The organism is Pseudomonas sp. MS646 (assembly GCF_036693845.1).
Classification (GTDB): Bacteria; Pseudomonadota; Gammaproteobacteria; order Pseudomonadales; family Pseudomonadaceae; genus Aquipseudomonas; species Aquipseudomonas chlororaphis_E.
Window position 1 is genome coordinate 2,612,229 of record NZ_CP144763.1, and the last position, 461,373, is coordinate 3,073,601.

Genomic DNA, 461,373 nt, shown 5'->3' on the forward strand with positions numbered 1-461,373 from the left:
AACGGGCAGGTCGCCGAACTGCTTGCGCCCCTTTTCAAGGGAGCGAACCAGCGCTTTCACCTTGATTTTGCGCTGTAGCAGCGCATGGACGACGTTGTTCCCAAGCAGGCCCGTAGCGCCTGTAACGAAGGCATATTCCATTAAAATCCAGCTCCTTTGGGGTGACCCTGGCGATGCATCGGGATCGCTGTCGCTGACGCGATGCGCGAACCAGGCGTTGGGCTTCACCAACGGCGCAAGTAAAAACCATTCGGTATCTGAAAATCAAGCGGTATTTATGTGAAGCTTTTGTGGTCCACCGCAAAAGCGCCCGCGGGCCTGAGAAAAACCGGGCTTTACCCAGGGTTCCATCGGTGGCCGCACGTGATCGCGGGGCATTCTCCAATGGGCGTCGAGGCCAGGCGACGCTGTTCTAATGGCACAGTAAGTCGCTGCCGGCGACTCATCTTGCATTCGTCTTCGGCTGCCCCAATACATGGCGATTACATGGCACCTGCTTAAAAGTTTAGATGCGGGTGATTAATACGAGCGTGTATAAGATATGATGGCCGTCACGGGTTTTTTTGCCGGCAGGAGCCAATGCTTGCATTCAGTTACAAATAGATATTTTCGTTGGCTAAAGGAGCCGAGGGCGTGATTAAAAAGAGACTAGGTCGAGAGGAAAGCCAGCAAGTAACCAGAGACAGATTATTCGATACGGCCATTGATCTGATGATCAAGAAAGGTTTTCACGCGGCCAGCGTGAACACCATTTCCGAGGAGGCTGGTTATTCGAAAGGGGCATTTTTCTCCAACTTTTCAAGTAAGGCCGACCTGTTGTTGCAATTGGCGCAGCGGTTCAAGCGGGTGGAAATCGATCGGTTGGGCTCGACCCTGGCGGCCGGCTATTCGTCCGAGCAGTTGACGCAGGGCCTGAATGCCTACATCGACACCCTGAAAGATAACGCCAATTGCGCGATCCTCGACGTCGAGTTGCAATTGATTGCACTGCGCGATGCCGAGTTTTCACCGCTCTACAATGACCTGCATGAAGAAAACAGCATTGCCTTGGGCAAGCTGATTACCATCATCTTCAATCATGCGGGCAAGAAACCGCCGATGGAAAATGCCACGCTTGCAAAGACCTTCACTGCCTTGTCGGAAGGTTTGATATTGCAAGGGCATAAAGATCCGGCAGCGGAAATCAAGTTGGTGTTGAATTCGCTGATTCAAACAGCCGAACCGCTCTAGGCGCTCATTCGCCGAGTATCTTCCGGATCATCCGGATCAGGTTTTCACCGACCTGCTCGACACTTTTGTTCTGCGAGACAACTTGCGCGCCCTCCATCAGGTAGGTGAGCGCCATGGCCGTTTCATTCGGTTCAGCTAGACCGGCTTCTTCACACAGGGCGACCAGGCGCTGGAACTGGCGCTTCTTGTGCGCCTCGATGAGCTGGCGGGCAGGGTTTTGCGGGTCCGGGAGCTCCGCCAGCGAGTGGGTGAAGGGGCAGCCCCGGTAAGACGCCGTGGACAGATCCTGCGCGATGAATTCGGCGAAACCGAGGATCTGCCCCTTGGGATCGTCGGCGTGCCGCGCCGCCAACCCTTCGAAGACCTCGGCGTACTGGTCGACGAGCAAGCGAATCCACGCCAGCACCAGCGCGTCTTTCGACTCGAAATGCCGGTAGACCGTCATCTTGGTCGATTTGGCCTTGGCCGCGATGGCATCCACCGTTACCCGACTGATCCCTTCGGTGAAGAACAGAGCTTCGGCGGCATCCAGGATCCGTTCCCGGGGCGCTAGTTGTGGAACTCGTTCGGGGCGCATGGCGTTCTCCGCTTGACAGCGATACTGTTTGGTATCTAACTATACCGAACAGTATCGCTCGATACTGGTAAGTACAAATCATAGCGTCTTTACCAGGAAGAATGTGATGAAACCCTCTGAATATGCAGGATATGACGCCCTTGGCCTGGCCGATCTGATTGCCAACGGCCAAGTCACCCAGGCCGAGGTAAGAGAGGCGGCATTGGGCGCCATCGAACAGCTCAACCCCAGGATCAACGCGGTGGTCGAGGTGTGGAAGGATGAACCCCTGGCCACCGTAGGCCCGTTCAAGGGCGTGCCGTTCTTGGTAAAGGACTTGGGCCTGACCGCCCAGGGTCGCCTGAACGAGTTGGGCAGTCGCCTGGCCGCCGGATGCGTCGCCGCTGAAGACTCCAACCTGATGATTCGCCTGCGCCAGGCCGGCCTGGTGACCCTGGGCCGCACCAGCACGCCGGAGTTGGCGGCCAGCACCACCACCGAAGCCGCGTATTCGGGCCCAACCCGCAACCCTTGGGATTTGAGCCGCAGCGCCGGAGGCTCCAGTGGAGGTTCAGCTGCTGCCGTTGCCGCCGGCATGGTGCCCGCTGCCCATGCCACCGATGGCGGTGGCTCGATTCGCGTTCCGGCCGCCGCCACCGGGTTGTTCGGACTCAAGCCCAGCCGAGGCCGAATCTCCATGGGCCCGGCAGTGGACGAGGTATGGGCCGGGCTTGCCGTCCATGGTGTTGTCAGTCGAACCGTGCGCGACAGCGCCGCCTTGCTGGATGCCATGGAAGGGGCGGCCGTGGGGGATCCGTTCGAGATCGCTCGGCCAGCGCATTCCTGGCTTTCACAAACGACGCGCGAACCGGGGGCGCTGCGCATCGGCTTGTTGCTGCACCCACTCAACGGAACCCGTTGCGTCGAGCCGGTCGCCCAGGCCACGCGGGAGGTGGCGGTGCAACTGGAGGGCATGGGGCACCGTGTCGAGGAAGTCGATGTCGACATCGGCCTGGGTTGGGAAGGGTTCGTGGAACTGAACGCGCGCTTCTGGTCCGCCAATACCGCCGCCTGGGTCAACGCCCTCGCGGCGGCCACCGGGCGTCCGGTCGATGCCAGCACACTGGAGCCGGCCACGCTGGCGTTGCACCGGCTGGGCAGCCAACTCACCGCCCTGGATCTGATCGAGGCCATGCACTTGCGCAACCTCGTGACCCGTCGCATGGGGCACTTCTTTAGCCAGTACGACATCCTGCTGAACCCGACCCTACCAGCGCTGCCCCCGTTGATAGGTCGCTACAACGAAGGCCAGGCGCTGCTGGACGGGCGGGGCTGGATGGATCGAGTCTTCAGCCATTCGCCCTTTACCGCCTTGGCGAATGTGACCGGTTCGCCCTCAATGTCCATGCCGCTGGCGGTCGATCGGCACAGCGGCCTGCCGATCGGCTTGCAGTTTAGCGCGGGGTTCGGTCGTGAGGCCCCGTTGCTGCGCCTGGCAGCGCAGTTGGAACGAGCGTTGCCCTGGGCGGGTCGCACACCCGGGGCCTGGGTTGCCTCGTCAACTTCTGGGGTGCCCGCGTAGCTGTGCCGGGCTGACGCCCAGGCGCTGCCTGAAGAGCGTCGTCATGTGCGCCTGGGAATTGAAGCCGCAGGCGAGGGCGATCTCGGTCAGCCTGGCGCTTGTGTCGCTCATCAAGGTCCGGGCCTTGGCCAGGCGTCGGTCGATCAGGTAGCTGTGGGGGCTTTTTCCCGTCGCGAGCTTGAATGCCCGGATGAAATAGCCTTCGGACAACCCCAGCAGCGCTGCCATCGCCGGTACGCCGAGCGGGCCGGCGAGACCTGCGTCAATGAACTCGTCGAGCAGGCGCATGCGTCGGCCGGTGATCGAGCCGGGAGGGGGCGCCGGCAACCGTTCGTGGCCCGTCACCCGTTCAGCCAACCCCAACGCCCAGGATTCCCAGTCATCCTGCGCCGAAGCCTGCAACAGCGCGTTGCGCATGCGGTGGGCGAGGGCAATGGCCGGCGAGTCGATGCGATTGTTGAAGGCCCGCTCACCCTCCAGCGCAACGCCGTCGGTGCGCAGGATCCGCAGGTATTCACCGCCCTGGGGCGATTCGGAGAACACATCACACCCCACTGGGACGAAGGCCAGGCCGTTGGGCATGGCCTCGAACGGATGCACCCGGTCGCTGCCGATGGCGTGCAGGCCGCACTGGCTGTCGAAGGCGAAGCCGATCGAGGCTTGGGTTGCGACATAGCGGGTCGCGTAGGCGCAGCCCGGCAGCAATTCAATCGCCCAGGGGCCTGCCTCGATACGCCTGATCGGTTCGGGTTGGGGCGGCGGCAGGCGATTGCGGCGGTGCATGAGCGACATAGTAGTGAAGAAAAGGGCTGAAAGTCAGGTCAGTTTTCTGGAAGCCCGCCGGTGGCGCCCATGACTAGACTGGGCAAAACCTGGAGGTGACCCTATGCACAAACTGACGCTCGACGATATCGAACAAGCGGCGCGCAACATATACCCAACCATGCCGGCCACGGCCCAGTATGCTTGGCCCTTGCTGGCTGAACGGCTGGGTTGCACGGTGTGGGTCAAGCACGAGAACCACACGCCCACCGGGGCATTCAAGGTTCGCGGTGGTCTGACGTTCATGCACTGGCTCAGGCGCGAGCACCCCGAGGTGAAGGGCGTGGTCACGGCGACCCGTGGCAATCATGGTCAGAGCCTCGCATTGGCGGCAACAGCGTTGGGCTTGCGGGCGTTGATCGTCGTGCCACAGGGCAATTCGCTGGAGAAAAACCAAGCCATGCGCGGCTTTGGTGGCGAGGTGCTGGAGTTCGGTCGCGATTTCGATGAGGCCCGCGAGGAGGCGGCACGCTTGGCGCAGCGGCAGGGCTTGTTTCTGGTGCCACCGTTTCACGCCGAGCTGGTCAAGGGCGTGGCGACCTATGGGTGGGAGTTGTTCAAGGCGGTGCCGGACCTGGACACGGTCTACGTGCCGATCGGCTGCGGGTCGGGGATCTGCGCCGTCATCGCCGCCCGTGATGCCTTGGGCTTGAACACCGAAGTGGTCGGTGTGGTGTCCACTGAGGCTGCGGCGGCGAAGCGGTCGTTCGAGACCGGGACCCTGTGCGAGACCCCTTCGGCGAACACCTTCGCCGACGGCCTCGCCGTGCGCAAGCCCATACCCGAGGCGTTCGCCCTCTATGGGGCCGCGGCGGCACGGATCGTGGCGGTCGACGATCGTGAAATTGCCGAGGCCATGCGGGTCTACTACACCGATACACACAACCTCGCCGAAGGTGCCGGCGCCGCGGCGTTGGCGGCGCTCATGCAGGAGCGTGACGCGATGGTGGGGAAACGTGTGGGGGTGATCCTGTCGGGCGGCAACGTTGACCGGCCAGTGTATGCGAGGGTTCTGGGGGAGCAGGCTCAAAGTTAACGGTGAACATCTTCGCGTATGCGCTCTGTCAGTGCCAATGAAGTCGACTGACCCACCGCCTTCGCGGGCAAGCCCGCTCCCACAGCGTTATTGGGTGGGCACAAGATGTGTGTCGGCCACAGATCCCCTGTGTGGGAGCGGGCTTGCTCGCGAATGCAGTGAATCAGTTGATGAAGAGGTTGGCTGACCCACCGCCTTCGCGGGCAAGCCCGCTCCCACAGCGTTATTGGGTGGGCACAAGATGTGTGTCGACCACGGATTCCCTGTGTGGGAGCGGGCTTGCTCGCGAAAAGGCTTTCAGCCTGGCTTCAAGCGCCATCCCCGGAACATTTCTGAACTTTCCCCTGGCCGATATTTCCATTGCTTAAGCACCACGATGCAGCCGCCTGGCGCATGCCAGCAGGCTTCGAACGATCGCCAGAGCCGAGAGTGAATGTGACCTCCAAACCCTCCAGAACCCCATTGCGGCGAGCCGTGACCGGACCTTTGTTGTTTCTCTTCATCCTTGGCGATGTGCTGGGTGCCGGTGTCTACGCGCTGGCCGGGACCATCGCTGGACAGGTGGGGGGAGCGATCTGGGTGCCTTTATTGGTGGCGCTGTTCTTCGCCATGCTTACTGCCGGCTCGTATGCGGAGCTGGTTACGAAGTACCCGCAGGCCGGCGCGGCGTCGGTGTTCGCCGAAAAGGCGTTCCGCTCGCCGTTTCTTTCCTTTCTGGTCGGCTTTTGCATGCTGGCCGCGGCGGTGACCAGTGCAGCCGGCCTTTCGTTGGCGTTCGCGGGCGATTACCTGGCGACCTTCACTCACGTCCCGCCCCACATCGCTGCCCTGGTGTTCCTGGTGATGATCGCCTTGTTGAATGCCCGGGGAATCAAGGAGTCCCTGGGGGCAAACCTGGTCATGACCCTCATCGAGCTGTCGGGCCTGATACTGGTCATCGTCGCCGCGGCCTGGTTTTTCCGTTCCGGCGATGCCCATCTGCACAGTGCGCTGCAATTCAAACCGGGCGTCAGCCCATGGCTGGCGGTGTTGAGCGCGGCATTACTGGCGTTCTATTCGTTCGTCGGATTCGAAACCTCGGCCAATCTCGCCGAAGAAATACGCGACGTGCGTAAGGTCTATCCGCGCGCTTTGTTTGCCGCGTTGCTCACCGCCGGCGTGGTTTACATGGCCGTGGGCGTCGCGGCTGCCTCGGTGCTGCCCATGGAAGAATTGGTCGCTACTTCGGCGCCTTTGCTGGAAGTCGTCCGCGCCTCGGGGTTGAGCGTTTCGCCGCGGGTCTTTGCCTTCATCGCCCTGGTCGCCGTGGCCAATGGCGCGCTGCTGACCATGATCATGGCCAGCCGACTGGCCTATGGGATGGCCTGCCAGGGCTTACTGCCGGGGGGCTTGGCGCGAGTCCTGCGCAAAAGGCGCACACCGTGGGTCGCGATCATCGCCACCACCCTGGTCTCCATCGCGTTGACGCTGACAGGCTCTCTCGCCACATTGGCCGAGACCGTCGTGCTCTTGCTGCTTTTTGTTTTCCTCAGCACCAACCTGGCGGTGTTGGTGCTGCGCCGCGATCCGGTGGCGCAAGCGCATTTTCGGGTGCCCACTTGGGTGCCCCTCCTTGCGATCGTCTCGTGCCTGGTCTTGCTCAGCCAGCAAAGCCTGGAAACCTGGTTGCGCGGCGGCGCCCTGGTCGGTGTGGGAGGTCTGCTGTATCTGTGCACGCGAATGGCAATGCCTGTGGCCGTAAAACCCGGCTAGGTGTTTGGTTGCAAACCGACGCCGGTGATCGACGGCGCTCCAGAAAGCCAGGCCTTTGCCGATTCAGGGAGGGCTGACTAGAGTCTTTGCACCGGCAGGGACGTACCGTCAACGCAACGGAATATCGATCATGACCGAACACTCCCCCCGTCAAACCTTCAAGTCCCTTGGCTGTGCCGAGTGCCGCGACCATGAGGCGCTCGGGTTCGATTTCACCATGGCGTTCCAGCCGATCTTCAATCTGCGAACCGGCGCTGCGTTTGCCTATGAAGCACTGGTCAGAGGGATCAACGGTGAATCGGCGAGCGACATCCTGGGGCAGGTGAATGACGGCAACCGCTACCGGTTCGACCAGGCATGTCGCGTAAAGGCGATCGAAGAGGCTACCCGGTTGGGCCTTCTGGACCTCCCTCGATGCCTGCTGAGCATCAACTTCCTGCCCAACGCCGTTTACCGGGCCGAGACCTGCATCCGGGCTACGCTGGAGGCGGCGCGCCTGGCCAATTTTCCATTGGATCGGTTGATGTTCGAAGTCACCGAGGGCGAGAAAGTCGACGACCCTGACCACCTCAAGTCGATCTTCACCGAATACGAGCGCCAGGGGTTCACCACCGCGATCGATGATTTCGGCTCCGGCTATTCGGGTCTCAACCTGTTGGCGATGTTCCAGCCGCAGGTGCTGAAGATCGATATGGCGCTGACCCGTGGTATCGACCAGGATTCGGTGAAACAGGCCATTGTCGAAGGGATTCTCCTGGTGGCCAGGCGCCTGGGGATCCTGGTCATTGCCGAAGGGGTCGAGACCCCAGGGGAAAGCGCTGCGCTGGTGGGGCTGGGCATCGAGCTGATGCAAGGCTACCTGTACGCGCGGCCGGAAATAGGGCGCCTGCCCACCTGCCGTTTCGATGTGACGTAGGTCAGGCTGCTTCGGCGGCCATGGCCGCCTGGACGCAGGGGCGTGCTTCGATACGCTCCATGAACGCCATCAGCGCCGGCCAGTTGCTGATCTCGATGCCGAGCCGTGGCAACCATTTGAGTACGCTGAACAGATAGCTGTCGGCCAAGCCGAAGCGGCCCATCAGGTACGCCTGTTGTTCGAGAGCCCGGTTCAGGTAGTCGAAACGCCTGGACAGTTTTTCCCGGAAGATGACCTTGGCCGAGGCGGCCATGCCGGCGTTGAACAGTGGCGCGCAACCGCTGTGGATCTCGGTGGCAATGAAATTCAGCCACTCCTGCAAGCGCACCCGTTCCCAGGTGCCATTGGCCGGCGCAAGGGAGTTGCCCGGGACTTGGTCGGCCAGGTACTGGACGATGGCCGGTCCTTCGGTCAACACGTTGCCGTCATCCAGCGCCAGGGCCGCGACATAGCCCTTGGGATTGATGCTCAGGAAGTCCAGCCCGTCGGCGGTGCGCTTGGTCTGGTTGTCGACCCGGACCAACTCGAATGGCAGGCCCAGTTCCCGCAGGACGATGTGCGGGGACAATGAACAGGTCATGGGGGCAAAGTACAGTTTCATGGTGTTCCTAAGGGACGGTGGAGGTTCGCTGGGGCGATTGCCTTGGCGTGCGTCCCTAGAATCCCTGGCAACGGCAACATGTTCAAAGGACATTTGCGGTGCTAGCGTATGACAAAACCTCATGAGCATCGTGTCGCCCCATGATCAGCAGAATTCCCTCCCTCAATGGCCTGAAGGCGTTCGAATCGGCCGCCAGGCACATGAGCTTTACCAAGGCTGCCGAAGAGCTGAATGTGACACAGACCGCCGTCAGCCATCAGATCCGGCGGCTCGAAGAGGAGTTGGGCGTGCGTTTGTTCCTGCGGCTCAAGGACGGGCTGGCCCTGAGCCGTGAGGGCCAGGCTTACTTTCCCGGCATTCGTTCGGCGTTCCACGAGCTGCGCCATTGCACCGAGGCCCTGCTGGAGACGCGCAATCACAGCGTGCTGACGATCAGCACCCTGGTTTCATTTGCTTCCAAGTGGCTGTTGCCGCGATTGGCGTCGTTCCAGCAGGCGTTTCCCGGCATCGATGTGCGTATCACTGCGTCCACCGAGTTGGTGGACTTTCGCAACACGGGCATTGATGCTGCTATCCGCTACGGGGCCGGTGACTGGCAGGGACTGCGGGCCGACTGGCTGATGTGCGACGAGATCTTCCCGGTGTGCAGCCCGCGGTTGCTGGAGGGCTCCGGCGCCTTGCGCAACCCGGGCGATCTGGCCAGCCATACCTTGTTGCAGGTCAGTGGGCAGACCCAGGGCGACTGGAACGCCTGGCTGGAGGCCGCCGGCCAGCCGGCGTGGCTTGCCGAGGGCTCACGCCTGACATTCGACCTGGCGATGATGGCGGTGCAAGCTGCGGTGGATGGCTTGGGGGTGTGCATCGGGCGCTCGACGTACGTCGAGGACGACCTCAAGGCCGGGCGCTTGGTAGTGCCCTTTGACCTGAAGTTGAAATCCGATTTCGGTTTCTATCTCGTGAGCCCCCATGAAACGGCCGGGACCCAAACGGTGCAGGCGTTCAGGACCTGGCTGCTGGAGCAGGTCAGAGGCCCCGACAGACCTGCATTCAGTGATTTGGGCGGGTGACACGGCCAGTGTTTTTCTGACGTCAAAACATAATTGTGTTGCGGTGTATAAAGCCCCTGATCCGCGAGTCGATAGCCCTTTTGAAGTCCAATAAAATTTTCGGGTTCGCAGAGGGTATGCCATGTTTAACACAGCACTGAAAAGTGAACTGTCGGCCAGGACGGCCGAACTGGCAACATACAAGGGATTAGTCGGCGCGCTTGAACGGTCGATGGCCGTGATCGAGTTCAGTCCCGATGGCAAAGTCCTTCGTGCGAACGAGAATTTCCTGAAGACGATGGGCTACCGTGCCGACCAACTGGCAGGGCTCTCGCACCGCGATTTCTGTACCCCGGCGCTGGCCGGTAGTGCCGAGTACCGCGAATTCTGGAACCAGCTGCGCTCTGGTCAGTTTGTTTCCGGTACGTTCCAACGTCGCGGTGGGCAGGGCCAGAACATCTGGCTGGAAGCCAGCTACAACCCGGTCGTCGACGAACAGGGCCGCGTCGTCAAAGTGGTCAAGTACGCACTCGATGTCACGGCCAAGGTCGCGAGCGAGGCGGAAACCCGTGGCCGGCTGGCCGCGCTCGACCGAGCCATGGCGGTGATCGAGTTCGACCTGGGCGGCAATATCCTGACCGCCAACGACAACTTTTTGCACGTCATGAATTACTCACTGGGCGAGCTGAAAGGTAAGCACCATCGGATGTTCTGCGACTCGGACCTGGTCAACAGCGCCGAATACAGTGATTTCTGGCGACGCCTGAACGCCGGTGAATTCTTCAGCGGCCAGTTCAAACGCCTGGGCAAGCACGGCAAGGTGGTCTGGCTGGAAGCCAGCTACAACCCGGTCTATGACGCCGAAGGCAAGTTGAGCAAGATCGTCAAGTTCGCCAGCAATATCAGCGAGCGGGTGGAGAAGTTCGAAGAGGACTCGCGCGGCGCCTCCCGTGCCTATCACATCTCTGCCGAGACCGAGCGCGTCGCGGAGCAGGGGGCTCAGGTCATCCACCAGACAGCCAAGGAAATGCGCGAGATCGCCGACAACATCGGCGCTTCCGCGCGTCTGGTCGGTCAATTGGGCGCGCGTTCGGAAGAAATCACGGCAATCGTCAACACCATCCGTGGCATTGCCGACCAGACCAACCTGCTGGCCCTCAATGCCGCCATCGAGGCTGCACGGGCCGGTGACCAGGGTCGGGGGTTCGCGGTGGTGGCCGACGAAGTCCGGCAACTGGCCGGGCGTACCAGCCGCTCGACGTCGGAGATCGCCGAGATGATCGGCAAGATACTGTCCGAAACCCGTGACGCGGTGACCAGCATGAACGAGACCCACGAGGGGGCCTTGCGCGGGGTTACGCTGGCGGACCAGGCCGGCTCGGTCATCGTCCAGATCCGGGCCGGCACCACCGATGCGCTTGAGGCGGTGAGCATGTTCGCCTCCAAGCTCGACGAGTCCGAGGTCATTCCCAAGACGGCCATCGGCTGGGTGGGTTGAGCCACACAGGCCACTAGCCCATCTGTGCTATTCAGAATGAACCCCCGAGCCTGGATACTTTGGCGCTTGTGACCATCCAGGATCTCGGGAGAGTACATGAACGGAATCGTTCGTTTTTGCAGTGTGATCAGTGCCACGCTGCTGTGTGTTTCAGTGGCCCATGCCGGTAGCCAGGCCTGCACGATGGAAGGTGAGATGACGGTCATGGGCCAGCATATCGAGGCCAAGGACTGCGTGCAGGCCAGTGATGAGCAGCCGGTGGCCAAGTTCCGTTCAAGCTGTGAAGCCTATGCCAACATGCCGGTCGCCCTGGGTGGAGAGGCGGGCCGGATTACCTATTCGCAAACCTGCCCGCCAAACCCCCAGGCCACCTGCCTGAACGTCAACGGACAGGGGGTGGATTTCTATTACTACAAGCGCACGGCTGACCTGCTGGAGAGCACCCGCAAGGGGTGCACCGTGAGTGGCGGTACCTGGAAGGAGTGAGCGAGGCCGGCTATTGGAGCGCCCTCGGTTGAGGCGATGCCCGGCGTTCGGACAGGCCATTGGATGTCTCTGTTCGATACGATCCATGCACCCTGGTGTTTCGGCGCGCAGTCGGGAGTGTTGGTGGTTGCAGGCTTGGCTGTTCCAGCCACCTTTCAGGGGCGCTCACAGCTTAGGAGGGGAGGGTAGGACGCGGCTATAGTACAAGTGTTCTATGGCATGGCGCGCTGGCAGGGAGGATAAATCCCACCGTCGGTCTACCGGTGTCGGGTTCAACTCTGTGAGTTGACTGGCCATCCGCCGTTGACGGGGAAACTGGAGAATTGTGCCGCTGCCGCCGCACGGGTAGGCACGCCCAGGGATTTGAGCAGGCTGGAGACATGGATGCGTACAGTGAAGGGCGAGATGCCCAGGTCTCGGGCGATTTCCTTGTTGGTCTTGCCGGCCGCGATCAAGCCAAGCACTTCCCGCTGGCGTGCGGTCAGTTGGGCCAGTGCATCGTCCAGCACCGAGTTTTCAGCCTGGTATTTCACCACCACTTCGCCTTCGCGGATGGCCATGATGGCGTCGGCGATGCCGGCGGGGTCGATGTTCTTGCCGATGAAACCGTCAGCCCCCAGCGACATGACCTGGGTAATGACATCCACGTCATCCACCATTGAAACCACAATGATCGAGGTGCGCTTGAATTCACTGCGCAATTGGCCGATGACTTGCAGCGACGTGATACCGGGAAAGCGCAGGTCGAGTATCAGGGTGTCCACTTCCAGCCCGGCGCGCGCCAGGGCCAATACTTCGTCCAGATTGCCGGCCTGTTCGATGGTGGCCGTCGGTATCAATCGTTGGACGGTCCGCAGCATGCCCTCGCGAAACAAAGGATGGTCATCGGCCACAATTACTCTGCACGTCATGCTCCAGATCCTCCTGACCTTCAAGTCAGCGCATCGTAACCTAAACGGCCCCCTTGGGTTTCAAGTTTGAAACAACCTTTCATGTTGGGAAAATCCTGTGACCATGACAGAAAAGAATAGCGAGCTGGACCAGGCCACTTTGAGGTTGACGGTCAGCACCTGCGCTTCGCTCTACATCATCGTGGTGGCGTGCCTGCCTTCCAGTGACTTTGCCACGTATATCCCGATCATGTGGTACATGGCCTTTTTCATCAGCGTCGCAGTCCCGTTGCGCATGGCCATAAAGCGTTGGCCGGGGCATTTTTTCCTGCGTCGGCTCTTTGCCATGGCACACGACTACTCGGGTATCTCGTTTGCCATGATCGTCGGGGGCGAAGGCGCGCTGCCGGTGTATGCGGCATTACTCTGGGTCACCCTGGGCAATGGCATGCGCTTCGGTTCGCGTTATCTGGCGGCCGCCACACTGATTGCCCTCGGGATGCTGGTCATGATCTTCCTGCTCACGCCGTTCTGGCGGGGCCAGCCCTACATGTTCCTGATGCTGATCGTCACCACCGTCGTCGTGCCGGCCTATGCGCACATCCTGTTGACCCGGACCCGCATTGCCTCGGAAGAAGCGATTGCCGCGAACCAGGAAAAGTCGCGCTTCCTGGCCCAGGCCAGCCATGACCTGCGCCAGCCGATCCACTCCATCGGGCTGTTCACCGCATGCCTGCGCGACGCCCGGCTGGGCCAGGAAGAACTGCGGCTGGTCGATAACATCGACCGCTCATTGCACATCGTGTCGCAACTGTTTCGCTCGATCCTGGACATCTACACCCTCGACAACGGGCAACTGGAGCCGCAATCGGAGCCCGTGCATCTGGGCGCGCTGCTGCAGGACGTGGTCAAGCAGAACACCGAGGCGGCGCGCTGGGCCGGTGTCGAGTTGCGCCTGCGGCCCTGCCACCAGTGGGTCAACGTCAATGCCGGCCTGTTGGCGACCATGGTGCAGAACCTGATTTCCAATACGCTGAAGTACGCCCCCGGCAAACCGGTGCTGATTGGCGTGCGGCCCAGGGGCAATGGCCTGGCCATCGTCATCTACGACAAGGGGCGCGGCATTGCCGCCGAACATCTGCCCGAAGTGTTCAAGGAGTTCTACCGGGTGCGTCACGTCCGCGACAAGGACGTCGAGGGGCTGGGTCTGGGGTTGTCGATCGTCAAGCGCATCAGCCATCTGATCAACCTGCAGATCCGGCTCGATTCCAGGGTCGGCAGGGGAACCTGCGCCGCCATCGAAGGCCTGGAAAAGGTCGCGCCCCGGGCGGCGCTGGCGCGTACGCCGCCCACGCAGAGCCGTTTGCAGGGCTTGCGAGTGTGCCTGGTGGAGGATGACGCCAACGTGCTGATGGCGACCTCGGCGCTGCTGGAAAAGTGGGGTTGCGAAGTCGAGACCCACAGCGACGGGGTGGACGTGACCAGCGACTGCGACATCATCATTGCCGACTTCGACCTCGGGACGAAGGTCTCGGGTTCCGAGTGCATCGCGGCGATCCGCGAGCAACGTGGCTGGGAGGTCCCGGCGATGATCATGACCGGCCACGACATCGAACGGATCCGCCATGCGTTGCACCACATGAACATCTCGATCCTGGCCAAGCCCGTGCGCCCCCCGGAGCTGCGGGCGACCTTGATGGAGCTGACCAAGCATTTCGCCAGCCTCAGGGTATGACGCCGTGGACCGGCACGGCCCCATCACCCTTGCACTGTGTGAAAGAGTGGATTGCAGCGTGTGCGTATTCCTGTACCGGCGCTTTGGGCAGAAGATGACGCCACTGACCTGCACGCCTGGCCACAGGTGTGGCGGAGTATCCCTGACCGAGGCGCCATGGCGCGGCTTACGCTGCGGGCGCGAGGAGCTGATGATGGACGAAGCCACGACCGTACAACCCTCGCCCTGGCACGAAGGAGAGCTGACTTTGCAGCGCTCGGTGGGCGCGGTGGACATGATGGCCGGTGTTGGCCAGCGTCAGTTGGCGCGGACCTGGATGCCGGATCAGCATCGTGAGTTCTACGCCCAGTTGCCATTCGTGGTGCTCGGAGCGGTGGATCGCCAGGGCGATGTCTGGGCGACCCTGCGTGCGGGGCGGCCCGGTTTCATGAACTCGCCCGATCCGCAAACCCTGCACATCAATGTCCAACCGCAAGCCGATGACCCGGCCCAGGAAGGCCTGGGCGAAGGGGACGCCATCGGCATGCTGGGCATCGAATTGCACACCCGGCGGCGTAACCGCATGAATGGGGTCGTGCGGCGCCAGCTTGAGCAGGGGCTCGAAATTTCGGTGCGCCAGGCCTATGGCAACTGCCCGCGTTACATCAACCTGCGCGAGTATGCCTTTGTCGAGGAGCAGGCCGGCGCACCCCGCGAGTTGACCGTGGCAGACCCCCTGGTGCGGCGCCTGGTGACGACCGCCGATTCGTTCTACATCGCCTCCTACGTGGTGCGCGATGGCGAGCGGCAGGTCGATGCCTCCCACCGCGGCGGCAAACCGGGGTTCGTGCGCATGGATGAGGACGGGACACTGACGGTGCCTGACTTTTCCGGAAACCTGTTCTTCAATACCTTGGGCAATATCCTGCTCAACCCTCGGGCCGGGCTGGTGTTCGTCGATGTCCAGACCGGCGACCTGCTGCAGATGAGCGGCACGGCGCAGGTGGTGCTGGACGATCCCGAGATCGCCGCGTTCCAGGGAGCCGAGCGCTTGTTGCGCTTCACGCCCCAGCGCATCGTCCACCGGCCGGCCGCACTCCCATTGCGCTGGAAAGACAAGGCCGAAGGGGAATCGCCCAATTCGCGGATGACCGGCAGTTGGGAGCATGCCACCGAGCGTTTGCAGGCCGAGGCCCTGCGGACCCACTGGCGTTCGCTGCAGGTCACGCGGGTGGTGGAGGAGAGCCCCGGCATTCGCTCGTTCTACCTGCAAGCGAGCGACGGGGTCGGTATGCCGCGGTTCGAAGCCGGGCAACATCTGCCGGTGCGGGTCTCGTTGCCTGGGCACAAAGCCCCGTCAATTCGAACCTACAGCGTGTCCAGTGCACCGTCGGATGATTTTCTGCGCATCAGCGTCAAGCGCGATGGCTCGGTGTCGTCCCACCTGCATGATCAGGTCCTGCCACTGCACACGATCGAGGCGCGCGCGCCCCAGGGGCATTTCACTGTGCAACCGACCGAACGGCGCCCCCTGGTGTTGCTGGCGGCCGGCGTTGGCATCACGCCGCTGTTGTCGATGTTGCGCGAAGTGGTTTACCAAGGGCTGCGCATCAACCGCCTGCGCCCGGTCTGGTTGGTGCAAAGCGCGCGGACGGTGGCTGAACTGGCGTTTCGTGATGAGATCGATGCACTGGTGGCGCGTGCCGGCGACAACGTGCAAGTGCTGCGCATGGTCAGCCAGCCGCCTGTGGAGGCGGGCGCGAACGAAGCTTACGACCTGCCGGGCCGGATCGATATCGAGCTGCTCAAGAAGTGGCTGCCCTTGAATGACTACGATTACTACCTGTGCGGGCCAGGCAGCTTTACCCAGGCGCTGTACGATGGCCTGCGCGGCCTGCGCATTCCGGACGATCGCATCCATGCCGAAACCTTCGGCCCGTCCACCCTGGTGCGGGACGTCGAGGTCCTTGTCCCGGCGGCGCAGCAAGTGCCGGCGGCGACCGAGCCGGTGAAGATCCTGTTCGCCGGTTCGGCCAAGGAAGGGCGTTGGGAACCGGGCAGCGGGACCTTGCTCGAACTGGCCGAGGCGCGAGGGCTGGAGCCGGAATTCAGTTGCCGTGGCGGTTCCTGTGGCACCTGCAAGACTCGCCTGAGCCAGGGCCAGGTGCACTACCTGACCCCGCCGGCCGAACCGGTTGGCGAAGGCGAAGTGCTGATCTGTTGCGCGGTGCCGGCCCAAGGGAGTGAACCCCTGGTGCTGGAGATCTGAACCGGCGTCCGCTCAGCTAGAGCCCGCGTCGCACTTTGCCGGGGGCTTGGCCATGGAGCTCCTTGAATTTCTTGCTGAACGCGGCCTGGGATTGGTAGCCGACCTGTAACGCGATGTCACTCAACCCCAGGTTTGACTGGTGCAGGAGATTGAACGCCTGCTCCATGCGCATGTGCGTCAGCAGCACCCAGGGCGAGACGCCGGCGACTCTGACGAACGCGCGCATGAAGTTCGCCCGGGACATGTTAGCGATCTGCGCCAGGCTTTCGATGGTCCACGGGTGCGCGAGATCATCCAGCATCGCCTGCCAGGCCCGGCCCAGGCGCTTGTCGCCCAGCAAGGCCAGCGAGCCGCTGTCCTGCCCCTGGCTGGCCAGGTGCGCCCGCAGGATCAGGGTGAACAGTGCCTGGGACAGGGCATCGAGCAGAAACCCCGCGCCGACCTGGTTGCCGTCCGCTTCCCCTCGCATCACTTCGACCAGCGCCGGCAGCGGTCCGTTGGCGGGCAGTGCGCCACTGGGAATCACCAGGTAGTCGGGCAAGGCGGCGAACAGCAGCGAGGCGCGGTTGAAGGAGAAGCCGCCGCAAAGCATGTCCAGTTCCACGCTGGCACCGCCGATGCGATGAATCGGCAAGGTGCCGCCCATCACTTGAGTGGGCGTGACTGGCGCCACGGTTTTCCCGGGGCTGTGCATGACGTGCCGGGCACCGCGCGGCAGCAGCAGGATATCGCCGGCGCGCATGGGCAAGCGCTGCCCATCCGGAAACTCCACCCGACATTCACCGGCCAGCACGATGTGATAGGGCGCCTTGCCCAACGCTTGCTGCGCGTGATCCAGGGCCCAGTCACCGTCGAACTGGCAGCGCAGGTCCAGGCTGCCGCGCACGTTGGCCAGGCTGATGAGTTTATCGATGGCATGCATTTGAGATTTTCGCGAAAAACGCTGAGAGCATTGGACAAACCCGACCGGCGCAGGGATGGAAAACTGAAGGCGTTGAAACAGTACACCCAACCCACTCAGGAGTTAATGCCATGTTCCATAACTGGTCCGAATTATTGCCCACCCTTCAAAAAGCCTTCGGCGCGCTGGGCCGCAGCAACCCGAAAATGGTCAAGGCCTACATGGCCTTGGGGGAGGCCGCCAGTGAAAACAACGTACTCGATGCCAAGACCCGCGAACTGATCGCCATCGCGGTCGCCGTCACCACCCGTTGCGACGGATGCATCGCCGCCCACACGGACGCCGCAATCAAGGCCGGCGCAAGCCGCGAAGAGGTCAGCGCAGCCCTGGCCACGGCGATCTCGTTGAACGCCGGCGCTGCGTACATCTATTCGCTGCGCACGCTGGAAGCCTACGACACGCTCAAAGCCCCGGCGTGATCACTGGCCCCACCTTCACCGTGGCGAAGGCCACGCAGTCCAGCGAGCGCCGGCGCCCTCGCCACGGTGAAACGATCAAGAAACCTTTGCCGGAACGGCGGACCTAATGCGAATACCAGGATCAGCGTCGGGTTTTCACTGATGGAGCATTCAAGCATCTACACGATCGGTCATTCCACCCGGACCTTCGACCAGTTCGTGGACATCGTCAAAGGGTTTGCAATCGAGACCGTGGTCGACGTCAGGACGGTTCCACGCTCACGCACCAACCCGCAATACAACCTGGATACTTTTCCCCAACGGCTGACCGAAGTGGGTCTGCGTCACGAGCAGATCGAGCAGTTGGGTGGCTTGCGCAAGAAGTCCAGGACCGTTGCCGATGAGGTCAATGGGTTCTGGGACAATCGCAGCTTCCACAACTATGCCGATTACGCGCTCTCGGACGAGTTCGAGCGCGGGCTGGTTCGCCTCCTGGACCTGAGCCAGCACCAACGCTGCGTCATCATGTGCGCGGAGGCTGTCTGGTGGCGCTGCCATCGGCGGATCATCGCGGATTATCTGCTGCTGCGCGGAGTTGAAGTCATCCATATCCTGGACAAGGACAAGGCAAACAAAGCCGTCTTGAACCCAGCCGCGAAGGTCTGCGGCACGACACTGCATTACCCTGCGGTGACAACTTCGGGCGCCTGAGAGCGGTCGCTATCGGCGCCGGGCCTGCCGCGCTTCCGTGCGCACCACCAGCCAGAGGCCCAGGGCGGACACAGCCAGGCCAGACACTATTTGCCAGGAAAGCGGCTCGCCGAACATGGCCCAGGCCCACAGCAGGGTGATGGGTGGGCTGAGGTAAAGCACGCTGGCGACCCGAGTGGCGGTCGCGCGGCGCAGGCACAGCCAATACAACCCATAGCCGCCCAGGGTGGACAACCCGGCGGTCCACAGCACGCTCATGGCAAACCCTGCGCTGGGAATCGGGGCCAGGCTGCCCTGGGCGCCCGCAAGGCCGGCGAAGGCCACGCCTGAGACGCAACATTGCAGCCACAGGTTAGGCAGCAGGCCCAGTGAATCGGACGCGGGAAGGCGCTTCTGCCACAGGGTGGCGACGGCCAGCGACAACATGCCCAGCAGCGGCAGGCTATAGGCCCACCACGGCGCGTTGCCCCACGCCAGCGCGCCGTGGGTGACCACGGACACGCCCAGCAACCCGATGACCAGGCCTGCCCAGACTGGCCAGGCCAGTCGTTGCCCCAACACGCCGGCCGCCAGCAGGGCCATGCCGATGGGCAACAGATCGGCCACCAGGGCGGCCAGGCCTGCGGGTACACCCAGGGCAATGCCTTGGACGATACCGGCCAGGTAGCCGGCCATGGCCAGGAGGCCGATGCCGGCATTTTTCAGAAGCACGCCGGGGGAGGCGCGCCGCAACTGACTGATGACGAACGGAAACAGAATGACAGTGACCACCACGCAGCGCCAGAACACCACCAGCAACGCCGGTGCGTAGTCGAGGGAGAACCGTGCGCCGATGAAGCCGGAACTCCAGGTCAGCAGCAACGCCGCCTCCAGTAGGGGCAACGGAATGACCTGGCACCAGTCGGGCCGTGAGAGAGAAGGGCAGGTCATCGATTTTGGCAAGTTCATGGCCCCAGGCTACGAAACCGGCGTAATCTAATAAATCAAAATATCGTGCATCAGTTGTTCAAAAGGGTTGAACCATGACAGCCACACTCGATATCGACCTGGTCCGCACGTTCCATGCGGTGGCGCGGATAGGCAAGTTCAACGCAGCGGCGCAACTGCTTCACAAGAGCCCGGCAGCGGTGAGCGTGCACATCCAACGGCTGGAGGCGGTTGCCGGTGGCCGTTTATTCAATCGTGACAATCAGGCCGTTTCCCTGACGACGCTGGGCAAGCGGCTGCTGCTGGCGACGACGGAGCTGCTGCGCACCCATGACCGAGTGCTGGCCGACCTGCAGGGGACGCGACTGGCGGGCCGCATTACCCTGGGGGTGCCGGACGAATACGCCGACCATGTGATTCGCGACATCCTCCCGACCTTCGCCTCGGCCTGGCCCAATGTAGTGCTGGAGCTCAAGACCGCGCCCAGCTATGCACTGCGCGACCTGGTGCAGCGCGACAAGCTTCAAGCCGCGGTCGTGACCCAGCCGAAGGGCGAGCCGGATGCCCAGGCGCAGGTGCTGGTGTCCACCACGCCGGTCTGGGTGGGTCCGGCCCAGACGGCGATCGCCTCGATGGAGCCGTTGCCGCTGGCCGTGCATGCGGCGCAATGCCCTTATCGCCAGGCGATGATCGAGTCCCTCAGGCAACGCGGCCGCAAGACGTGCATCGTCCTCGAAAGCCCCTCCAACCAGGCCGTCAAGGCGTGTGTGGAAGCGGGCCTGGCGATCAGCCTGATAGACCGCGCGCGGGTGACGCCGAGCATGCGAATCCTCGACGATCTGCCTGCCATTGCCGACCATGAGGTGGTGTTCGTCAGGTCTCAGGCCTCATACGCCGACGAAGCGGTTGACCTGCTCGGCCGGGCCCTGCAGCAGCATTTCCGGCTGTGAACCCGGCGCGGTGGTTCAAAACGGCCCCAGCTTGAGCGGGTACTGGATGACGACATACAGCCTGTCGATGTCATCCCCAGCCTGGGCGCTGTTGGCGCGGTGGGTGACATGGGACAGTTGCAGTGATAGGTCTTTCGCCGGGCCTGATTGCACGGTGTAGTGCAGGTCTAGGTCGCGCTCCCAGTGGCGTCCGCCATCGCCTTGTTGTGGACGGTAGGTGCCGCTGTCCGCATCGAACGGATTGTAGGCACCGCCTTGCGGCGCGTGGCTGCCGTCTATCCCGCTTCCGGTTACATAACGGGCCATGAAGCTCAGGCCGGGAATGCCTAGGGCGCCGAGATCGAGGTCGTACCGTGCTTGCCAGGAGCGTTCCCCCGGGCCGTTGAAGTCGGCGTACTTGATCGAGTTGGCCAGGTAGATCGAATCGCCGCCGACGAAATCGAAGGGCGTGTCGCCATTGATCTTCTGATAGGCCAGGGTGAAGGCCTGGGCGTTGAGTCGATACCGACCGGACAGGCTATAGGCCGTGGTGTCGATCTCGCCGGCGGCAGCCCGGCCTTCATCGCGGGTGTGGTACAGGTTGCCGTCGACAAACAGCGCGCCGAAGGTGGTGTGCAGGTTGGCGTAGTACTGGCGCCAGGTATCGCTCAGCTCGGACGCATAGAGGGCGCCGCCCAGGGGCTGTCCGGCCAGCAGGTCGGCGCCGATGAAGTCGATGGTGCTGTGACGGGTCGTGGCGCCGTAACCGGAAAAGTCGCCCCTGCCGGTGGAAGCGTCCTGGTTCTTGAATGCGCTGAAATGGCCCGCTTGCAGGTCGATGCCGTCGAGCTCGTGGCTGGTGAGTAGCGTGCCTGTGGCGTATTCCGGTTGCAGGCGTTTGTCTGCGGTGTCGAATACCGGGGTTTCCACGGTCATTTCACCCACTGCCAGGGTGGTGCGTGAGGTTTTGAACTTCAGCGCGCCGCCGGCGCTGGAATACTGGTCCTCGCTACGGCCGTCATCATCCAGCGGCAGCAATCCCGTGCCGGAGTGCCCCTTGCCGCCGTCCAGCTTCAGACCCAGGAAACCGTGGGCATCGAGGCCCACGCCGACCGTGCCGGCGGTGAAACCGGACTCGAAAGACGTGATGAATCCCTGGGCCCATTCCGCCTTGTAGCTTTTGCCTGAGGGGCTGGCGGCGCGATAGTCGTTATTGAGGTAGAAGTTGCGGCTGAGCACGTCCAGCTTGGCGCCGTCGAGAACGCCAGTCGATTCTTGCCCCGACCCCGCCGCCATCACCGGCGCAGCCCCGCCGGCCAACCAGGCCAGGAGCCAGACCGGCTTGAGCCCGGTGATATTTTTTGATGCAAGCAACATGGGTGATGCCCCGCGTGAAAAATGACTTGCCTCGGCTTGGCTGATTCCGGTGGGAAAGCCGGGCCGAACGGCGGGAGTCATTCTTCGTGGCGAGGCGGGGAGGGGCGAGTTAAACGTTGTTAATTAGGAGACGGTTGAGGATTGAGTCGAGGTTGGCCGTGCCGACGCCTTCGCGAGCAAGCTCGCTCCCACAGGATTTGGTGCGTGCGCAAATGCAATGAACAACCGCAGATCCTTGTGGGAGCGAGCTTGCTCGCGAAAGCGGCCCATCAGCTTGCCAAGATGTCGGCTGTGCAGATGCGATCGCGAGCAAGCTCGCTCCCACAGGATTTGGTGCGTGCGCAAATGCAATGAACAACCGCAGATCCTTGTGGGAGCGAGCTTGCTCGCGAAAGCGACCCATCAGCTTGCCGAGATGTTGGCTGTGCAAATGCGATCGCGAGCAAGCTCCCACAGCCTCAGGCGTTTGTCGACAACGGCGGTGTGCGCGGCGGAATCAGGCGTTTGGACTCGATCGATTCAAACGCCGAAGCCAGTTGCAGCAGCTTCGAATCGTCATAGGCTCGACCGGCAAACGTCAGCCCGACCGGCATGCCGATGTCCGCCATGACGCCCATCGGCACGGTGACGGTGGGCACACCCAGGTGGCGGATGGCGAGGTTGCCGTTGGCAACCCAGACGCCGTTGCTCCAGGCGATGTCGGCAGATACCGGATTGATATCCGCATCCGCCGGCCCAACGTCGGCAACGGTGGGGAAGATCACCGCGTCCAGGCCCAGCCGGTCCATCCAGTCTTCGAGGTCGATCCGGCGCGTTTCTTCGAGGCCGCGCAGGCCGTCGGGCAGGGTCGGGATCTGGTCCCAGGGGGTGATGCCGCGCTCGGCCATTTTCACGTACTCGTCCATCCCGGCGGCAAGATCATCCTCGCGGTTGGGCAGGGTGCCCGGGTCGTGAGGGAAGATCTTCGGCCCGTCGACGTCGGCCAGACGGTTGAGTGTCGGATCCCCGTTGGCCCGCAGGAAATCATCGAAGGCCCAGGCCGACAAGTCCCACAGCTCATGGTGCAGGAACGCCTTGGACACCAGGCCCCGGGTGAACACGGTCGGTGCGCCGGGGCGATCGCCCTCGCAGTTGGACACCAATGGGAAATCCACCTCGATCACTTCGCCGCCCTGGGCCTGGATCGCCTTGCGCGCCGCTTCCCAGAGCTCGATCACCGAGGCGCGGGTGTGAATGCGCTGGCCCGTCGGGCCGCCAATACCCGGTGCATCCGCCGTACCCGCTTCGGGATCGGCATTGATGTACATGCGCGGTACGCCGAAACGCTTGCCGGCGAGCGCGCCCGGTTGGCTGGCCAGGCTTGGGTACGAGGCGGGGCGAACCGCCTCGACACTTGGAATCGGCACCCAGGGTTGCAGGCGCCACAGGTCGCCACGGGTATCCGGATCGCTTGCCACCACCACGTCCAGCACTTCCAGCAAGTCGGCCATCGTGCGGGCGAAGGGCACGACCACGTCCATGGTCGGCGTCAGCGGCCAGTTGCCGCGAACCGAGATCACCCCACGCGAGGGCGTGTAGGCACACAGGCCGTTGTTCGACGCCGGGCCGCGGCCGCTGGACCAGGTTTCCTCCGCCAGGCCGAAGGCCGCGAAGCTGGCCGCAGTGGCCGTGCCGGCGCCGTTGGAGGAGCCCGAGGCAAAAGGCGCGGTGAGGTAGTCGCCGTTGTAGGGGCTTTCTGCCCGACCATACACGCCACGCTGCATGCCGCCATTCGCCATGGGGGGCATGTTGGTCTTGCCCAGGCAGATGGCACCGGCGGCGCGCAGCCGTTCGATGGTGAACGCATCGCGATAGGCAACCAGGTCCTTGAAGGCCGGGCTGCCGGAAGCTGCCGTGAGCCCCTTGACCAGGTAACTGTCCTTGGCCGTATAAGGGATGCCATCGAGCGGGCCAAGGGTCTGGCCGCTGGCCCGGCGTGCATCGGACGCCTGCGCTTCCTTGAGGGCCTCGGGGTTGCGCACCACCACGGCGTTGAGGGCCGTGGACGTGTGCGGACCATCATAGGCATCGATCCTGGCCAGGTAGGCCTGCACCAACTCGACCGCCGTCGTCTGGCCGGATTCAAGCGCGGCGCGCAGTTGGGCAATGGAGACTTCGGTGATTTCGATCATGGGGTGCTCACCCCAACTGACCGGGCGAGGCCGGTCGCGTCACGTTGGAATCGGGTCACTTCAGTCTCCTCAAGATGGATATTTATCGGTTTTCACGCACTGTACTACGTGGCGTTCGGCGGGTCTATTGAGCGGGCTTGTCGTTATGCACGGATTGGCTCGCCATTCGTCCGTCTCACTGGCGAGCCTGGCTTGACAGCCGGACGGGCAAGGGAAATACTCGCCGCAATATTCATATATATGACTAGATAACAAGGTGAATAAGGTCAATGAACCCTCTTTCCAGTGATGTGCGCCTGCCGCTCTATCAACGCCTGCGCGACCAGTTGGCCGAGCAGATTGCCAACAACCGCTGGCGCCCGGGGGAGGCGATCCCCACGGAGGCCGCGCTCTCGGCGGAGTATCAACTGTCCACCGGCACCGTGCGCAAAGCCATCGATGCCCTGGTCAGCGAGGGCATCCTGGAGCGCCAGCAAGGACGAGGCACGTTCATTCGCCGGCCACAGTTTCAATCTTCCTTGTTTCGTTTCTTCCGTTTCCAGAGCGCCTCGGGCGAACGTCGGATTCCCGAGAGCCGCATCCTGTCCATCGAGCCGGTGGCCGCGCCGTCGGCGGTGGCCCAGGCGCTGGGGCTGCCCGCCGATGCCCCGGTGATTCGCATCGTCCGCCTGCGTCTGCTCGATATCGAGCCGGTGCTCGCCGAAGAAATCTGGTTGCCGCGCGACCGGTTCCAATCGCTGCTCGAAATCGACCTGAGTCAGAAGGGCCCGTTGCTGTACCCCATCTACGAAGAAACCTGCGGCCAGGTGGTTGCCTACGCCCAGGAAACCCTCACCGCCGAGTCGGTGAACGACGTGCACGCGCGATTGCTGCAAGTGCCGGTCAACAGCCCGGTGGTGGTGATCGAGCGGCTGGCGCGTGACTACGCCGGCACGCCGCTGGAATGGCGGCGCTCGCGCGGGCATGCCGAGCATTTCCGCTACAGCGTGGACATTCGCTGACCCATGACGGGTTGATACAGCCCGGCGGCGAACTCCGCGCCGGTTCCGTTTTTTTGCCATCACTGGCCCTGCAGCGGCGCGGTTCGCTCTCGGCTGCCTTTGATTCGACTATAAGGATAAAAAACATGTTCAGTTGGTATCGCCAAGTCACTGCGCGGGAGCGCAAAACGTTCTGGGCCTGCTTCGGCGGCTGGTCGCTCGACGCGCTGGAAGTGCAAATGTTTGGCCTGGCGATACCGGCGCTGATCGCCGCGTTTGCCTTGTCCAAGGGGGATGCGGGGCTGATCAGCGGCGTGACCCTGGTCACCTCGGCGCTCGGCGGCTGGGTCGGCGGCACGCTGTCGGACCGCTACGGCCGGGTGCGAACGCTGCAATGGATGATCCTGTGGTTTTCTTTCTTCACCTTCCTGTCGGCGTTTGTGACCGGCTTCCATCAACTGCTGGTGGTCAAGGCGCTGCAAGGTTTCGGCATTGGTGGCGAATGGGCCGCCGGTGCGGTGCTGATGGCCGAGACCATCAACCCCAAGTATCGCGGCAAGGTCATGGGCACGGTACAGAGTGCCTGGGCAGTGGGTTGGGGCCTGGCGGTCGGCGTCTTCACGCTGATCTACTCGTTCGTGCCCCAGGACATGGCTTGGCGAGTGATGTTCATCGTTGGCCTGCTGCCGTCGTTCCTGATCATCTGGGTGCGGCGCAACGTCGAGGAACCCGACAGCTTCCAGCGCCTGCAAAAGGAAAAGGCCATTCCGCAGAACTTCTTCAAGTCCCTGGGCGGCATCTTCCGGCCTGAACTGATCCGCGTGACATTGTTTGGCGGCCTGCTGGGCTTGGGTGCCCACGGCGGCTATCACGCGGTGATGACCTGGTTGCCGACCTTCCTCAAGACCGAGCGCAACCTGTCGGTACTCAACTCCGGCGGCTACCTGGCGGTGATCATCTTCGCCTTCTGGTGCGGTTGCGTGGTCAGCGGCCTGTTGATCGATCGCATCGGCCGCCGCAAGAACATCGTGCTGTTCGCGCTGTGTTGCGTGGTCACCGTACAGTGTTACGTATTCTTGCCGCTGACCAACACCCAAATGCTGTTCCTGGGCTTCCCCCTGGGCTTCTTCGCGGCCGGCATCCCGGCGAGCCTCGGGGCGCTGTTCAACGAGCTGTACCCGGCGGATGTGCGGGGCGCCGGCGTCGGCTTCTGCTACAACTTCGGCCGCGTGCTGTCGGCGGTGTTCCCGTTCCTGGTCGGGCACATGAGTGATTCGATGTCGCTGGGATCGGCCATTGGCATCGACGCCGGCATCGCCTATGGCGTAGCGGTGATCGCGGCGCTGTGCCTGCCGGAGACCCGTGGTCGTAGCCTGGAAGCGTCGAAGCAACCGGAACATCCCGTTACCCCCAGCGAGAGCGCCCATGCCTGATACGCGTTCGCCGATCACCGGCATCGACTCCCATGCGCATGTGTTCAGCCGCGAGTTGGCGCTGGTTGCCGCGCGGCGCTACACACCCGACTATGATGCGACGCTGGCGCAGTACCTCGACCACCTGCACGCTCATGGCCTGAGCCATGGCGTCCTGGTGCAGCCGAGCTTTCTCGGCACCGACAACCGCTACCTGCTGGCCGCGTTGCGCCAGGCGCCGGAGCAATTGCGCGGGGTGGTGGTGCTGGAGCGGGGCGTGAGCCGCGCTGAGCTGCAAGACATGGCCCGGGCAGGCGTGGTCGGCGTGCGCCTGAACCTGATGGGCCAGGCCTTGCCGGATTTTCGCGAGGCTGCCTGGAAGGGCTTCTTCGCTCACATCGCCGAGTTGAACTGGCATGTCGAGTTGCACCGCCATGTCGAAGACCTGCCGGAATTGATTCGCCAATTGTTGCCCCTCGGCATCCGGCTGGTGGTCGATCATTTCGGCCGTCCGGATGCGCGCCAGGGCCTTGGTCAACCGGGCTTCGCCGAGCTGATGGCGCTGGGTGCGAGCGGGCAGGTGTGGATGAAGGTGTCCGGCATTTATCGATTGGCTGGAACGGATCGCCAGAACCTTGAGTTCGCCCAGGCGGCATTGGCTGTCCTTGAGCAGCGTTTCGGTCCCCAACGACTGGTGTGGGGCAGTGACTGGCCGCACACGCAGCATGAAGAACACGTCGGCTTCGAGACGGTCATGGCACAGTTGCGAGGGTTGGAGTGTTCGGCGTCGTTGATGCAGGCGTTGATGGTCCAGGCGCCCCAGGCGCTCTTCAAGTTTTGAGGCGGGCCGGCGTGTAGCGGTAGGGGGTGCTCAGATCGAGTGGGCTGCCGATGACCTCTTCGGATCACTGGCGCTGGCGACGCATCAGGAAACGTTGCGTCTCTTACGGCAGCAGCAACGCCTTGAAACGCAGATGACGGCAGCGGTTTCGTGTCGAAATCGATCTGCCTGGCCAGCATGGCGACTAAACATCGTTCCACTCGTCAGCGCTGTCATATCTGACAGTAGAGTGGCTACGGGGCTTGTCATAGGCTGATTACCAAAGTGCAGGGCGTGTCATGACTATTCAAGACTGATCGCGTTATATGGCTTAGATGAAGTTGGTGCCTGATGTCGGGGCTGATAAGCATGGGTTGAGTCATTGAATTTCGTATCGTTTTATGAGGCGCTTGGTTTGCAAGGTGGTGAGCACTTCACCGTTGAGTCATTAACGAGGCCCGCTTATGAAAACGATACTTTGTTTTTCCGGACTTGGCTTGCTCGCTGTTTGTTCTCAGGTGAATGTGCAATGGGTTGCGGGTAATGCGGGCAACTCCTGGGACGAGGGGCAGGCGACATTGGCTGCCATTCGTAATCAATACGCTAATGCGGCTGAGAATTGTGGCACAAATAATCGCCCGGCATTTCTCTGCAGTGGCGTTGTCTTGAGGGTGACCAAAAAATCTAATAACTACAGGGTTTGGGATCCCAGTCCTGCTTCGCAACAAAGGGGAGGGGTGGCGTTTTCCTATTTGCGAGCGGATACCAAGTTTCAGACGTTTGCCTGGGGGTTCAATAATGGCTATGTTCTTTATCCCAAGTTTCTGGCACCGGCCAATAAACTTTCGCTTGGCGTTGTTTGCTCATTCCCGATGGATTCGTGGGATTGGCATCGCGATTCTTTGTGCGGACGAATAACGTTAGAGGGAAACAAATACTACGAAGTCAGTCGACCCTGCCAATCGCAAGGCATCACCAATTCAGATCAGTGGGCCAATCACTGGAACCAATCGGTGAGCGGCAATCCCCACTTGGAACAGTGTGGCTTCGATGTCGCGAGCGGTACGGCTAACGGCGCTGTTTTTTTCTATGAATCAGTCAAAGCCAAGCAGAAAGTCAATGGCTTTTATGAGTGGAACGAATTACAGATCACTACCTGGCCCCAAGGCAGCGCTCGCACGCTACCCATCCAAGCCTTCTTTTATTCGGATCCTGCCGGCCTGGCGGATGCGCGAACCAATCAAAAAGAATTCTATAGCGATAGCGGAGGCATCGTTGTTCCTATCATAAGCGTCCGTTTACCCATGACGGCGGATCAGGACGTGCTTTTCAATTTTGCTCCTAATGATCAGGAAGTGATGGCAGGAGAAGGAACCACACCGTCCTATTCGGAGCCGCCCTGGATAGTGAGCCCGATGGAGGGGGCTACCGTAACGCCACCCTTCAGAATTTCCGGGAAAAGTGCACTTGGCGCAACCGTCGACGTATGTTTGGAGGGCGGTGGGTATTGTTTCGGTGCTCCCGTGGTCGCTGACGCAAATGGTTATTGGTTTATCGACGGTGCGCAATTGAGCCCTGGGAACTACAGGTTTACGGCAAGACAGACAGCGAATGGCCAAGTGTCAGCGTGGGCAAATAACCGAACGATCAAGGTCCCCTGATTAGCTGAAAAAAGTGAAATTTTTTCTGCCGGATCTCGGAAAAAAAGATGAGCACTCAGCGGATAAGCAGAGGCGCGGCGATGAAAGTTAATGTGCTTTTATTATTGTTAGTTGTCCAGGTCGCTTATGGTGCTGATCAAGGAGCGGGCGGCGCGTGTGCACAATACATTGAGTCAGCGGTCTGGTCAGAGCGTTACGATCCCGGAACGCAAAAAAACGAATGGAGTTTGTCTGTGATACCCACTGAGTGTGGCCGGGCGATACAGTCCAACCAGACCAATGCGGAGTACGCCGAGTTGGTTCAAAAATTCGGTAACGATTGGCAGTGGAAATATCACGATGGGGGAGGCATGCGTCGTCAGTTGGTGTGTCACTTGGCGATTGCTCGAAGTAAAACACCGTGGAATCTGGAACCCTATAGGCCCGATGTGTCACATGAGGTTTCAATCCAGAATGGCTGTAATAATGGTGTGGGCACCGGGAGCGGAGCGACACCGGTGTACCCAGCCCCTCCATTGATTTTGAGTCCGACGCAGGCCAGTTATATAATCCCGCCCTTTACCATTTCGGGAAAAAGCGCTGCGGGCGCGATGGTGGATGTGTGCCTTGAGGGGGCGGGCTACTGTTTTGGCAAACCAATCGCCGATGGGCGCGGAGACTGGATCATTGAAGGGGCCGGGTTGGCGCCGGGATCTTACAGGATGACAGCAAGGCAGACATCGGGTGGGCAGGTGTCAGATTGGGCTGAGTACCGAACGTTCACCATCCCCTAGGGCACAAACGCCAACACACTGGCCGGCGAGCCAGATCCTGCCTCCAGGCGCAGCACGCCAATCACCAGCGTGCAGCCGGTGGCCGGTAGCTGGTCGAGCTGGGCCAGGCATTCGAGGATGATGCCACCGCGTTGCAACACCCCTCGATTGCTGGCGAACGTGGTTTCCTGGCCTGGGTCCACCCCATGGGTGTCGATGCCGATGCCGGCGATGGCGCGTTGCTCCAGCAGGAATCGGCTGGTGGCGGCGCCGACGCCCGGGAAGTGCGGGCCGTGCGCATCAACCTGGATGAAGCGTTGCGGATCCGCCCAGCGCGACTGCCAACCGGTGTGGAACAGCACCACGCAACCCTCCGGGATCCGGCCATGTGCCTGCTCCCAGCGCTCGATGTCCTGAATGCCGATGACGTAGTCGGATTCATCCTCCACACGGCTCGCCAGGTCCACCACCACGGCGGGCCGTACCAGGGATTCGGCGGTGTAGCCGTCGATGCCCATGGCGCCGGCGTCGAAACTGTTCGGCGCATTCATGTGGGTGGCGCTGTGCTCGCCCATGCTGAAACTGCGCAGGTGGTAACCGTCCTTTTCCAGCGAAGCCTCGGTCTTGAACACCACCGGTGGGTCATTGGGCCACAGCGCGATGTCGGGATGGATCGGGTGGCTGAGGTTGACGATTCGGTTGAAATGAATGCTGGGCATGGCGGGCGTCCTGTCTGGCGATTGCTGGCGATATTGTTGCAGCCAAACCTGTGTTGTCACCTCGATCCAGACGGGGATGGCATGGTGTTGTGGTGGTTGAATATCGCTACGACGCTTGTCGCTCATTTGTAACCTGATGTTGGGGTGCTGCGGCGCGCCTGTTTTCCCTGCCATCCCGGCGGACGACCGTCAGCCCGTCAGTCCAACCCTTCGCTGGTATTCGCCTACACTGAAAGGGTTATCTGACTTTCCTGTAGGCACAGGACGACCTCCCAGCCCAAGTCGCTTTCAGAACACGTTTAGTCGCCTGTGTGCTACCGCCCAGCGGCGGGAATGGCAAGCTGTGATGATGCCCCGGACCGAGTGCGCCAAAGACACTTGGCCGGTGAGCGAGAATGGCGACCGGATTTGCCACGCTACCGTGACGTGGGCCGGACGCCGCAGCCAAGACTCCGGACAGCTGCCGCCAGGCGGCAGTGTCGTTCGAGATGCCGAGGTACGTTTATGCCTGATGAGACGCTTCACCTGCCTTTGATTCAGAGTGTGTTGGCGCTTGAAAAGGACACCCCCGGTGCCTTGCTGCCCATCCTGCACGCCATCCAGGAAGGCTGCGGGTATGTGCCCGACATCGCCGTCCCTGAAATCGCCCATGCCCTCAACCTCAGCCAGGCTGAAGTGCGTGGGGTGATCAGCTTCTACCACGATTTTCGTACCACGCCACCGGCCCGCCATACCTTGCGCCTGTGCCGCGCGGAGTCCTGCAAGAGCATGGGCGCCGAGGGCCTGGCCGCGCAATTGCGCGAACACCTGTCCCTGGACGACCACGGCACCAGTGCCGATGGCCGCGTCAGCCTGCGGCCGGTCTATTGCCTGGGCGCCTGCGTCTGTTCGCCGGCCCTGGAACTGGACGGTGAGCTGCATGCACGGCTGACCCCGGAACGCCTGCGCCAACTGGTCAATGGTTGCCTGGAGGATGGCGCATGCTGACGCTCTGCATTGCTCGTGACTCGGTAGCCCGTGCCGTGGGCGCGGACAAGGTGGCCACAGCGCTGGCGGCGGAGGCCGAGCGCCGACAACAGCCGCTGGCGTTGCGACGTACCAGTTCCCGTGGCCTCTATTGGCTGGAGCCGCTGGTGGAGCTGGAACGCGATGGCGTCCGGCTGGGCTTCGGCCCGGTCACGCCGCAGGACGTGCCGAGCCTGCTGGATGCGCTGGCCGGCGACCCGAGCAGCCACCCGCTGGCCCTGGGGCCGGTGGAAGACATACCTTATCTCAAGAGCCAGCAGCGCCTGCTGTTCGCCCGTGCCGGCATCACCCAGCCCTTGTCCCTGGACGATTACCGTGCCCAGGGCGGCTTCCTCGGGCTGGCCCGCGCCGTCCAGATGGATGGCGGGGACGTGGTCGCCAGTGTCCTCGATTCCGGCTTGCGTGGTCGGGGCGGGGCGGCGTTCCCGGCGGGCATCAAGTGGCGCACCGTGCGCGAGGCCGTGGGGCCGCAGAAATACGTGGTGTGCAACGCCGACGAAGGCGACTCCGGAACGTTTGCCGACCGCATGTTGATGGAGGGCGATCCGTTCCTGTTGATCGAAGGCATGATCATTGCCGGCATCTCTGTCGGCGCCACCCTGGGCTACATCTATGTGCGTTCGGAATACCCGGACGCGGTCAGTACGCTGAACGACGCCCTGGGCATCGCTCGCGCCGCCGGCTACCTGGGCAAGGACGTGGCCGGCAGCGGTCGCACCTTCGAACTGGAAGTTCGGGTGGGGGCAGGGGCCTACATCTGCGGTGAAGAAACGTCGCTGCTGCAATCGCTCGAAGGCAAGCGCGGCGAAGTGCGAGCGAAACCGCCGTTGCCCGCGCTGCAAGGCCTCTTCGGCCTGCCGACGCTGGTCCACAACGTGGTGACCCTGGCCTCGATACCGGTGATCCTGGAGAAGGGGGCGCAGTTCTATCGCGATTTTGGCATGGGCCGTTCCCTGGGCACGATGCCGTTCCAACTGGCCGGCAACGTCCGCCAGGGTGGTTTGGTCGAGCGCGCGTTCGGCCTGACCCTGCGGGAACTGGTGGAAGGTTACGGTGGCGGGACCGCCAGCGGTCGACCGTTGAAAGCCGCCCAGGTGGGCGGACCACTGGGGGCTTGGGTGCCACCTTCGCAATTCGATACCCCGCTGGATTACGAAGCCTTCGCCGCCATGGGCGCGATGCTTGGCCACGGCGGCGTGGTGGTGGCTGACGACAGCCTCGACATGGCCCAGATGGCCCGGTTCGCCCTGCAATTCTGTGCCGAAGAGTCCTGCGGTAAATGCACGCCTTGCCGGATCGGCTCCACCCGTGGGGTGGAGGTGGTCGATCGCCTGATCGCCAGTACCGATACCGCTGCTCGCCAGGAACAGGTCCTGTTGCTGCAAGACCTCTGCGACACCCTGCAATACGGCTCGCTCTGTGCCCTCGGCGGGATGACGTCCTACCCCGTGGCCAGCGCCCTCAAGTACTTCCCCGCCGACTTCGGTCTGGCGACCACGGAGGCCGACCAATGATCAACATCTTCGATCCCAGCAGCGATATCGACCTGGGTACCCCGGCGCGCGAAAGCGAGGTGCAGGTCAGCCTGACCATCGACGGACGTGAAATCAGCGTACCTTCCGGTACGTCGGTGATGCGCGCGGCGGCCTTGCTCGGCACCACCATTCCCAAACTCTGCGCCACCGACACCCTGGAAGCCTTTGGCTCCTGCCGCATGTGCCTGGTGGAGATCGAGGGCATGCGCGGTTATCCGGCGTCCTGTACCACGCCGGTGACCGAGGGCATGGTGGTCAGCACCCAGACGTCCAAGCTCGCCACGTTGCGCCGCAACGTCATGGAACTGTACATCTCCGACCACCCGCTGGACTGCCTGACATGTCCGGCCAATGGCAATTGCGAGTTGCAGACGGTGGCGGGGCAGGTGGGCCTGCGCGAAGTGCGCTATGGCTACGAGGGCGCCAACCATCTGAGCGATGCCAAGGATGTTTCCAACCCCTATTTCGACTACGACCCGAGCAAATGCATCGTGTGCAGCCGCTGCGTGCGGGCGTGCGAAGAGATCCAGGGCACTTTCGCGCTGACGATCAGCGGGCGTGGTTTCGACTCCCGGGTCGAAGCGGCCGGCGGTGAGAATTTCCTCGATTCCGAATGCGTGTCGTGCGGTGCGTGCGTGCAGGCCTGCCCGACAGCCACCCTGATCGACAAGAGTGTGGTGGAGATCGGCCAGCCGGAGCGCAGCGTCATCACCACCTGCGCCTATTGTGGCGTGGGCTGTTCCTTCCGTGCCGAGATGAAAGGCGAGCAACTGGTGCGCATGGTCCCGGACAAAAATGGCCAGGCCAACCACGGCCACTCCTGCGTCAAGGGCCGTTTCGCCTGGGGCTACGCGACTCACCCGGACCGCATCACCAAGCCGATGATCCGCAAGCACATCAACGACCCGTGGCAGGAAGTCAGCTGGGACGAGGCGGTGACGTATGCCGCCAGCGAATTGCGCCGCATCCAGCTCAAGTACGGACGCGACTCCATCGGTGGCATCACCTCCAGCCGTTGCACCAACGAAGAAACCTACCTGGTGCAAAAGCTGGTGCGTACCGCATTCGGCAACAACAACGTCGACACCTGCGCCCGTGTTTGCCATTCGCCCACCGGTTATGGCCTCAAGCAAACCTTGGGCGAATCGGCCGGCACGCAGAATTTCGACTCGGTGATGAAGGCTGACGTGATCCTGGTGATGGGCGCCAACCCCACCGATGCGCACCCGGTCTTCGGTTCCCAGCTCAAGCGTCGTCTGCGCCAGGGCGCTCGGCTGATCGTCATCGACCCACGTCGCATCGACCTGGTGGATTCGCCCCACGCCCGTGCCGAGCTGCACCTGCAACTGCGTCCAGGGACCAACGTGGCCATGCTCAACGCGCTGGCCCATGTGATCGTCACCGAAGGTCTGGTTGACCAGCCGTTTGTCGCACAGCGCTGCGAGGCGGCCGATTTTGCCCGCTGGAGTGATTTCGTCAGCCTGCCAGAGAACGCGCCCGAGGTCTTGGAAGCGGTCTGCGGCGTCCCGGCCGAACAGATCCGCGCCGCCGCACGGCTCTACGCCACCGGTGGCAACGCTGCCATCTACTATGGCCTCGGCGTGACCGAGCACAGCCAGGGCAGCACCTCGGTGATGGGTATCGCCAACCTGGCCATGGCCACCGGCAACATCGGCCGCGAGGGCGTCGGGGTGAACCCGCTGCGTGGGCAGAACAACGTCCAGGGCTCCTGCGACATGGGCTCGTTCCCTCACGAGTTGCCGGGCTACCGGCACATTTCCAACGAAACAGTCCGCGCCGAGTTCGAGCAGGCCTGGAACGTGACCCTGCAACCCGATCCGGGCCTGCGCATTCCGAACATGTTCGAGGCCGCGTTGGATGGCACCTTCAAGGCGCTTTACTGCCAGGGCGAGGACATCGCCCAGAGCGACCCCAACACCCAGCACGTGACCGCGGCGCTGAGTGCCCTGGAATGCGTGATCGTCCAGGACATCTTCCTCAACGAAACGGCCAAGTTCGCCCACGTGTTCCTGCCGGGCAGTTCGTTCCTCGAGAAGGACGGTACCTTCACCAACGCCGAGCGACGCATCTCCCGGGTGCGCAAGGTCATGGACCCGCTGGCCGGCAAGGCTGACTGGGAGGCCACGATCGCCCTGGCCAATGCCTTGGGCTACAAGATGGACTACAGCCATCCTTCGCAGATCATGGATGAGATCGCCCGCCTGACACCGACCTTCACCCGCGTCAGCTACGCCGAGCTGGATCGTCACGGCAGCCTGCAATGGCCGTGCAACGATGCCGCGCCGGACGGGACGCCGACCATGCACATCGAGCAATTCGTGCGTGGCAAGGGGCGGTTCATGCTCACCGGGTATGTGCCCACCGAGGACAAGGTCAACAATCGCTATCCATTGCTGCTGACCACCGGCCGTATCCTCAGCCAGTACAACGTCGGTGCCCAGACCCGGCGCACCGACAACGTCGCCTGGCACGAGGAGGACCGCCTCGAAATCCACCCGACCGACGCTGAGAACCGTGGCATCGTCGATGGCGATTGGGTCGGCATCGGCAGCCGTGCCGGGCAGACCGTACTGCGGGCGAAGGTGACCGAGCGCGTGGCGCCGGGCGTGGTCTACACCACGTTCCATTTCCCGGAATCGGGCGCTAACGTGATCACCACCGACAACTCCGACTGGGCCACCAACTGCCCGGAATACAAAGTGACGGCGGTGGAGATCGTGCGGGTCAGCCAGCCTTCGGAATGGCAGAAACGCTACCAGGCGTTCAGTGATGAACAAGGCCGCCTGCTGAGGGAACGCCGTCATGCCGAGAAAGCCGAGGTGCGCCGATGAGTTCTGACAGCTTGATCAAGATGGCCAACCAGATTGGTCAGTACTTCGCCAGTGAACCGGACCCTGCGGTGGCGGTGCGTGGCGTGTACCAACACATCAAGAGCTTCTGGACGCCAGCCATGTGTCGCGACTTGACGGCCTGGCAAACGAAACATCCCGAGGCGGTCCTGCACCCGTTGGTATTGGCGGCATTGATGGAGTTTGAAAAAGCGGCCTAGGAAGCCAGCCCCGTCAGTCCGCAAAGCCCCGTGAGAGCACAGCTGACTGTGCTCCCACGGGGCTTTTTGCCTTTCGGTTATTGGTTATTGACGGTGACGTAGGGGTCCCACGTGTTGGTCGGGCCAATCTGGTTCAGGTTGCGGTCCAGCAGCACGAAGTAGATTTGGTACCAGAGCTTTCCCGGGCTCAATGCAGTGGACTGCCAGAAGGTATAGGTCACATCGGTCTTGGAGATTCCACCAGGGGCACCGTTGTCCAGATAAGGCACGGGGATGCCGGGGATATTGAAGGGTGTCGGTTTCGAAATCGTGCCCTTGTAATCACCGCCCTGGTGAGGGTTGCCGATCTCGACGTCCTTGATCAACGCGATGCGGTCGAAATTGCGCGACAGCGTGGTGGCTCGCCAGCGAATGATGTCACCGGGATTTACATCGAACCACAACTCGTTACCGCCTTCGCCTTCGCCGCTGGTGATGTTGGCATGGCTGTCGACGGCACTGCGGGTTACCAGCATGGCAATTGCGCCGCCTACGTCGCCGGGGTGGGCGAGCAGGTAATCGGCATCAACGTTGACGAGCACATCAATGGTTTGGGTTGCTCCAGACATGTTTATCGCTCCTTGATCGAACAGCATTGACGACCTCACCCTCAAAGGGCGTCCGGGCCACCCGGTCCCTGGGTGTGGTCTCGGGGAGGAACGATAGGTGATGGCTTTGTAGTGTCAAATTTCCAATTCTTGACGCCGACCAAGCACAGCGAAACGCAGCGCTGGTAGGGCTTTGATTAGGCAACGGGGTGGGCAATCGCTTAGGTGATCACGAGTATTTTCCCGGCACCATGAGTGGGCGAAAGCGGACAGCCAATGTCATCGATAGCCTGGTTTCCATCGAAAGTCGCTCCGGCCATGGCGCGATTATTGGCGTCAAGTTATCTACGTTGCGCTTATGGAATGGCTGTCCTACTCTCCGTGGCAAGGCAATATGCCAGCAGCGATCAGGAGAAAGGGATGCTCGCCGAAAACGCACCGGTTCACGTTGCAACCGCCTTGTGTTCTGCCTCTCGGGCTCGACTCGCGTTGGCCTGTATATTCTCGTTCTTCATCGCCGGCTGCGCCGTTCCCACAGGGACCGCGCAACTGTTCAAGGTACAACCCGCTCGTCCTGAGGCGGACCTCGAAAAATTCGAGGCGGCTACCGATCTTCGGGCCAAATGGCAACAAGCCGAGCAGGCCCAGGCTGACCTGGTGAGTAAAAAAGCACCACAGGCCGACCTCGACAGAGCCAACGCACAAACGCAGTTGGCGAAAAAGAACTTCGAGGACGCTATTGGCGTATTGAAGACCGAGCGCCTAAGTATTGATGGCGACGTTTTGAGCGGTGATAAAGCAGAGGCCATTCGTAAACCCGACAGCAATGGCAATGGCGGCGATGTCTTCGCGGTCTATTTGACGGATGCCTATTTCAAGTACCTCAAGGATGTAGGTGGGGTGAATGAAGTGGTGATCGTCGTCGAGTTCACCGAAGTCGGCGGCGAAGACAAAAGCGCAACCGTGACCAAGGTTCTCGGCCCTTATCTTGGGGTGGCGGACAACTCCAAGCCACCGCTGTTGAGTAAGTTGCTCTACGGACCTAAAAAGCTTGAGTCCGATCATTTATCGATGAAGTTGACCGTGTTGGAGTATGACCAGGGCGAGAACGAGGACACCGCTGCATTTCTTGATTTCATTGGTTCGGCCAGCAAGACCCTGTCACTGGCGAATCCTATAACGGCTGCCGAACAGGTGTTTGCCAAGGAAGTGGCCAAGAGTCTGCTGGCCCTCAACAAAGACGACGTGGTCATGCAGATCGACATGGACATGTTGGCCGGGCCTGATGATGGAGCAGGCGAGGGTAACGGTTCGGTGTTGACGCTGCAGCCTGGCAACTATGTGCTGATCAACCAGGAGCGTTGCGCCCCCACCAACTGCTACTTCTATTTGACTGGGCGAGGTAACAAGGAAAATCCATTGGCGTGGTTGGGGGACTCGTTGATGCTGGTGCCGACCGCCATGCGCCGTGGCTGGACCGACACACCGGACAGGGCTTCCTTGGACGACATCAAGCCTGACGAGATCGACTACCTTCATCACAGTCTGCGCAACAGCGGCAAAAACGATCCATTTACCGACAAGACCTGGTTATCCCTGGCGATCCGCAAGGGCGGTGATGATGCCCTCTGGGGACGACGGCGTGCATTGATCGAGGCAGAGAAAGCCGTCCAGTACATCAATAAGCAGGAAACCAGTGCAGTGCTGAAGAATGCCGACTATGAGCGTGCCAGGACCGCCCTGGACGCTGCGCAACTCGCTGAGCAGGAAAGACGAAGCGGCATGACCTTCGTCTCGCCTTTGAATGCCAAGGGCGAGTTTGCGCCGACCGCGAAGGGCACTTCGTTTTGTCTGACCCACGCCAAGCCTGTCAGCCAGCCCGTCTATTCGGTGTATCAGCTACAGGACGGTATCAAGCCCAAGCCCATACCAGGCGTTGTCCTCGACAAGAGCTCCACGTCCAGTTTGTCGTGTTTCACCTATGCCGCAGGGGCATTGGTCGCTGGCAACTATCAGTTGGTCATGACGATGCCGGGAGACATGATTCCAGTGACCCAGACTTCGACTTTTGTGGTGCAGCCATAGGGCTGCAGCGGCTTACGGACTTCCATGTGAATCTCTCCATGCCATTGGCTCAGCGGACATTCAGGTCCAGTGTTCCGGCGTGGTGCTACCGCAAATCCCGAAAAAACGCCCTGATGTCCTCGGCCAATAACTGCGGCTGTTCCAACGCCGCAAAATGCCCGCCCTTCGGCATCACGCTCCAGCGTTTCACATCGCAGCAACGTTCCACCCAACTGCGGGGCGGCATGGGCAGTTCCTTGGGAAACATCGCCACGCCGACCGCAGGTTTCACCCGCTCCTCATGGCCGAATGCGAGCGGTCGCTTGCTGCCTTCCACGTACTGCCGGAACGACGAGCCGATGCAGTTCGTCAGCCAGTACAGCGTGACGTTGGTCAGCAGCCAATCGTGATCAATGGCCGGGCGGGTGTCGCACCAGGACAGGATCTTCTCGCCCATCCAGGCCAGCAAACCGGCCGGCGAGTCATTCAGGCCTACCGCAAGGCTTTGGGGTTTGGTGCGTTGGATATGCCCGTAGGCGCCTTCGGCATCGGCAAAAGCAGCGGCGTGTTGCAGGAAGGCGGTTTCGGCTTCGGTCAGCGGTGGCTCGGTTTCGCCAAGGGGTGGGCGGTAGGAAGCCGGGATGTAATTGAGATGGATACCCTTCACCCGCTCGGGAAACCGCACGCCGAGCCAGGTCGAAACCCCCGCGCCGATGTCTCCGCCCTGGGCACCGAAGCGCTCATAACCCAACCCGCTCATCAGCTCGCCCCACAAACGGGCCACTTCGTAAGGGCCGTTGCCGGGCTGCTGGAATGGTGCAGAAAAGGTGTAGCCGGGCAGGGACGGCACGACCACATCGAAGGCGTCCGCCGGGTCACCGCCATGACTGGCCGGGTCGGTCAACAGGGGGATGATGTGCTGCATCTCGGTAAAGGAACCGGGCCAGCCGTGGGTCAGGATCAACGGCATGGGGGCCGGGCCCACACCGCGTTGATGAATGAAGTGAACGCGCTGGCCGTCGACATCGGCGACAAACTGCGGCAGGCGATTGAGCGCCGCTTCCTTGGCGCGCCAGTCGAAGGTTGTCGACCAATAGGCGAGCAGGTCGCGTAGCACGTTGATGTCCATGCCCTCAGTCCAGCCTTGCCCGGCCAGCGGCTCTGGGAGCCGCGCATTCAACAGGCGATGCCGCAGGTCCGCCAGCGCGTCTTCGGGGATGTCGATGGAAAACGGTTTGATGTGCATGGGTCTTTCGTCCTGATCAAGGTGCAGCCAGAAAGAGACGAGCATTTTGTGCGTGCTTGAACATCGCGAGCAAGCTTGCCTGCCGGCTCCCACAGGTCTTGCTGGTGCATGCAAAGGCTGCGTACAGCCCAAATCCTCTGTGGGAGCGGGCTTGCCCGCGAAAGCGGAGTGTCTGTCATGAAGATGCTGAATGTGCCGCCGTCTTCGCGGGCAAGCCCGCTCCCACAGGTCTTGCTGGTGTATGCAAAGGCTGCGTACACCCAAATCCTGTGTGGGAGCGGGCTTGCCCGCGAAAGCGGAGTGTCTGTCATGAAGATGCTGAATGTGCCGCCGTCTTCGCGGGCAAGCCCGCTCCCACAGGTCTTGCTGGTGTATGCAAAGGCGGCGTACACCCCCAATCCTCTGTGGGAGCGGGCTTGCCCGCGAAAGCGGAGTGTCTGTCATGAAGATGTTGAATGTACCGACGTCTTCGCGGGCAAGCCCGCTCCCACAGGTCTTGATGGTGTATGCGAAGGCGGTGTACACACCCAATCCTAGGTGGGAGCGGGCTTGCCCGCGAAAGCGGAGTGTCTGTCATGAAGATGTTGAATGTACCGCCGTCTTCGCGGGCAAGCCCGCTCCCACAGGTCTTGCTGGTGCATGCAAAGGCGGCGTACACCCCCAATCCCCTGTGGGAGCGGGCAAGGTGGGTTTCAGCGAGATTTTCGGGCGCGTTTCGTTCGCTCATTCGCTGTTGAGCACCCGACGCCCGCACCGGTTTTGTGATCTATAGTTTCTCCAGTCAATCGTTTTGCCCGAACGCCGCAAGGAACACGCCGGTTCAACGCAGGGAGCGCATCATGTCGTTTCAACGGCCAGATGGACTGAGGTTGGCCTCCGGTATCGCCAGGTCCGCGGAGACGGTCTCCCAGGCCATGGGCCGCGTTTTGCGGCGTGGGCTCGGTCATGCCAAGGAGGCGTATGTCCTGTTTCCGCTGCTGGCGGTTTTCCTGTTGTTGGCCATCTGGCTGACGACGCTGTACCTCATCACCAGCGAACTGACCCGGGCGCGGCATAACGCGGCGGCAGTCAGCCTGGAAGTCAGCGCGACCTATGAAGCCCAGATGCTGCGGGCGGTCCATGAAATCGACCAGACCCTCAAACTCGTCAAGTACACCTACGAGGCCGAAGGCCAGCGCAACCCGCTGCCCAGGCTGAAGGAGCGGGCATTGTTGCCGCCGTCGCTGTTGTTTGACGTGAGCGTGATCGACGCCGATGCCAGGTTGGTGGCCAGCACCCGGGCCAACGAAACGGAAGTGGTCGACGACGCGGACGACCTGCGCACGTTGCGGCGCGACGACACGCTATTGATCAGCCGCCCCTGGAGAAACCCGCTCAACGGCGAATGGCGGTTGCGCTTCAGCCGGCGCCTCAGTTCGGCCGATGGCGGGTTCGCGGGGGTCGCCAGGGTCGAGGTTGACGCGAACTATTTCGTCAGCAGCTACGATGCCTCGAAGCTCGGCGAGCAGGGCGTCTTCGGGTTGCTGGGCACCGACGGCGTGTTCCGGGTGCGGCGCACCGGGGAGACGGTGCAGGCCGGTGACACGGTGGATTACGCGGCGCTGGTGCCGGACACCGAGGACACCCAGGCGCTGCTGCTGACCAACGATTGGGACGGCGTACGCCGCTACACCAGCGCTCGGCAGCTCTATGACCTGCCGCTGGCGGTGATCGTCGGGTTGTCCGAGCAGGAGCAACTGGCGGCCGTCACCCAGCAAGCCCAAACCTATGTGTGGCGGGCCGCGGCCGGCAGTCTGGTGTTGATGTTCCTGGTGGTGTTGCTGAGCCGCATGAGCTGGCAGCTGGCACAGAGTCGCCTGCGCACCGCTGAAGCCCAGACCCAGTTGGTGGCCGTCGCCCGCCAGGCCGGCATGGCCGAGATCGCCACCAACGTGTTGCACAACGTGGGCAACGTCCTCAACAGCGTCAACGTTTGCGCCGAGGTGCTGACGCAAAAACTGCGTACCAGTAAAGCCTTGGGCCTGGGCAAGGCGATGCAGTTGATGAACCAGCACACCGAGGACCTCGGCCACTTCATCTCGCAGGACGAGAAAGGCAGGTTGCTGCCCGGCTACCTGAACCAGGTGGTGGAGGCCTTGGCGGTCGAGCAGAAGAGCATGGCCGAAGAGCTTGAGCAGTTGACCAAGAGCATCGATCACATCAAGGAAGTCGTGGCGGCCCAACAATCGTATTCAGGCGCTTCCAGCCTGCGCGAGACCGTGCAGGTCCAGCAACTGATCGAGGATGCGTTACGCATGAACGCCGGCGTGCTCACGACCCGCCACGTCACGGTGCAGAAGGCGTTCACAGGCTTGCCGGCGGTTGAGTTGGACAAGCACCGGGTGCTGATGATCCTGGTCAACCTGATCAAGAACGCCGGCAACGCGATGGTCGACATGGCGGATCGGCCCCCGGTGATCACCTTGCAGGGCGAGCTGAACACGGAACAGACCTTGATCATCCGGGTGATCGACAATGGCGAGGGGATCGCCGAGGACAACCTGACGCGCATCTTTGCCCACGGCTTCACCACCCGCAAGGATGGCCACGGTTTCGGCCTGCACAGTTGTGTGCTGGCCGCCATGGAGATGGGCGGGGCATTGAAGGTCCAGAGTGCCGGGCCGGGGCAGGGCGCCACCTTCACCCTGGAACTGCCCACCCGGCCTTCGGGCCCGACCGGCCGGGCATGAGCCGGGCGGGTGGCGGTTTGTCGACTACAATGTCGTTCGTGGCATCACCGAATGCCTACTGAGCCAACGTTACAAGGATTAGAACGCATGGTGGCAGTCTCCCCGGGCAATTGCGCAATCAATGTCGTTACACGTTCCAGGGCGCCAGCGAGCCTGGATGAAATCTCCCTTGCCATAGGGCTGCACTGACCCATGACGCCACGACTCAACCCCCTGGCGTTGGCCGTGATGGCCCTGTACGCCTGCACCGCGCACGCCGCTGACGCCCAGGGCCCGACGTTTTCAGTGAGCAGCTTCGGCACGGTGGGGATGGTTCACTCCAACGAGAAAAACGCCGACTACACCTCCAGCATCTACAAGCCCAATGGTGCCGGGCACACCCGCGACTGGAGCGCCGATGTCGACAGCTTGATCGGGGCCCAACTGACCGCCCGTTTCAACCCGCAGCTTTCTGCGGTGGTGCAGGTCATTTCGGAGCAACGTTACGACAACAGTTACCGGCCCTCCCTGGAGTGGGCGAACTTCAAGTACCAGGTCACGCCGGATTTCAGCCTGCGCATCGGTCGCACGGTGCAGCCGGCCTTCCTGTTTTCCGACACTCGCAAGGTCGGCTACACGCTCCCCTGGGTACGGCCGCCGGGCGAGGTCTACAGCATGATCCCTGTGACCAGCACCGACGGCATGGACCTCAGCTACCGGCTGCACGTGGGCGATGTTGCCAACACGGTGCAGGGCAACGTGGGCCAGAGCACGGTGAAGATGCCCCACGGCACGGGTGAAACCCGCGCCCGGGAATCGTGGGGCGTTTCCAACCTGACCGAATACGGCGCCTTGACCACGCGCATCACCTTCCAGCAGACGCATTTGACCTACGAGCCCTTCAACCCGCTGTTCGATGATTTCCGGCAGTTCGGCGCGCAGGGCAACGACATTGCCGACCGCTATGACACCAAAGGCAAGCATTTCAACTTCGTCGGCGTGGGCGCCATCTACGATCCAGGCGACTGGTTCATCATGGGCGAATGGGGGCATTTCAAAAGCCACGCGGCGTTTGGCGAGATGAGCGCCTGGTACGTCAGCAGCGGCTACAGGATCAATGCGTTCACACCCTATATCACCTATGCACGTTCCAAGACCCTGAGCGAAACGTCCACCGAGGGGCTGGACACCTCGAACCTGCCGCCTGAACTCGTGGGGCCGGCGGGTGAGCTCAACGGCGCGCTCAACGGCATCCTCGGCTCAGGTAGCCGCCAGCAGACCCTGTCCCTGGGCGTGCGCTGGGACTTCACCAAGAACATGGACGCCAAGCTGCAGTACGACCACACACGCCTTGGCAGCACCGCCACTGGACCGTTGACCAATTTCCAGCCGGACTTCGAGCCCGGTGGCTCGTTCAGCCTGCTCAGCGTCGCCGTGGATTTCGTGTTCTGATGGGCCCGATCATGCGCTTTCTCAAGCACACGGGGTGTGCGGTGGCAGGCGTCGTATTGTCCGCTGGCAGCACGCTGGCGATGGCCGAGGTGGTGGTGGTCGTTGCCAGTGCCAGCCCGGTGAAGACGCTGGCGGGCAGCCAGGTGGCGAATATCTTCCTGGGCAAGACCAATCGTTTTCCCGATGGCGGGCAGGCCGTTCCCATTGATTTGCCCGAGGGCTCGGCGATTCGCGACGAGTTTTACACCCGCTTCACCGGCAAGTCCGCCGCCCAGCTCAAGGCGCACTGGTCGAAGATCATTTTTACCGGTCGGGGCCAACCGCCGCAAACCCTTGGCAGCAGCGCGGAGGTGAAGAAGTACCTGGCCAGCCATCCCGACAGTGTCGGCTACATCGATGCGCGAGACGTGGACGACAGCGTCCGGGTGCTGCCGGCGGATCCGCCGTGAGGGCTAGGGGTGAGGCGCTTGCGCTTGCAGCAAGGCCTGGAACTGGTCGGCGGGCATCGGCTTGTTGAAGTAGAACCCCTGGAATTCATCGCAGGCGTTGTCCCGCAGGAAGTCGGCTTGCTCCTTGGTTTCCACGCCCTGGGCCACCACCGTCAGGCTGAGGCTGCGACCCATGGTGATGATGGCCTCGGTCAAGGCCCGGTCCTCCGATACCTGGGCCACGTCCCGGATGAACGAGCGGTCGATCTTGATGGCGTCGAGCGGGAACTGCTGCAGGGCCGAGAGCGATGAGTAGCCGACGCCGAAATCGTCGATGGCGATGCGCACGTTCAGTTGCTTGAGCCCGGTCAGGACCTGGAGGGCAGCCTTGACGTCCTGCATCAGCAGGCTCTCGGCGATCTCCAGTTCCAGCAGGTTGGCGTCCATGCCGGTCTCGGCCAGGACAGTGACAAGGTCGCTCAGCAGCGCGTCGTCGAAGAACTGCCGGGCCGTCAGGTTCACGGCCACGCACAACCGCGCCAGTCCCTGTTGTTGCCAGGCGACATTTTGCAGGCAAGCCGTCCGCAGCACCCATTGACCGATGGACACGATCAGGCCCGTCTCTTCGGCCACCGGAATGAACTGCATGGGCGCCACCAGGCCAAGGTCGGGGTGTTCCCAGCGCAACAGCGCTTCCATGCCGGTGATCTGCCCGCTGCGGATGTCGCGCTTGGCCTGGTAGTGAAGCCTGAACTCATCCCGTTCCAAGGCATGGCGCAAGCCCAGTTCGAGGGTTTGCCGCTCCAGTGATTCGGCGTTCAAGCGCTCGGAGTAGAACTGGAAGGTGTTTTTGCCCTGCTGCTTGGCCTGGTACATGGCGATGTCGGCGTTTTTCTTCAGGGTCTGTTCGTCCTGGCCGTCGCGGTCGTACAGGCTGATGCCAATGCTGGCGGTCACGCGAAACTCTTGCCCTTGCAGGTTGAAGGGCCTGGCAATCGCCCCGAGGATTTTCTGGGCGGTGGCCCCTACGTACTGTTCATCCGACAGCTGCGGCAGCAGGATCACGAATTCGTCGCCGCCCAGGCGGGCGACGATGTCGCTTTCGCGCAGACAGGTCTTGAGACGGTGGGCGACTTCTTGCAGCAACTGGTCGCCGGCATCGTGGCCGAGGGTGTCGTTGATCAGTTTGAAGCGGTCGAGGTCGAGGAACAGTACGGCCATCTGGCGTCGATAACGGCTGGCTTCGCGAATGTTCTGCACCAGCAGTTTGCTGAACAGGCTGCGGTTCGGCAGCGCGGTGAGGCCGTCGTGGTAGGCCAGGTATTCGACGCGTTCGGCGTAGGCGACCTTGGCTTCGGCAGCCTGCAGACGGCTTTGCGCCAATTGCCAGCTCATCCGGCTGAGCAGGCCCGCCAGGCAGATCAGCAGCAGGCTGGCTGCGGTGGCTCGATGCAAATAGACCTGGGCCTGGCGGGTCACGGCAAGCAGTTGTTCCTCTTCGGACAGCCCGACGATCACCGCCAGGGGAACGTCGTAGAGCTGGCGGGCACTGGTGTAGCGGCGCACGCCGTCCCAATGGTTGACCAGCAGCAGCGCCTGGGTGTCCTCGGTGTCTGGCACCAGCGCTGCGTAGTCGACCGTATCGCCCGCCAGCAGGGTATCGCCGGTGCGCCGGACCCGGAACACCCCGTCGGTGCCCAGCAGCCCGAGTACCCCTTGGACGCCAAGTTTCGAGGGGTCATAGCTGCTGACGAAGTAGGCCGCATCCACCTCGACGCGGGCCATCCCCGAGAGCGTGCCCTGCGGCCCATCGAGGCGCCGGCTGAAGCGCAATCGCCATTCTCCGGTGCGCGGGTCTTTCCAGGGACGGCTGACCAGCAGCGTGTCGTTGTGCCGTAGCGTGCGCAGTTCTTGCGGGTCATTGCCATGGCTGGTGTCGTTGGCGCGGGTGCTGGCGACCAGTTGGGCGTCGGCGTCGACCACGCTCACGTCGAACAACAGGGCCGGCGGCAACAGCGCTCGCTCCCTGAGCCCGGTGAGTGGGTTGTGCTCGCCTTGCGCCTCGTAGGCGTACTTGACGAGCTTGAGGGTCTGGTCGATTTCACGCACCGCGCGCAGCATCTGAGCCTCATAGGTAGCGCTGATTTCCAGGCTCAATGTCGCGGCGTTGCGCTGGGCGCGGGTTTGTTCGACCTGGATGAGATAGAGGGTGGCGGACCAGAGGGCGATCAGCAGGAGCAGCGCCAGCAGCGGCAGCAGGACGTAGGCTTCCCTTATGCGGTCGAGGCCATGTCGAAAGAGCCGGGCTGGGGGACGGGGCGATGCATCGGTGGCGACACCGCGAGCCTGCCTCAGTCCACTCGTCCGTTGGATCGACATGATGTGCTCCGTGCGTTGTACCGGCATTCCAGGTTAGCGGACATCCGCCGGGGAAGAGACGGATGGCCGAAGCTCCCGATTGCGTCCATGCGAAAAGGTGTATCAACGGGTTCGCTGGAAACTATAGACCAAAAAATGCCCTTGGCCTGTGCCGTGCCACGTGGTGGCGACGGCGTCGGGGCCATCGCCAGTCCCGGCTCAGCGTCGTCCGGTGCGGGTGCTCACGTCGACCCACACCGCCAGCACCAGGATGCTGCCCTTGACGATCATCTGCCAGTAACTGTCGACGTCGAGCATCGACATGCCGTTGTCCAGGCTGGTGATGACCAGCGCGCCGAGGAGGGCGCCGTAGACCGTGCCGGAGCCGCCGCGCATCGAAGTGCCACCGATGAAGCAGGCGGCGATGGCATCGAGCTCGCCCATGTTGCCGGCCGAGGGCGAACCCGCTGCCAGGCGCGCGGTGTTGACCACGCCGGCCAGGGCGCACATCACCCCCATGATGCCGAAGATCCACAGTTTCACCGCTTGCACGTTGATACCCGACAGGCGCGTGGCTTCCATGTTGCTGCCCACCGAATACACCCGCCGGCCAAACACGGTCTGGCTGGTGACGTAGCTGAACACGCCGAGCAGCACCAGCAAAAGCAGCACCGGCACCGGGATGCCGTCGTAGCTGTTGAGGGTGTAGACGAAGCCGGCCAGCACCGCGCCGATCAGCACCACCCGCAGCACGTCGCGTACCAACGAGTGCGCCGCCAGGCCATGCAAAGCTCGATTGCGCCGCTGTTTCCAGGTCAGGAACAGGGTCAGGGCGAACAGCACCACGCCCAGCCCGGTGCCCACGGCGTGCGGCAGATAGCCCTGGCCGACGTAGACCAGCTCCGGCGACACCGGGGCGATGGTGGTCCCGCCGGTGACCCCCAGCAGGATCCCGCGAAAGGCAAGCATGCCGCCCAGGCCGACGATGAACGAGGGGATGCGCAGGTAGGCGGTCATGTAGCCGTTGCCCAGGCCGATCACCAGGCCACACAGGGCGACCAGGCTCAGGTTCGCCAGCAGCGGGATGTGATAGACCACATCAAGGATCGCCGCGAGCCCACCCAGCAGCCCCAGCAAGGACCCCACCGACAGGTCGATCTCGCCGCTGATGATCACCAGCACCATGCCGCAGGCCAGGATCCCGGTGATGGACATTTGCCGCAGCAGGTTGGAAAGGTTGCGCGGGGTCAGGAAGCCGCCCTCGGTCTGCCAGCTGAAGAACAGCCAGATCATCGCCACGGCGATCACCAGCGCGAGCATTTTGTAGCGGGAGAACAGTTGTTTGACCTGATTCATCTACGCGGACTTCCGATCATTATTGTGATGGCCATCGGGGTGGCTGAGCGCGGCGGCGAGCACCTGTTCCTGGGTCAGTTCGTGGTTGATGAAGTCGCCGCGCAACTGGCCTTCGCCGATCACCAGCACCCGGTCGGACACCCCCAGCACCTCGGCCAGTTCCGAGGAGACCATGATGATCGACACGCCGTCGGCCGCCAGCGCGCCCATCAGCTTGTAGATCTCATACTTGGCGCCGACGTCCACCCCGCGGGTCGGTTCATCGAGGATCAACACCCGGGGCTGGGCCAGGAGCATTTTCGCCAGCACGGCTTTTTGCTGGTTGCCGCCCGACAGGCTGGTGATTGGCAGGAACGGGCTCGCGGTCTTGAGGTGCATGCGCGCGATTTCCTTGTCGATGCTGCCCAGCTCGGCCTCGGCATCGATGCGGGTCAGGCGTGAATAAGTGTCCAGCACGGCCAGGGTGATGTTCTGGCCCACGCCCAGGTCCGGGATGATGCCCTGGCGCTTGCGGTCTTCGGGGACCATGCACAGGCCGGCGCGGATCGCCTTGAGCGGGGTGCGCGTATCGATCGGCTGGCCGTCGAGCCAGACTTCGCCTTCGTGGCGGCCGGGGTAGGCGCCGAACAGCGCCGACACCAGCTCCGTGCGGCCGGCGCCGACCAGCCCGGCGATGCCGAGGATTTCCCCACGCTTGAGCACGAACGAGATGTCGTCGACCCGTTTGCGCCTGGGGTTGTCGATGTCGTAGCAGGTGATGTGGCGCGCCTCGAAGATCACCTCGCCCACCTCATGGGGTTCGGTGGGGTAGAGGTTGCTCATTTCTCGCCCGACCATCTGGGTGATGATCTTCGGGATGTCCATGTCGGCCATGGCGGTCGTGGCGATGTGCTTGCCGTCGCGGATCACCGAAATCGTGTCGCACACGGCGGCCACTTCGTCGAGCTTGTGGGAGATGTACACGCAGGCGACGCCCTTGGCCTTGAGGTCGCGGATGATGTCCAGCAGCACCTCGATTTCCGAGCGGGTCAGGGCCGAGGAGGGCTCGTCGAGGATCAGCAGGCGCGCCTGCTTGTTCAGGGCCTTGGCGATTTCCACCAGTTGCTGGTAGCCGCCGCCGTACTGGGACACCGGCAGCGAGACGTTCATGTCCGGCACCTTGAGCTCCCGCATCAGGGCTTCGGCGCGATGGATCATGGCCGGGTAATTCATGCGCCCGCCGGGCAGGGTCAGCTCGTGGCCCATGAAGATGTTTTCGGCCACCGACAGGTCGGGGACCAGGGTCAGCTCCTGGTGGATGATGACGATCCCGGCGGCTTCGGTGTCGCTGATCGATTGCGCCTTGAGCGGCTGGCCGTCCCAGAGGATTTCGCCCTCCCAGGTGCCATGGGGGTAGACCGCCGACAGGACTTTCATCAGCGTGGATTTGCCCGCGCCGTTCTCGCCGCACAGGCCGACGCACTCACCGGGCCGGACCTTGATATCGATGCCGTTCAGGGCCTTGACACCGTCAAAGGTCTTGACGATGCCGTTCATTTGCAGCAGGTAATCGGACATGGCAAGGACTCGTGGAGAAGGACTTACGCATAAGCGGGCGCCGCCGAGGGCCACACTCACCCTCATGCCAGACCTTGTGGGAGCGGGCTTGCTCGCGAAGGCGGTCGAGCAGTTGATAATGACGGTGCGTCATATATCGCTTTCGCGGGCAAGCCCGCTCCCACAGGTCTCTACAAGGTGGTGCTCAACTCATTGCCCGGCGATCTGCGCCTTGGTGTAGAAGCCGTCCTTTTCCAGCAGGTCGATGTTGTCCTTGGTCAGCGGGGTCGGGGTGAGCAGGATGGTGTCGACCTTCTTGCTGCCGTTGTCGTACTGCGAGCTGTAGGTGGGTTTCTCGTTGCGTGCCAGTTGCACCGAGAGCTTGGCGGCTTCGGTGGCGATCAGCTTCAGGGGCTTGTAGACGGTCATGGTCTGGGTGCCGTCGATCACCCGCTTGACCGCCGCCAGGTCGGCGTCCTGGCCCGAGATCGGCACCTTGCCGGCCATTTTCTGGGCCGCGAGGGCCTGGATCGCACCGCCTGCGGTGGCGTCGTTGGAGGCGACGATGGCGTCGATCTTGTTGCTGTTGCGGGTCAGGGCGTTCTCGACGATGCTCAGGGCTTCGGTGGGGTTCCATTCCTTCACCCATTGCTGGCCGACGATCTTGATGTCGCCCTTGTCGATGGCCGGTTGCAGCACTTTCATCTGGCCTTCACGCAGCACCTTGGCGTTGTTGTCCGTCGGGGCGCCGCCGAGCAGGAAGTAATTACCCTTGGGCGCCGCTTGCAACACGCCGCTGGCCTGCATTTCGCCGACCTTTTCGTTATCGAAGGAAATGTAGGCGTCGATGTCGGCGTTGAGGATCAGCCGGTCGTAGGACACCACCTTGATTCCGGCCTTCTTGGCTTCGGCGACGGCGTTGGTCAGCACGGTGGCGTTAAATGGCACGATGACAATCACGTCGACGCCCCGGGAGATGAGGTTCTCGATCTGCGAGATCTGCTTCTGCTCGTTGGCGTCGGCCGACTGGACGAAGACCTTGGCCTCGAGTTTTTCCGCTGCCGCGACGAAGTAGTCGCGGTCCCGCGACCAGCGTTCCAGGCGCAGGTCATCGATGGAGAAGCCAATTTTCGGGTGCGCGGCGTCGGCCATGACCGGGAGCGAGAGCAGGGCGAGGGCGCCGGCGAGCAACGTGCGTTTGAATGTTTTCATGGTAGTGCGTCCTTTTATTGTTGTTTGAAAGACACGTCCTGACGATGAGCGGGATGCCGGTAAGACTGTAGAGCGTTGCGCGGCGGTGTGGGCACAGATTTGTCGCGCGAATGTCACAGGCTCGCAGGCTCCCGGTGCAGTCCTGGGTCAGGGGTAGATGAACCGGTTGACCACGTTCTCGAGCATCTCCTGTCGGCCACTGACCGCTTGGGGGTTCAACGCGTTGTCGAAGGCATGTTCAGCCAGCGCCGCGAGGCTGTAGTCGCCCGCCAGCACTGCCTGGCCGAACGGCTGCTGCCAGCCGGCGTAGCGTTGGTCCTTGAACCGTTGCAACTGATCGTCCTGGACCATGGCGGCCGCGCGCTCCAGGGCCAGGGCCAGGACATCCATGGCGGCGACATGGCCGTGGAACAGATCGACATCGTCCACGCTCTGGCGACGAACCTTGGAGTCGAAGTTGAATCCACCGTGGGTGAACCCTCCGGCCTTGAGGATTTCATAAGTGGCCAGGGTCATTTCCTCGACGCTGTTGGGGAACTGGTCGGTGTCCCAGCCGTTTTGCGGATCGCCCCGGTTGGCGTCGATGCTGCCGAAGATCCCCAGCGACGTCGCGGTGGCGATCTCGTGGTGGAAGCTGTGCCCGGCCAGGGTCGCGTGGTTGGCCTCGATGTTGACCTTGATCTCGCGCTCCAGGCCGAACTGCTGGAGGAAGCCGAACACTGTGGCGGTGTCGTAATCGTATTGGTGTTTGGTCGGCTCCTGGGGCTTGGGTTCGATGAGCAGGTCGCCCTTGAAGCCGATCTTGTGCTTGTGCTCGACCACCATGCGCATGAACCGACCCAGTTGCTCGCGCTCGCGCTTGAGGTCGGTATTGAGCAGGGTTTCGTAGCCCTCGCGGCCACCCCACAACACGTAGTTGGCGCCTTTGAGCCGCAGGGTCGCGTTCATGGCACTGAACACCTGGGCGGCGGCGCAGGCGAAGACTTCCGGGTCCGGGTTGCTTGCCGCGCCGGCGGCAAAGCGCGAGTTGCTGAAGCAGTTGGCGGTGCCCCACAGCAATCGGATGCCGGTCTGTTCCTGATGGCGTTCCAGGTGATCGACCATCTGCGCGAAATGGTTGCGATACTCGCGCAGCGAGCTGCCCTCGGGGGCGACATCGGTGTCGTGGAAGCAGTAGTAATCGATGCCCAGTTTGCTGAAGAACTCGAAGGCCGCTTCAGCCTTGCCGATGGCCAGTTCCATGGGGTCGCCGGCGTGCTGCCAGGGGCGCTTGAACGTGCCGGCACCGAACACGTCGGACCCCGGCCAGACGAACGAATGCCAGTAGCAGACCGCCATGCGCAGGTGGTCGCGCATGGGCTTGCCGAGGATGAGCTTGTCGGCGTCGTAGTGGCGGAAGGCGAGGGGTGCGCCGCTGGCGGCACCCTCGAAGCGAATCTTGTCGACACCGGGGAAGTACGGCATGGCTGTGTCCTTTTTATTCTTGGCGGTGTCTCGATACTAGCGCCGGACCTGAGGCTGCTGATTATGAAAATCACCAACGGGCAGTTCGATTTTGTATTGAGCTTGGGCGCGAGCAAGCCTAGTCTCTGTTTGAAAAGTCTTGAGACGAAGGTCAGGCAAGGCGAAAACCGGCGAGGAACGGTCGGGGTCGCGCTCGACTTTACTGGAGTAAATGAGCATTCCGAGCCGGTTTTCAACGCAGCATGAACGAGTATCAAGGCTTTTCAGACAGAGACTGGTCTGTGTCCATCGGCCAAGGGTTCAAACAATGAAAACCGTCCCGCCCGTTCACCGCATCGCCCTGTTGTTCAACGGCAGCAAGATCTACGACCGTGGGATCATCAGCGGCATCGGCAATTACCTGAGCAGCACCCGCGCTTCGTGGGACCTGTTCCTCGAAGAGGATTTCCTCTGTCGCCTCAAGGGCATCGAGCGCTGGCAGGGCGACGGCATCATTGCCGATTTCGACGACCCGCTGATCGGCGAGGCGCTGGCGGGGATCAAGCTGCCCGTGGTGGCAGTGGGCGGTTCCTACCAGGATGCGCGGGCCTACCCGAAGGGCATCCCTTACGTCGCCACCGACAACGACGCGTTGATGACGCTGGCCTATGAGCACTTGATCGAGGCCGGCCTGACGCGCTTCGCCTGTTTCAGCCTGCCCGAGGCACAGGCCAATCGTTGGGCCCAGGAGCGGGAAAAAGCCTTTCGCCACCTGGTGCAGCGCGACGGCCTGCCCGCCGAGATCTACCGCGGCATGGGCACCAGCGCGCCGCTCTGGGACAGCGCCGTCGAACAGCAGATCGCCTGGCTGCAAAGCCTGCCCAAACCCATCGGCATCATTGCCGTCAGCGATGCCCGCGCCCGCCAACTGTTGCAAGCCTGCCTGACCGCCGGAATCGCCGTCCCGGAGCAGGTGGCGTTGATCGGCATCGACAACGATCCGCTGACCCGCAGCCTGACGCGGGTGCCACTGAGTTCGGTGATCCAGGGCACCGAAACCATGGGCCGGACCGCGGCGCGCCTGCTGCACCAGATGCTCCACGGCATGCCGTCCACGGGCACGCAGATCCTGGTTCCGCCGGATGCGATCAATGTGCAGGTCTCCAGCCTGCACCAGCCGCTGGGCAATCCCTACGTCATGCAGGCGCTGCTGTTCATCCGCCAATACGCCTGCCAGGGCATCAAGACCGCCCAGGTGGCGGCGTATGTCGGCGTGTCGCGTTCATCCCTGGAATCGCATTTTCGCAAGGTGCGCGGGTGCAGCGTTCACGACGAGATCCTGCGCTTCAAGCTGGCTGCGGCCGCCAATGGACTGGAAAACACCGATGCGCCGATTGCCGACATTGCCCAGCGTTGCGGCTTCAAATCGGCGCAGTACCTGCACACCGTGTTCCGGCGTGAGTTCGGCTGTACGCCTCGGGAGTATCAGCAGGCACAAGCGGTGGAGTGACTGTAGCGCCGCCTTCTCGCCACCTCTGTATCCCTGTGTATCCAGCCCCCACTGCGATACGGACTGTTGCTTTAGCGTCCGTTGGTGACACATCCGCGATACCCATGGGGCCTTAAATGGCCTGCGTCGGGACGGCCGTTGCCGTCCCTCTGGGCATCAAAAGGAGATTCACCATGCTTGCAGCCCCGCTCGTTTTTACCTGGCAGCGTTACCTGGTTTCAGCCGGCGCGGCCAGTGCGCTCGGTCTTGCCGTGCTCGCCGCCAGCGCCGAGGCCTCGGCCGCACAGGACCCCACCGCCAGCGCCGCGCAGGCCGGGTCGCAAGCCATTCGCCCGTACCGCATTCACGTCGATGACGCCAAGTTGACCGAGCTGCGCCAGCGCATCGCCGCCACGCGCTGGCCGGACAAGGAAACCGTCAGCGACACCTCCCAGGGTGTGCAGCTGGCCCAGGTGCAGGCGTTGGTCAAGTATTGGGGCGACGGCTACGACTGGCGCAAGGCAGAGGCCCGACTCAACGCCTTGCCGGAGTTCGTCACCACCATCGATGGTGTCGACATTCAGTTCATCCACGTGCGTTCGCGCCACCCCAACGCGATGCCGCTGATCCTCACCCACGGCTGGCCGGGTTCGCAATTCGAATTCCTCAAGACGATCGGCCCGTTGACCGACCCGACTGCCTACGGTGGTCGCGCCGAGGATGCCTTCGACGTGGTGATCCCTTCGATTCCCGGCCATGGTTTTTCCGGCAAGCCGACCGAACTGGGCTGGGGCCCCGACCGAGTGGCGAAAGCCTGGGACGTGTTGATGAAGCGGTTGGGCTACAGCCATTACGTGTCCCAGGGCGGCGATCACGGTTCTGTGATCTCCGATGCCCTGGGGCGCCTGGCGCCACCCGGACTGCTGGGGATCCACTTGAACATGCCAGCGACCGTGCCGCCGGAGCTGGTGAAACCGATCAACAGCGGCGATCCGGCCCCGGCCGGGCTCACCGAACCGGAACGCACGGCCTACCGCTCGCTGAGCACGTTCTTCGGCCGCAATGCCGCCTACGGCGCAATGATGGTAACCCGGCCGCAGACTATCGGTTACCTGCTGGCCGATTCGCCCACCGGTACGGCGGCCTGGATGTACGAGAAATTCGCGGCCTGGACCGACAGCGACGGCCAGCCTGAGCGCGTACTCAGCCGCGATGAAATGCTCGACGACATCAGCTTGTACTGGCTGACCGACTCCGGTGCCTCGTCCTCCCGTTTCTATTGGGAGAACAACAACAATAACTTCAGCGCCGCCGCGCAGAAAACCACGAACATCAAGGTCCCGGTGGCGATCAGCGTGTTCCCGCAGGAGATCTACCGCGCGCCGAAGACCTGGGCCCAGCGTGCCTATCCATCGCTGTCCTACTTCAGCGAGGTCGGCAAGGGGGGGCACTTCGCTGCCTGGGAGCAGCCGCAATTGTTCAGCGAAGAGTTGCGCGAAGCGTTCCGGCCGTTACGTGCCGCGACGAAGTAACCGTTCGGCACACAGGAGAGCAACGATGAAACTCAAGCATCTGGCGATGTCCGCCGCCGTGGCCGCCGCGACATGGGGCACGGCTGGCCTGGTCCTGGGCGATGACGGGGGCGGCGAGGTTTCGCCGATCTATGGGGTGAAACTTCCCGAGGGCTATCGCCAATGGGCCCTGATCGCCCCGGCCCAGGAAGCCACGCCGCTGAACGAACTTCGAGCCGTGGTGGGCAATGGTCTGGCGATGAAGGCCTATCAGGATTCAACCCTGCCGTTCCCCGACGGCACGGTGCTGGTGAAGCTGGCCTGGAAGCACGTCCAGTCGCCGGAGTTCGAGCCGGCCTCGATCCCCGGTGCGGCCACTACCGTCCAGGTGATGGTCAAGGACTCGCAGAGATACGCGTCGACCGGCGGCTGGGGATTCGGTCGCTTTATCAACGGCAAGCCCGCCGATGAGGCACAGCACCAGACCTGCTTCGCCTGCCATCAGGCCCGGGTCCAGAACCACGATTTGGTCTTCACGCGATTCGCGCCCTAAGTGATAGTGCAATGCCGCCCAACACAACGATGGAGACCGTCAACAAGCGGATCGACATGGGTTCATCCAGCAGCCATACGCCGCCCAGCGAGGCGAGGATGGGCACGCCGAGCTGCAGCGTTGCGGCGTGTTGTGCGCTGATTTTCTTGACCGTGCCATACCAGAGCGCGTAGCCGCAGCCAGAGGCCAGGATGCCGGAAGCCAGCGCATAAAGCACGCCGGGCACGCTCAGGCGCGGGTGGCTGCCAAGGAGCATGATCGGGCCGAGCACACACAGCATTGCCAGGGTTCTGGCAAAGTTGCCGGCGGTGTCTGCGAGTGGGTTGGCGCAGCCTTTGCCGAGCAGTGAGTAGGCTCCCCAGGCCATTCCCGAGACCGCCATGAGCAGGGCGCTGCCCATGGGTGGGGTGTCGGCGCCCGGTAGTAAAAGGACCAGCAGGCCGCAGAAGGCCAAGGACATGCCGATCAGCGCTTTTTTCTGAACCGGCTCGCCCTGTTTCCAGGCGCAGGCGAACATCGTCAGCTGCACGGCTCCGAACAGGATCAAGGCGCCTACGCCCGCACCGAGTCGGACGTAGGCAATGGAGAATAAGTAAGCATAGAGAAACAGCGCCAGACCGGCCCGCCAACTGCCGCCCATGGCAGGCCGAGGCTGGCGCGACCGAATCAGGCACAGCAGGAACACAGCACCGCTGAGCAGGCGGATCGCGGTGAATGACGCAGGGTCGATTTGATCCTGCATCAGCGCTTGCCGGCAAAAAATGGAATTGGCCGCAAAGGCCACCAGGCACACCATCGCTTGGAAGACCCAGCCGGGAAAACGACGTTCGCGTTGGCCGATGGGGGTGATCGTTGTCATCGGCAGAAGGCTCCGTTTGATAGAAAAACTTTCGCATTGCCGCCGAGATGGCTTTGATGGCCGGCTCTTTGGTCGCTGATGGCCACATGTTTTTCCTTGTAGTGGAATGCTCGCAACAAAGATTTTCTACGGCGCATGCATAGATTTAATCAGTCGTCCCATGGCCCGGCTTTGTTCCATCCTGCGAACTTGCGAGCCGATGCACTCCACGTTCCCGACCACCCGGCTCGCTGCAGGAGTGTCCTATGCTCACCGGAAAAACAGCCCTGATCACGGGCGGCAATTCAGGCATCGGCCTGGCAACGGCGCAGAAGTTGCTGGAGCAGGGCGCGCGCGTGGCGATCACCGGCCGCGATGCGGAGAAATTGGAACAGGCGCGCAGAGCGCTGGGCCCCGGCGTCATCACGGTGGTGGCGGATGTGCGATCACGCGAGCAACTGCGGCAGATGGCAGCGACCGTCGAGCAAGCGTTCGGCGGCCTGGACATCTTTTTCGCCAATGCCGGGGTGGCCTTTGGCACACCGTTGTCGAGCACCACCGAGGAGCGCTACGACGAACTCATGGACATCAATGTGAAAGGGGTCTTTTTCTCGGTGCAGGCCGTTGAGCCGATCATGCGTCCGGGGGGGGCGATCATCCTGTCTACGTCCTGGCTGAACCAGGTCGGTGCGCCAGGCCGGGCGTTGTTGTCTGCCTCCAAGGCTGCCGTGCGCAGCTTCGCGCGCACGCTTTCGGCCGAGTTGCTGGAACGACGCATCCGCGTCAACGCCGTCAGCCCTGGCGCCATTGAGACCCCCATTCATCATCAGCCCAATCAAAGCGTCGAAGCGTATCGCGCCTATGCCGAGCGTGTCGGTGCGCAAGCGCCCATCGGTCGCATGGGGCGGGCCGAGGAGATTGCCGCGGCAGTGCTGTTCCTGGCCAGTGATGCGTCCAGCTACATGCTGGGTGCCGAGATGGTCGTCGACGGGGGGCGGGCGCAATTGTGATGAAGCCGTTGATCAACGCAGACCACTCTCTCAGGTCCATCGTGCAGGGTGCCACGCAGCCGTGGGTCCGCAGTCCACTGGCAGGGGTGTACCGGCGGCCGCTGTATCGGGTCGGTGGTGAACAGGCAAGGGCCACCTCCTTGGTGCGGTATGCACCCGGCAGTGCATTCAGTGCGCACACCCATTGCGGCGGGGAAGAGTTCCTGGTGCTGGAGGGCGTCTTCGAGGATGAGCATGGTCGATACCCGGCGGGCACGTACGTGCGCAACCCTCCAGGTAGCCGGCATGCTCCCGGAGCAAGCGCTGGCTGCATGATCTTCGTGCGCTTGCGCCAGTTTCATCGCCAGGACCGGCAGCCACTTGTTGTGCTGCTTGATGCACGCGACGATCAACTGCTGTTCGAGAGCGAGTACGAACGTGTTTGCGCGCAACGCTATCCGGCAGACAGCCTTCATGTGCACGCCAACCCGCGGGGCTTGGAACTCCTGGTGCTGGAAGGCGAACTGCAGGGCGAGGACTTCACTTTGCAGCCCCTGGGCTGGATGCGCTTGCCGCCGGGCGAGCCTCTCGAAGCCAGGGCGGGCGCGCAAGGTGCCCGGGTCTGGCTCAAGGACGCTTCGCCTGATCTAGGCCTCTGAGGCCGCGCGCCCGGCCTCGGCGAGCAGCCAGTCCCTGAAGGCCTGGACCTTGGGCAGTTCACTGCATTCGGGACGGTACACCGCGTAGTAAGCCTGGGTCAGCGGGCAGTCGAGGCCCTTGTCCGCAAACGGCCGGATCAGCCGACCCGCCGCCAGGTCGTCGCGCACCATGACGCTGCGAGCGAGTGCCAGGCCCTGGCCGTCGATGGCCGCTTGCAGTACCGAAGCCGAATTGTTGATCCTCAGGCCGTGGTCGGACTTGATCTGGTTGAAACCGGAAGCGTCCAGCCACATGCGCCAGGTGGGATAGTCACGGTCGTTGGCCATGGACAGGTCGTGGATCAGCGTGCACTGCGCCAAGGCATCGGCTGCAAGACGGCCACCCTCAAGCAACGGGAAATCCGGCGAGCAGACCGGGAAGATCACTTCGTCCATCAAGTGCACGGCGGTGAGCCCCGGCCATTTCCCCGCGCCGTAGCGAACCCCCACGTCAATCTGCTCGACCTGGAAATCCACGGACCGGGCGTTCGTATCCAGCAGCACGTCCAGCGTCGGGTAGGCGTGTTGAAAGCGCTCGATCCGCGGCAGTAGCCATTTCGAGGCGAAGGCCGGGCTTACGGTGACGGTCAGCCCGGCATGCACGCTGGCGTCCTTCAACCGCGCAAGGCCTATGGACAAACGATCGAACCCTTCCCTGATATCCGGCAGGGCCGCGCGAGCGGCGTCAGTGATCATCAGGCGCGCCGAGCCGCTGCTCGAACGCATGAACAGGGCGATGCCCAGCCACGACTCGAGATTACGCACCTGTTGCCCAACGGCTGCGGGAGTGACATTGAGCTCGGCCGCGGCGGCCGAGAAACTCTGGTGTCGCGCTGCGGCCTCGAATGCACGGAGCGCGTTAAGGTAAGCGGGGCTGGTCATTGATAGTTTTTCTATTCCGGAAAACAAAATCTTCTGCGTTGTGACGTTGCGGGCTTCGGCGAAGAATGCACACCAAGGCCTCAGATAGATCCCTGAAAGATAGCAGAAACGGGGATTGATCCAAGGCCTTCGATTTTTATCCCTTGCGTCCAGTCAATGAGGAAATCCAGGCATGAAAAGTTTTTCTAACAAGGTCGCGATTGTGACCGGTGGTGGTTCGGGCATTGGCAAGGAGGTCGCCCAGCGTCTGGTCGAGGCCGGTGCCCGTGTGGTGATCGGTGGTCGTGACGCCGCCAAGCTCGCCCGGGTTGCCCGGGACATCGATGCGACCGGCCAGAATGTGCGCACCCTCGCGGGCGATATCGCCCAGCCGGCCACGGGCCAGGCGCTGGTGGATCTCGCGGTGAATGAGTTCGGCGGGGTGGATATTCTGATCAACAACGCCGGCATCTTCAGCCCCAAGCCCTTCCTTGAAGTGAAACCCCACGAGTACGACGCCTTCCTGGACATCATCCTCAAGGGCAAATTTTTCATGGCCCAGGCGGCCGCCAGGGCCATGCTCAAGCGCGGTGGCGGGGCGATTGTCCAGACCGGCTCGCTGTGGGCCATCCAGGCCATCGGGGCTACCCCGTCGGCGGCCTATTCCGCCGCTAACGCGGGTGTCCACGCGCTGACTCGCAACCTGGCCCTGGAACTGGCGAGCGCCAACATCCGCATCAATACCGTGGCCCCCGCAGTGGTCGAGACGCCGGTCTACGGCACCTTCATGGACGCTGATCAGGTCAAGGCGGTACTGCCGACCTTCAATGCTTTCCACCCGCTGGGCCGTAATGGCCAGCCAGCCGATGTGGCCGAGGCGATCCTGTTCCTCGCCTCGCAGGAAGCTTCGTGGATTACCGGCACCGTGCTGCCGGTCGATGGCGGCGTGACTGCCGGCCGCAACTGAAACAGGAGTCATTAGGAATGATGAACTGGAACGAGTATTTCGCCGGGTTGATGAACAACGTCGGTGAGTTTGCCAGGCTTGCCCCGGAAACCATGCGGGGCATGAGCGCACTGGGCAGTGCACCGGCCCGACACCTGGACCCGAAGATCCATGAGTTAATCGCGCTGTCGGTGGCGATCACTACCCGCTGCGACGGTTGCATCGCCTCTCACGTGCAAGCAGCACTCAAGCATGGGGCAACTCGTGAAGAAATTGCCGAGGCCTTGGGCGTTGCCATCTCGCTCAACGCCGGCGCGGCACTGACCTACACCGCACGGGTGTTCGACGCGGTGTCGGCGTTCGAGAAACACTGAAGCGGCGATGGGCGCCAATGGCGCCCTTCATCGCATTCCGAGGATCACCCATGACGACACAAAAGATTGCCATCGTTGGCGCCGGTCTGGCGGGTGTCTACGCCGCCTACCGCCTGCATGGCCTTGGCCTGGAATTCGAGCTGTTCGAAGCCCGCGATCGGCTGGGCGGAAGAATTCTCTCGACCGCCACTGGCGGCTTCGACCTCGGTCCGACCTGGTTCTGGCCGGACTGCCAGCCGCGCATGCACGCCCTGATGGCCGAGCTGGGATTGCCCGTGTTCCAGCAATACGAGCAAGGCGATGCATTGATAGAGCGCTGGGCCACCGAGCGAGTCCGCCGCGAAGGCTACCGCTCAGGCAACGTGTCCATGCGCATCCAGGGCGGAACGGCTCGCCTGGTGCAGGCGCTTGCCGCTTCATTGCCCAAGACACGCGTCCATCTGGCGGCTGTGGTGACGGGTGTAGCAAGGGTTGATGAACGCGTGCACCTGTCATTCTCCGACAAGCGTATCCATACCGCCGATTACACCCATCTCTGGCTGGCGCTGCCGCCTCGCCTGGGAAAAAACCTGCGCATGGTGCCCGCCCTGTCCGGGCAGGAAATGCAGCAGATGGCCAATGTCCCGACCTGGATGGCTTCCCACGCCAAGTACGTTGCGCGCTACGCCAAACCGTTTTGGCGGGAGCAGGGGCTGTCCGGTGATGCATTCAGCGGGGTGGGGCCGCTGGCTGAAATCCACGATGCCGGCACCGACCAGGGCGCTGCGCTGTTCGGTTTTTTGGGCATGGACGCAGCGCGGCGTAACGGTGTGGGCGCGTCGGCATTGAAAGCGCTATGCCGAGAGCAACTGGTACGCCTGTTTGGCGAAGAGGCGGCCGACCCGCTCGAGGACTTCTTCCATGACTGGGCAGCCGATCCATTCACCGCCACGCCGGACGATCAGGTTTCGCCGGGCTGGCACGGTCGACACGAGCTGCAATGTGCCCCCGACGCACCATGGAGCGAGGCTCTGCGCTGGATCGGCAGCGAGGCCGGTGGCGAGCAGGGCGGCTACATGGAGGGTGCGCTGGCGGCCGTCGACAAGGCATTGGATGAGGTGACGGGAGAGACAGGTGTCCGGCGACTTGGATCGCCTCACTGTTGATCCTGCGTCTCGCCGTGGCGAGGGCGCTTGCTCGCGCCGGGTTGTGAAGCCACCCTGAAAGCCATCCGCCAGATCCCGCGACGTGATAGGGTGCGCGGCTGTACACCCGGCGAGAGCAAGCGCCTTCGCCATGAGGATCGGCCGGTCAGTTGGCTGGCAATGATTTCCCGGAGCGCGAGCTGGTCCATGGCGGATAACCCTTACACCCTGTACAAACGCTTCCAGACCCCCGATCCGGCGCTTGGCCCACGGGAGCAGGCGCCGATGCTTGCCCAGGAGCAGGCGTGGTCGCGTGTGCATGCCTCTGGGCATCGCTTCAGCTGGATCGAGGTGTTGATGGCGCCGCTGTGCCTGGGGCCGTTTGTGGCGGGGTTGGGGGTGTTGCTCGGGCTGTGGCTCTATCAGTCACTGCTGGCGCCTGAACTGGATATCGACCGGGCCATCGGTGACTGGCATGGCTGGCTTGCGCTCGCAGCAGGACTGTTCATGGCTGCCTGGGTATTGCACAACTTTTGGCGCGACAGCCGCGATCCCACGCGGCGCTACTGGCAGACCATGCCGGATCGAGGCGTGGTCGAGCTTGAGCACCACACGCTGGTTTCTGGCATCAGCCTGTGGTCCAACGACTATGATCCCGACTGCAACACGCTGATGCAATGGACCCACGGCAAGCTCGAATGCGTGCACGACAGCGGCGTCGTGCAATGGGTCGTGGCCCGGACCGAGGCCGGTCACTGGCTGGTTCTCAAGGAGCAGTACCCGGGCAACTTCAGCTATGCAAGGGTCGGCACAAAACCGGCGCCTGACCGGCAGATGCACCCTTGCCAGCAAGTAGCGATCGCTTTTGCGCCCGGCACCCAGCTGTGCCTGGGGCGACGATTCAGTGGCGCGCCGCTGCCGTTGCTGGACACGGCGTATTGGCTGTCTGCCGATGAGCTCAAGCGCCTGGCTGACGCCGCCCATCATTGGCTTTTTTTCCCGCCGAACCGCTACGGCGTGGTCGATGCCGAGGAGGCCGGGTGGGTGCAGCGTCTGGTGAAGAAAGCGCAGGACAGTGTTGCCGCGACACCGTCTTCGGTTCCTGGCGAAACCTGAACACCAGCGGCGGGCGCTATAACCACGTGTTCACCACCCGCCGATCCAGCTCCTCCCAATCGGCCATGCCCAATACCCGCGTGGTGTTCAAGCCGCGCAGATAACCGCGCAACTGATGGGCGGTGGCGCGCACCAGCTCCGGGTCGGCCGGCTCTTTGTCCAGCAGGATCGTTTCGTACTGGACCAGGTAGTCGCTCACCCGGTCACGGAAATCCGGCAGTACAGCATCGCGGATCAGGTCAAACGTTCTCATGGACGGCCCTCATCGGTTTTTTTTTTCAGTGTTATTCGGTGCGCAGGGCACAGTGCGTTGCGCAACTATTGTTAGAAGTAATAGTGACCATCATCAAACGCAAGTTCTGCTTTGACGGCAATCATTGGAAAATCAGCGCCATCGAACACGCCGTCCACTTTTATTTTCAGGATTACACCGATGCGCCGTTTATTTTTACTGTCCATGGCGTTCGCCGCGTCGTTGCTCGCCGGGTGCGCCTCCGCCCCGAATGACCCGACCCTGACCCTGCAAACCAGCAAGACGCCAGCCCAATACGCCGAATGCGTCGTGCCCAAATTGCAGGACAGCGCGTTGAATCCACTGGTGTCGCAGACCCAGCGCAGCTACCGGATCGTGGTGCCGAGCAAAGTGTCGGCCGACAACGTGCTGGAAGCCTACAAGGCTGGAAACGGCGGCAAGGTGTTCATCTACGAGCGCCACTTGTTGGCCTCGAACCTGCTGCCGTCGAGTTTTGAACGCGCCGCGCAGGATTGCATCTGAGTCACAGAATCGCTCCACCGTGCTCCTTTGGTTGGCCGCAACCAACCAATTCCCTTGCCCCGCACCCTATTGGGCTGCGGGGCTTTTTTTTGTGCCGACTCCGAGAGGGTTTGACGACTGGCGCTGTAACCGGCATATTTTTGCTCGTTTGTGATTATTGTTGCTCGTTTATGCAGGTTTATTGCCATGACATCCACCCACGAAGCGTTTCCCGGTGAGCGCCAGCAACTGATCAGTGAACGCCTGGCCCGGTATGGCCGGGTGATCGCGGCTGACCTGGCCAGTGAATTCAATGTTTCCGAACACTCCATACGCCGCGACCTTGGCGCATTGGCAGCGGCGGGGGTGTGCAAGCGTGTCTACGGTGGCGCCATATTGTTGCCCGCCGCCGAACGACCGATGGACGTGCGCGTGCGGCAGGACCCGGCGCGCAAGGGCAGTCTCGGCCAGGCCGCGGCGTCGTTACTGCGCGCGGGCCAGCATGTGTTCATCGACGCCGGCTCGACCAACCTGGCCATTGCCTGCGCCATCGACCCTGGGTTGCGGTTGACCGTCGCCACCAATTCGCCGCTGATTGCGGTGCAGTTGATGAAGCTGCCCTGTGCCGAGGTGATTCTGTTGGGCGGACGGGTGAACCCGGTGGCCGGTGGCGTGATCGGGGTGACGGCGGTGCAGCAGTTGCGCCAGTTCAGTTTCGACCTGTGCTTTCTCGGTGCCTGCGCCATTGACCCGGACAACGGGGTCACGGCGTTCGGCCTGGACGACGCTGAGTTCAAGCGCGCGGTGGCGGCGGCCAGCGGCCAGTTGGTGACCGCCGTCACCAATGAAAAACTCTCCAGTGTCGCCCATTACCAGGTGGCTTCGTGCGAAGAGGTGACCGCCCTGGTGGTGGAGCATGATGCTCCGCGCGAGCGACTGGAACCGTTCTTTGGCAGGGTCTCCAATGTGGTGACGGCGATGGGTGCCCAGCGCTGAATGATTTGTCAAAGCGCTGGCGGCCCCATTGTCCAGCGCGGCAATTAGGGCTAGTTTGCTGCCCCTGGCACAAGTACAAAAAAATCAGGAGTCATTGATGCAACCGATTCGTCTCGCTCTGGTGGGCTACGGCAAGATTGCCCAGGATCAACATGTTCCAGCCATCCTCGCCAATCCCGCTTTCCAGCTGGTGTCCGTCGCCACGCAGGGGCAGCCTTGCGCCGGGGTCGAGAATTTCCGCTCCCTGGGTGACTTGCTCGCGAAGGGCCCGCAGGTCGATGCGATTGCCTTCTGCACGCCGCCCCAGGGGCGCTTCGCCCTGGTGCAAGAGGCCCTGGCGGCCGGCAAACATGTCCTGGTGGAAAAGCCACCTTGCGCCACGCTGGGCGAAGCCATGGCGCTGGTGGATCAAGCCCGCGAGCAAGGCGTCAGCGGCCTGTTCGCCTGGCACTCGCGTTACGCCCCCGGTATCGAGGTCGCCCGTGAATGGCTGGCCACCCGCACCCTGCAAAGCGTGCAGATCGACTGGAAGGAAGACGTGCGCAAATGGCACCCCGGCCAGGCCTGGATCTGGCAACCCGGTGGCTTGGGGGTCTTCGATCCGGGTATCAATGCCTTGTCCATTGCGACTCATCTGCTGGCGCTGCCGTTGTTCGTCGAATCTGCCGAGTTGCGCGTCCCGGACAACTGCCAGTCGCCCATCGCCGCCAGCCTCAGGATGTCCGATGCGCGGCGCCTGGATATCCGCGCGGAGTTCGACTTCGACCATGGCCATGATGAACTCTGGAGCATCGAGATTCGCTGCGCCGAAGGCACCTTGCGCCTGGACAACGGTGGGGCCGTGCTGAGTCTCGACGGCGTGCGCCAGGCGGTGGCCGATGAAGGGGAATATGCGGCGGTGTACCGGCATTTCCAGCAACTGATCGCGGACAAGGCCAGCGACATGGACCTGCAACCGCTGCGGTTGGTCGCGGACAGTTTCTTTGTCGGCAGCCGGACGCTGGTAGCGCCGTTCTACGATTGACATTGGCGCGTGGCGAGCGCGCTGCGTGACCGCTCCCTTTTTTGTGAGTGCTGCGCACTCCAACGGGAGCCAGCGCCCTCGCCACAGGTTCAGTGACGTTTCGTCAACGGCCTGCCAGCGGGTAGTGCTTGATACGGCACGGATGCTGGTTGCCATCGCCTTTGCAGACGCCATCGAGGTAGCGGTAGTCAACCCGCATCGACTGGCCCTTGGCAGGCCACTGGCGGCGGGGCAGTGTGCTCTGGTAGTCGGGGGTCTCAGGGATGAACCTGATCGTCGACCCTTGTTGTGGGCACTCCACCGTGGCTGACGCCGGGCTGGCCCGGGCGACCCTTGCTTCCAGCTGCGGATACGGCTTTTTCACCACCTCGACAATGTGCAGCTCCAGGCGGCAGATCTGCCAGGTGCCGGCGTGTGCCGGTGCGCACAGGGTCGAGAGCGCGGTCAGTGCCAGGGCACAGGCGGCTGTTTGTCTGCTCATGCTTGCCTTGCCTTCGATGTGAGGTCCAGGTCGTTCATGATCCTGGAGTGGGCGGCAAGGGTTCGATCAAAATCACCAATACCGGGAAACGCGTGGGATATCATGGCGGCTACCACTGTGGCTGTAGGGAAGGAAAATGACACTCAGGGTGATGGTAATCGGTGGTTATGGAAACTTCGGCAGTATCGTTTGCCGGCATCTGATCGTGACGCCGGGCATCGAGGTGGTGATCTCCGGGCGTGACCCGGACAAGTTACTGCGTAAGGCCGATGAGTTGAAAGCACAATCGGGCAACGTCTGTGAGCGTTGGTGTGGCGACGCCATGGGAGAAGGGTTCAGCACGGTCCTGGGAGAAATGAACATTGACCTGGTCATCCACACCGGCGGCCCCTTCCAGGGCCAATCCTATCGGATTGCCCAGAGTTGTATCGAGGCCGGCGTCCACTACTGCGACCTCTCGGACTGCCGCACCTTCGTCAACGGCATTGGCGTGCTCGACGCACAGGCCCGGCAAGCCGGCGTCGCGATCCTCAGTGGTTGCAGTTCGGTGCCGTCGCTGTCGGCTGCGTTGATCGATGAGCATCGGCATCGTTTCCAACGTATCGACTCGATCGAGCATGGCATTTCCTCGTCGGCCAAGATGCCGGGGCTGTCGACCATCGAGGGCGTCCTGGCCTACGCAGGCAAACCCATCAAGCAACTCAGGGATGGCCAGGTCCATGAGGTGTTGGGCTGGCAAGACCTGACGCTGCGCAGGATGCAGTCACTGGGCACACGGCTGCTGTCGAACGTCGACGTGCCGGACATGGACATTTTCGCCCATCGCTATGGCGCCCGGACCCTGAGTTTCAAGGCCGGTGCCGGGCTGAAGCTGGGCGGTGTCGCCAACGGCCTGCTGGCCCAGGCGATGAAAATGGGCTGGGTACGCGACCATCGCCCCTGGGCCGCCCGGTTGCATCGTTGGGGCACCTGGTTCGAACGCTTCGGCGACGGCAAGAGTGCCATGTACCTGGATGTCCGGGGTGTGGGTGTCGATGGGCGACCGTTGTCCCTGACCGTGCAACTGACGGCCTTGAACGACAAGGGGCCGGAGATCCCGAGTTGTGCCGCCGTGGCCCTGGCGACCAAGATCGCCCAGGGCTACAGGCCCGAACCCGGCGCCCGGGCGTGTGTCGGCGAGATCACGGTGGACGAGTACATGGCCGCCATCAACGACCCGGTCAACTTGTCGATCTCGGTGCACGTCGCCGATGGGCAGCGCTGAGCCATGCTCTATTTGGGCCTGAAGTACCTCCATGTCATCGCTGCCATTTTTCTGTTCGGGTTCGGCATGGGTTCCTACCTGTACCTGATTGCCGCCAGCCGCACGGCCAATCCGCAGGTCATCGCCCACGTGGCCCGGACGGTGGTGCGGTACGACGCCTGGATCACCACGCCGGCCGGCTTCATCCAGATTGCCACGGGGTATTGGCTGGTGAGCCTGGCTGGGCTTTCCCTGACCACGGGCTGGGTGCTCATCTCGCTGATCATCTTCCTTTGCGTGGGGATGCTCTGGCTGCCGGTATTGGTGCTGCAGAAGCGCCTGCAACACATGGCGTCGAGCGCAGCGGAGCGTGGGGAAGGGCTGGCGCAGGCCTACCGCCGGGTGTACCGGCAGTGGTTCTGGATGGGGGTTGCCGGGTTTTCCGGGATGTTCGTGATCGTGTCGATGATGGTGACCAAGATGACGCCGGGCGAGTGGGTCGGATTGTTTCTGCGCTAGCGCAAAAGCCTGAATAGGCCGACGGACTTGTGGCAGGTGTGCTGAAGGGTCACCGCTGAACCTGTGGGAGCGGGCTTGCCCGCGAAGGCGGCGGTCCATTCGACATCTGTGTGGCAGATGCACCGTTTTCGCGAGCAAGCCCGCTCCCACAGAAGGCCTTGTGGTGTGTCCAAAATAGAAAGGGTCACCGCTGAACCTGTGGGAGCGGGCTTGCCCGCGAAGGCGGCGGTCCATTCGACATCTGTGTGGCAGATGCACCGTTTTCGCGAGCAAGCTCGCTCCCACAGAAGGCCTTGTGGTGTGTCCAAAATAGAAAGGGTCACCGCTGAACCTGTGGGAGCGGGCTTGCCCGCGAAGGCGGCGGTCCATTCGATACCTGTGTGGCAGATGCACCGTTTTCGCGAGCAAGCTCGCTCCCACAGAATGTGTTGTGGTGTCTCCACAATAGAAGGGACACCGCTGGACTTGTGGGAGCGGGCTTGCCCGCGAAGGCGGCGGTCCATTCGACATCCCTGTGTCAGATACACCGCTTCGCGAGCAAGCTCCAACAGGGGGATTTCTGGGGCTTCAGCTTTGCTTGGAGCCTGCGCCAATCTGCCAGACATACGGCGGCTCGGTGCCGTTGATTTCCCAGTCGCCGAGGATGCGTTCCTTGTAGATCAGCGGGTTGTGCGAGGCGGCGGTGCGTGCGTTGCGCCAATGGCGGTCGAGGGCCTTGGTGGTGCTGGTGGCGGAGGCGCCAAGGGCGTTGAACAGGTCGCTGGTGGCGCGCAGGATCAGGTCGGCGATGACCACCTGGGCCTGGGCCGATTCCAGTTCGGCGGCGATGTTGGCGGTGTGTTCGGCCTCGGCGTCCTGGCTGAACCGGCTCTCGTAGGCCCGCTGAGCGGCGCTCGCCGCTCGCAGCGCGGTGGCTTCGGCGGCATAGACCTGGGCCGAGGCCTTGCCGATCACTTGTTGCACCTGGACGTCCTGGCTCACTGTGCTGGCGTTGCCGGTACTGAAAATTCGCGTGCGTGCGCGTACGTTTTCGGTGAAGTCATGGACCGCGGCACGGCCGGCACCGGCCTGCACCGCCAGCAGGACCAACTGGTAGAACGCGGTCTGGTACTTGAAGCGGGTGGAGAAGTCGATGATGTGTTCAGCCTCGACACAGGCCTGCTCGAAGACCGTGGTGCCGCTGCCGGTGGTGCGTTGGCCGAAGCCGTCCCAGTCGTCGCTCAGCTTGACGCCCGGTTGGTGCACGTGGACGGCGGCGATCACGTCGGTGCCGTCGTCATCGCGCTGGGCGTACACGTCGATCCAGTCGGCAAAGATGCTGCCGGTGCTGTAGTACTTGGTGCCGTTGACCTGCCATCGATCGCCATGACGGGACACCCGGGTGATGACGTCGCCGATCTTCACCGCGCCGATTTCAGTCCAGGCGTTGCCCACCAGGTCACCCTCGACGAAGCGCTTGAACCAGGTGTCTTGTGGCTCCGCCGCATGGGCATTGAGGCGATCCTCGACAAAGGCGAAATGTCCGCGCAAGGCCTGTGGCAGGTTGGAATCGGCTTCGGCCAGTTCGATCAGCAACTGCAACAGCTGCGGCAACGAGGCCCCGGCACCGCCATATTCGACCGGCACGCGCACGGCGCCAAAACCGGCCTCCTTCAGCCATTGCACCTGCTCAAAGGGCAGGCTGCGGGTTTGCTCACGCGCCAGCGCGCCGGCCTGGATGCGCACGAAGATCGGCCGGAATCGCTCGGCCAGGGCTTCATAGTCGCTACCGCTGGAAAGGGTCGGGGGCAGGTGTTGTTGCTGTGCAGTCATGGTGGTGTTCCTTCGATGGCGAGTAGGCGGGTGCCGGCCAACGGGGTGAGCGAGGAGGTCGTTCACTGACGGGCCGTGCTTGTCAGTGGCCATTGCACAGTCCATGCCCGTCGACCAACCCCCCATAAATGCGGGCCCTATTCGCGGTCGAGGGCAACGCGACTGTCCTCCCGCGAACAATCTGTTGCGCCACTGTGCGCCGGGCAACAGCCATCGCCCAGGCCTGTCGAGCGCCGGGTGTTCGTGGGGCAACAGTGGATCAACAGCTTGTCTGTCGAGCGACAGCGAGGTGATTCGTCAGGATGTGCTAACTGGCTGAATATAAAGAACATATTCAACTGGCACGGTTGCTGCTCTACACCTTGTGCAGACGCTGAAGGGGCGTCTACCGGCAAGGGATAACGGATGAGCAAGCAATTTAACGTGGTGGCGGTGTCCGGCAGTGTGCAGCAACCCTCGCGCACCCTGGCACTGGTCAAGGCACTGGTGGAAAGCCTGGGTCGGCAACGGCCGATCGAGGTACGCCTGATCGAGTTGGCGAAGGTCGGTCCGCAGTTCGCCGGGGTGTTGCGGCGCGAGGCCTTGCCCGCTGCCGTGCAGGCGGACCTGCAAGCCATTGAACGCGCCGATCTGCTGATCGCCGCGAGCCCTGTCTACCGGGCTTCCTACACCGGGCTGTTCAAGCACCTGTTCGACTTCGTGCATCACGAAGCCTTGAAGAACGTGCCGGTGCTGGTGGCCGCCACGGGAGGCTCCGAGCGCCATGCCTTGGTCATCGATCACCAGTTGCGGCCATTGTTTGGGTTCTTCCAGGCCCTGACCTTACCGGTGGGGGTCTATGCCTCTGAAACGGATTTCAGCCATTACCGAATCGCCAGCGCACAACTGCTGGAACGCATCGAGCGCGCGGCCGAGGCCGCGTCCCTCAGCCTTGCCGTGGATGTGCGGCGCAACGCCAGCGCCGCCTGACAACCGCTTTCTTTCTATGAGCCGTGGAGTACATGCAATGAGCCAGGACACAATCAAGTTCGCCTACTGGGTGCCCAACGTCAGCGGTGGGCTGGTGGTCAGCAAGATCGAACAACGCACCGATTGGGGCATCGACTACAACCGCAAGCTGGCGCAGATCGCCGAAGCGGCGGGGTTCGACTACGCGTTGTCCCAGGTCCGTTTCACCGCCGGCTACGGGGCCGAATACCAGCATGAGTCCGTGGCGTTCAGTCACGCCCTGCTGGCCGCCACCACACGCCTGAAAGTCATCGCCGCGGTGCTACCGGGGCCATGGACGCCGTCGGTGCTGGCCAAGCAGATTGCGACCATCGACCACCTGACCGGCGGCCGCGTGGCGATCAACGTGGTGTCCGGCTGGTTCAAGGGGGAGTTCACCGCCATCGGTGAGCCGTGGCTGGAGCATGACGAGCGCTACCGGCGTTCCGAAGAATTCATCACCGCCCTCAAGGGCATCTGGACCACCGACAACTTCACCTTTCGCGGTGACTTCTACCGCTTCCACGACTACACCCTCAAGCCGAAACCGTTGCAACAGCACCCGGAAATCTTCCAGGGCGGCAGCTCTCGCGCCGCGCGGGACATGGCCGCGCGCGTGTCCGACTGGTACTTCACCAATGGCAATACCGTGGAAGGCGTCAAGGCCCAGATCGATGACCTGCGGGCCAAAGCCGCCGCCAACCAGCACACGGTCAAGGTCGGGGTGAACGCATTCGTCATCGCCCGCGACACCGAGGAGGAAGCCCGTGCGGTACTCGCGCAGATCATCGAGCAGGCTGACCCGGAGGCAGTGAACGCCTTTGGCGACGCGGCCAAGCAGGCCGGCAAGTCGAGCCCGGAAGGCGAGGGCAACTGGGCCAAGTCCAGTTTCGAGGACCTGGTGCAGTACAACGATGGCTTCAAGACCAACCTGATCGGCACGCCACAGCAGATCGCCGAACGCATCGTCGCGCTCAAGGCCGTGGGGGTCGACCTGGTGCTCGCCGGCTTCCTGCACTTCCAGGAAGAGGTCGAATATTTCGGGCGCAAGGTCTTGCCGCTGGTGCGTGAACTGGAACAACGCAAGGCCGCCACCCGAACGGCGGCGGTGGCGTAGGCGCGGAGGCGAACATGGGGACGCTCACCGGTACACACGACGACTCGCCGTCCAGTTTGCACCAGTGGTTGCAGCGCCAGGCGCGGCGGCATGGTGCCGACGTCGCCCTGCGCCACAAGCACCTGGGCATCTGGCAGGTGCGGACCTGGGGCCAATTGGCCGACGAGGTGCAGCGCCTGGCCGCGGCCTTGCAGGCTCGGGGGTTCTCGGTGGGCGCGACGCTGACGATCATCAGCCGGCCCCGCCCGCAAGCGCTGCTCGCGGCCTTGGCTGCGCAATGGCTGGGTGGCGTGGCGAGCCTGTTCGATCCACTGGAACCGGCGCCTGAGCAGACGCAGTTGCTCGGCGCCCTGCAACCGGATTTCGTCCTGGTGGAGGGCGCCGAGGAAATCCTGCGCCTGCAAGCGGCATCGGTAACGGCGCAGGTATTGGTGTACCTCGATCCGCGCGGGCTGCCCCAGGCCCTGCCAGCGGTGCAGGCGTTGGATTACGCGACGCTGGTGGCCCACCAGTCGACTGCCAGTCAGGCGCCGCCCACGTACGCTCAGCCAACGGCCTTCGTGTTCTTTCGCCAAGGTGCGCAGGGCCCTGAGCAGCAATGTCTCAGCCACGCCGAACTGTTGCAGGACGGCGAACGCCTGGTGACGCGTGAAGCCCTCGGGCGGCAGGACGAAGCGCTGGCTGCCCGTGCGTTTGCCTCGGGCGGACAAGCCCGCTACTTGTTGGCGCCATGGCTGGTGGCGGGTTTTTGCCTGAATTTTCCTGAGAGCCTGGCCACCCGTGATCGTGACCGGCGCGAGCTGGGCCCGACGCTGGTGGCCGGGACGCGGGACACCTACGAGCGCTTGCACGGGTACGTGCTGGAGCGCTTGCCCAAGCCTGGTGGCTGGGCGCGCAGGCTGGTGGATTGGGCGTTGGCGCCAGCGCCAGGCGTGTTGCAACGGCAGTTGGGAGGCTGGTTGGTCCGCCGGCCATTGCGCGACGTGCTCGGGTTTACCCGTACCCGCATTCCGTTGGTCGTGGGGGAAGCCTTGCGGCCCGAGACCCAGGCGTTTTTCCAGCGCTTGGGGATCCAGGTTCGCCACTGGGGTGATGTCCCTCATTGGCAAGCACCGCCAACCCCTGTGGAACTGACTCCCGATGATTGGCGCGAGCGCCAGTCGCAACTGGCTTGAGGGGCCGCGCCGATGACAAACCCTGTCGCCACGCATGTGCTGGAACTGGAACATATTTCGTTGTCATTCAAGGGCGTCAAAGCCGTCACCGACATCAGTTTCCGAGTAGCCACGGGTGAAATCTGCGCCCTGATCGGGCCCAACGGGGCCGGCAAGAGTTCGTTGTTGAACGTCATCAGTGGCGTCTACCAGGCCCAGGCCGGGTGCATCCGCTTCGACCACCAGGAGCGGCGCAGCATGCGCGCTCGCGACGTGGCGGTACGCGGCATTGCCCGGACGTTCCAGAACATTGCGCTGTTCAAGGGCATGAGCGTGCTCGACAACGTGCTCACCGGGCGTCACCTCAAGCGTCGCAGCAGCTGGATCGAACAAGCCCTGCGCATCGGCCGGGCGCGGGACGAGGACGATCGGCAGCGCGAAGCGGCAGAGCGGGTGATCGAGTTCCTTCACTTGCAGCCGTGGCGCGACGTGCTGGTCGGCACCTTGCCCTACGGCTTGCAGAAGCGGGTGGAACTGGCTCGCGCCCTGGCGGCGGAGCCTCGGCTGTTGCTGCTGGATGAACCCATGGCCGGGATGAATGCCGACGAGAAGCAGCAGATGAGCCGGTTCATCGTCGACATCAACCGTGAGCTGGGCACCACCGTGGTGTTGATCGAGCACGACATCGGCGTCGTCATGGACATCAGCCACCACGTGGTGGTGCTGGACTACGGTCGCAAGGTCGGTGACGGCACGCCCGACGCGGTACGGCAGAACCCCGAGGTCATTTCGGCCTACCTGGGCACTCGCCACTGACATTCACTATTGGAGGCTTTCCCGACCGGGAAGGCAGGCAAGTTGTGCCCGCAGAACAGGAACAGGCATGGAATTTTTCTTTGAAGTATTGATTGGCGGGTTGCTGGCAGGGGTGATGTACGCCCTGGTCGCCATCGGCTTCGTGCTGATCTACAAGGCCTCCGGGGTGTTCAATTTTGCCCAGGGCGCCATGGTGCTGTTTTCCGCGCTGACCTTCGTCAGCCTCCTGGAGCGCGGCGTGCCTTTCTGGCTGGCGTTCCTCATCAGCCTGGCGGCGATGGTGATCATCGCCGTGGCGGTGGAGCGCGTGGTGCTGCGCCCGCTGGTCAACCGTTCGCCCATCACGCTGTTCATGGCCACCCTCGGGCTGTCCTACGTCATCGAAGGCTTCGCCCAGGCGCTGTGGGGCGCGCAGGTGCATGGCCTGGAACTGGGCATCAGCGACGAGCCGCTGGAACTGGGCGGGCTGTTGCTGTCGCAGTTCGACCTGTTCGCCGCACTGACGGCGGCGTCGCTGGTGCTGGTGCTGTCGTGGCTGTTCAACCGCACCCGGCTGGGCCTGGCGCTGCGAGCGGTGGCCGATGATCCGCTGGCGGCCCTGGCCGTGGGGATCCGCTTGCAGCGCGTGTGGGTGGTGGTGTGGTCGGTGGCGGGGTTTGTCGGGCTGGTCGCCGGCCTGCTCTGGGGCGCTCGCCTGGGGGTGCAGTTTTCGCTGTCGCTGGTGGTGCTCAAGGCGTTGCCGGTGCTGATCATCGGCGGCTTCACGTCCATTAGCGGCGCGATTGTCGGCGGGCTGATCATCGGTGCCTCGGAAAAACTGGCGGAGGTGTACCTCGGACCGGTGATCGGCAGCGGTATCGAGAACTGGTTCCCCTACGTGCTGGCGCTGCTGTTTCTGTTGGTGCGTCCGGCGGGGTTGTTTGGCGAACGTGCCATCGAGCGAGTCTAGAAGGGGAAAGCAGCATGTTCTATCGAGAAGCCGGCCAGTTCACAACGCGCTATGCCGAAGGCCGCCGTGTCTTCGCCCTGCGCCAGGATCGCCACGGGCTCGTCGCCTTGCTGCTGGTGGCTTTCATCGGCGTGCCCTGGCTCGGCAACGACTATTGGCTCAGCGCGATCCTGATTCCGTTCCTGGTGCTGTCCCTGGCCGGCCTGGGGCTGAACCTGCTGACCGGTTACGCCGGGCAGCTGTCGCTCGGTTCCGCGGCGTTCATGGCGGTGGGGGCCTTTGCCACCTACAACCTGGAAATACGCGTCAGCGCCTTGCCATTGCTGGTCAGTATCGCCCTGGGTGGCTTGACGGCGGCACTGGTGGCGGTGGTGTTCGGCTTGCCCAGCCTGCGCATCAAGGGCTTCTATCTGCTGGTCTCGACCCTGGCGGCGCAGTTTTTCGTGACCTGGGCGCTGACCCGCTATAGCTGGTTTTCCAACAACAGCGCCTCGGGCGTCATCAGCGCGCCGCCGCTGAGCGTGTTCGGCTGGAACCTGGACGCCCCGGCCGGGCGCTACCTGCTCACCCTGAGTGTGGTGGTGGCGTTGTTCTGGCTGGGCAAGAACCTGGTGCGCAGCGAACTGGGGCGCAGTTGGATGGCGGTGCGCGACATGGACGCCGCTGCTGCGGTCATCGGGATTCCATTGGCGAAGACCAAATTGCTGGCCTTCGCCATCAGCGGATTTTTCCTCGGGGTGGCCGGTGCGCTCTGGGCCTTCGCGTACCTGGGCACGGTGGAGCCCCATGGGTTCGATCTCAATCGTTCGTTCCAGATCCTGTTCATCATCATTATCGGCGGCCTCGGCAGCTTGCTGGGCAACTTCCTCGGCGCCGCGTTCATCGTCCTGTTTCCCATCCTGCTCTCGAACCTGGCGGCGCTGCTGCCCGGCGGGCTGATCGACGCCGGCCAGGTAGAGAACCTGCAGAAGATGATCTTTGGCGCCCTGATCATCCTGTTCCTGATCAAGGAACCAGAAGGCCTGGCGCGCCTCTGGCGGCGCTTGCGCGAACGCGCGCGGCGATGGCCGCTGCGCTACTGAAGGACGTGCACCTACCCATTTTCGCAGTGACTGATACCTACAAGGAAAACCCGATGTTCAAACGATCACTCGCCAGCCAACTGGCATTGGCGCTCAGCCTCACCGTCGCGGCCTTCACTGTCCAGGCGGACAACGAGCAGTACTTCCCGCTGCAAAGCTATCGCGTCGGCCCTTACGCGGCCGGTGGGAGCGGTTTTTTCGGCGGCTTTATCGACTACCTCAAGTACGTCAATGCCAACGGCGGCGTGAACGGCGTCAAGCTGACCTGGAGCGAATGCGAAACCGAGTACGTGGTGGAAAAAGGCGTCGAATGCTACGAGCGCCTGAAGAAAGGCTTGAACGGCGCGCCGGCAGCGGCGACCAACCCGTTATCGGTGGGCATCGCCTACGCCACGCTGGAACGTTCGACAGCCGACAAACTGCCGCTGATCACCATCAACCACGGGCGCACGGATTCCACCGACGGCAGCGTGTTCCCGTACGTTTTCCCGTTGCAGTTGAACCCGTATTCCGAGGTGTCGGCGATCATCAACTACATCGGTCAGCGGGCCGGTGGGCTGGACAAGCTCAAGGGTTTGAAGATCGTCACCCTGTACCACGGCTCGCCTTACGGCAAGGAAACCAACGAGGTCTTGCAGACCCTGGCCGACAAGTACGGCTTTGCGTTGACCCTGCTGGAAGTGCCGCACCCGGGCAACGAACAGCAATCGCAATGGCTGAACATCCGCCGGGAAAAACCCGATTGGGTGATCCTGCGCGGCTGGGGCGTGATGAACCCGGTGGCGTTGAAGACCGCGCAGAAAGTCGGTTTCCCGGCCGATCACATCATCGGCAATATCTGGAGCAACTCCGAGGATGACGCCGCGCCAGCCGGTGCCGCCGCCAAGGGCTTCATCGCCATCACCACGCACCCTTCGGGCACTGACTTCCCGGTCCTGCAGGGCATCAAGCAACAAGTGGTCGACGCAGGTCACGGCGACCTGGCCGACCCCAAGCGGTTCGGCACCGTGTATTACAACCTGGGCGTGGTCAACGGCATCCTCAACGTCGAAGCCGTGCGCATCGCCCAGGAGAAGTTCGGCAAGCAGCCGTTGACCGGTGAGCAAGTGCGCTGGGGCTTCGAGCACCTCAAGCTCGACGACGCCCGGCTCAAGGAATTGGGAGCGCTAGGGCTGGTGCAGCCGTTGCAATTGTCGTGCTCGGACCATGAAGGCGGTGGCGCGGTGCGCTTCCAGCAATGGGACGGCAGCCAATGGAAGCTGATCAGTGACTGGGTGCAGGCCGACCGCGCCTTGCTGCGGCCGATCATCGAAGCATCGTCCCATCAGTACGCCCGGGAAAAGGGCCTGACCCCGCGTGATTGCAGCAAGGAATCCTGAGGCATCAAGGCGATCAGCGCATGTGCGTCCGGTCGCCCCTGGACGAGGTGAAACCCCATGACGATCAACACGCCGATCCTGCAGATCGATGACATTGAAGTGCTCTACGAACAGACCATCCTGGCGGTGCGCAACGTCTCGCTGACGGTGCCGACCGGGCAGGTGGTGGTGCTGTTGGGGGCCAATGGCGCAGGCAAGAGCACCACGTTGAAGGCGGCGTCCAACCTAGTACGCGCCGAAAAGGGCGAAGTGGTGCGCGGACGGATCGTTTATCAGGGCGCGGAGGTGACCCACAGTGCCCCTCACACCCTGGCGGCGAACGGCCTGGTGCAGGTGCTGGAGGGCCGGCATTGCTTTGCCCAACTGACCGTGGAGGAAAACCTTTTGGCCGGTGCCCTGGCGCGCCAGGCTCCGCGGCGCCAGTTGCTGGCCGACCTGGAGTGGGTCTATGGTCATTTCCCGCGTTTGAAGCTGCGGCGCAACAGCCTGGCCGGCTACACCTCCGGCGGCGAGCAACAGATGATCGCCATCGGCCGCGCGTTGATGGCCAAGCCGCGATTGGTCTTGCTGGACGAACCGTCGATGGGGCTGGCCCCGCAGGTCGTCGAGGAGATCTTCGCCATCATTCACCAGCTCAACCGGCATGACGGCGTCAGCTTCCTGGTCGCCGAGCAGAACATCAACGTTGCCCTGCGTCACGCGCACTACGGCTATGTACTGGAAAGCGGTCGCGTGGTGAGCGAAGGCAGCGCCGGGCAACTGGCGGCCCGCAGCGATCTCCAGGATTTCTACCTGGGCGCGCGGACCGGTGGCGCGGGGCGCCAGGCTGTGAGTGCCGGTGCGGTTTCAGGTTGACAGGTTGATCACCTGGCCGTCCCGGGTGTCGAGTGGGGAGCGACGTCGGTTGACCACCAGTTCGCCGATCTTGATCAGCAGGCTGCGGGTGACATTGCGGCTGAGCCCCAACAGTTGCGCGGTATGGACCTGGTTGCAGTTGGCGTAGCGGTAGGTGGCGCGCAACAGCTCGGCTTCGACCTTTTCATGCAAGTCGCCCTGTTCCTGTTCGAGCAGTTTTTCCAGGGCTCTTTGCAACAGCGCCTCGGGGTCTTGCGGCAGGCACGCCTGGGTGGTGTCCTGGCGTTCGATGCGCAGGTTCGACAAATGCAGGTCCTGCACGCCGATCACCCGGTGACGGCAGATCAGCAAGGTGTGATGGATGACATTTTCCAGCTCACGGATGTTGCCTGGCCAGGAATAGTCGAGCAGTTTGCGCTGCGCCTGGGCGTCCAGGGTCACGTCGCCGAGGCCGAGCTTGCGGCTGTACTCGGCGATGAAATGGCGGATCAGCGGCAGGATGTCGCCGGGCCGCTCGCGCAGCGGCTTGAGCACCAGGGTGACCACGTTGAGGCGGTAGTAGAGGTCTTCGCGAAAATGGCCGGCGTTGATGGCTTTTTCCAGCTGCACGTTGGTGGCCGCGAGCACCCGCACGTTGATCCTGATGCTCTTGCGCGAACCCAGGCGTACCACCTCGCGCTCTTGCAGCACACGGAGCAACTTGACTTGGATGGGCAACGGAAGGTCACCGATTTCATCGAGGAACAGCGTGCCGCCATCGGCTTCCTCGAACCAGCCGGCCTTGGCGGTCAGCGCGCCGGTGAAGGCACCTTTCTCGTGCCCGAACAGCTCGGCTTCGACCAGCGTTTCGGAAAAGGCCCCGCAGTTGACCGCAATGAACGGCTTGTCGCGGCGGGCGCTGAGGTTGTGCACGTGGCGGGCCACCAACTCTTTGCCGGTGCCGGTCTGGCCGATGATCAGCACGCTGGCGTCACTGGGGGCGACTTGTTGCAAATGAGCCAGCAAGGCACGAGAGCTGGGGTCCTCGAAGACCTGGGCCGTTGCGCGGATCGACGTGGCCAGGCTGGGGGAGGGGGGGAGCGTGAGGAGTTGCATGACGATGGCACCCGTTGATGAGATTGAGGTCGGGTGAGGACCAACACTCCTTGATGGCAGCACCCCGCGAGCCATTCGGCTTAAGGTTTAATCTAAATGATCTAAGAAATTGTTAACAAATAACTTTTGGTTATTTACTTAAAGCCATCGCCGCGCTGCGACGCGGTGTCGCTCAGGTCGTTGCAAAGAAGATTGTCTGTAAAAACATTTATTGACTAAAAGAAATTATCGGATAATTATTTCCCTGCATCTGCTTTCACGCAGAGTCACTGTTCAGGGGCAACCCCGATGAGTCAGAACACCCTGCCAACCTTGGCAAGCCTTTACGTCGAGGCCAACGAATCTTCCTTGCACGCCGCCCGCCACGGGCCATTGCTCATGCAGGGCTTTCCCGCCGAACCCCACCACCGCGTCACCTGGAACAACTGGATGCAACCCCCGTTCAACCAGTGGGGGTTTCGCAACCTGGCACGCCTGCGTCCCACCATCGACGTGCAGGCGGGCAGCGGGCCGGTCAGTGAGTTCAAGCAGGCGCCACAGCCCCTGGACAAGCTGCACTTCGACAGCGAATGCGGCTTGAGCATCAGCGTGATCGACCACCTGGTCGCCAGCCAGACCGACGCCTTCCTGGTGCTGCAGGGCGACACGGTGCTGTATGAGCGCTACTTCAACGGGCAGCGCCCCGAGGACCGGCACGTCATGTTTTCGGTGACCAAGTCGCTGGTCGGCACCTTGGGCGAGCAACTGGTGTGCGACGGTGTGCTGGACCCGACATTACCCGCTGCCTTCTACGTGCCCGAGCTGGCGGGCAGCGCGTTCGGCGATGCCACCGTGCGACAGTTGTTCGACATGGCGGTGGGTATCGACTACAGCGAAGTCTACGAAGACCCGGATTCCGAGAGCTCCCAGTACGGCTATGCCTGCGGGTTCCAGCCGGCGCCGGCGCAATACGCGCAGTTCGAGTCGCTATATCAGTTCCTGCCGTCCCTGAAAAAGCGCGGCCAGCACGGCGGCTTCTTCAGCTACGTGACGGCGACCACCGAAGCCTTGGCCTGGGTCATGGAGCGGGCCAGTGGCAAGGCCTGTCACCAGTTGCTGCAAACCGTATGGCGCCAGTTGGGCTGCGAGCGCGACGGCTACTTCATGGCCGATCCGTGGGGCCGCAGCGTGGCCGGCGCCGGTTTCAGCGCGACGTTGCGGGACATGGCGCGTTTCGGACGCCTGCTGGCCAACGACGGCCGCCAGGGCGAACGACAACTGCTCTCGGCCGAGACGGTGGCCCGCATCGCCGCCGGTGCCGACCCGGCGGTCTATGCGACGTCAGCCGACTTCCACGCCTGGACCCCCGGCGCGTCCTACCGCAGCCAGTGGTACGTCTTCAACGACCACAGCCAGGCGATCATGGCCGGTGGCATTCATGGCCAATACCTGTTTGTCGACAAACCTTCCGGCGTGGTGATCGTCAAGCAGTCTTCGCTGGATGACGCCATCGGCCCGTTCGACACCGACAGCGTACGCATGCTGCGAGCCATCGCCGCGCAACTGCGCGACTGACCCGCGCCCGACGATAAGAAACCTGCGTTCCATTCACCTGGCCTGGCCAGGTGTTGGGCGACGCTTTGCGCCGCCATTCACTGCCCTGTAACAACAATAATCACACAGGAGCTCCAAATGGTTTCCATGATGCGTTTGTCCCGAACGTTGCTGGCGTTCGGGTTACCCCTGACCACCCAAGCGGTCCTGGCGGGCTACACGTTCGAGGACGGCAACCTCAAGGGCGAGGCCAACCTGACGGCGGGCGGCGCCATCCTCTCGACCCGCCAGGTCAATTTCGGCGCGGGCCGGATCGATCTGCGCAGCCGCCGCAACGACGGCACGAAAATCGATTGGCAAGAGTTCTACCTCAAGCCCGGCGTCAAGCTCGAATATGCCTTGCAGCCCGACTTCAGCCTGTTGGCCGGGGGCTCGCTGGTGGCGGCGACGACCCTGGGCGACGGCGACGCCGGTGGCTTCACACGGCGTTCCGACGGCGAGGTCTCCACTGAAGAGTTCTATGGCGGTTTTCGCGCCGGGGAGTGGACCTTCACGGCCGGGCGCCAAAACTACATGATCGGCACCGGTTTCATTGTCATGGACGGCGACCTCGACCAGTTCAAGGACGGCGCCTATTGGCTCGCGCCAAGAACCGCCTTCAAGGAATCGGCGCTGTTGGCCTGGGACCATGGCGCATTGAAGACCCAAGCTTTCTCCTTGCGCACTGACGGCGACCTGGGCGACTTCCGCATGACCGGCGCCAACCTCGACTACAACCTCGTCGACCAGGTGACGCTCGGGGCCATGGCCATGAAGGTCAATGCCCTGGGCCCCAAGGGCGCGACGCCGCTGCGCCGCGACGGCATGCAGGTGTACAACGTCCGGGCGCTCAACGCCAAGGTGCCGGGCGTGCCGGCGCTGACGCTCAACGCTGAATATGCCGTAGAGCGCGGGCACGGCGAAGGCGTCGACTATGACGCCGAGGCCTGGTACGCCCAGGCCGACTATGCCTTCGAAAACGTGCCGCTGACCCCGATCATCGGCTATCGCTACACCCACTTTTCCGGGGACGACAACCTCGCCGACAACCGTCAGGCGTCCTGGGACCCGCTCAGCAAGGGTTATGTCGACTGGGGCACCTGGCTGGTGGGCGATGTGGTCGGCAACTACCTGCTGTTCAACAGCAATGAAAATGTCCAGCAGTTCTCCCTCAAGACGCACCTCAACGAAACGCTGACCTTGGGAACGATCCACTACCAGTTCTGGCTGGACGAAAAAAACTACATGGGGGCCGCCGTCAATGACCGGCGTTTTGCCGACGAGAGCGTCGTCTTCCTTGATTGGGCGCCGTCCAGGGCGCTGGTGACGTCGCTGTCCTATAACTGGGTCAAGCCCATGGCCGCGGCCAAGCAGGTGTTTGGCGATGACCAGACATTCAGCGCGCTGGAAATGTCCTTTACCTACCGCTATTAAGTGTCGCGAGCCTTCGCGGCCGCGCTGGAGTTTTTCCCATGTACAAGTCGTTGCGTAACACCTTGCTGGGCGGTTTGATTTCATTGTTGGTCAGCGGCGCGGGGATGGCCGACGAACGCACGGTGCGGATCTACAACTGGATCGAGTACCTGCCGCCGGAAATCCTCAAGAGCTTCCAGGAAGAAACCGGTATTCGACCGATCTACGACGTATTCGACAGTGTCGAGACCCTGGAGTCCAAGCTGTTGACCGGCAACTCCGGGTATGACGTGGTCTACCCGAGCAGCTCCAACGTCAGCCACCTGATCGCCGCCGGTGCCGTCCAGCCACTGGACCGCAGCCAATTGCCCAACTGGCAGCACCTGGACCCGGAGTTCATGAAGTCCCTCGAAGCGGTGGGCGACACCGGTAACCGCTACGCCGTGCCGTACCTCTGGGGCACCACGTTGATCGGCTACAACGTCGACAAGGTGCGCAAGGCGCTGGGCGCCGATGTGCAGATGAACAGCTGGGACATCATCTTCAAGGAGCAGAATCTCTCCAGGCTGGCCAGCTGTGGCGTGGGCTTTCTCGATGCCGCCAACGAAATCATCCCGATCGCCTTGCACTACGAAGGCCTCGATCCCAATAGCCTGAAGCGCGAGGACTACCCGAAGGCCCAGGCCGCGATGCTGAAGATTCGCCCCTACATCAACTATTTCAGTTCATCGCGCTACGGCATGGACCTGGCCAACGGTGATGTGTGCGTCGCCGTGGGCTGGTCCGGCGGCGTGGCCCTGGCCAAGCAACTGGCCGATGCCGCGGGCAAGGGCGTCAAGGTCGAGATGGCCTTGCCGAAGGAGGGCGCGCCGGTGTGGTCGGACGTGATGATGGTGCCGACCAATGCCCCTCACACCCAAGAGGCCTACGCCTTCATCAACTACATCCTGCGCCCGGACGTGATTGCCCGGATCAGCAACAAGATCGGCTACCCCAACCCCAACAAGGATGCCACCGCGCTGGTAAATGCCGAGATCCGCAACAACCCCGCCATGTACGTGCCGGACGAAGCCCGCAAGACGCTGTTTGCCCTGGAGCCGGTGCCGGCCGCCGTCGAGCGGATCCGCACGCGCACCTGGACCACCATCAAGAGCAATCGCTGAGCAGGCTGGCCCGGCGTCGTGGCGCCGGGCCTTTTCCATGGCTTAATCAGGCCCGCATGCCTTGGAACAGCAGCTCGGTGATCCGCCGGACCTGGCTGGAGTGAGCCTCGACATCCGGCTGTTGCTGGTTGACCAGCCGATACAGTTGCAGGTGCGAATAGTCATTGAGCAGGAAGGCGGCCAGTTCCACGTCGAGGTCGGCGCGCAGCTTGCCGGCCGCTTGCAACTCCCTGAGCAGGCCGCTGATTTCGGCTCGCAGCGCATCGTTCATGGCGCGATAGCCTTCGGGCAAATCGTTGTCGCCCCCGAACAGGATCAGCGGCAGCAGTTCGCGCCACAGGCTCGGGTGCATGACTTCCAGGGCGTACCCGGTCAGTAATCGCTCCAGGTAACACATCGCCTCGACCGGGTCTTCAATCCCGGGGATCTGGCTGCGGGTGTCCTTGAGCGCGCGCTGGTCGGCCTCGTGGAGGATTTCCAGGATGATTTCCTGCTTGTTGCCGAAGTACTTGAACACGGTGGGCGCCGAGACGCCGGCCTGGCTGGCGATCTGTTCGATGGTGGTGTCCTGGTAGCCCTGGCGCTCGAACAGTTCGATGGCCGCTTTGCTGATGGCTTGCCGTCGTTCGGCTTTCTGGCGTTCACGCAGTCCGCTCACGGGAGGTCCTTGTCTGGGAGAGAAGAGGCGGCCGCCGCACACCACCGTCCCTCTGCCGCAAAGGTGGGGGCGAGCGGGCTTCCGCATACCTGTGCAAAATACTTAACTGGATAAAATATTTGAAGCACTCATTTCAAATACTGGCCTTTTGGTTCGGCTCTGGAAGGGGGGGCCGGCAGTGGCGAGATCAGGCACTGACGCGGCGCGCTCAGGTAATTTTTCCCGTCGGCAAGGCAGGTAACGTGACGCGTCATTCCATCCGGTTACACAGATACGTAAAGGGGGGACCAGGAAAAACCGGAAGTTAGCGCTTCAAGAGGGGCAGTCACCCACTGATCCCTGTCTACGCCTCAATGCCGATCAAAAGAGAATAAGAAAATGACCAGCCCCAGCTTCAAGGATTCGAACGGCCATCTGGCGCAGGGCTTCAAGCCTCGTCACGTCACCATGCTGTCCATCGCCGGGATCATCGGCGCGGGCCTGTTCGTCGGCTCCGGACACGCTATCGCCGCCGCCGGCCCGGCCGTCTTGCTGGCTTACTTGTTTTCCGGGCTGTTGGTGGTCCTTGTCATGCGCATGCTGGGTGAAATGGCGGTGGCCAACCCGGACACCGGATCCTTTTCCACCTACGCCGACCAGGCCATCGGCCGTTGGGCGGGCTTCACCATCGGCTGGCTCTACTGGTGGTTCTGGGTGCTGGTGATACCGATCGAGGCGCTGGCCGCCGGGCATGTCCTGAACCAGTGGTTTCCGGCCGTGGACGCCTGGGTGTTTGCCTCGGCGTCCATTGTCCTGTTGGCCGTGACCAACCTGTTCAGCGTGGCCAAGTACGGGGAGTTCGAGTTCTGGTTCGCGATGGCCAAGGTGGTGGCGATCATCGGTTTCATTTCTCTGGGAGGTGCCGTGTTGATGGGCTGGATCCCCGAGCGGGAAGCCAGCGGCCTGAGCCGCTTGATGGAAGAACACGGCGGGTTCGCGCCCAACGGCCTGTCGGCGGTGGTCGGTGCTTTCATCACCATCATGTTCAGCTTCATCGGCACCGAGGCGGTGACCATCGCGGCGGCCGAGTCCAACGATCCGGCCCAGAACATCGCCAAGGCGACCCGGTCGGTGATCTGGCGAATCGGGGTGTTCTACCTGCTGTCGATCTTCGTGGTCATTTCCGTGGTGCCTTGGAACGATCCGCTGCTGGCGTCCGTGGGCTCCTACCAGCGTGCGCTGGAACTGATGAACATTCCCCACGCCAAGCTCATGGTTGATGCGGTGGTGCTGATTGCCGTGGCCAGTTGCATGAACTCCTCGATCTACATCGCCTCACGCATGCTGTATTCCCTGGGGCGCCGCGGTGATGCGCCGAAGGCGCTGAAAGTGACGTCCGCGGCCGGTGTCCCGCGCTCGGCGGTGATCGCCAGCACTGTGCTGGGGGCAGGGGTCACCTTGTTCAGCTACTTCATGCCGGCGGGGCTGTTCCAGTTCCTGCTCGCCAGCTCCGGCGCCATCGCATTGCTGGTGTACCTGGTAATTGCCATTTCCCAGCTGCGCATGCGCAGGATGCTGCATCGGCAGAACGTCGAGCTGGCTTTTCACATGTGGCTGTTCCCGTGGCTGACCTGGCTGGTGATCGTGTTCATCTCGGCGGCGCTGGCGGTGATGATGGTGACGCCCGAACACCGCAGTGAAGTGAGCACCACCCTGGGGCTGGCGCTGGTGATTTCGTTCATCGGGCTGGTGACTTCCCGGCAGCATGCGCAGCCCGAACGGGCCGCTTCCCTCGGATAGTCCGGCGGCGTTTTTCGCCCGCTTGGCGCCACGTTGCTGGCGCCAAGAAATCCACACCCGGGGCCCGTTCGAGGCCCCGAAAACCCTGGCTTGCAGCACAACCCTCCCGCTGGTCACCCACTGTAAAAACCCAGCCTGTCGAACCGGCACTAACCGGTAGCGGCGTTGTCAGTTATTGGCGCCTGTAGCGACGAGGATCGTCACTGAAAGCGACGTGAGTGTTTTCTCCAATGCCTCCGGGCAGAAAGCGCGCGATGGATTGCGTCTTGGACCGACTCTTTCTTTTGCGGGCGACATTCTATGGGTTTGCTTCTCGATCCGCGTCATGACATTGATGCCGCTTTACTGAGCTATCGCCGGGTGTTCTGGTCGCTTGCGCTGTTCAGTGGGGTGATCAACCTGCTGGTGCTGGTGCCGTCCCTGTACATGATGCAGGTGTACGACCGGGTGCTCACCAGTCGCAACGAAACCACGCTGTTCATGCTCACCTTGATCGCCCTGGGCCTGTTCCTGTTCAGTGCGTTGATCGAGTGGGTGCGCGGGGAGGTGATGATCCGCATGAGCGCCGGGCTCGACGACGCCCTCGGCGAGCGGATCTTCGACGCGGCCTTCGCCCGCAGCCTGCGCGAGCACAACGCCAACCCGGCCCAGGTGCTCACCGACCTGGCCACGCTGCGGCAACTGATCACCGGCCAGGGCCTGATCGCCTTGCTCGATGCGCCGTGGCTGCCGATCTTCCTGTTGGTGGCGTTCATCTTTCATCCCTGGTTCGGCGTGTTGACGTTGATCCTCGCCCTGGTGCTGGTCGGCCTGGCGCTGTGGGGGGAACTGGCGACGCGCACGCGCCTGGGGGAAGCCAATCGGTTGGGCGTGCAATCGGCGGTTTACGTCAACAGCACCTTGCACAACGCCGAAGTGATCCAGGCCCTGGGCATGCTCGGGCCGTTGCGCCAACGCTGGAGCCTGTTGCAGCAGCGCATCATTGCGGCCCAGGCCCACGCCAGCGATCGCGGTGCGCGCATCACCTCGGCGACGCGTTTCGTGCGCATCTCGGGCCAGTCGTTGTCATTGGGGCTGGGCGCGCTGCTGGTGCTGGAAGGGCAGTTGTCGGCAGGCATGATGATCGCGATGTCGCTGTTGCTGGGACGGGCCCTGGCGCCGGTGGAAATCGCCATCGGTTCGTGGAAGCAATTCAACGCCGGGCGCCAGAGCTACCAGCGCTTGAGCCAGTTGTTGGCCCAGCATCCGCGCGAACGCCTGCGCATGCCGTTGCCGCCCCCCAGCGGCGCGGTGCGCCTTGAGCAACTGTACGTCGGTACGCCGGGTGCCACGCAGCCGATTCTGCGGGGCATCCAGTTCAGCCTGGCCAAAGGGGACGTGCTGGCCGTTGTCGGACCCAGCGCCAGCGGTAAATCGACCCTCGCCAGGGCACTGGTTGGGGTCTGGCCGGCCATGGGCGGCTCGGTGCGCCTGGACGACGCCGAGATCAGCCAGTGGACCCACGACGCCCTGGGCCCGCACCTGGGCTACCTGCCCCAGGACATCGAACTGTTCGACGGCAGCGTGGCCGACAACATCGCCCGCTTCGGCGAACAGGACGCGGACAAGATCATCGCCGCCGGACGCCTGGCCGGGATCCACGAGATGATCCTGCGTTTTCCCAAGGGCTACGACACGCCGCTGGGCCCTGGTGGGCTGGGCTTGTCCGGCGGGCAGAAACAGCGCCTCGGGCTGGCCCGCGCGCTCTATGGGCGGCCGTCGCTGATCGTGCTCGATGAACCCAATTCCAACCTCGATGAAGCCGGCGAACTGGCGCTGGTGCAGGCCATCAACGCGCTCAAGGCGGCGGGCAGCACGGTGGTGCTGATCACCCACCGGCCGAACGTGCTGGCGGTGGTCGATCACATCCTGGTGCTCAAGGACGGCACGCAACAGGCGTTCGGCCCTCGGGACCGGGTTCTCAAGGCGTTGATGCCGGGCCCGAGGCCGGCCGCGGTGAGGGAGGCAGGCAAAGATGCGTGATCTGACGCCGGGAGCGCACACCTACAGCGAGCACGGGGTGAGTGTTCGCAGCAGCTCGACGCTGCCCACCGCCAGCACCGATGCCCGTGGCGCGGCGCGCTATGGTGTCGGTTTCCTGGTGCTCGCCCTGGGCGGCTTCCTGCTCTGGGCCTGCCTGGCGCCGCTCGACCAGGGCGTGGTGGGCAGCGGCACCGTGGTGGTGGCGGGCGAGCGCAAGGCGGTGCAGTCGCTGGTCGGCGGGGTGGTGGAGAAACTGCTGGTCAGCGACGGCGACCGCGTCACCCAAGGGCAGTTGCTGGTGCAGCTCAACACCGTGCAGGCACAGTCGCAACTGGACGTAACCCTGGGCAAGTTGCTCAACGATCGCAGCGTCGAGGCACGGCTGATTGCCGAGCGCCTGGGCAATGCCGAGATCCAATGGCCGCCGGAGCTGCTGGCGCGTGCCGACGAGCCACGGGTCAAGGCGTCCATGGCGTTGCAGAGCCAACTGTTCCTGACCCGGCGCGCCGAGCTGGGCAGCCGCTTGCAGATCATCGAGCACGAGGCCGCGGCGTTGCAGCAGCAGTTGCTGGGCTACGAAGGCGTGAAGCGCAACTACGACGCGCAGATGCGTTTCCAGCAGCAGGAGCTCGAAGGGCTGCGTGACCTGGCGCGGGAGGGCTACGTGCCGCGCAACAAACTCTTCGAGGCTGAGCGCAACGCGGCGCAACTGGCCGGGCAGATCGCCTCGGGCGTCGGCGACGTCGGCAGGACGCGCCAGGCCATCAACGAAAGCCGGCTCAAGGCCTTGCAGGCGCAGCAGGAGTTTCGTCGGGACGCCGAAACCCAGCTCAGCGAAGTCTCGGCCGAAGCCGCAGGCTATGCCGATCAGATTCGCGCCTTGCAGTTCGAAGTCGACAACGGGGCGATCCGCGCGCCGGTGTCCGGGCAAGTCATGGACGTGAACATTCATACCGTCGGCGGCGTGGCGCAAGCGGGGCAGACCTTGATGCAGGTGGTTCCACTGGACGCACCCATGGCGATCACTGCGCGTTTCGAACCGTTGATGGCCAACAAGCTGCGGCCCGGGCTGCCGGTGCATGTGCACTTCACCGCGCTGCAACGGGTCGACACGCCGACGGTCACCGGCACGGTGACGACGGTTTCAGCGGATCAGTTGATCAACGAACAGACCCACCAGCCGTATTTTTCCGCCAAGGTCGAGATCCCCGCCGAGACCGTCGCAGCGTTGCAGGGTGCCGGGCTGTTGGTCCGCCCGGGCATGCTCGCCGACGTGACGGTGGTGACGGGGGAGCGCACCTTGATGAACTACCTGATGAAGCCTTTGCGCGAACGCTTGCTGGCGGCCTTCAAGGAGGAATGAGCATGACCGACCGTCACCGTTACCGCGCCCGGATGTTGCTGGGCCTGTGCACCAGTTGGGCGGTGATCGGCCCCGCCTGGGCGGCCGAAGGGGGCTTGAGCCTGACCGCTGCGTACGACGCCTCGCGGCTCAACGACCCGACCGTGCAATCGGCCGCCCATGCTTTCGATGCTTCTCGGAACGAAGAGGCGATCGGCCGGGGCGGGCTCTATCCGCAGGTGTCGTTGAGTTCACGTTATGGCTACGGCGGCCGTACCGATGGCGGCGATGACCGCAGCTATGTCAACAGTAACGACTACCAGGCGAACAGCGTCACCCTGGCGGCGCAGCAGCCGCTCTATGACAAGGGGCGCTGGGCGGCGTACCAGGAGGGCAAGGCGCGGGGGCAATTGGGCGTACAGGTGTTCGACGTTGCCGGCCAGACCTTGTATGACCGTGTCGCCAAGGGCTACTTCGACGTGGCTCGGGCCGAAAACGAAATCAAGTTGATCGCCCAGCAGAAGGCGGCGATCAACGGCCTGGTCATTCAGAGCAAGAAACTCTATCAGGGCGGCCAGGGCGCGATCACCGATATCGATGAGGCCCAGGCGCGGCTCGACCTGGTCGATGCCCAGGAGGCCGAAGCCCAGGCGCGCCGGGTGGCGGCGCTGCGGGCATTGTCCGGGCGCACCAGTGTACCGATCGAGGACATCCAGCCCATGCGCGAGGAACTGGCCACCGCCAACCCGATTCCACCAGAGCAGGACTTGCCCTACTGGACGGCGATCGCCCGCGACGCCAGCCCCGAGTTGGCCGCGCGGCTGGCGGCGGTCAAGGTCGCCGAGGCCCAGGCCGACAGCCAGCGCGCCGGGCACTACCCGACCTTGTCCCTGACCACTCAACTGACCCGCCGGGAAACCCGCCAATACCAGGAACTCGACCCGCGCCAGGACACTTATTACGTCGGCGTGCAACTGGACATCCCGTTGTACCGTGGCGGCGCGGTGCGTGCGTCGGTGGCCAAGGCCGAGGCGCAACTGGCCGGGGCCCAGTCCGACTACGACGTGCAACGCCAGCAACTGGCCGAGGACATCGAGACCGACTACCTGGGCGTCGTGGCGGGGTTTGCCAAGAGCAAGGCGATGCAGCGGGCGGTGGAGTCCAATCAGCGTGCGCTGACCTCGACGGAAAAAGGCTTCCAGGGCGGCGTGCGTTCCACCGTGGACATCCTCGACGCCCAGCAACGGGTGTTCCAGGCCCGTCGAGACCTGCTCAATACCAAGCTCGACATGCTGCAAAGCTACGTCAGCCTGCACACCCACACTGGCCAGATGAACCGCGCCGTGCTGGAACAGGTGCAGAACCTGTTCTAAACATCGCGGGAACCCCAGCTCTGTGTGGGAGCGGGCTTGCTCGCGAAAGCGGTGGGTCTGTGACGGTGAGATTGGATGTGCCGCCGTCTTCGCGAGCAAGCTCGCTCCCACAAAAGCGCCGGGAGGATGCCCGGTATGTGCGTGAAATCCACTATCCCTGTGGGAGCGAGCTTGCTCGCGAAAGCGGTGGGTCAGTGACGGTGAGATTGGATGTGCCGCCGTCTTCGCGAACAAGCCCGCTCCCACAAAAGCGCTGGGGGCTGCCCAGTATTTGTGTGGAATCCACTATCCCTGTGGGAGCGAGCTTGCTCGCGAAAGCGGTGGGTCAATGATGGTGAATTTGGATGTGCCGCCGTCTTCGCGAGCAAGCTCGCTCCCACAAAAGCGCCGGGAGGATGCCCGGTATGTGCGTGAAATCCACTATCCCTGTGGGAGCGAGCTTGCTCGCGAAAGCGGTGGGTCTGTGACGGTGAGATTGGATGTGCCGCCGTCTTCGCGAGCAAGCTCGCTCCCACAAAAGCGCCGGGGGGATACCCGGTATGTGCGTGAAATCCACTATCCCTGTGGGAGCGAGCTTGCTCGCGAAAGCGGTGGGTCAGTGACGATGAGATTGGATGTGCCGCCGTCTTCGCGAGCAAGCTCGCTCCCACAAAAGCGCCGGGGGATGCCCCCGGTCGTCAATGGCTGGAAGGCAGGAACTCGAACAAGGTCTTGCAGACGCCGGCGATGTGTTCGTCCAGGAGTTTCACCGCCCGTTCGACATCGCCGGCGCGGCAGGCGTCGAGGATTTCCCGATGCTCGTGGTCGGCGCGGTCCTTGCCGGCCGACAGGCTCATCTGCATGCGCAGGTAGCGCTCCAGTTTGTCGTGGACCGAACGGATCAGCCCCACCAGGAACGGCCGTTGTGCCGGTTCGTAGAGACAGGCATGCAATTGCCAGTTCAGCTCGGCCCAGCGGCCCACATCGTCCTCGCCGATGAACTCCCGGCAAATACTGTCCGCGCGGGCGAAGGTGTCTTCGGTCATGTTCGGGATCGCCAGGCGCAGCACCTTGTCCTCCAGTAACATGCGTACCTCGAACATCTGCGCCAGTTCCGCCTCGGAGATGCGCGTGACCATCGCCCCGCGATTGCGCTGGAACATCACCAGGCCCTCGGCCTCCAGGCGCTTGAGGGCTTCGCGTACGGGGATCTTGCTGACGTTGAACTGCCGGGCGATGTCGTCCTGGCGAATCGGCTCGTCTTCGGCAAAATGCCCGGCCACGATGGCATCGCGCAGGTGACGGGTGATGATTTCCGAAGTGGTGGGGGTGTTGCCCAGATCAGGCAGGTTGAACTTGGATAAGGTCACGGCGGCAGGTCGGCTGGTGGAGTTGGGGATATGGTATACGACTTTGCCGAAGCCAGTGTCGAGCCTTGCTGCGAGCTTTATCCCGTGGCGAGGGAGCTTGCTCCCGCTGGGCTGCGCAGCAGCCCCATTTCAGTGATTGTCACTCAATTGAGCGGGAGCAAGCGCCCTCGCCACAGGTTCCACCTTGCGAACAACCACCCACCCGGTGACCAACGATCCGACCATCAACGCCACCCCGAACAGGATCAACGCCATATCGGCGCCGAACGCGTCGGCCACCACGCCGGTGACCACCACCGGAAGACTGAAACCGATATACGCGAACAGGAAAAAACCGGCGCTGACCCGGGCCTTTTCCAGGCCGGCCATGGCCGTGATCGCCGATAACCCACCCAGGTACAGAAAACCGTAGCACGCGCTGCTGGCCCCCAGGGCGCCCAACAGCACCGCGAGCAGCGAACCGTTGCTGGCGCCCCACGCCAGTAGCGCATAGCTTACGGGCAGCACCAGCAAGCCGATGCCGGTGGCCCGGGCCGGGGGCAGGCGGCGGGCCCAGGGCTGGAAGAGCAGCCCGCAACTGATCACGGTAAAGGTCGACAGGCCCGACCACTGCTGCAAGGCGTGGGCGGCCAGCACCGATGGCAATATCGCGATGACCAGCCCCGAGGTGGCCCAGGCCAGCAGCATCGAAAAGCTGTAGGGCAGGCTGCCAGCGGGAAACAGCGGCAGGCGCAGCAGCGGTGCATGGCCGTTGCGCGTGGCAGGGTCCGGCAACCGGACGACCACGCCCATCGCCAGGGCCGCCAGGGTCAGTTGCAGCCAAAAACTGCCGGGCACGACGCTGTGCTGGACGATCAGGAACAGGCTGGTCAATGCCGCGCCGAGGCCGAAGCCCAGCGAGGTACTGGCGGTGACCCGGTTGGCAGCCGCGCGGGTGTCGCCGCCGATCATCAGTTCGGTCATGTAGGCCGTCGCGGTCGCCGAAGCGAGCCCCGTGCCGACGCCCATCATCAGCCGCGCCAGGCCCAGCGCGACCAGGTTCGGCCAGATCGAGGTGACCACCGTCGCCAGCATCGACAGGCCCAGCGCCAACAGGATCAAGGGCCGGCGGCCCACTCGGTCGGCGATCCCGCCGAAGGCCAACAACACCGGCAGCACCCCCAGCACATAACAGGAAAAGGCCACCGCCGTGGCGCCGGCCCCATGACCGGAAGCCTGCGCATAGGCGGTGTACAACGGTGCCTGCAGGTTCACGGCCAGGGTGATCAGGCACAAGCCAAAAGCCAGCCCCCATGAGTGTCGATACTGTGCGTTCAAGCGCGTTCCTCAGGAAATCGTAAGTCCCGAGGACTATCACCGCCGACTCCCCCAGGAACAAGAAACAGCCCGGGGCGTTTTGTGTTTAACTGTTCGCCAAAAAACAGCGAACACTTAAAAGGCGTGCCATGGACCTGAACATCGATCGCAATGCCGCCGAGCCGATGGTCCGGCAACTGGTGGCGCAGTTGCTGGGCTGGATAAAGCGCCAGCGCATCCGCCCCGGTGCCCGGATGCCCTCGATCCGGCAACTGGCCCAGGAAAACGGCGTGAGCCTGGCGTGTGTGATCAAGGCCTACGACCAACTGGTTGCCAGTGGGGTGTTGGAGTCCCGGCATGGGTCGGGTTTTTTCGTCGCGCCCCAGGTGTCGCGCCCGAAGGAACCGGCGGTGGGCGAAGAGGAGGGCGCATGGGCCTTGTTCGAGCCGCAGTCTTCGCGGCTCAAGCTCGGCTGCGGCTGGCTGCCCGACGCCTGGCGGGACGACACCGACCTGGGCCAGGCCATCCGCCAGGTGGTGCGCAGCGACAACCACGCCCTGTTCAACTACAGCACGCCGCTGGGGTCGGTCGAGCTGCGCCAGCACATTCAGAAACGCCTGGACCTGATCGACATCCACGTCGACCTGCCGCAGATTCTCACGACCCAGGGGGCCAGCCAGGGCCTTGACCTGCTGGTGCGCACGCTGCTCAAACCCGGTGACCTGGTACTGGTGGAGAGCCCCGGCTACTACAACCTGTTCAACCTGCTGAGGCTGCACGGGGTCAGGACCCTGGCGGTGGCGCGAGGCACCCAGGGCCCGGCTATCGAGGACCTGGAGCGCTTGCTGGAGCAGCACAAACCCGCCTATTTCTTCCTCAACAGCATGTACCAGAACCCCACCGGCACCAGCCTGGCACCGAGCGTGGCGTACCGCTTGCTGCAACTGGCCAACCAGCATGACTTCAAGCTGATCGAGGACGACATCTACGCCGACTTCCAGAACGGCGTGACGTCCCGGCTGGCGACCCTGGACGGGCTGGACCGGGTGATCTACCTCGCGAGTTTTTCCAAGACCTTGTCCAGCTCCTTGCGTGTCGGTTACGTGGTTGCCCAGCCCGACATCATCAACCGGCTGGCCGAGGTCAAGATGGTGACCGGCATCGGCTGCTCGCTGCTGGCGGAGAACGTCGTGGCGGCGTTGCTCGCCAACGGCGCGTATCGCAAGTTGATCCAGCGCCTGCGCCAACGGCTGAACAAGCAGATGGCAAGCACCCTTCGCCAACTCGACCAGGCGCATTGGGAGGTTTTTGCCGAACCCACCGGCGGCCTGTTCGTGTGGGCCCGGCCGCGACACCTGGCTGCCGACCGGGTGCAGCAGATTGCCCAGGAAACGCAGGTGCAACTCTCCCAGGGTTCCAGTTTCATGCCGGCGGGTGAGGCGTGTGACTGGCTGCGGCTGAACGTGGCCTTTGTCCAGGACGTTCGCGCGCAACGGTTTTTCCAGCGAATCGAGCAAGAGTCCCTCAGCCACCGCGATAACTGAATATGCGCAGGGAAATGCAGGGTGTTAATGGGAATACATATCAAACAGGAATGAGTTGCTGTATCTTTCGCGACACATTCTTGCCGGCCCCAGCGGGTTGGCGTTTTTCCCTTAGGATTGTGCATCGATGCGTCGGATTCTCGTTTCACTGTGTGTGCTGCAGGCTTATTCCGTATCCACCTGGGCAGATGAGCCCCTTGTCGCCCCGGCGTCCATGGAGCTGCAAGCCACCGACATCGTCGGCGCTGGCGACTATGAAAATCCCCAGGGACCGGTCAAGGGCTATCACGCCACCCGTTCGGCCAGCGCCACCCGCACCGACACCGCGATCCATGAAACCCCGCAATCGATCTCCGTGGTGTCGCGCGACGCCGTCGAAGACCTCGGCGCCACACGCCTGCAAGATGCCCTCGACTACGCCGGCGGCGTGGGCCGGGCCAACAATTTCGGCGGCCAGGGCCTGACCACCTTCACCGTGCGCGGCTTCACCACGGGGGAGTTCTACCGCAACGGCTTCCCGATCAACCGGGGTTACCCGAACATGCCCGACGCCAACACCATCGAGCGCCTGGAAGTGCTGCGCGGCCCGGCGACCATGCTGTACGGGCGTGGCGACCCCGGCGGCACCTTCAACGTGGTGTCCAAGCAGCCGTTGGCCGAGCGCACGGTGACCCTCGGCAGCCAGCTCAATGACCAAGGCATGCGTCGCGGCACGCTGGACGCGTCCGGCCCGTTGGACGAAGCGGGCACGCTGGCCTATCGCTTGAACGTGATCGGCGAGGGTGGCGATACCTTCCGCGACCACGTCGAGACCGAGCGCTACGGCGTCGCCCCGGTGGTGACCTGGCAACTCAACGACACCACGCGCCTGACGTTCGAAGGCGACTTCATGCGCAACAACCATCCGCTGGACCGGGGTGTGACGCACTATCCTGGCCAGCGTGGCACGGCATCGCGCGAGACCTTCTTCGGCGAAAAGGACGCCGGCAAACTGCACAACGACAACAACATGCTGCAAGTGCGTTTCGAGCACATGCTCAACGACGACTGGACCCTGGCCGGTGGCACCCAATGGCTGGACGGCACGTTGCAGGGCAATGCCATCGAAGGCAACGGCATCGCCGCCGACGGCCGTACCCTGGGGCGCAATTTCAACTACCGCAAGCTGGAATGGACAGACCGCGACACGCAACTGAACCTCACCGGGCATTTCGCCACGGGCGGCTTGGAGCACACGCTGTTGACCGGGATCGAGTACGAAGACTACGACTACCAGTCCATCATTCAGCGCTCCGCGGCCGGGACCGGGGCCTATCCCATTGATATCTTCGATCCGGTGTACGGCCAGCCCCGCCCGGCGCTGACCCGCACCCCCACCGACGACCAGGAAAACCTCAAGACCCTTGGCCTGTTCGTCCAGGACCAGGTGGCGCTGACCGAGCGCTTGAAAGTGCTGGCGGGGGCGCGATTCGAGCGCTTCGAGCATGAGTACGAGACGTTTGTGCCCAATGGCAGGAGCTGGAGCAAAGACGACAGCGCGGTCACCCCGCGGCTGGGCGTGATCTACGACCTGACCGACACCGTGGCGGTCTACGCCAACACGGCCCGCTCGTTCAAGCCCAACACCGGTGCCAGCCGCCAGGGTGGCGGCTTCAAGCCGGAAGAGGGCAAGTCCTACGAGATGGGTGTGAAATGGGAAGCGCTGGATCGCCAGTTGAGCGTCGACGCGGCGGTCTATCAGATCGAGAAGCGTAACGTGCTCACCACTGACCCGCTGGACTCCACCTTCAGCGTGGCCGCCGGCGAAGTGCGCAGCCGTGGCTTCGACCTGAACGTGGCCGGTAACCTGACACCGGCGTGGCGGGTGATCGGTGGCTATGCCTACGTCGATGCCGAGGTGACCAAGGACACCAGCATCCCAAGCGGGACCCGCCTGCTCAACGTGCCCAAGAACACCTTCAGCCTGTTGAACGTCTACGAATTCCAGGACGGCGGCCTCAAGGGCCTGGGGCTGGGCGCCGGTGCCCGGTACGTTGACGAACGCGCCGGCCAGACGGCGGCGAATGCCTTCTCGATGGACAGCTACACGGTGGTGGACCTGCTGGGCTACTACAAAGTCAACGAGCGGATCCGCCTGAACCTGGACGTGAAGAACCTGTTCGACGCCGATTATGAAGAGGGTGCGTTCGGTAACGTCTACGCCTACCCAGGCGCACCGCGCACTGTGCAGGCTGGCATCTCCTACACCCTCTGATCCCTGTGGGAGCGAGCAGGCTCGCTCCCACACAGCGGGGCAGTTGATGCTCACCACTTGCCCGTGCTCATCCCGCCATCCACCGGCAATACCACGCCGGTGGTGAAATCGGCCCCTGCCAGATAAAGCACGGCCTCGGCAATTTCCTCGACCGTCCCCACACGACCCGCCGGCGCCAGGTTATCGAGAAACGCACGGTGCGCCGGGTCATGCATCGGCGTGTCGATGATCCCGGGCGCGACGGCGTTGACCTTGATGTGATGGGGCGACAACTCCAGGGCCAGGGCGCGGGTCATCTGGTTGACCCCGCCCTTGATCAACACCGGCAGCGCGGCCGGCACCTGGATATTGGGTTGCAGCGCCACCGAGGCGGAGATGTTGACGATAAAGCCCTGGCGACGGCCGATCATGTGCGCGGCCGCTGCCTGGCTGGCATACACGAGGCCCTTGAGGTTGGTGTCCAGCAGCGCTTCCAGGTCCTGGGGGCTGTACTCGATGAATGGCTTGGGTAGAAAGAAACCCGCATTGTTCACCAACCCGTCCACACCGCCGAAGGCCTCGACGGCTTTGGCAACGACACGGGTAGAGGTGGCCGGGTCGGCAATATCACCGGCCACGCCAATGAACCGGTCGGCATGGTTGAACTGGGCCGCAGCGGCGTCCAGCCCGGATTGAGAACGGGCATTGCCCACCACGTTATAGCCCCGATCCAGGAATGCCTTGACCAAGCCCAAGCCGATACCGCTGGAAGCGCCGGTGATGATGACGGTTTTGTTGATACTCATGAAATCGACTCCTGATCACATTGATTGAACCGCTGCGCCGGGAGCGGCGCGGGTTGTGCTCAGGGTATTGATGCGCTCAGGTTTGATAAATCAGGGTTCTGGTACTTGAGTTGATACCTCATGTAATCAATCCCAAACATCCACACAACCGAACTGTGGCGAAGGTGGGAGCGGTTGAATCAGTGCTGGGTGTGCCACTGTCTTCGCGAGCGAGCTCGCTCTCGCAATGGGACTTGCGGGGCAGTTGGAAGTATGGGCTGGCTGTCAGGTCGCCTTCGCGGGCAAGCCCGCTCCCACAGGGGCCCCGCGCAGGCACGAACGAGCCAGGTCGGCTTTAAGGCCGCCTCGGGCACGCCGAGTCTGGGCGAGGCACCAGGGGGGTGGGCAAACGCTCTTGGTTTCTTTTGGCTAATCTGGCTCCCGGTGTCTCAAAAAAAGCGACCGTTATCGCAGCAATGGGTAGGTACTCAATTAGACCGCCATCACGAGCAGACTCACTCCTTTGGAAGACTTCGAAACTGCGTCGTCGTCATACCCGCGTATCCCCAGTTATCCGTATCCACCTCCTCGATCACGATATGGGTCAAGTGCGGGTCCTTGCCCAACACACGTTGAAGGGTCTCGGTGATTTCAGCGATCACCTGGGCCTTCTGCTCACGTGTCACGCCATCACGGGTAATTCGTACATTGACAAAGGGCATCTCGCACTCCTGCTGATGAACACGGGCGCAGGACCATTCCCGCGCCACCGGGGCCACTGTATTTATACGCGCCAGCCTGATAAACAGGCCTCTGGAATCTTCAGTTGATACGCGGTGTAACGAATCATGAAGCGGCATTTCGAAGACCTGCAACTGGGCAGCATAGAACTGTTTTGCCTGGCGGCCGAGGCGGGCAGTTTCACGGCGGCGGCGCAGGTGGCGGGTGTCACTCCGGCGGCGGTGAGCCGTTCGATCTTTCGCCTGGAAGAACGCCTGGGCTCGCGCCTTTTCGTGCGTACCACTCGTAGCATCCGCCTGACAGAGGCCGGCAAGACCTATTTCGAACAATGCCGGCAGGCGCTGACGCAACTGATCGAGGCGCAACAGGCAATGATGGGCGCCCAAGCGGTGCCCGCCGGGCCATTGCGCATCAGCCTGCCCACCACCTACGGTCACCACCGGATCCTGCCGTTGCTGCCGGCGTTCCGGGCGCTGTACCCGCAAGTCAGCGTGGACGTGCACCTGAGCAATCGCAACATCGACTTCGTTGCCGAAGGGTATGACCTGGCGATCCGCGTGCGGGCCCAGCCGGACTCCTCGATGATCGCCCGGCAGTTGGAAGACGCGAGGCTGGTGGTGGTCGCGGCGCCGGATTACCTGCGCAGGGCCGGCACCCCACAGACCCTCGAAGACCTGAATGAGCACGAGTGCATCCAGTTCGAATTGCCCAGCAGCGGTCGACGGATTTCCTGGCTGTTCAAGGTCGATGGCAAGGACCGGGAGGTCTTTGCCCAAGGCCACTACGGTTGTTCGGACGATGTACTGGGCGGTGTGACGCTGGCCAAGCACGGTGCGGGCCTGTTCCAGACCTACCGCTTCATCGTCGAACAGGAACTGGCGGACGGGCGCCTGGTGGAAGTGCTGCAGCCATTGGGTGGCCGCTCACGGCCCTTCACATTGCTCTATCCCCACGGCCGACACATGCCACAGCGCGTGCGCGCGTTCATCGACTTCCTGTTGCAGTACCGCGAGCAGTGGGCCAAAACCTGAGGCGCTGTGGGAGCGAGCAGGCTCGCTCCCACTTCATGCATGCACCTGGCCAATCATCAGAACTTGAACGCCTGCCGACCGATCAGCAGCCACTTACCGTCCTTCTGTTTCTGCCAGATCTGGAAGTTCTCGATTTCGGTCGGCACGATGTCGCTGCCCTTGATCGCCTGGGCCGAGAAATGATTACGCACCAGAGCGGTGTCGCCTGAGAGGGTGATCTTCTGGTTTTTCATCTCCAGGGTCTTGAACGCGCTCTTGCCGGTCTCGATGTCGGCGATGAAGGCTTTCTTGTCCTGGATGTTCCCGCTGGAATGCCCGTAGGTGAGGTTTTCGGCGGCCAATGCCTGGAGCTGGGGGATGTCCTTGTGCAGCATGGCCTGGGTCAGGTGGTCGACGGCCTGGGCCACATCCTGCTCGGCCGACGCCGCAGCAGTGGCCGCATAACCGCTGAACAGGCACAGGAAGCTGATGACCAATGTCGCTTTCTTCATGGATGTTTCCTTGTTTTTGTAGGTATGAGGAACGTCACGAGCGTTTTTGACTACGCTCGTCGGTCATCGTACAACTACTTTCGGTGTCAGGATAGCCAAGAGACCGGCAATGGAAAAATGAACGAATGATTCACGACCCCAACGTGGCGAGGGAGCTTGCTCCCGCTGGGCTGCGAAGCAGCCCCAAAAGCGACACCGACGCACGGGTCATTCTGGCGTGCGCTCAGGGGCCGCTACGCGGCCAGCGGGAGCAAGCTCCCTCGCCACGGGCCGCTGCCTGGCAGTGAGCTTACAACCCCTCGCGAACCGCCCCCCGAATCCCTTCCAGCAACATGGCAAACGCCGGGTTGTCGTTGTCTTCCCGCCAAATCAGATGCAGTTCGCTTTGCACCCCTTCGCCCAGGTCGATCTCGCGGAACACCACCTGCTTGAACACCACGCTGGTGGCGCACCGGGGCACCAGGGCCAGGCCCATGCCGGCGTTGACCAGCGCCAGGATGGTCAGCGAGGAGCCGAGCCATTGCACGTATTGCGGCGCCACCCGGGCCGAGCGGAGCGTGCCGGTGAGCAATTCGTTGAACGGCGGGTAGGCGGAATGGGAGTACATCAGGAACGGTTGCGCGTCGAGGTCCTGCACACTCACGGTTTCGGCCTGGGCCAGCGGGTGCCCGGCCGGGACCGCCAGCACGAAGGGTTCGCGCACCAGGCATTCGGTGGCGTAGCCGGTTTCCAGTAGCGGCGAGCGGACGATGCCCAGGTCGATGCGCCGGGCGCGCAGGGCCTCATGCTGCTGGTAGGTATTCATCTCCGACAGGACGATTTTGACCTGGGGCTGTTTCAGCCGCGCTTCGGCGATCACCTTGGGCAAAAATTCATACACCGCGCTGCCGACGAAGCTGATGGTGACCGAGCCGATGTCACCCTGGGCGAAGCGCCGGGCCGCCACGGCCGCTTGTTGGGCTTGTTCCAGCAGGTTCTGGGCTTCGAGGAAAAACGCCCGGCCGGCGGCGGTGAGCGCCACGCTGCGGGTGCTGCGGGTGAACAGTTCGACCCCCAGGTGATGTTCCAGCAACTGGATCTGCCGGCTCAACGGTGGCTGGGTCATGTTCAGGCGTTCGGCGGCTCGACGGAAGTTGAGTTCGGTCGCCACGGTGGTAAAGCAGCGCAGTTGGGCCAGTTCAAACATTGATTCAATCCAGGTATCAATCAAGTGCCAAGTTAGATTAGACGGGAACAATCCCCGGCGTCCATCATCGTCCCGTTCCCCACAAAAACAATGATCGGGAGGCACCCTTGAACAACGTACCGGACTCCACGTCGGCGAGCACCCTGGCGCTCGCGGCGGCCAAGGTCAAACGTCACGTACTGCCGCTGGTGGTGGTGATGTTCATCGTCAACTACATCGACCGGGTCAACATCGGCTTCGTGCGCAGCCACCTGGAAACCGACCTGGGCATCGGCGCAGCGGCCTATGGCCTGGGCGCCGGGCTGTTCTTCGTCGGCTACGCGCTGTTCGAAGTCCCGTCCAACATGCTGCTGCAGCGCTACGGCGCGCGGGCCTGGCTGACCCGCATCATGTTCACCTGGGGCGCGGCGGCGATGGCGATGGCCTTCGTGCGCGGCGAGACCAGCTTTTACGTGTTGCGCTTTATCCTCGGCGCGGCGGAGGCGGGGTTCTTCCCCGGCATCATCTATTACTTCACCCAATGGTTGCCGGCCAACGAGCGCGGCAAAGCGATGGCGATCTTCCTCAGTGGCTCGGCCATCGCCTCGGTGATTTCCGGGCCGGTGTCGGGTGCGCTGCTGCACGTCAGCGGGCTGGGCCTGCACGGCTGGCAGTGGATGTTCCTGATCGAAGGTTTCGCCTCCATTGTGTTGTGCGGGTTCGTCTGGTTCTGGCTGCAATCGCACCCAAGCCAGGCCAAATGGCTGACCGCTGAAGAGAAAGCCGTACTGACCGCCGCCATTGCCGAGGAACAACGGGCCCGGGAAGCGAGCCAGGTGATCAAACCGTCGGTGTTCAAACTGTTGGCCGACCGGCAGATCCTGCTGTTCTGCTTCATCTACTTCTCCATTGCCCTGACCATCTACGGCGCCACGTTCTGGTTGCCGAGCATGATCAAGAAGATGGGCAGCCTGGGGGACTTCCAGGTCGGCTTGCTCAATTCCATCCCGTGGATCATCTCCATCGTCGCGATGTACGGCTTCGCCGCCCTGGCCGGGCGCTGGAAGTTCCAGCAGGCCTGGGTCGCGGTCACGCTGGTGATTGCCGCGTTCGGCATGTTCATGTCCACCACGGGCGGGCCGGTCTTCGCCTTCGTCGCGATCTGTTTTGCCGCGATCGGTTTCAAGGCCGCCTCGGCGCTGTTCTGGCCGATTCCCCAGGGCTATCTGGACGCTCGCATCGCGGCCGCGGTGATCGCGCTGATCAACTCCATCGGCAACCTGGGCGGCTTCGTCGCGCCCACGGCCTTCGGTTTCCTGGAACAGACCACCGGTTCCATCGAAGGCGGCCTGTATGGCCTGGCGATCACTTCGCTGATCGCCGCCGTGGTGATCTTTTTCGCCCGCACTTCACCGGGGCGCGACACACCCAACTCATTGTCCGGTCGGCCCGAACCCATCGCCGACGCCGATCAGCCGGAAAAACGTCAAGCCTTGAACCCAGGCCCATCGGGAGCCGCTGTATGAAGATCAAACGCGTCACGGTCACACCCATTGCTTTTCGCGATCCACCGTTGCTCAACGCCAGCGGCATCCATGAGCCGTTCGCGCTGCGCTCGATCATCGAGATTGAAAGCGACAACGGTTACATCGGCCTGGGCGAGAGCTACGGCGATGCGCCCGCCCTGGCGATCCAGATGCAACTCCAGGACCTGTTGATCGGCCTCGACCCGTTCAACCTCAACCGCTTGCGGGCCATTGTCGAGGCGACCGTCGCCGCGCAACGGCCGGCCAGTGTCGCCGGTGCCGAACTGGCGCCGGGCTCCCATGCGAGCAAAGCGGTCAGCAATGCTTACTCGGCCTTTGAAGTGGCCTGCCTGGACCTCCAGGCCCATTACCTGAACGTGCCGCTGGTGGATCTTCTCGGCGGTGCGATCCGTGATGAAGTCCCGTTCAGCGCGTACCTGTTTTTCAAGTACGCCGAGCACATCGATTCGCCCTACCCGCCAGACAGCTGGGGCGAGGCCTTGAATGAGCAGCAGATCGTCGCCCAGGCCCGGCGCATGATCCAGGCGTATGGTTTCAAGAGCATCAAGCTCAAGGCCGGCGCCCTGGAGCCTGAGCACGAAGTCGCCTGCATCAAGGCGCTGAAGCAGGCGTTTCCCGGCTACCCGCTGCGCATCGACCCGAACGCCAACTGGTCGCTGGAGACCTCCATTCGCATGGCCGAGTTGCTCGGCGATGACCTGCAGTATTACGAAGACCCGACGCCGGGGCTGGAGGGCATGTCCGAACTGCACAAACGCACCGGCCTGCCGTTGGCGACCAACATGGTGGTCACCGATTTCGACGAGTTCCGACGCAGCGTGGCGCTGGACAGCGTGCAGATTGTGCTCGCGGATCACCATTACTGGGGTGGCCTGCGGGATACCCAGGCACTGGCGAAAATGTGCAGCACCTTCGGCCTGGGTGTGTCGATGCATTCCAATTCGCACCTGGGCATCAGCCTCATGGCCATGGCCCACGTCGCGGCAGCGGTGCCGAACCTGGACTACGCCTGCGACACGCATTACCCCTGGCAGGAACCGGATGAAGAAGTGATCAAGGGCGGCAAGCTGCCGATCGTCGACGGTTGCGTGAAGATCACCCGGGCTCCGGGCCTCGGGCTGGAGCTGGACCGCGATCAACTGGGCAAGCTGCATGATCAGTTCCTCAGTTGCGGCATCCGCCAGCGTGATGACGTGCGGCAGATGCAGCGCTACCGGCCGGACTGGAAGACCGTCAAGCCGAGGTTCTGAGTCCAAGAAGGCGGCCTGCTGCGCAGGCCAACGGGAGCAAGCCTGCTCACCACAACAGCCATGTCACACCCACCTGTGGGAGCGGGCTTGCTCGCGAAGGGGCCGTTACATCCAATATCGCTATTGACTGGCACACCGCATTCGCGAGCAAGCCCGCTCCCACAGGTGGTCAGGGTTGGGCCTGAAGTATTGCACCTGCGGGCATCGCAGTCTTACACCCAAACTGCCGCTTCAAACCCGCGCCACCAAAGCACTCGTCAATTGCCTCCAAGGCAGCGTATGGCGCCGCCCACAGCCTTTCGATAATCGCCTCCGACATCCCGTCCCACGTCGCGGAGCGCGCCATGCACAACAATAAAAATACCCGCCACCGTTTTTTGCCTGCGGTCATCGCCAGTCTTTCGACATTCGGCCTGGCGCCCTGGGCCCAAGCCGAAATCATGCTGTACGACAAAGACCAGACCACCTTTTCCACTGACGGCTACATCAACGCCTTCTACGTCAACAGCGACGTGGACCGGGCAGGGGAGCAGTATGATCGGCGCCAGGCGCGGGTGAAGATGGGGTTCTTGCCCAACTACCTGGGCTTCAACATGGGCAAGCAGGTCGATGACCTCAAACTGGGCGCTCGCGCGTCGTTCTGGGTGACCATCAACGACAGCGAGACCAACGGCACCGATACCGCCATCGACGTGCGGCAGTTCTACGGCACCGTCGCCAACCCGGAGTGGGGCGAGGTGCTGATCGGCAAGGACTTCGGCCTGTTTGCCCGCTCCAACATCCTGCTGGACGAACTGCTGGCCGGTTATGGCCAGGTCAGCGATACGCTGGGGCTGGTGGACGGCGGCGGGGTCTCGTTCGGCAATATCGGCAGCGGTTACCCGTATCCGTTCCCGACTTCGCAGATCACCTACCGCACGCCGGTGATGGAGGGGCTGCGGGTGGCGGTGGGGATCATGGACCCGGTAGACACCAACGACAACAGCGCCACCGGCAAGGCCTACCAGGAAAACCCGCGCACCGAGAGCGAGATCACCTACCAGTTCGACCTGGGCGGGGCGAAGATCTACAGCTGGCTCAACGGCAGCTACCAGACGTCGGACAATACCGATTCCAACGTCGAGTCGGTGACCTCCAAGGGCCTGGGCTACGGCGTGCAGGCCAAGATGGGGGGCTTGTCGCTGACTGGCTCGGGGTTCCAGGCCAAGGGCATCAACCCGTTCTTCACCAACAATGCCGGCGAAGCCACGTTGCGCAATGTCGACAGCAAGGGCTACCTGTTGCAGGGCTCGTACAAGCTGGGCAAGAACCGCCTGGCGTTGTCCTACGGCAAGACCGATGACGACGGCAACGGGGTGGTGGGCAGCGGCGCCGATTATGAAACCCGTGGCATTGCGCTGTTCCATGACGTCAACGACAACCTCAAACTCGTGGCCGAGTACAACCAGTTCGAAATCAACGGCCACGACACCAGTGCCCAGAATGAAGACACCGATACGTTTGCGGTGGGGGCGGTGCTCACCTGGTAAGGGTGATCCTCTTCAGCTGAGGTGTGTGAGGTCGGTTTTGGGACTGCTGCGCAGCCCAGCGGGAGCAAGCTCCCTCGCCACAAAAGCAGCGTTCGACTGCATTTTTGAATACGGATGCAATCCTGTGGCGAGGGAGCTTGCTCCCGCCGGGGCGCGAAGCGGCCCTGAGCCTGATTGATATTGGGGGCTGCGCATCAGCCCCCCTTTTTTCAGTGAGACGTCCCCTCGGCAAACTCGATCTTGTTCCCCACGTTGTACTTGCCTGAAGGCTTGTTCATGGGCAGGCGCTTGATCTCCTGGAGGGTGTTGCTGTCGTAGACGATCAGCGCCCCATCGGTGGCCCAGATGCTCAGCAGCAGGTAGCGTCCGTCGCGGGTGAATTCGACGTGGGCGGCGGTCTTGCCGGGCACGGGGCGCAGGGTGTGGGCGATTTCCAGGGTCTGTTTGTCGATCAGGTGGATGGCATCGTTGTCGGGGCCGAAGAACACATCGGTCCAGGCGTAGCGCGAATTGGCGTGGCTGCGCAGGAAGAAGCCCGGCCCCAGGGTCGGGATCTGCTTGATGACTTTCCAGGTGTCGAGGTCGATCACCGAAATCAGCCCTTTGCTGATGTTCGGCGTTGCGAGTACCCAGTGGCCGTCACGCCGCCAATAGGTGCCCGAGCCCAGGTGCGGCATGCCCGGCAGGGCGATGTCGGTGATCACCCGGCCATTGTCGAGGTCAATCACCTGGCCGCCCTGGGCCTTGCGCGAGGTGGCGAGCAACTGCCGGTAATCCGGCGAGAAGGAAAAGTCATCCAGGTAATCCTCGGCGTCGATGCGCCTCGGCACGAAATCCGGGTTCGGACCGGTGGGCAGTTCCCAGACCTCCTTCACATCCTTCAAGGCGACGATGAAGCTGTTGCGGGGCGGGGCGGTGTACACCGCGCTCACCCGTGACGCCTGTCCGTCGCGGCCCACGGTGGCGATGGTCTTGACCAGCGACAGGTCCCGGGCGTCCAGCACCGCCAGGCTGCCGGGCAGGTAGTTGCCCACCAGCACCCAACGCCCGTCCTTGCTCACCGCCAGGTTGCGGGTATTGAGGCCGGCCCGCACTTCGGCGATCAACTTGAGGTTGTGCAGGTCGTACAGGCTGATCCAGCCGTCCCGGGAGGCGAGGTAGACGAAGCGCCCGTCGGGAGAAAATTTCGGCCCACCGTGTACCGCGAAGTGCGAAGCGAAGCGGGCCAGCACCTCGAAACGGTCACCGTCGACGACATCGACGTGATGGTCACCCGCTTCCACCACCACGAACAGGTTCAGCGGGTCGGCCTTGTGCTGGGGGGTGGTCGGCAGGCTGGCGAGGTCTTCGAGCACCCGATGGCTGCGGCGAATGTCATCCTCGTCCCAGCGCGGCTCGACCGCGGGGGGACGCTGGAGGTACTGCACCAGGCCCTCGATCTGCGCGGCGTCGAGCACGCCGCCGAACGCCGCCATCTGGCTGGCCGGACGCCCCTGTGTGATGACCTCGCGGATTTCGTCAGGCTTGATCCGGCTCAGGCTCTGGGGCAACAGCGCCGGTCCGGCGCCACCGATGCGGTTTACACCGTGGCACTGCTGGCAGTGCTGTTGGTAGTTACGTTCGGCCTGGTCCAGGTCGGGTGCCGTGGCGACGGCGCCCTGGGCCGCGCCGATCCACAGCCAGGGCAACCACCACCAGCGCTTCACAGCGCCACCTTCGCGGCAGCGGTCCTGGCCTGTGCCACGGGGTGAAGGTGCGCCGGATGGTGCAGCGGCTGATGGGCGAACAAGTCGACCACCTTGCCGATCACGGTCAGGGTCGGCAGGCCTTCGGCGCAGGCCTGGGCCATGCTCGGCAGTTGCTCGACGGTGCCGCGCAGCACTTGCTGGTCGGGGCGCGTGCCATTGCAGATCAATGCCGCCGGGGTCCGGGCGGCGAGGCCGGCCTCGATCAGCCGCGTGGCGATGGTGCCCAGGTTCGACAGGCCCATGTAGAACACCAGGGTCTGGCTGTCATCCGCCAGGCTTTGCCAGGGCAGGTCCAGGTCGCCTTCGCGTTGCAGGTGGCCGGTGATGAACCGGCAGGAATTGACGAAATCCCGGTGGGTCAGGGGGATGCCGGCGTAGGCCGTGCAACCGGCCGCGGCGGTGATGCCGGGCACCACCTGGCAATCGATGCCCCGGGCCAGCAGGTATTCCAGTTCTTCGGCGCCACGGCCGAAGATGAACGGGTCGCCGCCCTTGAGCCGGACCACGCGTTGGCCCTGATCGGCCAGGTCGGCCAGCAGTTCGTTGATCTGCGCCTGGGGCAGGCTGTGGCAGCCGGCGGCCTTGCCCACGTAGTGCCGGGCGCAGGTCAGGGGAATCAGGCCCAGCAGTTGCGGGCTGATCAGCCGGTCATAGACCACGGCATCGGCCTGCATCAACAGGCTCCAGGCACGCAACGTGAGCAGGCCCGGGTCACCGGGGCCGGCACCGACCAGGGCGACTTCCCCCGGTCTGAATGGCGATTGCAGGACAACGGGTAGAACGATGGGGGCAGGCATGGGACTTCCTTGGTTCGGTAGCATGTTCGCCGTTGGCTCAGCGAGCGACAGGCAGGGCAACGCTGGGAATGGCGTGCAGGCCGATTTCGTCGTCACTGAGGTGGCAACCGGGGTCCTGGCCCCACAGGTCGCCGTCGGCCCAGGCGCGGGTGCGGGTATTGCCGTTGCAGATGGCCAGCCAGCGGCATTGCCCACAGCGGCCGCCTACGGCCCGAGGATGTTCACGCAGCTTGTGCAGCAATGCGTCGGGGCGGTCGAGCCAGAGCGTCTTGAACGGGGTCTGGCGGACATTGCCCACCGAGTGCTGCCACCAGTAGGTGTCGGGGTGGACCTCGCCAGTGTTGTCGATATTGGCAATGCCGCTGCCCGACGCGTTGCCGCCCCAGGCCCGCAGCATCTGCTCCAGCGCGGCGTAGTGCTGGGGCAACCGGCGGCCGACCCATTGCAGCAGCAGGATGGCATCGGCGTCGTTGTTGCCGCTGACGAAGTCGCTGTCGCGCCCCTGCTCGATGTCGCGCCAGGCTCGCTCGAAGATCAGGGTCATGGCCTCGCGGCTCATCTGTTGGTGGGCGTCGAGTTTGCGGCTGCGCTTGCCCCGGCCGCTGTAGTTGAGGTGCGACAGGTAGAATTTCTGCACGTCGTATTCGTTCATCAGGTCCAGCAACCGGGGCAACTGGGCGTGGTTCTGCTGGGTGAGGGTGGTGCGCAGGCCGACCCGGATCCCTTGCTCGCGGCACAGCCGGATGGCCGCCATGGAACGGGCGAAACTGCCCTTGAGCTGGCGGAAGGCATCGTGGGTGGCCTCCAGGCCATCGATGCTGATGCCGACGTAGTCGAACTGCGCCGCGCCGATCTGCTGGATGTTGTCGGCGTCGATCAGCGTGCCGTTGCTGGACAGGGCGAGAAAGAAACCCTTGGCGCTGGCGTAGGCGCAGAGCTGGAACAGATCATCGCGCAGCAACGGTTCGCCGCCCGAAAGGATCAGCACACGCACGCCGGCGTCATGCAGGTCGTCGATGACCTGAAGCGCCGCCGGGGTGTCCAGCTCATCGCGAAACACACTGTCGGCGGACGTGGCGTAGCAGTGCTTGCAGGTCAGGTTGCAGCGCCTGAGCAGGTTCCAGATCACCACGGGCGGCCTCAGGCTGCCCGGTGGCGCGGTGCGCGGGGCCGGGCAATGGCCGGCCAGGGCGCGCAGGTAGTGGCTGATCCTCAACATAAAGCGCTCCTTGAGTCGACGCGGGCTCAGCGTGTGCCGGGCGACAGGCGCAGGCCGGTTTTTTTCAGGATCCGGCTGCTCACCAGCATGTCATCGGCGCGGCAGGCGTCCCCCAGCAGGTAGCGCAGGTGATCGCGGTAGCTGTCGATTTCCTCGCGGCTGCGGCCGTGGACCATGGCGAACAGGTTGTAGCGCCAGCCAGGCCGGCGCGGGCGCCGATAGCAGTGGCTGACGAAGGGCTGGGCGCCCAGCAGCGCACCGAGGCGCGGCATGTCGGCGTCGGCCACGTCCCAGACCGTCATGCCGTTGTGGCGGTAGCCCAGGCGGTAGTGATTGGGCACGGCGGCAATACGCCGGATCGCGCCTTCGGCCTGCAAGCGCTTTAGCAGGTCGAGGGTCGACTCCACGCTCAGGCCCAGCTGCTCGGCCAGCCAGCTCCACGGGTCTTCGAGCAATGGCAGGCCTTCCTGGGTCAGCTCCACCAGGCGCAGCGCCAGGGAGGTTTCAGCCTGGTCAGGTGGTGCGTCCAGGTGCGACTCAGAGGGGGAAATACAGGCCGACATGGTAGGTCTCCTCTTTGGGCAGGTTCAGCGGCACCAGGCCGGTCAGGCGCTCGATCCGCAGCAGGCTGTCGTGGATCGCCTGTTCACTGGGGCAGGCCAGCACGAACCACATGTTCCAGCTGTGTTCGCGCCGGTAGTTGTGGGCCACCTCGGGCATGTCCGCGAGCAGCTCGGCGATGGCGTCGAAGCGGGCTTCGGGCACCGCCAGCGCTGCCAGGGTGAAGGCGCCGCCCAGGCGATCGATGTCGAACATCGGGCCGAAGCGCGTGAGAACGCCGTCGTTGAGCAGTTCGTGCAAGCGGTCGAGCAGTTCGGTTGCGCTGCTGCCCAGTTCGCAGGCCAGTACCTGCCAGGGATGGCGCACCAGCGGCAGGCCCAGTTGCAGGCGGTTGATCAGGCGTCGATCCAGGTCATCCATCGATCCGGGCTCCCACGGGTGGAGCGAAGCGCCCACCGCATTGTTTGAACAGGTGCGTGCTGAACAGCAGTTGATGAGGCAGGTCGTCCAGCAGATGTTCGGCCAGCAGCGCCTGGACCTGGGCCTCGACACGGTCACGCTGGCGCCCGTGGATCATGCAGAACAGGTTGTACTGCCATTGGGGCAGGCGCCGCGGGCGTTGGTAGCACAGGCTGATGCCTGCGGCCTGGCCCAGGCGCCGACCGACCTCGTCGACCAGGGCGTCCGGCACGTCCAGCACCAGCATGGCATTGGCGGTGAACCCCAGGGCGCGGTGATTGACCACCAGCCCGACGCGCCGGAACAGCCCCTGTTCGTGCCAATGCTGCACCTGGTCGAGCACCTGCTGCTCGCTGGCCTCGATCTGTTCGGCCAGGGCCTGGAACGGACGCGGTGTCAGCGGCAGTCCGGTTTCCAGCGCCCGGCGCAGCGCCAGCGACTGTTGCTCACTCAAGGGGTTTTGCATGGGAGGTCTCCAGGGCAAAGCCCAGGTCGATGCGGTAGGCGGTCAGCATGGGCAGGTCCAGGGGCGTCAGGCCGGTGTCGTGCTCCAGCTCCTGGAGAATGGTGTCCAGGTGGGCGCGGTTCGGACCGGTCAGCACGAACCACAGGTTGTAGCGGTGTTCGCGTGCGTAGTTGTGATTGACTTCCGGGTACTGGCTGATACGCGATGCGACCTGGTGCAGGCGGTCTTCGGGCACCGCCAGGGCGGCGAGGGTGCTGGCTCCGGCGCGGGTGTGTTCGAACACCGGGCCGATCCGCGACAACGCGCCGGCCTGGTGCAGTGACTGCAAGCAATCGAGCACTTGGGCCTGGGTGCAGCCCAAGACCTCGGCCATGGCCCGGTAAGGTTCGGCGCACAACGGCAGGCCATGCTGGAAGCGATCGATCAGGCGCCGGGCCAAGGGGTTCGCAGTCATGCTCAATACCCCGGTTTGTGCGCGCGGCTGCTGAAGAAAATGCCGCTGGGGCTCAGGGCGGGCAGGCGGCCCAGGCGTTCAAGCCGATAGGGGTCCCAGACCTGCACGTCGCCACCGTCCCGGGCCGACAGCCACAGTTGGTCACCCCGGGCGGTGAACTCCATGTGCAGCACCGCAGGGCCTGGTCGCAGGTCCGCGACAATGGCGTGGGTCTGGGTGTCGATGACCTGGACGCGGTCGTTGTCCGGGTAGGCGAAGTTGACCCACAGCTGCCGGCCGTCCGGACGCGCAGTGACGAACACCGGTTGTCCGCCCACCGCGATGGCGTCGGTCTGTCGCCAGTCGCGGGCATCCATCACCAGCACCTGGTGATGGCCGACGGCGGGCACGAAGGCTTGCTGGTCGGCGATGGCCCAGCCTTCCAGGTGAGGCATCTTGTACACCGGCAGCCGGGCCTGGCCGCGTCCGTAGTGCCCCAGTACGCGTTTTACGCCGCGCTCCGGATGCCACAGGTCGAGTTGGGCCATGCCGTCTTCGCCGAACAACCCGGCCATGTAGTAGCGCCCGTCCGGGGAGATCAGTGCGTCGTAGGGTTGCTGGCCGATGCCGGTGAAACGCTCGGTGCGCGGGTTGAGGCCCTGGCTGAAGTCGGCCGTCCAGATTTCGCCGGTGTCGAACAGGCTGAACACGAAGCGCTGCCCCGGCGCATCCACCAAGCCGACCACGCGCGAGCGCTTGTCCCCGCCAGGCAATGGTGTGGCAGGAATGTCGGCGACCTGGTCCAGGGTGGCGGCATCGAACACCTTGACACCGCCAGGCTCGTAGTTGGAGACGGCGATCAGCTTGCCGTCCTGGCTGATCGCGCCGCCGATGCTGTTGCCGCCCTGGACGATGCGTCGCTCGATGCGCGCGGTCAGCAGGTCGACCTTGCTCAAGCCGCCGTCCCGCCCGAACACGTAGGCATAGCGTTGGTCGCGGGAGAACACCACCGAGGCGTGGGACAGGTCGCCCAGGCCTTCGACGCGGGCGAGGGCGGTGCGGGTATCGCTTTCGATGATTTGCAGGCTGCCCGTGGCGCGTTCGACCACCACGCCCAGGTCGCCGGTGGCGCGAAGCGGTGCCTGGGTGCAGGCACAGAGCAGCAGGGCGAGGGCCGATGAAGTCAGCAATGAACGGATCATGAGGCAGGTTTTCCTTGAAGAAGCCGGTCCACCAGCCAGCGGATGTCGTCGGGGCCGAGCAGGGGTGCCCAGCCAGGCATGGCGCTGCCGGGGCGACCCAGGGTGACGGTGGCAATGAGGCTGTCGCGGGACTTTCCGGCCAGCGCGGCGTGGGTCAGCGGTGGACCGAGGCCGCCGGTCAGGTACAGGCCGTGGCAGGCGCCACAGTCCTGGTCCAGCAGGTGTTGCAGTTGGGCTTGGCGCTGCGGGTCGGGAGTGGCCAGCGCGCCGGCCGAAAAACTGAGGAACAGGGCGGTCATCAGGGTTGTTGAGCTGTGTCGTTCCATGACGCCTCCTGGTCAAATGCTAAGTGATCCCTGTGGCGAGGGGATTTATCCCCGCTGGGCTGCACAGCAGCCCCAAGACCTGATACCGCGGTGTGTCAGGCTGACGGGGTTGCTTTCTGGGGGGCTGCTTCGCAGCCCAGCGGGGATAAATCCCCTCGCCACAGAGGTTTCTCTCACTGAGGGTTATTTGAGGGTCAAGACCCACGCAGCCAGGGTCTTGGCTTCTTCTTCAGTCACCGGGTTGGCCGGCATCGGCATGGGTCCCCAGTTGCCTTGCGTACCTTCCTTGATGTGCTTGGCAAGCACGTCCTGGGCCCCGGGCACGTTGGCGTTCTTCGCCGCGACGTCCTTGAGGGCCGGGCCCACTACCTTGGTGTCGATGGAGTGACAGGCCGCGCAGGGCTTGCTCTTGAACAGCGTCGGACCGTCTTCGGCCAGGGCCGGTTGCAGGCTGGCGGCCGCTGTCAGGGCCAGTGCGATCAGAATAGGCTTCATGGTTTTTCCTCTTATTGATGGAGCTCAATAGATGTCGTGTTGGGTGTTGTAGACGTTGAATTTGCCGGTGGGCGTGATCAGGCGCTTGTCCTTGATCACGTTCTTGACCTTGAGGGTCTTGTCGTCGATCACCACCAGGGCCGACTCGTCGTCCTGGCCGCTCCAGACCGAGAACCAGACCTCATCGCCGGCCTTGTTGTATTCCGGTTGCACCACGCGCAGGGCGCCTTTCTTGATGCCGGCGTATTCGGCAATCGGCAGCACGGTGTAGCCGGCATCGAGCTTGTCGATGTTGAACACGGCCACCGACTGGCTGAGCTTGGCGTCGGGGCTCAAGGTGGTGTCGACGTACAGGTGCCGGGACTCGGGGTGGGTCTTGATGAACAGCGAACCGCCGCCCTGGCCTTGCAGCGAACCGACCTGTTTCCAGGCGTATTGCGGGTGATTGACCGGGTCGGTGCCGATCAGCGAGACGCCGGCATCGCCCAGGTGACTGGTGGCCCACACCGGCCCATAGAGTGGGTGGTTGAAGTTGGCGCCGCGTCCCGGGTGCGGGGTCTTGCCGACGTCCACCAGGGCGGTGAGCTTGCGCTCCTTGGAGTCGATCACCGCGACCTTGTTGGAGTTGTTGGCGGCCGTCATGAAGTAGCGATGGCTGCTGTCCCAACCGCCGTCATGAAGGAACGGCGCAGCGTCGATGCTGGTGATGGTGAGGTTCTTGATGTCCTGGTAATTGACCAGCATCACCTTGCCGGTTTCCTTGACGTTGACGATGAACTCCGGCCATTCGTGAGAGGCGATGATGGCCGCCACGCGTGGTTCGGGGTGGTACTGCTGGGTGTCGACGGTCATGCCGCGGGTCGAGACGATCTGCTTCGGCTCCAGGGTCTCGCCGTCCATGATGGTGAACTGCGGCGGCCAGTAGGAACCGGCGATGGTGTACTTGTCTTCGTAGCCCTTGAACTTGGAGGTTTCCACCGAACGGGCTTCGATGCCCACTTTGATTTCCGCGACCTTGGTCGGCTCTTTCGGCCACAGGTCGATCATGTCGATCTTGGCGTCCCGGCCGATCACCAGCAGGTAACGCCCGGACGCCGAGATACGCGAGATGTGCACCGCATAACCGGTGTCGATCAGCTTGACGATCTTCTTGCTGTCGCCGTCCACCAGGGCGATCTTGCCATCGTCACGCAGGGTCACCGAGAACAGGTTCTGCAGGTTGAGGGTATTGAGTTGCCGGGTCGGGCGGTCTTCAGGCTTGACCAGCACTTTCCAGGTCTTGAGGGTCTCGGCCATGCCCCATTCCGGTGGTGTCGGCGGGGTGTGCTGGATGAACTTGGCCATCGTCGTGATCTGTTCTTTGGTCAGCGCATTGGAGGTACCCCAGTTCGGCATGCCGGCGGCCGAGCCGTAGGTGATCAGCGCCTCCAGGTAGGCCTGGCCACGGGCCTGGGTGATGTCCGGTGTCAGGGGCTTGCCGGTGGCGCCTTTGCGCAGCACGCCGTGGCAGCCGGCGCAGCGCTGGAAGTAGATTTCCTTGGCCGCGTCGAAGTCGGCCTGGCTCATGTCCGGCGCCCCTTCGGTCTTGACCAGGCGCGGCTGGTCCGGCGCGGGGTCGTTGGCAAAGGCGTGGGCGGCGACCAGGGCCGTACATAACGCCCCGACCCTCAAGACCCACGATTTTTTGTGGCTGATCAGCATTCCATTTCTCCTCAGGCATGACCTGCATGGTGTGCCGTAACAGGCGTTCGGCGCGCAGGTTCTGGGTGCCCTGCAAGGCTATGCCCAGGCCGGTGGTTGATCGCTTGACGGCGATCAAGTTTGCCCGCCGCAGCCCTTGCCAGGTTGTCGCAGGGCCCCGTAGCGTGGGCGGCAATCGAGTTGCCTGATCAGGTCCAGTCATGAACGCCATCCACTCTTTGCAACAGCCGGACGAACCTTTCTACCAACCCCAGGACAACGAGCAGGCGCTGTTCGAGCAGGCCTGGCAGCACCGTATGCCGGTGTTGATCAAAGGGCCTACCGGTTGTGGCAAGACCCGCTTCGTCCAGCACATGGCCCATCGCTTGAAACTGCCGCTGTACACGGTGGCCTGCCACGACGACCTGAGCGCCGCCGACCTGGTGGGCCGTCACCTGATCGGCGCCCAGGGCACGTGGTGGCAGGACGGTCCCCTGACCCGCGCCGTGCGCGAAGGCGGCATCTGCTACCTCGACGAGGTGGTCGAAGCGCGGCAGGACACGGCGGTGGTGCTGCACCCGCTGGCCGATGATCGTCGGCAGTTGTACCTGGAACGCACCGGGGAAGTGCTCCAGGCGCCGCCAGCGTTCATGCTGGTGGTGTCGTACAACCCCGGTTACCAGAACCTGCTCAAAGGCATGAAGCCCAGCACCCGCCAGCGTTTCGTGGCGATGCGCTTTGGTTATCCGGCGGTCGCCGATGAAGAACGCATCGTCGCTCGCGAGGCCGGCGTGCAGTTGCCGCTGGCGGCCCAGGTGGTGCGCTTGGGGCAGGCGCTGCGCCGACTCGACCAGCACGACCTGGAGGAGGTGGCTTCCACGCGCCTGCTGATTTTTGCCGCGCGCATGATCGGTGCCGGGATGGACCCGCGCCAGGCCTGCCTGGCTTGCCTGGCCGAGCCCTTGAGCGACGACCCGCAGACGGTTGCCGCGCTGATGGAAGTGGTCGATGTCCACTTCGGCTGAAACCCCGGCCACGCCCCGGCGTTTGCCGGGGGACCTGGCGATGTGGTTTTTCATCCTTGCCGAACTGTCGGTGTTCGCGCTGCTGATCCTGGCGTTCACCGTCGCCCAGGCGCTGGCCCCACAGACGTTCAGCGAAGGCCGTCATCTGCTGGATCGCTCCACGGGCCTGGCGATGACCCTCAGCCTGCTCACCGCCGGACTGTTCGCCGCGCTGGCCCAGGAGCAGGTCAGGCAAGACCGGCCGCGTCGCGCCGCACGGTTATTGTGTGTGGCGTTGCTGCTCGCCTGCGGCTATGTGGGGATCAAGCTCACGGAGTACGCCCACCTGTTGGCGAACGGCCTGGGGATGGAGCACAACACATTCTTCACGTTGTACTGGATCCTCACCGCGTTTCATTTTCTCCATGTGTTGCTGGGCATGGTGATCCTCGCCTGGCTGGCCGAGGGGTGTCGGCGGCGTCGCTATCGGGCGCCGCGCAACAGTGGGCTGGAATCCGGCGTGCTGTATTGGCACATGGTCGATCTGGTCTGGGTGCTGCTGTTCCCGGTTGTCTACATCCTTGATTGAGCGGAGGTGCGCATGTCGGCTTCCCGTGTCCTGATCGCCTGCTGGCTGACGCTGGCCGTGTTGAGCGCCGGCACCGTTGCCCTGGGCCAGATCGCGGCTACCGGGCTTGTATCCATCGCCATCCTGGTGGTCGCGGTGACCAAGGCCTGGCTGATCGCCGACGGCTTCATGGAGCTGCGCCACGCGCCGCGATTGTGGCGGCGGCTGGTGTTGAGCTGGGCTGCGTTGCTGGCGGTTGTGATCGGGATGGTCATCTCGTTCACGATCTGAACTTGCACAAAATACCCTGTGGCGAGGGGATTTATCCCCGTTGGGTTGCGAAGCAACCCCAAAGCATTCGACTCAAATTTTTCTGATACACCGAGTTGTCTGGTTTTAGGGCTGCTTCACAGCCCAGCGGGGATAAATCCCCTCGCCACAAAAGCTTGCCTGTCTTTCGGACTGTGCCGGAACAACCCACCAAAACCATCGGAGATTCTTGATCGCCATCAAGCGGTTTCGAAGGGCTCGCTTCCTAGAATGAACACGCCAAGCAATGAGGAAGTGACCATGTCAGATACCTTCACCAAAGGCATGGCCAGGAATATTTACTTCGGGGGAAGCGTGTTCTTTTTCCTGATATTCCTGGCCCTGACCTACCACACGGAACAGACCTTTCCAGAACGCAGCAACCAGGCGCAGTTGACCGAATCGGTGATTCGCGGCAAGGGCGTCTGGGAGCGCAACAACTGCATCGGCTGCCATACGCTGCTGGGCGAGGGCGCGTACTTCGCGCCGGAGCTGGGCAATGTGGTCAACCGCCGCGGCGGCGATGAGGCGTTCAAGCCGTTCCTGCACGCGTGGATGAAAATGCAGCCGCTGGGCGTGCCCGGTCGCCGGGCCATGCCGCAATTCAACTTGAGCGAACAGGAGGTCGACGACATCGCCGAGTTCCTCAAGTGGAGTTCGAAAATCAACACCAATGGCTGGCCGCCAAACAAGGAGGGCTGAGAGATGAGCATGGCTAATCCGCATCTGAAATTCGCCTCGCAGGCCGTTGCCAAACCCTATTTCGTGTTTGCCCTGATGCTGTTCCTGGGGCAGGTCCTGTTTGGTTTGATCATGGGCTTGCAATACGTGGTCGGCGACTTCCTGTTCCCGCTGATCCCCTTCAACGTGGCCCGCATGGTCCACACCAACCTGCTGATCGTCTGGCTGCTGTTCGGCTTCATGGGCGCGGCGTACTACCTGATACCGGAGGAGGCCGACCGCGAACTGCACAGCCCGAAACTGGCGCTGGTGCTGTTCTGGGTGTTTGCCGCCGCCGGGGTGATGACGATCCTGGGCTACCTGTCGGTGCCGTATGCGACCCTGGCGAAGATCACTGGCAATGACCTGTTGCCGACCATGGGCCGTGAGTTCCTCGAACAACCCACCATCACCAAGATGGGCATTGTGGTGGTTTGCCTGGGGTTCCTCTACAACATCGGCATGACCTTGCTCAAGGGCCGCAAGACCACCGTCAGCATGGTCATGATGACGGGCTTGATCGGCCTTGCGGTGTTCTTCCTGTTCTCCTTCTACAACCCGGAAAACCTCGCCCGCGACAAATACTATTGGTGGTGGGTGGTGCATCTCTGGGTCGAAGGCGTCTGGGAACTGATCATGGGGTCGATGCTCGCCTTCGTGTTGATCAAGATCACCGGCGTGGACCGCGAAGTGGTGGAGAAATGGCTCTACGTGATCATCGCCATGGCGTTGATCACCGGCATCATCGGCACCGGCCACCATTTCTTCTGGATCGGCGCGCCGCAGGTCTGGTTGTGGGTCGGTTCGATCTTCTCGGCGATGGAACCGCTGCCGTTCCTGGCCATGGTGATCTTCGCCTTCAGCATGGTGCGCAACCGTCGTCGTCATCACCCCAATCGTGCCGCCACGCTGTGGGCCAAGGGCACCACGGTCACCGCGTTCTTCGGTGCCGGCGTCTGGGGCTTCCTGCACACCCTGGCGCCCGTGAACTTCTACACCCACGGTTCGCAACTGACCGCGGCACACGGCCACCTGGCTTTCTACGGGGCCTACGCGATGATCGTGATGACCTTGATCAGCTACGCCATGCCACGCTTGCGCGGGTTGGGGGAAGCGGCCGACGAGCGTTCGCAGAAATTGGAAATCTGGGGCTTCTGGCTGATGACCCTGTCGATGGTGATGATCACCTTGTTCCTCACCGCCGCAGGTGTCGTGCAAGTGTGGTTGCAACGCTGGGCGGTGGACGGCAGTGCCTTGCCCTTCATGGCGACGATGGACCACCTGCGGCCGTTGTTCTGGGCGCGTCTGATCAGTGGCGTCGGTTTCCTGCTGGGGCTGCTGTGCTACCTGCTCAGCTTCCGTCAGCGTGGTCGTGCCGCCCTGCGTGCACCGGCCGCCGTGGTGCCGTCATGAGTCGCCACAACGACTAAGCCGAACGCATGTGTGGTGAGGGAATAACCCCCCCTCGCCACAATGGATTCGGCTTGAAAGGAGGACAATCATGGCCTTTACCCTTGAGCTGGAAGAATGGGTCGGCAGTGTCTGGCACCGGTTCATCACCCGCCGCGCCAGTGTCGATTTTCCCGAGGCACAGGTGGCGTTGATGCCTCGGCAACGCGCGCTACATGTGCTGCTTCGCGCCACGGGCGGGGCTCGTCACCTGGGGGTGCAAGCCGTCAGTGAACGTGACCTGCTGCTGCGACGCAGCCTGCTGCAACAGATTGCCGGTACCTGCAAGCAGGTGCCTTTGGCCTGGTGCGATGGCGACAATCTACGGTTGCCGGCCAGCCTGGCGACCTTTCCCGACGCCGCACTGAATGAAGAGCTGTACCGCTGGCTTGCGCTGCTGGCGGCCCAGGTGGGAGAGATGCGGCATTGGGGGCGAGACAATCAGCGCTGGACCCAGGCCGTGCTGCGGCGCTACCCGGCCATGGCCGTGCGGTACCGGCGGCTGGTGGACGCACACCTGTCCCTGCGGCCTGACCCTGCCACGCTCAACAGTGCCGAGGCCGCCCTGGAGCGCGCGGTCTGCCAGGCGTTGCGCGACCCCGGCAGTGTCGAGCATTTTCCGCGCAGTGAGCGGGCGGTCTGGCCGTTGCCGCTGTGGCTGTACCCACCCCAGTCGCTGGCCGATCCCCAGGCGGCCAATCTCGAAGAGTCCGAACAGTACCTGGCGACCCCACCCGGGGAGCAGCAGGGCGGTCGCAAGCGTGCCGAACGAATCGACGACAGCAGCCGCGACGGCGGGCTGTTGATCGTTCGCCTGGAAAACCTGTTCAGCTGGACCGAACACGTGGACCTGGATCGCTGGGCGGATGTCCGCGAAGACCCGGACGCTGCCCGCGTGGCCGAAGACCTGGACCACCTGACCTTGTCGCGCACCCGGGTGCGCAAGGGCGGTGGCCTGAAACTGCACCTGGACCTGCCGCCCGCCGATGTGGATGACCTTCCCCTCGGTGAAGGCATCCTGTTGCCGGAATGGGATTACCGCAAACAGCACCTGCAAGCCGATTTCGTCAGCGTGCAGACCTTTGTGCCCCGCGACTGCGAGGCTCAGCCGTTACCGGCACGCCTGCGGCCTTCAGCCCAGCGACTGCGGCGCCAGTTCGAACACCTGCGCAACGACCGGCAATGGCTGCGCCAGCAGACCCAGGGTTCGGAGCTGGACCTGCAGGCCTGGCTGGATTTTCATGTCGAGCGCCAGCATGGCCAGTGCAGCGAGCGCGGCCTGTTCCTGGAACAGCGCCAGACCCGCCGCGACCTGGCCTGCCTGCTGCTGGCCGACCTGTCGATGTCCACCGACGCTCACCTCAACGACGAGCACCGGGTGATCGAGGTGATTCGCGACAGCCTGTTGCTGTTCGGTGAAACCCTTGCGGTGCTGGGGGACGACTTTGCCTTGTACGGGTTTTCCTCGCTGCGCCGCCAGCAAGTGCGCCTGCATGAGCTCAAGGCGTTCGGCCAGCGCTACGACGACCAGACCCGTGGCCGGATCCTGGGGCTCAAGCCCGGTTACTACACGCGCATGGGCGCGGCGATCCGCCAGGCCACCCAGCGGCTGGCGGGCTGCAAGCGGCGGCGCAGATTGTTGTTGCTGCTCAGCGATGGCAAGCCTAATGACCTGGACCTCTACGAGGGACGCTACGGCGTGGAAGATACCCGCCAGGCCGTGCTGGAGGCACGGCGCCAGGGGCTGACGCCGTTCTGCATCACCATCGATCGTGAAGCGGGGGATTACCTGCCGTACATGTTCGGCGCCAACGGCTACACCCTGATTCGCCAGCCCGAGCAGTTGCCCCTGCGCCTGCCGCAGTTGTACCGGCAATTGACGCAGGATTGAGGGTCAGACGATGTCGCGGGGCAGCCAGAAAAACATGACGGTGCAAAACACCGTCAAGCCGACGCAAAACCAGGTGAAGCGCCGCAGCCGGCGTTCGTCGGCCAACGCGGCCTCGGCCGGCAGGGGCATGCCGCACTGGCGACATTCGGTTTCTGGCGCGGGGTTGGCCTGCTGGCAATACAGGCAGGTGATGTGCGGGCTCATTCGAACTGCTCCAGGCGCAGGCGATCAAGAATGGCGATCTGGCGACCGTCCTGGGTAATGATCTTTTCATCGATCAGGCGCCGGATGATCCGCGAGAAGGTTTCCGGCTGGATCGACAGGTGCCCGGCAATCAATTGCTTGGCCATCGGCAGTTCGAACTGGCTGTCGACGGTTTGCAGGCGCACCAGTTGCGTCAGCAGGTAGCGCACCACGCGGTGGGTGGCGTTTTTCAGCGACAGCGTTTCAATCTCGTTGACCCGCTGGTGCAGGCGTACGCAGAGCTTGGCCAGCAGGGCGAACGTCAATCGGCCATTGCTCTGCAACAGCCGCATGTAAGTGGCGTTGGACAGGCGATACAGCTGGGTCGGCCCGACAGCCTCGGCCGATGCGACGTAGTTGGGAGTGTCCATCAGCATCATGGCTTCGGCGAAGGTCTGCCGCTCACCGATCACCTCGAAGACCTTTTCCTGGCCGTCCGGGGTCAGCCGATAGATTTTCACCGCCCCGGAAATCACGAAATAGAACGCCTGGGCCGGTTCGCCCTGGCGGAACAGCGGGTCGCCCTTGTCGATGTTCAGCAGTTGGCTGGAGCTCATCAGTTCGTCGAGCTGCTCTTCGTTCAGAGGCTCGAACAGGTGGTGGCTGCGCAGAATCTGGTGATGGACACGGTGGAGCACCATGGCGTGGATCCTTGTAATGAGAAAGAAATGCTTGGGTTTCAGACCAGGCTCAGGCACACGCCACTCGCAAGCGCCAGGACGCAGGAAAGCAGGACGAACCAGGTGAGCGAGAGGGCGACAGGTTTCATGGGCGGTTTCCGGCAAGAGGTCTATGCCGTCCCTGAGCAAGAGCCGGGCCATGCTTGCAGGCCTTGTCCGTGGGCGGTTGACGGCGAGCAGGGTAAAAATGACCCTCTCACAAAAGGGTAAAAATCACCGTCATCAGGTAAAAATCACCCTAATCTCCTATGAGAGCGCGCTTGCTCGCGAAGGCGGTGTGCCAGGTAAGTCGATGCACTCGCAGGACCGCCTTCGCGAGCAGGCTCGCTCCCACAGCGGTGGGCGGGGTTTTCTCAAGGTGAACGGCCGCTTCCGGCAAGGCCCTTGCAAGTGCCGTTGCGAGACCGGCGATCGCCAGTGAGCGGGCTTGATCTGAGACAAGTCCCGTCAGCGGCGATCACCGATCATTCGAACCCTGTTTGTCGACCCTTGCCAGCGGGCAGTCCGTGGGTGAGGTAAGGAGTGAGGTATGCAAGTGCTCGACCGTCGCAAGGCCATGGCCATCCTGCCGGTATGGCGCCTGGCGTTCCGGCCGTTTTTCCTGGCCGGGTGTGTGCTGGCGCTGCTGGCGGTGCCCTTGTGGCTGGCCGCCTTCAGTGGGCGCCTGGCGGGCTGGCAGCCGGCTGGCGGCTGGTTGGCCTGGCACCGTCATGAGCTTCTGTTCGGTTTCGGCCTGGCGATCATTGCCGGCTTCCTGCTGACGGCGGTCCAGACCTGGACGGGCACCCCGGGGCTCAGTGGCAAGCGCTTGGCGGCGCTGGCGCTGGTCTGGCTGGGGGCGCGACTGGCCTGGCTGGCCGATGCCCCCTGGCCGGTGCTGGCGCTGCTGGAACTGGGTTTCGCCCTGGCCGTGGCGGCCTGGATGGGCGTCACCTTGTGGCGCGTGCGGCAAAAGCGTAACTACCCGATCGTGCTGGTGTTGCTGCTGTTGGCCGCTGCCGATGGGCTGTCCGTGTACGGCCTGGTCCGGCACGACGAGGGGTTGCAACGCCAAAGCGTGCTCACCGGCCTGTGGCTGGTGGCGGCCATGATGGGCCTGATCGGCGGGCGGGTGATTCCATTTTTCACCCAACGTGGCCTCGGCCGGGTCGAAGGCGTCGCCCCCTGGCCGTGGCTCGATCGCCTGTTGCTGGGCGGATCGGCCCTGGTGGCGTTGCTGTACGCCTTCGGACCGGCGTTGTCGGCCAACGGCGCGGTCGGCCTGTTATTCGGTGCGTTAGCGCTGGGCCATGGGATCCGGCTGGTGCGCTGGCATGATCGTGATCTGTGGCGTGTGCCGTTGCTGTGGTCGTTACACCTGGCCTACGCCTGGTTGGCGCTGGCCTGCCTGGGCATGGCGCTGTGGCACTTCGGCGCGCCGGTGACGCCGAGCCTGGCCGTGCACAGCCTGACCATCGGTGCCATGGCCGGGTTGATTCTGGCGATGATTGCCCGGGTCAGCCTGGGCCACACCGGGCGTGCCCTTGAACCGCCCAAAGGGATGACGCTGGCGTTCGTGCTGCTGAACCTGGCGTGCCTGAGTCGCGTGTTGCTGGTGCTGGTCTTGCCCTTCGCCGCGCTGTGGGTGGCCGGGTTGTGCTGGGCCCTGGCGTTCGGGCTCTACGCTTGGCGCTACGGTCCGATGTTGTTGCAGGCCCGGGTGGATGGACACCCGGGATGAGTCCCTTGGGCGGAGTGAATCGATGATGTATGGGGTCTTGCTGGTCACGCACCTGTTGGCGGCCATCGCGTTCATAGGCACTGTGTTTTTCGAAGTCTGCATCTGGCACGCCGCGCGCCGGCCGTTGGCCGAGACGGCCAGGGCCGCCGCCGACCAGGCGATCGCCCAGCGTTCACGGCACGTGCTGCACGGTGTGGTGCTGCTGCTCTACGGCGCCGGCATTGGCCTGGCCTGGCAGCATCGCGGGGCGTTGAGTCATCCGCTGGACAGCAGCTTCGGCTTGCTGCTGAGCCTGAAGATCCTGCTGGCAACGAGCATCATCGGGCATTACCTGTTGCTGGCGTTCTGGCTTACGCGGGGCCGATTGAGCCCGGCCCGTGCCTGCTGGCTGCGGCGCAGCATCCTGGGGCACATGCTACTGATCGTGCTGTTGGCCAAGGGGATGTTCTATTGGCAGTTTTGAGCCCCCAGCCTTGGGAGTGATTGCAGGATAGGAGCGCACCAATGGTCTTTGTGGGAGCGAGCTTGCTCGCGATAGCGGTGTGTCAGTCGAGATCAGCATTAACTGACCCAACGCCATCGCGAGCAAGCTCGCTCCCACAAGGGGTATGTGTTGTTTGAGGTTAGTGAGCAGGCTTCATCGCGTTGACGAACAGCACGTTGTTCTCCAGGTGGATGTGTTGCATCAGGTCGTCGCGAAACTCCACCAGCCCGCGGTACAGGGCGCGCCAGGTGTTGCAGGCGTCGGAGGGCGGGGTGATCTGGTCGGTCAGGGTGAGCATGGTTTCCAAAGCTTCACCGTGCTGGTCGTGTTCGTAGCGCAGTACCTGGATCGGCGCCGAGGCGCGTTCGCCCAGGCCGTGTTGCAGCATTGGGAACAGCACCTGTTCTTCCTTGAGCATGTGGCCTTCGAGTTCCTGGTACATGTCCTCCAGGTGGTCGGCCAGGCCATTGGGGCAACTGGCGCGGTTGCCGTGCACCAGTTCCACGCGACGGGCCAGGCGGATCAGTTCCGGCAGTTGTTCGCGATGGCGGGCGTGGTAGCGTTCCAGGATATGGGTGATCAGCAGCGCCTGGGGTTCGTCGCGCCAGTCGTGGCCCAGTTCGCCGGCAGCTTGCAGCGTCTTGAGGGCGTCGGCGATCAGCAGCGGGTTCAGGCCCTTGCCCAGCGCCGCCTCGCGCAAGGATTTTTGCCCGCCGCAACAGAAGTCGAGGTTGTAGTGATGAAAGGTACGCGTGGCACCGGGAATGTCGCAGGCCAGTTGGCCCAGGCTTTGTTCCAGCAGGTCGAGGCTCATCATGTTTCCTTGGGTTGAATCCCGGAGCGGGACAGATGAGCAGACTTAGCAGGCCGCATGCCAACTGTAATGCATTGAAAATCAACCATAATTTTTTGGCCAGGGTCAATCTGACCCTGGCGGTACGGGGTTAATCGGACCCTGGAGGGTAATCACTACCATGCTGCGTGAAAGCCTGGCCGCCGACTTGATCGTCGAGCTGCCCAATGCCGTGCGGTTGCAGCGTCTGGTGCAGACCCTGCGCGAATACTTCAATTGCGGCGCCGTGGGCCTGCTGCGCCTGGACGATGACAGCCTGCGGCCCGTGGCGACCGTGGGCCTGGTCCATGAAGCGCTGGGCCGGCGTTTCGTGATTGCCCAGCACCCACGCCTGGCGGCGATCATGGCCTCGCGCGAACCGACCTGGTTCGAGCCGGACAGCCGCCTGCCGGACCCCTATGACGGCCTGCTCGACCCCCACGTCGGTGAACCGCTGCCGGTGCATGACTGCATGGGCGTGAGCCTGTACGTGGAAGGCCGGCTGTGGGGCGCGATCACCCTCGATGCGCTGCACGCCGGGACCTTCGACAGCCGCGCCCATGAAGAGCTCAAACGCTGCACGTTGCAGATCGAGGCGGCGGTGCGGGTCACCCGCCTGGAGCAGGAGAATCGCAGCCTGCGGGCATCGCGCAGTGACCCGGCGGACCTGCGGCTGCCGGCGGAAGAGGGCGAGATCCTGGGACGCAGCGAAGGCTTGCAGCAATTGCTCAACGAGCTGGATGTCCTGGCCGACTCGGAACTGCCGGTGCTGTTGCTGGGGGAAACCGGCGTGGGCAAGGAGTTGTTCGCCCGGCGCCTGCATCGCCTGTCCCGGCGCGGCCATAAGCCGCTGGTCCAGGTCAACTGCGCGGCGCTGCCGGAGTCCCTGGCCGAAAGCGAGTTGTTCGGGCACGTCAAAGGCGCGTTTTCCGGGGCGACGACCGACCGGGCCGGGCGTTTCGATGCGGCCAATGGCGGCACGCTGTTTCTCGATGAAGTGGGCGAATTGCCGTTGAGCGTGCAGGCCAAGCTGCTGCGCACCTTGCAGAACGGCGAGATCCAGCGACTGGGCGCGGACAAGCCGCTGCACGTCGATGTGCGAATCATCGCCGCCACCAACCGGCACCTGCCCGACAGCATTCGCGACGGGCTGTTTCGTGCCGACCTGTATCACCGGCTCTCGGTCTATCCGGTGCCGATCCCACCCCTGCGCGAGCGTGGGCATGACGTGTTGATGCTGGCCGGGCATTTCCTCGAACTGAACCGCACCCGCCTGGGCTTGCGCGGGTTGCGCTTGTCACCGGCCGCCGAGCAGGCCTTGCTGGCCTACAGCTGGCCGGGCAACGTGCGGGAACTGGAGCACGTGATCAGCCGCGCCGCGTTGAAGCAACTGAGCCATGGCGCCAGTCGAAGCCTGATCATGACCCTGGAACCCCAGGTGCTCGACCTCGACGTCAACGCCAGTGCCGGCGGTGCGCAGGCCTTGCTCGAACAGCCCCATGAATCCGCCGATGCGCCGCTTCCACCGTTGGGCGAGGCCGTCGATGCCTGCCAGCGCCAGGCGATTCTCAAGGCCCTGGACCGTTGCGGCCAGAACTGGGCCGGCGCAGCGCGGCTGCTGGAGGTCGACCCGAGCAACCTGCATAAGCTGGCGCGGCGGCTGGGGCTCAAGTAGGGCTTGGCGAGCAGGGTTTTGTGAGCGCCGGTCCAATGTGGGAGCGAGCTTGCTCGCGAAGTGGCCATCCTGAGCAGCACGAGAACCGGCATTGACAATAATCAAGGCCCGCCCATGCAGGGGACTCCACACTGGCCCAAACCACAGTGGAGATCCCCCCATGCCCCTTTCCCTGGCAAACATGCGCCGCCAGTACACCCGCGATGGCCTCGACGAGGCCCGGGCCCCGGACGATCCGCTGGTGCTGTTCGGCCTGTGGATGCAACAGGCCCGCGACACTGAACGTGCGCCGGTGGAGGCCAACAGCATGGTCCTGGCGACCGTGGACGCACAGGGTCGGCCCCATTGCCGGGTGCTGTTGCTCAAGGGCTTCGACGAAACGGGCTTCACCTTCTTCGGCCACTACGACAGCGCCAAGGGTCGCGACCTGGCGCTCAATCCCTGTGCCGCCATGACGTTCTTCTGGCCGGGCCTGGAGCGCCAGGTGCGTATCGAAGGGCCGGTCCAGCGGCTCGATCCGGCGGTGTCGGATGCCTATTTCCAGTCTCGGCCGTTGGCCAGCCGGCTCGGCGCGTGGGCGTCGCCGCAGAGCCGGGCGCTGGCCAATCGCGCCGACCTCGACGCCCGGCTGGCGGACACCCAACGGCGTTTCGCCGAACAACCGGTGCCGCGTCCCGAACAGTGGGGCGGCTACTGCTTGCGCCCCGAGCGGCTGGAGTTCTGGCAGGGGCGCGCCGATCGCCTGCATGATCGCCTCGACTACCGCTGCCAAGAGGACGGGTGGCAGCGCAGCCGCCTGGCCCCTTGACCGCCGAGGGAGGTACCTCCAAGGAGGAATAGGCCCGGTCACGATTGCGGTTCAGGCTGGGCCATCTTTTTCTGACAGGACGGCTCGCCATGGCCCATCTGACGCAACGCCAATTTCAACCGTTGAACATCGCGGTACTCACCATCAGCGATACCCGCAGTTTCGAGACCGACACCTCTGGCCAGACCCTGGCTGATCTGCTGCAAACCGCCGGGCATGTGCTCATCGACCGCGGGTTGGTGAAGGATGATATCTACCAGATCCGCGCCAAGGTCTCGCAGTGGATCGCCGACCCCAGCGTGCAAGTGGTGCTGATGACCGGCGGCACCGGCTTCACCGCGCGCGACAACACGCCTCAAGCCGTCGCGCCATTGCTGGACAAGCACGTCGACGGCTTCGGTGAGTTGTTCCGCCAGGTCTCGCTGGCGGAGATCGGCATGTCTAGCCTGCAATCGCGCGCGCTGGCGGGCATGAGCAACGGCGTGCTGGTGTGCTGCCTGCCGGGTTCGCCAGGCGCCTGCCGTACCGGTTGGGAGCAGATCCTGGCCGGGCAACTGGACAGCCGCACCGGGCCGTGCAATTTCACTGTGCACCTCAAGCCGCAGGACGGCGTCGCTCCGGTGGCGTGCGAGACGCGCTCGTGAGCGCCCTGATGCACGCGCCCCTCTGCGGCTCGGTGTGTGACAGCGGAGCGCTGGTGCCGGTAGACGAGGCCATTCGGCACCTGCTCGACCAGGCGCCGCCGCCCCCGCCCGTGCAGCGGATCGCCCTGGACCTGGCCCTGGCCCGCGTGCTGGCCAGCGACGTGCTTTGCCCGATGAACCTGCCGGCCTGGGACAACAGCGCCATGGACGGTTATGCCGTGCGCGCCGCCGATGTGCCGGCCGCTGGCGGCGCCCTGGCGTTGAGCGGGCGCATTGCCGCCGGTGATGGGCCGGGCGAGCCGCTGCAAACGGGTCAGGCCGTGCGGATCTTCACCGGGGCGCCGCTGCCACCCGGCGCCGACACGGTGGTGCCGCAGGAAAGCTGTCGGGTCGAAGGCGGGCGGGTCTGGCTGCCGGCGGTCAATCGCGGTGATCACGTACGCAAGGAAGGCGAGGAACGTCGGCAGGGGGACTGCCTGCTCAAGGCCGGTATGCGCCTGCGGGCCCAGGAGTTGGGCCTGCTGGCCGGTGCCGGGGTCGCCAAGGTCGAGGTGTTTCGTCCGCTGCAGGTGGGTTTGCTCAGCAGCGGCGATGAGCTGCGCGAGCCGGGCGAGACGCTGGCGCCGGGGCAGATCTACAACAGCAATAGGCACACGCTGGCCGCGTTGTTGCGCGGCTGGGGGTTCGAGGTGCATGACTTCGGTGTCATGCCCGATCAACTCCAGGCCAGCCGGCAGGCGTTGCGCCTGGCCGCCGCCGAGTGCGACGTGTTGCTGACCTCCGGCGGTGTGTCGGTGGGCGAGGAAGACCACCTCAAACAGGCCATCGCGGCCCTGGGCAATATCGACCTCTGGCGCCTGGCAATCCAGCCGGGCAAGCCGCTGGCCTTCGGCGATGTGGAGGGCAAGCCCTGGATCGGCCTGCCGGGCAATCCGTCGGCGGCGTTGATCACCGCGTTGATTGTCGTGCGCCCGTTCCTGTTCCGCGCTCAGGGCGTCGGCGATGTGCAGCCGGTGCCGTTGCGGGTGCCGGCGGGGTTCGACTGGCTCAAACGCAATCGGCGCCGGCAATACCTGCGTGCCCGCTTGATGACGGATGCCACAGGCCACCTGTGCGTGGAACTGCACCCCCAGCAAAGCTCGGCGATGCTGACGGCCGCCTGCTGGGCCGACGGCCTGGCAGTGGTGGAGTGCGAAGCCCAGGTCCACAAACATGAACCGGTGATGTACCTGCCGTTCGCCGGATTGATGCATTGACGGCAATTGATTGCCGTCAAGGTGGCCGGCCGCGGGCTGGCTAGACTGGCGGCCATCTTGGTTCGCTCACGAGGATGCCCCATGCAACTGGTTTGCCCGGCAGGGAATCTGCCTGCGCTCAAAGCGGCGGTGCGCCAAGGCGCCGATGCCGTCTACGTTGGTTTTCGCGATGACACCAACGCCCGGCATTTCGCCGGGCTGAACATGGACGACAAGCAGTTCGACGCCGCTGTCGCCCACATCCGCCAGCATCAGCGCAAGCTCTATGTGGCGGTCAACACCTACCCGCAACCCAAGGGTTGGGAACGTTGGCAGCGCGCCGTGGATCGCGCCGCCGACTTCGGCGTGGACGCGCTGATCGCCGCCGATCCGGGTGTGCTCGGCTACGCGCGCCAGCGTCATCCACATCTGGCGCTGCACCTGTCCGTGCAGGGTTCGGCCACCCATGCCGCGGCGTTGGCGTTCTACGCCGAGCGCTATGACATCCGCCGCGCCGTGCTGCCTCGGGTGCTCTCCCTGGCCCAGGTGCGCCAGGTGGCGGCCGCCAGCCCGGTGCCGATCGAAGTCTTCGGTTTCGGCAGCTTGTGCATCATGGCCGAAGGTCGCTGCCACCTGTCTTCCTACATCACCGGCGAGTCACCGAACCTGTGTGGCGTCTGCTCGCCCGCCAAGGCGGTGCGTTGGAGCGAAGACGCCCAAGGCCTCAGCGCACGCCTGAGCGAGGTGCTGATCGACCGCTACACCCCCGAGGAGCCGGCCGGCTACCCGACCCTGTGCAAGGGCCGTTTCCTGGTGGGCGGCAAGCGTTTCCATGCGCTGGAGGAACCCACCAGCCTCGACACCCTGGACCTGCTGCCGGAACTCACCGCCATCGGCGTCGAGGCGGTGAAGATCGAAGGGCGCCAGCGCAGCCCGGCCTACGTCGAGCAGGTGACCCGGGTCTGGCGCGCAGCGCTGGATGCCCACCGCGCCGCGCCGCAACGGTTCCGGGTCCAAGAAGAATGGCGCCAGGTCCTGGCCGGGCTGTCCGAAGGCAGCCAGACCACCCTGGGCGCCTACCATCGATCATGGCAATGAGGAAGGAACCCATGAAACTCAGCCTCGGACCGGTCCTGTTTTACTGGGACAAAACCCAACTGGGAAATTTCTATGCCCAAATGTCGGCATTGCCGCTGGACGTGATCTACCTGGGGGAAACCGTGTGCTCGAAGCGCCGGGCATTCTCCCTGGATCAATGGCTCGGCCTGGGCCGCGAGCTGCAAGCGTGCAGCCAGGCGCAGATCGTGTTGTCGAGCCTGACGCTGATCGAGGCCGCCTCGGAACTGTCCTCGTTGCGGCGGCTGTGCGACAACGGCCAATTGCTGGTGGAAGCCAACGACATGGGCGCGGTGCAGTTCCTGGCCGAGCGCAAACTGCCCTTCGTGGGCGGGCCGGCACTGAACCTGTACAACGGCCATTCTCTGGCCCAACTGCTCGACAGCGGTATGGTCCGCTGGGTGCCGCCGGTGGAGTGTTCGGCGGCGCTGATCAGCGACGTGCTGGAGCAAGTGCGGGAAATGGATCGCGCAGTGCCCGAAGTGGAGATCTTCGCCTACGGTCATCTACCGCTGGCGTATTCGGCGCGCTGCTTCACCGCGCGGGCCGAAAACCGGCCCAAGGACGACTGTCAGTTCTGTTGTATCAACTACCCCGACGGCCTGGCGTTGAGCAGCCAGGAGGGCCAGCCGTTGTTCACCCTCAACGGCATCCAGACGATGTCGGGCGAGGTCAGCAATCTGCTGGCCGACTACAACGCCCTGGTGGCCTGCGGGGCCCAGGTACTGCGCTTGAGCCCGCGGGCCCAGGGCATGGACGAGGTGGTCAATGCGTTCGATCGGGTTCGCCGCGGCGAGGCGCCACCGGTGTTCGTGGAAGGCTGCAACGGCTATTGGCACGGCCATGCCGGCATGTTGAAAGTAGAGGAGGCGGGCCTGTGCTGAGTCCAAAGCGATGGTTGCTCAAGGGCGCCGACCGGGTGCTGCCCCTGGTGGGCAAGGTGCCGTTCGTGGTCCAGCGCCTGGCCTTGCAGCAGGCACTGAACCGCTGCCTGGCCGAACCGCTGCGCGATGGCGGCTTCGACCTGTTGCGCGGTCGCTGGTTGTGCCTGCGGGTGCCGGACCTGAAGTTGTGCTGGTACCTGACCCTGGCGCGGGACGGCTTGCGCATTGCCGAGCGGGCTGAAGCCCAGGTCACCATTCGTGGCAACTGGCGCGAGTTCCTGCTGTTGGCCAGCCGCCAGGAAGACCCGGACACCTTGTTCTTCCGGCGGCGACTGGTGATCGAGGGGGACACGGAACTGGGGTTGGCCCTGAAGAACCTGATCGACAGCCTTGACCCCGAGGTCTTGCCGCCGTGGTTGTGGCGCAACCTGGAACGGGCGGGCAAGGGGCTGGCGACCGTGTGATGAAGACGCCGAACGCATTGCCCCTGGTGTATTCCTGCTCCGGTTGCTCCAACGTCGCGCAATTGGCCAACAACGTCGCCTTGCGCCTGGACCGTGCCGGCCTGGCCGAGATGTCCTGCATCGTCGGGGTCGGCGGGCATGTGGCGCCGCTGGTCAACAAGGCCCGCTCGGGGCGGCGGATCATTGCGCTGGATGGGTGTCCTTTGCAATGCGTCCAGGCGTGTTTACAGCAGCATGACCTGCGAGCGGATGTGCATGTGATTTTGAGTCAGTTGGGCTGGCGCAAGCGCTTCGGGGTCGATTGCACGCAAGAGGAGGGGGAGGCGTTGTTCGAGCGGTTGATAGCGTTGATGGGGGTTGATCGAAGTCCCTGAGCTAAACCTCAATCCCGTGGCGAGGGAGCTTGCTCCCGCTGGGGGGGCGAAGCACCCCCCAGGTTTGCCACAGCGGTGCGTCAGATTGATTGCGTCCGGCCTTCTTGGGGCTGCTGCGCAGCCCAGCGGGAGCAAGCTCCCTCGCCACGGTGCACTTGCCTGGGCTATTGCTGGTAAGCCTCCAGCGCTTCCTCAGCCAGGATGCGGATGTTGCGCCGCTCCATGGCGATCAGGCCGCCGTCCACCAATCGATGAAGAATGCGTGAGAACGTTTCCGGCTGGATCCCCAGCTTGGACGCCACCAGGCGCTTGGACACCTGGAGCACCACCTGGCCGTCCCGTGGGTCGCGTTCCTGCAACAGAAAGTTGATGACCCGCCGGCTGGCGCTGGCCAGGGTCAGGTTGTCGATGTCCTTGAGGCGCTGGTGCAGGTGGATGCTCATGCTCGCCAGGATCGCCAGGCAGACCTTGGGCTGGTCTTCCAGGGCCTTGCGGTAATGAGTGCCTTCGATGCTCACCAGCACGCTGTCCTTGATCGCCGACGCGCTCACCGGGTAGCAGCGGGCCTGGCTGAACAACAGGGCTTCGGCGAAGGTCTGCCCTGGCTGGATGATTTCCACCAGGTTTTCCTGGCCTTCACCCGTGACCCGAAACAGCTTGACCTGGCCGCTGACCAACAGGAAAAACCGCTTGGCCGGGTCGCCCTGGTGCATGAGCGTGCCGTTGCATTCCAGGCGCTTGAGGACAGCGAGGTTGCAGACGTCTTCGAAGACCCGCTCCGGCAATTGGCTGAACAGGTGATGACGGCGCAACAGTAGAACGATGGAAGGGTGAGTCAGCATGGCATACCTCCGGGTACGAACATGGTAGGGCGCCAGGCACCGCCGGCCTATGCCTCGGCAGGCCTACCTCGGAAGAGGGATGGAGACCGTCAGGTCAGTTCTGCACAACACCTTGTGGCGAGGGAGCTTGCTCCCGCTGACGGTGGGTCAGCTTGCATCTGTGCTGAATGTGCCGCCGTCTTCGCGGGCAAGCCCGCTCCCACAGGAGGAATGTGTTGGCCATCTAACCGGCCCCGCGCAGATGCTCCATCGCCCACACCGCGGCTTCGACCCGCGAGCGCAGGCCGAGCTTGTGCAGCAGGTTCTTCACGTGGACCTTGACCGTGCCCTCGGTGATGCCCAGCTTGTGGCCGATCACCTTGTTGCTGTAGCCGGCGGCGATGGTCTTGAGGACCTGGCGTTCGCGGTCGGTCAGTTCCACCTCGGCCTGGCGCGGTGGGGAACGCAGGGCCTGGGCCATGACCCGGGTCAGGCCGGGGCTGATGACCAGTGCGCCGGCGAGGGCATCGCGGATGTACTGGATCAGCAGCTCGGGCTCCATGTCCTTGAGCAGGTAGCCGTTAGCGTCCAGGCGCAGGGCGTCGCGGATGTCGTCCTCGGCGTCGGAGACGGTGAACAGCAGCACCTTGCCGCTGTAGTGCATGGCCCGCAGCCGCCGCAGGGTCTCGATGCCGTTCATCTGCGGCATGTTGTTGTCCAGCAACACCAGGTCGGGCTTGAGGGGGTCGATCAGTGTCAGCGCTTCTTCGCCGTGGCTGGCTTCGCCAACGATCTGTAGATCGTCTTCGAGCTCGAGCATCTGGCGGATCCCGCGACGCATCATCGGATGATCGTCGACCAAAAGGAGGGTATGGCGCAGGGGGGCGTTCATGTGGCGATGCCTTCGGTGGGTTGGCCCAGGAATTCCGGTTGGAAATGCACCTGGATGCAGGTGCCCTGGGGTGTACGGGAGAAAATCCGGAGTTGGCCCCGCAGGCTGCGGGCGCGTTCGTTCATGATGTTCAGGCCATGGTGCTCGCGCTGGTCCACCTCGCCACTGAACCCCCGGCCATCGTCTTCGATGGACAACCGGACGGTCTCGCCTTCCTGGCGCAGTTCGAGCCAGGCGTTCTCGGCGTGGGCGTGGCGCAGGCAGTTCGACAAGGCTTCGCGGGTGATCTGCAGGATGTGGATCTGCTCGCTGGCCGACAGCTCGAAGGCCAGGGGGTCGATGCGCAGGTGCACCTGGAAGTCCCCGCGGTGGGAGAACTCCTCGGCGGTGTCCTTGAGCTCTTCCACCAGGCCGTCGTCGTGAATCTGCAGGCGGAAGGTGGTCAGCAACTCGCGCAACTGGCGATAGGCGTTGTTGAGGCCCTCGCGCAGCTCGGCGGTGACGGTTTCGAGGGTCTGCACCGGTTCGCCCCGACGCAACAGGGTCTGCATGCGGCTGACTTGCAGCTTCATGTACGAGAGGGCCTGGGCGAGGGAGTCGTGCAGTTCGCGAGCGATGATGGTGCGCTCGTCCAGCAGCAGCAGGCGATGGTCCTGTTCGCGCTGGCGCTTGAGCGACAGGGTGGTGCCGATCAGGTTCGCCAGGGCCTGGATGAGGGCGCTCTCCCAGGGTTGCGCCGCGTGGCCGTCGACGAAATGGGCCTTGAGTTCGCCCAGGTCGTTGCCCTGGTTGCTGATGCTGAAGGTCAGCGGCCGGCCGCTCTGGTGTTGTTCGCACGTGGCGCAGTCACTGCTGGCACAGACCTGGCGACCGTTGGCGCCGTGCAGGGCCAGCAACTGGCGGGCCGGTGCCTGCAATTGCCCTTGCAGGCACAGCGACAGACGCAGCCCCGGCAGCCGTTGCTGGAAGCGCCGGATCAACTCATCGAGCCCTTCGGCGTTGGCCTGCCGCGTGGCGAGGCTGCGGCTGCTCTGGTACAGCAGCTCCAGGGCGGCGTTGGCCTGTTGCAGGTTGAGGGTCTTCTGTTGGACCTGGTTTTCTAGGGTGCGGTGCGATTGCTCGATGGTCTCGGCCATGGTGTTGAAACTGGTCGCCAACTGGCCCAGCTCATCCTCGGACTGATGGTTGACCCGCACCTGGAACTCGCCCCGGCGAAACCGCTGGGTGGCGTCCACCAGTTCCTGCAACGGTGTGACCACGCCGTACTGCAACTCATACAGGCCGATCAACAGGATGATCATGGTGCTGAACAGCGCCACGCCCTGGATCGTCTGCTGCCAACCCTGCTTGTGTTCGCTCTGGCGTTGCAGCAGCGTGACGAACTGGTCCAGTTGTTCGACGAAGGAGCTGGCGCTGGCCTGGAAGAACGCCGCGTCGCCGCGCTCGATGGCGGGGCGCAGGGTCTGGTTCCAGCGTTGTTGCAGGTCGCGATAACTGCGATGCAGGGACGTGGCCGGCCCGTCCTCCAGCACGGCGCGCAGGGCAGGGCTGTCCAGGCGCTGTTGCAGGCTGTCGACGATGGCCGGAATGTCCTCGCTGGCACCGGCCGCCAGCTTCCAGCTCAGGTGGTAGGTCTCCATGCGCACGGAGCCGGCGGTGTTGATGGCGGCAGCATCGCCCTGGCTGAACCAGGCGATCAACCCGGCGCTCAGGGAACTGGCCAGGGCGAGGACAGCGATCAGGATCACGGCGAGCCCGGCGCGAGCGGGCAGGGAACTGCGCAGCCAGCGCATCATGACCGCTGGCCTTGCAGGAAAAACTGAAACCCGGACATGGGAAGGCGCCTGGACCTTGGGGTATGGCAGCCGATCCTGGGTGCACTACCTCTAAAGAGTTGTCGGCCGCTGCGCTTCCATAAAAATCCCGGCCAATCTGTTCAAGATATTGATAAACAAAGACTTCCAGCAATATCCAGGTCTACCTCCTTGGAGGTAGACCGGCCAAGGATAGGCCAGTACCCCCAGGAAGCTCTTTGATCCACGTCAAGTTTTTACCGGGTTCGCATCACTAGGCTGCGCTCAACGAAATGACGGGAGTGCATCGCGATGCGAGCGCAAGTGCAACAAGGGCTGGTACTAGGGATGAGTACCTTGGCCTTCACCGTGTGCTTCATGGTCTGGATGATGTTTGCCGTGCTGGGCGTTCCGATCAAGGAAATGCTCACCCTCAACGAGACCCAATTCGGCCTGCTGGCCGCCACGCCGGTGCTGACCGGTTCCCTGGTGCGGTTGCCCTTGGGGCTGCTGACCGACCGTTTCGGCGGACGCATCGTGTTCTTCTTGTTGATGCTGTCCTGCGTGCTGCCGCTGTACCTGATCACCCTGGCGACCCAGTTCTGGCAATTCCTGGTACTGGGCCTGTTCGTCGGCCTGGCCGGCGGTTCGTTTTCGGTCGGCATCGCCTACGTCGCCAAATGGTTCGACAAACAGAACCAAGGTTTCGCCATGGGCGTGTTCGGTGCCGGCAACGCCGGGTCCGCGCTCACCAAGTTCCTGGCCCCGGCGCTGATCGCCCTGGGCACCTGGCACCTGGTGCCCAAGGTGTTCAGCGCCATCCTGTTCATCACCGCGCTGCTGTTCTGGTTCCTCACCGCCGAGAAAAAGGAGCACCGCAGCGTCAGTAGCACAAGCCTGCGCGAGCAACTCAAGGCATTGAAAGAGCCCGCCGTGTGGCGCTACTGCCAGTACTACTCGATCGTGTTCGGCGGCTACGTGGCCCTGGCCCTGTGGATGACCAAGTACTACGTGCAGGAGTACGGCTTCAGCCTGCAAAGCGCGGCACTGCTGGCGGCCTGCTTCTCCCTGCCCGGCGGCGTGCTGCGGGCCGTCGGCGGCTGGATGTCGGACCGCTGGGGCGCCCAGAGCGTGACCTGGTGGGTGCTGTGGGTCAGCTGGATCTGCCTGTTCCTGCTGTCGTACCCGCAGACACAACTGCAAGTACAGACCGTCAACGGCATCGTCGATTTCCACATCGGCCTCAACGCCACGCTGTTCACCGTGCTGCTGTTCGTGATGGGCATCGCCTTCGCGTTCGGCAAGGCCTCGGTCTTCAAGTACATCGCCAACGACTACCCGACCAACATGGGCGCGGTGTCCGGCATCGTCGGCCTGGCCGGCGGCCTGGGCGGGTTCGTGCTGCCGATCCTGTTTGGTGCCCTGGTGGACCTCACCGGCGTGCGCTCGTCCTGCTTCATGTTGCTGTACGGCGTGGTCTGGGTCTCGCTGATCTGGATGTACGTCTGCGAAATCCGCAAGCGCCCGCTGCTGGGCAAGTCGCCCGCCGCCAGCCAACCCCCGTTTTCCAGCATTGCCCAAGGAGAAGAACATGTCCGTTCTGCAAACGCCTGACAAAGGCCCGGTCATTCATGACTGGCGCCCGGAAGACCCTGCATTCTGGGGGCGCAGCGGCAAACAGACCGCTCGGCGCAACCTGTGGATCTCGATCCCGGCGCTGTTGCTCGCCTTCGCGGTGTGGATGGTCTGGAGCACGGTGATCGTGCGCCTGAACGCCATCGGCTTCAGCTTCAGCACCGACCAGCTGTTCTGGCTGGCCGCCTTGCCAGGGCTGTCGGGGGCAACCTTGCGGGTGTTCTACTCGTTCATGGTGCCGATCTTCGGCGGTCGCCGCTGGACCGCGCTGAGCACGGCCTCGCTGCTGGTGCCCGCGCTGTGGATGGGCTTCGCCGTGCAGGATCCGAGCACACCCTACAACGTGTTTGTGCTGATCGCCTTGCTCTGCGGTTTCGGCGGCGGCAACTTCGCCTCGAGCATGTCCAATATCAGCTTCTTCTACCCCAAGTCCCAGCAGGGCACTGCCCTGGGCCTGAACGCCGGGCTGGGCAACCTGGGTGTGTCGGTGATGCAGTTCAGCGTGCCGCTGGTGATTTCCTTCGGCGTGTTCGGCTTCCTCGGCGGCCAGCCGCAGGTGCTGGCCGATGGCAGCTCGCTGTGGTTGCAGAACGCCGGTTTCATCTGGGTGCCGTTCATCCTCGCCGTGACCGTGATCGCCTGGTTCGGCATGAACGACCTGTCCAGCGCCCGTGCCTCGTTCAGCGAGCAGGCGGTGATCTTCAAGCGCAAGCACAACTGGCTGATGTGCTGGCTGTACCTGGCCACCTTCGGTTCGTTCATCGGTTTCTCCGCCGCGTTCCCACTGCTGATCAAAACCTCGTTCCCGGACGTCATCGCCCTGAAGTTCGCTTTCCTGGGCCCACTGGTGGGCGCGCTGGTGCGGCCGCTGGGTGGCTGGCTGGCCGACAAACTCGGGGGCGCGAAGGTGACCCTGTGGAACTTCGTGCTGATGATCGTGATGGTGTTCGGCGTCATGCACTTCCTGCCGCAAGGCGGCCAGGGCGGCAGCTTCTACGGCTTCCTGGGGATGTTCATGCTGCTGTTCATCACCACCGGCGTGGGCAACGGCTCCACCTTCCGCATGATCCCGGTGATCTTCCGCACCCTGCACGAAAAGGCCGCCCTGGGCAAAAAGCCCGAGCTGCGTGAGCAGGCGCTCAAGGACGCCGGCAAGGAGTCGGCAGCGGTGCTCGGTTTCAGCTCGGCCATGGGCGCCTTCGGTGCGTTCTTCATTCCCAAGTCCTTCGGCACTTCGATGGCCCTGACCGGCGGCCCGGAGATGGCCTTCTACATGTTCGTCGGCTTCTACCTGAGCTGCATCGTGGTGACCTGGTGGTGGTACGCGCGCAAGGGTGCCGCGACCCCCTGCTAAGACGAATTCAACTGTTGCGTGGGCGGGGCGCAGACCCCGCGGAGCAAGCCTGAGAGGAAAGACACTGTGAGTCATTTACTGGATCAACTGCGGTTCTTCAACCGCAAGCAAGGCGAGTTTTCCGAGGGGCACGGCGAGACCCGCAAGGAGTCTCGGGACTGGGAGAACGTCTACCGTTCCCGCTGGCAGTACGACAAGATCGTGCGTTCTACCCACGGGGTGAACTGCACCGGCTCGTGCTCGTGGAAAATCTACGTCAAGAACGGCCTGATCACCTGGGAAACCCAGCAGACCGACTACCCGCGCACCCGCAACGACCTGCCCAACCATGAGCCACGCGGCTGCCCGCGTGGGGCGAGCTACAGCTGGTACATCTACAGCGCCAACCGCCTCAAGTACCCGAAGATCCGCAAGCCGTTGCTCAAGCTGTGGCGCCAGGCCCGGCAGACCCTGCCGCCGGTGGAAGCCTGGGCCAGCATCGTCGAGAACAAGGCCAAGGCCGACTCCTACAAGAGCAAGCGCGGCATGGGGGGCTTCATCCGTTCCAACTGGGAGGAAGTCAACGAGATCATCGCCGCCGCTAACGTCTACACCATCAAGCAACATGGCCCGGACCGGGTCGTGGGCTTCTCGCCGATCCCGGCGATGTCGATGGTCAGCTACGCCGCCGGCTCGCGCTACCTGTCGCTGATCGGTGGCGTGTGCCTGAGCTTCTATGACTGGTACTGCGACTTGCCGCCTGCCTCGCCGATGGTCTGGGGCGAGCAGACCGACGTGCCGGAATCGGCCGACTGGTACAACTCCAACTACATCATTGCCTGGGGCTCCAACGTCCCGCAGACCCGCACCCCCGACGCACACTTCTTTACCGAGGTGCGCTACAAGGGCACCAAGACCGTGGCGATCACCCCGGACTATTCGGAAGTCGCCAAGCTCACCGACCTGTGGCTCAACCCCAAGCAGGGTACCGACGCCGCGCTGGCCCAAGCCTTCAACCATGTGATCTTCAAAGAGTTTCACCTGGACAAGCCGAGCGCCTATTTCACCGACTACGCCAAGCGCTACACCGACTTGCCGGTGCTGGTGATGCTCAAGCCGATGCTCGGCGCCGCTCCGGGATCGGGTTACCAGCCCGATCGCTTCCTGCGCGCCAGCGACCTGACCGACAACCTCGGCCAGGACAACAACCCCGAGTGGAAAACCATCGCCCTGGATGCGGCCGGCGAGCTGGTGTCGCCCCAAGGCGCCATCGGCTATCGCTGGGGCGAGAAGGGCAAGTGGAACATCCTGCCGCGCGAAGGCGGCCAAGGGCGTGAGATCGACCTCAAGCTGAGCCTGATCGGCGGCGACGTCGCCGAAGTGGCGTTCCCGTACTTTGCCGGTGAAACCCAGGAGCACTTCCAGCACGTGGCCGGTGACGCGGTGCAGTTCCGCCGGGTGCCGGTGCACAGCGTGGTGCTGGCCGACGGCAGCGTGGCGAAAGTGGCCACCGTGTTCGACCTGTCGGCGGCCAACCTGGCCATCGACCGTGGCCTGGGCGGCGCCAACGTTGCCAAGGACTACGACGACGCCTCGGTGCCTGGCACCCCGGCCTGGCAGGAGCAGATCACTGGCGTGAGCCGCGAGAAGGCGATCCAGATCGCCCGCGAGTTCGCCGACAACGCCGACAAGACCCGTGGACGCTCGATGATCATCGTCGGGGCGGCGATGAACCACTGGTACCACATGGACATGAACTACCGCGGGCTGATCAACATGCTCATGCTCTGCGGTTGCATCGGCCAGACCGGCGGTGGCTGGGCCCACTACGTTGGCCAGGAAAAACTCCGTCCGCAGTGCGGCTGGCTGCCCCTGGCCTTCGGCCTGGACTGGAACCGTCCTTCGCGGCAGATGAACGGCACCAGCTTCTTCTACGGCCACAGTTCCCAATGGCGCCACGAGAAAATGAGCATGCACGATGTGCTCTCGCCATTGGCCGACAAGTCGCAGTTCCCCGAACACGCCCTGGACTACAACATCCGCGCCGAACGGGCCGGGTGGCTGCCCAGCGCGCCACAACTCAACACCAACCCGCTGCACATCTGCCGCGATGCCGCGGCCGCGGGCCTGGAACCCAAGGACTACGTGGTCAAGTCCTGGCAGGACGGTTCGCTGCGCTTTGCCTGCGAGCAACCCGACAACCCGGTGAACTTCCCGCGCAACATGTTCATCTGGCGCTCCAACCTGCTGGGCTCCTCGGGCAAGGGCCATGAGTACATGCTCAAGTACCTGCTGGGTACCAAGAACGGCGTGATGAACGAAGACATCGGCCAGGTCGGTGACTGCAAGCCGACCGAGGCCGAATGGGTCGACGAAGGCGCCATCGGCAAGCTCGACCTGGTGACCACCCTGGACTTCCGCATGTCCTCGACCTGCGTGTATTCGGACATCGTCTTGCCGACCGCCACCTGGTACGAAAAAGACGACATGAACACCTCCGACATGCACCCGTTCATCCACCCACTGTCGGCGGCCATCGATCCTGCGTGGGAATCGCGTTCGGACTGGGAAATCTACAAGGGCATCGCCAAGGCGTTCTCGGCCATGGCGGTCGGCCACCTGGGCGTGGAAAAAGACCTGGTCACCGTACCGCTGATGCACGACAGCGTCGGCGAACTGGCCCAGCCGTTTGGCGGCACCGACTGGAAAACCGCCGGCGAGGCGCCACAACCGGGCAAGAACGCACCGAACCTGCAAGTGGTGGAGCGCGACTACCCCAACATCTATAAGCAGTTCACTTCCCTGGGCCCGATGCTCGAGAAGCTCGGCAACGGCGGCAAGGGCATCAACTGGAACACCGAGGCCGAGGTGAAATTCCTTGGCGAACTGAACCACCACGAGGTCGAAGCTGGCATCAGCCAGGGCCGGCCAAAAATCGACAGCGCGATTGACGCCGCCGAAGTGATCCTGTCCCTGGCCCCGGAAACCAACGGCCACGTGGCGGTCAAGGCCTGGGCGGCCTTGTCGGAGTTCACCGGCATCGACCACAGCCACCTGGCCGTGCCCAAGGAACACGAGGCCATTCGCTTCCGTGACATCCAGGCCCAGCCGCGCAAGATCATTTCAAGCCCGACCTGGTCCGGCCTGGAAGACGATCACGTCAGCTACAACGCCGGCTACACCAACGTCCATGAGTCGATCCCATGGCGCACCATCACCGGCCGCCAGCAGTTCTACCAGGATCACCCTTGGATGCAGGCGTTCGGCGAGCAACTGATGAGCTACCGGCCACCGGTCAACACCCGCACCATCGACGTGGTCAAGGGCAAGCGCAGCAACGGCGAGACCGAGATCGTCCTGAACTGGATCACCCCGCACCAGAAATGGGGCATCCACAGCACCTACACCGACAACCTGCTGATGCTCACCTTGAGCCGTGGCGGCCCGATCATCTGGCTCTCCGAGATCGACGCCCGGCGCGCCGGCATCGAGGACAACGACTGGGTCGAGTGCTTCAACGCCAACGGCGCGCTGACCGCCCGCGCGGTGGTCAGCCAGCGGGTCAAGGAGGGCATGGTGATGATGTACCACGCCCAGGAACGGATCGTGAACGTGCCCGGCTCGGAAACCACCAAGACCCGCGGCGGCCACCACAACTCGGTGACCCGCGTGGTGCTCAAGCCCACCCACATGATCGGTGGCTACGCCCAGCAGGCCTACGGCTTCAACTATTACGGCACGGTCGGTTGCAACCGCGATGAATTCGTCGTGGTGCGCAAGATGGCCAAGGTCGACTGGCTCGACGGTTCCAGCGGCGATGACCTGCCGCGTCCCCTGCCGACTGAGCTGGATTGAGGAGATTGAAATGAAAATTCGTTCACAGATCGGCATGGTCCTGAACCTGGACAAGTGCATCGGTTGCCACACCTGTTCGATCACCTGCAAGAACGTCTGGACCAGCCGCGAAGGCATGGAATACGCCTGGTTCAACAACGTCGAGACCAAACCCGGGATCGGCTACCCCAAGGAATGGGAAAACCAGGACAAGTGGAAGGGCGGCTGGATCCGTAACGCCGACGGCTCGATCAACCCACGCATCGGCGGCAAGTTCCGCGTGTTGGCGAACATCTTCGCCAACCCGGACCTGCCGAGCCTGGACGACTACTACGAACCGTTCGACTTCGACTACCAGCACCTGCACACCGCTCCGCTGGGCGAGCACCAGCCTGTTGCGCGGCCGCGTTCGGTGGTGTCCGGCAAACGCATGGAGAAGATCGAGTGGGGCCCGAACTGGGAAGAAATTCTCGGTACCGAATTCGCCAAGCGGCGCAAGGACAAGAACTTCGACAAGATCCAGGCGGACATCTACGGCGAGTACGAAAACACCTTCATGATGTACCTGCCGCGCCTGTGCGAGCACTGCCTGAACCCGGCGTGCGCGGCGTCCTGCCCGAGCGGGGCGATCTACAAGCGCGAAGAGGACGGCATCGTCCTGATCGACCAGGAGAAATGCCGCGGCTGGCGCATGTGCATCAGCGGCTGCCCGTACAAGAAGATTTACTTCAACTGGAAGAGCGGCAAGTCGGAAAAATGCATTTTCTGCTACCCGCGCATCGAAGCCGGCATGCCGACTGTCTGCGCTGAAACCTGCGTGGGACGGATCCGCTACCTGGGCGTGCTGCTGTATGACGCCGACCGCATCAGCGAAGTGGCCAGCACCGCCAACGAGCAGGACCTGTACGAGAAACAGCTGGAAATTTTCCTCGACCCGAACGACCCGGCGGTGATCCGCCAGGCCCTGGCCGATGGCGTGCCACAGTCGGTGATCGACTCGGCGCAACGTTCGCCGGTGTACAAGATGGCCGTGGACTGGAAACTCGCGCTGCCGTTGCACCCTGAATACCGCACCCTGCCAATGGTCTGGTACGTGCCGCCGCTGTCGCCGATCCAGAACGCCGCCGCGGCCGGTACCGTCGGCATGAACGGGGTGATCCCGGACGTCGACAGCCTGCGCATCCCGCTGCGCTATCTGGCCAACCTGCTGACCGCTGGTGACGAGAAGCCGGTGAAGCTGGCCCTCAAGCGTTTGCTGGCGATGCGTGCCTACAAGCGTTCCGAGCAGGTGGACGGCGTGAAAGACCTGAAAGTGCTGGCCGATGTCGATTTGAGCGTGAACCAGGTGGAAGAGATGTATCGCTACCTGGCCATCGCCAACTACGAAGACCGTTTCGTCGTGCCAAGTGCCCACCGTGAAGACGCGATGAGCGACGCGTTCGCCGAACGCTCCGGTTGCGGTTTCAGTTTCGGCAGCGGTTGCAGCGGCAGTTCCGACACCAACATGTTCGGCGGCAAGAAGGCCAACCGTCGCGACGTGATCAAGACCGTGCAGTTGTGGGAGGACTGACCATGCGCATTCTCAAGGTGATTTCGTTGTTGCTCGACTACCCGACCGAGACCCTGGTGGCCGGTCGCGACGAGCTGGAGGAAGCAATTCTCCAGGCGCGGGAAATCAGTCCCAACCAGCGCGCCGGTCTGTTCGAGCTGCTGGAAGTGATCTGCGCCAAGGACCTGATGGACGGCCAGGAGCACTACGGCGCGCTGTTCGGCCGCGGTCGGTCGCTGTCGTTGCTGCTGTTCGAGCATGTCCATGGCGAGTCCCGCGACCGGGGCCAGGCCATGGTGGACATGATGGCCCAGTACGAAGAGGCCGGTTTCGCCATCGGCGTCAAGGAGCTGCCGGATTACATCCCGCTGTACCTGGAATACCTCTCCACCCGCGAGGACCTCGAGGCCCGCGAGGGGCTGGCCGATGTCGCGCACTTGCTGGCCTTGCTCGCGGCGCGCCTGGAGGAGCGTGAAAGCGCCTATGCCAGTTGCTTCCGGGCCTTGTTGCAAATCGCCGGGGCCGAGCCCCAGGGCGCGGTGGCCGAACTGCGCGAGCAGGTCAAGGCCGAGCCGAGGGATGACTCCCTCGAAGCCCTGGACCGGATCTGGGAGGAAGAGGCGGTGGACTTCCTGAAGGCCGAGCAGCAGGACCGTTGCGGTTCGCTGCCCAGCGCGCCGGGCAAGGCCAGGGAAGAAAGTGCGGTGCCGTTGCACTGGGTGGATTTTCAGCATGAAGGGCAGGCCGTTGCGCCGGCCGGGGAGGTGGGCAATGTCTAAATGGGATCTGTTGTTGTTCGGGGTCTATCCGTATGTCGCCTTGGCGATCTGCCTGATCGGTAGCTGGGCACGGTTCGACCTGTCCCAGTACACCTGGAAGGCCGGTTCCAGCCAGATGCTGAACAAGAGCGGCATGCGCGTGGCCAGCAACCTGTTCCACGTCGGCGTGCTGTTCGTGCTGGCCGGGCATTTCGTCGGCCTGCTGACGCCGGCCGCGATCTACCACCATGTGCTGAGCACCGAGCACAAGCAGTTGCTGGCGATGGTTTCCGGTGGCTTCTTCGGCGTGCTGGGCCTGATCGGTTTGCTGATGCTGCTCAACCGCCGCCTGACCGATCCACGGGTGCGTGCCACGTCCAACACCTCGGACATCCTGGTGTTGGTGGTACTGCTGGTGCAACTGGTGCTGGGCTTGCTGACCATCGTCGCTTCCACCGGCCATATGGACGGTTCGGTAATGGTGATGCTGGCGGACTGGGCACAGAACACCGTGCTGTTGCGTCCGGTGGAAGCCGCGACCTCCATCGCGCCGGTGAGCCTGGTCTACAAGCTCCATGTGGTGCTGGGCCTGACCCTGTTCGTGCTGTTCCCGTTCACCCGTCTGGTGCACATCATCAGTGCGCCGGTCTGGTACCTGGGACGTCGTTATCAAATCGTTCGGCAGAAGTTCTGAGGAGGCGATCATGGCCAGTGGATGCGGATGTGGTGGCGGTAACGGCGGCAGCGGCGGCTGCGGTTCTTCGGCAAAGGCCGCGCCGATGACGGCCTCGGTGGCCGAGGTCGAACCGGTGCAGTACGCACCGGCCCAGGCGGCGCCGGTGGCGGTGGACGAGGCCCCGGCCGAGTTGATCGCCAGCAGTGAACAGGAATGGCCGATCATCAGCGTCAACGGGGTGTCGATCACCCCGCAGGCGATGGCCCAGGAGCTGCAGTATCACCCGGCGGACAGCCGCGAAGAGGCGCTCTACCAGGCGGCGCGGGCCTTGGTGATCCGCGAGTTGCTGCAGCAGCGCATCGCCGAGCTGGGCCTGTCCCTGCAGGTTGGTGCCGGTGAAAACGAAGAGGAAGCGGCGACGCGGCTGTTGCTCGAACAGGAGGTGCAGGTGCCGCATTGTGACGAGGCCACCTGCCTGCGCTATTACGACAGCAATCTGGCGCGCTTTCACAGCGCCCCGTTGCTAGCGGTGCGGCACATCCTGCTCGAATGCGCGCCGGACGATGCCGAGGCTCGCAGCCTCGCCCACGTCCAGGCCGAGCTGCTGCTGGAACGCTTGGATCAGTTCCCAGGCAGCTTTGCCGAGCTGGCCCAGAAGTACTCGGCCTGTCCGTCCAAGGAGCAGGGCGGGTCGCTGGGGCAGATCAGCAAGGGCCAGACGGTGCCTGAGCTGGAGCGCCAGCTGTTTGCCTTGCCGGCGGGGCTGTGTAGCAAGCCGCTGGAAAGTCGCTATGGCTGGCACGTGATCAGTGTCGACCAACGCATCGACGGCCAGCCGCTGCCCTACGAGGCGGTGGCGACGGCGATCCGTACCCAGTTGCAGCAAGGCGTCTGGCAAAAAGCGCTGGTGCAATACCTGCAGACCCTGATCGGTGCGGCGGACATCCGCGGCATTCGTCTGCAGGGTGCCGATTCGCCGCTGGTGCAGTAGCACCGGGTCAACCAGGGGATAACCATGAACGCCGTGTTGCAGGACGGGTTTGGACGCCAGATCGATTATCTGCGGATGTCGGTGACCGATCGTTGTGATTTTCGCTGTGTGTATTGCATGGCGAAAAACATGACGTTCCTGCCCCGTCAGCAGGTGTTGACCCTGGAGGAGTTGCAGCGCTTGGCGCGGCTGTTCGTGGGGCTGGGGGTGAAGAAGATTCGCCTGACTGGTGGCGAGCCGCTGATCCGTCCGGGCATCGTCGGGCTGTGCCGCGATATCGCGGCCTTGCCCGGCCTGCGTGAGCTGGTGATGACCAGCAACGGCTCGCAGCTGGGGCGACTGGCCCGGCCGTTGGTCGATGCTGGCGTCAAGCGCATGAATATCAGCCTCGACAGCCTGGACGGGGAGCGGTTTCGGGCGATCACCCGCAACGGCAACCTCGACCAGGTGCTGGCCGGGATTGAAGCGGCGAAATCGGCGGGCTTCGAGCGGGTCAAGCTCAACTGCGTGGTGATGAAGGGGCGCAATTACGACGAGGTGCCTGCGTTGGTGCAGTACGCCATCGACCAACGCATCGACATCAGCTTCATCGAGGAAATGCCGTTGGGGGAGGTGGGGCGTTCCCGGGGCGAGTCGTTCTGTTCCAGCGACGAGGTGCGGGCCGCGATCGCCAGCCGGCATCGCTTGCTCGACAGCGCCGAAAGCAGCGGCGGGCCGGCGCGTTATGTGCGCCTGGAGCGGCATCCGGACACCCGGATCGGCTTCATCTCGCCAAACACCCATAACTTCTGCGCCAGTTGCAACCGCGTGCGCCTGACGGTCGAAGGGCGCTTGCTGCTGTGCCTGGGGCAGGAGGACTCCCTTGACCTGCGCGGCCTGCTACGACGCTATCCGCTGCAAGACCTGCCATTGATCCAGGCGGTGCAACAGGCCTTGCGCGGCAAACCCCAGCGCCACGACTTCAACCCCGGTGGCGAGGTGCAGGTCGTGCGGTTCATGAACATGAGTGGGGGGTGAGGATACTCGTCGCTTATGCCATCGCCTTCGCGGGCGAGCCCGCTCCCACAGGAACTTCACTGAAGATCCCGTGTGGGAGCGGGCTTGCCCGCGAAGGGGCCGGTACATCCACTGCCTCGCACACTGATTCACCCTCATCGCAAGGCCCCGAAAATTGTTCTTCAGGCCTTCTCCCGATTCTTGACATCAATCAATTGCAAACCCACCTTTCACCCGTACCCTTCACTGCATATTGTGTTTTATGAATTAAAAAAGCCTATATGTAGTGTCTGGAGCCCAAATGCAAAGCACATTGATCTCAGTAGGGTGCAACCGCCTGCACAAGCGCGACGGCAGCGTGGTGGCCTTTGACGCGGACAAGATCCGCCAGGCCTTGATCGCCGCCGGCAAGGCCACCGGCGAGTACGCCGAGGCGCAAGCCGAAGGGTTGCTGGAGGCGGTGCTGGCGCGTCTGGAAGGGCAAACGCGACTGAGTGTCGAGCAGATCCAGGACCGGGTCGAGCGGGTGCTCATGGACGCCGGGTTCTTCCTCTCCATGCGCGCCTACATCGTCTATCGCGAGCAGCATGGTCGCCTGCGCCGGGATCGCCGCACGCTGGTGGAAGTCGCCACGTCGATGAACGAATACCTCGACCGCGAAGACTGGCGCGTGCAGGCCAACGCCAACCAGGGCTATTCCCTCGGCGGGCTGATCCTCAACGTGTCGGGCAAGGTCACCGCCAACTACTGGCTCGACGAGGTCTACAGCCAGGCCATCGGCCAGGCGCACCGCGAGGCCGACCTGCACATCCACGACCTGGACATGCTCGCCGGCTACTGTGCCGGCTGGTCCTTGCGCACGCTGCTGCACGATGGCCTCAACGGCGTGCCGGGGCGGGTCGAGGCCGGGCCGCCCAAGCACCTGAGCAGCGCCCTGGGGCAGATGGTGAATTTCCTCGGCACCTTGCAGAACGAATGGGCCGGCGCCCAGGCGTTCAGCTCGTTCGACACCTACCTGGCACCCTACGTGCGCAAGGACAACCTCAGCTACGATGAGGTCCGCCAGTCGTTGCAGGAATTCATCTACAACCTTAACGTGCCGTCGCGCTGGGGCACGCAGACGCCGTTCACCAACCTGACCTTCGACTGGGTCTGCCCACAGGATCTGCGCGAGCAGATCCCGATCATCGGCGGTGAAGAGATGCCGTTCGCCTATGGCGACCTGCAAGCGGAAATGGAGTTGCTCAACCGCGCCTACATCGAAGTGATGCAGGCCGGCGACGCGAAAGGGCGGGTGTTCACGTTCCCGATCCCGACCTACAACATCACCCATGACTTCCCGTGGGACAGCGAAAACGCCGACCGCCTGTTCGAGATGACCGCACGCTACGGTTTGCCGTACTTCCAGAACTTCCTCAACTCGGACATGCAACCCAATCAGGTGCGGTCGATGTGCTGCCGCTTGCAACTGGACGTGCGCGAGCTGCTCAAGCGCGGTGGCGGCTTGTTCGGTTCGGCGGAGCAGACCGGCTCGCTTGGGGTGGTGACGATCAACTGCGCTCGCCTGGGCTACCTGTACAAGGGCGACACCAGTGCCTTGCTGCAACGCCTCGATGCCCTGATGGAGCTGGCGAAGGAAAGCCTGGAGGTCAAGCGCAAGGTCATCCAGCACCACATGGACGCCGGCCTGTACCCCTACACCAAGCGTTACCTGGGCACCTTGCGCAACCACTTCTCCACCATCGGCGTGAACGGCCTGCACGAAATGCTGCGCAACTTCACTGATGACCAGCAGGGCCTGCACACCGAACAGGGCCGGGCCTTCGCCCTGAGGCTGCTGGACCACGTGCGTGCGACGCTGCTGCGCTTCCAGGAGGAAACCGGCCACCTCTACAACCTGGAGGCCACGCCTGCCGAAGGCACCACGTACCGTTTCGCCAAGGAAGACCTCAAGCGCTACCCCGACATCCTGCAGGCCGGCAGCCCGGTGGCGCCGTACTACACCAACTCTTCGCAACTGCCGGTGGGGTTCACCGACGACCCGTTCGAGGCCCTCGAACTGCAAGACGAACTGCAGTGCAAATACACCGGCGGCACCGTGTTGCACCTGTACATGGCCGAGCAGATCTCCTCCACGCAGGCCTGCAAGCAACTGGTGCGCAAGGCGCTCGGGCGCTTCCGCCTGCCGTACCTGACCATCACGCCGACCTTTTCCATCTGCCCGGTCCACGGTTACCTGGCCGGCGAACACGAGTTCTGTCCCAAATGCGACGAGGCCTTGCTGCTGCAACAGCAACAGGCCGGCAGCGTCCACTGATCCGATCCATCGACCGCAAGGAGCTTTACCATGAATGCATCGAGCACGGCCCCACAGACCCCTGTCGCGCAAGCGCAACGTCAACGTTGTGAAGTCTGGACCCGAGTGATGGGCTATCACCGTCCGGTGGCGGCGTTCAACCCCGGCAAGCAGTCCGAGCATCGCGAGCGGGTGCACTTCACCGAACGCGCGGCCGGGCGTCCATGAGTCGAGTGCTGCGGGTCGGGGGCATGGTGCCCCTGACCACCCTCGATTACCCGGGCCAACTGGCGTGCGTGCTGTTCTGCCAGGGCTGCGCCTGGCGTTGTCGTTATTGCCATAACCCGCAACTGATCCCGCCTCGTGGCAGCGAGGAAGTGGATTGGTGCCGCGTGCTGGCGTTCCTGCAACGCCGCCAGGACCTGCTCGACGCCGTGGTGTTCAGCGGCGGCGAACCGACCTTGCAGGACGGCCTCGCCTCGGCCATGGACGAAGTTCGGCAGATGGGGTTTCGCATCGGCTTGCACAGTGCCGGCATCAAGCCGGCGGCCTTTGCCAAGGTGGTCGGGCAAGCCGACTGGGTGGGGTTCGACATCAAGGCCCTGCCCGAGGATGCCCTGGACGTGACCCGGGTCGAAGGCAGCGGCAGCGCCAACTGGCGCAGCCTCGACCACTTGCTCGAAAGCGGCGTGGATTACGAATGTCGCACCACGGTGCATTGGCACCTGTTCGATCCCGAGCGGCTGCTGACCCTGGCCCGGCGCCTGAGCGAACGTGGCGTCAGGCGCTTTGCCGTGCAGCTGGTACGCACTGCGCGGATGCTCGACCCTCATCTTTCCAGCGTCTCGGCACAAGGCTTGCAACCCGAGCTATGGGCCGCCATGCGCGAATTGTTCCCCGCGTTCGTGTTGCGCAGTTGACCGACCGCTGCAGGGCACGATTCACCGCGGCCCGGAACCACCGGGCCATTCCTTTTTTTGGTTTTCAAATGCGCTGCCAGCCGGCAGGTAGTTGAACAGGGAGCATTTGACATGACCAGACTCACCACCGCCCAACGCATCGTGATCGGCTTTGCCATCGCGCCATTGGCCTTGATCGCCCTGGCGCTGTACGCCTTGAACGACCTGGCGATGCTGCGCGACCAGTCCGAGCAGATCGTGCGACAGGATTGGCCGAAGATCGATCCGATCATGGTCATCGCCACCGGTGTGCGCGATAACGCCAGGAACACCCGTGACTTGTTGATCGACAAGGACAATGGGCAAGTCCAGCAGTCCATCGACGCCACCCGGCAACGCATCACCCAGGCCTTTGCCACCCTCGAACCGTTGTTCGACCAGCCCGAAGGCCAGGCGGCATACGCGCAGTTGAAGAAGCGCCGCGAGGCCTACGTCGCCGCGTTCGTCCAGGTGCAGGCGTTGATCCGCCAGGGCGCGACGGATGAGGCGATGAAGCAACTCAAGCAAGGCGTGATCCCGGCGGAGCAGGAGGTGTACAAGAGCCTCGAAGGGATCATGGCGATGCAGGGCAAGGTCTTTGTCGAGCGCGAACGCCAGGCCCAGGCGCGCTACAGCGACGCGCGGCGCAACATGCTGGCGTTGGTTCTGGCCTGTTTGGCGGTGGTCGCCAGTGTCGCGATCCTGGTGACCCGCAGCGTGACGCGGCCCTTGGGCGGGGAGCCCGACGATGCGGCGCGGGTGCTGAGCCACATCGCCCAGGGCGACCTGACGATCCGGGTGCCGGTGGGCGTTGGCGCCAACGACAGCGTGATGAACCACATGCACGACATGCAACAGAGCCTCAACAGCATGGTCCGGCACATCGCGGCGTCGGTGGACCGGGTGGCCAGCTCCTCGGAAGAGTTGAGTGCCGTGAGCAGCCAGACCAACAGCACCTTGCAGTTGCAGGGCCAGGAAATCGAACAGGCCGCGGCGGCGGTGAACCAGATGACCGCTGCCGTGGACGAGGTGGCGCGCAACGCGGTAAGCACCAGCGAAGCTTCGCGGGTGTCGGAGCGCACCGCCCAGCGCGGCCGTGAGCAAGTCCAGGAAACGGTCGCCTCCATCACTGCGCTGGCGGACGGCGTGACGGACACCTCCGGGCGGATCCAGCAACTGGCCGGGCGGGTCCAGGACATCAGTTCGGTGCTGGACGTGATCCGCAACGTGGCCGAGCAGACCAACCTGCTGGCACTGAACGCCGCCATTGAAGCGGCTCGGGCCGGGGATGCCGGCCGCGGCTTTGCCGTGGTGGCCGACGAGGTCCGGGCGCTGGCCCATCGTACCCAGGATTCAACCCGGGAAATCGAGGACATGATCGGCAATATCCGCGAGGACAGCGGGCACGCGGTGACGGCCATGCAACACAACAGCGAGCTGGTGCAGACCACGCTGCAAGTGGCCCAACGTTCCGGCGAGGCCCTGGATGAAATCGCTCGCTCGATCTCGCAGATCAACGAGCGCAACCTGATGATCGCCAGCGCCACGGAACAGCAGGCCCTGGTGGCCCGCGAGGTGGACCGCAACCTGGTGGGCATCCGCAACCTGTCCGAGCAGGTGCTGCTCGGCGCCCGGCACACCGACAGCGCAGGCCAGGACCTGGCCCAGATGGCCGGCTCACTGCATCAGACGGTGGCGCGCTTCAAGGTGTAGCAGGGTGGGGCATTACGGCCCCTCGGTGGGAGCATGCTTTCAGTGACCTATGCATCACCGACACACTGCGGACACCCTGTGGGAGCGGGCTTGCCCGCGAAAGCGGTCTCTCAGTTGCCTATGCACCACTGACACACTGCATTCGCGAGCAAGCCCGCTCTCACAGGGTTTGTATCACCACCCCCAAAACTGCAACCACCAGCCATAGCCCACCCACCCGCTGGCCAATGCCAGGCAGGTCATGGCGGGCCATCGTCGAGGTGAGGGCGTCGATTCCAGGCGTTTGCAACCCAGCCACAGGCTCCAGGCGATCGCCGCCAGTAAAAGCGCGGCGCGCGCCGGCTGCACCCATTCGAGCAACAGCCCTTCATAGCGCAGCAGCTTCACCGTGGTGGCCGACAGACCGAGGAACAGGCCTGCACCACCGAGAGGCGTCAGGGTGATGGCCAGGGGCCAATATTGTGCGGAATCCCCCGAGAACCACGCGGCCAGGCGCATCAGCAGCGTCAGCGAAGTGCCGATCACCAGCGCACTCATGCCCAGGTACGCGACGATGCAGAAGCCGTCGAGCCAACTGAAGCTGTCGTTGAGTTGAGGGTAGTGGGTCAGCAGCCACCAGGGCGCGTTGTCCCGCAGTGGCCAGGTCAGATCATGGCTGACCAGCCATTCGGCCAAGTGTTGCTTGAGGGCTATGAACCAGGGACTGACGGTCCACTGGAAGGCGCCCATCGCCAGGCCGATGACGCCGAACAACAACAGGCGTGGTTCCCATGGCGAGAGCGTGTCGGCCGTTGAGTGGAGGATTTCCTCGTTGCTGGAGCGGGCAATCAGGCGCACCGCGTCGCGTTGGCCGCTGCAACGCCCACAGGCATGGCAATCGGCGGCGCCGCGTAGGCGGCGGATGTCCAGCAGTGGTGCGCAATTGGGCGGCGGACGACGTGGCGCGGGGTTCTCCAGCCAGCGTTGCTCGTTCACCTGGAAATGCAGCGGTGCCAGGCGCGCGAGCAGGGCGAAGACGCCACTGACCGGGCACAGATAGCGGCACCACACGCGCTTGCCTCGGGCAAACAGCAGCCCGACGATCACCGCCGCGACGGTCGAGCCGCCGAGAATCAACAGCGCCGCCTGGGCGTAGTCATAGACGCTGATCAGTTGCCCGTAGACCGTGGTCAGGCAGAACGCCAGGGTCGGCCAGCCGGCCCAGCGCAACGCCCTTGGCGTGCCCAGGCCCTTGCCATACTGACTGGCCCATTCGCTCAAGGCTCCCTCGGGGCACAGCACGCCGCACCAGAGCCGGCCGAACAGCACGATCGACAACAACACAAACGGCCACCACAGCCCCCAGAACAGGAACTGCGCCACCAGCGTGAGGTTATCGAACAGGCGCGCCTGGCTGCCGGGCAAGGGCGAGAAGGCGGGCACCACCAGCAACACCGCGTAGAACAGCACCACTGCCCATTGCACTGCGCGAATCGTTGCCCCATGGCGCCGCATGCCGTCGCCGAGGCGCTGGAGCCAGGGGTTTACGTCGGGCATGGAAGGCCGTCCGCTTTGCGTGGCCGCAGCCAACCGGCGACGAGGCCCCAGTAACCCAGCCACGCCAACAAGGTCAGCGCGCTGGGGCTGGCCCGGTAGCCGGTAAAATCAGCAAGGAAGCCACCCAGGCCGTGCCCGTCGTCCAGCAGCGCACTGCTGTCCCAGAGCGCGTCGCCAATGCCGCGATACACCGCCTCGGGCCAGTCCATTGCGAGCAATTGCCCGCCCACGCGCTCGATGCCGCTGACCAGCAGCGCCGCGCCCAGCAGCAACAGAATCGCTTCGCTGATGGCAAAGAACCTCGGCCATGAAATGAACCGGCGGCTGCCGTGCAACAACGAGACGGTCAGCAGCGCCAGCGCCAGGCCCGCCACTGCGCCAACGGCGAACAGGCCCAGCGACGGCCCTTGCAGGCGGGCGCCGGCGCCATACAGGAACACCACCGTTTCGCTGCCCTCGCGGCTGACCGCCAGCAACGCCAGCATCAGCAACCCCAGCCCACCCTGGCGCCCCAGGCGTTGGTCGGCGTGGCGCGTGAGGTCACGCTTGAGCATCGGCCCATGGCGATGCATCCAACCGACCATCTGCACGATCAGCCCGCTGGCGAGCAACGCCAGGGCCGCCTGGAACCATTCGTTGGCCGCGCCGCTCATGGCTTCGCCCGCCAGCATGATCAGCCCGGCCAGCACACCGGACAGCAGCAGGCCCAGCCCGGCGCCGCCCCACACGTAGCGCAGTAACGACCTGGCCTGGCGTTGCTGGCTGACCCAGGCCTGGAGAATGCCGATCACCAGCAACGCCTCGACGCTTTCGCGCCAGACAATAAACATCGATTGAGTCATGCACGTGTCTCCTGCGGGCGACTACTGGGCGAGAATCCCGCCCTCGGGCAGTTGCGGATTGAACTCGTCGAAAAACGGATAGTGCCCCGGCCGCAGGGGATGGATCACCACGAAGGTAGTGACGCCCGGCGACAGCACTTTTTCCACCCGCAGCGGCGTGCTCTCGAATTCCGCCGGGCCCTGGCCCACGTTCTTCAACACGATCTTGAAGCGCTGTCCGGCCGGCACTTGCAGCACTGGCGGGGTGAAATGGCCGTCACGCATGCTCAGCTCGTAGGTGGGCAACTCGGCATGGGCGATCGACGGCAGCATCAGGCCCGCCAGCAGCCACCCGGCCAAATGTCGACGGCGGGTGAGTAGCCGTCCGCGGCATGGACGATCCATCTTCAGTACCCGCCTTTTTTACCGATCCCGGCGTAGACGAATTCGTAGTGCAATTCACAGCGCTCGAACCACGGGGCGACACCGGTTTCCTTGTCGGTGTGGCGGCCGAGGGACCCATGGCCGCCCGGCGGCAGGACGGTGAAAGTCAGCTGGTACTTGCCGGGGCCGAGCAGCTTGACGTTGTCGCCATAGTGCGGCCCGTCATTGGCGACCATGGCATGGAAATCACCCTTGAGTTCGGTGTCGTTGCCTTGTTTCTTCAACTGGAACGATACGTTGAGGTAGGGCACGAAACTGCCTTCCTGGAAGCCTTGGTGATTGTCCGCCGTGGCGCGGATGTCGGCCTCCAGGTGGACGTCGGAATCGGCGGTCGCGCGCATCATCCCGGCGGGGGCCATTTCAATCGGTTGCAGGTAGACCGCACCGACTTCCAGCCCCGGACACAGTTGCGGTTCGCCGATGGGGTATTCCTTGGCCTGGGCCAACGGTGCGAGAAACAGCAAGGCGAGGGACAGCGGGGCGAGGGTACGCATAGTGACTTCCTGGACGGCGTAAGAGATGAGCGAGTCTAGGAAGCTTTGCTGCGAATAATAATGATTATTGTCAATTTTCAGCGTGATTGTGCGAAGCGGATGCCCGGGCGCTTATTGATCGAAATCAAGGTCGGTCCGGGCCCGAGGCGCTAGGGTGCAGGTACACCCATCTGTCCGCGGGGTCCCCATGGCCAAGCCCTTTCCCCTCAGTCCCAAGCACCCGGAGCGCATCTGCTGGGGCTGCGACCGTTACTGCGCGGCAACGGCCCTGGCCTGTGGCAACGGCGCCGACCGCACCATGCACCCGGCCGAGATGATCGGCGAGGATTGGTACCTGCATGGGGATTGGGGGTTGGAACTGACTGACATCACCGACAAAACCGTGGATGAGTTTGCAAAGCACCCGGAGAAATGAGCTGGCCCCTTGTGGCGAGGGGATAAATCCCCTCGCCACAAGGCCCGCAGGCCTGACTTCCGGTTATAGCTTCGGCAGCTGGCCAACCCGGCCCATCATCTCGGTCACGATCTGCAAATCCAGCAGGAATTGCTCGACCGTCTTGAACTCGTTGTCGTTGTGACCGGTGTACTTGACGTCCGGCATCGCCAGCCCGAATTGCACGCCGTTGGGCAGGTCATGGACCGAGGTGGCGCCGGCGGACGTGCCGTACTTGTGTTCCATGCCAAGGTTTTCACTGGCCACCGCCAGCAACGCCTTGACCCATTCGCCTTCAGGGTTGCGGTACATCGGCTCGTCGATGGAATAGTCGAAGGCCACCGCGACATGGGTCCGCTTGCTCCAGTCGGCCAGCTTGCCGGCGATCTCGCTCTTGAGCGCCTCGGTGGATTTACCCACCGGCACCCGCAGGTTGACCGCCAGCTTGAACGTCTTGTCGTCCATCCCGACATAGGTCAGCGACGCCGTCAGCGGGCCCATGAACGCGTCGGAGAAACCGATGCCCAGTTGCTTGCCCAGGTAGTCCAGACCCCAGTTGTCGGCGGCGTAGCGGGCCGCATCGGTGATGTGGTTGTGCTTGAGCGCGACCTTGCCGTCGAGGCTGTTGATGAAGCCCAGCATCCGCGCGACCGGGTTGACGCCTGATTCGGGCTCGGAGGAATGCGCGGAAACGCCGGTGAAGGTCAACTGGACATCCTTGCCGACGACCTGGCTGGTCACCTCGAAGTTGCCACCATTGCCCTTGGCGTACTCGGTGCCGGCCTTGAGCAGGCTGGCTGCCAATTCGGCGGGTTGGTCGGTGACGAAGGTGGCCACCGACGTCGACGGGATCTGGTTGGTCGCCAGGCCGCCGGTCAATGCGGTGATCTGCGCGCCCTTGCCCTGAGCCTCGCGTCGGGCGAAGTTTGCCATGACGGTGCCGTAGCCTTTCTCGGCAATCACCACGGGGTAGCCGCCATCCAGCGCCAGGTTGTAGTTGGGCGTTGGGTTGTGCTCGAAGTAATAAGGAATTGCGTCGCCGGTGGTTTCCTCGGTGGTGTCCACCAGCAGCTTGAAATGGCGCGCCAGCGGCAGGTTTTCTTCCTTGATGACTTTCATCGCATACAGCGCCACCACGATGCCGTTCTTGTCGTCTTCGGTGCCGCGACCGTACATGCGGTCGCCCACCAGGGTCACCTTGAACGGATCGAGCCGGGTGCCATCTTTCAACACCCAGTTTTCCGGCGTCACCGGCACGACGTCAGCATGGGCGTGGATGCCCACGACCTCGTCGCCGCTGCCTTCGAGGGAAATCTCGTAGACGCGATTGTCGACGTTGCGAAAGTTCAGGTTGAAGGACTGGGCAAGGCTTTTGATCTTCTCGGCGATCTTGAGGAACTCGGGGTTCTCGTGCTGGGCCACGCCTTCCTTGCGGTAGGTCGGGATCGCCACCAGCTCTTTCAGGGTTTCGGTGGCCGCGGCGCCATATTTCACCCGCGCGTAGATACCCAGCAGGCGATGGATTTCGTTCTGTTGTTCGGCTGTCAGGGTTTTGTTGCCGAGGAAGCCGTCGATGGCCGGGGCGAGGCCGGCGGTTTTTGCCGCGTCGCTCTTGCCGACGGTTGCCAGGAATTGACGGAAGTCGGTGACCGAGCTGTCGGAGAAGGTCTTGACGATGGCAGCGCTCTGTTGCGCAGTGATATTGGCGAAGGCAGGGGTGGTGATCGCGGCGAGGCTGGACAGCATCAGGGTGGTCACGGCCAGGTGCTTGAACGAAAAGTCCATTGCTGGGGGCATTCCTTTGCAGGGAGTTGAAGGAAGATGTTTCATTGGCGAAACAACTACGCAACGTAACACTGCAGGTCAGCGGGCGGGGAGTCTATGAGGTGGGATTTGTCGCACACTCAGGCAAAAACGGCGCAGAAATGAAAAACAAGGGTAGGCAGCCCATGTGGGAGCGGGCTTACCCGCGAAGGCGGCGGCACATTCGACATCTGTGTGACAGAGACACCGCTTTCGCGAGCAAGCCCGCTCCCACAGGCCATTGCGGCATTACTTAATGCGGGGCGCGAGGAATGGTCTTGAGCAAATCCTCAGGGCTGATGTAGCCGACCACTGGCTCTGCGGTGCTGCCTGGCAATGGCAGGTCAAGGATGTGGCCCTTGATCTTGCCCACCACGTGCATTTCGCAGGGCTTGCAGTCGAACTTCAAGGTCAGCACTTCATCCCCGTGGATCAGTTGCATCGGAGCCACCTTGGTGCGCACGCCGGTGACGCCCTTGGCTTGCTTGGGGCACAGGTTGAACGAGAAGCGCAGGCAGTGCTTGGTGATCATCACCGGCACTTCACCGGTTTCTTCGTGAGCCTCGAAGGCCGCGTCGATCAGTTTGACGCCGTGGCGGTGATAGAAGTCGCGGGCCTTCTGGTTATAGACGTTGGCCAGGAACGACAGGTGCGATTCCGGGTACACCGGCGGTGGGTTGGTCTCGGCCTTGCGGCCGCCACGGGGGTGAGCCGCGACGCGGGCCGTGGTCAACGCCTCGATGGCTTCACGGCGCAATGCCTTGAGCTGCGAGTTGGGAATGAAGAACGCTTGGGGCGCGTCCAGCTTGATCGACGTGGCGTGGTAGTCGGTGGTTCCCAACTGGCCGAGCAGGTCGTGCAGCTGCTCCAGGGCCTGCTCCGGCTTGTTGGCCACGCCGAACGGTCCGTCCAGGGCCACCTGGGTGCTGATGCCTTCCTCGCTGGTGGCGGTCAGCTCTAGGCCCTCTTCGCGCAGGCGGGCGACCCAGGCCAGGCCGATCCGGCGCTCGGAGGAGGTCTTGAGCAGCGCTTGCTGCCAGTTGTGGTCCAGGTTACGGCTCAACGGATGGTTGGGGCGCAGTTGATACAGGCCCGCTGGCATTTCGTTGGGCTCGACACGGTAGCGGTAGCGCTTCTGGCCGTCCTCTTCGAACTCACCCTTGGGCTCGGCGATGTTGGCCCGAAAGCCCACGACTTCACGCTTGACCAGCACGTTGAGACCATCGCCGTTGGACAGTGGGTCGAAGGTCACGACCTGCATGTCGCGCTTGCCGACTTTTTCCACCACGCCCACCGGCACGCCGGTGAAGGTCGGCGAGTCGAAGGCGCCGATGTCGATCTTGCGCTCGCTGACGAAATAGTCGGTGCTGCCCCGGTGGAAGGTCTTTTCCGGGTCGGGCACGAAGAAGTGCGCGGTGCGGCCGCTGGAGGCGCGGGCCAGGTCGGGGCGGTCTTCGAGGACGTCGTCCAGGCGCTGGCGATAGTAGGCGGTGATGTTTTTCACATAGCCGGCATCCTTGTAGCGCCCTTCGATCTTGAACGAGCGCACGCCGGCTTCCACCAGGGCGCGAATGTTGGCGCTCTGGTTGTTGTCCTTCATCGACAGCAGGTGTTTTTCGTAGGCGACCACCCGGCCCTGGTCATCCTTGAGGGTGTAGGGCAGGCGGCAGGCCTGGGAGCAGTCGCCGCGGTTGGCGCTGCGACCGTTCTGGGCGTGAGAAATGTTGCACTGGCCGGAAAAGGCCACGCACAGGGCGCCGTGGATGAAAAATTCGATGGCCGCGTCGGTCTCGTCGGCGATGGCGCGGATTTCCTGCAGGTTCAGCTCACGGGCCAACACCAGCTGCGAGAAACCGGCCTGGTCGAGGAACTTCGCCCGCGCCAGGGTACGAATGTCGGTCTGGGTGCTGGCGTGCAGCTCGATCGGCGGGATGTCCAGTTCCATCACCCCCAAGTCCTGGACGATCAGCGCATCGACACCGGCGTCGTACAGTTGGTGGATCAACTGGCGGGCCGGCTCCAGTTCGTTGTCGTGCAAGATGGTGTTGATCGTGGTGAACACCCGGGCGTGGTAGCGATGGGCGAACTCCACCAGCCGGGCGATATCGCTCACTTCGTTGCAGGCGTTGTGTCGGGCGCCGAAGCTCGGGCCACCGATGTACACGGCGTCGGCGCCATGCAGGATGGCCTCGCGGGCGATGGTCACGTCGCGGGCGGGGCTGAGCAATTCCAGATGATGTTTGGGCAAGGACATGGGTTTTATAGTCAGGCTGGTCACGGTCGAAGCGAGCATTGTAGCCGCCAGGCGCCTTGCCGGCACCTGCGGACTTCGGATTGCCGCGCGCGGACCGATGCACGGCGCGGCGCGGGCGATCAGGCGGGTACCGTGGCCGCACTGCACCAGCGGTTGCGGCCGGTGTTCTTGGCCAGGTACAGGAAGGCGTCGGCGGCCTTGATCAGCATCGCCGGCGTGACGTCCTCGATGGCTGGCTGGCAGGTGGCCACACCCGCGCTGGCGGTGACCAGCCCCAGTGGATGGTCGCCGTGTTCGATGCCCAGCGCCCGGATGCCCTCCAGGATGGCCTGGGCGACCTGGGCCGCCCCGGCGTTGTCGGTGTTGGGCAACAGGACGGTCAACTCTTCGCCACCGTACCGCACGGCCAGGTCCCCCGGGCGCTTGATGGTTTTCTGGACCGCCACGGCAATCGCACGCAGGCAATCGTCCCCGGCGGCGTGGCCGTACTTGTCGTTGAAACGCTTGAAGTAGTCGACATCGAGCATGATCATCGCCAACGACGAGCCCTGGCGCTTGGCCAGGCGAAGCGCCTCGGCCAGGGCACTGTCCAGGCGCCGGCGGTTGCCCAGGCCGGTCAGGCTGTCGGTCAGCGCCATGTCGCGCATGGTCTGGTGAGCGCTGCGGATCTGCTTCTCCATGCTCATCCGATAGCGCAACTGGCTCAGCACGATGAGCCCGAAGCCGACGAGTATCGCGATCAGGAAAATCAGCACGAGGCCGGTCTTGAACAGGTCGCGACGCCACGGCGCGATGATCGACTCCCGGGACAGGCCTGCCTCCACCACCAGTGGATAGGTGGTCAGGGCGCGGTAGCCGTATAGCCGCTCGGTGTCATCGATCACGGCCCTGGCCTCGGCCACGCCCTGGTTCGAGGTGGGCAGGAAGTTCTTGAAGATCACACTGTTGACCAGGCTCTTGCCGACCACCGAGGCGAAGAAGGGCCGGCGTACCAGGATGGTCCCGCTGCGTGTGGCCAGGACGAGCGCGCCCTTGTCGTCGATCTTGAAATCGCCGTAGTAGTCGACGAAGTAGCTGACCTTGACGGTGCCCAGCAGCACGCCGGCGAAGGAGCCGTCGGGGTTGTTCAGGCGTCGGGAGATGGGGATGATCAGGTCGTTGGTGGAGCGGCTCCTGATCACCTCGCCGATTCTCACGTTGCGGTCTTCGTGGGTGCGGTGGTACTGGAAGTAGTCCCGGTCGGCGTTGTTCGGCATTTCCGGGATCACTTCCTTGTCCGTCACCAGCCATTGGCCATCGGGGCCGTAGATGAACAGCCCGTGCAACTGCGGCATGATGGCGGATTGCTGGACCAGCAGCTTGTGGATGCGCGGGATGTCGATGTTCTGCAGCCCGTCACCTTCGACCCGCTCACTCAACGCGGCGGTCACCACATCCACTTGTCGGATGGTGTCTTCGGCATGCTGCGCCGTCGCCCGTGCCAGGTTCGTCACCGAGTCGTGGGCGGCGGCAAAGGCGGCGCGATAATCACGCCACGTCCGCCAGCCTTCAACGGCCAGGAACGCCACGACCACCACCAGCATGAAACTCACGGTGAGCCGCAGCGCGGCTCCAGCCCGTGCAGCCTGGGGCGAGAAGGCTTCGTCAGAGTTGTCTACCTCTGGCTCTGGCCGTTTGCGTCCGAGCATCAACATTTTCCTTTTTACGACGGGCTGCGCATTTATTATTGGAAGCCTATCTTATTCGAATTCGGAACAATAATCGTTGTAAGGGAGCCAGGATGAAAGTTGGCGTCATCTCCGATACCCATGGGCTGCTCCGCCCCGAGGCGATAGCCGCGTTGCAGGGCTGCGAACGGATCATCCACGCCGGCGACATCGGCAGCCCGCACATTCTGGACCAACTGGCGGCCATTGCGCCGTTGCAGGTGGTGCGGGGGAATAACGACCTTGCGGCCGATTGGGCCGCTCATCTGGCTGATTGCCTGCAATTGGACCTGGAGGGTTGGGCGGGGCTGTTGGTTCACGATATTGCCGATGTGCCGACGCCCCTCGACCCGAGTGTGAAGCTGGTGATCACCGGCCACTCCCACCAGCCGGGCATCGACTGGCGCGGCGAACGGCTGTACCTGAACCCCGGCAGTGCCGGCCGACGGCGTTTCAAGCTGCCGGTGACATTGGCGTTGCTGGAGGTCAGCGCCAGCGGAATCGAGCCGCGGATTGTTCCGCTGCTGGAGTAACGCTGTACCGGCCGAGGATTGATGGCGGCCCATGGATCCGGGTTATGCCGAAGCGCGGGAGCTTGCCCGGCAATGCGCCGTCCACGCCCATTTGCAGCCAAGGATGCCTGGAACCGGTTGCCGCAAGCGACCAAGCTCGCGCAAATCCATGCCCGGTAAGCCGTGGCTGCGCACGCTTTGATTTCAGCAAAAAAACGCCCGCCAAAGCAACGTGGGCGGGCGTCTGGGAAGACCAGCGCACAAAGGAGCGCTGGCCGGTGTTGGCAGGGCGGATTACGCCACTGGAATCGACGGGTCTGCCGCGGCCAGGGCAGCGGCGCGATCAGCGGCCGGCGGGTAGATCCAGACGCTGTTGATCTGGGTCTTGAGGTCCTTGGCTTCCTGACCGACCAACTTGAGCTGGCGATCCCAGCCTTCGGTGTACACCGCGCCCCAGGCGCCGAGGTCCAGGCAGGTCACGTACTTGGGCTGGCTGTAGGGCATCGGCGCGACGCCGAGCAGGTCGGCCGCGACGTTGTGGCCGGCGTAACGGCCCAGGGCGATGGCGTGCTGGCAGGACATCACCGCGTGGTTGCCCAGCGTGTCGGTGGCGGCGTAGGCCACGTCACCGGCGGCGAAAACATGGGCCTGCCCCAGCACTTTCAGCTGGCTGTCGACGTGCAGGCGGCCCTGGGGATCCCGGGTGCCAGCGATATGCTGGGTCAGTGGACTGGCGCGAAAGCCCACGGTCCAGATCACGGTGCGCGATTCGATGCGCTGGCCGTTCGACAGGGTCACGCCGGCGGCGTCCACCGACTCCACCGAAGCGTTGAGGATCCACTCGATGCCCAAGTGCGCCGAGGCTTCGATGATGGATGGACGGATACCGTCGCCCATCGAGGCCGCAATCTGCGGGCCGCGGTCCACCACGATGACCCGGATGGGCGCGTCCTCGCCGAGCACGGCGCGTAGGCGCGCGGGCAGTTCGGTGGCCGTTTCGATCCCGGTGAACCCGCCGCCGGCGACCACGACGGTGTTGCGGGCAGGGCTGTCCGGCAGGTTGGCGAGGGCCTTGATGTGGTCTTCCAGTTGAGTGGCCTGTTCGATCTGGTCGACGTCGAAGGCGTGCTCGACCACCCCGGCCAGGTCAGGGCGAATCAGCTGACTGCCGGCCGCAAGCACCAGGCGATCATAGGCCAGCGTGCCCTGGGCGCCGGACGCATCGTGGTAGCTCACCTGCTTGAGCGTGTCATCGACACTGTCGGCAAACCCTTGTACGAAGTGCACGCCCACCGCGTCGAACAGGCCACCCAGCGGGGCCAGCATGGTGTGCACGTCCGGCTCATAGAACCGCGGGCGGATGCGCAGTTCCGCCTGGGGCGCCAGGACCGTGATCTGCACGTCGTTGCGATCGTGCAGGTCCAGCAGGCGTGCCGCGCTCAAGGCGCTCCAGACCCCGCCGAAGCCTGCGCCGACAATCAGAATATGCTGTTTCATGAGTTGCTCCCGAAGACTGGATCGATACGTCGAGTTATTTAGGTTTTCAGCGTGACAGTGATGACCAGGCGTGATTGAAAACAGCTTGGCTGGCATCAACAGCAAGGTGATGTACAGCAATGCGGGGATCCGGTCGGAATGGGTTTCGGAATCGAGGATGACGATTCTGCACGCCACCACTCGCCCGACCGCTCAGCCCAGGGCATTGCCTGGGTATCTTAGAAGCGCGGCATTTCCATCCGGTAGGACATAAAACCCTGAAATCCGGCCAAGCCTGCCCACCCGGCCTGCTTGAGGCCGTCCCAGCTCTGGCGGATCAGCGGGAAAAGCGGTTGCGATAGTCCCGTGGGGAAATCGCGAGATGGCGCTGGAAAGTGTTGCGCATGCGGTCCTCGTCGCCGAAACCGCATGAGCGGGCGATCTGGTCGATGTTGCGTGGGGAGTCTTCCAGTTGCCGTCGGGCGGCTTCGAGGCGGAACAGTTCGACGGCTTTGGCCGGGGTGCGGCCGGTCTGGCGCTTGTAGACCCGGGCGAAATTGCGTGGGCTCATGCCGGCCTGTTGGGCCAGTCGGTCGATGGTCAGGTGGGTGTCGTCCAGATGTTCGGCGATCCAGACGTGCAGTTCATCGAATCCGGCGCTGTCCTGCATCTGCAATTGCAACATCTGGCTGAACTGTGCCTGGCCGCCGGGGCGCTTGAGAAAGACCACCAGTTCCCGGGCCACCTGAAGGGCCACGTCGCGACCGCAATCGGCCTCGACCAGCGCCAGGGCCATGTCGATCCCGGCACTGACACCCGCCGAGGTCCACACGGCGTCCTGTTGGACGAAGATCGCATCCAGGTCCACCTCGACCAACGGAAATCGGCTCCTGAGCAGGTCGCACATGGCCCAGTGGGTGGCGGCCCGGCGTCCATCCAGCAGACCGGCCTGGGCCATGAGGAACGTCCCGCTGCACACCGAGGCGGTGCGCCGGGCCTTGAGCGAGGCAGCCCGCAGCCACGCCACCAGGTCGACGCAGTCGATCATCGCCTGGCGTATGTCCGGCGCGCCGGGCACGATCAGCGTGTCGATGCCGGCGCCGTCCAGTCGGTCCAGGGCACAGGTGTCCACGACCAGCCCTTCGGCGGTGCGCATCAGCCCGCCCGCCAGGCTTGCGGTGTGCATTGCATAGCCGGGCAATCCGCGCTCGGCCATGGCCTTGGTGGCGGCCCAGAACACGGTCTGGGCGCCGGTCAGGTCCAGCAGGCCCATCTGCGGGTAGGCCAGGAAGACCAGCGTGCGCGGGCGGGACATCGATTCGGTAGCAACGCCTACGTCCTGGATCATTTCGTTCATGGTGGTTTTCGCGGTGGGTGATCGTCGATGGCGGGAGGATCCAAGTGACCGCCCGGCGCCGGGTATGCGGACCTGGTCGATTATCCGTTTTCAGCACAATTGCACAATCGTTTGCCTGGACGGAACAGAATTTGCGTGGCCTTCGGCTGGTAAGTCCTGCAATCACCAAGGGTCAGGTCAATGAGCAATCCCACTATGGCGCACCGACCGCAGCCGGTGCCGTTGCCACCGATCAATCGGTTTCGCACGGCAGACATCGACGAGCATGCCCGCAACATGGGCGGCTGGCAGGTCAGCTACAACCAGTTGACGCCCGGACGCTTCGAAGGCGAGCTGATCGAGTTCCGCTCGGACTGGATGCAATTGGTGCGCGACCGCTCTAATCAGGCCATGACCAAGCACGGGATGGCCTGGGACGGCGCCATTACCTTCAGCGTGCCGTTGAGCGCGGACGGCCCGGTCTTTTGCTCCGGACACCCGATCCTTGAGCCCAGCCTGCTGGTCGCCCGGGGTCACAATCTGCCGGAATTGCGCACGCCTCAGCACCTCGACCTGCTCGGTGTCGCCGTTGACGAGCGGGCGCTCGAACATGTGCTGGAGCGCCAGGGCAGCCGTTTTCGAATTACCGATCTTCCCAAGTGTTACCGCCTCGGTGACTCAACGTTGCCGGCCGAACTCGCCGCGCTGTTCGATGAGCTGGAAGGGGGCGAGCAGGGCCGCGAGTCGCTGCTGGGGTACGAGTCGATTCGCCGGGGCCTGCGCGACACCGTGATGTTGCAGGTGCTGGAGCTGGTGGCGCCGGACCAGGCGGCGCCTCCTCTCAGTCCCACCGCGCGCAAGCGCATGGTCGACCGTGCCCGGGAGTACGCCATGACCCATGTCGACGAGCCGTTGTCGATCCTGGACCTGTGCAACCACATCGGCGCCAGCCGGCGCAAGTTGCAGTACTGCTTCCAGGAAACCCTGGGCATCAACCCGGTGGCCTATTTGCGGGCATTGCGCCTCAATGCCGTGCGTCGCGAGTTGCGCAATGGCGAGCAGGCCCATGGTGTCCAGGAAGTGGCTGCGCGCTGGGGATTCTGGCATTTGAGCCGGTTTTCCAGCGACTACCGGGTCCTTTTCGGCGAAACGCCCTCGCAAACCCTGCGTCGCACGCATCTGTGCTGAAAACGGATAACCGCCCGCGCGCCGGCTGCCTAGGATGACCCCACCACCACTTGGTCGGAAGGGGCATTCAATGAGTCAGAATAAGAAAACCAACCGCTTGCGTTGCATGTGCTTCACCTTGGGAATGTTGGGTCTGTGTGCCGCTGTCCAGGCGACGGAAAACGGTGCACCGACCACGGCAGTCGGGGTCTACGATTTTGGCGCGGGCATGATGCCCCCGGCCACGCCCTACGGGACGGTCGGCCTGCGTACGGCGTTCTATTCGGCCAACGTGCAGAAGGACCGCCACGGCAAGGCACTGGACAACAATTTCTCCCTGGACGTGCTCTCCATCGGCCTGGCCTACATGCGCATGACCGATTACACCGTGCTGGGGGCCAAGTACGGCTTCGGCACCGTGGTGCCGTTCTTCAAGATGGACGCCTCGGTGCGGGTGCAGACACCGGTCGGTCCGCTGGACCTGGAAGCCGATCCGTTTCGTCTCGCCGACATCCAGGTGTTGCCGGTGATCCTGCAATGGACGCTGTCGCCGAACCTGTTCGTCAATGCCCAGTTCCAGGTCCAGGCACCCACGGGCGACTACGACAAGGATCGCCTGATTTCCCCTGGGCTCAATCACTGGACATTCTCCCCGATCCTCAACGCCACTTACATTTCCGACAGCGGCTTCGAGGTGTCCTCCAGTTTTGAAGCCGACATCAACACCCGCAACGAAGACACCGACTACAAGAACGGCGTCGAGTACCGGCATGAGTTCGCCGTGGGCCAGCACGTCGGGCCCTGGACCGTGGGCGTGGGCGGGTATTACTACCGCCAGTTCACCGACGACGATGCGCCAGGGCTGGAGTCTGGCAACCGTGCCCGGGTCATGGCCGTCGGGCCGGCGGTCAGCTACTTCAAGCCCGGCATGCCGCCGGTGTGGCTGCACGTCTACAAGGAGCTTGACGCGCGCAACCGCGCCGAGGGCTACACCGCTGCGTTGCGTATTTCCCAGAGTTTCTGAAGGGGCTCGTCATGAACCAATCAAATTCCGTATCAACGGCCCCGGTGCGTCAGGCCGGTGGGCGTGAAGGGCTGGTGCTGATGCTCGGCAGCAGCCTGACCATCATGGGCTCGGTGATGGTCGCGCCGATCCTGCCCCGGCTGGGCGCCGAGTTCGGCCCCGTGGAGCCCCGTGCCGATCTGCTGGTGCCGTTGGCGGTCACCGGTCCGGCCCTGGCGATTGCCTTGTTCGCGCCTCTGGCCGGATGGCTGGCCGACCGGGTCGGGCGCAAGGCCTTGCTGGTGATTGCCACCTTGCTCTACGCCGTGCTTGGCGCACTGCCGGCGCTGCTCGACAGCCTGCCGTCGATCGTCGGCGCGAGGCTGTTGTTTGGCTGCACCGAAGCGGCGGTGATGACGTGCTGCGCCACACTGATCGCCGACTACTGGCAGGGCGAAGAGCGGCTGCGCTACGTCAATCGCCAGGTGGTGACCATCGGCTTGGTGGGGGCGCTGTTTTTCGTGGTGGGGGGCGCGCTCGGCGAGCACTCGTGGCGTTCGCCGTTCCTGTTGTACCTGCTGCCGCTGCTGCTGGTGCCGGCGATGATGAAGGTGTTGTGGGAGCCGCCGGTGACCCGGCGCCACAGCGTCGAGCAACCGCTCGCCGATTCGGGCCCGAGCAAGGTGGCGGTGCTGCAACTGGTGGTCGGCTACCTGATGGTCATGGGCGGCATGGTCCTGACCTTCGTCGTACCGATCCAGGCACCGATGCTGCTGGTCAGCCTCGGCATCACCTCTAGCACGATGATCGGGATGGCCGCCGGGCTGAGCCTGTTGGCGACCCTGGGCGGCTCGTTGATGTGGCCGCTGTTGCGCCGGCGCTTCGGGGTTGCCGGTTGCAACGCGCTGTTGCTGGGCCTGATCGGACTGGGGCTGTGGCTGCTGATGCGTGCCCAGAGCTACAACGCCGTGCTGGTGGCGGTGGTCATCCAGGGCCTGGGTTCGGGGCTGTTGGTGCCTAACGTGATGGCGCCGGTGATGAACGCATTGACCGCCACCACCCGCGGTCGAGGCTTGGGCGGTTTCACGTCCTGCCTGTACATCGGCCAGTTCGTCAGCCCGCTGGTGGTGGCCTTCGTGGGCAGCTTCGCCGGGGACCTGCGCCAGTCCATCCAATGGCTGGCCTTCGCCGGATGCATCGCCGCACTGCTCTGGGTGGTCGTGGGCCTGCGCACACGCGGCCAGGGCCAGTCGACTTCCATCGGTACACGTCAATCGTCATGAAACAAGGAATCTGAACATGGGTATGCAAGACATTCACCATTTGATGGACCGCGAAGACGGCACGGCGCTGGCCGAGTGGGTCAGGCGCGGTGAGGTTGGCCCTGGCGAGTTGCTGGAAACCGCCATCGAGCGCCTGGAGCAAGTCGAGCCGCACATCAACGCCGTGGCCGAGCGGTTGTACGAGTCGGCGCGGGAGGTCGCCCGCACGGCCGCGGTTGGCCAGGGCCTGCTTGCCGGCGTGCCGACCTTGATCAAGGACTTGTTTTCCCCGGTCGCCGGTGCGGCGATGACCAACGGTTCTCGCTCCCTGGGGGATTTTCGGGCGGACTTCGAATCGGAAGTGGTGACGCGTCTACGGCGCGCGGGTTGCCAGGTGATGGGCACCAGCACGTCGCCGGAGTTCGGCACGTCCTACTCCACTGAATCCACGCGCTTCGGCGCTACGCGCAACCCGTGGAGCACCGGGCACAGCGCGGGCGGTTCCAGCGGCGGCGCGGCGGCACTGGTGGCGGCCCGCGTGGTGCCCTTCGCCCATGGCAACGACGGCGGTGGCTCATTGCGCGTGCCGGCGTCCTGCTGTGGCGTGTTCGGTTTCAAACCCAGTCGTGGCTTGTTGCCGTCGGGGCCGATGGTCGGCGAGGGCTGGGCCGGGATGGGCACCGCCCATGCGATCACTTTGTCGGTACGTGACAGTGCCGCGCTGTTGGACGCCACTGCCGGCATCGACCTGGGCGCGCCCTATGCCGCGCCGGTCCAGGCGCTGCCGTATGTGACGGCGGTGCAATGTGACCCAAGACCGTTGCGCATTGCCCTGGTCGAACAACTCGCGCCCTGGCCGACATCGTCCCAGAGCCTCCAGGCCTTGAACGAGGCCGCGCGGTTGTGCGAATCCCTGGGGCACCGTGTCGAGCCGGTCAGCCTGCCGGTGGTGTTGCCGGAGTTTCTCAACCAGGTGTTCACCATCATTGGCGCCAGTACCCGGCACTATGTCGACTTGCTGGGCGAGATGCGGGGCGCGCAGGTGCAGGCGGAGGAGTTGGAGGTGCGCACCCGGATCATCCTGCGGGACAAGGGGCATGTCACCGGTGCCCAGTACGCCGGGGCGGTGGAATGGATTCATGCGTTGGGGCGGCAGTTGGCGACGTTCATGCAGGATTACGATGTGATCCTGACCCCGGTGCTGACCCGTGAGCCGGCGCCCATTGGTGAGCTTGACCTCCAGGACGTGTGCATGAGCCTTGAGCAACTGATCGAGCGCTATCACAGTTACTCGCCGTTTACCGCGCTGTTCAATGCCAGCGGCCAGCCGGCCATGTCGGTGCCGTTGTCCTGGAGTGCCAACGGCTTGCCGATAGGCGCGCACTTTGCCGGTCGCTTTGGCGAGGAAAGCACCTTGCTGGCCCTGGCCGCGCAACTGGAACGCGCCCAACCCTGGCGCGGTCGCGTGCCGCCGGTCAATGCCTGCCAGCGTTGAGCATGGGCGGTGGAGACACCGCCTATCCAGGTTGTTGCAAGAGGGCCGCTTTCGCGAGCCGCTCGCTCCCACGGAAGGTGGGAGTGAGCCTGCTCGCGAAGGCGATTTCTGCTTTGGATTATTTCCAGCTGATTCACCGCTTTCGCGAGCAAGCTCGCTCCCACAGGCGGTGGGGGGCTGTGTTCTCTAGAGCCGGTGGGCGTTGAGTCCGCCCACCGGAGCAAGGGTCAGTAGCGGATCATTACCGATTTCAACTCGGTGTAGTCATCGATGAATGCGCTGCCGAATTCCCGGCCGATCCCTGAAGACTTGCTGCCGCCAAAAGGTACGGCCGGGTCGAGCAGGGTGTGCATGTTGACCCACACGGTGCCGGCTTCGATGGCCGGGACCATGCGCAGGGCTTTGCTCAGGTCTTGGGTCCAGAGGCTGGCGCTGAGGCCGTAGGGCGTGTCGTTCATCAGTTCCAGCAGTTCTTCTTCCGTGTCGTAGGGGAAGAACGTCGCGATCGGGCCGAAGGTTTCTTCGTTGAGCAGGGCGTCGTCGCGGCGGTTGGCGAGGATGATCGTTGGCTCGACGTAGCAGCCCGGTCCTTCGATCAGCTTGCCGCCATGGACGATGGTGTTGTTCTGCGCCCGGGCCTTGGCGAAGAACTCGCCGAGCTTGCGCTGATGCGAGTGGTTGGTGACCGGGCCGAACTCGGTGCGTTCGTCCAGGGGCGAACCGATGGTGAGTCGGGCCAGGCGCTGGGCGAGTTTTTCCATGATCGGCTCGATCTGTGAACGATGGACAAAGAACCGTTCCGCCGCCGCGCAGATTTGCCCCGAATGCAGGAAGCCGGCTTCGATGATGCCGTTGACCGCCACCTCTTGGTCGACATCGCGCAGGAAGCCCGCGGCATTTTTCCCACCCAGTTCCAGGGTCGACCGGGTCAGTCCGGCGCCCATGGCTGCCTGGCCCACGGCGAGGCCGGTGGGTACCGAACCGGTGAACGAAACCTTGTTGGTGCCTGGGTGCTCGATCAACCCTTTGCCCACCTGGCCGCCACCGGTGACCACGTTCAGGGCGCCCGCCGGCAGGCCGGCCTCGATCGCCAGTTCGGCAATGCGCAGGATGGTCAGCGGCGTGAACTCGCTGGGCTTGATGATGATGCTGCAGCCGGTCACCAAGGCTGACGCCAGTTTCCAGATGGCGATCATGGTGGAGAAGTTCCACGGCACGATGCCCACCACCACCCCGACCGGTTCGCGCAGGGTGAACGCGGTGTAGCGTTCTCCGGCGAAGGAGGGCAGTGACGGGGTGATCGTCTCGCCGCCGATCTTGGTGGCCCAGCCGGCGTAGTAACGCAGGAAGTGCGCCGCCTGGTCGACCTCGAAAGCGCGGGAAATGTGGATGATTTTTCCCGACTGGCAGGTTTCGATCTGGGCCAACTCTTCGCGGTGCTGCTCCAGCAGGTCCGCGAGCTTGAGCAGCACCTGGCCACGAACCGCCGGTGCGGCCTGGGACCACTGCCTGAAGCCGCGTCGAGACGATTCCACCGCGTGATCGATATCGGCCGTACTGGCGTCGCTGACCTGGGCGATGACGTGGCCGGTGGCCGGGTTGATGACGTCCAGCGTCTGGCTGCCTTGGCTTTCGACGTAGCGACCATCGATGAACAGTGCGTGACGCCGGCCGAGAAAGGCTTCGACCTGAGGCAGTAGGGCAATATCGCTCATGGGTGTTTCCTATCGCGAAGGGAAAGCCCCGAGGTTAATCGCTGCGCGGCGGCCCGGCTTGACTGTGCCTGCCGCGCGGCATGTGCGTGCCTGCCAGGACGTGGCCCTGGCAGCCAGGAGCAAGGCCTTCAGCAGCCAGGTACAAGCCAGCGGCGCGTGTTTGCGGTCAGATCAGTGTTTCGACTCGATGGCAAAGGAGCGGGCGATGTTTCTCCAGACCAACCGACACAAACTGGCGTTGAGCGCCCAGGTGCAGCGAGCGCTGGCCGGCGACACCGAGGACACGCCGATGCTCGACGCGTACCCGCCGTTGCGGGCATGCCTGGCCCAACACGCCCGGCAAATGGCGAGCAGCGCCGAGCGTTGCCTTCAGGTCGAGGCCCAACTGGCCGAGCAGGCCGCGCGGTGGCAGCAGGGCGAGCGCGAACGGGAGATGTTGCGCCAACAACTGGAACAGACTCAAGGCCGCGAACAGTTGTTGGAACGCCAACGGGACGAATACCGTCAGCAAGTGCAGCAACACCACCAGGAAGCGCAGATCTGGGCGTTGTTGCAATCGACGCTGACCGAGGGCTGCTGGGACATCACGGTGGTCAACGGCGACCTGCAGCACCCGGCCAGCAGCATGCGTTTTTCCAGCCAGTTTCGCGCGTTGCTGGGCTATGGGACGGACGAACTGCCCGATGGCTGGGATGCCCAGGTCGGCATCACGCATCCGGATGACCTGCCGAAGATCATGGCGATTTTCGACCGCGAGATCCTCGGCACCCAAGGCAGTGGCGAATACGTCTTCGAGTACCGCATGCGCCACAAGAGCCGCGACTACATTTGGTGCCGCGAACGCGGACGGGCGGTGCGCGATGCCCAGGGACGGCTGGTCCGGGTGATTGGTGCGGTGCGCGACATCAGCGACGAGCGCTCGGCCCAATCCACCCACCACCGCATGCTGGAGCAGAACCAGGTGACCTACGCCCAGATCGCCACGGTGGTCGGGGTGATCAAGGGCATTGCCGACCAGACCAACCTGCTGGCCTTGAATGCCGCGATCGAAGCCGCCAGGGCCGGTGAGGTCGGGCGGGGGTTCTCGGTGGTCGCCGACGAGGTGCGCAAACTGGCCGAAAGCACGCGCCAGGCCACGCATCAGATCCAGACGATGTTGCACCAGCACAAGCAATAGACGCACGGGGAGCTGCCGCCGCCGGCAGCCCCCACGCCTTCAGAACGGCACCGCCACCACCAACTGGCTGTAGACGTTGGTGCCGTTGCCGCCGACCTGGTTGCCGCCGCTGTTGTCATCCTTCTCCGGCTTGTACAGCCCCAGCAGCGGCGTGACGATCAGGTGTTCGCTCACGGCCCATTCGACATACAGGTCCAGCTCGCGCCCATCGAGGTTCAACGCCTGGCGGTCGTGCAGGGTCTGGTAGTCGAAGAACAGCGCGCCGACGGTCACGGTGTCCGTCGGCTTGAGCTTGAGGCCGACGTGCTGGATGGCCGTGTTGCTGTTGAACGGCCCGGAATAGTTGCCGGCCACCTCGCCCTGGAACCAGGTGCCGTAGCCTCGGCTCAGGCCGTTGAACATCGAGTCCCAGTTCTGTGAGTAGCGGCTGTAGCGATAGGTCAGGTCCGGTGTCCAGGGCAGGTCGGCGAAGGTGTAGCCGGCCTCGGTGTACCAGGCTTTTTCCGGGCCGGCGTCCTTGTCCTGCCAGGCGTATTCGAAAGCGAAGTGGGCGTTTTCGATGCCGGCGTTGCCGCTGCCCCGCAGGCTGTAGATGTTCATGCCTTCGCGCTGTTTCTGGAAGTCGCTGGCGTAGTGGTCATCGACGTCGATGCCGTGGATGTAGGTCAGGCCCAGGGTGCCGGGCGCGGTGGTGTATTCCAGGGTGCCGGCGGCCATTTCGGTGTTGGCCTGGGCGCGGTTGTCGGACTTGATCCACATCAGGCTGCCATGCACGCCGTCCTTCGCTCCCAGGCGCAGCACGGCGGTCTTGTCGAAGGCGTGGCGGGCGGCCAGGTAATAGGCGCCACCGCGATTGAGGTCGCCGTCCGCCGGGCCCTTGCCCAGGTTCAAGCCGTCGTCGTTGATGATGAAGCCGTCACCGAGGGTGATCACCTGGCGACCGTAGGAGAGGTCGACGCCGTCCTTGCCCAATACCGGGAACAGGTCCCCCGAGCGCCAGCCGGCGAAGGCCTCATCGAATTTCGTGGTGCGCTCCGAGCCATCGCTCAGGCCGGCCGGGTCACCGTCGCCCCAGGTGCCGGAGCTGACCAGGTTAGCGGTGCCGTAGACACTGCCCATGCCGGCCAATGCCTGGTCGATACTCAGGCCATACTTGATGAAGCCTTCGCGCCAGCTGGAGCCGCCACCGGTGCCATCGTAGTTCTTGCGGCTGTTGAACATTCCGTAGACCGCGAGGAAGTTCCCGGTGACGGTGGTGTCCTGGTCGGCGTAGAGCTCAAGGGCCTGGGCCGATGAGTCGGCAACCAGCAGGGCGATGCCCAGGCCGATGGCGTTGCGCAGTAGCGGTGTGTGGCGTGTGTGCTCCATGGTGTTTTTCCCCAGTGTAATAGGACGGCAGAGTGCTCATTAAGGGGAGCTGCGCGGGGGGAAGTCTTTCACCTGGCTGCCAGGGAATTGATCCAGCCCGCCAGGCCGCGGGCGCTGGCAGGCAGCAACAAGAGTGGCGGCAGACATGGGCAAGACGCCTGTGGCGCGGCGGCGCAAAGTGAAGCTGCACGCAACGCCGTTTCGATCAGGGACTGGCTGGGGGGCTTGAATGCCGGCTCCTGGACGGCTGTGGCACCTCTACTAAAAAATCCGCTTCTCGAGGATCTGCACCATGTCGATCAATGACCGACTCACCGCGCACTTGAACCGGGGCACGGTGGGATTTCCCACCGCCCTGGCCAGCACCATCGGCCTGATCATGGCCAGCCCGGTGATTCTCACCGCAACCATGGGCTTCGGTATCGGTGGCAGCGCCTTCGCCGTGGCGATGCTGATTGCCGTGGTGATGATGCTGGCCCAGGCGACCACATTCGCCGAGGCCGCGTCGATCCTGCCCACCACCGGCTCGGTCTATGACTACATCAACTGTGGCATGGGGCGTTTCTTCGCGATCACCGGCACGCTGTCGGCCTACCTGATCGTGCACGTGTTCGCCGGCACCGCCGAGACCATCCTGTCCGGGGTCATGGCGCTGGTGAACTTCGAGCACCTGAACACCCTGGCCGAGTCTGCCGGCGGTTCCTGGTTGCTCGGGGTCGGGTTCGTCATTGTGTTCGGGGTGCTCAACGCGTTCGGCGTCAGTGCGTTCGGCCGAGCCGAGATCATCCTGACCTTCGGCATGTGGACCACGTTGATGGTATTTGGCGTGCTCGGCTTGATCGCGGCGCCAGCGGTGCAACTGGAAGGCTGGTTCGGGGTTTCGCTGGTGGGCACCGACCTGATCACCATCCTCTCGCTGGTGGGCATGGCCATGTTCATGTTCGTGGGCTGCGAGTTCGTCACGCCTCTGGCGCCGGACCTGCGCCACTCGGCCAAGGTCATGCCCAGGGCGATGATCCTCGGCTTGCTGAGCGTCGCCTCGTGCATGTTCATCTACGGCGCGGCGATGAAACGCCAGGTGGAGAACGTGCTGCTCGATGCCGCCAGCGGCGTGCACCTGCTGGACACGCCCATGGCGATTCCGCGCTTCGCCGAGCAGGTCATGGGGGATATCGGCCCGCTGTGGCTGGGGATCGGCTTCCTGTTTGCCGGCGCGGCGACCATCAACACCCTGATGGCCGGCGTGCCGCGGATTCTCTACGGGATGGCGGTGGACGGCGCATTGCCCAAGGTCTTCACTTACCTGCACCCGCGTTTCAAGACACCCTTGCTGTGCATCCTGGTGGCGGCGTTGATTCCTTGCCTGCATGCGCTGTGGCTCGGTGGCAACACCGACAACATCATGCACCTGGTACTAGCGGCGGTGTGTGCCTGGAGCTTTGCCTACCTGCTGGTGACGGTGTCGGTGGTGAGCCTGCGCATTCGTCGGCCAGACCTGCCGCGGGCCTATCGCTCGCCGTTCTTTCCGCTGCCACAGATCCTGTCCAGTGTCGGCATCCTCCTGGGCATGTGGTTCATCACGCCGCCCGGCATGAACCCAGCCGACATCTACATCCCGTTCGCGGTGATGCTCGGTGGCACCGCGGCCTACGCCTTGTTCTGGACCCTGGTGGTGCAGAAGGTCAATCCATTCATGCCAGCGTCGGTGGAAGACGTGCTGGCCAAGGAGTTTTCCCATGAGCCAGGGCAACCTGCCGGCGAGTTTATCGACCGTGCTGCAAAGACTGTCTGAGCGCTTGCGCGCCCATCGCCACCCGGCCGGCTATCGGCCTGGGGTGACCCTGGAACACGTGCGGCGCAACCTCGGGCTGGCGCACTTCGTGTGGTCAGGGCCGACGACGGCTACTGTGGCCAGCGACGACGGCCGGCTGCAACTGGAGATTGTCGAGCGCACCGAATCACAGTGGCTGATGCACCTGGTGATGACCGAATTCGTGTTGCGCGTGCCTGCGTCGATGGAGGGCACGGCGCGCCTGGAGCTGCACCACGGCGGGGCTATTCGCCGCAAGGGTCTGCGCTGTCGCCAGCGGGGTGCCGACCAGGCGCTGGCGGCCCGGTTGCAGGCGGCGGTAACGCACGATCAGGGGTTGTACCAGGCGCTCATGCCGCTGGATTTCAAGCGCCTGCGCATCGACCTGCACGAGCGCCAGTGGTGCGTGCGCCTGGAACACATGGGCGGCAGCGAGGTGGTCAACCGCATGCCGGCCTTTCGGCGCTACATCGCGCTCGGAGGCGAACAACGCGCAGCCTTGCTGGCATCCCTGAGCGGCCTGCAACGGGTATTGGCAAGCCTCTGACCCTGTAGTGCCGCCCTGGCATCAATCCTGCTTCTGCTCTGGCGATCAGGTATTTGTTGCGTGCATATAGATAACATGTTAACTATTGCCGCACAAAAACAATAAGCCACTGCGGAGAACGCCATGAGCATGCAACAGGTTGGGCAAGACGGGCTGGAGACCTGGAACCGGGACCTGCGCGCCACGTGTGGGTATTTCGAGACGGAGCTGGCTTTCAATCGTGCCTTGTTTATCGGCCAGGTCTCGAACTTCTGCCGCGGCGGTCTTTCCCTGTCGAACCTGCGCACCAACGCCGGTTCCATCAAGCGCCACTCGCCCAATCCCGACCACGACGACGATCAGGATTGCCTGCTGGTCAGCCAGCGCAGTGGCTATTGCCGCATCACCCAGAACGGCCTGAGCATCCAACTGGCCCCCGGCGAGTTGTTACTGATGGATTCGGCGGGCGCACTGGAGATCAGCCCGTTCGGCCTGATCGAGCATGCCGTGCTGTCCTTGTCTCGGCAGCAGGTGTCGAGGCAGTTGGGCGGGGACACCAGGACCTTCGGCAAGATCTCGTCGAGCAAGGCCTGCGGGCGGATGTTGCACGTGCTGATGGACCAGTTGTGCAAGGACACGCCGGACGGCGAAGGCGCGGCGGGCGAGGGCGAGGCCCTGCAGAGTGCGTTCGTGTCCTTGCTGGGCTCGGCGCTGGAGCACACGAGCGATGCCCGTGACGATGGCGCCGCGCTGCAGGGCAGCCATCTGCGCAGCTACGTGCAGAAGGTCATCGACGAATCCCTCAACCAGCCCGGCCTCAGCCCGGTGGGCCTGGCCAACCGCCTGAACATCTCGGTGCGCCATCTGTACCGGTTGTTCGAAGAACAGGACGACAGCGTCTGCCGTTACATCCAGCGAGCCCGGCTCAAGCGCAGCGCCGATGACCTGACCAACCCGTTCCTGCGGGACGAGTCCATTACCTCGATTGCCTACAAATGGGGCTTCACCGACTCGGCCCACTTCAGCCGCTCGTTCAAGAAGCAGTTCGAACTCTCGCCCAAGGACTTTCGCGCAAGCCATCTGCAACAGGCGCAGGGAGTGGCCTGAGACGCAGGAACGGTGCCCGCCGAACCGCCGCCATCGCGAGCAAGCCCGCTCCCACAGGCGGCGTTGTGGTGGATCCGAAATAGAAGGGAACACTGCTGAACCTGTGGGAGCGGGCTTGCCCGCGAAGGCGGTGGTGCTGTCCTCACCACCGCCCGCTGGATCGCCTCAGACTTCCGGCAATGTCGAACCGCCGTCGACCACCAGGGTCTGGCCCGTCACATAGGCGGCCAGGTCAGAGGCCAGGTATAGCATGGCGCCGGCAATGTCCCCGGGACGACCCAATCGCCCCAGTGGCACGCGCCGAGCGATGTCCTGGTTGAGGTCATCGTCACCGAGGTTGGCCATGGCCGGGGTCGCGATCATGCCCGGTTCGACACCGTTGACCCGCACCTGCTCGGGCGCCAGCTCCAGTGCCGCGTTGCGTATGAAACCATTGACCCCGGCCTTGGACGCGGCGTAATGGCTAAGCCCCGGGTACGCCACGCGCGGGCCGGTGACCGAGGACGTCACCAGCACACAGCCCTGGCCCTGGCGGCGGAACATCGGCAGCGCCGCCTGGGTCAGCCAGAACAGCGCCGACAGGTTCACCGCCAGGGTGCGTTCCAGCACCGCCGGGGTGATCTGCGCAAAAGGCGTCAACGGGAAGTAGCCGGCGTTGTGCACCAGCACGTCCAGGCGCCCCAGGCGCTCTTGCAGCCCGCCCATCATGGCCGATATCGCCGTGGCGTCCGCGAGGTCCACGCCCACCGCTTGCGCCTGGTAGCCGCCGGCCGTCAGCTCGCTGGCGAGGGCCTCGGCCCGCGCCAGGCCGAGGTCGGCGATCACCACCTGAGCCCCACGCCAGGCGAAGGCTTCGACAATGGCCCGACCAATGCCTTGGGCACCGCCAGTCACCAACACCGTCTTGCCGCTGAAATCCAGGTCATTGGCCATGGGTCACCTCCATGTGGCTGAACGCCAGGGTCGGTACGTCGACGATGCTCGAACCACCGTCGGCCACCAGCGCCACGCCGGTGATGATCGAGGCGTCCCGGGACGCCAGGAAACGACAGGCGAGGGCGATCTCCTCGGCGCTGGCGGGGCGGCGCAACGGCACGTCGGCGCAGACTCGGTCGTAGGCCTGTTGCAGCGTTTCACCGTGGAACTGCATCAGCACCTGCATTTCCTCATCGGCCATCGGCGTGCGGACCCAGCCCGGACAGACCGCGTTGACCCGCACGCCTTGGGGGCCGTAGTCCCGCGCCAGGGAGCGGTTCAGGCCCAGCAGTGCGTGTTTGGCGGTGGTGTAGCCGCACACTTGCGGCCCGGCCGCCAACGACGCGATGGACCCGATCAATACCACGTTGCCGGCGCTTTCCTGCAGCAAGGGCAGGCAGGCCCGCGCGCTGTAGAACGCGCTGTCGAGGTTGCTGCGCATGGCCGCGTCCCAGGCTTGCGGGCTGGTTTGGGTGGCGCTGCCCTGGCCCATGCCGCCGGCACAGGCCAACAGCACATCGAGTCGAGCGAAACGCTGGCGGATCTGCGCGATGAAACCGTCCCAGGTCGTCGGGCACGCGGCGTCGCCCACCAACACCAGGCCGCCGACTTCCCTGGCAAGGTCTTCCAGGGGCTCGCGGCGTCGGCCGATCAAGACCAGGTTGGCGCCTTCGGCGGCATACAACCGGGCGCAGGCGGCACCGATGCCGGTGCCCGCGCCGGTAATCACCACGGTGCGTGATTCAGGCATCGGGATACTCCGTCTGGTTGAGGACCTGGCAGTAGGAACTGACCGGGAAATTGGAGTATTCATCGAAGGACGCACCGGCGTAGCCGAAAATCTTGCCGTCGCTGCGGTGTTGTTGCAGGTCGATCAGCACCAGGCCGAGGGTCGGGATGATTTTTTCCCGCCAGACGAACAGATACAGCTGGTCGGCGACCTTGTAGGTGTCGCACCGGTCGGTGTCGCACAGGCCTTGTTCCACGCCCTTGAGGCACTGCCAGGCGTAGAACCGGTCATTGAGGTAGATGTGTTCGTAGACTTCGCTTGGGCTGTAGCGATACAGGTTGCGCAGCCCCACCAGCTCGTTGCTCGGTGCGTGCGGGCAGAGGCCGTCTTGCCAGGGCCGGTCGAGGCTGCCGTGGAGGAAGTCGACGCCGACGCTCGTCAGGGGCTTGCCCGCCAGGGCGCGGCCGTAGAGCCCTTCACGGGTTTGCTCTGGCTCGGGCATGCGCCCGATCACGGCGGTGAACGCAGCGTTGGCGGTGTCGAGCACCAGGCTGACCGACAGGGTCTGGCGGCCTTCGCCCTTGAGAAAGTCCACCAGGTACAGGCCCGGGCGAACCGATGTGGCGCGGTAGGGCGCGGTGCCGCTGGAGTGCCCGTCGGCGGCGTGCCAGGACAACGTGTCCTGCTCGAACCGATGCTCGATCTGCCAGCCATTGGCGAAGTTCAGGGTAAAGGTCTTGCCGCTCAGGTCTGCCAGGTTCGGCAGGATGAAGGCGTCGGGGGCAAAGCCATCGGCCAGGGCGCCGACGGTGATCCAGTCTGTAGATGTACTCATTGCAAGGCTCCGGTTGGGTGTAGTCACCCGCCGGATCATGGGCTCTGGGGCATCTGTGCACTATCAACCGGATGGTTGAACCGTTCAGAGAAACAGCGCGCTGACCAACTCGGTGCGACTGCTGACGCCGACCTTGCGGAACAGGTTGATCAGGTGAGTCTTGATGGTCGGCAAGCCGACGTTCAACTCCCGGGCCAGGTGCTTGTTGCTGACGCCCTCGCGCAGCAGCAGGGCGATCTGGCGCTCCTTGGGCGTCAAGCCGTCCAGGGCATCCGCCTGGGCAGGCAGGTGCGCCACCGCCAGTTGCAACAGGGTTTGCAACGCGCCGAGCTGGGACAACTGCTGAGGCGTGAAGGCGCCTTGTTCGGCGGTGCGCAATAACGAAATGGCGGCTTGCGGCTGGCCGTCCCGACGGGCGAAGACTTCCACCACATCCACTACGCCGTAGCGTTGCAGGAAGCTGCGGTAGCGCTGGCTGTCGCGCACCGGCTGGCGGGTCATCGCCAGGCCCAGCGGCACCACGGCCTGTTCATCGCAGACACAGTTGCGCGGTTGCAGCGGATCGAACTGGCGGTAGTTGTCCAGGTAGTCGCGGTGCATCTCGCCACTCATGCCGTGCAGGCTGAAGTCATGGGCTTGCAAGTGGCGGTCGACACAGTAGAAGGCCGCCCGGCTGGCGGGAATCAACTGGGTGAACGCGTGCAGGCAGTGGCCGGCGATGTCCTGGGTGGGAATGAGGTTCATGGGCGCAACCTTCGCAAGCACATTGCGGTTGAGGGAAGAACGTGAACCCCTACGGCCAGGGCGTTTTTGTGGCGAGGGAGTTTGCTCCCGAATCGCATAAAAGCGGGGCTGCTTCGCAGCCCAGCGGGAGCAAGCTCCCTCGCCACGGTCACGGTGCTCAGACTACCGCGAAGTAGTGCTTGACGAAACTCTCGCTGACCACTTCCCACAGTACCGGCGTGCCCTTGGTCACGAACCAGCTGTCGCCAGCCTTGTAGCGGGTGCTCTGGCCGGTGGCTTCGTCGGTGAGCACCACTTCGCCGGTGACCACGGTGGCTTGCTCGGCAAACGGATACACCATCCGGAACTTGCCCTGTGTGGTGCCGAAGTAGGCGCTGCTGACGGGATCGGTCGGGGCGCCGAAGGTCATCTTGCCGAAGGCCTTGACTTCGCCTTCGAGGATTTGCGAACCCAGGTCGGCGACGGTACCCCAGGCGTCCAGTTCGGACAGCTGGATGTCTTTCTTGAGGGTGATAAGGGGCATGGCGGTGACTCCTGATGATTGAAATAGAAAGCGGTGTGGTTGTCAGCGACGGCCGTTCCAGTAGCCCGACAGCTGGTGCCAGGACTTGCCGGCAGTCAGCAACAGCGGACGGATGGCGTCCTTGCCGATGATGGTCGGGCGCCTGACGGAACTGACCAGGTCATAACGCGCCGAACCTTCGCTCATGCCTTCGGCCAGGACCTTGCAGATGATGTGGCTCGGCGTGACGCCAAACCCGGAGTAGCCCTGGACGAAGAACGCATTGCGGCGGCCGGGCAGGGTACCGATCTGGGGGAACAGATTCGGGCTGCACGCCATCGGACCGCCCCAGGCGAGGTCGATCTTCACGTCCTTGAGGTACGGGAAAATCTTCAGCATCAGATTCCGGTTCCAGGCCTTGAGGTCCTGGGGAATGTGCTCCACCAGCGGCGTCGCGGCACCGAACAGCAGGCGGTTTTCGTTGGTAACGCGGTAATAGTCGATGACCGGGCGGATATCGCTGTAGGCACCGCGAATCGGGCTGATGCGTTGGATCAGCTCGTCCGACAGTGGCTCGGTCATCATCTGGAAGGCGTAGGTGTTGATCGTCGAGCGATGCAGTTCCGGCTCCAGTTTGTTGAGGAAACTGTCGCAGGCCCACAACAGCTTGCTGGCCTTGACCGAGCCGCGCCCGGTGCGCACGGTGATGCGCTCGCCATAACGGACTTCCAGGGCGGGGCTGTTCTCGTAGATCTGCACGCCGTGGCCGGCCAGTGCCTTGGCTTCGCCCAGCAGCAGGTTCAACGAATGCACATGCCCACCGCCCATGTGCAGCAATGCGCTGCCGTAGGCTTTGGAGCCGATGATCTGCTGGACGTCGGAGCCGCCGAGAAAGCGGATCTCGTGCTTGCTGTTGATCGACTTGAAGTCTTTTTCCCAGGCCCGCAGGGTTTTTTCCTGGCGGGCGTTGAAACCCATGTAGCCGTAGCCATGGCAGAAGTCGGCATCGATGGCGTACTTGGCGATGCGGTCCTTGATGATGTCCGCCCCCAGGTCGCTGATCTCGAAGACCTGGCGCAGACCGTCTTCGCCGACGTCCTTCTTGATCTTTTCCAGGTCATGACCGATGCCGGCCATGATCTGCCCGCCGTTGCGCCCGGTGCCGCCGAAACCCAGGTAGCGCGCCTCGAGCACCACGATGTTGGTGATGCCTTTTTCAGCAAGCTCCAGCGCGGTATTGATGCCGGAGAAGCCGCCGCCAATCACCACGACATCGGCTTCCACGTCCTGTTCCAGGGTCGGGAAACTGAGGTTGTACTTCTTGGTGGCTGTGTAATAGGTGGGCGTTTCGATATTGATCATGACGCAACCTGACAAAGTGAAAGGAGACTCCGTGCAAAGCGCTGCACGCGATGCCCCTATTAAGGGCCCAGGCGAGGGTGTTTGTCTTGATCATCCGTGCCGGGGCACTTGACCGAGCGCGCCATCGGCTTGGATCGGCACCATGAAAAGTACAATCTTGGATCTGGAAGGTGCATTTTTCGACGTCTTGCCAATGCCCATACTGGACCGGCCTCAATCATTTGATCCCGCTGTTTTCTGCACCACGAGCCTGCCGTGAGGTGCAAGGCCAGGCGGGATCGGCAGACGCCAATAATAAAAGAGTCCGTCCATGAAAAAGCCAAACCCGTTGCTCGAAGACCTCAAGCCCCTCCTGCCGATCATTGCCGCCAATGCCTTCCAGGCGGAGCAGGACCGTAGCGTTCCTGCCGAGAACATCGCCTTGCTCAAGGGCATCGGCCTGCATCGGGCTTTCCAGCCTAGGGCGTATGGCGGCCTGGAGATTTCCCTGCCGCAGTTTGCCGATTGCATCGCGCTGCTGGCCGGCGCCTGTGCCAGCACGGCCTGGGCCATGAGCCTGTTGTGCACCCACAGCCATCAGTTGGCGATGTTCCCGGCCAAGACCCAGGAAGAAATCTGGGGTGCCGATCCCGATGCCACCGCCAGCAGCAGCATCGCGCCGTTTGGCCGCACCGAGGAAGTCGAGGGCGGCGTGATGTTCAGCGGCGAAATGGGCTGGAGCAGCGGCTGTGACCATGCCGAGTGGGCCATTGTCGGATTTCGCCGCAAGAACGCCGAAGGCACCCAGGACTATTGCTTCGCCGTGTTGCCTCGCCGCGACTATGAGATTCGTGACGACTGGTTCGCCGTGGGCATGCGCGGCAGTGGCAGCAAGACCCTGATCATCACCAACGTGTTCGTGCCGGAGCATCGGATCCAGAAGGCCAAGGACATGATGGAAGGCAAGTCCGGCGGCTTCGGCCTGTACCCCGACAGCAAGATTTTCTACTCGCCGTACCGGCCCTATTTTGCCAGCGGTTTCTCCACGGTCAGCCTGGGCGTGGCCGAGCGCATGCTCGAAGTGTTTCGCGAGAAAACCCGCAACCGTGTGCGGGCCTACACCGGTGCGGCCGTGGGCGCTGCCACCCCGGCGCTGATGCGCCTGGCCGAGTCCACACACCAGGTGGCGGCGGCGCGGGCTTTTCTCGAAAAAACCTGGCAGGACCACGCCGAGCACGGAGAACGCCACGAGTACCCGAGCCGGGAAACCCTGGCGTTCTGGCGGACCAACCAGGGCTATGCCACCAAGATGTGCATCCAGGCAGTGGACCGGCTGATGGAAGCGGCCGGCGGCGGCGCCTGGTTCGAGTCCAACGAGCTGCAACGGCTGTTTCGCGATGCGCACCTCACCGGTGCGCATGCCTACACCGACTACGACGTCTGCGCGCAGATCCTCGGGCGTGAGCTGATGGGCCTGGAACCCGATCCCAGCATGGTCTGAGTACCTGCCCCAGCACCGCCCCATAACAACAAATCGAGGCCGTCGCATGAGGCGGCCGGGAGTCTTGCATGTCCAATGATTGCGATACCGCGTTCGATACCCGCGCATTCCGCCGCGCCCTGGGCAATTTTGCCACCGGTGTGACCGTGGTCACCGCCGCGACGGAAGATGGCCGCAAGGTCGGCGTGACGGCCAACAGCTTCAATTCGGTGTCCCTGGATCCGCCGTTGATTCTCTGGAGTATCGACAAGCGCTCCAGCAGCCACGGCGTGTTCGAAGCCGCCAGCCACTTTGCGGTAAACGTATTGGCCGCCGACCAGATCGACCTGTCGAACAACTTCGCCCGGCCCAGGGAGGATCGCTTCGCCGAGATCGAATTCGACAACGGCGAGGGCGGGGCGCCGGTGTTTGCCGATTGCGCCGCGCGGTTTCACTGTGAAAAATTCCAGCAGGTGGACGGTGGCGATCACTGGATCATGCTGGGCAAGGTCGTGGCCTTCGACGATTTCGGCCGTTCGCCGTTGCTTTATCACCAGGGCGCCTACTCGATGGTCCTGCCCCACACGCGCATGACGCGGCGCGAAGAGGGGCAGGCGCCCAGCAGCCACTTCCAGGGCCGTTTGAGTCACAACCTCTACTACCTGATGACCCAGGCACTGCGGGCCTACCAGGCCAGTTACCAGCCCCGCCAATTGTCCACGGGGCTGCGCACCAGCGAAGCGCGAATGCTGATGGTGCTGGAAAATGACGCCGGGCTGAACCTGGTCGACCTGCAGCGAGAAGTGGCGATGCCGGTGCGCGAGATCGAAGAAGCCGTGGCCAACCTCAAGCGCAAGGGCCTGGTGAGCGATGATGGCGACCGGGTCCGCCTGACCGTCAAGGGCATCGATGAGACCGAAGGGCTCTGGGCCATTGCCAGGGAACAGCAGGACAAGGTGTTCGGCCAGTTCGGCGAGGCCCAGGTGGAGCATTTCAAGGCGGTGCTCAAAGGGGTGATCAAGGGCGCTTGATGCCAGAGCACAGAAAATAGCTACGCCCCTGTGGGAGCGGGCTTGCCTGCGATGGTGGTCATTCAGCTTGCGATGATGCTGGCTGTGCCGTCGCCTTCGCGGGCAAGCCCGCTCCCACAAGGTACTTGGGTGTTCAATTGCCCTTGGCACGGACAGCGGGACAGTGGTGATGCTAAGATTTAGTTAACTCATTAACTAATACCCTGGCGAACACTCTCCATGCCCAAGCTGCGCCAATCCTTGACCCTGACCCTGCTACAGGCCCGTGAAGCGGCCATGGGGTTTTTCCGTCCTTCCCTCAATCAACACGGCCTGACCGAACAGCAATGGCGGGTCATCCGCATCCTCAGCCAGCACGCGGAGCTGGAGATCAATCGCCTGGCCGAACTGGCCTGCATCCTCAAGCCCAGCATGACCGGCGTGCTGGTGCGCATGGAGGCTGCGGGCATGGTTGTTCGGCGCAAGGCCGAGCAGGATCAGCGGCGCGTACTGGTGCGCCTGGCACCACAAGGGCAGGCGTGCTTCGACTCGATGAGCCACAGCATGGAGGCCAACTACCAGCGCTTGCAGGAGAAACTGGGGGAGGAGAAGTTGCAGACGTTATTGGTGTTGCTGAATGAGTTGAAGGCGGTCAGGCGCTGATAGCTGATAGCTGAGCGAAGTGCTGAAGCCTTTGTGGCGAGGGGATAAATCCCCTCGCCACAGGCAGGCTCGACTTAGGTCAGTACACCCCACCCGCCGCAGGCTTTGGCACACCCTTGAACGCCGACGCCAGGCTTTGAAGGCCGCGCATCAGCACGGTCGTGTCCACTCCGACGGCTACGAACGCTGCCCCCAGCTCGATGTAGCGCCGGGCCAGTTTTTCGTCGGCACTGAGGATTCCGGCGGCCTTGCCGGCCTTGCGAATGCGGGCGATGGCGTCTTCGATGGCTGCTTGCACGTCCGGATGCCCCGGATTGCCGCGAAAACCCATGGACGCACTCAGGTCCGCCGGGCCGATGAACACCCCGTCCACGCCGTCCACCGAGGCAATCGCGTCGAGGTTGGCCAGGCCCTCGCGGCTTTCGATCTGCACCAGCAGGCACATCTGCTCATCGGCCTTGTCCAGGTAACCGGGGATGCTGTTCCAGCGCGACGCGCGAGCCAGCGCGCTGCCGACACCACGCACCCCACTGGGCGGGTAATGGATGGCGCGCACCAGCTCGCGGGCCTGCGCGGCGCTTTCCACCATCGGCACCAGCAGGGTCTGTACGCCGAGGTCGAGCACTTGTTTGATCAGCGCCGTGTCACCCACCACCGGGCGAATCACCGGTTGGCTGGCGTAGGGCGCCACGGCCTGGAGCTGGCCGAGCAGGGTGCGCACGTCGTTGGGCGCGTGTTCACCGTCGATCAGCAGCCAGTCGAAACCGGCATTGGCGGCCAGCTCGGCGCAGTAGGCGTCGGCCAGTCCGAGCCAGAGGCCAATCTGCGCCTCGCCGCTTTTCAGCCGTTGTTTGAACGTGTTGATCGGCATGTCCATGAAGCAGTCCTCGAGCAGTCAGACGAAACGGCAAGCGATGGAGCCAAGCATGTCGTAGTCGACATGGAAGGTATCGCCCGGGTTGGCCGCCACCGGGCGGGTGAAGGAGCCACCGAGGATGATCTGCCCCGGTTGCAGGGTGACGTCATAGGCCGCCAGCTTGTTCGCCAGCCAGGCCACGCCCTTGGCCGGGTGATTGAGCACCGCCGCCGAGACGCCGGACTCTTCGATCACGCCGTTGCGGTAGAGCACCGCCGGCACCTTGCGCAGGTCGATCTCGGTGGGGCGCACCGCACGTCCGCCTATGACCACGCCGGCGTTGGCCGCGTTGTCGGAAATGGTGTCGAAGACTTTGCGGGTGGCCTGGGTCTGCGGGTCGATCTGCTGGATGCGTGCGTCGATGATTTCCAGTGCCGGGATCACCCATTCAGTGGCATCCAGTACGTCGAACACCGTGACGTTCGGGCCTTTCAACGGTTTGCCAAGGATGAACGCCAGTTCGACTTCCACTCGCGGCACGATGAAGCGCGCGAAGGGAATGTCGGTGCCTTCGTCGAAGAACATGTCATCCAGCAGTGCGCCGTAGTCCGGCTCGGTGATGTTCGAGGACACTTGCATGGCCCGGGAGGTCAGGCCGATCTTGTGGCCGACCAGCTTGCGCCCGTCGTTGATTTTCTGCGCCACCCAGGCGCGCTGGATGGCGTAGGCGTCATCGAGGGTGATGGCCGGGTGATCGAGGGAAAACTGGCGCACCTGCTCCCGGGAACGCTCGGCGTGGTCGAGGCGGGCAGCGGCTTGCTGGATGAGGCTTTGATCGAGCATGACAAGGTCTCTATTGAGGATTGACGACGGCGGCCCGGGTGCGCAGCACCAGCAGGCCACCCAGGGTGATGAACAGCGCCAGGACATACAGGGCCAGGCTGGCGCTCTGCGTGGTGTCCCGCATCCAGCCGATGAGGTACGGCGCGAAGAATGAGGCGATGCTGCCAAAGGAACTGATCAGGGCGATTCCGGCGGCCTGGGTGTTGTTGGAGAGAAACGCCGGCGGCAGTTGCCAGAACATCGGCAACGCCGCGCTGGCGCCCATGCCGGCGACAATCAGGCCGCCGAGCACCAGGGTCGGATTGCCGGGAGAGAGCCCGGCGATAGCGATACCGGCTGCCGCCATCAACAACGGTACGCAGAGGTGCCAGCGACGTTCGCGGTGGCGGTCGGAGGAGCGGCCACAACCGATCATGAAGAAGCAACCGGCCAGGTAAGGCACCGCGCTGAGCAGGCCGACCTGGCCTTCGCTGCCGATGCCGGCGCCGTGGATCAGAGTGGGCATCCAGAAAGCCAGGGTGTTCACCGCCAGCATCACGGCGAAGTACACCGCCACCAGCAACCAGACCTGGGGGTTAGCGAGGATCGCCGAAAACGAGGTGATGGATTTTCGCTGTTCCTCCACGCTCAGTTGTTCGCGCAGGTGCTGCTTGGCGTGGGGTGAGAGCCAGCTGACGCTTTGGTAACTGTCGGGCAGGCACTTGAGTACGACCAGGCCCAGGAGGATCACCGGCAGCCCCTCGATGACGAACATCCATTGCCAGCCACGCAGGCCGCCGACATCGTGGAAATGTTCGAGGATCGCCCCCGACAGCGGCCCGCCGATCACGCCCGCCATCGGCACGGCGATGGCGAACAGCGCGGTCACCTGGGCGCGCCGGCGTGCCGGGTACCAGCGGTTGAGGAACACCAGGATCCCCGGGAAGAACCCGGCTTCGGCCACCCCCAGCAGAAAACGCAGCAGGTAGAAACCGGCGGCGCTTTCAATCAGGAACATGCCGGTGGACAAGGCTCCCCAGACCACCATCAGCGTGGCGATCCAGCGGCGCGGGCCGACCCGGTCCAGGGCCATGTTGCTCGGCACGCCGAACAGCGCATAGGCGATGAAGAACAGGCCGGCGCCGAAGCCGTAGACCGTGTCGCTGAACTGCAGGTCGGCGCTCATCTGCATCTTGGCAAAGCCGATGTTGATCCGGTCCAGATGTGCGAACAGGTAGCAGACCAGCAACAACGGCATCAGCCGCCAGGTGATCGTGGCATGGGTGCGGTCGTGCACGACGGAGCCGGCAGTGCCAGCGGGATTGGCTGTGCTCATGATCTTGTACTTTTTGTCCGAGAGGCCGATGGGGGCAAGCGATCGGGCGTGGCTATCCCGCCTGGGCCTTGAGGAAGGCATGGACGTTGTTGGCCTTGAAGTTGAGGTGCTCGTGCAACTCGATCATCTCGAACGACAGGGCCAGCAGACGCTGGGCCTGCAAGTCGGCGAAGTGCGCAGTGATCACTTCGAAGAGTTTCTGCGCGACCTTCTCGCGGGTGGCGAGGTCGCGGCCATGGCCGACTTTCAACGTCATGTGCACGAAGGCGTAGTCGTGCTTGGCGTCGGCCATGCGCCAGGTGTCCAGGCGCAGACCCCGGCTGCGGATGCCGCCGAGGGGGAACACGCCGCTGTCGCCGAGCAGGGCGTGGACCTTTTCAAACAGGCCGGGCAAATCGGCCTGGTGTTCGATGTTGTCGGTGTATTCAGCGATGAAGTGCGGCATGGTCGGTGCTCCTGCGCAGGCGTTTCAAACCGGGAAAATGGCGTTGATCTGGCCGGTGCCCGAGCTGCCGAACGGTTCGGTGATGATTTCGGCCGGCTTGTCGTAGTCCGCTCCGCCGAGCAACCCCAGGAGCATGGCGGTGTCATGCATCTTGCCTTCGCCGAAGCAGTGTTCGGCGTAGTCCGGGAGCATGGCGCAGAACTCCTTCCAGCGGCCTTCGCGCCACATCTGCACCACGTGCAGGTCCACCTGCTTGTCGAACTCACGGGTCCAGTTGTGGATGTTGGCTTCGGCGTTGCGATCATCGGAAAACCGGTGGGACAGCGAACCGGAGGCGAGCACCAGGACCTTGCGGTCGCTCTTCTCGATGGCCCGGCGCACGGCGGCGCCAAAGGTGAAGCTGTCTTGCAGGCGATGCCAGGCGCACCAGGCGGCAATCGACACCACATTGAGTTTCTGCGCCGGCGGGACGTCCATGTGCATGTAGCGCATGGGCACCAGCGTGCCGTACTCCAGCTCCAGGCTGGGGATGTTGTGGGCCAGGGTGCGAACGTCGGCGGCGTTGGCTTCGGCGGCGATCAACTCGCCCAGTTCCGGGGCGCCCGCGTATTCGTACTCCATGTTCTTGATGAAATGCGGCAGCTCGTTACTGGTGTAGATGCCCTTGAAATGCTCGCCGCTGTTGACGTGGTAGGCGCTGTTGACCAGCCAGTGCACGTCGAACACCACGGCCGTGTCGGCGCCCAGCTCGCGGGCGCGACGGCCGATTTCCTTGTGGCCGGCGATCGCGGCCTCGCGGCAACCGTGGTGTTTACCGGGCAGCTCCGACAGGTACATCGAGGGAACGTGGCAGATCTTCGCAGCCAGGACGACTTCGCCCATGATGATTCTCCTGAAAAAGTTGTTCTTGTTGAGTCTTGGGTAATCGGTGAATCACAGCTTGTTCAACTGGACCGCAGCTCTTGTGGCGAGGGGATTTATCCCCGCTGGGCTGCACAGCAGACCTCAAATCAAACACCTCGGTGTGTCAGGTTGATCGAGGTTGACTGATTCAGGGCCGCTTCGCGCCCCAGCGGGGATAAATCCCCTCGCCACAGAGTTAGCCCCCAGCCATGGATTACACGCCCCACCGTGGAATGTGATGACCGCCCATGGAAATGCAAACGTTCTTGATCTCGGCAAACACTTCAAAGCTGTACTGTCCACCTTCGCGCCCGGTTCCGGAACCCTTCACGCCGCCGAAAGGCTGGCGCAGGTCGCGCACGTTCTGGCTGTTGATGAACACCATGCCGGCCTCGATGCCATGGGCCAGGCGATGGGCCTTGCCGATGTCCTGGGTCCAGATGTACGACGCCAGGCCGTACTCGGTGTCGTTGGCCAGTTGCAACGCCTGGGCTTCGTCCTTGAACGGGATCAGGCAGACCACCGGGCCGAAGATCTCTTCCTGGGCGATACGCATTTTGTTGTTCACGTCGGCGAACACCGTCGGCTGGATGAACTGGCCGCGACTCAAGTGTGCAGGCAGGTTGGCCGGGCGTTCCAGGCCACCGGCCAGCAGGGTGGCGCCTTCTTCGAGGCCGATCCTGATGTAACCGGTGACCTTGTCGTAGTGGGCCTGGGTGATCATCGAGCCGACCTGGGTCTTGGGGTCTTGGGGGTCGCCCACGATCAAGCGTTTGGCACGGGCGGCGAATTCGGCGACGAACTGCGGGTAGACGCTTTCCTGGATGAAGATTCGACTGCCAGCGGTGCAACGTTCGCCGTTGAGCGAGAAAATCGTGAACAGCGCCGCATCAAGGGCCCGCTCCAGGTCCGCGTCTTCGAAAATCAGCACCGGCGACTTGCCGCCCAGCTCCATGGAGTACTTCTTCAGCCCGGCGGTCTGCATGATTTTCTTGCCGGTGGCGGTGCCGCCGGTAAAGGAGATTGCCCGCACATCCGGGTGACGCACCAATGCATCGCCCGCCGTGACGCCGTAGCCCTGGATCACGTTGAGCACACCGTTGGGGATCCCGGCCTCGACGGCCAGTCGCCCCAGTTCATTGGCGGTCAACGGCGACAGCTCGGACATCTTCAGCACAGCGGTGTTGCCCAAGGCCAGGCACGGCGCGGTCTTCCAGGTCGCGGTCATGAACGGCACGTTCCACGGCGACACCAGGCCGCAGACCCCCACCGGCTGGTACAGGGTGTAGTTGAGCATCTGGTCGTCGACCGGGTAGGTGTGGCCGTCCATCCGGGTGCACACTTCGGCGAAGAAATCGAAGTTGTGGGACGCCCGCGGGATCAGCACGTTGCGGGTCTGGTGGATCGGCAAGCCGGTGTCGAGGGTTTCCAGTTCGGCCAGTTTCGGCACGTTCTGCTCGATCAGCTCTCCGAGCTTGCGCATCAACCGGGCGCGTTCCTTGGCGGGCGTGTTGGCCCACTTCGGGAAGGCATCCTTGGCGGCGGCTACGGCCTGGGCGACTTCCTCGGCGCCGCCGCTGGCGACTTCGCCAATGGCTTCGCCGGTGGCCGGGTTGTAGTTGACGAAGACGTCTTTGCTTTCGACCTCACGGCCGTTGATCCAGTGTTTGATCATCGTGCTCAAGCCTCTTTACGGGATGCGAAGAACGCGGCTTCGCTGACAATTCGGTTGACCAGGCGGCCGACGCCTTCCACTTCCACCACCACTTCATCACCGGGCACCACGTCGGCCAGGCCTTCGGGCGTGCCGGTGGCGATCATGTCGCCGGGTTGCAGGGTCATGAAGCTGGACAGGTATTCGATCAGGTACGGGATGTCGAAGATCATGTCCTTGGTGCTGCCTTCCTGGCGCAGCTCACCGTTGATCCAGGTGCGCAGTTTCAGGTCGCTCGGGTCCGGCACGTCGGCGACGTCGACGATCCATGGCCCGACAGGGGTGGTGGCGTCGCGGTTCTTCACCCGCAGGTTGGGGCGGTAGTAGTTTTCCAGATAGTCGCGGATCGCGTAGTCGTTGCACACGGTGTAGCCGACCAGGTAGTCCAGCGCATTTTCGCGCGTGACGTTACGGGCGGTTTTGCCGATGACCGCCACGAGTTCGCACTCGTAATGCATGTAGGCGACGTTGTCCGGGCGCCAGGTCTTTTGGTTGTGGCCGGTGTAGGTGCCCGGCGACTTGATGAACGCCAGGGGCTCGGTCGGCGGCTTGAAGGCCAGTTCGGCGGCGTGGTCGGCGTAGTTCAGGCCCAGGGCGAACATGTTGCCGGTGGCCGGCGGCAGCCACTCGACCTGGTCTTCGCCCAGCAGGCGACCGTCGAGCAAGCGCACGGCATTGCCGGCTTCAACGGTGACGGCGTGGACCTGGCCTTCAAAACGAATGCGCGCGTGTTTCATGAAACGGCTCCTGGCTGCTCGGCCACGACGGTATTGACGAGACGGCCCACGCCGTTGATATGCACTTCGACGCGGTCGCCAGGCACCACGTCGACCCGGCCCTCGGGCGTGCCGGTGATCAACACGTCGCCGGCGTGCAGGGTCATGAACTCGCTGATCTCGGCAATCAGTTGGGGGATGTTGCGAACGAAGTTGGCCGTGCTGTTTTGCTGGCGTGCCTCGCCGTTGACGTACAGCGTGATCGCCAGGCTGTGGGGATCGGCGAGGTTGGCGGTCGGCACCAGTTCCGGCCCGATGGCACACGAGCCATCCCGGCACTTGGCCTTGACGGCGGGGCGGTAGTAGCTGTCTTCCGGCAGGCTGAATTCGTTGACGACGGTGTAGCCGGCCACGTAGCCCAGCGCCTCGGCGGCGCTGACGCGGCTGGCCGACTTGCCCATCACCACGCCCAGGGCCGGCCCTGGTTGCAGCCGCTCGCCGTGGCCGGGATGGACCACATCGGCGTCGTGCCGATTACGGGTGTTGGGCGTCTTGATGAACAGCACCGGCTTGACCGGCGGTTTCTGGTAGGGCGGCTGCTCGAACTCGGCGAGGTGCTGTTTCAGCAGCCCCTGGTAGTTCAGCGCGACCCCGAACAGGGTGCCGTTAGCGACGTCATGCAGGGCACGGCTCATGCTTGTCTCCTGGCGGTGCAGAGGGATGAGGGCTCTGCGTTATTGTTAATGTGTTAACAGTTATAATTAAGATGTTAACTATCGTCAAGCGTGGCAGAATGACCGGGCGCTGGATGACCTTCCGGATTCGTTGCAGGATGGGGCTCGGCGACGCTTGAATCAGAATAAAAACGAGTACTGCGTGATGACCGATCGTCAACCGATCCCCAACATCAACATCGGCCAGGTGTACGACCAGCGCTACAGCGATGCCGAGGTGCATTACGACCGGCTCGCCAACCTCGCGGATTTTTTCGGTCGCAACATGCCGGTGCATCGCCACGACCGCTTCTTCCAGGTGCACTACGTCAAGAGCGGCACCGTGCGGGTGTATCTCGACGACCAGCAATACGTCGAATCGGGCCCGATGTTCTTTCTCACGCCGCCCACCATCGCGCATGCCTTCGTGACCGAGGCCGACAGTGACGGGCATGTGTTGACGGTGCGCCAGCAGTTGGTGTGGCAGTTGATCGACGCCGATCCGAGCCTGGCGCCGGCCGGTGTGCAACTGCCGGCGGCCTGCGTGGCGCTGGCGCAACTGGGGCCGGAGTTGGCGGGGGAGGTGGGACGGCTGGAGTACCTGTTCGAGCAACTGAGCGAGGAGGTGGCGGCCGCGCGACCAGGGCGCAACGTGGCCCTGGACGGATTGACACGGCTGATCATGATCAGCCTGCTGCGCTTGTGTACCAACTCCCTGGAAGCCCGGCCGGCGCGGCATGAAGACCTGAAGATCTTCCACCGCTTCAACGAGCTGATCGAAGCCCACTACCTGCAGCATTGGCCGCTGTCGCGCTATGCCGAGGGCATCGGGGTGACCGAGGCGCGCCTCAACGACGTGTGCCGGCGCATCGCCGACCTGCCTTCCAAGCGGTTGATCATGGAGCGCTTGATGCAGGAGGCCAAGCGTCTGCTGTTGTTTACCGGCAGTTCGGCCAATGAAATCTGCTACCAGCTTGGCTTCAAGGATCCGGCCTATTTCAGCCGGTTTTTCCAGCGTTATGCCCAGCTCACGCCGGGCGAGTATCGCCAACGACAGTCGGGGTTGCGCTGAACTTCCCTGCGATTGAACACGTGCTTATGTGGCGAGGGAGCTTGCTTGCGCTGGGGCGAGCAGCAGCCCGAGGCTTTTGACGATTGCTGCGCAATCGAGCGGGAGCAAGCTCCCTCGCCACAGGTGTCTTGCAGCGCCTTGCCTGCGCCACTAAGCTGCCCGTTCGCCCACCCAAGCAGTTCGAACATGGCCAACCCCAGACCCTCCCTGACGCTGACCCTGTTGCAAGCTCGTGAAGCCGCCATGGCTTTTTTCCGTCCCGCGTTGAACCAGCATGACCTCACCGAGCAGCAATGGCGGGTGATCCGCATCCTGCACCAGCAAGGCGAACTGGAAAGCCACCAGCTTGCCCAGCAGGCCTGCATCCTCAAGCCGAGCATGACCGGTGTGCTCAGCCGCCTGGAGCGCGATGGTCTGGTGCGCCGGCAGAAATCCAGCCAGGATCAGCGTCGGGTGTTCGTGGCTCTCACCGAACGCGGCGAGCAGTGCTTCGAGTCGATGAGCGAAGGCATGGAGGGCAACTACCGCCGGATCGAAGCGCAGTTCGGCGAGCAAAAGATGCAGCAACTGCTGGGGCTGCTCAATGAATTGAAGAACATCAAGCCGTAGGCCGCCCCACAACCCTCCATGGCAAAGGGGGCCAGACCCCGTGGGAGCGGGCTTGCTCGCGAAGGCGGTGGACCCGTCTGCAACTTTGCCGGGCAGGCTGGCGTCTTCGCGAGCTAGGTCCACAGGTTTTCAATGCGGCGTCGCCGTCACTGAGCGGCGGGAACCGCCAGCCACTGGCCAATCACTTTCTGATAGCTGCCGTTCGCCTTGCTCAGGTGCAGCCACTGGTCGACGTACATCTTCCAGGTGCTGTCATCGCGCGGCAGCAGGTAGGCCTTCTCGCCATATTGCAGGTAGTGGGTCGGGTTGACGGCACACAGGCCAGGCTTGAGTTTCTGCTGGTAGAGCGCTTCCGAGGCATCGGTGATCATCACGTCGGCGCGCTTGTCCAGCAGTTCCTGGAAGATGGTCACGTTGTCGTGGAAGGCGAGCTGGCCCTTGGGTACGAAGGCGCGGACGAAGGCTTCGTTGGTGCCACCGGCCGGCTCCACCAGGCGTACCGAAGGTTGGTTGATCTGTTCGAGAGTCTGGTAGCGCGACTGGTCTTCGCAGCGCACCAGCGGGATCTTGCCATCCACGTCCAGGGTGTTACTGAAGTAGGCTTTCTTCTGGCGTTCCAGGGTCACCGAGATCCCGCCCATGCCGATGTCGCACTTGCCCGCCAGCATGTCCGGCATCAGGGTTTTCCAGGTGGTCTGGACCCATTGCACCTTGACGCCCAGGCTCGCGGCCAGCGAACGCGCCATGTCGATGTCGATCCCTTCGTAGTCGCCGCTTTCAGCCTTGTAGGTGTAGGGCTTGTAGTCGCCAGTGGTGCACACCTTGAGCTCGCCGCGTTGCAGGACCTCGTCCAGGTGAGAGGCGCCAGGCTCGGCCAGGGCATTGCCACACAAGGCCAGCAGGCCGCAGAACGTCATCGTGCTTGTTATGGTTTTCATGGGGATGGGACGTCTCGCAAGGGAAGGGGACAAGACGGGCCAGTGTAGTAAAAGTGTCTGTGGGTTGTCTCTGTGTGGCGGCCTTTTGTCAGCGTGAAACGATCCCGTGGTCGATCGCGTATTTCACCAATGCCGCGGGTTTATCGATGTTGAGCTTGCGGCGGATGCTCAGGCGATGGGTCTCGACGGTACGCACGCTGATGTCCAGCTCGCGGGCCATTTCCTTGTTGTTCAAGCCCTCGACCATCTTGCGCAGCACCTGGCTTTCCCGTGGGGTCAGTTCGTTATCGGTGTTCGGGTCGGTGGCCAGGCGTTGGGCGATTTCGGCGCTGTAGAAGGTGCCGCCGCCGATGATCGCCTCGATCGCCGCGACGATCTCCCGCGAGGGCGCGTTCTTGAGCACGTAGCCGCTGGCACCGCAGCGCACTGACTCGCTCACGTATTCATGGTTGTCGTACATGCTGAGGATGAGGATCTTCAGGCTCGGGTATTGCTTGCCCAGCAGCCGGGTCAGCTCAAGGCCGTTCATGTCCTTGAGGCTGATGTCCATCAGCAGCAGGTCCGGTGTGCAGCGGCCCACCATTTCGATCGCCTGTGCGCCGTTCTCGGCTTCGCCGACCACGTTCAGTCGTGGCATGACGGACAGCAGCGCCCGGATGCCATCGCGCACCAGTGAGTGATCATCGACCAGCGCGACGCGGATCGCAGGCGGCAGGTTCATCGACAAGGGGGGCTTGGGATCAGGGGTCATCAGCTTTACGTGGCCGCCATGTTCATGGGCAAAAGGATGTCCAGCTCGCTGCGCCCCGGTTCGGAGGTGACTTCCAGGCGTCCACCGAAGTGTTCGACCCGTTCGCGGATATTGCGCAGGCCGATGCCGGCGTGCCCCCGCTCGACCTGTGGCACGTTGAAGCCCATGCCATCATCCACCACCGTCAGGCGCAAGGACTCGGCGGAGCCGAACAGGCTGATGCCGACGCTTTTCGCCCCGGCGTGACGCTCGATGTTGGTGAGCGCTTCCTGGGCAATGCGGAACAGCGAGACCGGTGCGCCGTTTTCCAGCCGGCAATCGAACTCATTGGTGCGGTAGGACACCTCCAGCCCGCTGCGCTGCTGGAACTCGGAGGCGAGTTGGCCGATGGCGGCGGGCAGGCCCAGGGTATCGAGCAGGGAAGAGCGTAGGTCATGGGAGATGCTGCGGATCTCGCCGATGGCTTCGCCCAAGCGGTCTGTCGCATTCTTGAGAATGCCCAGGCCGTTTTCCTGGCCGTTTTCCAGCACATGGCTGGCCAGTTCGAACTGGAACTTGATCGACACCAGCAGTTGGCTGATGCCGTCGTGCAACTCACGGGACACTCGCGAGCGTTCCTCTTCCTGCAGGCTGACGATGCGCTGGTTCAGGCGCTGCAGTTTCTTGTCGGCCAGGCGGTGCTCGCTGACGTTGAGGGTCATGCCACCGGCGAACACCAGCAACACGGCCACCAGGGCGATGGCGGCGATGGCCTGCATGGTGGTGTGGATGCCTTGGGCGACTTCGGCGCGAGCCTGCTGGGTGGCGCGCTCGACGTCTTCGAGGTAGATCCCGGTGCCGAGCATCCATCCCCAGCGGTCCAGCATCACCACGTAGGCCAGTTTTTCAGTGACCTGGCCGGAGGAGGGCTTGTTCCAGGCATAACGCTGGAAGCCCTCGCCGGACTGGGCGCTCTTGAGCAGCGCCTGGATCACCGGCAGGCCATGAGGGTCCTTCATGTCCCACAGGTCTCGCCCCACCAACTCCGACTGGCGCGCGTGCATGAGGCTGCGGCCCTGGCGGTCGTACACGAAGAAATAACCGTTGATGCCGAAGCTCAGCTTGCGCAGTTCTTCCAGCACTTGCTGCTGTGCACGTTCGTCGCCCTGGCCGTCGTTGTACAACGGGGCGATCAGGCTTTGTGCCATTTCCACGTAGTTTTTCAGCTCGGCGCGCTTGCTGGCCAGGATGCTGTCTTCGATGAGCTGTGCCTGTTGGTCGCCCAACTGGCGGTTGAGCGAGATCACCAGGGCGCAGATAACAGCGATCGCCAGGACCAGCGGCAGGATTCCGAGGGCGACGATTTTGTGTTTGAGCAGCATCTGGACTCCTGTCAGGGCCTGACGAGGGGAGGTGGATGCTCGGCATCATATGCCAAACCTTCCCCCGAATAGGAGAGGTAACCTGCGCTGGACATCGAATCCGTAGGCACTCAGCGACATTGTGGGAGCGGGCTTGCTCGCGAATGCGGTGGATCAGTGACATCTGCTTTAACTGACACACCGCCTTCGCGAGCAAGCTCGCTCCCACAGGGGCGGTCTACGTAGTACTACGGATTTATTTATTGACGGCCTACGGGGATATTGGGCCGGCTCCGAATAGCGGGGCACATTATAAAAACAATCGCCGCAGTCCACTGGACCTCGGCAGGAGACACGCAATGACAACCCGTCTGGTTAAACACCTCGCCTGGTTTGCCGTGGCTGTTCTGGGAGCCTGTGCGTTGAGTGTCGTGGCCTTGCGCCGCGGCGAAGCCATCAACGCCCTCTGGATCGTCGTCGCAGCCGTGGCCATCTACCTGGTCGCCTACCGCTACTACAGTCTCTTCATCGCCAACAACGTGATGCAACTCGATGCGCGCCGGGCCACGCCTGCCGTGCTCAACAACGATGGCCTGGACTTCGTCCCGACCAACAAGCACATCCTCTTCGGTCACCACTTCGCCGCCATTGCCGGCGCGGGGCCGCTGGTCGGGCCGGTGCTGGCCGCGCAGATGGGCTACCTGCCCGGCACGCTCTGGCTGATCGCCGGCGTGGTGCTGGCCGGGGCCGTGCAGGACTTCATGGTCCTGTTCCTGTCCACCCGCCGCAACGGGCGCTCCCTGGGGGACATGGTCCGCGAGGAAATGGGCCGCATTCCCGGCACCATCGCGCTGTTCGGCTGCTTCCTGATCATGATCATCATCCTCGCGGTGCTGGCGCTGATCGTGGTCAAGGCCCTGGCCGAGAGCCCGTGGGGGATCTTCACGGTGATGGCGACCATCCCGATCGCGATGTTCATGGGCCTTTACATGCGCTACATCCGCCCGGGCCGCATCGGCGAAATCTCGCTGATCGGCGTGCTGTTGCTGCTGGGGTCGATCTGGCTGGGTGGGCAGATCGCCGCCGACCCGGTCTGGGCCAAGGCCTTCACCTTCACCGGGATCCAGATCACCTGGATGCTGATCGGCTACGGCTTTGTCGCCGCCGTGCTGCCGGTGTGGCTGATCCTGGCACCGCGGGACTACCTGTCGACCTTCCTCAAGATCGGCACCATCGTCGCCCTGGCGATCGGCATCCTGGTCACCATGCCCGAGCTGAAAATGCCGGCGCTGACCCAGTTCACCAATGGCCTGGGCCCGGTGTGGAAGGGCGGTCTGTTCCCGTTCCTGTTCATCACCATCGCCTGTGGCGCGGTTTCGGGTTTCCACGCGCTGATTTCCTCGGGCACCACGCCCAAGCTGCTGGATAACGAAACCAACGCCCGCTACATCGGCTACGGCGGCATGCTCATGGAGTCCTTCGTGGCGATCATGGCGATGGTCGCCGCGTCGGTGATCGAGCCGGGCGTGTACTTCGCCATGAACAGCCCGGCGGCCATCGTCGGCGGCGACGTGGTGGCCGTGGCGCAGACCGTCAGCAGCTGGGGCTTTGCCATCACGCCGGACGCCCTGCAGGCCGTGGCCAAGGACATCGGCGAGACCACCATCCTGGCCCGTGCCGGCGGCGCGCCGACCCTGGCGGTGGGCATCGCGCAGATCCTGCACTCGGTGCTGCCGGGTGAGAACACCATGGCGTTCTGGTACCACTTCGCGATTCTGTTCGAAGCGCTGTTCATCCTCACCGCGGTGGACGCCGGCACCCGTGCCGGGCGCTTCATGCTGCAGGACCTGCTGGGCTCGTTCGTGCCGGCCCTCAAGCGCACCGAATCCTGGACCGCCAACCTGATCGCCACCGCCGGTTGCGTGGCGCTGTGGGGTTACCTGCTGTACCAGGGCGTGATCGATCCGCTGGGCGGCATCAACACCTTGTGGCCGCTGTTCGGCATCTCCAACCAGATGCTGGCCGGTATCGCGCTGATGCTCGCCACCGTGGTGCTGATCAAGATGAAGCGCCAGCGCTACGTCTGGGTCACGCTGCTGCCGGCGACCTGGCTGCTGATCTGCACCACCACCGCGGGCCTGATCAAGCTGTTCGACGCCAACCCGGCGATCGGCTTCCTGGCCCTGGCGCGCAAATACAACGAGGCGCTGGCCGCCGGGCAAGTCCTGGCCCCGGCCAAGAGCATCGAGCAGATGCAGCACGTGGTGTTCAATGCCTACACCAACGCGACGTTGACGGCACTGTTCCTGTTCGTGGTCTTCAGTATCCTGTTCTACGCGCTCAAGGTCGGCATCGCCGCCTGGGGCACGAAGGAGCGCACGGACAAGGAAGCGCCTTTCCAAGCGCTGCCGGACGCCTGAAGCGAGGATTGCAACGATGTTCAATGACTTGAGTCGCCTGGGTAAATACCTCGGTCAGGCCGCCCGCCTGATGGTCGGCATGCCCGACTACGACAACTACGTCGAGCACATGCAGACCCAGCATCCGGACAAGCCGCTGATGGACTACGAGACGTTCTTCCGCGAACGCCAGGAAGCCCGTTACGGCGGCAAGGCCGGGCCCAAGTGCTGCTGACCCGGCAGCCCTGAGGTACCCCCTGTGGGAGCGGGCTTGCTCGCGAATGCAGTGGGTCAGTCGATGAAGAGGTTGGCTGACCCACCGCTTTCGCGGGCAAGCCCGTTCCCACAGAGTTATTTGGTGGGGCACAAGATGTGTGTCCGTCACAGATTCCCTGTGTGGGAGCGGGCTTGCTCGCGAATGCAGTGGGTCAGTCGATGAGAGGTTGACTGAGCCACCGCCTTCGCGGGCAAGCCCGCTCCCACAGTGTTTTTTGGTGGACTCAAGAGGTGGGTGCGCCACAGATCTCTTGTGTGGGAGCGGGCTTGCCCGCGAAGACGGCCGCTCAGCGATGAAGTGGCTGCGGCCTTACTCCTGTCGCAGGGCGATCACTCTCACTCCGCCAACAACACCGCTGCATCGAACCCTACCCGCAGGTTGCCCCAATGGCGGCCGCCGAAGAAGAAGGGGACGTCGATCTCGGTCATGATTTCACCGGTATCGCGCAGGTAGGTCTGGAGCAGGAAGCGCTGGACGTTACCGGCCGCGCGCAGGCCGATCGGGTCGTTGAAGATGCGCTTGTTGCGGCACACCGGCAGGTCCACGGCGCGGTCACCGGTGGGGGGCTTGGAGACCCAGCTGTTGTTCACGGGGCAATACCCCTTGGTGTCGACGATGAAGGACACCTTGCCCCCCGGCGTGCTACGGGTGAGCTTGTCGCATTCCTCCTGGCAGACCTGGGCGAAGCGCTCGGTGTAGCAGGTCATGTATTGCTTGGGATCGGTGCCGGGGACCAATTGGTAACTCTGGTCGAACAGGTTCAGGCCCTCGCGATGCAGCGCCTCCAGGCGTACCTGGAGCGTATCGCGGCATTCGCTGGCGCGGGTGATGGCGGCGTCCAGCTTGCCGTGGCCCAGCACGAACCGGCCCAGCAGCGCCTGGACCTTTTCGGCAACGCCGGACAGGTCGCGGGTGGCCGTCGCCGACTGCTGCATGCGCTGGTCGATCGACTGGCTGTCGGCATGGATCTGGGTCACCCGGTCGTTGATGCCGGTGTTGCTGTCGGCGAACTGCTGGATATGCTCGGCAATGTCAGCCAGCTTGCCATTGGTGGATTCGAAGTCGCCGATCATGCTTTCGAAGTGGCCGGAGGCCCGTTCCACCACCTTCTGGGTTTCCCGGGCGCTGTGGCTGATCTGGGTGGTCTGCTCGTGGGTGGAGCTGACTTCCTCCAGCATCGCGTCGATGTTGCGCGAGATGTCGTCGGTGGCCCGGCTGACATTCTGTGCCAAGGTGCGCACTTCATCGGCCACCACCGCAAAGCCCCGACCACTTTCGCCGGCCCGGGCGGCTTCGATGGCGGCGTTGAGGGCCAGCAGGTTGGTCTGGGCCGAGATCTGCTGGATCAACCCGACGATGGACTTGATGCTCGAAGAGCGTTGGTTCAACGCGCTCACCAACGTGGCGAACTCGCCGAGGCTGGCCGAGATCTCACTGATGTTGCCGGTCACTTCCAGCAGCTCGGCGTAGGAGTCACGGGCCATGCTCAGGTTCTGCGCGGTGGTGCTGGAAATGCCCTGGGTCTGGCGCGACACCTCTTCGATGCGGCCCACGGCGGTGTTGCTCTGGTCCATCACTTCCTTGGCGAACCGGGCCTGGTGAGTGGCGCTGTCGCTGGAGTCGCTGATGTTCTTCAACGAGCGCGCCGATTCCACGGCAATGTGCACGGTCAGCGCCTGGACGTTGCTGATGATCTCCCGCTGCTTGGCCAGGAAACGGTTGCAGGTGCCGGCCAGCACGCGGATCTCGTCGTGGGTCACCAGGGGCAGGTCCTTGGAGAGGTCGCCTTCACCGTTGGCGATTTCCTCCAGGGCCTTGGTCATGGCGGTGACGGGGCGCACGATCAGGTGACGAAAGTACCAGACCATGAAACTGATCATGCCCAGGGTCAGGACGGCGCCGAAGAGCAGGGCATGGCTGAGGCTGTCGAGCCGGCCTTCAATCTGCCCCAGCAACGCCGGGTCCAGTTGAGCATTGCGCAATTGCAGCAGGATGTCGGCACGGGCGCTCAAGGCCACCCAGTACAGCAGCGCACTGACCATCACCAGCAGGAAAAGGCTCGACAATTTTTTCGTGAGCGTATCGAAAAACTGCATCTCGATAGACTCGTACAAGGCCTTTAACGTCTGCATGCCGCTGCTCCTGGGCAAAAAAATCTCTCAATGGAATACATTCGACCGCAAGGGCCAAAGCTTTAGCGGATTAAGGCGTTTTGATATCACGGCAAGCCCGTCCGTCAAACCACTGTGGGAGCGAGCCTGCTCGCGAAGACGTTCACTCACCCGTGTTCCAGGGTTTCAAGCCCGGGCTTTCCCACGCAAACTGACTCCTATTTGTATTTACTGGGAATGATTCTCAAAGTATAGTCGCTCTCATTAACATTCCTCCCGTGAGTGCAGCGCTTTGAATCGTTCCACCCCTTCCGCGAAACGCAACGTCTTCATCCATTGTGTACTACCCGCCGTATCCTGCTGCTTCATCGCCACCCCACTGTGGGCGCAGGACGCGCTCGAACTGCCGGCCACGGCCATCCAGGGCAGTCGTATCCTCCAGGACGAAGGCTACACGGCGTCGCAAGCCAGCACGGCCAGCAAGAGCGACGTACCGATCAAGGAAGAAGCGCAGTCGATCAACGTGGTGACTCAGCAGACGCTGGACGATTACCAGGTGCGTTCGCTGGGCGATGCGATGAAGTTTGTCAGCGGCGTCAGCCAGGGCAATACCCTGGGCGGCTCGCGGGACTCGCTGGTCAAGCGCGGTTTCGGCACCAACGACGACGGCTCGATCCTGCGCGACGGCGTGCGTTCGAACCTGGGGCACAACTTCAGCGCCACCACCGAACGGGTCGAAGTGCTCAAGGGCCCGGCCTCGATGCTGTACGGTGCGTTGGAGCCTGGTGGGCTGATCAATGTCATCAGCAAGCAACCCGAGTACACCCAGAGCACCACCCTGAGCGGCTCTGCCTACAGCGAAGGCGGCGGCACCATGGGCCTGGACACCACCGGGCCCGTGGGCGATACCGGGTTGGCGTATCGGCTGATTGCCGAGCGTGGTCATGAAGATTACTGGCGCAACTACGGTGTGAATGAAAGCACGCTGGTCGCGCCGTCCCTGGCCTGGACCGGTGAACGGGCTTCGTTGAACCTGAGCTATGAGTACAACGAATATTCCAACCCGTTTGACCGTGGGACGATGTTCACCAACGGGCATCCGGCCGATATCGATTATGACAAGCGTCTTGACGAGCGCTGGGCCAAGAGCGTGGGGATTCGCGAGACGGCGACGGCCCGTTTCGAGTATGAGCTGAGCGAGGCGTGGAAGACGCGCGTGACCTACGGTTGGAACAATGATCGATACAGTCTTTCGATTGCGCAGCCCAACTCACTGACGGGCAATACGTTGCGCCGGGCAGCAAACGGTGCCCACTACGACGATGAAACCCGTTACGCGAGCTGGGATTTCATCGGCAATCAGGAACTGTTCGGTCAGGCGCATGACTTGCTGGTCGGTGTCGATAACCAGGTCTCCAACCAGTTTCGCGGCAAGACCTATCGCAATGCGGTCCGCGCCGGTTTTGACATCACCGCTCCGGTCTATGGCAACTTGCCGGAGCCTAGCCTGGTCAGCGCCGCCCAGAGCGATCTGAGCAACGAGCTGACCTCCAGTTCCGTGTACTTGAAGGACAACTGGCACCTCGATGACCGCTGGATTCTGGTCCTGGGGGGACGCTACCAGCACTACGACCAGTACGGTGACCAAGGGCGCGGCAGTACCTACAAAGTGAACCGCGACGACAACGGCGATGCCTTCGTACCGTTCCTGGGCCTGGTCTACAAAGCCACCGACGCGTTGTCGCTGTACGGTAACTACAGCCGCTCGTTCAAGCCGAATGACACCGTGGACGACGCCGGCAACACCTTCGATCCGGAGGAGGGCCGCAGCTACGAAGTGGGGGCCAAGTACGATCCGTTGCCCGGCTTGAACATCAACCTGGCGCTGTTCGACATCGTCAAGAAGAACGTCGTGACGTCTTCCACGGTCAATGGGGTGACCCTGGCGGAAGCCGCCGGTAAAGTCGGTTCCCAAGGCCTGGAGCTGGACATCACCGGACGCCTGTCCGAGCGCTGGGACCTGATCGGCACCTACGCCTATACCCACACGGAAATCCTCGACGACCCGGACGACGAAGGCCATCGCCTGGCCGACGCACCGAAACACACCGCCAGCCTCTACCTGACCCATCACCTGAACGTTCCCGCCGAGTTCGGTGCCTGGCACGCCGGTGGCGGTGCTCGCTACGTGGGTGAGCGTGCGGCCAACAATGCCAACGACTTCTGGCTGAGCAGCTACACCGTGGCCGATGCCTTCGTGCGTTGGGAGGCGCCGGTGCTGGGTTACAAAACCTCGCTGCAACTGAACGTCGACAACCTGTTCGACAAGCAGTACTACCCGTCTTCCACGGGCAACCAGTTGCAAGTGAATGTCGGTGAGCCGCGCACCGCACGCTTGAGCGCCAGCGTGACGTTCTGATCTTCGGTTAAAGCCCCCTCCGTGGCCAGGGCGCCGGCTCCCTCGCCGCGGTGATAACCGTTGTAGTGGCTACGTCACCGAGCTGCCAGTCGGCGCTGGCACGGTTTCACGCCGCACGCCGGTCCGCAAGGCATGGCGCAGCCTCAGTGCCGGCCGCTCGACCCAGTAATACGACACGCCGCTCAAGGCGAACGACAGCACCAGCACCGCCGTGACAATCAGCTCGCTGTATGCCACCGGCCAGAACGCGCGCAGTACATACATCACCACAAAGTGATTGAGAAACACCCCATAGCTGATGTTTCCCAACAGTTCATCCAACCGGTGGTACCTCAAGCGGCTCAGCAGGAACACGGCGGGCAGGCCCACGGCAATGCCGAGGGTGACTTCGGCGTTGAACGGGCGCCGGGCAATGACGCCCAGGACAATGGCCGCGAACAGCAAGGTGGCGATGATCGTGGTGATGGCCGCGATCCACAGCCCCTTTGCCCGAGCGCGGTACAAATAGCAGCCGCACAGGAAAATGAACAGCACCCCAGGCAGCAGGCGATAGCCATAGAGGTCGGTGTTGATGTAGCCCAGCGCCGCTACCAGGAAGACCGTGACCGATACCGCGAAGGCAATCCCCCGGCTCTTGTAGAGGATCAGGAAGGGGATCAGCAGGTAGAAGCACATTTCCAGCCCGAGGGACCAGGCTGGCGGCAGGATCTCGGGCACGGTGATGCCGAACATGTAGAAACCCAGCGGCAGGATCGGCAGGCTGGTGGCGATGTTTTCCAGGGTCAGGGCCTCTGCCTGGGGCGTTCCGGGCAAAAGGAAGTGGATCACCAGGCAGGACAGGACGAAGTACAGCAGGAACTGCGGGTACAACCTCAGCAGTCGATCCAGGTAGAACAGGCCGACGTGCCTGGCTGTGCCGTAATTGCGCTCGATCAGCGAAGTCATCACGAAGCCGCTGATGATCAGGAAAGACACGACGGCAACGACGCCAGGGTTGAACCCCATGAACGTCACGCCCATGTGCGAAATGGCCACGAGCAAGGCCAGCAGCAGACGATAAACCCCCACGCGCATCATCCTTAATCAGAGTTGATCCGTTGTGGCAGACGTTATTGGGGTTTTCCGGCGCTGAACAGCGGCGCGACCGGCGACGGCAGTGGAGTGGGGAAGATTGTCACATTTGACATCATCTGTTCGCCGCGGCGTGTGCTTCGCCAGCGGGCTTGCTCCCACGTGCCCAACGGGGACACGTGTGGGAGTGGGTTTGCCCGCGAAAGCGGAGTGTCTGTCATGCAGATGTTGGATGTGCCGCCGTCTTCGCGGGCAAGCCCGCTCCCACAGGTCTTGCTGGTTTTATGCAATGGCTGCGTATACCCCAAATCCCGTGTGGGAGCGGGCTTGCTCGCGAAAGCGGTATGTCTGCTATGAAGATATTGAATGTGCCGCCGTCTTCGCGGGCAAGCCCGCTCCCACAGGGTCAGGTGGTGCATGCAAAGGCTGCGTATACCCCAAATCCCGTGTGGGAGCTTGCTCGCCAACGCTGGCGACTCACCGCGACTCAGCGAAACGCTGGCACTACGTGCTTGATGAACAGCTCCAAAGATTTTTTCTTCTCAGCGTGAGGCAAGCTGTTGTCGCACCAGAAGCTGAACTCATCGACCCCCAGTTCCTGGTAGTACTTGATGCGCGGAATGATTTCTTCCGGTGTGCCGATCATGGCGGTCTTGTGCAGGCTCTCCAGTTCGAACTCCGGGCGACCGGCGAACTTTTCCTCGGGGCTGGGCGCCAGGAAGCCATTGACCGGGGTTTGCTTGTTGCCGAACCAGGCGTCGAAGGTGCGGTAGAACTTGGCGATCGCCTGGGCGCCGACTTTCCAGCCCTCGGGGTTGTCCGCCGCGTGAACGTGGGTGTGACGCAGCACCATCAGTTGCGGGCGCGGAACGTCGGGGTTGTTGTCCAGGGCCGCCTGGAACTTGTTCTTCAGGTCCAGGACTTCTTCGTCGCCCTTCATCAGCGGCGTGACCATGACGTTGCAGCCATTGGCGACCGCGAAGTTGTGAGAGTCCGGGTCGCGGGCGGCGATCCACATCGGTGGGTGCGGCTTGCGGATCGGCTTGGGCACGCTGGTGGAGGTCGGGAATTTCCAGATCTCGCCGTCATGGGCATAGTCGCCTTGCCACAGGGCGCGGACCACCGGAACCATTTCCCGCAGGGCCTGGCCACCGGACGAAGCCGGCATGCCGCCGGCCATGCGGTCGAACTCGACCTGGTAGGCGCCCCGCGCCAGGCCGACTTCCATCCGGCCATTGCTGATCACGTCCAGCAATGCGCATTCACCGGCTACCCGCAATGGGTGCCAGAACGGTGCGATGATGGTGCCGGCGCCCAGGTGAATGGTGGTGGTCTTGCCGGCGAGGTAAGCCAGCAGCGGCATCGGGCTGGGCGAGATGGTGTATTCCATGGCGTGGTGTTCGCCGATCCACACGGTACTGAAGCCGCCGGCTTCGGCCAGCAGGGTCAGTTCGGTCAGGTCTTCGAACAACTGGCGGTGGCTGACGCTTTCGTCCCAACGTTCCATGTGTATGAACAGCGAGAATTTCATGACGCTTACCTCGGATCTTTTTGTTGGCGGCCTGTCGTTTGCGGGCCTGTTGCCTGGGACGAGCGCGGGGCTCCCGGGTGTTCTCGCAAGGCCGCGCGGGGTAGGGGTCGACGGCGGCCTGGCTGATTGATTATTGGTATACCATAATACGGAATATCTACAAAATATTTCTACCAGCCCGTCAAGCCGGAACGGGCAGGGCACCCATCTTGCCGTTGCAGTAAACCAGGGGGCTGGTGCGCTGCTCAGGCACGATCAGGTTTTTCACGGCACCCACCATGATCGCGTGGTCACCCCCTTCGTATTCGCGCCACAGTTCGCACTCGATCACCGCCGTGGCGTTCGCCAGGATTGGGTTGCCCAGGGCGCTCAATGTCCACTCGATACCTTGGGCCTTGTCCTTGCCCTTGCGGGCAAAAGCATAGGCCTCGCTTTGTTGACCGCCCGACAATACATGGATGGCGAAGCGTTTGTTCTTGATCAGGACCGGGTAGGAGTCGGAGCTGTAGTTCGGGCAGAACAGCACCAGGGCCGGGTCCATGGACAGTGAGCTGAAGGCACTGGCGGTCAGGCCGACGACCTGGCCATCCTCGTCCAGCGTGGTGATCACCGTCACACCGGAGGGAAACGAACCCAGGACTTGTTTATAGATGGCGGCGTCGATCATTGCGCGGTCCTCGTGTGAAGCGGTTTTTATAGGTTTGTAGGTCTGATGGTATACCGTAATACATTCATTGCAAGGTCTTTTTCGGTGAATCGATGAACGTTATTCGTAGCGTTTTGAGTCAATGATTACGGGGGTTTCACTTAGGGCGGCCAGGCGGGATAGCGGATCAGTTGGGCGCCGAAAGAGCGGATCAGTCTTGTGAAAGTGTTGGAATACCATAATATGGTGTTCATCTGAGAGGCGCCCAGAGTGCCTCCGGTTTGGCTTCATACAACGATAAGAACAGACAAACTCGAGTTCATGCCTATGTCCCAGATGTCCCGGCAAGACCCGTTGATCGAGAACCATACGGTCGACTACGTTCCTCTCGCAGAGCGCCACGGAAAGGCCCGCGACTTGTTCACCCTGTGGTTCAGCACCAACATTGCGCCGCTGCCCATCGTCACCGGCGCCATGGTGGTCCAGGTGTTCCATCTCGATCTGTTCTGGGGGTTGCTGGCGATTGCGCTGGGACACCTGCTCGGCGGCTCGGTGATTGCCCTCGCGTCAGCCCAGGGACCGCGCATGGGGATCCCACAGATGGTCCAGAGTCGCGGCCAGTTCGGTCGCTATGGCGCGCTGTTGATTGTGTTCTTCGCGGCGCTGATCTACGTCGGGTTCTTCATTTCCAACATCGTCCTGGCGGGCAAATCCATCGTTGGCATCGTGCCGTCGGTGCCGGTCCCGGCCAGCATCCTGATGGGTGCCCTCGGTGCCACGGCCATCGGTGTGATCGGCTATCGCTTCATCCATACCCTGAACCGCATCGGTACCTGGGTGATGGGCGGTGCGTTGTTCGCCGGTTTCTTCTACATCTTCGTCCACGACCTGCCAGCGGACTTTTTCAGCCGCGGCGGCTTCAACCTGTCCGGCTGGCTGGCCACGGTGTCGCTGGGGATCATCTGGCAGATCAGCTTCTCGCCCTATGTCTCGGACTACTCACGCTACCTGCCGGCGGATATCGGCATCGCCCGGCCGTTCCTGGCCACCTACCTGGGGGCGACGCTGGGCACCATCCTGTCGTTTGCCTTCGGCGCGGTGGCCGTACTGGCAACCCCCGAGGGCACTGAAGCGATGGCGGCGGTCAAACAGTCCACCGGTTGGCTGGGGCCGATTCTGATGGTGCTGTTTCTGCTCAACATCATCAGTCACAACGCCTTGAATCTGTATGGCGCGGTATTGTCGATCATCACCTCGATCCAGACCTTCGCCAGCCAGTGGACGCCGAGCGTCAAAGTGCGAGTGGTGTTGTCCGGCGTCGTGCTGGCAGGCTGCTGCGTGGTGGCGCTGGGGGCTTCGGCGGACTTCATTTCGCAGTTCATCGGCTTGATCCTGGCCTTGCTGCTGGTGCTGGTGCCATGGGCGTCGATCAACCTGATCGACTTCTATGTGATCAAGCGCGGCCACTACGACATCGCCTCGATCTTCCGGGCCGACGGCGGGATTTACGGGCGCTTCAACCTGCATGCGATCGTGGCTTACTTCATCGGGATCATCGTGCAGTTGCCGTTTGCCAACACGTCGCTGTATGTCGGGCCCTACGCCAACCTGGTGGACGGTGCCGACCTGTCGTGGCTGGTGGGCCTGCTGGTGACCTGCCCGCTGTATTACTGCCTGGCGACCCGCGGCCAGGCCCAGCGGCGTGCGGCGGCGCGACTGGGTTACACCGACTGATTCAAGCACTGTTTGATCGAATGCCCGGCTTTTTGCCGGGCATTCTTGTTTGGGTGGCTGCAAAACGGTAGGAGCGGGTGGGTGTCCACAAGTCTCAGATACACCCTAGAACCTGTGGGAGCGGGCTTGCCCGCGAAGGCGTCGGCACATTCAGTATCAATGCAAATGGGCCCACCGCTTTCGCGAGCAACCTCAGCTCTTGCCCCCTCACCAAACAAAAAAGGCCGCCGCAACCCGACGTTGCGGCGACCTTGAGGGTGACATCTTTGAGACGGCCCACCGAAGTGGGCCAGTAGGGGATCAGTGCGCCCCGGCGGCCTTGTTCAGGTCACTTTCGGCCCATTGGGTGTAGACGCAGGCGTCGGCGGTGGCCCAGCGCACGCGCACCGGGTCGCCGGCCTTGAGCGGCATGCCCGCGGCGGACAGCGCCTTGACGGTCATGGCGGTGCCGCCGGACGTCACCACGCTGCAGGTCTGGCTTTCGCCGAGAAACAGCACTTCCACGACCTTGGCCGACACCTCATTCCAGCCTGCCGCAAGCGGTTGTTGCGCGGCCTGCTCGGTGCTCAGCGCCAGGGCTTTTTCCGGGCGGACCATCAGCAGCACATCCTGCTCGGTTTGCAGGCCGGCAGTCAGGCGAATCGACAGCGACTGGCCTTCGAAGCTCGCCACGGCGTTGCCCTGGGCCTTGAGCTTGAGGAAGTTCGAGTTGCCGAGGAACGACGCGACGAAAGCATTCGGCGGATTCTGGTAGAGGTCGTAGCCGCTGCCCAGGCCGACGATCTTGCCGTGGCTGAAAATGGCGATGCGTTGGGACAGGCGCATGGCTTCTTCCTGGTCGTGCGTCACGTAGACGATGGTGATGCCCAGGCGGCGGTGCAACTGACGCAGTTCATCCTGCAGGTCTTCGCGCAGTTTTTTGTCCAGGGCGCCGAGGGGTTCGTCCATCAACAGGATGCGAGGCTCGTAGACCAGCGCCCGGGCAATCGCCACGCGCTGTTGCTGGCCGCCGGAGAGTTGCGAAGGGCGGCGATGAGCAAATTGTTCCAATTGCACCAGCTTGAGCATCGCGTCGACCCGGCGGTCGCGTTCGGCCGGGGCGAGTTTGCGGATCGCCAGCGGGAACGCGATGTTGTCCCGTACCGACAGGTGCGGGAACAGCGAGTAACGTTGGAACACCATGCCGATGTCGCGCTTGTGCGGCGGCACGTTGACCAGGGATTTGCCGTCCACCAGGATCTCGCCGCTGCTGGGGGTTTCAAACCCGGCCAGCATCGACAGCGTGGTGCTCTTGCCCGAGCCGCTGGAGCCGAGGAAGGTCAGGAACTCACCGTCCTGGATCTCCAGTGAGATATCGTCCACGGCGGCGAAGTCGCCGTAGTGTTTGTTCAGGTTGCGCAGACTGACCAGGGTCTTGTTGTTCTGTTGTGCAGGGTCTTTGACAGCACTCATCGTGTTCTCCTAGGCGCTCAGGCGCTGATTTCATTGCGCCGGCGCAGGGCGGCGGCGATCACCATCACCAATACCGAGAGGCCGATCAGCAGCGTCGAAGCGACGGCGATCACAGGCGTCAGGTCCTGGCGCAGGGTGGTCCACATCTTGACGGGCAAGGTTTGCAGGGTGGGGCTGGCCATCATCACGCTCAGCACCACTTCGTCCCACGACACCAGGAACGCGAACAGCGCACCGGCGACCATGCCCGGGCGAATCGCCGGAAATGTCACCTTGAACACCGCTTGCAGGCGCGAGGCACCGCAGATCACCGCCGCGTCCTCGATGGACTGGTCGAACAGCTTGAGCGAGTTGATGATCGAAATGATGGTGAACGGCAGCGCGACGATGACGTGGCTGACCACGAACGCGAACATCGTCCCGGTGTAGCCGAGCTTGAGAAACAGCGCATACACCGCCACGGCGATGATCACCAGCGGCACGATCATCGGCAGGGTGAACAGGCCATAGAGCATTTCCCGTCCGGGGAATCGTCCGCGCACCAGGGCAAAAGCCGTCGGCAAGCCCAGCGCCACCGCGCAGACCGTGGTCAGCAGGGCGACCTTGAGGCTGGTCAGCGCGGCGTTCATCCAGTCCGGGTTGGAGAAGAACTGGCCGTACCATTTGAATGTCCAGCCCGGTGGCGGGAACACCAGCCACTGGGAGGAGCCGAACGACAGCAACACGATGAACACGATCGGCAACAGCAGGAACAGTCCGATCAGGCCGGTGGTGGCGTACAGACCGAAGCGCATGCGCCGGCTCATGGCATTGGGAGTCAGGAGCATGACGGTTTACCTCGCGTGACTGGCGCCGACCGGGGATTCCGGCTGGAGCTTCAGGTAGAAGTAGAACAGCACCAGGGTGATGACGATCAGCAACGCGGCACCGGCGCTCGCCAGGCCCCAGTTGAGGAACGATTGCACCTGCTGAATGATGAACTCGGGCAGCATCATGTTCTGCGCGCCGCCCAGCAGGGCCGGCGTCACGTAGTACCCCAGGGACATCACGAACACCATCAACCCACCGGAGAACAGCCCCGGCCGGCACAGCGGCAGGAACACCCGGAAGAAGTTGGTCCACGGGCTGGCGCCGCAGATGGAGCCCGCCTGCAGGATCATCGGGTCGATGGCCTGCATGGTCGCTTGCAAGGGCAGGACGATGAACGGAATCATGATGTAGCTCATGCCGATCACCACGCCGGTGAGGTTATGCACCATCTCCAGCGGCTGATCGATGATGCCCAGCGCCATCAACGCCTTGTTGATCACCCCGGAGGCCTGCAACAGCACCAGCCAGGAGTAGGTGCGGGCCAGCAGGCTGGTCCACATCGACAACAGCACGATGTTGAGCATCCAGCGGCCCCAGCCACGGGGCACCAGGGTGATGGCCCAGGCCAGGGGGAACCCCAGCAGCAGGCTGAACAGCGTCACCAGCCCGGCCACCGAAAAGGTGTTGAACAACACCCGGGCATAGGCCGAGTTGGCGAACAGTTGTTCATAGTTGCCGAGCCCGGGCACCGGCTCCAGCACGCCGCGCAGCAGCAGGCCGATCAGCGGCGCCAGGAAGAACAGACCAAGAAACAGCAGGGCCGGGGCGAGGTTGCCGACCCCGCGCCAGCGCTGGGCCAGCGACGGGGCCTGTGCAGCGGCGGCCCGGGTGATTGGCACGCCGGCGGCGCCCGCAGCGCCCCCGGAGTGTTGGGTTGCCGTTGCCGACATTTTTATTTGACCAGCCATTCGTTCCACCGTGTCGCGATGTCCTGACCGTTCTTGGCCCAGTACGCGAAATCAAGCGTGATCTGATCCTTGGCGTAGGCGGTCGGCAGGTTGGGAGCGAGCACCGAGTCCAGGCGTGCGACGCTGTCGACGTTGACCGGCGCGTAGGCGGTCAGGTTGGAGAAATCGGCCTGACCTTTGGCGCTGCTGGCGTTGGCCAAAAACTTCATGGCGGCGGCCTTGTTTTTCGACCCCTTCGGAATCACCAGGATGTCGGCCATGACCAGGTTCTGCTTCCAGCTCACGCCAACGGGAGCGCCGTCCTGCTGCAGGGCATAGACGCGGCCATTCCAGAACTGGCCCAGGCTGGCTTCGCCGGACGCGAGCAGTTGCTGGGACTGCGCGCCGCCGCCCCACCAGACGATGTCTTTCTTGATGGTGTCGAGTTTCTTGAAGGCGCGATCCAGGTCCAGAGGGTAGAGCTTGTCTTGCGGTACGCCGTCGGCCAGCAGGGCCAGCTCCAGCACGCCAGGGCTCGGCCATTTGTACAGGGCGCGCTTGCCGGGGTAGGTCTTGGTGTCGAACAGTGCGGACCAGTCCTGCGGCTTGCCGGAACCGAGCTTGCCTTCGTTGTAGCCGAGGACGAAAGAGAAGTAGAACGAACCGACACCGTGATCGGAAACGAAGCGCGGGTCGATCTTGTCCCGTTGGATGACCGAGAAGTCCAGGGGTTCGAGCAAGCCTTCAGACGCTGCACGCAAGGCGAAGTCCGCTTCCACATCGACCACGTCCCATTGCACGTTGCCGCTTTCGACCATGGCTTTGAGCTTGCCGTAGTCGGTGGGGCCGTCCTGGACCACGGTGATGCCGCTGGCCTTGCTGAACGGGTCGGCCCAGGCCTGCTTCTGCGCGTCCTGGGTACTGCCGCCCCAACTGACGAAGTTGACGCTTTCAGCGGCCATCGACGCCTGGCTGGCGACGCTCAGCAGGCTCGCAAAAAGAACGGCGACTGCACTTTTCTTCAACACCATTTTCACGCCCTCATTGTTGTGTTTATTGAGCGGGCTTGTGTGTGCCCGCTTATCGGGAGCTTAGGTCCATCGGGTTTTGCGGCTGACCGTGCCAAGGGCGGGTTGAATGCGCGTTCCCTGCCGGGTGCGCTTGGCTGGAGCGTTCGGTCTATGGAATATCATATTATGGTATTCCAAACTTTCTGCAAGCACTTTGCCTTACCGGTTATCTGCCTGAGGACAGATTTTTTCTATCTTCCTGTGAATGAATACTCAGCCCCGGCGGTGATCCCCGTGTGGGAGCGGGCTTGCTCGCGAAGGCGGTAGACCTGCAAATGGCTGTCCCTCGAAGGCCGCCTTCGCGAGCAAGCCCGCTCCCACAGTGATCCGCGTTAGCTTCGGCTCATCCGGTAAACGGAATGCTCTCCACCACCTCCAGGTCATACCCCGTCAACCCCGCATACTTGAGCGGTGGTCCCAGGTGTCGCAACTTGCCGACGCCCAGGTCCTGGAGAATCTGCGCGCCGGTGCCTACTTCAGAATAGATGCGCGATTGGGATCGGCTGAACTGCCTGGGAGGCTGGGTGAGCTGTGGAACGCGTTCGAGCAGCGCCTGGGACGATTCGTGGTTGGCCAGCACGACCACCACGCCACTACCTTCCTCGGCGACCCGTTGCAGGGCGGCCCACAGCGTCCAGTTGGACGGGCCGTTGTATTCGGCGCCCACCAGGTCCCGCAGCGGGTCGATCACGTGCACCCGCACCAGGGTCGGTTCGTCTCGACGAATGTCGCCCATGACCATCGCCATGTGCACGCCACCCTCGATGCGATCCTCAAAGGTGAACAGGCGGAAGGTGCCATGCACTGTCGGCAACTCACGCTCACCGATGCGCACCACGGTGTGCTCGGTGCTCAGGCGGTAGTGGATCAGGTCGGCGATGGTGCCGATCTTGATGCCGTGTTTGCGGGCGAAGATTTCCAGGTCCGGACGGCGGGCCATGGTGCCGTCATCGTTCATCACTTCGACGATCACCGAAGCGGGCGTGAAACCCGCCAGGCGCGCCAGGTCGCAACCGGCTTCGGTGTGCCCGGCGCGGGTCAGCACGCCACCTTCCTTGGCGCGCAGCGGAAAGATATGCCCCGGTTGCACGATATCGGCAGGGCCGGCATCAGCCGCCACGGCGGCCGCGACGGTGCGAGCCCGGTCAGCGGCGGAAATACCGGTGGTCACGCCCGTGGCGGCTTCGATGGACACCGTGAACGCGGTGCTGAACACACTGCCGTTGCTCGGCACCATCTGTTCGAGGCCCAGGCGCTGGCAATGCTCGTCGGTCAGGGTCAGGCAGATCAGCCCACGGGCTTCCCGGGCCATGAAGCTGATGGCCTGGGCGTTGCAGCAGTCGGCGGCGAGCAGCAGGTCGCCTTCGTTTTCGCGGTCTTCGTCATCCACCAGCAACACCATCTTGCCCAGGCGGTAGTCTTCGATGATTTCCTGAATGCTGTTAAAGGCCATGTCGGGCTCTCTTGTGCTTTATGGAGTGCTTGATGAAAACAACTTGTGGTATACCATAATACAAAATAAACCGAGAGGTCACTATGAAGGCGTACTGGATTGCTCATGTGGATGTCACCGACCCCGATCAATACAGCCAATACACCCAGCGGGCGCCCGCGGCGTTCGCGCTGTACGGCGCGCGCATGCTGGCCCGGGGCGGGCGCAGCGAGGCAATGGAAGGCAGGGCGACGCCGCAGCGCAGCGTGGTGATCGAGTTCGACTCGTACGAACAGGCGGTGGCGTGCTATCACTCGCCGCAGTATCAGGAGGCCAAGCGCCACCGCAAGGACGTGGCGCAGGCCGAAGTGATCATTGTCGAGGGCGTGGCGCCTGTGTAGACGTGGATGCCAGATCATTCACTGTGGGAGCGAGCTTGCTCGCGATGGCGGTGGGTCAGAAAAAAATCATCTACTGACTCACCGCCATCGCGAGCAAGCTCGCTCCCACAGAGGATTTCACAGGCTGGGCTCCACAAGGGTGATCAACGAATGAAGTGGATCTTGCCGCTGTCGTCGTTGCCGATGTAGATGCCATAGACGCCGGCCTGGCGTTCCTCGATGTAGCGTTCGAGGATCTGCCGGATGGCCGGGTAATAGATGCTGTCCCAAGGGATGTCCTGCGGGGCGAAGAATTGGCAGGCGAGGGTTTCGGGGCCGAACTGGCCGGTGATCTCCAACGCGACGGCGCGGAAGATGATGTAGACCTCACTGATCTTCGGCACGCTGAAGATCGAGTAGGGCGAGACGATGTCGGCGCGCACGCCGGTTTCTTCCCAGACTTCGCGCAGCGCCGCCTGTTCGGTGGTCTCGTTGCCTTCCATGAACCCGGCCGGCAGGGTCCAGGTGCCGGGACGTGGTGGAATGGCGCGCTGGCACAACAGGTACTTGCCGTCCTGCTCGATGATGCAGCCGGCGATGATCTTCGGATTGACGTAGTGGATGTAGCCACAGCCGTCGCACATCAGCCGTTCATGGGTATCGCCCGCTGGCAGGCGGTGATTCAGGTCACTGCCGCCACACTTTGGACAAAAGCTCGGGCTGAACATGTCAGTGGCCTATGCGAGGTTCTTTCAGGGCGATGGGCGCGGTGATCTCGGGGATGTCGCCGGTTTCTTCCTGCTTGCGCTTGAGGTACTCCAGCGCCACCTTGGCCGCCGCACGCACGTGGTCCACCGAGGCCTGGTGGGCGGCCAGCGGATCGCCGCTCTTGATCGCCTCGACCATGCGTTCCATTTCCTGGTTGCTCGCGCCGCGGCGGTTTTGCTGGGACACGGACGTCGCCCGCAGGTAGCTGATGCGTGCCTGCAACTGCCGTAGCTGGGTGGCCGCCACATGGTTGCCGGAGCCTTCGAGCAGCACGTCGTAGAAGCCCTGCACCGAATCGATCACCTGTTGCAGCTCGCCCTCCTTGAGGGCCTGGCGGTTTTCCTCGAGGGCGCGCTCAAGGGCCTTGATGTCCTTGGCCTTGGCCCGCAGGGTGAACAACTGGACGATCAGGCCTTCCAGCACGCAGCGCAGCTCATAGATGTCGACGGCGTCGGCCAGGGTGATGATCGCGACCCGCGGGCCCTTGGCGTCGGCGAATTCCACCAGGCCTTCGGATTCGAGGTGGCGCAGGGCTTCGCGCACCGACGTGCGGCTCACGCCCAGGCGATCGCACAGGTCACGCTCGACCAGGCGATCTCCCGGCAAAAGCTGGAAGTTCATGATGGCGCTTCGCAATTTATCCAGCACGATTTCGCGCAGGGTAACGGGGTTGCGATTGACCTTGAAGCTGTCGTCGAGTGGCAGGCGTTTCATGGGGTCCGCTCTGTAGTAAGGCTGTCCATGCCCAACGGGCAACATCTGCACGGTCAGGTCAAACAGCCGAAGGTTGACTGGAGGCCTCGGCGTCGGCTTCGGCAAAGGCTTCACGGGCAAGTCGGAAACTGTCTACCGCCGCGGGAACGCCGCAATAGATACCGACCTGAAGCAAAATTTCGCGTATTTGCTCACGACTCAGGCCGTTACGCAAGGCGCCACGCACATGCAGCTTGAGTTCGTGCGGGCGATTGAGCGCCGAGATCATCGCCAGGTTGATCATGCTGCGCTCCTTGAGGGACAAGCCCTCGCGCCCCCATACATGGCCCCAGCAGTATTCGGTGACCATTTCCTGCAACGGTCGGGTGAAGTCGTCGGCGTTCTCGATGGAGCGCTTGACGTAGGCCTCGCCGAGCACCTGGGTGCGGATCCTGAGGCCCTGTTCGTACTTGTCGTTGCTCATCGCGCCATGCTCCCACTGTCTTGGAGTCCACCCATGAGGGTGTATTTGAGTTCCAGGTAATCGTCGATGCCATATCGGGAGCCTTCGCGGCCCAGGCCCGAGGTCTTGATCCCGCCGAACGGGGCGACCTCGGTGGAGATCAGGCCCTCATTGATGCCCACCATGCCGTACTCCAGCGCCTCGCTCATGCGCCAGGCGCGGCCCAGGTCGCGGGTGTAGCAATAGGCGGCGAGGCCGGAGTCGGTGTCGTTGGCCATCTGCACGGCTTGCGCTTCGGTGGCGAAGCGAAAAACCGCCGCCAGGGGCCCGAAGGTTTCGTCCCGGGCGACTTTCATTTGCGGGGTCACGCCGGCCAGAACCGTCGGCTGGAAGAACCCATGGCCCAGGGCATGCCGTTCGCCACCGCAAAGCAACCGGGCGCCGTGGGCGAGGGCGTCCTGCACGTGCTCCTCGACCTTGGCGACGGCCCGTTCGTTGATCAACGGGCCCTGGGTCACGCCTGCCTCGAAGCCGTTGCCGACGGTCAGTTGGGCCACCCGCTCGGACAAGCGTGCGACGAAGGCATCGTGGATGCCGTCCTGGACCAGGAAGCGATTGACACAAACGCAGGTCTGCCCGGCATTGCGGAACTTGGCGACCAGCGCACCGTCCACGGCCCGTTCCAGGTCGGCGTCGTCAAACACGATGAAGGGGGCGTTACCGCCCAGCTCCAGCGAGACCTTTTTCAGGGTCGGTGCGCACTGGGCCATGAGCAACTTGCCGATGGCCGTGGAGCCGGTGAACGAGAGCTTGCGCACCTGCGGGCTGCTGGTCAGCTCGCCGCCGATGGCCACGGCGTCGCCGGTGATCACGTTGAAAATACCGGCCGGGATCCCGGCCTGTTCCGCCAGGACCGCCATCGCCAGGGCCGAGAACGGCGTCTCCGGCGCGGGCTTGACGATGCACGGGCAGCCCGCGGCGAGGGCCGGGCCGGCCTTGCGGGTGATCATCGCAGCAGGGAAGTTCCAGGGCGTGATGGCGGCCACCACACCGATGGGCTCCTTGCTCACCACAATGCGCGCATCGTCCTTGTGGCTGGGGATGGTGTCGCCGTAGATGCGCTTGGCTTCTTCGGCAAACCATTCGATGAAGCTGGCGGCGTAGAGAATCTCGCCCTTGGCTTCGGCCAACGGCTTGCCTTGTTCGAGGGTGAGGATTTCTGCCAGCGCGTCGGCGTGTTCAAGCATCAGCCCGTGCCAGCGCTTGAGGGCCTGGCTGCGGGCCTTGGCGGTCAGCCCGCGCCAGGCTGGCCAAGCCTTGTTGGCCGCGGCGATGGCCTGGCGAGCGTGGGCGGCGCCCAGGTTTGGCACCCGGCCGATCAACTCGCCATTGGCCGGGTTGAAAATGTCCTGGCAAGCGCCATCGGGCGCCTCGAGCCATTGGCCGTCGATATAGGCCTGCTGGCGGAACAGTTGCAAGGCTGCTGGGCTCATGCCGGCTCCTGAAATAAAGATAGAAAAGTCACTTCTGGCTCCCTGTGGCGAGGGGATTTATCCCCGTTGGGCTGCGCAGCAGCCCCAAAACCTGCCTGCTCAGTTGACCTGACGCACCGGGGCAACAGCTTCAGGGCCGCTTCGCGCCCCAGCGGGGATAAATCCCCTCGCCACAACAAGGTTCGGCTCAGGACCCTCTTGGCCTGTTCAACCCAGCGCGGGCAGAGCGCCGAGCTTGCCCTTGTGGTAGATCATCGGCGTGACCGCCTGCTCGGGCAGGATCAGGTGCTTCACGGCGCCAACGATGATGGCGTGGTCGCCGCCGTCGTATTCGCGCCACAGCTCGCATTCGATGATCGCCGTGGCCTTGGCCAGGATCGGGTTCCCGAGGTCGCTCAGGTGCCAATCGATGCCGTTGGCCTTGTCCTTGCCCTTGCCGGCGAACGCGTACGCTTCGGCGGTCTGGTCGGCGGACAGCAGGTGGATGGCGAACTGCTTGCTGTCGCGCAGGATCGGGTAGGTGTCGGAGGCATAGTTGGGGCAGAACAGCACCAGCGCCGGATCGATCGACAGGGCGCTGAACGCACTGGCGGTGATGCCGACGATGTTCCCGTCCGGGTCCAGGGTCGTGACCACGGTGACGCCGGATGGGAAGGAGCCCATGACTTCTTTGTAAATGCCGGGTTCGATCATTTCTCAGGACTCCTAGCGCATCACGAACGGGTCAGGCATGGGAGCCTGGGAAAGGTTGATCCACACCGTTTTCAGCTCGGTGTAGGCCAGCACCGAATCGATGCCGCTTTCGCGTCCATAGCCGCTGTTCTTGAAGCCGCCGATCGGCGCCATGGCCGAGACCGCGCGGTAGGTGTTGACCCAGATGATCCCGGAGCGCACGTCACGGGCCAGGCGATGGGCACGGCCCAGGTCGCGGGTCCAGATGCCGGCAGCGAGGCCGAACTGCGAGTCGTTGGCAATCGCCAGGGCCTCGGCTTCGTCCTTGAACCGGATGACCGAGGCCACCGGGCCGAAGACTTCTTCCTGCATGATCTTCATGGAATTGCGGTCGCATTCGAACAGGGTTGGCTCATAGAACCAGCCGTCACCCAGCTGCTGCGCACGCTTGCCACCGAAGCGCAGGCGCGCGCCTTCGGCGATGGCATCGGCCACCAGGCCTTCGACCACGGCCAGTTGCTGCGCGGTGGCCATCGGGCCCATTTCACTGTCGTCGTCCTGCGGATTGCCGAGGCGGATGCGCTTGGCGCGTTCCTCCAGCCGCGAGACGAACTCGTCGTAGATCTCGTCCTGCACCAGCAGCCGCGAGCCGGACACGCAGCTTTGCCCCGAGGCCGCGTAGATACCCGCGATTGCCCCGTTGATAGCGCTGTCGAGGTCGGCGTCGGCGAAGATGATATTCGGCGACTTGCCCCCCAGTTCCAGGGACAGCTTGGCGAAGTTCTCGGCGCTGCTGCGCACCACGTGACGGGCCGTGGCCGCGCCACCGGTGAAGGCAATCTTGCGCACCAGCGGGTGGCGGGTCAGGGCCGCGCCGGTGCTCGGGCCGTAGCCGGTCACGACGTTGACCACGCCAGGCGGGATCCCGGCTTCCAGCGCCAGGCGGGCCAGTTCCAGGATCGTCGCCGAGGCGTGTTCGGAAGGCTTGATCACGATGGTGTTGCCGGCGGCCAGCGCCGGGGCCAGCTTGATCGCGGTCAGGTACAGCGGGCTGTTCCAGGGGATGATCGCTGCGACCACGCCCATGGCTTCGTGCACGGTGTAGGCAAACAGGTCCGGTTTGTCGAGGGGCAGGGTGCCGCCTTCGAGCTTGTCGGCCAGGCCCGCGGTGTAGTGGAAGAACTCCGGCAGGTAACCGACCTGGCCACGGGTTTCGCGGATCAACTTACCGTTGTCGCGGCTTTCCAGCTGGGCCAGTTGTTCTTTGTTCTCGGCGATCAGGTCGCCCAGGCGCCGCAGCAACTTGCCGCGAGCGGTGGCGGTCAGGCCGCGCCATGCCGGGCTGTCGAAGGCGGTCTGCGCCGCCTGCACGGCACGCTCGACATCGGCTTCGCCAGCGTCGGGCAGTTCGGCCCAGGCTTGCGCGAGCGCCGGGTTCAGGCTTTCGAAGGTCTTGCCGGACAAGGCATCGACCCATTCACCGCCGATGCACATCGAAAAGCGTGCGAGAGTCATGCAACGATCCCCTTGATTGGATTGGGTCGGGCGTACGCCTTGTCGAGAAATTGCAGCAGCAACTGATTGACCAGGCGCGGCGATTCTACCGGCATCATATGCCGTTGCTCGGGGAGCACGGCAACGTCGGCACCGGGAATGCGCGCGGCCAGTTGCTCGGCCATTTCCGGGGTCGAGCCCGGGTCCAGTTCGCCAGTGGCAATCAACGTCGGCACCTGGATGCTGCCCAGGTCGTCGGCGCGGTACATGTCCTGGGTGGCGAACAATTCGTAGGTGGTCAGGTAGCCTTGCGGGTCGTTCTGCGCCAGGGTCTGGCGCAGCGCGGCGATCTGCGCCGGGTTGGCTGCCTGGTATTCGCGACTGAACCAGCGCGACAAGGCGGCCTCGGCGTTGGCGTCCGGGCCGTGCTCCGCGGCCTGGGCGGTGCGGGCGATGACCCCGGCGCGCTGCTCGGCACTGCGGTTGAACACGCTGTTGAGCACCACCAGGCCTTGCAGGCGTTGCGTGTAATGCAAGGCAAACGCACGGGCCACCAGGCCACCCATGGAAAAGCCGATGACCGTGGCCTGGGGCAGTTGCAGGTGATCGAGTAGCTCCAGCAACTGATCGGCGTAGCCCAGCAACGACGTGCCGTTCTGCGGACGCGGGCTGGCGCCATGGCCGAGCATGTCGTAGGCGATGACACGGTACTTCGTGGCCAGGCCGACGACTTGGCCGCCCCACATTTCTTTGTTCAGGCCCACGCCGTGGATCAGTACCACGGGCTGGCCTTGGCCGGTCGCCAGGTAACTGGTGCCGGCCGGGGTGAGTTCAGCGGTGAGCCGAATCATGGAGCGCTCCTGCATGCCTTTTTTATTGTGGTTGCCCAGGCTGGATTACTGCGCATTCTCGGCGGCCAGTTCTTCCAGGTCGATGTAGCGGTTACCGATACGCGGATGCAGGCGACCGCCATCGGCGCAGCCCAGGACCACGACGATTTCGTCGGCGCGCGGGGCGTCTTCGATCTGCATTTCCAGGGTGATGTAGTGCGAGCGCAGGCCTTCGTCGTCCTTGTGCATCATCGGAATCTGGATCGAAGTGCCCGGGCCGCCGCGCTTGTTGGTGAAGCTCAGGTAGCTCTTGGCCTTGACCGCTTCACGGTAGTGATTGCCGAAGCGCAGGGTGTGGATGACGGCGGACGCGTGTTCGATTTCACCGTCGGCACCGACCACGGCGGCCTTGCCGTAGGCTTCGATCTTTTGCGCACCACCGATGATGCCCACCAGACGCTCGACCATCAGCGCGCCGAGGTCGGAGCAGTTGGCACGGATCTCCGGCTTCAGGTCTTCGACAAAACCACGGCCCAGCCACGGGTTCTTCATGACCACCGCCAACCCGACCATGGTCACCGGCTTATCCGTGGCTTTGCCGCCTTCGATGAAGGTTTCTTCGACATAGCTGACGATCTTGCGAATTTCGAAACTCATGAGCTGCTCCATAGGAGGGTGAAGGAAGTCTGTGCGTATGATGGTATACCATAATACTGTAAGCGCAAGAGGTGGCTTTCAGAATGTTTCCAAGGGGCGACAAAAGGAGGGATCGGGGGAGGGTGCACGGTGAGGGGCAATCTGTAACAACAGGCTTCGCGGCCACAAAAAGGCCAAAGGCCGACTATCCTCTGGAAATAATGTCCCTCTTTCGGTGCAACGAGCGCTGGTTACCCGTCGTATTGCACCTATTCGACCCGTTCCAGGCGACACACCGACGGCAGGAGCTGAACGTTTCATCCCCGCAGGCCGGATTTCGACCCGCACCACGCAAATCACCTTCGCATTAGCGGACATTCGCCCAGGTTTTCCCCGCCAAAACCGGTTAGGCACAGCGATTGCTAAGGTTCATCCAGCAACCACCGCAAGAGGACTAAACCCCAAGGAGCCCATTACCGCGCAGATTCAACCAGGGGGCGCTCGTCATCCAGACGCAAAGGCCAGTTCAGAGACCGCTGCAATTAGAGGGGCTCGCAGAAACAGGGGCTGATTAAAACCAGGCAAGGCCGAACCATTGGAATGACGCAGTGATAAGAAATGCCGTGTAGAACGCGGCTGGGAGTTGGCTATGCCCCACGCTTTTTTTGATGAAATGTATGACGCCAAGGGTGACTGCCGCCCGCATTACCAGGCCTTCTCACGCTGGCTGGCGGACACGCCCCACGAATTGCTCGAACAACGCCGGCGCGAAGCCGACCTGTTGTTTCACCGCGCCGGTATCACCTTCACCCTCTACGGCGATGAGCAGGGCACCGAACGGCTGATCCCCTTCGACATCATCCCCCGCAGCATCAAGGCCAGCGAATGGCGGACCGTCGAACGCGGCTGCATTCAGCGGGTCCAGGCCCTGAACATGTTCCTGGCCGACATCTATCACGGCCAACGCATCCTCAAGGAAGGCATCATCCCGCCCGAGCAGGTGCTCGCCAACGAGGGTTACCAGATCGCGATGCAGGGCCTGAACCTGCACCGGGGCATCTACGCCCACATCGCCGGGGTCGACCTGGTGCGCGACGGTGACGGCAGTTACTACGTGCTGGAAGACAACCTGCGCACGCCCAGCGGCGTGAGCTACATGCTCGAAGACCGCAAAATGATGATGCGCCTGTTCCCCGAGCTGTTCGCCGCCCAGCGCGTGGCCCCCATCGATCATTACCCGAACCTGTTGCTCGATACCCTCAAGCGCTCCAGCCCCCTGGACAACCCCACTGCCGTGGTGCTAACCCCGGGCCGCTTCAACAGCGCCTATTTCGAACACGCGTTCCTGGCCCGGGAAATGGGCGTGGAACTGGTGGAGGGCGCCGACCTGTTCGTGCGCGACGACCACGTGTACATGCGCACCACGGCAGGCCCGCAGCAGGTGGATGTGATCTATCGCCGTCTCGACGATGCCTTCCTCGACCCGCTGTCGTTCAACCCCGACTCGATGCTGGGGGTGCCAGGGCTGATCGCCGTCTACCGTGCCGGCAATGTGGTGTTGGCGAATGCGGTCGGCACCGGCGTCGCCGACGACAAGTCGATCTACCCCTATGTCGACGAGATGATCCGCTTCTACCTCACCGAAGAACCGATCCTGAAGAACGTGCCGACCTGGCAATGCCGCAAGCCCCAGGACCTGTCCCATGTACTGGCCAACCTGCCGGACCTGGTGGTCAAGGAAACCCAGGGTTCCGGCGGCTACGGCATGTTGGTGGGGCCGGCCGCCACGGCAGCGGAGATCGAGGACTTCCGCGCTCGCCTCAAGGCTCGACCCGAAGCCTACATCGCCCAACCGACCCTGAGCCTGTCCACCTGCCCGACCTTTGTCGAGAGCGGGATCGCGCCCCGGCACATCGACTTGCGTCCGTTCGTGCTGTCGGGCAAGGAAACCCGCCTGGTGCCCGGCGGCCTGACCCGCGTGGCACTGCGCGAAGGTTCGCTGGTGGTGAATTCGTCCCAGGGCGGCGGTACCAAAGACACCTGGGTCGTGGAGGACTAAGACATGCTTTCAAGAACCGCTTCGGACCTCTACTGGATGTCCCGTTACCTGGAGCGCGCCGAGAACCTGGCGCGCATGCTCGAAGTCAGTTATTCGCTGTCGCTGATGCCTCAGGCCGGGCGCGGCGACGGGCACGCCGAACTGGCCATGTCATTGTTGGCCGCCGGCACCCTGGACGATTACAACGCGCGCTATGACGCCCTCAACAGCGAGCACATGCTGCATTTCTTCGCCTTGGACGAAACCAATCCCGGCAGCATCTACAGTTGCCTGCGGGCCGCACGGACCAATGCCCACGCGGTGCGCGGACGAATCACCGCCGACATGTGGGAGAACATCAACGCCACCTGGCTGGAAATGCGCAACATCGCCAGCAACGGCCTGGGCCGCTACGGCATCAGCCATTTCTGCGAGTGGGTCAAGGAGCGCTCGCACCTGTTCCGCGGCGCGACGTCGGGCACCATCATGCGCAACGACGCCTACAGCTTCATTCGTCTCGGCACCTTTATCGAGCGGGCGGACAACACCTTGCGCCTGCTGGATGCACGCTACGAAATGTTCGGCGAGGAGTCGGAGGAGGTCAGCGACAATTCGGCCCGTGGTTACTACCAGTGGAGCGCCTTGCTGCGGGCGTTGTCGTCGTTCGAGGCGTTCAACGAGATCTACCGTAATGCGCCCAATGCCGAGCAGGTATCGGAGATGTTGCTGCTGCGTGCCGATGTCCCGCGTTCGTTGCTGGCCTGCATCGAGGAACTGGACCAGATCCTCGCCAGCCTGCCGGGCCACAACGGCCGGCCAGCCCAGCGTCTGGCGGCGGAGTTGCATGCGCGCCTGCGCTATTCGGGAATCGACGAGATCCTCGCATCGGGCCTGCATCAATGGCTGACCGACCTTATTGGCCAGGTGCGCCACCTGGGCCAGACCGTTCATGAGTCTTACCTGGAGGTCGTATGAAACTGTCCATACGCCACGACACCACTTACCGTTATGCCGATGAAGTCTGCACCAGCATCCAGTTCCTGCGCCTGACGCCCCGGGACACCCCGCGCCAGCGCATCCTGGAGTGGCACCTGGAACTGCCGCGCCTGGTGCGCAGCCAGCTCGACCCGTACGGCAACATCCTGCACGTGATGACCATGGACGAACCCCACGGCGCGCTGGTGCTGAGCGCTTATGGCGAGGTGGAAATCGATCAGTCGGTGGAAAAGGAACCCGATGACCAGTCACCGCTGCCGTACCTGCGTACCAGCCGGCTGACGCTCGCCGACGAGGCCCTCAGTGCGTTCGCCCTTGAGCAATGTGCCGGGCGCCGCGACCGTGCGGCGCTGGCCGACTTGATGGACGGGCTGGTCACGCGAATGCCCTACAGCCTCGGCACCACGGCGGTGAACAGTACGGCGGCGGAAGCCTTCGCCGGTGGCGCGGGGGTGTGCCAGGACCATACCCATGCATTCCTGGCCTGCGCCCGCAGCCTGGGAATTCCGGCGCGCTATGTCTCGGGCTACCTGTGCACCGACGATGAACATCACCTGGCCAGCCATGCCTGGGCCGAGGCCTGGCTGGACGATGGCTGGTACAGCTTCGACATCACCAACCGCCTGACCCGCCCCGACCGTCACCTGAAACTGGCCGTCGGCCTGGACTACCTCGACGCCTGCCCTGTACGCGGCATGCGTCGCGGTGGCGGGGCGGAACACATGCAGGCCCGAGTGCAGGTGAACTCGATGGTGCAAGTCCAACATCAATAGACGAGGGATCCACTGAATCGCGAGCAGGATCTCCACAAAACCTGCGCCAGCCAAAGCCCCCTGTGGGAGCGGGCTTGCCCGCGAAGGGGCCAGCCCAGCCAGCATCACCGGCCCAGACAGACCGCTTTCGCGGGCAAGCCCGCTCCCACAAATAAGTAGGGGATGCTCACAAAACCTGGGCCTGGCGTTGCTTAGGTGTGAGCACCCGAGAACCGCTTTCAAGCACCTGCTCAGCCATCCACCACACCCCCTCCATTTGCCAAAGAATGAAGCTTTCATGACAAAAGTTCGGTAGCACATCGCCATTCCCGTCATGCCTGTGTGACGTGTTCGAGGGGCCCCTCTGGGGTCGTTTGGAGCCGGGGCGCGAAGCCGGGAGTGAGGGCGATGGGGACTATGGAACGTTATTCGAAAGTGGGCATGCAGGAGCTTGACCAGCGGCTGTCGAAAATCGTCGAGGCGGCGCGCAAGCAGCCGGTTTCGGTGTACCGCTACGGCGCGCCGTGGGTCTGGATCGTTTCCCAGGATGATTGGCAGGGCGCGCTCAAGGAAGTGTCCAGCTACATTCCGCAGGGTCATTCGCTGGTCCTGCTGCGTCCGCAGATCGACGACCTGCTCGACGACCATCGCGACGTGTTGCAGGGCCTCAACGCCGATGCCGAGATGCTCATCGCGCCGCAGACCGCCATGCACATCCTCTTGCTGCAACTGCTTTATTCGGTGCCCAGCGAGCAGCAACTCTACGAACAACTCAATTACAACCTGCTGTTCCGCTGGTTCGTCGGCCTCGACCTGAACCAGAAGGTCTGGAGTTTCAACGTCTTGAGCAAAGACCTCGCCACGCTGCTGGGCGATGCGCGGGCGGTGAGGCTCATCGAGAAAATCATCGGTGAAGTGTTCTGTGGCGCCTTGCTGCAAATGCCGGAGTTCTCCTTGAACTTTGCGCTGCTGCACACCTGGCTGGCCCGGCACGCCACGACATCGACTGCCAGCAATTGAGCCGTATCTTGAATTCAGGGGGTGGTGTGGAGCATTTCTTCAAAGCGCGGCCGGCGGTGTGGGGCTGGTTGCTACTGGCGGTCGGCGGGCCGTCGGCATTCGCGGCCGAAGGCGGGCAGGAGGCCGAGGCGGCTGCGGCGCGGCGGGTGGACGTGAACGAATACTTCGTGCGCGGCAACACCGTGCTCGATGCCCGGGCTATCGAGGAAGCGGTGTACCCTTTCCTCGGCCCGCAAAAGGCCTTGAGCGACATCGAAGGGGCTCGCGACGCCTTGCAAAAGGTCTATCAGGCGCGCGGCTATCAATCGGTGTTCGTCGAACTGCCCGAGCAGAAGGTCGAAGACGGCATCGTCTATCTGCAAGTCAGCGAAACCAAGGTCGGTCGCGTGCGAGTGGTGGGGGCCAAGCATTATTCGCCGGTGGAAATCCGTGACGACGTGCCGGCCCTGAAGGAGGGCGAGGTGCCCGATTTCGCCCAGGTCCAGGCAGAACTGGCGCGCTTGAACAAGACCCCGGGGCGTCAGGTGATGCCGCTGGTGCGCGAAGGCCAGCGGCCCGGCACCATGGACGTGGACTTGCAGGTCGAAGACCAGAACCCTTGGCAAGCCAGCCTCGGGCTGAACAACGACTACAGCGCCGACACAGAAAAACTGCGCACCGTCGCCAGCCTCGGCTACAACAACCTCTGGCAACTGGGCCACAGCGTTTCGCTGACCTTCTTCACCGCCCCCCAGGACACCGCAAACGCCAAGGTCTGGTCGGGCTCCTACACGGCGCCGTTGGACGATCGCTGGAGCGTGCAGTTCTCTGGCTACCAGTCCGACAGCAACGTGGCGACCGTCGGCGGCAGCAACGTGCTGGGTAAGGGTCACTCCTATGGCGTTTCGGCGATCTACAGCCTCCCGTCGAGTCCAACCTGGGCCAACACGTTCTCCGTTGGCGTGGATTTCAAGGACTTCGATGAAGAGCTGAGCCTGGGTGGCTCCAGCGACAAGGCACCGCTCAAGTACGCGCCTTTTACCTTCGCCTATAACGGCCTGCGCTACACCGAAAGCAGCCAGTTGGGCCTGGGCCTGAGCCTGGTGGCGGGTACGCGCAGCTTGCTGGGCTACGGCAGTTCCGACGAAGACTTCGACTACAAGCGTTACCGCGCCAGCCCCAGCTTTGCCGTGCTCAAGGGCGACGGCAACTACACCTTCACCTTCGGCAACGATTGGCAGAGCGCATCGAAAGCGGCATTCCAATTGGCTTCCGGGCCACTGGTCTCGAACGAGCAATTCTCTGCCGGCGGCGCCACATCCATACGCGGTTACCTGGCGGCCGAACGCACCGGCGACGACGGCTACCTATTGTCTCAAGAGCTGCGCACACCGTCCCTGGCCAAGTTCCTCGGCAGCTATGTCCAGGAGTGGCGCTTCTACGCCTTCGCCGAGGGGGCGCAGTTGTACCTGCGTGACGAGTTGCCCGACCAGGACGCCGACTACGCCCTTGCCAGCGTTGGCCTCGGCACTCGGGCGAGCCTGAGCAAATGGCTGTCCGGCAGCCTCGATTGGGGCTTTCCGCTGCTCGACGGGCCGAACACCTCGAAACAGGAATCGCGCCTGCATTTCAACCTGCAAGCGACGTTTTGAACCCAGGAGTCATGTCCATGCAACGCTTATTGTTATCCGTGTTTATCTGCCTGGGGCTGGTGCTTCCGGCGACCGCCAATGCCTGGTGGCAGGACGATTGGCACTACCGCAAACAGATCACCGTGGACACCACGCCCCAGGGCGCCGCCATCGCCCAGGCCCTGGGCCGCACGGCGCTGCTGGTGCGCCTGCACACCGGCAACTTCACTTTCGACGGCGTCAAGGACGATGGCTCGGACCTGCGTTTCGTCAGTGCCGACGACAAGACCGTGCTCAACCACCAGATCGAAAGCTTCGACCCGTTGATGGGCATGGCGCTGATCTGGGTCGATGTGCCGAGCGTGGAGGGCGGTCAACGCCAGGACCTGTGGATGTACTACGGCAACCAGAAAGCGCCGGCCACCGGCAGCGGCCAGTTGACGTTCGACCCGGACTACACCGCGCTGTACCACTTCGACGGCGCCACCGGCGTGCCGCCCCGTGACACCACCGCCTACGGCAACAATGCCCAGGGCGCAACGGGTACCAGCATCGATGGCGTGATCGGTCGTGCCTTGCAGTTCGGCGGCCAGCCGCTGCTGCTGCCCGCCAGCCCCTCGCTGCAACACAATGCCGGCGCGGCATTCACGTTCAGCACCTGGCTGCGCCAGGACCAGGCCGGCGGCGAGCAGATCGTCCTGGCCCGCCATGAAGGCGCCGCCAGCCTGCTGGTGGGGGTGAACCAGGGCGTGCCGTTCGTGGCGATCGATGGCCAGCGGGCGGTCTCGACCCAGCCGCTGAACCCCGGCCAATGGCAACACCTGGCCTTGACTGCCTCGGGTGACCGGGTGGTGCTGTACGTCAACGGCCGCGAGAGCGCGAGCCTCGCCGTGGCGATGCCGGCATTCAATTCGCCGATTGCGCTGGGCGCCGACGTCACGGCCGGTGCGTTCGCACCGTTCAGCGGCGCCATGGACGAAGCACGCCTTTCCAAGGTCGCTCGTCCGGCACCGCTGTTGCTGGCCGATGCGAACGCCCAGGGCGCCGAATCGAAACTGGTGGCCTACGGCGTCGATGAAGAGCAGTCCGGTTTCGGTTTCGGCAGCCTGGGGTTCCTGTTGAACGCCGTGCCGCTGGACGCCTGGGTGATCATCGCGGTGCTGGTGCTGATGATGTTCCAGTCGTGGATCATCATGATCCGCAAGAATCGCATGGTCAGCCGTCTCAGCGCGGCCAACCAGGCCTTTCGCGAGCAGTTCGCCAGGATCGGCACGCGCCTGGAAATGTTCGCCGACGATCAGGACCTCGCCCAGCGCCTGCAGCATTCCTCGCTGTGGCGCCTGTACCTGGTGGCCGTCAAGGAGATCCGCACCCGGCGCGAGCAGGGCGCCGATACCTCGTCGGTGTCGGCCGCCACCATCGAGGCGATCCGTTGCTCCATGGACGGCGTGCGGACCCGGGAAAACCAACTGCTGAGTTCGAAGCTCTCGACCCTGTCCAACGCCATCGCCGGCGGGCCCTACATCGGCCTGCTCGGCACTGTGCTGGGGATCATGGTGGTGTTCCTCGGCACGGCGATGGCCGGTGACGTGAACATCAACGCCATCGCCCCCGGCATGGCCGCCGCGTTGCTCGCCACCGCCATGGGCCTGTTCGTCGCGATCCCCGCGCTGTTTGGCTACAACCGCCTGATCACCCGCAACAAGGAAGTCAGCGCCGACATGCGGGTGTTCGTCGACGAGTTCATCACTCGCCTGGCGGAAATGCATGGTGAAGGCCAGGCCGGTGAGTCGGCCCATCGCCGCGACCATCACGCCCAATCGTTCGTACCGGCCTGAGGGGATCGAGATGGCTAGCGTAAATGCTTCACACGATGACGACGATGACACGGCAGTGGACAGCATCAACATCACGCCGCTGGTGGACGTGCTCATGGTGGTGCTGGTGATGTTCATCCTGACCGCCACGGCGCAGGTGTCGGGCATCCAGATCAACCTGCCGAAGGCCAGCGCTTCGGTGTCGTTGTCCGAGGCCAAGACCAAGGCGATTTCGGTGAATGACGGCGGCCAGGTGTTCCTCGACGCCTACCCGGTGACGCTGGCCGAGCTGGAAGAGCGCTTGCGCATCGAGAAGGCCCAGAACCCGGACTTTCCGATCATCGTGCGCGGTGACGCCACGGTGCAGTACCAGAAAGTCATCGAAGTGCTCGACCTGTTGCGGCGGCTGGAACTGTCCCAGGTCGGCCTCGTGACCGGCAAACCGAACCAGGGCTGACCATGACCGCGAAACTTCCCATCAACCCGCCCCCGGTGAAGCGCTCGCCGCTGCGTCTGCTCAAGTGGGCCGCGGGCCTGCTGCTGGCTGGCGTGGCCGCCTGGCTGCTGTGGCAGTGGGCCAACGACATGAGCGGTGTGCGCCGTGAAGCACCGAAGGTGCCGACCATCATCCCGCTGCCGCCACCGCCGCCGCCCCCTCCGGAAAAACCCAAGGAACCGGAGCCCAAGGTCGAGGAAAAGGTGGTCGAGCCCGAACCGACCCCGGAACCCGAAGAGGTCAAGCCCGAGGAAGAAGCGCCGCCCTCGCCAGTGGATGACCTGGCGAACCCGATGCAGATGGATGGCGACGCCCAGTCCGGCAACGACGCCTTCAACATCGGCGCGGGCAAGGGGGGCGGCATGGCAGGCGCGGGCGGTGGCCGGCTGGGCAATGGCACCTACAGCCAGTTCCTGGCCTTCACCTTCCAGCGCTTGCTGCGGGAGAACCCCGAGTTGCGCAGCCTGGCGTTCTCGCTGCAGGCCGACGTCTGGCTCAGCGCCGTGGGCGAGATCACCCGGGTCGAGCTGGTCAAGTCCAGCGGCAATGCGCAAGTGGACAACCAGGTGATCTCCGCGCTGCGGGCCGCCCCGCATTTGAGTGAGCGGCCACCGGCTTCCCTGACGTTGCCGGTACGCCTGTCCCTGCAGGGACGGCGTCCGGGTTAATCGACTATTTCAAAGTTCGCCAACAGGAGTTGTGTGCAGATGATTTCCAATGTGAATCGATTGTCGTGGGCGGTTGGGCTGGTGGTCTTGAGCCTGGCCGGGCACGGGGTCTGCGCCCCGGCGCCCTCGGAGAATGCCACGATCAATCTGATCCGCCTGCTGGTGCAGCAGGGCGTGTTGAAGCAGGACCAGGCCGACGGCCTGATCGCCCAGGCCGAGCGCGAAGCGGTGCAGGCGCGCCAGGCTGCCACGGCGGTGGCTGCGGCGCCGGCCGGTGCGCCGGGGGACGTACGGGTGCAGTACGTGCCGAACATCGTGCGCGATCAGATCCGCGACCAGGTCAAGGCTGAAGTCATGGCCACCGCCAAACAGGAAAACTGGGCCCAGCCCAACACCTTTCCGGACTGGGTTTCGCGGATCAGTTTCGATGGCGACATTCGCCTGCGGGATGAGTCGCGCTACTACTCAGGCACCAACAGCAACCAGATCGTCGACTTCGCCCGGCTCAACGACAAGGGGCCGTACGACGTCAACCCCAACAGCAGCACGGGTCTGCCGCCGTTGCTCAACACCCGCGAAGACCGGGAAAACCTGTTCCGCCTGCGGGCGCGCCTGGGCATGAAGGCGGTGATCGCCCCGGAGTGGACCGCTGGCATCCGCATCGGCACCGGTTCGGACAACAACCCGGTGTCCACCACCCAGACCCTGGGCGGTGGTTTCGGCAAGAAAGACATCTGGCTCGACCAGGGCTACCTGACCTGGAAGCCCTCGGATGAGCTGACCGTGACCGGCGGGCGTTTCGCCAACCCGTTTTTCTCCACCGACCTGCTGTACTCCGGCGACCTGAACTTCGATGGCGTGGCGGCGATTTTCAATCGCAAGCTCAACCAGGATTGGGGGCTGTTCGGCACCGTCGGCGCGTTCCCGGTGGAGTACACCAACGACACCAGTACCAGCAACGGTTCGGACAAGGAGGAGAGCGACAACAAGTGGCTGTACGGTGCGCAACTGGGGGCCAACTGGGCCATCAACGACAGCAACCGGATCAAGGCCGCCATGGCCTACTACCGCTTCGACGACATCGAAGGCCAGCGCTCCTCGCCTTGCCAGCCGTGGGCCGGCGACCCTGGCTGCGACAGCGACGGCTCGCGCGTGGCGTTCATGCAGAAGGGCAACACCGTGTTCCTGCTGCGAGACATCACGCCCAACCCCCTCAACCCGGCCACCACGCCACAACCGCAGTTCGTCGGCCTGGCCTCGGAATTCAACCTGCTGGACCTGAATTTCGCCTGGGACGCCGACCTGCCCGCCGACCTGAAGCTGCGCAGCCAGGCCCACTACGTCCACAACCTGGGCTACGACGAAGGCGAGATGCGCAAACGCTCGGCAGGGCAGTTCGCCAACAACCTGGACAGCGACGGCGAAGTGCAGAGCGGCGCCAACGCCTGGATGCTGCAGTTCACCCTGGGCAATTCGCTGGAGCTCAAGCGCCAGGGCGATTGGAACCTGTTCGCCGGCTACAAGTACATCCAGCCGGATGCCTTGCCGGACGGCTTCAACGATTCGTCGTTCCACTTGGGCGGCACCAACGCCAAGGGTTATTTCCTGGGCGGCAACTACGGCCTGGCGAGCAACGTCTTCGCCACGGGCCGCTGGTTGAGTTCCGAAGCGGTGTACGGCGCGCCGTACGACATCGATGTCTTGCAGCTTGAAATCAACACGCGCTTCTAAGCGCAGGGAGGCCTCATGAAAAGGCGAGCCATGAACCATGTGCCCGTGACGTTGCTGCTGGCGGGCCTGCTGCTCAACGGCAGTGCCCACGGCGAAGGCCTGGAGGAACGCTTGCGCGCGCAACTGCGCAGCACCACGGCGCAATTGCAGGCCCTGCAAAGCGAACAGGCCCAGGCCAGCGCCGCGCGCCAGGCCGCCGAGACCCAAGCCCGGGACGCGCAGGCGCAAATCAAGCAACTGACCGCGCAACTGAGCAAGGCCCAGGCCCTGAACGAGCAACTGGCCGGGCACCAGCAGAGCCTGCAAAGCCAGGCGCAGGCCCAGGTCGCGGCCAGCAACGAGCAGATCGGCAAGTTCAAGAAAGCCTACGACGAGCTGTTGACCCTGGCCCGTGGCAAGGAAGCCGAGCGCGCGCGCCTGGAGGCGCAATTGACCGAACGTGACACACAAGTGCAGCAATGTTCGGTCAAGAATCAACAGATGTACGACGTGGCCAAGACGCTGCTCCACGCCTACGAAACCATCGACGTGGCCGACGTGATGAAGATCCGCCAGCCATTCGCCGCCAAGACCCGGGTGCGTTTCGAGGAACTGGCCCAGGGTTTTGGCGATGACCTCTATAAGAACCGTTTCGATGCGCCTCAGGCCTCGATCACCCACTGACACAGAACAAGGAAGAACCGACCATGAGCGCAATGATTGAACAGGTTTCTGTCAAATCCCTGACCGAGCTGTTGCAAGCGGCAGGTTACCGGGTCAACGAAACCGAGCAGAACGGCATCGTGCAACTGCTCAGCGCCAGCCAAGGCATCGGTTACGCCGTGCGTTTTGGTAACCCTACACCGAGCGCTGGCGAGTACCTGGATTTCACCTTCAGTTGTGCCTTGCGTGTGCAGGGTGAGTTGCCGGCCGGGCTGGCGGAGTTGTGGAACGCCTCGCGTCGCTTTGCCCGGTTGTCGGTGCAGGGCGAGTTCCTGGTGATGGAAATGGACGTGGTGGTGGCGGCCGGCGTGAGCGCCGATCACCTGCGCAGCCAGCTTGAACTGTGGGACCGCCTGCTACAGGAATTCATTGTCTACCTGCGCGAATACAGCCAGAACGCCGCGCGGCTGCAAGACCCGGCGTCGCCGGCCGAGGCTGCACTGCAAGAGGCTGTCGCATCGTGAACAAGCCGACCTTTGTCGTCAGCGCCGCAACCCTGGGACTGGTCGCCGTGGCGGTAGTCCTGGGCATGCGGCCGGGCAGCGATCCGGTGGCCGCGGTGCAGGCCGTCAGCGTGGTTTCGTCCGAATCGCCGAGCCTGGCCCGGCTGGGCAACCAGCAGGTCAGCCCGGACGAACTCAAGTCGCTGCTGGCAGCGCTGACCCCCGAGGTGCGTCAGCAGATGCGCGGCAATCGCACCGCGCTCGAAGGCTGGATCCGCGCGCGCCTGGCAGAAAAAGCCGTGCTGGAGCAGGCCGACGCGCAAGGCTGGCGACAGCGTCCGGACGTGGAGCGCCAGACCCGGGCGGCGACCGAGCAGATCGTGTTTCGCGACTACTTGCAATCGGTCAGCCAGGTGCCCGCCGGGTACCCCAGCGAAGACGAGCTGAAGCAGGCCTACGATGCCGGCAAAGCCAACTGGACCGCGCCGGCGCTGTACCGCGTCAGTCAGATATTCCTCGCCGCCACCGAGCCGCAAACGGTGGAGGCGGTGCGCCGACAAGCGCTGGAGTTGAGCAAGAAGGCCCAGGCGTCGCCGGCCGAGTTTGCCGCCCTGGCCAGCCGCTATTCCCAGGAGCGCGGCAGTGCCGAGCGCGGTGGCGACAGTGGCTACCAGCCGTTGCAGCAATTCGTGCCACCGGTTCGCGAGACGGTGGCGCGGATGAAGGTCGGCGCCGTTTCCGACCCGGTGCAGAGTGCGGCGGGGTTCCATGTGATCAAGCTCACCGAGCAGCAGCCGGCCCGGGACGCGACCCTGGAGGAAGTCCGCGAACGGTTGACCCAGGCCCTGCGCGCCCAGCGCCAGGAACAGATCGCCAAGGCCTACCTGGAGGGCATGCTCGACACCGCGACCTTGAGCATTGACGGGGCGCAGTTGAGCAAGGTCCTGGAGGAGGTCCGCTAGCCTTGGACTCGAAGGGTGTTACCTCTTGCCAGAGGCGCGTTCAACCAGAAATGAATGATTGTGTAGCACCTGCTTATCCGTACAACCGACAGGGAGTCACCCATGACCTTCACCGAGCCAGCAGGACGCCAGGCTGTCATCCACCCTTATCGCACCCCGTTGCGTGCCCCTGACCCCTGGCTTGCCTTGGCCGGGAACATCGAGCCCCAGGTGGTGCAATGTTTTTTGGTCAGTGCGCGATGTGGCTGCTTCATGCAAGCGGCGCGCAGCCTCAACGTCAAGGCCACTTGGTTGCGCAAGCAACTGGCGCACCTGGAAGGGCGCCTGCAACGCTCGCTGTTCAGTTACCAGGGCAGCACCCTGACCCTCAGCCGCGAAGGCCGGCAATTGCAGGCACGCTTGATTGCCCTGGCTCAGGAAGGGACGCCGCCGCTGAACGACCAGCCGCTGATTCGCCTGGCGGTGGCCGAACCGATCCTGCACGACATCCTCGGGCGCGACCTGATCTCGCTGTTGCGACGCAATGCCAGCGTCCGCTTGCAGATCATCACCCTGGACAGCGACCTGGCGCTGCAAGCCGTCAGTGCCGACCTGGTGCTGTGGCTCAGTGATACCCAGGCGACGATGCCGGGGCCCAGCTTCGCTACGTTGCCGGCGCAGCGCCTGGCGCGGCTGGACTATGTGCCACACATGGCCAAGCGCTATTCGCGGCCGGCGACGCGTCCGCAGCGCCTGGAGGATCTGAACGACTACATGCTGGTGCAATGGCTGGCGGACCGGCAGGTGGACAGCTTCACGCCCTGGAACAGCCTGATGGAGCAGCGCCGGGCCGGCGTGGTGCAGGTGCAATCCTATGAATTGATGCTGGAGATGATCCGATGCAGCGCCTGCATTGGCCTGGTGCCGCAGTACATGAGCCGCTTCGACCGCGGCCTGGTGGCCTTGCCGGGCATCTTCGGCTCGCCGATGCAGCGCGAAGTATGGATGGCCATCAACGCCGACGCCCAAGCCTCGGCAGAGATACAAATGCTCGTCGAGCTGATCCGCCATACCCTGGATGAGCGTCGGGACTGGTTTCAGACATAAGCCCTGGCCCCATCGGCATCTACCTCAAATGCCTGTAGGAGTGAGCTTGCCCGCGAAGGCGTCGGCACGGTCCACGGGTATGCCGGCTGACCGAGCGCGTCGCGGGCAGGTTTGCTCCCATCGTCGGGCGCCTTCGATAAAACAGGCAAAACCCCAGGCATTGTCTATACCTTTAACTCAAACCCGGTCCCGGGTGGATGACAGGAGTGGCCGCATGAAACTCGCGTCAATGATTGGCAGCGTCTGCATCGCCTCGCTCGCCTTGTTGGGTTGCTCCACTCAAGTCACCCAGCCGGACGAGTACTCCGGTTTCCTGGGCGATTACAGCCGGCTCAAGCAGGACAAGTCGCCGTCGGGCGCCGAGGTGATGCGCTGGATTGATCCCACGATCGACCCGAGCAAATACACCAGCATCTATATCGAGCCGACGCAGCTTTATCCCAAGCCCCAGCCGACCGTCAGGATTCCTCAGGCCACCTTGTCCGGCATCACGGCTTACTACGACCAGGCGCTCATGCGTGAAGCGGGAAGATCCCTGCCGTTGGCCAAGAGCCCGGGCCCTGGGGTGTTGGTGATGCGCGCGGCCATTACTGCCGTGGGCAGCAAGACCCAAGGCCTGAAGCCTTATGAAGTGGTGCCGATTGCCCTGGTGGCGGCGGCGGTCAGCACGGCCAGTGGTATTCGTGACCAGGAAACCACTCTGGGCACCGAAGCGGTGTTTCTCGACGGCGGCAGCAATGCCGTGATCGCCCAGGTGGTGCGCAAAGGCACGGGCAAGCCGTTGGCCAACGACGCCCAGGTGATGAAAGTCGATGATGTCAAACCGGTCATCGATGGCTGGGCGAATGACATGCACCAGTCATTCCTGAAACTCAAGGCCAAGTAGCGGCGCCCGAAGCATGACTTTTTCTGTCCGGGCATAGGTCATGGCGGCATTTCATGGTTAACTCCGGCCTCGACCTTTCAAACCTGTCAGAAGGAATCCGTTCATGGCTCAAGTCACGCTCAAAGGCAACCCGGTTCAAGTCAACGGCCAATTGCCCCAAGCCGGCTCCAAGGCGCCAGCCTTTTCCCTGGTGGCCGGCAATCTGTCCGACGTTACCCTGGCGAGCTTCGCCGGCAAGCGCAAGGTGCTGAATATTTTCCCAAGCGTCGACACGCCGACCTGCGCCACCTCTGTGCGCAAGTTCAATGCCCAGGCCAACGAGCTGGATAACACCGTGGTGCTGTGCATCTCCGCCGACCTGCCGTTCGCCCAGGCACGTTTCTGCGGCGCCGAAGGCCTGGACAACGTCCAGAGCCTGTCGACCCTGCGCGGTGCCGAGTTCATCCAGAACTATGGCGTGGCCATTGCCGATGGTCCGCTCAAGGGCCTGACCGCCCGTGCCGTCGTCGTGCTGGACGAGAACGACACCGTGCTGCACAGCGAGCTGGTCAAGGAAATCGCCGAAGAGCCTAACTACGACGCGGCGCTCAGCGCGCTGAAGTGATGCCGTGAAACCAGGCATCCTGAAATAAGTGTTCTGAAACAGATCATTTATTACAATTTCGACGGCCAGGGTCCAACCCAGGCCGTTTTTATTTGTACTTCAAGGCTTTAGCCGATTTGACGAAAGGTAAGCCCAAGGTAAATTGCCGGTAAAGCCGCTTTGCTAAATACCGCCCAGTGCTTATCGTTCAGCCTCCCGTAGAAGAAGCCCACGCGCCCAATGGTTGATCACTCCATGCAATCCTCTGTTTCCCGTCATCCCCGCCGCTGGCTATTCGGCTTGCTTATCCTCCTGGTCGTCGCGCTGCTGGCCTGGAAGTTCTGGCCCTCCAGCACGACCCAGAAGCCTGGGGCAGGGCAGAAGGCCGCAGCCGGGCACATGGGACGCTCGGGCGGCATGCGGCCTGGATTCGGCGGCGCCTCGGGGCCGATCCCGGTCCGCGTGGCGCCGGCGGTCACCGGTGATTTCCCGCTGTACTACAAGGCGCTGGGCACGGTCACGGCGCTCAACACCATCAATGTGCGCAGCCGGGTGGGCGGGGAACTGGTCAAGATTGCCTTTGAAGAAGGGCAGATGGTCAAGGCCGGCGACCTGCTGGCCGAGATCGACCCGCGTCCATACCAGAACGCGTTGCTCCAGGCCGAAGGCACGCTGTTGCAGAACCAGGCGCAATTAAAGAATGCCCAAGTGGATCTGGAGCGTTATCGCGGGCTGTATGCCGAAGACAGCATCGCCAAGCAGACTCTCGATACGGCCGCCGCGCTGGTAGGCCAGTACCAGGGCACGGTGAAGACCAACCAGGCGGCGGTCAACGACGCCAGGCTCAACCTTGAATTCACCAAGATCCGTGCGCCGATCTCCGGGCGCGTCGGCTTGCGCCAATTGGATGTCGGCAACCTGGTGGCGGCGAACGACACCACGGCCCTGGCGGTCATCACCCAGACCCAACCAATCAGCGTCGTGTTCACCCTTCCGGAAAACAGCCTCGAAACCGTGCTGGCCCGTTACCACAGTGGCGCGAAGCTGCCGGTCGAAGCCTGGGACCGGGGTGACGAAAAACTCCAGGCCAAGGGTGTCCTGCAGAGCCTGGACAACCAGATCGACGTGACCACCGGCACCCTGAAGTTCAAGGCTCGCTACGATAACCGCGACCAGTCGCTGTTTCCTAACCAGTTCGTCAACGTGCGCCTGCTGGCCGACACCCTCAAGGGCGTGATCCTGGCACCGACGGCCGCCATCCAGTTCGGCACCAATGGCACCTTTGTCTATGCCCTGGAGGGCGACAAGAAAGTCACCCTCAAGAAACTCAAGATCGGCGCCAGCGACGGCGAGAACACCGTGGTCACCGAAGGCCTGGCCGCCGGCGATCGGGTGGTGCTGGAAGGCACCGACCGCCTGAAGGAAGGCAGCGAAGTGGAAGTGGTCAACGACAGCCAGGACGTGCCCACTTCACCCACCGAACACTTGCAGGGCAAGACCGCGGCGGCGCCGGCTGAATCGGCAGCGGCCGACAAGGCGAAAAAGGGCGGCGCATGAATCTCTCGCGGCTGTTCATCCTGCGTCCGGTCGCCACGACCCTGAGCATGCTGGCCATCGTCCTGGCCGGCCTGATCGCCTATCGGCTGTTGCCGGTGTCGGCGTTGCCCCAGGTCGATTACCCGACCATCCGCGTGATGACCCTGTACCCCGGCGCCAGCCCCGATGTGATGACCAGTGCGGTGACCGCGCCCCTGGAGCGCCAGTTCGGGCAGATGCCGGGCCTGACGCAGATGGCCTCCACCAGTTCCGGTGGCGCGTCGGTGATCACCCTGCGCTTCAATCTCGAAATCAACATGGACGTCGCCGAGCAACAGGTGCAGGCGGCGATCAACGCCGCCACCAACCTGCTGCCCAACGACCTGCCGGCGCCGCCGGTGTACAACAAGGTCAACCCGGCGGACACCCCGGTGCTGACCCTGGCGATTACTTCCAAGACCATGCTGCTGCCCAAGCTCAATGACCTGGTGGACACCCGCATGGCGCAGAAGATCGCGCAGATCAGCGGGGTCGGCATGGTGACCATTGCCGGTGGCCAGCGCCAGGCGGTGCGGATCAAGGTCAACCCCGAGGCGCTGGCGGCCAACGGCCTGAACCTGGCGGATGTACGCACGCTGATCGGTGCGTCCAACGTCAACCAGCCCAAGGGCAACTTCGACGGCCCGACCCGGGTCTCGATGCTCGACGCCAACGACCAGTTGACCTCGCCCAAGGATTACGCCGAGCTGATCCTGGCCTATGCCAACGGCGCGCCGTTGCGGCTCAAGGATGTGGCGCAGATCGTCGATGGTGCCGAGAATGAGCGCCTTGCCGCCTGGGCCAACGAAAACCAGGCCGTGCTGCTGAACATCCAGCGCCAGCCGGGGGCCAACGTCATCGAGGTGGTGGATCGGATCAAGGCCCTGCTGCCCAGCATCACTGACAACCTGCCAGCCGGCCTCGACGTCACCGTGCTCACCGACCGTACCCAGACCATCCGCGCCTCGGTCACCGATGTGCAACACGAACTGCTGATCGCCATTGCCCTGGTGGTCATGGTGACGTTCCTGTTCCTGCGCCGTGTCAGCGCCACCATCATCCCGTCCGTGGCGGTGCCGCTGTCGTTGATCGGGACATTCGGCGTGATGTACCTGGCGGGCTTCTCCATCAACAACCTGACGCTGATGGCCCTGACCATCGCCACCGGGTTCGTGGTGGACGACGCCATCGTCATGCTGGAAAACATCGCCCGCTATATCGAAGAAGGCGACAGTCCGTTGCAGGCCGCGCTCAAGGGGGCCAAGCAGATCGGCTTCACCCTGGTATCCCTGACGCTGTCGCTGATCGCCGTGCTGATCCCGCTGCTGTTCATGGCGGACGTGGTAGGGCGGCTGTTCCGTGAGTTCGCCATCACCCTGGCGGTGGCGATCCTGATTTCCCTGGTGGTGTCCCTGACGCTGACGCCGATGATGTGCGCGCGCCTGCTCAAGCGTGAACCCAAGGCACACGAACAAGGCCGTTTCTACCGCGCCAGCGGGGCCTGGATCGATTGGTTGATCGCCGGCTACGGACGCCGGTTGCAGTGGGTACTCAAGCACCAGCCGCTGACCCTGCTGGTGGCGGTGGGTAGCCTGGTGCTGACGGTGGTGCTGTACCTGGCCGTGCCCAAGGGATTTTTTCCGGTGCAGGACACCGGCGTGATCCAAGGCATTTCCGAAGCGCCGCAATCGATTTCGTTTGCCGCCATGAGTGAACGCCAGCAGCAACTGGCCAAGGTGATCCTCGCCGATCCAGCGGTGGACAGCCTGTCGTCCTACATCGGCGTGGACGGCGACAACGCCACGCTCAACAGCGGCCGCCTGTTGATCAACCTCAAGCCCCACGGCGAACGGGATGACAGCGCCACCGAGATCATTGCCCGGTTGCAGCCGCAATTGGATCGACTGGTGGGCATCCGCCTGTTCATGCAGCCGGTGCAGGACCTGACCATCGAGGACCGGGTCAGCCGCACCCAGTACCAGTTCAGCCTGTCGTCGCCGGACGCCGAGTTGCTCAGCCTCTGGAGCGGTCGGCTGGTCGAAGCCCTGGCCAGCCAGCCGGAACTGACCGACGTCGCCAGCGACTTGCAGGACAAGGGCCTCCAGGTCTATCTGGTGATCGACCGCGATGCCGCGTCACGCCTGGGCGTGTCGGTGTCGAACATCACCGATGCCTTGTATGACGCCTTCGGCCAGCGGCAGATTTCCACCATCTACACCCAGGCCAGCCAGTACCGCGTGGTGCTGCAGGCCCAGGCCGGGGAGCGCATCGGGCCCCAGGCGCTGGACCAGATTCACGTCAAGACCACCGACGGCGGGCAAGTGCGGCTGTCGAGCCTGGCCCGGGTCGAGGAACGCCAGGCGCAATTGGCGATTGCCCACATCGGCCAGTTCCCGGCGGTGATGATGTCGTTCAACCTCGCCCCCGGCGTGGCCCTCGGGCACGCGGTGGAGGTGATCGAAAAGGTCCAGCACGACATCGGCATGCCGCTGGGGGTACAGACCGAGTTCCAGGGTGCGGCCCAGGCGTTCCAGGCCTCGCTGTCGAGTACCTTGCTACTGATCCTGGCGGCCGTGGTGACCATGTACATCGTCCTCGGTGTGCTGTACGAAAGCTACATCCACCCGATCACGATCCTGTCCACGCTGCCATCGGCGGCCATCGGCGCCTTGCTGGCCCTGATCCTCACCGGCAACGACCTGGGGATGATCGCGATCATCGGCATCATCCTGCTGATCGGCATCGTCAAGAAGAACGCGATCATGATGATCGACTTCGCCCTCGACGCCGAACGTAACCAGGGCGTGGACCCGCAGACGGCGATCTACCAGGCCGCGCTGCTGCGCTTTCGGCCGATCCTGATGACCACCCTGGCCGCCTTGTTCGGGGCGGTGCCGCTGATGCTGGCCACCGGCTCCGGCGCCGAACTGCGCCAACCCCTGGGGTTGGTGATGGTGGGTGGGCTGCTGGTGAGCCAGGTGCTGACGCTGTTCACCACGCCGGTGATCTACCTGTATTTCGACCGCCTGGGCCGCCGCTTCGCCAAGCCGGATGGGAAAGAGGTGCAGGCATGACGGCGACGCCCGAAAACCTGGGGCGGGCGAACGCTCCGTGGCGAGGGAGCTTGCTCCCGCTGGGCTGCGCAGCGGCCCCTCGTGTGAGCGCTGCGCACTCAAGCGGGAGCAAGCTCCCTCGCCACGACAACTTGCGCATTGAAGCCCGGAGCGGTTGCTGATGAACCTCTCCGGCCCCTTCATCCGCCGTCCCGTGGCAACCATGCTCCTGAGTTTCGCCATCACGCTGCTCGGCGGGGTGTGCTTCGGCCTGTTGCCGGTGTCGCCGCTGCCGCAGATGGATTTCCCGGTGATTGTCGTCCAGGCCAGCCTGCCGGGCGCCAGCCCGGAAGTGATGGCGTCGACGGTGGCAACGCCCCTGGAACGCTCCTTCGGCGCCATCGCCGGGGTCAACACCATGAGCAGCCGCTCCAGCCAGGGCTCCACCCGCGTCATTTTGCAATTCGACCTGGACCGCGACATCAACGGCGCGGCGCGGGAGGTGCAGGCGGCGATCAATGCTTCGCGCAACCTGTTGCCCAGTGGCATGCGCAGCATGCCCACCTACAAGAAGGTCAACCCGTCCCAGGCACCGATCATGGTGCTGTCGCTGACCTCGGACGTGCTGGAGAAAGGCCAGCTCTACGACCTGGCCTCGACCATCCTGTCCCAGAGCCTGTCCCAGGTCTCGGGCGTCGGTGAAGTGCAGATCGGCGGCAGCTCTCTGCCGGCGGTGCGCATCGAACTGGAGCCCAAGTCGCTGGACCAGTACGGCGTGGCCCTGGATGACGTGCGCACCGCGATTGCCAACAGCAACGTGCGCCGGCCCAAAGGGTCGGTGGAGGACGAGCGGCGCATGTGGCAGGTCCAGGCCAACGACCAGTTGGAAAAGGCCAAGGACTACGAAACGCTGATCATCCGTTACCAGGATGGCTCGGTGTTGCGGCTCAAGGACGTGGCGAAAGTCACCGACAGCGTCGAGGACCGCTACAACAGCGGTTTCTTCAATGACGATGCCGCGGTGCTGCTGGTGATCAACCGGCAGGCCGGGGCCAACATCATCGAGACGGTCAACGAGATCAAGGCCCAGTTGCCGGCGTTGCAGGCGGTGCTGCCGGCCAGCGTCAAGCTGAACCTGGCGATGGACCGCTCGCCGGTGATCAAGGCGACCTTGCATGAAGCGGAAATGACCCTGCTGATCGCCGTGGCCCTGGTGGTGCTGGTGGTGTTCCTGTTCCTCGGCAACTTCCGTGCTTCGCTGATCCCGACCCTGGCGGTACCGGTGTCGCTGGTGGGCACGTTCGCGGTGATGTACCTGTACGGCTTTTCGTTGAACAACTTGTCGCTGATGGCGCTGATCCTTGCCACCGGGCTGGTGGTGGACGATGCCATCGTGGTGCTGGAGAACATTTCCCGGCACATCGACGAGGGCGTGGCGCCGATGAAGGCGGCCTACCTGGGGGCGAGTGAAGTCGGGTTTACCCTGCTGTCGATGAACGTCTCCCTGGTGGCGGTGTTCCTGTCGATCCTATTCATGGGCGGGATCATCGAGAGCTTGTTCCGCGAGTTCTCCATCACCCTGGCCGCGTCCATCGTGGTCTCGCTGGTGGTTTCGCTGACGCTCACGCCAATGCTCTGCGCCCGCTGGCTCAAGCCGCACGTGCCGGGGCAGGAAAACCGCTTGCAACGCTGGAGTCAGCGGCTCAACGAGCGCATGGTGCGTGGCTACGCCACCAGCCTGGACTGGGTCCTGCGCCATCGCCGCCTGACCTTGCTCAGCCTGTTGGTGACCATCGGGGTGAACGTGGCGTTGTACGTGGTGGTGCCGAAGACCTTCATGCCGCAGCAGGACACCGGCCAGTTGATCGGTTTCGTGCGCGGCGATGACGGGCTGTCGTTCAACGTGATGCAACCGAAGATGGAAATCTTCCGGCGTGCTGTGCTCAAGGATGATGCGGTGCAGAGCGTCGCTGGCTTCATTGGCGGCAACAACGGCACCAACAATGCCTTCATGCTGGTGCGCCTCAAGCCGATCAAGGACCGGGAGATTTCCGCGCAGAAAGTCATCGAGCGCTTGCGCAAGGAGATGCCCAAGGTTCCTGGTGCCCAGCTCATGTTGATGGCCGACCAGGACCTGCAGTTCGGTGGCGGGCGCGAGCAGACCACCTCGCAGTATTCCTACATCCTGCAAAGTGCCGACCTGGCGTCCCTGCGCGAGTGGTACCCCAAGGTCACGGCGGCGTTCCGTGCCCTGCCGGAGCTGACCGCCATCGACGCGCGCGACGGTGGCGGGGCGCAGCAAGTGACACTGGTGGTGGACCGCGACCAGGCCAAGCGCCTGGGCATCGACATGAACATGGTCACGGCGGTGCTCAACAACGCCTACAGCCAACGGCAGATCTCCACCATCTACGACAGCCTCAACCAGTACCAGGTGGTGATGGAGGTCAATCCCAAGTACGCCCAGGACCCGAGCACCCTGGAGCAAGTCCAGGTGATCACGGCCGACGGCGCGCGAGTGCCACTGTCGACCATTGCCCATTACGAGAACAGCCTGGAAGACGACCGGGTCAGCCATGAAGGCCAGTTCGCCTCCGAGAGCATTTCGTTCGACATGGCCGAGGGCGTGACGGTGGAGCAGGGCAGCGCTGCCATCGAGCGCGCCATTGCCAGGCTCGGCATGCCCGAAGACGTCATCGTGAAGATGGCCGGCACCGCCGACGCATTCGCGGCGACCCAGAAGAGCCAGCCGTTCATGATTCTCGGGGCATTGTTGGCGGTCTACCTGGTGTTGGGCGTGCTGTACGAGAGCTACATCCACCCGCTGACCATCCTCTCGACGCTGCCATCGGCCGGGGTCGGCGCGTTGCTGTCGATCTATGCGCTGGGCAGCGAGTTCAGCCTGATTTCACTGCTGGGGCTGTTCCTGCTGATCGGTGTGGTGAAGAAAAACGCGATCCTGATGATCGACCTGGCGCTGCAACTGGAGCGAGGCGGCCAATCGCCGCTCGAATCGATCCGCAGTGCCTGCCTGCTGCGCTTGCGGCCGATCCTGATGACCACCCTGGCGGCGATCCTGGGGGCCTTGCCGCTGCTGCTCGGCAATGCCGAAGGCGCGGAAATGCGCCAGCCGCTGGGCCTGACCATCATTGGCGGGCTGGTGTTCAGCCAGGTCCTGACCCTCTACACCACGCCGGTGGTGTACCTCTATCTTGATAAGTTGCGCCATCGCTTCAACCGCTGGCGCGGCGTGCGCACTGATGCTGCCCTGGAAACTCCGCTATGACCGATCGTTCGCCTTTCCATCTTGCCACCGTGTTGGCGACCGCCCGTGGGTCACGGGGACTGAGCCTGGCGCTGTGCGTGGCGATGCTCAGTGCCTGCGCCATCGGCCCGGATTACCAGCGCCCGTCGGCCGCCGCGCCAGCGCAGTACAAACAGGCCCAGGGCTGGCGCCAGGCCAATCCCAGCGACGCCTTGGCCCGAGGCGCCTGGTGGGAGTTGTACGGCGATACGCAGCTCAACGGCCTGGTGGAAACGCTCAATACCTCCAACCAGACCGTGGCCCAGGCCGAGGCGCAATACCGCCAGGCCCGGGCGCTGGTGCGCAGTGCCCGGGGCGCGTTTTTTCCGAGCGTGGACCTGACCGTGGGCAAGACCCGCTCCAGCCAGGGCACCGGCAGCAGCAGTTCGAGCCTGAGCAGTTCATCCAGCGGTATCCGCGACACCTACAACGCCCAGGCGGGCGTCAGTTGGGAGGCCGACATCTGGGGCAAGCTGCGGCGTACCCTCGAAGCCGACGAGGCGAGCGCCCAGGCCAGCTTTGCCGACCTCGCCGCCATGCGCCTGAGCCAGCAGTCGGAGCTGGTGCAGAACTACCTGCAACTGCGGGTTCTCGATCAACAGAAGCGTTTGCTGCAAAGCACCGTCGACAACTATCAGCGCTCGCTGAAAATGACCGAGAACCAATACCGCGCCGGCGTTTCCGGCAGGGACGCGGTAGCCCAGGCCCAGAACCAGCTCAAGACCACCCAGGGCGACCTGATCGACCTGATCTGGCAGCGGGCCCAGTTCGAAAACGCCATCGCCGTGCTGATGGGCCTGCCGCCGGCCGAGTTCAACCTGGCCGAGACCCAGGAGGTCCCGGCGCTGCCGCAAATCCCGGTGGCGCTGCCCTCGCAACTGCTCGAGCGCCGGCCGGACATCGCCTCGGCCGAGCGCTCGGTGATGGCCGCCAACGCTAACATCGGCGTGGCCAAGGCGGCTTATTACCCGGACCTGACCTTGAGCCTCAGCGGTGGCTACAGCAGCAGTACCTATGACAACTGGGTGAGCGTGCCGAACCGTTTCTGGTCGGTTGGGCCGCAGCTGGCCATGACCCTGTTCGACGGCGGCCAGCGCTCGGCGGAAGTCGACCGCAGCGTCGCCGCCTACGACCAGACCGTCGCCACTTATCGCCAGACCGTGCTCGACGGCTTTCGTGAGGTGGAGAACTACATGATCCAGCTCAAGGTGCTGGAAGATGAGGCGCGTGTGCGCCAGGAGGCCCTCGATGCCGCTCGCGAGTCCTTGCGCCTGACCCAGAACCAGTATAAGGCCGGGTTGATCGCGTACCTGGATGTGGTGACTGTCCAGGCCACCGCCTTGAGCAATGAGCGTAGCGTGCTGAGCCTGCAGCAGAGCCGCCTGATCGCCAGCGTGCAGTTGATTGCCGCGCTGGGGGGAGGGTGGGACGGGCGGCTGGAGGCGACTGACAAGGTTGATTAATTAGCCTGTGGCGAGGGAGCTTGCTCATGCCTGAGTGCGAAGCACTCAAAAAATGGGGCCGCTGCGCAGCCCAGCGGGAGCAAGCTCCCTCGCCACGGATCATCTTTATCGCTGCCATCGAGTCCCGCTTTTGGCCGATGCACTGCCTACGTCCCGTCGCGTTGGCTTGTTATAGTTCAGGCCTCTTTTCAGCCGGTAAAGGATCACTGCCATGTCGCAATACCAAGCGTTCAGCGTCGAACTTGCAGACAACATCGCCCACGTGCAGATCAACCGGCCGGAAAAGATCAATTCGATGAACGCCGCGTTCTGGAGCGAGATCATCGAGATCTTCCAATGGATCGATGACACCGACGAGGCACGGGTGGTGGTGCTGAGCGGGGCCGGCAAACATTTTTCATCGGGGATAGACCTGATGATGCTGGCCGGCGTGGCCAACGAAATGGGCAAGGACGTGGGCCGCAATGCGCGCCTGTTGCGACGCAAGATCCTGCAACTGCAAGCCTCGTTCAACGCCGTCGACAACTGCCGCAAACCCGTGCTGGCGGCGATCCAGGGCTATTGCCTGGGCGGTGCCATCGACCTGATCGCGGCCTGCGACATGCGCTACGCAGCCGAGGACGCCCAGTTCTCGATCAAGGAAATCGATATCGGCATGGCCGCCGATGTTGGCACGTTGCAACGCTTGCCCCGGATCATCGGGGACGGCATGCTGCGTGAACTCGCTTATACGGGGCGTACCTTCGGGGCCGACGAAGCGCGCAGCATTGGCCTGGTCAACCGTGTCTACAGCGACGCGGCCGGCTTGCTCGACGGCGTGATGGGCATTGCCCGGGAGATCGCCGCCAAGTCGCCGATCGCCGTGACCGGCACCAAGGAAATGATCAGCTACATGCGCGACCACCGCATCGACGACGGGCTGGAGTATGTCGCCACGTGGAACGCCGCCATGTTGCAATCGACCGACCTGCGCGTGGCCATGGCCGCCCATATGAGCAAACAGAAACCCGAATTTCTGGATTGACTGACCATGATTTCACGCTGGACCACCGCAGTAATCGACACCGAACTTCCTGGCGGCTGGGCTGTGGCCCGAAGCCCGGAAGGCTTTCTGTTCGATGACAACGGCGCACTGTTTCCCCGCGAATGGCTCAAGCGCCAGGACCTGTCGATCCTTGCCGAACACGGTATCGGTCACCTGGATGGCGAGCCGGTGTACCTGCTGGAGTTGCAGGGCACGCAGGAGATAGCAGGGTGCAACTGGAAGGGCCTGCGGGCGTTCATGCTCGAGGATGACCACACGCTCTACAAGGTGTTGGGCTATGCGGCGCAGATCGGCACCTGGGCCCGCGAGCATCGATTCTGTGGCAGTTGCGGCAAGCGCATGAGCCAGGTCCCACGGGAACGCGCCATGTACTGTGATGCCTGCGACTTGCGCCACTACCCGCGGATTTCGCCGAGCATGATCGTGTTGATCACTCGCGGCGATGAGGTCCTGCTCGCGCGTTCTCCGCGTTTCGTCAGCGGTGTCTACAGCACCCTGGCAGGGTTCGCCGAGCCTGGTGAGTCCGCCGAGGACTGCCTGGTGCGCGAAGTGCGCGAAGAAGTCAGCGTCGAGGTGAAGAACATCCAGTACGTGGGCAGCCAGTGCTGGCCGTTCCCCCATTCGATGATGCTGGGTTTCCACGCCGAGTACGCCAGTGGCGACATCGTGCCCCAGGAGGACGAAATCGAGGACGCCCAGTGGTTCAACGTGCACAACCTGCCACCGCTGCCGGCCTCGCGCTCCATCGCGCGCTACCTGATCGACCTCTACGTGGCTCGTCGTCTAGGCCATGCTGAACCAGTGCTGCCAGGCTAGACGCACCGTCAGGCCCAACACCACGGTGATGAACACCGGCCGGATGAACTTCGCGCCGCCGCTGATGGCGGTGCGAGCCCCGAAGAACGCCCCGGTCATCACCGACAGACCCATGCTCAGGCCAATGACCCAGTCCACTTGCCCGGAAAAGATGAACACCGACAGCGCAGCGATGTTGCTGACGAAGTTCATGCTACGCGCCACGCCGCTGGCCTTGACCAGGTCGATGGGGTAGAGCAGCAGGCTGCTGACCGTCCAGAACGCGCCCGTACCGGGACCGGCGACACCGTCGTAGAAACCCAGGCTGAAGCCTTGGGGTGCTTGCCAGGTCTTCTTGATCGGGGCGTCGCTGTCCAGGGGGGCCTTGGGCGTGCCGCCAAACAACAGGTACAGGCCACAGGCGAAGACGATCACCGGCAGCATCTTGTTCAGCCATTCGGCGGGCAGGTAATGGGCGACGACCGCCCCAACCAAGGCCCCGATCAGCGTGCCGACCAGGGCGTGGGTCCATTGCCGGGGATGAAACAGCTTGCGCCGGTAGAAGGTGAAACTGGCCGTAGCCGAGCCAAAGGTCGAGCTCAGTTTGTTGGTGCCCAGGACCAGGTGCGGTGGTAGGCCCGCCGTCAACAGCGCCGGGGTGGTCAACAGGCCGCCACCGCCGGCAATGGCATCGATGAAACCGGCAAGGAACGCGACAAGAATCAGGATAGCGAGGGTAGTGAGGTCAACGCTGAGTTCAAAAGGCATGGAATCGGCTTATTCGGCGAGTGGCCGAAGGGTTGCGGGGGAGGCCGGTATGTTACCGGCAATGACCCTGGGCCGCGACTGTCAGTGAGGGATCGGTGGCGTGGGAGCTTGCTCCCGCTTGAGTGCGCAACGCTCATAAACAGGTCTGCTGCGCAGCCCAGCGGGAGCAAGCTCCCTCGCCACGGACATCAACCGCCGAGTGAATCATCAGGCACGGAAATCAGCTCGACGCCAATTTTTTTTTGAAATCAAGGGGTTGTCAGCTTTGGGAAATGAGTACATAATTGCGCCCATCGAACGCACTGGGACGTAAAAAATCTCAATGTTTTCAAGGAGATAGCGCTTTTAAAAAGCCTGTTTTCCTGATCAGGTTTGTACGCGGTTGATGTGGCTGTATTGCATCGAACGTTTTGAGGCCGAATAGCAAAATGGTTATGCAGTGGATTGCAAATCCACCTACGCCGGTTCGATTCCGACTTCGGCCTCCACTTTTAAAAAGCTCTGTAGATCCATGATCTACAGAGCTTTTTTGTTTACGGAGCAGGGAAAGGTTTTGTCTTGAAAAGGACATGAGCAACCTTGCTTCGCCGGGGAGGGATGTATATATTCCCCTTCTTGTTGCACCCGCCTCGATCCTGGCAGATCCCCATCTTGCCAGCCTTTCAAGGCTACACCGCGCTACCGCCCGAATGGCGAAACTGGTAGACGCATGGGACTTAAAATCCCCCGCTCGTAAGGGCGTGCCGGTTCGATTCCGGCTTCGGGCACCATATAAAACAAGGGCTTGCACGGTTTTTTCTGCCGGGTAGGCCCTTTGTGTTTTCCGCAATCTGAAAATCTTTTCCGCAATTCGCTTATTTCGTCGGCGTAACTTTGGCACCGCGGCGCCGGCGAATGTACTGCTCCGTCATACTTACGGTTGTGTGTCCAAGCTGGTCCCTGGTCTCTCGTATGCTGCCTGTCGACTCTTCTTTGTCGGTGGCGGCCTTTGCGCGCAGATCCCGCATCTGAAACGCAGCTTTTGGTATGCCGGCAGCTTCCCGCGCGTCGTCGAAGCGCTTGCGCAGCATGCTCACGGTCATCGAATGTGCCGGTTCTCACCCTCGCTGCCGTGCCAGGGCTCATAGTCCAGAGGCTTGGCGCAGTAGTCGCAGAGTGGATAAGCCTCTTCATCAGCCTCCGCCGCCAAGGTGGCCAATTTCCCTCCAGCTCGTCGATGCGCTTGTCTGCCGTGGTCAGGCGCTGTTGTAGGGCCTGGTTCTCGGCGGTGACCCCGTCGCATAATGTGCTTCTCACATAAGTGTCCGGAGATTTTCCGCCCTCTGACATGCCTTCTGAACCCAGAAATAGTGCTTAACTTCGCTCATCCTGCAATCTCCATCGATACCAGATCATGGGCATTCACAACCGGCTTTGGCATGAATGTCAGCGTGCCGTCGAGGATCGCTTCCTTGATGGCTTCGAATTCCCAGGCGTAGTACTGCGATTCGACATAAACGCGCATTTCGCCATAGTCGCGCTGCTTGGGCGGCCTCCCGGGTGAAGTGGCTGTTTACGATCTCCCAGCGCTTGTTCCAGCCAGTGACAGTGTGGTCATCGAGCTCCGTGAGATAGTTCCGCTGGTCGTCCTCGTCCATCGAGGTCGTCCCAGTACTCTTTCGGGCTGAACCACAACCGATCCTCCAGGCACACAACGCGGCCTTCGGCGTAATCGATCTCGTAGCCGTAATCGATTCGCTTGGTCTGCACCGTGAAAATGGTGGCTGCTGTGTGGTGCCATTTAACGCCGGCGCCGCTGCAGTGATAACGGAGGCGTTCGACGGAGTCGGTCCACGTCGATGCATCAAGCGCGGCGCCGGTCGCCAATGTCGGCAGCGGCTCGGCCGTTTTGTTTTCTGTGGGCATGGGCATACCTCGTCGGTATATTGGACGAATGGATTCTGGGGAAGGGACATTATGATTTGCGGACTTTGCAAGAAGGAAAAAGGCAAACTTATCGACAGCCATTTTATGCCTGCGGCTGCCTACCCCCATGTTCGAGGAACGGGAGAGACAGGTAACGGTCCACCTGTTTTGATCAATCTTCGTAGAAAAAGCGCGATCCAAACGGATAGACAAGTTAAGCGCCCATTACTTTGCACGTCGTGTGAAGACCTTTTCTCCAAAAGTGGCGAGAGGATAATGGGGCGGCTTTGGGCCACTGCATCCGGGTTCCCGCTGCTCGACCTGTTGAATTCTGAGGCATCTATCTCTAAAGGTGAGAGATTCGATATGTACGACGGGCGCTTGCTTGATGCGGCCGTTGTAAGTTCGATCTTCTACTTTGCGGTTAGCATTTTTTGGAGGGCGCAGGTTTGGGATTGGGGGTATGAGTGTGATGCTTACAAGCGCGCACTCGGCCCCCACTACGAATTGGAATTTAGAAGGTTTTTGTTAGGCGAAGGAACACTGGATAACGTGTTATTGCTCGTCGATGTCAATTCGGATGCAGATACTTCGGCGGTCATGACGTTTCCTACTTCTGGAAGGATTGGTGCAGATCGACTCCACACATTCAGCCTACTTGGTTTGAAATTCTCCATGTATGTCGGTCGGTCAATAAGCGCTGTCACTCGAAAACCCTTTGAGTTTCATAGCGCGCAAATTATGTTTGTTGCTTCAGATCATAGAAAATCGGCCGCATTTCAGAAGCTGGCAGGTAGAGTTCAATCAGAAATTGAGGCGAAGGGGAAACTGAAAACCAGTCCTGCGAATAAATTTAATCATTCACAAAGACCATAGGCTGAAGAGCAACTGTTTTGGCTATCAGAGCGGGCGATGAGGTCGACCATATCGGACTGACGCCCGCGCCGCGCCGTGTTGCTCCAGTTGACTATCCGGTCAATGCCGTGCGTGACAGCGCTGACCTTGTCATCTGACTTTGACAGTAGGATCGGTCACGGTAGCGAAGAACGTAGCCGCGCCGCGCTTGCTGGCGATGCTCACCAGTCGCTCCCACTCGCGCAACCGGTCAACTTCCCCTAGCCACCGGGCGGCGATCTGTCGGAGCTCGTCTTTCACGCACATTATGCAGAGCATACAGCCAACGCGATTGCAGCCTTGCAAGTACAGCGGGTTCGGCTTGATTCCAGCTGCCCGGTGGGCCTCGAATACCGAATCAATCGTCCACTTCAAAATGGGCCGGTAATTGAATAGTCCGCCCCCGACCTCGTCGCACTCTGGTAGGTACTTGCGGGCCGGCGACTCATCAGCCCGAACACCTTGCCAGGACAGCAGCATGTTTTCGCTGTCCATGAGCGGCAAATATGCATGCTCGATGATCGGATTGCGCTTGAGTTCGTCGGTGCAGAAGCGCGCCTTGGTACTGGGGAATCGGCCTTTCCACGGGCACAGGTCCAGGAACGGGTTGCCGGTGGGGTGCAGAATCTCCAGAGCTCCCAACACCACAGATTCCGCCACGCCTTTCTCGCGCCACTTGGTCTCGATGAATTTCCGCTTCCCAGCGATCTGCCTGGAGAAGTCCGCCTTCACCCAGCGGATGGGAACGCCTGTGGCTTCGGCCAGGTAGTGGATGTAGTCATAAGTCTCTGGATGCTCATGCCCGATATCGGCCACTACTGCGCTGCCACTACTGCGCTGAGGTTCGGCACCTCCAGCTCGCGGGCAACCAGCAACGTAGCTGTGCTGTCCTTACCGCCGCTCATGCTGACGATGTTGTGAATAGGCATAGGGGATCCTCGCCAGGGTGGCGTGATTGGTTGAAGTTTGGTTTGGTCTACGCTCATGGAATCCCTAGAGGAGGCATCACATGGCTACTTGCAAGTGCGGTGAGGAGATCGTGGTGGATCCAATGACACGAAGGACGTGACGGAAGTATCATGCCCAAAATGCGGCGCTCGATAGGAACTTAGGTGGGGCGTATCATCGCGCGCGCTACCAGGTGCACAGTTCAAACTTGTGCCGTTGAATGAGTAAGCGTTCAGCGCAATAGGTAAGGGCGAGTTAGACTCGCCCTTGAATCAGTTACATCAACGCTCGATGTTGGCTACATAGTTTTTGAGTGTATCGTTCTTCGCTTCGCCGTTAAGACCGTGATGAATTTCACGGTGACAGTCAGGACAGATAGCGCCAATAAATCGGGGATGATCAAGACCACCATCAGATACTCGATTAACGTGATGTGGCTCCAGATAGGGCGATCCATTTTTCTTCATGAACGGCGCTGGTTTTCCGCAGCTCTCACAGATCCCTCCAGCCCTTTTCAATACATAGTTAGCGATCCGCTTGCTCCGGTAATATACCGTCCTTAACGCGAATCCTTTCTCCCCAACTGAACCTGCCTCGGCCGCTAGAAGTGCTAGCTCTCTTGCTTCTTCGAGCGAGCTGACGTCGCTAACAACTTCGTCCTCCTCGTAATCGAAGTCTTCCAGAGAGAGCTCAAGCCCTACAGGTACGAGATTAAACACGACGAGTTGCCGCTCGTTTCCGTGCTTATCCTTCCCGGTGCACCACTCATGATTTGCGTAAGAAAACTCGCCAATGTAACGCTGGCCCAGGCTCTTTCCGAGCGCTTCAAACAGATGAAGTGCTTTTCCTTTATTAGCATGCTGAATAATGGCCAGATTTCCCTTGGTAAGCGTCATGTCGCTGGACTGGCCTTCGCCGGTGTAGGCAAATACACCATTGTCATCGTATTCGTCGGCATATCCGTATTGCGCGCCTGAATCACCCGTGAAGATGAATACCGCAGGCGATTGAGCAGATGGTGAGATTCCACTCTGTCTACTTCCACCGAAGAGGTCATGAATCTCCGTCTGCCGATCATAGACCTGGCCCTTCACAAAGCGCAGCTCTGGATCGGTAGACCGCGGCAAGTTAACAATTGTGAAGCCGTGGCGCTTCAGATATCCGTTTGTGGGCTGTCCACCCGAAAAAAGCCCCACTGGCGTTCCGGTAGCCAGGGACACAATCTTTTTTGCTGGGTAGAGTCGATCGTTTGCACTAACCGCGTAGCGATGCGCCTGATTGTTTGTCCAGTCTTTCCACTCAGGTTTGTTTCGGAATTTCTCGTCGAAACGCTTTAGCGCTTGTTGGAGCTTTTCTTTCTTGACTATCGGCAGTTTCAAAGGGACATCCTTGCGGGCTCAGGCGTTTATCAGACGATGATGCTCACCTGCCTGGCGAGTTAGTGCAATAGCAAAATAGTGGCTAGTTCGCCTCGCCAGGGTGGCGTGAAGTGGGTTTGTGGGCTATTGGTTGATGGCCCGGCATGGGGCCGGGCACGGGAGAGCAAAATGGTTGATCGAGTGATTACCGAGGCAGAGATCGATCAGGTCGATCTGAAAAGCTACAGCGCGGTGATGTTAGTGGGCAGTCCGCAAGATCAGTCCGGCGTTGAAGTGTTCACTTGGCCGAGGCTGGCGCAACTGGTGCATCCCTCGACCACAGCCCAGCTCACTGATACAAGCCATTTGTTGATTGTCGTTGACGAGCCGGACGATCCTGAAACTATTGCCCGTATCAAAAAACTAATCATTCCGTCCCGGGAGTGATCACGCGGAAGCGCGCTTGAGCTGCTCGGTGAGCTGAGTAAGAGGTCCGCGCAGCGTCAGCGTGCCGCCGGCCTCGCTAGCTGACGTAATTCGTTGGTCATAGGGGTTGCCCCAGAACCAAAATCAGAAAATGAAGTCTTCATATCGATTTGCAGCCATCAATGAAAACGGACAAAAAATAATGAGCCTAATTGACTGCCCTGAATGCAATGCAAAGATCTCCGATAAAGCCTACTCCTGCCCCCATTGCGGCAATCCTTTTCGCGAGCCGCCTTCTGGCCGCTATTTCAGCGAGAAAAACATTGGACAGATTGCTGGGGCCACCGGCCTCTGGTTGACAGCTCCTTGGGTCGCAAGGATGGTGTTTGGAGTTGTCTGTGTGATTGCGATCGCAGCGGTTTTCATATTCCGCTCCAGCTGACAGTAAAAATGCGGCGGCCTGAGTTGATATGGAGTATTACGGGTGATCGGCACGGCGCCGGGAAGGGAGTGTAGGATGGTTAAGGTGGTTGAGGTTGTGCTTGAACTTGAGGGGGCTGGCTTCAACAACATCGGGCGAGCTACCCGTGCCAGAGTCGTTCGTTCATATCCTGGAGGAATTTTGAGTTGTCAGGTAGATGACGGAATCAACGGGATCCCCGAGCCTACCGGGACGTTCGAAACTGTCAAGGGCGCCCGAGATGCAATTATCGCGTACTGGGACAATTGCAACACGGCGTTGCAAACCAAGTTTTGGAAACCTAAGTTTCCTAACTTGTGAACATTTAGGCCGCAGGTACAGAGTCGTGAAACACATCCATCTGCGCCGCGCCGTCGAGCCACGCCGCAGCAATACGGCGCTCAGCCATCGCGGCGTATTCCGGATTCAGCTCGCATAGGATGGACCTCCGTCCTTCGTGCATCGCAACCACTGCCGTGGTGCCCGCGCCTCCGAAAGGGTTCAGCACAACCCCACCTCGTGGCGCACCGGCCAGGATGCAGGGCCGGATCAGTTCGGGGGGAAAGGTGGCCAAGTGTGCGCCCTAATAACCAGCGGTGGCCACCGTCCACACGCTCCGCTTGTTCCTGGTGTCGGCGACTGGCGTTGGCGCGGATCGCCCTGGCCGTGCTGGGCGAACCGTTGCCCTGGAATGACGTGCTCGGCGCTCGGCCCGTTTCTCCCAAACTGCATCGCTGTTTCGGTTTGGCCCCCCGAAGGCGGGCTCCTGGATCGCGGACTGGTCGTAGTAGTAACGAGGCGACTTGCTCAGCAGAAACAAATATTCGTGAGCCTTGGTGCAGCGGTCTCTGGTTGATTCGGGCATCGGGTTCGGCTTGTGCCAGATAATGTCCTGGCGTAGATACCAGCCGTCGTCCTGAAGAGCGAAGGCGAGCCGCCAAGGGATACCCATCAAATCTTTCTGCTTGAGAGCGTTGGGCGGGGACCGTCGCTTGCCGCGCAACACCGCGCCGCGGGTGGCGAGCGAGACAATATCGTGCTTTCCCGTCGATCCACCTGGTACGTAACCGCCGGCGATTGAAGCGTATGTGTCGCCCATGTTTACCCAGATCGTTCCATCATCGCGCAGCACCCGGCGAACCTCCCGGAACACCAGCACCAGGCGTGCAATGAATTCAGCGGGTGTCTGTTCCAGGCCGATCTGGTCAGCCATGCCGTAATCCCGCAACCCGAAGTAGGGCGGCGACGTCACGCAGGTGTTTACCGACTGGTCCGGCAGCGTTCGCATCATGTCGATGCAGTCGCCGACCAGTATCTGGTGCAGCAGGGACATGGTTTTCTCCAGTGCAGGCGTCGCTCTCCGTGAGCCAGGATGGCAATTTGATAGTTGATGGGATTGAATAGAGCAATTTTGCGAATCGACGAGGCAGGTTATGCAGTTTGCTCGAGGACTACGGATTCTCGGTGTCGCGACGTTGTTGGTGGCAGCTGGGTGCAAGTCGTACACAGAAAAGGCGGCAGAAGGGCTGCCAAACTCTCAAACCGCTGGCATTCGGGCGATTGAAAAAACGCTCACGATCGCCAGCGTGGATGGGGCAGATACTCTCTATGCGCTGTATACGCAGCGGACGGAATATCGATTGACAGCGGGGCGCCACCGCTTAGAAATAAAAAAGTGGACAGGGACCCGGGCGACACGACCGATTTTTCGAGACGTTAACCTGATCGCTGGTCGGGAGTACGGCCTCAAGTCTGTGCCAAGTGAAGACTGGTGGGACTTTAAGCTTGAGGATTTGGAAACAGGTCAACGTGTAGACAGGCCAGCCAACCCTTAAAGCAACGATGCGCCTTTCCCCTCCGTGACCGGTGGTGGCAATTTGGTTTGGGTTGGGGTATTACGGGTGACCGGCATGGAGCCGGATCAAGGAGCGACATGAAACTCACAGTGAACCAGATTGAAAACGCTAACCTGGCTTGGATTTTTGATGTGTTCGTCCAAAAGGGCGAGATTAATGATCCAGGCCGTACCGAGTTTTACAAGTTGATTGTGGCCGAACGTCCTTCGTCGGTTAAGCCTTCCCGTCTTGATGAAACGACCGTTCACATCGTTCTAGACGAGGTAGATGATGCGATTCTGAGCGATATCAAAGAAAGACTTCTCAATAACGTTTCGCTTGCAGAGGCGCACGATACTATTCGTCAAGGGAAGTGGTATCTAGCGACTATGGATATCTCTCCTGCTTAGCAGTCATAGCGTCCTGTTCCAATGAGCGGGCCGCGGCTATTAATTGCTTAATCAGACCCCACTTTCGTACCTGTCTGGTTGAGGGTGGGGTATTACGGTTGACCGGCAAGGAGCCGGCTCAAGGAGAGAAGATGAGTAACTTCCCGTTCACTGTTGGAGATCTTAAACGTCAGCTCGAAGGGCTCGATCCCGAAGAGCTCCTCGAGTTTCAAGGAGGCCTGACTTTCAACAGAATCAAAAGGCGCGGCGATGATCTGCAGGTGCTTGAGTTTTGTGAGGCGCAGGCTTTCCTCGACGAAAAATTTAAGAAGAAGAACTCACACGTCCAGGCTGTTTTTATCAAAGCCGAGCCTTTAGAAGACGGACAACTGATGCAGGAAATCGACATCAGCATTCGATAATCAAGGAGTTGCGTTCTGGCCAAGGCGCAAAACTTCTCGGTCGTAGGCCAGCTTCAATTTCCGCGACACGTTTTCGGGTATCGCGTATTCGTGTCGCGGCGGGGTGAGCAAAGGCAGGGCGCCATCTGGGCCGAGGCCATGTAGGTGGTGAATCATCAACGTGATGGCCTCGCCCTGTTCTTCAATGCCGGACCAGGCCGTCAACTCAGCTAAGGCCTGGCGCGTAGCGGGCAGGCTGTGAAACCGTACCTCTACTTCGCCGCGGCTCTTCCTCTTCGCCGCGGCTTGGCGACTAGTCATCGCAGCACCTGGGAGAGCTGAGGCACATGGCAGACAGTGGAGCGCTCCTTACCACAGTGTAGGCCAGCATGGTCATGAGGAGGCCGGCGGTGAGGATCCAAGTGAGGGCTTTCATGTCCATGGCCTCAGTTGTTGAAGTACCAATTTATGCAAGGCTTTTCCGTTTCGGCTGATTGGCTGGCCACGGAGCTGCCACTTTTTCGTGCTGGGCCAGCAATCGATCATCCGTCCATCAGGGAGCGTTAACACGACGTGGAAGCCGTTTTTGTGCTTCTTGTAGGCAAGTCCTGTGCGCATCAGCCAGCCATCGAAGCGCTGCATGGCTTCGGCTTTTGCCCGTTTTTTGTGGCCTGGCGGATTCTGTTCACTACTTTCGCCGCCGCAGTTCCAGCAGCAGCGCGGATATCCGATGTCCTCGCCGATGGGGTGGCAGCAGCTCATGCAGTGGCTACCCTCGACCACGCTGTCTTCGAAGCTCACGCCTTCACCCCATAAGCGACAGTCCACTCACCGCAAAGGCATGCCCGGCCACTCCAGGCATGGACGTTGGGAATGCCGGCGTCATGTGCTAGCGACAGGGCACCCAACCACTTTTCATGGGTGAAGGCCAGGATCATTCGGTCAGCGGGCAGCTCTTCGATCTGCTCGTCGATCAGCGATTTATGGATTGGCGTGGTCATGACAACTCCTTGCGCTGCCGACTGATCTTCAGCAGGCGGGCGCTGTAGTGTTTGAACTCTTCAGGGGTGATGCTGCCGGCGGTGAAGTGGCGGATGATCTGCCCTTCAGCCAGCGAGTCGTCCAAGTCCTTGGCACTTGTGTGGTCAAGGGTTTCCAGGGCATGGTCGATGTCGATGTGAGCGCTCACAGCTCATTTTCCTCTGCCTGGGCGACCAGGGCGTCATCGGCCAAGGGCTCAATAAGGGCCTGGGCGATTTCTCCGAGCGTGCCGAGTGGGTGGTCGCTAGGCCCTAGCAGGTCGGCCACCGCGTTCTGATCGGGCCGACTGCCTAAGGACAAAGCAGATTACCCAGAGCAGGGGAATGGACCTCGCAGCCCGCCAGACGGCCGTTAACGTGCTCATCCACGGCCAGGGCCAACTGAGCCACGGTCACGCCCTGCGGCTTGCGCATCCGGCGCTGGAACGAAACGTCGCTGCCGAACCGGACCAACTGCTCGACTGCGCTGAAGATCCATTCCGCCCGGGCTTCTTCCCGAGGGCTCTCGCTCACCGGCGGAGGCAACTGAGCGTCGAAACGCTCCTGGCTGAGTTTCAAAGCTGCGTTCATGGTCTCCTCCAGACGGGCGGAGTGTTGATCCAACAAAATTCGGCTGCACTCATCCGCTCCGCGGATTGCCGTTGGGCGCGGAGGTAAATGAATGTGAGTGGTGTCGGTAGGTAGGAGTGGTTGACCTTCGTGCTTCTGCTGCTATAACGCGGTCATCTTTCTAGGATGTTTCGGATATGCGTTTGATTTCAAAAAGCGGTTTTCTGCTGATGTTCACTGCGCTCACTAGCGTCGGACAAACTTCTTTTCCTACCAATGACGATCGTCTTATGGCTATCACTGCCGTTGCGATCGGTCGGATGTGTGCGGAGCAGAAGCCCGAGATGAACTATTCGCTTCAGAACTTGCTTAACGTGCCAGATCGAGGGGTTACTCCAGAGCTAAAGAGCGAAATCGCCCAAGTCGATGCCGACCCGTCCCTTCAGGGTGAAATAATGGCGATGCAAATACACGCAGCAGGAGACCCGTTAGCAATGAAGCACCTCTGTCCAAGCTACGCGCCAAAGGGCGCTGAATAACGGCGCGTAATCCCACGGATCGCGGGTCTGATCTGAGGCATGCGTGCAACCGCTCGCTACAACCGCCGCCGAAACGCCTCGAGGATCTCCCGGGTGCCCTTTTTCATCTGCAAGTGAGCCACCGCGTCCAAAGGCTGCCAGAGGCAGTCGCTGATTTCATTCTGTGGCCGGGCGGCGCGCAGGTCGGCCACCGAGGCTTCAAACACGTGGTGTACGGTGTCGCCATCGCTGAGGCGCATCAGGTAGAGCAGGTTCTCGGCGTCCAGCCCGGTTTCTTCGGCAAGCTCCCGGATGGCGGCGCTGGCGTGGGTTTCACCGCGCTCGACCGTGCCGCCCGGCAGGGCCCATCGACTGTTGGGTTTACGCACCAACAAAACGTGGCGGTCTTCCTCACAGATGACGGTCGCTCGTATCTTCATGGCCTGCTCAATCAGTGACTGTCATTAAAATGAAATATAACTGAAATATTTGAATCTGGCATCGCGTAGTGGCCTTTTGGGGTCTGTTCAGTTGACCGCGGCCAGGCGGGAAACGTTTAACTTCAATTTCTCCGCCGAGGCCCTTATCTGCCTATCGACCGGTCATCGCCTAAAATGAATCAGATTGAAAAAAAGGCATCCATGTTGTGGATACCGACCCCACGCACAGGGGAGAGAGAAGAGATGACCACTGTCGAAGACTTTAAAGTCAGGTCCCAAGAACTGCTGGTAGAACTCGACACGGCCACATCTGAAATGATGTCGCTCATTGGTGCCCATCAGATGGCTGGATCGGCCTGGGACGCAGCGGTCCAGCGCCAGCATGAAGCCTATGAGCGCTGGGTGGCCTATCTGAACGAGCGTCTGTAGGAATGGCCCGGCAGATTGTTTGAACGGACCCTGTGCCGTTGTGCCTAATCCCTTACACGGACATCACGAGGATTGGGCCATGTCTGAATTAGCCAGTTATTTCTGGATTGCCGTCGCGGTGCTGTTGCTGCTCGTGGACCTGTGGGCCATCGTCAGCGTGTTTCGCAGCGACAAGTCGGCGGGCACCAAGGCCGGCTGGGCGCTGCTGCTGATCATCCTGCCGGTGCTGGGCCTGGTTATTTGGGGTGTGGCCGGGCCACGGGGGATCAAGGAAGGCCCGTCGTCGCCGGAGCACAGCAAAGGGTAGCGTACGGCACGCCCAGTCACGGCAATGTCGGCGGCCTCGGGTGGGTCACCGTCCCATGGCGCGTTGCAAGAAAAGCCTCTCAGCGAAATTTCGGCAATGGCCGTTCGACGGGCTTGAGGGACGTCAGCGCGCTCTGGATCGACGGGGCGTCCTTGTCGATCTCGTTGAGCCGGTCGCGGATCCGCACGGCGGCGGGATGCCCGCCCTGGTGGTCGACCCAGTCGGCGATTTCCTTGCAGGCCGCCGTCAGGCGTGCCTGGCGAGATTCGAGCAGGGTGAGCAGGGTGGTGATGGACTCTTTTTCCGACATGTCACACCTCCATACAAAGTGGATGGGCAGCAGCAAACCCGCCAGGGAGGCGGGTCGTACCGTTCATTGAGCGTAGTCGAGTTATTGCGGATCTGTCGAAATCCGGCGCCCGGCTGGACAGTCGGTGCGCCGGTCTACAGGTTCAGTGAATCAGCCGGACTCCTTGACCCAAGTGGGCGCGACGCTTGCGCGCCAGTGTACGTCAGTGATGCCGTACTTTTCCGCCATGGGTTTTGACACCCGCTTGACCTTTTCCCGTCCAAACTTGGGTATACGCCCGACACCCGCATCGCAACTGGCCCAATGCCAAGCTTCGGAGTTATTCATCACCTCGGCGCGGATGATGAATGACTTAGGCTCGCCATGGAGCATGTAGTCGATGATGTAAAGCGATGGCCCGCCCATAAATCCTCCCTAATTAGTCCTATACGGATGGATACGGCGTCGCGCGGAAAATTCCATCGGATTTCCAGACGGTCAAATTGGGACCGGCCAGCCGCGCATGCCACCCAAGCAACCAGGGACAAGCGCACAGTACTCGCGGCCTGGAACCAAACCCGGTTAACCTTCTCCAAGGTGAGCTTCGTCACCGTGGGCCAGGGATTCAAGGCAGGGCAGTGCGGTATTACTCTTTAAGGCAAAACATGAACATCATCGCCAGGGCGCTGGTCATTGCAGGCCTCGCCGTCGGTGTGTCGGGATGCATCGGTCCGCCCATCGAACTGACCCCGCAAACCGAGCAACGCTTGCGTGAACAGCCACCGATCCGCTTCCTCCTGACCTTTGATGATGGCCCCAGTGCTTCGTCGTTCTGGAACCCCAGCCAGGAGGTGCTCGACGCCCTGGCCCAGAACCCCGTGCAACCCGGGATCAAGGCGGTGTTTTTCCTGCAGACCCGGGCGGCACGGGCGGGCAACAGTCATATCGGGCGCTCGGTGATGCACCGTGAACAGCGCGAAGGCCACGTGTTGGCCTTCCACACGGCGACGCACTGGCACACCAATCACCGCTTCCTGAGCCCTGATGAGTTGGAGCAGTCGCTCGTCGACGGCGGCAACGATATTGCCGGCATCAGCGGTGCGACACCGCGCCTGGTGAGGCCACCGTTCTGGAGCTACGACCGGCGAACCTTTGCCGCCTACCAGCGCCATGGCATGCACGTGCTGTTGACCGACCTGAGCGCCAACGATGGCAAGGTCTGGGGCATCACGGCCAGCCCGCGACGGCGTATAAACCTGGTCCGCCAGCTCTCCGAAGTGCGCGAGCGCATCGCCGCCGGGCAGTTGCCGGCGGTGGATGGGGTGATTCCGGTGGTGGTGACGTTTCACGACATCAACCGCTATACCGCCCGCCATGCCCGCGAGTACCTGCAAATCCTGCTCGACAGTGCCAGGGAAACCGGTGTGAGGACCGACGCCAAGCCTTTCTATGATGACCACCAGGCGCTGGAGCGAGCAGCGTTGGCGCGTACGGTGCGAAACAGCGGCCAGCCGGTGCACCTGCCCGGTTTGTGGGACTGGCTGTGGGATTCGGATGCCCATTGATGGGGCATAGGGCTGCTGCGCAGCCCGGCGGGAGCAAGCTTGCTCGATACAGATCAGTGCGGCGGCAGTTCCAGGGGAATCTCCAGGGTGAACAGGGCGCCCTGGCCTGGCCCGTCACTGTGGACATGCAGGCGCCCATTCATTTCCACCGCCGCCAGTGCGCAACTGTGCAAGCCGAACCCGTGGCCATCCTTGCGGGTAGTGAACCCGTGGTTGAAGATGCGCGACAGGTTCTCGGGGGCAATGCCCTCGCCGCAATCCTTGACACTGAAGCTCAGGGTGCCGGGGGCCAGGATGCGGATGCCCAGGGTCATTTCTCGTGGCTCGGAAATGTGCGACATGGCGAACTTGGCGTTGCTGATGAGGTTGATCAGGATCAGCAACAGCCGGTGCTTGTCCCCCAGGATCGTGGGCGTGTCCTGGTAGTCCTTGATCACCGTGACGTGGTGCCGGCTCAGGGCGCCCGAGTTCATGCGCAAGGCGTCCTCGAACAAGTCGGTGACGTGGAGGGGTTCGACCAGCCTGGCTGCTCCGGCGTAGGTTTGTTGAGTGGTGACGATTTCCTTGATGTGATCGATGCTCTTGGTCAACTGCGCCAGCTCGTCGACCAGCAACGCCTGCTCGTTCCCGATGGACTCGACCAGCTCATTGAAGTAACGCGGCAGCAATTTGCCCTTTTCATCTTCGGTGATGAAGCGGCCAAGGTCGTCGGCGTGATCATTCATCATCTTGACCGCCTTGCCCAACCCCAATGTCTTGCTGTTCTTCAACTTGCGGGTCACCAGTTCCGCCGAAATATTCACGCTATTGAGCACGTTCCCGACATTGTGCAAGACGTTCGTCGCGATCTCGGCCATACCCGCCATCCGCGCGGCGTCCATCAATTCGCGCTCGGCTTCTTTCAGCTCGCGAGTGCGTTCCTGCACCCGTTCTTCCAGGCGTTCGTTGGACGTTTGCAGGGCCTGGTTTATCTGGTTGATCACGGCGGCGCTGCGTACCAGGCGCACGGCCAGGTAGATCATCAGGATCGCCATCAGGCTGGCGCACATGGCGAGGTAGATATGGTATTGGCGGTCCGTCGCGGCTGTCCGGCGTTGTGTCTCGTTGAGCAGCTCATTGATGTTGTCCAGCTCCTGCGCTACCGGGATGACACTGATGCGGTCGAGCAGGTCATTGACGATCGGTTGTTCCTGGACGATGGCATTGGCGTGCCCTGTCAACGTGATGAAGGCCGATCGATGTTGCAAAGGCAGTCGGTCGATGTAGGTGTCCAGTGCTGTGAGTTGGCTCTGCAGCTCGTTGGCTTTGTCCGCGGTGACGTAAAGCGCGTACTCCAAGGTCGTCAGGGTCAGCTCCAGGATGTTGGACGCGGCGGTCAGGCGTTCCGTCGGGCTCTCGATGTCCATATCCTTGAGCAGGGCCTGGATATCGTCCTCGGCTGTCGGCAATGCATCGAGGGCGCTGCGCAGTTGGGCGTTGTGTTGCTGGAATTGATCCACCAGCAGGGTCTTGTTCCTGACGGCATCCACGTAGCCCTGGCGTCTGGATGCCCAGAGATTCGCCAGCGGGCCGGTGCTGTTGAGGCGCTCCAACTGCTCCCAGCGGCTGTTCGCTTCAGGCGGTGGAGTCAGCGACAGGTTGTTGTTGACGCCGATTTTCTTTCTCAGGATTTTGCTGTTCCAGTTGGCATCGGCCTGTTTGAGCTGGCGAATGAAGTCACGGGACTCGAAGTAGGTCGATGAGTCGTAGGTGTAGGACTTGATCAGAAAGAATATCAGGGCAGAAAAAACAAACAGCGCCAGGGCCAGCAACGCCGGCCATTTATATTTCGCGATAAAGGTGGTCACGCTGCTCTCCTGTTCAGGGCGCTTGTCGAAGGCGTCGGGGAGTGGCCGAGGCGTGAAGAGGGTTCGCGAGGCCAGTCGGCGCGGTGGGCAGTGGGGCGGGAGGACGGCTGGAGGGATAAGCTGTGTTTGCCTGGATACACGTTGAGCTCCCTGCTAACGGTGAACAGTGTGGGTGAGTGTAGCGTTAATCAGGGGGGGGTTGTGGGCGACGGGTACGCAGCGGGAGGGAGCAGGCGCGGCCAGGACAGACCGCGCCGCAGGCGTTACTTGATGTCGATGAAGGGCAGGGCGCCGTTGGGCACCACGGTGGTTGGCAGGACGCCATTCCAGCGTTCGGCCTTGGTCAGCTCCACCAGGTTCTGGTTGCTGGCAAGCGCTTGCGCCCGAGCCTTGATGGCCTCGGCTTCGGCCTTACCGCGCAGTTCGGTGGCAAGTGCATCCGCCTTGGCCTGGGCGACTTGCGAATCGGCTTCTGCCTGGGCCTGGGTCACGCGAATCTGCGCCTGGACCTGTTCGGTGGCGAGTTGCTGTTCGCGGGTCTTGACCTGGACTTCCGCCGCCATGCGCGCTTCGATGGCCTTTTCGTAGGCATCGCTGAAGTCGATGTTCTCGACCTGGACGCTGTCGATGATCACCGGTCCGGTGATGGTCGACTTGATCGCCGTGGAAATGTCGTTGACCAACTGGACACGGTTCTGCACGGCGGCCACGGCGTTGAACTTGCCGAACACGTTTTCTACCTGGGTCGGCACCTGGCGACTGATCATGCGGTCGCGGATGCCTTCGAGGTCCTTGAACTGGGTGTAGACCTTGGCCACATCGGAGGGCGCGATGTGCCAGGAGACCGATACCTTCAATTGCGCGGACTGCTGGTCCTTGCTGTAGGCCTGGAGGTCTTCATAAGCGGTGACCTGGCTCTGTACGCTGATCAGGCGCACCGATTCGATGAAGGGGGTCTTGAACGACAGCCCCGGTTCCACCACGCCGACCAGCGCACCGTTGCGCAGCAGCACGCCGCGTTCGGTTTCGTCGACCGTGTACCAACTGCCAAAGAAGACGCATAACAGGACGACGCCGATGAGGGCGGCAACAAGAGAACCGATGGTTTTGCTGGTCACTTTTCTTTCCTTGATCACGTGGGTGGGCGATAGCGCATAAGTGGGGGCCGGCGTCCTGTTTGTCGGCGGTTTACCCAGAACGCCAGGCACAAAAAAGCCCTGAATGATCAGGGCTCTTTCGTACATGAAATGGCGGAGGCGATGGGATTCGAACTCATGGACCTGTTACAGTCGACGGTTTTCAAGACCGTTGCCTTAAACCACTCGGCCACACCTCCGTACTGCGTTGCGGGCGCCATAATACCCGAATGAAACACACTGTCAAACTCTCTACGTAGCTTGTTACAGAGCGTCTGTTATTATCCTTGCCACTGAATGTTTCAGAACCGGAGGAGTGTCGCCATGCGCGAACAGGATTACGCAGTGAACAACAGCGTGCAGGCTGAGCAGCTAGAAGTTAGCCGCGTCCTGCGCAACACATATGGCCTGCTGGCACTCACACTCGCCTTCAGCGGTGTGATGGCCTACGTCGCCCAGCAGATGCGGGTGGGTTACCCGAACATCTTCGTGGTGCTGATCGGTTTCTACGGCCTTTTCTTCCTCACCAACAAGCTCCGTGATTCGGCCTGGGGCCTGGTGTCGGCGTTTGCCCTGACCGGCTTCATGGGCTTCCTGCTCGGCCCGATCCTCAACCGCTACCTGCAGATGCAGGGCGGCGCCGAGGTGGTCAGCTCGGCCTTCGCAATGACCGCGCTGGTGTTCGGCGGCCTGTCGGCCTACGTGCTGATCTCCCGCAAGGACATGAGCTTCCTGAGCGGCTTCATCACCGCCGGTTTCTTCGTCTTGCTGGGTGCGGTCGTGGCCAGCTTCTTCTTCCAGATCAGCGGCCTGCAACTGGCGATCAGCGCCGGCTTCGTACTGTTCTCGTCGGTCTGCATCCTGTATCAGACCAGCGCGATCATCCACGGCGGCGAGCGTAACTACATCATGGCGACCATCAGCCTGTATGTATCGATCTACAACCTGTTCGTCAGCCTGCTCCAGCTGTTCGGCCTGATGGGCCGCGACGACTGATCCAATGCCGCTCGATGAGTGAGAAAAAGCCCGCTTCGGCGGGCTTTTTCTTGCCCGCAGATTGACATGCCTGTCCTGGCTCCAGCCCCGGCTTCTTGTGGAGGTAACTCGTGAGAGCGGTGCATCGCTTCCAGTAGTCCCTATATTTGGGCCATGTCTGTAGGTGTTTTACCTTCTACCGGTAGGCCTATTCCTTTTGCGCTGAAAGACACGTTTCCATGCCTACCCAGCCCACCCCCAATACCTGATTCTGCCGCGCTCATCGAATGGCAAGGAGGCGAGCCTGACAAATGACCAGCGCTCGGCGTGCGAAGTCGTGCAGACAATCACCCTCAACCCGGCGTGCGGGCGGACAACGCTTGAGAGCTACGCTCGAAGACTACGCCATCTCCAGCGCGGGTTTCGCCGAGGTGCTTGAGGTCAGCCCCCAATGCCTGGCGAACTGGTGCGCCCGGGGTGTACCTCAGGCGAGGCTCCCCCAATTGGCGCGCTTGTTGAGTGTCAGTGAGCGATGGCTGGCGACGGGTGAGGGCGCGCGAGCGATGGTGTATCCCTGCGGCAGCTGTGCCGTTGACGAGGCCGCACCAGGCACGTGAATACCCGTCCAAAAAACGCCTCGGTGGTTTTCTCGCCTACGATGCGTCCCATCATGGCCAATTGCCGTAAAAAAGCGCCACCATGATGGCGACTTTGGATAAATGATCTACACCTATGGACATGGAAGCGTAGTGCCATGGGAGGCAAGAAGTGGATCGCCGAGTGACCTGCCTGACATCTTCCCCATCACGTATCTGGCCATCGAGCGCGGTTTGCTCGTGGCTGTCTGTTGGGGCAGGGAGGCTTATCACGTCGACTCCGTAGGACCGTGAACAGGTTTTCGGCATCGTGCTGCAGCCTGATAACAGAAGGAAGCCCTGCACATCGGCCAGGAATCCGATGCGGCAGCAGGCGTTTCCCTATAAGGAGATATTGATGAACCAGCCTCAAGGAAAGATCGTTGCGTTGCTGGCCCTGACGGGTGCACTGTTCACCGCCAGCGTCCACGCCGGAGTCTTCCCCGATTTCGGCTACGCCCCGCCCAAGAGCGAGTATTCCGGACCGCCGTTCCAGCTCAGTCAGGATTACCCGAAGGCGCCGCCGGGTGCTTCCTCGATGCCGGCATTCTTCCAGCATTTGCCCAAGACATTCTCCAATGACTTCGAAACCTGGCGTCCCTACATGGAGGAGGTGAAAAAGTACTGCCTGGAAGGCAATACCGAAATCGGCTGGAAGGTGCAAAAAAACAAGATTCGCCGCTGGTATCACATGCCTTGGCAGCATTACGGCCCCAATGGTCGTGAAGGCATCAGCGGGCTGACCAAGGAGGCACCGATCCAGCCCGGGCAGTTGGCAAGTACCCAGACCGACAGCGGGCAAACCTACGCGGTGGGGATCTATAACGACATAGGCGCCTACACCATCGGCCAGGTCTGGAAGGACCCCGACAACCCCGACCCGAGCTACACCTCCAAACCCAAGAGCTTCCCCAACGGCACGGTGGTGTGCAAGGCGCTGTTCGCTGACATAGACGTCAAGACGGTGCCGTTCCTGGCGAACCCACTGCTGTGGAAAGCCTACACCACTGAAACCTTCACCTCGACCGACCGGTCCGTCACCCAGGTCGCGCTGATCCAGATGGACATCGCCGTGCGCGATACCCGCGTCAGCGACACCGGCTGGCTGTTCGGCACCTTCCAATACAACGGCGCCGTGACCGGCAAGGCGAACTGGAACAACCTGGTGCCGGTGGGGATCATGTGGGGCAATGATCCCAAGGAGACCGGCAACGACTTTACCAATCCCAAACCGGTGGAGACCAAGATCAACCCGGCCTTGAAGCAGACTGCGATCAATGCCAACACCCAGGAACTGCCACCGACCCACCTGGGTTGGAACGGACGGCTCAACGGGCCGGTGGACAATCCGCAGGCGTCTTGCCTGAGTTGCCACATGACGGCCGAGTACCAACAACTGGCGCTCATGAACCCTACGTTCCAGGCCAACTCGCCCCCGGTGGGCGGTGACGAGTGGATGAAGTGGTTCCAGAACATCCCGGCCGGCCAGCCGTTCAGTCCAGGCACGCAAAGCACCGACTACAGCCTGCAACTGTCCGGGGCCCTGGCCAACTTCTATGACTGGAAGTGCAACCACAGCGGCGTCTATGCCGATGGCGTCAATGCCTGCACCAAGCTCCAGACGCTCAAGCTGATCAAGGCGAGCAATGCGCCTGAGGACGAAGTGCACAAAGTGCAACGCAGTCCCGAACTGGAAGAGCTCGAGTAACGCCCCTTACCGGCCTCGGACCACCCGAGGCCGGCTTTTTTCGTTCACGCCATCGGCGGCAACCGCCGCTTGACCGGCGTCTTCTTGACGATGGCCGTATTGGTCTCGGCGTGAACATTGAGCTTGTCCAGCAAGGTGTCGAGCTGTTCCATCGAGCGCACATGGAGGCGGGCGATGAAGCAGTCGTCGCCGGTCACCTTGTCGCATTCGGTGAACTCGGCGATGGCCTGGATCTGACGCTCCACCTCCTGCAACTGCCCCGGCAGCGGGCGAATACGCACGATGGCCTGTAGCTGATAGCCAAAGCTCTTCGGGTCCACCTCGACGGTGTAGCCCCTGAGCACGCCGCGTTCCTCCAGGCGCCGAAGCCGCTCGGCGACGCTGGGGGAGGACAGCCCGCTCAGGTTCGCCAGGGCCTTGAGGGAGCGCCGTGAGTCTTCCATCAGGGCGCCGATGAGGATCTGGTCGATGTCGTCAGTCATTTCAGCTCCGTTAGGCAAATCCGCCAGGTTGCCTTGATAAAAAAGGTCGAAAGGCAGTTTAGCCTTTTTCATGCCATGGAGAAGCGGTCAGTGGCCTCGGCATACTGTGCTCACTTGCTGAAGGAGCCTGAAGATGGACAAGACCTTACGTCGCGGTTCGCTGGAAATGACCGCCGCCATGCTGATTTCCGGGACCATCGGATGGTTCGTGCTGGTTTCCGGCTTGCCGGTGCTGGATGTGGTGTTCTGGCGCTGCGTGTTTGGCGCCGTCACCTTGCTGCTGATCTGCGCCGGCTTCGGCTTCCTGCGTCGCGGCATCCTCAGCCGCGCCACTTTTGGGCTGGCGGTGATCAGTGGGGTGGCGATCGTCGGCAACTGGGTGCTGTTGTTCGCTTCTTACTCTCGGGCGTCGATTGCTATCGGCACGGCGGTGTACAACATTCAGCCGTTCATGCTGGTGGGGTTGGCGGCGCTGTTTCTCGGGGAGAAGATCACCGTGCAGAAACTGGCCTGGCTGGCCTTGTCGTTCCTCGGCATGCTGGCGATCGTCAGTGCCCACGGCACTCAGGATCAAGGGGGCGATGAATACTTGCTGGGCATTGCGCTGGCGTTGGGGGCGGCACTGCTGTACGCCATCGCGGCGTTGATCATCAAGCGCCTGACCGGCACCCCACCGCACCTGATCGCGCTGATCCAGGTCAGCACCGGCGTGTTGCTGCTGGCGCCCTGGGCCAACTTCGCGGCCTTGCCCCAACAGGGCGAAGCCTGGGCCAGCCTGGTGACCCTGGGCATGGTGCACACCGGCGTGATGTACGTGTTGCTGTACAGCGCCATCCAGCGCCTGCCCACCGCGGTGACCGGGGCGCTGTCGTTCATTTACCCGATCGCGGCGATCTTCGTCGACTGGTTCGCCTTCGGTCACCGTCTGGAGCCTTTGCAATGGCTGGGTGTGGCGGCGATCCTGCTGGCGGCGGCCGGCATGCAACAGGGCTGGGGCAGCAGGCTGCGCCGTCCGGCCCTGTCGTGATGCGCCGCTGTCGGGCTAGAAGATGTAGTCGGTGGTCAGGAAGTTCGAATCGCGCGCTCGGATGATGTCACTGATCAGTGCCTTGTTGCTCTCCTGGAACTTGGTCGCCACCAGGGTCCGTATGGAAAAGGTTCGCAGCGCATCGTGCACCGACAGCGTGCCTTCGGCGGAGTTTTTCCGGCCGTTGAACGGAAAGGTGTCCGGCCCGCGTTGGCACTGGGCATTGATGTTGATGCGCCCGACCTGGTTGGCGAAGGTGTCCACCAGCTTGCCGACTTCCGCCGGGTTGGTGCCGAAAATGCTCAGTTGCTGGCCGAAGTCGGATTCCAGGACGTAGTCGATGACGGTATTGAGATCGCGGTACGGCACGATGGGCACGACCGGGCCGAACTGTTCTTCGTGGTAGACCCGCATCGCTGTGTTCACCGGGTAGAGCACCGCCGGGTAGAAGAATGAGCTGCGGGCCTCGCCGCCGTGGGCATTGGTCACCTGCGCGCCCTTGGCGAGCGCATCGGCGACCAACGAGTGCAAGTAGTCGACCTTGCCCGATTCGGGCAGCGGCGTCAGCGCTACGCCGTCCTCCCACGGCATGCCGGGTTTCAGGGCCGCCAGGCGGGCGTTGAATTTTTCGATGAACGCCGGCGCCACATCCTCATGGACGAAGAGGATCTTCAACGCCGTGCAGCGCTGGCCGTTGAACGACAGCGAACCGGTCAGGGCCTCGCTGACGGCGTTGTCCAGGTCGACCTCGGGCAGCACCAGTCCGGGGTTTTTCGCATCCAGGCCCAGGGCCGCGCGCAGACGATGGGGGCGCGGGTGAAGTTTCTTCAGGTCGCTGGCGGCCTTGTTGGTGCCGATGAAGGCGAAGATGTCGACCTTGCCGCTGGCCATCAGTGCGCTGACGGTTTCGCGCCCACTGCCGTAGATCACGTTGATCACGCCTGCCGGGAAGCTGTCGCGGAACGCTTCGAGCAGCGGTCGTATCAGCAGCACGCCGAGCTTGGCCGGCTTGAACACGACGGTGTTGCCCATGATCAGCGCCGGAATCAGCGTGGTGAAGGTCTCATTCAGCGGATAGTTGTAGGGGCCCATGCACAAGGCGACGCCCAGGGGCACGCGGCGGATCTGCCCGAGGGTGTCCTGTTCCAGTTCGAAGCGGCTGGAGCGGCGGTCCAGTTCCTTGAGGGCATTGATGGTGTCGACGATGTAATCGCAGGTGCGGTCGAATTCTTTCTGGGAGTCCTTCAGGTTCTTGCCGATTTCCCACATCAGCAGCTTGACCACCGCTTCGCGCTGCTCGCGCATGCGCGCCAGAAAGGTTTCCACATGGCGGATGCGCTCGGCCACGCGCATCGTCGGCCATTGGCCCTGGCCGCGGTCATAAGCGCGGACGGCGGCGTCCAGGGCGGTGAGGGCGGTCTCGGCATCCAGCAGCGGCGTGCTGCCCAGGATCACTTGCTCATCGCCTTGGGCTCCGGCCAGGTAAACCGGGCTACGAACGACGGCGAGGGGGCCTTGCCAGGTCTTCAAGACCCCCTCGACCAGGTATTCGCGTTGTTCGATCTGGCCTTCGAGGCGGTAGGCCTCCGGAATCCGGTCGGCGCTGGGGAACAGGTTGGCGAGCAGGGGGGCGGTGGTCATGTCGTTACTCCATCAATGAAATGAGCCGGGGGCTTGCAGGCGTCAATCGCTTTTAGGGTTATACCCTTTAATGGAGGTGTTTTTTAAGTGAAGGATGAAACGGTGGCGGGGGAATGATCCCCTCGCCACCCAGGGGCGGGCTATGGCGGCAGGCTTTCGGGAGAGAGGTGGCGGGTCTACCAACTGATCCTCACGCCAAGATTACCTGCCACGCTGCGTTGCGGGTTGCTGTCGAGGTTGTTGCTGTAGTCGGCAGCGGCGTACACGCTGACCGCAGGCGCCAAGGTGACGATGACGCCCACGCCCAGGTCGCCGGTGGAGGCCCGCTGCTGGGTCTCGACCCGGTCGCTGTCATCGAAGGTCACGGCGTCGGTGCCGGAAAACGTGTGCCAGACGTTGGCGCGCAGGTAGGGTTCCACGGGCATGCCACTGACCTGGTAGCGGCCCTTGAGCCGGGCCCCGACCCGGCCGGTCCAGGCCCCGTCGGAATCGAATTCGACCTTGGAGATCCCATCGTTCTGGTTGTCCAGGGAGACCTTCTGATGGATGACCTGGACCTGGGGTTCGAGGACCCAGTCGGCGCTCACCGCGAACGGGTAGCCGGCCTCGGCCGAGAGCGTCAGCGCATGGCCGCGGTTATCGATCTTCACGCCGCGTTCGGAGCGGTTGTCGCCGTCCAGGCGCGTGCCCATCACGACGGCGTCGACGTAGCCGCCGGAGGAATCGGTCAGCGTCCAGTACAACCCGTAACTGTCGCCGTCGAGCTCGATCTTGCCAGCGCGACGACCCTGGAAGCCCAGGTTGAAGCCATCGACGTGGCCGTTCAATTCGGTATGGCCGACGAAGAAGCCGATTCGCTGGGTCTGGCCGCCGGACATTGGCGCGCTGTACAGGTCATTTCCGACCTGGAACCCCTTGATGGACCCGTCGAGGCGTGGTGTCACGGTGCCGGCCCACGTCTGGTCCAGGTCCTTGCCATAGACCCGGCCCCAACCCGCACCGAAGGCCCCGTTCTCCGTCAGCAGGCGCTGGTCGCCCTGGCGGTCGTGGAAGGTGCCCAGGGCCATCAGCGTCAGTTGCGCCGCGGCGGGCGGCAACACCGACCAGGTGGGCACTTCCGGACGATACAACGGGATCGGCGCGGCGCCCGGCACGGCCACCGGCAACGGCGGCAAGGGTGGCGGGGTAGGTGCGTTTGGCTGTGGCGGCGGGGGAGGCGCGGCCACCGGTCCAGCGACCACGGTCGAGCGCAGGTACCAGTTGTTTGCGTTGCCCGTTACGCCTCCCTTGAACAGGCGATAGTCGAACGCACCGGCCGAGACCGATTGCGCCAGGGAAAAGGCGCCGCTGTCGCTGACCGCGCCACCCTGGGCCTGGACCAGTTCGATCCCGTCCTGGGTCGTCAAGCCGCCCGCACCCCCGACATTCGTGACGGCAATGGCGGTGTTGCCGGTGAGCGTGCCGCCGTTGACCACCAGCTTGTCGCTGGAGGAACCGTCGGCGCCGAGCACCGTTTGCAGGCGCAGTTGGCCGTTGTTGCCGACATAGTTGCCCTGCACGGTGAGGCTGTCGTTGGTGCGCGTGTTGTTTCGCGTAAGGTCAATCGTCCCGCTGTTGTTGAGGGTGACCGATTGGCCAGCGGTAAACGGATTCACGCTGCCTTGGGTTGACGTCAATACGCTGCTGCTGTCGATGTTCAGCACTCCGGTGGCCGTGGCGGAGTCGCCCAGCACCAGCGTGTCGTTGAGGTCCAGGCGTGAGCCCTGGGCCAGATTGACGGTCTCCCAATTGACATAGCGGGCACCGGTGCTGGAGGTCGTGGCCTCGAACGTCAGGCTGTCCTGGCCCAACCCGCCGTCCAGGCTGGGGGTGCTGGCGAGCTGGGTTTCATCCAGGTTTTGCAGCAGCGCCGTGTCGGTGCCGTCGCCCATCAGGATGGCTGAACGAATGACGCCGCCGCTCCACTGGAACCGGTCGTTACCGAAGCTGGTGCGCACCTCGCCATCGATTTCCCCGCCGCTGACGGTGACGCTGTCGTCACCGCCGCTGACACTCACGTTGCCACCGATGCGTCCTGCGGAGAGGATGATGGTGTCCTGGCCAAAGCCGGTCACCAGGTTGCCGAGGATCTGCCCACCCGACATGTCGAACAGGTTGTCATCGAGCTTCATGTCGACTCGGCCGATGGTGCCGCCGGTCATGCGGGCGATGTCGCCATCCTCGAAGGCCTCGACGATGGTGCCACCGGTCATCAGGAAGGCGTCGAGGCCATCGCCCTGGGCCAGGGACTGGATACTGCCACCGTGCATGACGAAGTCATCGATGCCCGAGCCCTGCTGAACATCGCCGCCGATGGTGCCGTTGGCATTGATCTCGATGTAGTCGGTGCCGGCGCCGAAAGTGACGTCGCCGGTGATGGCGCCGCTGCCATTGGCCGGCATCGTCAGGCGGTTGTTGCCGGCCAGGTCAGTCAACCCCGGGGTGCTGCCACTGTCGCAGACGTAGGCATCGTCGCCTGCGGTCGGCGTGAAGGTGCAAGCCGCCAGGGCCGGCGGGGTGTTGAGCAGGAACAGGCTTGAAACCGATAAGGCGTTGAACAGCCGATTGAATCCACGATCGCGCGAGCACATGTGCTTTCCCTCTGCAGCAGCATCCTGGAATGCCGGTTTCAGCATCGGTTGCACGACTACTGGCACACAGGACCTGGCAACGCTCGCTGTATGGGATGGGACCCTAACAACGAATAGCGAGCGTCGCTACTGTCAGAACTTACAGGTGCTTGCGCTGCGCGCGGCGCAAAATCGGGGCTACAAATGCACTTCCACCGATAACGGCAGGTGGTCGCTCAGATGGGTCCACGGCTTGGTGCCGAGTATCTGTGGCGCGTGGCTGCTGGCATTGCGCAGGTAGACGCGGTCCAGGCGCAGCAGCGGGAAACGCGCCGGATACGTCCGGGCGGGGCGGCCGTGATGGTGCTCGAAGGCCTCGTGCAGGTAGCCACGGCGGGCGAGGGTGGTGTTGCCGTGCAACTGCCAGTCGTTGAAGTCGCCGGCAATGATCACCGGGGCGTCTTCGGGCAACGAATCGAGCAGTTGGCAGAGCAGCTTGAGTTGCAGTTGGCGATGGCTTTCCAACAGGCTCAGGTGTACGCAAATCCCGTGGACTTCGGCGTGGCCCGGGACCTCCAGCACGCAGTGCAGCAAGCCGCGGCGTTCCGGGCCGGTGATGGACACGTCGAGGTTGCGGAACTGGCGGATAGGGTATTTGGACAGCAGGGCGTTGCCGTGATGACCATCGGGGTACACGGCGTTGCGGCCGTAGGCGAAGTCATTCCACATGCTGTCGGCGAGAAATTCGTATTGGGAGGTTTGCGGCCAGTTGTCGTAGCGCGACGCATGGCGGTCATGTTCGCCCAGCACTTCCTGTAGGAACACCAGGTCGGCGCCCGTGCTGCGCACCGCTTCGCGCAACTCGGGCAGGATGAAACGGCGGTTGAGGGCGGTGAAACCCTTGTGCGTATTGACCGTCAGGACTCGTAGCCGATGAACCTCCGCAGGCGTGTCCAATGGCATGGTTTCGACGGCTCGCCAATCGGGATCTCGAGTCACGTTCACTCCTGAATCAGACGTACCTGTTCATGCGACTGATGGGAGGCTTTGGCAGTTCCGGATTTTTCCTGGGGCATTGTTGTTGCCAGGGCCGCCGCCTTCGCGAGCAAGCCCGCTCCCACACCTGATTTGCGTTGTATCCGCGTCTCAGGCCATGCGAAGCCCGATGTGGGAGCGGGCTTGCCCGCGAAGGCGGCCTCGCATCCAACAGAGAAGCCGGCGGACCCACCGCTTTCGCGAGCAAGCCCGCTCCCACACCTGATTTGCTTTGTACCCGAGCCTCAGGCCATGCAAAGCCCTATGTGGGAGCGGGCTTGCCCGCGAAGGCGGCCTTGCATCCAACAGAGAAGCCGACGGGCCCACCGCTTTCGCGAGCAAGCCTGCCCACAGGGACTGAGATTTCAGATGAAGACAATCTCGTACGGCATGCCCATGCGATCGAGGATCACCCGTGGTACCAAGGGTGCGATGCCGCTGGCCGGTTCGCCGTTGAGTTGGCTGGTGTAGGCGTACATGGCGTGACGCTTGCGGGCGGTGGTCCAGACGTCCAGGCGCAGTTTACGGGCCCGATGCCAGGGGATTTTCTTTTGCTCGCGCACCGGCCAGTGCCAGGCCCACACGGGCAGTTCGTTGAACAGCGCGCCGACGGCCTCGGCGGCCTGTGCACCGGCTCGGCCCACCGTGTCATGGTCGCTGTCACCGTCCAGGCGCCAGGTGCTGAAGACCACGTCGCCGGGTCGCAGATGTTGGCTTATGAACGCCGTCAGCTCGGCTTCGTGTTCGGCGAGGGCCTTTTCCGGAAAACCGCCGCGCACCCATTGCAGGCCATGGGCGGGAATGCCCAGGCGGTGCAGGGCGTCGACGCTTTCCTGGGGATGGGGGCGGTGCATGCGCAAGCGTTCATCGTTCCACAACGGTGAGCCCGGATGGCCGATGTCGCCATCGGAAACCGAGATCAACAACATGGGATGGGCCAGGTTGCTCAGCAACTGGAGCAAGCCGCCACAGGCCCCGACCTCATCGCCCGGATGCGGGGCGAGGATCACGGCGCGGGCGCCGGCAGGCACCAGGGTCTGGGTACTGATAATGGGAATGTCGGCCAGTTGCGGCGCACTGTTCCATATTTGCGGGTGCTGCCGACTGTTAAGGCGAGAGGCGGGTTTCATGGGGAAGACGTCCTTGTGGTATTCAATCCTGCGGCCTTGCACCGAGCATACCGCCCGATGTGGCGCATCAAGTCACGATTGCCATTGGCGGCGCTCCTGATCCTGGAGTCTACCGCAAGCGAAGTATTGACCATGCCGGTCGATTCGTCGCGTGGCATCGGTGTCTGAACCGTACTTTTTTCTTTCAACTGGGCCTATAAAAAAGAAGGCCACATCTGTGTGGCCCTCGTTTTTCAATGGCTTAACTCCAATAGTTAATCTTCTTCCTCACGTTGCAGCTCGAACAACAGCAGCGAGCGCCCAGTCACCGAGTATTCGGACTCGAACTCGAACCGTTCCTGGCCACGCACGGTGGGCTGGTTGGTGTCGACCAGGCACGTCCAGAAACTGCCTTCAGGCACTTCAGGCAGGCGGAAGTTGACGATGTCGTGGTGCGCATTGACCACCAACAGCAACGTCGCATCGCCGCCTTTGCGCCGGATCCCGGTTTCCTGGGCGCGACCGTCCATCAACATGCCCAGGCACCGACCGTGGCTGTCCTGCCATTGCTCGACGGTCATTTCGTTGCCATCGGGTGCCAGCCAGGTCACGTCCTTGACGCCGATGTCCTCGTTGTAATTGCCCACCAGGAACCGTCCGCGCCGCAGGATCGGGTAGGCCAGACGCAACTTGATCAAGCGCTTGACGAACTTGAGCAGCGCCGCGCCGTCCTCGCTCAGATCCCAGTTGACCCAACCGATCTCGCTGTCCTGGCAGTAAGCATTGTTATTGCCGTGCTGGGTGCGGGCGAACTCGTCCCCGGCGACGATCATCGGCGTGCCCTGGGCAAACAGCAGCGTGGCGAAGAAGTTGCGCATCTGCCGATGGCGCAGCGCGTTGATCTGCGGATCGTCCGTCGGCCCTTCGACGCCATGGTTCCAGGACAGGTTGTTGTTGCTGCCGTCCTGGTTATTCTCGTCGTTGGCCTCGTTGTGCTTGTCGTTGTACGACACCAGGTCATTGAGGGTAAAACCGTCGTGGGCAGTGACGAAGTTCACCGAGGCGTAAGGGCGTCGGCCCCGCTGGTTGAACATCTCGCCGGACGCGGTCATGCGGCTGGCAAAGTCGGCCAGTTGGCCGTCGTCGCCTTTCCAGAAGGCGCGCACGGTGTCGCGGAACTTGTCGTTCCATTCCATCCAACCGGGCGGGAACCCCCCGACCTGATAGCCACCGGGGCCGCAGTCCCAGGGCTCGGCGATCATCTTCACCTGGCGCAGCACCGGGTCCTGTCGGCAGGCGACGAGGAAGCTGTGGCGCTCATCGAAGCCATCGTGGTAGCGGCCGAGAATGGTGGCCAGGTCGAAGCGGAAGCCGTCGACGTGCATTTCCGTGGCCCAGTAGCGCAGGGAGTCGGTGACCATCTGCAAGACGCACGGATGGCTCAGGTCCAGGGTGTTGCCGGTGCCGGAGTCGTTGATGTAGTAGCGCTTGTCGTCAGGCATCAGCCGGTAGTACGAAGCGTTGTCGATGCCGCGCATGGACAGGGTCGGGCCTTGTTCGTTGCCTTCGGCAGTGTGGTTGTAGACCACGTCGAGGATGACTTCGAGGTTGGCTTCATGCAGGTGCGCGACCATCTCCTTGAACTCGGCGATCTTGCCGCTGGCCAGGTAGCGCGGGTCCGGGGCGAAGAAGGCGATGCTGTTATAGCCCCAGTAGTTGGTCATGCCCTTGTGCAGCAGGTGCTGGTCGTTGACGAAACCGTGGATCGGCAACAGTTCGACCGACGACACGCCGAGCTTGCGGATGTGTTCGAGCACGTCGTCGACCATCAACCCGGCGAAGGTGCCGCGCAGGTTCTCCGGCACCGAGGGATGGCGCATGCTGATGCCGCGCACGTGGGTCTCGTACAGGATGGTCTTGTCCCATGGCACGCTGACGCGGTGGTCGTGGCCCCAGGTGTGCGCCGGGTCGATGACCTTGCACTTGGGCACGAAGGGCGCGCTGTCGCGCTCATCGAAGCTGAGGTCGCCGTCAGGGTGGCCGATGGTGTAGCCGAACAGTGCCTCGGACCACTTCAGCTCACCCACCAATTGCTTGGCGTACGGGTCGATCAGCAGCTTGTTGGGGTTGAAACGATGGCCGTTCTCCGGGTCGTACGGGCCATAGACCCGATAGCCGTAGATCAGGCCGGGGTGGGCGTCGGGCAGATAGCCGTGGTAAATCTCGTCGGTGTACTCCGGCAGCTCGATGCGTTCGAGTTCGACTTCTCCGGCATCGTCGAAAATGCACAGCTCGACTTTGGTGGCGTTGGCCGAAAACAGCGCGAAATTGACCCCGAGGCCATCCCAGGTCGCACCAAGCGGAAAAGGCAGCCCTTCACGAATCCGCGAAGCCTCGATAACAGGCGGCGGCGTGGTTTTTTTTGGACGGGTCATAGTTGCTCCTGCAAAAGACAGACAGTTACGGCAAAGCGATCGGTTCAAGGTCCGTTGATTCAAGGGTCGTCCCGGGCGCACGACCCCTGGGGCGAGGAAGATTCATCCCCACCGAGGCGCAACGCGGCCCGGGCCTGGGCTGCTGAGCAGCCCAGCGAGAGCAGGCTCCCTCGCCACAGTGGTACATCAACAGGCGCACTGCGTGAGCGTTGTGATTACACCGCCGGAGGCTTGCGGGCCGCCCGTGGTTTTTTCTCGGCCGGTTTTTCAATCGCCGAGTTGGCTGCCGCAGGTTTGGCGGCGGGCTTGGCCTTGGGGGCAGCGGCCTTCGGTGCCGGCTTGGCCGCGGGTTTGGCGGCAAGCTTGGCGCCGTCGGCCTTGGCAGCAGGAGCCTTGCCTGCGGCCTTGGGCGGTTTGCTCGGGGCCAGGGCTTCGGCTTCCGCCAGTTTGCGCGCCATCTCCCAGTGGCGTTTTTCGTGCCCGGTAGGCTTACCTTCGGACTCCCAGATCTGGTAGGCGAATTCGCGAATACGTTTATCGTCGGTACTCATCGCAGTGCTCCTGACAACTCAAGATTGGATAAAGACATTGACCGGGAAATCCCCCAGCGCGGCGCTGACCATCAGCTCCCCTTGGGGTGTGACTGCTGTGCTTGAAAAAAGTCCCTTCAGTTTTCCCTCCTGGGTGGCGAACGGTAATGACACGCGGGTATCGCCCCAGTCCGAGGCGGCCACCTGCGGCTGCGCACTGTTTTCCAGCAAGCGGGCAGCATGGATCGGCACCACGACGACCGCCCGTTGCTGCCCGTGCTCGCGCATGAACGCCAGCACCCGGCGGGCTTGCTCGCCAACCACTTCCAGCGGTTGGTAGCGGCCTTGCTGGAACAACTGCGGGCATTGGGCGCGCAGGGCCAGCGTCCTGGCGATGAGCGCCTGTTTGACCCGGCCATTGCGCCAGTCGCGCAGCAACCTCGCCGGCGTGCTGTCGGCCTGTAGTCCTTCGCGACGCGCCTGGAAATCCACCGGGCGCCGGTTGTCCGGGTCCACCAGGCTGAAATCCCAGAACTCGTTGCCTTGGTACAAGTCCGGCACGCCGGGCACGGTCATGCGCAGCAAGGTTTGCGCCAGGCTGTTGAGCGCCCCCGCTGGCGCGATGGCCTGGACTGCCTCGGCGATGGCACTGCGCAGCGGCAGCCCTTCATCGCCCAGCAACAGGCGTTCGAGAAACAACTGGGTCGCTTGCTCATAGGCGTCGTTGACCGCCGCCCAACTGCTTTGCAGCTTGGCTTCGCGCAGGGCCTTGCGCTGCCACTGCCAGAGGCGTTCGTTGTACTCGGCCAAGGCCTTGTGGTCCTGGATGTCCAGGTCCAGCGGCCAGCTCCCCAACAGCGCCTGGTACAGGATCAGTTCATCGCCAGCCGAAGGCGACGCCGGATCGCTGTGCAGCGAGGGCGCGAGGATGCGCCATTGCTCCACGCTGGCGGTGTACCAGTCGGCGCGTTCACTGAGCACGGCCAGCCTGGCGCGGGTGTCTTCGCCACGCTTGTGGTCGTGGGTCGCGGTGGTCATCAGGTTGTCGGGGAAATGCTCGAGCCGCTCAAGGCAAGCGTTGTGGAATGCCTGGGGCGGGGCGCTGAACAGTTCGGTGTTGTAGCCCACATCGTTACGCGACAACAGCACGGCCGAGCGGTACAGCGCGGTGTCTTCCACGGCTTTGGCGGCGGCCGGCGAGGTCAGTTGCTGGAAGCGCACACAGGCATGGCGCAGGCGCTTGCGCTGGGGGCCGCGGGGGCGTTGGCGCCAGGGCATGCCACCGAGCCAGCCGGCCAGGCAATCGAGCACTGGCCAATCGGCTTCGCTGAGGGTTTGCCGGGCGCCTTCCAGGGCCTGGTTGAAAAACGCCTCGTCTTCGGTCGAGCGTCCCAAAGGGCTGATGTAGGTGCGGTACACCGGGAAATGCACGATCAGTTCCTGCAACGCCCGGCGAATCGCGCCCAGGGTCAGGTCGCGGGTCATCACGTCGTCCCGCGCCACTTGCAGCAGGGCCTGGGCGACGCTTTCGAAGTCCCCGGCGAGGGAGCCGTTGAGGATCTGCTGGCGGGCCAGCCGGGCTTCCTCGATGAAGTGCGCCGGTCGCTCGCTCTGGCGGCTCCAGAACTCGGCAAGCGGTTCAGCACCGGCCGGGTCGTGTTGCAGCAGCGAGATCTGGTTCATGAACTCGTAGCCGGTGCTGCCGTCGACGTTCCAGTCCCGACGCAAGGTCTCGCCGTCGCCAAGGATCTTCTCGATGAAGATCGGCAGGTGCCGCGACGGGGACAGGGCATCGAGTCGCCGGCGCAGCTTGCGGCTGTAGCCTCGTGGATCGGCCAGCCCATCGATGTGATCGATGCGCAGGCCATCCACCAGGCCTTCGCCAATCAGCTGGAAGATCTTCGCATGGGTCGCTTCGAACACGGCCGGGCGCTCGACCCGCAACCCACCCAGTTCGTTGACATCGAAAAACCGTCGCCAGTTGATGTCATCCGCGGCCGTGCGCCAGCTGGCGAGCCGGTAGCTCTGGCGTTCCAGCAGTTGGTGCAGGCGCTCGAAGCCTTCCGGTTGGGTGCAATCGTAGTTGCGCAGGTTGTCCTCGATGGCGGCGAGGATATCCGGAGCTGTCGCCAGTTCGCGCAATTGCACCTGTAGCGGGCGGGCGAGGGTGTGGGCGTCGGTCTGGTAGTTCAGCGTGGTGAAGCGTTCGGCCAGCGCCTTGAGGGCTTCGGCCCGTTCGCCAGGCAGGTCGTCGGTGGGCTTGAGCAACTCGCCATAGTGCATCGGGCAGATGGGGAAATGGTGCTCGTAGTGTTCGACATAGAAGCTGCCTTGCGCGGCATTGAAGCGCAGTTGCAGGGTGCCTTCCTGCAAGGCAACGCCATAGTCGCTGCCCAGGAATGGCAGCAGCAACTGGCCTTCCAGCAATGGGTCGGGAGAGTGCCACTGGATGTCGAAGAATTCGCCATACGGGCTCAGGCGCCCCCATTCCAGCAGGTCCAGCCACCAGGGGTTGTCGTTGCCACCGACCGCCATGTGATTGGAGACGATGTCGAGGATCAGCCCCATCCGGTGCTCGCGAAGGGTCGCCACCAGGCGTCGCAAGGCGTCCTCGCCGCCCAGTTCCGGGTTGACCAGGGTCGGGTCGACCACGTCGTAGCCGTGCATGGAGCCGGCACGGGCCTTGAGTAGCGGGGAGGCATAGATATGGCTGATGCCCAGCGCGGCGAAGTACGGTACCTGTGCGACGGCATCGTCCAGGGTGAAGCCTTTATGAAATTGCAGGCGAATGGTCGCCCGCAGTGGTTGGATCGTAGGCAGATTCATCGGTCACGCTCGTTCGCCTGGAGTCGCGCACAGGCAAGTATTTCCAGGCGCCGGGCGGCGTCCGGGTGATCCAGCAACGCCTGGCTGTCGTGGGCCAGGCGGCGGCGCCAATTGGGGTGGGTGTCGATGGTGCCGGGCAGGTTGGCCTGCTCTTCGATACCCAGGGCATCTTCGAGTGGCAACAGCACCAGCGGCGCACGGGTGTGGCCGAGAAAGCGCACGCTGGCGTCCAGCACCTGGTCGGTCTCGCGGTGTTCTTCGCGAAAGTTCTGTGGGTCCTGGTTCAGCACGCTGCGCAGGCCTTCGCGTTCACGCTCGCGGTGCTTGCGCCAGTCTATTTCCGTATGGGAGTCGATCAGGTCCAGCCGCGCATTCCAATCGATGTCGTGCCCGTGCCACCAGCCATTGAGGGTCGGCAGGTCATGGGTGCTGGTGGTCGCCAGCGCGTTGTCCGGCCAGTCGAGGATCGGCTTGAAGTGGGTGTTGTCCTGTTCGAACAACAGCACGCGCATGCCCAGGATCGACCGGGCGCTGAGTTTTTCCCGCAGGCCGTCCGGCACGGTGCCGAGGTCTTCGCCGAGCACGATGGCCTGGTGACGGTGGGATTCGAGTGCCAGCAGGCGCAGCAGGTCGTCCACCGGGTAATACAGATAGGCGCCGTCCGAAGGCGGGGCGTCATTGGGGATCACCCACAGGCGTTGCAGGCCCATGACGTGGTCGATGCGCAAGCCACCGGCGTGGGCGAAGTTGGCCCGCAGCATCTCGATGAATGCGCGAAAACCGTTGCGCACCAGCCCTTCGGGGGAGAACGCCGAGATTCCCCAGCCCTGGCCGGAGCGGTTGAGAATGTCGGGCGGTGCGCCCACGGTCAGCGAGGCGAGCAATTCATCCTGACGGCTCCAGGCCTGGCTGCCGGCTCCGTCGGCCCCCACCGCGAGGTCGGCGATCAGGCCAATGCCCATGCCACTGGATTTGGCGGCGCTCTGGGCGCGCTCCAGGCAGCGGGCGATCAGCCATTGGCAAAAGGCATAGAAACCGATTTCATCGGCGTTTTCTTCGGCGAAATGCGCCAGCACGGCGCTGCGCGGGTTGCGCCATTCCTCCGGCCACTGCCGCCAGTCGAGGCTTTCGCCGCGGGCGGCGCGTTCGGCCTGCAAGGCTTCGAAGCGACAGTGGTTTTCCAGGGCCTCGCCGCTGGCGTGGCGGAAACTGCTGAAGTCTTCGTGCAAGGGGTGTTCGCCCTGGCTGAAACCGTCGTACAGCGCCCGCAGGACCTTCTGCTTGGCCTCGGCCGCCACCGGCCAGTCGACCAGGGGTTGGTCTTCCAGCTTTTGCAGTTGGTTGGCAAGGCCCGTGGCATCGATGGCGGTGCGCAGGGCGCGCTCGCCCAGGATGGTGCCTGGCGCCGCGTACAGACTGTTGAGAAACAACCGGCTGGACGGCGAGTAAGGGCTGTAGCGACCCGTGTCGCTGCTGAACATTGCGTGCATCGGACTGATGGCGATGGCCTCGGCACCGCGCTCACCGGCCACCCGTGCCAGGTCTTCCAGGGCCTGGGTGTCACCGAAACCGCCGTCACCGGGGCGCCGTAGCGCATACAGTTGGGCACTCAGGCCCCAGGTCCGTGGCGTTGGATCGTTTACCGCATCGGCGACGCTGTAGCAGCGCGCCGGCGCGACCGCCAGGGTGAAGTGCTGCCCGTCGATGCTGACGTGCTGGTAACCCACCGGCAGCATGCCCGGCAGCCTGGCGTCGGCGTCGAGCTTGAGGTTCAGCGTGGCGCCATCCTCCTGGCGGACCTCGCAGGGGGTGCCGGCCTCGAAATAACGACTCAAGTCGACACTGACCCCGACATCGGCCGTGAGCAGCGGTGGCAATTGATGGTTCTGTTGCTCCTGCTGCAATTGCAGCAGGCTGGCGTCGATTTCCTGGGCACTGCCGGCGGGATGGCCGAGGCCCGTCAGGACCGAGCGCAAGACGGCGGGCGAGACTTTCTGGGCCCGGCCGTTGGCATCGATCCAATCCACCGCGAGGCCCGCCCGGCCGGCGAGGATTTCCAGTTGCGCATCGCTCATGGGCGCTCTCCAGTGATGGTGGGCAACGGGGCCGCCTGTGTCAGGCTGACCAGCGCGCTGCAGGGCGCAAGGTGGCCCTGTTGCAACAGACCCATGGCGTGGGGCGGATGTTCGAAAAGAATGCGTGGGTCCTCGGCGGCGGTATGCGCCACCGGCTCGGCGCTGAGGTTGAGGTCGATGCGCAGCACACTGCCGTCGCCCAACTGCCAGCGGGCACTGACGGCGCCCGGGCCGAGCACGTCCGTTTCCAGCGCGTGGGCGCCGGGCAGGCGTGGGACGATTTCTTCGCGCCGGATCTTCAGCAGGCTGCGATACAGCGTCTCGCGGGCCAGTTGTTCCGGTTCATGGGCCTCCAGGTTCGGGCGCGAGGCTTCGAAGGTGGTGGCCGCGTTGGGATCGGGAATCCGCTCGCGCTGTTGCGGGTCGGCGAAGGCGCTGAAGGCCTTGAACTCATTGCGTCGGCCTTCACGCACCAATTGCGCCAGTTCGCCGTGATGACTGGTGAAGAACAGGAAAGGCTGTGGCGCAATCACCTCATCGCCCATGAACAGCAGCGGAATCATCGGCGAGAGCAGCAACAGGACCGTCGCAGCCTGCAAGGCCTGGGGCGGGGCCAGTTGATGTAGGCGCTCACCGAGGGCGCGGTTGCCGATCTGGTCGTGGTTCTGCAGGAACAGCACGAACGCGCTGGGCGGCAGGTGCCCGCTGGGTTCGCCTCGTGGCTCACCGTGGCGGTTGATGTGGCCCTGGAAGACGAAACCCTGGCTCAGGCAGCGTGCCAATTGTTCGGTGGGCTGCTCGGCGTAGTCGGCGTAATAGGCGTCGGTCTCGCCGGTCAGTAACACGTGCAAGGCATTGTGGCCGTCGTCGTTCCACTGGGCATCGTAGCCTTGCTCCAGCAGGCTGGCCTGGTTGTGCTCGTTTTCCACGGTCAGCCAGACGTGCCGGGTCGGGTCCACTTGTTCGCGCACCCGCGCCGCGAGCTCCTGGAGAAAATCCGGGTCTTCGATGGCGTGCACGGCGTCGAGGCGCAGGCCGTCAAAACGGTATTCCAGCAACCACATGAGCGCGTTGTCGATGAAGAAGTCCCGGACTTCGCGGCGGCGAAAATCGATCGCCGCGCCCCAAGGCGTGTGTTTGTCTTCGCGAAAGAACCCCTTGGCATAGCGGTGCAGGTAATTGCCGTCGGGACCGAAGTGGTTGTAGACCACGTCGAGAATCACCGCCAGACCGTGGCCATGGGCGCTGTCGATCAGGTGCTTGAGCTGCTCCGGCGTGCCGTAGGAGGCTTGTGGCGCGTAGGGCAGGACGCCGTCGTAGCCCCAGTTGCGGTCGCCGGGAAACTGCGCCAGCGGCATCAGTTCGATGGCGGTGACCCCGAGCCCGGCCAGGCGCGCCAGGTGCTGCTCGACCCCCTCGAAACCACCGAGGGCGCCAACGTGCAGTTCGTAGATGACGGCGTCGTACCAGGGCCGGCCGGACCAGTGGGTGTGGCGCCATTGGTAGGCATGGGGGTCGACCACCACGCTGTGGCGGTCGATATCGCCGGCCTGGGCGCGGGAGGCCGGGTCCGGCACCTCCAGCTCGCCGTCGATGTTGAAGCGGTAGCGGGTGCCGGCGGGGCAACGGGTCTGGATCATGAACCAGCCGTCGGCCTGGGGCAGCAGGGGGATTGAATCTCCAGAGTCGAATTCGACACTGACAAAAAAAGCATCCGGTGCCCAGAGGGCGAAGCGGGTGTGCTCGTTATCGAGCATCACCGCGCCGTGGGTCCATGTATCAGGCGTCCTTGACGACATCGTTACCTCATTGTCTGGCCGATTTACCCAGTGATTTAGCCACCAGCTGTTCGTAGAGTTCGGCGTAGGGCTCCACCGCCTTGCTCCAGTTGAAAGGTGCCGACATGGCCCGGCAACGCATGGCATTGAGCAGATCAGGGAATTCGAAGACCTTGAAGGCCCGGCTCAGGGCCTCCTTGTAGCTGTCGACGGTGGACTCGTCGAACAGGAAACCGGTGACGCCGTCCTCGATGGTGTCCGCCAGCCCGCCGGTGTTGCGTGCCACCGGCAGCGAGCCGAAGCGCTGCGCGTACATCTGGCTCAGGCCGCAAGGCTCGTAGCGCGACGGCATCAGCAAAAAGTCGCTGCCGGCGAACATCCGCCGCGCATCGGTTTCGTTGAAGCCGATGCGCACGCCGATCCGGCCGGGGAAACGCAGCGCCAGTTCGCGCATGGCTTGTTCTTCCTCCGGCTCGCCACGGCCGATGATCGCGATCTGGCCGCCCGACTCGACGATAAACTCGGCGACCGCCTCGGTCAGGTCCAGGCCTTTCTGGTACACCAGGCGCGAGACCACGGCGAACAGCGGCCCGGTGCAATCGTCCAGGCCGAACAGCTCGCGTACATGGGCGGCGTTGACGGCCTTGCCTTCCCAGTCGCCGATGGCGAACTGGCGGAACAGGTGCGAGTCGGTCGCCGCGTCCCAGCTTTCGTCAATGCCGTTGGGGATGCCGCTGAGCAGGCCCTGCTGGGTCTTGGCCGCCAGGAAGCCATCGAGCCCGCAACCGAAGGTGGGGGTGGTGATTTCCTGGGCATAGGTGGCGCTGACGGTGGTGATGTGGCTGGAGTAGGCCATGCCCGCCTTGAGGAACGACAGCTTGCCGTAGAACTCCATGCCTTCCTGTTGCAAGGCGTGTTCGGGAATGCCCAGCTCCGGGCAGCACGCCAGGCTCACCACGCCCTGGTAGGCCAGGTTGTGAATGGTGAACAGGGTGGGGGTCCGTTGGCCGCGCCAGTGCATGTAGGCCGGCGCCAGTCCAGCCGGCCAATCGTGGGCATGGACCAGGTCGGGGCACCAGTGGATCTGGGCGAGGTTGGCGGCGATGTCGGCGGCCGCCAGGCCCAGGCGGGCGAAGCGAATGTGGTTGTCCGGCCAGTCGCGACCGTTGTTGGCGCCATAGGGCGAGCCTTCGCGGGCATACAGCTCGGGGCAAATCAGGACGTAGATCACCAAGCCGTCGGCCATGTCCATGCGGCCGATCTTGCACGGCGGCAGCGCGGCGTGGCCGCCCAGTTCGCCGATGATGTGGATCGGATTGCCGCTGTTCATCACCTGCGGATAGCCGGGAATCAGTACCCGCACATCATGCAGGCCAGCCATGGCCCGGGGCAGCGCCGAAGACACGTCGCCCAACCCGCCGGTTTTCACCAGGTCGGCGATTTCCGACGTGACGAACAAGACCTTCTTGCGATTGGGGTTGTGGCGAACGACGGGGAGCAGTGCCTTGCCGCCGGTGGCGAGCACCGGAGCCGTCGGCGAATCGGCCGCCGGCGGTAATTGAGAACGGACCTGTTGTGGTTCCAAGGCAGCACTGATCATAAATCTCTCCTGTTTTCTCGATCTGTTTCCGGCATGCGCCAGAGCTGTTGTTACATTGGCCGAATCCTGCGGCCAGGCGCACAAGCGCTACGCAAGGTAAGCAAAGCGCTGCCCAATGCGGCGAAGCGAATCAGGTGGGAGGGCCGTTGCAAGGACTGCACCAGCCGCTGTTACCCTTCCATTACCCTGACCTGTCGCCGTTGCGAAAAGTTTCGACTTTTTTTCGTCTGGATGATCGGTCGGTATTACCCCCGGTTCGCGAGTCTAGGTCAGAAGCTAGAGCGCTGCGGTGCGCTTCGTCGAATTGTCCGACAATCACGTTTTTTGTCGGCAATGTCTTACACGACAGCGCGAAAGACGCGCCGACGAAGTGCATGTTTCTGAAATCAAAACCGTGTAGAGGGCATGCCGTGTTTTATAGCGGCGCGCGATGGGATGGCGTCGCGCACCATTAAGGGGCGTGAGCGATAGAGGCTTTTTGATGGCCTGTGTGCTATTGAAAAACTACAGGTGAATGACAGGCTGGGATGGAATGTGGGAACAGGATTGGCCGTGCCCGACCCGGGCCACTTGTGGGAGCGGGCTTGCCCGCGAAAGCGGTCTGTCTGGGGCGGTGATGTTGGCTGGGATGGCGTCTTCGCGGGCAAGCCCGCTCCCACAAGGATCGTTGCCAGGTGGGGGGGTTGTGGACATGCCCCATTCAATTGTGGGAGCGGGCTTGCCCGCGAAAGCGGTCTGTCTGGGGCGGTGATGTTGACTGGGATGGCGTCTTCGCGGGCAAGCCCGCTCCCACAGGGGTCCTTGGCCAGGCGCCGGTTTTGTGGACATGCGCCATTGAATTGTGGGAGCGGGTGTGGTCAGGGGGTGGCGGTCAGTAGGCGGATGGGTTGGCCGGCGGCCCAGGCCAGGAGGTCTTCGATCATCAGGGAATAGAAGAGCTGGTAGTTCTGTTGCGTGACGTAGCCCACATGCGGGGTGGCCAGTACGTTGTCCAGGGTTCGGAACGGGTGGTCGGCGGGCAGGGGTTCCTGGGCGAAGACGTCGAGGGCGGCGCCGGCCAGGCGTTTGTGCCGGAGGGCATCGATCAACGCGGCTTCATCGACGATCGGCCCGCGGGCGGTGTTGACCAGCAAGGCAGAGGGTTTCATCCAGCCCAAGGCCTGGGCATCCACCAGGCCGCGACTGCGTTCGCCGAGCACCAGGTGGACCGACAGGATATCGGCCTGCTCGAACAGCGCCTGCTTACTCACATAGGTCACGCCTGCTTCGGCGGCGCGTTCGGCCGTGAGATTCTGGCTCCAGGCGATCACCCGCATGCCGAACACCTGGCCGAACTGCGCCACCCGCGTGCCGATGCTGCCCAGGCCGAGGATCCCCAGGGTCTTGCCGTGCAGGTCGCCACCCAGGCCTTGCTGCCACAAACCGGCGCGCAGGGCATTGGCTTCCCGCACCAGGTTCCGGGTCAGGGCCATGATCAACGTCCAGGTCAGTTCGGGCGCGGCGTGCTTGTAGCTTTGCGTGCCACACACCTGGATGCCCAGCCTGGCAGCGGCTTCAAGGTCGAGGGCGGCGTTGCGCATGCCGCCGGTGAGCAACAGCTTGAGACGGGGCAGGCGCTGCAACAGGTCTTCATCGAAGGTGGTGCGCTCGCGCATCACGCAGATCACTTCGAAGCGCTGCAAACGCTCGACAAGGGTGTCGCGGTCAGCGGGGTAGTCGTGGACAAAGGTCACGTGGCCCACGGCGTCCAGCGGCGACCAGTCGACCACGTCCCGCGCCACGTCTTGCCAATCATCGATGACTGCTATTTGCACCGCCATGGAACACCTCGTCAGGGAATGGGTTTGTTCAGCCAGCCGAGCAAGGCCTTGTGGAAGCGCTCCGGCTCTTCCATTTGCGGCGCGTGCCCCAGGTTGGGAAACTCCACCAGGGTCGACTGGGGGATCAACTGTGCAACCTGTTTGCCCAGTACCTCATAGCGTCCCAACCTGGCCTTCACGGCGGGTGGCGCAATGTCGCTGCCGATGGCCGTGGTGTCGGCGGTGCCGATCAGCAGCAGGGTGGGGACGCGCAGGTCCTTGAACTCGTAGTAGACCGGCTGGGTGAAGATCATGTCGTAGATCAGCGCCGAGTTCCACGCCACTTGCGTATGCCCCGGCCCTTTGTTCAAGCCGGCGAGCATGTCCACCCAGCGATCGAACTCAGGCTTCCAGCGCCCTGCGTAATAGGTCTTGCGTTCGTAATCGCGGATGCCGTCGGCACTGAGCTTGAGCTCGCGCTGGTACCACTGGTCGACGCTACGGTAGGGCACGCCGAGGGCTTTCCAGTCCTCCAGGCCAATGGGGTTGACCAGCGCCAGGCGCTCGACCTGATCGGGAAACTGCAAGGCATAGCGGGTGGCGAGCATGCCACCGGTGGAGTGGCCCAGCACCGTGGCTTTCTGCACGCCGAGGGTCTTGAGCAGGGCCTGGGTATTGCTCGCCAACTGTTGGAAACTGTACTGGTAATGGTCGGGTTTGCTCGAGGTGCAGAAACCGATCTGGTCCGGCGCGATCACCCGGTAGCCTTGCTCGCTGAGGGTCTTGATCGAGTCGCCCCACGTGGCGGCGCAGAAGTTCTTGCCATGCATCAGCACCACCGTGTGGCCATTGACCTTGCCCTGGGCCGGTACGTCCATGTAGCCCATCTGCAAGGCCTTGCCCTGGGACTGGAAGGCGAAGTGCTTGAGCGTGTAGGGGTAGTCGAAGCCTTCCAGTTGCGCGCCGTAGGCCGGGCCTTGCGACAGGTTGGCGGCCTGGGCGAACCAGGGCAGCGAGGCAGTCAGGAACAGGCTCGGCAGCCAGCGAGCGGTAGAACGCGACATGGTCAATCTCCTTGGGGACCGCCGCCGATCCTGGGGCGGTCCGATTATGGCGACATTAACCACAGGCAACCAAACCGCTCGAACGTTCCACCGCGCGCCGTCAATGGGCCGGGTAATCCGCCACCACGGTTTGCGTGCCGTCCTTCTTCAGGCCGATCACTTGGTAGGCATCGCTCATGCCGTCCATTTCCATGCCGGGCGAACCCATGGGCATGCCGGGCGCGGCGACACCGAGCAAGTCATCGCGCTTGCTCAACGCCAGTACCTGCTCGGCCGGGACATGACCCTCGACGAATTTGCCGTTGATCTCGGCGGTGTGGCACGAGCGCAGGTTGGGCGCCACGCCCAGGCGTTGCTTGACCGAAGCCATGTCGGCTTCGACATGGTCATTGACCTTGAAACCGTTGTCTTGCAGGTGCGAAATCCACTTTTTGCAGCAGCCGCAGTTGGCATCGCGGTGCACGTCGATGGTGACCGGTTCGGCGGCCTGGGCCAGGGTGGTCAGGAACAAGGCGCTCAGGGCGAGCAGGTGCAGGGGCTTGGCCATGGAGGGGCTCTCATGTCGAACGATTGGGCGGCAGGATAGCAGAGTAGCGAGGCAGAGCTGACAGGGGGCTGAAGCGCAGATGACAGAATTGTCAGGCGGGACTGAGGATGGGGGCGTCAGCCATACCCTGTGGGAGCCGAGCTTGCTCGCGATAACGGCAGGCCAGCCAACATGATTGTCGACTGACATACCGCTATCGCGAAAGCTCGGCTTCCACGGAGGTTATGGCCGTAGCCGTTAGCGCACCTTGAATCGACCCATGATCGCATTCACCCGGCTGTTGGCGTCCAGCAGTTGTCGGGTGTTGTTTTCACTGGCCAGGCCGCTTTCCACCAGTTCCTCCACCATGTGGCGGATCTGCACCATGCTGCGGTTGATCTCCTCGGTCACCGCGCTTTGCTGTTCGGCGGCGGTGGCGATCTGGGTGCTCAGGCTGTTGATCTGGCTGACGGAACCGGCCATTTCGTCCAGGCCCGAGTTGACTCGGGAAGTCGCATCGGCGGCCGACTGACAACTGGCCTGGGTGTTTTCCATCGCCTGCACCGAAGAGCTTACGCCCTGGGTCAGCCGGGTCAGCATTTCGTTGATCTCCGAGGTGCTGGCCTGGGTACGGGCGGCGAGGGCGCGGACCTCGTCGGCCACCACGGCAAAGCCGCGACCCTGCTCGCCGGCCCGTGCGGCCTCGATGGCGGCGTTGAGGGCCAGCAGGTTGGTCTGCCCGGCAATGGCGCCGATCACGCCGAGGATCTCGGTGATGCGCTGGGCATCCTGCTGCATGCTTTCGACCTTGCGGGTCGCGCTGGACACTTCGTCGATCAGCGCCACGACGCTGTTGGACGCCTCGCCGACGACCACGCGAGAGCGATCGGCGTGCTCGTTGGCGCGCTGGGTGAACGCGGCGGTCTCGGCGGCGTTCTGCGCCACGCTTTCGGCCGTGGAGCTCATCTCGGTAATGGCGGTCACGGTCTGGTCGGTTTCCGAGGCGTGGCGCATCAGGATCTCGCTGGTGTGGGCCGAGGTCCGTTGCAGGTTCTCAAGGCTGGAGGCCATGGCGCCGGTGGCCTGGGTGACTTCGCCAATCATGTTCTGCAGGTAGGCGATGAAGCCGTTGACCGAATGCCCGATAGCGCCCAGTTCATCTTCGGCGCGAATGGTGATGCGTCGGGTCAGGTCGGCATCGCCCGTGGACAAGGCGTCGATGTTGCCCTTGAGGATCTTCATGCGGTTGGTCAGTTGACGGATCGCGTACAACTGCATCAGCACCAGCAGGATCACCATCGGGATTTGCAGCAGGCTCAGCGTGTTCAACACATCGTCGCGCTGGGCGGTGATCAGGCGGGTCGGCAATGCGGTCGCCAGGAACCACGGCGAGCCTTCGATGGGGCGCATGAAAAAGGTGCTGGCCACGCCGTTGTTGTCGAACTCGATCCGTTGCAGCGGCTGGTCACGGTGGGCCAGGCCGGCCTGGACCTGGGCGGCGAAGGGCGAGCTGGCGGCCAGTTCGCTGATGTTCTTCAGGACGATCGGCCCGTTGATGCGCGAACTGTTGCTGATGATTTTGCCGTCGCCTTCGACGATCAGCATCTCGGCGCTCAGGTCGGCTTCCTTGCGCGCCACCAGCTCGTTGAAGAAGCCCAGGGTCACGTCGATGGTCGACACGCCATAGGGCACGCCGTTTTTCTGGATGGCCATGGCGCAGTTGGTGCGTGGCTCGGCGCTGGCGTCGTCCTTGTAGGCCGCGGCCCAGGCGCACTTGCCCGCCGGGGTGGCCATACCGCCCTTGTGCCAGGGTTGCTCGTAGTAGTTCGGCGCGGCGTCACTGTTCCAGAAGGTATTGACCACTAGCTTGCCGGAGGCATCGCGGTGCCAGAACGTACTGAACTTGCTGCGCCCCTCGGCGCGCTGGTTCGGCAGCGGCCAGATCCCGCCGCCAAACACTTTCAGCTCGCCGTACTGGTCCACCAGCCCTGGCAGCACTTTGTCGATGGCGTCGCTGTCGAGCAGTGGAATGGTCTGGGTGATGCTGCGCTGCTGGGCCTGCACCTTGTTCAATTCGCCCTGGATCTGCTGGGCGACTTCGCCAATGCGGTTGAGGACCACCTGTTCTTCGGTATGGCGCAGCTTGGGCGCGACCAGGTAACTGATGCCCACGACCGTCAGGATCGACAGCACCAGGATGAATAGAACCAGGAACAGCGTGTAGCGAGCCTGAATCGTTCGGAATGCGGGCATGGGGGTGGTTCCTTGCACGGAGGCGTCTTTCAAGAACAGTTGGGATGAACGTACCAACTTGTATCGGCGCGCCTCGCCCAAGCTTGAATGCCGTGCATCGGCGGTGTCGTGGGCCCTGGCAGCAAGTGATCGCCCGTAGGCGAACAGGCAGGTTGGCCTGTACCATGGGCCGCCCGTGCGCTGCCCGTCATCGCTCGATCCGGTGTCACCCCGGCAGGCCCCGGGCTACAGAACGGCAACATTCAGGAAATTGGCAATGACTCATTCACAACGCTTGAAGTACTCGATTCTGATCGTCCTCGTGGTCCTGGCGATCATGCTGGGCCTGTCCTGGATGCAGGGCAAAGGCATGATCAGCGAGCAGCTGTTTCAATACATCGCCATTGCCGTGGCGGTCATCGTGGTGGTGATCAACGGTGTGATGCGGCGCAAGGTCAAGCCCTGACCCCAGGCGTCACTCACCGGCCTCGATCACGGCCATGGCCTTGGGGTGCAGGCAGTAGCTCTTGTCGGGGTTGAGGACGATGACCCCCTCGCTGCACAGGCGCTTCAACACCTCGCGAACACTGAGAAAGGACAACGGAATGTCCAGCCCCAGCAACTGGCTGTGTACACCCCGCACGCCCAGGCCGTGATTGTCCTCGGCCGCCTTGAGCAGCGCGTCGATGACCTTGAGGCGAATCAGGCTGGTCCTCAGCCCGAAGCTCTTGAGCAGGCGCCGGATGTGTTCATTGCCGCCGCGCTCGGCGGGCCTGGCGAAGACGGTGTGGGGGACGGCCAGCGAAACGCCGGTCGGTCGTGGCTTGCCCTCCATGGGCAGTTGCGCGTTACGCATGCAGAAACTCCTTACCAGCCTGTTCAGAAAAGGTCACGGATACTCTCCTGTAATAGGACGAACGAGGGCGGGCAATCATGAAGGGCGGGATGTGAAAAATTTGCCCTTGCTTCGTCAAACCCCGTGATAGAACGCCCTTCAGGCGATTAATTTTTTTTCATCCGGTTCGTTTCCAGGGGAGGCACATTCCGTTCGAACGGGCGGCGTGTGGATGTTCCAGGGCGAACCGCAGCCGGTTGTCACGAGCGTCGGTGGCCGTCCTGGTTTTCTGAAGTCTTCATCTGGAGTGAACGTGAGAATGTCCGGGCAGTTATCGAGGATGGCCCTCGCGGGCGCTTTTATGGGCGTAGCCCTGGGGCTCAGCCCCGTGGTCGTGGCGCATGACGACCTGGCGCAGGCCAGCGCCGAGATCCGCCGCACCCGTTTTGGCGTGCCGCATATTCGTGCCCAGGATGAGCGCGGCCTGGGTTACGGCATCGGCTATGCGTACGCCCAGGACAATCTCTGCCTGTTGGCGAACGAGATCGTCACGGTCAATGGCCAGCGCTCGCGCTACTTCGGGCCCGAGCAACTGACGGTGGAGCAGCGGGAAAACCGTGTCAGCGATGTGTTTTTCAACTGGCTCAACACGCCGCAGGCGGTGTCCGGCTTCTGGCAGGCCCAGACGCCACCGGTCCAGCAACGGATCGAAGGCTACGTGGCGGGTTACAACCGGGCGCTGGCCGAGCGCAAGGCCAAAGGCCTGCCCGTGGAGTGCGCCAGCGAATGGGTTCGGCCGATCACGGCGCTGGACCTGGTCAAGCTGACCCGGCGCCTGTTGGTGGAAGGCGGCGTTGGCCAGTTCGCCGAAGCCCTGGCCGGAGCGCAGCCACCCCAGGCGAGCGCACTCAATGGCGCTGTCGCCAACGATTTTGCAGACGCCGCGACCCGGCAGCAACGGTTCGCCCTGGAGCGCGGCAGCAATGCGCTGGCCATCGGCAGCGAGCGTTCGTTCAACGGTCGCGGGATGTTGCTGGCCAACCCGCACTTTCCCTGGGTGGGCGGCATGCGCTTCTACCAGATGCACCTGACCATTCCCGGCAAGCTGGATGTCATGGGCGCGGCCCTGCCGGGTCTGCCAGTGATCAACATCGGGTTCAGCCAGCACCTGGCCTGGACCCACACTGTCGACACCTCCAAGCATTTCACTCTGTACCGCCTGCAACTCGACCCGAAGGACCCGACCCGCTACCTGATCGACGGCCAGTCGGTGCCAATGAGCCAACAAGCGGTCACGGTGGACGTCAAGCAACCTGACGGGCAGGTCAAAGCGGTGTCCCGCGTAGTCTACGGCTCGCAGTTCGGGCCAATCGTCCAGTGGCCAGGCAAGCTCGACTGGGATAACCGCTTCGCTTTCAGCCTGCGGGACGCGAACCTGGACAACGACCGAGTGCTGGAGCAGTGGCACGCCATGAACCAGGCGGTCTCGCTCAAGGACTTGCAGGGCTCCGTGCATCGCATCCAGGGTATCCCTTGGGTCAACACCCTGGCGGTGGACGACCAGGGGCAGAGCCTCTACATGAACCTGTCGGTGGTGCCGAACGTCAACGCTGCCAAGCTGGCACGCTGCAGCGACCCCCGGGCCGGGCTGCAACTGATCGTGCTGGACGGTTCGCGCAGTGAATGTGCCTGGGATGTGGATCCCAACGCCGCGCAACAGGGCATATATGCCGCCGACCAGTTGCCGCAGTTGCTGCGACGCGACTACGTGCAGAACTCCAACGATTCGGCCTGGATGGTCAATCCGGCGCAGCCACTGACCGGCTATTCGCCGCTGATCAGCCAGCACGGCCAGCCGCTGGGCTTGCGTTCACGGTTTGCCCTGGATCGGCTGGGCTCGCTCGCCAAGGACGGAGCGGTGAAGGTGGAAGATCTGCAACGCATGGTCATGGACGATCGGGTCTACCTGGCTGACCAGGTCGTGCCGGACTTGCTTGGCGCATGCGCCGCCGAGGCCGGCAAAGACGCCGCGGCAATCGCCGAGGCCTGTGTCAGCCTCAAGACCTGGGATCGCACTGCGGGCTTGCACAGTGGGCTGGGTTTCGTGCACTTCCAGCACATCATGGAACGCGTGCAGGCGCTGCCTGAATCGTGGCGGGTCGCGTTCGATCCAAAAGACCCGCAACACACCCCGCGCGGCCTGGCGATCGAGCGACCGGCGGTGCTCAAGGCCGTGCGCGAGGCCATGCTGGCCTCGGTGGCGGCAGTGGAGGCTGCGCAATGGTCTAAGGACCGTCAATGGCAAGACATTCAAGTCGCCAGCAGCGGTGACCGGCAGACACCGATCCACGGCGGGCCAGGGGAACTGGGGATCTACAACGCCATCCAGAGCGTACCGGCGGCGAACGGCAAGCGCGAAGTGGTCGGCGGCACCAGCTACCTGCAAGTGGTGACCTTCGACGACAAGGGGCCACAGGCCCAGGGGTTGTTGGCGTTCTCGTTGTCCAGCGACCCGGCGTCGCCTTACTCAACCGACCAGACCCGGGCGTTTTCGCAGAAGCAATGGAGTGTGCTGCCGTTCACCGAAGAGCAAATCAAGGCCGACCCGGATTACCAGGCCGTGATCATTCGTGAGCGCGATGAAAGAGGCCGGGTGGCAACGCACTAGACCTCATTCCCACAGGAGAGATGGGGCCGGCCGGAAACCCCCTGTGGGAGCGAGCTTGCTCGCGAAAGCGGCAGTCCAGGCGACATTGATGTTGGCTGGGCTCAAGTCTTCGCGAGCAAGCTCACTCCCGCCGGGGAATCATTCAGTGTGGAGCTGGCCGTTGCCCTATGGCGTTGAGGACCGGGTTGCCATCCTTGTTCTGGGTCAGGTAGACCGGCAGGACCTTGGGCAGGGAAGGCACCAGGTTCTGCACTTCATTGAGGCTGTAGATCCCGCCGATACGCAGGGAGCCGGTGCTGTTGTCGGCCAGCATGACCGGGCGGGCGAGATAGCGATTGATCAGCGGCAGTGCCTCGCTGAGGGCGAGGTTGTCCAGCACCAGCTTGCCGTTGCGCCACGCCAGTGAGCTGTCATCGGCGCCAATGTCACGCACCTGCGGCTGGTAGTCGCCGGCCTTGTAGCTGGCCTGCATGCCTGGGGTCAGCTGCGAACCGGTGCTGGCGAGCGCCTGGTTGCTGGTCACCCACACGGAACCTTCCACCAGCGTGACCCGCACCTGATCCTGGTACATCCAGACATTGAAGCGAGTGCCTGTCACGCGCACCTGGCCCTGGCCTGCGCGGACGACAAAGGGGTGCTGCTTGTCATGGCTGACATCGAAAAATGCCTCGCCCTTTTCCAGCGTCACCCGACGCTCATGCTTGTAATTGGCAAATACCAGCTCGCTGTCCAGGTTGAGCTCCACCTGGCTGCCGTCGCTCAAGGTGATATGGCGCACGCTTGCGCCGGCCTCGAAGTGTTCATAGGAATTGGCGACCCAGCCGAGGTGCCAACCCGTGAACGCCGCCAGGGGCAAGCCGACGGCCAGCACTGCCGCCGCAACGGCCAGCCGGCTCCAGCGGGACCGAGGCCGGGGCGCCGGGGATGCGAGGGTGGCGGGCGGCTCGACGCGAGGCAGGTGATCGGCCGTCGCCCAGATCTCCAGCATGGCCTCATATTCGAACGCATGCAGGGGATCGGCATCGTGCCATTGCTTGAAGGCCCGTCGCTCGGCATCGGTGCAGTCGCTGGCATGCAAGCGCATGCACCAATGGGCGGCTGCATCGGTAATGGCGTCGTATTCGGCTTCCGAGAGTGTAGGTTCGGTCATTGACTCTTCCTGGTTTGCCGCATTCTAACCTTCGGCAGGCGCTGCCGAGAACTGCCGTCATGGCGTTTGAACATCAAATGAGCCGGTTTTTACCCAAAGACGCGAACAAAGGCCTACCTTCGCACACGCGTCGTGAAAAAAAGATCAACGCCGCTCGCCAACGCCTTTGTCAATCATGCCGCATCCAGCTGCCTGCCCAGCTCGCAGACCAGCAACGTCATGGAGTCGGCGTTGCGCAGGATGACGTCGATGCGTTTTTTCGGCAGATGCGGGTCCAGGAAGGCATCACGGGCTTGATCCAGGCTCGCTGCCCCGGTCATTTCCAGGATGGCCTTGACCGTATCCTGGTGGCGAGGAAAGAACTCCAGGCTCCTGAGTTCCTTGGCGGCGCTGTCCCATTCCCGGAACAGCTTGCTGCGTGGCGTGCTCAGCGAAAATCCGTGGTGCTGCAGTTCTTCCTGCTGGTTATAGGCCACCCGCCCCAGGTGCGTGCTCCTGGATATCAGGTCGAGGAAGGGCAGTGGCGCGTCCAGGTAGATGATGTCGAGCGTGTCGTACAGTTGGTGGGAAATTTCGTGGATGAGTGTGGCCGCCTGGGCATGGGCGTCGACATTGAACGTCTGCGGGACGAGTGCTTTGTAGCCATCGAGCCCCGGGTCGAAGAACAACTGGGTGAGGTAGATCCGACCTTTCTCCTCAGGTTCGAGCACGAACGCCGTGGCGCCGTCGGCAGGGTCCTTGAGGCTGCCGATGACGATGCGCTGGCCGTTCTGCCATTCCCAGGCCGGGTTCGCCAGCGCCTGGCACAGCGGAGAGATCGCGGCGTGGACCTTCTTGATCAGCGCGACATCGACGGTGTAGACGCCAAAGAAGGCCTTGAAGAACGTGTCCAGCCGAGAGCCCGCAGACACCCCGTGCTTGATGCGATCAAGATTGTCGAGGGCGTTGGCGCAGTAGTACCGCGCCGTTTCCAGGGCCTGCACGATGACAGTGGCCTGGCGCGGATACTTGCGGCGGATCTTGTCCATGCCCCGGGCTTCGATGTTCAGGGTTTCGCCTGCCTTATGGTCGCTGTAGGCGTTGGCCAGGGTGGACATCACCTTGCCGTAGCGGATGGTTTGCCGTTGTGGGTCGATCAGCCACTTTCTGCGGTCGTGGGAAAGCGTGAGCAACGGGCCTTCGCCATTTTCATGGACCACCCGCCAGGTGCGGTTGGCCTTGGCCACTTCGAACACCTGGCCGGCCACGCTGGTGTAGAACCGGCCGGACGCCTGGGCCCGGTAAATGCCATCGGTGGCGCTTTGCTGGAGATCGGCGAGGCTCACACCCAAGGCCTGGAAGACCCGCAGGTTAGTGCGGGTTGGAGCCGTGGAGGCGATGTCCTGCCAGCGCGGCGGTGTCAGCGCACGGATATCCTGCGCCACGGGTTCTACGGGAGCGAGCAGGCCGAAGGTGTCGTCGCGGTTCATCCATCCCAATGACACCATCTCGGCGGCGCCGGCGATAAAATTGTGCAGCCCGGCTTTCCAATCGTGTTGCTGTAACGCTTCGGCCGAGGCCTTGAAGTCCTGGTAGCTTTCCCAGAGCGTCTCGATGAAGGCCAGTTTGCCCTGCAATTGCCGACCGATGAACTTGACCCCGGCGCTGAACAGATGCAGGACCGTCTCCCAATCGAACTGACGGTGCCGGTCGGTTTGCGTGTCGAGCATCTGAGACAACAGTTGCCGGTTGTCATTGAATAGGGTGTCGAGCAGGTTGGTCTGGATCGGGTTGGCGGCCAGGGTGATTTCCGACAGGTGCCCGACCGTGCTGGCGAACAGGTTTTTGAACGTGGCTTGCTGGTGATCTGGCAGGCGACGGATCAGCAGGTCCTGAAGTGCCCCCGGGGTGTTGAAAGCGCTGACGACGCTGGCCTCGTCCTTGAATTCGAGAAAACTGTGGCCCGTGTGATAGGGGGCATACAGAATCTGCGGTCCGGTGCCGTTGGCGCCTCGGCCGATCAGGTACAGGCCCAACGCCTTGACCGCCGTGGCGCCCGCGGTCTTGATCAGCTCCAACGGCCGAATCACGGCATCGGCGCCTTCCACGGCCTGGCGCGCCAGGCCGTCGGGGATGTCCAGCACCTGGCGGATCAGGTCGAAGGCGGTGGGCGAGAGGTGCTGTTGCAGGTGGCGCGCATGTGCGTGCTGCAGAAGCTGCCAAGGGACCTGCCGACGGAACCTGCGCTTGCGGTCTTCGACACCCGCGCCGGTGTCCGACAAGTGTTCCAGCACCTGGTTTTTGTAAGTGCCAGAGATGTCCAGCGACAACAGGATTTGCCGGATCGCGGTTTCGTTCAAGTTGTCCGGCAGCTTTTGTCCGGTGCTGGACGACACCTTGAATCCGGGCAGGGCAGTGATGTTGAGGTGGCTCAGGGCAAACTCTGTCAGCGACCTGGCAGGCCCAGCCAGTGCCAGCTTTGGTGTGACCAGCAACGTGGCGGGGTCCAGTTTGTTATTGGCGAAGCGTGCGGTCAGCAGGGTCTTGAGCCGCGCGTTCACATAGACGGCCAGTGGCTCGACGCCGTCGAGGTAATCCTTGCCGTCGCTGACGCTGCCCTTGTATTGCTCCAGCAGATCGATGTGCAGGCGTTGGTCTTCGAGGGCGGCGGTGCCGAGCCAGGCGGGTAGCTTCTGTTGCCAGCGGTCGGCCTCGGCGATTTGCGCTGCGCGCATCAGGTTGGTGGGTGCGCCTTTCCTGACCAGGGCGCGCAGACTGTCTACCAGCGCGGGGCCGGCCAGGCGCCAGTCACCGGCCTTCAATTGCCTCAGGTAACCATGCTCGGCCTCGAAATAACCGATGAACGAATTCATCCGGTTCACCAGCACGTTGTCCTCGATCAGCTCGAACGACGCCAGGCGATAGAGACCGTGAGGCTTGCGTTGCGCCGGCGGCAGGTTGGCGAGCAGGCCGAAGCGCCTTTGCGAGTCCAGCAGGTATCGGTTCAGTTGTTGCGTGGCCAATTCAACGGAGGAAAAGGCCCGCAAGCCATCGGCGGGTGACCAGAAAATCCCCAGGCCGGAGTAGGGCGTGTCCAGCCCGCCACGTTCGGTCAACAGAAAACAGTTGGGCAGGGGCAGGTAGACAGTCGAGCCGTCGAGGGTGCAGGTCAGTCGCAACGAATAGACGTCAGGCCGGAAGCCCTTGACCCCCAGGCGCTGGGAGCGGTCCGGGTTTTCGGCGTCGAAGGCGAAGACATTGCGGATCAGGTCGTGAGCGGCGGGCGGCAACGTGCCATTGAGCTCCCTGAGTTCGGCTTCCGCGCGCAAGCCCTGGGAGAACACGTGGGTCAGTTCCGGCAGCAGCGCCCGAAGTTCGTCGTCCAGTGCCACATCGGTGGATTGCGGCAACTGGCTGAACAGGCCGTTGAAGGCCTGCTCGACCGATTGATAGCTGTTGCCCTGGCGTTCCAGTCGGTCGGCCATGAAGTTGGACAGGCGCAGTTCGCCATAGAACGACGGCTGGGTGTTCCAGTGCCCGTGTGCCTGGTGTTCCAGCAACTTGCCATTGATCAGGCTGCGGATGTCCAGCGCCTTGTCGACCAGTGCGTGGACGTCCATGTCGCCCTGGCGCGACATTTCCAGCGCGTAGTGCAGGTTGTTCATCTGCTTGTCGATGATGGCCTCGGCCAGGGACTCGAACACCGGATATGAGAGGGTCTTGCCTGACACGTGCGGCTCGTCGAGACGCAGGAAACGGTTGCGCTCTTGCAGGCTCAGCAGGCTGTAGAGCGCGTCCTTGCGGGCAACCGAGGTGGGCGCACCGAGCAGCGCGGCCTTGAACCCCAGGTGGCCGTCGACGCTCGACAGGCCGTGGTGAGGGGTATACAGGTAATGCTCTTTGCCGCTGATCATCAATGAGCCCGCCAATTCCACGTAAAGCGGCGCGTACTCCCAGAGGCGAACCGACTCCACGAACAACAGCGGTTCCTGCGGGCCGGAGGAGCGGTACAGGCGCAGCAGTTCCTGGCTCTGCGCTTCGGTCAGTTGCCGCTTCTCTCGTTGGATGAACACGGCGGCGCGAAAGCCGTCGCTGATGACCTGCGCGAGAAAGTCCCGGCGCGGGGCATGGAACGGCGCGATGGCGTCCCAATAGGTGTCGAGGCGCGCGGCCAGCTTGGGGAGCAGGTTCCGGGCCGTATCCCGCAGGATGGCTTGCCACTGCTGGCGGTTGGACGACGTCGTGGTGATGCCTGGATGGATAAAGTCGACGTCATGCCCGGCGGGCCGACCCTGATGGTGAAAGTACACCAGGACGGCCTCGGCCAGTGACAGGTTGCGGGCGACCCGGCCCGCGCCCATCGTGCCCGGACCGGCGTCTGCGCTGAGCGCGACGCGGGCCTGTTTGTGATCGAAATTCGACAGCACCTCGTTCAAGACCTGGTCGAGCATGACGGCCAGCGACGGCAGCTTGACCAACTCGCTCACCATCGCCTGGGCGTTGAGGCCCTGGGCCTGTTCGACGGACTCGATCAAGGTGGCGAAAACGTCACCGCGGATGGTTTGCCTGGACGAGGTGATGACGGATGCACCGTTGAGTTCGCTGCGCTGGGGAATCGAGAGCAACCTAAATAGTTCGTCACGTTGGGCCTTGTCCTTGAGCAGGTTTTCGAGGTGGCTATCCAACGCTTCGGGGCTGTCGAATTTCTGGATCCCGCCGTAGGGCGTGTAAAGAAAGGCCGGTTTGACGGCCGCTGGGCTTTTATCGGTCAAGGCCTTGAGGGTGAGGCAGCCGGCCAGGGGCACCGAGGGCTTGTCCTCGGCCTGCAGGTGGATGGTCTGCGCCTCCATCGGTGGAGTCTGCGCGTGGCGCAGGGTGTGGCTGGGGAGCGCGGCGTGGTGCAGCCATTCCAGATCGGCCTGAGTCAAGCCGTGGCTGTCGTCCAGTTGGTCCAGGCGATTGGCGTCCAACACGTGGGGAAACAGCAGGGGCGTGGGGGCAGTCGTCATCGTTGCTTCTCGATCTTGGCGCCGTGGGGCGGCGCGTCCATGGGAAGCGGCCAGCGTGGGCAAGAACGACGACCGTGAGGCGGTACATAGTTATCGCGTGAACAGTTGACAGTGCGCGCGCGAAGCGGTGTTTAATCATGGGCTGGTCCGACTTACGCTGTTGCTACCTCCAACAATCACTCTGGAGCTTCAGATGTCTGCGCAATCCGAACACGCTGGTTCTCGCCCCCTGTCCCTCGATGCCCTGGTGAGTTTGCTGGAGAAAATCTTCCTGCGGCACGGCACTTCTGCCGAGGTCGCCCGGGTCCTGGCCGAAAACTGCGCTGGCGCCGAGCGCGACGGCGCCCATAGCCATGGGGTGTTTCGCATCCCCGGTTATGTCTCGACACTCAAGAGCGGCTGGGTGAACGGGCGGGCAGTGCCGGTGGTCGAGGACGTGGCGTCAGGCTTCGTGCGGGTCGACGCCGCCAACGGTTTTGCCCAGCCAGCCCTGGCCGCCGCGCGCCCGTTGCTGGTGGAAAAGGCCCGCAGCGCCGGCATTGCGGTGCTGGCGATCCGTAACTCCCATCACTTCGCCGCGCTGTGGCCGGATGTCGAGCCGTTTGCCTACGAAGGACTGGTGGCGCTGAGCGTGGTCAACAGCATGACCTGCGTCGTGCCCCATGGCGCGGATCGCCCGCTGTTCGGCACCAACCCGATCGCCTTCGCCGCGCCACGGGCCGATGGCGAGCCGATCGTCTTCGACCTGGCCACCAGCGCAATCGCCCACGGTGATGTGCAGATCGCCGCGCGCAAGGGCGAGTTGCTGCCGCCCGGCATGGGCGTGGACAGCCTCGGCCAGCCGACGCGTGACCCCAAGGCCATCCTGGAAGGCGGCGCACTGTTGCCGTTTGGCGGGCACAAGGGCTCGGCGTTGTCGATGATGGTCGAGCTGCTGGCCGCGGCGCTGACTGGCGGGCACTTTTCGTTTGAGTTCGACTGGAGCAACCACCCGGGTGCCAAGACGCCGTGGACCGGCCAGTTGCTGATCGTCATCGACCCGAGCAAGGCCGCCGGCCAGGACTTTGCCGAGCGCAGCCAGGAACTGGTCAGGCAGATGCACGGTGTCGGCCTGCGACGGCTTCCGGGGGATCGCCGGCATCGCGAACGGGCCAAATCCGCCGAGCAGGGCATCACGCTGGATGAGCAGACGTTGGCGCAATTGCAGGCGCTGGCCTAGGTCGGCTCGCGGTGGCCACCGTGACACGTCACCGCCAGCCTTCTACTATGGCGGCTGTTTCTTGGGGAAATCGCCTGGATGAGTAAGCCCGGTCAAACGGTGCTGGTTGCGCTGCGTAAAATGATCGCCTCGGGGGAGTTGGCCGCCGGTGAGCGCCTGATGGAAATTCCCACGGCCGAATTGTTCGGCGTGTCACGCATGCCGGTGCGCATGGCTTTTCGCACGCTGGAGCAGGAAGGCCTGCTGGTGCGCTTTGGCGGGCGAGGCTTCCAGGTGCGTTCGGTCAGCCCCGAGGAGATCGCCGGGGCCGTGGAGGTGCGAGGTGTGCTGGAGGGCCTGGCCGCCCGGCAGGCGGCCGAGCGCGGCTTGTCCGACGAGGCCCGGGCGACCCTCGAACGGTGCCTGGTGCAGGGCGATGCGCTGTTCGCCAAAGGCTTCGTGACCGAGGATGACCTGGAGGTCTACCACGACCTCAACATGCGTTTTCACCAGGTAATCGTCGAAGGCAGCCACAACCCGGCGATTGCCGTGGCCCTGGCCCGCAACGACCACCTGCCCTTCGCCTCCGTCACGGCCCTGGCGGTGGATCGCCAGAACATGGCCGGCGAGTTTCGCCGCTTCAACTACGCCCACATGCAGCACCACTCGGTGTTCGACGCCCTGATCAACCGCCAGGGCAGCCGCGCCGAGGCAATCATGCGCGAGCACGCCAATGCCACCTTGCGCTACGCCGAAGTGTTCGGCTCGACCCTGGCGGATGAGCGGATGACGGTGATTCTTCGTTCCGAGTGATGATTTCGGGGAGCGGCCTGGCCTGTTGCTCAATGCGGTGGGGCGGTTGTTTGTTACCGGGCTGGAAGACCGCCTTCGCCAGCGGGCTGGCGAAGGCGATCTTTGCTCAGAGGTCCAGCACCAGCAACGGTGTCCTGGACCTGGAGCAGCAGGGGGTGAACTGGTCGTTGCCGGCTTGTTCGGCCTCGGTCAGGAACAGGTCCCGATGCTCCGGCACCCCTTCCAGGACACGGGTCAGGCAGGTGCCACAGACGCCTTGCTCGCAAGAGATCGGGATCTCGATGCCATGGCTCTCCAGCACTTGCACCACGCTGCGGTCCGCTGGGATCTCGAACACCTGGCCGCTGCTGGCGAGCTTCACCGAGAAAGCGCCATCGGCGCCGGTGTCGACGGGCGCGGCGGCGAAGTATTCGCGGTGCAGTTGGGTGTCCTGCCAGCCCTGGGCCTTGGCGGTGTCGAGCACGTGCTGCATGAACCCGCCAGGGCCGCACACATACAGGTGCACGTCGTCAGCGGGCGCGGCCAGCAGTCGGGCGGTGTCCAGCCGCGTCTCGGGTTCTTCGTCGAAATGCAGGAACACCCGGTCGGCGTAGGGCGCCAGGCGCAGGCGCTCGATAAAGGCGGCACGTTCCCGTGAGCGGGCACAGTAATGCAGTTCGAACGTCGCACCGGCCTGGGCCAGGTGCTCGGCCATGCACAGGATCGGAGTGATGCCGATGCCACCGGCAAACAACAGGCTGCGCCGGGCCTGCGTGGCGAGGGGAAACAGATTGCGCGGCTCACTGATGAGCAACCGCGCGCCGGTCTGGATCTGTTCATGCAGGCTGCGCGAGCCGCCGCGCGACGCCGGGTCATGAAGCACGCCGATCACGTAGCGATGGCGCTCCTCGGGGTGATTGCACAAGGAGTATTGGCGGATCAAGCCGCCGGGCAGGTGCACATCGATGTGGGCGCCGGCGGTGAAGGCGGGCAACGGCTGTCCATCGACCCGGGTCAGCTCATAGCTGCAGATGTCCAGCGCTTCGCTGTGCCGCGCCGTGACCTGGACTTCGATCATGGCCGCTGCTCCGCGTGGTGGGGCGGCTGGGTACTGGCGATCAGCGCCGCCTGCGCCGCTTGTTCCCGGGCAATCCAGCGTTCCAGCACGCGGCGCGACTGTACGCCACCGGCATCGATGTTGAGCTTGAGCAGGTTGCGTTGCGGATGGTCCAGCAGGTTGCGCTGCTGGCGTTCGAGCATTTCCAGGTCTTCACTGAAGATCTTGCCCTGGCCTTCGCGGATGCTTGCGGTCAGGGCCTCGTCCTGCGGCTGGAAGTGCCGGGCCATGCCCCAGAAATACCAGATGGAGGTTTCGGTTTCCGGGGTGATGAAATCCACCACGATGCTCGACGCCTTGAACTGCGGCGCGGCGTGATAGCCGCCCTTGCCGGCATGGGCTACGCCGACCTCGATCATGACGTGGCTGGGCGGGGTGAAGCGGCAAATCTGCCAGCGGTCCACCGGCACGTCGTCGGCCAGGTTGTTGCCGCGCAGGGCCATGCGCCAGAAAGGCGGGGCCATGATGTTCTCCATGTGCCGCGCGGTGATCACTTCGTCGCCTTCGACGGTGGTCTGCGGCGGAGCCTCGTCGATTTCCTTCTGGCCGATGCTGGAGGCGTGCACATAGGTTTCGTGGGTCAGGTCCATCAGGTTGTCGATCATCAGGCGGTAGTCGCAATGGATATGGAACAGCCCGCCGCCGTAGGCCCATTCATCGCTTTGCGCCCATTCCAGGTGATGGATCAACGCCGGATCGGCCTGCGCCTGGTCACCCGGCCAGACCCAGATGAACCCATGGCGCTCCTGCACCGCGAACGTCTTGTTGCAAGGAAAGCCGCGGACCCGTTGCCCCGGCATCTCGACGGTTTTGCCATCGCAGCCCATGACCAGGCCGTGGTAGCCGCACACCAGGTTGCCGTTCTCGACGTAGCCCAGGGAGAGCGGGGCGCCGCGATGGGGGCAGAAATCTTCCACGGCGGCAACCTTGCCCTCGTGGCCGCGGTAGAAAACGATCTTCTCGCCGCAGATCTGGCGCCCCAGGGGCTTGTCGGCGATTTCATCGGGGGTGCAGGCAACGTACCAGGCATTCTTGGGGTACATGACGGATCTCCAGGCGGATGTTGTTCTTGTCTGTGGATCCATTAACACTCTTAACTAATTTTCTTGTCAACGATTTTCAGGGTTTTATCGACGATATGCAGCTTTCAATGGATCCATTGATGGTTGAGTACCTTAACCTGTTTGAATTTTGCCGGCTCACCGCGGATCGAAGCACAATACTCGGCACGCCTTTCCTGCATGGCATGGAGTGATTGATGAAAACCAAAGCCGTACTCACCGAACAAGACGTTGCACAATTGCTGGTCGCGGCCAAGGAACTGGCTCATCAACGGCAATGGGCCGTGTCGGTCTGCGTGGTGGACGACGGCGGCCATCCCCTGGGCCTGTTGCGCCTGGACGATGCCTCGCCGCTGTCGGCCTACATCGCCACTGAAAAAGCCCGTACCGCCGCCATGGGCCGACGGGACAGCAAATTTTTCGAGGACATGATCAACGGCGGCCGCTACGCCTTTCTCAGCGCACCGCAGCTGCAAGGCATGCTCGAAGGGGGCGTGCCCATCCGCCACGACGGCCTGTGCATCGGTGCCATCGGCGTGTCCGGGGTCAAGTCCGAGCAGGACGCCGAACTGGCCCGGCTGGCGCTGGAGACGGTGCTGCCGGTGATCACGCCGGATGCCTGAACCCTTTGGAATCATCCTGGTGGGAGCGTTCGATTGCACAAATCTTCCAGACAGCCATCGGCCTGAGCGGTTAATCTGCCAGGGCACCTACAACGAGCAGGACGAGGCATGACGGCGCACAATTGGATCGATCTCAAGCAGGACGCCACGTCCGGTATCGAGACCGTGCGCGCGCATTTTGAAGGGCACGCCTACGACCCCCATTGGCACGACGCTTATCTGGTGGGCGTGACCGAGCAGGGCCTGCAGCAGTTTCATTGCCGCCGCCAGCAACACAACAGCACGCCCGGCAAGGTCTTTCTGCTGGAGCCCGGCGAGCTCCACGACGGCAATGCACCCCAGGCCGGAGGCTTTACCTACCGCACCTTGTACCTCGATCCTCACTGGCTGGAGCGCGAATTGCGCTCGTTGTTCGACGTCGCACCGGACCATGGGCAACTGGGATTCGCCGCCACCCTGGCCGACGATGCGCGCTTGGCCAGCGCAACGGCGATGGCGTTCCAGAGCCTGCACGACCAGGAAATCCGCATCGTCCGGCAAACGGCGCTCGACACCTTGCTGGCCAACCTGACCCAGCATTTGCACTGGCGGGCGCGGATCAATCCCGATCCCCGCTTGCCGCTGGTGGCGCAGCAGGCCCGCGACTACCTGCACAGTCACCTGCACGAAGACATCGGCCTGGACGACCTGGCACAGGTCACCGGCGTCGATCGTTTTCGCCTGACCCGTGCGTTCAAGGCCGCGTTCGGCCTGGCGCCCCACGCTTACCTGATCCAGCTGCGCCTGGCTCGCGCCCGGCGCTTGCTGGCCCGTGGCGAAAGCGCCGTCGCGGTGGCGGCATTGCTCGGGTTCGCCGACCAGAGTCACCTGGGGCGCTGGTTCCAGCGTGCCTATCGGCTGAGCCCGGCGGACTACCGCAAACGCTGCTCAATTGTTCCAGACTGAGCACTTGCGGATCGGGATGATCGACACACGATCACCCACCGAGAGGTTGCTCCATGGACCAGTTACTGCCGTTTGCCTTGTTCGCCTTTGTCGCCTCCATCACCCCCGGCCCCACCAACATCCTGGTACTGAGCCACAGTACCCGCTTCGGCCTGGCGACCACCTTGCCAATCATTCTGGGAGCCTGCGCCGCGGCGGCGTTGCTGGTGCTGTTGGTGGGGACCGGGTTGGGGGATGTGCTGGCGCGCCATGCGACCCTGCAAACGCTGCTGTCCTGGGCCGGCATCGCCTGGTTGAGCTGGATGGCCTGGCAGATTTTCCGTACCCCGGCCGAGGCCATCGACCCGGCCAAGCCAGTGGAAGGCCCGCGCCTGGGCCTGGCGGGCGCGGCCGCGTTGCAACTGGTGAACCCCAAGACCTGGATGATGGCGCTGGCGGTGGTCAGCGTGTTTGCCGGCACCGACGCCGACCGCACGGTACGGGTGCTCTGGCTGTCCCTGGCATTTTTCGCGATTTCCATTCCGTGTTTGACCGTCTGGGCCTGCCTGGGCCTTGGCGCCGCGAAGTTCTGCCGGTCCGCCGTGGCGATGGGGCGATTCAATCGGGCCATGGCGGTGCTGCTGTTGCTGTCGGCGTGGCTGACGCTGTTGGTTTAGACGCTCGGCGCCGGCAACCCCTTGCAACGGTTGGAGAGTTTTAAACAGCGGCCTTTTCTTGGAGCATCGCGTTCGCGCCGGCTTGGCCGGCGCTACCCGTCGAACGACGCATTGCCCCCAAGGATGGAGGTCCACCATGTCTACCCTCGATACCCATGTCGAGTTCATCGAAGCCAGGCTGCCCGTTTGGCTGAAGCAGGCCACACGGCCCCGGCAGGAACGTTTCAAGGCGCTTACCCGGCAGTTGCAGCGCGACAGCGACGCCTTGAACGCGTTGCTGGGCGACCTGCCTTCGCCTTACGTCTTCACCCTCGACCGGCTCAAGGTGCAGCCGCAGGTGCAAGGCTGGCACCTGGTCAATGGCGGCGGCAGCGTCACCGACGCGTTGCGCCGGGCACGGGTGCGACGGGGGCCATCCGTGACCGATCCGTCGATGTCGGTAATCGAGGCGGCCATGGCCAACTATTCGCCCGACGACGCGATTGTCGGCGGGGATTTCGACCAGAAAGGCGAGCTGTTCATCCAGGGCCGGCGAGGGGAGTTCGGCCACGGCGATGCCCCATCGGACAGCGCGCCCCTGGGCATGAGCCCAGCCAGCTTCGCCAACCTTTGCCGGCAGATGGACGTCGGCGGGGCCTACCGGCACAAGCTCGAACAGCGCCTGCCTCGTATCGTCGACGAGGTTCCCTTGGTGGCGGCCACCTACATCGCCTACGCCCACAGCCTGTTGGTGCATGACGCCTACGAGGCGAAGCTGGCGGGGCGCCTGGACGACATCGGCGAGCGGTTGCTGGCCCACGCTGGCGTCCAGTTGGAGGCTCAACCGGTGGCGCCCTTGGCCTGCGAGGTCAAAGCACTGGCATTGCTGTCTGCGCCGCTGTTCGGTGCCCGAGTGTATTGGGGGCTGGCGGGCGATGCGAACGGGGTTCGGCCGATCGTCCTGCATATCCCCCACGATGCCGTGGCACCGCTCAAGCAGTTCGCCAGTTTGCAGGCGCTGTCGGCAGAACTGACCGAACGGGTGCGCAAGCGCCGTTATCGCGAGGGTCTGGTGAAGTATTTCCCTCAGCGCCTGCAAGCCAGCCTGGGCCCGGCCCTGCATGACCAAGTGGAATGGACGATCACGGACAACCCCAATCTCTTCCAGGAAATCCACGCGCGCATCACCGGTTGGCGCGAGGGGGAACGGGGCGAGGACAACAACCCCCGACGCATCCGCATTCCCGTGCCCAAGGTGGCCTGGAGCCTGAATGAGATGCGCGAGGATCATTGGCACGCCGCCTACCATGAATGGCGTGGCCATGCGCTGGGTAACGCCGCGGCGCTGATGGTGCCGACCCGAGATCAGGATTGGAGGGCGTGGCTGGCGAAGTTCGCGTATTGGGAAAGCCTGGTGGAGCGCTCATTGATGCTCGCCGCGACCTTTTTCCCGTTTTGCGCGCCCATTGGCATGGCGGCGGCGGTGGTCGGCGGGGTGCGCCTGGTGTACGAAATCTTTGAAGGTATCCAGGCGTTCAACGAAGGCCACGCGCAAGAAGGGATCGATCATCTCTTCAACGTTCTGTTCGGGGTTGCCCAAGGTGCCTATCTGGGTTTTGTGGGCGCAGCCATCGAGCCGATGCCCGTGGCCGATGGCAGTGTCCGGCTGTGGAACGGTGACGTCCGAGCGTTCGAGGCGCGCCGCCTGCCGCCGCTGGAGGCCGAGCAGGACGCCTGGGGTGTCTGGCGCACGCCCGACGATGCCTGGGTACAGATCGAGGGCCGTTACTTTGAAGTGCAGGGCATGCAGGGCGAATTGAGCCTGCGTCTGCCCTCCGGGCACCGGGGCGTCAATCCGCCGTTGGAATGGAGCCGCGCCCGCGGCTGGCAATGGGCGCATCGCAACCCGTTGCAGCGCAGCAATCCGCACCTGTTGCGCATGTTTGCCCAGACGCCGGCTGAACTCGACACCCCCACGATCCTCGCGGTGCAGCGCCAGGTTGGGGTCAGCGAAGCGCATTTGCGCTACCTGCAAGTCGAGGCGCAGCCGATGCCGGCCATCCTGGCCGATGCCCTGGATGAAGCGCGCAACTGGCAATGGGTAAGACACACAGTCGAGCGCCTGCGCCGTGGCGAAGCGCCCCAGGGCATGCATTTTCGTATCGTCCAGACCCTGGCGGAGTTGCCGGGTTGGCCCGAGGGCATGACGTTGCGCTATTACGATGGCGTAAGGTTGTACCCCGTGGGCGACCTGGCCGATACGCGGTTTACCTTGTTGACTCGGGCCGACCTTGCCGACGACGCCTGGGCGGCGCGGGTTCTGGACGGACTGCGGGTAGACGAACAGAGCGCGCTGCTGGGGCAGAACAGCCTCGGTTTGCGCCCGCTGGAGCGCAGTCGCCTGTTGGCCGGGCGTTGGGCCGAGCGGTTGGAGCGCGACGCCCTGCGGCTGACCCGGGCCATGGCCCGCGCCACCGGGCTCGACCCACTGGCCGTGCCCTTGAGCCGGGCCTTCCCGGGCCTGCCTGACACCCTCGCCAACGAGCTGGTTCGCGGTGTATCAGGTCACGATCGACAGCGCCTGCTTGAAGGTCGGGTGAGCGCAGACCTTGGCAGACAAGGTGCCGAGGCCCTGCGTGAACTGCGCCTGAGCCGGGCCGTGCGTGCCTTGGCGCGGGGCGAGAGTACGGTCGATCGAGATCGCATCGTCATCCATCTGCTGGCCGATACCCCGTCACTGCGCGGCCGCCTGCACCTGCGCCTGTGGTTGCGCGAGCTGCCGGACCCGATCGAAGTGGGGCAGGGTGACGCGTTCAAAGTCATCCGTCAGGAAGGCGACCGGTATCGGCCCTTCGACGAAACCGGCGAGGAGCTGGCGAGCGCCATGGGACTCGAAGATGCGCTGCTCAGGGCCATGCCGGACGATGCCCGTCAGGCGCTGGGGGTGAACATCTGGGAGGCGGACAAGCTTCGCAGCCAGCTATTGGCCCAAGCCCTGGACGACCGCCCAGCCTTGCGTCCCTACCTGGCGATGCGCAGCCTGGACAGCCTCGGCTCGACGCCGCCGTGGTTGAATGGACACCTGGCCTATCCACTCAGCGGCCGTGGCCGGCTGCCGCTGTCGGAGTGGAACGCCAGCTTGAACCGGCGGCTTGAACAGCTGTTTCCCGCCCACGCGGGGGACGCCCTTGCACGCCTGCGATCGGGCCTGACAGGTGAGGCACAACGCGATGGCATTCGTTTCAACGATCTGGTCAGCCGCCTGGAAAACGAATGGACGGCCTTGGACCAAGGGTTGCGCCAGTGGGAGGAGCACGAGGGCTTTCATCATCCCGTCGAGCAGGCGCTGGACCGTGAAGCGCTGCTGGCGCAACGCCGCGGCGTCGCCCGGGTCATTCGTCGTGCCTGGCAGCGAGCCCCCGATCCGGGCAGCGAGGGCAGTGAGTTGGTCGTGCGGATCGAAAACATTCCTATTGGCCGGCTGCCTCCGGTCGCCGTTCGTTTGGAGCACATCGAAACGATGATCCTGGCCAACCTGGGGCTGGTAGAAGACCCTTCGGATTTCCTGCGGATGTTCCCTGGCCTCGACTCACTGGACCTGCGGGACAATCATCTCACCCGCGTCCCCGCCGCCGTGGCGCAGTTGCCGGCATTGGTGGAACTGTCGATGAGCCGCAACCCGCTGCACCTGGACGCGAATGTGTTCACGCCGTTGCTGGGCAGCGACCCCTATATCCCTCTCTGGAGCCTGGACCTTTCCGGCATCGGCAGCGCCCAGGCCGGGACCGATGCCGAGGTGATCGCCGCCATCAGTAGCTTGGCCGCACAGCGGTCCCTGCGCGAGATCATCTGGACCGACAACCTGGGGTTCACGCCTGAACAGTTGCAGACCTTGACCACTTCGTTGCCGGACCTGCTCTCGCTGAACCTGGGGCGCTGTGGCCTGCGCCTGGATGAGGAGGGCAGCGCCTTCCTGCGCGCCGCCACAGCACTGCGGGAACTGCGCCTGAACGAAAACAACTGTCGCGACCTGCCCGAGCTGCCGGAACTGGTCAACCTGATGACGCTGGAGCTGGGCCGCAGTGGGCTCGAACGAGTGCCCCAACTGGCCTTGACCGTGCTGTCCAGGCACACCGAGGTGTCCATCTTCGACACGTTCGTCGTCGACCTGAGTGGCAATCGCATCACCCGCATCGACGCTGACCTGCTGCCGTCGCTTGCGCCCTTGGCCGATAATGATTCGCTAGGGGTGTGGCTCGATGACAACCCGCTGCCCAGCGCCCAGGTCAATGCCCTGCGAAGGATTTTCCCTGAGTCTTTCCGCTATACCGTCGATGATTGGCTGTACATTTCGCCCTCGCTCCAGAGGGCGCTGGAGGTCGCCCGTGACGATCCGGGAATGCGCAGCTTCATCGACTGGTTCTCGACGCTCGTGCGCGACGCCGATAACGGCACGATGGCCGGACTGGCCTTCAGCGTCCGCCAGCGGGCTGCCGCGGTCTTGCAGCATTTCATGGGCTATCCAGGCGCCTACGACCGCCTCCCGACGTTGATCGGCGACTTCGACCAGCAATTGCGGCAACTGCGTTCGCGCTTGCAGGCCCGTACCCTGGACCGGGAGCAACCGGACCTTCCCGAGCTGGAGCTGCACTTTCGGATGTTCCAGTCGGTCATGCGTGCGCGCCTGTCCCGCCACGGCGCGCCGTTCGCCAGCTTCCTGGCCGAGCACCACGCCAATTGGGAATACGCGCTGATGTCGCGCTTCCCCGATGCCGCGCAACTGGAGGCGCAGATGACCCGGGACGCGTTCATCGACTGGCTCAGCGGCGCGCAGGACACCTTCAATAGCAACGATCAAGCCCCGAGCGTGGGCGAGATGCTGTGGCGGCCCTACCTGGGCTTGATGTCGCCCCAATGGGCGGAAGGGCTGGCGATCTGGGAAACCCTCGATGACGACCTGGTAAATGCCTTCAGCGGGCCGGTGAACCCAGCGCGATGGCCCCAGGCGATGCTGGACAACCTGGTGCACCCGGACCCGGAGCTGCCCAGCCCCCTGGAACCGGTCACGGAGGGCGAGCGAACCGTCTGGCGCCGCACGGGGCTGGAAGCGGTCGCAGATGTGGACTGGGCCGCCGGCCGACCAGTGACCCTCACCGAGGACCAGCTGCGTCGCACCATGGCCATCTACCGTTCGGTCAAGAGCCGCGAGGTCGAGGCGTTGGTACGCCGGGTCACCATGGGCCTGGTCAATGCCTGGTGGCCGGTGCTGCCGCTTTGAAGACCAGCGCCTTCAGGCCGCACTGAGGGTCGATGTCGGGAAACTCCGGCGGGTTGGCCAGGCGTTCGCTGAAGGCCAGCCCGGGGGCTTCGCGGGTGACGCCGTCGATCAGAAACTCTGTGCCGGTGGCCGGGTCATTGCTGCACGCCAGGACGGTGCCGTCGGCAGTCAACAGTTCCGGCAGCCGGCGCAGCACCCGTTGGTAATCCTTGGTCAGCAGAAAACTGCCTTTCTGGAAGGTCGGCGGGTCGATGATCACCAGGTCGTAGGGGCCGCTGTTGATCACCTTGCCCCAGGACTTGAACAGGTCGTGGCCGAGGAAACTCACCTGGCCCAGGTCATGACCGTTCAGGCAATGATTGTCGCGGCCCCGGCTCAAGGCCGCGCGGGACATGTCCAGGTTGACCACGTGCTGTGCGCCGCCGGCGATGGCCGCCACCGAAAAACCACAGGTGTAGGCGAACAGGTTCAGCACGCGTTTGCCCGCGGCGTGGGCCCGCACCCAGTCGCGGCCGTAGCGCATGTCGAGGAACAGGCCGTTGTTCTGCTTCTTGCCCAGGTCGATCCGGTAACGCAGGCCACCTTCGGTCAGGGTCCACTCGTCGATGGGCTCGCCCACCAGCCATTGGGTGAGGCTCTGCGGCAGGTAACGGTGTTGCACCGCCAGGGTATGGGCCTGGCTCTGTTGCCAGGCCGGCGTAGTCGTGAGGGCGAGCAGGGTCGACAACAGGTCCTGCAACTGCGCCGGTTCCGGCTCCTTGAACACCGAGACCAACACCACGCCCTGGAGCCAATCGACGGTGAGCTGTTCCAGCCCTGGCCAGCAACGTCCGCGGCCATGGAACAGGCGGCGGGTTTCTTCCGGCACGCAGGCCAGGGCGGTTAGCAAATGGGTCTGCAGGGTGTGAAGGGCTTCAGGGTTCATCAGGTAACGCCGGCGAGTCGAAAGGCCGGCATTTTAGCGATAGCCCGGTCAGGTGCAATCCTTGTGGCGAGGGGATTTACCCGCGGGGTTCAACCGCCACGGGTCGCCAGGATGCTCGCCACCTGTTGTGGTCGGCAGTTCAGGTAGGCGGAACGCTTGAGCCAGCTTGGGTCCGGGTACCAGGAAAACATGAACTGCCCGTCCTTGAGCTTGTCGATGACCTGGCGTGCCACTTTGGGACGCACGGCGGGGCATCCCTGGCTTCGGCCGATACGGCCCTGGCGCACGCTCCACAGCGGGTTCACGTAGTCGGCGGCGTGGATCACGATCGCCCGGTCGCGGGCCTGGTCGTTGAAGCCCGGTTCCAGGCCGTCCATGCGCAGCGAGTAGCCGTGGGTGCCCTGGTAGCTTTCCTGGGTACGAAACAGGCCCAGGCTGGACTGGTAGCTGCCCAGTTGATTGGAGAATTGCGTGGCGAAATTTTCCCCGGATTTCTGTCCGTGGGCCACAAGGTCGCGCAGCACCAGTTTTTTCTGGCGCAGGTCGAAGATCCACAGGCGGCGCGCCGTGGACGGTTGCGAATAGTCGATCACCGCCAGGTGGCGGGCCTGGGTGGCACCGTTGGCGACGGCGCATTGCATGGCACTCAAGGCACTTTTCAACGCCTGGGGATTGAGTTCCGGCGCCGCGTGGGCGAGGCTGTTGTAAAGGAGTTGGGAATTCGGCTGGCCAGCCAGCGCCGGGCTGCACGTGATGCCAAATGCGGTCATGACCAGGCCGAGTCGGCGCACCAGGCCCGACACGATTGAAAAATTCCCACGGCGGTGTGTGTGTGCGGCATCCCGTCCGGTCTTGTTCGTTTGCATAATGGCGGGTCGTACCTGTCGCAATGTTTGACCGTCAACGAGACGGCCATGGAGTGGAGTAAAGCAGTTGTTCAAAAAATCCGCATGTTACCTGAGCCTTTTGTTGCTCACCGCGCCATTGGTCGCAACAGCCGAGGACGGCGACCCGGCGCTGGTGCAGACCACACTGGCGCAACTGTCGGTCACATGCCCGGAAGTCGCGGCCAGCGTCGACTTTTCGACGATGATCAACTTGCAGGCGTTCTATCAGCAAAACGCAGGCCAGGAGGTCTGGTCGACCGACGAGCGACTGGAGGCGTTGCACCAGCAGTTGCAGCAACTGGCCGATGACGGGCTGGATCCGGCGCGCTACGGCTTGCCCGCCGCCGGCTCGCTGCAGGGCGCCCATTGCGTCGACATCGCCATCACTCAGCGCTACCTGCAAGCCTTGTACGAGCTGCGCTTCGGCTATTTGCCCCAGGACCGGCTGGAGCCGGTGTGGAAAGCCGACCCGCAGGCCGTCGACCGTCCGGCCCTGGTGCTGGCCATTGCCGTGTCCGGTGTGCAGGACCTGCCCAAGGCGTTCGAGCAGGCGCGGCCGAACCTGGAGCTGTATCGCAACCTGCGCAGCCTCTATGCACGATTGCGCCAACAGCCGTTGTCCGACTGGCAACCGGTGCCCGGGGGGCCGTTGCTGCAACCGGACAAGCAGGATGCCCGCATCCCGGCCCTGGCCCAACGGTTGTACAACGAAGGCTACCTGAGCGCGCCGCCGACCGTGGATGACGAGCACTACAGCCCCACGTTGGTGGACGCGATGAAGCGCTTCCAGCTCCAGCATTCGCTGCAAGCCGATGGGGTGGTAGGGCCGTGGACGGTCACCGAGTTGAACATCAGCCCGGCGATGCGCCGCGAGCAGCTGCGCATCAACCTCGAACGCATGCGCTGGCTGGCCCAGGACCTTGAACCCGACAGCGTCCTGGTCAACGTCGCGGCCGCCCAGTTGACGGTCTACCAGGGCGGCGCGCCGGTCTGGCAGACGCGTACCCAGGTGGGGCGCGCCCAACGGCAGACCCCGCTGCTCAAGTCCCGGGTCACCCGCCTGACGCTCAACCCGACCTGGACCATCCCGCCGACCATCATGCGCGAGGACAAGCTGCCCGAGATTCGTCGCGACCCGGAGTTCCTCAACCGGCACAACCTGAAGATCCTCGACCGTGATGGCCTGCCGTTGACCGCCGAGCAGATCGACTGGGAGCATCCGGGCAACCTCATGCTGCGTCAGGATCCTGGCCCGAAGAACCCACTGGGAAAAATGGCGGTTCGCTTTCCCAATCCGTTCTCGGTGTACTTGCATGACACCCCCAGCCAGGCCTTGTTCAGCAAAGGGCCACGGGCGTTCAGTTCGGGCTGTGTGCGCATCGAGCAAGTGCTGCACTTGCGGGATCTGCTGGTGACCCCGGCCGAGCGCGCCCGCACCGACACCCTGCTGGCCACCGAACTGACCCACGAGTTCAGGTTGGCCAAGCCGATGCCGATCCTGCTGGGTTACTGGACGGTGCAGGCAGACAACCAAGGCCAGGCGGTGTACATCCCCGATGTCTATGGGCGCGATGCTCCGCTGTCGGCGGCCCGGGGGCGGGCACTCTGAGGTCGTCTCGGGCTGGATAGCCGCTATTCACGAAAGAACCCAAACAGCGCCAGCCCCTGTGGGAGCGGGCTTGCCCGCGAATGCGGTGTGTCTGTCATGAAGAGGCTGAATGTGCCGCCGTCTTCGCGGGCAAGCCCGCTCCCACAGGATTGGGCGGTATGCAAAGGCTGCGTATATCCCAAATCCCTTGTGGGAGCGGGCTTGCCCGCGAATAGCGGCTGCCTCTTCAAAGGATGAGGTCTGCCGTGCACCGGCAGGCTGCACTTTTATGAAGCCAACTGCACCGGCTCGCACCATGGGAATGCAATCGTTGGCCTGAGGCCTGAATGCTTGCAGCCCCGGCGCCGGTGCCCGTAAACCCATGCCCGCAAGGGCTGCAACGGCGTGCAGCGTTGCGATGCGTGGGTTGGCACGCTCGCTGCAAGAGCCTGTCCAGGCCCACCGCGAACACACTCGAGTGGGCAGCCCCGTCGGTCAACGAAGATCGAGCGCCAGCAGGCCGGGGGATATCGGTAGATCGGGGCGCAGTCGCCGGGTCGATACCGCACAGAACAGGCAAAGACGCCTGGAACCGCAAGGTTTCAGGCGTCTTTTTTTTGCTTTCAAAATCGTGATGGGCTTTTGTCGGGTGCTTTTATGAATTCCAACGTTGCGTCTCTGAACAAGCTGCAAACGCTGATCGTGATCGGCAATGGCATGGTCGGCCATCATTGCGTCGAGCAACTGGTGGAACGCGGTGCCCTCAATCATTACCGCCTGCATGTGTTCAGCGAAGAGCCGATGCGCGCCTATGACCGCGTGCACCTGTCCGAGTATTTCGCCGGTCGCGACGCCGAATCCCTGGCCCTGGGGGAAGCCGCGCTGTACAAGACGCCTGGCGTCACGCTGCACTTGGGCGTGCCGGTGTTGGAGATCGACCGCCAGGCCCGTCAGGTCGTCATCGCCGGCGAGCGCATCAGCTACGACAAACTGGTGCTTGCCACCGGTTCCTACCCGTTCGTGCCGCCGATCGACGGCGCCGAAGGGGATGCCTGTCTGGTCTACCGCACCCTGGAAGACCTGGATGCCATCCGGGCCGCCGCCAACAATGCCCGGCGTGGCGTGGTGGTCGGTGGCGGGCTGTTGGGGCTGGAAGCGGCCAATGCCCTCAAGAGTCTCGGCCTCGAAGCCCATGTGGTGGAATTCGCCCCGCGCCTGATGCCGGTGCAGTTGGACCCCCAAGGTGGCCTAGCCCTCAAGGCCCGCATCGAGTCCCTGGGCGTCGGCGTGCACCTGTCCAAGGGCACCCAGTCCATCAGCGCCGGCGAACAGTACCGCTATCGGATGAATTTCGGCAGCGACGACTTCCTGGAAACCGACCTCATCGTGTTTTCCGCCGGGATTCGCGCCCAGGACGCCCTGGCGCGCCAAAGCGACCTGCACATCGGTCCGCGCGGCGGCGTGGTGATCGACGATCAATGCCTGAGCAGCGACCCGGACATCTACGCCATCGGCGAATGCGCGGCCTGGAACGGCAGCATTTTCGGCCTGGTCGCTCCGGGTTACCAGATGGCCCGCAGCGTCGCCGCGCAACTGTGCGGTGAGCACGGCGAAGCCTTCACCGGCGCCGATATGTCCACCAAGCTCAAGTTGCTTGGGGTCGACGTTGGCTCCATTGGCGACGCCCAAGGCAATACGCCGGGTTCGCGCAGCTACCAGTTCATCGACGAAACCAGCGCCAGCTACCGGCGCCTGGTGGTGGACGCCGACCGCAAGCGCGTGATCGGCGCGGTGCTGGTGGGTGACAACAGTTACTACGACACCTTGCTGCAATACATGCAGAACGGCATCGCGTTGCCCAAGGACGCGGCCAGCCTGATCCTGCCGTCCTCCGAAGGCGCGCCGACCCTGGGCCCAGCCGCATTGCCCGCCGCGGCAACCATTTGTTCGTGCCACAACGTCACTAAGGGTTCGATCTGCTCGGCCATTGACAGTGGCTGTACAGACCTTGGCCAACTCAAGTGCGACACCAAGGCCGGCACCGGTTGCGGGGGCTGCGCTGCGCTGGTCAAGCAGGTGTTCGAGCACGAGCTGGTCGCCCGTGGCGTCAGCGTCGACAAGAGCCTGTGCGAACACTTCGCCTACACCCGCCAGGAGCTGTACGCCCTGGTGCGGGTGGAAGGCATCATCAGTTTCGATGAACTGTTGGCCAAGCACGGTCGCGGCCACACTGGTTGCGACCTGTGCAAACCGGCGGTGGGTTCGATCCTGGCGTCGTGCTGGAACCAGCCGATCATGGACCCGTCCCTGGTGCCATTGCAGGACACCAATGACACGTTCATGGCGAACATGCAGAAGAACGGCACCTATTCGGTGGTACCGCGCATTGCCGGCGGCGAGATCACGGCCGACAAACTGATCGCCATCGGCGTGGTGGCGAAGAAATACGACCTCTACACCAAGATCACCGGCGGCCAACGCATCGACCTGTTCGGCGCCCAGTTGCACCAGTTGCCGGACATCTGGGCCGAGTTGATCGAAGCCGGCTTCGAGACCGGTCATGCCTACGGCAAATCCACTCGTACGGTGAAGTCCTGCGTGGGCAGCACCTGGTGCCGCTACGGCGTGCAGGACAGCGTGCAGATGGCCCTGACCCTGGAGGACCGCTACAAAGGCCTGCGTTCGCCGCACAAGCTCAAGTTCGCCGTTTCCGGGTGCACCCGCGAATGCGCCGAAGCACAGAGCAAGGACGTTGGCGTGATCGCCACGGAGAAGGGCTGGAACCTCTACGTGGCGGGCAATGGCGGCATGCGTCCGCGCCACGCCGAACTGTTCGCCACGGACCTGGATGACGCCACGCTGATCCGCTACATCGACCGCTTCCTGATGTTCTACATCCGCACCGCCGACAAGCTGCAACGGACCTCGGTCTGGCGCGAAAGCCTGGAAGGCGGCCTGGACTACCTCAAGGACGTGATCATCGACGACAGCCTGGGCCTGGGCGCCGAGCTCGAAGCCCAGATGCAGTTGGTGGTCGACCGCTACGAATGCGAATGGGCCAACGCCCTCAAGGATCCGGACAAACTCAAGCGTTTCCGGACCTTCGTCAACGATGGTCGCGGCGATCCGGACGTTCATTTCGTCAGGGAACGCGGCCAGCGCCGGCCGGTTCACGCCGGCGAACTTCACCTGATTCCCGTCACCGAGGAGGTGCTCTGATGAGCCAGTCAAACGTCGTTCGTCTTTCCACTCGCGAAGTCGCCCAAGCCCCTGTGCAATGGCGTGCCCTGTGCAGCCGCGAGGATCTGGTGGCCAACTCCGGCGTGGTCGCCTGGCACGAGGGCAGCCAGGTGGCGTTGCTGTACCTGCCCGAGCAGCAGGACAAGCCGCTGTACGCCCTCGACAATCGCGACCCCAAGTCCGGGGCGAACGTCATCGGCCGTGGCTTGTTGGGCAGCATCAAGGGCGAGTTGGTGATTGCCTCGCCGATGTACAAGCAACATTTTCGCCTGGAAGACGGCCATTGCCTGGAATACCCGGAGCAGCGCCTGCGGGTATGGCCGGTGCGCTTGAACGGTGACGTGGTGGAGATTGGTGAAAGCTGACCTGCGAGCACGGAGTGGCGAGGGCGCAAGTGCCTTTGCCACTCAAGGGTTTACAAGCACGCCATTATTTCAAACCGGGGATTTGCCATGAAAACCGCCGCTCAACTGGTGAAACTCAAAAGTGTGTTGCACCAGCAGGTCCACAGCATCGCGCCGGAACAAACCGTACTCGAAGCGTTGCAGATCATGGCCGAGAAGAATGTCGGGGCCTTGCCGGTGATCGAAGACGGGCAGGTGGTGGGGGTGTTCAGCGAGCGTGACTACGCACGCAAAATGGTCCTGCACGGGCGTTCGTCCGTGGGCACCCCGGTGCGCACCATCATGAGCACGCCGGTGATCACCGCCGACAGCCAGCAGAGCATCGAGCGCTGCATGGAAGTCATGACCGACAGCCACCTGCGGCACCTGCCGGTGCTGGATAACGGCCAGTTGATCGGCTTGTTGTCGATTGGTGACCTGGTCAAGCAAGCCATTGTTGAACAGGCAGACCTGATTCGGCAGTTGGAGCATTACATTCGCGGGCATTGAGCGCGCGGTCTTTTCCCAGGTTCCTGACTCTTGTGGCGAGGGCGTTTGCTAGCGCCAGGCGGTGCAGTGGTTGCATCGCCTGACGGTCGCTGCGCAACCGAGCGGGAGCAAGCTCCCTCGCCACAGGACCGGACTCTTCATGAACGGCCATCGCGCTAGCGAGACTCGGCAGTGGGCCGGTGCTGGCGCAGCAGCTCGATCTGCTGGGACGGTATCAATTCGCGCAAGGCCTTGTAGAGCGCCCGGGTTTCCAGCAGGTTCCAGATGCGCAGCATGGTTTCCAGTGCGTCCAGGGGCTTGCTGATGAAGTCTCGGGCGCCGAGGGCGAGGGCGCGCAGGCGGGTGTCGCGGGTGGCGTCGGCGGTCAGTACCAGGATCGGCAGGTAGTCGTTGGCCGGAATGCGCCGGTTGAGCTGTTCCAGCACGGCAAAGCCATCGAACGCCGGCATGTGCAGATCAAGGATGACCAGGTCCGGCTCAAAGCTGTTGAACAGGTCGAGGGTGCGCAACGGCTCGGTGCTGCTGAGCACGTTGTGCAAGCCTTCGCGGGCCAGCAGTTGTTCCATCAAGTCCAGGTTGGGGCGTTGATCGTCGACGATCAGGATGCGCAAGTCGCGATTCATGCGGGCTCCGGTAAATACTGTGCGAGGTGGCCCAGAAAGGCCTGGATATGAATAGGTTTGGTCAGGATCGCCGTGGCGCCGGCCTCGTGCAGGGCGCGCCGGGTCAGGTCGCTGGCGTCGGCGGTGATCATCAGCACCGGCGTGGACGCGGTGGCCGCTGACTGGCGCAGCCGACGCAAGACTTCCAGGCCTTCCAGGTCCGGCAGGGTGACGTCCAGCAGGATCAACTGCGGGGCGTGCTGGCGAGCCAGGTCCAGACCCAGTTGGCCCTGCATGCTCGACAACAGCTGGATGCCGGGGCGACGCTGCATCAGGGTCTCGATCAGTGCCAGGCTCGACAGGTTGTCCTCGATACACAGCACCTTGCCCTGGTATTCGACCGGCGCGTGGGGCACTGCCAGGGTGGCGATGGGCGGCAGGCGGGCGCCGGCCACCTGGGTGGCGGGCAATTGCAGGGTGAAGCAGCAACCGTGGCCCGGCTCGCTGTGGACCTGGAGCTGGCCCTGCATCATTTCCAGCAGGCTTTTGCTCAAGGACAATCCCAGGCCGGTGCCTTCGACCTTGGGATCGGCCCCCAGGCGCTCGAAAGGCTTGAACAACTGGTCCATCAGGGCCGGGTCGATGCCCTGGCCGGTGTCGATGACGGCGATGCTCACCTGTCGCTGCCGCACGCTCACTTCAATGCGCACCTCACCGCCGGGGCGGTTGTACTTGATGGCGTTGGACAGCAGGTTGAGCAGCACCTGCACCAGGCGCTGGCGGTCGGCGAGCACGCCGCTGTCGTCAGCCAGGGGCGGCAACTCGACCAGGCGAATGCCGGCATCGGCCGCCATGGGAGAGACCAGCGTCAGGGCTTCGTGCAACACCGTCGCCAGGGCGATCGGCTCGATGTTCAACGGCAGGCGTCCGGCTTCGATCCGAGCGATGTCCAGCACTTCATTGATCAACGCCAACAGATGCTGGCCGGCACGCAGGATGTGGCTGACCTGGGGGCGCTGGCCGGCGCTGGAGTCCATGTCCAGCAACTGGGCGAAACCGAGGATCGCGTTCAGCGGCGTGCGCAGTTCGTGGCTCATGCGAGAAAGAAACTCGCTCTTGGCCCGGCTGGCGCTTTCCGCTTCTTCGCGCGCCGTGCGCAGCGCGATCTCGGCGGCGCGGCGGTCGGTGATGTCGCGGGTGATCTTGGAAAAACCGCGCAGCGCGCCGGTGCTGTCGTATTGTGCGGTGATGACCACGCTGGCCCAGAAACGGCTGCCGTCCTTGCGACAGCGCCAGCCTTCCTCCATGTAGTGCCCGTCCCGCGTGGCCTCGCGCAAGGCCATGTCCGGGTGCTCCGGGCACTCCTCGGCCAGGTAGAACAGGGAAAAGTGCCGGCCGAGGATCTCCTGTTCGGTGTAGCCCTTGATCCGCTCGGCCCCGACGTTCCAGGTGGTGACGTGGCCTTGGGCATCGAGGGCGAAGATCCCGTAGTCCTTCACGCCATCGATGATCAGGCGTAGGCGTTCCTCGTTGTCGCGCAGCGCCCGTTCGCGTTCGGCCAGCAACTGCCCGGCCTCGATCAGGCGCGTGCCGAGCTGGCCGATCTCATCCTGCTCCGGCGGCTGTGGCAACAAGGGTTGGCCCAGCGCCAGGCGTTGGGCGTTGCCTTGCACTTGCTGCACCCGGGCGACAATGCCCTTGGACAGGAACAGCACCGCGACAATCGCCCCCAGCAGGCCGCACACAGCGGCCAGCAAGGTGGCGAACAACAGGCGCATGCGCGTGGCCGAGGCGGCGGCGCTGCGGTCGGCGAGCAGGGCGTCTTCGCGTATGCGCATGGCGCTGATCTGCTCGCGCAAGACGTCCAGCACCTGCTTGTTCTCGATCAGGATGGCGGTGATGGCTTCGGGGTCGTCGCCGTGGTTGGCGCGCAACGCAACCAGTCCGGCGAGTTTGTCGGCGATCAGCGGGGTGATGGTCTGCAGGTGCTCGCGCATCCGGGCATCGCGGATGTTGTGGTCCAGGCGCTGCAACGCCGCCTGGATCAGCGGCGTGGCCTGCTCGTAGCTGGGCAGGAAGTCCTCGCGGCGGGTCAGCAGGTAGCCGCGCACGCTGGCCGCCGCTTCGGCCAGCAGGGTGTGCACGGTCTGGATATCGCCCTGCACGAGCAACACCCGGCGCACGTCCTCCTCGGCGCGCGCGGTTTGGCGTTCGGTGATGTAGATCAGCACCAGCGACAGCAACAGGACCACCAGCGGCAGCGAGATCACCACCAGGGCCTTGCCGCGCAATGGCAGGTCGGCCCAACGGCGGGCGGCGAGGAACCTCATGGCCACTGCCCCGAAGGCTGCGCCACCAGCCCCAGCGCCACGCCGCGCACGGCGGCCTGGGTCCGGTCGGCGGCGCCGAGCTTGCCGATGACACGCTCCACGTGGGCCTTGGCGGTGCCGGAGGCGATGCCGAGTTTTTCGCCGATCTCCCGATTGCTGAAACCGGCTGCCACCAGGCCCAGCACCTGGCGTTCCCGGGCGGTCAGAGCCTGGACAGGCGCCGCGCCCGTGGCACCGCGCTCGGCCATGCGTCGCAGCAGGCGGGCACTGACTGAGCTGTTCAGGGCCTCTTCGCCCGCGGCGACCCGCGTGAGGGCGTGGAGGACTTCATCGCGGCTGGCGTCCTTGAGCAGGTAACCGACCGCGCCAGCGCCGATTGCAGCTTCCAGGTGATCGGGGCTGTCGTCCATGGTGAAGATCACCACCTTGATGCCCGGCTGGCGCTGCTGCAGGATGCGCGCCGCCCCCAGGCCGTTGAGGACCGGCATGCGGATGTCGAGGATCGCGATGTCCGGTTGCAGCCGTTCGCACAGGTCGAGGGCTTCCTGGCCATCGCGGGCCTGGCCGACGACCTCGAACCCCGGGCTGCCGGCCAACATGCTGATAAACCCGGTGCGAGTGACTTCGTGATCGTCGGCCAGCAACAGGCGCAGGGGGCGGTTCATGGCTGTACTCCCTGGGCCGGCAGTGGCACGCGGGCCAACAGCCGGGTGCCTGCGTCGGGCTGGCTGATGCACGACAGCTGGCCACCCAGCAGGCTTGCCCGTTCCTGCATGGCCGCCAGCCCCAGGTGACAGGCCTCGATGGGTTGTTCCAGGGCAAAGCCGCGACCGTCATCTTCCACCCGCAGCGCCGCGTAATCATCGTCCACTGCCAGCGCCAGGCTCACGTGTCGGGCCTGGGCGTGCTTGAGGATGTTATTGATGCCTTCCTGGGCGATGCGGAACAGGGCGATCTCGGCGTGGCCGGGCAGGCGAGCGGTGCTGTGTTCGGCCCAGGTCACCGCCAGGCCGGCTTCTCGCAGGCGATCGGCTTCCTTGTCGACGGCCTTGTACAGGCCGAAGTCATCGAGCACGTGGGGACGCAGGCCGCCGATCAGTTGCCGACCTTCGCCGACGCAGCCCTGGGCCAGGTCGAGAATCGTGCGCAGCTCGCTGGCCAGCGCCGGTGGCAGGGTCGGGCAGCGACCGGCGAACCCTTGCAGGCGCTGATGCAACCCGGCCAGGTTCTGCGCCAGGCCGTCATGCAGGTCGTAGGCGACGCGCTTGCGCTCGGCCTCCTGGGCGCTGAACAGGCGATGGACCAGCTCCGACATGGTGCGCTCGCGGGCCTGGAGCGCTTCGAGCAGCCGGCTGTTTTCCAGGTGCGCCGCCAGCAGGGTCGCCAGCAGTTGCAGCGACTCGATGTCCTCGTTGTCCGGCGCCCCGAGGGCCACGCTGTTGCCCAGCATCAACGCGCCGAACACCGCGCCGTCGGAGGCGCGCAACGGCACCCGCAAGACCTGGGGCAGGGCGCTGCCAGGGTGCTCCTGCCATTGCGGGCCGGGCGACGGCGGCTGGGCGAAGCTGGCCAGCAGTTCCAGGCGCTCGCCGCTGCCGTGGCTGGCAATGGCGCGCACCGGCGCCTCCGGTGTCCATTCCAGCAGCAGGCCGTGGTCCATGGCCATGAACGCGCAGGCCCGCTGCACCGCCCGCTGGCGCATCTGTGCCAGGGGCAACTGGGTCAGTTCATGCCCGGTGCCCAGCAACAGGCCCAGGCGCGCCGCGCGGCTCTGGGATTGCCGGTACTGGCTACGGATGGCCAGGGCGCTGCCGGGGTCATGGGGCGGGCTTTGCATGGGGGGCTCCAGCGTGAAAAGGGACTGCAAGGGTTCGCGGTGACGTCATTAAAACGTGTCGACGGCACCGGGCCTATCTGCCGAATGGCATAGGCGAGCGGCACCGGTTGGCCGATGGCGGCGCCAGCGCGGGCCGGCAAAGTGGGGCCATTGAAACCCAAAGGAACCCTGCGATGAAAATGAAAACCTTCACCCTGGCCGCTTTTTTCCTGCTGACCACGCCGTTTGTCCACGCCGTGGATGCCACGCCCTACGTGTACCGCACCGTGGCCGAACAGCCCAAGAACGTGAATGACCAGGAAATTGCCGCGCTGTTCGACCGCTGGAACACCACGCTGAAGTCTGGCAGCGCCAGCGCGATGACCGGCCTCTACGCGCCGGATGCGGTCCTGCAACCGACCCTGTCCAACAAGGTGCGCACCACGCCGGCGCAGATCCAGGATTACTTCGACCATTTCCTGGTCGGCAAGCCGGTGGGGCAGATCAACTACCGGGAAATTCGCCACATGGGCCCCGACGCGGCCATGGACAGTGGGGTCTACACCTTCACCCTGACCAATGCCGACGGCTCCAAGCGTGACGTCCAGGCTCGCTACACCTTCCTTTACGAGCGCCTCGACGGGCAGTGGAAGATCATCAACCATCACTCTTCGGCCATGCCGGAAGTGCCCAAGGCGCTGCACGCCAGTCACTGATCCCTGGGGCAGCCCATCTTCAAGCACTGCGCAACGGCGGGGCCTCGGCTCCCGCCGTTTTTTTGCTGGCGTGCAGGGCATCAGTCAAAGAGCCTGGATTCGTTCATGAACATTAATTAGAATCAGTCTCATTTAAGACCTTGCACAGGCTTCTTTACATGGGTGATGCAGCTTCGCCGACGGAACACTCCCTCCACGCGTTGTACCGTGACCACGGCAGCTGGCTGGAAAACTGGTTGCGACGGCGCCTGGGCAATGCCTGGGATGCGGCGGACCTGCGCCAGGATACCTTCCTGCGCGTGCTCGTCAGCTCCCAGGCTTTGGCCGAGCTGCAGGAGCCTCGGGCCTACCTGCTGACGGTCGGCAAGCGACTGTTGAGCAACTTCTACACCCGGCGCAACCTGGAGCAGGCGTATCTCGACGCGTTGGCGAGCCTGCCCGAAGCCTGCGTACCGTCCCCCGAACAGCGTTGGTTGCTGTTGGAGACCCTTCACGCCCTGGACGAACTGCTCGACGGCCTGCCGCCCCTGGTGCGGCGGGCCTTTCTCTGGAGCCAGCTCGAAGGCCTGGGCTACCGGGAGATTGCCGAGCGTTTGCAGGTGTCCGAGCGGACGGTCAAGCGCTACATGGCCCAGGCCTACGAACACTGCCTGCTGGTGGACTTTTGAACCGCCCAGGCCCAACACCTGAAGCCCGCGATGCCGCCCGGGCGGCGGCCCATTGGCTGACACTGCTGGAGTCGGCCGACGCGGCATTCGACACCGCCGCGTTGCAACGCTGGCGCGACAGCAGTCTTCATCACGAGGCGGCCTGGCAAAAGGCCCTGCGCTTGCGCCGGCGCTTCGCCGCGGTCCCGGCTTCCGTGGGCATGGCCACCCTCGATCGCCCGGCCATGGCCCGCCGTGCGGTGCTCAAGCGGGCGTTGGGTGTCGCGGCGCTGGTGCCCACTGCCTGGTTGCTGGGGCGAGAGCTGCCACTGGATGTCTGGCGTGCCGACCTGCACACCGCCACCGGTGAGCAGCGACGTTGGTCGCTGGCCGATGGCAGCGCCTTGCAACTGAACACCGACAGCGCCGTGAACCTGGACCTCGCCACGCGGCGTCTGGTGCTGCTGCGCGGCGAAATGGCCCTCAAGGTGGTGGGGGACGCGCCGCTGTCGATCCAGTCGCCCTATGGGTTGATCAGCGTCAGTCGGGGGGAAGCGTGCCTGCGCTTGAGCGAGCACGAATGCCGGGTGTCGGTGCTCAGCGGTGCGGCGCAGGTGCAACCGCTGCGCGGGCCGCTGTTGGGGCTGGAGCCGGGCCAGCAGGTCGACTTCCAGGCCACGGGCGCAGGTTCGGTGCGCCGCTTTGATATGTTGCAGTTGGGTTGGCGCGACGGCGTGCTGACGGCGCAGGACCAGCCACTGGGCGATTTCCTGCGGGACCTGGCCCGCTATCGCCCGGGTGTATTGCGCTGGGACGAAGCCTTGGAGTCGCTTCGCGTCACCGGCAGTTTCCGCCTGGAGAACACCGATCGGATCCTGGCGCTGCTCTCGGCCAGCCTGCCGATGGACGTGCACCTGCGCACCCGTTACTGGGTGACCCTGACGCTTCGAAAAAATAGTGCCTGAAGCCTGTCCCGTTTTTTTGTCTCGCTTGTCATTCAAGGCAATCGAACAAAATGAGAGCGCCTCCCCATGTCCGCAGTTGTACCGTTGCGTTTGCGCCCGGCCTTCGCCGGCTGGCGCCCGCTGTTGAACCTCAGCCTCCTGCTGAGCCTGAGCGCCAGCCCTTTCTTCATCGCTTCAAGCCAGGCCGAGGAGGCCGCTCGGCGCAGCTACCAGGTGCCTGCCGGCAGCCTGGGCACGGCGCTGACCCGGTTTGCCGGGCTGGCGGGCGTCAACCTGTCGGTGGACCCGGCGTTGGTGAGCGGGCGCAACAGCGCCGGGCTCTCGGGCGAGTACGGGGTCGAAGAAGGCTTCGCCCGGTTGCTGCAAGGGTCCGGCCTGCAATTGCAACCGGTGGGTGAGCAGGCCTACATCCTGATGCCCGCGCCGCAAGGCGGCAGCCTGCAACTGGCGCCGACCTCGATCCTTGGGGCCAACGGTGCGACGGACGCCCCCGTGTACGCCGGCGGCCAGGTCGCACGGCGCGGTTCCCAAGGCCTGCTGGGGTCGCGGGACTTCATGGAAACGCCGTTCAGCATGACCACCTACACCAGCGAAGCGGTCAAGAACCAGCAGGCCCGTACCCTCGGTGACTTGATCGCCAGCGACCCATCGGTGCGCGCCACCAACCCGGCGGGCGGACGCTACGAACAGTTCACCATTCGCGGGCTCAGCCTGTTCAACAGCGATGTCGCCTACAACGGCCTTTACGGAGTCCTGCCGACCTACACCATCGACATGGAGATGGCCGATCGCGTCGATATCCTCAAGGGGCCGACCCAGCTCATCAACGGTATCTCGCCGAGGGGAAGCGTCGGTGGCGGGATCAACGTGGTGCCCAAGCGGGCCACCGACACCCCCATCAACTCGTTCACCGGCAGCTATGCCTCCAACAATCAACTGGGCGGCGCGGTGGATGTTGGCCGGCGTTTCGGTGAGGAGAACCAGTTCGGCCTGCGTTTCAATGGCGTGAAGCAGTCCGGCGACACCGAATGGGACCACCAGAGCGTCGACCGTGAGATGGCGGTGCTGGGCCTGGATTTTCGCGGTGAACGCCTGCGGCTCTCGACGGACATCGGCCACACCGAGCGCGACACCGACGCCCCCCAGGAGCGTGTGCAGGTCGGCGCCAACGCCCAGGTGCCACACGCCAGCGATGTGCGCAGCAACTATGCCCAGGCCTGGAGCAAGGCGCGCACCACCGACACGTTCGGCGCGGTGAACGCCGAATTCGACGTCAACGATGCCGTCATGCTGTATGGCGGCGTGGGCGCACGCAAAAGCAACCACGACTTTCTCCGCCACGCCGTTTCAGTCACCAACGACGCCGGTGACTTCACCGTTTCGCCCCGGGACTTTACCCGCGACGAAAACGTCCGGACGGCCACCGCCGGCGTGCGCAACTGGTTCCACACCGGCCCTGTGAGCCATGAGGTCAACCTCGCGGCCAGCTACTTCTACATGGACTTCACCAACGGCGGCGCCCGCTATGCCAACGGTCGCAGCAACCTGTACGACCCGGTGGACACGCCAACGCCAGGCACGCCGACGCGCCAGGACGACAAGGTCTACACCGAGAACCGCTTCAGCGGTGTGGCGTTGTCCGACACCCTGGGCTTCTTCGATGACCGGCTGCTGTTGACCCTCGGTGCGCGCTGGCAGCGGGTCAAGGTCGATGACTGGTCGAACGACGTCAAGGGCGTGACCGCCTACGATGAAGAGAAGGTCTCGCCGTCCGGCGGTATTCTGTTCAAGGCGACCGACAAGCTGTCGCTGTATGCCAACTACATGGAGGGCCTCAGCCAGGGCAAGATCGCGCCCTCGACCTCGGTGAACGAGGATGAGATTTTCCCGCCGTTCATCAGCCGTCAGGTGGAAGTCGGCGCCAAGTACGATACCGGCCCGTTCGCCATGACCGCCGCCGTGTTCCGCATCAAGCAGCCGGCTTATGCCACCGACGCGACGACACGGGTCTTCGGCCCGAACGGCAAGCGCGAGAACACCGGAGTGGAACTGAGCGTGTTCGGCGAGCCGCTCAAGGGCACCCGCTTGCTCGGCGGGGTGATGTTCATCGACAGCGAGTTGACCAATACCACGGGCGGGACCTTCGACGGCAACCGGGCGCCGGCGACGCCCAAGTACAACGTCAACCTGGGCGCCGAATGGGATGTGCCGACGGTGCAGGGCCTGACATTGACCAGCCGCGGCATCTACTCCAGCTCGCAGTACCTGGACCCGTCCAACGACAAGGAAATAGATTCCTGGGTTCGCTTCGATGTCGGTGCACGCTATGGCTTCAAGGTCGACGACAAGCGCGTGACCCTGCGGGCCAACGTCGAGAACGTGGCCGACAAGCGCTACTGGAGTTCGGCCGGGGCCTCGGATGACAGCGAACCGGGCTTGACGCTGTCGACGCCGCGCACCTACCTGCTGTCGGCGACGGTCGACTTCTAGGCTCTGTTTGAAAAGTCTTGAGACGAAGGTCAGGCAAGGCGAAAACCGGCGAGGAACGGCCGGGGTCGCGCTCGACTTTACTGGAGTAAATGAGCATTCCGATCGGACTCGCGCACGAGCCGGTTTTCAACGCAGCAGGAACGAGTATCAAGGCTTTTCAGACGGAGCCTAGGCGTCGCGAAACAGGTCGTGGGCATCGAGCAGGCGCCAGGCGATTTCCGGGCGCTTTTCCAGCCCGCGGCGGATGGCGCTGGGGATCGACTGGCGAATTTTGCGGCACAGGCCAGCTTGCGCCTGGAACTCGATGGCGATACCGCGCATGGTGCGCACTTCGTTGTAGCCGGGCTCGATGCTCAGGCGGATGCCGAGGTTCTCGTACAAGCGCTGTTGCAAGTGCTGGAGTTCGTCAAGGCTCTGGATGTTCTCCAGGCGTTCGAGCAAGCGCTTTTCTTCCTGGCGGTTGAGGCAAAGGATGCGCAAGTCACTGCCGGGCGTTTGCAGCAGCTCATCGCGTTGGCAATCACAGACGCCAGGCGGGCAGGGGGGACGGATCGGGATCGACGCGGTCATGGGCTCCACACAGTCGGCAACACAGCGAAACGCTCTCCGAGGGGCAATGTGATGGCTGGCGCCACGGTGGTCAACCCCGGCGAGCGTCCGGCTGTCTGCCTGGCGGGGAGTGGGGCGTGTGGGGGATGGCCCCTTCGCGGGCAAGCCCGCTCCCACACGGATGCTTGATGTTCAACCATCCCCTGTGGGAGCGGGCTTGCCCGCGAAAACGGCCTGGCAGCCAACCTGTTCGTGGCGGCTGCCGTCGATCCAGCCCTTACAACCCCAAGTCGGACAACCCCGGGTGATCGTCCGGGCGGCGGCCCAGGGGCCAGTGGAATTTGCGCTCGCTTTCCTTGATCGGCATGTCGTTGATGCAGGCAAAGCGGTTGGCCATCAACCCGTGCTCGTCGAATTCCCAGTTCTCATTGCCGTAGGAGCGGAACCAGTTGCCCGAGTCGTCGTGCCATTCGTAGGCGTAGCGCACGGCGATGCGGTTGTCGGTGAACGCCCAGAGTTCCTTGATCAGTCGGTAGTCCAGTTCCTTGGCCCACTTGCGGGTCAGGAAGGCCTTGGCTTCCTCGCGGTTATGGGCGAACTCGGCGCGGTTGCGCCATTGGGTGTCCAGCGTATAGGCCAGGGACACCCGCTGCGGATCGCGGGAATTCCAGCCGTCTTCGGCCAGGCGGACTTTCTCGATGGCCGATTCACGGGTGAAGGGCGGCAAAGGCGGGCGAACGTCGGAAGAGGCAGACATGGTAGATCTCCAATGGATAAATGAAGGGCACAGCGGTTTAACGGGTCATGCGTTTGATTCGTCCAGATTCAGCAAGCTGCCCAGCATGTCCCGGGCCTGGTCGGCCGCGCCGTGATCGCCCATCACCAGCGCCACGGTGATGGCGCCGTCGATCAGGATCAGCAGTTGGCGAGCCAGCGCATCGGGGCTTTCGACACCCTGGTCGACACACAGGCGGGTGACGTAGTCGAGCAACTTCTGTTTGTGCAACTTCGCCAACTGGCGGACCGGATCCTCGGGATCGCCGGTCTCACCGCTGGTGTTGATGAACGCACAACCGCGAAAGCCCTCGCTGTCGAACCAGCCCTTGAGAACGGTGAACAGGTTGAGCAGGCGCGCGGCGGGGGTCGGTGCCTTGTCGACCTCGCTGCTGAACCAGTGCATCCAGCGTTCATCGCGGCGCTTGAGGGCGGCCACGATCAGGTCGTCCTTATTGGCGAAGTAACGGTAGATACTTTTTCTCGAGACGCCGGCGGTTTTCACCAGAAGGTCCATGCCGGTGGCCGCGATGCCACTTTTATAGATCAACTTTTCGGCGACATCGAGAATGATGTCTCGTGTTTCACTGCTAGTAATTTCATTCATGTAATAGACAGTAGAACGATCGTTCTCCTTGGTCAAATGTTTTTTTCATGACGACGGGAAGACCCGAGCCGATCCATGGTGTAAGCTCATCCGTTCTTCGGAATCGACCTTTTGCGAGCCCTATGCCGTCGCTTTTCAAACGCTCCCTGCTGCCCAAGCTGCGCAGCTTTGCACTGACCGCCGAGGCGGTGACCATCCTCGATGGCGCTGCCCAGTTCCGCCGTTGCCTGCTGGAGAAAATCGCCCAGGCTACCCAGCGCATTTATATCGTCGCCCTGTACCTGCAACAGGACGAAGCCGGCCAGGAAATCCTCGATGCCCTGCATGCCGCCAAGGCGGCCCGTCCGGAACTGGACGTGGTCGTGGTGGTGGACTGGCTGCGGGCCCAGCGGGGCCTGATCGGCGCCAAGAAGCAGCCGGGCAACTCGGCGTGGTACCAGGAACAAACCCGCCTGCACGACAGCGAAGTGCCGATCTACGGCGTACCGGTGCAGACCCGCGAGCTGTTCGGCGTGCTGCACTTGAAGGGCTTCGTGATCGACGACTGCGTGCTCTACAGCGGGGCCAGCCTGAACAACGTCTACTTGCACAAGTTCGACAAGTACCGTTACGACCGCTACCACCTGCTGCATAACACCGCGCTGGCCGATTCCATGCATCACCTGGTGCAACATGGCCTGGTCACGTCCAGGGCGGTGCATCGCCTGGACTTGCCGAACCTGCCCAGCACCCGCAGCCTGCGCAAGGACATCGGCGACTTGCGCAGCCGGTTGAAATACGCGGCCTATGACACCACGGCCGGCAGCCTCGACAAGAGTGGCCTGTCGGTCAGCCCGTTGCTGGGCGTGGGCAAGAACAACCCGCTGAGCCGGGTCATCGGCGAGTTGATCGCCAGCAGCCGCCAGCAACTGACCATCTGCACGCCATACTTCAACCTGCCGCTGGCCGTGACCCGCGAGCTCAATCGCGCCCTGGCCCGCGGGGTCAAGATCGATATCATCGTCGGCGACAAGACCGCCAACGATTTCTATATCCCGCCCAGCGAACCGTTCAAGATCATCGCGGCGTTGCCCTACCTGTATGAAATCAGCTTCCGGCGCTTCGCCAAGCGCCATCAGCGCTACATCGACAGCGGCCAGTTGAACCTGCACCTGTGGCGCGATGGCGACAACACCTATCACCTCAAGGGCATGTGGGTCGACGAGCGCTACACCTTGTTGACCGGCAACAACCTCAACCCGCGCGCCTTTCGCCTGGACCTGGAAAACGCCCTGTTGTTGGACGATCCCAAGGGTGAGCTGCTGGAACCTCGTCGGGCCGAGCTTGAGCAGATCTACCGCCACACGCGTCGGATCGAGCGCTTCCTGGACCTTGAAAGCCTGCCGGATTACCCGGCCGCCGTTGCCAAGTTCCTGAAACGGGTCAGCCGGGTGCGGATAGAACGGCTGCTTTACCGGATCCTGTGAACAGCCGCGCCGTGTCTGAAAAAGACACCATCTCCATTCAACTGGTCCGCGAGGCGCTGCTGCAAAGCTGCGCCCCCGGTGCGGCCAGCGCCGAGGTGCTGAGCAAAGTCGGCATCGACCCGGCGCTGCTGGACGATCCTCAGGCGCGAGTGCCGGCCCATGCTTATGCGCGGCTCTGGCGCTTGCTGGCGCGGCGCCTGGATGACGAATTTTTCGGCATGGACCCGCGCAAGCTCAGGTCCGGCAGCCTGGCGTTTCTCTGCCAGTGCGCCATGGCGCAGCCGACGCTGGCGGCGGGGTTGACGGCCGGGCTGGGCTTTCTTTCGCTGATGCTCGAACACCTGCCGGCGCAGTGGGTGCGCCAGCAAAGCCTGGCGGAAATCGTCCTTTGCGAAGACGATCAGGCACCGCAGCGGGCCTTTACCTATTTCACCTATTGGATGATCGTCCATGGCGTGGCCTGCTGGTTGGCGGGGCGACGCATTCCGATTCTTTCCGTCGAACTGCGCTGCCCGGCGCCGGACTTCTGCGACGACTACCGGGTGATGTTTTCCCAGAACCTGCGCTTCGACCGGCCGCGCACGCGAATGATCTTCGCCGCCGAGTGCCTGGACTTGCCCATCCGACGCAGCCCCGAGGAACTCAAGCGGTTCCTGGCCCACGCCCCGGCCAATATCCTGGTCAAGTACCGCGACCCGCAGAGCCTGGCCAGCCGCATCCGCCACGACCTGCGGCAACTGCCCGCCGAACAGTGGCCGGAAACCGAAACCCTGGCCCAGCAGTTGTGCGTCTCGGCGTCCACCCTGCGTCGCCGCCTGGCAGAGGAGGGCCAGACGTATCAAGGCCTCAAGGACAGCGTGCGTCGAGAGTTGGCAATCGCCTGGCTGGCCGAGCCCGCCATCAGCTTCGTCGAGATCGCCACGCGCCTGGGCTTTGCCGACGCCAGTTCCTTCTACAAGGCGTTTCGCAAGTGGTCCGGGTCCAACCCTGGGCATTACCGGAGCCTGATCCTCAACGACGCCCACTGACCCGACCGGGTCGGCGCTCATAAATCTGTCACGTCTGCTTGCTATAAGCCTCGGTATAGAAAAAACAGGCCATCGAGCAGAGTAGTGAATGGAAATGACCGTTGTGGGTAACGATTGTGTCGGTTTGCGGGAACATGCATTGGCCGGGATCGCGTTAAGGCGCGCCCGATGAAAATCCTGGTCACCGGTGTCGCCGGTTTCATCGGGTTCCATACCGCCAGGCGGCTATGCCGCGATGGCCATCAAGTCATTGGCATCGACAACCTCAACAGCTACTACAGCGTCGAGCTGAAACACGCCCGGCTCGCGCAGTTGGCCACGTGCAGTCAATTCCAGTTCCAGCGGATGGACGTGGCGGACAAGCCGGCGTTGCTGGATCTGTTCGCCCGGCATGCATTCGACCATGTCGTCCACCTGGCCGCCCAGGCGGGGGTGCGCTATTCCATCGACCATCCCGACGTCTACGCGCAAAGCAACCTGGTGGGTTTCCTCAATGTGTTGGAAGCCTGTCGGGCCCATAGGCCGGCGCACCTGGTGTTCGCTTCGAGCAGCTCGGTCTATGGCTTGAATGATCGCCTGCCTTACAGCACGGATGACCCCGTCGACCAGCCGGTGTCCTTTTACGCGGCCACCAAGCGCGCCAACGAACTGATGGCCCACGCGTACTCGCACCTGTACGGCATTCCCACCACCGGCCTGCGCTTCTTTACCGTGTACGGGCCATGGGGACGCCCCGACATGGCGCCGTTCAAATTCACCGAGGCGATCCTGGGTGGCCGGCCTCTGGAGGTCTACAACGACGGCGCCATGTCGCGGGATTTCACCTACATCGACGACATCGTGGAGGCCCTTGTGCGGCTGTTGCCGTTGCCACCGGCCGAGGCGGGCACGGTGCGCAACAAGGTCTACAACATCGGGTTTGGCGCGCCGGTCCAGTTGCTGCAGTTCATCGAATGCCTGGAAGAGTCCCTGGGCATTCGTGCGATCAAGCATGGCATGCCGTTGCAGGCAGGCGACGTGGTCAACACCTGGGCGGACACCCGCGAGCTGGAAGCGCGCGTGGGCTTCCGGCCGCAGGTTGCGGTGCCTGTGGGCGTGCAGGCGTTCGTTGACTGGTACCGCGGCTATTACGGCGTCTAACCCCTTCCTTTTCCATCCTCTAGCGGGAGCGTCATGCAGCAAGATCCCTATGTGTCGGTCCTGATTCCGGCGAAGAACGAAGCAGGCAACCTCATTCCGTTGCTCGAAGAGGTGCGTGCCGCATTAGCCGATGAAGCCTTCGAGGTCATCGTGGTGGACGACGGCAGCACCGACGCCACCGCCGCGCAATTGCGCACGCTGCACAACAGCGGCGACTACCCGCAATTGCGCGTGCTCACCCATGCCCGTTCCCTGGGGCAAAGCACGTCGATCCATCACGCTGCCGAGGTGGCGCGTGGGCATTGGTTGGCCACCCTCGACGGTGATGGCCAGAACGATCCGGCCGACCTGCCCGGGATGATTGAGCTGGTGCGCGGCTCCGAAGGCCAGCCAGGCGGCGTCAAGCTGGTGGCCGGGCACCGGGTCAACCGCCGGGACACGGCGAGCAAGCGCTGGGCGTCGCGATTTGCCAACAAGTTGCGCGCCGGCCTGCTGAAGGACCAGACGCCCGACACCGGTTGCGGCATCAAGTTGATCGAGCGCCAGGCGTTTCTGCGCCTGCCGTACTTCGACCACATGCACCGTTTCATTCCTGCGCTGATCCGCCGCCACAACGGCCGAATGCTGGTGCAGCCGGTCAACCACCGTGAGCGCGGGGCCGGGGTTTCCAACTACGGCAACCTCGACCGCGCCCTGGTGGGCATCCTCGATCTGTTTGGGGTGTGGTGGCTGATAAAGCGCACGCGGCTGGACGTCAACGCACACGAAACCGAGGTCTGAAATGGGCAGAGAATCGATATGGCTGGCGGTTGGCTTCGGCGGCCAGTTGGCCTTCACCGGGCGTTTCGTCCTGCAGTGGCTTTACAGCGAGTACAAGAAGCGCAGCTTGATCCCCGTAGGGTTCTGGTACCTGAGCATCGTCGGCAGCGCGTTGTTGTTGGCCTATGCCATCTACCGCCAGGATCCGGTCTTCATCGTCGGCCAGTCGTTCGGCTTCGTGGTGTACCTGCGCAATTTGCAGTTGATCGCCAAGCAGGCCGAGCAGGCCAGCCATGAACTGGATCAAAAGGGCTGACCGGTGCGGATACGCTTGGCTTCTTCGCGGTGGGAGCTGCTGGCCCTGGTGTTGCTGGCACTGGTGATGGTGGGCGCCGGTCTCGGTTGGCGCCAACCGATGAACGTCGACGAGGAGCGTTTCCTCGGCGTGGCCCTGGAAATGCTGCAGAACGGATCGTGGTTCATTCCCCACCGCGCCGGTGAGATCTACGCAGACAAACCGCCGCTGTTCATGTGGACGGTGGCGCTCTTCGTGCAGCTCACCCATCTGCCGAAAGTCGCGCTGTACCTGCCGGCGCTGATGGCGAGCGCCGTGACCACGGCGTGCCTGTATGACCTGGGGCGCCGGCTGTGGGGGCGGCGTATCGGGGTGATCGCCGCACTGTTGTTCCTGGCGACCTACCAGACCTACAGCATTTTGCGCACCGGGCAAATCGACGGCTTCCTCGCGCTCTGGACCATCCTCGGGATCTATGGCCTGTGCCGGCACCTATTGCTGGGGCCCGCCTGGCGCTGGTATTACGTGGCCTGCGCGGCGATGGGGCTGGGCATCATCAGCAAGGGTGTGGGCTTTCTGCCGGCGTTGATGCTGCTTCCCTATGCTTATGCGGTGCGTAAAGGTTGGAAAGGCGTGGTGCCGATGCCCGGCAAGGCCGGGGCATGGTGGTTGGGCTTGCTGGTGGCGCTGGCCGCCATTGCGCTGTGGCTGGGGCCGTTGCTGCTGATCGTGGGGCAGGGCGGCGCCGACAGCCTGGCGTACATTCAGGAAATCCTGTTCAAGCAGACGGCCGGCCGTTACGCCAACGCCTGGGAGCATCGCGAACCCTTCTGGTATTTCTTCGTCCACGTGATTCCGAAGTACTGGCTGCCGCTGGTCTTCATGCTGCCCTGGCTGGTGCCGGCCTGGCGCAAACAGTTGCGCAAGCACGATGGGCGGGTGTTGGTGCTGCTGGGCTGGGTGCTGCTGGTGTTGCTGTTTTTCAGCCTGAGCAGCGGCAAGCGCAAGCTGTACATCTTCCCGGCGTTGCCGGCCCTGGTGTTGATCGCCGCGCCGTTGGTCCCGTGGATGCTGCGCCGTTGGTTCCGCCAGCGCCCCAAGGGCCGGTGGGTCTTCACGGCATTGACGGTGTTCTGGCTGTGCGCCTGGTTTGCCCGTGGTTTCATCGAGCCCCACAAAGAAGGCCTCAACCCTCACGAAACCCTCATGCGCGATGTGGCGCAACTGACCGGCGGCGCCGAGCTGGCCCTGGTCGGTTGGCGCGAGGGGCATTGGTTGTTCGCCCGGCAGCCGGTGGTGCATTTCGGTTTCTACAACCGTCATTCGCTGGAACATTCCGCCCAGTGGCTGCGCAGCCACCCGCAGGCTTTCGTCCTGGTGCCTGGCAAGGAAATGGCCCGCTGCTACGACCCGCAGAAAGCCCGTCGCGTGGGCGGTACCTCCAGGGCCGAATGGTTCCTGGTGGGGGCCGAGGCCGACAACCACCACTGCCAGGTGGCCGAATTGGACAAGGTGTATGCCTTTGCGTGGGAGCGGCCTCTGTCCCCACCCTGAACCATGGCCAAAGCAGTCAAGCAACTTGATGGCTTTGACCATTGCCGCCTCCGCCCATCGGCGCGAGTATTTCCCTGCTGTCTACGGCTCCCCAACCAATAAAAAGTACAGAGGGATTCTGCTCATGCGCGATTACTCGTCGGCCATTTCCCAATTCGACTACCCAGGCACCGTCAACGCCGCCCTGCATGGCTCGCTCGAGGCACTCAACGCCTGTGTCGAATGTTGCGACCGGCATGCGTTGCCGGGGCACATCGCATTGTTCTGGGAGGGGCGTGATGGCCGCGAGGCGACCTGGACGTTCCGCGACTTGCAGGACCAGGCCGCACGCTTCGCCAATTTCCTGCTGGCCCAAGGGGTAGGCAAGGGCGACAAAGTGGCCGGCCTGTTGCCGCGCACCGCCGAGTTGCTGATCGTGGTGCTCGCCACCTGGCGCATCGGGGCGGTGTACCAGCCGCTGTTCACCGCGTTCGGGCCCAAGGCCATCGAGCATCGCCTCGGCAGTTCCGGTGCGCGCCTGGTGGTCACCGACGCGGTCAACCGACCGAAACTCGCCGAAGTCGCCGGTTGCCCCACCGTGGTCACGGTCGGCGGTGAACAGGGCCGAGGCATCGTGCGCGGCGACTACAGTTTCTGGGCCGAAGTGACGAACCATTCCAACCAGTGCGAACCGGTGATGCTCACCGGCGAAGATCCGTTCCTGCTGATGTTCACCTCCGGCACCACCGGGCCTGCGAAGGCGCTGTCGGTGCCGCTCAAGGCCATCGTGGCGTTCCAGAGCTACACCCGTGACGCGGTGGACCTGCGCCCCGAAGACGCCTTCTGGAACCTAGCCGACCCGGGCTGGGCCTACGGCATCTACTTTGGCGTGACCGGTCCCCTGGCGATGGGGCACCCGATCACCTTCTACGATGGCCCGTTCACCCTGGAAAGCACCTGCCGGGTGATCAACAAGTACGGCATCACCAACCTCACGGGGTCACCCACGGCCTATCGCATGCTGATCGCCGGGGGTGAGCAGTTCGCCCGGTCGATCAAGGGCAAGCTGCGCATTGTCAGTAGCGCCGGCGAGCCGTTGAACCCGGAAGTGATCCGCTGGTTCGCCGATCACCTGGGCGTGGTCATCCACGACCATTACGGCCAGACCGAACTGGGCATGGTGCTGTGCAACCACCACGGGCTCGAACATCCGGTGCACCTGGGGGCCGCGGGCTTCGCCTCGCCGGGCCACCGGATCGTGGTGCTGGATGACCAGCATCAGGAGCTGGGCGTCGGCCAGCCGGGGATCCTCGCCGTGGATCGCAGCCAGTCGCCCATGTGCTGGTTCGCCGGTTACCAGGGCGGGCCGACCAAGGCGTTCGTGGGTGATTATTACCTGAGCGGCGATACCGTCGAGCTGAACCCGGACGGCAGCATCAGTTTCGTCGGGCGCAGCGATGACGTGATCACCACCTCTGGCTACCGCGTCGGCCCGTTCGATGTGGAAAGCGCCCTGATCGAACACCCGGCGGTGGTCGAGGCCGCAGTGGTCGGCAAGCCTGACCTGGAGCGTACCGAGTTGGTGAAGGCGTTCGTCGTGCTCAATGCCCAATACCGCGCCGACCCGGCGTTGGCCGAGGAACTGCGCCAACACGTGCGCAAGCGCCTGGCTGCCCATGCGTATCCCCGTGAAATCGAATTTGTCAGTGACTTGCCGAAAACCCCAAGCGGCAAGTTGCAGCGCTTTATCTTGCGCAACCAGGAAATCGCCAAGGCCCAAGAAGCCGCGGCGCAGAACGTTTCAGCTTGAACCCAAGGAAACCATGATGCAGATCGACAGCAAGATTTTCCTCGTCAGCGGCGGTGCGTCCGGCCTCGGTGCGGCCACTGGCGAGATGCTGGTCAAGGCCGGCGCCCAGGTGATGCTGGTGGACCTCAACGCCGACGCCGTGGCGGCGCAGGCGCAGAAACTGGGTTGCCACAGCGTGGTGGCGGACATCAGCGACGAAGCGGCGGTGCAAGCCGCGGTCAAGGCCACGGTCGATGCCTTTGGTGGCCTCAATGGCCTGGTGAATTGCGCGGGCATCGTGCGCGGCGAGAAGATCCTGGGCAAGCACGGCCCCCACGGGTTGGCCAGCTTCAGCCAGGTGATCAACGTCAACCTGATCGGCAGCTTCAACCTGTTGCGACTGGCGGCCGCGGCCATCGCCGAAACCGAGGCAAACGCCGACGGTGAACGCGGGGTGATCATCAACACGGCGTCGGTGGCGGCGTTCGACGGCCAGATCGGCCAGGCGGCCTATGCGGCGTCCAAGGGCGCCATCGCCAGCCTGACCCTGCCGGCCGCCCGGGAGCTGGCGCGCTTCGGCATCCGGGTGATGACCATCGCCCCGGGCATTTTCGAAACCCCGATGATGGCCGGCATGACCCCTGAGGTGCGCGACTCGCTGGCCGCCGGCGTGCCGTTCCCGCCACGCCTGGGCAAACCGGACGAGTACGCGGCGCTGGTGCGGCATATCATTGAAAACAGCATGCTCAACGGCGAGGTGATCCGTCTCGACGGTGCCTTGCGCATGGCCGCCAAATAAGGAGCACTTGTCATGTCCAACGATCCGATTGTCATCGTCAGCGCCGTCCGTACCCCCATGGGCGGTTTCCAGGGCGAACTCAAGAGCCTCAGCGCCCCGCAATTGGGCGCGGCGGCCATCAAGGCCGCGGTGGAGCGCGCCGGTATTGCGGCCGACAGCGTGGAAGAAGTGCTGTTCGGCTGCGTGCTGGCGGCCGGCCTCGGCCAGGCCCCGGCACGCCAGGCCGCGCTGGGTGCCGGGCTCGACAAGTCGACCCGTTGCACCACCCTGAACAAGATGTGCGGCTCGGGCATGGAAGCGACGATCCTGGCCCACGACATGCTCGTTGCCGGCAGCGCCGACGTGGTCGTGGCCGGCGGCATGGAAAGCATGTCCAACGCGCCTTACCTGCTCGACCGTGCCCGCAGCGGGTATCGGATGGGCCACGGCAAGGTGCTCGACCACATGTTCCTCGACGGCCTGGAAGACGCCTACGACAAGGGCCGCCTGATGGGCACCTTCGCCGAGGATTGCGCCGAAGCCAACGGTTTCAGCCGCGAAGCCCAGGACGCCTTCGCCATTGCCTCCACTACCCGGGCCCAGCAGGCGATCAAGGACGGCCGCTTCGATGCCGAGATCGTGCCGCTGCAGGTCATGGTCGGCAAGGAGCAGGTGACGGTGCGCCACGACGAGCAACCACCCAAGGCGCGAATCGACAAGATCGCCTCGCTCAAGCCGGCGTTCCGTGACGGCGGTACGGTGACGGCGGCCAATGCCAGTTCGATTTCCGACGGGGCCGCCGCCCTGGTGCTGATGCGCCAGAGCCAGGCGGCCCAGCGTGGCTTGAAGCCTCTGGCGGTGATTCACGGCCATGCGGCGTTCGCCGACACCCCGAGTCTGTTCCCGACCGCTCCCGTTGGCGCGGTGAAGAAACTGCTGAAGAAGACCGGCTGGTCCGTGGCTGACATCGACCTGTTCGAGGTCAACGAAGCCTTCGCCGTGGTGGGCCTGGTGACCATGGGCAAGCTGGAAATCCCCCATGACAAGGTCAACGTCCATGGCGGTGCCTGCGCGTTGGGTCACCCCATTGGTGCGTCCGGGGCGCGAATCCTGGTTACCCTGCTGTCGGCCTTGCGCCAGAAGGGCCTCAAGCGCGGCGTCGCGGCAATTTGCATCGGCGGCGGCGAAGCCACGGCCATGGCTGTCGAATGCCTGTATTGAGGAACCACCATGCTCCCGACTGAAGAACAGACACACATCAGCAACGCCGCCCGGCAATTTGCCCAGGAGCGTTTGAAACCGTTCGCGGCCGAGTGGGACCGCGAGCACCGCTTTCCCAAGGAAGCCATCGGTGAAATGGCCGAGCTGGGCTTCTTCGGCATGCTCGTGCCGGAGCAGTGGGGCGGTTGCGACACCGGCTACCTGGCCTACGCCATGGCCTTGGAAGAAATCGCTGCCGGTGACGGGGCGTGCTCGACGATCATGAGCGTGCACAACTCGGTGGGCTGCGTGCCGATCCTGACCTTCGGCAACGACGAGCAGAAGGCCCGGTTCCTCACGCCGCTGGCCAGCGGGGCGATGCTGGGCGCGTTCGCCCTGACCGAACCCCAGGCCGGTTCGGACGCCAGCAGCCTGAAGACCCGAGCGCGACTGGACGGGGATCATTACGTACTCAATGGCTGCAAGCAGTTCATCACTTCCGGGCAGAACGCCGGGGTGGTGATCGTGTTTGCGGTGACGGATCCGGCGGCTGGCAAAGGCGGCATAAGTGCGTTCATCGTGCCCACCGATTCGCCGGGCTACACCGTGGCGCGGGTCGAGGACAAGCTCGGCCAGCACGCCTCGGACACCTGCCAGATCCTCTTCGAGGACGTGAAGGTGCCGGTGGCCAATCGGCTGGGTGAGGAGGGCGAAGGCTACAGGATCGCCTTGGCGAACCTGGAAGGTGGCCGGGTCGGCATTGCCGCGCAGTCGGTGGGCATGGCCCGCGCCGCGTTCGAGGCGGCCCGGGACTATGCCCGGGAGCGGGAAAGCTTCGGCAAGGCCCTCATCGAGCATCAGGCCGTGGCGTTCCGCCTGGCCGACATGGCGACCCAGATCGCCGTGGCCCGGCAGATGGTGCACTACGCCGCCGCGCTGCGGGACAACGGCCAGCCGGCGCTGGTGGAGGCCTCCATGGCGAAGCTGTTCGCCTCGGAAATGGCCGAAAAAGTCTGCTCGATGGCATTGCAAACCCTGGGCGGTTACGGTTACCTCAACGACTTCCCGCTGGAACGCATCTACCGCGACGTGCGCGTCTGCCAGATCTACGAAGGCACCAGCGACATCCAGCGCATGGTCATTTCGCGCAATCTTTGAACAGGAGTGCTGCATGAGCTACGAAACGATTCTATTGGAGATCAAGGACCGCGTCGGCCTGATCACCCTCAACCGTCCCCAGGCATTGAACGCCCTGAACGCCCAGATCGTCAGTGAATTGAACCAGGCACTGGACAGCCTGGAGGCCGATCCGAAGATTGGCTGCATCGTGCTGACCGGCTCGAAGAAAGCCTTTGCCGCTGGCGCCGATATCAAGGAAATGGCTGAGCTGACCTATCCGCAGATCTACCTGGATGATTTGTTCAGCGACAGCGATCGGGTGGCCAACCGGCGCAAGCCGATCATTGCGGCGGTGAACGGCTTTGCCTTGGGCGGTGGCTGCGAACTGGCGTTGATGTGCGACTTCATTCTGGCCGGCGACAATGCCAAGTTCGGCCAGCCGGAAATCAACCTCGGCGTGCTCCCGGGCATGGGCGGCACCCAGCGCCTGACCCGTGCGGTGGGCAAGGCCAAGGCCATGGAAATGTGCTTGACCGGGCGCTTTATCGACGCGGTGGAAGCCGAGCGTTGCGGCATCGTGGCGCGGATCGTACCGGCCGATGAGCTGCTGGATGATGCGCTGAAGACGGCGGCGTTGATTGCGTCCAAGTCGGTGCCGATCAGCATGATGGTCAAGGAAAGCGTCAACCGCGCCTTTGAAGTCAGTCTGTCCGAGGGTGTGCGCTTCGAGCGCCGGGTGTTCCACGCCGCATTCGCGACGCAGGATCAGAAGGAAGGCATGGCGGCATTCGTGGCGAAACGGGCGGCGGAGTTCCAGAACAAGTAACCTGACGCCGTCACTGGCGCCATCGCGAGCAAGCTCGCTCCCACAGGGGATTTGGGGTGTGTAGGCCACCGCACCCTGTGGGAGCGGGCTTGCCCGCGAAGACGCCGGCACACCCAGCATAGAAGTGACTGACCTAACGCTTTCGCGAGCAAGCCCGCTCCCACACTGGATCTCAGGTGTACGCAGCTTTTGTGTACGCCACTGGACCCTGTGGGAGAGGGCTTGCCCGCGAAGACGCCGGCACACCCAGCATAGAAGTGACTGACCTAGCGCTTTCGCGAGCAAGCCCGCTCCCACACTGGATCTAAGGTGTACGCAGCCTTTGTGTACGCCCTCGGACTCTGTGGGAGCGAGCTTGCTCGCGATGCTTTTTAAGCGATCACACCAGGTAGTGTTTCAATTCCCGGGCAATCACCATCCGCTGTATCTCGCTCGACCCTTCATAGATCTGGGTGATTCGCGCATCGCGGTAGTAGCGTTCCACCGGGTAGTCCTCCAGATAACCGTACCCGCCATGGATCTGGATGGCCGAGGAGCAGACTTTCTCGGCGATTTCGGAAGCGAACAGCTTGGCCTGGGAGGCTTCCGACAGGCAGGGTTTGCCAGCGCTGCGCAGGCGGGCGGCATGGAGGATGAGCAGGCGGGCGGCGTTCAGGCGGGTGTGCATGTCGGCCAGCAGGTTGGCGACGCTTTGGTGTTCACCGATCGGCTTGTCGAATTGCACCCGGTCACGCGAGTAGGCCAGCGCCGCTTCGAATGCGGCGCGGGCGATGCCCAGGGCCTGCGCGGCAATGCCGATGCGGCCGCCTTCGAGGTTGGAGAGGGCGATGGCCAGGCCTTTGCCACGTGCGCCCAACAGGTTCGCCTCAGGGATCGCGCAGTTGCTCAAGGTCACCGCGCAGGTGTCCGAGGCACGGATGCCCATCTTGTGCTCGGTGCGGTCGACGATGAACCCCGGGGTATCGGTGGGCACCAGGAACGCCGAGATGCCTTTCTTGCCCAGGTCCGGGTCGGTCACGGCGAAGACGATCGCCAGTTTTGCCCGCTTGCCATTGCTGACGAATTGCTTGGCGCCGTTGATGATCCACTGGCCGTCGCGCAGTTCGGCGCGGGTGCGCAGGTTGTGGGCTTCGGAGCCGGCCTGGGGTTCGGTCAGGCAGAAGCAGCCAATGGCCTGGCCGCTGGCAAGGTCGGCCAGCCACGTCTGTTTCTGGGCCTCGGTGCCGAAGTTCAGGACCGGGCCGCAGCCCACCGAGTTATGGATGCTCATCAGTGCGCCGGTGGCGCCATCGCCGGCGGAGATCTCTTCCACCGCCAGGGCATAGGCCACGTAGTCGACATAAGTGCCGCCCCATTCTTCCGGCACCACCATGCCAAGCAGGCCCAGTTCGCCCATCTTCGCCACCAGGGCGTCGTCGATCCATCCGGCCTTTTCCCAGGCCTGGGCATGGGGGGCGATTTCGCCACGGGCGAAGTCCCGGGCCATGTCGCGGATCATTACTTGTTCTTCGGTCAGTTCGAGGTCGTGCATGTTCAGTTCCCGTGGTCGTCGAAGCCGTCGAAGAAACTGGCCACGTGCCCGGCGTCCAGCGCTTGCAACGTGGGTGGGTTCCAGCGCGGGTTCTTGTCTTTGTCGATCAGCAAGGCGCGCACGCCTTCAATCAGGTCGCCGCGTTCGAACCATTGACGGTCCAGGTGCAGCTCCAGGGCAAAACAGTTTTCCAGGCTCAGGTGCCGCCCGCGCCGGAGCATTTCCAGGGTCACGGCCATGGCCAGGGGGGAACGGGTTTCCAGCAGTTCGGCGGTCTTGAGCGCCCATTCGTGGCTGTTGGCGACCGTGACCTGACGCAATTGCTCGACCATGCTCGGCACATCGGGCAGGCCGAAGAAATGATCGATGACCGCACGCAAGTCAGCCAAGGGGGGCGCCGGGAGCTGCTGCACACCCAGCTTGGCCAGCAGGCTTTGCAGGTCTTTGAGCGGCGTGTCATGCCACTCCAGTCGATCGAGGCGCTCGTCGAGCTGGGCGAGTTTCCGGCTGTCCAGGTACCAGTCGGCCAACCCGCAATACAAGGCGTCGGCGGCGCGGATCTGGGTGCCACTGACCCCCAGGTAGATGCCCAGCTCACCCGGAATGCGCGGCAGGAAATAACTGCCGCCTACGTCTGGGAAGTAACCGATGCCGACCTCTGGCATGCCCAGGCGGCTGCGCTCGGTCACTACCCGCAGGTCAGCGCCTTGCACCAGGCCCATGCCGCCGCCCAGGACGAAACCGTCCATGAGGGCGAGGACCGGCTTGCGGTAATGGTGGATCGTCAGGTCGAGGGCGTATTCCTCGACGAAGAAGTCTTCATGCAGGGTGTCGCCCTGCTTGTGGCTGTCGTACAGCGAACGGATATCGCCGCCGGCACAAAACGCCTTGTCGCCGGCACCGCGCAGGACCACCGCGTGAATCTGCGGGTCGAGGGCCCAGCGATCGAGCTGTTGCTGCAAGCTGCGCACCATGCCCAGGGTGAGCGCATTGAGGCCGGCAGGGCGGTTCAGGGTCAAGTGGCCAATGTGGTTACGGACCTCCACCAGCACGTCGTAAACCTGGGCGGCGACCGTTCCGCTGGCCTGTGATGAAACCTGAGCTGTCATCGCTAACTCCCTGCTTTTATTGTCTTTTACAATTTTTTAGGCGCGTATGCGAACGGGATCGTAACAGTGCAAATTTGCACAGCACAACCGGCATACGTGCAGGTCCTGTCTGCATATTTATAGCAGCCACAGGATCATCCGCGACCCGACAGCACCTCCGTGATGCTGCGACGCTTGGCATGACGCTCGCTGGCATGGACCAATTGCTCAAGATCTTCGGGGGTGACGTCGAAGAAGGCTTCCATTTCCGCCAGCGCCAATTTCAGGTCCTGGGCGGTGATGGCCTGCCGGTCGACGGGCGGGTGGTCGGCCGGAATGACCGCCACCGGCTCGCTGGCGCGCTTGGGGTAGCGCACGCGGGTCAGGTTGTTGTAGGCCAGCGCAAACGCCAGCAGGCCACTGCCGGCCAGCATCGTCACACCGACGGCCTGCCAGCCCAGGGCCGCGATGGACGGGTCCGCCAACACCAGCGTCGCCGCCACGGCGCCCGCCGGTGGGTGCAGGCAGCGCAACCAGCACATCAGCACCAGCGCCATGCCGGCCGCCAGGCAGGCGCTGCCCAGGGTGCGGCCCAGCACGTGGGCCACCAGCACCGCCACCACCGAGGCGCACAGGTAGCCGCCCACGATCGACCACGGCTGGGCCAGGGCACCGGACGACACGGCAAACAGCAGCACCGCCGAAGCCCCCAGCGGGCCGATGATGTGCTGTGCCACCTCCAGGCCGTACACCTGGCCACAGAGCCAGATACTGAACATCGTTCCCAAGGCCATGCCCAAGGCGGCGCGGCTCCATTCGGTGGGACGGGTATTGATAGCAGCGGGGAACCAGCGAGAGAGCATTAAGCACCGATCCAAAAAACGAGCAAAAAAAGGGGCTTACGGGGGAATCCCTGAAAGCCCTTTAAGTGTTCCAACAGTTGGGGGAGGAACGGCGTTCAGTGTGCCGTTCGTCACTCGCGCTTACAAATTCATATTAATGCTGGTTGAGTTCATTAATTTTGAGGTTAAGGGCTTCAAGCACGCTTGGACGCTTGAAACCAGGACTGCTCGGCGATGGGCAGGTCGCGCGATTGCCCGCGGCCCATGGGGAAGTAGGTGAAGCCTTTGTCTTGCATGCGCTCCGGGTCGTAGAGGTTGCGCCCGTCGAAAATCACCGGGGCCTTGAGCCGCTGCTGGATCAGGTTGAAGTCCGGCGCCTTGAAGGCCTGCCACTCGGTGCAAATGACCAGTGCATCGGCCCCCGGCAGCACCGACTCCGGCGTGCCCATCAACATGAGCTTCGTTTCGTTGGGGTAGAGCAGTTGGGTTTGCTGCATGGCCTCGGGGTCGAACGCACGGACACTGGCACCCGCCGCCCAGAGGGATTCGAGCAAGGTACGGCTCGGCGCGTCGCGCATGTCGTCGGTGTTGGGCTTGAAGGCCAGGCCCCACAGCGCAAAGGTCTTGCCGCGCAGGTCGCCCTTGTAGAAAGCATGGATGCGTTCGAACAGTTTGTGTTTCTGCCGGCGGTTGATCGATTCCACCGCTTGCAGCAGGTCGCTGGAACAATGGGCCTGCTCAGCGCTGTGGATCAGCGCGCGCATGTCCTTGGGGAAGCACGAGCCGCCATAGCCGCAGCCTGGGTAGATGAAGTGATAGCCGATGCGCGAGTCGGCCCCGATGCCCAGGCGCACCGATTCGATGTCGGCCCCCAGGTGCTCGGCCAGTTCCGCGATCTGGTTGATGAAGCTGATCTTGGTCGCCAGCATGCCGTTGGCGGCGTATTTGGTCAGCTCGGCGCTGCGCACGTCCATGAACAGTACCCGGTCGTGGTTGCGATTGAACGGAGCGTACAGGTCGCGCATGGTTGCGCGCACTTCATCGCGTTCGCAGCCGATCACGATGCGATCCGGGCGTCGGCAATCGGCGACTGCCGAGCCTTCCTTGAGGAATTCCGGGTTGGACACGATATCGAACTGCAACAAGCGTCCGGTCTTGAGCAGGCATTTGTCGATGTGAGCCCGCAGGAGATCACCGGTGCCCACTGGCACGGTGGACTTTTCCACCACGATGAGCGGCAACTCCCGGTAGCGGGCGACCGCCTCACCGACGGCCATGACTTGGCTCAGGTCGGCCGAGCCATCGTCTCGCGAAGGCGTGCCCACGGCGATGAACAGCACCTGGCCGTGCTGCACGGCCAGTGACTCATCACTGGTGAAATGCAAGCGCCCGGCCTCCAGCCCCTCCCGCACCAGCGCCGCCAACCCTGGCTCGAAGATGCTCACCTGGCCCTGGCGCAGTTGCTCGACCTTCTGCTCGTCAACGTCCATGCACACCACGTCATGGCCGACCTCGGCCAACACGGCGGCTTGCACCAAGCCTACGTAACCACTTCCCAATACACTGATTTTCATGGCGGACTCCCTGGACCATTGCGAGCGGGCAGACAGGCACATCCAGCGGGTCGCCGCCGTGCGCTCGATCCAGATTAAGTCGGGGATGTTGCAATTCACTGACAGGCCGCTTGATGAGGCCCAGAGGCTTCGCGGGCAAGCCCACAAGAGGATCTGTGGCGGACACACATCTAGAATCCACCCAATAACACTGTGGGAGCGGGCTTGCCCGCGAAAGCGGTGTGTCAGTCAACGGAGGTGTCGGATGTGCAGCCGCCTTCGCGGGCAAGCCCGCTCCCACAATGAATGTGCGTCGGACACGCCATCCGGACCCGCCGAAGAACCTGTGGGAGCGGGCTTGCCCGCGAAAGCGGTGTGTCAGTCAACGAAGGTGTCGGATGTACAGCCGTCTTCGCGGGCAAGCCCGCTCCCACAATGAATGGGCGTCGGACACGCCATCCGGACCCGCCGAAGAACCTGTGGGAGCGGGCTTGCCCGCGAAAGCGGTGTGTCAGTCAACGGAAGTGTCGAATGTACAGCCGTCTTCGCGGGCGAGCCCGCTCCCACAATGATTGTGCGTCGGACTGAGGTGGTCAATTTTTTCCGGACACCTCAATCGGTGTTTTTCAGGCTGCTTGCCGCTCATACTGATTGGGCGGCAAATAGCCCAAGGATGAATGGATTCGCCTTCCGTTATAGAACCGCACGATGTAGTCCGTGATGTCTGAGGTGGTCAATTTTTTCCGGACACCTCAATCGGTGTTTTTCAGGCTGCTTGCCGCTCATACTGATTGGGCGGCAAATAGCCCAAGGATGAATGGATTCGCCTTCCGTTATAGAACCGCACGATGTAGTCCGTGATGTCTTTGATCGCTTCGCCATGGTTGGCGTAATCCTTGCGCCAAACACGCTCCATCTTCAGATTCAAGAAGAAGCGCTCCATGACCGCATTGTCCCAGCAGTTGCCCTTGCGACTCATGCTGCAACGCATTCCATGTCGCGTCAGCAAGTTCTGGTAATCCGTACCGGCATACTGGCTGCCTCGATCCGAATGAGCGATCAAGCCCGGTTCAGGTTGTCTCTGCGCGATGGCCAGTTGCATCGCACTGCATACCAACTCTGCTCGCATGTGGGGTGCCATGGCCCAGCCCACGATTTTGCGTGAGTACAGGTCCATGACGGCCGCCAGGTACAGCCAGCCGCTGCGGGTACGGATGTAGGTGATGTCAGCGACCCACGACTGGTTGATGCGCTCGGGATTGAACTGGCGATTGAGCAGGTTCTCAGCCACCGGAAAATTGTGATTGCTGTCAGTGGTATGAACGAACTTGCGCTTCCAAATCGGACGCAAATCCTGTTGTTTCATCAGGCGGCGGACCTTGTTCCGTCCAACGGAGACGCCAGTGTCACGCAGCGCTTTCACCAAACGACGGCTGCCATAACAGTGTTCATTGGACACGAAGGCAGCCTTGAGCTGAGCGGAAACCGAGCACACAGGTTTTGGCTTCAAACGCCGCTGACGAGCTTCGTAAAACCCCGAACGACTGATCCGCAACACCCGGCAGATACGCGCCACCGGGTAGGCCTTGCATTGGACTTGGTGAACCAACTGGTGGATCACTTCAACTCGCGGGCAAAGAAGGCCGTAGCTTTTTTTAATATGTCATTATCCGTCTTCAGTTCGCGGACTTGCTGTTCAAGCTGGCGAATACGCTGCTGGTCGCTGGTCAATGGTTTGCCAATCCCCGTACCGCCCGACTGCTCGGTTTGATACTGCTGAACCCAGCGGCGCACGGCGGTATCGCTCAGGCCTAAATCGGTACAAACCGAGTTCACGCTCAGACCTTGATCAACAACCATCTTGCAGACCTTCAGCTTGAACTCGGCGTCGAATTTTCTGTACTTCTTAGTCATGGAATATTCCTCAATGAGTGTAGTTTCACCCATTGAGGTGTCCGGGGCTATTAGACCAGCTCAGACATGCCATCCGGACCCGCCGAAGAACCTGTGGGAGCGGGCTTGCCCGCGAAAGCGGTGTGTCAGTCAACGAAGGTGTCGAATGTGCAGCCGCCTTCGCGGGCAAGCCCGCTCCCACAATGAATGGGCGTCGGACACGCCATCCGGACCCGCCGAAGAACCTGTGGGAGCGGGCTTGCCCGCGAAAGCGGTGTGTCAGTCAACGGAAGTGTCGGACGTGCAGCCGCCTTCGCGGGCAAGCCCGCTCCCACAATGAATGGGTTAGTCGGCGGCCAGTTGGTATTCCGCGGGCAGTTCGGCGACGAATTCCGCCACCACGTCCCGGGTCAGGCTGATGACTTCTTCCACCCGCTCCATGCCCGCGCCGGTTCGCCAACTGGCGACGATGTCCATCACCGAAGGCAACGGCACGCCATCGACCCGTTTCAGCGTACCCTGGGCCAGCTCACCCAGGACCAGCGCCGCCGGCATGGCGCCGATGCCGAAGCCGTCGCGAACCAGGCGGGTGATGGCCGACACCGAGTTCACGCAGTTGATGCGCGGCGAGACGATATTGGCCGAGTGCAGCAGGTTGAGGATGTCTTGGTGAGGCCGGGAATTGCGCGAAAAGGTCACGATGCGTTCCTGGGACAGGTCTTCCAGAGACGCGTAGTGACGGTCATAGGCCGAGCCGCTGCGCACCAGCCAATGCATCGGATAACGGGCCAGCCGTGCATTGCGTACGCTGTCCAGGCGCAGGATGTCGGTCTGGAAAATGATGTCCTGGTAACCCTTTTCCAGTTGCGAGCACAGGTTGCTCGCGGTGTCGGCCGACAGCTCGATCTCCAGCGCCGGGTAGTAGTCCATCAGGCGTGTCACCAGGGGGCTGAGCCAGGTGTGGATGACCGTGTCCATGGCACCAATGCGAATCCGCCCGCGCACCTGGCGCGGGTCCTTGATCACGGCCTTCATGCTTTGCAGGGTGTCCATGATGCGTTCGGCATATTCCAACACCCGCTGGCCTTCGGAGGTCAGCGACACACCCTTGGCGTCACGCACGAACAGGCGCACACCCATCTCGTCCTCCAGGGCCGCGATGCGACTGGAGACGGAAGCCTGGGTGGTGAACAGTTTCTCCGCCGTCAGGCGAAAACTCTTCAGGCGTGCGACCCAGACGAAGGTTTCAAGAAACTTGATGTTCACGCGAGGCGGCTCCTTGGGTGGGTCACGGCCGTTGCGCCGCGCGTAGGTGTTCCCGGTTGGCCAGGTACTCGATCACGTCCCCAAGCTCGCCCAGGTTGGGGACGTCGCCCAGGGCGGCTTCGACGCTGCACCATGGGTAGTCCAGTCGCGAAACCCAGGCCATGATCGCCGGCAGGTTGTCCGGCGGCAGGGTTTTCATGTGTTCGAGGGTAATGGTCAATCGCTCGACCCGCTTGGACACCGGATCGAATTGCCAGTCATACGTGCCACAGCCGACGCGCGCCTCGCCGCCGTCCTTGCCAGACATCGCCACCAGCCACGGGCATTGGAACCGGTCGAGGTTCGCTGCCGGTGGCGCCCCCAGGCAAAAGGTGTAGACGTTTTCGAAGGTCTGGCCGAAACGACTGACCAGCACCTCGCCGATGGCCGCGCGGCCTTCGACGTGATCAGGAAACGAGATGGCGCCGGTGCGCACGATCATGTCGAGGATCGCCTGCGCCTCGAACGCTTGCTCCAGCAGGTGAGGGCGGTTGCCATCCTTGGCCTTGATGTACGCTTGAATCGATTGCTGGAAGGTGTTCATCGTCTGTTCCTGTCAGGTGAGTGCGGCCTTTTAGACGCTTACAAATCGCGGTTCCACAAATCGGTCACCAGCATGCAGCCAGGCGCATGGGTGATGCACAACGGTGGGCGCGACGCCTGGACCACCGACTGGGGTGTCACGCCACAGGCCCAGAACACCGGGATCTCGTCCGCTTCGACCGGCACGGCATCGCCATAGTCCGGTGCGTCGAGGGCGTGGATGCCGATCAGCGACGGGTCGCCGATGTGCACCGGGGCACCGTGGACATTGGGCATGCGTCCAGTGATCTGGATCGCCTGGATCGCCGCGGCAGCTTTCATCGGGCGCATGGTCACGACCATTTTGCCAGAGAGGCGGGCGGTGGGACGGGTGTCGATGTTGGTGCGGAACATCGCGATGTTGCGCCCCAGGTCAATGTGCCTGAGGTAGATGCCGGCTTCGAGCAACGGTTGTTCGAACGAGAATGAGCAGCCCAGGGCGAAGGCGACAAGGTCATCCTGCCAAACGTGTTCGATGTCCAGCGGCTCTTCGCTCAGTTCGCCGTGGCGATAGACCCGGTAGCGGGGCACCTCATGGCGGATATCGATGGCGGCGCCGAGGTTGCGAAAGAACGGATCACCCGGCTCTGTCACGTCGAGCACCGGGCAGGCCTGTCGATTGAGGGTGCAGTAGCGCAGGAACTCGGTGGCCCAATCACCGGGCAGTATCACGATGTTGGCTTGTACCCGACCCTGGCCCAGGCCACTGGTATGGCCTTGGTATCGGCCGGCGGCAATGCTCTGGCGCAGGGCGAGCGGGTCGTACTGGCGCAGTTGTTCGAAGGACGGGGCGGGTTGACTCATCGCGGTATCTCCAAGGGATGGGTGGCCCATTTTTTAGAGGGGCCGGGCGATGACGTCCAACAAGGAATAGTGGTACCCACAGACAACTAAACGTTATGACCGGCCAGGCCCGGTGCCGCGACCATGCGTTGCGGGCCGACATCGATAGCGTACTGACTGACAACCTGGCGACTCATCTGGACGATATTCTCGATCAGTTCCAACCCCACCCCGGCGCGCCAGGACGCCACCACGTCAAGCTGGGGCAGAGCCGTGCCGGGTTCCAGGGTGATCAATTCACCGCTGGCCAGCGGTTTGGCCACCAGGGCCGCGGGCAAGGCACCGATGCCGAAGCCGTCGCGAATCAGCCGGGTCATGGCCGACACCGAGTTGACGCAACTGACCCGCGGCGCGCCAACGCCATGGGCATACAACAGGTTGAGCACATCCTGGTGCGGCCGCGACTGCTTGACGAACGTGATGATGCGCTCGCTGGCCATCTCCAATAGCGAGGCATAGGGCCGAGCGTAGATCGAGTGGCTGGCGGCCACCCAGTGCATGGGGTAGTGCGCGAGTTCGAGGTTGCGCACGCTTTCGTGGCGGACCAGGTCGGTCTGGAACACGATGTCCAGGTAACCCTTTTGCAGTTGCTCGCAGAGGTTGCGCGCGGCATCGGCGGTTATTTCGATTTCGACGGCGGGAAAGGCCTGCATCAGCATCGACATCAACGGACTGAGCCAGGTATGGATCACTGTGTCCATCACGCCGATGCGCACCAGGCCTTGCTGAGGGCTGCGGGTGTCCAGCGATTGCTTCAAGGCGCGCTGGACCTCCAGCATCTGCTCGGCGTAGTCGAGTACCTTCAAGCCTTCGGGCGTCAGCGACACCCCTCGCGAGTCACGCACGAACAGGCGCAGCCCCAGCTCTTCTTCCAATGAGGCGATCCGGCTGGAGATCGCCGCCTGGGTGCTGAACATTTTCTCGGCGGTGAGGCTGAAGCTTTGCAGCCGGGCGACCCAGACGAAGGTTTCGAGGAATTTGAGGTTCATGAAGGCTCTCTTGGTACTTGTCGTTCTTATGGTTGCAATTGTTACTCCAGAACCGCTTGATCAGGGCATCAAATTTTCTTATGTCCGATGCGGCTTTTTTCCCGTTTGACGCTCCCAGAGCGCGGCGCAAAGAATCCGCTCCACGACGCAGGCTACTGCGTCCGTTTCCCAGCACAGCGCCTTCACAATAAAAACATCGGACGCAAACGACGCCCCGAGCGGGTTCGTTCGTGCCCGCAAAAGGAGCACCCATGCGACAGTTCACCTCCCTCACGTGGATCTATAAGCCCGTCGGTACACTGCTGGGCTTGAGCCTGGCCGGAGCGCCAAGCGCCCACGCGGATTTCATCGCCGACAGCAAAGGCAGCCTGGAAGCGCGCAACTATTACTTCAACCGCGACTTCCGCCAGACAGGGGCGCGGGACAAGGCCGAAGAATGGGCGCAGGGCTTCTTGCTGCGCCTGGAGTCGGGCTACACCGCAGGTACCGTGGGGTTTGGCCTGGACGCCCTGGGCATGGCGGGTTTCAAACTGGACTCCGGCGGCGGCACGGCGGGCACCAATCTGTTGCCTGCGGATTTGTCCGGCGGTTCTCAAGACCGTTATGGCGAACTGGGCCTGACTGCCAAGGTGCGCGTGTCCAACAGCACCCTGAAGGTGGGGACCTTGCAGATCAAGGACCCGGTGGTGAGCTCCAACGACACGCGCCTGCTGCCAGCAACCTTCAAGGGGGGACTGGCCAGCGTGCAGGAAATCGACCGGTTGAAGCTGACGGGCGGGCAGTTTACGCAGATCAATGTCGTCGACTCCACCGATTACCAGGACATGAGTGCCAACCGCATCGGCGGCAACAGCGACAAATTCCAGTTTGCCGGGGCGGATTATCAATTCTTGCCGAACCTGACGGCGCAGTACCGCTATGGCAAGTTGCAGGACATCTACCAGCAAAACTACCTGGGGTTCGTGCATACCCTGGACCTGGGGGCGGGCCAGTCCCTCAAGAGTGATGTGCGTTATTCGCGCAGTACCGAAGATGGCAACTTCCGCAACCTCGACAACCAGGCCTTTGGCGCGCTGTTCACCTATGGCTTCGCCGGGCATGCACTGGGCCTGGGCTACCAGCGCATGAGCGGCGACGACCCGTTCCCCTACATCAGTCGCAGTGACCCGTACCTAGTCAACTTCGTGCAGATCGGCGACTTCGCCAACATCGACGAGCGTTCGTGGCAGGCCCGCTATGACTACAACTTTGCATCGCTGGGCGTACCGGGCCTGACCTTCATGACCCGCTACATTTCCGGCGACAACGTACAGCGCGCCGCACCCGGCGAAGGCAAGGAGTGGGAGCGCAACACCGACATTGCTTATGTCGTGCAAGACGGGACATTGAAGGGGCTGGGGTTCAAATGGCGCAACGCATCGGTGCGCTCGAACTTCGGCAACGACCTGGATGAAAACCGCCTGATCGTCAGCTACACGATGACGCTCTGGTAAGTCGGGTCGCTCGTTGCGTGGTGAGGACGCCGGTGCCTCGCCACGTTGGCTGTCGCCCCAGGCAATCCACGCCATTAAGCGTTCGCTTTTTTCGGGAGGTGCTACTTTTAACTCGATGCCAGCATTTGCTGGCACATCAGGATGATCCCATCCATTGCCAGGAGGCCTGCCAACATGTCGGTACAACCCCTCACACACGTGCTCGTCGATACTGATGTCGACTTCGACGACTACCTGGCCATCGGCTATTTGCTCAAGCACCACGCGGTCAAGGTCGAAGGCATCACCGTCACCGGTGTGGGTGCCGTGCACCTGAGCCATGGCGTGGCGAACATCAGCCACTTCCTCACGCTGTTCGAAGACCCTGAAGTCGAGCGGATCCCCGTGGTCGCCGGCTTCCAGCGGCCCATGGTCTACAGCAACACCTTTCCATTCGAAACCCGCCAGGCGGCGGACCAGCATTACGACGCTCGGTTTCCCCGGGCGAACCCCAACCCCACGAGAACGGATGCGGTGGCCTTTCTCAGGGAAACCCTGGAGAACGCCAAGCAACCCTTTACCGTGCTGATGATCGGCGGCGGCACGACCTGGGGGCATTTGTTTTTGCAGGCCAGGACAGACAGGACGCTGCGAGACCTGCTGGCCAGCAAGGTCGAGCGCATCGTCATGATGGGTGGCAACCTGCTGCCGGAGTACGTCCAGCCCGGTGCCGGAGGGAACATCATCGATACCCTGGGCGACACGCCGTACTACACCAACAAAGTCGCCGAGTGGAACATTTTCGTTGACCCACTCGGCGCGCAATACGTCTTTGGCGGCGGGAACCGGGTGCAATTGGTTGCGCTGAACGCCTGCAACCAGATCCCCATCAGCCAGGATTTCGTCGCCCAGCTTTCGCGCATCCAAAACCCGGTCGCGCAGTTCCTCACCCAGGTCCTGCAAAGCTCGACCATCGCCCCCGGCATCGGCAAGTACCTGTACTTCTGGGATCCGCTGGCGGCCGTCGCGGTCACCGATCCGCGGTTCGTGCAGTTCAAGCGGTATGGGCTGAAGGTGGAGCAGGAACTGAACGAGGAGCAGGACACGAGCGGCAAGTTGATCCCCGACAGCGTCAGCCCGCCCGTCGACGTCGCCTTGGCGACAGCGCCCGGGTTCGTGCTTGCGTTGTACCTGCAGACGCTTGCGGGGCGGTCGTTGGAAGCCACGGCTGAGCAGCAGGACCAGGCGCCGGTGTTTCCCTCGCAGCATTAGTGGGCTGCCATCCCGGCGAGGCCTCGTTGGCTTCGCTGGGTCATCATCTATGATTAATGTAATTAATCATTTATCAAGAGCTTGCGTATTGCGCCGCTGTCCACAACCCATCCGGATGGCTTCTTGCTTGCTGCGGCCACTGAACCGCGCGGCTATCCCTTCCAGCCATTAGCCTTCGTTTTATGGGGTTAAAGGCCTCATGTCGCTTTTTTAAAGTTAGGAAACTTAATGGTTTCCTTTGTCTGGTTTTTTGTCATACTCGCCCGGCGAGGCAGCAGAGGTGGCTGTCTTGCCGGGCATTTAGTACTGACTCATAACAATTAACCAGCAGGAAGATACGCCATGAGCATCCTCGGTCACCACGATACGGCCGTCAGCGCCGAACAACTCGCTGCGGCGCTCGCCCGAATGAAACGTGCCCATCTGGATGAGGGGCCGCCCAGCCTGGCGCTGCGCCGTGATCGACTTGACCGGGCGATCGCCTTGTTGCTGGACCACCGCGAAGCCATCGTCGCGGCGGTGTCGGCGGACTTTGGCCACCGCAGTCGCGAACAGACGCTGCTGACCGATATCGCAGGCTCCGTGGCAAGCCTCAAGCATTGCCGGGAGCACCTGGCCGAGTGGGCGCAATCCGAACCCCATCCGGCGCCGTTCCCGGGTTGCGAGGCACGGGTCGAGTATCAGCCGCTGGGCGTGGTGGGGGTGATCAGCCCGTGGAATTTCCCTGTCGTGTTGGCGTTCGGCCCGCTGGCCAGCATCTTCGCCGCCGGTAACCGGGCCATGCTCAAGCCGTCCGAGCTGACGCCGCGCACCTCGGCGCTGTTGGCCGAGTTGATCGCCCGTTACTTCGATGAACACGAGCTGACCACGGTGCTGGGTGGGGCCGAGGTCGGCGCATTGTTCAGTGCGCAGCCGTTCGATCACCTGATTTTTACCGGCGGCACGTCGGTGGCGCGGCACATCATGCGCGCCGCCTCGGACAATCTCGTGCCGGTGACCCTGGAGTTGGGCGGCAAGTCGCCGGTGCTGGTCTCGCGCAGTGCCGACCTGGCGACCGTGGTCCAGCGGGTGATGACGGTGAAAACCCTGAACGCCGGCCAGATCTGCCTGGCGCCAGACTACGTGCTGCTGCCGCAAGAGTGGCTGGAAGACTTCGCCGTCGAGGCCATCCGCTTCGTCGCCCAGATGTACCCGACGCTGCGCGACAACCCGGACTACACCTCCATCATCAACCCGCGCAATTTCGGCCGCCTGCAAGGCTACCTGGTCGATGCCCATGCCAAGGGCGCGCGGCTGATCGAGATCAACCCGGAGCAGGAAGACCTGAACGATCGCGAGATCCGCAAGATCGCCCCGACCCTGGTGCTCAACCCCAACGAGCACATGCAGGTGATGCGCGAGGAGATTTTCGGCCCGCTGTTGCCGATCAAGACCTACCAGGATTTCGCCACGGCGATCGACTACGTCAACGGGCAACCCCGGCCCCTGGCGGCCTATTACTTTGGCGAGGACGCCAGCGAGCGCCAGCAGGTGCTGCAACGCACGACCTCCGGTGGCGTGGTGATCAACGACGTCATGAGCCATGTGCTGTTCGAGGCGTTGCCGTTCGGCGGCGTGGGGCACGCCGGCATGGGGGCTTATCACGGTGCCCATGGTTTCCGCACGTTCAGCCATGCCAAGGCAGTGGTGGTGCAAAGCCCGGTGGGTGAATCCAACCTGGCGATGCGCGCGCCGTATGGGCCGATGGTCCACGGCCTGCTGGATCAATTGTTGACGGCCCACTGAGCCGCCGGGAGCCTGATCATGACGTTGCCTCAAACCCTCAAGGCCAAGCTGTTGCGCGCCTTTGCCAAGCGCATGAAAGGCAAGTTCGTCTACGACTCGGCGCAGTACCCGCTGCGTGCGGTCGAGGCGCGGTTCATCCCGACGTCCTGGGGACCGGCGCGGGCGTTGTTCTACTGGCCGGCGACTTCGGACGGGGCGCGCTTGCCGGTGTACCTGAACCTGCACGGCGGCGGTTTCGTCGCTGGCGTGCCGGAGCATGACGACAGCTATTGTCGGCGTCTGGCGCACAATCTGGGTTGCCTGGTGGTCAACCTGGACTACGTCCTGGCGCCCGAGCATCCATTTCCCGCGGGCTTGCGACAGAGCTTCGCGGTGCTTGAATGGTTGGCCGGGCAATCGGCAAGCCTGGGCATCGACCCCCAACGCATGGCCGTCGGTGGGCACAGCGCCGGCGGCAACCTGGCCACCGGGGTGGCCAACCTGGCACGGGGGCATCAGCGGCTGCGGGTGGTGCACCAGGTGATTGACTATGCGGTCCTGGACCTGCTCCAGGACCCCGGCCTGAAGCGTTCGAGCCTCGACAAACCCTTGCTCGGTGCCGGGCTGGTGCGCTTTTTCAATGGCTGTTACCTGAGCGATCCCGATCAGGCGCGCGACCCGTTGGTGTCGCCGTTGCTGGCGAGCGTCGAGGCATTGCGGGGCATGCCCGCGACCACGCTGATCACGGCCGAACATGACATCCTGCGCGCCGAAGGCGAGGCCTATGCCGAGAAATTGCGCCAGGCCGGTGTGGCAGTCAACGCGCGGATGTTCGCAGGCTGCGATCACATGTTCACCCACCTCGGCCCGGAGGCTTCAGCGCAGGAGGCCTGGGGGGTTATCGAAACTGCGCTGGGCGAGGCGTTTCGCGCAGCGGCGATGGCGCGGGAGGGTAGCGCTGGCGAGGGGGCCGTTGTTTGAGGGAGGGGCGCGAGCACGCGCCCTCGCCACAGGTTAGGTGCCCGATTTAACCTGTGGCAGACTCACCCGCTGCCACTCACCAGGACCCACCATGCCCGCAACCCCCTCGCAACCCGTCAAGCCCGTTCGCGGTCGTCCGCCGGTCCGCAGCCGTGAAGAGCAGATGAGCTTGTTGCTGGACGCCGCGGCGCAGATACTCGGCAGCGGTCATTTTGCCAACGTCACCATGGACGCCATTGCCCGTGCTGCCGGCATTTCGAAGAAAACCCTGTACCAACTGGTGGCGAGCAAGGAGCAACTGCTCTCGAAGTTGGTTGCGCGGGACCTGTCGACCCTTGAGCTGCTGCTGGAAAGTGGCATCGACAGCGCCGAGGATCTGCTCAGCGAGCTGCGCATGTACCTGACGTTATGGGCACGGTTGACGCTGTCGCCGCTGGCGCTGGGGCTTTACCTGATGGCCGCCCAGGGGCGCGAGCATGCGCCGGGGATTGCGCAAATCTGGTACCAGGAAGGGGCCGAGCGTTGCCTGGGCCTGTTGCGGGGTTGGCTGGGCAAGGCTGCGGGCAAGGGCTTGCTGGCGCAGCAGGATGTCGAGCCGGCCATCGAGTTGATCGACGCACTGCTGATTTCGCAGCCGCTCAAGCTGTTCACCCTGGGCGTGCAACAAAGCTGGTCCGACGAGCAGATCGACCAACGGGTCGACGTGGCGCTTGGCATGTTCGGGCGTTGCTTCATCCCGCAATAAAGGGCCCTCGCCACGTTTAGTCACTGGCTGGGCGCCGCGACAATCGATAGGACAACTGTGCCCGAGTCAGGCCCAGGCGGCGGGCCGCTTCGGAGACGTTGCCTTTCACTTCGCTCAGGCAACGGTCGATCATCGCGTCCTCGACTTCCTGCAGCGACAGCCGGCTCAAATCCTTGCCGCCGAACAGTTGCTGGAGGGCTTCATCGTCGCTCCGGATCGGTGCGGCGGGAGCCTGAGGCGGCGCCGCTTGAGCGTTCGGTGCAGCCGCGAGTTGGCCGCGGGTGCCGATGGAGAACATCGGCAGAGCCAGGCGTTCGCCGCTGGTGAACAGGTGCGACAGGTCGATGGCGCCGCCGTCCGGGGCGCTGATCACGCCGCGCTCCACCAGGTTCTGCAATTCGCGGATGTTGCCCGGAAAATCGTAGGCCAGCAGGGTGTCTGCGGTGCGCGGGGTGAAGCCGCTGATCTGACGGCCATGGCGCTGGGTGAAGCGATGCAGGAAATGGGTCATCAGCAGCGGGATGTCCTCCTTGCGTTCGCGCAGCGGCGGCAAGTGGATGGGGAACACGTTCAGTCGAAAGAACAAGTCCTCGCGGAACTCGCCACGCTGTGCCGCGGCGCGCAGGTCGACATTGGTCGCGGCAACCACCCGCACATCGACCTTGAGGGTGCGACTGCCGCCCACCCGTTCGACTTCACCTTCCTGCAAGGCGCGCAGCAGTTTGCCCTGGGCCACCAAACTGAGGGTGGCGATCTCGTCCAGGAACAGCGTGCCGCCATTGGCGCGCTCGAAGCGGCCGGCGCGCGATTGGGTGGCGCCGGTGTAGGCGCCGCGCTCGACGCCGAACAGCTCCGACTCCATCAGGTTTTCTGGGATGGCCGCACAGTTGATGGCCACGAAGGGCTCGTCGTGGCGCGGGCTGATGCGGTGCAGCATCCGCGCGAACATTTCCTTGCCAACACCGGACTCACCGGTGAACAGCACCGTCGCCTGGGTCGGCGCCACCCGACGCAGCATGTGGCAGGCCGCGTTGAAGGCTGAGGAAATACCGACCATGTCGCTGTCCTGGGCCGGTGTCGGGTCCGCCAGCAGGCGAGCGGGCAGGGCACCTTTATCGCCCCGGCCCTGGGGCGCCGCGCTGCGTCCGCCGGTGCTGACGAAGGGTTCGGCGTTCAGGTCGGCCAGGTCCTCTTCGGCGTCGTCCCATTCTTCGGCGGGCTTGCCCACCAGCCGGCAGATGCTCGATCCGGTGGAACGGCATTCGACCTCCCGATAGAGAATCAGCCGTCCAACCATCGCCGATGTATAGCCGATGGCGTAGCCGGTCTGCATCCAACAGGCCGGTTCGGTGCCGATGCCGTATTGGGCGATGTGTTCGTCGTCTTCGCTGGAGTGATGCCAGAGGAACTCGCCGTAGTAGGTGCCCAGGTTCATGTCGAATTCGAAATGCACCGGCTCGACCTTCACCGCGCCCTCGATGGCATGGATGATCGGGCCAGCGGCGAACAGCGCCAGGATGTCTGCTTCGGGGAAGCGCTCCTTGATCAGCGCCGCGTCCCGGGCACCGCAATGGTAGCCGGTACGCAGCATGATGCCCCGGGCGCGGGCCAGGCCCATGCTTTCGATCAGTTCGCGGCGCAAGGCACCCACGCCACTGTTGTGCATCAGCAGCATCCGCGCGCCGTTCAGCCAGATGCGTCCGTCGCCGGGGCTGAACATCAGGCATTCGGTCAGATCCTGCAGCGTCGGCGCGGCGCCGGGCGGCAACTGTTCACTGGCGCCGCGCGCTGGTTGCTTTTGCGTGCCCCGGGACAGTTCGGCCAGGGAGATCAGCTTATCTGCCATCGCAATTCCCTAATTCGATTAATCATATTGCGCATAGTGCAGCACGAAATTGCTGAAATCATCACTTTTCTAACGTCCTCATCCCTGCCCACCTGAGCCTTGATCCTTCTGAATTGCCTGGATGCCGCGTGCTTGAGCGGTCGGCGGTCGTTTGTCAGGAGATGGCATATCGCTTGCTACAACTAGTTACCGAGATTAACTAATTCGGCACAATAACAACATGGCTTGGCTGCCTCCGCCCGTACGGGCAGCACAAGCACGAATCGGGAACCTGCTATGAAGTTGACCAACAAGACGATCGTGGTGACCGGCGTTTCCTCGGGCATCGGCGCTGAAACGGCCCGAACCCTGCGTGCTCACGGAGCGAGCGTCATCGGCATGGATCGCAATGCGCCCAACCTGAGCCTGGACCAGTTCATCCAGGCCGACCTCAGCCATCCGGATGCGATCGACGCTGCCGTGCAGTCACTGCCGGCGTCCCTCGATGGGCTCTGCAACATCGCCGGGGTTCCGGGCACCGCCGACCCGCAGTTGGTCGCCCAGGTCAATTACCTCGGGGTGCGGCACCTGTGCGCCGCGCTGCTGCCGCGCATCCGGGCCGGCGGCAGCATCGTCAACGTCGCATCGATCCTGGGGGCGCAATGGCCGCAGCGGCTGGCGCTGCACAAGACCCTGGCCGCCATCGATGGCTTTGCCCAGGCCCAGGCCTGGCTGGACCAGCATCCGGTGCCGCAAGACAGTTGCTACCAGTATTTCAAAGAGGCGCTGATCGTCTGGAGCTATCAGCAGGCCCAGCCGTGGTTCTTGCAAACCTCGGTGCGCATGAACTGCGTGGCGCCGGGCCCGGTGTTCACGCCCATCCTCGGCGACTTCGTCAGCATGCTCGGCCAAGCGCGCGTCGAGGCGGATGCCCATCGCATGAAGCGGCCGGCCTACGCCGATGAGGTGGCGGCTGCCATCGCGTTTCTGTGTGCCGATGAGTCTCGCTGGATCAACGGCATCAACCTGCCGGTCGATGGCGGCCTGGCGTCCACTTACATCTGAGGGAGAACGCTACCCCGCGCATTTTCGTGTAACCCGCTGCCGCTCGTGTCCCGGGCGACCCGCGTACAGAACAGGCTTCCCACAACAAGAACAATGAGGAACACCATGCACAATTCTCGATGCTATCCGGGCTTTACACGCAACGCTCTGGCCCTGTCGGTGTGTCTGGCCGGTTGGGCCACTCAGTCCCAGGCTGCGCAAATCGACCTCGGTGACAGTGACTGGCGCCTGCGCTGGGACAACACCATCAAGTACAGCCAGGCCTGGCGCTTGCAAGGTGCCGACGACCACCTGACCAATGCGTCGACGGCAGGCGGCCTGTACCCCTCGATCCAGGGCCAGGGCGACAGGAATTTCAGCCGGGGCCTGGTTTCCAACCGCCTGGACCTGTTCAGTGAAATGGACCTGAGCCGGCAGAACTACGGCCTGCGCATCAGCGGCGCGGCCTGGTACGACGATGTCTACAACAAGGACACCGACGACAGCGCCAATCCGCATTTCCTCGACGACACCCGTGAGCTGCACGGGCGTGACGCCGAACTGCTGGACGCCTTCGTGTTTCTGCGCGGCGACGTGGGAGACACCAGCCAGGGCACGGTGCGCCTGGGCCGGCACAGCCTGATCTACGGCGAGAGCCTGTTCTACGGCAGCAACGGCATCGCCGCGGCCCAAGGGCCCACCGACGTGGTCAAGTTGCTCAGCGTGCCGGGGACGCAGTTCAAGGAAATCCTGCGCCCGGTCAATCAAGTGTCCGGGCAATTGCAGATCAACCCACAATTGTCCGTCGGCGCCTACTACCAGTTCGAGTGGGAACGCTCCAACGTCCCGGGTGCGGGCAGTTACCTGAGCGACAACGATGGCATCGGCAAGGGCGCGGGTGACTGGACCGAGGTGTTCGGCAACACCACCGTGCACGCTTCGGACATCGAGGCCAGGAACTCGGGGCAGGGCGGCATGCAGTTGCGCTTCAAGCCTGAAGGCACCGAGCTGGAGCTGGGCTTCTACGCCGCCAAGTACCACGACAAGACGCCGAGTGCGCTGTACGCCTACCTCGACGGCGCCGCGGCGGCGGCCACCGGATTGCCGATCCTCAATGCCTATCGCCAGGTCTACGCCGAAGACATCAAGACCGTCGGCGCCAGTTTCTCCACGGCCTACGGCCCGTTCAACTTCGCCGGTGAAACGTCGGTGCGCTGGGACGCGCCGCTGGTCAGCAATCTGCAGGTGGTGACCCCGGGCACCGCGGCGGACAACAGCGGTGACGCGCTCTACGCCAAGGGCAAGACCGCCCACGTCAACCTGTCGACGATCTACTTGCTGTCGCCCGGCACGTTCTGGGACGGCGGCTCGGTGCTCGCCGAACTGGCCTGGAACCGCACCCTCAGCGTGACGGACAACCGCGCTGCCCTGGACCCCAACACCACCCGCGACGCCACCGCGCTGCGGGTGCTGGCCGAGCCGGCGTACTTCCAGGTGGCCGACGGCCTCGATTTGAGCGTGCCGGTGGGGTTTGGCGTCGGGCTGGACGGGCGTTCGTCGGCCGTCAGCAAAGGCGGTTTCGGCAACTCCCATGCCGGTGACTGGAGTGTCGGCGTCAAGGCCACGTACCTGCAGCGCTGGGACTTTGGCATCAACTACGTGAACTTCTTCGGCAAGGCCGCGGCGGGTCTGCGCGAAGACGGCAACTTCAGCTATGCGCAATCGCTGGCGGACCGCGACTTCGTTTCCATGTACGTGAAAACCACATTCTAATAAGAGGTTTCATCCGCTATGCAAAGCAAAATTTCCTTGCGTATTTCGGCCCTGGCCATTGCCTTGCTCAGTGCCGGCCTGGTGCAGGCGGCGGTGTCCCCCGAGCAGGCCGCGCGGCTCAACAGTGACCTCACGCCCATGGGCGCCGAGCGTGCAGGCAACAAGGACGGCAGCATTCCGGCGTGGACCGGGGGCTACACCACCGTGCCGGCAGGCTACAAGAACGGCGACAAGCGTGCCGACCCCTTCGCCGCCGACAAGCCACTGTTCTCGGTCACCGCCGCCAACATGGCGCAGTACGCCGACCAGTTGGCCGATGGCACGAAAGCCTTGCTGCAGAAGTATCCGGGCTACCGGCTCGATGTCTATCCGACCCACCGCAGTGCCGCCGCGCCGCAGTGGGTGTACGACAACACGCTGAAGAACGCGACCCGTGCCAGCCTTGAAGTGGAGACCGAAAAAGTCAGCGGCGCCTATGGCGGGATTCCTTTCCCATTGCCGCAGAACGGCGCCGAGGTGCTGTGGAACTACCGCCTGTCCTGGCAGGGCGCCGACACGTTCTACTCGCCGTTCGACACCTGGCTGATGACCGCGGGCGGCAAGAAGATCCAGGCCACCCGGGCGCGGTTCTGGTACCAGAATCCCTACTATTTCAAGGAAGGCAGCCTGGAGACCTTCGGGAGCAAGTTCCTGATCGGCAAACTGGCGACGGAACTGCCGTCCTCCAAGGCCGGCGAAGGCCTGATGACCCATTGGGACATGGACCCGGGCAAGCGTGCCGCCTGGCAGTACCTGGTTGGCCAGCGTCGGGTACGGCGGGCGCCGAACATCGCCTACGACACCCCGGACTTCGTCACCTCGGGCGTCGGTTTCTTCGATGAGGCGTTCATGGTCTTCGGCCCTACCGACCGACACGACCTGAAGCTGGTGGGCAAGAAAGAGCTGCTGGTGCCCTACAACAACAACCGTGCGGCGGCGGCGAAAAGCGACGACCTGGTCAAGCCGAACTTCCTCAACCCGGACCTGGTGCGCTGGGAGAAACACCGGGTCTGGGTGGTGAGTGCCACGCTCAAGGACGGCAAGCGCCACGTGGTGCCCAAGCGCACCTACTACGTGGATGAGGATTCCTGGCAGGTGCTGCTGGTCGACGGTTACGACGCCCAGGGCAAATTGGGCCGCCACAACTACTCGCTGACCTTGCTGGCACCGGAAATGCCGGCGCTGACGGCCCAGATGTCGTGGGGCAGCTACAACCTGGAAACCGGGGCCTACTTCCTCAACTCGTCGGCCAACGACCTGAACGTGCAGTACCAGAGCTATCCGCGTCCACCAGCGGCGTTCTTCACCCCGGACGCCATGGCCAACGACAGCAGCCGCTGAGCCTTGGGGCAGGGCGCCGAGGCTGCGGCTTCGGCGCTCGCGGGCGGGCAGTTGGATCACTCTTCTTGGGCGGTTGGAGCGGACAATGATCGGTAAATTTTCACTCACGCGCACGCTGCCGGCGGCCCTGCTGCTGGCGGTCATGCTGATGCCGGGCTGGGCGATGGCGACTCCACGGGTTGCGTTGCTCGACCAGGCGGCGCTGCAAAGTGCCAAGGCAGCCCATTCGGTGTTGCTGGCGGTGACCCGGGCCGGTGAACGGTTGGTGGCGGTCGGCGAGCGCGGCATCGTGTTGCTGTCGGATGACTCCGGCGTGAGCTGGCGCCAGGCAAAGGTGCCGGTCAGCGTCAGTCTTACGGCGGTGCAGTTTGTGGATGCGCAGGAAGGTTGGGCCGTGGGCCACATGGGTGTGATCCTGCACAGCACCGACGGCGGCGAATCGTGGACCAAGCAACTGGACGGCGTCGCCGCCGCGCAGTTGGCCCTGGCCCAGGCTCGCGAAGGGGATGATCCCAAGGCGTTGAAAGATGCCGAGCGGCTGGTGGCCGACGGGCCGGACAAGCCTTTTCTCGACCTGTACTTCAGTGACCGGCGCACCGGCTACGCGGTCGGCGCCTATGGCCTGATCCTGCACACCCGTGACGGCGGCAGTCACTGGCAGCCGTGGATGCGGCAGGTGGAAAACCCCGAGGACCTCAACCTGTACGGCATTGGTGCGGCGGGGAGTGCGCTGTTCATCGTCGGCGAGCGCGGGTTGCTGCTGCGTTCACAGGACAACGGGCACAGCTTTCAGGCACTGGAATCGCCCTATGAGGGCAGCTTCTTCGGCCTGCAAGGCAGTTCGACGGGAGAGGTGGTGGCCTTCGGTTTGCGTGGCAACGCCTATTGGTCGGGGGACCAAGGCGGCCGCTGGCAACCGATCGACACCGACCTGGAAGTGGCCCTGTCCGCCGCCACCCGATTGGCGGATGGCACTTGGGTCCTGGCCAGCCAGGCCGGCGACGTGCTGCTCAGTCTTGACCCGGGACGTCACTTTCGACGTTCACCGGCCCCGGCCGCGACCTCCATCGCTGGCGTGGTGGCGGCACCGGACGGCAGCCTGGTGTGCGTCGGCCTGAACGGTCCGACCCGCCTCGACCATGTCCTTTTTTCTTCGGCGCAACGTTGAGCAACTCGCCAGCGCGCACTGTACCCGCGCCCCCTGTGGCCGTATTCGGAGTCCGATGTGAACGAGCATAATCCTGCCCTCGAACAGCAAGTGGTGATCGCCCGCCTGGAGGATTTCGATCCGCGTTCCGGCAACCTGGGCGAGCGGGCGATCTTCAATCACCGTCCCTGGGTGATCCTGCTCTGCCTGCTGGCGACCCTGGTGCTGGGCTACCAGGCCAGCAAGATCGGCCTCAATGCCAGTTTTGAAAAGACCATCCCGACCTCCCATCCCTACGTCGCCAACTTCCTGGAACAGCGCAGCGAACTGAGTGGCCTCGGCAACTCGGTCCGCATCGCCGTGGCGGTCACCGAGGGCAGCATCTTCGACAAGGACTACCTGGACACCCTGGCCAGGCTCAACGACGAAATCTACCTGCTGCCCGGCGTCGACAAGCCCTACATGAAGTCGCTGTGGACGCCGACCACGCGCTGGACCTCAGTGACCGAAGAAGGGCTGGATGGCGGCACGGTCATCCCCGACACCTACGACGGTTCGCCGGCCAGCCTGGAACAGGTGCGCACTAACGTGGCCCGCTCCGGCGAGATCGGCCAACTGGTGGCCGGCAACTTCCAGTCCAGCGTGATCTTCGTGCCGTTGCTGGAAATCAACCCGGAGACTGGCAAGGCCCTGGACGCAGGCGCGTTCTCGCGGCAACTGGAGGCCTTGCGCGACAAGTACCAGAACGAGCGCATCCAGATCCACATCACTGGCTTCACCAAGATCATCGGTGACCTGGTCGCCGGGTTGCTGCAGGTCATGCTGTTCTTCGTGGTCGCGGTGCTGGTGACCGTGGCCGTGCTCTACTGGTACACCCGTTGCGCCCGCAGCACCGCGCTGGTGGTGCTGTGCTCGCTGGTGGCGGTGCTCTGGCAGATGGGTTTGCTGGCCACGCTCGGTTATGACCTGGACCCTTATTCGGCGCTGGTGCCGTTCCTGGTGTTCGCCATCGGCATGAGCCACGGTGCGCAGAAGATGAACGGCATCATGCAGGACATTGGTCGCGGCACGCACCGGGTGGTCGCTGCGCGCTATACCTTCCGCCGCCTGTTCGCCGCCGGCATGACCGCGCTGCTGTGTGACGCGGTCGGGTTCGCCGTGCTGATGGTGATCAAGATCCGGGTCATCCAGGACCTGGCGATCACCGCCAGCATCGGTGTGGCGGTGCTGATCTTCACCAACCTGATCCTGCTGCCCATCCTGCTCAGCTACATCGGCGTTGGCAGCCAGGCGGCGGCGCGCAGCCTGCGGGCGGAAACCGCCGAGGTGCAGGCGAACGTCAAGCACCCGTTGTGGCGCTTCCTCGACCTGTTCACCCAACGGCCCTGGGCTTATGTAGCCTGCCTGGTAGGCCTGCTGCTGGCGGTCGGCGGGTTCGCGATCAGCCTGCACTTGAAGATCGGCGACCTCGACCCGGGTGCCCCGGAGTTACGTCCCGACTCACGCTACAACCGCGACGCGGCCTTCATGACGCAAAACTACGCGGCCAGTTCGGACATCTTCGTGGTCATGGTCAAAACCCCAGAAGACCAGTGCACCCGCTATTCGACCCTGGCCGCCGTGGACGCCCTGGCCTGGCAACTGGAGCAACTGCCGGGCGTCGAGTCGACCAACTCCATGGCCGCCCTGAGCAAGATCGCCGCCGCCGGCTACAACGAAGGCAACTTCAAGTGGTACGAATTGATTCCCAACGACGGTGCCCTGGGCGCGGTGCAGACGCGGGCGCCACGGGAGCTGTTCAACCAGGGCTGTTCGCTGCTTTCGCTGTACGTCTACCTCGCCGACCACAAGGCCGATACCCTGGAGCGGGTGGTGCAGACCAGCGAAGCCTTCATTGCACAACAGCAACTGCCGCAGGTGAAGTTCATGCTCGCCGCGGGCAGCGCCGGGATCGAGGCCGCGACCAATATCGTGGTCAAGAAAGCCATGCGCGAAATGCTGTTCTGGGTCTATGGCGCGGTCATCCTGCTCTGCTGGGTGACGTTCCGCTCCTGGCGCGCGGTGCTCGCCGCCGTGCTGCCGCTGATGCTCACCTCGATCCTCTGCGAGGCCTTGATGGTGGGCCTGGGCATGGGCGTCAAGGTGGCCACGCTGCCGGTGATCGCCCTGGGGGTGGGCATCGGCGTCGACTACGCCCTCTACGTGCTGAGCGTGATCCTCACGCACATGCGTGCCGGCGCCTCGCTGTCCGAGGCGTATTACCGGGCGCTGCTGTTCACCGGCAAGGTGGTCCTGCTGACGGGCATTACCCTGGCGATCGCCGTGGCGACCTGGGCGTTCTCGCCGATCAAGTTCCAGGCCGACATGGGTATCCTGCTGGCGTTCATGTTCCTGGTGAACATGCTCGGCGCGCTGATCCTGCTGCCGGCGTTGGCGTACTTCCTGTTGCCACAGAGGTTGTTCGCAAAAAAGCCTGAAGCCAGTGGCGCGTTGCAAACGGTGGTGCAGCGGTGAGCCTACGCCTGCATGCCTAGGCTTTAGAAAAACGCCTTGGCCATCGCGATGAATTGCTCGGCGGCCGGCGACAGCGCCTGGCCGGTGCGGGTGATCAGGCCAAGCTGGCGGGTGACGTCCGGGTGATCCACGGGGATCTTGACCAGTCCCGCCCGGTCATCGTCCGCCGATTCCGGCAGCAGGCTCACCCCCAGGCCCTGGCGCACCAACGCCAGGACCGTCGACATGTAGTTGGCCTCCAGTCCCGGCATGAGTGTCAGGTTGGCGTCGGCGAACAGTTGTTCCACCAACTCGCGCACGCTGCTGTCGCGTCCGGTGAGGATGATCGGTTGGGTCGTCAATTCGCTTGGCTTGATCGTGCGTCGCCGGGCCAACCGATGACCGATCGGAAGAAACAGGCAAAGGCGATCTTCCAACACCGTTTCAAACGCCAACCCATGGTTCGTCCGCGCACGCACGCCGAGGCCGAAGTCCACTTCGCCGTCGCGCACCAGGGTGTCGATCCGGCGTGCCACGACATCCCGCAAGCGCACCTCGATTCCCGGAAACTGCTCACGAAACTGTTTCAACAACGGCGGCAGCGCACCGGCACACAGCGAGGGCAGGGCGGCGAGGGTGACGACGCCTCGGCGCAGCGCCGCCAGGTCCCGGGAGGCGTTGACGATGTTGTCCAGGTCCAGCAGCAGTTTCTCCATCGGCAGCAGGTTGTTCTGCCCGGCACTGGTCAGGGCCAGGTGACGCGGGCTGCGTTCGAGCAAGGCGACGCCGAGCCAGTCTTCCAATTGTTGGATCTGCACGGTCAGCGCTGAAGGCGAGAGGTTCAGGGCCGCCGCGGCCTTGGCGAAACTGCCGGTTTGCGCCACGGCAAGGAAGGCGCGGATGTGCTGGATCGAGTTCTTCATTTTGTTTTTCCGAATGCAGGTCACCGAACATTTCAATTTACAAAGAATATCGGCAATTCCAATACTCGGGGAAAACAACAACAGCGCATCTCATCGCCACCGCGAACAGAGATGCCGAACAGGACCTCCCCATGCTCGCCATACTCGGTGTCGTCACCATCCTCTGTCTGCTCGCCTGTGTGATGAGCAAACGCCTGTCCCCCCTGGTCGCCCTGATCGCACTGCCGATCATCGCCGCGCTGATCGGCGGTTTCGGCCTGCAAACCAGCGCATTCATCATCACCGGCATCAAGAACGTCGCCCCGGTGGTCGGGATGTTCGTGTTCGCGATTCTGTTCTTCGGCGTCATGACCGACGCCGGCATGCTCGACCCGATCATCGACCGTATCCTCAAGCGTGTCGGCACCCGGCCGACGCGTATCGTCATGGGCACCGCGTTGTTGGCGCTGCTGGTGCACCTGGACGGTTCCGGCGCGGTGACCTTCCTGGTGACCATTCCGGCCATGCTGCCGCTGTATACCCGCCTGGGCATGGACAAGCGCATCCTGGCCTGCGTCACCGCCATGGCCGCCGGGGTCAACTTCCTGCCCTGGACCGGCCCGGTCTTGCGCTCCTCGGCGGCCTTGCATGTGCCGGTGGCCGATCTGTTCCAGCCGCTGATTCCCGTGCAACTCGTCGGTCTGGTCTTCGTCTTTGCCTGCGCCTGGTACCTGGGGCGTCGCGAAGAAAAGCGCCTGGGGCTGGGCGCCGGGGCAACCGTCGAGGTGGTCGCGCAGCGGGTGCTCAGCGAGGCGGAAGTCGCCTTGCGCAAGCCACGCCTGTTCTGGCTCAACCTGGTCCTGACCGTGGTGGTGATGGGCGTGATGATTGCCGGCGTGGTGGATCCGGTGGTGATGTTCATGCTCGGCACGGTCCTGGCGTTGTGCATCAACTACCCGAACGTCGATGCCCAACGCGCCCGCATCGACGCCCATGCGAAAACCGCCCTGACGATGGCGAGCATTCTGCTGGCTGCCGGGGTCTTCACCGGCATCATGCAGGGCAGCGGTATGCTCAAGGCCATGGCTGAGGTGGCGGTGGCGCAGATTCCCGCCGGGCACGGCAAATTGATCCCGATGGTCGTGGGGTTCATCTCCATGCCCCTGAGCCTGCTGTTCGACCCCGATTCCTTCTATTTCGGCGTGATGCCGGTGGTGGCCGAAGTCGGGCGCGCCCTGGGCGTCGATCCATTGCAAGTGGCCCAGGCGTCACTGCTGGGCGTGCACACCACCGGTTTCCCGGTCAGTCCGCTGACCCCGGCGACGTTCCTGCTGGTGGGGCTGTGCAAGATCGAATTGGCCGATCACCAACGCTTCACCATTCCCTTCCTGTTCGCCGCCTCGGTGCTGATGACCGTGACGGCGCTGCTCATTGGAGTCTTTTGAATGAAAACCTTACGCATCGGCTCCGGTGCCGGTTATTCGGGCGATCGTATCGAGCCGGCGATCGAATTGGCCGAGCACGGCGAGCTGGATTACCTGGTGTTCGAATGCCTGGCCGAGCGCACAATTGCCCTGGCCCAACAAGCGCGGCTTGCTGATCCGCAGGCCGGCTACGATCCGTTGCTCAGTGAGCGGATGCTCCGGGTGCTGCCCTTTGTCGGCCGTGGCACCGAGGGGCGTCGCCGATTGCGGGTGATCACCAACATGGGCGCGGCCAATCCCTTGGACGCGGCCCGGGAAGTACGGCGCATCGCCCGGCAGTTGGGCTTGTCGGGGCTGAAGGTGGTCGCGGTGACCGGCGACGATGTGCTGGCCACCGTGCTGGAAGATTCGAGGCAGACCCTGGATAACGGCCAGACCTTGGCGTCATTGGGCAAGCGCCTGATATCGGCCAACGCGTACCTGGGGGTGGACGGCATCATCGAGGCATTGCAGGCCGACGCCGACGTGGTGATTACCGGTCGGGTGGCCGATCCGTCGTTGTTTCTCGCGCCGCAGGTGTTCGAGTTCGGCTGGGCGGCGGACGATTGGACCCGGTTGGGTCGCGGCACCCTGGTGGGGCATCTGCTCGAATGCGCGGGGCAGCTCAGCGGAGGCTACTTTGCCGATCCGGGGTTCAAGGACGTGCCTAACCTGGCGCGCCTGGGCTTTCCCTTGGCTGAAGTGGACGCGACGGGCCATGCAGTGATCAGCAAGGTCGCAGGTTCAGGTGGGCGCATCGACCCGGCGACCTGCACCGAACAGATGATTTATGAAGTGCACGACCCCGCCGCGTACCTCACCCCCGATGTCAGTGCCGATTTTTCCGGTGTCTCGTTCACGGCGCCCGGGCCGGACCAGGTCGCCGTCCAGGGGGCTGATGGCCAGGCGCGACCCGCCGATCTCAAAGTATCGGTGGGTTACCTCGATGGCTGGATCGGCGAGGGCCAGATCTCCTATGGCGGGCCGGGGGCCCTGGCGCGCGGCCGTTTGGCCCGGGAGGTGGTGCTGGAGCGCTTGAAACTGACCGGCGTGGTCTATGAAGAGATCCGCGCCGAGCTGATCGGGGTCGACGCGCTGCACGGCACCGAGCTGGGCGCACGCTCGGACAGCGAGCCTTGGGAAGTGCGTTTGCGGGTCGCGGCCCGTTGCGCTGACCGCGCCGCGGCCGTGCGCATCGGCAACGAAGTGGAAACCCTCTACACCAATGGGCCTTACGGCGGTGGCGGGGCGAACAAATCGGTGCGTCAGGTGGTGGCGGTGGCTTCGTTGTTACTGCCGCGCGACGCGGTCAGCGTGAAGATTCATTCGGAGGACCTGCAATGAGTCGCCTCAAACTGCGAGACCTGGCCCATTCCCGCACAGGGGACAAGGGCGATACCTCCAATATCTCCGTGATTGCGTTCAACGCCGAAGATTATCCGCGCCTCTGTGAGTGGCTCACGGTGGAGCGCGTTGCCGAGCATTTTGCCGGGCTGCTGGACCCGCAAGGGCCGATGATCCGTCGCTATGAACTGCCCAATGTGCGGGCGCTCAACTTTGTCCTGCCTGGCATCTTGCGGGGTGGGGTTACCCGTTCGCTGGCGCTCGATGCGCATGGGAAGGCACTGGGGGCGGCGTTGCTGGACCTGGAGATGCCGGGCTCCTGAGGAACGATCACGGGTGCGCCTTGACGTCGGTCGAGACGACACGCTCCTGGCCGCTCGCGCCCGACGCAGTGCTCGGCACCCACGACCGCTCGCTGCGGCATTTGAACTTCACGCCTTTGCGCGCCGCCATGTGCCTGGCCGATTCCACGCACATCGCTTTAGTGGCGTAGGTGGGCTCGTGCTTGCGTTCTTCCACGCAGCCTTCGCCGCCGGTGCAGATGGTCATAACCATAACGTAGACGGTCATCATCCTGATATTGCTCCCATCGAAACGATGCGATTGATGCACCTTGCATTGGCCCCGAAAGGCCCAGGCGAGAAGCAATGACAAGCGGATGATGAGCCTTCCCTCAAACCTCCAGCAATGGCACGGCGATGCCTTCCGTCGGAAAAATGTCACTTATTGTCTGCGTTGATGATTTGGTCAAAATCGACGCCATTATGTTGGCGTTTCTGCAAGGCGGAGCGATTAAATGCTATTGAGAAAATCGGGCACGGCTGGTGCTACGCCTATTCGTGACAGTTGAGGTGAAATGGGCGAGCTCCTATCGCATAATTGGCCGCCATACGCAGCATTGAATGCCTTTTGCGCGGAGGGAAACGTATCGTCCAATCAAAAGGGAATTTCACTCGTGTCAGAACCACGCATTCGCCCCCTCGCTCTGTGTATCTTCCATCACCAGGGAAAGATACTGGTCAACCAGTTCTACGACGCCGTTGCACAGCAGACGCTCTTTCGCCCTGTTGGCGGCGGCATTGAGTTCGGTGAAAGAGGGATCGAAGCCATTGCCCGAGAAGTGCAGGAAGAACTGGCGCTTTCGATCAGTGATGTTCGATTGATCGGCACGTTGGAAAGTATCTTCACCTACGCAGGCAAACCAGGGCATGAGATCGTCCAGGTCTTCGATGCAAGGTTCGATGATAAAAGCGTCTATGAACGTCCTTGGCTGGATGGCCATGAAAGCAATGGTGCTCCGTTCAGAGCCAAATGGTGCCTGGGCTCCAGTTTTACCGCGACATCCCCACTGGTACCTGAGGGGCTTTTCGAGCTGCTCAAACAGGCTTCGCTGTTGGATTGAATGACTGATGTGAGGGGGTAAACGTCCTCACAACGTTGCCCTGGCGACTCGAAACTCTGAGTGATCACGCTTTCTACCTGTCACGCTGGAGGCGGAGCGGCTCAGCTACAATGCTGTAGACCGCGCCCAGCCCCCACATACAGCGGTTTGAATATGCAAGCGGACAAGCTGGTGAACGGTTTCGATTCGATATGAGGCGCGGTGCTACGCGTCTACAAAATCGAACGGGAACCGACTCCGGATGTCATGGCTTACATTGCCTCAATGAATCACATTTATTTCAGCCAGTCCGGGAAGAGAACACTTGGCCGGCATTTGGAGACTCAGTTTGTCTACTGTACCGGTTGATTTGGAAGGCGAGGACCGCCTGTTTCATGTGCTCGATGCCAGTGAGCGATTGGCTGCCGCTGGATCGGTAGAGGACGTGGTTGCAGTGCTCCGCGACACCGCACGTGCCGCCGTCGGGGCTGAGGGCATCGCGGTCGTCATTGAGCATGACGGGCGTTGTCATTACGTCGCGGAGGATGCGGTCTCTGCGCTTTGGCAGGGCCAGAGCTTTGCCGCCGACCAGTGTGTTTCAGGGTGGGCGATGCACCATCGCGAGACGGTCGTCATCCGTGACGTGCTACTGGATCCGCGCGTTCCCAAGGACGCTTACGCCGCGACGTTCGTCCGTAGCCTCATCATGGTGCCCATTGGCCGGCCCGTTGCGGTTGCAGCGCTGGGCGCGTACTGGTCGCAGGTTCACACCCCCGATCGCGATACGATCAAGCGGCTGGAAAGCCTGGCGAGCCTGGCGACGATTGCGCTCGAGAACGCGCGCCTCACCCAGGCACGCAATCGTGCGGCGGCGCTTGGGGAGGCACAGAACCGCATTTTGAAACTGTCTGTTGAAGATACCCCCCTCGACGTCGCGCTGGATGCGATCGTTCGCGAGGTCGAGGCGTTGTCCATGTCCCGATTTCTGGGAAGCATCGTGGTTCTCAACGACGATGACCCGAATCTGCGGTATTGCGCAGGTCCCAGTCTTCCCCGCGCCTACAATGACGAGGTAAAAAAACTGATCGCGGGCTTGAGCGGTGGCGCCACCCGTATCTCGCCGTTGCCGAGCGATATCGGCCTTTTACCTGGGGCACTCAACGATCTGCTTTCGGCCAAGTTACAGGCGCTGGCTACCGCTTATGGCCTGCACACGTGCTCCTCATTCCCGATTCTTTCAGCCCAAGGCGCTGTGCTGGGTGTTTTCATGTTGTATCACCCTGAACCACATGAGCCTTTATCGACGGATGTCGAGATCCTCGGCTTCATTGTCCAGACAGTCGGGCTGGTCCTGGACCGTGAGCAAACAAAAGCCAAGATGCGCATTAGCGAGGCGCGCTATCGCCAGATCGTCGAGGGCGCGGAAGACTTCGCAATTATCACGTTCGATGCGCAAGGCACGGTCACGAGCTGGAGCACCGGTGCACAGCGCATCGTCGGCTACGTCGCCGAGGAGGTAGTGGGGCGTAAGGGTGACCTCTTCTATACCGCCCTGGACCAGGCCGAGCGGGTGTTTTACGGCGAACTCCACATCGCCCAGGATCACGGCCGGGCTGTCAACGAGCGCTGGCACGTGCGCAAGGACGGTACGCGTTTCTGGGGTTCGGGGCTGATGATGCCATTGGCCCTGGATCACGGCGGTTTTGTAAAGATCTTCCGCGACCGTACGGTCGAGCATCAAGCGGAAGCGGCGCTGGAGAAGAGCGCGTCGCGACTGCGCTTTTTCGATGAACTCGATGGCCGTCTCTTTCACGTCCACCAGGCCGAAGACGCGATGATCGCCGCGACCGGCTTGCTGGGCGAGAAGCTCAACGTATCGCGCTGCGCTTATGCAGATGTCGATGGCGATCATGACCGTTTCTGGATTCGCAGTGACTACAGCGCGCCCGGCATCGAGAGCTCGGTCGGGACGTACAGCCTCGATGTTTTCGGACCACGGGCTGCTGCCGACATGCGCGCCGGGCGGACCTTGATCATACGTGACGTCGCCGCGGAGCTGACTCACGGCGAAGGGCTGGAGACCTTTCTGTCCATTGGCATTCACGCGATTATTTGCTGCCCGTTGGTCAAGGACGGTCGTCTGACCGCGATGATGGCCGTTCATCAAAATTCGCCCAGGGATTGGTCACAGTCCGAAATATCGTGGGTGAGGGAGGTGGCCGAACGTTGCTGGGCGCACGTGGAGCGGGTAGGCGCCGAAATGCGCTTGCGTGAGAGCGAGGAGCGACTGCGACTGGCCGTCGAGAACGCCGATATCGGCTTCTGGGACGTGGATATCGTTCACAACACGCTGATCTGGCCCGCTCAAACCAAGGCGATGTTCGGCATCTCTGCTGATGTGCCAGTCACGTTGCAGGATTTCTATGACGGCTTGCACCCGGCGGACCGAGAGGCAACGATCGAAGCATTCGCGGCGGCCATCGATCCGCAACGGCGTGCACTCTATGAAGTCGACTACCGCACGATTGGTCGCGAGGATGGCATCGTTCGCTGGGTGGCGGCCAAGGGCCGAGCCGTATTCGATGCGTCCGGCCGCTGCTTGCGCTTCACCGGTACGGCGGTAGATGTCACCCCTCGCAAGGTGGCCGAAGAAGAACTGCGCGAGCTCAACGCCACGCTTGAATTGAGGGTGGCCCATGCCATCGCCGAGCGGGAAGAGGTCCAACAGGCATTGCGTCAAAGTCAGAAAATGGAAGCGATGGGACAGCTCACCGGCGGTGTGGCCCATGACTTTAACAATCTGCTGACCCCGATCGTCGGCACGCTCGACATGCTCCAGCGCAGAGGTGTGGGCGGGGATCGGGAACAGAGGCTGATTGGCGGCGCGCTGCAATCGGCTGATCGCGCAAAAACCCTGGTGCAGAGATTGCTCGCCTTTGCCCGCCGCCAACCACTCCAAGCCGTTCCCGTGGACGTGGCAAAGCTGGTTGGCGAAATGGGTGATCTGGTGGCCAGCACGACCGGGCCACAGATCAAGGTGGTCGTCGAAGCGCCAATGGAACTGCCGGCGGCGATGGCGGACCCGAACCAGCTCGAAATGGCGATTCTCAATCTCTCCGTGAATGCGCGCGATGCGATGCCGGAAGGTGGAACGATGAGGATATCGGCGAGCACCGAGGTGGTGGGTAATGGCCACCGTTCGCATCTTCCTGCAGGTCACTACGTCTGCCTTTCGGTGGCGGACACGGGCATTGGCATGGACGCGACCACACTGGCCCGGGCGGTGGAGCCGTTCTTTTCGACCAAGGGGATCGGAAAGGGCACGGGGCTCGGCCTCTCGATGGTCCATGGCCTGGCATCCCAGCTGAACGGCGCGCTCACGATTCAGAGTTCACCCGGCTTAGGGACAAACGTCGAGCTTTGGCTCCAGCGCAGCATGACCCTGCCGACAGCGGCCTTGCCTTATACCGAGGCCCTGGATCGACAATCGGTGCGAGGCACTGCGCTGCTAGTCGACGATGAGGAACTGGTACGCGCAACGACCTCGTACATGCTGGCAGACCTTGGTTACCACGTCATCGAGGCCGCATCAGGCGAAGAGGCTCTGCAATTGCTGGAGGCGGGGCAACAATTCGACCTCATTGTCACCGACCACCTGATGCCTGGTATCAGCGGCACTGAACTGGCCCGGGCGGTCCGCGTTTCGCGGCCCGGTACTCCGATCCTGCTCGTTTCTGGTTACGCCGAACGCAGAGGACTTGACCCGGATATCCCGCGCCTTAACAAGCCGTTTCGCAAGGATGAGCTGGCGGCAAGCCTGTCCAGGTTGGGTGGCTTGTTCTAGAAGGGCCGTCATATTCGGTACGCCTCGCCAGGATGGAGCAGGGAGGGGCGTTTTTTGCGACGGGATCAATGATGTCGTTGTGCCTGCTTTCCATTCATCAAACGTGCTAGATTTCACTCGGCGGTGCGAGCCAGAGCTCGCGGTCCAGAGCGATTTTCAGCGTTGGCTGGATGGCTGATGGATCTTTATGCCTTCTAGAGTTAAAAGGAACTGACTTTGAGATTTGTATGGCGGGATCCCAGCAGTACACCTGTTTCGCTCACGGCCGAGGCGTTGGTCGATGAAATGGCGCTCCTGCGGGAGCACTTTGATATGGCAACTGCCTCCCGGTTGACCCGACGCCCAAAGTTGAACCGACGAAAATGGAGTTCCCGGGAAGTAAAGTCAGCGCTGGTCGCGGCCTTCCAGGAGAAGTGCGGTTACTGCGAGAAAGATACCGGCCCCTTCGATTTCGAAGTCCATCACCACCGTCCAATGCTCAACGCCAAGAATCGGTTGGGTTATTCGGCCACTCCGAGCCCTGACCATTACGCCTGGTATGCCTATGAATGGGCCAACCTGGTATTGGCCTGTTCCGTGTGTGCGCGCTACAAGAGTTCACAGTTCCCCACGCAACACGAGCGTGTCGCGCCCTTTACCCCGCTGGCGCTGGCCGATCAAGAACGCCCCGTCCTGATTGACCCCTCGAACGACCAGCCTTTTGAGCACCTGGCATTCACCGTCGAAGGGATCTGCCTGGGCAAAAACGACCGCGGCAAGGAAACGATCGACGTCTTGAAGCTCAATCGAAGCGAACTGGTCGGTCGACGTGCCGCCATTTTTTCTGAATGGGTGGTCTTCTTCGAAAAGCTGCGCGGCAAGGACTATGCACTAATCCTCAGCGAGATCGAGAACCGGCTGGATGATCGCCGTGCTCATGTCGGGGCGGTCAGGATTTGGATCAGTGACTCGTTGCTGGCGACCTCAGAGAGGAGCACACCGCCACGCGAGGCTGAGTTTTTCAGTGAGCTGGCAGGTTTCATCAGCCTCTGCAATCCGCCGATGTGGCGCCGGTTCATCGATCACCTCAAGGGTGAACACGTGCCCCGGCGCATGCTGCGGTCGGATCTCGTCGACGCGGTGGGCGAGGTGCAGACGACCAAGTTCGCCCGTATCCGCTCGATCGATGTCAAACACTTCAAAGGGTTCAAACGCTTTACCCTGGATTTTTCCAGTCGGTCCGTGGCCGAGCAGGGCATCGCGCCGGCGGTGGTGCTGCTAGGGGAGAATTCGGTGGGCAAAAGCTCTCTGCTCCAGGCCATTGCCTTGGGCACAATGGGTCGGCATTTGCGCAGCCAGGTCAAGACAGACTTCGATGCCTTTCTTCGAAAGCCGCAAGGCCGCGCAGACCAGGTTTGGCAACAGCTCTCCGGCAACAAAGGCGCGACTCAGGCCAGTATTCGGATCGAATTTGACGACGGCAGCTTCAATGAAGTGCACATCCTGCGGGGTGGCGAGATCCATGACGTGTCTTTCGAGAGTGCGCTGGTGCTTGGTTATGGGGCCCATCGACAGTTCAGCGAACAACCGACGAACTACAAGAACATCAAGCCAGTCTCGAGCATCGTTTCGTTATTCAACAAACAACGCGTGCTACCACATTCGGCCGATTGGCTCGAATCACTTGACGAGAAAATCTTTCCAACGGTGGCCCGAGCACTTCGGGAAATCCTCAACTTGACGGACGAGGACGAGATCATCCGCACGGAGCGCTCCGGGCTGATGATCAGCAAGCACGGCGAAGACATACCACTGTCGAGGTTGAGCGATGGCTACCGATCGTTATTCGCCATGGCGCTGGACATCATCCGCAACATGGTGAAGCGATGGGGTGACCTGGAGAACTCACGGGGCATCGTGTTGATCGACGAAATCGAAATCCATCTGCACCCACGCTGGAAAATGCAGGTAGTCGGCGCCTTGCGTCGTGCGTTGCCGCAGGTCCAGTTCATCTTCACCACCCACGATCCGCTTTGTTTGAGGGGGATGCTCGATGGTGAAGTGCATGTACTGGTCCGCGATGAGGACCGGGCCGTCGTTGAAATGACCGGGTTGCCCGATGTCAGTGCCATGCGGGCCGAGCAACTGTTGACGTCCGAATACTTCGGCCTCGCCAGTACCGCCGAGCCCGAGACTCTTCGGCGTATCGATCGGTTGCTGCTTTCCGAATCCCGTAGCCTTGAGCCACAAGAGCAGTTTTCCGAGCGGCTGGACGCGTTCTCGATGATTGGCGACACCCCGGAACGCCAGGTCGTGAATGAAGCGTTGCGCCGGCACATCGTCGAACAGTTTCACTCCAATCGGCTTGACCGGGCAGAAGTGCGTGAGGAATCGGTCCGCCTGATCCTGGAGACGCTTCGCGAAGCTGGCGAGGCCGGACAATGATTTATGTTAAGCGCGAGGATGTCGACGAGCCCTTATCGCTTGCCGAATTGAACAGCCCGGCGGCCAAGGAGCGTACCCGAGCGGCCGCTTTTTATGCGGCCCGAGCCACTCAGCCGGCGCCTCCGAAAACGAATGCCAAAGCCAAGGGGAAGACGGCCAAACCAGCTAAAAAAACCAAGAAATTCAACTTCAAGGCCTATGGGGCAAAAGACGTAAGGCAGGCGTTGAATACGCTGTTCCATAAAAAATGTGCCTATTGCGAATCCAGTTACAAAGCGGTGGGCCCCGTCCAGGTCGAACACTTTCGGCCCAAGAACCGGGTGATCGACCATCCTGGCCATACGGGCTACTGGTGGCTGGCGTCCGATTGGACCAATCTGCTGCCCAGCTGTATCCACTGCAATAGTTCCGAGTACCATGAAGTTCAAACCTTCACGGCTGAACAGCCCTACACGCAAAAAATGCAGGGGAGCGCCTATAAGCTCGGCAAATATGATGCCTTCCCGATTCGTGGGCAGCGTGCCATGGCTAAAGGCGATGATCTGAAGGCCGAGGATGCCTGCCTCATCGACCCCACTCAACGCAACCCGGATATGCACCTGCAATGGATCGTCGAACGGGGCCTGAGTCTGATTGCTCCGCTGAAAGTGGGGAATGACTGGGACCCTTACGGACTTGCCACCTATCAAATATTTGGCTTGAACCGAGTGTACCTGGTGGAGGCGCGCACCGAGCTGATGCTGGAGGTTCAGAACCAGTTGATGAAGGCGGAAAACGCGCTCAGGAAAGCAGCCCCAATGGATCACAGGGAACCATTCTTCCAACACCTGCGCAATGAAGCCAAGACCATTTTCGCTGAACTGCAAGCCCGGGCTGCACCCTCGAAACCCTACTCGGCCATGGTCAAGAAGCTGGTCACTGATAATCGCGACCGGATGATCGCCGAGTTCGAAGCCGCGGTGCTTGGGGCATCTCGCAGCTCCCATCCCCCAGGGAAATCGACTCACTTTTGGGATAGCTGAGGGCCGTAAGGGCTTCACCAATAAAGGTCGGGGTGCGCCGCCTGCCGCTTGATGTCGTTTTCTTCAGCGGTGGATTCGCTTCGAGGTTGGGCAATCTTCAGGCCATGATCGGCAATTCAATGAGGTTCGGGACGCCTGAACGAATGCCTTCTTCCACCGCGCCGGCAATATCGCTGGCGCGCTCGATCCTGCGCGAAGCGATCCCCAGGGAGGAGGCGAGGGCCAGGAAATCGATCGCCGGATCGCGCAGGTCCATGCCGATGAACTGGTCAGTGCTCGCATTCAGGTAGTGCGCCTGGCCACGAGCGTAGTTCTTCAAAATGTTGTATTCGCCGTTGTTCATCACAACGAACGTGACCGGCAGCCGTTCATGCGCCGCCGTCCAGAGTGCCTGCGGTGAGTACATGGCAGAGCCATCACCGACCAGACAAACGACCGGGGTTCGGTCCAGGCCAAGCGATGTTCCGACAGCCGCCGGCATGCCCCAGCCGAGGATGGCGCTGCGGGTAAAAAGATATTGGCGGGCCGAATGGGAATCCAGGCAGGCGCGGACATGGGGAATCGTGGCGGGGGCTTCGTCGACAATCCAGACGTCTGGCCCGATGGCCCGGACGGCCTCGTGGGCAGCCACGAAAGGTGTTGTCACCGGCGCGCTGAATTCGCGACTGAAGCGAGCGGCGACGTCGGCGCGACGTGCATCGCGTGCTTGGCTCGCGACGTGTCGCAGCGTCGCGATGGTCTCCCGGTGTGGGGCCAATCGCTTGTCCAGTATCGGCAACAGCGTTTGCAAGGAAAGTCTTACATCGCCGATCAGCCCTAGCGCGGTCTCGTGGACTCTGCCCAGTTGGTGTCCATCGCTGGTCAATTGGATAAGGCGACAGTGAGAAGGGATAGCGGGGCCCTGGGAGTATTGATAGCTGATCAGCGAATGGCCGCCGAGCAGGAAGACCGCGTCGAAGTCGGAGAACGTCTCCCTGATGTCGGAAGCTTTTGCAGGCAGCGTTCCCCGCCACTGCGGATGGGCCGTCGGGAACGGAATATGCCCGGGCCAGGAAGGCCCGTAGACCGGTGCGCCGAGTGCCTCGGCAAGCCTCACGGCTTCAACTTCCGCGCGCGACTGGATCACTTCTTCTCCAACGAGAATCGCCAGGCGACCGGGGGTGATGTTCGCCAGGGCAGCGGCCAATTCCTCAATCGCCCCGGTCACGGCACCGCGCTCGATTCGCGATGGCGGGCCGACCGTGACATCCGTGTGTTGCTCCATCACGTCAATCGGCAGGGAAAGGAAAACCGGGCCGGCCGGCCCCGTGCGACAGTCCTGAAACGCACGGCGCAGCAGCATCGGAATATGTTCGGGATGATGAATTTCCTCCGCCCATTTGACGCTCGGTCGGGCGAGAGCGACGAGGTCTCCGTGGAGCAGCGGGTCGGTCACGCCATGTCGCGTGTCTTGTTGACCGGCGGTGATGACAAGCGGGGTGTTCGCCATCCTGGCGTTGAGCATGGCGCCCATGGCATTGCCCAGTCCACCGGCCGTATGGAGGTTGACGAAGGCGGGGCGACCGGATGCCTGCGCATAACCGTCGGCCATCGCGACGACTGAGGCCTCCTGCAGGCCGAGGATGTATTGGAGGTCCGGGGCGCCTGAGAGGGCGTCGAGCAAAGCCAGCTCGGTTGTTCCCGGATTGCCGAAGACGTAGCGCACACCTTCGCTGCGAAGCACTTCTACGAACAGGTCTGCGCCGCGTTGCCCGCGGCGGTTGAGAAAGACATCGGACTCTAAAGGCATGACGCAGAACCTCATCAGGTCTGGAGGCGCTAATTTAGCGGGTTCCTGTGGCGACTGTCGTGGGGCGATCGGATTTTAACCACATTCCTATTAATAAAACCCAAGTGTGCCAAGGGTGGGACAGATGCCCCATGGGTGCGACACCTGTCGCAGGTTGACGCAGTCAGCGATCCGGCTTGCAAGCCTTGTAGGGCGTGGCTTGCAGGTCTTTGGCGAAGGCTGGCACAGGGGTTGCTCTTGTCCCCCTGCGCAGCGCAATGGCTTCGCTACTAATAAGAATCAGGAGTTCCCCATGACACAGTTTGGTCTCGCCGTGCCTCCCGCCCCCCGAACCGCGCCCATCGGCGCTCCGCTCAAGAGCCTGTTCGTCGCGTTAGCTCTGAACCTGAGCGTCATGCCGGCCTGGGCGCAGGACATGCCGGCCAATGTCGATGGCAAGCGGATCATTGCCGCCAACCAGGAACCCGGTAACTGGATGAGCACCGGTCGTACCTACGATGAGCAACGCTACAGCCCGCTCAACAAGATCAGCGACCAGAACGTCAGCCAGCTCGGCCTGGCGTGGAGCTACAAGTTGGATCTTGACCGTGGTGTCGAAGCCACGCCCATCGTGGTCGACGGCGTGATGTACACCACCGGGCCGTTTTCGGTGGTGTACGCCCTGGATGCACGCAATGGCAAGCTGATCTGGAAGTATGACCCACAGTCCGACCGCAACCGCGCCGGTGAGGCTTGCTGTGATGCGGTCAACCGCGGTGTTGCGGTGTGGAAGGGCAAGGTCTACGTGGGCGTGCTCGACGGGCGCCTGGAAGCCATTGATGCGAGGACCGGCCAGCGCGCCTGGTCGGTGGACACCCGGGCCGATCACTCGCGCAGCTACACCATCACGGGTGCCCCTCGGGTGGTCAACGGCAAGGTGGTGATTGGCAACGGCGGCGCTGAATTCGGCGTGCGTGGCTACGTCACCGCCTACGATGCAGAAACCGGCAAGCAGGCCTGGCGCTTCTATACCGTACCGGGCGACCCCAAGCTGCCGCCGGAAGACAAGGCCATGGCCATCGCCGCCAAGACCTGGCACGGCGACGCGTTCGTCGAGCAGGGTGGCGGCGGCACCGCCTGGGACTCTTTTGCCTTCGATCCTGAGCTGAACCTGTTGTACATCGGCGTGGGCAATGGTTCGTTGTGGGACCCGAAATGGCGCAGCCAGGCCAAGGGTGACAACCTGTTCCTGTCCTCGATCGTCGCGGTCAATGCCGACACGGGAGAATACGTCTGGCACTACCAGACCACGCCGGGAGATGCCTGGGACTACACCGCCACCCAGCACATGATCCTGGCGGAACTGCCGATCAATGGAAAACCGCGCAAGGTGTTGATGCAAGCGCCCAAGAACGGTTTCTTCTATGTGATCGACCGCGCCACGGGGGAGCTGTTGTCGGCCAAGGGCATCGTGCCGCAGAGCTGGACCAAGGGCATGGACATGAAGACGGGCCGGCCCATCGTCGATGACGAGAACGCCGCCTACTGGAAGGACGGCAAGCGCAAACTGGTGACGCCTGCGTTCTGGGGCGCCCATGACTGGCAGCCGATGTCGTTCAACCCGAACACGGGGCTGGTGTACATCCCGGCGCACATCATGTCCGCCTATTACGAGCACATCCCCGAGGCGCCGAAGCGCAATCCATTCAAGAGCATGTACCAGTTGGGCCTGCGCACCGGGATGATGCCGGAGAACGCTGACGGGCTGCTGGAAATGGCCAAGGGCTGGTCTGGCAAGCTGATCGCCTGGGACCCGGTCAAGCAGCAGCCGGCCTGGGAAGTGCCCTATGTGACGATCTTCAACGGCGGCACCTTGAGCACTGCCGGCAACCTGGTGTTCGAGGGCAGCGCCGATGGCCGGGTAATAGCCTATGCCGCCGATACCGGCAAGAAGCTGTGGGAACAACCGGCGGCCAGCGGCGTCATGGCCGCGCCGATTACCTACAGTGTCGACGGTGAGCAATACGTCACCTTCATGGCCGGCTGGGGCGGAGCCTTCTCGACCTTTGCCGGTGCCTTGTCCCTGCGCGCCGGGGTCCGTCCGTTTTCCCAGGTATTGACCTACAAACTGGGTGGCACCGCGAAACTCAACGAACCGGCACCGCTTGCCGAGACCCCTAAGCCGCCGCCGTTGACCGGTGACACCGTCGCGGTGGACGCGGGTGGCAAGCTCTATGACGGCTACTGCTCGCAGTGCCATGGCATTCATGCGGTCAGCGGTGGCGTGCTGCCGGACCTGCGCAAGCTGACGCCGGAAAAACACCAGATGTTCCTCGGCATTCTCTACGGCGGCCGGGTGCCTGACGGCATGCCGTCCTTTGCCGACGCCTTCACGCCGGAGCAGGTGGAGCAGATCCACCAATACCTGATCAAGCGCGCCCACGACCTGCAGCAGGAAGGCGGCGTCTGGAAGACCTTCAGCGCCCAATGAATACCCGTGATGCAGGGGCGGGGCGCCGCTGCATCGTTTTCGACACTGTCCGCGAGAGCAAGCACATGACCGAAATCATCCATTACCAGAACTTCATCGCCAATGCCTTCGTTCCCAGCGACCCCAGCATCGAAGTGCGCAACCCGGCCAACAATCAACTACTGGCACGCGTGCCCGAAGCCAGCGGCGAGCAGGTTGAAGCGGCCATTGCCGCGGCGCGCCACGCGCAGAAAAATTGGGCGGCCCGTCCGGCCATCGAGCGCGCAGGTTACCTGCGCAAGATCGCCAGCAAAGTGCGCGACAACGCCGAACGACTTGCCCACCTCATCACTGCCGAACAAGGCAAAGTGCTGGGACTGGCGCGGGTGGAGGTGAACTTCACCGCCGATTACCTGGATTACATGGCCGAATGGGCACGGCGTCTTGAAGGGGAGGTGCTGACCAGCGACCGTGTCGGCGAAAACATCTTCCTGCTGCGCAAGCCCTTGGGCGTAGTGGCCGGCATTCTGCCGTGGAATTTCCCGTTCTTCCTGATCGCTCGCAAGATGGCGCCCGCGCTGGTGACCGGCAACACCATCGTGATCAAACCCAGCGAAGAAACCCCCATCAACTGCTTCGAGTTTGCCCGCCTGGTGGCCGAAACCGACCTGCCGCCCGGGGTATTCAATGTGGTCAGCGGTACGGGAGCGACGGTCGGGCAACGCCTGACCCGTCACGCCGGCGTCGACCTGATCAGCTTCACCGGCAGCGTCGATACGGGCTCGCGGATCATGGCCGCGGCGGCGCCGAACATCACCAAGCTCAACCTGGAGCTGGGTGGCAAGGCGCCGGCCATTGTGCTCGCGGACGCCGACCTGGAACTGGCGGTCAAGGCCGTCACTGCGTCGCGGGTGATCAACACCGGACAAGTGTGCAATTGCGCCGAGCGGGTGTACGTCGAACGCAAGGTCGCCGATCAGTTCATCGAGCAGATGGCCGCGTCGATGGCCGCGACCCGGTACGGCGACCCGCTGGCTGAAGACGACCTGGACATGGGGCCGCTGATCAACCAGGCCGCGCTGGACAAAGTCGCGCAGATGGTCAGGACCGCCACAGGGCAGGGCGCTGAAGTGGTCACGGGCGGGGCGGTGGCGGACAAGGGCGCGGGCTTTCATTATCAGCCAACGGTGTTGGCTGGCTGTGGCAGCGACATGGCGATCATGCGCCAGGAAATCTTCGGCCCGGTGTTGCCGATCCAGATCGTGGAGGACCTGGACGAAGCCATCGCCCTGGCCAATGACAGCGAGTACGGCCTGACATCCTCGGTCTACACCCGTAGCCTGAGCGCGGCCATGCGCGCCAGCAATGAGTTGGATTTCGGCGAGACCTACATCAATCGCGAGAACTTTGAAGCGATGCAGGGCTTCCATGCGGGGGCGCGCAAATCCGGCATTGGCGGCGCGGACGGCAAACACGGCTTGTATGAGTACACCCACACCCACGTGGTCTACATTCAGATCTGATCCATAGTCTGCCCCTGGAAAATGCCGACGCCTGCAACGGGCGCCGGCATTTTCATTGGCCGCGGGACCCGCTGTCAGGGCAGGTCGTTGGGCGCGACAAGACCGTGCTTTTTCATCTTGCGATACAGCGTCGAGCGCGAGATGCCCAGGTCCGTCGCGGCGGCGCTGATGTTCCAGCGATGCCGGCGCAGAGTACCGAGCAAGTGGCGGGACTCCTCACCGTCCAGTTGCGCCTCCAGGTGGTTGGCCTGCGCGACGGCGCTGATTGACGGCGACGGCTTTTGCGGCGCCAGCAATTCACAGGGCAAGCACTCCCGATCAATCACGCCGCCTTCGGCCAGGGCGACTGCGTAGCGCAGGCTATTGAGCAACTGACGAATGTTGCCGGGCCAGGCGTAATCAAGCAGGCATTGGCGGGCATCGGCGTCAAGCTGTAACCCTTGGGCGCCGGGCTGGGCCGCGAGCAGCGTATCGATCAGTTCGGCTCGGTCACTGCGCTCGCGCAGGGCCGGCAGCGCCAGGTTCATGCCGGCCAGGCGGTAGAACAGGTCTTCGCGAAAGTGTTTGTCGCGGATCATGGCATGCAGATCCTGGTGAGTGGCCGAGATCACCTGAACATCCAGCGTCACCGGCGCCTCGGCCCCCAGCGGCGAAATCTCTCGCTCCGCCAGCACCCGCAGCAAACGGGTTTGCAAATGGGCAGGCATGTCGCCGATCTCATCGAGAAACAACGTCCCGCCGTTGGCTTGTTCCAGCTTGCCTTTCATGCCTTTTCGGTTAGCGCCCGTGAAGCTGCCGGCGCGATAGCCGAACAGCTCGCTCTCGATCAGCGTCTCGGGGATCGCCGCGCAGTTCAACGCCACGAAAGGCCCGGCGCGGCGATGGCTTGCATGGTGGATCGCACGGGCAAACGCCTCCTTGCCGGTGCCGGTTTCACCGGTGATCAGGATCGGTATGCCCTTGTCGATCACCTTGCGCACGCGCTGGGTGTTTTGCTGCAGCCGGGCATCCAGGCCGGCGAGTTGCTGAAGATCCGGGTGAGCCCGAAGAGCAGGGCGGGCGACGGGGAGCGGGCGGTGCCGTTCAGAGGGGATACGCAGGCCGACGTCCAGCAGGGATTCGTGCCGAGGGCCCCGCAGACGCACGCCACGGGCGCCGCCGTTGGTGAGCTGGAGCAGCTCATCCACGGTGATCGAGAGCAGGCGCTCGATGGAGGCACCGATCAATGTTGGTGTGTCGGTCGCGTCCAGGGCGATAAACGCGGCCCGGTTGGCCCCAATGACGCGCCCGCTTTCATCCAGGGCGAGCAATTGTTCATTGCCCAGGTCGGCGATCTCATCGATGGGTACGAGAGACAGGGTCAAACGGTCGCGGTAGCTCTGGCGAAAGTGTGCATTCTCGATCATGCGCGCGTACATGATCACCAGTTGCAAGGTGAGGTATTGGCTTTCCCGAGGACCGTCGCTGTTCATGCAGGTCGCATTCAGGCAACCGCGCAACAGGCCCTGGGCATCAAAGATGGGCGCTACCGAGCAACTCAGGCGGGAATTGGCCGCCAGGAAATGCTCGTCACGGTGGATGATCAATGGCTGCGTCGCTGCCAGCGTGGTACCGATGCCGTTGGTGCCCACCACTGATTCGTCCCATCTCGCCCCCACCACCAAGCCTGATTGGGTGTAGGCATCGTGCTGGCTAGGCAATCGAGAATCTAGGGTAATGCCGTATTCGTCGCTCAACAGCACCGCAAAGCCGGCCGGCACCACGCGCCGCGCCAGTCCGCTGACGCCCTGGCTGGCGATGGCCAGGTATTGCTGATGGTGTTGCTGATGGCGACGGATGTCCTCGGCGCTGAGGATGTTCTTGCGGCTTGCCGCGCCAGGGTCGAGGCGGTGCTCAACGACGCTGCGGTACCAGGACTGGGCGATGACGCCGTCCGGCCGGATCCCGCGCCCCGAAAAGTGGTCGTTGACGAACGCTGCAAGTTCGCTGGGAGTTGCCTGCGTGCTATGCGGGGTCATGAAATGCTCCAGTCAGGCGTGAAGTCCGCAAAGTGCCACCACTGCGACGCGCCATTCAGACGCTGAACGCAGCTGCAACTGTCTACCATAGACGTTGGCACGAGAATTTTCAGCCTAAGTGCAATAAGCTTCGCCCATCGCGGCAGGTAAAGGGCGAGGCGCGAACATCGCAGCAATTGCAAATCATTATCATTTTATATAACCTCGCGGCTCTTTCCAGTTCGAGTCGCTTGCGTGTCCCGGCCCTCCGATCCTCATTCTGCCGACGGCCAGTTCGAAAACCATTCGAGCGAACTGCTGCGCTTCCTTACGCGACAGGTGAAGTGCGAAGAGCTGGCGGCCGACCTGCGCCAGGAGACCTGGTTGCGCTTCCGCCGGCGAGCGTCCGGCGAGGAGATCGGCAATCTTCGCGCCTTCCTCTATCGCATCGCACGCAACCTGATCATTGACTACCGCCGTCAGCAGAAAGCGCGCCCCATCGAGGAGGAGATATCCATCGAATTGGTCAGTGCCCAGCCAGGGCCGGAGCGAGCGGTAAGCGACGCCCAACGCCTGGAGCGACTGCAGCGCGTCGTTCAGGATTTGCCGCCGCACCTGCGCCAGGCGTTGTTGTGGAATCGCCTGGATGGGCTGACCCAGCGTGAGATCGGTGAACGCCTGGGGGTCTCGGAAAGCATGGCCGGACGCTATATCTTGAAGGCCCTTGAACACTGCCAGCAGCAAATGGACCCGCAGCCGTGACTCATCCTTCACTACTCGATCAGGCCCGGCAATGGCAGGTGCTGCTGCATTCCGGCCGTGCCACCGCTGCCGATCGCAATGCCGCGCAAGCCTGGCGCGAGGCGGCGCCCGAGCACGAGCAGGCGGCGCGTGAGGTGGAAGAGCTGTGGTCGTTGCTCGGCCAGATAGAACGTCCGGCGGAGCAACCTCAGGCACGCGTGGTACGTCGCCATCGACGCTGGGCGGCGCCGCTGGCCTGCGCCGCGATGCTGTTGCTCGCGTTGTGGTTACCGCGCGGTACCTGGATCGGGCTGTATGCCGATATCAGCACCCGACCGGGCGAGGTGCGCGAGTTACGCCTGGCCGATGGTTCGCTGTTGACCCTCAACGGCGATTCGGCACTGGACTGGCAGTTTGTCGACGGTCGCCGCGAGGTCAGGCTGTACCGCGGCGAGGCGGACTTCCAGGTCGCCCATGACCCGGCCCGGCCGTTCATTGTCAGGGCCGGCGAGGCGCGTATACGCGTCACCGGCACGCGCTTTGATGTGCGGCTGGAGGAGGGCGGTGTCGACCTCGCGGTCAGCGAGGGCCGAGTGCTGGCCTCCAGCGACGGGCGCGAGCCGCTGGCGGTGGTCGGCGGGCAGCAGGTGCAGTGGCGCGGCGCGGAGTTGCAGGCGCCGCAGGCACTGGACGCGCGCCAGCGCTTGGGCTGGCAGCGCGGCAAGCTGGTATTGCGCGACCGCCCCCTGGAGCAAGTGTTCGCTGAGCTTGAGCGCAGCCAATCTGCACGGGTGCTGTTTGTCGACGAAGCCGCTCGCACACTCCAGGTGACCGGTGTATTCGTCCTGGACGATCCACAGGCCGTATTGAGTGCCGTGGAGAGCACCTTGCCTGTGCGCCTGGTGCGCTTGCCGGGGTTGATTCTGGTCGCCTCACGCCACTGAGACCCGCGTCGCACCTGGCCCCTCAAGAAAAAAAGCAAATATTTAGGCGGCGATGGTTCAGAAATCATCGCCGCCTACGTCTTCCGTTCCTGCAAATGCGACTTCTTCGTATTGATAGCCAAGGACATCAGCATGCGGTCGACTTCCTTCCTCGCGGCGCTAGCCGTTCTACCCCTGGCCATGGCAGCTGCAAAGGCGCACGCCGTCGCGCTCGACGTGCCTGCCCAGCGGCTCGACGCGGCGCTCACCGATTTTGCCGAGCAGGCCGACGTGCGTCTGCTCTATGACGCCGGCCTGACCCGTGGCAGCGGTGTGGTGCCGGCGCTCAAGGGCGATTATTCGGTGATCGACGGCCTGCAGCGGTTGTTGGCGGGCAGCGGCCTGACCTTCCAGACCGGCGATGACGGCACCTTCACGCTGGTGCCGCTGCCGGAGCAGGGCGCGTTGGAGCTGGGATCGATCACTATCAGTGGGACCACCGAAGGCCGTGTCGACCTGCCGGCCGAGTACGCCGGCGGGGAAGCGGCGCGGGGCGCGCGCATCGGCGTGCTGGGCAACCAGGACATGCAGGATGTGCCTTTCGCTTTCTCCAGCTACACCTCCGAGCTGATCGAGAAACGCCAGGCGCAGACCCTGGCCGATGTGCTGGCCAGCGATCCGGGCGTACGACAGTCGTTCGGCTTCGGCAACTTCTCCCAGGTGTTCGTCGTGCGCGGGTTTCAACTGTTCAGCGACGATATTGCCGTCAATGGGCTGTACGGCATTTTGCCGCGCCAGATCATTTCCACCGAGTCGGTTGAGCGGGTCGAAGTGTTCAAGGGCGCCAACGCCTTCGTCAATGGTGTATCGCCGTCGGGCAGCGGTGTCGGCGGGGCGATCAACGTGGTGTCCAAGCGTGCCGAGGACACTCCTACCCGCAGCGCCACCCTGGACTATGCCAGCGACAGCCGAGTGGGCGGGCACCTCGACCTGGGCCAGCGCTTCGGCGAGGACAACCGCTTTGGCGTAAGGGTGAACCTGGCCCAGCGTGAGGGCGAGACGGCGGTGGACGATGAGCACTCACGCTTCAGCCTGGCCACCCTCGGCCTGGACTACCGCGGTGACGATCTACGTTTGTCTGCGGATGTCGGGTACCAGAAGCAACGGGTCAATGAGGGGCGCTCGGTGGTCTATCTGACTACGACGGGGCCTACCAGCACACTCAACGGCAAGACGCCGTCGGCACCGGACTCAGACCACAACTACGCGCAGCCCTGGAGCTGGTCGCAGTTGGAAGACACCTATGGCATGTTCAGCGCCGAATACGACCTGTCGCCCAGTTGGACCGCCTACTTGAGCGCAGGCGGCAAATACACGCGGGAGAACGGGGTCTACGCCTCCAACTACGTCTACGGTAAAAATGGCGACGCACGTATCGGCCGCCTCTATTCGCCGCTGGACCAAGAGACCCTGAGCGCCGTCACGGGGCTGCGCGGCGAACTCATGAGCGGGCCGGTCAGCCATCGCATCAACCTGGCCGCCAACGGCATCTGGCAGGAGAAGCGTAACGCGTTCGAGTCCACCGCGGCGGGCAGTCGTGGCTTCGGCAATCTGTATGCGGGCCAGCCCGTCGCCGAGCCGCCGGCCACCAGCATTTCCGGCGACATCCACGACCCGGACACCGTCGCCAAAGTACAGAACCGCAGCCTGGCGGTGTCCGACACCCTGGGCTTTCTCGACGACCGCGTACTGCTGACCCTGGGCCTGCGCCGCCAATCCATCGGCGCTGATGCGTGGAGCGCGGCCAGCGGTGCCCGCACCGCCAGCTACCAGGAAAGCATCACCACGCCGGCCTATGGCCTGGTGATCAAGCCCACCGAGTACCTGTCGCTCTATGCCAACCGCGTCGAGTCTCTGCAACAGGGGCCGACCGCGCCGGTCGCCGCGCTCAATAACGGCGAGATGTTCGCGCCCTATCGCTCCAAGCAGACGGAGGTGGGCGCCAAGCTGGATTGGGGCACCTTCGGCGGGAGTCTTAGCCTGTTCCGCATCGAGCAGCCCCAGGGCGTGCTCGGCGGCGACGGCTACTACCGGGTGGATGCCGAGCAGCGCAATCGCGGCGTGGAACTGAGCGTGTTCGGCGAGCCGCTGGACGGCCTGCGCCTGCTGAGCGGCGCCACCTGGACCAAAGCCGAGCTGCGCGGCACCGCTGGCGGTCGCGACGATGGCAACCAGGCGGTGGGTGTGCCGCTGTTCCAGTTCAATCTGGGCGCCGACTGGGATGTGCCCGGTTTGCCCGGGGTGAGCCTGAACGGCCTGCTACTGCGCACGGGCGGCCAATTCGTGGACAGCGCCAACGAATACAGCATCCCCGCCTGGACCCGCGTCGACCTGGGCGCGCGCTACCGGACCCACCTGGATGGCCGCGCCCTGACCTTGAACGCAATGCTGGAGAACGTCGCCGACGAGAATTACTGGGCCTCGGCCAACGGTGGTTATCTGACCCAAGGGGCGCCGCGCACGCTGAAGGTATCGGCCACTGTTGATTTCTGATGTGGCTGCATGGAAGGCAGGAGAGGGGGCCCACTTAAATCAGGCGGGCTTCACCGCTCTTTCGCGTAGAGGCCAGGCATCTGCAATCCAGCCGTTGGATATGCTCCAATGACGCCCCTCATTTGCTTATCGGAGCCTTATCATGGCCGACGCCACCGACCACGCCTTCTACGACCGCGCAGACGCCCATATTGAGCTGTCCAACGAACAGCTGAAAACCTATGGAAACCTCGGCGAGATCAGCGCGTCAATGCTGTTTGGCACATCGCGTTTCAACGCCTGGGCCAGCGCGCAGAACTTCAAATCTGCTGCGGAAATGGCCGATGCGAGGGAGGCATTGCTGAAGTATTTCTGTGATCAGTACCGGATGATGCTTGAGGATAACCTGGATGATCACATCAATAATTTCGGTCAGTACGTACTGGGCAAGTAGGGCGCCGAGATGGAAAGGGATAAGCGCTGGCATCTTTCGGCTACGCTGGTCCGGTCACTCATTCGCGTAGTATCAGCTTAGGCGATGGTCTCTGGGCCGTGTGGGCGGTGACGCTGATCCTGACTCACTCGCGAGGAGTACAAGCTCGGGTTCCAGGACTGACGGCTGCAGGTAGCGATGATGTTCATGACAAGTCCTCCACGTGTGGAAAGAAAAGGATGGCTAATCAGAGCGACGGTCGCTAACCGGCCAAAAGCGGACGTATGGATGCGCAGGGCGACAGAGCAAGTGTCGCCGACCTCAGACTTCAGCCCCTGGCGGATGGCCGAAATACGCCTTGTAGGCATGGTTGAAATTGGCAGGATTGGAGTAGCCCAGGCGGTGGGAAATCTGCGCCACGTGCCATTTGCGCTGGCGCAACAGAGTGCGCGCCAGTTCCAGGCGCTGTTGGCGCACGTAATCGAGCATCGACTGGCCGTACACCCGGCTAAAGGCACGTCTCAGAGTGGTTTCACCCACGCCCAGTTCCCGTGCCAGCGCCGGAGTGCCAGGTGGGTTCATCAGGTTGGCGTCGAGCTTGAAGCGTGCTTCGTGTGCCAGGTCCGAATGGCTGCGCGACGTGGCCACCCGCTCAGCTGGCTGTGGCGCCAGGTGCATCGCCAGCTCGACCAGCACGGCCAGGCTCAGGCTCTCCTGATTCAGCCGTTCCAAGGCGCCCTGGTAGGGTGAGTGATAAAGGCGCTCGAACAAACTCCCGATGGCGCGACAGCCGCGCAGTTCGGAAAAGTGCATGCCATCGTCGAGCAGCCTGGCCAGCGATTGCAGTGACGGGTCTTCTTCAGCCAATTCGCGTAGATAGTCGCCGCCGATGCGCAGCCCGGCCATGCGGGCACGGCTGCCGGCAGGCATCTGGTCCATGGCTTCCATGCTTTCACTCAATCCCAGCACATGCGGCGCGCCGGGCGTGTATTCATTTAGCCGACCGTCAACCCGATGCTGCCATTGCCCACCCAGTACCTGCACGATGCACACGCTGTCGGGCAGCACCTTGTGGATGCGCAACGGTTCGGGGAATTGCAGATCGCAGTCGAAATACTGCAGCTGCGACCGCAGCGTCTGCGCGCGGTAATGGCCGATCGCGCTGCCCATGACCTGCCGCGCGCTGTCATCGAATACACCGGCCTGGTTCAGGGCCTCTGGGTGATCGAAGCAGAAGTGCGTGTCCAGATAGGGGTTGCGGCGGTCCATTGGCAAAGTGTCCGTCAGGGCTGGTGGGCAGCGTTGCATGATATCGACATTGGGCAGCCCGATCATTTGTTGTGCGTCACGGCCTTATTGTTGTGCGCCACGGCCACGCCGCTTGGCAGGCGCCTGAGCGTTGATTTCAATGGTGGCCTTTGAACTGCCGAGGAAACCCTAAATGTTGATGTATCGCAAGTGGGCAGCGCTGCTGTGCCTGGCTCTGGCCGTGATCGCGGGTGGCGCCCAGGCTGAAAACCGCCCGGAAGTCGCAGAAAAAGTGCTGGCCTATGCCGGCGAAGGCGGCGTGAAAGTCTGGACTCTGCGCATCGGTGCGCGCAATGACAATCAGGCGCTGGTGCAGCTGGAGGGTGTCGACCACGACTGGAACATGAAGATCCAGAAGATGACCGTAGAAAAGACCAGTAAGGACACCCGCTATTCCACCACCGTGGACGGCCAGAAATTCGTGGTACTGGTGCTGCAACAAGGCTGGGGCGAGCTGTACCTGCCTGGCGAATCGCAGGCGCTGAATGTCGGCTATGACGAGTTCCTGTCCAGCCAAGGCAATGCACAGGCGTTTTTGACCGATTATTTGCAGGCCAATTGAGCCATGAGCCGGTTCGCGCGGTGGTCGTGGCCGCTGACGATATTGCTGCTGCCGGTGGTGCTCATGACCTGGGCCAGTGTGCAAAGCGGACGCGTCGATGACGTGCTGCGCGAAGCACAGAATATCGGCGGCTACTACGCCTGGCTCCGCGTGCGTCAGGTGTTGGCAGGGTTGGCCTACTGGCTGGCCCTCGCCGCGTTGGTGGCCGGGCCTGCGACGTGGCTCAAGCTGAGGCTGGATGCCTGGCGTGCGCTGAAGTCCAGGGATTTTCTCTACGACCGCCTGTTCCTCTGCTGGCGTGCCTTGGGGCATTGGCTGGCGGCTTACGCCGGGCTGTTGATGGGCGCGTTGGCCCTGAGTCTGTTGTATGAGCTGAGCTGGGGCTGGAGCCATTTGAAAGCCGGTGGCTGGCCCATACTGCTGGTGGCGGTGCCGCTGATTGCCGTGCTATGGGCGGGCTGCCTGTTGATCGGGCGTCTGCGCCAGCAATGGCACGCGCTGGATAGCCCGTCCTCGGCGTTCCTGGGGCACCGGATGGGGCGTGACAAAGCCCCGGCCTTGTGGGCATGGATTGAGCAACTGGCCACAGCCACCGGTGCGCCGGTGCCCGACCATATAGTGGTGGGCATCGACCAATCGTTTTTCGTCACCAGCGTTGATGTGGCCCTGCAACCGGCCGGCGACTTGCTCCGCGGGCGCACCCTTTTACCTGCCGCTGACCTACCTCTCGACCCTGAGCCAGGCCGAGGCCGCGTCGATCATCGGTCATGAGCTGGGCCATTTCTGTAGCCGTGACACCGAGCGGGGCAGCGAGATCGGTGCGCATTTCAGCCTGATGTGCCTGCACTTTGCGTTTATCCGTGCCGAGGATGCCGACCCGGCCTGGATCGAGCGCCCGGCGATCTGGATGACGCAACGTTTCCTGCATTACTTTCAACTGGCGGTGCATCACTGGGGCCGCGCTCAGGAATTGGCGGCGGATCGGGTGGGCGGCAACATCGGCGGTGAGCGCCTGTTCTGCCAGGCGCTGTTGCGGGTGATCGCGCTGGACGCTGAAATCAACACGCTGCTCGCCGAGCGCCACTCCAACCTGATCCAGGCCCTGGCCGACCACCTGCGACACACGCCACTGCGCCTGAACGACGCGGCGCTGAACCACACCATCGCGCACCCGTTCGATACACACCCGCCGACGGCACTCCGCCTCCAGCAACTGGGCGTAACCCTGGATGACGCGCTGCTGGCCGAGGCCACCCGCGTACCCACCGAACACGACCGACACTGGTTCAGCCAACTCATCCATACGGCGTCGTCGGCTGCCACGCAGCCCGTATCACCGCCGATACCCACTGTCCAAGGAGAATGATCCATGACCCAACCTTCGGATCCGCTGTCGGATCTCGCCAGCGCACTCAGCCAGGAATACGCCGACTCCCGCGACGCCCAGCGCGAGCGTGCGATCGCCGAACTCGAGCAGGTTATCCAGCGCGTACCCGAGCAGACCGAATTCACTAACTCGCGCCGCTACAAGGTGCGCAGCCCGCTGTTTTTGCTGGTTGCCCTGGGCTTGCTGGGGTACGCCCTGAATAGCGGGGCCACTAGCCTGGCCGTGTGTGCTGCGGTGATGGCGGTGGTGTTTGCATTGATCACCTGGCAGCACCGCAACGCCGGGCAACACGTGTTTATGCGCTTGACCCGCCGCCAGCTGTTTGCGGACACGCTGAGCGCACCGGTGGATCTGCTGGACATTGTCGACGTCTCCATCAATGACGAAGGCTGGCTGACGGAGCAGAAACTGATGTTGCGTGCCGATGCGCCCCTGCCTGTTCATCGCTCCGCGCGACAGATATTCGGCAACCAGGCCATGGCCCTCAAAAAGCCCCAGCCGCAGATTCGCATCCTGTCTGCCGGCCTGGTGCATGAAGGCATCACCCTGGATTGCGACCAGATTGCAGATATCCTCAACGCCTACTGCCAGGCTGCCCATGCACAGCAACAGCTTGATGCGTTGCGCCAAGAGCCTCAGCGCGATTCCTGAGTGGTTTTAGGGTAGAGCCGGTTTGTGGTGTTGAAATACGTCACTGAAGAGTGGGGGGGCGCTCGAGATTTTGCCTGGGTGCTATTCGTGACCGATATGAGTTGGTCGTTTGGGGCGGATAAATATTGGCAGAAATCGGCCAGAAGCGGTCTCTTTGGCGCGGCCGTCAATAGGTCAGTTCAATTAAGAATGGGACGAAGGAAACTGCGCTCATAGCTCAGGATGATTTTTTGCTCGGTAGCCTGCGCCACCAATTGGATGCACTCAGGATCTACTCCAGCCTCCCTACGATACTGCTCATAATCTGCCAGGCTGGAAAAGCTGAATAGACAGTAAGCGATGTTGTTGGCCCCTTCGGCTGGTAGAAAGTAGCCGTGGTGGTTTCCTCCCATACGGGTCACCACACGAATCCAATGGCGAGAATAGCTTTCGAAAGCCGGGATCTGATAGGGATCGATTACATACCTGACGTGGCAAGTGATCACTGGTTCATTCCTTTGAAAATAGGGAAATCACTATTCTACACATGCCATGAAGCTGAGTCGTCGATGGCGGTTATGGGTCGATTGCAGCCTGATGCACAGGCCCTTTAGGCCAGAAGCTGCCTGTCATGCTGACCGCTTGTTGTTGACCGAGATAGGCATTGACGTAAAATTGCCACCCCCAAAAAATCAGCTTGCATAGCGAAAAGGAGCTTCGATGCAACGGGTGATGATTGTTGGTCAACCTGGGTCAGGCAAGAGCACTTTGGCGCGTGAGCTTGGTCAGCGCACGGGTTTGCCGGTCGTTCATATTGACACTATTCACTGGCAGCCAGGGTGGAGCGAACGAAGTCGGGACGAGAAGACAAAACTTTGTCTCGATGTAGAGGCCCGAGATTGTTGGATATTCGAAGGTGGCCATTCAGCCACTTGGGACAACCGGCGGGCCCGTGCAGATCTTTTAATATGTATTGATCGTTCGGCGACGCTTCGATTCTTGCGCGTACTGCGCAGAACCCTACTTCAACGCGGTCAGTCTCGGCCTGACTTGCCGGAAAACTGCCCCGAACTGCTGATGAACCTGCCGGAGTTTTTTAGATTCATGTGGCGGACGAGAAAATCAGCGCGAGAAAAGATGCAGCAACTTGTTGCAACAGCGCCATCAGCTTGCCGCGTGGTTTGTCTGCGCTCTAATCGGGATACCGGCATTTTTCTCGCGAGCATTGGAAGTTCGACTGTCCAGACTCCGCGAAATTGATCGACGGTTGCCTGATCAATGCGGAACTGCCGTTTACGAGTGGCTGCTCCTGGCCAAAAAACGGACGATTTCAGACGCCTGCTTTCGACTCGTAGCTGCGGTCAGCACCCCACACCGTAGCCGTTGCATAAGCTAAAGATGGGGGCTGATGGCCGGCTGTGAGGGAAGTGCTAGCTCAAGTAGTCAACAGTGGCGTGCCCAATGAGCCCGATCTCTGTCGTATCGGCAACCACCAGGTCGGCATTGGTGATCAAGTGCGTGTAATCGAATCCGGCTAGCGTGACCTGAAAGGCGTGCCCATCGGCACCTGGCTCGCTACTACGCAGGTAAGTGCGTTCGTTGATTTCATCGTAGGTCATGCGCAAGGTACCGTCATGGCCATCGCCCAAACCGGTTACGCCGAGCGCGGAGACGTCGAGCTTGTCTTCGCCCCAAATGAAGTCAGTGATCAGGTCGCTGCTGCCTGCATAGCTGTCGCCGCTGCTGGTGAACACGAAACGGTCGTTGCCTGTGCCGCCGGTGAGCTTGTCCGCGCCCAACCCACCGGTCAGCACGTCGTTGCCAGCATTACCCTCAAGGGTGTCGTTTCCGGCACCGCCGGCCAGAGTATCGTCGCCCCAGTAGCCATACAGGGTATTGGCCTTATCGTCGCCGGCCAGATTCACCGGTGTGATCGGCTGCGGGGTGGTCACAGTTGTCGCATTACTGGGCGGGGCGAACAGCACGCCGCTGGCATTAAGTTCACTGACGTGGTTCCCACTGAGCAGGATTTCGAAGCGGTTACCGTTGGCATCGGCCTCCAGTGATTTAAGCGCGGTGGTGTCGCCCGCCAGGTTGAGGACCACCTTCAACGTACCGTTGTAGCCGTTACCCAACCCGGTGAAGGCCAGCGCGGACACGTCGATCATGTCATGGTCGTTGCCATTAAAATCGGTGATCAGGTCGCGGCGGCTGTAGCTGCCACTGGCATCGTTGCGGTAGCTGTCGCTGAGCTGGTTATACACAAAGGTGTCGGCACCCGCGCCGCCGCTCAGTGTGTCGCCGCCGGCGCCTCCAAATAGCCGGTCATTGCCCGCACTCGCTTCGATAGTGTCGCGGCCAGCGCCGGCCTTGATGGTTTCGCCAGCGTCGGTTCCCACCAGCAGGTCGTCGTGCGAGGTACCGTTGATCAGCGGTTGCAAGTTGGCATCGGTAATCAGGCCGCTGTTGGACAGGAACTGCACGGCAAAATGCCGGCCATTATGGTCTTGCTCGTAGTTTTCCAAAATGTAGATGCCGCGCAGGGGCTCGCTACGTATGTGCAGGGTATCGCCGTAGCCATTGCCCAGATGGCTAAAGCCCAGAGCTGACAGGTCGAGGACATCGTGGGCGGGATCAAAATAGCTGATGGCATCGGTGAACTCGCTTCCGGCCTTGATATAGCTGTCGCCGAGGCGGTCGAAGCGAAATACATCGCTGCCGGCGCCACCGTACAAGGTGTCGAATCCGGCACCGGGGACCATCACGTCATTGCCACCCCCGCTGACTATCTGGTCGTTGCCGGCTCCGCCCATCAACAGCTCGTTGGCCAGCCCACCGCGCAGGTAATCACTGCCAGGGGTACCCTGCACGATGAGTTCGATCGGGTTCTTGCTGACCCGGCTACTGGCGCTCGTGACCTGCAAATCGTCAGGCACGGAGTGCTTGGTGAGATCGCTGATGTTGAAAGCTTGGGTCATGCGTGCTCCTTACCTGCGGTTGGTCCACTGCTAGTGTGGTTCAACGCCAATAACGCTGTTTCGTTGATAGCAGTGGGCCGCGTTTGATGAACGGTTATAAGCGCCGTCCCAGGGGAGTCGCTCGCTGAGTGGTCAGATTTGCGCCTGGCCGCCGTCGACAAACAGTTCGATACCGTTGACGAAGCTGGCGTCATCCGAGGCCAGGAACAACGCTGCGCTGGCGATTTCTTCGGCTTCACCGACACGTCCCATTGGGATCAGCGATGCCAAGTAGTCGAGTAAGCCTTGTTGCTGAGCGGCATCGGGGCCGGCCAATTCAACCAGGCCAGGCGTGCGGGTGGCGCCGGGGCTGATCGTGTTGATGCGTACCTGGCGGTCTTTCAAATCCAGAATCCAGTTGCGTGCAAATGCGCGCACGGCGGCCTTGGACGCGGCGTAGACACTAAAGGCGGCGGTGCCCGAGCTGCCTGCCGTGGAGCCGGTGAGAATCACCGAGGCTTTTGGAGCCAGCAGCGGCAGCGCCTTTTGCACCGTGAACAGCACGCCTTTTACGTTGCGATTGAAGGTGTCGTCGTACTGCTGTTCCGTGATCTCGCCCAGTGGCAGCATGGAGCCGCCGCCGGCATTGACGAACAGCACATCAATGCGGCCGTGGGCCGCGCCAATCTGGCGGTACAACGCGTCCAACTGATCGAGCTTGGAGGAATCCACCTGCACGCCGGTGGCGTTGCCGACAGCGGCGACCGCGGCGTCCAGCTCGGCTCGGCGACGGCCCGTGATGTAGACATGAGCGCCTTCTTGAGCGAAGCGTTTTGCAGTGGCCAAGCCGATGCCGGTAGTGCCGCCGGTCACCAATGCAATTTTGCCTTCGAGTTTGTTCGTCATGGTGTTTCTCCCGTATTTCGATTGAGTGATTTGCGGTGTGAGAGAAGCTTATCGACGGGGCGGGACTTTCAAAATAGAATTGTCTGAAACCTATCGTTGCAGAAATGAAATGAGCAAGCTTCCTGATTTCGAAGGGTTGGCGATGTTTGCCAAGGTGGCCGAGGAGGGCTCGTTCGCCGGCGCGGCGCGTGTCATGAGCGTGTCGGTGCCTACGGTATCGCGTGCGGTCGCGCGGCTGGAGGAGCGCCTGGGTGGACGCTTGTTCAACCGCACCTCGCGGCAACTGGCCCTCACAGAATTCGGCGCGAGCATGGCGGCCAGGGCAGGGGAGATCTACCGGCAGGCTGAAGCGGTGGAAAGCGAGGCTCAGGCGTTATCGATCCAGCCCCGCGGCCAGGTGCGCCTGGCGATCCCCATGTCGTTTGGACTGCGTTGGGTGGCACCGCTGATGCCGCAGTTGATCCGGCTGTATCCCGAGCTTTCGATTGACCTGCACCTTTCAGACGCCTCGGTAGACCTGATCGCCGAGGGCTTCGATGCGGCACTGCGCATTGCCGTATTGCCGGATTCGTCGCTGGTTGCGCGGCATCTGTGCGCGGTCACCCAATACCTGGTTGCCTCACCGGCGTATCTAGCTGCCCACGGCCACCCCAGCCATCCCCGCGAACTGGCGACCCGTACATGCCTGAGCTATGCCTATCGAGCCCGCAGCCAAGTGTGGCGGTTTACCCACAAAGACGGCACCGAAGAAGACGTGGTGCCCAGCGGCCCGTTAAGAGTGACCAACTCGGATGCGTTATTGCCAGTGTTGCTTGAAGGACTGGCCATTGCCGAACTGCCGGAATTCATAGCCAGCGAATACCTTGCCGATGGACGCTTGGTCGTGGTGCTGCCGGAATGGAGCATGACGCGTGGCGGCTTGTATTTCGTCACCCCCTCGGCCCGCACCCGGCCGGTGAAAATCAAGGCACTGTCGGACTTTTTTGCCGAGCGTTTGAGTGAGCCTGTGTGGCGGTGGGGGTTATGAGGCAGTGGGTTTCCAGTATTGCTGGATCTCTAGGGAACATCTAAAAAGGGTTTTTGGACGATTAGATGCTTACACAGTCATTCCTTTACAACATCGTGCCATGATCTATTGAACCCGGTATTTGCGCCGCCACGTCGGTAGGAAGCTATATGCACCTCCTCTATCCCAGTGACCCATTTGATAAAAAACGTCCTGATGAACAGTACGCTGAAGAGTACGAGGCGGTAGTGGCTGCCGGATTGGAGGCTGCGCTGTTCTCTTTTGAAGATTTTGAGATGGGTTTTTTTAAGACGTCTATACCTATCCCGCCGGGCGACTCCGTTTTGTACCGCGGGTGGATGCTGACGCCCGACGCTTATGCCGCTTTGGTTACCCACTTGCGCGACAAAGGTGTCATTGAATTTACCAACGCCACGCAATACCGACACTGTCATCACTTGCCAGAGTGGTACCCGTTGTTGGTTGCCTACACGAGCGAAACCGTGGTGCTGGCCTGCGACGCAAACTTCAATCAGGCACTCGACGGTTTGCACTGGCCGGGTTACTTCATCAAGGACTACGTAAAGTCGCTTAATACGGGAAGTGGCAGCCTGGTAGACACTCCCGAACGCATAGCGCCGCTGGTTGAGGCTATGCGCCAGTATCGTGGCCAGATTGAAGGCGGTATATGCGTCAGACGACGAGAGGAATACCTCCAAGATACCGAGCGTCGCTACTTTGTGCTTCTCGGGCAGACCTACGGGGCCACTGGTGAAGTGCCCAGTTTGGTGACCGAATGTGCACGACTGATCGACAGTCCCTTTTTTTCGATCGACGTAGCGCTGAGGTCTGATGGTGTATTACGGGTGGTCGAGCTGGGTGATGGTCAAGTGTCAGACCGCAAGGAATGGTCTGCCGAGCACTTTGCCCGGATGTTAAGCCACGGGATGAGCACGCGACGACCTAACCTACTAACTGAACCACCTTTGGCCATTGACGACTGAGAGACGGAACGGCGCTTATGTTCAACATGCCCCGGCCTGGCCTAGAGGTAGGGGCGTTCTGTTGAGTCGTGGCAGCCATATGACGTCTTAGGGGGAAGGGTTATACGTTACGTGTTCTATAGAACTCTTCCTTTTGAGCGTAAACGACTTGGCTAGAAACTCCGTGATCGAGCCGATGACCTGCTGCTGAATCACCCCTCGTGGCCGAGCCCCGTCGCCATCCCGGCAAATCATGCCATCACCCGGCGAACCGCTTGCCCCGAAACCGTTGATACACCGTTGACCATGGGCCGAAGCGCTCAGGCATATCTCGCCATGCAGCACCCGAACAGAGCACCCATAGCACGCCGTCAAGCATCAGTCGGTCGCTCAGTCGAGGCCGCCCCGGCCATGAGTTTCGATGAAGAGATCGGAGACCACATCCCAGGCCTCATCTGAGAGTTCATAACGCCTTGCCATCACAGAATTCCTTTCTGGTGATGGCGGGTGACTCTACAAAATCTCAGCGTGCAAGGAGCGCCAATTGGGTTTCTCGGGATTTCGTACAGAGCCTAGCTTGGCGCTTGAAACTGGGCGCAGGTATCGATCGGAGTGTAAAAGAGTGGCGGGGTGATATAGGACTGTACGCTCAAGCACGGCCCGACCATGCGACATAAACTTCCCGTCAGATGCAGATCAATCAATCTTGCCGACCAACCTCGACCAGCAGTTCCAACGCCCTCATGCGCAAACGAATCGCTGTTTTCGAAACGTTAAAATATTCGCTCAGGGAATTGCACACAGCATGAAACTGGATGACGTTATCCCTCTGACTGTCCAGGTACAGATGTCCGTGACCACGGTTTCGGATGCCTAGATGCTGTAGTAACACCCCAAACGCAGCCTGAAAGTCTTCTTTAGGCATCAAGAGACATGAAGCGAACGTATTTGCTTGCCACTCCAACCGCTCGACTTCCCCTTTGGGGATGGTGATGAGCTGGCTCTGGTCAATGTCCTGTGCTCGGATGGCTTCTCGTGTCATGTAGCGCTTATGGCCTAGAAAGTGATGCCCTAACTCATGAGCGAGTGTGAATCGGGCCATATGTGATTGGCTATCTGCAGAGAAGATTTTGATCTCAAGCGGGCTGAACGTGATACTGCCGAGGGCCGACCCCGAGCCCTCAATGAAGCTCACGGACAGCCCACTGACACCAGCTTCCCTGGACACTAGCTTGGTAAGATCGACCGTTCCCCGAATGTATGAAATGGATTTCAACGCCTGCTGCGCCAAGCGATCTATTCTGTCCCGCGAAATGAATGCGACCCTGGGTGTTGCGATAAGCGTGGGCTGACGAATCAGACTTAAGTCGTTCTCTTCAAAAGCACTCTCAAGGTCGAGGCCTTTCCAGATGCCTTCCCAACCATCCGTAAAGCCGGCGGGAGTTACGGCATAGGCGCTATAAACGGTAGGCCGAAAATCCACCTGGGTTAGGGCGTACTCGATCTCTGCGCGCTTACGGGCTCTAGCGCTACGCGCCCCGGTTAGCAGGGCGCGAGGAAGTTCCCATCGAAACTCAGATTGATCAAAGTAACGCAAGACACCGAAGCCTCGGTTCCGAGCAATGTTGAACGTGCCGGACTGAAACGCACTGGAGGATGCAAAAACACCCTTGGCATTGAAGCCGGCCACTTGACGTATCTTTGAACCAAACTCTTCGATGTCTCCCACAGGCACTTTGCCGCTGTAGTTCTTGCATTCGATGAGTACAAGCAACGATGGAGTTTCGAAACCAGGTAGGAACACTTCGATAGAAATGTCAAAAATGATGAAGTCTTCTCGGTCACGCGAGTAGTAGCCCTTCTTCCTAAAAATTTTGCAGCACTCAGATCGGAACGCATAGAAGCGACCCTCATTGATCTCACGAGACAAGAACTCAAAGACTTGCTCCTCGAATTGGTCGCCCTTGGCATAGGTGCTGAGCGCTTCAATTTCCATATGTGTGGCGGGCTCCTAGTAACAGGTCAGAACGTCAGTCGCAGGCGAATGGACGGTGCTTTAAAACGGACGGGAAGATTGTTACCTCTCGGAGGGGAACAGTGGCTGAGTTGCTCGCGCAGTGCATTTCGGGCGTTCTTGACTGCCCGGTAGTCAAGTAGAAGCAGGAGAACGCACCAAAAATATGGCTGAGTCGACAACGAACCAGTTCGCTTATAACATCAAGCAAAGCGGCCATCAAAGCGCCATCTAGCGGAACCTCTGCCAAGGAACGTCGAACGTGATTACCAAAATCCGCATCCGTGGGTACCGCATCTACAAAGATTTCCTCCTGAAGCCCAACCCGGGCGTGAACATCCTGGTCGGTGACAATGACGCCGGCAAGTCCACGCTGATGGAGGCGATCTCGCTGGCGCTTAACGGACGGATCGGTGGGCGGGGGATCCTGGAGGAGCTGAACCCTCACTGGTTCAACACCGAGATGGTGGCTGAATTTCTTGCTCTCAGGAATGCGGGAAAGAAGCCTAAACTCCCGGAAATCCTGATTGAGCTTTACCTGCAAGACACACTGGAACTTCAGGTGTTGCTCGGCGCCGTTAACGCGGACGTCCCAACGAACGCCTGCCCTGGAATCGTTCTTTCTATTGCCCCCAATGAGGAGTATCAGGATGAGTTGGATGAGTGGCTGAAAGCCCCATCCGTGCTGCTCCCCGTCGAATATTACACCTACGAATGGCGCTCCTTCGCTGATAGAGAACTCACACGACGGCCACGGGCGCTCTCGGTGGCCACCATCGATTCTCGCACGGTCAAATCCGCCGCCGGCGTTGATTACCATCTCCGCCAGATCCTTAGCGACCACTTGGAAACATCCGAGAAAGCACAGATCTCGCTGGACTACCGCGGCATCAAAGCATCCATGACTGATGGTGCGCTGGCGCCGGTGAACAAGCGACTTTCCGGTCTGGGCGCCGCGCTACAGTCAGAGCCTATGGCGCTGGCAATGGATCAGACATCTCGTACGTCTTGGGAAAGCGTGGTTACTCCACATGTCGACGGGCTCCCGTTCGCGATGGCAGGCCAGGGGCAACAGGCTGCTATCAAGATCTCTCTTGCGATGAAGCGTCATTCCTCGAAGGCGAACATCGTGATGATCGAGGAGCCTGAAAACCATTTATCTCACACCAGTCTGACAACCCTACTCAATCGCATTGAAGATCTGGCGACGGAAGAGCAGCAGCTTTTCATTTCGACTCACAGCACCTACGTGTTGAACCGGCTTGGCCTCGATGCATTGCTGCTTCTTCACCGCAACAGTGCGTCCAAAATCACAGAACTTGATCCGGACACAGTGAGCTACTTTCAGAAGCTGCCTGGCTACGACACCCTCCGCTTAGTGCTAGCGAAAAAAGTTGTCTTGGTCGAGGGGCCATCCGACGAAATCATATTCGAACGTGTCTACAACGATTGCTTCGGCGCACGCCCGATGGCCCACGGGATAGATGTCATCAGCATGCGTGGACTGGCACTGGCGCGATGCCTTGAGCTTTGCGCAGCGATCAACAAGCCAGTAGCCGTGATGCGCGACAACGACGGCGTTGACCCAATCGACCTACGTGCTCCGGTTCTAAAGTGGCTGGACGTGAAGCGCAGAGAGCTGTTCATCGGCACCGTTGCTGACGGCACCACGCTGGAACCCCAGCTTATTACGGCGAACGGCGGGCCTCAGTTGCGCAAAATGCTCGGCATCACCGCTGGAGCAACTCTATTGACCTGGATGACGCGCGAGAAGACAGAAGGGGCAATTCGACTGGCTGAGTCGGATCAGGTGCTCACCCCGCCGGGATACATGAAGGATGCGGCGGAGTTCATCCACAATGCCTAACCTTCTGACCTTGGCTGTCGCTGGTGGTAGAAAAACTCAAGGCTTGGTCGATCACTGCAAAGAGTTGCCTACCGATCGGCGTGTGCTCATTGTCACGTTCACCCAGACGAATCAGCAGGAACTGATCCATCGCCTAGGCTCCCAAGCCGGCGATCGCCACAACATCGAAGTTCTAGGCTGGTACACTTTCTTGCTTCGCCACTTTGCAAAACCGTTCCTGCCATTCAAATTCCCAAGGGAGCGGGTAGGGGGCTTCAACTTCGAAGGTCGCCCAAGCATGTACGCGAACGGCAAACAGAGATTTATGGATGGTAGCAACCAGATCTACGCATGCGAGCTCGGCCGTCTCGCACGCGAGTTGATGGTAGCCACACCCATGTTGTTACGACGACTGGAGTCTATCTACGACGAGATTCTGATCGACGAGGTACAAGATCTCAGTGGCTACGATTGGGAAATCGTCCATGAATTACTTGAGTCGAGGATCGACGTCCGCATGGTTGGTGACGTGCGCCAGGCGGTGCTCTCGACAAACCCGAGGGGACAGAAAAACAAACAGTATGGGTACGCAGGTGCGCTTGAATGGTTTCTTGTGCGCGAAAAAGTAGGGCTGCTTAGCATTGACTATGCGACCACGACTTACCGCTGCCGAACTGAAATCGCGACGTTCTCTGACACAATTTTTGATGCGTCTTGGGGCTTCCCAGGAACCACGTCAGAGAACCACGCGGTGTCTGAACATGATGGCGTGTACTTAGTGCATTCCAAGCACGTTCATCAATACGTTGAGCAATACCGACCTCAGTGCTTGCGCAGCACCATAGCTTCTGGCAAGGAGTTTGCGTTGGATTTCATGAATTTCAAATTGTCGAAAGGTGCCACATTCGAGCGCGTGCTGATCATGCCTACCGCGCCAATCAAGGCCTTTATTCAGAAACAGACCTATCTGGAGTCAACGTCAGCGGCTGCCTTTTATGTTGCTGCTACACGGGCCAAGCAAAGCTTAGCGATCATCATCGACAAACCTGGTAACTCGAAACTGCCGGTTTGGGTGCCGTAGCTGAGGAGCAGAGCGCTCAAGTGTGGTCAAGATGGCTCAGGGCTGTTGGGATGCTGGAGGCCCATTTGGATGGGGCGGGCTGGGGGCCGGTGTAGAATGTGGTTCTATTGGTGATCTGTTGTTCTATAAACCTATTGTTTAACATAATATACATTATGCGTAACAAGATATTACACCTACCACGCCACACCCCCACAGAAATTCAACCAGCTGCGACCATAAAACCCTCCACCTCCAGACCACCTCTATACAAAACAACCCCTGTCAAAGCAGATTCTGCTCAATCCACCGCACCACATTGGTCGTCTCGATTTGCCGCTCGCCGTTGTACGTCCGCGCTTTATCCCACGCAACGCCTCTGCCTTGAGCGAACACCGCACGGTACTTGCTTGCGACAACTGCAGCGTGACGGTCTGATTGCTCGCTTCGACCACGGCGAAACGCCGCCCCGGGTCGATTACGAGCTGACCCCGCTGGGGCGCAGTTTTCTGGTCCGAATGGTGCCGTTGTGGACTTGGCTGTTGGAAAACGCGGAGTGTTTTCGCCGTGCGAGGATGATCTTTGATGCCGCGGACCGGCCGGGTGTGCCGCAGGCCCGGCCTGAAACAGGTGCTATCACAGCCTTCGACAGGCCTGACTGATGTGCCTGCAATACGCGTATTGACATATCGAAAAATCTCGATATCCTGGGCGCATGGAACTACTCGACATATTCAAAGCCCTCTCGAACCCTACTCGCCTGCAAATCCTGAAAGGCTTGAAGGACCCCGTAAAGAACTTCCCTCCACAGGATGAAGGTGACGTTCACACGGTGGGTGTCTGTGTCAGCAGTATCCAGGAAGGCATCGGCCTGTCTCAGTCCACGGTGTCTGGTTATCTTGCAACGCTGCAACGGGTGGGTCTGGTCGAGGTCAGGCGCATCGGTCAGTGGACCTATTACAAGCGCAACGAAGCCACTATCAGCGCCCTCTCCGAGCTGATTGGGAAAGAGTTGTAGGTTTTTTTTATCACAGGATATCGAAATATCTCGATATCTAATTTTATCGATTAGAGGATTTTGCAATGAAAGCGATGATGCTCACCTCATTTGGCGGCCCGGAATCGTTCGAACTTCGCGAGTTGCCCAAGCCAGTGCCGGGGCCCGGACACGTCCTGGTCCGGGTGCATGCGACCTCCATCAATCCGTTGGATTACCAGGTCCGGCGCGGCGACTACCCCGACCTGGTGGCGCTGCCGACCATCACCGGCCACGACATCTCTGGCGTCGTTGAAAGCGTCGGGCCTGGCGTCACGTCTTTCGTGCCGGGGGATGAAGTCTGGTACACCCCGCAGATATTCGACGGTTCCGGCAGCTATGCCGAGTACCACGTCGCCGCCGAAAGCATCATCGGCAAGAAGCCCGCTGCGTTGAACCACCTTGAGGCGGCGAGCCTGAGCCTGGTTGGCGGGACGGCGTGGGAGGCCCTGGTCGTCCGCGCAGGCCTGAGAGTGGGTGAAAGCATCCTCATCCATGGCGGTGCGGGAGGCGTTGGCCATGTAGCGATCCAGTTGGCAAAGGCCATCGGCGCGAGGGTGTTCACCACCGTGCGCGAAGCTAACGCCGAGTTCGCCCGTGCCATGGGAGCCGATGTGGTCATCGACTACGAAAAAGAGGATTACGTCGAGGTCATCAACCGCGAAACGACCGGCCAAGGCGTCGATGTGGTGTTTGACACCATCGGCGGCAACACGCTGTCGCGCAGCCCCGACGTGTTGGCTCAACTGGGCCGCGTGGTCTCGATCGTAGACATTGCCCAGCCACAGAACCTCATCCAGGCCTGGGGCAAGAACGCCAGCTACCACTTCGTTTTCACCCGACAAAACCGTGGCAAGCTCGATGAGTTGAGTGCCTTGATCAACCGCGGTCAGCTACGGCCACACGTGGGAGCGGTTTATTCACTTGAAGACATCCCCCTTGCTCATGCCCGGCTGGAAAGCCCGAACAACGGCCTCCAAGGGAAAATTGCGATTGCCGTCGAGCCATCGCTGATCGCCTGAATGGCTGTCACTAACCGTTCAAATCACAATGGATGAACATCATGATCTATGAGATCGCCCTGCTCCCCGTACACCAGGACCGCATCGAAACCTTCAGGCGCGCCTTTGCCGATGTCACGCCTTTACTGTCTCGTGCAAAAGGCTACGGCGGCCACCTGCTCGCGCAAGGTATCGAGAACCCCGGCCAATTCAACCTCATCGTGCGTTGGGCTTCACTTGAGGATCACACGCCGGGGTTCGAAGCGAGTGAAGACCATCGGCTATTCATGAGGGGGCTGGAGCCGTATTTTTCTGAAGAGCCCACCGTCTACCACATCGAGGGCGCCGCGTTTACGGCCGTCGAACAGGAGGAATTTTTCTTCAACGCTGGTGCGCACTGATCGATGATGGCTTTGGAAACAGGCGATTGCGCGACGGTTCAAGCCTTGGATCTCGCGCAAAAGCCCTTACAATCACCCTCCCCCTCATTCGGACCCTCTTCATGCAGCGTCTTTTGCCCCTGGTTCTACTGCTCCTGACCGGCCAGGCCCTGGCGTACCCAGCCCTCCCGGACACCGAGCTCTACACCCAGAAGACCCACGATTGCCAGGATGTCGACCTCGCCACCTGGCAACACCCTGCCCGCGCCGTTTTGGAGAAAAGCGGCATCAAGCTGGAGCGGGTACAGCTGTGCAACGGCGGGCGTTATCCGATCTTTATCGGTGAGGTCCCCTACGACCCACAGGGTCAGACCAAAGACTTCTTCCTGCCTTTGTATGAGGACCTGCGAAAGGCCAACGGCAAATGGCCCTACGTGCTGGTCGCCAGCAACTATGGCGAGATGGTGTATGTCAGCTATCCCAGAAGCGATTCGATTTCCCTGGGCTATGAGAATTTCGAGGTGCCGTAAATATGGCCGCCTCAATAGAAACGGCAACGAGCGCCCCCCGTTGGATCAGTTGGAAGCGCCCCCGGCAAAATGGGGAGATGTGCCGAAATGCTCGATTAGAAGCTCGGTGAGGACGCGGATTTTTCGCGCCGGATGCGCACCTGGTGGACGCACCAGATACGCTCCGGCTGGAGGCGGAGGATAAGCTGTCATGATTGGCACCAACGCCTCGGACATGATGTTTTCATGGGTGAGACAATCCGGCAGGTAAGCTACACCGAGCCCTGCTACTGCGGCGGCGACGAGCGCAACGCCGTTGTCGGCTTTGAATTGCCCTTGGGGGCGAACCGAAACGACCCTGTCGCCATCCACAAATTGCCAGGCCTCCGTGCTCTGCATCAATGCTTGATGCGAGGCCAGGTCCTCCGGCCGTTGTGGCGACCCATGTTCCTTGATGTAGGACGGGCTTGCGACCAGTTTCACGCCGATCGGGCCGATACGCCTGCCAATGAGGTTGGAGTCAGGCAGGTAGCCAACCCGGATGCCACAGTCGTACCCCTCGGCAATGAGATCGACAAAGCGATCGCTGTAGCAGGTTTGAATCTGCAACTGTGGATGGCGGCGGGCCATTTGCGAAATGACAGGGGCGAAATGTGTCGGGCCGAAAGACAGTGGTGCGGCCACTCGCAGGCGACCACGCAAGGGGCCAGCAGGCAGAATGGCCTCTCTGGCCATTTCCATTTCGGCACATACCTTGGCCGCGTGGTCGCGGAACGTAGCTCCGGCCTCTGTCAATGCTGCGCCGCGGGTGGTGCGTGTAAGCAACTGCACCCCAAGCTCCGTTTCCAGGCGTATCAACCTGCGACTAATGATTGATTTTGATACCCCCAGCCTCAGTGCAGCAGGCGAAACGCCTCCGGCATCAGCAACCTGGACAAACGTCTCGAGCGCTTCGATATCCAACTTGGCGTTCCCCTTTGTGCGACACAGTTAACCGAACGATGCCACTACCTAAGGGGGTTAGGGAACAACAGAATGCTGATCACAGGCAGCGACGCCACGGATGTATTGCCGGTTGACGGCTCATGCTCCATTCGCCACAGCCAGTTCGCGATCGTTGCCTGATGCGTGTGATATCCAGCCGAAGCGAGCGCTTGGACCACCGTCATAATGAGGACCTGCCATGACGAGCGAAACGATCCGTAACCCCCACACCGACGCACTCCTGACGCCTGAGAACTCGGCGTTTATCCTTATCGACTACCAGCCGATTCAAGTGTCTTCGATCCGTTCCATGCCTCGCGACGAACTGGTGTTCAACATAACCAGCGTGGCCAAGGCGGCCGTTAACTTCAACCTCCCTATCATCCACTCCACCGTCAATGTCGGCACCGGTCGCAACCAGCCGCCTATTGAGCAGTTGCAAGACGTGCTCGGTCACTTGCCGACCTACGACCGCACCTCGATCAACAGCTGGGAAGACACCGAATTCAAGCAAGCGGTGAAAGCCTGTGGGCGTCGCAAATTGATCATGACTGCACTGTGGACTGAAGCCTGCCTGACCTTTCCGGTTCTCGACGCGATCCAGGAAGGTTTTGAGGTTTATGTCCCGATTGATGCGGTTGGGGGAACTTCCACGGCCGCGCATGAAGCCGCATTGCGTCGAATGGAACAGGCGGGCGCAAAAATGATCAGCCGCGTGCAGATGTACTGCGAACTGCAGCGCGACTGGGCGCGAGAGACGACCGTTGCGGGCTTCATGGGCGTCTTCGATAACTTCGACGGCTTCAACGCAGAAAAAGGAACCGTCTAGGCCCCGGCCTGCTGATGAATGAAGGTGGCACTCGGTGAGCGCGTCACCTTCATTCCCTGGCGTTGCCTCGTCGTGCGGTAAATATCAGCCAGGCAGCTTGTCTTGCGCAAACCATTCCCCTCTCAATTGCCCAGCACCTCCTCGTAAGAAGCGCGTAAAAATGTCGTCTTAGCCCATGCGCCTCATCGCGTTCGCAACAACACCGCGGCACGTACACGTTGGCGGCCAAAGGCGCTCATGCGCTGGAACTCGGTGTGGCTCACCGGCATGTGCTGGCAGTCCAGGCTGCCGCGTTGGCGGCTGTGGTCGACATCAGGGTCGTGCAGATAGACGAAGTCATCGTCGCAGCCGGTGATCACGATCCAGTGAGGAGCCTTCAGGCGGGTGAATCGATAGCTACTGATGAGCACCAACGGCTTGTAGCCCGCCAGCAAGGCTGCACGCACGTCCAGGCTGGCCGCGGTGATTTGCTCCACGCCCGTGTCGGCCAATGCTTCGGCGAAGCCCTCTTCTACCAACTGCATCACAGCTTTCTTTTCTGCACTGCGCACGCCGTCCAGAAACAGCGAGCCTGACTGGCTCAGGACCAAGCGAACGGCAAAGCCACGTCGCCAAGCCGCGAGCGCCAAGCCTTGAGGGCTGCAGCCACCGTGGCCGGCGGTCATGAAGATGGTGGTTGCTTCGCGCCAGAGTTGAATCTCTTCTTTGCGCTCAAGTGCACGTTGGTTGTCCAATGCCGCCATGGCCATCAACAGGCAGGCGGCGCCGCAGGTGAACTCTGTGGTTTGCGGGTAATACGGGACCCGTCGTGCGGGCGGTGGCGCGTCGCGCAGGATGCGCTTTTCATAGCGCAGTGCCTGGGCGTGATCCTCGTAGTAGTCCTCGACCAGCGCGAAGCGCCGGTAACCGTTGGCCTCATACAAGCGGATGGCGGCCGGATTATCAGGGCGTACTTCCAGGCGCAGCCAGGCGCAATTGCGCGCCAGTGCGCCGGCCTGGGCCTGCTCCAGCAATTGTTGCCCCAGCCCATGGCCCCGCCATGCAGGGCTGACCGCGATGGAGTAAAGACGCCCGAGCGATGTGCCGCGATGAAATAACAGCAGCGCATAACCGGCCAACTGCCCTCCCTGCTCGGCCAGGATCAGGCTGGCGTTGGCCCGATTGATCATCCAATGAAAATTGCGCGGGCTCAGGCGATCGAGCGCGAAGCACTGCTGCTCCAGAGCGGCCAGCGCATCGATATCGGGCATCGATGCAAAGCGAAAATCAAAAGGCATGGCAACACCGTAATGTTTGAGTAACGAACCGGGACAGGGCGAAAAACCCGTGATTTATTGAAGCGGCGTATTCTTCAACAGGGATCAATTACTCATGTCAGCGGTGCAAGCCAACAGGGCCGAAGTATTGGCCAAATCCGAACGTTGCACAATCACCCTCGACGATCAACCTCCCGGCAAGCAGCGTGGCGGCAGCCGACTGCTGATCGTGGTCGAGCGCAAGGAAGACTGGGCCAGCTACCTGCCCAGCGAGAGCCTGATGCTGGCCCAGGACTACCTGGAGCGCACCGATGAGGTCGCTGGCCGCACCCAGGTGATCAATCTGTGTCGCAGCTATAAATACCTGGGCCAAGGTTATTACTGCTCGCTGCTGGCCGAGGCCCGCGGGCACAAGGTCATACCGTCGGTACGCACGATCAGCGAGCTGTCGCGCAAGGCACTTTACGGCGTTGGGCTGGACGACCTGGAGCGCCCCCTTGAACGGGCCTTGGCTAACCATCCGTATGGCAGCACCGAAGCCTTCACGCTGAATCTTTACTTCGGCAAAACGCCCATCGAGCCCTTGCAAACCCTGGGACGGCAGCTTTTCGAGGCCTTCCCCTGCCCTGTTCTGCTGGTCGAGTTTCGCCGGGCCGAGACTTGGCAGATCGCCGGGATAAGGGCTGGCGCGCTGCATAAACTGCGTGACGAGCAGCAACATGTGTTCGCCGACGCCCTGGATGCATTCAATCGCCGCACCTGGCGTCAGCCAGATTCCAAGCGCGTGGCACGCTTTGACCTGGCGATCCTCCACGATCCCGCTGAAACGCTGCCGCCCTCCAATGCCGAAGCATTGAGTCGTTTCGTCGAAAACGGTAAAGCGCTGGGGATCGATGTGGAACTCATCGAAAAGAAGGACTATGCCCGCCTTGCCGAATTCGACGCGTTGTTCATCCGAGAGACTACTCGCGTGGATGACCATACGTACCGTTTCGCCAAAAAAGCAGAAGGCGAAGGCCTCGTGGTCATTGATGATCCTTCGTCCATCTTGCGCTGCACCAACAAGGTCTACCTGGCCGACCTGCTCAAGCGCCGCAAGCTGGGCATGCCGGCCACGGAAATCCTCTACAAGGATCGCCCTCAAGAGCTCGATCAGGTTGGGCTGCGGCTGGGTTTTCCGCTGGTTCTGAAAATTCCTGACGGCTGCTTTTCACGGGGCGTGATCAAGGTGGCCGATGCCAAGGCCCTAACCGCTGCGGCCCAGGAGCTGTTCGAGCATTCCGTCCTGCTGCTCGCTCAGGAGTACTGCTACACCGAATACGACTGGCGTATCGGCGTACTCAACGGTGAGGCGTTGTACGCCTGCCAATACTTCATGTCCAAAGGGCACTGGCAAATCTACAACCACAAGGCCGACGCCGGCGAAATCAACGGCAAGTGCCGCGCGGTGCCTGTACAGCAAGTGCCCGAAGCCGTGGTGAAGCTTGCGGTGGACACCGCCCGACTGATCGGCAACGGGCTCTACGGTGTCGACCTCAAGCAGGTCGGCGAGCGGGTGATGGTCATTGAAGTCAATGATAACCCCAACCTGGATGCCGGCACCGAGGACGCGGTGCTGGGCGATGAGTTGTACCGGCGGGTGCTGCTGGCTTTCGTCCAGCGCCTTGAGCTCAAGTATCGCGGCCAGGCGAACTGAACGATGATCGAAGGCTACCGCATCGAACAAGGCACCTTGTGCCAGGCCTCTGTCGATCGTGGGACGGTGTGGCTCAGCATCGCCCCGGACGACGGTGAACGCGCGTTCCTCCAGCAACGCCTGGGCATCAGTGCCCAGACGCTGGAATCGTCGCTCGACCCCGACGAAGTGGCGCGTATCGAAATCAAGCCCGACCACCTGTTTCTCATCTGGAAGCGCCCTGAAAGCTTCGATGGTCGGGTGTTCAACGTGTCGTCGTTCGGCGTGGTGCTCAGCGAGCAGCGGCTGGCGGTGATCTGCGCCAGCAACTCGCTGCTCAGTGGCCTCGACCAGGTCACTGAAATGAGCAGCCCGCTGGACGTACTCATGGCCTTGCTGGCCGAAAGCGTGCACCACTACCTCGGCCATTTGCGTGTGGTCAAGCAGGTCGCCCGGGAGCTGCAGCAACGGTTCACACGGCCCCTGGACAACGAGCATCTGATGCAGATGTACAGCCTGAGCGAGAGTCTGGTCTATTACGTCAACGCCATCCACAGCAACGGCGCCGTGCTCGGCCTGCTACGCAGCCATGGCCAGAAGCATGGCTTTGGCCCCGACCAGTTGGGGTCGCTGAATGACCTGATCATCGAGAACGAGCAAAGTTACCAGCAGGCCAGAATCCACGCCCAGGTGTTCGCCAACCTGATTGAAGCGCGCGGTAACCTGGCCAACAACGGCATGAACCTCGCCTTGCGCAACCTGACCTTGATCAATGTGGTGTTTCTGCCGCTGAATCTGATCGCCAGCATTGGAGGCATGTCCGAGTTCAGCATGATGACCGCCGGTACGCCCTGGTGGCTGTCCTTCCCCGCGTTGCTGGTGGGAATGGCCGTGCTCGGTATCGGCATGGCGATAGCGCTGCGGCGCATGGCCTGAATCTGGCGAGCACAGTGGGGTAGGACGGATGCACTGCGATAGCAGAGATGATACGCAAAGCCTCATTTACCCTATGATTGGCTCAGTCCAACCTCTACTAAGGTGCGTCTCGTTTGGCAACCCAACCTCTAACCGCCCGTGAGGCGTACCAAGTGCTGCGCGACATCGCTTTGGGCGTTCGCACCCTGCGCCGCTTGGATGAACAATCCTGGATGGACATTCACAGCGGTCCAATGACCGTTGAAGCAGATGGATGGGTCATCAGGTTCTACAACGATTGCGGGGCGCTTGACTATTGCGACAGCTGTTACAGCCCGGACGGTCGGGCGTACGTCTTCGACGCTCACCAGCAATTCGGCACCGACCCCGTAGAACTCTTGAGCACCTGGGAGTACGCCCAACTACAGAAACTTTTGACTGCCGCCTGAACAATAATCGTGGGTTCCCCCTCCTCCCCTGCCCCTCCCCTTTGAACAGCTATCCAGCACACGTTCTCCCCAGCAAAAACCGACTCAGCACGTTCCGGGTGATCATGACGGTATAGACATCACCCAGCACTAGCCCCTGCACCCATTCGCACGTCGCGGCGGTGAAAACTTCACCTTTGCCTTTTTGAAAATACACCACCATGCCAGTCCCGCGGCTATGCTCGCCGACGCTAGCATCGCTGAGGTCGGGCGCCAGCAACGCAGCACGAAACCGAGCGTCGCCATCCCCCAGCATGAACGAATACGCATCCTGGGGGCGGCCCTGCTCGGCGACGCTGGCCCAGCCCATGGCGAGGATCTGCAACCCTGGCGGAGCACCGTCGGTGCCAAGGGGTTCCGGCAGGCCTTTGACGAAGGTGTACTCAAGCCCGTCCACTTCGTAGCCAAAGAGGTTGGCCTCATCACCGAACATGTCCGCGTAACCCAGCCCCGTGCCGGCGAACGCCCAGTGCTGCGGCCTGAACACTGTGAAACCGCGCGGGCTGCGCCGGGCCATGCCGCCAAATGCGCCGTATATCCCTCGCAACGCGTTCACGCCGAACGTCTTGGCACCGGGACGACCCACCCGCGGATCTTCCCAGGCACCGGTTAGCCTGCCGGGATCGATGGCCGCCAAAGGGTCGAGTTCGGCGGCGTCATACTTGTAGGCCACTTGACGCAGCCCTCCGTTCTCCAGGCGAATCTGCCACATGAAATTGCCTGCAAAGCGGGCCACGTTGCCGCCACCCTCGACAAAGGCGTCGACGTGGTCGCGCATCTCTTGCGTCCAATATTCATCGTGCCCCACGAAGACAGCGCAGCCGTAGCCTTCCAGCGCGTGCGGGTCGTGATGCAAGTCATCCTGGGTCAGGATGTCCACCGTATAGCCCTGTTGCTCGGCCCACACCATGAAAAGCCGCTCGTAAGAGGCCCAGCCCGCCAACGCGTAATACTTGCTGAAGCCATTCAAGGCGGCCCACTCGATGAACTCATAACGCGCAGGGCCTGGCTTGCGAGGGCGAGAGGCATTGATCGAACGCGGCGCGTCCTCTGGCAGCCAGACCTGCCCACGCGCCCAGGGTCGTTGTGCCGACAACAGCGGTGAGCGCCCGCGCGGTGTGTCGGGGTGGATACCGAAGTAATGGTTGGCGCCTCCCCAGTCGTTGTAGGCGGCCCAAGTAGAGGTCGCCGCCACCAGCACCAGCGCGTCAGCGCGTTTGTGCGCCGCCTTGACGATGAACAAGTGATGCCCAAGCACGTGACCGGCGCCATCGTGCACCTCCACCACGTAGCCACCGGGCTCGGCGTCCGCTGGGATTGCCCAGTGCGCAAACACCGGCCATTGACACCCCTGCTCGTAGACACGTTCGGGCAGCGGATGGAAACCGGCAGCGAGAGCGCTGGTGTTGTGCACGGTGTGGGCAAGCGGCCCGTCCCGATAGATCCTCAGCGCTACTTGAGGGCTGTTTGAAGACAAGTGCAGATGCACCGTTTCACCCGGGCTGTAGGAGCGTCGGTCGGAGTAGCACCAGGCAGCCAGCGGTCCCGCCTCGGCAGGGACTTCGACCCAGATCTCCCTGGCGCCCTGGCGTGGGCCGGAAGTCTGGAGGGGGGTTACGCCGGCGCCGGGCCGTTCGCCGCGGGCGGCCGTGTGCTTCGATTCGGGTGGATTCATGGGGTTATCGCCTGTATTCAATGGTCTTTGCGGATCGACACGCGTGGCATTCATGGCTGGGACGCGACCGACCTTCCCGTGCTCGTGGTCATCCGGGCACCCGGCGCCTGGATATCGGCGAGATCGATACCCACCGTTTCCTCGATGAAGTAACCGGCCACCACCGTGAGCAGGCCCAGCCCCATCACGTAACCGATGTACAGGTAGCCAAGGTCGGCGCCGTTGAGATAGCTGTGCAGATAAGGGGCAGTGCCGCCAAAAACGGCCACCGAGACGGACGAGACGAAGCCGACACCCTGGGCACGCGCCTGGGTCGGCACCTGCTCCGACAAAACCGCCGGAAAGATCGCCGCAATCAGGGCCCAGGCGCTCAGCCCCAGCAGTTGGGCCAGGAACAGCGTATAGGGCTCGGTGGTGACCATGATCGACAGTGGGTAGGTCAGCAGCATCACGCAAATGCCCCAGGCAATGACCATGGGTTTGCGCCCTACCCGGTCAGACAATCTTCCGCATACCGGCAACCAGCACACGCAAATGATCTGCGCGAGCAGGCTCGCTACGTATGCGCCCGTCGCATCCATGCCTCGGGCAATGGCCGACGCGGCACCGAAGGTGACCCAGGCGTAATAGGTGACATTCGCGGCCGCCGCGAGCATCACGATGTTACGAGCAATGCGTAGCACCTCGCCCCTGGACAGCGTTCGCGACGCATGAGTCTGCCCTTGCTGTTGCTCGAACACATGGGATTCCTGCGCACTGCGGCGCAGGAACAATGCGTAGATGCCGAGCACCCCACCGATGGCGAATCCGATGCGCCAGCCATAGTCATTCATGGCTTCGGGCCCCAGCAGCCAGGTCAGTGCCGCCGCCACTGCGGTTGCTGCCATGACCCCCAACGTCACCCCGACATACACCGAACTGGACCATAATCCGCGGTGCTGGCTGGGCGCGATCTCGGCGACGTACGTATACGACACACCCGTTTCGCCGCCATGGGCGAGGCCTTGCATCAACCGAAAAAACAGCAAGCCTGCGGAGGCGTACAAGCCGACGTTTGAGTAAGCCGGGATGATCGCGATACCCAGGCTGCTGACCGCCAGGAGCAACATCGTGATCACCATGATGGTCCGGCGTCCGAGGCGGTCGCTCAGACGACCGAACAGCAGTCCGCCGATAGGCCGGGCGACGAAGCCGACCGCAAACACGGCAAGGGTCGCGAGCATCGCCGAGCGCGGATCCGTCTGGTCGAACAGATTGCGCGACAGGTAGACCGAGAACGTCGCGTACAACGTCCAGTCGAACCACTCGAGTGCATTGCCTATACCGGCCGCGCGCAACGAAGCGAGGCGTCCTTGATGGGACGTCGAATTATTCATGTCACTTCTCCAGATCATGGGTTCAGCAAGGGAGACGGGGGGATGCCCCGAAGGGGCTGGCTCAGAGGTGTAAAGCAGCCCCAGCCGCGGCACCTGGCGCGGGTGCCTCCACGCGCACACGCAGGGCGATCAGCAGCGCCGCCAGAAACATCAGCACCGCGGCCGCGATGAACACACCGTCGATGCCGCTGAAACTGAACATCACACCACCTCCGGCAGCGCCAGCGGCGATGGCGGACTGCACCGAAGCGACGACCATCCCGCCGGCACTTTCCGCCTGGTCCGGCACCGCGCGGGCAACCCAGTTCGACCACGCGACCGGCACACCGCCGAAGGCCATGCCCCAGACAGCCAACAACACCGCCTGCCCTGGCACAGACGCTGGCAAGATGACCAGGGCCAGGGCCGCGAGCCCTACCAGCATCGGCATCAGGACCAAAACGCCACGTGGATTGCGCTCAAGCAGCCAACCGGCCAGCAAGGTGCCGATGAAGTTCGCCACACCGAAACCGAGCAGCATCAGGGACAAGCCCAGCGGCCCTACTCCCGTGGTGCTTTCCAGGAACGGCCGGATATAGGTGAACAGGGCAAAGTGGCCGCTGTGCACCAATATGCAACCCAGCATGCCCAAGGCAATGCCCGGGCGCAGCAAGACCTCGAGTACGGTGCGCAGACGTGCGGGCCGTCGCGGTGCCAGAGGCGGCAAGGTGAGTGATTGGAAGACCAGCGTCACCGTGCCCACCGCCGCTGCCGCGATGAATGCGCTGCGCCAGCCGTATAGCTCGCCCAGGTAGCTACCCAGGGGAACCGCGACCACTGTTCCTACCGCGATGCCACTGAAGATGATGGACAGTGCACGAGGCAACAGCGCCGCCGGCACCAAGCGCATCGCCACGGCCGCCGCCATGCTCCAGAAACCACCCAAGGCGATACCCAGCAAGACCCGCATCACCAGCAGGACGGCCAGGCTCGAGGAAAAAGCGACCAACAGGTTGGACGCGATCATCAACATGGAAAACCCCAGCAAAACCCAGCGCCGGTCGATGGCGCGGGTCAGGCCCGGCACCAGCAAGCCGGCGAACAACGCCACCACCGCCGTCACGGTCACCGCCTGCCCGGCGAGGGCTTCTGAAACCCCCAACTGAGTCGCCATCGGCGTCAGCAGGCTGGCCGGTAGGTATTCGGCGGTCAGCAATCCGAATACCCCCATGGCCAGCGAAAACACGGCCATCCACGCCGGTGACGTCGGCGCCTCGTCTACCACCGCGTGACGGCTGTCGAACACGGCGTCACATACACATTTAGTCATTGCAGATCTCCACATTTCATCGCGACCCGCAGTCTAGGCGCGTGAAAATGGATGATCTATGATGCAGCGTCTCTATCTTTTGACCGAAACTCCGGAATGCCCATGTCCGATCCCGTTCCCCTTTCTTCCGATCTCATTGACGAGTTGCTGCGTGGCATGCGTCTGCGCGGCGTCCAGTACCGCCGCATCCAGACCGGACCTGATTTCGGCCTGGGTTTCGCGGCCCAACCTGGCCATGCCTGGTTCCATTTCGTTGCAGTCGGCAACGCCGTGCTTCGGATGGAGGATGGAACCTGCTTCGCGTTGTCTGCAGGGAACGCCGTGTTCATCTCCCATGGCGCCGCCCATCAGTTGCTCTCCGACGTTGACGTGCCCGTCCAGGACATCGACAGCCTGGACGCCGCGTCGCTTGGGGACACCGTCTGCGCGGTGGATGTCGGCGGCGAGTCCGACACCGCCTCTCCCACGATCATTTTCAACAGCTGCATGGCGTTCGAGCTGGGCAGCATTCACGGTCTTGGCAAACTGATGCCGGGCTTGATGGTGATCGACGCCGGGGGCCAGCGTTATCCGGGGCTGATGCCGATCCTGGCAACCATGGAGCGCGAGGTCAGCGCCGCCCGCATCGGTTTTGCCGGCATCCTCGCGCGGCTGGCCGATGTGGTGACCGCCATGATCGTTCGCGGATGGGTGGAGTGCGCCTGTGGCAACGCCTCGGGATTGGTCGCGGCCCTGCGCGATCCGCGCCTGGCCCGGGCACTGCTGGCCTTGCACCAGGACCCGGGGCGCGATTGGACCGTCGCGCAACTGGCGCAGCAATGCAACACCTCGCGCTCGGCATTCGCCGAGCGCTTCCACGCCACGCTTGGCATTGCGCCCTTGCGATATGCCACAGAATTGCGGATGAGGCTGGCAAGCCAGTGGCTGACGCTTGAGCGGCTCCCGATAGAAGAAGTAGCCCAGCGGCTGGGGTACACGTCGCAGGCGGCGTTCAGTCGCGCGTTCAAGCGCATCACCGGGCAGCCGCCGGGGATGAGTCGTCAAGGGCGGCGACTTGTGGGGGCTTGAAATGTTGGGTGATCGATATAGCCCATTGACTGTTTGCCTAAGCGCTCAGCTTGAGTCAGTGGGTGTTGTTCAGTTAATGCCCAAGTAATGAAGGGCCCCAGTGTTTCCTAATCCTGACCCCCACAGCCCGCAATTGCCTTTTACTTCGTAGTAATCAATTGCTGTGAGTAATTGTTTTTTTGTAAAGACATTCAATAGCTCCCTGGAAAAATCAGATCAGTCCAAATGTTACAAGAACGACAATTTGCTGCTCTCGAATACAGGTGTGGTCAGTATTTGCAGGTAATGAACGCTATATTCCTGGCAGCGAGTTCGCGACGTTCGCCGTTCTCGAAGTCTAGAATGCCTATCTGGAACGAGGCTATAGCACAAACGTGCTAAGGGGCGTTTGAAAGGATGCAGCGATCACCAGACTTATCCAGCAGATCGACTATTTGAAGAAACAGGCGAATCACCCGACAAAACAAAACCTTTTGTAACCATACAAACAAGGAAGGCCCACAGTTATGCCGGCCCGGCTTGCCGTTGCGGCAAGCCGATCACTTCTATGCGCCGGCCAGGTCCAGACGGCCCCCCTCTGGCTCAACCTCTCCTGCGGCCCTGAGGATTTCATCGCGACAAGCCGCGAGGATTTCATCGGCCAGCGGCGAATCGTCGGGACAGGCACGCGACAGGATAATTGCGCCCAACGAGTGAGCCATGATGGCAAGGTACTTTGCACGGGCATCGGCTAAGCCGGGCTCGTCCAGTTCCCCTGCTCCGTTGAGCAACACCGCCAACTGGGTCTCGATGCCTGCGGCAAAGGCGGCCTTGACTTCATCCTCTTTTCGAGCGGCATCAGCGCACAGGGCAGCCAAGGTGCATCCGGTCGCCCGGTCATCACGGTGCTCGCGAGACAAGTACGCGTTCACAAATTCGGGTACCGACGCCCCGGCCGTCAGCGCCGCGGATTGCGCTATACCGGAAGACGACGACTCCGCCATCAAATCGGCCTTGGATTTGAAGTGTTTGTAGAACCCGCCTTGGGTAAACCCGGCGGCAGCCATCAGTTCGGCAATACCGATGCCGTCGTAGCCGCGTTCTCGAAAAAGCGCGGAGGCGGTCTCGACGATGTGCGCCCGATTCGCCTGCGCCTGCTGCTTAGTGACTTTCATCGTTCATCCAACATGGCTTACACATGGCTGCAATATACATTGATGTCGACCGACATCAAAGTGTTGACATTTTAGAGTTCGACCATAATCATTGGAAGCACCTCCCCACCAGAAGCAGAAAGAAATGACCTCAAAAACGCTTTTCGAGCCCTATGCCCTGGGCGATCTGACGCTGGCTAACCGCATAGTGATGGCGCCGCTGACTCGCAACCGTGCCGGTGCCGGTCTGGTTCCCAACGAGCTGACAGCGACCTATTACGCGCAACGCGCCGCCGCAGGCCTGATCATTACCGAGGCCACGCAGATTTCCGCGCAGGCCCAGGGCTACCAGGACACCCCTGGGCTCTACACGGCTGAACAAATCGAGGGATGGCGCAAGGTCACGGAGGCCGTGCATGCACAAGGTGGTCGCATCTTCGTTCAACTTTGGCATGTGGGGCGTGTCTCCCACGTTGACCTGCAACCGGGCGGCGCAGCACCCGTCGCCCCTTCTGCGGTGCGCGCTCAGACCAAAACCTTTGTCAACAATGGCTTCGTCGACGTTTCAGAGCCTCGCGCTCTTGATTTGAGTGAGCTACCCGGCATCGTGAATGACTTCCGTCAGGCCGCGGCGAATGCGGTGCTCGCAGGTTTCGATGGTGTAGAGATTCACGGAGCCAACGGCTACCTGCTTGATCAGTTCATCAAAGACAGCGCCAACCAACGCACCGATGCGTACGGTGGAACAGTCGAAAACCGTGCGCGCCTTTTAATCGAAGTCGTTACCGCGGTAGCCGATGAGATCGGTGCAGGTCGCACTGGGGTGAGAGTTTCACCGGTATCGCCAGCCAACGACGTCGCCAGCAGCGATCCCCAAGCGCAATACGATTACATCGCTGACCAGCTCAGTGCCCTGGGTATTGCCTATCTGCACGTGGTCGAAGGTGCGACGGGTGGGCCGCGTGATATTGCCCCCTTCGACTACGCCTCATTGCGCCGCAGGTTCAAGCAAACCTACCTGGCCAATAACGGTTACGACCTGGAGTTCGCCAGCGCCACCCTCAACGAGGCCAAAGCGGACCTCTTTGCCTTCGGCCGGCCCTTTATCAGTAACCCGGATCTGGTTGAGCGGTTGAAAACCGGCGCGCCTCTGGCACCGTTAAACCCGGCAACACTCTACGGCGGCGGTGCACAAGGCTACACCGACTACCCGACATTCGCCGGTTGAAGCTTCGTCCTTTCTCTCTCTTGCCAGAATCTTTTAATCAGGAAATGCAAATGAACACACTTGCGACTGTCCTTATTACCGGCGCTTCAACAGGCATCGGCGCCACTTATGCCAAACGTTTTGCTCGTCGCGGGCATGACCTCGTACTGGTGGCCCGCGACAAAGTCCGCCTCGATGCCTTGGCCGCTCAGTTGCGTGGAGAGTACGGCGTTGCTGTCGAGGTGCATCAAGCCGACCTGACCGACACGGCAGACCTGGCGGCGATTGAAGCTCGTCTGCGCGAGGACGAACGTATTGGCGTGTTGATCAACAATGCGGGCGTGGCCCAATCCGGTGGGTTCGTTCAGCAGAGCGCCGAAAGTATCGAAAAGCTTATCTCACTCAATATTGTCGCCCTTACCCGCCTGGCCGCGGCGGCGGCCCCCCGTTTCGCGCAGTCAGGTGAAGGGGCGATCGTCAACCTCGGCTCGGTGGTAGGTTTGGCGCCCGAGTTCGGCATGACGGTATACGGGGCGACTAAAGCGTTTGTGCTGTTTCTCTCCCAGGGCCTGAATCTGGAGTTGTCGCCTAAGGGCGTATACGTCCAGGCCGTATTACCGGCTGCCACTCGTACAGAAATCTGGGAGCGTGCCGGGATCGATCTCAATGCAATCCCGGAAATGATGGATGTCGAGGAGTTGGTCGATGCTGCCTTGTTGGGCTTTGATCGTCGGGAACTGGTCACTATCCCGCCGCTGCATGCAGAAGCCCGATGGGAGATTCTGGACCAGGCCCGGCTAGGGTTGATATCCGATATTCGTCAAGCTAACGCCGCCGAGCGCTATCAAACCAAGGCCTGACCGGTGTCTTAGTGGCGTTCTCTTTGAGCAAATGCTCCCAACGGCTGTTGCCGTAGGGAGCATTGAGCAAACACGTACCAACCCCTGACATTCCTCAAATATCTCGGAACCAGATCAATATGAAAGCGCTGACCTTCAAACGTTATGGCAAGTCGCCTGATGTCGGGTTCACGCAGGTCACTCGCCCCACAATCAAACCCGATGAATTATTGGTTGAAGTTCACGCGGCAGGTTTGAACCCGATTGACAACATGATCCCCACAGGAACATTCAAGCCCGTCCTGAAATTCGACTTGCCCGCCACTTTGGGCAGTGACCTTGCCGGCATCGTGATAGAGGTCGGCAGCGCGGTGACTCGCTTCAAGGTGGGTGATGCCATCTTTGCCAGCCTATTTGACCTCGGAAGAGGTTCGATTGCCGAGTTTGCAGCCGTGCCGGAAAGTGCTGCAGCGGCAAAACCCGACAATTTGGATTTTGTCCAGGCAGCCGCCCTCCCCATGGTCGGCCTGACCGCCTGGCAGGCCCTGAAAGAGCGCGCCAACCTTAAAACCGGGCAGAAAGTGTTCATACCCGCCGGCTCAGGAGGAATCGGTACCTTCGCGATTCAGCTGGCCAAACATTTCGGGGCCGAGGTAGGTACGTCTACCAGCACTGGAAATGTCCAGATGGTTCGCCGTTTGGGTGCAGATGAAGTGATCGATTATAAAAAACAGGCATTTGAACAGGTGTTGAGTTCATATGACCTGGTCCTAGGCACCATCAGAGGCGATGCCGTTGAAAAGTCGGTGGGTATACTCAAGCCAGGCGGCCAGATCATTTCCCTCATCGGTCCACTGGACAAAGCCTTCGCAAAAGCGCGTTGCATGAATGTCTTCTTCACCATTGTGTTCAGCTTGATGAGTCGCAAGATCATGCAGTTGGCGAGAAAACACAATGTGAACTATTCGTTCCTGTTCGTCCGACCGGATGGGGCTCAACTCGATGAGATTGGCAACCTGATCAAAAATCGGCGCGTCCAGCCCGTCATTGACAAGGTCTTCCCTTTCGAACAAGCCCAGCAGGGCCTTGAGTACCTGGCTCAAGGGCACGCGAGGGGCAAGGTCGTCGTAAAGGTCAAATGATGGTGCGAGTGAGAGAGTCGAGGCTCATCTGAATGCCCCCCTCTCTCCAGTTGTCCCATCGTTCTCAAAAAAACCACATACAGCTCACAGAATTTTCATCCGCTTTGGCCAACTCTGTAATGGCTGGCAAAGGGCCAGCTCCGCAAGGCGTTACGTAACGCGCCACTGGAGCCAAACATGAATCTGAGATCCCTCAATATCGCGCGCAGAGCTGCATTCTGCTTCGGTGCAATCACGTTGCTGCTGATCGGGCTGGGAGGATTCTCCTACGTTCAAATCGACCACTTGCGTGCTGCGGAACAAAACATAGAAGAGAATTCGCTGCCCAGCGTTCAAGTGGTCGATGACATCCAAATAGCGCTTCTACACGCACGCCTCGAAAGCATCCGGATGCTCGCCAGCACAGATCCCTCAGTCAAAAGCGCGTCGCAAGCCAAAGTGCGACAAGCCATGGATACGTTGCAGTCGCGCAGTGAGTTCTATCGGCAGAACCTGATCTCCGACGAAAAGGACCGCGCCAAGTTCGATGACGCTCACAGCGCGATGAACACCTACATCGAGGGGTTGAAGCAAGTCATTGAAATGGACACCGCTGACCATGACAAAGCGGTTGCTTTCGCCAACTCGGAGCAGGCCAATCGCGCCAGCGCTTATCAGGAAAAGCTGACGCTGATGCGTGAGCTCAATACCAAAGCGGCGGAGCAATCGGGCGCCGTGGCAACGGCCGTGTACAACCATAGCGTCAACGTCCTGCTGATCGTCGTGGTCGTAGCGCTGGTACTGACGGTAATCCTCGCTATCGCCTTGACCCGCAGCATTGTCGAGCCGATCAACACATCGCTGAAACTGGCTGAAGACATTGCCGAAGGCGACCTGACCCGGCAGCTTGAAGTCACCGGGAAGGATGAAGCGTCCCGCTTGATGCAGGCGCTGAACGTCATGTCGCAGAGGCTGCGGCGAACGGTACTGGAAATCGCCGGTGCGTCTACGCAACTGAGCACCGCTGCCGTCGAAATGACGTCCATCACTGAAGACGCTGACCGAACCTTGCAACAACAGAACAGCGAAATCGAACAAGCCGCCACGGCCGTCAACGAGATGAGCGCGGCGGTTGAAGAAGTGGCCCGCAACGCGACGTCCACCTCCCAGGCCGCGCAACAATCGAGTCTGTCGGCAGACCTGGGCAACGAACGTGTCACTGAAACCCTGGCGGCCATGCGCAGCCTGACGAGCCTGGTGGAAGGTTCATCCGCGCAGGTGCTGGCCCTGGCCGGCCAGGCCCAGGACATCAGCAAAGTGCTGAGCGTGATCAGGGGCATCGCCGAGCAGACCAATCTTCTGGCCCTCAACGCCGCCATCGAAGCGGCGCGAGCCGGCGAACAAGGTCGAGGCTTCGCAGTGGTGGCCGACGAAGTGCGGGCCTTGGCACACCGTACGCAAACCTCCACCCAGGAAATCGAACAGATGATCTCGGCGATACAGGCCGGCTCTTCTGCCACCGTGGAGTCGATGCAAAAGAGCACGCAGGAGGTGCACAGCACCCGGAAAACGGCGGAAGACGCCGGGCAATCCTTGCAACAGATCACCCATGCGGTACTGGAAATCAATGAACGCAACCTGCAAATCGCCACGGCGTCCGAGCAACAGGCGCATGTGGCACGGGATGTGGATCGAAGCCTGGTGAGCATTCGCGATCTGGCAGCGCAAAGCAGCGAGGGCACCCGTCAAACGCTCATCGCCAGCAACGAGCTGTCGCACCTCGCTGTGAACCTGAACAATCTGGTGCTGCGTTTCAAGACCTGACTGTCCTAGCGTGGTGACGTTCAGCGTCCGAACACTTAAGCTGTCTGGCAGACAACGTTCAAGGAATGCACATGTCAGTTGATTTCCACCACCTGCTGCTCGTCTTCACTGCCTACATTGTCGGTGCGGCCAGCCCCGGTCCGAGCAATATGCGGATCATGGGGGTGGCCATGCATCAGGGCCGGCAGCCGGCGCTGATGCTCGCCGCCGGGGTCATCAGTGGTTCTTTTTTCTGGGGATCGATGGCCGCTACCGGCGTGTCGGCCATCCTGACCCAGTTCGCGCAGGCACTCTTCGCGCTCAAGCTGATCGGTGGGCTTTACCTGCTGTTTCTTGCCGTCAAGGCTGGGCGCTCTGCCCTGACGCCCGATGAGCGGCTGGAAAAGGAATTGGCGGCCGCACCAGCGGTGTCGGGTTTCGATCTCTATCGGCGCGGCTTGCTGATGCACCTGACCAACCCGAAGGCCTTGCTGGGTTGGATGGCGACAATGACGCTGGGACTGGGGCCGCAGTCCACGCCTGAAACGGTGGTGATCATCCTGGCGGGCTGTGCCGTGCTGAGCATCACCATTTTCTGTGGCTATGCGGTCGTTTTCTCCACGGCACCGATGATTCGGGGCTATCGCCGGGCACGTCGCTGGATCGAAGGCACGCTTGGACTGGTGTTTGGCGCGGCAGGCCTGAAATTGTTGTTTTCTCGCCCGTGATTCAAGGCCAGCCCTCGCGGCTGGCCATGGTTTTTGACCTACGTTCGAAAGCCGTCCACCCACTGCTTGAGCCGCGTGGCTTGTCGCTCAAGGTCGTCACACGCCTGCAGCGTGGCCTGGAGGTTTTGCACGCCTTCCTCGTTGAGGGTCTTGATCTGGGTGATGTCCACGTTCAACGAATCAATGACCGACGTCTGTTCCTCCGTTGCAGCCGCCACCGACTGATTGATCCCGTCGATTTGGCCAATGCCATCCGTCACGCTGCTCAACCGCTCGCCAGCCTGGTAGGCGATCATCACGCCATCCTTACTGTAGCGCTCGCTTTCGCTCATGGTCTGAACCGCTGCACGTGCGCCTACCTGAAGCTCTTCGATCATCGTATGGATTTCCTGGGCTGACGTCTGGGTGCGATAGGCCAGGCTGCGCACTTCGTCCGCTACCACGGCAAAACCACGCCCCGCCTCGCCCGCCCGCGCCGCCTCAATCGCGGCATTGAGCGCCAGCAGGTTGGTCTGTTCGGAAATGCCTTTGATGACTTCAAGGATCCGTCCGATGTTCTCCGTCTTGCCATTCAGCGCTTCTATATTGCTGCACGACAGGCGGATCTTTCCGGACAACTCGTCCATGGCATGGATCGTCCGGGTCACGATCTGTCGCCCGCCTTCAGCCTGAACACGGGCATCCGACGCCTGGTGAGACGCAATCCCCGCATTGCGTGCAATTTCCTGGGCGGCCGCCCCCAGCTCGTTTATCGCCGCCGCGATGCTGTGGGTGCGATTGGCCTGTTCGTCCGAGTTCGCCATGGAAGCGCTGGAGGTCTGCATCACGCGCCTGGCCACCTCATTGACATGTGTGGTGGCAGAAGAGACTTCTCGTATCGAGTGCTGGATACGCTCCACGAATAGATTGAAGTCGCCGGCCAGGGTTCCGAACTCATCCTTGGAGTGCACATCCAGTCGACGGGTAAGGTCGCCCTCCCCCTGGGCGATATCCCGCATGGCTTTGCCCATCAGCCTCAAGGGCTGCATCAGCACGCGAATCAGGATGCCCAGCAGGAGCAGCGTGAGTGCCACGGCGATGACCATGGCCAGAATCGCCGAGGCGCGAAAATCGCCCAGCGCCTCATAGGCTTTGTCCTTGTCGATGGACAAGCCGACGTACCAGTTCACCGAAGGCAACCCCTTGATCGCCGAAAACATCAGGATCCGAGGTTTTCCTTCCTGTTCTGTCTCACTGATGTGCGTACTGAGTGTCGGCGTCTTCTGGGGATAGATATCGCTCAGCTGTTTCATCACCTGACCCTTGTCCGGGTGAACCAATACCTTGCCATCAGCGTTGACCAGGAAGGCATAGCCGATGCCGCCTAGATCGAGTGAGCTGACGATGTTGGCCATGGTTTCGAGCGTCAGGTCGCCGCCTACCACCCCAAGCGCCTGACCGCCATGGCTGACCGGCGTGGCGATGGTCATCATCAGTTGCCCCGTCGTTACATCCAGGTAGGGCTCGGTCAAGGTGGTTCCCCCGGCAGCCATCGCGTCGATGTACCAGGGGCGCGTGCGCGGGTCGTAGTCAGCGGGCAAATCGTCCTTGGGGCGAATGGCGAAACCGCCGTCGCGACGGCCCAGATAAGTGAAGGTGAATGTCGACAGCAATGATTTCTGCTCCAGCAGCCGTGTGACGCTCTCCGGTGCGGGATCGTTGGCTAGCGTCTGGGCAACATGATCAACCAGCAGTAGGCGCCCCGAAAGCCAGGCCTGCACGCTAGCGGCGGTGATCTGGCTCATTTCTTCCAAGTGGTTTTCCAGGTTCGTGCGGATGGTTCTGCGCTGGATCGAGTCGTTGTACAGCGTAAAGAGGGAAAATGCCGCGACCACCACGAGCGATGCCGCAAGCAAGACCTTATGACTGAACTTCAGGTTGGCAATCATCATGTTGTATCCGAAGGCCGAGAGTGTTGTCGTTGTTATTCGGTGCCCAAGATGCGTCGATGAGTGCTTGATGACGGCCACACCGTGGTAGGCCGTCAGCCTCTCGAATGCCCGCAGACTCGTATGCCTAAGGTTTTTAGCGTTTCACTTCAACCCATTGGACAAGAATTGCTGCAGGCGCTCGCTTCGAGGGTTATCCAGGATTTCAGGCCCGCCCTGCTCTTCCACGAGCCCCTGGTGGAGAAACAGCAACTGGTTGGAGACCTTTCGCGCAAAGCCCATTTCATGGGTCACCATGATCATCGTCCGGCCCTCTTCAGCCAGCCCCTGGATGACTTTCAACACCTCGCCCACGACCTCGGGGTCGAGTGCCGATGTGGGCTCGTCGAACAACATGACCTCAGGTTCCATGGCGAGGGCCCGGGCGATCGCCACCCGTTGTTGCTGCCCTCCGGAAAGAAATGCCGGGAACTGATCGGCGACCCGGGCCGGCAGTCCGACTTTCTCCAGGTACCGGCGGGCCCGCTCTTGCGCGTCTTTCTTGCTGACCCCCAGCACCCGCCGCGGGGCAATGGTGATGTTGTCCAGCACGGTCATGTGCCCCCACAGGTTGAAATGCTGGAACACCATGGCCAGGCGCGTGCGCAGTTGTTGCAGTTCGCGATCGTCCTGCACCTGCAAGCCCGCCGGGCCCTTGATCATGCGGATCGGCTTGCCGTCCAGGCTCATGGTTCCGTCATTGGGGGTTTCGAGAAAGTTGATACAGCGCAGGAACGTGCTCTTTCCCGAACCACTGGCGCCGATCAAGCTGATGACATCACCCGTCTTGGCTTGCAGGGAAACGCCCTTGAGCACTTCATGGTTACCGTAGTGTTTGTACAGACCTTCAACCGTCAATTTGTACATGTTCGCAATCATCCTCTAACGCGGATTGGGATTGGCCCTATCGGGCTCAGTGAGTCGGCCCTAAAAAAGCCAGCCAATGACGTTCGGCCATTCTGAACACGCCAACCAATGCAAAAGTCACCGCCAGGTAAATCGCTGCAGCCATCCCAAACGATTGAAAGGTCAGGAAAGTCGCCGAGTTTGCATCACGGGCGACTTTGAGAATGTCTGGCACCGTTGCGGTGAAGGCCACGGTTGTCGAATGAAGCATCAGGATCACTTCGTTGCTGTAGTACGGCAGTGAACGACGCAAGGCGCACGGCATGATCACGAATGCATAGAGTTTCCAACCTGAGAGGCCATACGCTTTTGCCGCTTCAATTTCTCCATGGGGGATGTTGCGAATGGCGCCGGCGAATATCTCCGTGGTGTAGGCGCAGGTGTTAAGGGCGAAGGCCAGAATGGTGCAGTTCATCGCGTCACGGAAAAACGCGTCCAGCAGTGGCTGGGACCGTATGGCCGCCAGGCTATAGACCCCGGTGTAGCAGATCAGCAGTTGGATATAGAGCGGCGTCCCCCTGAACAGGTAGGTGTAGAACTGCACCGGCCAACGTACGTAGAACCTGGGCGATACACGAGCGATGGACAGAGGGATCGAGGCGATAAAGCCAATGAGCAATGAAGCGCTGAGCAGCCACAATGTCATGGCCAGGCCGGTCACCTGCTGGCCATCGCTGTAGACGAAAGGCTTCCAGTACTCTTGCAGTAACTCGATCATCGTACCGCCTCCCGTGAACCCGCCGCGTAGTGCCTTTCGAGAATGCGCAGGATGACATTGGAAACGCTGGTGATGACCAGGTACGTGAGGGCGGCCAGCACCAGGAAAAAGAACAGCTGATAAGTACTCTTTCCCGCATCCTGGGCCGCTTTCACCAAGTCAGCCAGGCCGATGATCGAGACCAGTGCTGTGGCTTTAAGGATCACCATCCAGTTATTGCCAAGTCCCGGTAGGGCGAACCGCATCATTTGCGGGAACACTACGAAGCGAAAGCGCTGCGCACGACTCAAGCCATAGGCTGTCGCCGCTTCGACCTGCCCACGGGGTACCGCCAGCATGGCACCGCGAAAAGTTTCGGTGAAATAAGCGCCGTAGATAAACCCGAGGGTGATGATCCCGGCGACAAAGGGATTGATTTCGATGTACTCCCAATCCAGCGCCCCTGTGATGACGGTCAGCCAGGTTTGCAGGCTGTAGAAAATCAGCAGCATCAGGACCAGGTCCGGGACCCCACGGATCAGTGTGGTGTAGAGCTGCGCCGGCAAACGCAGCAGCTTGAGGCCGGAAAGCTTGGCGCCGGCCCCCATCAGCCCGAGCAATACGCTGAGCGCCAAGGAAGACAGGGACAACTTGACGGTCATCCAGGCGCCGTCCAGCAGCAAGGGGCCGAACCCCTGCAAACTGAATGCGGAGAGCCCGAGTGCGCCTAACAGTGTTTCGAACATGATCAACAACCTATCGCGAGGAACGCCCATCCGGCGGACGGGCGCCGGGTGGTTATTTGCCGCTGTAAAGATTCAGGTCGCCAAAATGCTGCTTTTGGATCGAATCGTAGGTGCCGTCTTCATGCAGGGCCTGGATCGCCTTGTCCAGCATGGCCTTGAGTGCTGAGTTGCCTTTGACGATGCCGATAGCCGTCTTGGATGGCAGGTAAGGGCTCTCCACGGGCGGGCTCATTTCGTAATCGGCGCCCTGGGGCGAGTTGATAAAGCCCAACTGTGCTTGCAGCGTATCCTGCAGGGAGGCGTCCAGCCGTCCTGCTACCAGGTCGTAATACACCTGGTCCTGATTTTGATAGGACTGGATTTTTACGCCTGCCTTGTCCAGCACAGCCTTGGCGTAGGCTTCCTGGATGCTGCCTTGAAAGTAGCCCACCCGCTTGCCTTTGAGTGACGCGACGTCCGCGCTCAGCCCTGAACCTTTCTTGAACACATAGGACGTGAACCCGGAGAACAGTTCGCTGGAAAAATCGATGGCTTTTTCCCGGGTGGGTGTCACGGTCATGGAAGACAGGATGCCGTCGAACTTGCCGGCCCTGAGACCTGGAATCAAACCATCAAAATCGCTTTCCACCCAGATGCACTTGACTGAGAGCTTTGCGCAGATCGCGTTACCCAAGTCAATATCGAAGCCTTTAAGGCTGCCATCAGCAGCCTTGGACTCAAACGGCGCGTAGTTGGCATCCACGCCGAAACGCAGGGTGGAGTATTCTTTGGCCGAAGCGCTGCCTGCACACACAGCCAGGCATATCAACAAAGAAAGTTTCTTTAGCGAGATCATACGTAATTCCCTAGATATTGTAGTTGGATTAAGGGCAGTGAACAGCGGACAACCTGACAGCGAGCAGCACATTGTTAGTAGGGCACTTCAGTGCTTCAATTCAAACGTTACCTGACTGCGACGACTTTACGAATATGGCAAAGTGAACGTAATTACGAGCAAAATGCTCGCGTTTCAGGCAGACACCAGTTTCATCAACAACAGCCCGCCGACGATCAGGACTGCCGCCAGGATCCGTAGCAGCGTGACGGGCTCCCCCATGAAAAAGATGCCCGCAGCGAAGGCGCCGACCGCACCGATACCGGTCCAGATCATGTAAGCGGTGCCCAGCGGCAAGCTCTTCATCGAAAACGACAGCAGCGCGAAACTGGTGATGACCGTGATGAATGTGATGACCGAGGGAACTAACCGCGTAAACCCCTCGGATTGTTTCATCGAAAAAGCCCAGACCACTTCCAATAAACCGGCAATGAACAAACTGACCCAAGCCATGAATAATTCCCAAGCCAATGGCAAACCCCGTCGTTCGCTTGAGCGACAACTACTAGGCTGACCTTGTTAAAAAGACCCCCGCGAGCACGGGGGTAAAAGACGGGTTGACCAAACCCTGTTACATGCCAACAGTCGTTACATCACTTGAACGTTGCGTCCAACGCGAATGTGATGTCCTTGATCAAGTCTTCTGGATCTTCCAGGCCCACCGAAAAACGCAAGTGACCATACTTGCGAAACTCCTCGGGATACTTGTCAAAGCCGCCCCGCCCTTCTGCCCCCACATGCACGATCAGCGATTCGTCATGTCCCAGTGAAACGGCCGAGGTGATAATGCGCAGGTTCGAAACAAAGCGGTTCTGGGTGTCAGGGTCGCCCTCTACCGCAAAAGCCATTACCGCCCCATAGCCCTTGCCCTCGAATTGCCGGCGTGCCAACTCGTGTTGCGGGTGGGACGGCAAGCCTGGGTAGTAGACGTAGGCAATCCGATCATCGTTGTCCAGGAATTGAGCCAGCTTTTCGGCGGTGCTCAACAGTTGCTTGAGGCGCAATGGCAACGTGACGGAGCCGCGCATGATCATCCAGGCATTGAACGGCGAAATAGTCGCGCCCAGGTCAACCAACGCATCATTCTTAATCTTGTTGATCAACTGATGGGAGCCGATCACTACCCCACCCATGGCATCGCCATGGCCGTTGATGTACTTGGTCAATGAATGAACGACGAAGTCGACACCGTGCTCGCTCGCCCGAAAAAATGGCGGAGGCGTGAACGTGGCGTCCACCGAGATGAGTGCGCCGTGCGCATGGGCAATGTCGGCCAATGCCGCAATGTCCGCCACCTTGGTGGTGGGATTGGCGATGGTTTCAGTATGGATCAACCGGGTGTTGGGCCGAATGGCCCCACGAACCGATTCCAGGTCACCGACATCCACGAACGTTGCTTCAATGCCGTAGCGCTCAGGCAGAAGCTCGGCGAAAAGCTTCCAGACCGCCTGGTAGGTAATGTCACTGACAATCACATGATCGCCACTTTTCAAGAACGAGAAAAACACCGAGTGCAACGCCGCGACACCGGTGGCGAACACCACGGCGTTTTCACAGCCCTCAAGGGCGGCCAGTTTTTTCTCCAGGCAGACCTGGTTGTGGCCTTGGTTGCGGGTGTACACGAGACCATCGGGGCTCGACCAGTCCATGGTCGCCGGGTCCTCCGGCAACAGGTAGGAGTTGGCCATGACCAATGGCGTGCGGACCGCGCCGCTGGTGGCATCGGCGACATTCCCGCCGTGAACGGCCAATGTCGCTGCAGACAGGGTCGAGAGATTGTGCTTGTCGGGGCGCATGTCGATTCCTCTTTATTGTTGTGTGTCGTGCTCAAGCCGAAGAGCGGCCTAGCGGCCACCGGCATCGTTGATGCAAACCACCTTGGGCTGCGTCATGTCTTCATAGGCGAAACGTACGCCCTCACGGCCCATGCTGCCGTACTTGAACCCTCCAAACGGCATTGCATCGAAGCGATAGTCGGAAGAGTCATTAATCATCACGCCACCGGCTTCAAGTCGCTTGGCAGCGGTCATCGCCACATTCAGATTGCTGGTGAAAATCCCGGCATGCAGGCTGTACTCGGGTTCGTTGGCCAGCGCCAACGCCTCATCCAAAGACGCGACGCGCTGCAGGATGACCACCGGGCTGAATACCTCTTCGCACCACAACCGGCATTGGCGGTCGACGCCCTCCAGCACCGTGGGCGAGTAAAGTGAGGCCCTGCGCGTGTTGCCGAACAACAGGGTGGCACCTTGGGCAATGGCGTCATTGACCACCTCTTCGGTGCGCTTGGCAGATGCCTCGGTGATCATCGGCCCGACATCGGTTTGCTCATCGGCCGGGTTGCCCACGATCAGCTCTCGGGTCTTTTCGACGAAGCGTGTTTTGAAAGCTTCATAGAGTGGGGCCTCGATGAGGATTCGCTGGGTCCCTATGCAGTTTTGACCGGCGGCCCAGAAAGCCCCCGATACGCAAGCATCGACCGTCTCAGTCAGTGCACAATCGGCCATTACGATGACCGGTGCGTTGCCCCCGAGGTCCATGGCCAGTTTCTTCAGGCCGGCGGTACGCGAGATCTGCTCACCGGTGACAAAGCCCCCCGTGAACGACACCATGCGCACGGCGCGATGGGCGACCAAGGCCTTGGCCAGCGCGGCGCCACCGGTAGCGACCGTCACCACGACCCGCGGCAGGCCCGCGTCGACAAGGCATTCCACCAGCTTGATCGCCGATAACGGCGTGAGCTCCGACGGCTTGAGAACAACTGCATTGCCACCGGCAATGGCGGGCCCCAGTTTATGTGCGACCAGGTTCAGCGGGTCGTTGTAGGGCGTGATTGCAAGAATTACCCCCAGTGGTTCGCGAGTGAACCAGCCCTGGCGCGATTCGGAGCCGACATAAGCGTCGAAAGGTACGACTTCACCGGCATTGCGCTTGGCTTCTTCGGCTGACAGCTTCAACGTGTTGACGCAGCGCAGCACTTCTTTTCGTGCCTGTTTCAGGGTCTTGCCTGACTCCGCGACGATGAGTTGGGCAAAAGCGTCCTTGTCACGCTCGACCGCATGCGCGGCCTTTTCCAGGATGCTCGCGCGTTCATGGCGGGCAAGGTTTTTGGCCACTGAAGCACCCAGGAGAGCCGTGTCGACAATCGTAGTGGCCGAGGAGGCAGGCATGTCCGTCACTTCTCCCACGGTGCTGCCGTCGAACGGGTTGAACACCGTTATGGCCTTGTAATCAGCAGCGAGCGAAAGACTCAAGCTATTCATGATGACTTACCTGACGCTGTCTTGTGGTTGTGGATGCTCACGATATCGGCGAGCAAGGCGAAGGCGGTTTCAACACGACCGGCCCCCGCCCCCACCACCGTGACGGGACCCAGAAGGGTCGTGGCGAAGGTGATTGCGTTGGTGGCGCCACTGACTGCACTGAGCGCATCATCGGCGGGCAGTAACTGGGGGCTCACGGAAGCTGAAATCGAGCCGTCGGCCTGTTTTTCCGCGCTGCCGATCAATTTCCAACGGGCATTCACCTTGGCCGCCTCAGCGATGTTCCCGGCGGTGATCTGCGAGATGCCTTTGCACACAACATCGTTAGGCTTGAGCTGGGCGCCCAACAGTTCGTTGGCCAGGATGGCAACCTTCAGGCGCACATCGTGCCCTTCCACATCGGCTGTTGGGTCGGCTTCGGCATAACCCAGCGCCTGGGCCTGAGCGACCGCACCGCAAAAGTCCAACCCGTTTTCCATGCTGGAGAGCACGAAGTTGGACGTACCGTTGAGGATCCCCTTGAACCCAGTGATTTGCGAGCCGGCGAGTAACTCCTTGGCCAATCGGATGACCGGGGTTCCGCTCATGACAGCCCCTTCGAACTCGAACCGGGCACCGGTACTTTGAGCCAATGCTTTCAAGCTTTGCGCATGAAGCGCCACGGGGCCTTTATTCGTGGTCACGACGCTGACGCCTTTTTCCAGGGACCAGCGGCAGAACGTGGTGGCAGGCTCCCCGTCCACAGGATTGGTGAAGGTTGCCTCAGCGACAATGTCCGCACCCGAAAAGCGGATCACGGTTTCGTTTGCCGGTTCGGCGTTACCACCTGGCAACGTGGCGAAACTGCCTTTGACAGCCGGCACGGCAGCCAACGCCTGTGCATCCAGGCCGTCTTTGTCGATGATCGAACCCAGGTAAAGGTCGCTGACACCGACAACCTTCAACGTGAAGCCCAGTTCATCTGCCCAACGTGAGTTCCTATCGGCAATAAGTTGAGTCAAGGCGCGATTAACGCCACCAAAGCCAAGCAAGGCTACTTTATATTCAGTCACGACAGGGTTCTCATTGTTATGATGTGGTGCTGAAATGGTAATCCAGTGATTTAACTTTACGAATATGGCAAATAGAACGTTGTCGCGAGCAAATTGCTCGCATCACCGTGCAACTTGCTATTTGGCGCTGGACAAGACGAAAGAGGTGACGGTGTTCAAGACGCCAGGAAGTGCCGATATCTCTGCCCATACTTTGTGAATGCGATCGGCGTTGATTGCTTCGACGGTTAATACCAAGTCCCAATCACCACTCATGACATTGCAGGAAATAACTTCCGGCATGGACACTACACAGCGAACCACTTCAGCATCACGCATGCGTTCTTTACGGTAGACGAAGATGAGTGCCTTGATAGGCCCGGTATCGTTAGAAGGCATGCCTTTGACGATGGTGTACCCTCTGACATAACCATCGCGCTCCAGGCGTTCTATTCGCAACCTGACGGCGTTTCTGGATAAGTTGACCTTCATGGCAATGTCGTTATGAGACAGTCGTGCATTACGGGTCAATGCTTCCAGGATTTTTTCATCCACCTTATCTAAAACACGTTTCATCTCTGGCTCCGACGTTATAACAAGTGAGACTCCGTGTCTTTGGATAAGACCCCGACCCACTCAGCCAGCGCCCTACTGTCATTAGCGATGCAAAGGCAGTCTGGTTCAGGTGCCGACGAGCCTGCTGCATCCTCCTGGCGGCCGTGGTCCGAGGGATGGGTCGTTGCCAGGCAGATCATGGGGATGAGCAGGCTGCGCCTGCTCACCCGGGCGGCGTGCAAGCCGACAGCGGTATTGGCGCTGATCCGATACCCGTTCTGCGCAAACAACTCATGAATGCAAGTCAATGCATCGGCGTCGTCCACGGCCAGCGAATCGAACAACTTTCGTGCGCCCAACCATTCATCCTGTTCCAACTGGACCGCGCCGCTGCCCTCCAACAATTCCATGTTCCGAACGACTTTTTCTGTGCATCGATTGAGCATGCTCCATTGCAAGCGCTCAAAGTTCGAAGCCAGTGAAACATTCATGCTGGGTGTGTTGGTGGTGCGGATTTCACTGCGGCTGTAGAGGTTTGACTGCAGGAAGTGGTGCAGGCCGGCGTTGGCGTTAGTGGCAACAACCAACTGCCGTATGGGCAGCCCCATTTCCTTGGCCATATAACCGGCGTATAGCGCGCCAGAATTTGCCGTGGGTACACTGAATGCGACTTCTCGCTTAGGCGCACCGAGTTGTAGCGCGGAATAAAAATAGAACGACAGATGCGCCAGTACGCGAACCCAGTTCACAGAGTTGAACGAAATGATCGGCCGCTTTGAATCGTGACGTTGGCGGAAGAATTGTTCGCACAAGCGATGACAATCGGAGTAGTCCCCGTCAACCGCTATATTGACCACATTTTCCGCACTCGCACTCAGTAACCGACGACGATGGGCTGGGGTTATTCCTTTCAAGGGGTGCAGCACCAAGAGAGTGACACCCTTGATGCCCGAAAAAGCTTTTATAGCCGAAGCGCCCGTGTCCCCGCCTGTACAACCTAGAACCAACGCCTCCCTTGAACTCTTCAGTAACTCGTGCTGAACAAAACGCGACATTAACTGGAGCCCAAGGTCTTGATAGACACCGGCAGGGCCATGGAACAATTCCAGTACCCACTCGTTGCTTGCTGTCTGGTGCAGCGGTGCAACGGCGTTGCTTTTAAAGCCGCCAAACGTCTCTTCAAGCAGATGAGACAGTTGTCCTTGCTCAATCCAGTCCCCGACAAAGGGCGCAATCACGTGTCGAGCCAACTCATGAAAGGGCAACCATTCTAGCCGGGTGAGCGCTTCCTTTTTGAAGCGGGGTACCTTGCGCGGCACGTACAAGCCACCGTCCGGTGCGTACGAGCCCATCAGCACTTCGCTGAATTCGAATGTTCTTCCAGGCGTCCGCGTGCTGACGTATTTCATGATCCAAGACACCCTCAAGCCATCTGTGAGCTACCAGCCCGCAAGGGGGCGGCGCTCGGCTGGAATTCATTGCGGCGGTTTCTACGCCTCCTGTCCAGCTTCAGTCTACCGACTATAAAAGTCAATATACTGACCTGACAATATTCCAAGTGGTTGGGACTGCTGGCATAAGCGCTGCTGCCTCCCACCGCGAGAAGGAGGCAGGAGAACAGTGCGATGTTCAGCTCAATTCAAGCGCGTCGATCACGGCGGCAATTTGATCGCGCCCTTCCCCGGTAACAGTCCGTAGTGGCAGCGGGACACTCGGAAAGCAGGTAAGGCCGCGAAGCTCCGCCGCTGTCGCAATCACGCGAAAGCTGCCGCCAAATTGGCGGAACAACGCCCAAAGCGGCTTCAAGGCGTCAGAAAGGCGTGTAGCTTCATCGGCGTCACCTGACAACGCCGCTCGCGTGATTGCCAACGCCGTATGGGGAAACAGACCTCCCATAACGGAGTACCAGGCATCGCAGCCAGCATTCATGCCCACGGCGGCGAACACATCACCGCTGACTCCGATCGTCACATGACTTGGAATCAGCTCACGCAGGCGCTCAACGCGCGCGCAGGCCAGGTCGGGCGACTCGGGAACGCCCGGGATTTTGATCGACCCGACATTTGGCAGCGCTGCGATGCGTCCATGCAGCTCGTCGGTAAATTCGAAATGGGTGGTCCCCGGATTATCATAGACACACAGCGGGACCGAGATATTGGCCGTGACCGTTTCGTATAGCGAGAACACGTCGTCCTGAGACAGTTTCTGGTAAGAAACAGGGGGCAGCAGCAAGGCTTTGACGCCCACCTTCTGTGCCTCTTCTGCCAGCGCCAGAACCTCGCGTGTGCGCAGCGCCCCGATGCTCACCATGACCGGCACATCCTCGGCCGCCTCCACTGCCAGATGCGCAATGCGAGTGCGTTCGGCTCGAGAAAGATACGCGTAGCCTCCCGTGGATCCGAGGGCTGCGATGGTGTCGACTTTCGCCCGCGCCAGTTGTTGCACGAGCCCCATGAACGCTTTTTCGTCCACGCCCTGCTCATTCATGGGGGTCAAGGGAAACGCACCAAGGCCAGTAAACATCTTCGTCATCCTCGATTATCTGGCCCCAGGACCAATCAATGAGCTTTCGATCAGGACGCCTGGCATCATTTGCTCCAGGCCTTCGATCAACTTGTCGCCCGCTTGCGTCAAGGCTTCGAGCGGCATCGCCGGCAAACTCTCCAGAATGAACCACATGGACGTGGCGTCCGCGCCCAGACGCGTCCTGACACCTTGCCGCCAGTTCCAGCGACGGCAGGTGACGCCTTTGTCATCGCACCAGACAACCTCGCCTGCGTCTGGATACTCGAAGGCCGGTGCGCCCTCTTTCATCGTGTCGAAGGGCTCGCTGCCATCGGCGATCACCAGCCGTGGAGCGCCAACATAGGCCTCTATGTTTTCCCCGCCCACAGGGATGGCGTACTCAATACTGATGGCGTTGTAGAGATCGACGATAGGGTCCAGGCTCGGCAAGCTACCGTCGCGTAGAACCCGCTTGCGCAATGCTTCGGCGGAACACGGCGTGCGCTGCGGCTTGGCACCGAACTTTCGGAATGTGTCGGCCCAAGCATTCAGGTGGGCTTCTCCCCAGCTGGGTCCACCTGCCAGCACTGCCTTGCAGGCACGTTCCAGGGCTGCCCGGGCAACCTCGGGATGAGTCAGAGGCGCAGCTTGCACGACGATGCTCAGCGCCCTGAATTGCGGAGCCAGTTCTGCAACGGCTTGATCGATTAACGGCAGTACAGACAGCATCAAAACCTCCAGCACCTTAAATGTCAGTTCATGCTAGTCAGCGACGACCGTCGAAGTCAATATAATGACCAATATGATCCACTATAAAGGGCGGACTGATTGACGGCACCGTTGGTAAGGGCTGAGAATTCCAGCTCATTTTTCTCATGACGCTCATCAATGACCACCAATACCAGCCTGTCGACTACCCCGGGTGCTGATGCTCAAGCCGTCAGCCTGGCCGTCGCCCGCACACTCAAGCAAGCACGCAAGGCGCAAAGGATCACGCTGGATGAGCTTTCACGGCGCTCAGGCGTGAGCAAAGGCATGGTCGTCGAAATAGAGAAATGCACGGCGAACCCCAGTATCGGGATCCTCTGCAAAATCGCAGCCGCGCTGGGGCTGTCCGTAGCCGATATCGTCAATGTGACCGAAGCCCCCTCTGCCCATGTCATCGACAGCCAGGACATCCCCACCCTCTGGACCGGCGAGTTGGGTGGCACGGCGCGGCTGCTGGCGGGCACTTCCGGCCCCAACATGATCGAGCTGTGGCGCTGGGAAATGCACCCAGGCGAATCCTTCACCTCACCTGGGCACCCCCAGGGCACACTTGAACTGTTTCATGTGGAGAAGGGAACGCTGAAATGCGTGATCGGAGAAACAGAACTCATCATCCCGGCGGGGAGCTCGGCGGTGGCTAAAACCGACGTCCCTCATGCCTACTCCAACGCAGGCAAATCCAGGCTGGTGTTCACCATGTCCGTGGCGGAGATACACCAGTAGCTTGAAGAGCGCTGCACCGAGCAGGCTGGACGTCGTCCCCTTTCCCCGGCTAGGGTCCGCTGGCGATGTACACTCCCGCCCCCCCTGTCTCCACGCTGGCGACTGGGCCTCGGGTTCCTTTTGACCGACGAATTTTTACCGATCAAAGCCACCTGACCCGGCAATTCAAGCAGGCGTTCGGGATCGGCCCTGGTGCCTATCGGTCCGCCCTGTTGCGCTGATACCCCGGCCCGCTCTCCGTTAAAAAAGACTAGTTCTGACAGTTCCTGTCCTGTCCTTCGCAATCGCGTAATCGCCGCCGCCCCCATGCGGCAGCGTTGCCTGGGGATTCTTGTACAAGAAGCTCATTTTTGTAAAACCGACCAGCGGTCTTGTCAAAAAGACCCTATCTAGAGCGCCCAGTAAAAACAACGGCGCCGATGGCAGCACCAGCGATATGGTTTTCCAGGGCGAGGCCAGCACCCTGTGGCAAGCCCGATACAGCGCCGAGCCGTTCAACGGTTTTACCTTCGAAGAAGTCTCCTCGCTGGACGAGTTGATTGCCGGTGCCGGCGTCGTCGAAGGTGCGACGCCGGTCTGGGCTTTTGCTGGTCTCGGCTTGCTCGGGGTGGGCGGTACCGCGGCCGCGGCCGGCGCGGTCGCCAGTGGCGGTGGTGGCGGCAACGGCGCGACGGTCGATACGACGGCGCCTGACGCACCCACAGGGCTGGCACTGAGCAGTGACGGGTTGACGCTGAGCGGCCTGGGGGAAGCCGGGAGCCTGCTCACCATACGTGATGCACTGGGCAACCTACTGGGCACCGGGACGGTTGGCACTGATGGCCGGTTCGAGGTGGTACTGAGCAGCCCGCAGACCAATGGCCAGACCCTTGAGGTCGTCTTGACCGATGCGGCCGGCAACGTTTCGGCTCCCGGCACAGTGACCGCCAGCGACAACGCTCATCCAAAATTAATTTGCAAAAACTATGATTGGATCCAAAGTGAACAGACAGATGGCGAGCGGCAATGCCAAGGCAACGCCGCTCAAGACCTGACGGGGCTAGTTCTCCACCGCCCGGTACTCCACCGTAAGATGAGTCACTTCATGTACCGCGCTCAACGCCGCCCGTACATCCTCCGCGGAAAACGCTCGCGGGCCCTGCACGCTGACGATGGCTGCACGCGCTTGCGGCCCTACCCGCCACACGTGCAGGTCGGTGATCTGGAGCCGGCCGGCTTGATCAAGCAGCGCGCGGATTTCTTCGGCGACGTGCTCATCCGTCTTGTCCAGCAACACCGCCGCGGTGTCTTTGATCAGCGACCACGCCCAGCGGGCAATGACCAGCGCCCCGACAATGCCCATGAGCGGGTCGAGCCATACCCAGCCCAGAAACCGGCCGGCCAGCAGCGCCACGATGGCCATGACTGACGTGACCGCGTCGGCGAGCACGTGGACATAGGCGGAGCGCAAGTTGTTGTCCTGGCCATGGGCGTGACCGTGAGCGTGATGGTCATGGGAATGTCCGTGGTCATGGCCGCCTCCACTCAGCAGCAAGGCACTGACGATGTTCACGATCAGCCCGATGACCGCGATCAGGATCGCCATCGTGAACTGCACCTGGGACGGCTCGAAAAGCCGAATCACCGATTCGACCCCGATGCCCAACGAGATCAAGCCGAGGATCAACGCCGAGGCGAACCCTCCCAGGTCACCCACCTTGCCGGTGCCGAAACTGTAGGCAGGGCTCTGCGAATGCTTGCGGGCGAATGCATAGGCGGCCGCCGCGATGCCCAGCGCGCCGGCATGGGTTGCCATGTGGAAACCATCAGCCAGGAGCGCCATCGAGCCGGTGATGTAGCCGGCGGCAATCTCCCCTACCATCATCACCACCGTGAGTGTCACCACCCACAAGGTGCGCTTGGCATTGGCATCGTGGGCGGCCCCCAGGAAATTGTGGCTATGAACGGAATGAGTGCTCAATGCAGTGCTCACTTTGAATACCGGTGGATGGCTTCGAGCAGTTCTTCTACGCCTTGTGCCCGCTCCTGATCGGTCAGGCCTGGCTTGGCGACATGCTCCCGGGCATGGTCCTCGATGATTTCGTCGAGCAAACCGTTCATTGCACCCCGCGTCGCCGCGACCAGATGCAATGTCTTGGCGCAGTCGGCGTCACCCTCCAGTGCACGCTCGATCGCCTGCACCTGCCCGGCGATACGCTTCACACGCTTGAGTAGCTGTTCTTTGCCTGCTTTTGTATGCGCCATAGCATCCCCCCCTACCCTATATTGGCAGTGAGCATAGCACGGCAGGACTTCCCAACGACAAGGGCTCCTCAGGGGCCCTGTCTGCTTGAACCAGGATCGCTCGGGCCTGTTGCCGTGAGCGCGGGTCTACAACCCCGCCGCCTGGGCAATCTGCAACCGCCAGTTTTCCGCTTCCTGCCAGTCGTTGCCGAATGACCAGGTGGTCCAGCACGGCGTGCCGGCACCGATCTGGAACTGAATCTGCAAAGTAAAGGTGTGGTGGGTCGTGCTGGACGTGTAGGTGGTGGAGTTCGACGTGCCCTTGCCGATCTCGCCGCCAAAGTGCGTGCTGCTGACCCGACGCTCGCTGTGGGTGGTATGGGTGTTGGAGGTGTGGACGGTCTGGACTTTCTCATCGACCCGCACTTGGCGAACCACTTGCGGCGCATCGATCAGCGCATGTTGGTAGCCGGACGCCTCTGCATAGAGATAGAGCACGCCGGTTTCCGGAAACAACCCGAGCATGTTTTCCCCGCGGGAGATCCAGCGATACGGCCCCAGTGCCTGTTCGGCGAGGAAGTCCGTGCAGGTCTTGTGCAGGACGACGCCGACATTGTCTTGAACGCGTTTGAGTTCGCGGCTTTCCTGGCGCCAGAACAGCGCCAGCGGCAGGCTGAAGACCCAGGTCACGCACCAGAGCAGCCCCGCGAGAATCGGACCGCCGATGTAGTGCCCCTGCCCCACCCATTTGATCAGGAAGTACCCGCAGACCAGCCCCTGAACGATCATGAACGGCTTGAGCACCACGCGCTTGCGCTGCGCCAGGCGTGCTTCGGCGGGTGGTATCAGTTGGCGGGCCTGTTCAACGCTTGCCGAAAGTGGGACGTGGGTGATTTCAGGGCGGGTAGCGATTTCGCCATGGGACATGTGGAAGGTTCCTGTGACTGCCGTGTCAGCGCCGGAGTGGCGTAAAACGCGCACTATAGCGGCTACCGGGCAGGCTGCCCATGCAGACGGCAATCAAAATATCGAACAGGCCCTTGCCTGCTGATGTCATGGCGCCGGTCCATCACTTTTCGATGACCTCGCCGCGCATCGGTGCCAGGCGCTTGATCAGGCGATTCTGCACAGGCACCGGTATGCGTTGCTCATCCATCGCAGCGATCAGGTCCTCGACCAGGGCATTGAAGTCACTGCGACTGACCTTTTGTCCTTTATGACTTTCGGCCATGGTGTCGCCGGTATAGGTGCAGGGGCCGCCCGCCTCCACGCAAAACTGTTCGATCAGTTTGTCGCGCAACCGCTGGATATCGATTCTGCGAAAGCGCTCCACGATACGGTCATCACGGGCGATGTTCAGCAACATGCCCTCGACGATCGCGGTAATTCCCGGCTGGCCGCCGAGGTCTTGATAGAGGCTGTCGTCCTTGGGCAAGGGTTGTGTGCACGCGCCCAGCAGCACGATGAGCATCAGCAGGACCCCACGCATCAGAAGCCCCCCTGAATGGACAAGTACAAGCCGTTCTGGCGATCGAGCGTCGCGATTTCACCCAGTCGCGCGTAGGCCAGTACCATTGATACGTGTTTGTTGGGGAAGTAACCCACAAACAGATCAGACCAGTCACTCTCCCCGCTGAAGGACAGGTTGTCCGGTTTCTGGCGATACTCGATACCCAAGGCCCAGCGCGGATTGAGCAACACGGCCAGCGAGCCTTCCTTCAGCACGCTGCGGGTATCGCGACGATCGCCGCCGAACCCCAATAGCCCCAGTTCGTTGGCGCGGCTGTAGCGCAGGCTGCCGTTGACCAGCAGGTTGTAGCCAAACGCCGCGCCCATGAATAGCCGACTCGCAGCCAGGTAGCCCTCGGTGTCGCTGTCGCGCCGGGCGCCCACCAGGCTGGGGATGAGAAAATCGTTCTGGTGCTTGTATTGCAGGCCGACGGAGACCTGCGGCAAGGTGTCATAGATCACGTCACCGAACAGGCGCACCTTGATGGCGTAGATGTCCTGGTCGAGATGGTCGTCCGGTAGGTTCAGCTTGTTCACCAGCGACCCCAGGTCGAAACGTTGCCGGGCAAAGGACAGCTCCACCCGGTTGTCATAGGCCACGGCCAACCCCGCCACATCCAGCCGATAATCCGGCAGGTTGACAGAGGTCGCGAACGCGGTCGCGCCCCACTCGTTCTGTTCACCGTACCCGGCCAGCATCGCCCAGGGCGTGATCCCGCCGCCCGCGGCACCTTCCAGGCTGCTGGCGCCGCCTGTCGCGATCAAGCGCCCGCCATCGGCGCAAACGTGTTGGAAGGCCAAGGCCATGCAGCAGCCGATCGACAGGAAAAAACGTGAAGCCATCATGTTCAATGAACCAGCGCTGTACGGATATTCAAAGGCAACGCCACCCAGGCCGCGAAGGCTGCGGCGCTGAGCGGCGGGCTGATCAGGTAACCCTGCGCTGTATCGCAATGCCAGCGCTCGAGTAACCGAAGGCTGTGGGCATATTCGACGCCCTCAGCCACCACCTTGAGCCCCAGGTTGTGGCTCATCTCGATCGTCGAGCGCACGATCACCGCATCTTCACTGGCCTCGTCCAGGTCGCGGACAAAAGACTGGTCGATCTTGAGCTCTTGCACCGGCAATCGCTTGAGGTGCGCCAAGGACGAATAGCCAGTGCCGAAATCATCCACCGACAGGCTGATGCCGCAATCGCGCAGCAGATGAAGGTTCTTCAAGGCCCGCTCGGGTTCGCGCATGACCGCGCTTTCCGTGACTTCGAACACCAGCTGTTCGGCTGGCAACCGGTGAGTGCGTAACAACACCGCGACCCGGTTGGGCAACTCATCGCTGATCAGGTCCTCGGCGCAGATGTTCAACGACAGTTCCAGGCACAGGCCCCGTTCATTCCACTCGGCCAGTTGACGCATGCCCTCGTTGATCACCCAATAGGTCAGGGCCTGGATACTGCCGGTGCGCTCTGCCAACGGGATGAACTCGCCAGGCGAGATCGAGCCCAGTTGGGGATGGTGCCAGCGCAGCAAGGCTTCGGCCTGGCGCACGTGATGTTTGAGGATGTCCAGCTTGGGCTGGTAATGCAGGACCAGCTCACCGTTGTTCGCCGCATGGCGCAGGTCACGAATCAACGTGATTTGACGACGGTGCGCCAGGTCGCGCCCGTGCTGGTAAACCTGCAGATGCCCTGGCATCTGAGCCGCATCCTTCATCGCGATCGATGCGCGCTCCAGCAGGCTTTGGGCGTTTTCGCCATCCACCGGGTACGCCGCGATCCCGAGGCGGCAATCCAAGGCCAAATGATGGCCGTTGATTTGCTGGGGCTTGAGCAGCAACTGCTGCAGTTGGTCGGCGATAGCCACCGCCGCGTCGCTGTCCATCCCGTCGAGCAGGATCAGAAATTCCTCGGCGATCAGGTGCGCCACGGTGTCGCCAGGTTGCAACAGGGCCTGGATGCGCTGGCCGGTTTGACGAAGCAACCGGTCAACCGTCTCGGGGTCCACTGTTTCGTTGATGCCGCGCAGGTTCTCGATGCCCAGGAAGATCAATGCCATCGGCCGTTTTGCGCTGATCGCACTGCCCAGGCGCTCCATGGCCAGTGCCCGGTTGGGCAAGTCGGTGACCGGGTCATGCAACGCATTGTGGGCCAGTTGTTGCTCACGCTCGGCAATGCCTCTTTGCATGGCGTTGACGGCGCTGGCCAACAAGCCGAGTTCATCGGCGCGCGGCAATACCACGGGGGTCTGGTAATCGCCCTGCCCGATGCGCTCCGCCGCCAAGGCCAGCGACTTGACCGGCCGCGACACCCCCCGGGCCAACAGCAAGGCACCGACCAGCGAGGCGATCAGCGCCATCAGGCTAATCACCAGGATTTTTTCATCCAGCGGCGCGAAGGCCTGCATGGCTGCGTCAAGCGGGCTTTGCAGCAAGGCGATCACTTGCCCATCGTACTCACCCGAACCGTCGGCCAGCGTCAGTAACTGGCTGAGGTAGTTGTGATTCAGGTGTTCCGTCGGCATGGCCCCGCTGCGGATGGACGAGCCGAGCATCAAGCGGGATATTGGCCCGTGCAATACCTCTGGCTGAGTGCTGACCAGCCCCCCTGGTTGTTGCCGATCGACGGCAAGAAACGACACTTGCAGGTTGGTGAGTGAGCGCAGTTCACGGGCAAAGGCCTCGTCCATGCTGAACCCCATCACCACCCTGGCCACCGGCAGAGGCGCGAGCACGGGCGTTTCCACCAACAAATGCGGCTTGCCCTGCAACGGCACGATCACCATGGCCTGGCGCGTACGTTGTGCCAGGCGCAGCGCGCCGTCGTACTGGAACAGCGATCCATCGGGCGTATGGTCAAGGGTACTGGCGAGTATCGTGCCATCCATGCTCAGCAGGATCATGTCGCTGGCATTGATCCGCTTGCCATGGTTGATCAGCACTGAACGGATGGTTGCCGCGTCCCGGCTGGCCACCGCTTCGCGAAAGCCGAAGTCGGCCGCTAACAGCTGCACGCCATCGGCCAGGCGCCGCCCCTGGACTTCCATCAGCCGTTCGAAGATGCGCGTGCCGACGTCCAGTTGTGCGTCGGCCTGCCCTCGCACGGCCGTGCGGGTCGCCGCATTGACGCTGAAATACAACAAGCCGATCACCAGCAGCGACAGCAAGATCATCACTGCCGCGACTTGCGCCTGAAAACTATTGCGCAGTTTCACGAGTGGCTCGCTTGAAGGCATCACCGAAGGCACTGGTCGCGGGCGCCATCTGTTCAGGTAACGGTTCGAGTGTCAGCGTGTAGTGCTGCTGGAGTCCGCTGGCAGGAAGTTTCAGCGTGCCGGCATCGATCGGCTGCATCCCTTTGAGCTGCGGGTGCCAAAGGGTCACGTGGTATTCACCGACCGCGAGCTTGTCCAGCGCCACGTTGCCTTGAGCATCGCTGACGGCAAAGAACGGATCGTCGGTGACAAAGACGTAGCCCAGCATGCGGTCGTGGATGTTGCAGCCCAGGACCACCACGCCAGGCTTGTCGAACAGGACCGGCTCGGAGGGCATGCCCTCGTACAGACGCAGCTCGAAGCGCTTGGCGGGTGAAAACGAGTAGACCTGGTGGCGGATGTTGTCGCTGTTGGGAAACTTGATCAGGGAGCCGGTGTGCACTGCCAGTACGTGAGGCGCAAACTGCTGGTTGCGCTGGTCCATGCTGGCGGCCAAGTCAGTTGAGGGCCCATCGATAGGGCCTTTGAGGGTAATGACCGCATCGGGTAACCGCTTGCCCGTGCCCTCGAGAATCTCGACATCAAGCTTCGCCACACCCGCCCACCCGACCGGGGCAGCAAGCAGCAATAGCAAGGCGAAAAGGGAGATTTTTTTGGCCATGCCAATTCCACTGAAAACGATGGGTGAAGGATCTGGGTGACACACCCCTCACGGCGGCACCGGCAATCACGCACTGGGCGTCTATCAGGGTATCGACCGTCTGGCGCAAACCTGAACAGGCTGGCCTGAAATTCCTTGGCGCCATGGCATGCCCAGGCCACGCCACACCTGGAGGCTCGCTCCTGTAGGCACAATTGAATGCCTGGTCTACCGGGACCCCGCCGATGTCGGGGGGTTACTGAGCATCCAGCGTGAGGCGAACTTTTTCCAGCAACTCGCTGATCTGGAAGGGCTTGACCAGCATTTCCATGCCGCTGCCCAGGAACACCTGGCGGTTGAGCGCGGTTTCGGCGTAGCCCGTCATGAACAGGATGGGCAAACCTTCACGCCAGCCTCGCGCCACATCGGCCAGTTCCCGGCCGCTCATGCGTGGCAGGCCGACGTCGGTCAGCAGCAGGTTAATGGTCGGATCATTCTGCAAGCGCTCCAACGCGGTTTCGATATCCGGTGCCTGGGTGCAGCGATAGCCCGCATCCTCCAGCACTTCGGTCACGAACAGGCGCACCGAAGGCATGTCCTCGACAATCAGCACATGCTCGCCAGAAGCCTGCGGGTCGACAATGAGCGGGGCGACGTAAGCCTGTGTCGAGTCGCCGGTGGCCGGCAGCATGATCGTCACTTCAGTGCCGCACCGCGCCACGCTGCGGATGTGCGCATCGCCGCCAGACTGACGGGCGAAGCCGTAGATCATCGACAGCCCCAAACCGGTGCCCTGCCCCAGCGGCTTGGTGGTGAAGAACGGCTCGAACACTTTGTCGATCACACTGTGATCGATGCCGGTGCCGTCGTCGCGCACCGACAACGCGACATACGCGCCATCGGCCAGGTTGGGGGCGCCATGGGAATGCGCCGCATAGGTGTTGAGCCAAATGTTACCGCCCTTGGGCAGCGCATCCCGAGCGTTGATCACCAGGTTCAGTACCGCGCTTTCCAGTTGCACCGGGTCGACCAGCGCAATCGCCGGTTTGGTGGTCAATTCGAGCTTGAGGTTGATGCGTTCGCCAATGGTGCGCATCAGCAGCTCTTCCAGCGAGCGCACTTGCTCGTTGATGTCCACCGGACGGGTGTCGAGGGGCTGCTGGCGAGCGAAGGCCAGCAGTCGATGCGTGAGGGAGGCCGCGCTCATTGCCGAATTCAGTGCCGCCTCGGCGTAAAACTGAACCTTGTCCGGACGTGCATCGGCCATGCGTTTCTGGATCAGTTCCAGGCTGGTGATGATGCCGGTCAACAGGTTGTTGAAGTCATGGGCGATGCCGCCGGTGAGCTTGCCCAGTGCGTCCATTTTCTGCACTTGCAGCAATTGTGATTCGGCGCGCGCCCGCTCGGCGACTTCCTTGGCCAGTTGCGTGGTGGTGTCGTCCAGCCGTGCCAGGTGAGAACGCTCACGGTGGCGGTGTTCGGTGACGTCCTCGATGAACACCAGGCTCAGTTGCGGCGTGCGGTACGGTGATATCTGCCACTCGGTTTCACGAATCTCACCCTGCACGCGCATGTTCAACGTGCCCTTCCAGCGTTCGCCATCGGCCAGGCGTTGGCGCAACTCGTCGAGAACCGCACCCTGGTCCTCGTCGAAGCATTCGCTGAGGGTTTCCGGGGCATGGTTGTCCTGGATCATCTGCGCGAAAGCATGGTTGCACTCGTGCACTTTCAGATGAGCATCAAGCACCGCAATTGGCGCCGAGACGTTGACGAAAATCTCGCGAAAGCGCGCCTCGCTCTCGCGCAGCGCGTTTTCGGTGTCGCGCACCCGCAGCAAGGTGCGCAGGGTCGCCAGCAGCACGTCCGGGTCCACGGGGTGAATCAGGTAGGCGTCGGCACCGGCGTTGAGGCCGGTGATGATGTCGCCGGTCTGGATCGACGCGGCCGATACATGGATCACCGGCAGCAACGCGGTGCGCGCATCGGCGCGCAAGGTACGTACGATGTCGAAGCCGCTCATGTCCGGCAGGTTGACGTCCAGGATCAGTGCGTCGATGGGCTCGCCGGCGATCCGCGCCAGGCCCTCGCTGCCGGTACCGGCCTCCAGCACCACGTAGCCGTGGCTCTCCAGGCGCCGGCGCAAGGCATAGCGGGTGGCGATGTTGTCGTCGACGATCAACAGACGAATGTCACGATTCATCGGCATTCTCCAAGGCGAGCGCCAATGGAATGGTCACGAAGAAGTTCGAGCCGACCCCCGGTGTACTGTCCATCCCGACCTCGCCCCCCAGCAACGCCGCGAAGCGTTTGCACAACGACAGGCCCAGGCCGGTTCCGCGCAGGCGTTTCTGCAAGGGCGAGTCGACCTGGATGAAGTCCTCGAACAATGCACCGTGCAGTTCCGGCGCGATGCCTATTCCGGTGTCGCTGACAGCGAAGCGCACCCGGTCCGGTCCTTCCAGGCGGGCCGAGATCCGCACTTCGCCGCGGGTGGTGAACTTCAATGAGTTGGAAATGAAGTTGCGCAGGATCTGCGCGAGTTTCTTGTCATCGGTGTACAGGCGCGGAAGGCCGACGGGCTCTTCGAAGATCAGGTCCACCGCTGATGCGTCGACGATCGGCCGGAACATCCCGCGCAGGGCCGAGAACAGGTCGAACATGTCGAACCACGCCGGGGAAATGGAGATCCGTCCGGCTTCGATTTTCGCCAGGTCGAGCAAGTCATCGACCATGTCGCTGAGTTCGCGGGCGGCGCTGCTGACGAACGCCACCTGCTTGTGCTGCTCGGGGCTGAGCGGACCGTCGAGTTCATCGGCGAGCAGGCTGTTGATGCTCAGGATCGAACCCAGCGGCGTGCGGAACTCGTGGCTCATGTACGACAGGAAGCGGCTCTTGAGGTCCGAGGCCTGGCGCAGTTGCTCAGCCTGGGTGTCGAGTTCGGCATAGAGCGCCAGCACACCCTGGTTGGTTTCATCGAGTTCGTCGCGCAGGGCGGCGTTCTCGCCCTGCAACTGGGCGATCAACGCGGCTTGCTCGGCAGGGTTCAGGGTAGACGGCTCAGCCATGGGCGGCCTCCAAGGCAACGACCAGCACGGTCACATCATCGCGTCCACGGCAGAAGTCGCGATGCAGGACAGTGGCGATCACAGCGGGATGACGGTGCACCAGGCCGGGGTAGTCTTGAAGATTCCAACGGGACTGCAAGCCATCGCTGTACATGATCAATAAATGTCCGTTCACGTGAGCATAGTCAAAGGGCTGGGCTCTGCGGTATTGGCTGCCGACGATGCCCGGGCTCGACACCAGGCCCCGCGACTTGTCCGCGCTGATAAGGGTGGCGCCGATGTTGCCAACGCCGGTAAACGTCAGGCCATCGCGCGCGGCATTGAACTGGGCGAAAGCGGCTGCGCCGCCACGCGTGCCAATCATGTCGCGGTGCATGTCCTCCATCAACAGCACCGCACTGGCGAACGGGGTCTGGGCGAACGCCCGCTCCCCCGCCTTGGCCGCGCGCTCGGCATCCTCACCGTGGCCGAGGCCGTCGATCACCAGAGCACTGATGTTGGCGCCGTTGTACGCCAGGTGCCAGGTGTCGCCACACGCCGGATCGTCGTTCAGCGAATGCTGGCTGACGCCGTAACGCACGTCCGGCTGGCGATTGCCGCGCGGATACAGCCGCGCCAGCAACACCGCTCCACGGGCATCGGCGTACACATCGAACACTTCGGTCTGGCGCGCCACGGCCCCAAGGCCGATGCCCTGGGTGCCCCCGGTGGAATACCCATCCGTCAGGCAGGCGTCCAGATCGAAGCCCTGGGCGCGATCGACCGCGAGCATCTCGATGCCAAACCCGTCGGGACAAGGTAACAGGCGCAGGTGGAGCTCGCCGCGGCTGGCGTGCTTGAGCACATTGCTGGCCAGTTCGGTGGCGACCAGGGCCACGCGTCCGGCATCGGTGGCATCAAAGCCGTTTTGCTCGGCGAGCCTTTGCGCGGTACGCCGGGCATGGCCGACCTGGCTGCTGTCTTCGATCAGCAGCACCTGGGTCAGTGACCCAGCGATCGTCATGTCCATCGGGTAATCGTGATTCGTGTGCCCTTGCCGGGCTCGGTGTCGAGCTCAAATTCATCGACCAGTCGCTTGGCACCGGTCAGCCCAAGCCCCAGGCCACCGCCGGAGGTCCAACCGTCGGTCATCGCCAGCTTGATGTCGGCGATGCCCGGCCCTTCGTCGCGAAAGACCAGGCGCAGGCCGACCCTGTCGCCCTCGTCGAGGATCTGCCAATCCATGTCGCCACCACCGCCATAGACCATGGTGTTACGCGCCAGCTCGCTGACGGCGGTTACCAGTTT

The 461,373-nt window shown here is 62.7% G+C and carries 401 protein-coding genes, 3 tRNA genes and 6 pseudogenes (2 of these 410 running past the window's edge); 221 read left to right on the forward strand and 189 right to left on the reverse strand.

Features of this window, described 5'->3' with window-relative positions; translation table 11 throughout:
* On the reverse strand, positions 1-141 hold the 5' portion of the coding sequence (locus tag V3H56_RS11530) for an SDR family oxidoreductase (RefSeq protein ID WP_338474645.1). It extends 873 nt beyond the left edge of the window; the window shows 141 of its 1,014 coding nt (coding positions 1-141); its start codon is at positions 139-141; the stop codon falls past the left edge of the window.
* Positions 142-633: 492 nt separating this feature from the next.
* On the opposite strand from V3H56_RS11530, the gene V3H56_RS11535 reads away from it, so the two are divergent.
* Positions 634-1,230, forward strand: coding sequence for a TetR/AcrR family transcriptional regulator (locus V3H56_RS11535; protein WP_047735477.1), 597 nt, complete (start codon positions 634-636; stop codon positions 1,228-1,230).
* Positions 1,231-1,234: 4 nt separating this feature from the next.
* Here the strand turns inward: V3H56_RS11535 and V3H56_RS11540 are convergent, their stop codons facing one another.
* Positions 1,235-1,807 (reverse strand): TetR/AcrR family transcriptional regulator, encoded by a 573-nt coding sequence (locus V3H56_RS11540; protein WP_123578057.1) that lies wholly within the window; start codon positions 1,805-1,807, stop codon positions 1,235-1,237.
* A 106-nt stretch (positions 1,808-1,913) separates the two neighbouring features.
* On the opposite strand from V3H56_RS11540, the gene V3H56_RS11545 reads away from it, so the two are divergent.
* Positions 1,914-3,368: an amidase gene (locus V3H56_RS11545; RefSeq protein ID WP_338474646.1), complete on the forward strand. Its 1,455-nt coding sequence runs from the start codon at positions 1,914-1,916 to the stop codon at positions 3,366-3,368.
* Here V3H56_RS11545 and V3H56_RS11550 read toward each other — a convergent pair.
* Positions 3,345-4,160: an AraC family transcriptional regulator gene (locus V3H56_RS11550; protein ID WP_338474647.1), complete on the reverse strand. Its 816-nt coding sequence runs from the start codon at positions 4,158-4,160 to the stop codon at positions 3,345-3,347. The genes V3H56_RS11545 and V3H56_RS11550 overlap by 24 nt on opposite strands.
* Before the next feature lie 94 nt (positions 4,161-4,254).
* Between V3H56_RS11550 and V3H56_RS11555 the strand changes: the two genes are divergently transcribed.
* The 3 genes from V3H56_RS11555 (at position 4,255) to V3H56_RS11565 (ending at position 7,894) form a co-directional block, all read left to right on the forward strand.
* Positions 4,255-5,226 (forward strand): threonine dehydratase, encoded by a 972-nt coding sequence (locus V3H56_RS11555; RefSeq protein WP_338474648.1) that lies wholly within the window; start codon positions 4,255-4,257, stop codon positions 5,224-5,226.
* A gap of 435 nt (positions 5,227-5,661) precedes the next feature.
* Positions 5,662-6,978, forward strand: coding sequence for an APC family permease (locus V3H56_RS11560; protein WP_042730699.1), 1,317 nt, complete (start codon positions 5,662-5,664; stop codon positions 6,976-6,978).
* A 130-nt stretch (positions 6,979-7,108) separates the two neighbouring features.
* Positions 7,109-7,894, forward strand: coding sequence for an EAL domain-containing protein (locus tag V3H56_RS11565; protein WP_042730688.1), 786 nt, complete (start codon positions 7,109-7,111; stop codon positions 7,892-7,894).
* A gap of 1 nt (position 7,895) precedes the next feature.
* On the opposite strand, the gene gstA is transcribed toward V3H56_RS11565, so the two are convergent.
* A complete protein-coding gene (gene gstA, locus V3H56_RS11570) occupies positions 7,896-8,495 on the reverse strand; it encodes a glutathione transferase GstA (protein WP_042730689.1) in 600 nt (199 codons plus the stop codon).
* A 140-nt stretch (positions 8,496-8,635) separates the two neighbouring features.
* Between gstA and V3H56_RS11575 the strand changes: the two genes are divergently transcribed.
* The 3 genes from V3H56_RS11575 (at position 8,636) to V3H56_RS11585 (ending at position 11,525) form a co-directional block, all read left to right on the forward strand.
* The gene (locus V3H56_RS11575) at positions 8,636-9,562 is read left to right on the forward strand and encodes a transcriptional regulator GcvA (protein ID WP_338474649.1); all 927 of its coding nucleotides are present in this window, start codon (positions 8,636-8,638) and stop codon (positions 9,560-9,562) included.
* Between the two features lie 121 nt (positions 9,563-9,683).
* On the forward strand, positions 9,684-11,039 hold the full coding sequence (locus V3H56_RS11580) for a PAS domain-containing methyl-accepting chemotaxis protein (protein ID WP_053144990.1): 1,356 nt from the start codon (positions 9,684-9,686) through the stop codon (positions 11,037-11,039).
* A gap of 96 nt (positions 11,040-11,135) precedes the next feature.
* Positions 11,136-11,525: a hypothetical protein gene (locus V3H56_RS11585; protein ID WP_338474650.1), complete on the forward strand. Its 390-nt coding sequence runs from the start codon at positions 11,136-11,138 to the stop codon at positions 11,523-11,525.
* 272 nt (positions 11,526-11,797) lie between these two features.
* On the opposite strand, the gene V3H56_RS11590 is transcribed toward V3H56_RS11585, so the two are convergent.
* Positions 11,798-12,436 (reverse strand): response regulator transcription factor, encoded by a 639-nt coding sequence (locus V3H56_RS11590; protein WP_338474651.1) that lies wholly within the window; start codon positions 12,434-12,436, stop codon positions 11,798-11,800.
* A gap of 103 nt (positions 12,437-12,539) precedes the next feature.
* Between V3H56_RS11590 and V3H56_RS11595 the strand changes: the two genes are divergently transcribed.
* Together V3H56_RS11595 and V3H56_RS11600 are read left to right on the forward strand one after the other, a co-directional pair.
* A complete protein-coding gene (locus V3H56_RS11595; protein WP_338474652.1) occupies positions 12,540-14,150 on the forward strand; it encodes a hybrid sensor histidine kinase/response regulator in 1,611 nt (536 codons plus the stop codon).
* A gap of 193 nt (positions 14,151-14,343) precedes the next feature.
* Positions 14,344-16,398, forward strand: a complete 2,055-nt coding sequence (locus V3H56_RS11600; RefSeq protein WP_338474653.1) for a pyridoxamine 5'-phosphate oxidase family protein — start codon at positions 14,344-14,346, stop codon at positions 16,396-16,398.
* 16 nt (positions 16,399-16,414) lie between these two features.
* On the opposite strand, the gene V3H56_RS11605 is transcribed toward V3H56_RS11600, so the two are convergent.
* Positions 16,415-17,320 (reverse strand): AraC family transcriptional regulator, encoded by a 906-nt coding sequence (locus tag V3H56_RS11605; RefSeq protein ID WP_338474654.1) that lies wholly within the window; start codon positions 17,318-17,320, stop codon positions 16,415-16,417.
* Between the two features lie 110 nt (positions 17,321-17,430).
* Between V3H56_RS11605 and V3H56_RS11610 the strand changes: the two genes are divergently transcribed.
* Both V3H56_RS11610 and V3H56_RS11615 read left to right on the forward strand, forming a co-directional pair.
* A complete protein-coding gene (locus tag V3H56_RS11610) occupies positions 17,431-17,778 on the forward strand; it encodes a carboxymuconolactone decarboxylase family protein (RefSeq protein WP_053144978.1) in 348 nt (115 codons plus the stop codon).
* A gap of 141 nt (positions 17,779-17,919) precedes the next feature.
* Complete coding sequence (locus V3H56_RS11615) at positions 17,920-18,468, forward strand: DUF488 domain-containing protein (RefSeq protein WP_123578067.1); 549 nt, start codon at positions 17,920-17,922, stop codon at positions 18,466-18,468.
* Positions 18,469-18,477: 9 nt separating this feature from the next.
* Here V3H56_RS11615 and V3H56_RS11620 read toward each other — a convergent pair whose 3' ends face one another.
* Positions 18,478-19,416 carry a DMT family transporter gene (locus tag V3H56_RS11620; protein WP_338474655.1) on the reverse strand — a complete coding sequence of 313 codons (939 nt, stop codon included), beginning with the start codon at positions 19,414-19,416 and terminating at the stop codon, positions 18,478-18,480.
* 74 nt (positions 19,417-19,490) lie between these two features.
* Between V3H56_RS11620 and V3H56_RS11625 the strand changes: the two genes are divergently transcribed.
* On the forward strand, positions 19,491-20,345 hold the full coding sequence (locus V3H56_RS11625; protein WP_338474656.1) for a LysR family transcriptional regulator: 855 nt from the start codon (positions 19,491-19,493) through the stop codon (positions 20,343-20,345).
* Positions 20,346-20,360: 15 nt separating this feature from the next.
* Here the strand turns inward: V3H56_RS11625 and V3H56_RS11630 are convergent, their stop codons facing one another.
* Together V3H56_RS11630 and V3H56_RS11635 are read right to left on the reverse strand one after the other, a co-directional pair.
* Positions 20,361-21,701, reverse strand: a complete 1,341-nt coding sequence (locus tag V3H56_RS11630) for an OprD family porin (RefSeq protein WP_338474657.1) — start codon at positions 21,699-21,701, stop codon at positions 20,361-20,363.
* Between the two features lie 458 nt (positions 21,702-22,159).
* The gene (locus V3H56_RS11635) at positions 22,160-23,872 is read right to left on the reverse strand and encodes an amidase (protein WP_338474658.1); all 1,713 of its coding nucleotides are present in this window, start codon (positions 23,870-23,872) and stop codon (positions 22,160-22,162) included.
* Between the two features lie 269 nt (positions 23,873-24,141).
* On the opposite strand from V3H56_RS11635, the gene V3H56_RS11640 reads away from it, so the two are divergent.
* From V3H56_RS11640 to V3H56_RS11660, 5 genes are all read left to right on the forward strand, one after another.
* Entirely contained in the window at positions 24,142-24,873 is a 732-nt protein-coding gene (locus tag V3H56_RS11640) for a GntR family transcriptional regulator (RefSeq protein ID WP_042730907.1), read from the forward strand.
* Between the two features lie 125 nt (positions 24,874-24,998).
* A complete protein-coding gene (locus tag V3H56_RS11645) occupies positions 24,999-26,285 on the forward strand; it encodes an MFS transporter (protein ID WP_047735462.1) in 1,287 nt (428 codons plus the stop codon).
* Entirely contained in the window at positions 26,278-27,105 is an 828-nt protein-coding gene (locus tag V3H56_RS11650) for an amidohydrolase family protein (protein ID WP_338474659.1), read from the forward strand. Before V3H56_RS11645 ends, V3H56_RS11650 begins: the two co-directional genes overlap by 8 nt.
* A gap of 443 nt (positions 27,106-27,548) precedes the next feature.
* Positions 27,549-28,745, forward strand: a complete 1,197-nt coding sequence (locus V3H56_RS11655) for a halovibrin HvnC (RefSeq protein WP_338474660.1) — start codon at positions 27,549-27,551, stop codon at positions 28,743-28,745.
* 80 nt (positions 28,746-28,825) lie between these two features.
* Positions 28,826-29,518: a DUF2599 domain-containing protein gene (locus V3H56_RS11660; RefSeq protein WP_338474661.1), complete on the forward strand. Its 693-nt coding sequence runs from the start codon at positions 28,826-28,828 to the stop codon at positions 29,516-29,518.
* On the opposite strand, the gene V3H56_RS11665 is transcribed toward V3H56_RS11660, so the two are convergent.
* Entirely contained in the window at positions 29,515-30,216 is a 702-nt protein-coding gene (locus V3H56_RS11665; protein WP_338474662.1) for a cyclase family protein, read from the reverse strand. The genes V3H56_RS11660 and V3H56_RS11665 overlap by 4 nt on opposite strands.
* 504 nt (positions 30,217-30,720) lie before the next feature.
* Here V3H56_RS11665 and V3H56_RS11670 point away from each other — a divergent pair.
* From V3H56_RS11670 to V3H56_RS11685, 4 genes are read left to right on the forward strand one after another with little or no spacing between them, the layout of a single operon-like run.
* Positions 30,721-31,203: a formate dehydrogenase subunit gamma gene (locus V3H56_RS11670; RefSeq protein WP_338474663.1), complete on the forward strand. Its 483-nt coding sequence runs from the start codon at positions 30,721-30,723 to the stop codon at positions 31,201-31,203.
* Positions 31,197-32,756 (forward strand): NADH-ubiquinone oxidoreductase-F iron-sulfur binding region domain-containing protein, encoded by a 1,560-nt coding sequence (locus V3H56_RS11675; protein ID WP_338474664.1) that lies wholly within the window; start codon positions 31,197-31,199, stop codon positions 32,754-32,756. The genes V3H56_RS11670 and V3H56_RS11675 overlap by 7 nt, the downstream gene beginning before the upstream one ends.
* Positions 32,753-35,629 (forward strand): formate dehydrogenase subunit alpha, encoded by a 2,877-nt coding sequence (fdhF, locus tag V3H56_RS11680; RefSeq protein ID WP_338474665.1) that lies wholly within the window; start codon positions 32,753-32,755, stop codon positions 35,627-35,629. The genes V3H56_RS11675 and fdhF overlap by 4 nt, the downstream gene beginning before the upstream one ends.
* Positions 35,626-35,847, forward strand: a complete 222-nt coding sequence (locus V3H56_RS11685; protein ID WP_338474666.1) for a formate dehydrogenase subunit delta — start codon at positions 35,626-35,628, stop codon at positions 35,845-35,847. The genes fdhF and V3H56_RS11685 overlap by 4 nt, the downstream gene beginning before the upstream one ends.
* Positions 35,848-35,924: 77 nt before the next feature.
* Here V3H56_RS11685 and V3H56_RS11690 read toward each other — a convergent pair whose 3' ends face one another.
* Positions 35,925-36,455: an AidA/PixA family protein gene (locus V3H56_RS11690; protein WP_042731835.1), complete on the reverse strand. Its 531-nt coding sequence runs from the start codon at positions 36,453-36,455 to the stop codon at positions 35,925-35,927.
* 399 nt (positions 36,456-36,854) lie between these two features.
* On the opposite strand from V3H56_RS11690, the gene V3H56_RS11695 reads away from it, so the two are divergent.
* On the forward strand, positions 36,855-38,519 hold the full coding sequence (locus V3H56_RS11695; RefSeq protein WP_338474667.1) for a hypothetical protein: 1,665 nt from the start codon (positions 36,855-36,857) through the stop codon (positions 38,517-38,519).
* 85 nt (positions 38,520-38,604) lie between these two features.
* On the opposite strand, the gene V3H56_RS11700 is transcribed toward V3H56_RS11695, so the two are convergent.
* Positions 38,605-39,744 (reverse strand): epoxide hydrolase family protein, encoded by a 1,140-nt coding sequence (locus V3H56_RS11700; protein ID WP_338474668.1) that lies wholly within the window; start codon positions 39,742-39,744, stop codon positions 38,605-38,607.
* An 839-nt stretch (positions 39,745-40,583) separates the two neighbouring features.
* On the opposite strand from V3H56_RS11700, the gene V3H56_RS11705 reads away from it, so the two are divergent.
* From V3H56_RS11705 to V3H56_RS11715, 3 genes are all read left to right on the forward strand, one after another.
* A complete protein-coding gene (locus tag V3H56_RS11705) occupies positions 40,584-42,473 on the forward strand; it encodes an ATP-binding protein (RefSeq protein WP_042732799.1) in 1,890 nt (629 codons plus the stop codon).
* A gap of 192 nt (positions 42,474-42,665) precedes the next feature.
* The gene (locus V3H56_RS11710; RefSeq protein ID WP_338474669.1) at positions 42,666-43,904 is read left to right on the forward strand and encodes a porin; all 1,239 of its coding nucleotides are present in this window, start codon (positions 42,666-42,668) and stop codon (positions 43,902-43,904) included.
* On the forward strand, positions 43,904-44,353 hold the full coding sequence (locus V3H56_RS11715) for a phosphate ABC transporter substrate-binding protein (RefSeq protein WP_259697609.1): 450 nt from the start codon (positions 43,904-43,906) through the stop codon (positions 44,351-44,353). The genes V3H56_RS11710 and V3H56_RS11715 overlap by 1 nt, the downstream gene beginning before the upstream one ends.
* A gap of 3 nt (positions 44,354-44,356) precedes the next feature.
* On the opposite strand, the gene V3H56_RS11720 is transcribed toward V3H56_RS11715, so the two are convergent.
* The 5 genes from V3H56_RS11720 to xylA all read right to left on the reverse strand — a co-directional run bounded on the left by V3H56_RS11720 (position 44,357) and on the right by xylA (position 52,258).
* Entirely contained in the window at positions 44,357-46,711 is a 2,355-nt protein-coding gene (locus V3H56_RS11720; RefSeq protein WP_338474670.1) for an EAL domain-containing protein, read from the reverse strand.
* A 198-nt stretch (positions 46,712-46,909) separates the two neighbouring features.
* Complete coding sequence (locus V3H56_RS11725) at positions 46,910-48,046, reverse strand: sugar ABC transporter permease (protein ID WP_042730150.1); 1,137 nt, start codon at positions 48,044-48,046, stop codon at positions 46,910-46,912.
* Positions 48,047-49,603, reverse strand: coding sequence for a D-xylose ABC transporter ATP-binding protein (xylG, locus tag V3H56_RS11730; protein ID WP_042730151.1), 1,557 nt, complete (start codon positions 49,601-49,603; stop codon positions 48,047-48,049).
* 189 nt (positions 49,604-49,792) lie between these two features.
* Positions 49,793-50,794, reverse strand: a complete 1,002-nt coding sequence (gene xylF / locus V3H56_RS11735; protein ID WP_042730152.1) for a D-xylose ABC transporter substrate-binding protein — start codon at positions 50,792-50,794, stop codon at positions 49,793-49,795.
* Between the two features lie 147 nt (positions 50,795-50,941).
* Positions 50,942-52,258: a xylose isomerase gene (xylA, locus tag V3H56_RS11740; RefSeq protein ID WP_338474671.1), complete on the reverse strand. Its 1,317-nt coding sequence runs from the start codon at positions 52,256-52,258 to the stop codon at positions 50,942-50,944.
* A 63-nt stretch (positions 52,259-52,321) separates the two neighbouring features.
* Between xylA and V3H56_RS11745 the strand changes: the two genes are divergently transcribed.
* The 4 genes from V3H56_RS11745 to V3H56_RS11760 all read left to right on the forward strand — a co-directional run bounded on the left by V3H56_RS11745 (position 52,322) and on the right by V3H56_RS11760 (position 55,790).
* Positions 52,322-52,504 carry a hypothetical protein gene (locus V3H56_RS11745; RefSeq protein WP_338474672.1) on the forward strand — a complete coding sequence of 61 codons (183 nt, stop codon included), beginning with the start codon at positions 52,322-52,324 and terminating at the stop codon, positions 52,502-52,504.
* A 61-nt stretch (positions 52,505-52,565) separates the two neighbouring features.
* A complete protein-coding gene (locus tag V3H56_RS11750; protein WP_338474673.1) occupies positions 52,566-53,747 on the forward strand; it encodes a XylR family transcriptional regulator in 1,182 nt (393 codons plus the stop codon).
* A 173-nt stretch (positions 53,748-53,920) separates the two neighbouring features.
* Positions 53,921-55,258 (forward strand): epoxide hydrolase family protein, encoded by a 1,338-nt coding sequence (locus V3H56_RS11755; protein ID WP_338474674.1) that lies wholly within the window; start codon positions 53,921-53,923, stop codon positions 55,256-55,258.
* Positions 55,259-55,283: 25 nt separating this feature from the next.
* Positions 55,284-55,790, forward strand: a complete 507-nt coding sequence (locus V3H56_RS11760) for a cytochrome P460 family protein (protein WP_338474675.1) — start codon at positions 55,284-55,286, stop codon at positions 55,788-55,790.
* Here the strand turns inward: V3H56_RS11760 and V3H56_RS11765 are convergent.
* Positions 55,771-56,649 carry a DMT family transporter gene (locus V3H56_RS11765; RefSeq protein WP_338474676.1) on the reverse strand — a complete coding sequence of 293 codons (879 nt, stop codon included), beginning with the start codon at positions 56,647-56,649 and terminating at the stop codon, positions 55,771-55,773. The genes V3H56_RS11760 and V3H56_RS11765 overlap by 20 nt on opposite strands.
* 245 nt (positions 56,650-56,894) lie before the next feature.
* On the opposite strand from V3H56_RS11765, the gene V3H56_RS11770 reads away from it, so the two are divergent.
* Together V3H56_RS11770 and V3H56_RS11775 are read left to right on the forward strand one after the other, a co-directional pair.
* Entirely contained in the window at positions 56,895-57,638 is a 744-nt protein-coding gene (locus tag V3H56_RS11770; protein ID WP_047735425.1) for an SDR family oxidoreductase, read from the forward strand.
* Positions 57,638-58,276 (forward strand): cupin domain-containing protein, encoded by a 639-nt coding sequence (locus tag V3H56_RS11775; protein ID WP_052497376.1) that lies wholly within the window; start codon positions 57,638-57,640, stop codon positions 58,274-58,276. Before V3H56_RS11770 ends, V3H56_RS11775 begins: the two co-directional genes overlap by 1 nt.
* Here V3H56_RS11775 and gcvA read toward each other — a convergent pair.
* Positions 58,265-59,197 (reverse strand): transcriptional regulator GcvA, encoded by a 933-nt coding sequence (gene gcvA, locus V3H56_RS11780; RefSeq protein ID WP_338474677.1) that lies wholly within the window; start codon positions 59,195-59,197, stop codon positions 58,265-58,267. The two genes, V3H56_RS11775 and gcvA, sit on opposite strands and share 12 nt — an antisense overlap.
* Before the next feature lie 172 nt (positions 59,198-59,369).
* Between gcvA and V3H56_RS11785 the strand changes: the two genes are divergently transcribed.
* The 4 genes from V3H56_RS11785 (at position 59,370) to V3H56_RS11800 (ending at position 62,736) form a co-directional block, all read left to right on the forward strand.
* Positions 59,370-60,143, forward strand: coding sequence for an SDR family NAD(P)-dependent oxidoreductase (locus V3H56_RS11785; protein ID WP_338474678.1), 774 nt, complete (start codon positions 59,370-59,372; stop codon positions 60,141-60,143).
* A gap of 17 nt (positions 60,144-60,160) precedes the next feature.
* Entirely contained in the window at positions 60,161-60,496 is a 336-nt protein-coding gene (locus V3H56_RS11790) for a carboxymuconolactone decarboxylase family protein (RefSeq protein ID WP_042730161.1), read from the forward strand.
* Between the two features lie 50 nt (positions 60,497-60,546).
* A complete protein-coding gene (locus V3H56_RS11795) occupies positions 60,547-61,641 on the forward strand; it encodes an FAD-dependent oxidoreductase (RefSeq protein ID WP_053144919.1) in 1,095 nt (364 codons plus the stop codon).
* A gap of 186 nt (positions 61,642-61,827) precedes the next feature.
* The gene (locus V3H56_RS11800; protein WP_047735419.1) at positions 61,828-62,736 is read left to right on the forward strand and encodes a hypothetical protein; all 909 of its coding nucleotides are present in this window, start codon (positions 61,828-61,830) and stop codon (positions 62,734-62,736) included.
* Positions 62,737-62,752: 16 nt separating this feature from the next.
* Here the strand turns inward: V3H56_RS11800 and V3H56_RS11805 are convergent, their stop codons facing one another.
* The gene (locus V3H56_RS11805) at positions 62,753-62,989 is read right to left on the reverse strand and encodes a hypothetical protein (RefSeq protein ID WP_042732773.1); all 237 of its coding nucleotides are present in this window, start codon (positions 62,987-62,989) and stop codon (positions 62,753-62,755) included.
* Positions 62,990-63,169: 180 nt separating this feature from the next.
* On the opposite strand from V3H56_RS11805, the gene V3H56_RS11810 reads away from it, so the two are divergent.
* The 3 genes from V3H56_RS11810 (at position 63,170) to V3H56_RS11820 (ending at position 65,510) form a co-directional block, all read left to right on the forward strand.
* Entirely contained in the window at positions 63,170-63,511 is a 342-nt protein-coding gene (locus tag V3H56_RS11810) for a lipoprotein (protein WP_042732772.1), read from the forward strand.
* A gap of 186 nt (positions 63,512-63,697) precedes the next feature.
* The gene (locus V3H56_RS11815) at positions 63,698-64,486 is read left to right on the forward strand and encodes a DeoR/GlpR family DNA-binding transcription regulator (protein ID WP_123578083.1); all 789 of its coding nucleotides are present in this window, start codon (positions 63,698-63,700) and stop codon (positions 64,484-64,486) included.
* 97 nt (positions 64,487-64,583) lie between these two features.
* Positions 64,584-65,510: a Gfo/Idh/MocA family oxidoreductase gene (locus V3H56_RS11820; protein ID WP_053144917.1), complete on the forward strand. Its 927-nt coding sequence runs from the start codon at positions 64,584-64,586 to the stop codon at positions 65,508-65,510.
* A 103-nt stretch (positions 65,511-65,613) separates the two neighbouring features.
* On the opposite strand, the gene V3H56_RS11825 is transcribed toward V3H56_RS11820, so the two are convergent.
* Complete coding sequence (locus V3H56_RS11825; RefSeq protein ID WP_123578084.1) at positions 65,614-65,991, reverse strand: hypothetical protein; 378 nt, start codon at positions 65,989-65,991, stop codon at positions 65,614-65,616.
* A gap of 136 nt (positions 65,992-66,127) precedes the next feature.
* Here V3H56_RS11825 and V3H56_RS11830 point away from each other — a divergent pair, with 136 nt between their 5' ends.
* Together V3H56_RS11830 and V3H56_RS11835 are read left to right on the forward strand one after the other, a co-directional pair.
* Positions 66,128-67,255, forward strand: coding sequence for a saccharopine dehydrogenase NADP-binding domain-containing protein (locus V3H56_RS11830; RefSeq protein WP_123578085.1), 1,128 nt, complete (start codon positions 66,128-66,130; stop codon positions 67,253-67,255).
* 3 nt (positions 67,256-67,258) lie between these two features.
* Positions 67,259-67,753: a DUF2269 domain-containing protein gene (locus tag V3H56_RS11835; protein ID WP_123578086.1), complete on the forward strand. Its 495-nt coding sequence runs from the start codon at positions 67,259-67,261 to the stop codon at positions 67,751-67,753.
* Between the two features lie 567 nt (positions 67,754-68,320).
* On the opposite strand, the gene V3H56_RS11840 is transcribed toward V3H56_RS11835, so the two are convergent.
* Positions 68,321-69,565 carry an acyl-CoA dehydrogenase family protein gene (locus V3H56_RS11840; protein WP_123578087.1) on the reverse strand — a complete coding sequence of 415 codons (1,245 nt, stop codon included), beginning with the start codon at positions 69,563-69,565 and terminating at the stop codon, positions 68,321-68,323.
* Between the two features lie 405 nt (positions 69,566-69,970).
* Between V3H56_RS11840 and msuE the strand changes: the two genes are divergently transcribed.
* The 8 genes from msuE to V3H56_RS11880 all read left to right on the forward strand — a co-directional run bounded on the left by msuE (position 69,971) and on the right by V3H56_RS11880 (position 77,904).
* Positions 69,971-70,534: an FMN reductase gene (gene msuE, locus V3H56_RS11845; RefSeq protein ID WP_123578088.1), complete on the forward strand. Its 564-nt coding sequence runs from the start codon at positions 69,971-69,973 to the stop codon at positions 70,532-70,534.
* A 37-nt stretch (positions 70,535-70,571) separates the two neighbouring features.
* On the forward strand, positions 70,572-71,669 hold the full coding sequence (sfnG, locus tag V3H56_RS11850; RefSeq protein ID WP_042732304.1) for a dimethylsulfone monooxygenase SfnG: 1,098 nt from the start codon (positions 70,572-70,574) through the stop codon (positions 71,667-71,669).
* A gap of 14 nt (positions 71,670-71,683) precedes the next feature.
* Entirely contained in the window at positions 71,684-72,844 is a 1,161-nt protein-coding gene (locus tag V3H56_RS11855; protein ID WP_123578089.1) for an AMP-binding protein, read from the forward strand.
* Between the two features lie 12 nt (positions 72,845-72,856).
* A complete protein-coding gene (locus tag V3H56_RS11860; protein ID WP_042730248.1) occupies positions 72,857-73,639 on the forward strand; it encodes an ABC transporter ATP-binding protein in 783 nt (260 codons plus the stop codon).
* Between the two features lie 67 nt (positions 73,640-73,706).
* Complete coding sequence (locus tag V3H56_RS11865; RefSeq protein ID WP_042730249.1) at positions 73,707-74,588, forward strand: branched-chain amino acid ABC transporter permease; 882 nt, start codon at positions 73,707-73,709, stop codon at positions 74,586-74,588.
* A 14-nt stretch (positions 74,589-74,602) separates the two neighbouring features.
* Positions 74,603-75,670: a branched-chain amino acid ABC transporter permease gene (locus V3H56_RS11870; RefSeq protein ID WP_123578090.1), complete on the forward strand. Its 1,068-nt coding sequence runs from the start codon at positions 74,603-74,605 to the stop codon at positions 75,668-75,670.
* Between the two features lie 53 nt (positions 75,671-75,723).
* Complete coding sequence (locus tag V3H56_RS11875) at positions 75,724-77,049, forward strand: ABC transporter substrate-binding protein (protein WP_047737951.1); 1,326 nt, start codon at positions 75,724-75,726, stop codon at positions 77,047-77,049.
* Between the two features lie 57 nt (positions 77,050-77,106).
* Complete coding sequence (locus V3H56_RS11880) at positions 77,107-77,904, forward strand: ABC transporter ATP-binding protein (protein WP_123578091.1); 798 nt, start codon at positions 77,107-77,109, stop codon at positions 77,902-77,904.
* Here the strand turns inward: V3H56_RS11880 and V3H56_RS11885 are convergent.
* On the reverse strand, positions 77,896-78,999 hold the full coding sequence (locus V3H56_RS11885) for a sigma-54 dependent transcriptional regulator (protein WP_123578092.1): 1,104 nt from the start codon (positions 78,997-78,999) through the stop codon (positions 77,896-77,898). The two genes, V3H56_RS11880 and V3H56_RS11885, sit on opposite strands and share 9 nt — an antisense overlap.
* A gap of 288 nt (positions 79,000-79,287) precedes the next feature.
* Between V3H56_RS11885 and V3H56_RS11890 the strand changes: the two genes are divergently transcribed.
* From V3H56_RS11890 to V3H56_RS11900, 3 genes are all read left to right on the forward strand, one after another.
* Positions 79,288-80,553 (forward strand): serine hydrolase domain-containing protein, encoded by a 1,266-nt coding sequence (locus V3H56_RS11890; RefSeq protein ID WP_123578093.1) that lies wholly within the window; start codon positions 79,288-79,290, stop codon positions 80,551-80,553.
* A 117-nt stretch (positions 80,554-80,670) separates the two neighbouring features.
* A complete protein-coding gene (locus V3H56_RS11895; RefSeq protein ID WP_123578094.1) occupies positions 80,671-82,005 on the forward strand; it encodes an alginate export family protein in 1,335 nt (444 codons plus the stop codon).
* A 38-nt stretch (positions 82,006-82,043) separates the two neighbouring features.
* Positions 82,044-83,147, forward strand: coding sequence for a polyamine ABC transporter substrate-binding protein (locus V3H56_RS11900; RefSeq protein WP_042730256.1), 1,104 nt, complete (start codon positions 82,044-82,046; stop codon positions 83,145-83,147).
* Between the two features lie 46 nt (positions 83,148-83,193).
* Here the strand turns inward: V3H56_RS11900 and V3H56_RS11905 are convergent, their stop codons facing one another.
* Positions 83,194-83,805, reverse strand: a complete 612-nt coding sequence (locus V3H56_RS11905; RefSeq protein WP_123578095.1) for a TetR/AcrR family transcriptional regulator — start codon at positions 83,803-83,805, stop codon at positions 83,194-83,196.
* A gap of 378 nt (positions 83,806-84,183) precedes the next feature.
* On the opposite strand from V3H56_RS11905, the gene V3H56_RS11910 reads away from it, so the two are divergent.
* The 4 genes from V3H56_RS11910 (at position 84,184) to V3H56_RS11925 (ending at position 90,321) form a co-directional block, all read left to right on the forward strand.
* A complete protein-coding gene (locus tag V3H56_RS11910; RefSeq protein ID WP_042730258.1) occupies positions 84,184-85,584 on the forward strand; it encodes an amino acid permease in 1,401 nt (466 codons plus the stop codon).
* A gap of 300 nt (positions 85,585-85,884) precedes the next feature.
* Positions 85,885-87,606: a type I secretion system permease/ATPase gene (locus tag V3H56_RS11915; RefSeq protein WP_123578096.1), complete on the forward strand. Its 1,722-nt coding sequence runs from the start codon at positions 85,885-85,887 to the stop codon at positions 87,604-87,606.
* Positions 87,599-88,969 carry an HlyD family type I secretion periplasmic adaptor subunit gene (locus V3H56_RS11920; protein ID WP_123578097.1) on the forward strand — a complete coding sequence of 457 codons (1,371 nt, stop codon included), beginning with the start codon at positions 87,599-87,601 and terminating at the stop codon, positions 88,967-88,969. The genes V3H56_RS11915 and V3H56_RS11920 overlap by 8 nt, the downstream gene beginning before the upstream one ends.
* A 2-nt stretch (positions 88,970-88,971) precedes the next feature.
* Entirely contained in the window at positions 88,972-90,321 is a 1,350-nt protein-coding gene (locus tag V3H56_RS11925; protein ID WP_338474679.1) for a TolC family outer membrane protein, read from the forward strand.
* A gap of 677 nt (positions 90,322-90,998) precedes the next feature.
* Here V3H56_RS11925 and V3H56_RS11930 read toward each other — a convergent pair.
* Positions 90,999-91,670: a GntR family transcriptional regulator gene (locus tag V3H56_RS11930; RefSeq protein ID WP_042732403.1), complete on the reverse strand. Its 672-nt coding sequence runs from the start codon at positions 91,668-91,670 to the stop codon at positions 90,999-91,001.
* Positions 91,671-91,799: 129 nt separating this feature from the next.
* The gene (locus tag V3H56_RS11935) at positions 91,800-92,987 is read right to left on the reverse strand and encodes an MFS transporter (RefSeq protein WP_338474680.1); all 1,188 of its coding nucleotides are present in this window, start codon (positions 92,985-92,987) and stop codon (positions 91,800-91,802) included.
* Positions 92,988-93,115: 128 nt separating this feature from the next.
* On the opposite strand from V3H56_RS11935, the gene V3H56_RS11940 reads away from it, so the two are divergent.
* Together V3H56_RS11940 and V3H56_RS11945 are read left to right on the forward strand one after the other, a co-directional pair.
* A complete protein-coding gene (locus V3H56_RS11940; RefSeq protein WP_338474681.1) occupies positions 93,116-94,510 on the forward strand; it encodes a PLP-dependent aminotransferase family protein in 1,395 nt (464 codons plus the stop codon).
* 127 nt (positions 94,511-94,637) lie between these two features.
* Positions 94,638-96,764: a TonB-dependent siderophore receptor gene (locus tag V3H56_RS11945; protein WP_338474682.1), complete on the forward strand. Its 2,127-nt coding sequence runs from the start codon at positions 94,638-94,640 to the stop codon at positions 96,762-96,764.
* A 50-nt stretch (positions 96,765-96,814) separates the two neighbouring features.
* Here the strand turns inward: V3H56_RS11945 and V3H56_RS11950 are convergent, their stop codons facing one another.
* Complete coding sequence (locus tag V3H56_RS11950) at positions 96,815-97,549, reverse strand: SDR family NAD(P)-dependent oxidoreductase (protein ID WP_042732735.1); 735 nt, start codon at positions 97,547-97,549, stop codon at positions 96,815-96,817.
* Positions 97,550-98,043: 494 nt separating this feature from the next.
* A complete protein-coding gene (locus V3H56_RS11955; RefSeq protein ID WP_047737977.1) occupies positions 98,044-98,250 on the reverse strand; it encodes a 4-oxalocrotonate tautomerase family protein in 207 nt (68 codons plus the stop codon).
* Positions 98,251-98,376: 126 nt separating this feature from the next.
* Here V3H56_RS11955 and V3H56_RS11960 point away from each other — a divergent pair, with 126 nt between their 5' ends.
* Complete coding sequence (locus tag V3H56_RS11960) at positions 98,377-99,300, forward strand: LysR family transcriptional regulator (RefSeq protein WP_123578102.1); 924 nt, start codon at positions 98,377-98,379, stop codon at positions 99,298-99,300.
* 56 nt (positions 99,301-99,356) lie between these two features.
* On the opposite strand, the gene V3H56_RS11965 is transcribed toward V3H56_RS11960, so the two are convergent.
* Positions 99,357-99,791 (reverse strand): nuclear transport factor 2 family protein, encoded by a 435-nt coding sequence (locus V3H56_RS11965; RefSeq protein WP_047737980.1) that lies wholly within the window; start codon positions 99,789-99,791, stop codon positions 99,357-99,359.
* 289 nt (positions 99,792-100,080) lie between these two features.
* Entirely contained in the window at positions 100,081-100,977 is an 897-nt protein-coding gene (locus V3H56_RS11970; protein WP_042731728.1) for a LysR substrate-binding domain-containing protein, read from the reverse strand.
* A gap of 107 nt (positions 100,978-101,084) precedes the next feature.
* On the opposite strand from V3H56_RS11970, the gene V3H56_RS11975 reads away from it, so the two are divergent.
* The 3 genes from V3H56_RS11975 (at position 101,085) to V3H56_RS11985 (ending at position 105,282) form a co-directional block, all read left to right on the forward strand.
* Positions 101,085-102,482 (forward strand): MFS transporter, encoded by a 1,398-nt coding sequence (locus V3H56_RS11975; protein ID WP_047737983.1) that lies wholly within the window; start codon positions 101,085-101,087, stop codon positions 102,480-102,482.
* Positions 102,479-103,753 carry a glucarate dehydratase family protein gene (locus V3H56_RS11980; protein ID WP_047737985.1) on the forward strand — a complete coding sequence of 425 codons (1,275 nt, stop codon included), beginning with the start codon at positions 102,479-102,481 and terminating at the stop codon, positions 103,751-103,753. Before V3H56_RS11975 ends, V3H56_RS11980 begins: the two co-directional genes overlap by 4 nt.
* A gap of 344 nt (positions 103,754-104,097) precedes the next feature.
* Positions 104,098-105,282 carry a porin gene (locus tag V3H56_RS11985; RefSeq protein WP_047737987.1) on the forward strand — a complete coding sequence of 395 codons (1,185 nt, stop codon included), beginning with the start codon at positions 104,098-104,100 and terminating at the stop codon, positions 105,280-105,282.
* A 209-nt stretch (positions 105,283-105,491) separates the two neighbouring features.
* Here V3H56_RS11985 and V3H56_RS11990 read toward each other — a convergent pair whose 3' ends face one another.
* The 11 genes from V3H56_RS11990 to nirS form a co-directional block, all read right to left on the reverse strand.
* On the reverse strand, positions 105,492-106,988 hold the full coding sequence (locus V3H56_RS11990) for a cytochrome D1 domain-containing protein (RefSeq protein ID WP_338474683.1): 1,497 nt from the start codon (positions 106,986-106,988) through the stop codon (positions 105,492-105,494).
* Positions 106,985-107,827 carry a uroporphyrinogen-III C-methyltransferase gene (gene cobA / locus V3H56_RS11995; protein ID WP_042731723.1) on the reverse strand — a complete coding sequence of 281 codons (843 nt, stop codon included), beginning with the start codon at positions 107,825-107,827 and terminating at the stop codon, positions 106,985-106,987. The genes V3H56_RS11990 and cobA overlap by 4 nt, the downstream gene beginning before the upstream one ends.
* Positions 107,828-107,864: 37 nt before the next feature.
* Positions 107,865-109,046: a heme d1 biosynthesis radical SAM protein NirJ gene (gene nirJ / locus V3H56_RS12000; RefSeq protein WP_042731722.1), complete on the reverse strand. Its 1,182-nt coding sequence runs from the start codon at positions 109,044-109,046 to the stop codon at positions 107,865-107,867.
* A gap of 26 nt (positions 109,047-109,072) precedes the next feature.
* Positions 109,073-109,609: an Lrp/AsnC family transcriptional regulator gene (locus V3H56_RS12005; RefSeq protein ID WP_047737996.1), complete on the reverse strand. Its 537-nt coding sequence runs from the start codon at positions 109,607-109,609 to the stop codon at positions 109,073-109,075.
* On the reverse strand, positions 109,584-110,027 hold the full coding sequence (locus tag V3H56_RS12010) for an AsnC family transcriptional regulator (RefSeq protein ID WP_042732837.1): 444 nt from the start codon (positions 110,025-110,027) through the stop codon (positions 109,584-109,586). The genes V3H56_RS12005 and V3H56_RS12010 overlap by 26 nt, the downstream gene beginning before the upstream one ends.
* Entirely contained in the window at positions 110,020-110,532 is a 513-nt protein-coding gene (locus tag V3H56_RS12015; RefSeq protein WP_042732838.1) for an Lrp/AsnC family transcriptional regulator, read from the reverse strand. The genes V3H56_RS12010 and V3H56_RS12015 overlap by 8 nt, the downstream gene beginning before the upstream one ends.
* The gene (locus V3H56_RS12020) at positions 110,513-110,986 is read right to left on the reverse strand and encodes an Lrp/AsnC family transcriptional regulator (RefSeq protein ID WP_042732839.1); all 474 of its coding nucleotides are present in this window, start codon (positions 110,984-110,986) and stop codon (positions 110,513-110,515) included. Before V3H56_RS12020 ends, V3H56_RS12015 begins: the two co-directional genes overlap by 20 nt.
* Before the next feature lie 2 nt (positions 110,987-110,988).
* The gene (locus tag V3H56_RS12025) at positions 110,989-112,167 is read right to left on the reverse strand and encodes a cytochrome D1 domain-containing protein (RefSeq protein WP_047737998.1); all 1,179 of its coding nucleotides are present in this window, start codon (positions 112,165-112,167) and stop codon (positions 110,989-110,991) included.
* Positions 112,164-112,493 (reverse strand): cytochrome c, encoded by a 330-nt coding sequence (locus V3H56_RS12030; RefSeq protein WP_042732841.1) that lies wholly within the window; start codon positions 112,491-112,493, stop codon positions 112,164-112,166. Before V3H56_RS12030 ends, V3H56_RS12025 begins: the two co-directional genes overlap by 4 nt.
* A 183-nt stretch (positions 112,494-112,676) precedes the next feature.
* Complete coding sequence (locus tag V3H56_RS12035) at positions 112,677-112,988, reverse strand: c-type cytochrome (RefSeq protein ID WP_042732948.1); 312 nt, start codon at positions 112,986-112,988, stop codon at positions 112,677-112,679.
* A 24-nt stretch (positions 112,989-113,012) separates the two neighbouring features.
* Complete coding sequence (nirS, locus tag V3H56_RS12040) at positions 113,013-114,554, reverse strand: nitrite reductase (protein ID WP_338474782.1); 1,542 nt, start codon at positions 114,552-114,554, stop codon at positions 113,013-113,015.
* 335 nt (positions 114,555-114,889) lie between these two features.
* Between nirS and V3H56_RS12045 the strand changes: the two genes are divergently transcribed.
* The 6 genes from V3H56_RS12045 (at position 114,890) to V3H56_RS12070 (ending at position 120,609) form a co-directional block, all read left to right on the forward strand.
* The gene (locus V3H56_RS12045; protein ID WP_212803729.1) at positions 114,890-115,693 is read left to right on the forward strand and encodes an AAA family ATPase; all 804 of its coding nucleotides are present in this window, start codon (positions 114,890-114,892) and stop codon (positions 115,691-115,693) included.
* Positions 115,677-116,261: a cytochrome c oxidase subunit 3 gene (locus V3H56_RS12050; RefSeq protein ID WP_338474684.1), complete on the forward strand. Its 585-nt coding sequence runs from the start codon at positions 115,677-115,679 to the stop codon at positions 116,259-116,261. Before V3H56_RS12045 ends, V3H56_RS12050 begins: the two co-directional genes overlap by 17 nt.
* A 12-nt stretch (positions 116,262-116,273) precedes the next feature.
* Positions 116,274-116,531: a cytochrome C oxidase subunit IV family protein gene (locus V3H56_RS12055; RefSeq protein ID WP_047738003.1), complete on the forward strand. Its 258-nt coding sequence runs from the start codon at positions 116,274-116,276 to the stop codon at positions 116,529-116,531.
* A 279-nt stretch (positions 116,532-116,810) separates the two neighbouring features.
* Positions 116,811-117,251 (forward strand): cytochrome c, encoded by a 441-nt coding sequence (locus V3H56_RS12060; protein ID WP_042732967.1) that lies wholly within the window; start codon positions 116,811-116,813, stop codon positions 117,249-117,251.
* Between the two features lie 3 nt (positions 117,252-117,254).
* A complete protein-coding gene (locus V3H56_RS12065; protein WP_047738005.1) occupies positions 117,255-118,682 on the forward strand; it encodes a cbb3-type cytochrome c oxidase subunit I in 1,428 nt (475 codons plus the stop codon).
* A gap of 88 nt (positions 118,683-118,770) precedes the next feature.
* The gene (locus V3H56_RS12070) at positions 118,771-120,609 is read left to right on the forward strand and encodes a nitric oxide reductase activation protein NorD (RefSeq protein WP_338474685.1); all 1,839 of its coding nucleotides are present in this window, start codon (positions 118,771-118,773) and stop codon (positions 120,607-120,609) included.
* Between the two features lie 3 nt (positions 120,610-120,612).
* Here V3H56_RS12070 and V3H56_RS12075 read toward each other — a convergent pair whose 3' ends face one another.
* Both V3H56_RS12075 and V3H56_RS12080 read right to left on the reverse strand, forming a co-directional pair.
* Positions 120,613-120,813 carry a protein DnrP gene (locus V3H56_RS12075; protein ID WP_338474686.1) on the reverse strand — a complete coding sequence of 67 codons (201 nt, stop codon included), beginning with the start codon at positions 120,811-120,813 and terminating at the stop codon, positions 120,613-120,615.
* Positions 120,810-121,493, reverse strand: coding sequence for a Crp/Fnr family transcriptional regulator (locus V3H56_RS12080; RefSeq protein ID WP_042729963.1), 684 nt, complete (start codon positions 121,491-121,493; stop codon positions 120,810-120,812). Before V3H56_RS12080 ends, V3H56_RS12075 begins: the two co-directional genes overlap by 4 nt.
* Positions 121,494-122,061: 568 nt before the next feature.
* Here V3H56_RS12080 and V3H56_RS12085 point away from each other — a divergent pair.
* A complete protein-coding gene (locus V3H56_RS12085) occupies positions 122,062-123,252 on the forward strand; it encodes an NnrS family protein (RefSeq protein WP_053144841.1) in 1,191 nt (396 codons plus the stop codon).
* Between the two features lie 22 nt (positions 123,253-123,274).
* Positions 123,275-123,715 (forward strand): membrane protein, encoded by a 441-nt coding sequence (locus tag V3H56_RS12090; protein WP_047738012.1) that lies wholly within the window; start codon positions 123,275-123,277, stop codon positions 123,713-123,715.
* A gap of 160 nt (positions 123,716-123,875) precedes the next feature.
* Here the strand turns inward: V3H56_RS12090 and ytfE are convergent, their stop codons facing one another.
* Entirely contained in the window at positions 123,876-124,550 is a 675-nt protein-coding gene (ytfE, locus tag V3H56_RS12095) for an iron-sulfur cluster repair protein YtfE (protein WP_042729959.1), read from the reverse strand.
* 160 nt (positions 124,551-124,710) lie between these two features.
* On the opposite strand from ytfE, the gene norR reads away from it, so the two are divergent.
* From norR to V3H56_RS12135, 8 genes are all read left to right on the forward strand, one after another.
* Positions 124,711-126,243: a nitric oxide reductase transcriptional regulator NorR gene (norR, locus tag V3H56_RS12100; RefSeq protein ID WP_053144837.1), complete on the forward strand. Its 1,533-nt coding sequence runs from the start codon at positions 124,711-124,713 to the stop codon at positions 126,241-126,243.
* A gap of 160 nt (positions 126,244-126,403) precedes the next feature.
* Positions 126,404-127,051, forward strand: a complete 648-nt coding sequence (pdxH, locus tag V3H56_RS12105) for a pyridoxamine 5'-phosphate oxidase (protein WP_338474687.1) — start codon at positions 126,404-126,406, stop codon at positions 127,049-127,051.
* An 89-nt stretch (positions 127,052-127,140) separates the two neighbouring features.
* The gene (gene moaB, locus V3H56_RS12110) at positions 127,141-127,695 is read left to right on the forward strand and encodes a molybdenum cofactor biosynthesis protein B (RefSeq protein ID WP_042729956.1); all 555 of its coding nucleotides are present in this window, start codon (positions 127,141-127,143) and stop codon (positions 127,693-127,695) included.
* Positions 127,696-127,703: 8 nt separating this feature from the next.
* Complete coding sequence (glp, locus tag V3H56_RS12115; RefSeq protein ID WP_338474688.1) at positions 127,704-128,951, forward strand: gephyrin-like molybdotransferase Glp; 1,248 nt, start codon at positions 127,704-127,706, stop codon at positions 128,949-128,951.
* 81 nt (positions 128,952-129,032) lie between these two features.
* A complete protein-coding gene (locus V3H56_RS12120) occupies positions 129,033-130,028 on the forward strand; it encodes a peptidase U32 family protein (protein WP_042729955.1) in 996 nt (331 codons plus the stop codon).
* Positions 130,029-130,039: 11 nt separating this feature from the next.
* Positions 130,040-130,930 (forward strand): U32 family peptidase, encoded by an 891-nt coding sequence (locus tag V3H56_RS12125; protein WP_042729954.1) that lies wholly within the window; start codon positions 130,040-130,042, stop codon positions 130,928-130,930.
* Positions 130,924-131,394 (forward strand): SCP2 sterol-binding domain-containing protein, encoded by a 471-nt coding sequence (locus V3H56_RS12130; protein ID WP_042729953.1) that lies wholly within the window; start codon positions 130,924-130,926, stop codon positions 131,392-131,394. The genes V3H56_RS12125 and V3H56_RS12130 overlap by 7 nt, the downstream gene beginning before the upstream one ends.
* Positions 131,394-131,768, forward strand: a complete 375-nt coding sequence (locus V3H56_RS12135) for a putative zinc-binding protein (RefSeq protein WP_047738020.1) — start codon at positions 131,394-131,396, stop codon at positions 131,766-131,768. Before V3H56_RS12130 ends, V3H56_RS12135 begins: the two co-directional genes overlap by 1 nt.
* Positions 131,769-131,932: 164 nt before the next feature.
* Here V3H56_RS12135 and V3H56_RS12140 read toward each other — a convergent pair whose 3' ends face one another.
* The 3 genes from V3H56_RS12140 to V3H56_RS12150 form a co-directional block, all read right to left on the reverse strand.
* The gene (locus V3H56_RS12140) at positions 131,933-132,610 is read right to left on the reverse strand and encodes a Crp/Fnr family transcriptional regulator (RefSeq protein ID WP_042729951.1); all 678 of its coding nucleotides are present in this window, start codon (positions 132,608-132,610) and stop codon (positions 131,933-131,935) included.
* Positions 132,611-132,833: 223 nt separating this feature from the next.
* Entirely contained in the window at positions 132,834-133,481 is a 648-nt protein-coding gene (narL, locus tag V3H56_RS12145) for a two-component system response regulator NarL (RefSeq protein ID WP_047738021.1), read from the reverse strand.
* Positions 133,478-135,277: a HAMP domain-containing protein gene (locus tag V3H56_RS12150; RefSeq protein ID WP_123578117.1), complete on the reverse strand. Its 1,800-nt coding sequence runs from the start codon at positions 135,275-135,277 to the stop codon at positions 133,478-133,480. The genes narL and V3H56_RS12150 overlap by 4 nt, the downstream gene beginning before the upstream one ends.
* 309 nt (positions 135,278-135,586) lie before the next feature.
* On the opposite strand from V3H56_RS12150, the gene V3H56_RS12155 reads away from it, so the two are divergent.
* From V3H56_RS12155 to V3H56_RS12205, 11 genes and pseudogenes are all read left to right on the forward strand, one after another.
* Positions 135,587-136,888 carry a nitrate/nitrite transporter gene (locus V3H56_RS12155; RefSeq protein ID WP_047738023.1) on the forward strand — a complete coding sequence of 434 codons (1,302 nt, stop codon included), beginning with the start codon at positions 135,587-135,589 and terminating at the stop codon, positions 136,886-136,888.
* A complete protein-coding gene (locus V3H56_RS12160) occupies positions 136,866-138,263 on the forward strand; it encodes a NarK family nitrate/nitrite MFS transporter (protein ID WP_042729947.1) in 1,398 nt (465 codons plus the stop codon). The genes V3H56_RS12155 and V3H56_RS12160 overlap by 23 nt, the downstream gene beginning before the upstream one ends.
* A gap of 66 nt (positions 138,264-138,329) precedes the next feature.
* Complete coding sequence (locus V3H56_RS12165) at positions 138,330-142,097, forward strand: nitrate reductase subunit alpha (RefSeq protein WP_047738026.1); 3,768 nt, start codon at positions 138,330-138,332, stop codon at positions 142,095-142,097.
* 10 nt (positions 142,098-142,107) lie between these two features.
* Complete coding sequence (narH, locus tag V3H56_RS12170) at positions 142,108-143,646, forward strand: nitrate reductase subunit beta (protein ID WP_042732204.1); 1,539 nt, start codon at positions 142,108-142,110, stop codon at positions 143,644-143,646.
* Between the two features lie 2 nt (positions 143,647-143,648).
* Positions 143,649-144,404, forward strand: coding sequence for a nitrate reductase molybdenum cofactor assembly chaperone (gene narJ, locus V3H56_RS12175; protein ID WP_047738027.1), 756 nt, complete (start codon positions 143,649-143,651; stop codon positions 144,402-144,404).
* Positions 144,397-145,077, forward strand: a complete 681-nt coding sequence (narI, locus tag V3H56_RS12180) for a respiratory nitrate reductase subunit gamma (protein WP_042732202.1) — start codon at positions 144,397-144,399, stop codon at positions 145,075-145,077. Before narJ ends, narI begins: the two co-directional genes overlap by 8 nt.
* A gap of 10 nt (positions 145,078-145,087) precedes the next feature.
* Positions 145,088-146,050, forward strand: coding sequence for a peptidylprolyl isomerase (locus V3H56_RS12185; RefSeq protein WP_338474689.1), 963 nt, complete (start codon positions 145,088-145,090; stop codon positions 146,048-146,050).
* Between the two features lie 24 nt (positions 146,051-146,074).
* Entirely contained in the window at positions 146,075-147,067 is a 993-nt protein-coding gene (moaA, locus tag V3H56_RS12190) for a GTP 3',8-cyclase MoaA (RefSeq protein WP_338474690.1), read from the forward strand.
* 280 nt (positions 147,068-147,347) lie between these two features.
* Positions 147,348-149,570 (forward strand): annotated as a pseudogene (locus tag V3H56_RS12195) (ribonucleoside triphosphate reductase).
* Positions 149,567-150,262 (forward strand): anaerobic ribonucleoside-triphosphate reductase activating protein, encoded by a 696-nt coding sequence (locus V3H56_RS12200; RefSeq protein WP_047738033.1) that lies wholly within the window; start codon positions 149,567-149,569, stop codon positions 150,260-150,262. Before V3H56_RS12195 ends, V3H56_RS12200 begins: the two are co-directional and overlap by 4 nt.
* 111 nt (positions 150,263-150,373) lie before the next feature.
* The gene (locus tag V3H56_RS12205) at positions 150,374-151,993 is read left to right on the forward strand and encodes a methyl-accepting chemotaxis protein (protein WP_042728373.1); all 1,620 of its coding nucleotides are present in this window, start codon (positions 150,374-150,376) and stop codon (positions 151,991-151,993) included.
* Positions 151,994-152,167: 174 nt separating this feature from the next.
* Here V3H56_RS12205 and V3H56_RS12210 read toward each other — a convergent pair whose 3' ends face one another.
* Genes V3H56_RS12210 through V3H56_RS12225 form a run of 4 tightly spaced genes read right to left on the reverse strand, consistent with a single transcriptional unit; the run spans position 152,168 to position 155,288 of the window.
* A complete protein-coding gene (locus tag V3H56_RS12210; protein ID WP_047738035.1) occupies positions 152,168-153,529 on the reverse strand; it encodes a 4Fe-4S binding protein in 1,362 nt (453 codons plus the stop codon).
* Complete coding sequence (locus tag V3H56_RS12215) at positions 153,517-154,371, reverse strand: FTR1 family protein (protein ID WP_042728375.1); 855 nt, start codon at positions 154,369-154,371, stop codon at positions 153,517-153,519. The genes V3H56_RS12210 and V3H56_RS12215 overlap by 13 nt, the downstream gene beginning before the upstream one ends.
* 21 nt (positions 154,372-154,392) lie before the next feature.
* Positions 154,393-154,755, reverse strand: a complete 363-nt coding sequence (locus tag V3H56_RS12220) for a cupredoxin domain-containing protein (protein ID WP_042728376.1) — start codon at positions 154,753-154,755, stop codon at positions 154,393-154,395.
* A gap of 2 nt (positions 154,756-154,757) precedes the next feature.
* A complete protein-coding gene (locus V3H56_RS12225; protein WP_042728377.1) occupies positions 154,758-155,288 on the reverse strand; it encodes an iron transporter in 531 nt (176 codons plus the stop codon).
* Between the two features lie 187 nt (positions 155,289-155,475).
* On the opposite strand from V3H56_RS12225, the gene V3H56_RS12230 reads away from it, so the two are divergent.
* Entirely contained in the window at positions 155,476-155,703 is a 228-nt protein-coding gene (locus tag V3H56_RS12230; protein ID WP_047738039.1) for a DUF3079 domain-containing protein, read from the forward strand.
* Positions 155,704-155,766: 63 nt separating this feature from the next.
* Here V3H56_RS12230 and V3H56_RS12235 read toward each other — a convergent pair whose 3' ends face one another.
* From V3H56_RS12235 to V3H56_RS12245, 3 genes are all read right to left on the reverse strand, one after another.
* Positions 155,767-157,506 carry a dipeptidase gene (locus V3H56_RS12235; RefSeq protein ID WP_047738042.1) on the reverse strand — a complete coding sequence of 580 codons (1,740 nt, stop codon included), beginning with the start codon at positions 157,504-157,506 and terminating at the stop codon, positions 155,767-155,769.
* Positions 157,507-157,777: 271 nt separating this feature from the next.
* Positions 157,778-159,778, reverse strand: a complete 2,001-nt coding sequence (locus V3H56_RS12240) for a U32 family peptidase (RefSeq protein ID WP_338474691.1) — start codon at positions 159,776-159,778, stop codon at positions 157,778-157,780.
* 119 nt (positions 159,779-159,897) lie between these two features.
* Positions 159,898-161,466, reverse strand: a complete 1,569-nt coding sequence (locus V3H56_RS12245; protein ID WP_047738044.1) for a sensor domain-containing diguanylate cyclase — start codon at positions 161,464-161,466, stop codon at positions 159,898-159,900.
* A gap of 92 nt (positions 161,467-161,558) precedes the next feature.
* On the opposite strand from V3H56_RS12245, the gene V3H56_RS12250 reads away from it, so the two are divergent.
* Positions 161,559-162,017, forward strand: a complete 459-nt coding sequence (locus tag V3H56_RS12250) for a metallophosphoesterase family protein (protein ID WP_053144799.1) — start codon at positions 161,559-161,561, stop codon at positions 162,015-162,017.
* A gap of 273 nt (positions 162,018-162,290) precedes the next feature.
* Here V3H56_RS12250 and V3H56_RS12255 read toward each other — a convergent pair whose 3' ends face one another.
* Both V3H56_RS12255 and V3H56_RS12260 read right to left on the reverse strand, forming a co-directional pair.
* A complete protein-coding gene (locus V3H56_RS12255; protein ID WP_047738076.1) occupies positions 162,291-163,493 on the reverse strand; it encodes an NAD(P)/FAD-dependent oxidoreductase in 1,203 nt (400 codons plus the stop codon).
* A gap of 316 nt (positions 163,494-163,809) precedes the next feature.
* Complete coding sequence (locus V3H56_RS12260) at positions 163,810-164,829, reverse strand: helix-turn-helix domain-containing protein (RefSeq protein ID WP_047738078.1); 1,020 nt, start codon at positions 164,827-164,829, stop codon at positions 163,810-163,812.
* A 180-nt stretch (positions 164,830-165,009) separates the two neighbouring features.
* Here V3H56_RS12260 and V3H56_RS12265 point away from each other — a divergent pair, with 180 nt between their 5' ends.
* The 4 genes from V3H56_RS12265 to V3H56_RS12280 all read left to right on the forward strand — a co-directional run bounded on the left by V3H56_RS12265 (position 165,010) and on the right by V3H56_RS12280 (position 169,735).
* Complete coding sequence (locus tag V3H56_RS12265) at positions 165,010-165,996, forward strand: helix-turn-helix domain-containing protein (protein ID WP_047738080.1); 987 nt, start codon at positions 165,010-165,012, stop codon at positions 165,994-165,996.
* Between the two features lie 70 nt (positions 165,997-166,066).
* Positions 166,067-166,999: a transporter gene (locus V3H56_RS12270; protein WP_047738082.1), complete on the forward strand. Its 933-nt coding sequence runs from the start codon at positions 166,067-166,069 to the stop codon at positions 166,997-166,999.
* Between the two features lie 11 nt (positions 167,000-167,010).
* Positions 167,011-168,261, forward strand: coding sequence for an MFS transporter (locus V3H56_RS12275; protein ID WP_338474692.1), 1,251 nt, complete (start codon positions 167,011-167,013; stop codon positions 168,259-168,261).
* A gap of 16 nt (positions 168,262-168,277) precedes the next feature.
* On the forward strand, positions 168,278-169,735 hold the full coding sequence (locus V3H56_RS12280; RefSeq protein ID WP_080964327.1) for an amidase: 1,458 nt from the start codon (positions 168,278-168,280) through the stop codon (positions 169,733-169,735).
* Between the two features lie 227 nt (positions 169,736-169,962).
* On the opposite strand, the gene V3H56_RS12285 is transcribed toward V3H56_RS12280, so the two are convergent.
* Positions 169,963-171,450 carry an aldehyde dehydrogenase family protein gene (locus V3H56_RS12285; RefSeq protein WP_042728387.1) on the reverse strand — a complete coding sequence of 496 codons (1,488 nt, stop codon included), beginning with the start codon at positions 171,448-171,450 and terminating at the stop codon, positions 169,963-169,965.
* A gap of 205 nt (positions 171,451-171,655) precedes the next feature.
* Here V3H56_RS12285 and V3H56_RS12290 point away from each other — a divergent pair, with 205 nt between their 5' ends.
* Positions 171,656-172,627 (forward strand): methyl-accepting chemotaxis protein, encoded by a 972-nt coding sequence (locus V3H56_RS12290; protein WP_338474693.1) that lies wholly within the window; start codon positions 171,656-171,658, stop codon positions 172,625-172,627.
* A gap of 39 nt (positions 172,628-172,666) precedes the next feature.
* Here V3H56_RS12290 and V3H56_RS12295 read toward each other — a convergent pair whose 3' ends face one another.
* Entirely contained in the window at positions 172,667-173,995 is a 1,329-nt protein-coding gene (locus V3H56_RS12295; protein WP_338474694.1) for a hypothetical protein, read from the reverse strand.
* A gap of 292 nt (positions 173,996-174,287) precedes the next feature.
* Here V3H56_RS12295 and V3H56_RS12300 point away from each other — a divergent pair, with 292 nt between their 5' ends.
* The 3 genes from V3H56_RS12300 to feaR all read left to right on the forward strand — a co-directional run bounded on the left by V3H56_RS12300 (position 174,288) and on the right by feaR (position 177,438).
* Positions 174,288-175,787 carry an APC family permease gene (locus V3H56_RS12300; protein ID WP_042728390.1) on the forward strand — a complete coding sequence of 500 codons (1,500 nt, stop codon included), beginning with the start codon at positions 174,288-174,290 and terminating at the stop codon, positions 175,785-175,787.
* Entirely contained in the window at positions 175,732-176,352 is a 621-nt protein-coding gene (locus tag V3H56_RS12305) for a DUF3156 family protein (RefSeq protein ID WP_080922012.1), read from the forward strand. Before V3H56_RS12300 ends, V3H56_RS12305 begins: the two co-directional genes overlap by 56 nt.
* A gap of 123 nt (positions 176,353-176,475) precedes the next feature.
* Positions 176,476-177,438: a transcriptional regulator FeaR gene (feaR, locus tag V3H56_RS12310; RefSeq protein ID WP_042728391.1), complete on the forward strand. Its 963-nt coding sequence runs from the start codon at positions 176,476-176,478 to the stop codon at positions 177,436-177,438.
* 165 nt (positions 177,439-177,603) lie between these two features.
* Here the strand turns inward: feaR and V3H56_RS12315 are convergent, their stop codons facing one another.
* The 6 genes from V3H56_RS12315 to V3H56_RS12340 form a co-directional block, all read right to left on the reverse strand.
* The gene (locus V3H56_RS12315; RefSeq protein WP_047738090.1) at positions 177,604-178,371 is read right to left on the reverse strand and encodes an SDR family oxidoreductase; all 768 of its coding nucleotides are present in this window, start codon (positions 178,369-178,371) and stop codon (positions 177,604-177,606) included.
* A complete protein-coding gene (locus V3H56_RS12320) occupies positions 178,361-179,164 on the reverse strand; it encodes an SDR family oxidoreductase (protein WP_042728393.1) in 804 nt (267 codons plus the stop codon). The genes V3H56_RS12315 and V3H56_RS12320 overlap by 11 nt, the downstream gene beginning before the upstream one ends.
* Complete coding sequence (locus V3H56_RS12325) at positions 179,157-179,978, reverse strand: molybdenum cofactor biosynthesis F family protein (RefSeq protein WP_042728394.1); 822 nt, start codon at positions 179,976-179,978, stop codon at positions 179,157-179,159. Before V3H56_RS12325 ends, V3H56_RS12320 begins: the two co-directional genes overlap by 8 nt.
* Positions 179,979-180,062: 84 nt before the next feature.
* Positions 180,063-180,722, reverse strand: a complete 660-nt coding sequence (locus tag V3H56_RS12330) for a LuxR C-terminal-related transcriptional regulator (RefSeq protein ID WP_047738092.1) — start codon at positions 180,720-180,722, stop codon at positions 180,063-180,065.
* Between the two features lie 157 nt (positions 180,723-180,879).
* Positions 180,880-181,245: a cupin domain-containing protein gene (locus V3H56_RS12335; RefSeq protein WP_047738093.1), complete on the reverse strand. Its 366-nt coding sequence runs from the start codon at positions 181,243-181,245 to the stop codon at positions 180,880-180,882.
* 42 nt (positions 181,246-181,287) lie between these two features.
* Positions 181,288-182,586, reverse strand: coding sequence for an FAD-binding oxidoreductase (locus tag V3H56_RS12340; RefSeq protein WP_042732511.1), 1,299 nt, complete (start codon positions 182,584-182,586; stop codon positions 181,288-181,290).
* A 310-nt stretch (positions 182,587-182,896) separates the two neighbouring features.
* On the opposite strand from V3H56_RS12340, the gene V3H56_RS12345 reads away from it, so the two are divergent.
* The 3 genes from V3H56_RS12345 to hpaR (V3H56_RS12355) all read left to right on the forward strand — a co-directional run bounded on the left by V3H56_RS12345 (position 182,897) and on the right by hpaR (V3H56_RS12355) (position 185,718).
* On the forward strand, positions 182,897-184,066 hold the full coding sequence (locus V3H56_RS12345) for a flavin-dependent monooxygenase (protein ID WP_047738095.1): 1,170 nt from the start codon (positions 182,897-182,899) through the stop codon (positions 184,064-184,066).
* A gap of 68 nt (positions 184,067-184,134) precedes the next feature.
* On the forward strand, positions 184,135-185,076 hold the full coding sequence (locus tag V3H56_RS12350; RefSeq protein ID WP_047738097.1) for a flavin reductase: 942 nt from the start codon (positions 184,135-184,137) through the stop codon (positions 185,074-185,076).
* A 219-nt stretch (positions 185,077-185,295) separates the two neighbouring features.
* Positions 185,296-185,718, forward strand: a complete 423-nt coding sequence (hpaR, locus tag V3H56_RS12355; RefSeq protein ID WP_047738099.1) for a homoprotocatechuate degradation operon regulator HpaR — start codon at positions 185,296-185,298, stop codon at positions 185,716-185,718.
* A 79-nt stretch (positions 185,719-185,797) separates the two neighbouring features.
* Here hpaR (V3H56_RS12355) and hpaI read toward each other — a convergent pair whose 3' ends face one another.
* The 8 genes from hpaI to V3H56_RS12395 all read right to left on the reverse strand — a co-directional run bounded on the left by hpaI (position 185,798) and on the right by V3H56_RS12395 (position 193,205).
* Entirely contained in the window at positions 185,798-186,595 is a 798-nt protein-coding gene (hpaI, locus tag V3H56_RS12360) for a 4-hydroxy-2-oxoheptanedioate aldolase (protein ID WP_042732635.1), read from the reverse strand.
* An 18-nt stretch (positions 186,596-186,613) separates the two neighbouring features.
* Positions 186,614-187,417, reverse strand: coding sequence for a 2-oxo-hept-4-ene-1,7-dioate hydratase (gene hpaH / locus V3H56_RS12365; RefSeq protein WP_338474695.1), 804 nt, complete (start codon positions 187,415-187,417; stop codon positions 186,614-186,616).
* A gap of 10 nt (positions 187,418-187,427) precedes the next feature.
* Positions 187,428-188,732, reverse strand: a complete 1,305-nt coding sequence (locus V3H56_RS12370) for an MFS transporter (RefSeq protein ID WP_047738101.1) — start codon at positions 188,730-188,732, stop codon at positions 187,428-187,430.
* A 52-nt stretch (positions 188,733-188,784) separates the two neighbouring features.
* Positions 188,785-189,177, reverse strand: coding sequence for a 5-carboxymethyl-2-hydroxymuconate isomerase (locus V3H56_RS12375; RefSeq protein WP_212803747.1), 393 nt, complete (start codon positions 189,175-189,177; stop codon positions 188,785-188,787).
* Positions 189,178-189,201: 24 nt separating this feature from the next.
* Positions 189,202-190,059 carry a 3,4-dihydroxyphenylacetate 2,3-dioxygenase gene (hpaD, locus tag V3H56_RS12380; RefSeq protein ID WP_042732639.1) on the reverse strand — a complete coding sequence of 286 codons (858 nt, stop codon included), beginning with the start codon at positions 190,057-190,059 and terminating at the stop codon, positions 189,202-189,204.
* Between the two features lie 235 nt (positions 190,060-190,294).
* Entirely contained in the window at positions 190,295-191,755 is a 1,461-nt protein-coding gene (gene hpaE, locus V3H56_RS12385) for a 5-carboxymethyl-2-hydroxymuconate semialdehyde dehydrogenase (protein WP_042731936.1), read from the reverse strand.
* Between the two features lie 5 nt (positions 191,756-191,760).
* On the reverse strand, positions 191,761-192,531 hold the full coding sequence (locus tag V3H56_RS12390) for a fumarylacetoacetate hydrolase family protein (protein WP_338474696.1): 771 nt from the start codon (positions 192,529-192,531) through the stop codon (positions 191,761-191,763).
* A complete protein-coding gene (locus V3H56_RS12395; protein ID WP_042731934.1) occupies positions 192,528-193,205 on the reverse strand; it encodes a fumarylacetoacetate hydrolase family protein in 678 nt (225 codons plus the stop codon). Before V3H56_RS12395 ends, V3H56_RS12390 begins: the two co-directional genes overlap by 4 nt.
* A 184-nt stretch (positions 193,206-193,389) precedes the next feature.
* On the opposite strand from V3H56_RS12395, the gene hpaA reads away from it, so the two are divergent.
* Together hpaA and hpaR (V3H56_RS12405) are read left to right on the forward strand one after the other, a co-directional pair.
* Positions 193,390-194,295 (forward strand): 4-hydroxyphenylacetate catabolism regulatory protein HpaA, encoded by a 906-nt coding sequence (gene hpaA / locus V3H56_RS12400; RefSeq protein ID WP_042731933.1) that lies wholly within the window; start codon positions 193,390-193,392, stop codon positions 194,293-194,295.
* Positions 194,296-194,481: 186 nt separating this feature from the next.
* Entirely contained in the window at positions 194,482-194,904 is a 423-nt protein-coding gene (hpaR, locus tag V3H56_RS12405) for a homoprotocatechuate degradation operon regulator HpaR (protein WP_042731932.1), read from the forward strand.
* 146 nt (positions 194,905-195,050) lie between these two features.
* Here the strand turns inward: hpaR (V3H56_RS12405) and V3H56_RS12410 are convergent, their stop codons facing one another.
* The 3 genes from V3H56_RS12410 to V3H56_RS12420 all read right to left on the reverse strand — a co-directional run bounded on the left by V3H56_RS12410 (position 195,051) and on the right by V3H56_RS12420 (position 197,954).
* Complete coding sequence (locus V3H56_RS12410) at positions 195,051-195,842, reverse strand: transporter substrate-binding domain-containing protein (RefSeq protein ID WP_042731931.1); 792 nt, start codon at positions 195,840-195,842, stop codon at positions 195,051-195,053.
* Between the two features lie 88 nt (positions 195,843-195,930).
* Entirely contained in the window at positions 195,931-196,563 is a 633-nt protein-coding gene (locus V3H56_RS12415) for a response regulator transcription factor (RefSeq protein WP_042731937.1), read from the reverse strand.
* A gap of 35 nt (positions 196,564-196,598) precedes the next feature.
* The gene (locus tag V3H56_RS12420; RefSeq protein ID WP_042731930.1) at positions 196,599-197,954 is read right to left on the reverse strand and encodes a cache domain-containing protein; all 1,356 of its coding nucleotides are present in this window, start codon (positions 197,952-197,954) and stop codon (positions 196,599-196,601) included.
* A 338-nt stretch (positions 197,955-198,292) separates the two neighbouring features.
* On the opposite strand from V3H56_RS12420, the gene V3H56_RS12425 reads away from it, so the two are divergent.
* Entirely contained in the window at positions 198,293-200,353 is a 2,061-nt protein-coding gene (locus V3H56_RS12425; RefSeq protein ID WP_047738108.1) for a carbon starvation CstA family protein, read from the forward strand.
* Positions 200,354-200,369: 16 nt separating this feature from the next.
* Positions 200,370-200,567 (forward strand): YbdD/YjiX family protein, encoded by a 198-nt coding sequence (locus V3H56_RS12430; protein WP_042730733.1) that lies wholly within the window; start codon positions 200,370-200,372, stop codon positions 200,565-200,567.
* A 377-nt stretch (positions 200,568-200,944) separates the two neighbouring features.
* Here the strand turns inward: V3H56_RS12430 and V3H56_RS12435 are convergent, their stop codons facing one another.
* Positions 200,945-202,741, reverse strand: coding sequence for a methyl-accepting chemotaxis protein (locus tag V3H56_RS12435; RefSeq protein WP_047738109.1), 1,797 nt, complete (start codon positions 202,739-202,741; stop codon positions 200,945-200,947).
* A 271-nt stretch (positions 202,742-203,012) separates the two neighbouring features.
* Between V3H56_RS12435 and V3H56_RS12440 the strand changes: the two genes are divergently transcribed.
* A complete protein-coding gene (locus V3H56_RS12440; protein ID WP_123579938.1) occupies positions 203,013-205,139 on the forward strand; it encodes a TonB-dependent siderophore receptor in 2,127 nt (708 codons plus the stop codon).
* 69 nt (positions 205,140-205,208) lie between these two features.
* Here the strand turns inward: V3H56_RS12440 and V3H56_RS12445 are convergent, their stop codons facing one another.
* From V3H56_RS12445 to V3H56_RS12455, 3 genes are all read right to left on the reverse strand, one after another.
* On the reverse strand, positions 205,209-206,207 hold the full coding sequence (locus tag V3H56_RS12445; protein ID WP_123579979.1) for an acyltransferase: 999 nt from the start codon (positions 206,205-206,207) through the stop codon (positions 205,209-205,211).
* A gap of 490 nt (positions 206,208-206,697) precedes the next feature.
* Complete coding sequence (locus V3H56_RS12450) at positions 206,698-207,741, reverse strand: LLM class flavin-dependent oxidoreductase (RefSeq protein WP_047738111.1); 1,044 nt, start codon at positions 207,739-207,741, stop codon at positions 206,698-206,700.
* 181 nt (positions 207,742-207,922) lie between these two features.
* Positions 207,923-208,408, reverse strand: coding sequence for a flavin reductase family protein (locus tag V3H56_RS12455; protein ID WP_042728204.1), 486 nt, complete (start codon positions 208,406-208,408; stop codon positions 207,923-207,925).
* A gap of 306 nt (positions 208,409-208,714) precedes the next feature.
* Between V3H56_RS12455 and V3H56_RS12460 the strand changes: the two genes are divergently transcribed.
* Positions 208,715-210,121: a cytosine permease gene (locus V3H56_RS12460; RefSeq protein WP_042728205.1), complete on the forward strand. Its 1,407-nt coding sequence runs from the start codon at positions 208,715-208,717 to the stop codon at positions 210,119-210,121.
* A 300-nt stretch (positions 210,122-210,421) separates the two neighbouring features.
* On the opposite strand, the gene V3H56_RS12465 is transcribed toward V3H56_RS12460, so the two are convergent.
* The 5 genes from V3H56_RS12465 to ribBA form a co-directional block, all read right to left on the reverse strand.
* Positions 210,422-211,573: an ABC transporter ATP-binding protein gene (locus V3H56_RS12465; RefSeq protein WP_047738112.1), complete on the reverse strand. Its 1,152-nt coding sequence runs from the start codon at positions 211,571-211,573 to the stop codon at positions 210,422-210,424.
* A 17-nt stretch (positions 211,574-211,590) separates the two neighbouring features.
* Positions 211,591-212,400, reverse strand: a complete 810-nt coding sequence (locus V3H56_RS12470; RefSeq protein WP_042728207.1) for an ABC transporter permease — start codon at positions 212,398-212,400, stop codon at positions 211,591-211,593.
* 6 nt (positions 212,401-212,406) lie between these two features.
* Positions 212,407-213,351, reverse strand: a complete 945-nt coding sequence (locus V3H56_RS12475) for an ABC transporter permease (RefSeq protein ID WP_199925066.1) — start codon at positions 213,349-213,351, stop codon at positions 212,407-212,409.
* Complete coding sequence (locus V3H56_RS12480; protein ID WP_042728208.1) at positions 213,336-214,361, reverse strand: ABC transporter substrate-binding protein; 1,026 nt, start codon at positions 214,359-214,361, stop codon at positions 213,336-213,338. Before V3H56_RS12480 ends, V3H56_RS12475 begins: the two co-directional genes overlap by 16 nt.
* Positions 214,362-214,743: 382 nt before the next feature.
* The gene (gene ribBA, locus V3H56_RS12485; protein ID WP_042728209.1) at positions 214,744-215,853 is read right to left on the reverse strand and encodes a bifunctional 3,4-dihydroxy-2-butanone-4-phosphate synthase/GTP cyclohydrolase II; all 1,110 of its coding nucleotides are present in this window, start codon (positions 215,851-215,853) and stop codon (positions 214,744-214,746) included.
* Positions 215,854-215,936: 83 nt separating this feature from the next.
* On the opposite strand from ribBA, the gene V3H56_RS12490 reads away from it, so the two are divergent.
* Positions 215,937-216,233: a DUF1330 domain-containing protein gene (locus V3H56_RS12490; RefSeq protein ID WP_042728210.1), complete on the forward strand. Its 297-nt coding sequence runs from the start codon at positions 215,937-215,939 to the stop codon at positions 216,231-216,233.
* A 143-nt stretch (positions 216,234-216,376) separates the two neighbouring features.
* Here V3H56_RS12490 and V3H56_RS12495 read toward each other — a convergent pair whose 3' ends face one another.
* From V3H56_RS12495 to V3H56_RS12530, 8 genes are all read right to left on the reverse strand, one after another.
* The gene (locus tag V3H56_RS12495; protein WP_042728211.1) at positions 216,377-216,940 is read right to left on the reverse strand and encodes an NUDIX hydrolase; all 564 of its coding nucleotides are present in this window, start codon (positions 216,938-216,940) and stop codon (positions 216,377-216,379) included.
* A gap of 1 nt (position 216,941) precedes the next feature.
* A complete protein-coding gene (locus V3H56_RS12500) occupies positions 216,942-217,694 on the reverse strand; it encodes a GntR family transcriptional regulator (RefSeq protein ID WP_042728212.1) in 753 nt (250 codons plus the stop codon).
* A gap of 58 nt (positions 217,695-217,752) precedes the next feature.
* Positions 217,753-218,157 (reverse strand): carboxymuconolactone decarboxylase family protein, encoded by a 405-nt coding sequence (locus V3H56_RS12505; protein ID WP_042728213.1) that lies wholly within the window; start codon positions 218,155-218,157, stop codon positions 217,753-217,755.
* Positions 218,154-219,629 (reverse strand): NAD-dependent succinate-semialdehyde dehydrogenase, encoded by a 1,476-nt coding sequence (locus V3H56_RS12510; RefSeq protein WP_042728214.1) that lies wholly within the window; start codon positions 219,627-219,629, stop codon positions 218,154-218,156. Before V3H56_RS12510 ends, V3H56_RS12505 begins: the two co-directional genes overlap by 4 nt.
* A gap of 207 nt (positions 219,630-219,836) precedes the next feature.
* Positions 219,837-220,322: a flavin reductase family protein gene (locus V3H56_RS12515; protein WP_042728215.1), complete on the reverse strand. Its 486-nt coding sequence runs from the start codon at positions 220,320-220,322 to the stop codon at positions 219,837-219,839.
* A 12-nt stretch (positions 220,323-220,334) separates the two neighbouring features.
* Positions 220,335-221,816, reverse strand: coding sequence for an aldehyde dehydrogenase (locus V3H56_RS12520; RefSeq protein ID WP_042728216.1), 1,482 nt, complete (start codon positions 221,814-221,816; stop codon positions 220,335-220,337).
* The gene (locus V3H56_RS12525; RefSeq protein ID WP_338474697.1) at positions 221,813-222,646 is read right to left on the reverse strand and encodes an alpha/beta fold hydrolase; all 834 of its coding nucleotides are present in this window, start codon (positions 222,644-222,646) and stop codon (positions 221,813-221,815) included. The genes V3H56_RS12520 and V3H56_RS12525 overlap by 4 nt, the downstream gene beginning before the upstream one ends.
* Positions 222,647-222,691: 45 nt before the next feature.
* Positions 222,692-223,282: an amino acid synthesis family protein gene (locus V3H56_RS12530; RefSeq protein WP_042728218.1), complete on the reverse strand. Its 591-nt coding sequence runs from the start codon at positions 223,280-223,282 to the stop codon at positions 222,692-222,694.
* Positions 223,283-223,910: 628 nt separating this feature from the next.
* Here V3H56_RS12530 and V3H56_RS12535 point away from each other — a divergent pair.
* The 21 genes from V3H56_RS12535 to nudC all read left to right on the forward strand — a co-directional run bounded on the left by V3H56_RS12535 (position 223,911) and on the right by nudC (position 250,307).
* Positions 223,911-225,320: a circularly permuted type 2 ATP-grasp protein gene (locus V3H56_RS12535; RefSeq protein ID WP_042728219.1), complete on the forward strand. Its 1,410-nt coding sequence runs from the start codon at positions 223,911-223,913 to the stop codon at positions 225,318-225,320.
* 3 nt (positions 225,321-225,323) lie between these two features.
* The gene (locus tag V3H56_RS12540) at positions 225,324-226,274 is read left to right on the forward strand and encodes an alpha-E domain-containing protein (protein WP_042728220.1); all 951 of its coding nucleotides are present in this window, start codon (positions 225,324-225,326) and stop codon (positions 226,272-226,274) included.
* A complete protein-coding gene (locus V3H56_RS12545) occupies positions 226,271-227,068 on the forward strand; it encodes a transglutaminase family protein (protein WP_042728221.1) in 798 nt (265 codons plus the stop codon). Before V3H56_RS12540 ends, V3H56_RS12545 begins: the two co-directional genes overlap by 4 nt.
* 663 nt (positions 227,069-227,731) lie before the next feature.
* The gene (locus tag V3H56_RS12550; RefSeq protein ID WP_338474783.1) at positions 227,732-228,067 is read left to right on the forward strand and encodes a transposase; all 336 of its coding nucleotides are present in this window, start codon (positions 227,732-227,734) and stop codon (positions 228,065-228,067) included.
* Positions 228,068-228,093: 26 nt separating this feature from the next.
* Positions 228,094-229,698, forward strand: coding sequence for a ShlB/FhaC/HecB family hemolysin secretion/activation protein (locus V3H56_RS12555; RefSeq protein ID WP_042728223.1), 1,605 nt, complete (start codon positions 228,094-228,096; stop codon positions 229,696-229,698).
* Between the two features lie 17 nt (positions 229,699-229,715).
* Positions 229,716-231,515, forward strand: a complete 1,800-nt coding sequence (locus tag V3H56_RS12560; RefSeq protein ID WP_338474698.1) for a DUF2341 domain-containing protein — start codon at positions 229,716-229,718, stop codon at positions 231,513-231,515.
* A gap of 10 nt (positions 231,516-231,525) precedes the next feature.
* Positions 231,526-231,951, forward strand: coding sequence for a biopolymer transporter ExbD (locus tag V3H56_RS12565; RefSeq protein WP_123579947.1), 426 nt, complete (start codon positions 231,526-231,528; stop codon positions 231,949-231,951).
* 2 nt (positions 231,952-231,953) lie between these two features.
* Positions 231,954-232,658 (forward strand): energy transducer TonB, encoded by a 705-nt coding sequence (locus V3H56_RS12570; protein ID WP_053144304.1) that lies wholly within the window; start codon positions 231,954-231,956, stop codon positions 232,656-232,658.
* Positions 232,659-232,697: 39 nt separating this feature from the next.
* Positions 232,698-234,389: a putative porin gene (locus V3H56_RS12575; protein WP_338474699.1), complete on the forward strand. Its 1,692-nt coding sequence runs from the start codon at positions 232,698-232,700 to the stop codon at positions 234,387-234,389.
* A 15-nt stretch (positions 234,390-234,404) separates the two neighbouring features.
* Positions 234,405-235,052: a hypothetical protein gene (locus V3H56_RS12580; protein WP_053144307.1), complete on the forward strand. Its 648-nt coding sequence runs from the start codon at positions 234,405-234,407 to the stop codon at positions 235,050-235,052.
* Positions 235,053-235,075: 23 nt separating this feature from the next.
* A complete protein-coding gene (locus V3H56_RS12585; RefSeq protein WP_338474700.1) occupies positions 235,076-235,555 on the forward strand; it encodes a YbjN domain-containing protein in 480 nt (159 codons plus the stop codon).
* Positions 235,552-236,496, forward strand: a complete 945-nt coding sequence (locus V3H56_RS12590; protein ID WP_123579950.1) for a peptidylprolyl isomerase — start codon at positions 235,552-235,554, stop codon at positions 236,494-236,496. The genes V3H56_RS12585 and V3H56_RS12590 overlap by 4 nt, the downstream gene beginning before the upstream one ends.
* 102 nt (positions 236,497-236,598) lie before the next feature.
* Positions 236,599-237,582 carry a LysR family transcriptional regulator gene (locus V3H56_RS12595; RefSeq protein ID WP_042728231.1) on the forward strand — a complete coding sequence of 328 codons (984 nt, stop codon included), beginning with the start codon at positions 236,599-236,601 and terminating at the stop codon, positions 237,580-237,582.
* A gap of 214 nt (positions 237,583-237,796) precedes the next feature.
* A complete protein-coding gene (locus tag V3H56_RS12600; protein ID WP_042728232.1) occupies positions 237,797-238,468 on the forward strand; it encodes a DUF3313 domain-containing protein in 672 nt (223 codons plus the stop codon).
* A 103-nt stretch (positions 238,469-238,571) separates the two neighbouring features.
* Positions 238,572-239,072, forward strand: coding sequence for a thiol peroxidase (gene tpx, locus V3H56_RS12605; RefSeq protein ID WP_047738127.1), 501 nt, complete (start codon positions 238,572-238,574; stop codon positions 239,070-239,072).
* Between the two features lie 219 nt (positions 239,073-239,291).
* Complete coding sequence (locus V3H56_RS12610) at positions 239,292-240,608, forward strand: MdtA/MuxA family multidrug efflux RND transporter periplasmic adaptor subunit (protein ID WP_047738128.1); 1,317 nt, start codon at positions 239,292-239,294, stop codon at positions 240,606-240,608.
* On the forward strand, positions 240,605-243,700 hold the full coding sequence (locus tag V3H56_RS12615; protein WP_042728235.1) for an MdtB/MuxB family multidrug efflux RND transporter permease subunit: 3,096 nt from the start codon (positions 240,605-240,607) through the stop codon (positions 243,698-243,700). The genes V3H56_RS12610 and V3H56_RS12615 overlap by 4 nt, the downstream gene beginning before the upstream one ends.
* Positions 243,701-243,860: 160 nt before the next feature.
* Positions 243,861-246,965 carry an efflux RND transporter permease subunit gene (locus tag V3H56_RS12620; protein WP_338474701.1) on the forward strand — a complete coding sequence of 1,035 codons (3,105 nt, stop codon included), beginning with the start codon at positions 243,861-243,863 and terminating at the stop codon, positions 246,963-246,965.
* A complete protein-coding gene (locus V3H56_RS12625) occupies positions 246,962-248,446 on the forward strand; it encodes an efflux transporter outer membrane subunit (RefSeq protein ID WP_042732000.1) in 1,485 nt (494 codons plus the stop codon). The genes V3H56_RS12620 and V3H56_RS12625 overlap by 4 nt, the downstream gene beginning before the upstream one ends.
* Before the next feature lie 211 nt (positions 248,447-248,657).
* Positions 248,658-249,470: a crotonase/enoyl-CoA hydratase family protein gene (locus tag V3H56_RS12630; protein WP_042731999.1), complete on the forward strand. Its 813-nt coding sequence runs from the start codon at positions 248,658-248,660 to the stop codon at positions 249,468-249,470.
* Positions 249,471-249,476: 6 nt separating this feature from the next.
* Positions 249,477-250,307, forward strand: coding sequence for an NAD(+) diphosphatase (gene nudC / locus V3H56_RS12635; protein ID WP_042731998.1), 831 nt, complete (start codon positions 249,477-249,479; stop codon positions 250,305-250,307).
* On the opposite strand, the gene V3H56_RS12640 is transcribed toward nudC, so the two are convergent.
* Entirely contained in the window at positions 250,275-251,054 is a 780-nt protein-coding gene (locus V3H56_RS12640; protein WP_042731997.1) for a TSUP family transporter, read from the reverse strand. The two genes, nudC and V3H56_RS12640, sit on opposite strands and share 33 nt — an antisense overlap.
* Positions 251,055-251,468: 414 nt before the next feature.
* Between V3H56_RS12640 and V3H56_RS12645 the strand changes: the two genes are divergently transcribed.
* Together V3H56_RS12645 and V3H56_RS12650 are read left to right on the forward strand one after the other, a co-directional pair.
* A tRNA-Cys gene (locus V3H56_RS12645) sits at positions 251,469-251,542 on the forward strand.
* A gap of 195 nt (positions 251,543-251,737) precedes the next feature.
* Positions 251,738-251,824, forward strand: a tRNA-Leu gene (locus tag V3H56_RS12650).
* A gap of 84 nt (positions 251,825-251,908) precedes the next feature.
* Here the strand turns inward: V3H56_RS12650 and V3H56_RS12655 are convergent.
* From V3H56_RS12655 to V3H56_RS12665, 3 genes and pseudogenes are all read right to left on the reverse strand, one after another.
* Positions 251,909-252,136 (reverse strand): annotated as a pseudogene (locus V3H56_RS12655) (tyrosine-type recombinase/integrase); the annotation flags it as partial.
* Between the two features lie 281 nt (positions 252,137-252,417).
* Complete coding sequence (locus V3H56_RS12660; RefSeq protein WP_234407869.1) at positions 252,418-252,558, reverse strand: hypothetical protein; 141 nt, start codon at positions 252,556-252,558, stop codon at positions 252,418-252,420.
* 89 nt (positions 252,559-252,647) lie between these two features.
* Positions 252,648-252,959, reverse strand: coding sequence for a hypothetical protein (locus tag V3H56_RS12665; RefSeq protein ID WP_234407871.1), 312 nt, complete (start codon positions 252,957-252,959; stop codon positions 252,648-252,650).
* A gap of 51 nt (positions 252,960-253,010) precedes the next feature.
* Between V3H56_RS12665 and V3H56_RS12670 the strand changes: the two genes are divergently transcribed.
* Positions 253,011-253,835: a hypothetical protein gene (locus tag V3H56_RS12670; protein WP_144419438.1), complete on the forward strand. Its 825-nt coding sequence runs from the start codon at positions 253,011-253,013 to the stop codon at positions 253,833-253,835.
* 129 nt (positions 253,836-253,964) lie between these two features.
* Here the strand turns inward: V3H56_RS12670 and V3H56_RS12675 are convergent, their stop codons facing one another.
* Together V3H56_RS12675 and V3H56_RS12680 are read right to left on the reverse strand one after the other, a co-directional pair.
* Positions 253,965-254,669, reverse strand: coding sequence for a phosphoadenosine phosphosulfate reductase family protein (locus V3H56_RS12675; RefSeq protein ID WP_234407873.1), 705 nt, complete (start codon positions 254,667-254,669; stop codon positions 253,965-253,967).
* A gap of 413 nt (positions 254,670-255,082) precedes the next feature.
* On the reverse strand, positions 255,083-256,180 hold the full coding sequence (locus V3H56_RS12680) for an HNH endonuclease (protein WP_047738133.1): 1,098 nt from the start codon (positions 256,178-256,180) through the stop codon (positions 255,083-255,085).
* 168 nt (positions 256,181-256,348) lie between these two features.
* Here V3H56_RS12680 and V3H56_RS12685 point away from each other — a divergent pair, with 168 nt between their 5' ends.
* Both V3H56_RS12685 and V3H56_RS12690 read left to right on the forward strand, forming a co-directional pair.
* Positions 256,349-256,606 (forward strand): hypothetical protein, encoded by a 258-nt coding sequence (locus V3H56_RS12685; protein ID WP_047738135.1) that lies wholly within the window; start codon positions 256,349-256,351, stop codon positions 256,604-256,606.
* A 130-nt stretch (positions 256,607-256,736) separates the two neighbouring features.
* The gene (locus V3H56_RS12690) at positions 256,737-257,027 is read left to right on the forward strand and encodes a zinc ribbon domain-containing protein (protein ID WP_234407875.1); all 291 of its coding nucleotides are present in this window, start codon (positions 256,737-256,739) and stop codon (positions 257,025-257,027) included.
* A gap of 343 nt (positions 257,028-257,370) precedes the next feature.
* On the opposite strand, the pseudogene V3H56_RS12695 reads toward V3H56_RS12690, so the two are convergent.
* Positions 257,371-258,378: pseudogene (locus tag V3H56_RS12695) on the reverse strand (site-specific DNA-methyltransferase).
* Between the two features lie 100 nt (positions 258,379-258,478).
* Between V3H56_RS12695 and V3H56_RS12700 the strand changes: the two are divergent.
* The 3 genes from V3H56_RS12700 to V3H56_RS12710 all read left to right on the forward strand — a co-directional run bounded on the left by V3H56_RS12700 (position 258,479) and on the right by V3H56_RS12710 (position 259,691).
* Positions 258,479-258,880, forward strand: a complete 402-nt coding sequence (locus V3H56_RS12700) for a hypothetical protein (RefSeq protein ID WP_047738140.1) — start codon at positions 258,479-258,481, stop codon at positions 258,878-258,880.
* Positions 258,881-258,978: 98 nt separating this feature from the next.
* A complete protein-coding gene (locus tag V3H56_RS12705; protein ID WP_047738141.1) occupies positions 258,979-259,290 on the forward strand; it encodes a hypothetical protein in 312 nt (103 codons plus the stop codon).
* A gap of 131 nt (positions 259,291-259,421) precedes the next feature.
* On the forward strand, positions 259,422-259,691 hold the full coding sequence (locus V3H56_RS12710; protein WP_047738143.1) for a hypothetical protein: 270 nt from the start codon (positions 259,422-259,424) through the stop codon (positions 259,689-259,691).
* On the opposite strand, the gene V3H56_RS12715 is transcribed toward V3H56_RS12710, so the two are convergent.
* The 5 genes from V3H56_RS12715 to V3H56_RS12735 all read right to left on the reverse strand — a co-directional run bounded on the left by V3H56_RS12715 (position 259,692) and on the right by V3H56_RS12735 (position 261,280).
* Positions 259,692-259,991 carry a hypothetical protein gene (locus V3H56_RS12715; protein ID WP_047738145.1) on the reverse strand — a complete coding sequence of 100 codons (300 nt, stop codon included), beginning with the start codon at positions 259,989-259,991 and terminating at the stop codon, positions 259,692-259,694.
* A gap of 111 nt (positions 259,992-260,102) precedes the next feature.
* Positions 260,103-260,471 carry a hypothetical protein gene (locus V3H56_RS12720; RefSeq protein ID WP_234407877.1) on the reverse strand — a complete coding sequence of 123 codons (369 nt, stop codon included), beginning with the start codon at positions 260,469-260,471 and terminating at the stop codon, positions 260,103-260,105.
* Positions 260,468-260,671 carry a hypothetical protein gene (locus V3H56_RS12725; protein WP_047738147.1) on the reverse strand — a complete coding sequence of 68 codons (204 nt, stop codon included), beginning with the start codon at positions 260,669-260,671 and terminating at the stop codon, positions 260,468-260,470. The genes V3H56_RS12720 and V3H56_RS12725 overlap by 4 nt, the downstream gene beginning before the upstream one ends.
* Complete coding sequence (locus V3H56_RS12730; RefSeq protein ID WP_047738149.1) at positions 260,668-260,859, reverse strand: hypothetical protein; 192 nt, start codon at positions 260,857-260,859, stop codon at positions 260,668-260,670. Before V3H56_RS12730 ends, V3H56_RS12725 begins: the two co-directional genes overlap by 4 nt.
* A gap of 142 nt (positions 260,860-261,001) precedes the next feature.
* Positions 261,002-261,280 (reverse strand): hypothetical protein, encoded by a 279-nt coding sequence (locus V3H56_RS12735; RefSeq protein ID WP_234407879.1) that lies wholly within the window; start codon positions 261,278-261,280, stop codon positions 261,002-261,004.
* A 176-nt stretch (positions 261,281-261,456) separates the two neighbouring features.
* On the opposite strand from V3H56_RS12735, the gene V3H56_RS12740 reads away from it, so the two are divergent.
* A complete protein-coding gene (locus V3H56_RS12740; protein WP_047738151.1) occupies positions 261,457-261,798 on the forward strand; it encodes a hypothetical protein in 342 nt (113 codons plus the stop codon).
* A 56-nt stretch (positions 261,799-261,854) separates the two neighbouring features.
* On the opposite strand, the gene V3H56_RS12745 is transcribed toward V3H56_RS12740, so the two are convergent.
* The gene (locus V3H56_RS12745) at positions 261,855-262,217 is read right to left on the reverse strand and encodes an NUDIX domain-containing protein (RefSeq protein ID WP_042731643.1); all 363 of its coding nucleotides are present in this window, start codon (positions 262,215-262,217) and stop codon (positions 261,855-261,857) included.
* 243 nt (positions 262,218-262,460) lie between these two features.
* Between V3H56_RS12745 and V3H56_RS12750 the strand changes: the two genes are divergently transcribed.
* Positions 262,461-262,646: a hypothetical protein gene (locus tag V3H56_RS12750; protein ID WP_042731644.1), complete on the forward strand. Its 186-nt coding sequence runs from the start codon at positions 262,461-262,463 to the stop codon at positions 262,644-262,646.
* 79 nt (positions 262,647-262,725) lie between these two features.
* A complete protein-coding gene (locus V3H56_RS12755) occupies positions 262,726-262,953 on the forward strand; it encodes a PLD nuclease N-terminal domain-containing protein (protein ID WP_042731642.1) in 228 nt (75 codons plus the stop codon).
* A gap of 79 nt (positions 262,954-263,032) precedes the next feature.
* Here V3H56_RS12755 and V3H56_RS12760 read toward each other — a convergent pair whose 3' ends face one another.
* The gene (locus V3H56_RS12760) at positions 263,033-263,263 is read right to left on the reverse strand and encodes a hypothetical protein (protein WP_042731641.1); all 231 of its coding nucleotides are present in this window, start codon (positions 263,261-263,263) and stop codon (positions 263,033-263,035) included.
* Positions 263,264-263,413: 150 nt separating this feature from the next.
* The gene (locus V3H56_RS12765; protein ID WP_042731640.1) at positions 263,414-263,668 is read right to left on the reverse strand and encodes a DUF6555 family protein; all 255 of its coding nucleotides are present in this window, start codon (positions 263,666-263,668) and stop codon (positions 263,414-263,416) included.
* Positions 263,669-263,907: 239 nt separating this feature from the next.
* Here V3H56_RS12765 and V3H56_RS12770 point away from each other — a divergent pair, with 239 nt between their 5' ends.
* A complete protein-coding gene (locus V3H56_RS12770; RefSeq protein WP_042731639.1) occupies positions 263,908-264,807 on the forward strand; it encodes a polysaccharide deacetylase family protein in 900 nt (299 codons plus the stop codon).
* A gap of 53 nt (positions 264,808-264,860) precedes the next feature.
* Here the strand turns inward: V3H56_RS12770 and V3H56_RS12775 are convergent, their stop codons facing one another.
* The 3 genes from V3H56_RS12775 to V3H56_RS12785 all read right to left on the reverse strand — a co-directional run bounded on the left by V3H56_RS12775 (position 264,861) and on the right by V3H56_RS12785 (position 267,990).
* Entirely contained in the window at positions 264,861-266,654 is a 1,794-nt protein-coding gene (locus V3H56_RS12775) for a DAHL domain-containing protein (protein ID WP_338474702.1), read from the reverse strand.
* A 263-nt stretch (positions 266,655-266,917) separates the two neighbouring features.
* On the reverse strand, positions 266,918-267,772 hold the full coding sequence (locus V3H56_RS12780) for a prohibitin family protein (protein WP_042731637.1): 855 nt from the start codon (positions 267,770-267,772) through the stop codon (positions 266,918-266,920).
* Between the two features lie 130 nt (positions 267,773-267,902).
* A tRNA-Ser gene (locus V3H56_RS12785) sits at positions 267,903-267,990 on the reverse strand.
* 124 nt (positions 267,991-268,114) lie between these two features.
* On the opposite strand from V3H56_RS12785, the gene V3H56_RS12790 reads away from it, so the two are divergent.
* Together V3H56_RS12790 and V3H56_RS12795 are read left to right on the forward strand one after the other, a co-directional pair.
* The gene (locus V3H56_RS12790) at positions 268,115-268,786 is read left to right on the forward strand and encodes a Bax inhibitor-1/YccA family protein (protein WP_030142533.1); all 672 of its coding nucleotides are present in this window, start codon (positions 268,115-268,117) and stop codon (positions 268,784-268,786) included.
* A 972-nt stretch (positions 268,787-269,758) separates the two neighbouring features.
* The gene (locus V3H56_RS12795) at positions 269,759-271,108 is read left to right on the forward strand and encodes a hypothetical protein (RefSeq protein ID WP_338474703.1); all 1,350 of its coding nucleotides are present in this window, start codon (positions 269,759-269,761) and stop codon (positions 271,106-271,108) included.
* A gap of 44 nt (positions 271,109-271,152) precedes the next feature.
* Here V3H56_RS12795 and V3H56_RS12800 read toward each other — a convergent pair whose 3' ends face one another.
* Positions 271,153-271,590: an Lrp/AsnC family transcriptional regulator gene (locus V3H56_RS12800; RefSeq protein WP_042732546.1), complete on the reverse strand. Its 438-nt coding sequence runs from the start codon at positions 271,588-271,590 to the stop codon at positions 271,153-271,155.
* A gap of 133 nt (positions 271,591-271,723) precedes the next feature.
* On the opposite strand from V3H56_RS12800, the gene V3H56_RS12805 reads away from it, so the two are divergent.
* Complete coding sequence (locus V3H56_RS12805) at positions 271,724-272,617, forward strand: DMT family transporter (RefSeq protein ID WP_338474704.1); 894 nt, start codon at positions 271,724-271,726, stop codon at positions 272,615-272,617.
* A 15-nt stretch (positions 272,618-272,632) separates the two neighbouring features.
* Here V3H56_RS12805 and V3H56_RS12810 read toward each other — a convergent pair whose 3' ends face one another.
* From V3H56_RS12810 to V3H56_RS12875, 14 genes are all read right to left on the reverse strand, one after another.
* Positions 272,633-274,258: an NADP-dependent glyceraldehyde-3-phosphate dehydrogenase gene (locus V3H56_RS12810; RefSeq protein ID WP_047738156.1), complete on the reverse strand. Its 1,626-nt coding sequence runs from the start codon at positions 274,256-274,258 to the stop codon at positions 272,633-272,635.
* A gap of 176 nt (positions 274,259-274,434) precedes the next feature.
* On the reverse strand, positions 274,435-276,888 hold the full coding sequence (locus tag V3H56_RS12815) for an autotransporter outer membrane beta-barrel domain-containing protein (protein ID WP_338474705.1): 2,454 nt from the start codon (positions 276,886-276,888) through the stop codon (positions 274,435-274,437).
* A gap of 177 nt (positions 276,889-277,065) precedes the next feature.
* The gene (locus V3H56_RS12820) at positions 277,066-277,866 is read right to left on the reverse strand and encodes an endonuclease/exonuclease/phosphatase family protein (RefSeq protein WP_047738159.1); all 801 of its coding nucleotides are present in this window, start codon (positions 277,864-277,866) and stop codon (positions 277,066-277,068) included.
* A gap of 401 nt (positions 277,867-278,267) precedes the next feature.
* The gene (locus V3H56_RS12825; RefSeq protein ID WP_042730656.1) at positions 278,268-279,032 is read right to left on the reverse strand and encodes a PIG-L family deacetylase; all 765 of its coding nucleotides are present in this window, start codon (positions 279,030-279,032) and stop codon (positions 278,268-278,270) included.
* A 254-nt stretch (positions 279,033-279,286) separates the two neighbouring features.
* The gene (gene glgX, locus V3H56_RS12830; protein WP_042730657.1) at positions 279,287-281,446 is read right to left on the reverse strand and encodes a glycogen debranching protein GlgX; all 2,160 of its coding nucleotides are present in this window, start codon (positions 281,444-281,446) and stop codon (positions 279,287-279,289) included.
* Between the two features lie 215 nt (positions 281,447-281,661).
* Positions 281,662-281,997, reverse strand: a complete 336-nt coding sequence (locus tag V3H56_RS12835) for a DUF2934 domain-containing protein (protein ID WP_047738161.1) — start codon at positions 281,995-281,997, stop codon at positions 281,662-281,664.
* 18 nt (positions 281,998-282,015) lie between these two features.
* Entirely contained in the window at positions 282,016-284,802 is a 2,787-nt protein-coding gene (locus tag V3H56_RS12840; protein ID WP_047738164.1) for a malto-oligosyltrehalose synthase, read from the reverse strand.
* Positions 284,799-286,877: a 4-alpha-glucanotransferase gene (malQ, locus tag V3H56_RS12845; RefSeq protein ID WP_338474706.1), complete on the reverse strand. Its 2,079-nt coding sequence runs from the start codon at positions 286,875-286,877 to the stop codon at positions 284,799-284,801. Before malQ ends, V3H56_RS12840 begins: the two co-directional genes overlap by 4 nt.
* A complete protein-coding gene (gene treZ / locus V3H56_RS12850; RefSeq protein WP_047738166.1) occupies positions 286,874-288,676 on the reverse strand; it encodes a malto-oligosyltrehalose trehalohydrolase in 1,803 nt (600 codons plus the stop codon). The genes malQ and treZ overlap by 4 nt, the downstream gene beginning before the upstream one ends.
* A gap of 7 nt (positions 288,677-288,683) precedes the next feature.
* The gene (glgA, locus tag V3H56_RS12855; RefSeq protein WP_042730662.1) at positions 288,684-290,255 is read right to left on the reverse strand and encodes a glycogen synthase GlgA; all 1,572 of its coding nucleotides are present in this window, start codon (positions 290,253-290,255) and stop codon (positions 288,684-288,686) included.
* An 857-nt stretch (positions 290,256-291,112) separates the two neighbouring features.
* A complete protein-coding gene (locus tag V3H56_RS12860; protein ID WP_338474707.1) occupies positions 291,113-292,075 on the reverse strand; it encodes a D-2-hydroxyacid dehydrogenase family protein in 963 nt (320 codons plus the stop codon).
* 11 nt (positions 292,076-292,086) lie between these two features.
* On the reverse strand, positions 292,087-293,118 hold the full coding sequence (locus tag V3H56_RS12865; RefSeq protein ID WP_338474708.1) for an alpha/beta hydrolase: 1,032 nt from the start codon (positions 293,116-293,118) through the stop codon (positions 292,087-292,089).
* Between the two features lie 100 nt (positions 293,119-293,218).
* Positions 293,219-293,665 (reverse strand): DUF411 domain-containing protein, encoded by a 447-nt coding sequence (locus V3H56_RS12870; RefSeq protein WP_042731966.1) that lies wholly within the window; start codon positions 293,663-293,665, stop codon positions 293,219-293,221.
* Positions 293,666-293,902: 237 nt separating this feature from the next.
* Positions 293,903-295,897: a methyl-accepting chemotaxis protein gene (locus V3H56_RS12875; protein WP_047738169.1), complete on the reverse strand. Its 1,995-nt coding sequence runs from the start codon at positions 295,895-295,897 to the stop codon at positions 293,903-293,905.
* Positions 295,898-296,153: 256 nt separating this feature from the next.
* On the opposite strand from V3H56_RS12875, the gene V3H56_RS12880 reads away from it, so the two are divergent.
* The gene (locus tag V3H56_RS12880; RefSeq protein ID WP_042731964.1) at positions 296,154-296,342 is read left to right on the forward strand and encodes a hypothetical protein; all 189 of its coding nucleotides are present in this window, start codon (positions 296,154-296,156) and stop codon (positions 296,340-296,342) included.
* A 9-nt stretch (positions 296,343-296,351) separates the two neighbouring features.
* On the opposite strand, the gene V3H56_RS12885 is transcribed toward V3H56_RS12880, so the two are convergent.
* Positions 296,352-296,732, reverse strand: coding sequence for a fe2+ zn2+ uptake regulation protein (locus tag V3H56_RS12885; protein ID WP_042731963.1), 381 nt, complete (start codon positions 296,730-296,732; stop codon positions 296,352-296,354).
* Between the two features lie 298 nt (positions 296,733-297,030).
* On the opposite strand from V3H56_RS12885, the gene V3H56_RS12890 reads away from it, so the two are divergent.
* On the forward strand, positions 297,031-299,379 hold the full coding sequence (locus tag V3H56_RS12890) for an acylase (protein ID WP_338474709.1): 2,349 nt from the start codon (positions 297,031-297,033) through the stop codon (positions 299,377-299,379).
* A 142-nt stretch (positions 299,380-299,521) separates the two neighbouring features.
* Here V3H56_RS12890 and V3H56_RS12895 read toward each other — a convergent pair whose 3' ends face one another.
* A complete protein-coding gene (locus V3H56_RS12895; RefSeq protein WP_338474710.1) occupies positions 299,522-300,529 on the reverse strand; it encodes a FecR family protein in 1,008 nt (335 codons plus the stop codon).
* A gap of 173 nt (positions 300,530-300,702) precedes the next feature.
* Positions 300,703-305,517 carry a DUF6543 domain-containing protein gene (locus V3H56_RS12900; protein WP_338474711.1) on the reverse strand — a complete coding sequence of 1,605 codons (4,815 nt, stop codon included), beginning with the start codon at positions 305,515-305,517 and terminating at the stop codon, positions 300,703-300,705.
* A gap of 193 nt (positions 305,518-305,710) precedes the next feature.
* On the opposite strand from V3H56_RS12900, the gene V3H56_RS12905 reads away from it, so the two are divergent.
* Both V3H56_RS12905 and V3H56_RS12910 read left to right on the forward strand, forming a co-directional pair.
* Positions 305,711-306,736 (forward strand): Ldh family oxidoreductase, encoded by a 1,026-nt coding sequence (locus tag V3H56_RS12905; RefSeq protein WP_123579968.1) that lies wholly within the window; start codon positions 305,711-305,713, stop codon positions 306,734-306,736.
* 78 nt (positions 306,737-306,814) lie between these two features.
* On the forward strand, positions 306,815-307,528 hold the full coding sequence (locus V3H56_RS12910) for a GntR family transcriptional regulator (RefSeq protein ID WP_053144376.1): 714 nt from the start codon (positions 306,815-306,817) through the stop codon (positions 307,526-307,528).
* 106 nt (positions 307,529-307,634) lie between these two features.
* Here the strand turns inward: V3H56_RS12910 and V3H56_RS12915 are convergent, their stop codons facing one another.
* Together V3H56_RS12915 and V3H56_RS12920 are read right to left on the reverse strand one after the other, a co-directional pair.
* The gene (locus V3H56_RS12915; RefSeq protein WP_212803763.1) at positions 307,635-308,585 is read right to left on the reverse strand and encodes a PDR/VanB family oxidoreductase; all 951 of its coding nucleotides are present in this window, start codon (positions 308,583-308,585) and stop codon (positions 307,635-307,637) included.
* On the reverse strand, positions 308,582-309,667 hold the full coding sequence (locus tag V3H56_RS12920) for an aromatic ring-hydroxylating dioxygenase subunit alpha (protein WP_338474712.1): 1,086 nt from the start codon (positions 309,665-309,667) through the stop codon (positions 308,582-308,584). Before V3H56_RS12920 ends, V3H56_RS12915 begins: the two co-directional genes overlap by 4 nt.
* A 215-nt stretch (positions 309,668-309,882) precedes the next feature.
* Between V3H56_RS12920 and V3H56_RS12925 the strand changes: the two genes are divergently transcribed.
* From V3H56_RS12925 to V3H56_RS12940, 4 genes are all read left to right on the forward strand, one after another.
* On the forward strand, positions 309,883-310,308 hold the full coding sequence (locus V3H56_RS12925) for a heme-binding protein (protein WP_042731821.1): 426 nt from the start codon (positions 309,883-309,885) through the stop codon (positions 310,306-310,308).
* A gap of 108 nt (positions 310,309-310,416) precedes the next feature.
* Entirely contained in the window at positions 310,417-311,253 is an 837-nt protein-coding gene (locus tag V3H56_RS12930) for an AraC family transcriptional regulator (RefSeq protein ID WP_047738180.1), read from the forward strand.
* A gap of 53 nt (positions 311,254-311,306) precedes the next feature.
* Positions 311,307-311,909 (forward strand): LysE family translocator, encoded by a 603-nt coding sequence (locus V3H56_RS12935; protein ID WP_042731819.1) that lies wholly within the window; start codon positions 311,307-311,309, stop codon positions 311,907-311,909.
* A gap of 136 nt (positions 311,910-312,045) precedes the next feature.
* Positions 312,046-317,166, forward strand: a complete 5,121-nt coding sequence (locus V3H56_RS12940) for a DUF6543 domain-containing protein (RefSeq protein ID WP_338474713.1) — start codon at positions 312,046-312,048, stop codon at positions 317,164-317,166.
* Here V3H56_RS12940 and V3H56_RS12945 read toward each other — a convergent pair.
* Entirely contained in the window at positions 317,135-318,091 is a 957-nt protein-coding gene (locus V3H56_RS12945; protein ID WP_338474714.1) for a class I SAM-dependent methyltransferase, read from the reverse strand. The genes V3H56_RS12940 and V3H56_RS12945 overlap by 32 nt on opposite strands.
* Positions 318,092-318,180: 89 nt before the next feature.
* Positions 318,181-318,861 (reverse strand): murein L,D-transpeptidase catalytic domain family protein, encoded by a 681-nt coding sequence (locus V3H56_RS12950; RefSeq protein ID WP_338474784.1) that lies wholly within the window; start codon positions 318,859-318,861, stop codon positions 318,181-318,183.
* A gap of 163 nt (positions 318,862-319,024) precedes the next feature.
* Here V3H56_RS12950 and V3H56_RS12955 point away from each other — a divergent pair, with 163 nt between their 5' ends.
* From V3H56_RS12955 to V3H56_RS12970, 4 genes are all read left to right on the forward strand, one after another.
* Complete coding sequence (locus V3H56_RS12955) at positions 319,025-320,587, forward strand: L,D-transpeptidase family protein (protein ID WP_047738183.1); 1,563 nt, start codon at positions 319,025-319,027, stop codon at positions 320,585-320,587.
* A 636-nt stretch (positions 320,588-321,223) separates the two neighbouring features.
* Positions 321,224-323,785, forward strand: a complete 2,562-nt coding sequence (gene nirB / locus V3H56_RS12960) for a nitrite reductase large subunit NirB (protein WP_338474715.1) — start codon at positions 321,224-321,226, stop codon at positions 323,783-323,785.
* Complete coding sequence (gene nirD, locus V3H56_RS12965; RefSeq protein ID WP_042728116.1) at positions 323,785-324,171, forward strand: nitrite reductase small subunit NirD; 387 nt, start codon at positions 323,785-323,787, stop codon at positions 324,169-324,171. Before nirB ends, nirD begins: the two co-directional genes overlap by 1 nt.
* An 87-nt stretch (positions 324,172-324,258) precedes the next feature.
* Positions 324,259-324,699 (forward strand): CBS domain-containing protein, encoded by a 441-nt coding sequence (locus tag V3H56_RS12970; RefSeq protein ID WP_042728115.1) that lies wholly within the window; start codon positions 324,259-324,261, stop codon positions 324,697-324,699.
* Positions 324,700-324,854: 155 nt separating this feature from the next.
* On the opposite strand, the gene V3H56_RS12975 is transcribed toward V3H56_RS12970, so the two are convergent.
* Genes V3H56_RS12975 through V3H56_RS12990 form a run of 4 tightly spaced genes read right to left on the reverse strand, consistent with a single transcriptional unit; the run spans position 324,855 to position 329,468 of the window.
* The gene (locus tag V3H56_RS12975) at positions 324,855-325,322 is read right to left on the reverse strand and encodes a response regulator (protein ID WP_042728114.1); all 468 of its coding nucleotides are present in this window, start codon (positions 325,320-325,322) and stop codon (positions 324,855-324,857) included.
* Positions 325,319-327,631: an ATP-binding protein gene (locus tag V3H56_RS12980; RefSeq protein ID WP_042728113.1), complete on the reverse strand. Its 2,313-nt coding sequence runs from the start codon at positions 327,629-327,631 to the stop codon at positions 325,319-325,321. The genes V3H56_RS12975 and V3H56_RS12980 overlap by 4 nt, the downstream gene beginning before the upstream one ends.
* Positions 327,628-328,296 (reverse strand): response regulator transcription factor, encoded by a 669-nt coding sequence (locus tag V3H56_RS12985; RefSeq protein WP_042728112.1) that lies wholly within the window; start codon positions 328,294-328,296, stop codon positions 327,628-327,630. Before V3H56_RS12985 ends, V3H56_RS12980 begins: the two co-directional genes overlap by 4 nt.
* Positions 328,293-329,468: a sensor histidine kinase gene (locus V3H56_RS12990; RefSeq protein WP_042728111.1), complete on the reverse strand. Its 1,176-nt coding sequence runs from the start codon at positions 329,466-329,468 to the stop codon at positions 328,293-328,295. The genes V3H56_RS12985 and V3H56_RS12990 overlap by 4 nt, the downstream gene beginning before the upstream one ends.
* Before the next feature lie 173 nt (positions 329,469-329,641).
* On the opposite strand from V3H56_RS12990, the gene V3H56_RS12995 reads away from it, so the two are divergent.
* From V3H56_RS12995 to V3H56_RS13010, 4 genes are all read left to right on the forward strand, one after another.
* On the forward strand, positions 329,642-330,163 hold the full coding sequence (locus V3H56_RS12995; RefSeq protein WP_047738189.1) for an SgcJ/EcaC family oxidoreductase: 522 nt from the start codon (positions 329,642-329,644) through the stop codon (positions 330,161-330,163).
* A 158-nt stretch (positions 330,164-330,321) separates the two neighbouring features.
* Positions 330,322-330,831: a sigma-70 family RNA polymerase sigma factor gene (locus V3H56_RS13000; protein ID WP_338474716.1), complete on the forward strand. Its 510-nt coding sequence runs from the start codon at positions 330,322-330,324 to the stop codon at positions 330,829-330,831.
* Entirely contained in the window at positions 330,828-331,775 is a 948-nt protein-coding gene (locus V3H56_RS13005; RefSeq protein ID WP_338474717.1) for a FecR domain-containing protein, read from the forward strand. Before V3H56_RS13000 ends, V3H56_RS13005 begins: the two co-directional genes overlap by 4 nt.
* 66 nt (positions 331,776-331,841) lie before the next feature.
* The gene (locus V3H56_RS13010) at positions 331,842-334,265 is read left to right on the forward strand and encodes a TonB-dependent receptor (protein ID WP_042728107.1); all 2,424 of its coding nucleotides are present in this window, start codon (positions 331,842-331,844) and stop codon (positions 334,263-334,265) included.
* Positions 334,266-334,433: 168 nt separating this feature from the next.
* Here V3H56_RS13010 and V3H56_RS13015 read toward each other — a convergent pair whose 3' ends face one another.
* The 3 genes from V3H56_RS13015 to V3H56_RS13025 form a co-directional block, all read right to left on the reverse strand.
* Complete coding sequence (locus V3H56_RS13015) at positions 334,434-334,835, reverse strand: hypothetical protein (RefSeq protein ID WP_042728106.1); 402 nt, start codon at positions 334,833-334,835, stop codon at positions 334,434-334,436.
* Positions 334,836-335,091: 256 nt separating this feature from the next.
* Positions 335,092-335,571 (reverse strand): nuclear transport factor 2 family protein, encoded by a 480-nt coding sequence (locus V3H56_RS13020; protein WP_042728105.1) that lies wholly within the window; start codon positions 335,569-335,571, stop codon positions 335,092-335,094.
* A gap of 45 nt (positions 335,572-335,616) precedes the next feature.
* A complete protein-coding gene (locus tag V3H56_RS13025) occupies positions 335,617-336,195 on the reverse strand; it encodes a TetR/AcrR family transcriptional regulator (protein ID WP_338474718.1) in 579 nt (192 codons plus the stop codon).
* A 122-nt stretch (positions 336,196-336,317) separates the two neighbouring features.
* Here V3H56_RS13025 and pssA point away from each other — a divergent pair, with 122 nt between their 5' ends.
* The 11 genes from pssA to V3H56_RS13080 all read left to right on the forward strand — a co-directional run bounded on the left by pssA (position 336,318) and on the right by V3H56_RS13080 (position 348,128).
* Complete coding sequence (gene pssA / locus V3H56_RS13030) at positions 336,318-337,661, forward strand: CDP-diacylglycerol--serine O-phosphatidyltransferase (protein ID WP_338474719.1); 1,344 nt, start codon at positions 336,318-336,320, stop codon at positions 337,659-337,661.
* A gap of 11 nt (positions 337,662-337,672) precedes the next feature.
* Positions 337,673-338,689, forward strand: coding sequence for an AraC family transcriptional regulator (locus V3H56_RS13035; protein WP_042728122.1), 1,017 nt, complete (start codon positions 337,673-337,675; stop codon positions 338,687-338,689).
* A gap of 168 nt (positions 338,690-338,857) precedes the next feature.
* Entirely contained in the window at positions 338,858-339,829 is a 972-nt protein-coding gene (locus V3H56_RS13040) for an NAD-dependent epimerase/dehydratase family protein (protein WP_042728102.1), read from the forward strand.
* A 33-nt stretch (positions 339,830-339,862) separates the two neighbouring features.
* Positions 339,863-340,609, forward strand: coding sequence for a glycosyltransferase family 2 protein (locus V3H56_RS13045; RefSeq protein WP_338474720.1), 747 nt, complete (start codon positions 339,863-339,865; stop codon positions 340,607-340,609).
* A 1-nt stretch (position 340,610) separates the two neighbouring features.
* On the forward strand, positions 340,611-340,904 hold the full coding sequence (locus V3H56_RS13050; protein WP_338474721.1) for a lipid-A-disaccharide synthase N-terminal domain-containing protein: 294 nt from the start codon (positions 340,611-340,613) through the stop codon (positions 340,902-340,904).
* Positions 340,905-340,970: 66 nt separating this feature from the next.
* A complete protein-coding gene (locus V3H56_RS13055; protein ID WP_338474785.1) occupies positions 340,971-342,437 on the forward strand; it encodes a glycosyltransferase family 39 protein in 1,467 nt (488 codons plus the stop codon).
* Positions 342,438-342,561: 124 nt separating this feature from the next.
* The gene (locus tag V3H56_RS13060) at positions 342,562-344,226 is read left to right on the forward strand and encodes an AMP-binding protein (protein ID WP_123579975.1); all 1,665 of its coding nucleotides are present in this window, start codon (positions 342,562-342,564) and stop codon (positions 344,224-344,226) included.
* Positions 344,227-344,242: 16 nt separating this feature from the next.
* A complete protein-coding gene (locus V3H56_RS13065) occupies positions 344,243-345,004 on the forward strand; it encodes an SDR family NAD(P)-dependent oxidoreductase (protein ID WP_338474722.1) in 762 nt (253 codons plus the stop codon).
* Positions 345,005-345,016: 12 nt separating this feature from the next.
* Positions 345,017-346,204, forward strand: coding sequence for an acetyl-CoA C-acyltransferase (locus V3H56_RS13070; RefSeq protein WP_212803774.1), 1,188 nt, complete (start codon positions 345,017-345,019; stop codon positions 346,202-346,204).
* Positions 346,205-346,213: 9 nt separating this feature from the next.
* Positions 346,214-347,341: an acyl-CoA dehydrogenase gene (locus V3H56_RS13075; RefSeq protein ID WP_338474723.1), complete on the forward strand. Its 1,128-nt coding sequence runs from the start codon at positions 346,214-346,216 to the stop codon at positions 347,339-347,341.
* Between the two features lie 13 nt (positions 347,342-347,354).
* Positions 347,355-348,128 carry an enoyl-CoA hydratase gene (locus V3H56_RS13080; RefSeq protein WP_042728095.1) on the forward strand — a complete coding sequence of 258 codons (774 nt, stop codon included), beginning with the start codon at positions 347,355-347,357 and terminating at the stop codon, positions 348,126-348,128.
* Between the two features lie 379 nt (positions 348,129-348,507).
* Here V3H56_RS13080 and V3H56_RS13085 read toward each other — a convergent pair whose 3' ends face one another.
* The 9 genes from V3H56_RS13085 to V3H56_RS13125 all read right to left on the reverse strand — a co-directional run bounded on the left by V3H56_RS13085 (position 348,508) and on the right by V3H56_RS13125 (position 358,754).
* Positions 348,508-349,659: an acyl-CoA dehydrogenase family protein gene (locus V3H56_RS13085; RefSeq protein ID WP_042728094.1), complete on the reverse strand. Its 1,152-nt coding sequence runs from the start codon at positions 349,657-349,659 to the stop codon at positions 348,508-348,510.
* 2 nt (positions 349,660-349,661) lie between these two features.
* A complete protein-coding gene (locus tag V3H56_RS13090; RefSeq protein WP_042728093.1) occupies positions 349,662-350,768 on the reverse strand; it encodes an enoyl-CoA hydratase/isomerase family protein in 1,107 nt (368 codons plus the stop codon).
* A 134-nt stretch (positions 350,769-350,902) separates the two neighbouring features.
* Positions 350,903-351,610 carry an HPP family protein gene (locus V3H56_RS13095; RefSeq protein WP_042728092.1) on the reverse strand — a complete coding sequence of 236 codons (708 nt, stop codon included), beginning with the start codon at positions 351,608-351,610 and terminating at the stop codon, positions 350,903-350,905.
* Between the two features lie 173 nt (positions 351,611-351,783).
* Positions 351,784-353,163 carry a UDP-glucose/GDP-mannose dehydrogenase family protein gene (locus tag V3H56_RS13100; RefSeq protein WP_212803775.1) on the reverse strand — a complete coding sequence of 460 codons (1,380 nt, stop codon included), beginning with the start codon at positions 353,161-353,163 and terminating at the stop codon, positions 351,784-351,786.
* Between the two features lie 745 nt (positions 353,164-353,908).
* Positions 353,909-355,056, reverse strand: a protein-coding gene (locus V3H56_RS13105; RefSeq protein ID WP_144419424.1) for an IS3 family transposase whose coding sequence is annotated in 2 segments (ribosomal slippage) — positions 353,909-354,801 and positions 354,801-355,056 — 1,149 coding nt in all. Because the reading frame shifts where the segments join, the coding sequence is not laid out codon by codon here.
* Between the two features lie 324 nt (positions 355,057-355,380).
* A complete protein-coding gene (locus V3H56_RS13110) occupies positions 355,381-356,301 on the reverse strand; it encodes a LysR family transcriptional regulator (RefSeq protein WP_123578996.1) in 921 nt (306 codons plus the stop codon).
* Between the two features lie 22 nt (positions 356,302-356,323).
* On the reverse strand, positions 356,324-356,884 hold the full coding sequence (locus tag V3H56_RS13115) for a hypothetical protein (RefSeq protein WP_338474724.1): 561 nt from the start codon (positions 356,882-356,884) through the stop codon (positions 356,324-356,326).
* Positions 356,885-356,922: 38 nt separating this feature from the next.
* Positions 356,923-357,726, reverse strand: a complete 804-nt coding sequence (locus tag V3H56_RS13120) for a putative hydro-lyase (protein ID WP_338474725.1) — start codon at positions 357,724-357,726, stop codon at positions 356,923-356,925.
* An 86-nt stretch (positions 357,727-357,812) separates the two neighbouring features.
* Positions 357,813-358,754 carry a LysR family transcriptional regulator gene (locus tag V3H56_RS13125; protein WP_047739308.1) on the reverse strand — a complete coding sequence of 314 codons (942 nt, stop codon included), beginning with the start codon at positions 358,752-358,754 and terminating at the stop codon, positions 357,813-357,815.
* 251 nt (positions 358,755-359,005) lie between these two features.
* Between V3H56_RS13125 and V3H56_RS13130 the strand changes: the two genes are divergently transcribed.
* The 5 genes from V3H56_RS13130 to V3H56_RS13150 all read left to right on the forward strand — a co-directional run bounded on the left by V3H56_RS13130 (position 359,006) and on the right by V3H56_RS13150 (position 364,988).
* Positions 359,006-360,247, forward strand: a complete 1,242-nt coding sequence (locus tag V3H56_RS13130; protein WP_047739307.1) for an OprD family porin — start codon at positions 359,006-359,008, stop codon at positions 360,245-360,247.
* A 174-nt stretch (positions 360,248-360,421) separates the two neighbouring features.
* Positions 360,422-361,498: a nucleoside hydrolase gene (locus V3H56_RS13135; RefSeq protein ID WP_042730981.1), complete on the forward strand. Its 1,077-nt coding sequence runs from the start codon at positions 360,422-360,424 to the stop codon at positions 361,496-361,498.
* A 342-nt stretch (positions 361,499-361,840) separates the two neighbouring features.
* Positions 361,841-363,283 (forward strand): coniferyl aldehyde dehydrogenase, encoded by a 1,443-nt coding sequence (locus V3H56_RS13140; protein ID WP_338474726.1) that lies wholly within the window; start codon positions 361,841-361,843, stop codon positions 363,281-363,283.
* 18 nt (positions 363,284-363,301) lie between these two features.
* Complete coding sequence (locus V3H56_RS13145) at positions 363,302-364,243, forward strand: alpha/beta hydrolase (RefSeq protein WP_338474727.1); 942 nt, start codon at positions 363,302-363,304, stop codon at positions 364,241-364,243.
* Between the two features lie 91 nt (positions 364,244-364,334).
* Positions 364,335-364,988 (forward strand): TetR/AcrR family transcriptional regulator, encoded by a 654-nt coding sequence (locus V3H56_RS13150; protein WP_080922114.1) that lies wholly within the window; start codon positions 364,335-364,337, stop codon positions 364,986-364,988.
* 16 nt (positions 364,989-365,004) lie between these two features.
* Here the strand turns inward: V3H56_RS13150 and V3H56_RS13155 are convergent, their stop codons facing one another.
* The gene (locus tag V3H56_RS13155) at positions 365,005-366,834 is read right to left on the reverse strand and encodes a sigma 54-interacting transcriptional regulator (protein WP_338474728.1); all 1,830 of its coding nucleotides are present in this window, start codon (positions 366,832-366,834) and stop codon (positions 365,005-365,007) included.
* Positions 366,835-367,110: 276 nt separating this feature from the next.
* Here V3H56_RS13155 and V3H56_RS13160 point away from each other — a divergent pair, with 276 nt between their 5' ends.
* The 5 genes from V3H56_RS13160 (at position 367,111) to V3H56_RS13180 (ending at position 374,671) form a co-directional block, all read left to right on the forward strand.
* Positions 367,111-367,878: a coniferyl-alcohol dehydrogenase gene (locus V3H56_RS13160; protein WP_042730978.1), complete on the forward strand. Its 768-nt coding sequence runs from the start codon at positions 367,111-367,113 to the stop codon at positions 367,876-367,878.
* A 105-nt stretch (positions 367,879-367,983) separates the two neighbouring features.
* Positions 367,984-369,630, forward strand: a complete 1,647-nt coding sequence (locus V3H56_RS13165; protein WP_042730977.1) for a DUF1302 domain-containing protein — start codon at positions 367,984-367,986, stop codon at positions 369,628-369,630.
* Positions 369,631-369,648: 18 nt separating this feature from the next.
* On the forward strand, positions 369,649-371,010 hold the full coding sequence (locus V3H56_RS13170) for a DUF1329 domain-containing protein (RefSeq protein WP_042730976.1): 1,362 nt from the start codon (positions 369,649-369,651) through the stop codon (positions 371,008-371,010).
* An 85-nt stretch (positions 371,011-371,095) separates the two neighbouring features.
* A complete protein-coding gene (locus V3H56_RS13175; protein WP_338474729.1) occupies positions 371,096-372,178 on the forward strand; it encodes a YCF48-related protein in 1,083 nt (360 codons plus the stop codon).
* Between the two features lie 57 nt (positions 372,179-372,235).
* Positions 372,236-374,671 carry an MMPL family transporter gene (locus tag V3H56_RS13180; protein ID WP_042731503.1) on the forward strand — a complete coding sequence of 812 codons (2,436 nt, stop codon included), beginning with the start codon at positions 372,236-372,238 and terminating at the stop codon, positions 374,669-374,671.
* 23 nt (positions 374,672-374,694) lie between these two features.
* On the opposite strand, the gene V3H56_RS13185 is transcribed toward V3H56_RS13180, so the two are convergent.
* Positions 374,695-375,573 carry a LysR family transcriptional regulator gene (locus V3H56_RS13185; protein WP_042731504.1) on the reverse strand — a complete coding sequence of 293 codons (879 nt, stop codon included), beginning with the start codon at positions 375,571-375,573 and terminating at the stop codon, positions 374,695-374,697.
* A gap of 131 nt (positions 375,574-375,704) precedes the next feature.
* Here V3H56_RS13185 and V3H56_RS13190 point away from each other — a divergent pair, with 131 nt between their 5' ends.
* Genes V3H56_RS13190 through V3H56_RS13200 form a run of 3 tightly spaced genes read left to right on the forward strand, consistent with a single transcriptional unit; the run spans position 375,705 to position 378,682 of the window.
* A complete protein-coding gene (locus V3H56_RS13190; protein WP_042731505.1) occupies positions 375,705-376,997 on the forward strand; it encodes a citrate:proton symporter in 1,293 nt (430 codons plus the stop codon).
* Positions 376,998-378,359: an acyclic terpene utilization AtuA family protein gene (locus V3H56_RS13195; RefSeq protein WP_338474730.1), complete on the forward strand. Its 1,362-nt coding sequence runs from the start codon at positions 376,998-377,000 to the stop codon at positions 378,357-378,359.
* The gene (locus tag V3H56_RS13200) at positions 378,356-378,682 is read left to right on the forward strand and encodes a hypothetical protein (RefSeq protein WP_047739300.1); all 327 of its coding nucleotides are present in this window, start codon (positions 378,356-378,358) and stop codon (positions 378,680-378,682) included. Before V3H56_RS13195 ends, V3H56_RS13200 begins: the two co-directional genes overlap by 4 nt.
* A 7-nt stretch (positions 378,683-378,689) precedes the next feature.
* On the opposite strand, the gene V3H56_RS13205 is transcribed toward V3H56_RS13200, so the two are convergent.
* A complete protein-coding gene (locus tag V3H56_RS13205) occupies positions 378,690-378,932 on the reverse strand; it encodes a hypothetical protein (RefSeq protein ID WP_144419483.1) in 243 nt (80 codons plus the stop codon).
* A 382-nt stretch (positions 378,933-379,314) separates the two neighbouring features.
* Between V3H56_RS13205 and V3H56_RS13210 the strand changes: the two genes are divergently transcribed.
* The 4 genes from V3H56_RS13210 (at position 379,315) to V3H56_RS13225 (ending at position 387,030) form a co-directional block, all read left to right on the forward strand.
* Positions 379,315-379,761, forward strand: a complete 447-nt coding sequence (locus V3H56_RS13210) for an NUDIX hydrolase (protein ID WP_080964420.1) — start codon at positions 379,315-379,317, stop codon at positions 379,759-379,761.
* A 328-nt stretch (positions 379,762-380,089) separates the two neighbouring features.
* Entirely contained in the window at positions 380,090-383,584 is a 3,495-nt protein-coding gene (locus tag V3H56_RS13215) for a PAS domain S-box protein (protein WP_144419482.1), read from the forward strand.
* 216 nt (positions 383,585-383,800) lie between these two features.
* Positions 383,801-386,008, forward strand: a complete 2,208-nt coding sequence (locus tag V3H56_RS13220; protein WP_144419481.1) for an AAA family ATPase — start codon at positions 383,801-383,803, stop codon at positions 386,006-386,008.
* Entirely contained in the window at positions 386,005-387,030 is a 1,026-nt protein-coding gene (locus V3H56_RS13225) for an HNH endonuclease (protein WP_053007426.1), read from the forward strand. The genes V3H56_RS13220 and V3H56_RS13225 overlap by 4 nt, the downstream gene beginning before the upstream one ends.
* A gap of 97 nt (positions 387,031-387,127) precedes the next feature.
* Here the strand turns inward: V3H56_RS13225 and V3H56_RS13230 are convergent, their stop codons facing one another.
* Positions 387,128-388,819 (reverse strand): thiamine pyrophosphate-binding protein, encoded by a 1,692-nt coding sequence (locus tag V3H56_RS13230; protein ID WP_047739657.1) that lies wholly within the window; start codon positions 388,817-388,819, stop codon positions 387,128-387,130.
* A gap of 292 nt (positions 388,820-389,111) precedes the next feature.
* Here V3H56_RS13230 and V3H56_RS13235 point away from each other — a divergent pair, with 292 nt between their 5' ends.
* A complete protein-coding gene (locus tag V3H56_RS13235) occupies positions 389,112-391,289 on the forward strand; it encodes a PQQ-dependent dehydrogenase, methanol/ethanol family (RefSeq protein ID WP_144419480.1) in 2,178 nt (725 codons plus the stop codon).
* A gap of 65 nt (positions 391,290-391,354) precedes the next feature.
* The gene (gene aldA / locus V3H56_RS13240) at positions 391,355-392,791 is read left to right on the forward strand and encodes an aldehyde dehydrogenase (RefSeq protein ID WP_047739653.1); all 1,437 of its coding nucleotides are present in this window, start codon (positions 391,355-391,357) and stop codon (positions 392,789-392,791) included.
* Positions 392,792-392,865: 74 nt separating this feature from the next.
* On the opposite strand, the gene V3H56_RS13245 is transcribed toward aldA, so the two are convergent.
* Entirely contained in the window at positions 392,866-394,809 is a 1,944-nt protein-coding gene (locus V3H56_RS13245) for a sigma-54-dependent Fis family transcriptional regulator (protein ID WP_053007425.1), read from the reverse strand.
* Between the two features lie 234 nt (positions 394,810-395,043).
* Here V3H56_RS13245 and V3H56_RS13250 point away from each other — a divergent pair, with 234 nt between their 5' ends.
* The 4 genes from V3H56_RS13250 (at position 395,044) to V3H56_RS13265 (ending at position 399,438) form a co-directional block, all read left to right on the forward strand.
* Positions 395,044-395,550: a sigma-70 family RNA polymerase sigma factor gene (locus V3H56_RS13250; protein WP_042731766.1), complete on the forward strand. Its 507-nt coding sequence runs from the start codon at positions 395,044-395,046 to the stop codon at positions 395,548-395,550.
* Entirely contained in the window at positions 395,547-396,473 is a 927-nt protein-coding gene (locus tag V3H56_RS13255; protein ID WP_338474731.1) for a FecR domain-containing protein, read from the forward strand. The genes V3H56_RS13250 and V3H56_RS13255 overlap by 4 nt, the downstream gene beginning before the upstream one ends.
* A gap of 132 nt (positions 396,474-396,605) precedes the next feature.
* Positions 396,606-399,005, forward strand: coding sequence for a TonB-dependent receptor (locus tag V3H56_RS13260; RefSeq protein WP_338474732.1), 2,400 nt, complete (start codon positions 396,606-396,608; stop codon positions 399,003-399,005).
* Positions 399,006-399,147: 142 nt separating this feature from the next.
* Positions 399,148-399,438, forward strand: a complete 291-nt coding sequence (locus V3H56_RS13265; protein WP_047739296.1) for a DUF3144 domain-containing protein — start codon at positions 399,148-399,150, stop codon at positions 399,436-399,438.
* Positions 399,439-399,738: 300 nt separating this feature from the next.
* On the opposite strand, the gene V3H56_RS13270 is transcribed toward V3H56_RS13265, so the two are convergent.
* Positions 399,739-400,686 carry an AraC family transcriptional regulator gene (locus V3H56_RS13270; protein WP_338474733.1) on the reverse strand — a complete coding sequence of 316 codons (948 nt, stop codon included), beginning with the start codon at positions 400,684-400,686 and terminating at the stop codon, positions 399,739-399,741.
* Between the two features lie 172 nt (positions 400,687-400,858).
* Between V3H56_RS13270 and V3H56_RS13275 the strand changes: the two genes are divergently transcribed.
* Genes V3H56_RS13275 through V3H56_RS13290 form a run of 4 tightly spaced genes read left to right on the forward strand, consistent with a single transcriptional unit; the run spans position 400,859 to position 403,325 of the window.
* Entirely contained in the window at positions 400,859-401,287 is a 429-nt protein-coding gene (locus V3H56_RS13275) for a hypothetical protein (protein ID WP_053144490.1), read from the forward strand.
* Between the two features lie 3 nt (positions 401,288-401,290).
* The gene (locus V3H56_RS13280) at positions 401,291-402,058 is read left to right on the forward strand and encodes a hypothetical protein (RefSeq protein WP_338474734.1); all 768 of its coding nucleotides are present in this window, start codon (positions 401,291-401,293) and stop codon (positions 402,056-402,058) included.
* On the forward strand, positions 401,946-402,653 hold the full coding sequence (locus V3H56_RS13285) for a M48 family metalloprotease (protein ID WP_338474735.1): 708 nt from the start codon (positions 401,946-401,948) through the stop codon (positions 402,651-402,653). Before V3H56_RS13280 ends, V3H56_RS13285 begins: the two co-directional genes overlap by 113 nt.
* Positions 402,654-402,656: 3 nt before the next feature.
* Positions 402,657-403,325 (forward strand): hypothetical protein, encoded by a 669-nt coding sequence (locus V3H56_RS13290; RefSeq protein ID WP_338474736.1) that lies wholly within the window; start codon positions 402,657-402,659, stop codon positions 403,323-403,325.
* 179 nt (positions 403,326-403,504) lie between these two features.
* Here the strand turns inward: V3H56_RS13290 and V3H56_RS13295 are convergent, their stop codons facing one another.
* Positions 403,505-403,810, reverse strand: a complete 306-nt coding sequence (locus V3H56_RS13295) for an NIPSNAP family protein (protein ID WP_338474737.1) — start codon at positions 403,808-403,810, stop codon at positions 403,505-403,507.
* 214 nt (positions 403,811-404,024) lie between these two features.
* On the opposite strand from V3H56_RS13295, the gene V3H56_RS13300 reads away from it, so the two are divergent.
* Positions 404,025-404,564 (forward strand): AAA family ATPase, encoded by a 540-nt coding sequence (locus V3H56_RS13300; protein WP_338474738.1) that lies wholly within the window; start codon positions 404,025-404,027, stop codon positions 404,562-404,564.
* Between the two features lie 170 nt (positions 404,565-404,734).
* Here the strand turns inward: V3H56_RS13300 and V3H56_RS13305 are convergent, their stop codons facing one another.
* On the reverse strand, positions 404,735-406,282 hold the full coding sequence (locus tag V3H56_RS13305; RefSeq protein ID WP_338474739.1) for a calcium-binding protein: 1,548 nt from the start codon (positions 406,280-406,282) through the stop codon (positions 404,735-404,737).
* Positions 406,283-406,414: 132 nt separating this feature from the next.
* Positions 406,415-407,167, reverse strand: coding sequence for an SDR family oxidoreductase (locus tag V3H56_RS13310; protein ID WP_338474740.1), 753 nt, complete (start codon positions 407,165-407,167; stop codon positions 406,415-406,417).
* Between the two features lie 109 nt (positions 407,168-407,276).
* Between V3H56_RS13310 and V3H56_RS13315 the strand changes: the two genes are divergently transcribed.
* Together V3H56_RS13315 and V3H56_RS13320 are read left to right on the forward strand one after the other, a co-directional pair.
* The gene (locus V3H56_RS13315) at positions 407,277-408,194 is read left to right on the forward strand and encodes a LysR family transcriptional regulator (protein ID WP_338474741.1); all 918 of its coding nucleotides are present in this window, start codon (positions 407,277-407,279) and stop codon (positions 408,192-408,194) included.
* Positions 408,195-408,343: 149 nt separating this feature from the next.
* Entirely contained in the window at positions 408,344-409,177 is an 834-nt protein-coding gene (locus V3H56_RS13320; protein WP_338474742.1) for an ATP-grasp domain-containing protein, read from the forward strand.
* A 259-nt stretch (positions 409,178-409,436) separates the two neighbouring features.
* Here V3H56_RS13320 and V3H56_RS13325 read toward each other — a convergent pair.
* Positions 409,437-409,636, reverse strand: a pseudogene (locus V3H56_RS13325) (transposase); the annotation flags it as partial.
* 220 nt (positions 409,637-409,856) lie between these two features.
* Positions 409,857-411,152, reverse strand: a complete 1,296-nt coding sequence (locus tag V3H56_RS13330) for an ImmA/IrrE family metallo-endopeptidase (RefSeq protein ID WP_338474743.1) — start codon at positions 411,150-411,152, stop codon at positions 409,857-409,859.
* Positions 411,153-411,432: 280 nt separating this feature from the next.
* Between V3H56_RS13330 and V3H56_RS13335 the strand changes: the two genes are divergently transcribed.
* From V3H56_RS13335 to V3H56_RS13365, 7 genes and pseudogenes are all read left to right on the forward strand, one after another.
* Positions 411,433-413,037: an AAA family ATPase gene (locus V3H56_RS13335; RefSeq protein WP_338474744.1), complete on the forward strand. Its 1,605-nt coding sequence runs from the start codon at positions 411,433-411,435 to the stop codon at positions 413,035-413,037.
* Positions 413,030-414,097 carry a UvrD-helicase domain-containing protein gene (locus V3H56_RS13340; RefSeq protein ID WP_338474745.1) on the forward strand — a complete coding sequence of 356 codons (1,068 nt, stop codon included), beginning with the start codon at positions 413,030-413,032 and terminating at the stop codon, positions 414,095-414,097. The genes V3H56_RS13335 and V3H56_RS13340 overlap by 8 nt, the downstream gene beginning before the upstream one ends.
* 347 nt (positions 414,098-414,444) lie before the next feature.
* Positions 414,445-414,738: pseudogene (locus V3H56_RS13345) on the forward strand (winged helix-turn-helix transcriptional regulator); the annotation flags it as partial.
* 53 nt (positions 414,739-414,791) lie between these two features.
* Entirely contained in the window at positions 414,792-415,094 is a 303-nt protein-coding gene (locus V3H56_RS13350; RefSeq protein WP_042728573.1) for a metalloregulator ArsR/SmtB family transcription factor, read from the forward strand.
* A gap of 65 nt (positions 415,095-415,159) precedes the next feature.
* Complete coding sequence (locus V3H56_RS13355; protein ID WP_338474746.1) at positions 415,160-416,134, forward strand: zinc-dependent alcohol dehydrogenase family protein; 975 nt, start codon at positions 415,160-415,162, stop codon at positions 416,132-416,134.
* A gap of 41 nt (positions 416,135-416,175) precedes the next feature.
* Entirely contained in the window at positions 416,176-416,514 is a 339-nt protein-coding gene (locus tag V3H56_RS13360; protein WP_338474747.1) for an antibiotic biosynthesis monooxygenase, read from the forward strand.
* Between the two features lie 101 nt (positions 416,515-416,615).
* Complete coding sequence (locus V3H56_RS13365) at positions 416,616-417,023, forward strand: hypothetical protein (RefSeq protein WP_212803797.1); 408 nt, start codon at positions 416,616-416,618, stop codon at positions 417,021-417,023.
* Between the two features lie 45 nt (positions 417,024-417,068).
* Here V3H56_RS13365 and V3H56_RS13370 read toward each other — a convergent pair whose 3' ends face one another.
* Entirely contained in the window at positions 417,069-417,965 is an 897-nt protein-coding gene (locus tag V3H56_RS13370) for a LysR family transcriptional regulator (RefSeq protein WP_042729670.1), read from the reverse strand.
* A gap of 220 nt (positions 417,966-418,185) precedes the next feature.
* Between V3H56_RS13370 and V3H56_RS13375 the strand changes: the two genes are divergently transcribed.
* On the forward strand, positions 418,186-418,815 hold the full coding sequence (locus tag V3H56_RS13375) for a hydrolase (RefSeq protein ID WP_338474748.1): 630 nt from the start codon (positions 418,186-418,188) through the stop codon (positions 418,813-418,815).
* Between the two features lie 182 nt (positions 418,816-418,997).
* Here the strand turns inward: V3H56_RS13375 and V3H56_RS13380 are convergent, their stop codons facing one another.
* Positions 418,998-420,092, reverse strand: coding sequence for a GNAT family N-acetyltransferase/peptidase C39 family protein (locus V3H56_RS13380; RefSeq protein ID WP_212803799.1), 1,095 nt, complete (start codon positions 420,090-420,092; stop codon positions 418,998-419,000).
* A 94-nt stretch (positions 420,093-420,186) separates the two neighbouring features.
* Between V3H56_RS13380 and V3H56_RS13385 the strand changes: the two genes are divergently transcribed.
* From V3H56_RS13385 to V3H56_RS13395, 3 genes are all read left to right on the forward strand, one after another.
* The gene (locus tag V3H56_RS13385; RefSeq protein WP_042729672.1) at positions 420,187-421,767 is read left to right on the forward strand and encodes a RimK family protein; all 1,581 of its coding nucleotides are present in this window, start codon (positions 420,187-420,189) and stop codon (positions 421,765-421,767) included.
* Between the two features lie 3 nt (positions 421,768-421,770).
* Positions 421,771-422,682: a magnesium transporter CorA family protein gene (locus V3H56_RS13390; RefSeq protein WP_123579026.1), complete on the forward strand. Its 912-nt coding sequence runs from the start codon at positions 421,771-421,773 to the stop codon at positions 422,680-422,682.
* A 113-nt stretch (positions 422,683-422,795) separates the two neighbouring features.
* On the forward strand, positions 422,796-423,110 hold the full coding sequence (locus V3H56_RS13395) for a hypothetical protein (protein WP_338474749.1): 315 nt from the start codon (positions 422,796-422,798) through the stop codon (positions 423,108-423,110).
* A 49-nt stretch (positions 423,111-423,159) separates the two neighbouring features.
* Here the strand turns inward: V3H56_RS13395 and V3H56_RS13400 are convergent, their stop codons facing one another.
* The 3 genes from V3H56_RS13400 to V3H56_RS13410 all read right to left on the reverse strand — a co-directional run bounded on the left by V3H56_RS13400 (position 423,160) and on the right by V3H56_RS13410 (position 427,509).
* The gene (locus V3H56_RS13400) at positions 423,160-424,824 is read right to left on the reverse strand and encodes a N,N-dimethylformamidase beta subunit family domain-containing protein (RefSeq protein WP_042729675.1); all 1,665 of its coding nucleotides are present in this window, start codon (positions 424,822-424,824) and stop codon (positions 423,160-423,162) included.
* Between the two features lie 50 nt (positions 424,825-424,874).
* Positions 424,875-426,200: an MFS transporter gene (locus V3H56_RS13405; protein ID WP_042729676.1), complete on the reverse strand. Its 1,326-nt coding sequence runs from the start codon at positions 426,198-426,200 to the stop codon at positions 424,875-424,877.
* A 61-nt stretch (positions 426,201-426,261) separates the two neighbouring features.
* Positions 426,262-427,509, reverse strand: coding sequence for an MFS transporter (locus tag V3H56_RS13410; protein WP_047738533.1), 1,248 nt, complete (start codon positions 427,507-427,509; stop codon positions 426,262-426,264).
* 96 nt (positions 427,510-427,605) lie between these two features.
* Between V3H56_RS13410 and V3H56_RS13415 the strand changes: the two genes are divergently transcribed.
* The gene (locus V3H56_RS13415; RefSeq protein ID WP_338474750.1) at positions 427,606-428,577 is read left to right on the forward strand and encodes an AraC family transcriptional regulator; all 972 of its coding nucleotides are present in this window, start codon (positions 427,606-427,608) and stop codon (positions 428,575-428,577) included.
* A 545-nt stretch (positions 428,578-429,122) separates the two neighbouring features.
* On the opposite strand, the gene V3H56_RS13420 is transcribed toward V3H56_RS13415, so the two are convergent.
* The gene (locus V3H56_RS13420) at positions 429,123-429,731 is read right to left on the reverse strand and encodes a TetR family transcriptional regulator (RefSeq protein WP_042729679.1); all 609 of its coding nucleotides are present in this window, start codon (positions 429,729-429,731) and stop codon (positions 429,123-429,125) included.
* Positions 429,732-429,855: 124 nt separating this feature from the next.
* Between V3H56_RS13420 and V3H56_RS13425 the strand changes: the two genes are divergently transcribed.
* The 5 genes from V3H56_RS13425 to V3H56_RS13445 all read left to right on the forward strand — a co-directional run bounded on the left by V3H56_RS13425 (position 429,856) and on the right by V3H56_RS13445 (position 435,408).
* Positions 429,856-430,938, forward strand: a complete 1,083-nt coding sequence (locus V3H56_RS13425; protein WP_047738537.1) for an alkene reductase — start codon at positions 429,856-429,858, stop codon at positions 430,936-430,938.
* 50 nt (positions 430,939-430,988) lie between these two features.
* A complete protein-coding gene (locus V3H56_RS13430) occupies positions 430,989-431,777 on the forward strand; it encodes an SDR family oxidoreductase (protein ID WP_042729681.1) in 789 nt (262 codons plus the stop codon).
* A 119-nt stretch (positions 431,778-431,896) separates the two neighbouring features.
* The gene (locus V3H56_RS13435; RefSeq protein ID WP_047738539.1) at positions 431,897-432,898 is read left to right on the forward strand and encodes an NADP-dependent oxidoreductase; all 1,002 of its coding nucleotides are present in this window, start codon (positions 431,897-431,899) and stop codon (positions 432,896-432,898) included.
* Positions 432,899-433,075: 177 nt separating this feature from the next.
* A complete protein-coding gene (locus V3H56_RS13440) occupies positions 433,076-434,701 on the forward strand; it encodes a methyl-accepting chemotaxis protein (protein ID WP_042729683.1) in 1,626 nt (541 codons plus the stop codon).
* 71 nt (positions 434,702-434,772) lie between these two features.
* The gene (locus tag V3H56_RS13445) at positions 434,773-435,408 is read left to right on the forward strand and encodes a LysE family translocator (protein ID WP_047738541.1); all 636 of its coding nucleotides are present in this window, start codon (positions 434,773-434,775) and stop codon (positions 435,406-435,408) included.
* 38 nt (positions 435,409-435,446) lie between these two features.
* Here V3H56_RS13445 and V3H56_RS13450 read toward each other — a convergent pair whose 3' ends face one another.
* The 13 genes from V3H56_RS13450 to V3H56_RS13510 all read right to left on the reverse strand — a co-directional run bounded on the left by V3H56_RS13450 (position 435,447) and on the right by V3H56_RS13510 (position 448,681).
* Positions 435,447-437,336, reverse strand: a complete 1,890-nt coding sequence (locus V3H56_RS13450) for a methyl-accepting chemotaxis protein (RefSeq protein ID WP_042729686.1) — start codon at positions 437,334-437,336, stop codon at positions 435,447-435,449.
* Positions 437,337-437,480: 144 nt separating this feature from the next.
* A complete protein-coding gene (locus tag V3H56_RS13455; RefSeq protein WP_047738544.1) occupies positions 437,481-438,242 on the reverse strand; it encodes an ATP-binding cassette domain-containing protein in 762 nt (253 codons plus the stop codon).
* 46 nt (positions 438,243-438,288) lie between these two features.
* Positions 438,289-438,999, reverse strand: a complete 711-nt coding sequence (locus V3H56_RS13460; protein WP_042731168.1) for an ABC transporter permease — start codon at positions 438,997-438,999, stop codon at positions 438,289-438,291.
* Complete coding sequence (locus V3H56_RS13465; protein ID WP_042731169.1) at positions 438,996-439,724, reverse strand: ABC transporter permease; 729 nt, start codon at positions 439,722-439,724, stop codon at positions 438,996-438,998. The genes V3H56_RS13460 and V3H56_RS13465 overlap by 4 nt, the downstream gene beginning before the upstream one ends.
* A gap of 52 nt (positions 439,725-439,776) precedes the next feature.
* On the reverse strand, positions 439,777-440,559 hold the full coding sequence (locus tag V3H56_RS13470) for a transporter substrate-binding domain-containing protein (RefSeq protein WP_042731167.1): 783 nt from the start codon (positions 440,557-440,559) through the stop codon (positions 439,777-439,779).
* A gap of 174 nt (positions 440,560-440,733) precedes the next feature.
* Positions 440,734-441,051, reverse strand: coding sequence for a multidrug efflux SMR transporter (locus V3H56_RS13475; protein ID WP_042731166.1), 318 nt, complete (start codon positions 441,049-441,051; stop codon positions 440,734-440,736).
* A 140-nt stretch (positions 441,052-441,191) separates the two neighbouring features.
* The gene (locus tag V3H56_RS13480; RefSeq protein ID WP_047738546.1) at positions 441,192-442,394 is read right to left on the reverse strand and encodes an aminotransferase class I/II-fold pyridoxal phosphate-dependent enzyme; all 1,203 of its coding nucleotides are present in this window, start codon (positions 442,392-442,394) and stop codon (positions 441,192-441,194) included.
* A 48-nt stretch (positions 442,395-442,442) separates the two neighbouring features.
* Positions 442,443-443,861, reverse strand: coding sequence for an aldehyde dehydrogenase family protein (locus V3H56_RS13485; RefSeq protein WP_042731164.1), 1,419 nt, complete (start codon positions 443,859-443,861; stop codon positions 442,443-442,445).
* A complete protein-coding gene (locus V3H56_RS13490; RefSeq protein WP_042731163.1) occupies positions 443,858-444,913 on the reverse strand; it encodes a homoserine dehydrogenase in 1,056 nt (351 codons plus the stop codon). Before V3H56_RS13490 ends, V3H56_RS13485 begins: the two co-directional genes overlap by 4 nt.
* Before the next feature lie 117 nt (positions 444,914-445,030).
* Positions 445,031-445,468, reverse strand: coding sequence for an Lrp/AsnC family transcriptional regulator (locus V3H56_RS13495; RefSeq protein ID WP_042731162.1), 438 nt, complete (start codon positions 445,466-445,468; stop codon positions 445,031-445,033).
* 14 nt (positions 445,469-445,482) lie between these two features.
* A complete protein-coding gene (locus V3H56_RS13500; protein ID WP_042731161.1) occupies positions 445,483-446,856 on the reverse strand; it encodes a pyridoxal-phosphate dependent enzyme in 1,374 nt (457 codons plus the stop codon).
* 220 nt (positions 446,857-447,076) lie between these two features.
* A complete protein-coding gene (locus tag V3H56_RS13505) occupies positions 447,077-447,970 on the reverse strand; it encodes a dihydrodipicolinate synthase family protein (protein WP_042731160.1) in 894 nt (297 codons plus the stop codon).
* Positions 447,971-447,985: 15 nt separating this feature from the next.
* Positions 447,986-448,681, reverse strand: coding sequence for a B3/4 domain-containing protein (locus tag V3H56_RS13510; RefSeq protein WP_047738548.1), 696 nt, complete (start codon positions 448,679-448,681; stop codon positions 447,986-447,988).
* Between the two features lie 159 nt (positions 448,682-448,840).
* Between V3H56_RS13510 and V3H56_RS13515 the strand changes: the two genes are divergently transcribed.
* Positions 448,841-449,443, forward strand: a complete 603-nt coding sequence (locus V3H56_RS13515; protein WP_042731158.1) for a helix-turn-helix domain-containing protein — start codon at positions 448,841-448,843, stop codon at positions 449,441-449,443.
* A 134-nt stretch (positions 449,444-449,577) separates the two neighbouring features.
* Positions 449,578-449,664: pseudogene (locus tag V3H56_RS13520) on the forward strand (AraC family transcriptional regulator); the annotation flags it as partial.
* A gap of 818 nt (positions 449,665-450,482) precedes the next feature.
* On the opposite strand, the gene dmeF reads toward V3H56_RS13520, so the two are convergent.
* From dmeF to V3H56_RS13575, 11 genes are all read right to left on the reverse strand, one after another.
* Complete coding sequence (gene dmeF / locus V3H56_RS13525; RefSeq protein WP_338474751.1) at positions 450,483-451,403, reverse strand: CDF family Co(II)/Ni(II) efflux transporter DmeF; 921 nt, start codon at positions 451,401-451,403, stop codon at positions 450,483-450,485.
* Between the two features lie 8 nt (positions 451,404-451,411).
* The gene (locus V3H56_RS13530; RefSeq protein WP_042732174.1) at positions 451,412-451,687 is read right to left on the reverse strand and encodes a metal/formaldehyde-sensitive transcriptional repressor; all 276 of its coding nucleotides are present in this window, start codon (positions 451,685-451,687) and stop codon (positions 451,412-451,414) included.
* Between the two features lie 126 nt (positions 451,688-451,813).
* Positions 451,814-452,593 carry a hypothetical protein gene (locus tag V3H56_RS13535; RefSeq protein WP_123579033.1) on the reverse strand — a complete coding sequence of 260 codons (780 nt, stop codon included), beginning with the start codon at positions 452,591-452,593 and terminating at the stop codon, positions 451,814-451,816.
* A 142-nt stretch (positions 452,594-452,735) separates the two neighbouring features.
* Positions 452,736-453,155, reverse strand: coding sequence for a group 1 truncated hemoglobin (locus V3H56_RS13540; protein WP_042732172.1), 420 nt, complete (start codon positions 453,153-453,155; stop codon positions 452,736-452,738).
* Positions 453,155-454,018, reverse strand: coding sequence for a DUF3034 family protein (locus V3H56_RS13545; protein WP_042732176.1), 864 nt, complete (start codon positions 454,016-454,018; stop codon positions 453,155-453,157). The genes V3H56_RS13540 and V3H56_RS13545 overlap by 1 nt, the downstream gene beginning before the upstream one ends.
* A 5-nt stretch (positions 454,019-454,023) precedes the next feature.
* The gene (locus V3H56_RS13550) at positions 454,024-456,381 is read right to left on the reverse strand and encodes an EAL domain-containing protein (protein ID WP_042732171.1); all 2,358 of its coding nucleotides are present in this window, start codon (positions 456,379-456,381) and stop codon (positions 454,024-454,026) included.
* On the reverse strand, positions 456,365-457,042 hold the full coding sequence (locus V3H56_RS13555; protein ID WP_338474752.1) for a methylamine utilization protein: 678 nt from the start codon (positions 457,040-457,042) through the stop codon (positions 456,365-456,367). The genes V3H56_RS13550 and V3H56_RS13555 overlap by 17 nt, the downstream gene beginning before the upstream one ends.
* Before the next feature lie 235 nt (positions 457,043-457,277).
* Positions 457,278-459,221, reverse strand: coding sequence for a response regulator (locus V3H56_RS13560; protein WP_338474753.1), 1,944 nt, complete (start codon positions 459,219-459,221; stop codon positions 457,278-457,280).
* Positions 459,211-460,086, reverse strand: coding sequence for an ATP-binding protein (locus tag V3H56_RS13565; RefSeq protein WP_042732014.1), 876 nt, complete (start codon positions 460,084-460,086; stop codon positions 459,211-459,213). Before V3H56_RS13565 ends, V3H56_RS13560 begins: the two co-directional genes overlap by 11 nt.
* A complete protein-coding gene (locus tag V3H56_RS13570; protein ID WP_053144735.1) occupies positions 460,079-461,089 on the reverse strand; it encodes an ATP-binding protein in 1,011 nt (336 codons plus the stop codon). The genes V3H56_RS13565 and V3H56_RS13570 overlap by 8 nt, the downstream gene beginning before the upstream one ends.
* Positions 461,086-461,373, reverse strand: partial view of an anti-sigma regulatory factor gene (locus V3H56_RS13575; protein ID WP_047738555.1) — the 3' portion only. It continues 117 nt past the right edge of the window; only the last 288 of its 405 coding nucleotides appear in the window; its start codon lies beyond the right edge, outside the window; it ends in the stop codon at positions 461,086-461,088. Before V3H56_RS13575 ends, V3H56_RS13570 begins: the two co-directional genes overlap by 4 nt.

Coding starts and splice junctions, on each gene's coding strand:
- V3H56_RS11540 (WP_123578057.1), bottom strand. CDS start 1,807: ATGCGCCCCGAACGAGTTCCACAACTAGCGCCCCGGGAACGGATCCTG.
- V3H56_RS11545 (WP_338474646.1), top strand. CDS start 1,914: ATGAAACCCTCTGAATATGCAGGATATGACGCCCTTGGCCTGGCCGAT.
- V3H56_RS11550 (WP_338474647.1), bottom strand. CDS start 4,160: ATGTCGCTCATGCACCGCCGCAATCGCCTGCCGCCGCCCCAACCCGAA.
- V3H56_RS11555 (WP_338474648.1), top strand. CDS start 4,255: ATGCACAAACTGACGCTCGACGATATCGAACAAGCGGCGCGCAACATA.
- V3H56_RS11565 (WP_042730688.1), top strand. CDS start 7,109: ATGACCGAACACTCCCCCCGTCAAACCTTCAAGTCCCTTGGCTGTGCC.
- gstA (WP_042730689.1), bottom strand. CDS start 8,495: ATGAAACTGTACTTTGCCCCCATGACCTGTTCATTGTCCCCGCACATC.
- V3H56_RS11575 (WP_338474649.1), top strand. CDS start 8,636: ATGATCAGCAGAATTCCCTCCCTCAATGGCCTGAAGGCGTTCGAATCG.
- V3H56_RS11580 (WP_053144990.1), top strand. CDS start 9,684: ATGTTTAACACAGCACTGAAAAGTGAACTGTCGGCCAGGACGGCCGAA.
- V3H56_RS11585 (WP_338474650.1), top strand. CDS start 11,136: ATGAACGGAATCGTTCGTTTTTGCAGTGTGATCAGTGCCACGCTGCTG.
- V3H56_RS11590 (WP_338474651.1), bottom strand. CDS start 12,436: ATGACGTGCAGAGTAATTGTGGCCGATGACCATCCTTTGTTTCGCGAG.
- V3H56_RS11595 (WP_338474652.1), top strand. CDS start 12,540: ATGACAGAAAAGAATAGCGAGCTGGACCAGGCCACTTTGAGGTTGACG.
- V3H56_RS11600 (WP_338474653.1), top strand. CDS start 14,344: ATGGACGAAGCCACGACCGTACAACCCTCGCCCTGGCACGAAGGAGAG.
- V3H56_RS11605 (WP_338474654.1), bottom strand. CDS start 17,320: ATGCATGCCATCGATAAACTCATCAGCCTGGCCAACGTGCGCGGCAGC.
- V3H56_RS11610 (WP_053144978.1), top strand. CDS start 17,431: ATGTTCCATAACTGGTCCGAATTATTGCCCACCCTTCAAAAAGCCTTC.
- V3H56_RS11615 (WP_123578067.1), top strand. CDS start 17,920: ATGGAGCATTCAAGCATCTACACGATCGGTCATTCCACCCGGACCTTC.
- V3H56_RS11620 (WP_338474655.1), bottom strand. CDS start 19,416: ATGAACTTGCCAAAATCGATGACCTGCCCTTCTCTCTCACGGCCCGAC.
- V3H56_RS11625 (WP_338474656.1), top strand. CDS start 19,491: ATGACAGCCACACTCGATATCGACCTGGTCCGCACGTTCCATGCGGTG.
- V3H56_RS11630 (WP_338474657.1), bottom strand. CDS start 21,701: ATGTTGCTTGCATCAAAAAATATCACCGGGCTCAAGCCGGTCTGGCTC.
- V3H56_RS11635 (WP_338474658.1), bottom strand. CDS start 23,872: ATGATCGAAATCACCGAAGTCTCCATTGCCCAACTGCGCGCCGCGCTT.
- V3H56_RS11640 (WP_042730907.1), top strand. CDS start 24,142: ATGAACCCTCTTTCCAGTGATGTGCGCCTGCCGCTCTATCAACGCCTG.
- V3H56_RS11645 (WP_047735462.1), top strand. CDS start 24,999: ATGTTCAGTTGGTATCGCCAAGTCACTGCGCGGGAGCGCAAAACGTTC.
- V3H56_RS11650 (WP_338474659.1), top strand. CDS start 26,278: ATGCCTGATACGCGTTCGCCGATCACCGGCATCGACTCCCATGCGCAT.
- V3H56_RS11655 (WP_338474660.1), top strand. CDS start 27,549: ATGAAAACGATACTTTGTTTTTCCGGACTTGGCTTGCTCGCTGTTTGT.
- V3H56_RS11660 (WP_338474661.1), top strand. CDS start 28,826: ATGAAAGTTAATGTGCTTTTATTATTGTTAGTTGTCCAGGTCGCTTAT.
- V3H56_RS11665 (WP_338474662.1), bottom strand. CDS start 30,216: ATGCCCAGCATTCATTTCAACCGAATCGTCAACCTCAGCCACCCGATC.
- V3H56_RS11670 (WP_338474663.1), top strand. CDS start 30,721: ATGCCTGATGAGACGCTTCACCTGCCTTTGATTCAGAGTGTGTTGGCG.
- V3H56_RS11675 (WP_338474664.1), top strand. CDS start 31,197: ATGCTGACGCTCTGCATTGCTCGTGACTCGGTAGCCCGTGCCGTGGGC.
- fdhF (WP_338474665.1), top strand. CDS start 32,753: ATGATCAACATCTTCGATCCCAGCAGCGATATCGACCTGGGTACCCCG.
- V3H56_RS11685 (WP_338474666.1), top strand. CDS start 35,626: ATGAGTTCTGACAGCTTGATCAAGATGGCCAACCAGATTGGTCAGTAC.
- V3H56_RS11690 (WP_042731835.1), bottom strand. CDS start 36,455: ATGTCTGGAGCAACCCAAACCATTGATGTGCTCGTCAACGTTGATGCC.
- V3H56_RS11695 (WP_338474667.1), top strand. CDS start 36,855: ATGCTCGCCGAAAACGCACCGGTTCACGTTGCAACCGCCTTGTGTTCT.
- V3H56_RS11700 (WP_338474668.1), bottom strand. CDS start 39,744: ATGCACATCAAACCGTTTTCCATCGACATCCCCGAAGACGCGCTGGCG.
- V3H56_RS11705 (WP_042732799.1), top strand. CDS start 40,584: ATGTCGTTTCAACGGCCAGATGGACTGAGGTTGGCCTCCGGTATCGCC.
- V3H56_RS11710 (WP_338474669.1), top strand. CDS start 42,666: ATGACGCCACGACTCAACCCCCTGGCGTTGGCCGTGATGGCCCTGTAC.
- V3H56_RS11715 (WP_259697609.1), top strand. CDS start 43,904: ATGGGCCCGATCATGCGCTTTCTCAAGCACACGGGGTGTGCGGTGGCA.
- V3H56_RS11720 (WP_338474670.1), bottom strand. CDS start 46,711: ATGTCGATCCAACGGACGAGTGGACTGAGGCAGGCTCGCGGTGTCGCC.
- V3H56_RS11725 (WP_042730150.1), bottom strand. CDS start 48,046: ATGAATCAGGTCAAACAACTGTTCTCCCGCTACAAAATGCTCGCGCTG.
- xylG (WP_042730151.1), bottom strand. CDS start 49,603: ATGTCCGATTACCTGCTGCAAATGAACGGCATCGTCAAGACCTTTGAC.
- xylF (WP_042730152.1), bottom strand. CDS start 50,794: ATGAAAACATTCAAACGCACGTTGCTCGCCGGCGCCCTCGCCCTGCTC.
- xylA (WP_338474671.1), bottom strand. CDS start 52,258: ATGCCGTACTTCCCCGGTGTCGACAAGATTCGCTTCGAGGGTGCCGCC.
- V3H56_RS11745 (WP_338474672.1), top strand. CDS start 52,322: ATGAAAATCACCAACGGGCAGTTCGATTTTGTATTGAGCTTGGGCGCG.
- V3H56_RS11750 (WP_338474673.1), top strand. CDS start 52,566: ATGAAAACCGTCCCGCCCGTTCACCGCATCGCCCTGTTGTTCAACGGC.
- V3H56_RS11755 (WP_338474674.1), top strand. CDS start 53,921: ATGCTTGCAGCCCCGCTCGTTTTTACCTGGCAGCGTTACCTGGTTTCA.
- V3H56_RS11760 (WP_338474675.1), top strand. CDS start 55,284: ATGAAACTCAAGCATCTGGCGATGTCCGCCGCCGTGGCCGCCGCGACA.
- V3H56_RS11765 (WP_338474676.1), bottom strand. CDS start 56,649: ATGACAACGATCACCCCCATCGGCCAACGCGAACGTCGTTTTCCCGGC.
- V3H56_RS11770 (WP_047735425.1), top strand. CDS start 56,895: ATGCTCACCGGAAAAACAGCCCTGATCACGGGCGGCAATTCAGGCATC.
- V3H56_RS11775 (WP_052497376.1), top strand. CDS start 57,638: ATGAAGCCGTTGATCAACGCAGACCACTCTCTCAGGTCCATCGTGCAG.
- gcvA (WP_338474677.1), bottom strand. CDS start 59,197: ATGACCAGCCCCGCTTACCTTAACGCGCTCCGTGCATTCGAGGCCGCA.
- V3H56_RS11785 (WP_338474678.1), top strand. CDS start 59,370: ATGAAAAGTTTTTCTAACAAGGTCGCGATTGTGACCGGTGGTGGTTCG.
- V3H56_RS11790 (WP_042730161.1), top strand. CDS start 60,161: ATGATGAACTGGAACGAGTATTTCGCCGGGTTGATGAACAACGTCGGT.
- V3H56_RS11795 (WP_053144919.1), top strand. CDS start 60,547: ATGACGACACAAAAGATTGCCATCGTTGGCGCCGGTCTGGCGGGTGTC.
- V3H56_RS11800 (WP_047735419.1), top strand. CDS start 61,828: ATGGCGGATAACCCTTACACCCTGTACAAACGCTTCCAGACCCCCGAT.
- V3H56_RS11805 (WP_042732773.1), bottom strand. CDS start 62,989: ATGAGAACGTTTGACCTGATCCGCGATGCTGTACTGCCGGATTTCCGT.
- V3H56_RS11810 (WP_042732772.1), top strand. CDS start 63,170: ATGCGCCGTTTATTTTTACTGTCCATGGCGTTCGCCGCGTCGTTGCTC.
- V3H56_RS11815 (WP_123578083.1), top strand. CDS start 63,698: ATGACATCCACCCACGAAGCGTTTCCCGGTGAGCGCCAGCAACTGATC.
- V3H56_RS11820 (WP_053144917.1), top strand. CDS start 64,584: ATGCAACCGATTCGTCTCGCTCTGGTGGGCTACGGCAAGATTGCCCAG.
- V3H56_RS11825 (WP_123578084.1), bottom strand. CDS start 65,991: ATGAGCAGACAAACAGCCGCCTGTGCCCTGGCACTGACCGCGCTCTCG.
- V3H56_RS11830 (WP_123578085.1), top strand. CDS start 66,128: ATGACACTCAGGGTGATGGTAATCGGTGGTTATGGAAACTTCGGCAGT.
- V3H56_RS11835 (WP_123578086.1), top strand. CDS start 67,259: ATGCTCTATTTGGGCCTGAAGTACCTCCATGTCATCGCTGCCATTTTT.
- V3H56_RS11840 (WP_123578087.1), bottom strand. CDS start 69,565: ATGACTGCACAGCAACAACACCTGCCCCCGACCCTTTCCAGCGGTAGC.
- msuE (WP_123578088.1), top strand. CDS start 69,971: ATGAGCAAGCAATTTAACGTGGTGGCGGTGTCCGGCAGTGTGCAGCAA.
- sfnG (WP_042732304.1), top strand. CDS start 70,572: ATGAGCCAGGACACAATCAAGTTCGCCTACTGGGTGCCCAACGTCAGC.
- V3H56_RS11855 (WP_123578089.1), top strand. CDS start 71,684: ATGGGGACGCTCACCGGTACACACGACGACTCGCCGTCCAGTTTGCAC.
- V3H56_RS11860 (WP_042730248.1), top strand. CDS start 72,857: ATGACAAACCCTGTCGCCACGCATGTGCTGGAACTGGAACATATTTCG.
- V3H56_RS11865 (WP_042730249.1), top strand. CDS start 73,707: ATGGAATTTTTCTTTGAAGTATTGATTGGCGGGTTGCTGGCAGGGGTG.
- V3H56_RS11870 (WP_123578090.1), top strand. CDS start 74,603: ATGTTCTATCGAGAAGCCGGCCAGTTCACAACGCGCTATGCCGAAGGC.
- V3H56_RS11875 (WP_047737951.1), top strand. CDS start 75,724: ATGTTCAAACGATCACTCGCCAGCCAACTGGCATTGGCGCTCAGCCTC.
- V3H56_RS11880 (WP_123578091.1), top strand. CDS start 77,107: ATGACGATCAACACGCCGATCCTGCAGATCGATGACATTGAAGTGCTC.
- V3H56_RS11885 (WP_123578092.1), bottom strand. CDS start 78,999: ATGCAACTCCTCACGCTCCCCCCCTCCCCCAGCCTGGCCACGTCGATC.
- V3H56_RS11890 (WP_123578093.1), top strand. CDS start 79,288: ATGAGTCAGAACACCCTGCCAACCTTGGCAAGCCTTTACGTCGAGGCC.
- V3H56_RS11895 (WP_123578094.1), top strand. CDS start 80,671: ATGGTTTCCATGATGCGTTTGTCCCGAACGTTGCTGGCGTTCGGGTTA.
- V3H56_RS11900 (WP_042730256.1), top strand. CDS start 82,044: ATGTACAAGTCGTTGCGTAACACCTTGCTGGGCGGTTTGATTTCATTG.
- V3H56_RS11910 (WP_042730258.1), top strand. CDS start 84,184: ATGACCAGCCCCAGCTTCAAGGATTCGAACGGCCATCTGGCGCAGGGC.
- V3H56_RS11915 (WP_123578096.1), top strand. CDS start 85,885: ATGGGTTTGCTTCTCGATCCGCGTCATGACATTGATGCCGCTTTACTG.
- V3H56_RS11920 (WP_123578097.1), top strand. CDS start 87,599: ATGCGTGATCTGACGCCGGGAGCGCACACCTACAGCGAGCACGGGGTG.
- V3H56_RS11925 (WP_338474679.1), top strand. CDS start 88,972: ATGACCGACCGTCACCGTTACCGCGCCCGGATGTTGCTGGGCCTGTGC.
- V3H56_RS11940 (WP_338474681.1), top strand. CDS start 93,116: ATGGACCTGAACATCGATCGCAATGCCGCCGAGCCGATGGTCCGGCAA.
- V3H56_RS11945 (WP_338474682.1), top strand. CDS start 94,638: ATGCGTCGGATTCTCGTTTCACTGTGTGTGCTGCAGGCTTATTCCGTA.
- V3H56_RS11950 (WP_042732735.1), bottom strand. CDS start 97,549: ATGAGTATCAACAAAACCGTCATCATCACCGGCGCTTCCAGCGGTATC.
- V3H56_RS11955 (WP_047737977.1), bottom strand. CDS start 98,250: ATGCCCTTTGTCAATGTACGAATTACCCGTGATGGCGTGACACGTGAG.
- V3H56_RS11960 (WP_123578102.1), top strand. CDS start 98,377: ATGAAGCGGCATTTCGAAGACCTGCAACTGGGCAGCATAGAACTGTTT.
- V3H56_RS11965 (WP_047737980.1), bottom strand. CDS start 99,791: ATGAAGAAAGCGACATTGGTCATCAGCTTCCTGTGCCTGTTCAGCGGT.
- V3H56_RS11970 (WP_042731728.1), bottom strand. CDS start 100,977: ATGTTTGAACTGGCCCAACTGCGCTGCTTTACCACCGTGGCGACCGAA.
- V3H56_RS11980 (WP_047737985.1), top strand. CDS start 102,479: ATGAAGATCAAACGCGTCACGGTCACACCCATTGCTTTTCGCGATCCA.
- V3H56_RS11985 (WP_047737987.1), top strand. CDS start 104,098: ATGCACAACAATAAAAATACCCGCCACCGTTTTTTGCCTGCGGTCATC.
- cobA (WP_042731723.1), bottom strand. CDS start 107,827: ATGCCTGCCCCCATCGTTCTACCCGTTGTCCTGCAATCGCCATTCAGA.
- nirJ (WP_042731722.1), bottom strand. CDS start 109,046: ATGTTGAGGATCAGCCACTACCTGCGCGCCCTGGCCGGCCATTGCCCG.
- V3H56_RS12005 (WP_047737996.1), bottom strand. CDS start 109,609: ATGTCGGCCTGTATTTCCCCCTCTGAGTCGCACCTGGACGCACCACCT.
- V3H56_RS12010 (WP_042732837.1), bottom strand. CDS start 110,027: ATGGATGACCTGGATCGACGCCTGATCAACCGCCTGCAACTGGGCCTG.
- V3H56_RS12015 (WP_042732838.1), bottom strand. CDS start 110,532: ATGCAAAACCCCTTGAGTGAGCAACAGTCGCTGGCGCTGCGCCGGGCG.
- V3H56_RS12020 (WP_042732839.1), bottom strand. CDS start 110,986: ATGACTGCGAACCCCTTGGCCCGGCGCCTGATCGATCGCTTCCAGCAT.
- V3H56_RS12025 (WP_047737998.1), bottom strand. CDS start 112,167: ATGATCCGTTCATTGCTGACTTCATCGGCCCTCGCCCTGCTGCTCTGT.
- V3H56_RS12030 (WP_042732841.1), bottom strand. CDS start 112,493: ATGGAACGACACAGCTCAACAACCCTGATGACCGCCCTGTTCCTCAGT.
- V3H56_RS12035 (WP_042732948.1), bottom strand. CDS start 112,988: ATGAAGCCTATTCTGATCGCACTGGCCCTGACAGCGGCCGCCAGCCTG.
- nirS (WP_338474782.1), bottom strand. CDS start 114,554: ATGAGCCAGGCCGACTTCGACGCGGCCAAGGAAATCTACTTCCAGCGC.
- V3H56_RS12045 (WP_212803729.1), top strand. CDS start 114,890: ATGAACGCCATCCACTCTTTGCAACAGCCGGACGAACCTTTCTACCAA.
- V3H56_RS12050 (WP_338474684.1), top strand. CDS start 115,677: ATGTCCACTTCGGCTGAAACCCCGGCCACGCCCCGGCGTTTGCCGGGG.
- V3H56_RS12055 (WP_047738003.1), top strand. CDS start 116,274: ATGTCGGCTTCCCGTGTCCTGATCGCCTGCTGGCTGACGCTGGCCGTG.
- V3H56_RS12060 (WP_042732967.1), top strand. CDS start 116,811: ATGTCAGATACCTTCACCAAAGGCATGGCCAGGAATATTTACTTCGGG.
- V3H56_RS12065 (WP_047738005.1), top strand. CDS start 117,255: ATGAGCATGGCTAATCCGCATCTGAAATTCGCCTCGCAGGCCGTTGCC.
- V3H56_RS12070 (WP_338474685.1), top strand. CDS start 118,771: ATGGCCTTTACCCTTGAGCTGGAAGAATGGGTCGGCAGTGTCTGGCAC.
- V3H56_RS12075 (WP_338474686.1), bottom strand. CDS start 120,813: ATGAGCCCGCACATCACCTGCCTGTATTGCCAGCAGGCCAACCCCGCG.
- V3H56_RS12080 (WP_042729963.1), bottom strand. CDS start 121,493: ATGGTGCTCCACCGTGTCCATCACCAGATTCTGCGCAGCCACCACCTG.
- V3H56_RS12085 (WP_053144841.1), top strand. CDS start 122,062: ATGCAAGTGCTCGACCGTCGCAAGGCCATGGCCATCCTGCCGGTATGG.
- V3H56_RS12090 (WP_047738012.1), top strand. CDS start 123,275: ATGATGTATGGGGTCTTGCTGGTCACGCACCTGTTGGCGGCCATCGCG.
- ytfE (WP_042729959.1), bottom strand. CDS start 124,550: ATGAGCCTCGACCTGCTGGAACAAAGCCTGGGCCAACTGGCCTGCGAC.
- norR (WP_053144837.1), top strand. CDS start 124,711: ATGCTGCGTGAAAGCCTGGCCGCCGACTTGATCGTCGAGCTGCCCAAT.
- pdxH (WP_338474687.1), top strand. CDS start 126,404: ATGCCCCTTTCCCTGGCAAACATGCGCCGCCAGTACACCCGCGATGGC.
- moaB (WP_042729956.1), top strand. CDS start 127,141: ATGGCCCATCTGACGCAACGCCAATTTCAACCGTTGAACATCGCGGTA.
- glp (WP_338474688.1), top strand. CDS start 127,704: ATGCACGCGCCCCTCTGCGGCTCGGTGTGTGACAGCGGAGCGCTGGTG.
- V3H56_RS12120 (WP_042729955.1), top strand. CDS start 129,033: ATGCAACTGGTTTGCCCGGCAGGGAATCTGCCTGCGCTCAAAGCGGCG.
- V3H56_RS12125 (WP_042729954.1), top strand. CDS start 130,040: ATGAAACTCAGCCTCGGACCGGTCCTGTTTTACTGGGACAAAACCCAA.
- V3H56_RS12135 (WP_047738020.1), top strand. CDS start 131,394: ATGAAGACGCCGAACGCATTGCCCCTGGTGTATTCCTGCTCCGGTTGC.
- V3H56_RS12140 (WP_042729951.1), bottom strand. CDS start 132,610: ATGCTGACTCACCCTTCCATCGTTCTACTGTTGCGCCGTCATCACCTG.
- narL (WP_047738021.1), bottom strand. CDS start 133,481: ATGAACGCCCCCCTGCGCCATACCCTCCTTTTGGTCGACGATCATCCG.
- V3H56_RS12150 (WP_123578117.1), bottom strand. CDS start 135,277: ATGATGCGCTGGCTGCGCAGTTCCCTGCCCGCTCGCGCCGGGCTCGCC.
- V3H56_RS12155 (WP_047738023.1), top strand. CDS start 135,587: ATGCGAGCGCAAGTGCAACAAGGGCTGGTACTAGGGATGAGTACCTTG.
- V3H56_RS12160 (WP_042729947.1), top strand. CDS start 136,866: ATGTCCGTTCTGCAAACGCCTGACAAAGGCCCGGTCATTCATGACTGG.
- narH (WP_042732204.1), top strand. CDS start 142,108: ATGAAAATTCGTTCACAGATCGGCATGGTCCTGAACCTGGACAAGTGC.
- narJ (WP_047738027.1), top strand. CDS start 143,649: ATGCGCATTCTCAAGGTGATTTCGTTGTTGCTCGACTACCCGACCGAG.
- narI (WP_042732202.1), top strand. CDS start 144,397: ATGTCTAAATGGGATCTGTTGTTGTTCGGGGTCTATCCGTATGTCGCC.
- V3H56_RS12185 (WP_338474689.1), top strand. CDS start 145,088: ATGGCCAGTGGATGCGGATGTGGTGGCGGTAACGGCGGCAGCGGCGGC.
- moaA (WP_338474690.1), top strand. CDS start 146,075: ATGAACGCCGTGTTGCAGGACGGGTTTGGACGCCAGATCGATTATCTG.
- V3H56_RS12200 (WP_047738033.1), top strand. CDS start 149,567: ATGAGTCGAGTGCTGCGGGTCGGGGGCATGGTGCCCCTGACCACCCTC.
- V3H56_RS12205 (WP_042728373.1), top strand. CDS start 150,374: ATGACCAGACTCACCACCGCCCAACGCATCGTGATCGGCTTTGCCATC.
- V3H56_RS12210 (WP_047738035.1), bottom strand. CDS start 153,529: ATGCCCGACGTAAACCCCTGGCTCCAGCGCCTCGGCGACGGCATGCGG.
- V3H56_RS12215 (WP_042728375.1), bottom strand. CDS start 154,371: ATGACTCAATCGATGTTTATTGTCTGGCGCGAAAGCGTCGAGGCGTTG.
- V3H56_RS12220 (WP_042728376.1), bottom strand. CDS start 154,755: ATGGATCGTCCATGCCGCGGACGGCTACTCACCCGCCGTCGACATTTG.
- V3H56_RS12225 (WP_042728377.1), bottom strand. CDS start 155,288: ATGCGTACCCTCGCCCCGCTGTCCCTCGCCTTGCTGTTTCTCGCACCG.
- V3H56_RS12230 (WP_047738039.1), top strand. CDS start 155,476: ATGGCCAAGCCCTTTCCCCTCAGTCCCAAGCACCCGGAGCGCATCTGC.
- V3H56_RS12235 (WP_047738042.1), bottom strand. CDS start 157,506: ATGGACTTTTCGTTCAAGCACCTGGCCGTGACCACCCTGATGCTGTCC.
- V3H56_RS12240 (WP_338474691.1), bottom strand. CDS start 159,778: ATGTCCTTGCCCAAACATCATCTGGAATTGCTCAGCCCCGCCCGCGAC.
- V3H56_RS12245 (WP_047738044.1), bottom strand. CDS start 161,466: ATGCTCGGACGCAAACGGCCAGAGCCAGAGGTAGACAACTCTGACGAA.
- V3H56_RS12250 (WP_053144799.1), top strand. CDS start 161,559: ATGAAAGTTGGCGTCATCTCCGATACCCATGGGCTGCTCCGCCCCGAG.
- V3H56_RS12255 (WP_047738076.1), bottom strand. CDS start 163,493: ATGAAACAGCATATTCTGATTGTCGGCGCAGGCTTCGGCGGGGTCTGG.
- V3H56_RS12260 (WP_047738078.1), bottom strand. CDS start 164,829: ATGAACGAAATGATCCAGGACGTAGGCGTTGCTACCGAATCGATGTCC.
- V3H56_RS12265 (WP_047738080.1), top strand. CDS start 165,010: ATGAGCAATCCCACTATGGCGCACCGACCGCAGCCGGTGCCGTTGCCA.
- V3H56_RS12270 (WP_047738082.1), top strand. CDS start 166,067: ATGAGTCAGAATAAGAAAACCAACCGCTTGCGTTGCATGTGCTTCACC.
- V3H56_RS12275 (WP_338474692.1), top strand. CDS start 167,011: ATGAACCAATCAAATTCCGTATCAACGGCCCCGGTGCGTCAGGCCGGT.
- V3H56_RS12280 (WP_080964327.1), top strand. CDS start 168,278: ATGGGTATGCAAGACATTCACCATTTGATGGACCGCGAAGACGGCACG.
- V3H56_RS12285 (WP_042728387.1), bottom strand. CDS start 171,450: ATGAGCGATATTGCCCTACTGCCTCAGGTCGAAGCCTTTCTCGGCCGG.
- V3H56_RS12290 (WP_338474693.1), top strand. CDS start 171,656: ATGTTTCTCCAGACCAACCGACACAAACTGGCGTTGAGCGCCCAGGTG.
- V3H56_RS12295 (WP_338474694.1), bottom strand. CDS start 173,995: ATGGAGCACACACGCCACACACCGCTACTGCGCAACGCCATCGGCCTG.
- V3H56_RS12300 (WP_042728390.1), top strand. CDS start 174,288: ATGTCGATCAATGACCGACTCACCGCGCACTTGAACCGGGGCACGGTG.
- V3H56_RS12305 (WP_080922012.1), top strand. CDS start 175,732: ATGAGCCAGGGCAACCTGCCGGCGAGTTTATCGACCGTGCTGCAAAGA.
- feaR (WP_042728391.1), top strand. CDS start 176,476: ATGAGCATGCAACAGGTTGGGCAAGACGGGCTGGAGACCTGGAACCGG.
- V3H56_RS12315 (WP_047738090.1), bottom strand. CDS start 178,371: ATGGCCAATGACCTGGATTTCAGCGGCAAGACGGTGTTGGTGACTGGC.
- V3H56_RS12320 (WP_042728393.1), bottom strand. CDS start 179,164: ATGCCTGAATCACGCACCGTGGTGATTACCGGCGCGGGCACCGGCATC.
- V3H56_RS12325 (WP_042728394.1), bottom strand. CDS start 179,978: ATGAGTACATCTACAGACTGGATCACCGTCGGCGCCCTGGCCGATGGC.
- V3H56_RS12330 (WP_047738092.1), bottom strand. CDS start 180,722: ATGAACCTCATTCCCACCCAGGACATCGCCGGCCACTGCCTGCACGCG.
- V3H56_RS12335 (WP_047738093.1), bottom strand. CDS start 181,245: ATGCCCCTTATCACCCTCAAGAAAGACATCCAGCTGTCCGAACTGGAC.
- V3H56_RS12340 (WP_042732511.1), bottom strand. CDS start 182,586: ATGATCAATATCGAAACGCCCACCTATTACACAGCCACCAAGAAGTAC.
- V3H56_RS12345 (WP_047738095.1), top strand. CDS start 182,897: ATGAAAAAGCCAAACCCGTTGCTCGAAGACCTCAAGCCCCTCCTGCCG.
- V3H56_RS12350 (WP_047738097.1), top strand. CDS start 184,135: ATGTCCAATGATTGCGATACCGCGTTCGATACCCGCGCATTCCGCCGC.
- hpaR (WP_047738099.1), top strand. CDS start 185,296: ATGCCCAAGCTGCGCCAATCCTTGACCCTGACCCTGCTACAGGCCCGT.
- hpaI (WP_042732635.1), bottom strand. CDS start 186,595: ATGGACATGCCGATCAACACGTTCAAACAACGGCTGAAAAGCGGCGAG.
- hpaH (WP_338474695.1), bottom strand. CDS start 187,417: ATGCTCGATCAAAGCCTCATCCAGCAAGCCGCTGCCCGCCTCGACCAC.
- V3H56_RS12370 (WP_047738101.1), bottom strand. CDS start 188,732: ATGAGCACAGCCAATCCCGCTGGCACTGCCGGCTCCGTCGTGCACGAC.
- V3H56_RS12375 (WP_212803747.1), bottom strand. CDS start 189,177: ATGCCGCACTTCATCGCTGAATACACCGACAACATCGAACACCAGGCC.
- hpaD (WP_042732639.1), bottom strand. CDS start 190,059: ATGGGCGAAGTCGTCCTGGCTGCGAAGATCTGCCACGTTCCCTCGATG.
- hpaE (WP_042731936.1), bottom strand. CDS start 191,755: ATGATCAAACACTGGATCAACGGCCGTGAGGTCGAAAGCAAAGACGTC.
- V3H56_RS12390 (WP_338474696.1), bottom strand. CDS start 192,531: ATGAAACACGCGCGCATTCGTTTTGAAGGCCAGGTCCACGCCGTCACC.
- V3H56_RS12395 (WP_042731934.1), bottom strand. CDS start 193,205: ATGAGCCGTGCCCTGCATGACGTCGCTAACGGCACCCTGTTCGGGGTC.
- hpaA (WP_042731933.1), top strand. CDS start 193,390: ATGACCGATCGTCAACCGATCCCCAACATCAACATCGGCCAGGTGTAC.
- hpaR (WP_042731932.1), top strand. CDS start 194,482: ATGGCCAACCCCAGACCCTCCCTGACGCTGACCCTGTTGCAAGCTCGT.
- V3H56_RS12410 (WP_042731931.1), bottom strand. CDS start 195,842: ATGAAAACCATAACAAGCACGATGACGTTCTGCGGCCTGCTGGCCTTG.
- V3H56_RS12415 (WP_042731937.1), bottom strand. CDS start 196,563: ATGAACCTGCCGCCTGCGATCCGCGTCGCGCTGGTCGATGATCACTCA.
- V3H56_RS12420 (WP_042731930.1), bottom strand. CDS start 197,954: ATGCTGCTCAAACACAAAATCGTCGCCCTCGGAATCCTGCCGCTGGTC.
- V3H56_RS12425 (WP_047738108.1), top strand. CDS start 198,293: ATGACAACCCGTCTGGTTAAACACCTCGCCTGGTTTGCCGTGGCTGTT.
- V3H56_RS12430 (WP_042730733.1), top strand. CDS start 200,370: ATGTTCAATGACTTGAGTCGCCTGGGTAAATACCTCGGTCAGGCCGCC.
- V3H56_RS12435 (WP_047738109.1), bottom strand. CDS start 202,741: ATGCAGACGTTAAAGGCCTTGTACGAGTCTATCGAGATGCAGTTTTTC.
- V3H56_RS12450 (WP_047738111.1), bottom strand. CDS start 207,741: ATGAAATTCTCGCTGTTCATACACATGGAACGTTGGGACGAAAGCGTC.
- V3H56_RS12455 (WP_042728204.1), bottom strand. CDS start 208,408: ATGATCGACGCCGCCATCTATAAACAAGTCCTGGGTTCGTTTCCCTCC.
- V3H56_RS12460 (WP_042728205.1), top strand. CDS start 208,715: ATGTCCCAGATGTCCCGGCAAGACCCGTTGATCGAGAACCATACGGTC.
- V3H56_RS12465 (WP_047738112.1), bottom strand. CDS start 211,573: ATGAGTGCTGTCAAAGACCCTGCACAACAGAACAACAAGACCCTGGTC.
- V3H56_RS12470 (WP_042728207.1), bottom strand. CDS start 212,400: ATGCTCCTGACTCCCAATGCCATGAGCCGGCGCATGCGCTTCGGTCTG.
- V3H56_RS12475 (WP_199925066.1), bottom strand. CDS start 213,351: ATGGCTGGTCAAATAAAAATGTCGGCAACGGCAACCCAACACTCCGGG.
- V3H56_RS12480 (WP_042728208.1), bottom strand. CDS start 214,361: ATGGTGTTGAAGAAAAGTGCAGTCGCCGTTCTTTTTGCGAGCCTGCTG.
- ribBA (WP_042728209.1), bottom strand. CDS start 215,853: ATGGCCTTTAACAGCATTCAGGAAATCATCGAAGACTACCGCCTGGGC.
- V3H56_RS12490 (WP_042728210.1), top strand. CDS start 215,937: ATGAAGGCGTACTGGATTGCTCATGTGGATGTCACCGACCCCGATCAA.
- V3H56_RS12495 (WP_042728211.1), bottom strand. CDS start 216,940: ATGTTCAGCCCGAGCTTTTGTCCAAAGTGTGGCGGCAGTGACCTGAAT.
- V3H56_RS12500 (WP_042728212.1), bottom strand. CDS start 217,694: ATGAAACGCCTGCCACTCGACGACAGCTTCAAGGTCAATCGCAACCCC.
- V3H56_RS12505 (WP_042728213.1), bottom strand. CDS start 218,157: ATGAGCAACGACAAGTACGAACAGGGCCTCAGGATCCGCACCCAGGTG.
- V3H56_RS12510 (WP_042728214.1), bottom strand. CDS start 219,629: ATGAGCCCAGCAGCCTTGCAACTGTTCCGCCAGCAGGCCTATATCGAC.
- V3H56_RS12515 (WP_042728215.1), bottom strand. CDS start 220,322: ATGATCGAACCCGGCATTTACAAAGAAGTCATGGGCTCCTTCCCATCC.
- V3H56_RS12520 (WP_042728216.1), bottom strand. CDS start 221,816: ATGACTCTCGCACGCTTTTCGATGTGCATCGGCGGTGAATGGGTCGAT.
- V3H56_RS12525 (WP_338474697.1), bottom strand. CDS start 222,646: ATGATTCGGCTCACCGCTGAACTCACCCCGGCCGGCACCAGTTACCTG.
- V3H56_RS12530 (WP_042728218.1), bottom strand. CDS start 223,282: ATGAGTTTCGAAATTCGCAAGATCGTCAGCTATGTCGAAGAAACCTTC.
- V3H56_RS12535 (WP_042728219.1), top strand. CDS start 223,911: ATGCCCCACGCTTTTTTTGATGAAATGTATGACGCCAAGGGTGACTGC.
- V3H56_RS12540 (WP_042728220.1), top strand. CDS start 225,324: ATGCTTTCAAGAACCGCTTCGGACCTCTACTGGATGTCCCGTTACCTG.
- V3H56_RS12545 (WP_042728221.1), top strand. CDS start 226,271: ATGAAACTGTCCATACGCCACGACACCACTTACCGTTATGCCGATGAA.
- V3H56_RS12550 (WP_338474783.1), top strand. CDS start 227,732: ATGCTCATCGCGCCGCAGACCGCCATGCACATCCTCTTGCTGCAACTG.
- V3H56_RS12560 (WP_338474698.1), top strand. CDS start 229,716: ATGCAACGCTTATTGTTATCCGTGTTTATCTGCCTGGGGCTGGTGCTT.
- V3H56_RS12565 (WP_123579947.1), top strand. CDS start 231,526: ATGGCTAGCGTAAATGCTTCACACGATGACGACGATGACACGGCAGTG.
- V3H56_RS12570 (WP_053144304.1), top strand. CDS start 231,954: ATGACCGCGAAACTTCCCATCAACCCGCCCCCGGTGAAGCGCTCGCCG.
- V3H56_RS12575 (WP_338474699.1), top strand. CDS start 232,698: ATGATTTCCAATGTGAATCGATTGTCGTGGGCGGTTGGGCTGGTGGTC.
- V3H56_RS12580 (WP_053144307.1), top strand. CDS start 234,405: ATGAAAAGGCGAGCCATGAACCATGTGCCCGTGACGTTGCTGCTGGCG.
- V3H56_RS12585 (WP_338474700.1), top strand. CDS start 235,076: ATGAGCGCAATGATTGAACAGGTTTCTGTCAAATCCCTGACCGAGCTG.
- V3H56_RS12595 (WP_042728231.1), top strand. CDS start 236,599: ATGACCTTCACCGAGCCAGCAGGACGCCAGGCTGTCATCCACCCTTAT.
- V3H56_RS12600 (WP_042728232.1), top strand. CDS start 237,797: ATGAAACTCGCGTCAATGATTGGCAGCGTCTGCATCGCCTCGCTCGCC.
- tpx (WP_047738127.1), top strand. CDS start 238,572: ATGGCTCAAGTCACGCTCAAAGGCAACCCGGTTCAAGTCAACGGCCAA.
- V3H56_RS12610 (WP_047738128.1), top strand. CDS start 239,292: ATGGTTGATCACTCCATGCAATCCTCTGTTTCCCGTCATCCCCGCCGC.
- V3H56_RS12615 (WP_042728235.1), top strand. CDS start 240,605: ATGAATCTCTCGCGGCTGTTCATCCTGCGTCCGGTCGCCACGACCCTG.
- V3H56_RS12620 (WP_338474701.1), top strand. CDS start 243,861: ATGAACCTCTCCGGCCCCTTCATCCGCCGTCCCGTGGCAACCATGCTC.
- V3H56_RS12625 (WP_042732000.1), top strand. CDS start 246,962: ATGACCGATCGTTCGCCTTTCCATCTTGCCACCGTGTTGGCGACCGCC.
- V3H56_RS12630 (WP_042731999.1), top strand. CDS start 248,658: ATGTCGCAATACCAAGCGTTCAGCGTCGAACTTGCAGACAACATCGCC.
- nudC (WP_042731998.1), top strand. CDS start 249,477: ATGATTTCACGCTGGACCACCGCAGTAATCGACACCGAACTTCCTGGC.
- V3H56_RS12640 (WP_042731997.1), bottom strand. CDS start 251,054: ATGCCTTTTGAACTCAGCGTTGACCTCACTACCCTCGCTATCCTGATT.
- V3H56_RS12660 (WP_234407869.1), bottom strand. CDS start 252,558: ATGCGCGTTTATGTCGAATCGCAGTACTACGCCTGGGAATTCGAAGCC.
- V3H56_RS12665 (WP_234407871.1), bottom strand. CDS start 252,959: ATGCCCACAGAAAACAAAACGGCCGAGCCGCTGCCGACATTGGCGACC.
- V3H56_RS12670 (WP_144419438.1), top strand. CDS start 253,011: ATGATTTGCGGACTTTGCAAGAAGGAAAAAGGCAAACTTATCGACAGC.
- V3H56_RS12685 (WP_047738135.1), top strand. CDS start 256,349: ATGGTTGATCGAGTGATTACCGAGGCAGAGATCGATCAGGTCGATCTG.
- V3H56_RS12690 (WP_234407875.1), top strand. CDS start 256,737: ATGAAGTCTTCATATCGATTTGCAGCCATCAATGAAAACGGACAAAAA.
- V3H56_RS12700 (WP_047738140.1), top strand. CDS start 258,479: ATGCAGTTTGCTCGAGGACTACGGATTCTCGGTGTCGCGACGTTGTTG.
- V3H56_RS12705 (WP_047738141.1), top strand. CDS start 258,979: ATGAAACTCACAGTGAACCAGATTGAAAACGCTAACCTGGCTTGGATT.
- V3H56_RS12710 (WP_047738143.1), top strand. CDS start 259,422: ATGAGTAACTTCCCGTTCACTGTTGGAGATCTTAAACGTCAGCTCGAA.
- V3H56_RS12715 (WP_047738145.1), bottom strand. CDS start 259,991: ATGACTAGTCGCCAAGCCGCGGCGAAGAGGAAGAGCCGCGGCGAAGTA.
- V3H56_RS12725 (WP_047738147.1), bottom strand. CDS start 260,671: ATGACCACGCCAATCCATAAATCGCTGATCGACGAGCAGATCGAAGAG.
- V3H56_RS12735 (WP_234407879.1), bottom strand. CDS start 261,280: ATGAACGCAGCTTTGAAACTCAGCCAGGAGCGTTTCGACGCTCAGTTG.
- V3H56_RS12740 (WP_047738151.1), top strand. CDS start 261,457: ATGCGTTTGATTTCAAAAAGCGGTTTTCTGCTGATGTTCACTGCGCTC.
- V3H56_RS12745 (WP_042731643.1), bottom strand. CDS start 262,217: ATGAAGATACGAGCGACCGTCATCTGTGAGGAAGACCGCCACGTTTTG.
- V3H56_RS12750 (WP_042731644.1), top strand. CDS start 262,461: ATGACCACTGTCGAAGACTTTAAAGTCAGGTCCCAAGAACTGCTGGTA.
- V3H56_RS12755 (WP_042731642.1), top strand. CDS start 262,726: ATGTCTGAATTAGCCAGTTATTTCTGGATTGCCGTCGCGGTGCTGTTG.
- V3H56_RS12760 (WP_042731641.1), bottom strand. CDS start 263,263: ATGTCGGAAAAAGAGTCCATCACCACCCTGCTCACCCTGCTCGAATCT.
- V3H56_RS12765 (WP_042731640.1), bottom strand. CDS start 263,668: ATGGGCGGGCCATCGCTTTACATCATCGACTACATGCTCCATGGCGAG.
- V3H56_RS12770 (WP_042731639.1), top strand. CDS start 263,908: ATGAACATCATCGCCAGGGCGCTGGTCATTGCAGGCCTCGCCGTCGGT.
- V3H56_RS12790 (WP_030142533.1), top strand. CDS start 268,115: ATGCGCGAACAGGATTACGCAGTGAACAACAGCGTGCAGGCTGAGCAG.
- V3H56_RS12795 (WP_338474703.1), top strand. CDS start 269,759: ATGAACCAGCCTCAAGGAAAGATCGTTGCGTTGCTGGCCCTGACGGGT.
- V3H56_RS12800 (WP_042732546.1), bottom strand. CDS start 271,590: ATGACTGACGACATCGACCAGATCCTCATCGGCGCCCTGATGGAAGAC.
- V3H56_RS12805 (WP_338474704.1), top strand. CDS start 271,724: ATGGACAAGACCTTACGTCGCGGTTCGCTGGAAATGACCGCCGCCATG.
- V3H56_RS12810 (WP_047738156.1), bottom strand. CDS start 274,258: ATGACCACCGCCCCCCTGCTCGCCAACCTGTTCCCCAGCGCCGACCGG.
- V3H56_RS12815 (WP_338474705.1), bottom strand. CDS start 276,888: ATGTGCTCGCGCGATCGTGGATTCAATCGGCTGTTCAACGCCTTATCG.
- V3H56_RS12825 (WP_042730656.1), bottom strand. CDS start 279,032: ATGAAACCCGCCTCTCGCCTTAACAGTCGGCAGCACCCGCAAATATGG.
- glgX (WP_042730657.1), bottom strand. CDS start 281,446: ATGACCCGTCCAAAAAAAACCACGCCGCCGCCTGTTATCGAGGCTTCG.
- V3H56_RS12835 (WP_047738161.1), bottom strand. CDS start 281,997: ATGAGTACCGACGATAAACGTATTCGCGAATTCGCCTACCAGATCTGG.
- V3H56_RS12840 (WP_047738164.1), bottom strand. CDS start 284,802: ATGAATCTGCCTACGATCCAACCACTGCGGGCGACCATTCGCCTGCAA.
- malQ (WP_338474706.1), bottom strand. CDS start 286,877: ATGAGCGATGCGCAACTGGAAATCCTCGCCGGCCGGGCGGGCCTCGCG.
- treZ (WP_047738166.1), bottom strand. CDS start 288,676: ATGTCGTCAAGGACGCCTGATACATGGACCCACGGCGCGGTGATGCTC.
- glgA (WP_042730662.1), bottom strand. CDS start 290,255: ATGATCAGTGCTGCCTTGGAACCACAACAGGTCCGTTCTCAATTACCG.
- V3H56_RS12860 (WP_338474707.1), bottom strand. CDS start 292,075: ATGGCGGTGCAAATAGCAGTCATCGATGATTGGCAAGACGTGGCGCGG.
- V3H56_RS12865 (WP_338474708.1), bottom strand. CDS start 293,118: ATGTCGCGTTCTACCGCTCGCTGGCTGCCGAGCCTGTTCCTGACTGCC.
- V3H56_RS12870 (WP_042731966.1), bottom strand. CDS start 293,665: ATGGCCAAGCCCCTGCACCTGCTCGCCCTGAGCGCCTTGTTCCTGACC.
- V3H56_RS12875 (WP_047738169.1), bottom strand. CDS start 295,897: ATGCCCGCATTCCGAACGATTCAGGCTCGCTACACGCTGTTCCTGGTT.
- V3H56_RS12880 (WP_042731964.1), top strand. CDS start 296,154: ATGACTCATTCACAACGCTTGAAGTACTCGATTCTGATCGTCCTCGTG.
- V3H56_RS12885 (WP_042731963.1), bottom strand. CDS start 296,732: ATGCGTAACGCGCAACTGCCCATGGAGGGCAAGCCACGACCGACCGGC.
- V3H56_RS12890 (WP_338474709.1), top strand. CDS start 297,031: ATGTCCGGGCAGTTATCGAGGATGGCCCTCGCGGGCGCTTTTATGGGC.
- V3H56_RS12895 (WP_338474710.1), bottom strand. CDS start 300,529: ATGACCGAACCTACACTCTCGGAAGCCGAATACGACGCCATTACCGAT.
- V3H56_RS12900 (WP_338474711.1), bottom strand. CDS start 305,517: ATGACGACTGCCCCCACGCCCCTGCTGTTTCCCCACGTGTTGGACGCC.
- V3H56_RS12905 (WP_123579968.1), top strand. CDS start 305,711: ATGTCTGCGCAATCCGAACACGCTGGTTCTCGCCCCCTGTCCCTCGAT.
- V3H56_RS12910 (WP_053144376.1), top strand. CDS start 306,815: ATGAGTAAGCCCGGTCAAACGGTGCTGGTTGCGCTGCGTAAAATGATC.
- V3H56_RS12915 (WP_212803763.1), bottom strand. CDS start 308,585: ATGATCGAAGTCCAGGTCACGGCGCGGCACAGCGAAGCGCTGGACATC.
- V3H56_RS12920 (WP_338474712.1), bottom strand. CDS start 309,667: ATGTACCCCAAGAATGCCTGGTACGTTGCCTGCACCCCCGATGAAATC.
- V3H56_RS12925 (WP_042731821.1), top strand. CDS start 309,883: ATGAAAACCAAAGCCGTACTCACCGAACAAGACGTTGCACAATTGCTG.
- V3H56_RS12930 (WP_047738180.1), top strand. CDS start 310,417: ATGACGGCGCACAATTGGATCGATCTCAAGCAGGACGCCACGTCCGGT.
- V3H56_RS12935 (WP_042731819.1), top strand. CDS start 311,307: ATGGACCAGTTACTGCCGTTTGCCTTGTTCGCCTTTGTCGCCTCCATC.
- V3H56_RS12940 (WP_338474713.1), top strand. CDS start 312,046: ATGTCTACCCTCGATACCCATGTCGAGTTCATCGAAGCCAGGCTGCCC.
- V3H56_RS12945 (WP_338474714.1), bottom strand. CDS start 318,091: ATGAACCCTGAAGCCCTTCACACCCTGCAGACCCATTTGCTAACCGCC.
- V3H56_RS12950 (WP_338474784.1), bottom strand. CDS start 318,861: ATGACCGCATTTGGCATCACGTGCAGCCCGGCGCTGGCTGGCCAGCCG.
- nirB (WP_338474715.1), top strand. CDS start 321,224: ATGAATTCCAACGTTGCGTCTCTGAACAAGCTGCAAACGCTGATCGTG.
- nirD (WP_042728116.1), top strand. CDS start 323,785: ATGAGCCAGTCAAACGTCGTTCGTCTTTCCACTCGCGAAGTCGCCCAA.
- V3H56_RS12970 (WP_042728115.1), top strand. CDS start 324,259: ATGAAAACCGCCGCTCAACTGGTGAAACTCAAAAGTGTGTTGCACCAG.
- V3H56_RS12975 (WP_042728114.1), bottom strand. CDS start 325,322: ATGAATCGCGACTTGCGCATCCTGATCGTCGACGATCAACGCCCCAAC.
- V3H56_RS12980 (WP_042728113.1), bottom strand. CDS start 327,631: ATGAGGTTCCTCGCCGCCCGCCGTTGGGCCGACCTGCCATTGCGCGGC.
- V3H56_RS12985 (WP_042728112.1), bottom strand. CDS start 328,296: ATGAACCGCCCCCTGCGCCTGTTGCTGGCCGACGATCACGAAGTCACT.
- V3H56_RS12990 (WP_042728111.1), bottom strand. CDS start 329,468: ATGCAAAGCCCGCCCCATGACCCCGGCAGCGCCCTGGCCATCCGTAGC.
- V3H56_RS12995 (WP_047738189.1), top strand. CDS start 329,642: ATGAAAATGAAAACCTTCACCCTGGCCGCTTTTTTCCTGCTGACCACG.
- V3H56_RS13000 (WP_338474716.1), top strand. CDS start 330,322: ATGGGTGATGCAGCTTCGCCGACGGAACACTCCCTCCACGCGTTGTAC.
- V3H56_RS13010 (WP_042728107.1), top strand. CDS start 331,842: ATGTCCGCAGTTGTACCGTTGCGTTTGCGCCCGGCCTTCGCCGGCTGG.
- V3H56_RS13015 (WP_042728106.1), bottom strand. CDS start 334,835: ATGACCGCGTCGATCCCGATCCGTCCCCCCTGCCCGCCTGGCGTCTGT.
- V3H56_RS13020 (WP_042728105.1), bottom strand. CDS start 335,571: ATGTCTGCCTCTTCCGACGTTCGCCCGCCTTTGCCGCCCTTCACCCGT.
- V3H56_RS13025 (WP_338474718.1), bottom strand. CDS start 336,195: ATGAATGAAATTACTAGCAGTGAAACACGAGACATCATTCTCGATGTC.
- pssA (WP_338474719.1), top strand. CDS start 336,318: ATGCCGTCGCTTTTCAAACGCTCCCTGCTGCCCAAGCTGCGCAGCTTT.
- V3H56_RS13040 (WP_042728102.1), top strand. CDS start 338,858: ATGAAAATCCTGGTCACCGGTGTCGCCGGTTTCATCGGGTTCCATACC.
- V3H56_RS13045 (WP_338474720.1), top strand. CDS start 339,863: ATGCAGCAAGATCCCTATGTGTCGGTCCTGATTCCGGCGAAGAACGAA.
- V3H56_RS13050 (WP_338474721.1), top strand. CDS start 340,611: ATGGGCAGAGAATCGATATGGCTGGCGGTTGGCTTCGGCGGCCAGTTG.
- V3H56_RS13055 (WP_338474785.1), top strand. CDS start 340,971: ATGGTGGGCGCCGGTCTCGGTTGGCGCCAACCGATGAACGTCGACGAG.
- V3H56_RS13060 (WP_123579975.1), top strand. CDS start 342,562: ATGCGCGATTACTCGTCGGCCATTTCCCAATTCGACTACCCAGGCACC.
- V3H56_RS13065 (WP_338474722.1), top strand. CDS start 344,243: ATGCAGATCGACAGCAAGATTTTCCTCGTCAGCGGCGGTGCGTCCGGC.
- V3H56_RS13070 (WP_212803774.1), top strand. CDS start 345,017: ATGTCCAACGATCCGATTGTCATCGTCAGCGCCGTCCGTACCCCCATG.
- V3H56_RS13075 (WP_338474723.1), top strand. CDS start 346,214: ATGCTCCCGACTGAAGAACAGACACACATCAGCAACGCCGCCCGGCAA.
- V3H56_RS13080 (WP_042728095.1), top strand. CDS start 347,355: ATGAGCTACGAAACGATTCTATTGGAGATCAAGGACCGCGTCGGCCTG.
- V3H56_RS13085 (WP_042728094.1), bottom strand. CDS start 349,659: ATGCACGACCTCGAACTGACCGAAGAACAAGTAATGATCCGCGACATG.
- V3H56_RS13090 (WP_042728093.1), bottom strand. CDS start 350,768: ATGACAGCTCAGGTTTCATCACAGGCCAGCGGAACGGTCGCCGCCCAG.
- V3H56_RS13095 (WP_042728092.1), bottom strand. CDS start 351,610: ATGCTCTCTCGCTGGTTCCCCGCTGCTATCAATACCCGTCCCACCGAA.
- V3H56_RS13100 (WP_212803775.1), bottom strand. CDS start 353,163: ATGAAAATCAGTGTATTGGGAAGTGGTTACGTAGGCTTGGTGCAAGCC.
- V3H56_RS13115 (WP_338474724.1), bottom strand. CDS start 356,884: ATGAACACCTTCCAGCAATCGATTCAAGCGTACATCAAGGCCAAGGAT.
- V3H56_RS13120 (WP_338474725.1), bottom strand. CDS start 357,726: ATGAGTCAACCCGCCCCGTCCTTCGAACAACTGCGCCAGTACGACCCG.
- V3H56_RS13125 (WP_047739308.1), bottom strand. CDS start 358,754: ATGAACCTCAAATTCCTCGAAACCTTCGTCTGGGTCGCCCGGCTGCAA.
- V3H56_RS13130 (WP_047739307.1), top strand. CDS start 359,006: ATGCGACAGTTCACCTCCCTCACGTGGATCTATAAGCCCGTCGGTACA.
- V3H56_RS13135 (WP_042730981.1), top strand. CDS start 360,422: ATGTCGGTACAACCCCTCACACACGTGCTCGTCGATACTGATGTCGAC.
- V3H56_RS13140 (WP_338474726.1), top strand. CDS start 361,841: ATGAGCATCCTCGGTCACCACGATACGGCCGTCAGCGCCGAACAACTC.
- V3H56_RS13145 (WP_338474727.1), top strand. CDS start 363,302: ATGACGTTGCCTCAAACCCTCAAGGCCAAGCTGTTGCGCGCCTTTGCC.
- V3H56_RS13150 (WP_080922114.1), top strand. CDS start 364,335: ATGCCCGCAACCCCCTCGCAACCCGTCAAGCCCGTTCGCGGTCGTCCG.
- V3H56_RS13155 (WP_338474728.1), bottom strand. CDS start 366,834: ATGGCAGATAAGCTGATCTCCCTGGCCGAACTGTCCCGGGGCACGCAA.
- V3H56_RS13160 (WP_042730978.1), top strand. CDS start 367,111: ATGAAGTTGACCAACAAGACGATCGTGGTGACCGGCGTTTCCTCGGGC.
- V3H56_RS13165 (WP_042730977.1), top strand. CDS start 367,984: ATGCACAATTCTCGATGCTATCCGGGCTTTACACGCAACGCTCTGGCC.
- V3H56_RS13170 (WP_042730976.1), top strand. CDS start 369,649: ATGCAAAGCAAAATTTCCTTGCGTATTTCGGCCCTGGCCATTGCCTTG.
- V3H56_RS13175 (WP_338474729.1), top strand. CDS start 371,096: ATGATCGGTAAATTTTCACTCACGCGCACGCTGCCGGCGGCCCTGCTG.
- V3H56_RS13185 (WP_042731504.1), bottom strand. CDS start 375,573: ATGAAGAACTCGATCCAGCACATCCGCGCCTTCCTTGCCGTGGCGCAA.
- V3H56_RS13190 (WP_042731505.1), top strand. CDS start 375,705: ATGCTCGCCATACTCGGTGTCGTCACCATCCTCTGTCTGCTCGCCTGT.
- V3H56_RS13195 (WP_338474730.1), top strand. CDS start 376,998: ATGAAAACCTTACGCATCGGCTCCGGTGCCGGTTATTCGGGCGATCGT.
- V3H56_RS13200 (WP_047739300.1), top strand. CDS start 378,356: ATGAGTCGCCTCAAACTGCGAGACCTGGCCCATTCCCGCACAGGGGAC.
- V3H56_RS13205 (WP_144419483.1), bottom strand. CDS start 378,932: ATGATGACCGTCTACGTTATGGTTATGACCATCTGCACCGGCGGCGAA.
- V3H56_RS13225 (WP_053007426.1), top strand. CDS start 386,005: ATGATTTATGTTAAGCGCGAGGATGTCGACGAGCCCTTATCGCTTGCC.
- V3H56_RS13230 (WP_047739657.1), bottom strand. CDS start 388,819: ATGCCTTTAGAGTCCGATGTCTTTCTCAACCGCCGCGGGCAACGCGGC.
- V3H56_RS13235 (WP_144419480.1), top strand. CDS start 389,112: ATGACACAGTTTGGTCTCGCCGTGCCTCCCGCCCCCCGAACCGCGCCC.
- aldA (WP_047739653.1), top strand. CDS start 391,355: ATGACCGAAATCATCCATTACCAGAACTTCATCGCCAATGCCTTCGTT.
- V3H56_RS13245 (WP_053007425.1), bottom strand. CDS start 394,809: ATGACCCCGCATAGCACGCAGGCAACTCCCAGCGAACTTGCAGCGTTC.
- V3H56_RS13260 (WP_338474732.1), top strand. CDS start 396,606: ATGCGGTCGACTTCCTTCCTCGCGGCGCTAGCCGTTCTACCCCTGGCC.
- V3H56_RS13265 (WP_047739296.1), top strand. CDS start 399,148: ATGGCCGACGCCACCGACCACGCCTTCTACGACCGCGCAGACGCCCAT.
- V3H56_RS13270 (WP_338474733.1), bottom strand. CDS start 400,686: ATGGACCGCCGCAACCCCTATCTGGACACGCACTTCTGCTTCGATCAC.
- V3H56_RS13275 (WP_053144490.1), top strand. CDS start 400,859: ATGTTGATGTATCGCAAGTGGGCAGCGCTGCTGTGCCTGGCTCTGGCC.
- V3H56_RS13280 (WP_338474734.1), top strand. CDS start 401,291: ATGAGCCGGTTCGCGCGGTGGTCGTGGCCGCTGACGATATTGCTGCTG.
- V3H56_RS13285 (WP_338474735.1), top strand. CDS start 401,946: ATGTGGCCCTGCAACCGGCCGGCGACTTGCTCCGCGGGCGCACCCTTT.
- V3H56_RS13290 (WP_338474736.1), top strand. CDS start 402,657: ATGACCCAACCTTCGGATCCGCTGTCGGATCTCGCCAGCGCACTCAGC.
- V3H56_RS13300 (WP_338474738.1), top strand. CDS start 404,025: ATGCAACGGGTGATGATTGTTGGTCAACCTGGGTCAGGCAAGAGCACT.
- V3H56_RS13305 (WP_338474739.1), bottom strand. CDS start 406,282: ATGACCCAAGCTTTCAACATCAGCGATCTCACCAAGCACTCCGTGCCT.
- V3H56_RS13310 (WP_338474740.1), bottom strand. CDS start 407,167: ATGACGAACAAACTCGAAGGCAAAATTGCATTGGTGACCGGCGGCACT.
- V3H56_RS13315 (WP_338474741.1), top strand. CDS start 407,277: ATGAGCAAGCTTCCTGATTTCGAAGGGTTGGCGATGTTTGCCAAGGTG.
- V3H56_RS13320 (WP_338474742.1), top strand. CDS start 408,344: ATGCACCTCCTCTATCCCAGTGACCCATTTGATAAAAAACGTCCTGAT.
- V3H56_RS13330 (WP_338474743.1), bottom strand. CDS start 411,152: ATGGAAATTGAAGCGCTCAGCACCTATGCCAAGGGCGACCAATTCGAG.
- V3H56_RS13340 (WP_338474745.1), top strand. CDS start 413,030: ATGCCTAACCTTCTGACCTTGGCTGTCGCTGGTGGTAGAAAAACTCAA.
- V3H56_RS13350 (WP_042728573.1), top strand. CDS start 414,792: ATGGAACTACTCGACATATTCAAAGCCCTCTCGAACCCTACTCGCCTG.
- V3H56_RS13355 (WP_338474746.1), top strand. CDS start 415,160: ATGAAAGCGATGATGCTCACCTCATTTGGCGGCCCGGAATCGTTCGAA.
- V3H56_RS13360 (WP_338474747.1), top strand. CDS start 416,176: ATGATCTATGAGATCGCCCTGCTCCCCGTACACCAGGACCGCATCGAA.
- V3H56_RS13365 (WP_212803797.1), top strand. CDS start 416,616: ATGCAGCGTCTTTTGCCCCTGGTTCTACTGCTCCTGACCGGCCAGGCC.
- V3H56_RS13375 (WP_338474748.1), top strand. CDS start 418,186: ATGACGAGCGAAACGATCCGTAACCCCCACACCGACGCACTCCTGACG.
- V3H56_RS13380 (WP_212803799.1), bottom strand. CDS start 420,092: ATGCCTTTTGATTTTCGCTTTGCATCGATGCCCGATATCGATGCGCTG.
- V3H56_RS13385 (WP_042729672.1), top strand. CDS start 420,187: ATGTCAGCGGTGCAAGCCAACAGGGCCGAAGTATTGGCCAAATCCGAA.
- V3H56_RS13390 (WP_123579026.1), top strand. CDS start 421,771: ATGATCGAAGGCTACCGCATCGAACAAGGCACCTTGTGCCAGGCCTCT.
- V3H56_RS13400 (WP_042729675.1), bottom strand. CDS start 424,824: ATGAATCCACCCGAATCGAAGCACACGGCCGCCCGCGGCGAACGGCCC.
- V3H56_RS13405 (WP_042729676.1), bottom strand. CDS start 426,200: ATGAATAATTCGACGTCCCATCAAGGACGCCTCGCTTCGTTGCGCGCG.
- V3H56_RS13410 (WP_047738533.1), bottom strand. CDS start 427,509: ATGACTAAATGTGTATGTGACGCCGTGTTCGACAGCCGTCACGCGGTG.
- V3H56_RS13415 (WP_338474750.1), top strand. CDS start 427,606: ATGCCCATGTCCGATCCCGTTCCCCTTTCTTCCGATCTCATTGACGAG.
- V3H56_RS13420 (WP_042729679.1), bottom strand. CDS start 429,731: ATGAAAGTCACTAAGCAGCAGGCGCAGGCGAATCGGGCGCACATCGTC.
- V3H56_RS13425 (WP_047738537.1), top strand. CDS start 429,856: ATGACCTCAAAAACGCTTTTCGAGCCCTATGCCCTGGGCGATCTGACG.
- V3H56_RS13430 (WP_042729681.1), top strand. CDS start 430,989: ATGAACACACTTGCGACTGTCCTTATTACCGGCGCTTCAACAGGCATC.
- V3H56_RS13435 (WP_047738539.1), top strand. CDS start 431,897: ATGAAAGCGCTGACCTTCAAACGTTATGGCAAGTCGCCTGATGTCGGG.
- V3H56_RS13440 (WP_042729683.1), top strand. CDS start 433,076: ATGAATCTGAGATCCCTCAATATCGCGCGCAGAGCTGCATTCTGCTTC.
- V3H56_RS13445 (WP_047738541.1), top strand. CDS start 434,773: ATGTCAGTTGATTTCCACCACCTGCTGCTCGTCTTCACTGCCTACATT.
- V3H56_RS13450 (WP_042729686.1), bottom strand. CDS start 437,336: ATGATTGCCAACCTGAAGTTCAGTCATAAGGTCTTGCTTGCGGCATCG.
- V3H56_RS13455 (WP_047738544.1), bottom strand. CDS start 438,242: ATGTACAAATTGACGGTTGAAGGTCTGTACAAACACTACGGTAACCAT.
- V3H56_RS13460 (WP_042731168.1), bottom strand. CDS start 438,999: ATGATCGAGTTACTGCAAGAGTACTGGAAGCCTTTCGTCTACAGCGAT.
- V3H56_RS13465 (WP_042731169.1), bottom strand. CDS start 439,724: ATGTTCGAAACACTGTTAGGCGCACTCGGGCTCTCCGCATTCAGTTTG.
- V3H56_RS13470 (WP_042731167.1), bottom strand. CDS start 440,559: ATGATCTCGCTAAAGAAACTTTCTTTGTTGATATGCCTGGCTGTGTGT.
- V3H56_RS13475 (WP_042731166.1), bottom strand. CDS start 441,051: ATGGCTTGGGTCAGTTTGTTCATTGCCGGTTTATTGGAAGTGGTCTGG.
- V3H56_RS13480 (WP_047738546.1), bottom strand. CDS start 442,394: ATGCGCCCCGACAAGCACAATCTCTCGACCCTGTCTGCAGCGACATTG.
- V3H56_RS13485 (WP_042731164.1), bottom strand. CDS start 443,861: ATGAATAGCTTGAGTCTTTCGCTCGCTGCTGATTACAAGGCCATAACG.
- V3H56_RS13495 (WP_042731162.1), bottom strand. CDS start 445,468: ATGAAACGTGTTTTAGATAAGGTGGATGAAAAAATCCTGGAAGCATTG.
- V3H56_RS13500 (WP_042731161.1), bottom strand. CDS start 446,856: ATGAAATACGTCAGCACGCGGACGCCTGGAAGAACATTCGAATTCAGC.
- V3H56_RS13505 (WP_042731160.1), bottom strand. CDS start 447,970: ATGTTTACTGGCCTTGGTGCGTTTCCCTTGACCCCCATGAATGAGCAG.
- V3H56_RS13510 (WP_047738548.1), bottom strand. CDS start 448,681: ATGCTGTCTGTACTGCCGTTAATCGATCAAGCCGTTGCAGAACTGGCT.
- V3H56_RS13515 (WP_042731158.1), top strand. CDS start 448,841: ATGACCACCAATACCAGCCTGTCGACTACCCCGGGTGCTGATGCTCAA.
- V3H56_RS13530 (WP_042732174.1), bottom strand. CDS start 451,687: ATGGCGCATACAAAAGCAGGCAAAGAACAGCTACTCAAGCGTGTGAAG.
- V3H56_RS13535 (WP_123579033.1), bottom strand. CDS start 452,593: ATGTCCCATGGCGAAATCGCTACCCGCCCTGAAATCACCCACGTCCCA.
- V3H56_RS13540 (WP_042732172.1), bottom strand. CDS start 453,155: ATGCGTGGGGTCCTGCTGATGCTCATCGTGCTGCTGGGCGCGTGCACA.
- V3H56_RS13545 (WP_042732176.1), bottom strand. CDS start 454,018: ATGGCTTCACGTTTTTTCCTGTCGATCGGCTGCTGCATGGCCTTGGCC.
- V3H56_RS13555 (WP_338474752.1), bottom strand. CDS start 457,042: ATGGCCAAAAAAATCTCCCTTTTCGCCTTGCTATTGCTGCTTGCTGCC.
- V3H56_RS13560 (WP_338474753.1), bottom strand. CDS start 459,221: ATGAATCGTGACATTCGTCTGTTGATCGTCGACGACAACATCGCCACC.
- V3H56_RS13565 (WP_042732014.1), bottom strand. CDS start 460,086: ATGGCTGAGCCGTCTACCCTGAACCCTGCCGAGCAAGCCGCGTTGATC.
- V3H56_RS13570 (WP_053144735.1), bottom strand. CDS start 461,089: ATGACGATCGCTGGGTCACTGACCCAGGTGCTGCTGATCGAAGACAGC.